At 31.2% G+C, this 461,373-nt stretch carries 418 protein-coding genes and 3 tRNA genes (1 of these 421 only partly in view); 241 read left to right on the forward strand and 180 right to left on the reverse strand.

The window, feature by feature from the left end:
• Positions 1-195 precede the first annotated feature (195 nt).
• Together EV195_RS00005 and EV195_RS00010 are read left to right on the forward strand one after the other, a co-directional pair.
• A complete protein-coding gene (locus EV195_RS00005) occupies positions 196-1,488 on the forward strand; it encodes an aminopeptidase P family protein (protein WP_132791100.1) in 1,293 nt (430 codons plus the stop codon).
• A 149-nt stretch (positions 1,489-1,637) separates the two neighbouring features.
• Positions 1,638-2,375 (forward strand): 3'-5' exonuclease, encoded by a 738-nt coding sequence (locus EV195_RS00010; protein WP_132791103.1) that lies wholly within the window; start codon positions 1,638-1,640, stop codon positions 2,373-2,375.
• Positions 2,376-2,456: 81 nt separating this feature from the next.
• On the opposite strand, the gene EV195_RS00015 is transcribed toward EV195_RS00010, so the two are convergent.
• The gene (locus EV195_RS00015; protein ID WP_132791105.1) at positions 2,457-10,712 is read right to left on the reverse strand and encodes an RHS repeat-associated core domain-containing protein; all 8,256 of its coding nucleotides are present in this window, start codon (positions 10,710-10,712) and stop codon (positions 2,457-2,459) included.
• 159 nt (positions 10,713-10,871) lie between these two features.
• Positions 10,872-11,150 (reverse strand): hypothetical protein, encoded by a 279-nt coding sequence (locus EV195_RS00020; RefSeq protein ID WP_132791108.1) that lies wholly within the window; start codon positions 11,148-11,150, stop codon positions 10,872-10,874.
• A 380-nt stretch (positions 11,151-11,530) separates the two neighbouring features.
• Here EV195_RS00020 and glpK point away from each other — a divergent pair, with 380 nt between their 5' ends.
• The 11 genes from glpK (at position 11,531) to EV195_RS00080 (ending at position 25,966) form a co-directional block, all read left to right on the forward strand.
• Positions 11,531-14,698, forward strand: coding sequence for a glycerol kinase GlpK (gene glpK, locus EV195_RS00025; protein WP_132791110.1), 3,168 nt, complete (start codon positions 11,531-11,533; stop codon positions 14,696-14,698).
• 41 nt (positions 14,699-14,739) lie between these two features.
• Positions 14,740-15,105 carry a DUF2200 domain-containing protein gene (locus EV195_RS00030; protein WP_132791113.1) on the forward strand — a complete coding sequence of 122 codons (366 nt, stop codon included), beginning with the start codon at positions 14,740-14,742 and terminating at the stop codon, positions 15,103-15,105.
• Between the two features lie 43 nt (positions 15,106-15,148).
• The gene (locus tag EV195_RS00035; protein WP_132791115.1) at positions 15,149-15,784 is read left to right on the forward strand and encodes a class I SAM-dependent methyltransferase; all 636 of its coding nucleotides are present in this window, start codon (positions 15,149-15,151) and stop codon (positions 15,782-15,784) included.
• Between the two features lie 206 nt (positions 15,785-15,990).
• Positions 15,991-17,271 carry a phosphatidylserine decarboxylase gene (locus tag EV195_RS00040; RefSeq protein ID WP_132791118.1) on the forward strand — a complete coding sequence of 427 codons (1,281 nt, stop codon included), beginning with the start codon at positions 15,991-15,993 and terminating at the stop codon, positions 17,269-17,271.
• A gap of 17 nt (positions 17,272-17,288) precedes the next feature.
• Positions 17,289-18,305 (forward strand): hypothetical protein, encoded by a 1,017-nt coding sequence (locus EV195_RS00045; RefSeq protein ID WP_132791121.1) that lies wholly within the window; start codon positions 17,289-17,291, stop codon positions 18,303-18,305.
• Positions 18,306-18,553: 248 nt separating this feature from the next.
• Positions 18,554-19,627: a hypothetical protein gene (locus EV195_RS00050; protein ID WP_132791124.1), complete on the forward strand. Its 1,074-nt coding sequence runs from the start codon at positions 18,554-18,556 to the stop codon at positions 19,625-19,627.
• Positions 19,628-21,766: 2,139 nt separating this feature from the next.
• Complete coding sequence (locus EV195_RS00055) at positions 21,767-22,963, forward strand: hypothetical protein (protein ID WP_132791127.1); 1,197 nt, start codon at positions 21,767-21,769, stop codon at positions 22,961-22,963.
• A 176-nt stretch (positions 22,964-23,139) separates the two neighbouring features.
• Positions 23,140-24,252 carry a ParB N-terminal domain-containing protein gene (locus EV195_RS00065; RefSeq protein ID WP_132791133.1) on the forward strand — a complete coding sequence of 371 codons (1,113 nt, stop codon included), beginning with the start codon at positions 23,140-23,142 and terminating at the stop codon, positions 24,250-24,252.
• 6 nt (positions 24,253-24,258) lie between these two features.
• Positions 24,259-25,128 carry a restriction endonuclease gene (locus EV195_RS00070; protein WP_132791136.1) on the forward strand — a complete coding sequence of 290 codons (870 nt, stop codon included), beginning with the start codon at positions 24,259-24,261 and terminating at the stop codon, positions 25,126-25,128.
• Between the two features lie 76 nt (positions 25,129-25,204).
• Entirely contained in the window at positions 25,205-25,672 is a 468-nt protein-coding gene (locus EV195_RS00075) for a phospholipase D-like domain-containing protein (protein ID WP_132791139.1), read from the forward strand.
• A 24-nt stretch (positions 25,673-25,696) separates the two neighbouring features.
• Positions 25,697-25,966, forward strand: a complete 270-nt coding sequence (locus EV195_RS00080) for a phospholipase D-like domain-containing protein (protein ID WP_132791142.1) — start codon at positions 25,697-25,699, stop codon at positions 25,964-25,966.
• 4 nt (positions 25,967-25,970) lie between these two features.
• Here the strand turns inward: EV195_RS00080 and EV195_RS00085 are convergent, their stop codons facing one another.
• The 4 genes from EV195_RS00085 to EV195_RS00100 form a co-directional block, all read right to left on the reverse strand.
• Entirely contained in the window at positions 25,971-27,830 is a 1,860-nt protein-coding gene (locus EV195_RS00085; protein WP_132791145.1) for an ABC-F family ATP-binding cassette domain-containing protein, read from the reverse strand.
• Between the two features lie 186 nt (positions 27,831-28,016).
• Positions 28,017-30,560, reverse strand: a complete 2,544-nt coding sequence (locus EV195_RS00090) for a GEVED domain-containing protein (protein WP_132791148.1) — start codon at positions 30,558-30,560, stop codon at positions 28,017-28,019.
• 281 nt (positions 30,561-30,841) lie between these two features.
• Entirely contained in the window at positions 30,842-33,517 is a 2,676-nt protein-coding gene (locus tag EV195_RS00095) for a GEVED domain-containing protein (protein ID WP_207899757.1), read from the reverse strand.
• A gap of 281 nt (positions 33,518-33,798) precedes the next feature.
• The gene (locus EV195_RS00100; RefSeq protein WP_132791151.1) at positions 33,799-37,269 is read right to left on the reverse strand and encodes a GEVED domain-containing protein; all 3,471 of its coding nucleotides are present in this window, start codon (positions 37,267-37,269) and stop codon (positions 33,799-33,801) included.
• A 199-nt stretch (positions 37,270-37,468) separates the two neighbouring features.
• Here EV195_RS00100 and EV195_RS00105 point away from each other — a divergent pair, with 199 nt between their 5' ends.
• The 6 genes from EV195_RS00105 (at position 37,469) to EV195_RS00130 (ending at position 44,196) form a co-directional block, all read left to right on the forward strand.
• Positions 37,469-39,130, forward strand: coding sequence for an ABC transporter ATP-binding protein (locus tag EV195_RS00105; protein WP_132791154.1), 1,662 nt, complete (start codon positions 37,469-37,471; stop codon positions 39,128-39,130).
• Positions 39,131-39,191: 61 nt separating this feature from the next.
• Positions 39,192-40,208, forward strand: a complete 1,017-nt coding sequence (locus EV195_RS00110) for a sugar phosphate nucleotidyltransferase (protein ID WP_132791157.1) — start codon at positions 39,192-39,194, stop codon at positions 40,206-40,208.
• On the forward strand, positions 40,147-41,169 hold the full coding sequence (locus EV195_RS00115) for a tetratricopeptide repeat protein (RefSeq protein WP_132791160.1): 1,023 nt from the start codon (positions 40,147-40,149) through the stop codon (positions 41,167-41,169). Before EV195_RS00110 ends, EV195_RS00115 begins: the two co-directional genes overlap by 62 nt.
• 3 nt (positions 41,170-41,172) lie before the next feature.
• Positions 41,173-41,940 carry a DUF4292 domain-containing protein gene (locus EV195_RS00120; RefSeq protein ID WP_132791163.1) on the forward strand — a complete coding sequence of 256 codons (768 nt, stop codon included), beginning with the start codon at positions 41,173-41,175 and terminating at the stop codon, positions 41,938-41,940.
• A 47-nt stretch (positions 41,941-41,987) separates the two neighbouring features.
• Complete coding sequence (locus tag EV195_RS00125) at positions 41,988-43,148, forward strand: murein hydrolase activator EnvC family protein (RefSeq protein ID WP_132791166.1); 1,161 nt, start codon at positions 41,988-41,990, stop codon at positions 43,146-43,148.
• Position 43,149: 1 nt separating this feature from the next.
• Positions 43,150-44,196, forward strand: a complete 1,047-nt coding sequence (locus EV195_RS00130) for an AI-2E family transporter (protein ID WP_132791169.1) — start codon at positions 43,150-43,152, stop codon at positions 44,194-44,196.
• Here EV195_RS00130 and EV195_RS00135 read toward each other — a convergent pair.
• Both EV195_RS00135 and EV195_RS00140 read right to left on the reverse strand, forming a co-directional pair.
• Positions 44,186-44,698: an acyl-CoA thioesterase gene (locus tag EV195_RS00135; protein WP_132791172.1), complete on the reverse strand. Its 513-nt coding sequence runs from the start codon at positions 44,696-44,698 to the stop codon at positions 44,186-44,188. The genes EV195_RS00130 and EV195_RS00135 overlap by 11 nt on opposite strands.
• A gap of 79 nt (positions 44,699-44,777) precedes the next feature.
• Positions 44,778-45,692 (reverse strand): HU domain-containing protein, encoded by a 915-nt coding sequence (locus tag EV195_RS00140; protein ID WP_132791174.1) that lies wholly within the window; start codon positions 45,690-45,692, stop codon positions 44,778-44,780.
• Between the two features lie 97 nt (positions 45,693-45,789).
• On the opposite strand from EV195_RS00140, the gene dprA reads away from it, so the two are divergent.
• Entirely contained in the window at positions 45,790-46,887 is a 1,098-nt protein-coding gene (gene dprA, locus EV195_RS00145; RefSeq protein ID WP_132791177.1) for a DNA-processing protein DprA, read from the forward strand.
• Between the two features lies 1 nt (position 46,888).
• Here the strand turns inward: dprA and EV195_RS00150 are convergent, their stop codons facing one another.
• Positions 46,889-47,803: an energy transducer TonB gene (locus tag EV195_RS00150; protein WP_132791179.1), complete on the reverse strand. Its 915-nt coding sequence runs from the start codon at positions 47,801-47,803 to the stop codon at positions 46,889-46,891.
• 81 nt (positions 47,804-47,884) lie between these two features.
• On the opposite strand from EV195_RS00150, the gene EV195_RS00155 reads away from it, so the two are divergent.
• A complete protein-coding gene (locus EV195_RS00155; RefSeq protein ID WP_132793260.1) occupies positions 47,885-48,952 on the forward strand; it encodes a hypothetical protein in 1,068 nt (355 codons plus the stop codon).
• A gap of 6 nt (positions 48,953-48,958) precedes the next feature.
• Here the strand turns inward: EV195_RS00155 and EV195_RS00160 are convergent, their stop codons facing one another.
• The 9 genes from EV195_RS00160 to EV195_RS00200 all read right to left on the reverse strand — a co-directional run bounded on the left by EV195_RS00160 (position 48,959) and on the right by EV195_RS00200 (position 62,885).
• Positions 48,959-49,819: a DMT family transporter gene (locus EV195_RS00160; protein ID WP_132791182.1), complete on the reverse strand. Its 861-nt coding sequence runs from the start codon at positions 49,817-49,819 to the stop codon at positions 48,959-48,961.
• A 104-nt stretch (positions 49,820-49,923) separates the two neighbouring features.
• The gene (locus EV195_RS00165; RefSeq protein ID WP_132791184.1) at positions 49,924-51,285 is read right to left on the reverse strand and encodes a TlpA family protein disulfide reductase; all 1,362 of its coding nucleotides are present in this window, start codon (positions 51,283-51,285) and stop codon (positions 49,924-49,926) included.
• A gap of 53 nt (positions 51,286-51,338) precedes the next feature.
• Positions 51,339-51,848 carry a hypothetical protein gene (locus EV195_RS00170; protein ID WP_132791186.1) on the reverse strand — a complete coding sequence of 170 codons (510 nt, stop codon included), beginning with the start codon at positions 51,846-51,848 and terminating at the stop codon, positions 51,339-51,341.
• A 49-nt stretch (positions 51,849-51,897) separates the two neighbouring features.
• Entirely contained in the window at positions 51,898-52,431 is a 534-nt protein-coding gene (locus EV195_RS00175) for a hypothetical protein (protein WP_132791189.1), read from the reverse strand.
• 11 nt (positions 52,432-52,442) lie between these two features.
• Positions 52,443-53,777, reverse strand: coding sequence for a TlpA family protein disulfide reductase (locus EV195_RS00180; RefSeq protein ID WP_132791191.1), 1,335 nt, complete (start codon positions 53,775-53,777; stop codon positions 52,443-52,445).
• A 27-nt stretch (positions 53,778-53,804) separates the two neighbouring features.
• A complete protein-coding gene (gene mfd, locus EV195_RS00185) occupies positions 53,805-57,152 on the reverse strand; it encodes a transcription-repair coupling factor (RefSeq protein ID WP_132791194.1) in 3,348 nt (1,115 codons plus the stop codon).
• 42 nt (positions 57,153-57,194) lie between these two features.
• A complete protein-coding gene (locus tag EV195_RS00190; RefSeq protein ID WP_132791196.1) occupies positions 57,195-59,060 on the reverse strand; it encodes a hypothetical protein in 1,866 nt (621 codons plus the stop codon).
• Between the two features lie 2,202 nt (positions 59,061-61,262).
• Complete coding sequence (locus EV195_RS00195) at positions 61,263-61,856, reverse strand: methyltransferase domain-containing protein (RefSeq protein WP_132791197.1); 594 nt, start codon at positions 61,854-61,856, stop codon at positions 61,263-61,265.
• A gap of 33 nt (positions 61,857-61,889) precedes the next feature.
• The gene (locus EV195_RS00200) at positions 61,890-62,885 is read right to left on the reverse strand and encodes a carboxylesterase family protein (protein ID WP_132791200.1); all 996 of its coding nucleotides are present in this window, start codon (positions 62,883-62,885) and stop codon (positions 61,890-61,892) included.
• Between the two features lie 167 nt (positions 62,886-63,052).
• On the opposite strand from EV195_RS00200, the gene EV195_RS00205 reads away from it, so the two are divergent.
• Together EV195_RS00205 and EV195_RS00210 are read left to right on the forward strand one after the other, a co-directional pair.
• Positions 63,053-63,496, forward strand: coding sequence for a TerB family tellurite resistance protein (locus EV195_RS00205; protein WP_132791202.1), 444 nt, complete (start codon positions 63,053-63,055; stop codon positions 63,494-63,496).
• Positions 63,497-63,541: 45 nt separating this feature from the next.
• Entirely contained in the window at positions 63,542-64,156 is a 615-nt protein-coding gene (locus EV195_RS00210; RefSeq protein ID WP_132791204.1) for an outer membrane beta-barrel protein, read from the forward strand.
• Here EV195_RS00210 and EV195_RS00215 read toward each other — a convergent pair.
• The 4 genes from EV195_RS00215 to EV195_RS00230 form a co-directional block, all read right to left on the reverse strand.
• Positions 64,153-64,902 (reverse strand): DUF481 domain-containing protein, encoded by a 750-nt coding sequence (locus EV195_RS00215; protein WP_132791207.1) that lies wholly within the window; start codon positions 64,900-64,902, stop codon positions 64,153-64,155. The two genes, EV195_RS00210 and EV195_RS00215, sit on opposite strands and share 4 nt — an antisense overlap.
• Before the next feature lie 10 nt (positions 64,903-64,912).
• On the reverse strand, positions 64,913-65,893 hold the full coding sequence (locus tag EV195_RS00220; protein WP_243693036.1) for an MBL fold metallo-hydrolase: 981 nt from the start codon (positions 65,891-65,893) through the stop codon (positions 64,913-64,915).
• A gap of 177 nt (positions 65,894-66,070) precedes the next feature.
• Positions 66,071-67,594, reverse strand: a complete 1,524-nt coding sequence (gene gltX / locus EV195_RS00225; protein ID WP_132791212.1) for a glutamate--tRNA ligase — start codon at positions 67,592-67,594, stop codon at positions 66,071-66,073.
• Between the two features lie 117 nt (positions 67,595-67,711).
• The gene (locus EV195_RS00230; RefSeq protein WP_132791214.1) at positions 67,712-68,545 is read right to left on the reverse strand and encodes a transporter; all 834 of its coding nucleotides are present in this window, start codon (positions 68,543-68,545) and stop codon (positions 67,712-67,714) included.
• A 454-nt stretch (positions 68,546-68,999) separates the two neighbouring features.
• Between EV195_RS00230 and EV195_RS00235 the strand changes: the two genes are divergently transcribed.
• The 4 genes from EV195_RS00235 to EV195_RS00250 all read left to right on the forward strand — a co-directional run bounded on the left by EV195_RS00235 (position 69,000) and on the right by EV195_RS00250 (position 75,480).
• On the forward strand, positions 69,000-72,143 hold the full coding sequence (locus EV195_RS00235) for a DUF4175 family protein (RefSeq protein WP_243693037.1): 3,144 nt from the start codon (positions 69,000-69,002) through the stop codon (positions 72,141-72,143).
• Positions 72,143-72,556, forward strand: a complete 414-nt coding sequence (ybeY, locus tag EV195_RS00240; RefSeq protein ID WP_132791219.1) for an rRNA maturation RNase YbeY — start codon at positions 72,143-72,145, stop codon at positions 72,554-72,556. Before EV195_RS00235 ends, ybeY begins: the two co-directional genes overlap by 1 nt.
• 54 nt (positions 72,557-72,610) lie before the next feature.
• Complete coding sequence (mnmG, locus tag EV195_RS00245; RefSeq protein WP_132791221.1) at positions 72,611-74,488, forward strand: tRNA uridine-5-carboxymethylaminomethyl(34) synthesis enzyme MnmG; 1,878 nt, start codon at positions 72,611-72,613, stop codon at positions 74,486-74,488.
• A 131-nt stretch (positions 74,489-74,619) separates the two neighbouring features.
• Positions 74,620-75,480, forward strand: coding sequence for a class I SAM-dependent methyltransferase (locus tag EV195_RS00250; RefSeq protein ID WP_243693038.1), 861 nt, complete (start codon positions 74,620-74,622; stop codon positions 75,478-75,480).
• 129 nt (positions 75,481-75,609) lie between these two features.
• Here the strand turns inward: EV195_RS00250 and EV195_RS00255 are convergent, their stop codons facing one another.
• Positions 75,610-76,008: a DoxX family protein gene (locus EV195_RS00255; RefSeq protein WP_132791226.1), complete on the reverse strand. Its 399-nt coding sequence runs from the start codon at positions 76,006-76,008 to the stop codon at positions 75,610-75,612.
• A gap of 119 nt (positions 76,009-76,127) precedes the next feature.
• On the opposite strand from EV195_RS00255, the gene EV195_RS00260 reads away from it, so the two are divergent.
• Positions 76,128-77,057, forward strand: a complete 930-nt coding sequence (locus EV195_RS00260; protein ID WP_132791228.1) for an SPFH domain-containing protein — start codon at positions 76,128-76,130, stop codon at positions 77,055-77,057.
• A 53-nt stretch (positions 77,058-77,110) separates the two neighbouring features.
• Here the strand turns inward: EV195_RS00260 and EV195_RS00265 are convergent, their stop codons facing one another.
• The 4 genes from EV195_RS00265 to rnr are packed head-to-tail and all read right to left on the reverse strand — an operon-like array spanning position 77,111 to position 80,903.
• The gene (locus tag EV195_RS00265) at positions 77,111-77,296 is read right to left on the reverse strand and encodes a Sec-independent protein translocase subunit TatA/TatB (RefSeq protein WP_132791231.1); all 186 of its coding nucleotides are present in this window, start codon (positions 77,294-77,296) and stop codon (positions 77,111-77,113) included.
• 36 nt (positions 77,297-77,332) lie between these two features.
• Positions 77,333-78,007, reverse strand: coding sequence for a head GIN domain-containing protein (locus EV195_RS00270; protein ID WP_132791233.1), 675 nt, complete (start codon positions 78,005-78,007; stop codon positions 77,333-77,335).
• Between the two features lie 60 nt (positions 78,008-78,067).
• Positions 78,068-78,685 (reverse strand): hypothetical protein, encoded by a 618-nt coding sequence (locus tag EV195_RS00275; protein ID WP_132791236.1) that lies wholly within the window; start codon positions 78,683-78,685, stop codon positions 78,068-78,070.
• 19 nt (positions 78,686-78,704) lie between these two features.
• Entirely contained in the window at positions 78,705-80,903 is a 2,199-nt protein-coding gene (gene rnr / locus EV195_RS00280) for a ribonuclease R (RefSeq protein WP_132791239.1), read from the reverse strand.
• 863 nt (positions 80,904-81,766) lie between these two features.
• Here rnr and rpiB point away from each other — a divergent pair.
• Complete coding sequence (gene rpiB / locus EV195_RS00285) at positions 81,767-82,198, forward strand: ribose 5-phosphate isomerase B (protein ID WP_132791242.1); 432 nt, start codon at positions 81,767-81,769, stop codon at positions 82,196-82,198.
• Between the two features lie 3 nt (positions 82,199-82,201).
• Entirely contained in the window at positions 82,202-82,642 is a 441-nt protein-coding gene (locus EV195_RS00290) for a GNAT family N-acetyltransferase (protein ID WP_132791245.1), read from the forward strand.
• Position 82,643: 1 nt separating this feature from the next.
• Here EV195_RS00290 and EV195_RS00295 read toward each other — a convergent pair whose 3' ends face one another.
• Together EV195_RS00295 and EV195_RS00300 are read right to left on the reverse strand one after the other, a co-directional pair.
• Positions 82,644-83,228, reverse strand: coding sequence for a pseudouridine synthase (locus tag EV195_RS00295; RefSeq protein ID WP_132791248.1), 585 nt, complete (start codon positions 83,226-83,228; stop codon positions 82,644-82,646).
• 46 nt (positions 83,229-83,274) lie between these two features.
• Complete coding sequence (locus EV195_RS00300; RefSeq protein WP_132791251.1) at positions 83,275-84,387, reverse strand: T9SS type B sorting domain-containing protein; 1,113 nt, start codon at positions 84,385-84,387, stop codon at positions 83,275-83,277.
• 257 nt (positions 84,388-84,644) lie between these two features.
• Between EV195_RS00300 and recA the strand changes: the two genes are divergently transcribed.
• From recA to EV195_RS00320, 4 genes are all read left to right on the forward strand, one after another.
• Positions 84,645-85,652 (forward strand): recombinase RecA, encoded by a 1,008-nt coding sequence (gene recA, locus EV195_RS00305; protein ID WP_132791254.1) that lies wholly within the window; start codon positions 84,645-84,647, stop codon positions 85,650-85,652.
• A 125-nt stretch (positions 85,653-85,777) separates the two neighbouring features.
• The gene (locus EV195_RS00310) at positions 85,778-86,635 is read left to right on the forward strand and encodes an AraC family transcriptional regulator (RefSeq protein WP_132791257.1); all 858 of its coding nucleotides are present in this window, start codon (positions 85,778-85,780) and stop codon (positions 86,633-86,635) included.
• Between the two features lie 29 nt (positions 86,636-86,664).
• A complete protein-coding gene (locus EV195_RS00315) occupies positions 86,665-88,338 on the forward strand; it encodes an amidohydrolase (RefSeq protein ID WP_132791260.1) in 1,674 nt (557 codons plus the stop codon).
• Positions 88,339-88,416: 78 nt separating this feature from the next.
• Complete coding sequence (locus EV195_RS00320) at positions 88,417-88,962, forward strand: GNAT family N-acetyltransferase (RefSeq protein ID WP_132791263.1); 546 nt, start codon at positions 88,417-88,419, stop codon at positions 88,960-88,962.
• On the opposite strand, the gene dut is transcribed toward EV195_RS00320, so the two are convergent.
• Entirely contained in the window at positions 88,959-89,390 is a 432-nt protein-coding gene (gene dut, locus EV195_RS00325; RefSeq protein WP_132791266.1) for a dUTP diphosphatase, read from the reverse strand. The two genes, EV195_RS00320 and dut, sit on opposite strands and share 4 nt — an antisense overlap.
• 4 nt (positions 89,391-89,394) lie before the next feature.
• Positions 89,395-90,249, reverse strand: coding sequence for an alpha/beta hydrolase (locus tag EV195_RS00330; protein WP_132791269.1), 855 nt, complete (start codon positions 90,247-90,249; stop codon positions 89,395-89,397).
• 106 nt (positions 90,250-90,355) lie between these two features.
• Here EV195_RS00330 and EV195_RS00335 point away from each other — a divergent pair, with 106 nt between their 5' ends.
• From EV195_RS00335 to EV195_RS00345, 3 genes are all read left to right on the forward strand, one after another.
• Entirely contained in the window at positions 90,356-91,351 is a 996-nt protein-coding gene (locus tag EV195_RS00335) for an NAD(P)H-dependent glycerol-3-phosphate dehydrogenase (protein WP_132791272.1), read from the forward strand.
• 225 nt (positions 91,352-91,576) lie between these two features.
• A complete protein-coding gene (locus EV195_RS00340) occupies positions 91,577-92,236 on the forward strand; it encodes a hypothetical protein (protein ID WP_132791275.1) in 660 nt (219 codons plus the stop codon).
• A gap of 4 nt (positions 92,237-92,240) precedes the next feature.
• Positions 92,241-93,503, forward strand: coding sequence for an MFS transporter (locus EV195_RS00345; protein ID WP_132791278.1), 1,263 nt, complete (start codon positions 92,241-92,243; stop codon positions 93,501-93,503).
• A 77-nt stretch (positions 93,504-93,580) separates the two neighbouring features.
• On the opposite strand, the gene EV195_RS00350 is transcribed toward EV195_RS00345, so the two are convergent.
• Positions 93,581-94,024 carry a YHS domain-containing (seleno)protein gene (locus EV195_RS00350; RefSeq protein ID WP_132791281.1) on the reverse strand — a complete coding sequence of 148 codons (444 nt, stop codon included), beginning with the start codon at positions 94,022-94,024 and terminating at the stop codon, positions 93,581-93,583.
• Between the two features lie 42 nt (positions 94,025-94,066).
• The gene (locus EV195_RS00355; protein ID WP_132791284.1) at positions 94,067-95,041 is read right to left on the reverse strand and encodes a LuxE/PaaK family acyltransferase; all 975 of its coding nucleotides are present in this window, start codon (positions 95,039-95,041) and stop codon (positions 94,067-94,069) included.
• 84 nt (positions 95,042-95,125) lie between these two features.
• Between EV195_RS00355 and EV195_RS00360 the strand changes: the two genes are divergently transcribed.
• Genes EV195_RS00360 through EV195_RS00385 form a run of 6 tightly spaced genes read left to right on the forward strand, consistent with a single transcriptional unit; the run spans position 95,126 to position 99,316 of the window.
• Positions 95,126-95,824: a DUF6970 domain-containing protein gene (locus EV195_RS00360; protein ID WP_132791287.1), complete on the forward strand. Its 699-nt coding sequence runs from the start codon at positions 95,126-95,128 to the stop codon at positions 95,822-95,824.
• A gap of 12 nt (positions 95,825-95,836) precedes the next feature.
• Positions 95,837-96,535 carry a hypothetical protein gene (locus tag EV195_RS00365; RefSeq protein WP_132791290.1) on the forward strand — a complete coding sequence of 233 codons (699 nt, stop codon included), beginning with the start codon at positions 95,837-95,839 and terminating at the stop codon, positions 96,533-96,535.
• Positions 96,536-96,563: 28 nt separating this feature from the next.
• Positions 96,564-97,082 carry an RNA polymerase sigma factor gene (locus EV195_RS00370; protein ID WP_317128206.1) on the forward strand — a complete coding sequence of 173 codons (519 nt, stop codon included), beginning with the start codon at positions 96,564-96,566 and terminating at the stop codon, positions 97,080-97,082.
• Positions 97,082-98,383: a hypothetical protein gene (locus EV195_RS00375; RefSeq protein ID WP_132791296.1), complete on the forward strand. Its 1,302-nt coding sequence runs from the start codon at positions 97,082-97,084 to the stop codon at positions 98,381-98,383. The genes EV195_RS00370 and EV195_RS00375 overlap by 1 nt, the downstream gene beginning before the upstream one ends.
• Positions 98,384-98,413: 30 nt before the next feature.
• Entirely contained in the window at positions 98,414-98,764 is a 351-nt protein-coding gene (locus EV195_RS00380) for a DUF6970 domain-containing protein (protein WP_132791299.1), read from the forward strand.
• Positions 98,765-98,770: 6 nt separating this feature from the next.
• Positions 98,771-99,316, forward strand: coding sequence for a GNAT family N-acetyltransferase (locus EV195_RS00385; RefSeq protein WP_132791302.1), 546 nt, complete (start codon positions 98,771-98,773; stop codon positions 99,314-99,316).
• 10 nt (positions 99,317-99,326) lie between these two features.
• Here EV195_RS00385 and EV195_RS00390 read toward each other — a convergent pair whose 3' ends face one another.
• Positions 99,327-100,376: an isoaspartyl peptidase/L-asparaginase family protein gene (locus EV195_RS00390; RefSeq protein WP_132791305.1), complete on the reverse strand. Its 1,050-nt coding sequence runs from the start codon at positions 100,374-100,376 to the stop codon at positions 99,327-99,329.
• Positions 100,377-100,483: 107 nt separating this feature from the next.
• Here EV195_RS00390 and amaB point away from each other — a divergent pair, with 107 nt between their 5' ends.
• Positions 100,484-102,025 carry an L-piperidine-6-carboxylate dehydrogenase gene (gene amaB / locus EV195_RS00395; RefSeq protein WP_132791308.1) on the forward strand — a complete coding sequence of 514 codons (1,542 nt, stop codon included), beginning with the start codon at positions 100,484-100,486 and terminating at the stop codon, positions 102,023-102,025.
• Between the two features lie 518 nt (positions 102,026-102,543).
• Entirely contained in the window at positions 102,544-103,173 is a 630-nt protein-coding gene (gene pth, locus EV195_RS00400; RefSeq protein WP_243693039.1) for an aminoacyl-tRNA hydrolase, read from the forward strand.
• A 19-nt stretch (positions 103,174-103,192) separates the two neighbouring features.
• Here pth and EV195_RS00405 read toward each other — a convergent pair whose 3' ends face one another.
• From EV195_RS00405 to EV195_RS00415, 3 genes are all read right to left on the reverse strand, one after another.
• Entirely contained in the window at positions 103,193-103,645 is a 453-nt protein-coding gene (locus EV195_RS00405) for a 6-pyruvoyl trahydropterin synthase family protein (RefSeq protein ID WP_132791311.1), read from the reverse strand.
• A 176-nt stretch (positions 103,646-103,821) separates the two neighbouring features.
• Entirely contained in the window at positions 103,822-104,130 is a 309-nt protein-coding gene (locus EV195_RS00410) for a hypothetical protein (protein WP_132791314.1), read from the reverse strand.
• Between the two features lie 88 nt (positions 104,131-104,218).
• A complete protein-coding gene (locus EV195_RS00415; protein WP_132791317.1) occupies positions 104,219-105,187 on the reverse strand; it encodes a sodium-dependent bicarbonate transport family permease in 969 nt (322 codons plus the stop codon).
• A gap of 305 nt (positions 105,188-105,492) precedes the next feature.
• Between EV195_RS00415 and EV195_RS00420 the strand changes: the two genes are divergently transcribed.
• Positions 105,493-106,416, forward strand: a complete 924-nt coding sequence (locus EV195_RS00420) for a LysR family transcriptional regulator (RefSeq protein ID WP_132791320.1) — start codon at positions 105,493-105,495, stop codon at positions 106,414-106,416.
• Between the two features lie 91 nt (positions 106,417-106,507).
• Here EV195_RS00420 and EV195_RS00425 read toward each other — a convergent pair whose 3' ends face one another.
• On the reverse strand, positions 106,508-106,960 hold the full coding sequence (locus EV195_RS00425; protein ID WP_132791323.1) for a GNAT family N-acetyltransferase: 453 nt from the start codon (positions 106,958-106,960) through the stop codon (positions 106,508-106,510).
• The gene (locus EV195_RS00430) at positions 106,957-107,727 is read right to left on the reverse strand and encodes an enoyl-CoA hydratase/isomerase family protein (protein ID WP_132791326.1); all 771 of its coding nucleotides are present in this window, start codon (positions 107,725-107,727) and stop codon (positions 106,957-106,959) included. The genes EV195_RS00425 and EV195_RS00430 overlap by 4 nt, the downstream gene beginning before the upstream one ends.
• 148 nt (positions 107,728-107,875) lie before the next feature.
• Between EV195_RS00430 and EV195_RS00435 the strand changes: the two genes are divergently transcribed.
• Positions 107,876-108,331, forward strand: coding sequence for a GNAT family N-acetyltransferase (locus tag EV195_RS00435; RefSeq protein ID WP_132791329.1), 456 nt, complete (start codon positions 107,876-107,878; stop codon positions 108,329-108,331).
• Here the strand turns inward: EV195_RS00435 and EV195_RS00440 are convergent.
• A complete protein-coding gene (locus tag EV195_RS00440; RefSeq protein ID WP_132791332.1) occupies positions 108,328-108,846 on the reverse strand; it encodes a hypothetical protein in 519 nt (172 codons plus the stop codon). The genes EV195_RS00435 and EV195_RS00440 overlap by 4 nt on opposite strands.
• Before the next feature lie 17 nt (positions 108,847-108,863).
• Positions 108,864-110,198: an MATE family efflux transporter gene (locus tag EV195_RS00445; protein WP_132791335.1), complete on the reverse strand. Its 1,335-nt coding sequence runs from the start codon at positions 110,196-110,198 to the stop codon at positions 108,864-108,866.
• Positions 110,199-110,259: 61 nt separating this feature from the next.
• Between EV195_RS00445 and EV195_RS00450 the strand changes: the two genes are divergently transcribed.
• The gene (locus EV195_RS00450; protein WP_132791338.1) at positions 110,260-110,727 is read left to right on the forward strand and encodes a hypothetical protein; all 468 of its coding nucleotides are present in this window, start codon (positions 110,260-110,262) and stop codon (positions 110,725-110,727) included.
• 8 nt (positions 110,728-110,735) lie between these two features.
• On the opposite strand, the gene mutS is transcribed toward EV195_RS00450, so the two are convergent.
• Positions 110,736-113,345: a DNA mismatch repair protein MutS gene (gene mutS, locus EV195_RS00455; RefSeq protein WP_132791341.1), complete on the reverse strand. Its 2,610-nt coding sequence runs from the start codon at positions 113,343-113,345 to the stop codon at positions 110,736-110,738.
• A gap of 276 nt (positions 113,346-113,621) precedes the next feature.
• Between mutS and EV195_RS00460 the strand changes: the two genes are divergently transcribed.
• The 9 genes from EV195_RS00460 to EV195_RS00495 all read left to right on the forward strand — a co-directional run bounded on the left by EV195_RS00460 (position 113,622) and on the right by EV195_RS00495 (position 121,782).
• Positions 113,622-114,152: an RNA methyltransferase gene (locus tag EV195_RS00460; protein WP_132791344.1), complete on the forward strand. Its 531-nt coding sequence runs from the start codon at positions 113,622-113,624 to the stop codon at positions 114,150-114,152.
• Positions 114,153-114,659: 507 nt separating this feature from the next.
• Positions 114,660-114,857, forward strand: coding sequence for a hypothetical protein (locus tag EV195_RS00465; RefSeq protein ID WP_132791347.1), 198 nt, complete (start codon positions 114,660-114,662; stop codon positions 114,855-114,857).
• Between the two features lie 418 nt (positions 114,858-115,275).
• Entirely contained in the window at positions 115,276-115,404 is a 129-nt protein-coding gene (locus tag EV195_RS16870; RefSeq protein WP_262708513.1) for a hypothetical protein, read from the forward strand.
• A 136-nt stretch (positions 115,405-115,540) separates the two neighbouring features.
• Positions 115,541-117,331 (forward strand): tetratricopeptide repeat-containing sensor histidine kinase, encoded by a 1,791-nt coding sequence (locus EV195_RS00470; protein WP_165915661.1) that lies wholly within the window; start codon positions 115,541-115,543, stop codon positions 117,329-117,331.
• Positions 117,324-118,001, forward strand: coding sequence for a response regulator (locus EV195_RS00475; protein WP_132791353.1), 678 nt, complete (start codon positions 117,324-117,326; stop codon positions 117,999-118,001). The genes EV195_RS00470 and EV195_RS00475 overlap by 8 nt, the downstream gene beginning before the upstream one ends.
• An 824-nt stretch (positions 118,002-118,825) precedes the next feature.
• On the forward strand, positions 118,826-119,317 hold the full coding sequence (locus EV195_RS00480; protein ID WP_132791356.1) for a hypothetical protein: 492 nt from the start codon (positions 118,826-118,828) through the stop codon (positions 119,315-119,317).
• A 112-nt stretch (positions 119,318-119,429) separates the two neighbouring features.
• Positions 119,430-120,080, forward strand: a complete 651-nt coding sequence (locus tag EV195_RS00485; RefSeq protein WP_132791359.1) for a hypothetical protein — start codon at positions 119,430-119,432, stop codon at positions 120,078-120,080.
• Positions 120,081-120,082: 2 nt separating this feature from the next.
• A complete protein-coding gene (locus EV195_RS00490) occupies positions 120,083-121,102 on the forward strand; it encodes a sensor histidine kinase (RefSeq protein WP_132791362.1) in 1,020 nt (339 codons plus the stop codon).
• Positions 121,103-121,104: 2 nt separating this feature from the next.
• Positions 121,105-121,782 (forward strand): LytR/AlgR family response regulator transcription factor, encoded by a 678-nt coding sequence (locus EV195_RS00495; protein ID WP_207899758.1) that lies wholly within the window; start codon positions 121,105-121,107, stop codon positions 121,780-121,782.
• Positions 121,783-121,827: 45 nt separating this feature from the next.
• On the opposite strand, the gene EV195_RS00500 is transcribed toward EV195_RS00495, so the two are convergent.
• Positions 121,828-123,183, reverse strand: a complete 1,356-nt coding sequence (locus tag EV195_RS00500) for an alpha/beta hydrolase family protein (RefSeq protein ID WP_132791365.1) — start codon at positions 123,181-123,183, stop codon at positions 121,828-121,830.
• A 1,835-nt stretch (positions 123,184-125,018) separates the two neighbouring features.
• Complete coding sequence (locus EV195_RS00505; RefSeq protein ID WP_132791368.1) at positions 125,019-126,197, reverse strand: acyl-CoA dehydrogenase family protein; 1,179 nt, start codon at positions 126,195-126,197, stop codon at positions 125,019-125,021.
• 67 nt (positions 126,198-126,264) lie between these two features.
• Between EV195_RS00505 and rnpA the strand changes: the two genes are divergently transcribed.
• The 20 genes from rnpA (at position 126,265) to EV195_RS00605 (ending at position 153,978) form a co-directional block, all read left to right on the forward strand.
• The gene (gene rnpA, locus EV195_RS00510) at positions 126,265-126,648 is read left to right on the forward strand and encodes a ribonuclease P protein component (protein WP_132791371.1); all 384 of its coding nucleotides are present in this window, start codon (positions 126,265-126,267) and stop codon (positions 126,646-126,648) included.
• The gene (locus EV195_RS00515) at positions 126,638-128,269 is read left to right on the forward strand and encodes a S41 family peptidase (RefSeq protein ID WP_132791374.1); all 1,632 of its coding nucleotides are present in this window, start codon (positions 126,638-126,640) and stop codon (positions 128,267-128,269) included. Before rnpA ends, EV195_RS00515 begins: the two co-directional genes overlap by 11 nt.
• A 4-nt stretch (positions 128,270-128,273) precedes the next feature.
• The gene (locus EV195_RS00520) at positions 128,274-129,950 is read left to right on the forward strand and encodes a DUF6909 family protein (protein ID WP_132791377.1); all 1,677 of its coding nucleotides are present in this window, start codon (positions 128,274-128,276) and stop codon (positions 129,948-129,950) included.
• A gap of 6 nt (positions 129,951-129,956) precedes the next feature.
• A complete protein-coding gene (locus EV195_RS00525; RefSeq protein WP_132791380.1) occupies positions 129,957-131,000 on the forward strand; it encodes a hypothetical protein in 1,044 nt (347 codons plus the stop codon).
• A 38-nt stretch (positions 131,001-131,038) separates the two neighbouring features.
• On the forward strand, positions 131,039-132,154 hold the full coding sequence (gene gmd, locus EV195_RS00530; protein ID WP_132791383.1) for a GDP-mannose 4,6-dehydratase: 1,116 nt from the start codon (positions 131,039-131,041) through the stop codon (positions 132,152-132,154).
• The gene (locus EV195_RS00535) at positions 132,147-133,199 is read left to right on the forward strand and encodes a GDP-L-fucose synthase family protein (RefSeq protein WP_132791386.1); all 1,053 of its coding nucleotides are present in this window, start codon (positions 132,147-132,149) and stop codon (positions 133,197-133,199) included. The genes gmd and EV195_RS00535 overlap by 8 nt, the downstream gene beginning before the upstream one ends.
• Positions 133,200-133,203: 4 nt before the next feature.
• Complete coding sequence (locus tag EV195_RS00540; RefSeq protein ID WP_132791389.1) at positions 133,204-134,076, forward strand: N-acetylneuraminate synthase family protein; 873 nt, start codon at positions 133,204-133,206, stop codon at positions 134,074-134,076.
• Complete coding sequence (locus EV195_RS00545; protein ID WP_132791392.1) at positions 134,073-135,233, forward strand: acylneuraminate cytidylyltransferase; 1,161 nt, start codon at positions 134,073-134,075, stop codon at positions 135,231-135,233. The genes EV195_RS00540 and EV195_RS00545 overlap by 4 nt, the downstream gene beginning before the upstream one ends.
• Positions 135,234-136,159: 926 nt before the next feature.
• Positions 136,160-136,600: a hypothetical protein gene (locus EV195_RS00550; RefSeq protein ID WP_132791395.1), complete on the forward strand. Its 441-nt coding sequence runs from the start codon at positions 136,160-136,162 to the stop codon at positions 136,598-136,600.
• Positions 136,575-137,765 (forward strand): O-antigen ligase family protein, encoded by a 1,191-nt coding sequence (locus EV195_RS00555; RefSeq protein WP_132791398.1) that lies wholly within the window; start codon positions 136,575-136,577, stop codon positions 137,763-137,765. Before EV195_RS00550 ends, EV195_RS00555 begins: the two co-directional genes overlap by 26 nt.
• The gene (locus EV195_RS00560) at positions 137,755-138,837 is read left to right on the forward strand and encodes a hypothetical protein (RefSeq protein ID WP_132791401.1); all 1,083 of its coding nucleotides are present in this window, start codon (positions 137,755-137,757) and stop codon (positions 138,835-138,837) included. Before EV195_RS00555 ends, EV195_RS00560 begins: the two co-directional genes overlap by 11 nt.
• Complete coding sequence (locus EV195_RS00565; RefSeq protein ID WP_132791404.1) at positions 138,821-140,101, forward strand: lipopolysaccharide biosynthesis protein; 1,281 nt, start codon at positions 138,821-138,823, stop codon at positions 140,099-140,101. Before EV195_RS00560 ends, EV195_RS00565 begins: the two co-directional genes overlap by 17 nt.
• Positions 140,102-140,112: 11 nt before the next feature.
• Complete coding sequence (locus tag EV195_RS00570; protein ID WP_132791407.1) at positions 140,113-140,652, forward strand: putative colanic acid biosynthesis acetyltransferase; 540 nt, start codon at positions 140,113-140,115, stop codon at positions 140,650-140,652.
• Positions 140,653-140,677: 25 nt separating this feature from the next.
• Positions 140,678-141,850: a glycosyltransferase family 4 protein gene (locus EV195_RS00575; protein WP_132791410.1), complete on the forward strand. Its 1,173-nt coding sequence runs from the start codon at positions 140,678-140,680 to the stop codon at positions 141,848-141,850.
• A gap of 7 nt (positions 141,851-141,857) precedes the next feature.
• The gene (locus tag EV195_RS00580) at positions 141,858-143,213 is read left to right on the forward strand and encodes an undecaprenyl-phosphate glucose phosphotransferase (RefSeq protein WP_132791413.1); all 1,356 of its coding nucleotides are present in this window, start codon (positions 141,858-141,860) and stop codon (positions 143,211-143,213) included.
• Positions 143,214-143,972 carry a glycosyltransferase gene (locus EV195_RS00585; protein ID WP_132791416.1) on the forward strand — a complete coding sequence of 253 codons (759 nt, stop codon included), beginning with the start codon at positions 143,214-143,216 and terminating at the stop codon, positions 143,970-143,972.
• 36 nt (positions 143,973-144,008) lie between these two features.
• Complete coding sequence (gene purD / locus EV195_RS00590; protein ID WP_132791419.1) at positions 144,009-145,286, forward strand: phosphoribosylamine--glycine ligase; 1,278 nt, start codon at positions 144,009-144,011, stop codon at positions 145,284-145,286.
• A 222-nt stretch (positions 145,287-145,508) separates the two neighbouring features.
• Positions 145,509-148,670 (forward strand): RHS repeat protein, encoded by a 3,162-nt coding sequence (locus EV195_RS00595; protein WP_132791422.1) that lies wholly within the window; start codon positions 145,509-145,511, stop codon positions 148,668-148,670.
• Positions 148,671-148,677: 7 nt separating this feature from the next.
• A complete protein-coding gene (locus EV195_RS00600) occupies positions 148,678-153,291 on the forward strand; it encodes a DUF6443 domain-containing protein (protein WP_165915662.1) in 4,614 nt (1,537 codons plus the stop codon).
• A gap of 12 nt (positions 153,292-153,303) precedes the next feature.
• Positions 153,304-153,978, forward strand: a complete 675-nt coding sequence (locus tag EV195_RS00605; protein ID WP_132791428.1) for a hypothetical protein — start codon at positions 153,304-153,306, stop codon at positions 153,976-153,978.
• Positions 153,979-154,094: 116 nt separating this feature from the next.
• Here EV195_RS00605 and EV195_RS00610 read toward each other — a convergent pair whose 3' ends face one another.
• Positions 154,095-154,472 carry a helix-turn-helix domain-containing protein gene (locus EV195_RS00610; protein ID WP_132791431.1) on the reverse strand — a complete coding sequence of 126 codons (378 nt, stop codon included), beginning with the start codon at positions 154,470-154,472 and terminating at the stop codon, positions 154,095-154,097.
• Between the two features lie 136 nt (positions 154,473-154,608).
• Between EV195_RS00610 and EV195_RS00615 the strand changes: the two genes are divergently transcribed.
• The 13 genes from EV195_RS00615 (at position 154,609) to EV195_RS00675 (ending at position 166,184) form a co-directional block, all read left to right on the forward strand.
• On the forward strand, positions 154,609-156,141 hold the full coding sequence (locus tag EV195_RS00615) for a hypothetical protein (protein WP_132791434.1): 1,533 nt from the start codon (positions 154,609-154,611) through the stop codon (positions 156,139-156,141).
• Between the two features lie 122 nt (positions 156,142-156,263).
• A complete protein-coding gene (locus EV195_RS00620) occupies positions 156,264-157,235 on the forward strand; it encodes a tyrosine-type recombinase/integrase (RefSeq protein WP_132791437.1) in 972 nt (323 codons plus the stop codon).
• Positions 157,225-158,109, forward strand: coding sequence for a tyrosine-type recombinase/integrase (locus EV195_RS00625; RefSeq protein ID WP_132791440.1), 885 nt, complete (start codon positions 157,225-157,227; stop codon positions 158,107-158,109). The genes EV195_RS00620 and EV195_RS00625 overlap by 11 nt, the downstream gene beginning before the upstream one ends.
• Positions 158,110-158,121: 12 nt before the next feature.
• Positions 158,122-158,415 carry an addiction module protein gene (locus EV195_RS00630; protein WP_232731481.1) on the forward strand — a complete coding sequence of 98 codons (294 nt, stop codon included), beginning with the start codon at positions 158,122-158,124 and terminating at the stop codon, positions 158,413-158,415.
• Complete coding sequence (locus tag EV195_RS00635) at positions 158,416-158,706, forward strand: type II toxin-antitoxin system RelE/ParE family toxin (protein ID WP_132791443.1); 291 nt, start codon at positions 158,416-158,418, stop codon at positions 158,704-158,706. It abuts the gene before it with no gap.
• A gap of 889 nt (positions 158,707-159,595) precedes the next feature.
• A complete protein-coding gene (locus EV195_RS00640; RefSeq protein ID WP_262708521.1) occupies positions 159,596-160,507 on the forward strand; it encodes an RHS repeat-associated core domain-containing protein in 912 nt (303 codons plus the stop codon).
• Positions 160,507-160,914: a hypothetical protein gene (locus EV195_RS00645; RefSeq protein ID WP_132791449.1), complete on the forward strand. Its 408-nt coding sequence runs from the start codon at positions 160,507-160,509 to the stop codon at positions 160,912-160,914. The genes EV195_RS00640 and EV195_RS00645 overlap by 1 nt, the downstream gene beginning before the upstream one ends.
• A gap of 592 nt (positions 160,915-161,506) precedes the next feature.
• Entirely contained in the window at positions 161,507-162,070 is a 564-nt protein-coding gene (locus EV195_RS00650; protein ID WP_132791452.1) for an REP-associated tyrosine transposase, read from the forward strand.
• Positions 162,071-162,177: 107 nt separating this feature from the next.
• Positions 162,178-162,627, forward strand: a complete 450-nt coding sequence (locus EV195_RS00655; RefSeq protein WP_132791455.1) for a hypothetical protein — start codon at positions 162,178-162,180, stop codon at positions 162,625-162,627.
• 363 nt (positions 162,628-162,990) lie between these two features.
• Complete coding sequence (locus EV195_RS00660) at positions 162,991-163,431, forward strand: hypothetical protein (protein ID WP_132791458.1); 441 nt, start codon at positions 162,991-162,993, stop codon at positions 163,429-163,431.
• 329 nt (positions 163,432-163,760) lie between these two features.
• A complete protein-coding gene (locus EV195_RS00665; protein ID WP_132791461.1) occupies positions 163,761-164,306 on the forward strand; it encodes a hypothetical protein in 546 nt (181 codons plus the stop codon).
• Between the two features lie 81 nt (positions 164,307-164,387).
• Positions 164,388-165,749, forward strand: coding sequence for an exonuclease domain-containing protein (locus EV195_RS00670; protein ID WP_132791464.1), 1,362 nt, complete (start codon positions 164,388-164,390; stop codon positions 165,747-165,749).
• A gap of 12 nt (positions 165,750-165,761) precedes the next feature.
• Positions 165,762-166,184 carry a DUF4348 domain-containing protein gene (locus tag EV195_RS00675; protein ID WP_132791467.1) on the forward strand — a complete coding sequence of 141 codons (423 nt, stop codon included), beginning with the start codon at positions 165,762-165,764 and terminating at the stop codon, positions 166,182-166,184.
• On the opposite strand, the gene EV195_RS00680 is transcribed toward EV195_RS00675, so the two are convergent.
• Both EV195_RS00680 and EV195_RS00685 read right to left on the reverse strand, forming a co-directional pair.
• Positions 166,185-167,228, reverse strand: coding sequence for a sensor histidine kinase (locus EV195_RS00680; RefSeq protein ID WP_132791470.1), 1,044 nt, complete (start codon positions 167,226-167,228; stop codon positions 166,185-166,187).
• A 69-nt stretch (positions 167,229-167,297) separates the two neighbouring features.
• Complete coding sequence (locus EV195_RS00685) at positions 167,298-167,993, reverse strand: response regulator transcription factor (protein ID WP_132791473.1); 696 nt, start codon at positions 167,991-167,993, stop codon at positions 167,298-167,300.
• Between the two features lie 212 nt (positions 167,994-168,205).
• On the opposite strand from EV195_RS00685, the gene EV195_RS00690 reads away from it, so the two are divergent.
• Together EV195_RS00690 and EV195_RS00695 are read left to right on the forward strand one after the other, a co-directional pair.
• Positions 168,206-169,984 (forward strand): T9SS type A sorting domain-containing protein, encoded by a 1,779-nt coding sequence (locus EV195_RS00690; protein WP_132791476.1) that lies wholly within the window; start codon positions 168,206-168,208, stop codon positions 169,982-169,984.
• 69 nt (positions 169,985-170,053) lie between these two features.
• Positions 170,054-170,695 carry a DUF6973 domain-containing protein gene (locus EV195_RS00695; RefSeq protein ID WP_132791479.1) on the forward strand — a complete coding sequence of 214 codons (642 nt, stop codon included), beginning with the start codon at positions 170,054-170,056 and terminating at the stop codon, positions 170,693-170,695.
• Here the strand turns inward: EV195_RS00695 and EV195_RS00700 are convergent.
• The 5 genes from EV195_RS00700 to EV195_RS00720 all read right to left on the reverse strand — a co-directional run bounded on the left by EV195_RS00700 (position 170,692) and on the right by EV195_RS00720 (position 175,089).
• A complete protein-coding gene (locus EV195_RS00700; RefSeq protein ID WP_132791482.1) occupies positions 170,692-171,831 on the reverse strand; it encodes an ATP-binding protein in 1,140 nt (379 codons plus the stop codon). The genes EV195_RS00695 and EV195_RS00700 overlap by 4 nt on opposite strands.
• Position 171,832: 1 nt before the next feature.
• Complete coding sequence (locus tag EV195_RS00705) at positions 171,833-172,702, reverse strand: aldo/keto reductase (RefSeq protein ID WP_132791485.1); 870 nt, start codon at positions 172,700-172,702, stop codon at positions 171,833-171,835.
• A complete protein-coding gene (locus EV195_RS00710; RefSeq protein WP_132791491.1) occupies positions 172,692-173,450 on the reverse strand; it encodes an SDR family NAD(P)-dependent oxidoreductase in 759 nt (252 codons plus the stop codon). Before EV195_RS00710 ends, EV195_RS00705 begins: the two co-directional genes overlap by 11 nt.
• 135 nt (positions 173,451-173,585) lie before the next feature.
• Positions 173,586-174,512 (reverse strand): hypothetical protein, encoded by a 927-nt coding sequence (locus tag EV195_RS00715; protein ID WP_132791496.1) that lies wholly within the window; start codon positions 174,510-174,512, stop codon positions 173,586-173,588.
• 100 nt (positions 174,513-174,612) lie between these two features.
• Positions 174,613-175,089 (reverse strand): hypothetical protein, encoded by a 477-nt coding sequence (locus tag EV195_RS00720; RefSeq protein WP_132791499.1) that lies wholly within the window; start codon positions 175,087-175,089, stop codon positions 174,613-174,615.
• An 80-nt stretch (positions 175,090-175,169) separates the two neighbouring features.
• On the opposite strand from EV195_RS00720, the gene EV195_RS00725 reads away from it, so the two are divergent.
• Both EV195_RS00725 and EV195_RS00730 read left to right on the forward strand, forming a co-directional pair.
• Entirely contained in the window at positions 175,170-176,279 is a 1,110-nt protein-coding gene (locus EV195_RS00725; protein ID WP_132791502.1) for an NAD(P)/FAD-dependent oxidoreductase, read from the forward strand.
• Positions 176,276-176,725 carry a 3-oxoacyl-ACP synthase gene (locus EV195_RS00730; protein WP_132791505.1) on the forward strand — a complete coding sequence of 150 codons (450 nt, stop codon included), beginning with the start codon at positions 176,276-176,278 and terminating at the stop codon, positions 176,723-176,725. Before EV195_RS00725 ends, EV195_RS00730 begins: the two co-directional genes overlap by 4 nt.
• Here EV195_RS00730 and EV195_RS00735 read toward each other — a convergent pair.
• The 3 genes from EV195_RS00735 to EV195_RS00745 form a co-directional block, all read right to left on the reverse strand.
• Positions 176,709-177,641, reverse strand: a complete 933-nt coding sequence (locus EV195_RS00735) for an ABC transporter ATP-binding protein (protein ID WP_132791508.1) — start codon at positions 177,639-177,641, stop codon at positions 176,709-176,711. The genes EV195_RS00730 and EV195_RS00735 overlap by 17 nt on opposite strands.
• A gap of 66 nt (positions 177,642-177,707) precedes the next feature.
• Positions 177,708-179,795 carry a M13 family metallopeptidase gene (locus EV195_RS00740; RefSeq protein ID WP_132791511.1) on the reverse strand — a complete coding sequence of 696 codons (2,088 nt, stop codon included), beginning with the start codon at positions 179,793-179,795 and terminating at the stop codon, positions 177,708-177,710.
• A 14-nt stretch (positions 179,796-179,809) separates the two neighbouring features.
• Positions 179,810-181,963, reverse strand: a complete 2,154-nt coding sequence (locus EV195_RS00745) for a prolyl oligopeptidase family serine peptidase (RefSeq protein WP_132791514.1) — start codon at positions 181,961-181,963, stop codon at positions 179,810-179,812.
• Positions 181,964-182,102: 139 nt separating this feature from the next.
• On the opposite strand from EV195_RS00745, the gene trxA reads away from it, so the two are divergent.
• The 3 genes from trxA to EV195_RS00760 all read left to right on the forward strand — a co-directional run bounded on the left by trxA (position 182,103) and on the right by EV195_RS00760 (position 186,433).
• A complete protein-coding gene (trxA, locus tag EV195_RS00750; protein WP_132791517.1) occupies positions 182,103-182,462 on the forward strand; it encodes a thioredoxin in 360 nt (119 codons plus the stop codon).
• A 521-nt stretch (positions 182,463-182,983) separates the two neighbouring features.
• Entirely contained in the window at positions 182,984-183,955 is a 972-nt protein-coding gene (locus EV195_RS00755) for a ribonucleotide-diphosphate reductase subunit beta (protein ID WP_132791520.1), read from the forward strand.
• 93 nt (positions 183,956-184,048) lie between these two features.
• Positions 184,049-186,433, forward strand: coding sequence for a ribonucleoside-diphosphate reductase subunit alpha (locus tag EV195_RS00760; protein WP_132791523.1), 2,385 nt, complete (start codon positions 184,049-184,051; stop codon positions 186,431-186,433).
• A 97-nt stretch (positions 186,434-186,530) separates the two neighbouring features.
• Here EV195_RS00760 and EV195_RS00765 read toward each other — a convergent pair whose 3' ends face one another.
• Together EV195_RS00765 and EV195_RS00770 are read right to left on the reverse strand one after the other, a co-directional pair.
• On the reverse strand, positions 186,531-186,857 hold the full coding sequence (locus EV195_RS00765; protein ID WP_132791526.1) for a hypothetical protein: 327 nt from the start codon (positions 186,855-186,857) through the stop codon (positions 186,531-186,533).
• Positions 186,850-187,347, reverse strand: a complete 498-nt coding sequence (locus EV195_RS00770) for a Panacea domain-containing protein (protein WP_132791529.1) — start codon at positions 187,345-187,347, stop codon at positions 186,850-186,852. The genes EV195_RS00765 and EV195_RS00770 overlap by 8 nt, the downstream gene beginning before the upstream one ends.
• A gap of 212 nt (positions 187,348-187,559) precedes the next feature.
• On the opposite strand from EV195_RS00770, the gene EV195_RS00775 reads away from it, so the two are divergent.
• Entirely contained in the window at positions 187,560-188,897 is a 1,338-nt protein-coding gene (locus EV195_RS00775) for a deoxyguanosinetriphosphate triphosphohydrolase (protein ID WP_132791532.1), read from the forward strand.
• A gap of 4 nt (positions 188,898-188,901) precedes the next feature.
• Here EV195_RS00775 and EV195_RS00780 read toward each other — a convergent pair whose 3' ends face one another.
• Positions 188,902-189,468 (reverse strand): DUF3109 family protein, encoded by a 567-nt coding sequence (locus tag EV195_RS00780; RefSeq protein ID WP_132791535.1) that lies wholly within the window; start codon positions 189,466-189,468, stop codon positions 188,902-188,904.
• Positions 189,469-189,551: 83 nt separating this feature from the next.
• On the opposite strand from EV195_RS00780, the gene EV195_RS00785 reads away from it, so the two are divergent.
• Together EV195_RS00785 and EV195_RS00790 are read left to right on the forward strand one after the other, a co-directional pair.
• Complete coding sequence (locus tag EV195_RS00785) at positions 189,552-190,133, forward strand: MarC family protein (RefSeq protein WP_132791538.1); 582 nt, start codon at positions 189,552-189,554, stop codon at positions 190,131-190,133.
• On the forward strand, positions 190,133-190,747 hold the full coding sequence (locus EV195_RS00790; protein WP_132791541.1) for an FAD-dependent oxidoreductase: 615 nt from the start codon (positions 190,133-190,135) through the stop codon (positions 190,745-190,747). Before EV195_RS00785 ends, EV195_RS00790 begins: the two co-directional genes overlap by 1 nt.
• Positions 190,748-190,970: 223 nt before the next feature.
• On the opposite strand, the gene EV195_RS00795 is transcribed toward EV195_RS00790, so the two are convergent.
• From EV195_RS00795 to EV195_RS00805, 3 genes are all read right to left on the reverse strand, one after another.
• Positions 190,971-191,300 (reverse strand): hypothetical protein, encoded by a 330-nt coding sequence (locus EV195_RS00795; RefSeq protein WP_132791544.1) that lies wholly within the window; start codon positions 191,298-191,300, stop codon positions 190,971-190,973.
• A gap of 340 nt (positions 191,301-191,640) precedes the next feature.
• Positions 191,641-192,330, reverse strand: coding sequence for a LytR/AlgR family response regulator transcription factor (locus EV195_RS00800; RefSeq protein ID WP_132791547.1), 690 nt, complete (start codon positions 192,328-192,330; stop codon positions 191,641-191,643).
• Positions 192,330-193,013 (reverse strand): sensor histidine kinase, encoded by a 684-nt coding sequence (locus tag EV195_RS00805; protein ID WP_243693040.1) that lies wholly within the window; start codon positions 193,011-193,013, stop codon positions 192,330-192,332. Before EV195_RS00805 ends, EV195_RS00800 begins: the two co-directional genes overlap by 1 nt.
• 483 nt (positions 193,014-193,496) lie before the next feature.
• Here EV195_RS00805 and EV195_RS00810 point away from each other — a divergent pair, with 483 nt between their 5' ends.
• Together EV195_RS00810 and EV195_RS00815 are read left to right on the forward strand one after the other, a co-directional pair.
• Positions 193,497-194,378, forward strand: coding sequence for a thioredoxin family protein (locus EV195_RS00810; protein ID WP_132791553.1), 882 nt, complete (start codon positions 193,497-193,499; stop codon positions 194,376-194,378).
• A 16-nt stretch (positions 194,379-194,394) separates the two neighbouring features.
• Positions 194,395-194,781 carry a DUF1573 domain-containing protein gene (locus tag EV195_RS00815; protein WP_132791556.1) on the forward strand — a complete coding sequence of 129 codons (387 nt, stop codon included), beginning with the start codon at positions 194,395-194,397 and terminating at the stop codon, positions 194,779-194,781.
• 67 nt (positions 194,782-194,848) lie between these two features.
• On the opposite strand, the gene EV195_RS00820 is transcribed toward EV195_RS00815, so the two are convergent.
• Genes EV195_RS00820 through EV195_RS00830 form a run of 3 tightly spaced genes read right to left on the reverse strand, consistent with a single transcriptional unit; the run spans position 194,849 to position 198,311 of the window.
• Positions 194,849-195,595 (reverse strand): succinate dehydrogenase/fumarate reductase iron-sulfur subunit, encoded by a 747-nt coding sequence (locus EV195_RS00820; protein WP_132791559.1) that lies wholly within the window; start codon positions 195,593-195,595, stop codon positions 194,849-194,851.
• Positions 195,596-195,605: 10 nt separating this feature from the next.
• Positions 195,606-197,606, reverse strand: coding sequence for a fumarate reductase/succinate dehydrogenase flavoprotein subunit (locus EV195_RS00825; protein ID WP_132791562.1), 2,001 nt, complete (start codon positions 197,604-197,606; stop codon positions 195,606-195,608).
• Positions 197,607-197,621: 15 nt separating this feature from the next.
• Entirely contained in the window at positions 197,622-198,311 is a 690-nt protein-coding gene (locus tag EV195_RS00830) for a succinate dehydrogenase cytochrome b subunit (protein WP_132791565.1), read from the reverse strand.
• Positions 198,312-198,532: 221 nt separating this feature from the next.
• Between EV195_RS00830 and EV195_RS00835 the strand changes: the two genes are divergently transcribed.
• From EV195_RS00835 to EV195_RS00855, 6 genes are all read left to right on the forward strand, one after another.
• Entirely contained in the window at positions 198,533-199,378 is an 846-nt protein-coding gene (locus EV195_RS00835; RefSeq protein ID WP_132791568.1) for a helix-turn-helix domain-containing protein, read from the forward strand.
• A 387-nt stretch (positions 199,379-199,765) separates the two neighbouring features.
• Complete coding sequence (locus EV195_RS00840; RefSeq protein ID WP_132791571.1) at positions 199,766-199,999, forward strand: hypothetical protein; 234 nt, start codon at positions 199,766-199,768, stop codon at positions 199,997-199,999.
• Positions 200,000-200,256: 257 nt separating this feature from the next.
• On the forward strand, positions 200,257-200,400 hold the full coding sequence (locus EV195_RS16605) for a hypothetical protein (protein ID WP_165915663.1): 144 nt from the start codon (positions 200,257-200,259) through the stop codon (positions 200,398-200,400).
• 201 nt (positions 200,401-200,601) lie between these two features.
• Positions 200,602-200,793, forward strand: a complete 192-nt coding sequence (locus tag EV195_RS00845) for a hypothetical protein (RefSeq protein WP_132791574.1) — start codon at positions 200,602-200,604, stop codon at positions 200,791-200,793.
• Between the two features lie 590 nt (positions 200,794-201,383).
• Entirely contained in the window at positions 201,384-201,941 is a 558-nt protein-coding gene (locus tag EV195_RS00850) for a carboxymuconolactone decarboxylase family protein (RefSeq protein ID WP_132791577.1), read from the forward strand.
• Between the two features lie 37 nt (positions 201,942-201,978).
• Positions 201,979-202,341, forward strand: coding sequence for a cupredoxin domain-containing protein (locus EV195_RS00855; RefSeq protein WP_132791580.1), 363 nt, complete (start codon positions 201,979-201,981; stop codon positions 202,339-202,341).
• A gap of 77 nt (positions 202,342-202,418) precedes the next feature.
• Here EV195_RS00855 and EV195_RS00860 read toward each other — a convergent pair whose 3' ends face one another.
• Entirely contained in the window at positions 202,419-203,015 is a 597-nt protein-coding gene (locus EV195_RS00860) for a hypothetical protein (RefSeq protein WP_132791583.1), read from the reverse strand.
• A 12-nt stretch (positions 203,016-203,027) separates the two neighbouring features.
• Complete coding sequence (locus tag EV195_RS00865; RefSeq protein ID WP_132791586.1) at positions 203,028-203,939, reverse strand: OmpA family protein; 912 nt, start codon at positions 203,937-203,939, stop codon at positions 203,028-203,030.
• A gap of 247 nt (positions 203,940-204,186) precedes the next feature.
• On the opposite strand from EV195_RS00865, the gene EV195_RS00870 reads away from it, so the two are divergent.
• Positions 204,187-204,570, forward strand: a complete 384-nt coding sequence (locus EV195_RS00870) for an ankyrin repeat domain-containing protein (RefSeq protein WP_132791589.1) — start codon at positions 204,187-204,189, stop codon at positions 204,568-204,570.
• 92 nt (positions 204,571-204,662) lie between these two features.
• On the opposite strand, the gene EV195_RS00875 is transcribed toward EV195_RS00870, so the two are convergent.
• Together EV195_RS00875 and EV195_RS00880 are read right to left on the reverse strand one after the other, a co-directional pair.
• Positions 204,663-205,247 carry a 50S ribosomal protein L25/general stress protein Ctc gene (locus tag EV195_RS00875; protein WP_132791592.1) on the reverse strand — a complete coding sequence of 195 codons (585 nt, stop codon included), beginning with the start codon at positions 205,245-205,247 and terminating at the stop codon, positions 204,663-204,665.
• A 17-nt stretch (positions 205,248-205,264) separates the two neighbouring features.
• Complete coding sequence (locus EV195_RS00880; RefSeq protein WP_132791595.1) at positions 205,265-206,206, reverse strand: ribose-phosphate pyrophosphokinase; 942 nt, start codon at positions 206,204-206,206, stop codon at positions 205,265-205,267.
• 108 nt (positions 206,207-206,314) lie between these two features.
• On the opposite strand from EV195_RS00880, the gene EV195_RS00885 reads away from it, so the two are divergent.
• Positions 206,315-206,398 (forward strand) — tRNA-Leu (locus tag EV195_RS00885).
• 1 nt (position 206,399) lies between these two features.
• Here the strand turns inward: EV195_RS00885 and EV195_RS00890 are convergent.
• Positions 206,400-206,909, reverse strand: coding sequence for a hypothetical protein (locus EV195_RS00890; protein ID WP_132791598.1), 510 nt, complete (start codon positions 206,907-206,909; stop codon positions 206,400-206,402).
• 65 nt (positions 206,910-206,974) lie between these two features.
• Here EV195_RS00890 and uvrC point away from each other — a divergent pair, with 65 nt between their 5' ends.
• Both uvrC and EV195_RS00900 read left to right on the forward strand, forming a co-directional pair.
• A complete protein-coding gene (uvrC, locus tag EV195_RS00895) occupies positions 206,975-208,768 on the forward strand; it encodes an excinuclease ABC subunit UvrC (protein ID WP_132791601.1) in 1,794 nt (597 codons plus the stop codon).
• A 4-nt stretch (positions 208,769-208,772) separates the two neighbouring features.
• Positions 208,773-210,986: a patatin-like phospholipase family protein gene (locus tag EV195_RS00900; protein ID WP_132791604.1), complete on the forward strand. Its 2,214-nt coding sequence runs from the start codon at positions 208,773-208,775 to the stop codon at positions 210,984-210,986.
• 65 nt (positions 210,987-211,051) lie between these two features.
• On the opposite strand, the gene EV195_RS00905 is transcribed toward EV195_RS00900, so the two are convergent.
• Positions 211,052-212,590: an Rne/Rng family ribonuclease gene (locus EV195_RS00905; RefSeq protein WP_132791607.1), complete on the reverse strand. Its 1,539-nt coding sequence runs from the start codon at positions 212,588-212,590 to the stop codon at positions 211,052-211,054.
• A 289-nt stretch (positions 212,591-212,879) separates the two neighbouring features.
• The gene (locus EV195_RS00910; protein ID WP_132791610.1) at positions 212,880-213,170 is read right to left on the reverse strand and encodes an HU family DNA-binding protein; all 291 of its coding nucleotides are present in this window, start codon (positions 213,168-213,170) and stop codon (positions 212,880-212,882) included.
• Between the two features lie 134 nt (positions 213,171-213,304).
• On the opposite strand from EV195_RS00910, the gene mutY reads away from it, so the two are divergent.
• Genes mutY through EV195_RS00935 form a run of 5 tightly spaced genes read left to right on the forward strand, consistent with a single transcriptional unit; the run spans position 213,305 to position 217,513 of the window.
• Complete coding sequence (gene mutY, locus EV195_RS00915; RefSeq protein ID WP_132791613.1) at positions 213,305-214,348, forward strand: A/G-specific adenine glycosylase; 1,044 nt, start codon at positions 213,305-213,307, stop codon at positions 214,346-214,348.
• A 38-nt stretch (positions 214,349-214,386) separates the two neighbouring features.
• Entirely contained in the window at positions 214,387-214,815 is a 429-nt protein-coding gene (locus EV195_RS00920) for a single-stranded DNA-binding protein (RefSeq protein ID WP_132791616.1), read from the forward strand.
• Positions 214,816-214,834: 19 nt separating this feature from the next.
• On the forward strand, positions 214,835-216,163 hold the full coding sequence (locus tag EV195_RS00925) for a gliding motility-associated protein GldE (RefSeq protein WP_165915664.1): 1,329 nt from the start codon (positions 214,835-214,837) through the stop codon (positions 216,161-216,163).
• Complete coding sequence (gene gldD / locus EV195_RS00930; protein WP_132791619.1) at positions 216,156-216,707, forward strand: gliding motility lipoprotein GldD; 552 nt, start codon at positions 216,156-216,158, stop codon at positions 216,705-216,707. The genes EV195_RS00925 and gldD overlap by 8 nt, the downstream gene beginning before the upstream one ends.
• Entirely contained in the window at positions 216,695-217,513 is an 819-nt protein-coding gene (locus EV195_RS00935; RefSeq protein WP_243693041.1) for a hypothetical protein, read from the forward strand. Before gldD ends, EV195_RS00935 begins: the two co-directional genes overlap by 13 nt.
• Here the strand turns inward: EV195_RS00935 and EV195_RS00940 are convergent.
• Positions 217,505-218,530 (reverse strand): COX15/CtaA family protein, encoded by a 1,026-nt coding sequence (locus tag EV195_RS00940; protein ID WP_132791622.1) that lies wholly within the window; start codon positions 218,528-218,530, stop codon positions 217,505-217,507. The genes EV195_RS00935 and EV195_RS00940 overlap by 9 nt on opposite strands.
• Positions 218,531-218,615: 85 nt before the next feature.
• Complete coding sequence (locus EV195_RS00945; RefSeq protein WP_132791625.1) at positions 218,616-219,173, reverse strand: cation transporter; 558 nt, start codon at positions 219,171-219,173, stop codon at positions 218,616-218,618.
• Between the two features lie 90 nt (positions 219,174-219,263).
• Between EV195_RS00945 and EV195_RS00950 the strand changes: the two genes are divergently transcribed.
• Positions 219,264-220,136: a DMT family transporter gene (locus EV195_RS00950; RefSeq protein ID WP_132791628.1), complete on the forward strand. Its 873-nt coding sequence runs from the start codon at positions 219,264-219,266 to the stop codon at positions 220,134-220,136.
• 53 nt (positions 220,137-220,189) lie between these two features.
• Here the strand turns inward: EV195_RS00950 and EV195_RS00955 are convergent, their stop codons facing one another.
• Positions 220,190-222,238 carry a M16 family metallopeptidase gene (locus EV195_RS00955; RefSeq protein ID WP_132791631.1) on the reverse strand — a complete coding sequence of 683 codons (2,049 nt, stop codon included), beginning with the start codon at positions 222,236-222,238 and terminating at the stop codon, positions 220,190-220,192.
• Positions 222,239-222,269: 31 nt separating this feature from the next.
• Entirely contained in the window at positions 222,270-223,583 is a 1,314-nt protein-coding gene (locus EV195_RS00960) for a M16 family metallopeptidase (RefSeq protein WP_132791634.1), read from the reverse strand.
• 232 nt (positions 223,584-223,815) lie between these two features.
• On the opposite strand from EV195_RS00960, the gene rplU reads away from it, so the two are divergent.
• Entirely contained in the window at positions 223,816-224,310 is a 495-nt protein-coding gene (gene rplU / locus EV195_RS00965; RefSeq protein ID WP_132791637.1) for a 50S ribosomal protein L21, read from the forward strand.
• A gap of 24 nt (positions 224,311-224,334) precedes the next feature.
• Entirely contained in the window at positions 224,335-224,595 is a 261-nt protein-coding gene (gene rpmA / locus EV195_RS00970) for a 50S ribosomal protein L27 (protein WP_132791640.1), read from the forward strand.
• Between the two features lie 181 nt (positions 224,596-224,776).
• Here rpmA and EV195_RS00975 read toward each other — a convergent pair whose 3' ends face one another.
• Positions 224,777-225,433: an HD domain-containing protein gene (locus EV195_RS00975; RefSeq protein WP_132791643.1), complete on the reverse strand. Its 657-nt coding sequence runs from the start codon at positions 225,431-225,433 to the stop codon at positions 224,777-224,779.
• A 62-nt stretch (positions 225,434-225,495) separates the two neighbouring features.
• Positions 225,496-226,506, reverse strand: coding sequence for an aspartate-semialdehyde dehydrogenase (locus EV195_RS00980; protein WP_132791646.1), 1,011 nt, complete (start codon positions 226,504-226,506; stop codon positions 225,496-225,498).
• Between the two features lie 192 nt (positions 226,507-226,698).
• Between EV195_RS00980 and trhO the strand changes: the two genes are divergently transcribed.
• Positions 226,699-227,748 carry an oxygen-dependent tRNA uridine(34) hydroxylase TrhO gene (trhO, locus tag EV195_RS00985; protein WP_132791649.1) on the forward strand — a complete coding sequence of 350 codons (1,050 nt, stop codon included), beginning with the start codon at positions 226,699-226,701 and terminating at the stop codon, positions 227,746-227,748.
• A 40-nt stretch (positions 227,749-227,788) separates the two neighbouring features.
• Entirely contained in the window at positions 227,789-228,871 is a 1,083-nt protein-coding gene (dinB, locus tag EV195_RS00990) for a DNA polymerase IV (protein WP_132791652.1), read from the forward strand.
• Here dinB and EV195_RS00995 read toward each other — a convergent pair.
• From EV195_RS00995 to EV195_RS01020, 6 genes are all read right to left on the reverse strand, one after another.
• Positions 228,868-230,808: a tetratricopeptide repeat-containing sensor histidine kinase gene (locus tag EV195_RS00995; RefSeq protein ID WP_132791655.1), complete on the reverse strand. Its 1,941-nt coding sequence runs from the start codon at positions 230,806-230,808 to the stop codon at positions 228,868-228,870. The genes dinB and EV195_RS00995 overlap by 4 nt on opposite strands.
• A 1-nt stretch (position 230,809) precedes the next feature.
• Positions 230,810-231,553, reverse strand: coding sequence for a LytR/AlgR family response regulator transcription factor (locus tag EV195_RS01000; protein WP_132791658.1), 744 nt, complete (start codon positions 231,551-231,553; stop codon positions 230,810-230,812).
• Between the two features lie 161 nt (positions 231,554-231,714).
• Positions 231,715-232,497, reverse strand: a complete 783-nt coding sequence (locus tag EV195_RS01005; protein WP_132791661.1) for an enoyl-CoA hydratase/isomerase family protein — start codon at positions 232,495-232,497, stop codon at positions 231,715-231,717.
• A gap of 3 nt (positions 232,498-232,500) precedes the next feature.
• The gene (locus tag EV195_RS01010) at positions 232,501-233,913 is read right to left on the reverse strand and encodes a sensor histidine kinase (RefSeq protein ID WP_132793270.1); all 1,413 of its coding nucleotides are present in this window, start codon (positions 233,911-233,913) and stop codon (positions 232,501-232,503) included.
• Positions 233,914-233,964: 51 nt separating this feature from the next.
• Positions 233,965-234,495, reverse strand: a complete 531-nt coding sequence (locus tag EV195_RS01015) for a hypothetical protein (RefSeq protein ID WP_132791664.1) — start codon at positions 234,493-234,495, stop codon at positions 233,965-233,967.
• Positions 234,496-234,498: 3 nt separating this feature from the next.
• Entirely contained in the window at positions 234,499-235,650 is a 1,152-nt protein-coding gene (locus EV195_RS01020; protein ID WP_132791667.1) for a DNA polymerase III subunit, read from the reverse strand.
• A 125-nt stretch (positions 235,651-235,775) separates the two neighbouring features.
• Between EV195_RS01020 and EV195_RS01025 the strand changes: the two genes are divergently transcribed.
• From EV195_RS01025 to EV195_RS01045, 4 genes are all read left to right on the forward strand, one after another.
• Complete coding sequence (locus EV195_RS01025; RefSeq protein WP_132791670.1) at positions 235,776-236,021, forward strand: FeoA family protein; 246 nt, start codon at positions 235,776-235,778, stop codon at positions 236,019-236,021.
• Positions 236,008-238,104 (forward strand): ferrous iron transport protein B, encoded by a 2,097-nt coding sequence (gene feoB / locus EV195_RS01030; protein ID WP_132791673.1) that lies wholly within the window; start codon positions 236,008-236,010, stop codon positions 238,102-238,104. Before EV195_RS01025 ends, feoB begins: the two co-directional genes overlap by 14 nt.
• A 316-nt stretch (positions 238,105-238,420) precedes the next feature.
• Positions 238,421-241,798 carry a TonB-dependent receptor gene (locus EV195_RS01040; RefSeq protein WP_132791679.1) on the forward strand — a complete coding sequence of 1,126 codons (3,378 nt, stop codon included), beginning with the start codon at positions 238,421-238,423 and terminating at the stop codon, positions 241,796-241,798.
• 179 nt (positions 241,799-241,977) lie between these two features.
• On the forward strand, positions 241,978-242,454 hold the full coding sequence (locus EV195_RS01045) for a hypothetical protein (protein ID WP_132791682.1): 477 nt from the start codon (positions 241,978-241,980) through the stop codon (positions 242,452-242,454).
• On the opposite strand, the gene brnQ is transcribed toward EV195_RS01045, so the two are convergent.
• Positions 242,451-243,722 (reverse strand): branched-chain amino acid transport system II carrier protein, encoded by a 1,272-nt coding sequence (brnQ, locus tag EV195_RS01050; RefSeq protein WP_132791685.1) that lies wholly within the window; start codon positions 243,720-243,722, stop codon positions 242,451-242,453. The two genes, EV195_RS01045 and brnQ, sit on opposite strands and share 4 nt — an antisense overlap.
• A 42-nt stretch (positions 243,723-243,764) precedes the next feature.
• Between brnQ and EV195_RS01055 the strand changes: the two genes are divergently transcribed.
• The gene (locus tag EV195_RS01055) at positions 243,765-244,547 is read left to right on the forward strand and encodes an alpha/beta fold hydrolase (RefSeq protein ID WP_132791688.1); all 783 of its coding nucleotides are present in this window, start codon (positions 243,765-243,767) and stop codon (positions 244,545-244,547) included.
• Between the two features lie 10 nt (positions 244,548-244,557).
• Here the strand turns inward: EV195_RS01055 and EV195_RS01060 are convergent, their stop codons facing one another.
• A complete protein-coding gene (locus EV195_RS01060; protein ID WP_132791691.1) occupies positions 244,558-245,352 on the reverse strand; it encodes a hypothetical protein in 795 nt (264 codons plus the stop codon).
• 114 nt (positions 245,353-245,466) lie between these two features.
• Between EV195_RS01060 and upp the strand changes: the two genes are divergently transcribed.
• Positions 245,467-246,120, forward strand: coding sequence for a uracil phosphoribosyltransferase (gene upp / locus EV195_RS01065; protein WP_132791694.1), 654 nt, complete (start codon positions 245,467-245,469; stop codon positions 246,118-246,120).
• Here the strand turns inward: upp and EV195_RS01070 are convergent, their stop codons facing one another.
• Positions 246,121-247,023 carry a DUF6427 family protein gene (locus EV195_RS01070; protein WP_132791697.1) on the reverse strand — a complete coding sequence of 301 codons (903 nt, stop codon included), beginning with the start codon at positions 247,021-247,023 and terminating at the stop codon, positions 246,121-246,123.
• Between the two features lie 42 nt (positions 247,024-247,065).
• Between EV195_RS01070 and EV195_RS01075 the strand changes: the two genes are divergently transcribed.
• From EV195_RS01075 to EV195_RS01175, 21 genes are all read left to right on the forward strand, one after another.
• Positions 247,066-247,284, forward strand: a complete 219-nt coding sequence (locus EV195_RS01075) for a DUF6341 family protein (protein WP_132791700.1) — start codon at positions 247,066-247,068, stop codon at positions 247,282-247,284.
• 25 nt (positions 247,285-247,309) lie between these two features.
• Positions 247,310-247,981 carry a tRNA (guanosine(46)-N7)-methyltransferase TrmB gene (gene trmB / locus EV195_RS01080; protein ID WP_132791703.1) on the forward strand — a complete coding sequence of 224 codons (672 nt, stop codon included), beginning with the start codon at positions 247,310-247,312 and terminating at the stop codon, positions 247,979-247,981.
• 58 nt (positions 247,982-248,039) lie between these two features.
• A complete protein-coding gene (locus EV195_RS01085; protein ID WP_132791706.1) occupies positions 248,040-248,651 on the forward strand; it encodes a hypothetical protein in 612 nt (203 codons plus the stop codon).
• A 3-nt stretch (positions 248,652-248,654) separates the two neighbouring features.
• Positions 248,655-248,981 carry an MGMT family protein gene (locus EV195_RS01090; RefSeq protein ID WP_132791709.1) on the forward strand — a complete coding sequence of 109 codons (327 nt, stop codon included), beginning with the start codon at positions 248,655-248,657 and terminating at the stop codon, positions 248,979-248,981.
• 95 nt (positions 248,982-249,076) lie between these two features.
• Positions 249,077-250,207 (forward strand): Mrp/NBP35 family ATP-binding protein, encoded by a 1,131-nt coding sequence (locus tag EV195_RS01095; protein ID WP_132791712.1) that lies wholly within the window; start codon positions 249,077-249,079, stop codon positions 250,205-250,207.
• A 10-nt stretch (positions 250,208-250,217) separates the two neighbouring features.
• Positions 250,218-250,454 (forward strand): NifU family protein, encoded by a 237-nt coding sequence (locus tag EV195_RS01100; protein ID WP_132791715.1) that lies wholly within the window; start codon positions 250,218-250,220, stop codon positions 250,452-250,454.
• A 130-nt stretch (positions 250,455-250,584) separates the two neighbouring features.
• Positions 250,585-251,640 carry an NAD(P)/FAD-dependent oxidoreductase gene (locus tag EV195_RS01105; protein ID WP_132791718.1) on the forward strand — a complete coding sequence of 352 codons (1,056 nt, stop codon included), beginning with the start codon at positions 250,585-250,587 and terminating at the stop codon, positions 251,638-251,640.
• A gap of 6 nt (positions 251,641-251,646) precedes the next feature.
• Positions 251,647-252,561, forward strand: coding sequence for a sterol desaturase family protein (locus tag EV195_RS01110; protein WP_132791721.1), 915 nt, complete (start codon positions 251,647-251,649; stop codon positions 252,559-252,561).
• Positions 252,548-252,877 carry a 2Fe-2S iron-sulfur cluster-binding protein gene (locus EV195_RS01115; protein WP_132791724.1) on the forward strand — a complete coding sequence of 110 codons (330 nt, stop codon included), beginning with the start codon at positions 252,548-252,550 and terminating at the stop codon, positions 252,875-252,877. The genes EV195_RS01110 and EV195_RS01115 overlap by 14 nt, the downstream gene beginning before the upstream one ends.
• A 36-nt stretch (positions 252,878-252,913) precedes the next feature.
• Positions 252,914-253,216 (forward strand): hypothetical protein, encoded by a 303-nt coding sequence (locus EV195_RS01120; protein WP_132791727.1) that lies wholly within the window; start codon positions 252,914-252,916, stop codon positions 253,214-253,216.
• Positions 253,217-253,309: 93 nt separating this feature from the next.
• Complete coding sequence (locus EV195_RS01125; protein ID WP_132791730.1) at positions 253,310-253,819, forward strand: ferritin; 510 nt, start codon at positions 253,310-253,312, stop codon at positions 253,817-253,819.
• A 293-nt stretch (positions 253,820-254,112) separates the two neighbouring features.
• Positions 254,113-255,273, forward strand: coding sequence for a homogentisate 1,2-dioxygenase (locus EV195_RS01130; RefSeq protein WP_132791733.1), 1,161 nt, complete (start codon positions 254,113-254,115; stop codon positions 255,271-255,273).
• Positions 255,274-255,290: 17 nt separating this feature from the next.
• Positions 255,291-256,451 (forward strand): 4-hydroxyphenylpyruvate dioxygenase, encoded by a 1,161-nt coding sequence (gene hppD, locus EV195_RS01135; RefSeq protein ID WP_132791736.1) that lies wholly within the window; start codon positions 255,291-255,293, stop codon positions 256,449-256,451.
• A 76-nt stretch (positions 256,452-256,527) separates the two neighbouring features.
• On the forward strand, positions 256,528-257,445 hold the full coding sequence (locus EV195_RS01140; protein ID WP_132791739.1) for a tryptophan 2,3-dioxygenase family protein: 918 nt from the start codon (positions 256,528-256,530) through the stop codon (positions 257,443-257,445).
• 66 nt (positions 257,446-257,511) lie between these two features.
• Positions 257,512-258,288: a DUF3108 domain-containing protein gene (locus tag EV195_RS01145; RefSeq protein WP_132791742.1), complete on the forward strand. Its 777-nt coding sequence runs from the start codon at positions 257,512-257,514 to the stop codon at positions 258,286-258,288.
• A gap of 83 nt (positions 258,289-258,371) precedes the next feature.
• Positions 258,372-259,697, forward strand: coding sequence for a peptidoglycan DD-metalloendopeptidase family protein (locus EV195_RS01150; RefSeq protein WP_243693042.1), 1,326 nt, complete (start codon positions 258,372-258,374; stop codon positions 259,695-259,697).
• Between the two features lie 4 nt (positions 259,698-259,701).
• Positions 259,702-261,267 (forward strand): glucose-6-phosphate isomerase, encoded by a 1,566-nt coding sequence (gene pgi, locus EV195_RS01155; protein WP_132791745.1) that lies wholly within the window; start codon positions 259,702-259,704, stop codon positions 261,265-261,267.
• A 222-nt stretch (positions 261,268-261,489) separates the two neighbouring features.
• A complete protein-coding gene (locus EV195_RS01160; RefSeq protein ID WP_132791747.1) occupies positions 261,490-264,258 on the forward strand; it encodes a TonB-dependent receptor in 2,769 nt (922 codons plus the stop codon).
• A gap of 120 nt (positions 264,259-264,378) precedes the next feature.
• Positions 264,379-264,789: a hypothetical protein gene (locus tag EV195_RS01165; RefSeq protein ID WP_132793274.1), complete on the forward strand. Its 411-nt coding sequence runs from the start codon at positions 264,379-264,381 to the stop codon at positions 264,787-264,789.
• 51 nt (positions 264,790-264,840) lie between these two features.
• Positions 264,841-265,572, forward strand: a complete 732-nt coding sequence (locus tag EV195_RS01170) for a lysophospholipid acyltransferase family protein (protein ID WP_132791750.1) — start codon at positions 264,841-264,843, stop codon at positions 265,570-265,572.
• Positions 265,573-265,635: 63 nt separating this feature from the next.
• On the forward strand, positions 265,636-266,616 hold the full coding sequence (locus tag EV195_RS01175) for an acyl-ACP desaturase (protein WP_132791753.1): 981 nt from the start codon (positions 265,636-265,638) through the stop codon (positions 266,614-266,616).
• A gap of 272 nt (positions 266,617-266,888) precedes the next feature.
• Here EV195_RS01175 and EV195_RS01180 read toward each other — a convergent pair whose 3' ends face one another.
• Positions 266,889-267,668: an amidohydrolase gene (locus EV195_RS01180; RefSeq protein ID WP_132791756.1), complete on the reverse strand. Its 780-nt coding sequence runs from the start codon at positions 267,666-267,668 to the stop codon at positions 266,889-266,891.
• 49 nt (positions 267,669-267,717) lie between these two features.
• Between EV195_RS01180 and EV195_RS01185 the strand changes: the two genes are divergently transcribed.
• On the forward strand, positions 267,718-270,471 hold the full coding sequence (locus EV195_RS01185) for a PD-(D/E)XK nuclease family protein (RefSeq protein ID WP_132791758.1): 2,754 nt from the start codon (positions 267,718-267,720) through the stop codon (positions 270,469-270,471).
• Here EV195_RS01185 and EV195_RS01190 read toward each other — a convergent pair whose 3' ends face one another.
• The gene (locus tag EV195_RS01190; RefSeq protein WP_132791761.1) at positions 270,472-271,002 is read right to left on the reverse strand and encodes a GNAT family N-acetyltransferase; all 531 of its coding nucleotides are present in this window, start codon (positions 271,000-271,002) and stop codon (positions 270,472-270,474) included.
• Between the two features lie 148 nt (positions 271,003-271,150).
• Here EV195_RS01190 and EV195_RS01195 point away from each other — a divergent pair, with 148 nt between their 5' ends.
• The 3 genes from EV195_RS01195 (at position 271,151) to EV195_RS01205 (ending at position 273,838) form a co-directional block, all read left to right on the forward strand.
• Positions 271,151-272,338, forward strand: coding sequence for a phosphoglycerate kinase (locus EV195_RS01195; RefSeq protein ID WP_132791763.1), 1,188 nt, complete (start codon positions 271,151-271,153; stop codon positions 272,336-272,338).
• A gap of 64 nt (positions 272,339-272,402) precedes the next feature.
• Positions 272,403-273,443 carry an NADP(H)-dependent aldo-keto reductase gene (locus tag EV195_RS01200; protein ID WP_132791765.1) on the forward strand — a complete coding sequence of 347 codons (1,041 nt, stop codon included), beginning with the start codon at positions 272,403-272,405 and terminating at the stop codon, positions 273,441-273,443.
• Positions 273,444-273,457: 14 nt separating this feature from the next.
• The gene (locus EV195_RS01205) at positions 273,458-273,838 is read left to right on the forward strand and encodes a hypothetical protein (RefSeq protein WP_132791768.1); all 381 of its coding nucleotides are present in this window, start codon (positions 273,458-273,460) and stop codon (positions 273,836-273,838) included.
• Between the two features lie 37 nt (positions 273,839-273,875).
• On the opposite strand, the gene EV195_RS01210 is transcribed toward EV195_RS01205, so the two are convergent.
• Both EV195_RS01210 and trpS read right to left on the reverse strand, forming a co-directional pair.
• Positions 273,876-275,306: a S41 family peptidase gene (locus tag EV195_RS01210; protein WP_132791770.1), complete on the reverse strand. Its 1,431-nt coding sequence runs from the start codon at positions 275,304-275,306 to the stop codon at positions 273,876-273,878.
• A 317-nt stretch (positions 275,307-275,623) separates the two neighbouring features.
• On the reverse strand, positions 275,624-276,592 hold the full coding sequence (gene trpS, locus EV195_RS01215) for a tryptophan--tRNA ligase (protein WP_132791773.1): 969 nt from the start codon (positions 276,590-276,592) through the stop codon (positions 275,624-275,626).
• 121 nt (positions 276,593-276,713) lie between these two features.
• On the opposite strand from trpS, the gene EV195_RS01220 reads away from it, so the two are divergent.
• From EV195_RS01220 to EV195_RS01230, 3 genes are read left to right on the forward strand one after another with little or no spacing between them, the layout of a single operon-like run.
• On the forward strand, positions 276,714-277,502 hold the full coding sequence (locus EV195_RS01220; protein ID WP_132791776.1) for a lysophospholipid acyltransferase family protein: 789 nt from the start codon (positions 276,714-276,716) through the stop codon (positions 277,500-277,502).
• Positions 277,486-278,121, forward strand: a complete 636-nt coding sequence (gene trhA / locus EV195_RS01225; protein ID WP_207899759.1) for a PAQR family membrane homeostasis protein TrhA — start codon at positions 277,486-277,488, stop codon at positions 278,119-278,121. Before EV195_RS01220 ends, trhA begins: the two co-directional genes overlap by 17 nt.
• 4 nt (positions 278,122-278,125) lie before the next feature.
• Positions 278,126-278,482, forward strand: a complete 357-nt coding sequence (locus tag EV195_RS01230) for an SMI1/KNR4 family protein (RefSeq protein ID WP_165915665.1) — start codon at positions 278,126-278,128, stop codon at positions 278,480-278,482.
• 3 nt (positions 278,483-278,485) lie between these two features.
• On the opposite strand, the gene EV195_RS01235 is transcribed toward EV195_RS01230, so the two are convergent.
• The gene (locus EV195_RS01235; RefSeq protein ID WP_132791785.1) at positions 278,486-278,956 is read right to left on the reverse strand and encodes a CYTH domain-containing protein; all 471 of its coding nucleotides are present in this window, start codon (positions 278,954-278,956) and stop codon (positions 278,486-278,488) included.
• A gap of 69 nt (positions 278,957-279,025) precedes the next feature.
• Between EV195_RS01235 and porZ the strand changes: the two genes are divergently transcribed.
• Genes porZ through EV195_RS01260 form a run of 5 tightly spaced genes read left to right on the forward strand, consistent with a single transcriptional unit; the run spans position 279,026 to position 285,170 of the window.
• Complete coding sequence (porZ, locus tag EV195_RS01240; protein WP_132791788.1) at positions 279,026-281,347, forward strand: type IX secretion system anionic LPS delivery protein PorZ; 2,322 nt, start codon at positions 279,026-279,028, stop codon at positions 281,345-281,347.
• On the forward strand, positions 281,347-282,069 hold the full coding sequence (gene recO / locus EV195_RS01245) for a DNA repair protein RecO (RefSeq protein WP_132791791.1): 723 nt from the start codon (positions 281,347-281,349) through the stop codon (positions 282,067-282,069). Before porZ ends, recO begins: the two co-directional genes overlap by 1 nt.
• Before the next feature lie 3 nt (positions 282,070-282,072).
• Positions 282,073-284,553, forward strand: a complete 2,481-nt coding sequence (locus tag EV195_RS01250; RefSeq protein WP_132791794.1) for a TonB-dependent receptor — start codon at positions 282,073-282,075, stop codon at positions 284,551-284,553.
• Positions 284,554-284,557: 4 nt separating this feature from the next.
• Positions 284,558-284,839 (forward strand): DUF3817 domain-containing protein, encoded by a 282-nt coding sequence (locus EV195_RS01255; protein ID WP_132791797.1) that lies wholly within the window; start codon positions 284,558-284,560, stop codon positions 284,837-284,839.
• Complete coding sequence (locus EV195_RS01260; RefSeq protein WP_132791800.1) at positions 284,826-285,170, forward strand: hypothetical protein; 345 nt, start codon at positions 284,826-284,828, stop codon at positions 285,168-285,170. The genes EV195_RS01255 and EV195_RS01260 overlap by 14 nt, the downstream gene beginning before the upstream one ends.
• Before the next feature lie 143 nt (positions 285,171-285,313).
• Here the strand turns inward: EV195_RS01260 and EV195_RS01265 are convergent, their stop codons facing one another.
• Both EV195_RS01265 and EV195_RS01270 read right to left on the reverse strand, forming a co-directional pair.
• Positions 285,314-287,779, reverse strand: a complete 2,466-nt coding sequence (locus EV195_RS01265; RefSeq protein WP_132791803.1) for a DUF5686 and carboxypeptidase regulatory-like domain-containing protein — start codon at positions 287,777-287,779, stop codon at positions 285,314-285,316.
• Positions 287,780-287,929: 150 nt separating this feature from the next.
• Positions 287,930-290,551, reverse strand: coding sequence for an AsmA family protein (locus EV195_RS01270; protein ID WP_132791806.1), 2,622 nt, complete (start codon positions 290,549-290,551; stop codon positions 287,930-287,932).
• 114 nt (positions 290,552-290,665) lie between these two features.
• On the opposite strand from EV195_RS01270, the gene queG reads away from it, so the two are divergent.
• Positions 290,666-291,595 carry a tRNA epoxyqueuosine(34) reductase QueG gene (gene queG, locus EV195_RS01275; RefSeq protein WP_132791809.1) on the forward strand — a complete coding sequence of 310 codons (930 nt, stop codon included), beginning with the start codon at positions 290,666-290,668 and terminating at the stop codon, positions 291,593-291,595.
• A gap of 35 nt (positions 291,596-291,630) precedes the next feature.
• On the opposite strand, the gene EV195_RS01280 is transcribed toward queG, so the two are convergent.
• The gene (locus EV195_RS01280) at positions 291,631-292,236 is read right to left on the reverse strand and encodes a PAS domain-containing protein (protein ID WP_132791811.1); all 606 of its coding nucleotides are present in this window, start codon (positions 292,234-292,236) and stop codon (positions 291,631-291,633) included.
• Positions 292,237-292,371: 135 nt separating this feature from the next.
• Between EV195_RS01280 and EV195_RS01285 the strand changes: the two genes are divergently transcribed.
• The 8 genes from EV195_RS01285 to EV195_RS01320 all read left to right on the forward strand — a co-directional run bounded on the left by EV195_RS01285 (position 292,372) and on the right by EV195_RS01320 (position 305,647).
• Positions 292,372-294,651: an NADP-dependent malic enzyme gene (locus tag EV195_RS01285; RefSeq protein ID WP_132791814.1), complete on the forward strand. Its 2,280-nt coding sequence runs from the start codon at positions 292,372-292,374 to the stop codon at positions 294,649-294,651.
• 162 nt (positions 294,652-294,813) lie between these two features.
• Complete coding sequence (gene ruvA / locus EV195_RS01290) at positions 294,814-295,395, forward strand: Holliday junction branch migration protein RuvA (protein WP_132791816.1); 582 nt, start codon at positions 294,814-294,816, stop codon at positions 295,393-295,395.
• Between the two features lie 6 nt (positions 295,396-295,401).
• A complete protein-coding gene (sov, locus tag EV195_RS01295) occupies positions 295,402-302,631 on the forward strand; it encodes a T9SS outer membrane translocon Sov/SprA (protein ID WP_132791818.1) in 7,230 nt (2,409 codons plus the stop codon).
• A 31-nt stretch (positions 302,632-302,662) separates the two neighbouring features.
• Complete coding sequence (gene gcvH, locus EV195_RS01300) at positions 302,663-303,043, forward strand: glycine cleavage system protein GcvH (RefSeq protein WP_132791821.1); 381 nt, start codon at positions 302,663-302,665, stop codon at positions 303,041-303,043.
• On the forward strand, positions 303,009-303,407 hold the full coding sequence (locus EV195_RS01305) for a VanZ family protein (RefSeq protein WP_132791823.1): 399 nt from the start codon (positions 303,009-303,011) through the stop codon (positions 303,405-303,407). Before gcvH ends, EV195_RS01305 begins: the two co-directional genes overlap by 35 nt.
• A gap of 37 nt (positions 303,408-303,444) precedes the next feature.
• On the forward strand, positions 303,445-304,170 hold the full coding sequence (locus EV195_RS01310; RefSeq protein WP_132791825.1) for an energy transducer TonB: 726 nt from the start codon (positions 303,445-303,447) through the stop codon (positions 304,168-304,170).
• A 97-nt stretch (positions 304,171-304,267) separates the two neighbouring features.
• Positions 304,268-305,017 carry an energy transducer TonB gene (locus EV195_RS01315; protein WP_132791828.1) on the forward strand — a complete coding sequence of 250 codons (750 nt, stop codon included), beginning with the start codon at positions 304,268-304,270 and terminating at the stop codon, positions 305,015-305,017.
• Positions 305,018-305,062: 45 nt separating this feature from the next.
• Positions 305,063-305,647, forward strand: coding sequence for an acyltransferase (locus EV195_RS01320; protein WP_132791830.1), 585 nt, complete (start codon positions 305,063-305,065; stop codon positions 305,645-305,647).
• A 58-nt stretch (positions 305,648-305,705) separates the two neighbouring features.
• Here EV195_RS01320 and EV195_RS01325 read toward each other — a convergent pair whose 3' ends face one another.
• The 6 genes from EV195_RS01325 to EV195_RS01350 are packed head-to-tail and all read right to left on the reverse strand — an operon-like array spanning position 305,706 to position 312,713.
• Positions 305,706-307,094: a mannosyltransferase gene (locus EV195_RS01325; RefSeq protein ID WP_132791832.1), complete on the reverse strand. Its 1,389-nt coding sequence runs from the start codon at positions 307,092-307,094 to the stop codon at positions 305,706-305,708.
• On the reverse strand, positions 307,094-308,584 hold the full coding sequence (locus tag EV195_RS01330) for a cellulose synthase family protein (RefSeq protein WP_132791835.1): 1,491 nt from the start codon (positions 308,582-308,584) through the stop codon (positions 307,094-307,096). The genes EV195_RS01325 and EV195_RS01330 overlap by 1 nt, the downstream gene beginning before the upstream one ends.
• Positions 308,584-309,276, reverse strand: a complete 693-nt coding sequence (locus tag EV195_RS01335) for a glycosyltransferase family 2 protein (protein WP_132791838.1) — start codon at positions 309,274-309,276, stop codon at positions 308,584-308,586. The genes EV195_RS01330 and EV195_RS01335 overlap by 1 nt, the downstream gene beginning before the upstream one ends.
• A gap of 3 nt (positions 309,277-309,279) precedes the next feature.
• Positions 309,280-309,762 carry a toxin-antitoxin system YwqK family antitoxin gene (locus EV195_RS01340; RefSeq protein ID WP_132791840.1) on the reverse strand — a complete coding sequence of 161 codons (483 nt, stop codon included), beginning with the start codon at positions 309,760-309,762 and terminating at the stop codon, positions 309,280-309,282.
• The gene (locus tag EV195_RS01345; protein WP_132791842.1) at positions 309,752-311,356 is read right to left on the reverse strand and encodes a 4Fe-4S binding protein; all 1,605 of its coding nucleotides are present in this window, start codon (positions 311,354-311,356) and stop codon (positions 309,752-309,754) included. The genes EV195_RS01340 and EV195_RS01345 overlap by 11 nt, the downstream gene beginning before the upstream one ends.
• 13 nt (positions 311,357-311,369) lie before the next feature.
• A complete protein-coding gene (locus tag EV195_RS01350; RefSeq protein WP_132791845.1) occupies positions 311,370-312,713 on the reverse strand; it encodes an NAD(P)/FAD-dependent oxidoreductase in 1,344 nt (447 codons plus the stop codon).
• A gap of 161 nt (positions 312,714-312,874) precedes the next feature.
• Here EV195_RS01350 and EV195_RS01355 point away from each other — a divergent pair, with 161 nt between their 5' ends.
• The 4 genes from EV195_RS01355 to EV195_RS01370 all read left to right on the forward strand — a co-directional run bounded on the left by EV195_RS01355 (position 312,875) and on the right by EV195_RS01370 (position 319,180).
• Complete coding sequence (locus EV195_RS01355; RefSeq protein WP_132791847.1) at positions 312,875-313,750, forward strand: hypothetical protein; 876 nt, start codon at positions 312,875-312,877, stop codon at positions 313,748-313,750.
• Positions 313,751-313,797: 47 nt separating this feature from the next.
• A complete protein-coding gene (locus EV195_RS01360) occupies positions 313,798-314,799 on the forward strand; it encodes a glycoside hydrolase family 113 (protein WP_132791849.1) in 1,002 nt (333 codons plus the stop codon).
• Between the two features lie 82 nt (positions 314,800-314,881).
• Positions 314,882-316,075, forward strand: coding sequence for a BamA/TamA family outer membrane protein (locus EV195_RS01365; RefSeq protein ID WP_243693043.1), 1,194 nt, complete (start codon positions 314,882-314,884; stop codon positions 316,073-316,075).
• 579 nt (positions 316,076-316,654) lie between these two features.
• On the forward strand, positions 316,655-319,180 hold the full coding sequence (locus EV195_RS01370) for a T9SS type A sorting domain-containing protein (RefSeq protein WP_132791854.1): 2,526 nt from the start codon (positions 316,655-316,657) through the stop codon (positions 319,178-319,180).
• Positions 319,181-319,263: 83 nt separating this feature from the next.
• Here EV195_RS01370 and EV195_RS01375 read toward each other — a convergent pair whose 3' ends face one another.
• The 18 genes from EV195_RS01375 to EV195_RS01460 form a co-directional block, all read right to left on the reverse strand.
• The gene (locus EV195_RS01375; protein WP_132791856.1) at positions 319,264-321,351 is read right to left on the reverse strand and encodes a S46 family peptidase; all 2,088 of its coding nucleotides are present in this window, start codon (positions 321,349-321,351) and stop codon (positions 319,264-319,266) included.
• 321 nt (positions 321,352-321,672) lie between these two features.
• Positions 321,673-322,557: a sterol desaturase family protein gene (locus EV195_RS01380; protein ID WP_132791859.1), complete on the reverse strand. Its 885-nt coding sequence runs from the start codon at positions 322,555-322,557 to the stop codon at positions 321,673-321,675.
• Positions 322,558-322,660: 103 nt separating this feature from the next.
• Positions 322,661-323,440 carry a DUF2262 domain-containing protein gene (locus EV195_RS01385; RefSeq protein WP_132791862.1) on the reverse strand — a complete coding sequence of 260 codons (780 nt, stop codon included), beginning with the start codon at positions 323,438-323,440 and terminating at the stop codon, positions 322,661-322,663.
• A 94-nt stretch (positions 323,441-323,534) separates the two neighbouring features.
• Positions 323,535-324,359 (reverse strand): NAD(P)H-binding protein, encoded by an 825-nt coding sequence (locus EV195_RS01390; RefSeq protein WP_132791864.1) that lies wholly within the window; start codon positions 324,357-324,359, stop codon positions 323,535-323,537.
• A gap of 13 nt (positions 324,360-324,372) precedes the next feature.
• Positions 324,373-324,852 carry an anthrone oxygenase family protein gene (locus EV195_RS01395; RefSeq protein WP_132791866.1) on the reverse strand — a complete coding sequence of 160 codons (480 nt, stop codon included), beginning with the start codon at positions 324,850-324,852 and terminating at the stop codon, positions 324,373-324,375.
• Positions 324,849-325,241, reverse strand: a complete 393-nt coding sequence (locus EV195_RS01400; RefSeq protein WP_132791868.1) for a hypothetical protein — start codon at positions 325,239-325,241, stop codon at positions 324,849-324,851. The genes EV195_RS01395 and EV195_RS01400 overlap by 4 nt, the downstream gene beginning before the upstream one ends.
• 89 nt (positions 325,242-325,330) lie before the next feature.
• Positions 325,331-326,185 (reverse strand): helix-turn-helix domain-containing protein, encoded by an 855-nt coding sequence (locus EV195_RS01405; protein WP_132791871.1) that lies wholly within the window; start codon positions 326,183-326,185, stop codon positions 325,331-325,333.
• 57 nt (positions 326,186-326,242) lie between these two features.
• Complete coding sequence (locus EV195_RS01410; RefSeq protein ID WP_132791873.1) at positions 326,243-326,959, reverse strand: hypothetical protein; 717 nt, start codon at positions 326,957-326,959, stop codon at positions 326,243-326,245.
• Between the two features lie 88 nt (positions 326,960-327,047).
• Positions 327,048-327,767, reverse strand: coding sequence for an SH3 domain-containing protein (locus EV195_RS01415; RefSeq protein WP_132791875.1), 720 nt, complete (start codon positions 327,765-327,767; stop codon positions 327,048-327,050).
• A gap of 125 nt (positions 327,768-327,892) precedes the next feature.
• Complete coding sequence (locus EV195_RS01420) at positions 327,893-331,000, reverse strand: TonB-dependent receptor (protein WP_132791878.1); 3,108 nt, start codon at positions 330,998-331,000, stop codon at positions 327,893-327,895.
• A gap of 133 nt (positions 331,001-331,133) precedes the next feature.
• Positions 331,134-331,826, reverse strand: coding sequence for a DUF2064 domain-containing protein (locus EV195_RS01425; protein ID WP_132791880.1), 693 nt, complete (start codon positions 331,824-331,826; stop codon positions 331,134-331,136).
• 239 nt (positions 331,827-332,065) lie between these two features.
• Positions 332,066-333,034 carry an arsenosugar biosynthesis arsenite methyltransferase ArsM gene (gene arsM / locus EV195_RS01430; RefSeq protein ID WP_132791882.1) on the reverse strand — a complete coding sequence of 323 codons (969 nt, stop codon included), beginning with the start codon at positions 333,032-333,034 and terminating at the stop codon, positions 332,066-332,068.
• Between the two features lie 211 nt (positions 333,035-333,245).
• A complete protein-coding gene (locus EV195_RS01435) occupies positions 333,246-334,061 on the reverse strand; it encodes a purine-nucleoside phosphorylase (protein WP_132791885.1) in 816 nt (271 codons plus the stop codon).
• The gene (locus EV195_RS01440) at positions 334,058-334,645 is read right to left on the reverse strand and encodes a TIGR04282 family arsenosugar biosynthesis glycosyltransferase (RefSeq protein ID WP_317128194.1); all 588 of its coding nucleotides are present in this window, start codon (positions 334,643-334,645) and stop codon (positions 334,058-334,060) included. Before EV195_RS01440 ends, EV195_RS01435 begins: the two co-directional genes overlap by 4 nt.
• 10 nt (positions 334,646-334,655) lie before the next feature.
• The gene (locus EV195_RS01445; RefSeq protein WP_132791889.1) at positions 334,656-335,150 is read right to left on the reverse strand and encodes a rhodanese-like domain-containing protein; all 495 of its coding nucleotides are present in this window, start codon (positions 335,148-335,150) and stop codon (positions 334,656-334,658) included.
• A gap of 76 nt (positions 335,151-335,226) precedes the next feature.
• Positions 335,227-336,282 carry an arsenosugar biosynthesis radical SAM (seleno)protein ArsS gene (gene arsS, locus EV195_RS01450; RefSeq protein ID WP_132791892.1) on the reverse strand — a complete coding sequence of 352 codons (1,056 nt, stop codon included), beginning with the start codon at positions 336,280-336,282 and terminating at the stop codon, positions 335,227-335,229.
• Positions 336,283-336,425: 143 nt separating this feature from the next.
• Complete coding sequence (locus tag EV195_RS01455; protein ID WP_086029663.1) at positions 336,426-336,761, reverse strand: arsenosugar biosynthesis-associated peroxidase-like protein; 336 nt, start codon at positions 336,759-336,761, stop codon at positions 336,426-336,428.
• 59 nt (positions 336,762-336,820) lie between these two features.
• On the reverse strand, positions 336,821-337,531 hold the full coding sequence (locus EV195_RS01460) for a DUF547 domain-containing protein (RefSeq protein WP_132791895.1): 711 nt from the start codon (positions 337,529-337,531) through the stop codon (positions 336,821-336,823).
• Positions 337,532-337,686: 155 nt separating this feature from the next.
• Here EV195_RS01460 and EV195_RS01465 point away from each other — a divergent pair, with 155 nt between their 5' ends.
• Positions 337,687-338,523, forward strand: a complete 837-nt coding sequence (locus EV195_RS01465) for a DMT family transporter (RefSeq protein ID WP_243693044.1) — start codon at positions 337,687-337,689, stop codon at positions 338,521-338,523.
• A 145-nt stretch (positions 338,524-338,668) separates the two neighbouring features.
• On the opposite strand, the gene EV195_RS01470 is transcribed toward EV195_RS01465, so the two are convergent.
• Genes EV195_RS01470 through EV195_RS01485 form a run of 4 tightly spaced genes read right to left on the reverse strand, consistent with a single transcriptional unit; the run spans position 338,669 to position 343,527 of the window.
• On the reverse strand, positions 338,669-339,232 hold the full coding sequence (locus EV195_RS01470) for a hypothetical protein (protein ID WP_132791897.1): 564 nt from the start codon (positions 339,230-339,232) through the stop codon (positions 338,669-338,671).
• A 21-nt stretch (positions 339,233-339,253) separates the two neighbouring features.
• Positions 339,254-339,904: a hypothetical protein gene (locus tag EV195_RS01475; RefSeq protein ID WP_132791900.1), complete on the reverse strand. Its 651-nt coding sequence runs from the start codon at positions 339,902-339,904 to the stop codon at positions 339,254-339,256.
• Positions 339,867-342,089 (reverse strand): hypothetical protein, encoded by a 2,223-nt coding sequence (locus EV195_RS01480; protein ID WP_132791903.1) that lies wholly within the window; start codon positions 342,087-342,089, stop codon positions 339,867-339,869. Before EV195_RS01480 ends, EV195_RS01475 begins: the two co-directional genes overlap by 38 nt.
• Before the next feature lie 10 nt (positions 342,090-342,099).
• Positions 342,100-343,527, reverse strand: coding sequence for a T9SS type A sorting domain-containing protein (locus EV195_RS01485; protein ID WP_132791906.1), 1,428 nt, complete (start codon positions 343,525-343,527; stop codon positions 342,100-342,102).
• Positions 343,528-343,942: 415 nt separating this feature from the next.
• On the opposite strand from EV195_RS01485, the gene EV195_RS01490 reads away from it, so the two are divergent.
• From EV195_RS01490 to EV195_RS01540, 11 genes are all read left to right on the forward strand, one after another.
• Entirely contained in the window at positions 343,943-345,184 is a 1,242-nt protein-coding gene (locus EV195_RS01490) for a site-specific integrase (protein ID WP_132791909.1), read from the forward strand.
• Between the two features lie 63 nt (positions 345,185-345,247).
• On the forward strand, positions 345,248-346,393 hold the full coding sequence (locus EV195_RS01495; protein WP_132791912.1) for a hypothetical protein: 1,146 nt from the start codon (positions 345,248-345,250) through the stop codon (positions 346,391-346,393).
• A 133-nt stretch (positions 346,394-346,526) separates the two neighbouring features.
• On the forward strand, positions 346,527-346,832 hold the full coding sequence (locus tag EV195_RS01500; protein ID WP_132791915.1) for a helix-turn-helix domain-containing protein: 306 nt from the start codon (positions 346,527-346,529) through the stop codon (positions 346,830-346,832).
• Positions 346,833-346,839: 7 nt separating this feature from the next.
• Positions 346,840-347,799, forward strand: coding sequence for a replication initiation protein (locus EV195_RS01505; RefSeq protein WP_132791918.1), 960 nt, complete (start codon positions 346,840-346,842; stop codon positions 347,797-347,799).
• A 1,016-nt stretch (positions 347,800-348,815) separates the two neighbouring features.
• Positions 348,816-349,151 (forward strand): BfmA/BtgA family mobilization protein, encoded by a 336-nt coding sequence (locus tag EV195_RS01510; protein WP_132791921.1) that lies wholly within the window; start codon positions 348,816-348,818, stop codon positions 349,149-349,151.
• A 3-nt stretch (positions 349,152-349,154) separates the two neighbouring features.
• Complete coding sequence (locus EV195_RS01515; protein ID WP_132791924.1) at positions 349,155-350,003, forward strand: DUF5712 family protein; 849 nt, start codon at positions 349,155-349,157, stop codon at positions 350,001-350,003.
• Position 350,004: 1 nt separating this feature from the next.
• Entirely contained in the window at positions 350,005-351,723 is a 1,719-nt protein-coding gene (locus tag EV195_RS01520; protein WP_132791927.1) for a type IV secretory system conjugative DNA transfer family protein, read from the forward strand.
• 72 nt (positions 351,724-351,795) lie between these two features.
• Positions 351,796-352,050: a hypothetical protein gene (locus tag EV195_RS01525; RefSeq protein WP_132791930.1), complete on the forward strand. Its 255-nt coding sequence runs from the start codon at positions 351,796-351,798 to the stop codon at positions 352,048-352,050.
• Between the two features lie 130 nt (positions 352,051-352,180).
• Positions 352,181-352,738, forward strand: a complete 558-nt coding sequence (locus EV195_RS01530) for a conjugal transfer protein TraO (RefSeq protein WP_132791933.1) — start codon at positions 352,181-352,183, stop codon at positions 352,736-352,738.
• A 10-nt stretch (positions 352,739-352,748) separates the two neighbouring features.
• Positions 352,749-354,446: a TraQ conjugal transfer family protein gene (locus EV195_RS01535; RefSeq protein WP_165915666.1), complete on the forward strand. Its 1,698-nt coding sequence runs from the start codon at positions 352,749-352,751 to the stop codon at positions 354,444-354,446.
• A 47-nt stretch (positions 354,447-354,493) separates the two neighbouring features.
• A complete protein-coding gene (locus tag EV195_RS01540) occupies positions 354,494-355,174 on the forward strand; it encodes a hypothetical protein (RefSeq protein WP_132791955.1) in 681 nt (226 codons plus the stop codon).
• Positions 355,175-355,291: 117 nt separating this feature from the next.
• On the opposite strand, the gene EV195_RS01545 is transcribed toward EV195_RS01540, so the two are convergent.
• From EV195_RS01545 to EV195_RS01580, 8 genes are all read right to left on the reverse strand, one after another.
• On the reverse strand, positions 355,292-357,937 hold the full coding sequence (locus tag EV195_RS01545) for a carboxypeptidase-like regulatory domain-containing protein (protein WP_132791957.1): 2,646 nt from the start codon (positions 357,935-357,937) through the stop codon (positions 355,292-355,294).
• Positions 357,938-358,014: 77 nt separating this feature from the next.
• Positions 358,015-358,749, reverse strand: a complete 735-nt coding sequence (locus EV195_RS01550) for a GLPGLI family protein (protein ID WP_132791959.1) — start codon at positions 358,747-358,749, stop codon at positions 358,015-358,017.
• Positions 358,750-358,837: 88 nt separating this feature from the next.
• Positions 358,838-359,059: a hypothetical protein gene (locus EV195_RS01555; protein WP_132791962.1), complete on the reverse strand. Its 222-nt coding sequence runs from the start codon at positions 359,057-359,059 to the stop codon at positions 358,838-358,840.
• A 494-nt stretch (positions 359,060-359,553) separates the two neighbouring features.
• A complete protein-coding gene (locus tag EV195_RS01560; protein ID WP_132791965.1) occupies positions 359,554-359,868 on the reverse strand; it encodes an STAS-like domain-containing protein in 315 nt (104 codons plus the stop codon).
• 22 nt (positions 359,869-359,890) lie between these two features.
• Positions 359,891-360,772 carry an ATP-binding protein gene (locus EV195_RS01565; protein WP_132791968.1) on the reverse strand — a complete coding sequence of 294 codons (882 nt, stop codon included), beginning with the start codon at positions 360,770-360,772 and terminating at the stop codon, positions 359,891-359,893.
• Positions 360,726-362,780, reverse strand: coding sequence for a cytidine/deoxycytidylate deaminase family protein (locus tag EV195_RS16815; protein WP_132791971.1), 2,055 nt, complete (start codon positions 362,778-362,780; stop codon positions 360,726-360,728). Before EV195_RS16815 ends, EV195_RS01565 begins: the two co-directional genes overlap by 47 nt.
• 447 nt (positions 362,781-363,227) lie before the next feature.
• A tRNA-Leu gene (locus EV195_RS01575) sits at positions 363,228-363,313 on the reverse strand.
• Positions 363,314-363,337: 24 nt separating this feature from the next.
• Positions 363,338-363,409: transfer RNA gene (locus EV195_RS01580), tRNA-Gly, on the reverse strand.
• A gap of 182 nt (positions 363,410-363,591) precedes the next feature.
• Between EV195_RS01580 and cyoE the strand changes: the two genes are divergently transcribed.
• The 11 genes from cyoE to tsaB all read left to right on the forward strand — a co-directional run bounded on the left by cyoE (position 363,592) and on the right by tsaB (position 372,167).
• Positions 363,592-364,491, forward strand: a complete 900-nt coding sequence (gene cyoE, locus EV195_RS01585; protein ID WP_132791974.1) for a heme o synthase — start codon at positions 363,592-363,594, stop codon at positions 364,489-364,491.
• Positions 364,492-364,493: 2 nt separating this feature from the next.
• Entirely contained in the window at positions 364,494-365,078 is a 585-nt protein-coding gene (locus tag EV195_RS01590) for a cytochrome c oxidase subunit 3 (protein ID WP_132791977.1), read from the forward strand.
• A 58-nt stretch (positions 365,079-365,136) separates the two neighbouring features.
• Positions 365,137-366,120 carry a cytochrome c oxidase subunit 3 gene (locus EV195_RS01595; protein WP_132791979.1) on the forward strand — a complete coding sequence of 328 codons (984 nt, stop codon included), beginning with the start codon at positions 365,137-365,139 and terminating at the stop codon, positions 366,118-366,120.
• Between the two features lie 22 nt (positions 366,121-366,142).
• Positions 366,143-366,481: a cytochrome C oxidase subunit IV family protein gene (locus EV195_RS01600; RefSeq protein ID WP_132791982.1), complete on the forward strand. Its 339-nt coding sequence runs from the start codon at positions 366,143-366,145 to the stop codon at positions 366,479-366,481.
• A 276-nt stretch (positions 366,482-366,757) separates the two neighbouring features.
• Positions 366,758-367,330 carry a hypothetical protein gene (locus EV195_RS01605; RefSeq protein WP_243693045.1) on the forward strand — a complete coding sequence of 191 codons (573 nt, stop codon included), beginning with the start codon at positions 366,758-366,760 and terminating at the stop codon, positions 367,328-367,330.
• A 6-nt stretch (positions 367,331-367,336) separates the two neighbouring features.
• Positions 367,337-367,984: an SCO family protein gene (locus EV195_RS01610; RefSeq protein WP_132791985.1), complete on the forward strand. Its 648-nt coding sequence runs from the start codon at positions 367,337-367,339 to the stop codon at positions 367,982-367,984.
• Complete coding sequence (locus tag EV195_RS01615; RefSeq protein ID WP_132791988.1) at positions 367,977-368,510, forward strand: DUF420 domain-containing protein; 534 nt, start codon at positions 367,977-367,979, stop codon at positions 368,508-368,510. The genes EV195_RS01610 and EV195_RS01615 overlap by 8 nt, the downstream gene beginning before the upstream one ends.
• Position 368,511: 1 nt before the next feature.
• Positions 368,512-368,733: a hypothetical protein gene (locus EV195_RS01620; RefSeq protein WP_132791991.1), complete on the forward strand. Its 222-nt coding sequence runs from the start codon at positions 368,512-368,514 to the stop codon at positions 368,731-368,733.
• A 62-nt stretch (positions 368,734-368,795) separates the two neighbouring features.
• Complete coding sequence (locus EV195_RS01625) at positions 368,796-370,133, forward strand: TolC family protein (RefSeq protein ID WP_132791993.1); 1,338 nt, start codon at positions 368,796-368,798, stop codon at positions 370,131-370,133.
• Positions 370,134-370,145: 12 nt separating this feature from the next.
• Positions 370,146-371,462, forward strand: a complete 1,317-nt coding sequence (locus EV195_RS01630; RefSeq protein WP_132791996.1) for a serine hydrolase domain-containing protein — start codon at positions 370,146-370,148, stop codon at positions 371,460-371,462.
• A gap of 30 nt (positions 371,463-371,492) precedes the next feature.
• Entirely contained in the window at positions 371,493-372,167 is a 675-nt protein-coding gene (gene tsaB, locus EV195_RS01635; RefSeq protein WP_132791999.1) for a tRNA (adenosine(37)-N6)-threonylcarbamoyltransferase complex dimerization subunit type 1 TsaB, read from the forward strand.
• On the opposite strand, the gene EV195_RS01640 is transcribed toward tsaB, so the two are convergent.
• Together EV195_RS01640 and EV195_RS01645 are read right to left on the reverse strand one after the other, a co-directional pair.
• Positions 372,164-372,970 (reverse strand): mechanosensitive ion channel family protein, encoded by an 807-nt coding sequence (locus EV195_RS01640; RefSeq protein WP_132792002.1) that lies wholly within the window; start codon positions 372,968-372,970, stop codon positions 372,164-372,166. The genes tsaB and EV195_RS01640 overlap by 4 nt on opposite strands.
• A 99-nt stretch (positions 372,971-373,069) precedes the next feature.
• On the reverse strand, positions 373,070-373,270 hold the full coding sequence (locus EV195_RS01645) for a dodecin family protein (RefSeq protein WP_132792005.1): 201 nt from the start codon (positions 373,268-373,270) through the stop codon (positions 373,070-373,072).
• Positions 373,271-373,439: 169 nt separating this feature from the next.
• Between EV195_RS01645 and EV195_RS01650 the strand changes: the two genes are divergently transcribed.
• Positions 373,440-373,790, forward strand: coding sequence for a toxin-antitoxin system YwqK family antitoxin (locus tag EV195_RS01650; protein ID WP_132792008.1), 351 nt, complete (start codon positions 373,440-373,442; stop codon positions 373,788-373,790).
• A 78-nt stretch (positions 373,791-373,868) separates the two neighbouring features.
• Here EV195_RS01650 and EV195_RS01655 read toward each other — a convergent pair whose 3' ends face one another.
• The 3 genes from EV195_RS01655 to EV195_RS01665 all read right to left on the reverse strand — a co-directional run bounded on the left by EV195_RS01655 (position 373,869) and on the right by EV195_RS01665 (position 380,365).
• Positions 373,869-375,062 carry a multidrug transporter gene (locus EV195_RS01655; protein WP_132792010.1) on the reverse strand — a complete coding sequence of 398 codons (1,194 nt, stop codon included), beginning with the start codon at positions 375,060-375,062 and terminating at the stop codon, positions 373,869-373,871.
• Positions 375,063-375,109: 47 nt separating this feature from the next.
• The gene (locus EV195_RS01660) at positions 375,110-377,929 is read right to left on the reverse strand and encodes a TonB-dependent receptor (RefSeq protein WP_132792013.1); all 2,820 of its coding nucleotides are present in this window, start codon (positions 377,927-377,929) and stop codon (positions 375,110-375,112) included.
• Positions 377,930-378,076: 147 nt separating this feature from the next.
• Positions 378,077-380,365, reverse strand: a complete 2,289-nt coding sequence (locus EV195_RS01665; protein ID WP_132792016.1) for a TonB-dependent receptor — start codon at positions 380,363-380,365, stop codon at positions 378,077-378,079.
• Between the two features lie 113 nt (positions 380,366-380,478).
• Between EV195_RS01665 and EV195_RS01670 the strand changes: the two genes are divergently transcribed.
• Entirely contained in the window at positions 380,479-381,135 is a 657-nt protein-coding gene (locus EV195_RS01670; protein WP_132792019.1) for a metal-dependent transcriptional regulator, read from the forward strand.
• Positions 381,132-381,968 carry a ZIP family metal transporter gene (locus tag EV195_RS01675; protein WP_132792022.1) on the forward strand — a complete coding sequence of 279 codons (837 nt, stop codon included), beginning with the start codon at positions 381,132-381,134 and terminating at the stop codon, positions 381,966-381,968. The genes EV195_RS01670 and EV195_RS01675 overlap by 4 nt, the downstream gene beginning before the upstream one ends.
• A 6-nt stretch (positions 381,969-381,974) precedes the next feature.
• Here the strand turns inward: EV195_RS01675 and EV195_RS01680 are convergent, their stop codons facing one another.
• From EV195_RS01680 to EV195_RS01690, 3 genes are read right to left on the reverse strand one after another with little or no spacing between them, the layout of a single operon-like run.
• On the reverse strand, positions 381,975-383,120 hold the full coding sequence (locus EV195_RS01680) for a hypothetical protein (RefSeq protein ID WP_132792025.1): 1,146 nt from the start codon (positions 383,118-383,120) through the stop codon (positions 381,975-381,977).
• A 20-nt stretch (positions 383,121-383,140) separates the two neighbouring features.
• Positions 383,141-383,707 (reverse strand): cysteine hydrolase family protein, encoded by a 567-nt coding sequence (locus EV195_RS01685; protein WP_132792028.1) that lies wholly within the window; start codon positions 383,705-383,707, stop codon positions 383,141-383,143.
• Positions 383,704-384,651 carry a carbon-nitrogen hydrolase family protein gene (locus tag EV195_RS01690; protein ID WP_132792031.1) on the reverse strand — a complete coding sequence of 316 codons (948 nt, stop codon included), beginning with the start codon at positions 384,649-384,651 and terminating at the stop codon, positions 383,704-383,706. The genes EV195_RS01685 and EV195_RS01690 overlap by 4 nt, the downstream gene beginning before the upstream one ends.
• 136 nt (positions 384,652-384,787) lie before the next feature.
• On the opposite strand from EV195_RS01690, the gene EV195_RS01695 reads away from it, so the two are divergent.
• The 5 genes from EV195_RS01695 (at position 384,788) to EV195_RS01715 (ending at position 392,672) form a co-directional block, all read left to right on the forward strand.
• Positions 384,788-387,952 carry a UvrD-helicase domain-containing protein gene (locus EV195_RS01695; RefSeq protein ID WP_243693046.1) on the forward strand — a complete coding sequence of 1,055 codons (3,165 nt, stop codon included), beginning with the start codon at positions 384,788-384,790 and terminating at the stop codon, positions 387,950-387,952.
• A 24-nt stretch (positions 387,953-387,976) separates the two neighbouring features.
• The gene (gene kbl / locus EV195_RS01700; RefSeq protein WP_132792034.1) at positions 387,977-389,170 is read left to right on the forward strand and encodes a glycine C-acetyltransferase; all 1,194 of its coding nucleotides are present in this window, start codon (positions 387,977-387,979) and stop codon (positions 389,168-389,170) included.
• Positions 389,171-389,291: 121 nt separating this feature from the next.
• Positions 389,292-390,686, forward strand: a complete 1,395-nt coding sequence (locus EV195_RS01705; protein WP_132792037.1) for an OmpA family protein — start codon at positions 389,292-389,294, stop codon at positions 390,684-390,686.
• A gap of 168 nt (positions 390,687-390,854) precedes the next feature.
• The gene (gene atpD, locus EV195_RS01710) at positions 390,855-392,366 is read left to right on the forward strand and encodes a F0F1 ATP synthase subunit beta (RefSeq protein WP_132792040.1); all 1,512 of its coding nucleotides are present in this window, start codon (positions 390,855-390,857) and stop codon (positions 392,364-392,366) included.
• A gap of 24 nt (positions 392,367-392,390) precedes the next feature.
• Positions 392,391-392,672 (forward strand): FoF1 ATP synthase subunit delta/epsilon, encoded by a 282-nt coding sequence (locus EV195_RS01715; RefSeq protein ID WP_132792043.1) that lies wholly within the window; start codon positions 392,391-392,393, stop codon positions 392,670-392,672.
• 71 nt (positions 392,673-392,743) lie between these two features.
• Here the strand turns inward: EV195_RS01715 and pyk are convergent, their stop codons facing one another.
• The 5 genes from pyk to EV195_RS01740 form a co-directional block, all read right to left on the reverse strand.
• Positions 392,744-394,171 (reverse strand): pyruvate kinase, encoded by a 1,428-nt coding sequence (pyk, locus tag EV195_RS01720; protein ID WP_132792046.1) that lies wholly within the window; start codon positions 394,169-394,171, stop codon positions 392,744-392,746.
• 3 nt (positions 394,172-394,174) lie between these two features.
• Positions 394,175-394,645 (reverse strand): IPExxxVDY family protein, encoded by a 471-nt coding sequence (locus EV195_RS01725; RefSeq protein ID WP_132792049.1) that lies wholly within the window; start codon positions 394,643-394,645, stop codon positions 394,175-394,177.
• 84 nt (positions 394,646-394,729) lie between these two features.
• Positions 394,730-395,470: a ribonuclease III gene (rnc, locus tag EV195_RS01730; RefSeq protein ID WP_132792052.1), complete on the reverse strand. Its 741-nt coding sequence runs from the start codon at positions 395,468-395,470 to the stop codon at positions 394,730-394,732.
• 13 nt (positions 395,471-395,483) lie between these two features.
• Entirely contained in the window at positions 395,484-396,734 is a 1,251-nt protein-coding gene (gene fabF / locus EV195_RS01735; protein WP_132792055.1) for a beta-ketoacyl-ACP synthase II, read from the reverse strand.
• Between the two features lie 6 nt (positions 396,735-396,740).
• Positions 396,741-396,977 carry an acyl carrier protein gene (locus tag EV195_RS01740; protein WP_075340350.1) on the reverse strand — a complete coding sequence of 79 codons (237 nt, stop codon included), beginning with the start codon at positions 396,975-396,977 and terminating at the stop codon, positions 396,741-396,743.
• A 168-nt stretch (positions 396,978-397,145) separates the two neighbouring features.
• Between EV195_RS01740 and purN the strand changes: the two genes are divergently transcribed.
• A complete protein-coding gene (gene purN, locus EV195_RS01745; protein WP_132792058.1) occupies positions 397,146-397,721 on the forward strand; it encodes a phosphoribosylglycinamide formyltransferase in 576 nt (191 codons plus the stop codon).
• Positions 397,714-398,352: a ribonuclease H1 domain-containing protein gene (locus EV195_RS01750; RefSeq protein ID WP_132792061.1), complete on the forward strand. Its 639-nt coding sequence runs from the start codon at positions 397,714-397,716 to the stop codon at positions 398,350-398,352. The genes purN and EV195_RS01750 overlap by 8 nt, the downstream gene beginning before the upstream one ends.
• A gap of 7 nt (positions 398,353-398,359) precedes the next feature.
• On the opposite strand, the gene EV195_RS01755 is transcribed toward EV195_RS01750, so the two are convergent.
• From EV195_RS01755 to EV195_RS01770, 4 genes are all read right to left on the reverse strand, one after another.
• A complete protein-coding gene (locus EV195_RS01755; protein WP_132792064.1) occupies positions 398,360-398,776 on the reverse strand; it encodes a hypothetical protein in 417 nt (138 codons plus the stop codon).
• 67 nt (positions 398,777-398,843) lie between these two features.
• Positions 398,844-399,803: a zinc metalloprotease gene (locus tag EV195_RS01760; protein WP_132792067.1), complete on the reverse strand. Its 960-nt coding sequence runs from the start codon at positions 399,801-399,803 to the stop codon at positions 398,844-398,846.
• 87 nt (positions 399,804-399,890) lie between these two features.
• On the reverse strand, positions 399,891-400,949 hold the full coding sequence (locus tag EV195_RS01765) for a zinc metalloprotease (RefSeq protein ID WP_132792070.1): 1,059 nt from the start codon (positions 400,947-400,949) through the stop codon (positions 399,891-399,893).
• A 366-nt stretch (positions 400,950-401,315) separates the two neighbouring features.
• Positions 401,316-402,527 (reverse strand): aminotransferase class V-fold PLP-dependent enzyme, encoded by a 1,212-nt coding sequence (locus tag EV195_RS01770; RefSeq protein WP_132792073.1) that lies wholly within the window; start codon positions 402,525-402,527, stop codon positions 401,316-401,318.
• A gap of 89 nt (positions 402,528-402,616) precedes the next feature.
• Between EV195_RS01770 and EV195_RS01775 the strand changes: the two genes are divergently transcribed.
• Positions 402,617-403,942, forward strand: a complete 1,326-nt coding sequence (locus EV195_RS01775) for a serine hydrolase domain-containing protein (protein WP_132792076.1) — start codon at positions 402,617-402,619, stop codon at positions 403,940-403,942.
• A gap of 70 nt (positions 403,943-404,012) precedes the next feature.
• Here the strand turns inward: EV195_RS01775 and EV195_RS01780 are convergent, their stop codons facing one another.
• The 4 genes from EV195_RS01780 to EV195_RS01795 form a co-directional block, all read right to left on the reverse strand.
• Positions 404,013-406,262, reverse strand: a complete 2,250-nt coding sequence (locus tag EV195_RS01780; RefSeq protein ID WP_132792079.1) for an inorganic phosphate transporter — start codon at positions 406,260-406,262, stop codon at positions 404,013-404,015.
• 79 nt (positions 406,263-406,341) lie between these two features.
• Complete coding sequence (locus EV195_RS01785) at positions 406,342-407,229, reverse strand: metallophosphoesterase (RefSeq protein WP_132792082.1); 888 nt, start codon at positions 407,227-407,229, stop codon at positions 406,342-406,344.
• A gap of 78 nt (positions 407,230-407,307) precedes the next feature.
• Positions 407,308-408,747, reverse strand: a complete 1,440-nt coding sequence (locus EV195_RS01790; RefSeq protein WP_132792085.1) for a DUF5689 domain-containing protein — start codon at positions 408,745-408,747, stop codon at positions 407,308-407,310.
• A 26-nt stretch (positions 408,748-408,773) separates the two neighbouring features.
• A complete protein-coding gene (locus EV195_RS01795; protein ID WP_132792088.1) occupies positions 408,774-411,584 on the reverse strand; it encodes a carboxypeptidase-like regulatory domain-containing protein in 2,811 nt (936 codons plus the stop codon).
• A 156-nt stretch (positions 411,585-411,740) separates the two neighbouring features.
• On the opposite strand from EV195_RS01795, the gene EV195_RS01800 reads away from it, so the two are divergent.
• Positions 411,741-412,784 carry an endonuclease/exonuclease/phosphatase family protein gene (locus EV195_RS01800; RefSeq protein WP_132792091.1) on the forward strand — a complete coding sequence of 348 codons (1,044 nt, stop codon included), beginning with the start codon at positions 411,741-411,743 and terminating at the stop codon, positions 412,782-412,784.
• 29 nt (positions 412,785-412,813) lie between these two features.
• On the opposite strand, the gene EV195_RS01805 is transcribed toward EV195_RS01800, so the two are convergent.
• Genes EV195_RS01805 through EV195_RS01815 form a run of 3 tightly spaced genes read right to left on the reverse strand, consistent with a single transcriptional unit; the run spans position 412,814 to position 415,332 of the window.
• Entirely contained in the window at positions 412,814-413,158 is a 345-nt protein-coding gene (locus EV195_RS01805; RefSeq protein WP_132792094.1) for a hypothetical protein, read from the reverse strand.
• Between the two features lie 57 nt (positions 413,159-413,215).
• Positions 413,216-414,901 (reverse strand): single-stranded-DNA-specific exonuclease RecJ, encoded by a 1,686-nt coding sequence (recJ, locus tag EV195_RS01810; RefSeq protein ID WP_132792097.1) that lies wholly within the window; start codon positions 414,899-414,901, stop codon positions 413,216-413,218.
• A gap of 11 nt (positions 414,902-414,912) precedes the next feature.
• Positions 414,913-415,332 carry an OsmC family protein gene (locus tag EV195_RS01815; protein ID WP_132792100.1) on the reverse strand — a complete coding sequence of 140 codons (420 nt, stop codon included), beginning with the start codon at positions 415,330-415,332 and terminating at the stop codon, positions 414,913-414,915.
• 55 nt (positions 415,333-415,387) lie between these two features.
• On the opposite strand from EV195_RS01815, the gene EV195_RS01820 reads away from it, so the two are divergent.
• The gene (locus tag EV195_RS01820; RefSeq protein ID WP_132792103.1) at positions 415,388-415,978 is read left to right on the forward strand and encodes a carboxymuconolactone decarboxylase family protein; all 591 of its coding nucleotides are present in this window, start codon (positions 415,388-415,390) and stop codon (positions 415,976-415,978) included.
• A 77-nt stretch (positions 415,979-416,055) separates the two neighbouring features.
• On the opposite strand, the gene mscL is transcribed toward EV195_RS01820, so the two are convergent.
• The 3 genes from mscL to EV195_RS01835 are packed head-to-tail and all read right to left on the reverse strand — an operon-like array spanning position 416,056 to position 418,219.
• Positions 416,056-416,460 (reverse strand): large-conductance mechanosensitive channel protein MscL, encoded by a 405-nt coding sequence (gene mscL / locus EV195_RS01825; RefSeq protein WP_132792106.1) that lies wholly within the window; start codon positions 416,458-416,460, stop codon positions 416,056-416,058.
• A 53-nt stretch (positions 416,461-416,513) separates the two neighbouring features.
• Positions 416,514-417,614, reverse strand: a complete 1,101-nt coding sequence (alr, locus tag EV195_RS01830) for an alanine racemase (protein WP_132792109.1) — start codon at positions 417,612-417,614, stop codon at positions 416,514-416,516.
• Entirely contained in the window at positions 417,611-418,219 is a 609-nt protein-coding gene (locus EV195_RS01835) for a thymidine kinase (RefSeq protein WP_132792112.1), read from the reverse strand. Before EV195_RS01835 ends, alr begins: the two co-directional genes overlap by 4 nt.
• Before the next feature lie 98 nt (positions 418,220-418,317).
• Between EV195_RS01835 and EV195_RS01840 the strand changes: the two genes are divergently transcribed.
• From EV195_RS01840 to EV195_RS01855, 4 genes are read left to right on the forward strand one after another with little or no spacing between them, the layout of a single operon-like run.
• A complete protein-coding gene (locus tag EV195_RS01840; protein ID WP_132792115.1) occupies positions 418,318-419,190 on the forward strand; it encodes a hypothetical protein in 873 nt (290 codons plus the stop codon).
• 19 nt (positions 419,191-419,209) lie between these two features.
• Entirely contained in the window at positions 419,210-419,602 is a 393-nt protein-coding gene (locus EV195_RS01845; protein ID WP_132792118.1) for a DUF6165 family protein, read from the forward strand.
• Entirely contained in the window at positions 419,586-420,617 is a 1,032-nt protein-coding gene (locus tag EV195_RS01850; protein WP_132792121.1) for a DUF3089 domain-containing protein, read from the forward strand. Before EV195_RS01845 ends, EV195_RS01850 begins: the two co-directional genes overlap by 17 nt.
• A gap of 58 nt (positions 420,618-420,675) precedes the next feature.
• A complete protein-coding gene (locus EV195_RS01855) occupies positions 420,676-421,152 on the forward strand; it encodes a DUF4252 domain-containing protein (RefSeq protein ID WP_132792124.1) in 477 nt (158 codons plus the stop codon).
• On the opposite strand, the gene EV195_RS01860 is transcribed toward EV195_RS01855, so the two are convergent.
• A complete protein-coding gene (locus tag EV195_RS01860) occupies positions 421,149-421,496 on the reverse strand; it encodes an arsenate reductase family protein (RefSeq protein ID WP_132792126.1) in 348 nt (115 codons plus the stop codon). The genes EV195_RS01855 and EV195_RS01860 overlap by 4 nt on opposite strands.
• Before the next feature lie 40 nt (positions 421,497-421,536).
• Between EV195_RS01860 and EV195_RS01865 the strand changes: the two genes are divergently transcribed.
• From EV195_RS01865 to EV195_RS01875, 3 genes are all read left to right on the forward strand, one after another.
• A complete protein-coding gene (locus EV195_RS01865) occupies positions 421,537-421,992 on the forward strand; it encodes a DinB family protein (RefSeq protein WP_132792129.1) in 456 nt (151 codons plus the stop codon).
• Positions 421,993-422,016: 24 nt separating this feature from the next.
• Positions 422,017-423,162 (forward strand): cystathionine gamma-synthase, encoded by a 1,146-nt coding sequence (locus EV195_RS01870; RefSeq protein ID WP_132792132.1) that lies wholly within the window; start codon positions 422,017-422,019, stop codon positions 423,160-423,162.
• 84 nt (positions 423,163-423,246) lie between these two features.
• The gene (locus EV195_RS01875) at positions 423,247-423,840 is read left to right on the forward strand and encodes a TetR/AcrR family transcriptional regulator (RefSeq protein ID WP_132792135.1); all 594 of its coding nucleotides are present in this window, start codon (positions 423,247-423,249) and stop codon (positions 423,838-423,840) included.
• A gap of 334 nt (positions 423,841-424,174) precedes the next feature.
• On the opposite strand, the gene EV195_RS01880 is transcribed toward EV195_RS01875, so the two are convergent.
• Both EV195_RS01880 and fbp read right to left on the reverse strand, forming a co-directional pair.
• Positions 424,175-424,783, reverse strand: a complete 609-nt coding sequence (locus tag EV195_RS01880; protein ID WP_132792138.1) for a superoxide dismutase — start codon at positions 424,781-424,783, stop codon at positions 424,175-424,177.
• Between the two features lie 132 nt (positions 424,784-424,915).
• Positions 424,916-425,923, reverse strand: a complete 1,008-nt coding sequence (gene fbp / locus EV195_RS01885; RefSeq protein ID WP_132792141.1) for a class 1 fructose-bisphosphatase — start codon at positions 425,921-425,923, stop codon at positions 424,916-424,918.
• Between the two features lie 188 nt (positions 425,924-426,111).
• On the opposite strand from fbp, the gene EV195_RS01890 reads away from it, so the two are divergent.
• From EV195_RS01890 to EV195_RS01920, 7 genes are all read left to right on the forward strand, one after another.
• The gene (locus EV195_RS01890; RefSeq protein ID WP_132792144.1) at positions 426,112-426,597 is read left to right on the forward strand and encodes a GNAT family N-acetyltransferase; all 486 of its coding nucleotides are present in this window, start codon (positions 426,112-426,114) and stop codon (positions 426,595-426,597) included.
• Positions 426,584-427,840, forward strand: a complete 1,257-nt coding sequence (locus EV195_RS01895) for an aspartate kinase (protein WP_132792147.1) — start codon at positions 426,584-426,586, stop codon at positions 427,838-427,840. The genes EV195_RS01890 and EV195_RS01895 overlap by 14 nt, the downstream gene beginning before the upstream one ends.
• A gap of 48 nt (positions 427,841-427,888) precedes the next feature.
• Complete coding sequence (locus tag EV195_RS01900; protein WP_132792150.1) at positions 427,889-429,700, forward strand: GNAT family N-acyltransferase; 1,812 nt, start codon at positions 427,889-427,891, stop codon at positions 429,698-429,700.
• 87 nt (positions 429,701-429,787) lie between these two features.
• Entirely contained in the window at positions 429,788-430,273 is a 486-nt protein-coding gene (locus EV195_RS01905; RefSeq protein ID WP_132792153.1) for a LytR/AlgR family response regulator transcription factor, read from the forward strand.
• 108 nt (positions 430,274-430,381) lie between these two features.
• Positions 430,382-430,648, forward strand: coding sequence for a hypothetical protein (locus EV195_RS01910; protein ID WP_132792156.1), 267 nt, complete (start codon positions 430,382-430,384; stop codon positions 430,646-430,648).
• 32 nt (positions 430,649-430,680) lie between these two features.
• Positions 430,681-430,869 (forward strand): hypothetical protein, encoded by a 189-nt coding sequence (locus EV195_RS01915; RefSeq protein WP_132792159.1) that lies wholly within the window; start codon positions 430,681-430,683, stop codon positions 430,867-430,869.
• Between the two features lie 120 nt (positions 430,870-430,989).
• Positions 430,990-431,859 (forward strand): OmpA family protein, encoded by an 870-nt coding sequence (locus EV195_RS01920; RefSeq protein ID WP_132792162.1) that lies wholly within the window; start codon positions 430,990-430,992, stop codon positions 431,857-431,859.
• A 63-nt stretch (positions 431,860-431,922) separates the two neighbouring features.
• On the opposite strand, the gene EV195_RS01925 is transcribed toward EV195_RS01920, so the two are convergent.
• Both EV195_RS01925 and yiaA read right to left on the reverse strand, forming a co-directional pair.
• Positions 431,923-432,423 (reverse strand): hypothetical protein, encoded by a 501-nt coding sequence (locus EV195_RS01925; RefSeq protein WP_132792165.1) that lies wholly within the window; start codon positions 432,421-432,423, stop codon positions 431,923-431,925.
• Between the two features lie 106 nt (positions 432,424-432,529).
• Positions 432,530-433,015, reverse strand: a complete 486-nt coding sequence (gene yiaA / locus EV195_RS01930) for an inner membrane protein YiaA (RefSeq protein WP_132792168.1) — start codon at positions 433,013-433,015, stop codon at positions 432,530-432,532.
• A gap of 153 nt (positions 433,016-433,168) precedes the next feature.
• On the opposite strand from yiaA, the gene EV195_RS01935 reads away from it, so the two are divergent.
• On the forward strand, positions 433,169-434,671 hold the full coding sequence (locus tag EV195_RS01935; RefSeq protein WP_132792171.1) for a hypothetical protein: 1,503 nt from the start codon (positions 433,169-433,171) through the stop codon (positions 434,669-434,671).
• Here the strand turns inward: EV195_RS01935 and EV195_RS01940 are convergent.
• The 7 genes from EV195_RS01940 to panB all read right to left on the reverse strand — a co-directional run bounded on the left by EV195_RS01940 (position 434,666) and on the right by panB (position 438,912).
• The gene (locus tag EV195_RS01940; protein ID WP_132792174.1) at positions 434,666-435,055 is read right to left on the reverse strand and encodes a VOC family protein; all 390 of its coding nucleotides are present in this window, start codon (positions 435,053-435,055) and stop codon (positions 434,666-434,668) included. The two genes, EV195_RS01935 and EV195_RS01940, sit on opposite strands and share 6 nt — an antisense overlap.
• 172 nt (positions 435,056-435,227) lie before the next feature.
• Entirely contained in the window at positions 435,228-435,686 is a 459-nt protein-coding gene (locus EV195_RS01945) for a DUF1801 domain-containing protein (RefSeq protein ID WP_132792177.1), read from the reverse strand.
• A 7-nt stretch (positions 435,687-435,693) separates the two neighbouring features.
• Entirely contained in the window at positions 435,694-436,200 is a 507-nt protein-coding gene (locus EV195_RS01950; protein WP_132792180.1) for a DUF4199 domain-containing protein, read from the reverse strand.
• Between the two features lie 93 nt (positions 436,201-436,293).
• Positions 436,294-436,704 (reverse strand): response regulator transcription factor, encoded by a 411-nt coding sequence (locus EV195_RS16920; protein ID WP_132792183.1) that lies wholly within the window; start codon positions 436,702-436,704, stop codon positions 436,294-436,296.
• 27 nt (positions 436,705-436,731) lie between these two features.
• Positions 436,732-437,670: a 2-hydroxyacid dehydrogenase gene (locus tag EV195_RS01960; protein ID WP_132792186.1), complete on the reverse strand. Its 939-nt coding sequence runs from the start codon at positions 437,668-437,670 to the stop codon at positions 436,732-436,734.
• Between the two features lie 12 nt (positions 437,671-437,682).
• Entirely contained in the window at positions 437,683-438,075 is a 393-nt protein-coding gene (locus EV195_RS01965; protein ID WP_132792189.1) for an RDD family protein, read from the reverse strand.
• A gap of 18 nt (positions 438,076-438,093) precedes the next feature.
• The gene (gene panB / locus EV195_RS01970) at positions 438,094-438,912 is read right to left on the reverse strand and encodes a 3-methyl-2-oxobutanoate hydroxymethyltransferase (protein WP_132792192.1); all 819 of its coding nucleotides are present in this window, start codon (positions 438,910-438,912) and stop codon (positions 438,094-438,096) included.
• A gap of 111 nt (positions 438,913-439,023) precedes the next feature.
• On the opposite strand from panB, the gene EV195_RS01975 reads away from it, so the two are divergent.
• The 4 genes from EV195_RS01975 to EV195_RS01990 all read left to right on the forward strand — a co-directional run bounded on the left by EV195_RS01975 (position 439,024) and on the right by EV195_RS01990 (position 441,097).
• Entirely contained in the window at positions 439,024-439,503 is a 480-nt protein-coding gene (locus EV195_RS01975; RefSeq protein ID WP_132792195.1) for a nuclear transport factor 2 family protein, read from the forward strand.
• Positions 439,504-439,517: 14 nt separating this feature from the next.
• Positions 439,518-440,090 (forward strand): sigma-70 family RNA polymerase sigma factor, encoded by a 573-nt coding sequence (locus EV195_RS01980; protein WP_132792198.1) that lies wholly within the window; start codon positions 439,518-439,520, stop codon positions 440,088-440,090.
• Positions 440,091-440,093: 3 nt separating this feature from the next.
• Complete coding sequence (locus EV195_RS01985) at positions 440,094-440,357, forward strand: hypothetical protein (RefSeq protein ID WP_132792201.1); 264 nt, start codon at positions 440,094-440,096, stop codon at positions 440,355-440,357.
• Positions 440,358-440,455: 98 nt separating this feature from the next.
• Positions 440,456-441,097, forward strand: coding sequence for an O-methyltransferase (locus EV195_RS01990; protein ID WP_132792204.1), 642 nt, complete (start codon positions 440,456-440,458; stop codon positions 441,095-441,097).
• A gap of 9 nt (positions 441,098-441,106) precedes the next feature.
• On the opposite strand, the gene EV195_RS01995 is transcribed toward EV195_RS01990, so the two are convergent.
• Together EV195_RS01995 and EV195_RS02000 are read right to left on the reverse strand one after the other, a co-directional pair.
• Positions 441,107-441,388, reverse strand: coding sequence for a Sec-independent protein translocase subunit TatA/TatB (locus EV195_RS01995; protein WP_132792207.1), 282 nt, complete (start codon positions 441,386-441,388; stop codon positions 441,107-441,109).
• 64 nt (positions 441,389-441,452) lie between these two features.
• Positions 441,453-443,744: a M20/M25/M40 family metallo-hydrolase gene (locus EV195_RS02000; protein WP_132792210.1), complete on the reverse strand. Its 2,292-nt coding sequence runs from the start codon at positions 443,742-443,744 to the stop codon at positions 441,453-441,455.
• Positions 443,745-443,939: 195 nt separating this feature from the next.
• Between EV195_RS02000 and EV195_RS02005 the strand changes: the two genes are divergently transcribed.
• Entirely contained in the window at positions 443,940-444,407 is a 468-nt protein-coding gene (locus EV195_RS02005) for a CBS domain-containing protein (RefSeq protein ID WP_132792213.1), read from the forward strand.
• Between the two features lie 3 nt (positions 444,408-444,410).
• Here EV195_RS02005 and EV195_RS02010 read toward each other — a convergent pair whose 3' ends face one another.
• Positions 444,411-445,007: a GIDE domain-containing protein gene (locus EV195_RS02010; protein ID WP_165915667.1), complete on the reverse strand. Its 597-nt coding sequence runs from the start codon at positions 445,005-445,007 to the stop codon at positions 444,411-444,413.
• A gap of 127 nt (positions 445,008-445,134) precedes the next feature.
• Positions 445,135-445,488: a hypothetical protein gene (locus tag EV195_RS02015; RefSeq protein ID WP_132792219.1), complete on the reverse strand. Its 354-nt coding sequence runs from the start codon at positions 445,486-445,488 to the stop codon at positions 445,135-445,137.
• Between the two features lie 161 nt (positions 445,489-445,649).
• Here EV195_RS02015 and EV195_RS02020 point away from each other — a divergent pair, with 161 nt between their 5' ends.
• Positions 445,650-445,985: a single-stranded DNA-binding protein gene (locus EV195_RS02020; RefSeq protein ID WP_132792222.1), complete on the forward strand. Its 336-nt coding sequence runs from the start codon at positions 445,650-445,652 to the stop codon at positions 445,983-445,985.
• A gap of 101 nt (positions 445,986-446,086) precedes the next feature.
• Here the strand turns inward: EV195_RS02020 and EV195_RS02025 are convergent, their stop codons facing one another.
• Positions 446,087-446,839, reverse strand: a complete 753-nt coding sequence (locus EV195_RS02025) for a TerC family protein (RefSeq protein WP_132792225.1) — start codon at positions 446,837-446,839, stop codon at positions 446,087-446,089.
• Positions 446,840-447,538: 699 nt separating this feature from the next.
• Between EV195_RS02025 and EV195_RS02030 the strand changes: the two genes are divergently transcribed.
• Together EV195_RS02030 and EV195_RS02035 are read left to right on the forward strand one after the other, a co-directional pair.
• The gene (locus EV195_RS02030; RefSeq protein ID WP_132792228.1) at positions 447,539-448,066 is read left to right on the forward strand and encodes an RNA polymerase sigma factor; all 528 of its coding nucleotides are present in this window, start codon (positions 447,539-447,541) and stop codon (positions 448,064-448,066) included.
• 2 nt (positions 448,067-448,068) lie between these two features.
• Positions 448,069-448,872, forward strand: coding sequence for an anti-sigma factor (locus EV195_RS02035; protein WP_132792230.1), 804 nt, complete (start codon positions 448,069-448,071; stop codon positions 448,870-448,872).
• A gap of 144 nt (positions 448,873-449,016) precedes the next feature.
• Here EV195_RS02035 and EV195_RS02040 read toward each other — a convergent pair whose 3' ends face one another.
• The 4 genes from EV195_RS02040 to EV195_RS16880 form a co-directional block, all read right to left on the reverse strand.
• The gene (locus tag EV195_RS02040; RefSeq protein WP_132792233.1) at positions 449,017-451,266 is read right to left on the reverse strand and encodes a TonB-dependent receptor; all 2,250 of its coding nucleotides are present in this window, start codon (positions 451,264-451,266) and stop codon (positions 449,017-449,019) included.
• The gene (locus EV195_RS02045) at positions 451,266-452,555 is read right to left on the reverse strand and encodes a tetratricopeptide repeat protein (protein WP_132792236.1); all 1,290 of its coding nucleotides are present in this window, start codon (positions 452,553-452,555) and stop codon (positions 451,266-451,268) included. The genes EV195_RS02040 and EV195_RS02045 overlap by 1 nt, the downstream gene beginning before the upstream one ends.
• A 169-nt stretch (positions 452,556-452,724) precedes the next feature.
• Complete coding sequence (locus tag EV195_RS16875) at positions 452,725-453,282, reverse strand: DUF4331 family protein (protein ID WP_132792238.1); 558 nt, start codon at positions 453,280-453,282, stop codon at positions 452,725-452,727.
• Between the two features lie 19 nt (positions 453,283-453,301).
• A complete protein-coding gene (locus tag EV195_RS16880; protein WP_132792240.1) occupies positions 453,302-453,949 on the reverse strand; it encodes a DUF4331 family protein in 648 nt (215 codons plus the stop codon).
• Positions 453,950-454,318: 369 nt separating this feature from the next.
• Here EV195_RS16880 and EV195_RS02060 point away from each other — a divergent pair, with 369 nt between their 5' ends.
• The 3 genes from EV195_RS02060 to EV195_RS02070 all read left to right on the forward strand — a co-directional run bounded on the left by EV195_RS02060 (position 454,319) and on the right by EV195_RS02070 (position 456,477).
• Positions 454,319-454,702 (forward strand): hypothetical protein, encoded by a 384-nt coding sequence (locus EV195_RS02060; protein WP_132792241.1) that lies wholly within the window; start codon positions 454,319-454,321, stop codon positions 454,700-454,702.
• A 25-nt stretch (positions 454,703-454,727) separates the two neighbouring features.
• Complete coding sequence (locus EV195_RS02065) at positions 454,728-455,276, forward strand: hypothetical protein (RefSeq protein ID WP_132792242.1); 549 nt, start codon at positions 454,728-454,730, stop codon at positions 455,274-455,276.
• Positions 455,277-455,478: 202 nt separating this feature from the next.
• Positions 455,479-456,477: a VOC family protein gene (locus EV195_RS02070; RefSeq protein WP_132792244.1), complete on the forward strand. Its 999-nt coding sequence runs from the start codon at positions 455,479-455,481 to the stop codon at positions 456,475-456,477.
• A gap of 48 nt (positions 456,478-456,525) precedes the next feature.
• Here the strand turns inward: EV195_RS02070 and EV195_RS02075 are convergent, their stop codons facing one another.
• A complete protein-coding gene (locus tag EV195_RS02075) occupies positions 456,526-457,551 on the reverse strand; it encodes a helix-turn-helix transcriptional regulator (RefSeq protein WP_132792245.1) in 1,026 nt (341 codons plus the stop codon).
• A 2-nt stretch (positions 457,552-457,553) separates the two neighbouring features.
• Positions 457,554-458,174 (reverse strand): HD domain-containing protein, encoded by a 621-nt coding sequence (locus EV195_RS02080; RefSeq protein WP_132792246.1) that lies wholly within the window; start codon positions 458,172-458,174, stop codon positions 457,554-457,556.
• A 130-nt stretch (positions 458,175-458,304) separates the two neighbouring features.
• On the opposite strand from EV195_RS02080, the gene EV195_RS02085 reads away from it, so the two are divergent.
• The 5 genes from EV195_RS02085 to EV195_RS02105 form a co-directional block, all read left to right on the forward strand.
• Entirely contained in the window at positions 458,305-458,601 is a 297-nt protein-coding gene (locus tag EV195_RS02085) for a phage repressor protein (protein WP_132792247.1), read from the forward strand.
• Between the two features lie 190 nt (positions 458,602-458,791).
• Entirely contained in the window at positions 458,792-459,250 is a 459-nt protein-coding gene (locus EV195_RS02090; protein ID WP_132792249.1) for a phosphatase domain-containing protein, read from the forward strand.
• 19 nt (positions 459,251-459,269) lie between these two features.
• Complete coding sequence (locus tag EV195_RS02095; RefSeq protein ID WP_132792250.1) at positions 459,270-460,013, forward strand: nucleotidyltransferase domain-containing protein; 744 nt, start codon at positions 459,270-459,272, stop codon at positions 460,011-460,013.
• A gap of 82 nt (positions 460,014-460,095) precedes the next feature.
• Positions 460,096-461,157: a nucleotidyltransferase domain-containing protein gene (locus tag EV195_RS02100; protein ID WP_132792251.1), complete on the forward strand. Its 1,062-nt coding sequence runs from the start codon at positions 460,096-460,098 to the stop codon at positions 461,155-461,157.
• Between the two features lie 24 nt (positions 461,158-461,181).
• Positions 461,182-461,373: the beginning of a M90 family metallopeptidase gene (locus EV195_RS02105; protein WP_132792253.1), read on the forward strand. 585 nt of this gene lie beyond the right edge of the window; the window shows 192 of its 777 coding nt (coding positions 1-192); its start codon is at positions 461,182-461,184; the stop codon falls past the right edge of the window.

A 461,373-nucleotide genomic window follows, 5' to 3' on the forward strand; every position in this document is an offset into this window, starting at 1 on the left:
TGATCTTTCCATATCTGAAAGGTATTAATTTTTCATATAACTGAAAGTGCTGCAATAAAATTGCAGGGTTTTGAACCCTAAATTGAGACCAATAAGTGAATAAAAAGGCGCCAAATGGCGCCTTTTTATTTTGCATATGTAAACAGTAACTTCATTTCTTTCCTTATTTTTGATACACAATTTCAAATTAACACAATGAAATATTTACCAATAAACAAACAGTTATTTATAAAAAACAGAAAAAACTTTATGGCACAAATGAAGCCTAATAGTTTAGCTGTTTTTAATTCAAATGATATTTATCCTGTAAGTGCAGATTCTACACTTCCTTTTGAACAACACAGAGATATTTTCTTTTTAAGTGGTGTAGACCAAGAAGAAAGTATTTTAATTGTTTTTCCAGATTGCCCTAAAGAAAACTTACGAGAAGTATTATTCTTAAGAGAAACTAATGAGCATATTGCTGTTTGGGAAGGAGAAAAGCTAACTAAAGAAAAAGCCTTTGAAACAAGCGGCGTAAAAACCGTTTTTTGGTTACAAGATTTAGAAAAAGTGTTGGCTGAAATGATGGCGTATGCTGAAACTGTATATATTAACACGAATGAGCATTACAGAGCAAAAATAGAAACAGAAACTAGAGAAGCTCGTTTTACAAAATGGTTATTAAATAAATATCCTGCACACACTGTAGCGAAAAGTAACCCTATTTTACAACGTTTACGCTCTGTAAAAGATCAAATAGAATTAGACTTAATTCAGAAAGCTTGTGATATAACTGAAAAAGGATTTAGAAGAATCCTGAATTTTGTTCAGCCTGGCGTTTGGGAATACGAAATTGAAGCAGAATTTTCGCACGAGTTTTTAAGAAACCGTTCTAAAGGTTTTGCTTATACTCCTATTATTGCTAGCGGTAATAACGCAAATGTTTTACACTATATTGAAAACAACCAACAATGTAAAGCTGGTGATTTAATTTTATTGGATGTTGGTGCTGAGTATGCAAACTATTCAAGTGATATGAGTAGAACTATTCCTGTTTCTGGACGTTTTACTGATCGTCAAAAAGAAGTTTACAATGCTGTAAATCGTGTTAAAAATGATGCTACAAAAATGTTAGTTCCAGGAACTGATTGGGCAGAATATCATAAAGAAGTTGGAAAGTTAATGACTTCTGAGTTGTTAGGCATAGGATTATTAGACAAAGCTGATGTTCAAAATGAAAATCCAGATTGGCCAGCGTATAAAAAGTATTTCATGCACGGAACTTCTCACCATATGGGATTAGACACGCATGATTACGGATTGTTATACGAGCCAATGCAAGCTAATATGGTGTTTACTGTTGAGCCAGGTATTTATATTCCAGAAGAAGGCTTTGGAATTCGTTTAGAAGACGATGTTGTTATTCAAGAAAAAGGAGAACCTTTTAATCTAATGCGAAATATTCCTATTGAAGTAGAAGAAATCGAAGACATTATGAACAGTTAAAAATCGTATTTGTCAAGTCGAGCGCAGTCGAGACTTTATCCATATTTTATATTCACTTATTACTTCTCGACTGCGCTCGAAGTGACATTCTAAAATAATTTCATATTTTTACCAAAATTGCACACTGAAAATCAAATTGCTATATAATCATGTCAACACATTTTGAACTAAACAATATCTTGTTTTTAGATATTGAAACGGTTCCTCAACACGAGCATTGGGAGGATGTTCCAGAGGAAACTCAACATTTATTTGAACTTAAAACTCAGTATCAGCGTAAAGATGAATACACTGCTGAACAGTTTTATGAACGTGCTGGAATTTGGGCAGAGTTCGGCAAAATCATTTGTATTTCTGTAGGTTACTTTGTAGAAAAAGATGGCAATTATCAACTTCGAGTGACTTCTTTTGCAGACAAGAATGAAGCTGCTTTATTAACGAATTTTAAAAAGCTATTAGACTCCCATTTTAACCTGAAAAACCATCTTTTATGTGCGCACAATGGTAAGGAATTTGATTTTCCTTATATCGCCAGAAGAATGGTTATTAATGGAATAACATTACCAAAAAAACTGAATTTATTTGGAAAAAAACCATGGGAAGTTCCGCATTTAGACACAATGGAATTATGGAAGTTTGGTGATTATAAACATTTTACTTCGTTAAACCTACTTACTCATATTTTAGGAATTCCATCACCTAAACAAGATATTAATGGAAGTGAGGTAGCTAACGTATACTACAAAGAAAAGGACATTTATAGAATCATTCGTTATTGTGAAAATGATACTATCGCTGTGGCTCAATTACTTCTTAGGTTTCATAATTTACCAATCTTAGAAGAACAAAATATACTTCAAGTAAATCTACAATTAGAAAACAGCTAGGTTAGCTATATTTTTTTGGGTATAAATAGTAAATAAAACGCAAAGAGCTTATAAGCTCTTTGCGTTTTTTATTAAGATAAATTACTCATTTGCAGTATCCCAAAAATTCGGATTTAAAAATAATGCTGCTTGAGAACCAACACTTCCTTGCATAGCAGGATTAAATGATTTTAAACCATAAAAATCAGATTGTCCTGAACTTGAAGAAGTCCCGTAAGAACTATCCCCACTGCTTTTAGCATCAGAAGCCTGAGAAGAAGAGAAAAACATCGCTTCTACAGCCTGCTTTGTTAATGCAGCGACACCACTTCCTAAAGTTGGTAAGGCAAATTTTCCTAAAACAAAAGATTGTAATCCTCCAATAATAGGAACACTTACGTTAGGAACTCTACTCACAAATGATGGTAGTGGAATAACTCCCATAGAACCAAAAGAACTATATGCATCACTAACTTGTGTTAATGATCTGTAATTATAGGTTAAATTGGCATTTCCTAATTGTTCAAAACGTAAAGATTGAATTGTAGCTAAGGCACCTCCTCCACCAGCAATTCCACCAGCAATAGCGCCTCCAACTGCACCAGTAACCGAGCCTTTTAACAGCGCATTTTGCCAGCTTCCGCTGTTTTGAACACCAAATGCATCATTTACAAAATATTGACTTACACCTTGTGCTCCTCCAACAACTGCACCGACGGCTGCTCCAACTCCAGCTCCTGCGGCTACTCCGGCTATTATTCCTCCTGTGGTTGTCGTTGCAGCTGCGGCCGCGGCAGATCCTGCTGCAAAGGCTCCAACACCTCCTGCTGCAGATAACGCTCCAGCAACGGCTCCGATTCCGGCTCCTGCAAAAATATATCCTGCCAAAGCTCCACCAGATAATCCTGCTTTTACACCTGTATAAGCTGCAACTCCACCACCAACAGCGGCTCCAACTACTGCTCCTACAATTAAAATTACCAAAATAGTAGCAATTTCTCCTGATGGATCGGTTAAATTGATAGGGTTGTTATTACAATATGCAAAAGGACTTCCGTATTGGAATCTTGGATCCACAGAATAAAAACGACATAATTCTGGATCGTAAAGCCTTGCTCGATAATTATAAAGTTTCAATTCTTTTTCAAACTCTTGACCTATGAACAAATACGTATACTTAGATAAGTCTCCGTAACTAGTATCCATTATTTGTCCGAAAGGTAAATAATCAATCATAGCTTCTACAGTTCCTTCACTACTAACCACTGCACGAACAGAGCCTTGCTGGTCTTTTATCATAAAGAATAAACCTTCATTTGAAACTTTTCCTATAAGACCACCAACTCCGTAAATATATTGCGTAATCTCTTCGGTAATTTCAATTAATGGTAAATCGTTTAATCCGTGTACATATACTTTCTTCTTATTATCTGAAGAATTTTTAACTACACGTTGTTGTAAACCATTATACTCGTAGGATTGCTCTAGTCCATTCGTTAATTGAATAGATACTGGAAGATTCGTTAACGTATCGTATATTATTTTATCGATTGAATTAGATGAAGATTTTATAGTATTTCCATATACATCGTACTCATAAACTCTATTAATTTCTTCATTACTAGAACTAACATTTATTACTTTGTTTGTTCCTTCATCGTAGGTATAGTTGAGCGTTTCATTCTCAGAGGTGATGGTTTCAATATTACCATTAGCATCGTAAGTAGTTGGTGCCGTTACTCCAACATTGAATTTGTTATTACTACTATGCGCAGCAACAATTAACTGTCCGACATTATTGTACTTATAACGATAGTCAAAAGAATTCTCTGGCTTGATATAATTCGTAGTAACAGCATTTGCAATACTTCCATTAAAATATTTTGCATCTTCATAACCACCATTCGTATAAGAATATCCTAACTTTAAGATTGGATTATCATCTGAAAACTGATTCATAATTTCTTTAATCCAACCCGGTGAAGCATACGTTAGCTTTCGCTCTATAGCATTTTCTTTTCTTGAATTAAATACTTCAGAAGCAATACTACCATCTGCATTATAAGTATACTTAGCAAACTTATCGGTACTTTCTGGAACACCAATGGCTGTATTTTGACCTAGAATATTATACTGATAAACTACACTTGGAACAGGAGAATTTTCAGGATAATTAACAGACAATACATTTCCTAAGTTATTGTATGTATAGGTGGTTTTTTGCTCAGTTTCTCCTTCTATTAAAAGAGTGGAAGCTGTTGTATTTCCATACCTATCATACTTGTAACCATTAGAGATTTTTTTACCATTAGATTGACTGAATGCTTTCCATAATCGACCAATTAAAGTAATATCACTACCATCTCCATCGTACTCATTTAACTTGCTCCAAGAAGTATTGCTTGGGTAATTAGAATCTGTATTCGCTATTTCTTGCCATTCAGAACCATCTCCCCACACACCTGGTATTGTTCCTTCTTCAGTAATTCGACCTAAAATATCATATTTCTTATAAGCAATTGTCCCTGCTGCTTCATTCAAAGAATTGGTACTAAAACGAATCTGACCTGATGAATCATAAACAAATTTAGTCGCTCCCGAATCTGGCGTGGTAATTTGAGTTAATTGATGTAAGAAATTATATGATTTATGAATACTGAAATCTGCTTGATTTTCAGTCATTCCAAAATAATTTGGCGGCAAAACCTGAACTAAATCTCCTTTAGGATTATAAACTTGTTGTGTAGCATTGCTTATTGAATTCTCCTCGTCTTTACCATCTGTTTGTTTTGCTAAAACTCTCCCCGCTCTATCTTTCAATTCGTAAACTTTTGCTCCATCTGAATCCATAACTAAATTCACCAAATAATACCCTTTTACAAAATTGACTCCTGCAATCTTAGACTGATCTTCAACTCCGTAACGATAAACGCCAACATGACTATTGGTTTCCGTAATCGCAAACTCTTTGCCAGGCAAACCAGATTTGATAGCACGTTTTAAAGGTGAATTTTCGTACAAAGTTCTACTGTAAGGATATCCTTCATCTTCTGGATAATACTCACTCACCTCTCCAGTCATGATTCCAGTTATTGGATCGAACGCTGTGATAAAATTAGGTCTATATCCAAACGATTCATCTGTAAATCCTGCTATTTTAGTTTCTACCGTTTGAGCCGATAAAGCATTGTACATTTTTTCTCTTACCAAGCAGTGGTTATCTCCCATAACTTGTGTCTGTATGTCTTTTGCATTTCCATCTTTGTATGCTACAGATGCCTGAGGACTTTGGTACGTTGTCATGTTAGAAAATGCTATATCTCCTTTAGCAGTTAACCTCATAACTCCTGAAAGTGTAGTTGTACTTGTTTCTGCAAAAATTTGTTTTCCATCAGCAAATAAGTAAAACACTCCTCCTACATGTACTAAACAAACATTTACAGGTGCTTTAGTAGCTTCCTGATTTTGTATTGTTTTTCCGTCTAAAAGTAGTTTCCAACCATTTTGTTGAGACCATGAAGCTTTAACTTGATCAATACTAATTTCAAATTCTGAATTAGGAAGATCATTAACAATCAAAGAAAAAAGAAGTGCATAGTTAAGCTGATTTTCAGCTGTTTGCCAAGTTATAGTATCTTCTTGATTCGCATTATACAACAAGTTACCTTGTTTTGTAGACCATAACGAAGGCGTTTCTGGAATCCACTCGTTCCAAATTTGAGTTCCCTTTGTAAATGTTTCATAAATACCTCCGTTACTAGCGGCAATTTGACGTACACAATTTGGGTCATTCAGCGGAAAACTAAAATCCTCAGTAGTATCCCATTGACGAATTCTATAAATAACATTTCCATTTTTAGCATTTTCGGCTGGTCCTACTTCTCCAATTTTATCTTGTAACGCATCATAAGCATATCGAGTCACATCTGCATTTGCACCCACCCTTGCCATTTCAATTTTATTGGAATTGTAAACACTTATAGAAACTTGTCCAACAACAGGAGTGAACGTAATATTATTCAACGCAATTGCTTTGTTAGTTTTTCCGTTTACTAGTGTTAATGAAGTTTCTAAATTATCTGAAGCGACAACAGTTTGCCAGTATATCCATTTTTCCTCTTCATCAATAGTAATATTTACACGTTGTTTTCCATTGGTATTGGTAATTTCCCAATAAACTTCTCCACCATCAGACAGAAATCCTTTTTCTAATTTTACCCATGATGATAAAATACAATTCTCTTCAGGTAGTATTTCAGAACGTTTACTTAATGAATCACCAATTCCTAACTGTAAACTTGAATATCCAGTGAAAGCATCACCTTGCACTAAATTATCTTCAAAACTAGAATTAGTTCCATTTAATTTCCAATCTTGCTCATAACACTCATAACTTTCAAAGCCAGTATAAAAACTCTGATTAGTTCCTGCATTTACAAAAGAAGCTACTTTATGAATTTCCTCACGGTCAAAAATGGTAGTTTCTACTTTACCTGAGACGTCTTGCTCTTGAGAAATTACTCCGAATACTGTTCTTTCTAATACTGTATTTACCAATTGCCATTTTGATGCAGTTTGTTCTATAGAGTCTGGTAGGTTTTCAATAAAATCTGAAATAGTTAACTCTTCTTTTAAGACATATGCTTTGGAAGTACACCAAACTGTTTTTTCTGTAGTATCTGAAAATAAAAAATTAGCTGGTGCGTATGTTTGTAAACTTCCGGCATAACATTCTTCAGTTCCCCCAAATGGAATAACACTACTGAATTGTGTTAATGAAATATCGATTGCATTGCGTTCCAAAAACCACGGGTATGCTTGATAAGCATAGGTATAATAAGTACGTAATGTTTCTATTTCGCCTTCTCCGTTAATATTGTCATACTCCTCTAAAATTAACTTTCCGTACGTATCATCGTACGTATATCTCACTGTTTTTTCTAGGCCATCATTTATAGTTATCTCACTTTTAGAACGCACATAACCACCGAATAAATCGACTCGCTCTCCATTTCGAGTAATTTGTGTAAATGGTTGTACTTGAGAAATTTCTTCTGTTAAAATGTTACCGCTCTTATCAAAAGTTCTTCTATTAATCAACTGACCATCTAATAAACTACTTGATTTCTCATCTGTATTACTAGACTTAAATCTGCTTGTTTTTTTATGTAAACTATCTAGTAGCAAACCATTGTAATAAATATTCTCTACGTAACCGAACTCAGGGTTCTCTATAGAATTTGTTCCTGGATAATATAAACTTCTATAATACTTTACAACAGAACCTGTTGGGTCGCAAGTAGCAGAGTTTAAATCGAAAACATACTTTGTAACACTTACGTTATAACCATCATTTCTAGACATTGTGTCTACACAATAATCTATTACATTGCCTTCTAACGTTCCTTCTAGGTAACGATGTATCGTAATACTATCTGCATCTTTAAACTCTTTATTTAATGGCAAAGATGTTACAAACGTTGAAGGCCCAGCAGGATACTGTCCATTCGTATTTCTACTAATCATTCCTTCTCTATCTATTGATGTAAAAAAACGTTGATTTATAACTTCTTCATGTCCTAAAAATTGGTTCTGAATTGTCCAAACTGAAGAACTTTTTGGATAACCATTTACATCAGTATTTAGATAGGATAAAAACTGTGGTCCTTGATTAATCATGGTTGTACTGTTAATATCTTCAGGCAATTCTTCATGTGAGGTAACTGCATTTTCCCAATTTGTTTGAGAACCTCTACGATAAACATTACTACCCATGGTAGCAATATCAGCTCCTGCAGTTGGGAAAAAATGGACTTTCCTGTTTGGTGTTAAATCTTGTTTTTCGAGTAGTACCGCTGGTTGATTGTTCCACACAAATGAATTAATTGTCGGATCAAAACTTAATAATTTTGAATCACAAGCATATTCTCTGTTACTGGTGTAAAGTGCATAGTCATCTCCGTAAGCAAACCAGTTAATATCGCTATCATTATACGTACTCCTGTAAGACAAACTATCGTTCTTTAACCACTTTTCCCCATTAAAGCGTAATAAAAATGGTCCTGACGCCACCATTGCATTTGCTATAATTTTAGCGATAAAAGGAACTGTTATTGTTTTTGAAGGGCTACTTTTTGCTAGATAATAATGAAAGTCTGATGTTTGTAAATCTTCAAAGTTTTCATTCCATTGAATCATTTTTACCGTATAATCAAAACGTAAAGAAACTTCGCTAGTAATGTATGTGAGTGCAATGAATGAAGGACTTGCTGTAAACCCAAATGTTTCTTTTGGTTTATTTCCACCAATAGTAAAGGTTAATGTTGTAGTAGCTCCAGATTTCCATTCATTTAAATCGTCGAGATAAAACATACTAAAATCGTTATGATGTTCTCCACCAACGTCAGGGTTATAATCTAAAATAGCGTAGTATTTACTACTTGCAACTAAAAATGGAATTGCATTTGGATTGCCTCTTTGTAACTCCTCACTAATATCTTCTGAAATCCACTCTTTCGTAAATGCATTCCACGTATATCGGAAAAGTTTTCTGTTAACTTTATCACAGACTAAGAAGAAATTATCTCCTGCAACAACTTCTATGTTTGCCGATTGTAAAAGAATAGGATCTAGTTCAAACCAATCGCCCCAATTTCTATTGTTTTTGTGATATACATGAACTCCTGAAGTTGAATTTTGAACTGATGAATAATGGAAACAAACAAAATCTTTACTGGCTACAGCATTTAGACTATCAATATCAGCTTTAGCAGAAAAAACACTTTGAGCTGGTTCCCAAGATTGCCATCTTCCTACCCAAGTATATAATGCTACATCTAATTGCTCTGTTGTTCCGTTTTGCCATGCATTGAAAACAAAATCGCCTCCATACCAAACTTTTGGTGTTCCTACTCTAGGCCAAGGGTTTTCAATAGTAATTTGTCGATCACATTGCGTTAATTCTTGTTTTTTATATTGATACGTAATTTCTGCTCCCTCAGGAGTTATAGCGCTTTTTAGCGCACCTGCATTGTCATTTCCTGATGGCCAATATGAAAATAAGAGTCCTGGTTTTGCATTGCCATTACCGTATATCTTTTGAATTCCTACTAATGTTCTTTTGATGGTGTCTCCGTATAAAAAAGAGCTCTTATCATAGTTGCTAAAGTTGGACGTTTCATCATAACTCAGTTGTTGAGTATATAAAACCTTTCCTTTACTGTTTTGTACTACAATAGCATCTAAATATTTTGTTTTGTATTGATCTTGATACGGACTAGGATCGTTGTTTGGAACAGCTCCATAAGGATCATTAAAATGCGGAGACATATACTCACGAGCTCCTGCCGGATCATTGATTACATACTCTTTTTCTTGATACTGAAATAGCACTTCTCTGCTGAACATATCTGTAATTTTAGAGATGTAACTTTCCTTGGTAAACTCCATTCCATTTTCTCCGACTTTTTGCATCACAACATCGTAATAGAACTGAATTTTATCTCCAAATAAATTTTCTACTGTTGCTAAATTCCACGCACTTACAAACTGTGATTGTAATGAGTCTCCTGTTTCTGAATCTACAACACTTGAAGAACCTTTCCAGTTATTCCAACGAACAGCATATTGTAGCACATTTCTGTCTTTATCATTGTCATTATTTCCTCCATACCTGTAAATAGTTCCGTCATCTTTAACTACTTCCCAAGATTCAAACTCAGGATAATAAATAATATGGCTAAAATCGAACTGAAAACATTCAAACGATAAACCTGCACTTGTTATAACTAGTTTATTGTCTTCCTTATGTGCTTTATAAGTTCTTTTGTTATTAGCATCAGAAATATGCCATTTATCGTCGGCTATTCTAGAAATGGTCGCCTTTGTGTTTAATGGTAGTCCGGATTGTTGAAAAGCTTGTTGAAAGTTACTTGAAACTCCTTTGCTTAATTCTTCTACTAAGGATACATCTAGTGTAGCTCTTTCCCAATTTTTATTACTACGTATTAACTCTGTTGGGTTGTTATCATTGTAAATGAAATACGTGTTATCATTTGAGGTTGCATTACCTAATGTTTCAACTTCAATCCTTTGAAAAGGTAAGGTCCAACCTAATCCAATGATTCCTGTTGGCTTTTCAACATTAGAAACATTAATCGTGTTTTTTATATTACTTCCATAAGAAGCAGTGACTTTAAAATCTAGGCCATTTCTTCCTTGAAGACTTACTAAATCTAATGCAAGATTTACATCTCCGCGAAAAAGATTGACACTATCTTTAAAAATATCATTTCCATTCTCTTCAAATTGCGTGCTTCGAATTGATGGTATTTGTTTATTGGTGACTTCTGAACTCATTTCGTTTTAGTTTTGGTGGGTTAATTAATAGCATATACCTTCCAAAACAACACGGTGGTACTGTTGAAAAACCATATGAATTAGGAAGTTATATGAAAAAAAAATGATGAGTGATATTGAAATATATTACTCATCATTTATAAAAAAAAGAACTACGCCTTATGCTTCACATTCAGCGATAACCAATACGGTTACTTCTCCTTTTCCTACGTTATTTGAATCGTCTCTCATTTCACTAGTAGCTCCAACAGTTACCGTGCTTTCAGAGAACCCATTCATAGAAGTTGCTACTTTTATAGAGCGTACATGGTGGTCTTTTGAGTATGCCATATCAAACCCTTGTACTGCTGTAGATGCGTTAATTACTCTAGAACCAAAATCAACTGTTTTTGTTCCTCCTGATTCAACTTGTACTATTCTAAATTTTGTAATAGCCATAATATTTTATTTTTAAATGGTTGGTTCTTACTCTTAAGGTTTTTCAGATTCCTCCTCGTTTTTTATAGTAGTTTCAGAACTCTACTTTTTAAGTTTAAAAAACTTCCTGAAGCGCTATTTGGTTGTTTTCACTGTAAAATTATAATTGAATACTCTTTATTATTTTATAAATGCCATGAATGGGAGATATTGAGTTTTAAAAGTCCTTTTTTGAAGTATAGAATTACAACACATATAAACAACTATCAACTTTTAATTGCTTCCTAGATTCAATAATTTGCCTATTTTAGGAAAGAAAAAACATGCTTCGAGTGTTTACAAATAGAAAATGATTCGATAGACAACAACTTGAGGTATTACTAAAATCCTAACTACCAGAAATGAAGCAGAAATATCTAGTCGCTTTTGACCAAGGTACGACCAGTACACGAACCATAATCTTTGATGAAAAAGGACAAATAAAAGCTATAGCTCAAAAGGAATTGACCCAACATTATCCTAAATCGGGATGGGTAGAACACAATCCTATTGAAATTTTTAATGATCAACAGGCAACATTCTTAGATGCTCTTCAAAAATCAGGGATTACTCCAGATGAAATAGCTGCTGTTGGAATTACCAATCAACGTGAAACCACGGTGGTTTGGGATAAAGAAACTGGTGAACCTATTTACAACGCTATCGTTTGGTTAGACAAACGTACCAACGAAATATGTGAAGATTTAAAAAATCGTGGTCTGTCTAATTATGTAAAGGAACATACTGGACTGGTTATCGACTCGTATTTTTCGGCAACAAAACTAAAATGGATTTTAGAAAGTGTAGAAGGTGCTAAAGAAAAAGCTAATGACGGAAAACTTTGTTTTGGTACTATTGATAGTTGGTTGATTTACAAGTTTACCAATCATCAAAAGCACGTAACAGATCATACAAATGCTTCTCGTACTATGATCTACGATATTAAAAACCTAGCTTGGGATGACACCTTATTAAAAGCATTAGATATTCCATCATCTTTACTTCCGAGAGTTCAACCGTCTTCATCACATTTTGGAGATATCGATTTAAACGGCACCATTATTCCAATTTATGGTGTCGCTGGAGATCAACAAGCATCTCTTTTCGGACAAGGAGGTTTTAAAGCAGGAATTGCTAAAAACACGTATGGTACAGGTTGTTTTATGTTATTAAACACAGGAAACAAACAAGTCCTTTCTCAAAGTGGCTTACTTACAACCTTAACCTGTAGCTTAGAATCGGACTCTGTACAATACGCTTTAGAAGGAAGTATTTTTGTTGGCGGAGCTTCTATTCAATGGTTACGAGACCGCATGAATCTTATCGACAATGCTGCTGATACCGAAGAAATTTGTAATAGTATTCCACCTTTAAAAAACATTTATGTTGTTCCTGCTTTTGCTGGTTTGGGTGCACCGTACTGGGATGCCGATGCTAAAGGAAGTATCTATGGAATGACGCTAGATACTGGTAAAAATGAAATCATAAAAGCTACTGTTGAAGCCTTGGCGTATCAAACCAAAGATGTAATTACCGCAATGATTAAAGATAGTGGTAAAGAAATGATTACGTTAAAAGTTGATGGTGGTGCTAGCGCGAATAATTACCTAATGCAGTTTCAATCGGATATTTTAAATGTTGCGGTTGATCGACCTAAAATGATTGAAGTTACTGCTTTTGGTGCTGCTTTACTCGCCGGAATCAAAGCGGGTGTTTGGACTAAAAATGATATCGAAACGATTCGAGAAGTTGATACCATTTTTACCACTCAAATGAAGCCAAAAGTTCGTAAGAAAAAATACAAAGGCTGGTTAAAAGCTATCGAAAGAACACAAACTTTAAAAAAGAAAAATACCAGTCCCGTTCCAGTTCGTTTTTCGGTTTTAGATCGAGACAAACACCTTAAAAAATTAAAATCAGAAACTTTTGATTTACTTATAATTGGTGGTGGAATTACGGGTGCAGGAATTGCATTAGATGCTTCTTCTCGAGGAATGAAAGTCTGTTTGGTAGAAAAAAATGATTTTGCTTCGGGTACTAGTAATAAATCTACCAAACTTATTCACGGTGGATTGCGCTATTTAAAACAATTAGAAATTGGCTTAGTTCGAGAATCTGGTTCAGAACGTGCCATTGTACACAAATTAGCTCCACATTTAGTAATTCCTGAAAAGATGTTGTTACCATTAATAGAAGGTGGAACATATGGTAAAATGATGACAGCCATCGGTTTAAAGGTATATGATTTACTGGCAAATGTTGGAGGAAATGATGCCCGTAGGATGTTGGATAAGAAAGAGACTATGGAGAAAGAACCAATGCTGGATGAAAACATCACTTTAGGTAGTGGTTATTATGCAGAATATAGAACTGATGATGCACGTTTAACCATCGAAATTTTGAAGAAAGCTTCTGAGTTTGGTGCAACAATTATTAATTATTGCGAAATGGAATCATTCGTTTATGATAAAGAAGGTAAAATTGAGTATGTGCAATGTGTTGATGTAAATACAGGTAAAAAACTCAATGTAAAAGCTAGAAATTATGTTTCTGCTGCGGGTCCTTGGGTTGATTTATTAAGAGAAAAAGATACTTCTAAAAACAACAAATACTTACACTTAACTAAAGGAGTTCATATTGTTTTTCCACATGAAAAACTACCTATAAAGCAGTCTGTTTATTTCGATGTGCCTGATGGAAGAATGGTTTTTGCCATTCCTAGAGGAAGATGTACCTATGTGGGAACTACCGACACCAATTATTCTGGGAATTTAGATCGTGTTGTGGCTACTAAAGACGATGCTGAATACTTGCTTGAGGCTGTAAATAGTACGTTTCCAGATGTTCATTTAACCATTAATGACATCGAATCGAATTGGGCAGGTTTACGACCACTTATTCATGAAGAGGAGAAAGATCCTTCTGAACTTTCTAGAAAAGATGAAATTTTTATTTCTAAAAGTGGTTTGATTTCTATTGCTGGTGGAAAATTAACCGGGTATCGAAAAATGGCACATCGTGTTATAGAGGCTGTTTTAAAAACCATGGATGAAAAACGTAGAAATTCCTATAAAAAATCTCAAACCGAAAATATCTTATTGGTAAACCCAAGCTTGCATTCGGTTGAAGAAGTAGAAGCTTATCAAAAGGAATTAAAACAACAACTTAGTGAGTTAGGAATGAATAATCCTTATTATGCTTGGCATTTATGTACTACCTATGGTAAAAGAGCTAATACCATTATAGAACGAACTTCATTTTTTGCTTCAGGAACTATTGAACAACGTTTAATTCGTGCAGAATTATGGTATTGTATCAACTATGAAATGACAAATAGTTTGGCTGATTTCTTTGTGCGTAGAACAGGTCGTTTATACTTTAATATTGAAAGCATAACTAAGCACTTAGATATTATTCTAAAAGATTTTATTAGAAGTTTAGATTGGGATGATGCTAGAATCGCAGAAGAAAAAAATGTATTAAATCAATTGCTAGCGGATGCTACAACCTATTATGATACAGAGTTTTAATATTCTTTTTATAACTTTACCCTAAATCAATAGTAAACACCATGGCAGATACGAGTCACCACGATGAAAAGATTGCAAACATGAAGTTTTCTTCTGTGTACCCTCATTATGTAACTAAGGTTGAAAAAAAAGGCAGAACTAAAGATGAGTTACATCAAGTTATTGAATGGTTAACTGGCTTTAACGAAGCAAAACTTCAAGAGCTTATGGATAAACAAGTAACATTCAGAACATTTTTTGAACAGGCAAATTTAAATCCAAATGCCAGTTTAATCAAAGGTGTCATTTGTGGTTATCGAGTGGAAGAAATTACTAATGAACTCACTCAAAAAACACGTTATTTGGATAAGATAATTGATGAATTAGCAAAAGGAAAAAAGATTGAGAAAATTATGCGTACACCATAAACATAAACACTTGTAGAATTTAAACGCTATTTTGTTATAGTTAATGGAAGATAAATACACCGAAACCATAAATACTTGGAATAAAGTAGCCCAATTGTATGAAGATAAATTCATGGATTTGGAGCTTTATAACGATTCTTATCAAAAGTTTTGTGAATTACTTATCAATCAAAATGCTTCTATTTTAGAACTTGGTTGTGGCCCTGGAAATATTACAAAACAACTTCTTAGGTTAAAACCTCAACTGGATATTTTGGCTACCGATGTTTCTGAAAACATGATTGCTCATGCAAAAAAGAACAATCCAACAATTACTACGCAACAGCTAGATGCTAGAAAACTAGCTAGTTTACAATGTACTTTTAATGGTATTATATGTGGATTTATCATTCCGTATTTAGCAAAAGAAGATTTTGAAAAGTTGTGCAAGGATTTCAACACCAAGCTACATAAAAACGGAATCTTATACCTCAGCTATGTGGAAGGAAATTATGAACACTCCGGTTTTCAGACCAGCAGCTCTGGAGATAGAGCTTATTTTTATTATTACGATTCTAAGTTCATTGCTCAAACTTTAGTTCATAATAACTTCAAAATTCTTAACCAACTAGAGGTTCATTATGAAAAAAATGACAATACCTTAGAAACACATTCTATACTTATTGCTCAAAAGGGATAAACTATCTGTACAAATCTCTATAGTACATACGTAAAAGTTTAAAATTATTAAATAGTATAGTAAAGTACGGATTTGTTACTTACTAAAATATATTCCATACCGAATACAGCATCATTTATACATCAATTTTCTAGTGTTAAGGTCTTTTTAAAGAAAGTAGTCTGTGTTTTTAAGAACTTTAAAATGAATAACTAACCTCATTTAAAATGGAAACAGTAACACTTACTCAAACACACGAACCTGTAGTAGCTTCACTACAAGAAATTCTTTCAGAAAACCCAGAAATGGCTATAGCATTAACCGCTTCTTTAAACATTGCTGTTGCACAAGCTAAAGCAACGTTAAATTCCGATTTATACAACGCTATAAACAATGAATTTAACGGTAACGGATGGCCAACAAACATTCCTGCGTATTTAGATTATTTAGATTTATACGTACGCATGGTACCTAATGAAAGTAATGACCCACAATATCCGAATGCATGGAAAAGTAATGACCAGCAAAACGGATACAATCAAAAGGTATATGATTTATTATGCCAATCGTATTGGCTTATCGATCAAAAAATTCCTGGAACTAATTATACCATGCAAAGCTTTCAAAAGTTTGCCGATTGGTTAGTAGATTTTGCAAATGCATGGGGCGCATTTTTAGATACAGAAGAATCGTTAACAGAAGAAAGTTTGCAATCGTTTAAAAGAGATACGATGTACAACTTCCCTTTGTATGCCGATAATGAACCTACTTGGACCACCTTTAATCAGTTTTTCTATAGAGAATTTAATCATGCTGATCCTGAAACCGGTATCAGTCCTTTACGTCCAATTACAGCTCCAGAAGACAACTCGATAGTAGTTTCTCCAGCAGATTGTACTTATAAAGAATTTTACCCTATCGATAACCAAGGAAATGTTTTAGATATCGATGGAAAACCAACCAAAGTTTCTTTAAAAAAGACCCATTCTATTGGTACGGTGAGCGAGCTTCTTCAGGATAGCGAATACTCTCAAGATTTTAACGGAGGAACTTTTGTACACTACTTTTTAAGTCCGTTCGACTACCATCGTTTTCATACACCTGTAAGTGGACAAATTTTAGAGATTAAAGCTATTGAAGGAAACGTGTATTTAAACGTTAACCTAACTTCAGACGGACAGTGGGATGCTCCTGATGGCGCAGGTGATGGTTACGAATTTACACAAGCTAGAGGTTTAGTGGTTATGGATGCTGGACCAGAAGTTGGAAAAGTTGCCATTTTACCTATCGGAATGTGTCAAGTTTCTGGGGTAGATATGTACACTAACTTACAAGGGAAAAAAGTGGTAAAAGGACAAGAATTTGGGAAGTTCCGATTTGGAGGTTCTGATATTATCATGCTATTCCAAAAACCGCCAACAGATATTTATATGTACAAATACGATCCTGGTCATACACCAATTCATTTTCAATACGGACAAGCTTCGGTATTATTCAATCAACAATAATCTTTAACTAATTATTTATGAATAAGATTATTCCTAACCACACTCCAGCCCCTGGTTGGAAAGGTGGTTTTATAGAGAAACACCCAGAATTACAGTACAAGGATGGCGTTGCTAATTTAAGTACATTACCATTTAATGATAACTTAGATAAAATACATAATATTAAACGTCAACAACGTGTATTATGGCCAGAATTTACGTGGTTAACAAAACACAATGATCCAGCGTCTAGATGTTTTCAAATGTTTGCTCCAGATATTTCAAGAGCAGGTTATGATACTGTTGGACAAAATTGGGCTGTAATTTGTCCGCAACAAGGAACATATATAGAAGGTTTTGGAACTATAAATGTAGAAGTTACTGTTGTAAAACAACGAGGATGGGTAAACGAGTCTGATAAAAGTTTAGCTATTGATATGGTAGTGAGACCAAAAATATGGTTCAGTAAAGACGCAAATCAATCTGCTTATGGAAAATTATTTTGGGGTGCTTTTGAATTGTTAAACAAACTCCATCATTTACCTATTAGCAAAGATCAAGCTATTATTCTGCATACACATCGTACAGAAAAGATGGAACACGTAGAAGATCCTGAAGTTATTTTTGTGAGAGATAAATTATACACACCAAAAGCTTTAGATAAGTTACCTTCTTTCACCTTACACAATAACAAAGCATGGAACTATGCGAACTTAGAAGTTGGTATTGGTGATATTGCCAAAACAGGAGATGAATTTGTGGATTCTTTTAACCAACTAGTGATGAATCTTTTCAATATTGGTTCTGGTAATTTACTACAACCAGAAAGTGTTCTCGCTTGGAATGTTTGGGTAGACGCTCCTACAAAAGTGAACCAAACAGAATGGAGAAATCATGCTCAATATTGGAGAACCTCAATAGATGTAGATCATTGTAGTCCAGACGGAAATGGTTCAAAAGTTCGGTATGCAGACGGAACAGAATTTTCAGCAGCTGAAGAGTTAATTAAAGAAGCCTTACAGGCAATATGGGACTTTGTTAAAAAACATATTTAAACATTTTTTTAAGTTCAAAAACCATCAACCTCAACCGTTGGTGGTTTTTTAATTAATGCTTCTTGTAACAAAGTAAAAACTTTTTCCACTTTAGATTTTCTTTAAACATTCCTCTTTTAAAGTTTATACTTCCATCTTTTATACCTAATTCTACTTCATTTGTGCACAAAAACATTTCTGTTGTGAATTTTTGTAGAAAATCAGCAGCTATTTTTAATAACTTTGATTAATAACCAACTTATATTATAATGAAAACAAAACTCTTAGCGCTATGTGTTCTTTTACTCTCAACTATTGCACAAGCACAGCATGTTCCTAGTTTCAAAATCAAAGACAACCCTACTTATGGTATTAAAGTTGTTCCAAACAAAAGTGTTGAAAATGGCAAAGAGGTATTTGATTACTATCTTACCATAACAATGATTGAAAAATTAAAGCTTGAAAAGAAGAAGAAAAAATTTGATTCGATTAGTAAAAATAGTTTATCACAATTACATAATGATGTTATTGGTGCTGCTACACTTACCTCTTCACAAATAGCCGCTTACGAGAAAGAATTAAAAATTGCGCGTGACTCTTTAGCTATTATTGAGCCTAAACTAGATACACTTTCTAATAAGTATCAAATTGAGGAATTACAACTAAAGAAAACATCTATACTTAGTTTTAATACAAAAAGAGCCAGAGCATTTTTCGATATACTACACGATAATAAAGGAGAACGTTTTAGTGTGTTAAATAATACTGGTTTTACTATAGGTAACAACTCTGGATCTATCTATTCTGAATTAGTTAGCGGAAACCTTTCTATATTTCGAGTAACATTAGGTGCCATGATTTCTAGTAGCTCTTCTGATAACTTGGATAATGCTAAACAAGAAGAAGCTTATCAACGATTGATATCTAATGGAGGAAATACTGTTTTAAGCATTCAATATCCTTTAGCTTATATTCATTCAGGAAATAATCAATTTAATTTTGTTTCAAGACTTAACGCTAAAGGAACGGCAGATTTTCCTGAGTTTGGAACTACTACAGATGATTTTGCAGGAAGTGCTTCTTTTGGAATTGATTTTTATGCCGATGCTGCATTAACAAACAATCAATTGCGCTTTTTTGGTACGTTTAATTACAATCAGGTTTTTGGTACAGGAGAATTTTCTAATAACCTAGGTATTAACGATTCTAGTTTTACGTTCGGACAATTAACTTTAGGATTGGTGTTTAATAATATTAAACTCTCATTTATTGTTGCAACTATAAGCTCAGAAAGTAGTTTAGAAAATAAAAGCGTTGTTGCAGGCGGACAAGTATTGCATTAATACTATCAACATAAAAACACGTAAAAGCACTTCATTTGTAAGTGCTTTTTTTATTTTTACTAATGTCTATTTCTATCTTTTTATATGAACTTGAAATAAGGTTATTCATTCTTTTTTCCATTGATGAAAAATGAAATCGACGTTAGGAGATTCATGAACACTTAAACAAATAGAATCAGTGAACTAAACAAAAAAATCTAGTCTTCTTAGCTTTTCACTCATAAAAATCTCATCCTCGAAACGAAATGAAAAAAACTCATCCTCCTTTGGTCGGATTCAAACAGTTTTTCATTTTTATCGTTTCTTGCGGTGGATTTTATGGCTCAATCTAAAGAGAACGTTTAAACTAGAACTCAAAAGATAAATCATAAAATTGCGTCAAGCTGAATTCATTTCAGCTTCTCATGATTAGATTGCAAAACTCTCGAGATTTCGGGACGGAATGACGATTCATGTCAGTTCGGGTAACGACGTAAGGAGTTGTATCGAGAACTAACTCCATTTTTATTGGATTAAGTGTTCATGAACCTCCTAAAGTCGCTTTCATTGTATCAAGAAAAAGAACGGTAGAGATATACTTTATAAACCATAAATTACTGTTATTCATTCTTTTTTCCATTGATGAAAAAAGAAACAAAAAAATCTAGTCTTCTTAGCTTTTCACTCATAAAAATCTCATCCTCGAAACGAAATGAAAAAAACTCATCCTCCTTTGGTCGGATTCAAACAGCTTTTCATTTTTATCGTTTCTTGCGGTGGATTTTATGGCTCAATCTAAAGAGGACGTTTTCTGCTTAAGAAATTGTTCGTCATTGCGAACGAAATGCAATGAAGTGAAGCAATCTGCAATTCGACTGAAAGATTACTTCGGCTAGTTACCAAACTGCTTTTGGCACAAGCCTCGTAATGACGTTTCCTGTCAGTTCGAGTGAATTTTGCGAATGAAATGAGCGTAATTTGTATCAAGAACTAGTTTTTAGCTCACAACCACATCTCGATACAATTCATCAACTTCTTAAAAGTTGCTTAATCACTCGATGTGACATTTCGTTTTTATTTCGTCATTGCGAACGAAAAGCAATGCAGTGAAGCAATCTGTTATTCGACTGAAAGATTACTTCGACTAGTTACCAAACTGCTTTTAGCACAAGCCTCGTAATGACGTTTCCTGTCAGTTCGAGTAAATTTCACGAATGGTAATGAGAGAAATTAGTATCGAGAACTAATTATGAGTTCCAAACCACATCTCGATACAATTCATCAACTTTTAAAAAGTTGCTAAATCACTCGATGTGACAAACCTGTTTATCCATTCATATTTTCTCAGCGGACTTCGCTGAACGTCTTGCAGAGATACAATTCCATCAGCGAACTTCGCTGACACTTTCGCAAGAGAACAGAACCACCAGCGAACTTCGCTGGCCGTTTCGCAAGGTTACAATTTCATCAACGAACTTCGCTGACCATTTCGCAACGATACAATTCCTCCAACGAACTTCGCTGACGCTTTTGTACAAATAAAAGAACGACAGAAATATATTTTATAAATGATAAATTTTTGTTGTTCATTCTTTTTTCATTGATGAAAAATGAAATCGACGTTAGGAGATTCATGAACACTTAAAACAATAAAAAAGAGTGAACTAATCAAAAAAATCTAGTCTTCTTAGCTTTTCATTTTTGTCGTTTCTTGCGGTGGATTTTATGGCTTAATTTAAAGAGGACGTTTAAACTAGAACTCAAAAGATAAATCATAAAATTGCGTCAAGCTGAATTCATTTCAGCTTCTCATGATGAGATTCCGAAACTCCCGAGATTTCGGGACGGAATGACATTTAGCACAAGCCTCGTAATGACGTTTCCTGTCAGTTCAAGTGACGATGTAAGGAGTTGTATTGAGAACTATTTTTTCTTCTCCAACAAAAAAAGGGTGTTTTTCCTGAATATTTTACCAAATAGAATCTTTTAAATTTAAAGCTGAAAAAGAATAAGCAATAGCCAATCCTCCTGTTTCTTTCCTTTTTCTTAGAAATTTTATGAATTAAAAAGTAACTGTGGTTTTATACAGGCTTTTTTTACTGGATAGCAGGAATAAAAGTTTGTATATAAGCCGTTAGCTTTAATTTAAAAAACCTCAGAATGCCATTTGTAACTGAATACAATACAAGTTTAGTTTTCAAAAAACTCATCGGAGAAATTCCAGAGGATATAAGGAATTGGCAGCCATATAAAAAGTCTATTTACTTTCTGAATCGACTTGATAAAACCAACCTACTCTATTTTAAAAAGTTCTGTGAAAATCCAATCGATAATATTGATAGAATTTACAAAGCAATTGAAGTTGTGGATAAAAAAGAGTTTGTCTATGAAGGTTCGAAGCCATCCTATCACAAATATGACAATTGCGATAGACTTTCTTCAAATTTTGTGAATTACAGAATACCAACACAAATAAAGGAAAAAGGAGAAGAGGAAATTGAAAAATATAGAGCTTGGTTTAAGGAAAATGAATCTTCGTTTAAGGACGGACCTGATGTTTATCAAATGCGACTTCAAACAAAATTCGGGATTATTGAAGGAATACAAAAAGTTGATTATAAAAATAGTGGGAATGTTTACAAAGAAAATCTGACGCTTGAAGAAATTCAAACGAGAATCGATAGTCTACTGCATAATGCGGCACAATTTTTTAAACGCAACGAAAAAAGACAAGAAGTTATAAGACGCTTTCAAACAGCAACTTTTTTAGCTTTCAAAGAAGAAGAGATAGAAAATAATACGACTGAATATTCAGATGAAGAGTTAAAGGCTATTCTAAAACTTTATTATTATTTATTCATTGAGCCAACTATTTACTACTTAAAGGAATTTTTCAAAACATTTTATAACGCAGAAATTGAGATTAACGAAAAAATATTTGAGGCATTAAATTTTAAAAAATGCGGTTACTGCTATTCCGAGAATTATGAAAAAGAATCCAACAGACTTGCAAATAAAAAAAGAATATTAATTGAAAAATTTGGCGAATATGAATTTCCAATCGAGCCAACAAAATTTAATTTTTCGGATATTCCAGAAACTAACAAGAGAATTGCATTTATTTACTGTCGAGTTTACAGATTAATAAGTGAAAAATACAAAGAAGACGAAATTGGAAAATATAAGCAGTACAAAATTGAATACATAAATCATAAGAACAGATTTATTTACCAAGTCACTAAGATATATGAATCTGAAATATCAGGAATTGAACTATTTAGAAAATACATAACTAAAATAGTACAGGATAAAGAAACAAGAGTGACGGAATTTACAACCTATGCTTATGAAATATGAGAAAAAAAAACTAAAGCTAACAATGGCTATAAGTAATTGCTTGTTCTCGCCTACTTCTGAAAATCCTTGCGGATTTTCAGTTTGGTGTGTACTTGCTAAGTTAAGTGCTAAACCAGGCAACTACTCATAGCCGAGACCGTTGAGTGTAATTAAAACTAACAAACTAAATATTTAAAATGGAACTTGATTTAATAGAAAATCTTAAAACGGAAAAAGTAGAGTTGAAAAATCTACTATTAAATCCTAATAACCCAAGATTAATGGGGAAAAGCAGGAAAGTAGATCTTCCGGATACTAGAGTTTCTGAAGAGCAAATTCAAAAAACAGTATTAAGAGATATAAAACTTGAAGGAATTAGTGATTTATATGAAAAAATTAAAAAACTTGGATTTCTATCAATAGATAGAATTGTAGTGCGTAAAATTTCTGATTCAGATAATTATATAGTGTTAGAAGGAAATAGAAGAATTTCAACTGCTAAAACTTTATTACAAGAACACTTAGATGGAATAATTACATTAGAAGATAATCTTTTAAACTCGTTAAAAAACATAGAGGTTTTAGTTTATTCTGGTACAGACAAAAATGTCCTTTGGCTTTTGCAAGGAATGAGACACATTAACGGAATTAAAGAATGGGGAGCATTGCAACAAGCAAGATTTCTGCACGTAATGCAACAAGAAGAGTCTTTAAATGCAACTGAATTGGATAAAATGACTGGATTTGGCCGAAATACAATTGCTAATAAAATTAGATCATATAAAGGTTTTAATTTTAGTCAAGAAATTTATCACGGAGAACTAAATGAGAACAATTTTAGTTTATTTCAAGAAGCCATTTTTACAAGACCTTTAATAAAATCTTGGTTGGAATGGAATGAAGGAGAATCTAAGTTTGATAATTTAGAAAACTTAGAAAAGATACTAAATTGGTATGTTGGAGATGAAGAAGGTAATAGAAAACTTGAACGAGTACTTGACATAAGGGATCATTTTAACAAACTACTGCTTCCTGAAAACAAAAGCATTTTAGTGAAATTTGAGGAAGAGGATGAATTTTCAATAAATGAAGCAATCCAAGAATTAAGAAATAAAGATGCTGAAAAATCAGCTCAAAAACATCAACTTGATTTAGAAGAGAGAATTACTCGACTTAATGATTTGTATACGGAATTATCGACTTTGCCAATTGTTAACATACTCAAAGACGCTAACAAATTAAGGTTTAAAGAAATAATTAAAAAAATAAACGAATCAGCATCTTTTCAATTGACAATTTTAGACAAATAATTAGCTATGAAAATTAGCGACATTAAAAAATTTGTTGAACACCTAAAAGTAATAAACAAAAACCGTTTCTATCTATCTGAAGAATTCATAAAATGGAATAGTGACAATTTTAAAATGTCAGAAAATGAATCAGCAGAAGTTTATGAAATTAATGCAAATAAAATAACTAGACAAATAAAAGGTTATATTGAATCCTGTGAATCGAAACATATTTTTTCTGAATTCAAATTTGACGAATTCGATTCAGATGTTCTAATTAACACTAAATTTTTAGAAGGAAAAGATCAAAAAGACAACATAGAATACAAACTCGAATGGAGAAATAAATTTTATGAATTATTAAAGCAAATTGATTGGAGAGAATTTGAACTATTAGGACAACTTATCCTAACAGAAAATCATATTGAAAATATACAAATCACAAAATCTCAAAAAGATCAAGGAATTGATTTCTATGGGTATTTTAGTTTAAAAAATATCAAATCACTTCCTCGTTTTTATAATTATTTCAAGTTTAGAATAATTGGTCAAGTAAAGCATAGTGAAAAAAACAAAGGAGTTGATCATCAAAAGGTCGCCTCTTTTGGAACGGAAATAAATAAACTAAGGAAAACAACTGATAAATCTTATTTCGTAAATCTGGATGATGATTTTATAAACTCAAAATGGCCTATTTTAGGTATTTTCATAACTAATAGTTATTATCCAATAAAAGCAAAAGATTTCGCTAATGAATATGGAATAATATATTGGGATGGAGAACAAATTTCTCAAGATTTAGCAACCAAAAAAAATATAGACAAACTTTTTGATGAAATTTCTCAAGATCTATCGTTAGAAAAACTAAAAGTATTAATAAAAGAAATATCGAAATAACTACACCAACAATGGCTATAAGTAATTGCTTGTTCTCTTGCAATAGAAGCACAAGAAAATAAAAATTGAGTTTATAATGTACTACAACGGAGCTAATTGTGACATATACATCGGTAAAGGTGCTGGGAGAAAATTATTAAATGACATGCGCAATGCAAAAAAGTCTATTAAAATAGTTTCTCCTTTCTTATCTCCGTTTTTAATATCTGAATTGATAAATTTTAAAAAACGGAATTTAGAAGTCGAACTAATTACAACTGACAACATTGAGGATTATTATGGAAAATATGAGAAAAACATCCATAAACTCATTATACAAAATAGAGAAATTGATAAAGGAGCTGCTGAAAAGAGAGAAAAATGGAAAGACCTTGTAAAAATATTAAGCTACATTAATTTTGGGTTAGTAGCAACTTTAAGTGCAATAGCCTATTATTTACAAGACAGAAAAGTTGCTTTTGGCTTAATTCCAATAGTGGTTATATTTCTTATTATAAGGTTTTACAAAACCAAAGTAAAAAATAAAAGGATTTACTTCTATTAGTATTCACAGTTATTCCCTTTTAAAGTGTATAAATCTCAAGGTTCAACAAGTATAGGCGAAACATTAATTCACGGAAAAATTTATTTGATAGATGATGAAATAGCCTATTTAGGTTCGTTAAATTTTACTGCTAGTGGCACAAAATATAACTATGAAACTAGAATAAGAACTACAGACGTAAATGCTATAAAAGAAATTAAACAAGAGTTTTATCAATTAATGCATCATTCAGGTTTACCTGAAAAAGATATACAATTTTGGGGTAAACAGTCATATAGAGAACCTATAAACTAACCAACTACCCCTCCATTTTCATCGACAACTCAAACCAACGTTCTTCTTTAGTTTCGAGGTCTTCAATAATTTGTTGGAGTTCTAGAGATTTGTCGTTAATCTCTTCTGGCGCAACGCTTCCGTTAGCAAATTGTGCTTCTATGTCGGTTTTCTTTTTTTGGAGTTTTTCAATATCAATCTCTAAAATTCCAAACTCGCGCTTTTCGTTGTAGCTTAACTTTCCTTTTTGAGGTGTTTTTTCTTGCTGTACAGGCGCTTTTTTCTCTTCTTTAGGTTCGGGTTCTCTAGAGTCTTCATACGCTCTAAAATCGGAGTAATTTCCAGGGAAGTTCTCCACAACACCATCTCCTCTAAACACAAACAACGAATCCACAATTTTATCCATAAAATAACGGTCGTGCGACACCACCATTAAATTCCCAGGGTAATCCAACAAGAAGTTTTCTAATACGTTTAATGTTACCACATCTAAATCGTTGGTAGGCTCATCTAAAATCAAGAAGTTCGGATTTTGTATTAACACCGCACATAAGTACAAGCGCTTTTGCTCACCTCCACTTAACTTTTCAACAAAATCGTATTGTTTTTTACGGTCAAATAAGAAACGTTCTAGTAATTGAGCCGCCGAAATTCTTCTTCCTTTGGTTAACGGAATTTCTTCTCCAAATTCCTTAATCACTTCAATTACCTTCTGCCCTTCTTTAATGTTAATTCCCTTTTGCGTGTAGTAACCAAACTTTACCGTTTCACCTACTACAATTTTTCCGCCATCAACTGGAAGTTGTCCTGTTAGTAAATTTAAGAACGACGATTTACCCGTTCCGTTTTTACCAATAATCCCGATGCGTTCTCCTTTTTTAAACACATACTCAAAACCGTCTAAAATTATTGTATCACCAAACGACTTTTTCAGCTTATGTAATTCTACAATTTTGCTTCCCAAACGCTCCATATTAATTTCTAACTGCACTTCGTGTTCGTTTCGGCGTTGGTGTGCTTTTTCTTTAATTTCGTAGAAATCGTCAATACGCGATTTCGATTTGGTAGTACGCGCCTTTGGTTGACGACGCATCCAATCTAATTCCTTTTTATATAAACTTTTGGCTTTACCAAGATTGGTCGCTTCCAAAGCTTTTCGTTCTTCTTTGTTTTGTAAGTAGTACGAGTAATTTCCTTTGTATTTGTATAACTGTCCGTTATCTAACTCGATAATTTCATTACACACACGCTCTAAAAAGTAACGATCGTGCGTTACCATGAATAAGGTAATTTTTTCACGGGCAAAAAAGGCTTCTAACCACTCAATCATTTCTAAATCTAAGTGGTTGGTAGGCTCATCTAGAATTAACAAATCGGGTTTATTAATTAAGATAATGGCCAATGCCAAACGCTTTTTTTGTCCACCCGATAAATTCCCAACTTTTTGCTGTAAATCTTCCAGCTTTAACTTCGATAAGATTTGCTTGTACTGCGTTTCAAAATCCCACGCATTGTGTTGGTCCATTAAATCAAAAGCCGCTTGATAGGCTTCTGCATCATTTGGATTTTGTAAGGCTTTTTCGTATTGCTGAATAATTGGTAAAATAGTATTCTCGGTAGAAAAAATGGTTTCTTCAATAGTTTTTGAAAGATTGAATTCGTGGTCTTGCGATAAATACGCAATATGAATTCCTTTTCTGCTAACTACTTGTCCAGAATCGGGTGTGTCTTTTCCCGCAACAATATTTAAAATAGAAGTTTTACCACTACCGTTTTTCGCTACAAAGGCAATCTTTTGGTCTTTGTTAATTCCAAAAGATAAGTCTTCAAATAAAACGCGTTCTCCGTAAGCTTTAGAGATATTTTCAACAGTAAGGTAATTCATAATCTAGTGTTCGTGCTTTTAAGCAGGCAAAGGTAGTGTTTAAGAGTGGAATATTTTGTTGGGATTAACTATTAAAGTGTATTGAATAAATGGCTGAAGATGATTCCCGCTTTCGTAGATTTAATAAAAACAAAAACCCGAGCACTTGGCTCGGGAATTCGTATATAATAATAAATAGGGATTTTATTACTTTTTTATCAATTTCGCTTCAAATGATTTTTGACCATCATTTACTTGTAAAATATACATTCCTGATGTTAAGCTAGCAACATTAATAGTTCCATTACTTAACTCACCTCTTTGAACAGTTTGTCCGATAGTGTTTACAATTGCATAAGAAGCTAACTGTGCATCTTTACTTGTTAAGCTTACTTTTACAAATCCAGTTGTTGGGTTTGGATAAGCTAGTACATTAATTGATGCTTCGTTTCCTAAGCTCTCAGAAGTTAATGATACACCACCTTCACGAGCAGAGCTTACAATATTAATTGTATAGTCTTCTACTTCTCCATCTGCAAACGTTTCACAAGCTGTTTGTGCTGCATTATACTTCATAGAAACACGCATTCTAGTTTGACCTAATGTTGCTCCTGCTGGTACGTTTACAGTAGCTGATAAGTTGTTTGCACTAGAAGAAGATCCAGAAACAACTTTTTCACTATCCGCGAATGTTCCATCTTGGTTAAAGTCAATCCAAACTGCCCAGTGCTCTGTATAAGCCGTTCCACTAAATCCAGCACTTATAACCATACTATTTGAACTTCCTTGAGCTAAAGTTCCTACTTGTGCAGTAAAGTCAGAATATCCACTTCCTGCTCCTGTAGCATTCGCGATTCCTCCTAACTCAACATTATCAATCCACTCAAACTGAGTTCTGTTACTGCTTGAAGAACAGTAAGAAACTGGCGCTGGTGTATTATCAACCGTTGTAAATGAAACTGAACGTGTAGCAGATTGATTTCCTGCTGCATCTACAGCTCTTACTGCAATTGTATAAGATGTTCCAGCAACTAATCCTGTGATATTCGCAGAAGTTCCTGTTACAGCTCCTAAGCTTGATGATCCTTGGAATACTTCGTATCCAGTTACTCCTACATTATCAGAAGAAGCAGACCAGCTTACAGTAGCTGAAGTTTCTGTAATGTTAGAAGCTTGTACATTTGACGGTACAGTTGGCGCTTGTGTATCTGCTGTAGAACCTCCACCAGTTGTTACTGATAATGCATCAACCGCAATATCACTTGACCAACCATTTCCTGTTGTTCCAACCATTCTTAATTTTACTTTTCCTCCTAAGTAAGCACTTAAGTTTACTGAAACCTCGTTCCATTGGTTTCCTTTATTTCCTGAATCAGACCAAAGATCTGTCCATGAAGAAGCTCCGTCTTTTAAAGCTTGAACTTTTAATGATCCTACATTCGTACCATACATATGGTTTTCAAATGTGAACGTTGCTGCAGATTTTCCAGATAAATCAAAACATGGACTTTCTAAAATAGCTGTTGCATTTGATCCAATTTGACCTGTACTACTGTTAGAAGAAGCTTCTAAGAACATGTAGAAAGATCCTTCAGCTCCAGTACTTGGTCCTGTATTGCTAGATGGCGTTCCTCCGCTATCTCTTACCCAATCTCCGTCATCTCCAGAAACCTGAGTCCATCCGTTTCCTGATTCGAAACCTTCGCTATATGGGAAAGAAGAAACAGTTGATGAACAAGTATCTGCTGGTGGCGGTGGAGTTCCTCCGTTTAACTTATCAGATAAAGCTAAAGCACGTCTTGCTCCTCCAGCTTCTAAATATGTATGCATTCTATCTCTTTGTCCTGCAGTAAATAAATTCATACAAGAATCATCAGAGTAATCCATGTAGTTTTGAATCATATCTTCTGAACCACAAGAAGTGTGTCCTGAAGCACAACCATAGTTTGGTGCATCTGACTCTGGAGTATCCGATACGAAATCATCTACACCACAACCACCGTCACCCCAAATGTGACGTAAACCAAAATAGTGTCCTACTTCGTGAGTTGTTGTTCTACCTCCATCAAATGGAGCTTGAGCAGTACCGGTTGTACCAAAATATTGATCAGCCATTACTACTCCATCAGTTGATGCATCAGTATCCCAAGGGAATTGAGCAAAACCTAAAATAGTAGCAGTACCTGTATTTGTGTTTCTAATGATGTTATCTACAACCCACATGTTTAAATACTCTGCTGTATTCCATGGATCAACACCACCTTGAGAAGATTTCTTTAATGCATCACCTTCTCCTAAAGAAGTATTCCAAGTTGACTTGCTTACTTGCTTTCTAGTAATTCCTGTTGTTGGATTACCGTTAGGGTCAATTTCTGCTAAGTAAAATTCGATTTTTGTATCTGCTGCTTGCGACCATTTGTTCGTTCTATCAGCATTTGTTCTTCTAAAATCTGCATTTAAAACATCTAGCTGTGATTGAATTTGCGCTGCACTAATGTTATTCGAAGAATTTGTATATAAGACATGTACTACCACAGGAATTTGATAGACATCTCCTACAATTTTTCTTTGTGAATTTTTTAGTTGAGCAATTCTGTTTTGAGTAAACTTTTCCATTTGGTGCATGTACTCTTCTGCAGCTGGATTATTTTTAAATTTTTCTTTCATCATCTCATCAGCGTGACAAGAACGCTTTGTTTGAGAGAATACCACACCGGTAAGCATTAAAAATAATAAGGTAATTTTCTTCATTTGTTTAGGGCTTTTTAATGAAAATTTGAAACTATTACATATCCTATAACCAATTCGGTTCTTTTTGGAGAATTTGTGAATAGGGATTTATAGGGGGCCTAATATACAGGAACGATCGTTTTTTTTAACGAATACGTTAAGGATTTGTATAGTTTGTATTAAAAAATGCAATGAATTGTTATTTTTAGATTATGAATTACCAAAGGAAATGTTAAAAAAGTAAAAAACCCGAGCTTAAAGCTCGGGTTTTCATAATGACTAATATAGTTAAGGATAATATATTATCTCTTGATTAATTTAGTTTTAAATGATTTTTGACCATCATTTACCTCTAAAATATACATTCCAAAAGTTAAGTTAGCAACGTTAATTGTTCCGTTAGTTAACTCTCCTCTTTGAACAGTTTGTCCGATTGTATTTACAATGCTATAAGACGTTAATCCTTCAGCTCTGTTGTTTAATCTTACTTGAACAAAAGAAGTTGCTGGGTTAGGGAACGCTGTAAGACCTATTGAAGCCTCATTTCCTAAAGCATCTGCGTTTGTAGTAACATCATTTCCACGAGCAGAGTTTGTAATGTTAATTGTATAATCTTCTACTTCACCATCTCCGAAGTTTTCACAAGCAGTTTGTGCTGCGTTATACTTCATAGAAACACGCATTCTAGTTTGACCTAATACTGCGTTAGAAGGTACATTTACTGTAGCTGATAAGTTGTTTGCACTAGAAGAAGATCCAGAAACTACTTTTTCAGTACTAGAGAATGTTCCGTCTTGGTTAAAGTCAATCCATACTGCCCAGTATTCTGTATAAGAAGAACCGCTGAATCCTGCACTAACAATCATAGTATTAGAACTACCTCTTGCTAATGTTCCAACTTGAGAAGTAAAGTCAGAATATCCGCTTCCTGCTCCAGTAGCATTTGCAATTCCTCCTAATTCTACGTTATCAATCCACTCATATTGAGTTCTGCTTCCGCTAGAAGTACAATACGTAACTTGGTTGCTTAATGTTGTAAACGTAACTGAACCTGATCCTGAAACATTTCCAGCAGCATCTTTAGCTCTTACAGAATATGTATAGCTAGTGTTTGCTGATAAACCAGAAACATTTAAAGAAGTTGAACTTGTAGAAGAAACTAAAGTTGATCCTCTATATACATCGTATCCAGTAACACCTACGTTATCAGAAGATGCATTCCAGCTGATAGTAGCTGTAGTTTGCGTTACAGAAGAAGCTTGTACGTTAGATGGAGTAGATGGTGCTTGTGTATCTGGTGCGCCAGCTCCAATTACTACTGTATAATCTTCTACCTCTCCATAAGAGAACGTTTCACAAGAAGTTGGTACTCCATTATATTTCATAGAAACACGCATTCTAGTTGCTCCTGAAGCTGCACTTGCAGGTACTGTAAACGAACCTGAAACTGGTGTAGTTTGTGTAGCAGATCTAGTCCAAACAGTTTCTCCACTATCTGTAAAGTCACCATCTTGGTTATAATCAATAAATACAGCATATCCTTCGTTATATACAGTTCCTGTCCAAGTTGGCGTGATTGTAATAGTTGCTGAAGCTGATTTTGCTAAAGATGTAGAGATAGAAGTGAAATCTGAATATCCATTTCCGTTTCCAGAAGCGTTGTTGATAGATCCGATTGCTACTCTACCGATATATTCGTCGTTTACGTTATTTCCTTTAGAAGCACAATAGTTTAATTGAACCTCTGTAGTTGTAAAGCTAACTGTAGCACTGTAAGCAGAATTTCCTGAAGAACACTTACTTCTTACTTGTACTTGGTATCCAGTTGTTGCAGCTAATCCTGATAAAGTAGTTGAAGTTCCTGAAACTGCATTAACAGTCCAAGTAGTAGTTCCTGTTTGACGATATCTTACATCATATGTTGCTCCAGCAACACTGTTCCAAGAAACAGTTGCTCCAGAAGAAGAAACTGCAGATACGCTAACTCCTGTTGGAGTAGTTGCGTTACATACTGCTGGTGTAGACTTATCAGATAACGCTAAGCTTCTTCTAGATCCTCCAGCTTCTAAAACAGCTCTCATTCTGTTTTTTTGTCCTACTGTAAATAAGTTCATACAAGAATCATCAGAATAATCCATGTAGTTTTCTACCATATCTTCAGAACCACAAGAAACGTGTCCTGTAGCACATCCGTAGTTTGCTGCATCAGAAGTTGGTGTATCAGATACAAAATCATCAACTGAACATCCACCATCTCCCCAAATGTGACGTAAGTTTAAGAAGTGACCTACTTCGTGCGTAGTAGTTCTACCTTTATCAAAAGGAGCAGATAAATAGAATCCTGAACCTTTGTCTGAGCTACCAAAATATTGTGGACTCATTACAACTCCATCAGTAGATGCACTACCTCCTGGAAATTGTGCGTATCCTAAAATTCCTCCACCGATGTTACATACCCACATGTTTAAATACTCAGCAGTATTCCATGGGCTAACACCTCCTTGAGAAGAACTTTTCATTGCGTCGTTTGTTCCCCAAGAAGTTCTTGTAGACGACTTTCTTGTAATCCCTGATGTTGGATTACCGTTAGGGTCGATAGCTGCTAATTCAAATTCGATTTGCGTATCAGCTGCTTGAGACCATTTGTTGTTTGCATCAGAATTGGTTCTTCTAAAATCCTCATTTAATACATCTAACTGAGATTGTATTTGAGCATCACTAATGTTTTCCTGAGCGTTACTGTAGATTACGTGTACTACTACAGGAATTTTAATAATAGATCCCTCAATTCTTCCTTGAACGTTTTGCAATTGCATAAGTTTATTTTGCGTAAACTCTTCAATTTCTTGCATACGTTGCTTAAGAGCAGGGTCTTTTTGTTGTCTGTACTCTAAATTGTCCATCGAGTGACAGTTTCTCTGTTGTTGTGCAAAAACAACACCAGTAAGTAAAAGAAATAATAAAGTAATTTTTTTCATTCTTTAAGGGGTTTTTAATGGTTTGAGTTAAAAATTTGATTTCCCACAACTAAAGTGTGTTCTTGATGAAGAATTATTAGAAGGGGTTATCAAGGGTTTCCAAATATAATTAGATGTTAACATAATTTAACATTATTGTTAATTTTTTGTGTGAATTGCAAATATTTGTTGAATTTTGTTAGTTTAATATTATGGATTGCCAAAATCATGAAATATATAAAAAGCAAAAACCCGAGTCTAGACTCGGGTTTTTTATTGGTTTAAGTAAAATTGAAGGGTTTTTATCTTTTAACCAATTTCGTTTTGAATGATTTTTGACCATCATTAACTTCTAAAACGTACATTCCGAAGCCAATTTTAGAAATATCAATTCTTTGGTTTGTTAACGCTCCTGATTGAACCGTTTGACCAATTGTATTTACAATTCTATATGAAGTTAAAGCAACATTTCTGCTAGTAGACTTCACTTGAATTACATCTTTTCCTGGGTTAGGATACGCTACAAAGCTAATTGCATCTTCATTTCCTAATGCATCTGCATCTGTGTTGTTAAATGTAGTAAATAAACTATTAGCAGATGATGTGATGTTGATAGTATAATCTTCTACCTCTCCGTCTCCAAAGTTTTCACAAGCTGTTTGTGCTGCATTATACTTCATAGACACACGCATTCTAGTCTGACCTAATACTGCATTTGAAGGTACATTTACTGTAGCTGATAAGTTGTTTGCACTAGATGACGATCCTGAAACTACTTTTTCGCTATCCGCAAAAGTTCCATCTTGGTTAAAGTCAATCCATACTGCCCAATACTCAGTATAAGAAGAACCACTAAATCCTGCACTTACTATCATTGTATTAGTACTTCCTTGCGCTAAGTTTCCTACTTGAGAAGTAAAGTCTGAATAACCACTTCCTGCTCCTGTAGCATTTGCAATTCCACCTAACTCTACATTATCAATCCACTCATAAGTAGTTCTGCTTCCGCTAGAAGTACAATATGTTGGTGTTGGGTTGTCACTTAATGTTGTAAAGGTTACAGTTCCTGCGTTTGAAATATTTCCAGCCGCATCTTGTGCTCTTACCGAAATTGTATAAGAAGTTCCAGCCGTTAAACCTGTTAAGTTTGCAGAAGTTCCTGTTACAGTTCCTAAACTAGTAGAACCTTGGAATACTTCGTAACCTGTAACACCTACATTATCTGTAGAAGCATTCCAGCTTACTGTAGCTGTAGTTTGCGTAATACTTGAAGCTTGAACATTCGATGGTGTAGAAGGCGCTTGTGTATCAGACCCTGCAGTTACAGCGGTAACTTCAATATCATCAATTGCGATATCACTACTCCATCCATTTCCTGTAGTTCCAACTAATCTTAATTTAATTGTTGATCCTAAATAACTTGCTAAATCTACAGATACAGAATTCCACTGGTTACCTTGACTACCAGATACTGTCCAAATATTCGTCCAAGTTGCTCCATCATTTGTAGTAGCTTGAGCTGTTAGGCTTCCAATATTTGTTCCATTCATATGATTCTTAAATGCAAATGTAGCTGAAGACTTTCCTGATAAATCAAAACATCCACTTTCTAAAATTGCAGTAGCATTGCTTCCAATTTGACCAGTACTTCCATTTGTAGAAGCTTCTAAGAACATATAGAATGAACCATCAGCTCCTGTGCTTGGTCCAGTTCCAGAAGAAGGTGTTCCTCCGCTGTCTCTTACCCAGTCTCCATCATCACCTGAAACCTGTGTCCATCCATCATTTGTCTCAAAGCTTTCAGCGTATGGTAACGATTCACATGGTGTTGGTGCAGCAGTTGTAAATGTAGTTGTAGTACTATACCCTGAATTTGTTCCGTCTGGACACTTACTTCTTACTTGTACATCATATTGAGTTCCTGCAGTTAATCCTGATAAATCAGTAGTTGTACCTGAAACAGCATTTACTGTCCAAGAAGAAGTTCCTGATTGACGATATCTTACATCGTAAGTTGTTCCTGCAACTGCAGACCAGTTTACAGTAGCTCCTGTTTGAGAAACTCCAGTAACACCAACTCCTGTTGGAGTAGTTGCATTACAAACAGCTGGTGTTCCAGTAACACCAGTAACAATTAAAGAGAATGCTTGGCTTCCTCCAACTAACGTTCCTTTATTAGTAACTGTAATTGTGTACGTTCCTGATGCTCCGTTGATGTCAACTCTTTCATAAGGATCAACATTGTTATCTTGTTGAGCACTTGTTGTAGGACCTGTTAATTCATATGGAAAATAAGTAGTTCCTCCTTTAGTAACTCTAATATCTAAATCATTAACTAATACTGGAGTTGTAGAGTTTACAGTTGTATTAGCCGTACCTGGTCTATCTGTCCAAGAAATAGATGCTAATAATGGGCTAGTTCCATCAGAATCAACAGTAATAGTGTACGTTTGACCACTATTTAATGTTAACTCTTCAATTTTAGAACCATTTCCGTTAGTAGTAATTGCTTCGGCAGCTCTCTTCGTATTTAAAAGACCCCATCCGAAAACAGCATCTGGTCCTGATGCACCAGCATCATCAGCAGTATGTAGTGCTAAACCTTTTAACGTAGCCGCACGCATTAAACTACCACTGTTTAAATTTCCGTAGTGTTGTTGTAATAATAATAACGATCCTGTTACGTTTGGAGATGCCATAGAAGTACCAGTAATAGAATTATAAGCAGTATCACTATTATCATATGTAGAATAAACCCCAGTACCGTTACCCGTAATATCTGGTTTAATACGCATATCATCTGTAGGACCTTCACTACTTGAACTATTAATAGAAACAGAAACTAAGTTTCCGTTTGCATCAATATTAGCATCTTGTGCGTTAGCAACTACTAAATTGTTTTTAGAAGTTGAGTGCCCTGTTAACTTGTCCCATCCTGAACCTCCAGTTGGGTTTTGGTTTGCAGAGTTATCATTACCATCATTACCAGCAGCAACCACCATTAAATAGTTTGGTGCGTTAAATAAAATTTCATCCCAATCACGAGACTCTTCAATATATCCACCAAAATAATGTTGTGGTAATTGAACTTGTCCGAATTGATTTCTAAAAGCAAAACCATAAGAGTGATTCGAAATAATCATTCCGTTTCCTGTTTCCGTAGTTGCTTCAGATTTGTCATTATTCCAATCAGCAGTTCTAGCTTGAGCATGAGGCGCCATACCTTTGGCATCAGCAACAACTCCAGACGCCACAATTGTTCCTGTAACGTGTTGTGCGTGGAAACTATTTCCGTTTAATGTAGATCCATCAATGGTAGTAACACGATTATTTCCACCTGCTCCATCAAACTCTTGGTGAGTGTTACGTGTTCCTCCACCATCCCATACGTTGGCAGTCATTCCTTGTCCCATTAAGTTTAAACCTAACGAACCTCCAGAATGTAAGTGGTTTGTTCTTGTAGATCTTGCTGCATCAACATTAAAAGTAGTATAATAGATTGGCTGTCCATTAACTACTTTCTGTAATTCCATAAAAGTTCCATCTTCTTTTTTGATGGTTGTTTTCCATCCTTTTTGCTGAGCAATTCTCATTGCTTCTTTCTTTTGAAGATTTTCTTTTGTTTTTAAATTCTTTTGTAGTGTTTCGAGCTTGACCAAATCGTATTCACTACGAATCTTTTGGATCTGCTCGTTGCTTTGTGCGAAAGCATTACTAGCAAATACTAGCATACCAGCAGAAAGCAGTAACTTTGCAGTGTACTTGTTTCTCATTTGAAGGGTTGTTTTTGAGTTAAATAAAACTTAAGGCGCTGATACCATTAAAAAATGTTAAACTAAACCTTAAAATTTTGTTAATAGTTCGCCAAATATAATTTATTTTTAACGAAAGCAAAAAAAATGTTTGTTTTAACACAATATTTTAAAGCAACCCCTATTTTCGTTGCATTATATGCAATCTAACAATAAATAAATGTTAAGAATTAAAGATTTTTCAGTTTCTATTAAACATAAATCCATCCTCAAAAAAGTATCTTTTGATATTAAACCTAATAGTATTCTAGGTTTAGTGGGGGAAAGTGGCAGTGGAAAATCAATAACCTCTCTGAGTATAATGGGATTACTTCCTAAAAAAGATCTTGTTGAAGAGGGGTTAGTAACGTTTGATGGTGAAAATCTTTTATCTTATACCGAAAAAGACTTTTTAAGAATAAGAGGAAATCGAATTTCAATGATTTTTCAGGAACCAATGACTTCATTGAATCCTAGTTTAACGTGCGGTTATCAGGTTTTTGAAGTTTTTAAAAATCACACCTCGTTTTCCAATTCAGAAATAAAGAATGAAATTATAAACTTATTTGAAAAAGTAAAATTGCCTAGACCAGAAGCAATTTATAATTCTTATCCGCATCAACTAAGTGGAGGTCAAAAACAACGTGTTATGATTGCTATGGCTATTGCCTTAAAACCTCAGCTTTTAATTGCAGATGAACCTACCACAGCTTTAGATGTAACCGTTCAGAAAGAAATTATTTCTCTTTTAAAATCGATTCAACAAGAAACCAAAATGAGTGTTTTATTTATTTCTCATGATTTGAATTTAGTTAGTGAAATAGCGAACGAAGTAGTTGTTATGAAAAAAGGGGAAGTAGTTGAATACGGAACTGTAAAACAAGTTTTTTTAAACCCAAAAGCAGAGTATACAAAAGCACTTATCAAGTCAAAACCAACTACCGATAAACGCTTTATAAAACTGCCAACTGTTGAAGATTTCTTAACTGATACGGTAGATTTTAGTGTTGAAAGCATAGAATCAAGAGAGAAATACCATCAAAAGATTTATAGTAAAACACCTTTATTAACTATTAAAAACCTAAATAAAGAGTTTGTTTCAAAATCATTTTTATTTGGAAAATCAAGTGTTGTTAAAGCTGTTAATGAGGTTTCTTTTGCTATTTATGAAGGAGAAACTTTAGGGTTGGTTGGTGAATCTGGTTGTGGAAAAACCACCTTAGGAAGAACTATTTTACAATTAGAAAAAGCCACTTCAGGGCAAATTATATATAAAGGAAAAGATATTACCACTCTTACAAAAAGTGAATTAAAATCATTGCGCAAAGAAATTCAAATAATTTTTCAAGACCCTTTTTCTTCTCTAAACCCAAGAATACCTGTTGGCGAAGCTATCATTGAGCCTATGAAGGTACATAACATTTTTTCATCCTATAAAGAACGTAAAGAATATGTCTTGGAATTACTAGCAAAAGTAGGGTTAGAAGAAGAACATTTTAATCGCTTTCCTCATGAGTTTTCAGGTGGTCAACGTCAACGAATTGGTATCGCAAGAACTATCGCTTTACAACCTAAGTTCATCATTTGTGATGAGTCTGTTTCTGCTTTAGATGTCTCTGTACAAGCTCAAGTACTTAACTTGTTAAATAAATTAAAAAAAGATTTTGGTTTTACGTACTTATTTATCTCTCATGATTTATCAGTTGTAAAGTACATGTCCGATAATGTAATTGTGATGAATAAAGGAGAAATAGAGGAAGTTGGTGAAGCAGACACTCTTTATACAAATCCTAAAAGTCAATATACCAAAACATTAATTAGCGCAATTCCTAAAGATGTTTAACTTTTTTCTGTGCCCTAATTAAATAGTATATTGCATCACTGAAAAACAAAAGAAAGAATTAATGAAAATTATTGTTCCTATGGCAGGTGTTGGTTCTCGTTTGAGACCGCATACATTAACTACTCCTAAACCTTTAACTGTAATTGCTGGAAAAACTATTGTTCAGCGTTTGGTAGAAGATATTAGCAAAGTAATTGATCAAAAGATTGAAGAAATTGCCTTTGTTATTGGTCCTGTTACAAAAGGATTTCCTTCTGATACAGCGGAGAAGTTATTAAAAATAGCTAATTCATTAGGAGCAAAGGGTTCGGTATATGTGCAAGAGGAAGCTTTAGGAACTGCTCATGCTATTTATTGTGCTAAAGAATCATTAAGCGGACCATGTGTTGTTGCTTATGCGGATACACTTTTTAAGGCAGACTTTACACTAGACACCAATGCCGATGGGGCAATTTGGGTGAAACAAGTTGAAGACCCAAGTGCCTTTGGAGTTGTAAAACTTGAAAATGGTTTTATTACTGATTTTGTTGAAAAACCTAAAGAATTTGTTTCTGATTTAGCAATCATTGGAATTTATTATTTTAAAGACGGTAATAAACTAAAAGAAGAAATTCAATATTTAATTGATAATGATTTAAAAGAAAATAATGAGTATCAATTAACAAATGTTTTAGAGTCTTTGAAGCAACAAGGTGCTAAATTTATACCTGGAAAAGTGAATGCTTGGATGGACTGTGGAAAGAAAGACCCAACAGTAGATACTAATAAGCAAGTACTTTCCTTTGAGGCAAAGGATGGTAATAATCTAGTTTCTGAAGACGTTATAGTAGAAAACTCAGAAATTATCCAACCTTGTTACATTGGTAAAAATGTAGTTTTAAAGAATTCAAAAATAGGACCTTATGTTTCTATTGGAGAAAATAGCACAGTAGAAAATGCTACCATTACCAATTCATTAATTCAAACAAATGTGGAAATTAGTAATGCCAATTTTGATAATGCTATGATTGGTAATTATGCTAAATACAACGGAAAATTTACATCTATCAGTATCGGTGATTATACAGAACTTATATAACATACAAAAACACATAGCTCGTAACACCAAAAAATTATTTTGGTGTTTGTTGCTGTTTTGTACTGTACAGGTTTCTTTTAGCCAAGATAGTATCGTTTTAGAATCTAGTATCAGCGAAAAGAAACTTATAAAGTTTGAAGAACATTTTTTTGAAGCTATCACACAAAAAGCAATAAACAATTACCAGAATGCTATTGATAATTTAGAAGAATGCAATACAATTTTACCAAATAATAAAGCGGTTTTATTCGAATTATCAAAAAACTACTATTATCTCAATAAATTACCTGAAGCCTTAATTTATGGTGAAGAAGCTATAAGTCAAGACAAAGATAATGTGTGGATTTTAGAGCATTTAGTTACTGTACATAAAAAGAATAGAAACTTTGATGAAGCTATCATCATCCAACAAAAAATAGCAGAAAAACATCCAAAGAAAAAAAGCGCATTGGTTTTCCTTTATCTGCAAAATGATAATAGAGAGGCTGCTCTAAAAGTGCTAGATCAACTTGCAGAAGCTAAAATGTTAGATTCTCGTTTACGTACTATCAGAAAAAGTATGCTCTTGGTAAAAAGCGATCCTCCAAGGCGATTAAATGAAGTGCCTAAGACTGATAATGATAAGCAAGATTTAAAAATTCTTTTCGAAAAAGAGAAGAGTTTTAAAGTACTTACCGATTTATTGGACGAGTTAGACAAAGAAAATAGTGAGCTTCTTTTAAATTATAGTGAGCGTGGCATGAACTTATTTCCCGCTCAACCCATTGTGTATTTAATGAACGGAAAAGCATTAAATAAAAACAAACAGTTTAAAAAAGCTATTGAAAGTTTAGAAAATGGTATTGATTTTGTGATTGATGATAAGTCGTTAGAAAATCGTTTTTATAATGAACTTATAAAAGCCTATAAAGCTTTGGGTGACGACAAAAACGTACATAAATATCAAAAAAAACGCACATAATACATGAAATTATATCGTTACCTATTCATAGGGTTACTTACGTTCGGTTCTTGTAAATCTTCTAAAAATGCTGTCGATGCATCAGGAGCTGTAGTAGCAATGTCTTCTAAAAAAATTATTAGAAAACATAACAATATTGCCATCCCTAAAACTGTTGATGCTAAATTAAAAGTGAATTATAAAGACACTAATGAAAATCTTGGTTTCTCAGTGAATATGAAAATGGTGAAAGATGAAGTAATTTGGTTAAAAGGAACTAAAATCATCACTATTTTCAAAGCACAAATTACTCCAGATAAAGTGCGTTTTTATTCTCCATATAAGAGAAATTATTTTGAGGGTGATTTTAACATGCTGAAAAAACTTTTAGGAGTAGATATTAATTTCAATCAACTACAAAATCTGTTGCTTGGGCAAGCTATTTACGACTTAAAAAAGAGCAAGCAAGAAGTTGAAATTGCTGATAATTCTTACAAACTCTTTCCTAAGGAACAGATTTCCCTTTTCGATATTTTTTACCATATAAACCCAACTCATTTTAAGGTAGAAAAACAATATGTTGTTAACGCTCTTAAAAATCAGAGATTAGACGTTGCTTATCCTAAATATCTTAAGAAAGATAACTTCTTGTTTCCTGAAAAAATTGAGATCAAAGCCAAAGAAAAAAATAAATTCACTAATATTGATTTGAACTTACGCTCAATTGAGTTTGATAAAGAATTAGAAATGCCGTTTAAAATACCTTCGGGTTATAAAGAAATTGAACTATAGTGAAACGTCTTTTTTACATATCTTTTTTAAGTTTTCTCTTCTTAGGGATGTCTCTACATTCACAATCTCGAAAAGAGCTAGAAAATCGTCGTAAAAAGCTAAATAAAGAGATTGAAAAGATTAACAATTTACTTTTCGAAACCAAAAAAGAAAAAACAGATGCTTTGGATGACTTAAAAGACTTAAGTCAAAAAATTACGGTTAGAGAACGTTTAATAGAAACTATTGAACTTGAAACTGAAGAATTGTCTAAAGAAATCAAACAAAACGAAAAGAAAATTGAACAAAACAATAAAGAGCTTGCTAGTTTAAAAGCAGATTATGCAGAGATGGTTTTTAAATCCTACAAAAGCAAATCTCAGCAGAGTAAAACGATGTTTTTACTTTCTTCGGAAAATTTCTTACAGGCCTACAAGCGAATAAAATATATAGAGCAGTACAAAAGTTTTCGAAAAAAACAAGGAGAGCGTGTTATTGCCAAAACAGAAGAAATACGTAAACTAAATGATTCATTAACTAAGAAAAAGAATCAGAAGAAAGTATTAATCAACGCAGAAAAAAATCAAAAGAAAAAAATTGAAAGCGAAAAAGAGGAACAGGAGACTCTTGTTACTAAGATAAAAACGCAAGAAAGTAAATATAAAAACGAGCTTCAAAAGAAAATTAGAGAGGAGAAAGCCCTCGCTAAAAAAATAGACAAAGCCATTAGAGATGCTATTGCCAAAGCAAATAAAGGGAAAAAGGGAACGGCTAAGAAAAATGAGTTCTTATTAAGTAAAGCAGAGAAGGCTTTAAAAGCAAATTTTGAGCAAAATAAAGGAAACTTACCTTGGCCTCTAGACGGAGTGGTAACCCGTAAGTTTGGCGTACAACCGCATCCTACTTTTAAATCGATTACAATTAACAGTACTGGACTGCACATTCGTGGTAAACAAGGAGATGTTGCGAAAAGTGTTTTCAATGGAAAAGTGCTGAATATTACTAAATCAGATAAAGGAACAAAAAGTGTAATGGTACAGCATGGAGATTACATTACTACTTATTCTAACCTAAGAGATATTTTTGTTACCAAAGGTCAATCGGTAAAAACGGGAGATGCTGTTGGTAAAATATTTACAGATAAAATTACTGGAAAAACAGATTTAGTTTTTGTGCTTTTCAAAAACACAGATCGTTTAAACCCTTCTGATTGGATAAGAGCAAATTAAAATGAATAAAGCATCTAACTTTATTATTGTTTCCGCAGCTATAATAGCTGTATTGGTTATTGGAAAAGGAATATTAATTCCGTTTATTTTTGCTGTAATTTTTTGGTTTTTTACGCGAGAAATTCGAAAAATAATTTACAAAATACCTTTTGCTGAAAAATTCATTCCTAAGTGGTTAAGCAATATTTTTGTCTTTACTTTCATCATTTTAGCTTTTGGGTTTGTATCTGAAATTATCAGTAATAGTGTTACAAATGTTACCAATTCTTATGATAAATATGAACCTAATGTTGAAAGAATAATTACCGATTTAGGAAATTATTTAAATGTAGATATTTTAACCTCTATTAAATCGCTTGTTGGTGATTTTGATTATGGTTCTGTTTTAGGTGATATTGCAAATGGTGTGAGTAGTTTGTTAGGAGATACATTTATGATTATCATTTATGCCTTGTTTTTATTTCTAGAAGAAAAAAGTTTTGTAAAAAAACTGTACATGATTGTAAACAATGGCGGTAACTACAACAATGTAAAAACAATGTTAGATAAAATTGAGGATTCTATTTCTAACTACATTCGCTTAAAAACCTTTGTAAGTGTTTTAACTGGTGTTTTAAGTTATTTTGTACTCTTGTTAGTTGGTGTAGATAGCGCTCCTTTTTGGGCATTCTTAATCTTTTTATTGAATTACATTCCAACAATTGGCTCTTTAGTAGGAACACTTTTCCCAGCTATTTTTTGTTTATTACAATTTGGTGAATTCACTCCCTTCTTAATTGTTGCCATTGTTGTTGGAGCTATTCAAGTGGTTGTTGGAAACATCCTTGAGCCTCGTTTATTTGGAAAATCACTTAACTTAAGTCCACTAGTTACCATTTTATCGTTAGCTGTTTGGGGAAAGATATGGGGAATTACAGGAATGGTGTTATCTGTTCCTATTACGGTAATTATGATAATTGTGTTTTCTCAATTTGAAAAAACAAGACCAATTGCAATAATGTTATCTGAAAAAGGTGAAATAGATAAAATAAGCCGTTCTAACCGATAAACAACGCTTTTAGTTCTGTTGCTTCGTTAGGGTTCATTTTTCCTGCTAAAACCAAGCTTAATTGCTTTCTACGAAGCGCTCCTTCAAATCTCTTTTTTTCTAAATCGGTTTCAGGCTCTATCTGTGGAATAGGAACTGGTTTTCCCGTTTCATCTACTGCAACAAACGTGTAAATACCTTCATTTACCTTTGTCTTTTCACCTGACTGACGATCTTCAATCCAAACATCAACAAAAACTTCCATAGATGATTTAAAAGCTCTAGAGACTTTTGCTTCAAGAGTTACAACACTTCCAACAGGGATTGATTTGGTAAACGCTACATGGTTAACCGAAGCAGTTACAACAATTCTTCTTGAATGTCTTCTAGCAGCAATACTACAAGCTCTATCCATTCTAGCTAATAATTCTCCACCAAAAAGGTTGTCTAAATAATTGGTTTCTCCTGGTAATACTAAATCGGTAAGTACTGTTAATGACTCTCTAGGAAATTTTGCTTTCATCTATCCAAATTTTGGCGCAAAGATAGGCAAAGCACATTAAAGAGCTTAGCGTAGATATATTAAAGTTTATGAAAGTTTACTATTGATTAACTAAAATCCAAGCGTCTGTAGAAACCTCTTTTCTTATGGTTTCAATTGCTTCTTCTGCAGCTTCTTTATTAGCGTAACTTCCAATCGAAACTTGTGTTAGTCCCCATTGATTTTTACCAATAATTTTAGCATCATTATAACCTTTACGTTTCAATTGCTTGATTTTTTTCTCGGCGTTCTTTTCTAATTCAAAAGCACCAGCAATGATGTGTATTTGGTTATATTCTTTAGCAACATTAAGACTTACTGTTGGTAATTGATCATTGATAACAAAAGTTGCCTTTTGAATTTTTTGTTCTATAGCATCGCGTTCTTTGGCTAATTCTTGAAGTTGAGTGTTTTCATTGTACTTATTAACTCCAATATAACCCGCTACTAAAATTGCCGCTCCGGCTGCATACTTTAAAAAGTTACCAACTCCAATAGCGTGTTCTTTTTTCTCTTCAACAGAGGTATGTAGCTCAACAACTTTTGAGGTAATAACTTCTTCTTCAGAAATTTTAGTAAGACCACTAACTGATGAAAAACCAAAAGCGTTTCTATCAAAGTTTACCTTTGCATTTGGTTCAAAAACTAATTGGTTTTCGCTATTTGTTGTTAGCGTTCCTAAACCGTCAATTGTTAACGCTTGAGATGCTAATTGTTGTTTCCATTCATTAACGGTATCAGCCACTTTTTCATTGGCTTCGTTAAATGTAATGTTTTCTATTGAAGCTACATGATTCACAAACAAACCGTCATTATGATTCAATTGTGCATTGAAAGAGATTCTTTTTGAAGGAGGATAAATAGTGTTCCCTTCAATAACAGCTCCTACTTTGTTAGCGATAAAACCACCAAAACCAGGTACAATTACACAATCGTAACGATATAATAAATCTTGTATATAGCTTTTCAATGTCATAACTACAAAGTTAGGTTTTTTGTTTGTTTTTCCAAACAACCAACCTCTAAATTATCAAACAAAAAGTTGTATTTTCGCTATGCTATTATAAAAGAACATGCTAGAAGAAGAATTATTTGCAGTACTTAGACTGCAAGCAACCCCTAATGTGGGTGATATTATTGCTAAAAAACTCATTCGAAACGTTGGATCTGCCGAACAAGTATTTAAAGAGAATGCTTCTTCTCTTTTAAAAATTGATGGCATTGGTGCTTTTGTTGTACAACAATTACACAAAAGAGAAACGCTGATAAAAGTAGAGAAGGAGATTGATTATATTCGAAAAGGAACCATTCAGTATACTTATTTCTTAGAAGAATCATATCCTGAAAAACTTCAACATTGTGTAGACGGACCTTTATTATTGTTTTATGATGGAAGCATCAATTGGAATCAACCCAGAATTATATCGATTGTTGGAACTCGAAATCTAACAAATTACGGTCGTGGTTTTTGTAATGAGCTTATTTCAGAACTCACTCCTTACAATCCAATAATTGTAAGTGGTTATGCTTATGGAACCGATATTTGTGCACACAAAGCTGCTATGGAAAACAACTTACAAACACTAGCGGTTTTAGCTCATGGTTTGGATGATATGTATCCAAAAACGCACAAAAAGTATATGCGGAGCATGATGGAAAATGGTGGGTTTCTTACCGAGTTTTGGCATAATGAAAAACCGCTACGCGAAAATTTTTTAAAACGTAACAGAATTGTTGCGGGTCTTTCTAAAGCTACTGTAATTATTGAATCTGCAGAAAAAGGAGGTTCGTTAGTTACGGCCGATATTGCTAATTCCTATAATCGTGATGTTTTTGCGCTACCAGGAAGGTGTGATGATCTTTTCAGTAAGGGTTGCAACAACCTCATCAAAAATAATCAGGCTCATTTACTAACTTCAGCTGAAGATATTGTAAAAATGTTGAATTGGGATGTGACAAAAAAACAGGAATACACTCAACCAAAACTGTTTATTGATTTAACTACAGAGGAACAAAAAGTAGTTGATTACCTTCAAGAACATGGTAAACAATTGCTAGACGTAATAGCTTTGGACTGTGAAATACCGGTTTATAAATTATCTTCATTATTACTTCAAATGGAATTAAAAGGAATTATAAAACCGCTTCCTGGAAAACTTTTTGAAGTGTAATTTACTCAACCATAAACGTTACAGGTAACGTATAAATAACATCTAACGGTTTACCGTTATTTTTACCCGGAACAAATGGAGGAAGTTTCTTTATCAGTTCTTCCATAGTCTTATTGAGTTTTGGGTGCGGTGTCCTAGTTTTAACATTAATAATACTGCCCTTTGAATTAATTGTAAATTGAGCATACATTCTTTTTTTTCCTTTTGATAAACCTAAATTTAGTGTTGAAATAGTATCAAAATTCTTAACTACAAACTCTTGCATTTTTCGATTGAAGTTTTCTTTCCAAGTTTCATTAGCTCGTTTCACAACTCCTCTAAATCTAGGAACACTCTTTACAATAGAAAACGATAAAGGTAGAGGACTATCCAAAGAAGTATCTGCTCTAATTACCAAACCTGTAACATTAGGTGGTGGAGGTAGTTTTCCTACAACAATTTCACCAGAAACCTTTTCTTTATTTACCTTAGGCATTAAGGGTTGATCCTTTTCTATCGAATCTTTTTTATTAAAAATAAAAGAACTATCTATGCTTTTTTTAGCTTTTTTTACAGAGTCTATTAACGTGACATGTTCAATTTTTTGAATTTTACCTTCTGTATTACAACTTAACAACGTAGTTCCCATAACAAATACTAAAACTATCACAAACAGCTTATGAAAAGATAGCTCTCGTTCAAAAATACTTTCTGGTAATTCTATAACTATTGAGTCTAATTGCTTTTTAAAAAAATGTCCACAAATTCTTTCTTCTTGATGTTTCTTTAAATATTCTTGAATTTGTTTAGACTCCTTTTTAGTAAAATCAATCACAGTTTTTGAGCACGATGAACAAAAACGTCCTTTATCATTTATTGTCATCTCATCCCAATTTTCATGACAAGGTTCTGGAATACTTATTTTATAATTTTTCATAGTAGTGAAGTTTTCTAAATCGAAACAAATTCTATTCCAAATTCCTCTTTTAAATTCTTATTTTTGGAAAAAAGACCCACCATGCATTCCGAAGAAAAGTTAATGTCTAAAAAGAAACCTGCGTTTCCTATCAATCATTATTTAGATGAATACTTGATTGAACACAAAAGAAACATGAAAATTCCGATTTTTTATGAGGATTTATTGCGTTTTCAAGGTTCGGTTGTGGTGTATGACAAAAACGATGATGATACGCTGTGGGTTCGAGTGTATTACTCAGAATTTGATCGTATTGAAATTGATTTAAGTCTAAAAAAAGTATACAATATTCTTCACTCAAACGGTAGCGAGGATAATATTCAGTACTTAAATATTGATGCAGTTGATTTCTGTACGTTTGGGAATTCGAAACCGTTTCGTATTAAAGTTCGTAATATCTTAAACGATAACTACACTTATTTTTACGTTAAGAAAACAGATGCTTCTCGTGTGTATGGCTTAGAATTAGAACATATTTTATCTCCATACAATCTTAACTTTTTAGTGTATAAAGACACCTTAATTGAAGAACATATTGCCGGTATTCCTGGCGATACTTTTATCAAAGAGATGTTGCCAAAATGTACAGAGCCTCAAAAAGCACAAATCGCAAAAGAATTTGTGAAGTTTAACGAACGTTGTATGATTCGTTTGTTAGGTGATATGCGAGCATACAATTATGTAATTGTACCCACGCACGATTTTGATACTGTGGTATATAGGATTCGAGCGATTGACTTTGATCAACAGTGTTTTGAAGGAAAATTTAAAGTATACTATCCTCAGTTTTTTAAAGAAAACTATCCTATGGTGCAGTTAGTGGGTAATAAATTACAAGAAAGTTCTATAGCTCAGTATAAACTTGAGGAAAGATCGATTGTTGCTAAACGTATTCTTTCTTCAGAAGATCGAATTGATGAGCTTATCTTCTGTATGAAAAACGATGAAATCTCAAATACTGAAAACATCGAACAACTAAAAATGGAAATATTTGAATTTACGGGCGATATTTCTTTTAAAAAGAGTAAAAACATGGGAGAAGTTTTAGAGAATGCTCTCGATTTTGTTCGTAGAAATTATGAAGATGTTTCTTTAAGACGTTTTAGGTAATTTTTTCTATTGTTTCTTACTTCTAATACTCTCAATAACTACAGTAGCAAGTATTAAACTTCCGCCAATAAATGTATTCACTACTGGAATTTCACTAAGGAAAAAGAATGCTAAAATAATCCCGAATATAGGTTGTATACTACTGATGATACTTGTTGTTGATGCCGAGAAAAATTGTAAAGAATACACCATTAAACTATGACCTATAGCTGTAGTTAAAAATGCTAATAATAGTAAATAGGGTAGTTGACTTTGAAACCCAGAAATATCCATAAAAAATAAGGTTGGCATCAAACAAATACTAATAATTACGGTTTGATAAAACATTAATAACACTCCGTTATACTGATGTACGTATTTCTTTAAAATTAAAATTCTAATGGCGTAACACAACGCAGAAATCAGCCCAAAAACAATACCTTGAACGGTTGTGCTTTCTATAGTAAAATCGGGAGATAAAACATACAAACCGATTAACACTAAGATTCCTAAAACAATATAAATTGGGTTAAACTTTACCTTTAAAAACACAGGTTCTAAAAAAGCAATCATCACCGGAAAAGTATATAACGATAACATTCCAATAGCTACATTAGAAAGTTTTAAGGCATAAAAATACGTTACCCAATGCACTCCCATAAAAACACCCCCAATTAAAAATGGGAATCTATGTTTACTAGATTTTAGTTTAAAATCGACTCTTTTATACTTTAAAAAAAAGAATAGAATTACCATTGCAAAGGTTGCTCTAAAGAAAATAATAACTTCTGAAGGCATATTGATATACCTGCCTAAAACACCAGAAGTACTAATAAAAAAAGTCGCGATTATTAAACCAAGAAGTTTTTCTAAATAATTGTTTTGCAATGATTTATTTTTTGAAAATTTCGGTTGGCAAGATAGGTAATATTTAAAACTTACTTCCCTGTTTTATATTATGAATAATTAAAAGTTGTTCTGCAATGAAATCGTTATTTTTCATCGAACAACTTTCGCAGTAATCGTTCAGTTTTTTTGGTGTCGATATCTTTAATGTCGAGTTCCATTTTTTCTCCTTTTAACGACAAAACAACCACCGATGGAATAGAGGATAGGTTATAAGCGCTGATAATTTTCGATCGTGCATCATCAAAAAACAATTGCATGGCACTTTTTTGAATCTCAGCTTCTTTAACGATTCCCGACCATTTGTTAAAATCTTCTTTTTTATCTACAGATACCCCGATAAAAACAATATTATCATCCTCAAAGTCTTCCCTTAATTTCTCGATGTTTTTAAACTCGTTTACGCAATCTTTACAAAAAGTAGCCCAGATATATAGGAAAATGTAATTCCCTTTGAAATCGGCTAATTTAACCTCTTCTCCGTTTGTGTTTAAATACGAGAATTTAGAAAGGTTTTTAGCAGCCTCTTCTTGTCGGATTTCTGCTGACTTTTCCTTGGCTTTTGCCATTAATGTAACATCTTTAGAATAGGCTTTTATAAAATCAAAATAAGCACGCATTCTACTTGGCTCGTCTTTAGACATGGTTTCATACAAAAGCTCTAACAATCCTTTTTGAACAGCTTCAGTTCGGATGGAAGCTACAATTCCTTCCATTACAGGATAATCGTTGGTGTTTTCAATATCATTCTGCCATTTTAAAACAGCTAACTCATTATACGAAGGATAACTATCTGAAAACAGTTGGTTGTCAAAATGAATACTGCTTAATGGTGCTAAAAAAGAAGGTGATACTTGAATACTATCTTTAAACTCGTAATGCTTTTTAGCTCTTTCGAATTTCAAAATATCTAAATAATATCCGTATTGTAAATTCTTAGATTCTTCATTTACAAAACCTTCATCAAAACCGCTTCCAAACAAGGTTCCATAAAAACCTTTATAAAATTGGTCTAATCGACTCATGTATTCCTTTTCGTCTCCTTGGTAAAATTCTTTTTTATAAAACGGTTTTAAGTTACCATCAGCATCTAGTAAGGATGATCTTTTACTATGTAAATAGGTATTTCTACCTGCACCTCTTCTTCCTGAAAAAGTTAAGGATTTTTGGAAATTTTCAGCATCAAATGAGATAGAAAACTCATCGTTTTTCTTTAAATATAACAACGCCTTTTCGTCTTCTTTTTGAAGGAAATAATACCCATCCTCAAAATTAATATCTACATTAAAATTGAACGACTCAATGGTGATGGTTTCTAAAATTTCGTTGTTAATTTTAGTCAGATAAAATTCGTTATCAATTGAATCATTGGTAATGTTAAACGATAATCGTTGACCAAACACACTACTTACTACACCTAAAAAAACAAGAATTACTATTCGTTTCATTTACCTAACTTTTTAAAACAGTGGTTCCCCATCATAAACAGTACCAAAAGATACTATTTTTCCGAACTACCTAGTCTTTCTTCTTCCATTTTTTTGGCGTAAGCCTTAATCAACTTACCAAAGTATCCTGAGCTCATATCGTTACTATAATTTTTAAGTGCTTTTCTATCAAAAATACCAAAACTATATGAAATATAAGAAGTTGCTGATGGCATTCCATTAGAGTTGATATAATTTCCACTATTGCTATGTTCTTTAGATTCAAAAACATATCGATACTTATCTTTATCGGAATACTTGTTATTTTCTTTCAAATCTTGATAAGTAACAAACTCTACTTCTCCTTTATAATAATTAGAGATGTGTTTTTTCATATATTTATCTAACCCTCTCTTTCCTTTTAATTTGCATAATAACACATGTTTAGTTTTTCCAAAATCAGGAGGCATAGATCCTTTTTCGGTAGAAATTTTACCAGCAGCAATGCCTTGCACCATTATTCCACAAGAAGAAAAAGTTAAAAGGGTACATAGCAATAAAGACTTAATAGTAATGTTTTTCATAGTAAAATATTTAAAATTTTCGACGTCAAAACTACTGCTAATCTTTTAATTACAATTGTGTTTTACTCTTTTTCTTTACATTAAGTTTACTAAAACTAAAATCTAATAAAACAATCCAAAAAACAACATCTGCAATTAACCTGTAATCGATTGGTAAAACGTGTAGAAAAATTAAAATTATGCAACTAATTAATAAAATTACCCAAGTAATCTTTAAATAATCTAATCTCTTTTTAATCGGTTTTTTATAGAAGCTTATACTGTAAGCAATTAAAATTCCCGCCAAACCAAAAACTATTAAATAATCAGCATATTTTGTCCAATACATAATTTTTAAAAGTGCTCCAACAATAATGATTGACATTAATCCCTGAGTAATTTTAAAGTATTTAGTTTTAATAAAAGATCCGTTTGATAACATCAATACCCAACCTGCTACATAAGCAACATTTAAGCAGAAATTTTCCATAATACTTCCTGTTTCGATTAGTTCGTAATCTGAATTAAAAACAGTTAGTAATCTCCCAACAAAAACGCAAATGAGAAGTAATAAAATTACGTATATATATGGCTTATCTTTCAAAATGAAACAGTTTACTTCAACAAGGCATCTAGCTTATCCTCAGTAATTTTATGAGATGGTTTGCTAAAATGACTTTCTACAATAGTTCCTTCAGGAGAAATTAAAATAAACCTTGGAATTGAAGCGACACCAAATGCATCAACAAAATCCGACTCAAAAGACTTATCTGCAAATAGCTGAATACCACCCATTTTTTTCTTGTCTAAAGTTTCTTTCCATAATTTGTATTCGTCTTTATCATCAACTGAAATGCCAACAAATACAATGTTTTTATCGTGATATTTTTTCTCTAATTTTTTCAAATATGGAACTTGTTTTAAACAAGGAACACACCAAGTTGCCCAAATATCAATTAGCACATACTTCCCTTTGAAATTAACCAATTCAACTAACTTTTCATTACGGTCCTTAAACTTAAAGTTTGGCGATTTTTTTCCATTTGATGTCGATTTTACTTTTTCATACTCTTCTTTAGCTTTTTTAATAAATTCCTGATTTGGAACAAACTTTTTAATCAGCTTAAAATGCATTTTAGATTTTTCAGGAGTATCAGCAATTCGATAAAACGAGTTAATTATCACATCTACAAAAATTTGTTTTGAGCGTATGGTTTGAATGATGTTGCTCATTTCCTCAAAACTATCTGCCTTTTCAACCTGTTTCTTCCACTTGGTTCCAGCTAAATATTTGTAATAAGGATATTTTAAATAATTCTCCGTATTATCAAAATTAATACCTTCTAATTCTGAGAAGAAACTTTCAGAAACTGTAACCTTCTTTCCAAAATTAAATTTCATCATATTCGGATAGTTATAGATATCGAATAAATATCCATATCTCAAGTTCTTTTCTTCTTCTTTCTTGAAGCTTTCACTAGTAACCTCGGCTAATAAATCCTTTATCTCTTTGTCTATTGCAAGAATCTTCTTTTTGTAATCGTTCTCATCACCTTCATAAAATTTATCTGTGTCTTTCTTACGCTCTAATTGCAATTTTCCTTTGGCTACCAAATAATTATTCGCTTCTGAACCTTCACCTTTATAAGACAGTGTTTCATTAAACTTTTGCGCATCAAAACTAATTACAAGTTCATCTGAAGGTTTTAAATATACATGCTCTGTACTGTTATCTTTTCGAATTAGATAAAATCCTTCTTTCAAATTCAAATTATCAACTTCAAAACCTCCATTTTCTATGGAAAATTCCTTAATTGTTCTCTCTCCGATGGTTCGAAGCGAAAACTTAGTTTCACTACTTGCATTTTTAACAATTCCTTTGATCTTTTGAGCTGAAATACTTGTTGTAAATGCTACAACTGAAAGTAATGCAATACTTATTTTTTTCATATCAATATTTTTTAATTTTTGACAAAACTACACTTTTCCCAACGTCTCTAACGCTTTCTTTACCGAATCTATTTTTATGAACGTAATTAATAAACGTAAACCGTTTTTGGTTTGTTTTTCTTTCATCACACAGCTTTTAGAATTATGCTGTACAAACTTCAACATTCTTGTAAAGGCTTCGGTTTGATAAAAATCGGATTGTTGATTGGCTACAAAATACCCAATCATGCGTTTTTGCTTTAAAACGATTTTCTCTAATCCTAACGATTTTGCTAACCACTTAATTCGAACAGAATCTAGTAAGTCTTGTACTTGTGTTGGGAATTCTCCAAAACGGTCGATAATGTTTTTCTCAAAGGTTTGTAGTTCTTCTTCCTCTTCAAGATCACTCAACTCTTTATACAAATTCAAACGTTCGGTAATGTTATTTACATAATCATCTGGAAACAGAATTTCAAAATCGGTATCTATTTGAACTTCTTTTACATACTCTTTCGGACCAGCATTTTCATCAACTGGATACAAGTCTTTAAACTCATTTTCTTTCAGCTCTTCAATGGCTTCTTTTAGGATTTTCTGATAAGTATCGAAACCAATATCGTTGATAAATCCGCTTTGTTCTCCTCCTAATAAATCACCCGCACCACGAATTTCCAGATCTTTCATGGCAATATTTAATCCGCTTCCTAAATCCGAAAACATTTCTAAGGCCTGAATACGTTTACGCGCTTCGTCTGTCATCATATGATACGGAGGCGTTATAAAATAACAAAACGCTTTTTTATTCGATCGCCCCACACGTCCACGCATTTGGTGTAAATCCGATAATCCGAAGTTATTCGCGTTGTTTATGAAAATTGTATTCGCATTTGGTACGTCCAATCCACTTTCAATAATGGTCGTAGAAACCAGTACGTCAAACTCGCCATTCATAAACGCCAACATTAAATCCTCCAGCTTTTTACCTTCCATTTGTCCGTGACCAATTCCGATTTTAGCCGATGGAACCAAACGTTGTAATAACCCAGCAACTTCTTTGATATTCTCAATTCGGTTGTGGATAAAAAACACCTGACCTCCACGTGAAACTTCATACGAAATAGCATCGCGAATGGTTTCCTCTGACAAACGAATTACATTGGTTTCTACAGGATGACGGTTAGGTGGTGGCGTTTTAATTACCGATAAATCGCGCGCTGCCATTAAACTGAATTGCAACGTACGTGGGATTGGCGTTGCAGTTAAGGTTAAGGTATCTACGTTTTCCTTAATGGTTTTCAGTTTGTCTTTTGCGGCAACTCCAAACTTTTGTTCTTCATCAATAATCAGTAAACCTAAATCTTTAAACTGCACATTTTTGTTAGTTAACTGATGTGTTCCGATGACGATGTCTACAGAACCATCTTGAACACCCTCTAAAACACCTTTTCGTTGCTTTGCAGTTCTAAAACGGTTCAAGTATTCGATATGTACAGGAAAATGCTTTAAACGCTCTGAAAAGGTTTTAAAATGCTGAAATGCTAAAATAGTTGTCGGCACTAATACTGCAACTTGTTTTCCATTATCTACTGCTTTAAAGGCCGCACGAATAGCCACTTCTGTTTTTCCAAAACCAACATCTCCACAAACCAAACGATCCATCGGTTGGTCTTTTTCCATATCGGTTTTTACTTCTTGGGTTGCCGAAAACTGATCGGGTGTATCTTCATACAAAAAGCTTGCTTCCAGCTCGTGCTGCATGTGTGTATCCGGACCAAAAGCAAATCCTTTTTCTAACTTACGCTTTGCGTAGAGCTGAATTAAGTTAAAGGCAATTTCTTTAACACGTGTTTTGGTTTTCTGCTTAATTTTCTTCCAAGCAGTAGAACCTAACTTGAATATTTTCGGCGCTTTTCCGTCTTTTCCATTAAACTTCGAAATTTTGTGTAAGGAGTGAATACTCACATACAAAATATCACGATCGCCATAAATTAACTTAATAGCTTCTTGTTTTTTCCCTTCTACATCTATTTTTTGTAGTCCAGCAAAGCGCCCAACTCCGTGATCTATGTGTGTTACATAATCGCCTTTTTCTAAATTGGTTAATTCCTTAAGCGTGATAGACTGCTTTTTAGCGTAACCATTTTTTAATCGGAATTTATGATAACGCTCAAAGATTTGATGATCGGTATAACAAACTATTTTCAGGTCCTCATCTATAAATCCTTGATAAATAGGAAATACAATAGTTTCGTAATGTACTTTCTCTTCTGCATCATCAAAAATATCATGAAAACGCTGTGCTTGCTTTTCGTTGGCACAGAAAATATAATTGGTGTATCCTTTGCTGTGATGCACATTTAAATCTTCAATTAACAAATCGAATTGTTTATTAAACGAAGGTTGGGAGCGAATACTAAAATCAATATTCTGTTTCGGTAACTGAGCGGAGTCGAAGTTACCTTTCCCAAAATAAGCCACCGTAAAATCAGCTAACTGACTTTCAATTGCATTACCATTACAAAACAACTCTGCTGGTTTTGCATGCTTTACTTCTTTAGATAGCTTTTCAAATTCTACTTCTGCTTTGTGAAAAAATTTATCGAGATTTCCCGTAAGTAAGTCTTTGTTTTTAACAAACAACACGGTATTTGCCGCAATGTATTTTAAAAAGCTTTCACGTGATTCTTGCAATGCCTTGTTTTCAACATTCGGCATGATGCTCACTTTCTTGAGCTTATCATTGGAAAGTTGCGTTTCTACATCAAAGCTTCGGATGCTATCTACTTCATCACCGAAAAACTCAATTCTATAAGGCTCGTCGTTTGAAAACGAAAACACATCTACAATTCCTCCACGTACCGAAAACTCACCAGGTTCGGTAACAAAATCTACGCGTTTAAAATGGTATTCGAACAGGACTTCGTTGATAAAATCGAGCGATAGTTTTTCTCCGCGTGTAACTTTTAATGTGTTTTTCTCCAGCTCTTTTTTGGTGACTACTTTTTCAAACAGTGCAGTTGGATAGGTAACAATTATCGCAGGTTTTTTACGAGAATTGATTCGGTTGAGTACTTCTGAACGTAACAATACATTGGCATTGTCGGTTTCTTCTATTTGATACGGACGACGATACGAACCTGGGTAAAACAATACGTTTTTCTCTCCTAGTAATTGCTCCAAATCGTTTAAATAATACGCCGCTTCTTCTTTATCGTTACAAATAAACAAGTAGGGTTTGTCGGCAGTTTTAAAAGTTTCGGATATAACAAAAGACAACGAAGAGCCGACCAAATTCGAAAGTTGAAAATGGTGTTTCTCTTGTTGTAGCGCCTGTTGTACCAAAGCTACCTTTGTAGCATTTTGGTAGTAGTTTACAATGGTTTGCTTACTCAACGATACTAATTTTTTGCAAAGATACTAGAATTAAAAAGAGCTCTAAAACATTTGCCATGTTGGCTCAAAAATTTCTTCGAATAAGAAATCCATTTCGTGTATTTTTTTGTCAAGATTTGACTCTAAGACGTTTATTATCTGTTCATTTTTAGAATGTAAATGTAAGAACATTTTTTCCAAATCTTTTTCTCCCTCTAATGAACTAACTATCGAATATGAAAGTAATTTTCCAACATACCATTCTAAATGAGACCATAAATTTGAGTATTCATTAATGAATTTACCTGTATGTACAATTTGATTACGATGTAAATAAATTCTATCCAACTGATATTTAATTGATAATTCTGAACTCTTTATTTTTCTTAACCAATATGAAACAGTATCTGTTTTACCTGAATATAAGTTATTTAGCTCACAAAACTTCTTACATAATAGATTACTATAATTCTTTAAATCATCATAAGGGTCTTTTTTAGAATTTTCAGAATAATCCTGACACAGCCAATCCGCCCACTTTTTTAATGAAAATGGTGTTAGTTTTACATACTGTGCTTTTAAATCGTCACTAGATAATTCATTATTATTGATATTATTAGTTTCAATATATCTCAGAATAAATGATAATAATTCTCTACCTACAGAGCCTATTGAAAGTGATTTACTTACAAAAAATTGAACATTCTCAATATCATACTCATATGGACGGTAAGGTATTAACATCTCTAAAGTTGTCCAAAGCAACGATATAGAGTTTTCAATGGACTTAGAACCTAAAGCTAAATTATAAAAATATACAGGTTGTAATAAACTTTGAAAACTAGGAATACCATCTGAAATAGCATCTTCAAAATCAAAATCTTTAGCCAACCTTGTAAGAGTATCATACAATGTATTTGGTCTCTCGGGTACATTTATTGGATCTAAAACAACTTTACTACTTTGATACTTATGGTTATTTTCAGAAGACTGTTTTCCGAATCTCCAATAAATATTATTAAAAAAAGGAGTAAAATAATTCAAGGTCAAACGATCTTTATTTGCTACGTATCTCTTCAGTCCTTGATCATATAAAATACGAACAAAATTATGTGGGTCAATTGATTCGGTACTTAGCTCATAAAGTTCTTCCCCTTTCTTAACACTGATTTTCTTATTTAAAAAATTGTTTTTAATCTGATTATATTCAACTTTTCTAGTTTTGACATGTTCTTCATTCAAATTTTCTTTGATAAATGAAAATTCAATACTATCTTTTGGTGTTTTAAGTAAAAATTTAAAACTGTTTAGTTTACCATTAAAGTGTTGGATTATTTTTAAGGGGGTTTTATATCCATGATTTTTGAATACATAACGATAAGCTATATCACTAATACTAGTTGCTGAATATCCTAAATAAAGAACATAGGTAGTAAAACAAGCTATAATTAAATCTATCTTCTTAGATTCTTTTTCAAAATGAACTGTACTAAAATCAATTGCTTGTACTTCCTTAATAATATAGTTATAATAGTTTTCCTCAACTCTTATAAAAAACTTTTTAGAATCAATTATTAATAACTTTAATTCTCGACTGTTTGAAGAAACTTTTAAAGGATCAATACCTTTGTAATATCTTCTTATATCAGGAAAATAATTAGAAATTATATAGTCGTTAACAATATTCGAATTCAAATAAGGTTCTTTAGATTCCATCAATAGACTATTTAACCTATTTTTATATTTAGGTCTTTCTTTAGTCATCTCTGCAACTTTTATTATCTCACTAATAAGTGTTAAACCATTTGTAGTTCTATGTTTATTAGATATAACTTCTGTTGCATCAACCTGTTGCTTTAACTTTTCTATAAAATACTTACATAAATCAGATTGTGGTTCTTTCCAGTCACTTTTTTTACTTATCCACATAAAAATTATTTTAGTATCAATAAAGAATTGATATAATCTCAAATTATTAAGAAAAATGAAAGGAACAGGGGGACTGGTCTATTTCTTTATCTTTTTTCGTTTCTAAACATACAAAATATTTTATGTCATTGCAATAGTGGGGGTTTAGTCTAAAGAAGAAAGACAAAAGTTAAAAGAGTTGTTTTTGTTTAACCTAATGTCACATCGAGTGAAATTATGAGTAACATAGTGAAACATAATTTTGTATCGAGATGTGGTTGATTACTCACAATTAGTTCTCGATACTCCCCGAAGCCTCGGGGTTCTTTCATTACCATTCAAGAAATTCACTCGAACTGACAGGCTTGGTTTTATTTGCAATCACATGGTGTTATATTGATTGTCATTCCGAACTTGTTTTGGAATCTCATCATGAGAAGCTGAAATAAATTCAGCTTGACGTTTGTATTAAAATTGATCTTCTGAGGTCGGGTTTTTAGTTTTGAAAGTATAAACGAACTTCACTGTTGAGATTGCTTCATTTCATTCGCAATGACGGTATTGTCACATCGAGTGAAATTATGAGCAACAATGTGAAGTATAATTTTGTATCGAGATGTGGTTGAGTACTCGGAATTGGTTCTCGATACGAATTCCTCTCATTATCATTCAAGAAATTCACTCGAACTGACAGGTGACTGGTTTTAAATGATTTACACTCATGCAAAAGTCTCAGCGAAGTTCGCTGATGGTATTGTAGGCTTGCGAAAACGTCAGCGAAGTTCGCTGGTGGTTCTGTTTTTCTGCAAAAGCTTCCGCGAAGTTCGCTGGAAGAATTGTAACGCTGCGGAAACGTCAGCGGAGTTCGCTGATGAAATTGTAAAACTGAGGAAGCATGAACGAACTTCGCTGGTGAGATTATTTCATTTCATTCGCAATGACATTTATTTTCCGTACTGTTTTAAAACCGTCATACATAGATTAAGCCATAAAATACACCGCAAGAAACGATAAGAATGAAAAGCTGTTTGAATCTGACGTAAGGAAGATGAGTTCTTTTCATTCCGTTTCGAGGATGTGATTTTATGTGTGAAAAGCTATGAAGACTAGATTTTTTTGCTTCTTTTTTCATCAATGGAAAAAAGAATGAAGAAATTGTTTCATTATGAGAATCAATAGAGATTCCCGCCTACGCTGGAATGACAGTTTGATTTGAAAGATTGTTTCATCCCGAGACTTTAGTATTCACAATGACGGAATTCATTTTACTCGTCATTACGAGGAAGAATGACGAAGTAATCTGTTCTTCAAAAAACGGATTGCTTCATCCCGAAACTTCGGGATTCGCAATGACGGAATTGTCACATCGAGTGAAATTATGAGTAACAACGTGAAACATAATCCCGAGACTTCGGGAGTATCGAGATGTGGTTGAGTACTCGTAATTAGTTCTCGATACTCCCCGAAGCCTCGGTGTCCTCTCATTAGCATTCGTGAAATTCACTCGAACTGACATGCTTGGTTTTTTTCATAATAACGTTTGTTATAATCATTCTTTGTCTTGATACAAAGAAGCAAAAATCAAGACTGCACATAAAAACTTAAGAAAATACTACGGCACCATCCTCCACAGATGAAAAGAACTCGCTACGCTCAAACAGCTTTTCATCTTCAGTCCAACACTGCTGCCTAGATTTTCAAAATTTTTATGATGATGTCGGATTACTGCTACTTAAAATTGTGGTCACATCGAGATAGAATGAAAAAGTAATGCAGATTGTTTCATACCGATACTTCGGGATTCGCAATGATGGGATTCGTTTTACTCGTCATTACGAGGAAGAATGACGAAGTAATCTGTTCTTTAAAAAACGGATTGCTTCATCTTATTCGCAATGACATTTATTTTCCGTGTTGTTTTAAAACCGTCATCTATAGATTGAGCCATAAAATCCACCACAAGAAAAGATAAGAATGAAAAGCTGTTTGAATCTGACGTAAGGAAGATGAGTTCTTTTCATTCCGTTTCGAGGATGTGATTTTATGTGTGAAAAGCTATGAAGACTAGATTTTTTTGGTTAGTTCACTGATTCTATTTGTTTAAGTGTTCATGAATCTCCCTAAGGTCGATTTCATTTTTCATCAATGGAAAAAAGAATGAAGAAATTGTTTCATTATGAGAAGTAATAGAGATTCCCTTTTTCAAAGGAATGACTCTAAAATTTATTTTTTTACTCTAAAAATTCCAAACAACTCATTGCCTTGTCTTGGTGGAATGGAATTGTAACAAGGTTCAAAGGTTTGGATTTCAAAATATGGTGAGAAGTAACTTAAATATTCTTCTTTATCGCCACCAAATGGTCTATTTTCTAAATCGCCAGTTAACGGAAATGTAAACCATAAACCTACTAACTTTCCATAAGGTTTTAAAAGCTCGTTCATTTTTGTTGCATAAGCTTTTCGGGTTTCTGGTAATGGAGGAAACGAACAGAAAAAGGTTTGTTCAATAATTAAATCAAACTGACCTTCGAACTCAAAAAAATCGTTCTCGTGTAAATGTTCCACGGGAAAAGTAGGATTTCGTTGAGCAAAAGCGGCTAAAGGTTCTTTAGCAATATCTAGCACATGAACATTTTTAAATCCGTTGTTAAACAAATATTCCGCTTCGTAGGAATTGCCTGCACCAGGAATTAAAATTGTAAGTTCTTTGTTAGAAATCTGATTTATATAGTGTTGCAATGGAGGAGAAGCTGCACCTAAATCCCAACCTGTATTGCTTTCTTTATAACGCTGCGACCAATATTCTTTTGTATCCATTGTACCTCGACTTTACAATCAAAGGTACGCGTTTTATTGTTTGTTTAAGTTTTGTTGAGCTACCAGAAAATCAAAACAAACTTCCTCCAATCGTTTACCGTTTATTGTTGCATTCCAAGCACTGTGCCCTTCACCTTGTAACGGATAAAACTCATACGCTACACCAGAATTTATATAATAATCTCGTAGTTGTTCGGCTTCAGCAAAATCTACCGTAGCATCTTCGGTTCCATGGATAATAAGTATGGGAGCATCATTAGTTCCAAAACGTTGTTTGCCGTACAAGTCGTTAATTAATCTTGCAGTAACACCGCTTCCCCAGAAATCTAAAATAGCGCGTACTTTTACCGATTCACTTGAATTAGTAGTTGCCAAGGTCGGATCTGTGTTAGGAGTTATTTCACTATAATAATCTTCTGCCTCAGTAACACCCAACATAATAGCCGATACAGCACCAGCAGAACCTCCGCCAACAGAAACATAATCTGGATTTATGTTATAAGTTCCTGCATTGGCAAATACCCAACGTAATGCTGCTTTGGCATCTCTACTTGCTGGATACAAGGCATATGCTTGATCTTTATCTACCACATTATTAGTACTTTCTATGTAATTTACCCACTCTTGTGGAACCGTTCCTAAATCGTCTTGCAATCGGTAATTAATAGAAAAAGCTACCCAACCTCTTTCAGCTAAATAGTTTGCTAAATACACCATTGCACCCGATTCTTTTGAGCCCGATTTAAATCCGCCACCATGAATTAACAGTACCGCTGGTCGATTGTTTGATGTGTTATTAGGAACATAGGCATCTAAGGTTAACTGTTTTACAGTTGATGAAGTGCTATTAATACTTTCGTGACTCAATCCTTCTGCATAGACAATATCTTTGGTTACTAGTACATCATACGTTGCTTCTGTGGTAACTACGGGAGCAGTATTTTCTTGTTCTGGAGTTTGGTTCTTTTCAGAAGAACTACATGCAGTAAAAAACAAAGAAAGGCTTAAGGTGTAAATTATATTTCTCATGAGTAAGGGTTTATAACTGAGACTTTCAAAAGACACAAAGGTTTAACGTGAAACATTATAGTTGCTATTTCTAAAAAAACTTCAGTGTTTCATGTGACTTTTTACGTTTTTTTTCATCTAAAAATAGAGAAGAATCCGTAAATTTAAAAGAATAAAAATTCAAAACTATGTCGATATCAGATTTATACACCAGTGGACAACATCAACAAGAAATAGGGCAGTTTGCTAGTATTGTTTCTATAGCCATTGCCGATAATAAACTTACTGATGGGGAAGAACGTTTATTGATTAGAACTGCAAAACGACTGAATATTAGTGATGAAGAATTTAAACAAATTCTTAAGAATCCTAAAGCATATCCTGTAAATCCGCCTATAAGCTATGTGGAAAGTATTGAACGTTTGTTTCAATTGACTACTATGATTTTTGCGGATGATGAAGTGAGTAAAGATGAAGTTGTGTTGATGCGAAAAATTGCCATTGCGCTTGGTTTTCCGTTGGTTAATGTTGAAAAGGTATGTGATGAGGCTATTCATCTGGTTATGAATGATAATGATTTAGATGATTTCATCGAAGCAATTAAGGAAGTTAACGACACTAAAAGGCAATAAAATAAAATTTTACTAGTTTAGTAGTTTTAACAAATTCCCCTAATTATGGTTTTAAAGAAAACGCTACTAGTTTTATTTTTACTGTTTTTATCTTCATCTGTAATCGCGCAAGTTCAAGAGCAAGCTAGTCAATGGCAATTTGGTATTGGTTTCGGAATCGCTAAATTCTCTGATGAAGACGTTTCTTATATTGGTGATAAAAATTTATTTCAAATTCCTAGATTAAACTTAACAATTCCTATATCAGATAACCTGTCTGTAGATGGTGCTATGTCTTTTAACACCTTTGATGTTGGCTTTATAAGTAATTCTGTAAAGTACTTTTCTATGGACGGATCTTTACGCTATAATTTTAAAGATTTGATTGAAAACTTTGAACCGTATGTTTTTGTCGGGGGAAGTTTAGTAGATTCTGAACGTAAAATGACTCCAACAATGAACGTTGGTTTAGGAGCAACGTACTGGATTACTGATGGCATCGGATTAAATGCCCAAATGTATTACAAGCATTCCTTAGAAATTTATGAAAGTATGCGTTCACACATCCAACTTACTGGATCAATAGTTTTTGCTTTTGATGGTTTATTTGGAAGTGGTGGAGGAACTAGCCGTAGAAAATCACTAACAGGTGGTGCTTGCTATCACAATCCTAACGATTAAAAGCTATACAACAAACCGTTTGTTAATCCATACTGTTCTTTCGGAATTCCAATAACAGGAAACTGATCGTATTGGTAAGTAAAATTTACGGTTAATCTTAAATTTGTAAATACTTCTAGCGCAATGGTGTTTTGGCTAGAAATTCTAACATCAGAAAATCGATCAAATCTCGGTTGAAAATAGGTGGTACTTACAATAGAAATGTTGTTTTTTGGTGATAAACTCATTGAAAAATACGAACTGCTTCGCCAGTCTCTGTTGTTTTCTTCTATAATAGAAATGATATCTTCATGCTCATACATTACCAAACTACCGAGATAAAACTTGTAATCCTCGTTTTTAGACAATTTAAAGCGTAAACCTGCTCCTATAAGTCCTCTGAATCGAATTGCAGAGATTTCGTCGTTCTGAGACTGTAAAAACGACTCTAGAGCGATTTTTTCATGGAATCGATAGTTATGCCTAAAATGTTGAGCGCTTCTGTTTACAAACTTCTTAGAATTGGCTTCTCTAAAATCTAAATCGTTTATAAATAACCATAAATGCTTTGGTGTTTTATATTGAATACGTGTTCTATTAGATATTCCGAAAATGGTATTCTTGTTTTTTATCAAGTGTAAATCCAACCTTGTAAAACCTGACCAACCAATAGTATCTGTCACGCGTCTAAAGTTTTCAATATTTATAATTTGTGATTGAACAAACAATGGTAAAAATACAAAAGTGATAAGAATATATTTTTTCATGTTGCTTAGCTTAGTTTGATTGACGATATGCTTGATAAAATTCTTCTTTAAGTTGTGTTATTTGTTCTGAGCTATATTTTCTTGAAAAATGTACTGGAATCACATTTTCAATTTCTGTTTTGCGTGCTATTGAACCAGACGCTGCAGCGAAGCTGTGAAAATTTTTCAGCGCTAATTCTTTATCTTCATTTAAATAAAACGATTCTATCAAAACAGTTTTACAGGATTTGAAATGTGTTTTTATTTTTTGATGATTTTCTGCGCTTGGGGCGTGGTCCATAATGATTCCAACGCTATCTCCTTTTTCAACAGTTAATAAATTAAACAAGTCTTTAGCTTTGTAGGTATTTTCTTCTATCACAATTTCGGAATCAGGCTGTAGATTTTCATAAGCATCTTTCAATTCTTTTACCCATTTACCAGGTTTGAATGCTGCCTTACTCATATCAATTTTTATCTTTTCTTTTTCTTGAAATTTATACGCAACAGTGGGAATTTTATGATCTAACAAAATTGCAGAAACTTCAAAATTGTTATTGTTATAAATACATTCATTCGTGATTTCTTCTCCTTTTTCTAATTTCCATAAAGGAGGTTGTAATTGATAAGTAGTAAATTGATTTTCAGTATGTAATTCTCGTACTTCGTATTGGATAGAATTCTCTTCAATAAGGTTCCACGTATAACCCAACAGTTTGGCTTGAATTTGTTGAGCGATTCCTGTTGGCCCACAAATAACAACGCTATTTTCAATTCCGATTTGATGTCGGATAATACTATCAAAATTTATAAAATGATCTATATGCGTATGACTGATAAAAACAGCTTTAGTGTTTTGTATTTCTTTTATAGTTAATCCACTAGCTTCACCACAATCGCATATATAGTTCCACGAATGATTGTCTTTTTGAATTAAAATAGAAATGTCTTCTTCTTGAGTACTCTTAACAGTAGCCGTAAACATGTTTTCTTTTCCTTGGTTTCCATACAAAGAAACAAAATCTTATTGAAGATATTTTAGTAAAGATTATTACTTGGTAGCTCAGGGAAGTAGGGGTCGATAGAATTTAGCTTCATAAGAAATTAATTATGAAAAAAAGCGAAGTCAAAGTTTTTATTTAAATAACTTCGACTTCGCTAAGTTGCCATACTACTCTTTTCTTCAGTTTTATGCTAGATTTGAAACAGCATTTTGTATTCTTTGAATGGTAGTTTCTTTACCAATCATGGTCATAATTTCAAATAAATCTGGACCTGCTAATTTTCCTACTAAACTTAAACGCAACGGTTGCATTACTTTTCCAAATCCAATTTCTTTAGAAGTAATCCATCCTTTAATTTCAGTTTGAGCATTATCAATAGAAAAATCTTCAATATTTTCAATAACCGAAATCAATTCTGTCATTAAACTTCCTGTATCTTCTTTCCACTGTTTTTTAGCTGCTTTTTCATCATAGCTTGTAGGGTTTGTGAAAAAGAAATCAGATAATTCCACTAAATCATTCACAAAAATTGCTCTTTCTTTAACCAAAGCAACTACTTTTTGAACATACTCTTTGTTGGCTTCAATTCCTTGTTTAGCAAGTATTGGTAAAAAGAATTCGGTTACTTCTTCAGCTGATTTTTGTTGTAAATATTGCTGATTGAACCATTTCGCTTTATCTGGGCTAAACTTTGCTCCTGATTTACTCACTCTTGCTAAATCAAACGCTTCTGTTAATTCTTCTAAAGAAAATAATTCTTGCTCAGTTCCAGGGTTCCATCCTAATAGAGCTAATAAGTTTACAAAAGCTTCTGGAAAATATCCATCTTCTTTGTATCCACGTGAAACATCTCCAGATTCCTCGTTAGTATATTCTAACGGAAATACTGGGAACCCTAATTTATCACCATCTCGTTTGCTCAACTTTCCTTTACCAACAGGTTTTAAAATCAATGATAAATGTGCAAATTTTGGTGCTTCCCACTCAAAAGCTTTATAAAGCAATGTATGCAATGGAAGAGAAGGTAACCATTCTTCACCACGAATTACATGTGAGATTTTCATTAAATGATCATCTACAATATTTGCTAGGTGATAAGTTGGCATTCCGTCAGATTTAAACAACACTTTATCGTCCAACGTATTGGTATCAATTTTAATGGTTCCACGAACTTCATCTCGTAAGATTAATGTTTCATCTTGTGGAGTTTTAAAACGAACTACATATTTATCTCCGTTGTCTATTCGTTGTTGAACTTCTTCTTTAGATAGTACCAAAGAGTTAACTAATTTTCCTTTCTCACGATTGTGCCAATTGTAAATGAATGTTTTACCATTTGCTTCGTGATCTTTTCTGTGTGCATCTAACTCTTCAGCGGTATCAAAAGCATAATACGCCCAACCATTTTCTAATAATTGGTCAGCGTATTGCTTGTATAAATGTTTTCTTTCTGATTGTCTGTAAGGTCCATACTTTTCATTCTTTCCTGGTCCTTCATCAAAAGGAATATTACACCATTCTAAAGAATCAATGATATACTGCTCTGCATTTGCAACATAACGAGTTTGATCTGTATCTTCAATACGTAACACAAATGTTCCGTTGTGTTTTTTTGCAAATAAGTAGTTATATAAAGCGGTTCTAACGCCTCCCATATGTAATGGTCCTGTTGGACTTGGTGCGAAGCGCACTCTAACATTTTCAGACATTTCTAATTTTTTAAAGCGCAAAGATAGTTTTAAAACATTAAGAAAAAAACAGAAAATAGGGCACAAAAAAAAGGTTTCGCGTGAAACCTTTTTAGATTTATTTAGGACAATTAATAATTAGAGCTTGTAATATAACCCTAATGATAGTGCTGGAGATTTTGCTACGTTTCGCCCGTCGAATGCTCCCCCGAAACCGGCATTAACTCCAAAATTTTTATCGAATTCACCAATAAGTTTTACACCGAATGCTGCATAACTCTGATTATTAACGTATAAACCTGTTAATCTATTGTTTGTTGGGTCTAAAAAATCTCCATTTTGAAAAGATGCTACTCCGTCTAAGAAACCAGCAACCCATAACCAATCTAAGGCTTTATATCCTGCTTCACCACCAAGTTTAAATGCAGAACTATATTCGTTTGTTCTAATATCAACTCCTGTAAACGCCTGTATGTACCAGTTATTAAATCCTCTACCTACAATAAATGTTGGTGTTATTGTCCAAGCATCATATCCTGTTCGTAAACCAGATGCCTCTTCGTATGTTCCTGTATTTGCTTCTACCAATAACTGACCAGAAATCAACCATTTATTATTGTAAAAATTCTGTTTAATACCCAGTTGGATATTACCTAATGCTGTCTGAGAATCTTCGGTTGTAAAAGGTGTAATTGTTGGACTGGTAACTTCATTACTCGCCACCATTTTTAAAGGTAAGTTAGCAATCAATGTTGTTTTATCAGATATACCATACTCAGCATACAATTGTAAAGTATTATCATTAATTTTTCGTTCGGTATTGTATTCTGGATTTCCAAAAAGAGTGGAGTAGGAAGGTATTGTAGTAAAACTCAATTGTAAATACGCTTCACCTTTTTTTTGTGTCCATGGACTCTGAGAATACACATTAAATGAGATGGTTATAAGTAAAAGATAGGCTAGTTTTTTCATGTTTTAAATATTTTAAAACTTAGTTTCTTAAGAATAACAAACCTTACAAAAAATAGATACTTTTTTTATTATATAGTATTTCTGATTGATTATAATTGATATTAATACATCTAAAACTCCTGTTATTTAGCTATTTTTTAACACATATCTACTGATTTTAAATGAATAATGCTTGAATGGAAGTAGTTTTAATTACTTAATTTTACATTAGAAGGTATTAATTATGAGTAATTTTTCATTGATAGAGCAGAAACTTCAACAGTTTAGCAAAAAGTTTTACACAAATGAGTTAATAAGGGGTAGCATTTTATTTACATCTTTGGGTTTACTATATTTATTAATCGTACTTTTTATTGAGTATTTTTTATGGTTGCAACCCACAGCAAGAACGCTACTTTTTTGGATTTTCATTCTTGTAGAACTAACTTTACTAGTTAGATTTATCCTCTTTCCTTTGTTTAAATTAGTTGGCTTACGAAAAGGAATTTCTAAAGAAGAAGCTTCAAAAATTATTGGTAATCACTTTCCTGAGGTTAAAGATAAATTACTGAATTTCATTCAGTTAAACAACAATAACAATCAATCTGAACTATTAGCCGCTAGTATTCAACAGAAAGCCAATCAATTAGAGCCTATACCATTTACAAAAGCTATAAATTTTTCTGTTAACCTTAAATATTTGAAATATTTAGCCATTCCTGTACTAATTTGGATAATAGCTTTAGTATCTGGAAATACAAATAAACTTAATCAAAGTTTCAATCGAGTGGTAAATCATAATTTAGCCTATGAACCTCCAGCTCCGTTTAGTTTTCATTTAACAACTCCAAAACTAGAAGTAATCCAAGGTAAACCCTTAACTATATACATAGAAACTAAAGGTGAGGTGTTACCAGAAGAAGCTAAAATTCATTTTAATAATCAAGAATATTATTTAGATAATAATGGTGCAGGTTTATTCTCTTTTACATTTGATGAAGTAAAGGAATCTATTCAGTTTTTTGTTGAAGCAAACACTGTTAGATCTATGAATTATCAAATTGATATTATTAAAACACCAAGCATCCAAAATATAAGTATTGAACTAACGTATCCTAGATATGTAAACAAAAAAAATGAGGTCTTACAAAATGCTACTAATATTAATGTTCCACAAGGAACATCTTTAAAATGGATTGTAAACACCATTGAAACAGAATCTGTTAGCTACTCTGAAAACCTAAACTCTTCAACAGATTTTATAAAGGAAGATCAAAACAGATATAGTTACAAGAAACAGATTTTAGCAAATACTAATTATGCAATTAGTACTTCTAATGCTAAATTAAAAGATTACGAAAAACTTCAATTTTCTGTAAATACGATTCGTGATGAATCACCAACAATTTCTGTGACTTCTAATATAGATAGTATTTCTAGAGGCCCGGCGTATTTTGCTGGACAAATTTCTGATGATTATGGTTTTTCAAAGTTGGAAATGGTGTATTATGATATTCAAAATCCTGTTCAACAAAATTTTAAATCGATTTCGATTTCTAGAGAAACCGTTCAAAGCTTCTTTTCAAGCTTTCCGGATGATTTGAACCTAAAAGAAGGAATAGATTATGAACTTTTCTTTAGGGTTTTTGATAATGATGGTATTAATGGTGCAAAAAAAGCCATCAGTAGAAAGTTTTCGTATCGTAAAAAAACTGAAGAAGAGATAGAAAATGAATTGTTACAAGAGCAACAGAATTATCTAGAAAACATTCAGAATTCATTAGAGAATCAACAAAAAAACAAAAAAGAGTTAGAAAACATTCAGTTCGATTTACAAAACAAGAAAAACATGAACTGGAACGATCAAAAGAAAATTGATAATCTGATTAAGCGTCAGGAGCAGTATAAGAAAATGATGGAACGCCAAACAGATAAACTTCAAGAGAATTTTTCTGAGAAGAAAGAAGAAAATGAAAACATACAAAAGAAAAAAGAAGAACTTCAAAAAAGAATTGAAGAACTAAAAAAGTTAGAGAAACAAAATAAATTGTTAGATGAAATTAAGAAAATGGCTGAAAAACTCAATAAAGAAGATCTTCTGAAAAAGAGTAAAGAATTAGCACAACAAAATAAACAACAAGAGAAAAGTTTAGAACGCATACTAGAATTAGCTAAGCGATATTATGTAGAACAAAAAATGAATCAGATTGCTGATAAACTTTCTGATTTATCCAAGAAGCAAGAAAATTTAGCTGAGAAAAAAGATGATAAACAAGAACAAAAGAAAGAATCAGATCAAAATAAAACTGACGATAACAAAGAACTAAAAGAAAAACAAGAAGAAATTAAGAAAGAATTTGATGCTATTAAAAAAGATATTCAAGATTTAAAAAAGGAAAATGAAAAATTAAAGGAACCTATGGAAATTCCGAAAACGGAAGAACTTCAAAAAGAAGCTGAAGAGCAACTAAAAAAAGCTGAAGAAAATTTAGAAAAGCAAAATAATAATGATGCTAAACAAAATCAAAAGAAAGCTTCTGAGAAAATGCAACAAATGAGTAAAAAAATGCAACAATCTATGCAAATGATGAGTAGTGCTATGCAGGAAGAAAACATGGAAGACTTGCGAAGTGTAGTTGAAAATCTAATTACATTTTCATTTGATCAAGAAAACTTAATGGATTGGTATAGTCGTTCTAGTTCAGACCATCCAGAATTTGGTGAAAAAATCAGAAAACAAAATCAATTAAAAACATACTTCGAACACATTGATGATAGCTTATATGTTTTATCGATGCGTGTACCTGAAATCAGTTCTAAAATACAAGAGCATTTATCTACGGCTCATTATAATTTAGATTTAAGTTTAGAAAACTTTTCTGAGAGTCAGTTTAGCCGAGGAACTTCTAACCAACGCTATGTAATGACAGCTGCTAATGAGTTAGTAAATATGTTAAGTAATACGCTAGATGCAATGCAAAATCCTAAACCTGGAAGTGGAAACGGAAAAGGAGGAAAAGGTGAATCTTTTAGTTTACCTGATATAATTAAAAAGCAAAAAGGTTTGTCTGAACAAATGAAACAAGGTATGCAACAAAAAGGACAACAAGGGAAACCTGATAGTGGTAAAGATGGAAAAGAAGGTAAGAAGGATGGAAAGCAAAGACAAAAAGGAGATGGAAATCAGAATGAAGATTTAGATGGTAGTTTATATGAAATATATAAAGAACAAGCTAAACTAAGACAAGAATTAGAAAATGCAATTAAAGAAGGTGGATTAAAAGGCGGTTCAGCAAAAAAAGCCTTGAAAGAAATGGAGCAATTAGAGAATGAAATTCTTGAGCGTGGTTTTAATGAAAATACACTACAAAGAATGCAGAAATTAAACTATGAATTATTAAAATTAGACAAGGCAACTTTTGAACAAGGTAAAGAGAAAAAAAGGAAATCAAACACAAACACATTAGAGTATAATAGAAATAAAGCAAAAGAACTTCAATTTAAAAAGCTTTACTATAATCAAACAGAAATTTTGAACAGACAATCATTACCTTTGCGACAAGATTATAAAAAGAAAGTTCAAGAATATTTTAACAATCAAAAAGACACAATAAGATAATGATTGCCTTTAATTATGAAACTGATTTCATTTTAGAAAATGAAGAGATTACAAAAGAATGGATAGTAAATTGTGCAGAAGAAAATGATTTCGAGATAGGGGAAATAAACTATATTTTTTGTGATGATGAGTATCTTCATAAAATAAATATGGAGTTTTTACAACATGATACACTAACTGATATTATCAGTTTTGATTATACAATGGGTAAATTAATTGGTGGAGATATATTTATTTCTGTTCCCAGAGTTAAAGAAAACGCTAAAGAATTTGGTGTAACTTTTAAAGAAGAATTGCATCGGGTAATTATTCATGGAGTATTACACTATATGGGGTATAAAGATAAAACCGATGAAGAAAAACAATTAATGAGAGACAAAGAAAATAGTTGTTTAAAAACCGTAAATTTGTAACCTGTTCCACGTGGAACAGGTTTTTTTTATTTTATATAAATAGTACATATAACAATGAGTTTATTTACAACAACGTATGATGTTATCGTAGTAGGAGGAGGACATGCTGGAAGCGAGGCGGCAGCAGCTAGTGCTAATATGGGTGCTAAAACCTTATTGATAACAATGAATTTGCAAAATATAGCGCAAATGAGTTGTAACCCAGCTATGGGAGGAATTGCAAAAGGACAAATAGTTAGAGAAATTGATGCTCTTGGTGGTTATAGCGGAATAGTTACAGATAAAACTGCTATTCAATTTAAAATGCTAAACAAATCAAAAGGACCTGCAATGTGGAGTCCAAGAGCACAATCTGATAGAATGCAGTTCGCTGAATGTTGGAGAAACATATTAGAAAAAACAGAGAATTTAGACTTCTATCAAGACTCTGTTAATGGTTTATTATTCGATGGTCTTACTATTACAGGAGTAAAAACAAACTTAGGTTTAGAAATAAAAGCAAAAAGTGTAATTCTAACAGCAGGAACATTTTTAAATGGTTTGATTCATATAGGTGAAAAAACATTTGGTGGAGGTAGAGCTGGAGAAGGAGCCTCAACTGGTATTACTGAAGATTTAGTAGCTAAAGGTTTTGAATCGGGAAGAATGAAAACAGGAACACCTCCAAGAGTTGATGGTCGTTCATTAGATTACAGTAAAATGACTGAACAACCTGGTGATGATAATCCTGAAAAGTTTTCTTATTTACCGATTACAAAACCTCTAACCGAACAACGTTCTTGTTATTTAACCTACACAAATCAAATAACACATGATTTATTAAAAGAAGGCTTTGATAGATCTCCTATGTTTAATGGTAGAATCAAATCAACTGGACCACGATATTGTCCGTCTGTAGAGGATAAAATTAATCGTTTCGCTGAGAAAGATAGACATCAAATTTTTGTAGAACCAGAAGGATGGAATACTGTTGAAATATATGTAAATGGTTTCTCAACTTCATTACCTGAAGATATACAAGATAAAGCGATTCGTTCTATTCCAGGATTTGAAAACGTAAAATTTTTTAGATACGGTTATGCTATAGAATACGATTATTTTCCACCAACTCAATTAAAACATTCCTTAGAAACTAAACTAATTAGTAACTTATTTTTTGCAGGTCAAATTAACGGAACAACTGGTTATGAAGAAGCAGCTGCTCAAGGTTTAATGGCTGGAATAAATGCCGCACTAAAAACTCAAAATAAAGAGCCGTTTATCTTAAAAAGAAGTGAAGCATATATAGGAGTTCTGATAGATGATTTAATTACAAAAGGAACAGAAGAACCATATAGAATGTTTACTTCTAGAGCTGAATATAGAACATTACTTCGTCAAGACAATGCTGATTTACGATTAACACCTAAGTCATTTAAATTAGGTTTAGCATCTGAAGAAAGAATGGAAAGAGTAGAAGCGAAGAAAGAAAAAACTACTCTACTTATAGATTATTTAGAAAACCTAAGTGTAAGTAAAGAGGAAATAAATCCTATTCTAACTTCAAAGAATTTAACTCCAATTACACAATCTATGAAGCTGTATAAAATTGCAGCAAGACCTCAATTGGTATTTAATGATTTATTATCAATACAAAAATTAAACGATTTTATATATGATAATAATATTGATTCAGAAATAATCGAGCAAGTCGAAATTCATTTAAAATACTCTGGATATATAGAAAAAGAGAAGAGTAATGCTGATAAATTAAATAGATTAGAAAACGTTCCTATTCCATCTAATTTTGATTATACAAAAGTAAAATCACTATCATTTGAAGCTAGAGAAAAACTTACAAAAATTAAACCTACTAGTATTTCACAAGCGAGTAGAATAAGTGGAGTTTCTCCAAGTGATGTCTCCGTACTTTTAGTATATATGGGTAGATAAATTCATTACAAAAAAACGTTCCATGTGGAACGTTTTTTTTATTTTCACTTCATAAATATTACAATGTTCCATGTGGAACATATACAAAAAAAAGATACTAATGTTCCATGTGGAAAATAAATAATTTAACCTTGATTTCACAAGAAAATATTATTAGAGAAACACAAATAGTTTTTAAAACTAAAGATTATTCATTAACAGGTGAGGAGTTTGAATTGAGAGAAAATATAGATTATGATCTTTTGATAACTCATCCTGTACCTAAAGATTTGGATAAATATTATGAGTTTGATGAGTACATTTCACATACCGATAGTAAAAAATCAATTATAGATAGAGTGTATCAAGTAGTAAGAAATTACACTTTAAGAAAGAAACTTCAATTAATAAATCAACAAAAAAATAGTTTTAAAAAAATATTAGATGTTGGATGTGGTACAGGAGATTTTCTTGCAATTTGTAAAAAAAATGGTTGGACTACTTTAGGTATTGAACCAAATAAAAAAGCTAGAAATATATCTTTAACTAAAAAATTAGTTATAAAAGAAAAACTAGATGATGTACAAAATGAAAAATTTGATATTATAACATTATGGCATGTACTTGAACATGTTCCAAACCTATCAGAATATATCAATCGCTTAAAAGAATTATTAACTGATAATGGAACATTAATTATTGCTGTACCTAATTTTAAAAGTTACGATGCTATGTATTATAAACAACATTGGGCAGCATTTGATGTACCGAGACATCTTTGGCATTTTTCAAAAAATAGTATTCAGAAAATATTTAAAGAATATAACATGGAACTCATAAAAACAATTCCTATGAAATTCGATTCATATTACGTATCACTTTTATCTGAGAAATATAAAAACGGAAAAATGAATCCATTAAAAGCCTTTTTTATTGGTTTTAAGTCAAATTTAAAAGCAAATAATAGTAAAGAGTATTCTTCACATATATATTTACTTAAAAAAGCATTATAAATACAAATAAGCTATTTAACTTTTTAAAATACAATATCTGTCTAGTAAAAAAATAAAACCCTTTAAAACGTAAATTTTAAAGGGTTTTACTATAATTATTAATTATAATCTAATTGTATAATATATATTTTATTTATTTAATAAATACACACCAAAAATTGCAATGATGAAATAAACTGCTAATGTCATAGCTCCAGCATAATCTTTTGCTAAACGTTGACCTACTAGTAAAAATATTAAACACACTGCAGATAGCTCAGCTCCTAATAATGCTAAATTAGTTTGTCCAGTAGTAGCTAATTGAAAAACACCAACAAACATTAAAGCACCTGCCATTAATTCTAAAATTAAAATGATAGCTAATAAAGGAGATACTAAATTCTTCAAAGGAGAATTTTTAAAATGATCTTTTATAAAAGATAAATTACCATTCCAATCAGTAACCTTGTCAATTCCCGATTGTAAAAAAGTAACAATTAAAAAAAGGAGTAATAAAATTTCTGTTGCGTTCTTTTGTATAAGTTCCATATAGTTGATTTAGTTTTTTAGTAAAATTACTATTAATTGTAACAAATAAAAAAATTTGCGTCATATTAGTAACTATTTAATAGTATATTTATATAGATCAACTTTAAAAAAATTAAACTATGTTATTTCTACCCGTAGCAATATTTATTGCTTTTATTTTACTGATTTCAGCATTCTTTATTGTAAAACAACAAACAGCAGCAATTATCGAAAGATTTGGACGATTTCACAGTATTCGTCAATCTGGTTTACAGATGAAAATTCCTTTAGTAGATAGAATTGCAGGGAAATTAAGCTTAAAAATTCAACAACTTGATGTTATTGTAGAAACAAAAACATTAGACGATGTATTTGTTAGATTGAAGGTTTCTGTACAGTATAAAGTTATAAAAGATAAAGTATACGACGCTTTTTATAAGTTAGATTATCCACACGATCAAATTACAAGTTATGTATTTGACGTAGTTCGTGCAGAAGTACCAAAAATGAAATTAGACGATGTATTTGTTAAAAAAGATGATATTGCCATAGCTGTAAAAGCTGAATTAAACGATGCGATGATGGATTACGGTTATGACATCATTAAAACGCTTGTAACAGATATTGATCCAGATGCACAAGTAAAAGCAGCAATGAACCGTATTAATGCCTCAGAACGTGAAAAAATAGCCGCTCAGTATGAAGGAGATGCTCAACGTATTTTAATTGTAGAAAAGGCTAAAGCTGAAGCTGAAAGTAAACGTTTACAAGGACAAGGTATTGCAGATCAAAGAAGAGAGATTGCAAGAGGTTTAGAAGAGTCTGTAGAAGTATTAAATAAAGTAGGTATTAACAGTCAAGAAGCTTCTGCTTTAATTGTTGTAACACAACACTATGATACATTACAGTCAATTGGAGAAGAGACCAACAGTAATTTAATCTTATTACCAAATTCTCCTCAAGCAGGAAGTAATATGTTAAATGATATGGTTGCTAGTTTCGCAGCAAGTAATCAAATTGGCGAAGCAATGAAAGAAGCTAAAAAGAAAAGAAACAAAGGAGAAGAATAAACTAAACCTTTTACTAAATAAAAAAATCCCAAGTAAAATTACTTGGGATTTTTTTATTCTTTATTTCCAGAAGTTTCTTCTTCGTTCTTTGTGGCGTCTTTAAATTCTTTGATACCAGTTCCTAATCCTCTCATTAGTTCAGGAATTTTCTTTCCTCCGAAAAGTAAAACTACTAGTACAACTATAATAGCTATTTGCCATGGTCCTACTAAACCTAAGAATATAGTTAATGCATTCATGTTTCAATATTTTGAATTACAAAGATAGGAAAAACTTTAATTTCGTTGCTCAACTGTACCACCAATAACCTTTTTTTCACTAAAAAATTCTGGTTGTCCTTTATATAAAATTGTTCCTCCAAAGGTAACTTTAGCTTCTAAACTTTCACCTGTTAATATTTCTGCTTTAGCGCCAGAACCCGCTCTAACATTGCTTAGATTCTCAGTTTCTAAAGAATAACCATGATAAGTTGCTCCTAAATCTAGTTTAACAGTTTCATTTTTTGTTTTTCCAGTAAGTTTAATAACAGCTCCTGAAGAACCTTTTACAGTTAAATGTTTAGTGCTAATAACCATATTTACAAAAGCACCTTCTTGTGCTTTTACTTCAATGTGTCCTTGTTCTATATTTTTACACGTTAACGTTACTCCTTCATTGGCATCTATAACAGAAATATCTTTATTAAAATACAAAACAATCTTGACTTTTCCATCAGCTGTAGTTTCAGGAAAACGCATCATGATTTTAAGTGTTTTTCCAATATCTTTTATTTTAACTTTATCAGCCTTTTCTCCAGTTATAATTAGCTCTTGTTTATCCGATTGAATTAATTCAATATCAATGCCATTATAAACTTTTAAGATTTCAAAATCTTTTACACTTCGTTCTATTCTTTGTGCAGAACAAACAATGGAAAATAATAAAACTGTTATATGTATAAATTGTTTCATTTTAGATGTTTAATAAGTAATAAATAACTGAGAAATAGTTTAAAAAGTATAGGAATAAAGTTAAAATTTCATTTCAACAAAATCTTTAATTTTAATAAGTTTTCCCTCTTTTGGATTACGAACAATTTTAAAAATTGCATACAAGAAAAAAAGCGTAATAAGTCCACCTACAACAAGAGTTCCTGTACTACCAAGGAAATCAGCAATTGCAACAAAAATCTTTTTCATAAGTCCTCTTCTACCCGATGTACTCACATATTCACCTCTTTCTAAACTAAGTGCCGTATTATATAATAAAGCTGTTAAACCACCACTTACAAGAGCAACTATTCCAGGTGATTGTATTTGTGTTAGTAATGAATAATCTTTTACGGAAACTCCTTTCATTGTATTTAGAAAATGAGCTTTCATATCACTATATACATCTTCGGTTAGTTCAAAAACAATTTGGTCTACTTTATCATCTTTAAAATCAATATGTAATGTATTATCAGTATCAATAAAAATAAACTCTTGAATACCTTCGTATCGGAGAGTTCTAGCATTTGTTAACTGGCTATTATTTAGTAATTCTTCAACGTCTTCATCAAAATTTACTTCAGCCAATAAAATAGAATTTTCTTTAGCAATTAAATAATTCTTTATTTTATCTGATTGAAAAATAATCCATTTTTTCATAGTCTTAATTTATTTATAGTTAATGATTAATTAGTTCAAAATCTAAATGCTTACGCTCTAAATCGGTATGTTTTACCTTTACAGTTACATAGTCTCCTAATTGAATCATAGCATTCGTTGCTTGACCAATAACTGCATATTGTTTCTCATCAAATATGTAATAATCATCTTTAATATCTCTAATTCTCACCATTCCTTCACATTTATTTGATAAGATTTCAACATAAATTCCCCATTCTGTAACACCAGATACAACACCTTCAAACTCTTCATCTTTATGATCTTGCATGAACTTAACTTGCATGTATTTAATAGAATCTCTTTCAGCTTTTGCAGCTAATTCTTCCATTTTAGAGGAATGTTTGCATCGTTCTTCATATACTTCAACTTTTGGAGAAGTACCACCATCTAAGTAATGTTGTAATAAACGATGCGTCATTACATCCGGATAACGACGAATTGGAGACGTAAAATGACTATAATAATCGAAAGCTAATCCATAATGGCCAATATTCTGAGTTGTATATTCAGCTTTACTCATTGATCGGATCGCTAAGGTTTCTACCATATTAGCTTCACCTTTTCCATGAACATCTTGTAATAATTTGTTCAACGATTCTGAGGTTGATTCTTTAGTTTGTGTATCAATCTTATAACCAAATTTGCTAATAATATTTTGTAGAGCTGCTAATTTTTCAATATCTGGTTCATCGTGTACACGATACACAAAAGTCTTATTACTTGGTCTTCCTCCTTTACCACGTCCTATAAACTCAGCTACTTTTTTATTAGCCAATAACATAAATTCTTCAATCAGTTTATTAGCATCTTTAGACTCTTTAAAATACACTCCAATCGGATTGGCGTTTTCATCTAAATTAAATCGTACTTCTACTTTATCAAAAGAAATTGCTCCAGATTTCATTCGTTTAGCACGCATCTTTTTGGCTAATTCATCCATTTTTAAAATAGCCTGAACAATCTCATCTGAAACTTCATATTCCTCTCCAGTTAATGAAACATCACTGGTAACTATGTTACTTTTAGTTTCAATAATTACTTGCGCTTCTTCATACGCAAAACGTTTATCTGAATAGGTAACTGTTCTACCAAACCATTGATTAGTAATATTTGCTTTTTCATCCATTTCAAAGACCGCCGAAAAGGTTAATTTTTCTTCATTTGGACGTAATGAACAAACTCCGTTTGAAAGCATTTCTGGTAACATAGGAACAACTCTATCTACTAAATATACAGAAGTAGCTCTATCATAAGCTTCATCGTCTAGAATAGTTTTTGGTTGTACATAATGAGATACATCAGCAATATGAATACCTATTTCATATTTTCCATTTTCTAACACTTTGAATGACAATGCATCATCAAAGTCTTTTGCATTAATCGGATCGATGGTAAAGGTTAGATCAGCTCTCATATCTCTTCTTTTGCTAATCTCTTCCGCTGTAATTTCAATAGGTAATTTTTCAGCTTCTTTTTCAACTTCACTAGGAAACTCATAAGGCAAACCATATTCTAATAAAATAGAATGTATTTCAGTATCATGATCTCCAGGCCTACCTAAACTTTGTACAATTTTTCCGAAAGGATTTTTTGAATTATCTGGCCAATCTGTAATTTTAGCTACAACTTTATCTCCATCATTTGCACCATTGATTTTTCCACGTGAGATAAAAATATCGGCATACATTTTTGAATTGTCAGGCACAACAAAACCAAAGTTTTTACTCATTTGTAACGTACCTACAAATTCTTGTTTTGCTCTTTCAATTATTTCAACTACATCAGCTTCTAATTTTTCAGACTTTCGCTTATTATAAACATACACACGAACTAAATCGTTTTGTAAAGCTTTATTTAGATTAACTGATGGAACAAAAATATCATCTTCGAAATCTTCACAAATAAAATAACCATTTCCGTTACTGGTTAAGTCCATAGTACCAATATGATACTTACGCTCTTCATTTATTTTATACTTTCCTTTTTCTACTTGAACAATTTTATTGGTTGCAGCTAATTCTCCCATCTTCTTAATAATCTGATTTTTACCTTCAGAATTATTAATTCCATATCTATCTGCTATTTGTTTATACGTAAATCCTTTTGTTGCATCTTCATTAAGCACTTTAAAAATCTTACGAGTTAGATCTTTAATTACTTTTCCTTTTTTCTTAAATATTTTCTTTTTTTTAGACATAAAAAACATGTTTGTTTTACAAGACGCAAATTACAAAGAAATAAATAGACTCCATTTTCTTAAAAAAAACTTAAAGAAATTGTAACATCTCTTAAAATTAGTCGTCTTTACTATATAAAAGCTATTACTTTACATTGAAAAACTTACGCAAAATAATCATCTTCTTCTTATTCATATTCCTAGCAGGAATAGTGATTACGGCGGTAAGTATTAACACTACTCTAAACAAGAAAGAACCTTCTAGAGATTTAAAGACTAAACAAGATACAGTTTACTTACTTAAAAAGAGTAAAAAGCTAGCTTAGTTTTAAAAAACAAGAATTCAAACTTTTTTACACTTATCAACACTTTATATTATTATCTATTTTCTTCTTTAAAATTTAAAAAAAGGAATGTTTATTATTATAGTATGTTAATTTGTGGAATTGATTTTAGATTTTAAATTTTGATTTCTGACTTATTAAATATAATGAACAATTTATCCATATAAATTAGTCCTGAAAATCAAAACATAAATAAGGTTATTAACAATTTTTATCAACAAGAATTCACTAAACTTTATGGAAAGTTAATTTCATGTTCATTGTAAATAAATTGTAAATTATTTGTTGATAAATGTTCATTAAAAACTCAAAAAAAAAGTTGCATAATTCACCTAGTTCGCTGTATTGAAAAAAAAATCAGAAAAGCCAAATAATCTTTTTATAATGTTATGATTAGTTTTTAACAATTTAGAAATATAGGTTAATAGTTTAGTTTAAAGATAATTATGTTGCTTTTCAAAAAAACGATTGTTTATTACTGTTGATAACCGTTAATAACTGTATTTTTGTGACTAATAACACAACACAAATCAACACATTATGACAATTGCGATAGGAAATGACCACGCTGGAACTGAATATAAGTTCGAAATCATTAAAATTTTAGAAGAGTTAGGTCATGAGGTAATTAATTTTGGAACCGACGATGCTAATAGTATGGATTATCCAGATACAATTCACCCAACAGCTGATGCAGTAGAATCAGGAAAAGCTTCTTTAGGTATTATTTTATGTGGAAGCGGTAATGGTGCTCAGATGACAGCTAATAAACATCAAGGAATTAGAGCTGCTTTATGTTGGAATAATGAATTAGTTGCTTTATCAAGACAACATAATAATGCCAACATTTTAACGATTCCTGCTCGCTTTGTTTCTTTACAACAAGCTATAGGATTTGTAAAGATTTTCCTTTCAACAGAATTTGAAGGAGGTCGTCATCAAAATAGAGTTTCTAAAATTGCTTGTTCATAAGACATGGAATTTATAGTAAAATCTTTTGATCAACTAACTACTTCAGAATTGTATGCAGTTTTGCAATTACGTTCTGAAGTGTTTGTTGTTGAGCAAGATTGTGTGTATCAAGATATTGATGGTAATGATCAAAAAGCACTTCATGTTTTAGGATTTAAAAACAATCAATTAATAGCATATACTCGTTTGTTTAAACCTGCTGATTATTACGAATATGCTAGTATAGGTAGAGTTATTGTAAAGCAAGATGAACGTAAATATGGTTATGGTCACGACTTGATTCAATTTTCAATAGCTACTGTAAAAGAACAGTTTTCAACAACAACAATAAAGATTGGTGCGCAAACCTACTTAAGAAAGTTTTACGAATCACATGGTTTTCAAAAAGTTGGCGAAGATTATATAGAAGATGGAATTCCACATATTTATATGATTAGGGAATAATTTAGTCTAATATTGATAGTAAATCTTCAACTTCCACTACTCCACCAGATGGTAAATCATTCAACCATATATTTCCAATACGCACTCTAACTAAACGTAAAGTTGGAAAACCAACAGCTGAAGTCATTTTACGAACTTGTCTATATTTACCTTCTTGTAAAGTAATTGAAATCCAAGAAGTTGGTCCATGACGCTCATCTCTAATTTTCATTGATCTATCAGGAAAATTCGGAGTTTCAATAATGCTAACTTTACAAGGTTTGGTCAAATATTTTTCACCCTTAATACCAATTTTCACTCCATTTTGAAGTTTTTCAATTTCTGTAGCAGTAATAGCACCATCAACTTGCACGTAATATTCTTTTTCTACTTTACCTCTCGTGGTGATGTAATCACTTACTTTTCCATCGGTTGTTAACAATAATAAACCTTCCGATTTTACATCTAGCCGACCAATTGCCATTGTTCTTTCTGGGAAATCATGTAATTCCCCAAGCATTTTTTTCATTCTCTTAGTTTGATTGTTAATAAACTGAGAAAGGAACCCAAAAGGTTTATGAATTATAAAATGACGATGTTCTTTCATTAAAAAAGTAAGATTACTTCACTAAAAATATGATGCAAGTATATAACTACTTTCTCAATAATGAAAAACTACCGACTTTAGAAGTGCTATCTTCAAAAATTACTTTATACCAGTAGGTATTAGAAGGCATTTTTTGTCCGTTTGATAAACCATCCCAACCAGTATCTTTTGATATCGAAGCGATTAATAGACCATATCGATTAAAAATTTGAATGGATTGAATAGGTATGTCAGATTTTACTTTCCAAAAATCATTGATTCCATCTTGGTTTGGAGTAAAGAATGAAGGGAAATTCTGGTTGATAGTAATGGTACAAATTGTCACCGTAAAATTAGTTTCTCTAAAACAATTAGCATCATCCGGATCAACATTAAAAATATAGATGGTTTGAGATTCATAAATTAAATCTCCAGGAAATAATTCATCTCCTAGTCCACCCGATTGTATATAATATTTTCCATGAGTCAACACAGGGAGTTCATATGGTTCACATATTTCAATACTTTCTAAAGTATCGATTTCGGTTCCACATGTTAAATTATAACATTCTCTTTCGGTTTCTACATAAAAAGAAGCAGCATCTTTATTGGTCCAATTAGTTGTGCTATAAGAAGCATTATCAACAAAGATACATTCTAAGTTATTATTAGTTAAACTGATACTTTCTATTAGTGAATTATTATCGTTTCGTAAGTCTAAAAAAGTTAGGCCATTATTATCTAATTCTAAAAACTGTAAAGATTCACTAACACTTAAATCTAAACTTTGAATTTTATTATTTTTAATAGTAATAAATGCTAAGAATGAGTTATTTGAAGTATCTAAAATTTCTATTTCATTATCATCTATATAAAGGTTAACAAGCTTTGTATTCCATGAAATATCTAATTTTGTGAGTTGATTATTTTTACACGATAAGGTTATTAGTTTTGTAAGAGAAGAAACATCAATTTCTGTAAGGTTATTATTATTCACTTGTAAATGTTCTAACCCTCTAAAATCCTCTATTCCAGTTAAATCAGAAATATTAAAATTTAAAAGAAATAACTCATTAAGGTCTTTAATATTATCTGTAGGAACAAAATTATCTAAAGGAGGAGTGTCTAGACCTTTATCAATAAGTACTTGTTCAAAATTATCATCAGGTACATAGGTCATATTTTGAGTGTTTAATATCGAAACAATAAACAATGATAATATGACTGTTATTTTTTTCACCTAAAAAAGAATAAGTTACGTAAGATAAGTATTAAAAACATATGATAAAGTCTTAGTCTCCAATAACACCTCATAATTACAGTTCAATCTATTTAATTGTTAATTAATTCTTTTAAATAGAGAGTAATTGAGTATATATTACTCTACTTTTTTTATAACTTAGCAGTTCTTATTTTGATAAATTTTTAGCATAACTTATGGCAGCAGATAAAGAAAAAGAAGCGAAATTAAAAGCGCTTCAACTTACTCTAGATAAATTAGATAAGTCTTACGGAAAAGGAACAGTAATGAAGTTGGGAGATAAAGTTATTGAAGATGTAGATGCTATTTCTTCTGGCTCTTTAGGACTTGATTTAGCATTGGGAGTTGGAGGATATCCAAGAGGAAGAATCATTGAAATATATGGACCAGAATCTTCTGGTAAAACAACGTTAACATTACATGCAATAGCTGAAGCTCAAAAAGCAGGTGGAATTGCTGCTTTTATTGATGCAGAACATGCTTTTGATCGTTTTTACGCAGAAAGCTTAGGAATTGATGTAGATAATTTAATTATTTCACAACCAGATCATGGAGAACAAGCATTAGAAATTGCAGATAATTTAATCCGTTCGGGAGCAATTGATATTGTTGTTGTCGATTCGGTAGCTGCTTTAACTCCAAAGTCTGAGATTGAAGGAGAAATGGGTGATTCTAAAATGGGATTACATGCCCGTTTAATGTCTCAAGCATTACGTAAATTAACTGCTACAATTAGTAAAACTAACTGTACAGTAATATTTATTAACCAATTACGTGATAAGATTGGTGTAATGTTTGGAAACCCTGAAACAACTACGGGTGGTAATGCTTTAAAGTTCTATGCTTCTGTTCGTTTAGATATTCGTAAAAGAACACAAATTAAAGATGGTGATCGTGTAGTAGGAAACAGTACGAAAGTAAAAGTAGTTAAGAACAAAGTAGCACCGCCGTTCCAAACAGCTGAATTTGATATTATGTATGGTGAAGGAATTTCTAAAGTAGGTGAAATTTTAGACATCGGTGTGGAATTAGGTATTGTTAAGAAAAGCGGATCTTGGTTTAGCTACGGAGATACAAAATTAGGTCAAGGTAGAGATGCTGTTAAAGCCTTAATTAAAGACAATCCTGAGTTAAGTGAAGAATTAGAAACTAAGATTAAAGAATCTATAGAAAACCAAGAATAAATAGGTTTTTAACTATCATAATAAAAAAGCAATTGAATTTTTCAGTTGCTTTTTTTTGTATCTTAAACTCTTAATTGTCAATTTAGGACAAAAAAGCATGCTTTTTTCAATACTACATTTGCCACATGGAAACAAAAGAATTCTATAAAAAACGTTTGCAACAAGTGGTTTCCTATATAAGAATACAATACAATCATAAAATTTTAATAGAAGAATTAGAACATTTATCTAGTTTTTCCTACAGAAATTTACAGAGAGTATTTAAAGCTTTTTATAATGAAACTATAGGAGCTTATGTAACAAGATTGAAGGTAGAAAATGCGGCAAAAAAATTGGTTTATTCACCTAAAGAGATAAAACTGATTGCTGAAGAAGTAGGATATTCAGATGTATTTTCTTTTAGTAAAGCATTTAAAAAACACTTTGGTATTTCGCCTTCAAAGTTTAGAGATAAAAAGGAAGAATTATTTAAGAAAAACGAAGAAATAACAGAAGAAATTATGCCTTTTATCGAGAAAAAAATTACTGTTTTACCAAAAAAAAGAGTTTTATATACCACCTTTAAAGGAGATTATTATAGCACTGATTTAAACACCGTTTGGGATGATTTTATTGAGAAATCAGAAGGAATTGGGATTGATGTTGATTCTGCTGAATCATTTGGAGTTATTTGGGATGAACCTACTATATCTGAAATACTAAGCTATCATTATGATGCATGTTTGGTTATTGATGATTTGGAGTTAGCTAATTCTAAATTTAGTATAAAAACAATACCAGCAGAAACCTATGCAGTTTTTGAACATTTAGGTTCCTATAAAACAATTGTCAATACCTACGATAAGATATTTTCTAAATGGTTGTTTACAACCAATCATGAAATTATTGAAAAACCATTTTTAGAATTTTATATCCTTCATGAAGGAAATACAACTAATGAAAATGATTATAAAACAGAAATTTTTATCCCCATAAAAGGCTGATATAAAAATCAGTTTTAAAAATGAATAAAATGAAAATTATAGCACTCATAGTAAGTTTTGTATTGAGTTCTCAAGCATGCTCAAAAAGAGAATCTATTAATATTATTAACAGTAGTCAAAAACTATATTTTAATGCTAAAATTTATACTGTTAATAAGAATCAGCTTTGGGCAGAAGCTATGATAGTAGAAGGTAATACAATTGTTTTTATTGGATCAAATTCAGAGGCTAGAAAAGTCTTAGAAGATGGTTCCGAAGAGATAGATTTAGAAGGAAAATTAGTGTTACCAGGTTTTCATGATGTACATATGCATCCTATGGAAGTTGGTTCTACAAGCACAACATTTTCGTTAGATGAAAACGAAGTTGATATCAACAATTACTTACCAGTAATTCAACAAGCATCTCAATCAAACCCTGGAAATAATTGGTTAATTGGTTTTGGTCATTCTATCAATACGTTATTAGAGGCTCAAGAAAGTCCGTTAAAACTTTTAGATGAAACCGTTTCTAACAGACCAGTTATCATTATGGAACATACTTCTCATTCTATGTGGGTAAATTCTAGAGCTTTAGAACTAGCAGGATTTACAGATACAAGTGAAAATCCTATTGGAGGAATTCTTATGAAAGAAAATGGAAAATTAAATGGGATTTTAATTGATAATGCTGGTGATATTGTGTTTCAATTAGCTCAAAAATCTTTAGCGAATTTAGATAACGAATATGACGGAATGGTAAGTTATGTACTACCAGAACTTGCTAAAAATGGCATAACATCTGTATCGGATGCAAGAACCTATTGGAAGAGAAATCAACATAAAGTTTGGCAACAGTTAGCAGAGGATGGAAGATTAACTGCACGATTTAATCTTGGTCTTTGGGCGTATCCAGAAGCTAATGATAATGAACAAATAGCTAGTTTAAAATCATTGTTTAGTAATGATAAAAATAGTTTACTTAAAATCAATCAAATTAAATTGTATTCAGATGGTATTACCCACAATACAACAGCTGCTTTACATTCTAATTATCATGTTGATTTTTTCAATCAGTCTTCTAATAATGGATTGAACTACTTTAGTGAAGATAGAATTAAAAAATATATTGAAGAGTTAGAAACAGTAGGATTTGATTTTCACATTCATGCTATTGGTAACCGAGGCATTTATGAAGCGTTAAACGCTATTGAAAAAGGAAGTTTACTTCAAAACAGACATCGATTAACACATGTTGAAATGGTAGATGCAAATGATATTCATAGGTTTAAACAATTAAATGTTACTGTAGATGCTCAAGTAGCTGGAGATTTTACTCAACCACATTATTGGCAGGAAAATGCTGAGTTGGTAGGAACAACATTAGCAAATAACTTAATTCCAATAAAGTCATTTACAGATGCTGGAGTAAGATTAACATTAAGTAGCGATTGGAATGTAAGTACTTTAAATCCATTTGTTGGAATACAGAATGCCGTAACTCGAAATCCACAGAATATTTCTTTAGAAGAGGCTATAAAAGCCTATACTATAAATGCTGCATACACAATGAGACAAGAAGCAGCAGTAGGATCCTTAGAAAAAGGAAAATTAGCAGATTTTATAGTTTTGAATCAGGATATTTTCTCTATTCCAAAAAGTCAGATTAGCCAAACAAAAGTAGTTCGAACCATTTTTAATGGTGAAGAAATCTATAAAAAATAAACAATTCAAAACATCTTGTATAAAAATGAAAGCGGTTGTGGTATTAACTATAACCGTTTGTTATTTTTATAAAATCTTATGACAATTCAGATCAACGAAAATATCAGTTTAGAACCCATTACAAATTCAACAAGTAATGAGCTTTTTCATTTAATGAAAGAAGTCTATCCTTTAGCATACGATTATTTTTGGAAAGATGGCGGTAATTGGTATGTAAACTCTCAGTATTCAGAAGATAATATTAGTAAAGAATTAGCTCAAGAAAATGCAGATTATTTTTTTGTTTTATATAATGGAGAAAGAGTAGGAAATTTTAGAATTGTATGGGATGAACCACTTGTTGATTTTCAAAAAGAAGTAAAATCAGTTAAACTACATAGAGTGTATTTACATGCAAAAACGCAAGGTAAAGGAATTGGTAAAACCTTATTAAAATGGTTAGAAAAAGAAGTAATAAAAAAACAATATGAATTGATTTGGTTAGATGCTATGGATGAAAAACCACAAGCGTTTAACTTTTATAAAAAGTTAGGATACCAATACCATTCACATTGCTTTTTACCTTTTGACTTATTACATGATGAATATAGAAAAATGAGTCAGCTGTATAAGATATTAATTTAAACTCCGGTACTTCCAAACCCACCAGTGCCTCTTTCGGTTTCATTTAATTCAGAAACTTCTATCCAGTCAACACGTTCATGTTTCGCAATTACTAATTGTGCAATACGTTCACCATCATTAATAGTAAAATCTTCTTTAGATAGGTTTACTAAAATCACACCAATTTCACCTCTATAATCCGCATCAACAGTGCCAGGAGCATTTAACACAGTAATTCCTTTTTTAGCAGCTAATCCACTTCTTGGTCTAACTTGCGCTTCATAACCATTAGGTAATGCAATAAATAATCCTGTTTTTACAATTGTTCTTTCAAGAGGTTTTAAAACAATAGCCTCCTCAATATTTGCTCTTAAATCCATACCAGCAGAACCCTCTGTTTCGTAAGCTGGAGTTTGGTGTTTAGACTTATTAATTATTTGTACTTTCATGGGGTTAAATATCGTATAAAAATTTAATTACTTCTAAAAATTCACTCTTCCAAAAAGTTTCATTGTGTTCACCATTAGGTACAATTTTAGAGGTTACGTTCTCTTTTGGAAATCCCGAACTAATTAACAAGTTAATAGTTGCATTAAATTCTTTAGTCATTCCCTCCTTTTCACCAAGTAAAAAATACATCTTTAACGTATTATTTTTAGCATACGTTTCTGTAAAAGGAATTACTTCTTTAGAGAACCAAAATGATGGAGACAAAACGCCAAGTTTACCAAAAGTTTCAGGATATTTTAATCCGCCATAATACGAAATTAATCCACCTAAAGAACTTCCTATGAGAGCAGTATGTTGAGGTCCTGATTTCGTTCGATAGTTTTTATCAATAAAAGGTTTTAAATCGTTTTTAATAAACTGAATGTAAGCATCTCCCTTTCCTCCACCATGTTTTTCATGAGTCCAAGGAGTGTATTCTTCAGTACGTAATTCTCCTCCGTTTTCGGGTGCTACTACTATGAATCCTTTTTTAGTTTTTTTATATAATTTATTTAGTAGTTCATCAACTCCCCACTCTCCTATAAATGAAGTTGCATCATCAAATAAATTTTGACCATCATGCATATTAATTACAGGATAATTTTTAGTTGAAGCTTCATAATCTGGAGGTAAATACAACCAAACTTTCTTTGGCTTAGCACTAATTTTTTCAATAACAAAAGAGGTATCTAAAACCATAACGTTAGCTGTTTTTGTAGATGGTTTAGTAGTAGAAATTTTCTCTTTTTTAGTAGCTGATTTACATGCAAAAAATAAAAAGAATAATACAGTAAGAGTTAAATTAGATAAGACTTTCATTAACAGTTAGTTTTAGTGTATATTTCGAAGTATAATAGAGTTTATAACCTTTAAGTTATACTAAATTATTAATTTAGTATTTAATTACATCTGTAAAAGAAATAAAATGAGTGACTTTTCTAAAATAGCAGTAATTGGAGGTGGTAGCTGGGCAACGGCCATTGTTAAGATGTTGTCAGAAAATTTAGAAAATATTGGTTGGTATATGAGGAGTATTTATGCTGTTGAACATATCAAACGTAATAAACACAATCCTAATTATTTAAGTTCTGCAGAATTACATCCTGAACAATTGGATTTATCTGGGGATATAAATCATATTGTACGTAACTATGATATTCTTATCTTCGCTATTCCTTCTGCTTTTTTAAATACCGAATTAGAGAAACTTACAGAAAGTTTAGACAATAAAATTATTTTTTCTGCGATTAAAGGTATTGTTCCAGAGTCAGGATTAATTGTTGGAGAACATTTTCATCAGCATTATAAGATCTCTTTTGAAAATATTGGGGTAATTGCCGGACCTTGTCATGCTGAAGAAGTAGCGATGGAGCGATTATCGTATTTAACGATTGCTTGTCAAGATGAACAAAAAGCAAAAGAGTTAAGTAAATACATTAAGAGTAGATATATCAAAACAAAAGTATCTGATGATATTTTTGGAACCGAATATGCTGCGATGTTAAAAAATATTTACGCCATTGCTGCTGGTATTGCGCATGGTTTAGGATATGGAGATAATTTTCAATCGGTATTGATGAGTAATGCTATTCGAGAAATGAAACGTTACATTAAAAAAGTTCACCGAATGAAACGTAACATTAATGACTCGGTATATTTAGGAGATTTATTGGTTACGGGATATTCTATTTTTAGTAGAAACAGAACCTTTGGAAACATGATTGGTAAAGGATACACTGTGAAATCTGCAATGTTAGAAATGAATATGGTTGCTGAAGGATATTACGCAACAAAAAGTGCCTATAATATTAACAAAGAAAACGGTGCAAAAACGCCAATAATTGATGCAGTATATGCTATATTGTATGGAAAAAAAGAGGCGAAAGATGTGTTCGAGAAATTAACTAATATGTTAGACTAATTAGTCATTGTTAAAAGTATAAAAACCCTTCAAAATAATACTTTTAATGAAACTCAAACGACCTCTAACGCCTTAAGTTTTAAATTTTACAAAACTCGGGGCAAATGTAAGTTAAAATGAAAAACTGACAACATATAAAGGTTATTAAATTTTTTAATAAAAGTTAAATAAAAATTAACAACTTTTTATATTTTTACAACAAGTAGTATATTTTTAAACAACCAAATGAAAACAATTCAAGAAGCTGTTGAAACTACTATCAGAAAAACCCCTTTCATTGAAGAAGCTCTAAACGAAAAATTGATTAATGTTTCATCTTTAGCTAGGGTTATATTACCTGAAGTAGCTCAGCAATTAAAAAAAGAAGTCAAAGTAGGCGCAGTAATGATGGCAATTAATCGACTGTCTCCTGTAAATGAACTTCGAATTAGAAAAAATATCAAAAAACTCGCATTAAATTTAGGAGATGTAATTGTACGCTCTGATTTATGCGACTTTACTTTTAAAAATACCCCCACTTTATTTAAAAGAATAGCCAAAATTTTAGACAAGGCTTCTGAAAATAATGATTTGTTTTTAACTATTTCTCAAGGAATTTTTGAGACAAACATAGTAGCAAGTATTATTTTACAACCTTTTATTGTTGAAATTTTTGAAGAAGAAAATTTAATCAACAATGTAACTGATTTGGCTTCAATAACCATTAAATTACCAAAAGAAAATCTAGAACAATCTGGTATTTATTATTTCATTTTAAAGCAATTTGCTTGGGCTAATATTGCTGTACAAGAGGTTATTTCTACCACACACGAAATGACGATTGTGGTAAAAGAATCTGATGTAAATGAAACCTTTGGTATTCTAATGGATTTAAAGCTGAATTAATTTTATGAGCAAAGTAGATCCTTATGCATCGCTGAGGTACAAAGAATTTAATATTTTCTTACTAGTTCGTTTTTTACTGGTTTTTGCATGGTCAATGCAGTTTATCATTATCGAATGGCAAGTATATTCAATTACAAAAGATCCTTGGAGTTTAGGTTTAATAGGAGCTTTTGAATTTGTACCTGCATTTACAATGGCTTTGTTTGCGGGGCATATTGTAGATCAAAGAGAAAAGAGGAATCTACTTGCATTATGCATTGGTCTATTTTCACTAATTAGTTTAGGGTTATATTTTTTAACAAACCCAGATTTTGTTGAAAACTGGAGTTCAAATAGTGTTTTATATGCTATTTATGCGTTGGTCTTTTTTGGAGGTTTTTTACGCTCTTTTTTTGGTCCTACAATCTTTTCATTAATAGCATTAATTGTTCCTAAAAAGTTATATGCAAACGCAGCTACATGGAGCAGCTCTACATGGCAAATAGCTTCTGTTTTAGGTCCTGCATTTGCTGGTTTTACTATCTATAAACTTGGTGTTAACCTATCGTTATGTATTGTTTTTGCATTGGTAATATTTTCTTTTTTGCTGGTTTTTTTAATTCATAAAAAACCAATTATGAATCCTAAAAAGAACGAACCTGTTGCAAAAAGTTTAAAAGAAGGAATTTCATTCGTATTCAAAACAAAATCTATTTTAGGTGCTATTACTTTAGATATGATTTCAGTGCTTTTTGGAGGTGCCATAGCATTATTACCAGTCTTTGCGCAAGATATTTTACAAGTAGGTTCAAAAGGCTTTGGAATATTACGAGCAGCACCAGCGGTTGGAGCTTCCTTAACGATGCTAATTACGGCTTATATTCCGGTAAGTAAAAATGCTGGAATGAAATTGTTAGCAGCTATTTTTGGTTTTGGACTTTGTATTATCATTTTTGGCCTTTCAGAGATTTTTTGGATATCAATGCTTGCGCTATTCTTTAGCGGAGTTACCGATGGGGTTTCTATGGTAATTAGACAGACTATTTTACAATTAAAAACACCAGACCACATGCGTGGAAGAGTGGCTTCTGTGAACTCAATGTTTGTAGGTTCTTCTAATGAATTAGGAGCATTAGAAAGCGGATTAACAGCTAAATTAATGGGTACAGTTACTGCTGTAGTATTTGGAGGAACAATGACTTTAATTACTGTAGTAACTACGGGGATTTTAAATCCTACATTGAGGAAATTGGATTTAACAGAAGATTTTGAAAATCAAGAAAAATAAAAAAGAACCCATAACGGATTCTTTTTTAATATATAAACGATCTTGTAATTAAGCTAGATTAGTTTTTCTTTCTATTATTATTTTTTGATTGAGCTCCAATTTTTATCTGCTTTTACTTTTAGTTCTTCAGGGTTTTCATTTAACCAAAGTTCTAGAGTATTCGTTCCCCAAGAATTGTAAAACAAATACAATTTACCATCTCTAATTTCAAAAGTTTTTGGATTGATTCCTACTTTTTCTCCTTTTACTCCAATTGCATAAGCACAATAACCTCCGTATTGAGGAACATACTTTTTTGGGTTTGCTTTAAAAGTATTTAGGTTTTCTTCTGTTGAAAACTGAAAGACCACATTATCATACGTATGAGAAAGCTTCTTATTTCCTTTTACAGCTGTATTAGAGAAATAAGCAACCACATCATAACCATTGGCAATAACTCCTTTTTTGGTGTTGTAATTTTCATTTTGCGCGAAAACAGTAAAGGAAATAAATAAAATTGAGAAAGTAAGAATTCGATTCATGTATGTATAATTTTCAGTATAGTCGAACGGAATACTGAAAATTTACAAAACCATTAAATTACAACCTCTAATATCAGAATTATCAAAACGCCCAATAATTTCGAATGAGTTATCTGTATGTACTTTTCCTAAGTCTTGTGTTGCAATAAAAGAACAAGAATTATAATTTGCTAAATCAATTACATTTATACCCCCAGTTTTTCCAGGTTGTTGAACTGTTAAAGGATCTTCGGTATCTCTAGTAAGAATTTTCATCCAAGGCGGGCAATTAAATATTCCGTTACCATTGGAATAACCTTGACTTAATAATTCTGTCATTCCGTATTCAGAATGAATGTTTTTTACACCAAAACCATCAGAAAGTAATTGATGCAATTCGGATCTAATTAATTCTTTTCGTCTTCCTTTCATTCCTCCAGTTTCCATAATTATGGTGTTTTTTAAATTGAAAGAATGTTGTTCTATCATATCTAACAAGGCAAAAGAAACTCCTATAAGAAGCACCTTTTTTCCGCTATTATCTAGTTGATGTAGTTTAGATGCTAACTCGTCTATATTGTTGAGGTAAAATCCACTTTCTTGATGATTAGACTTTTTAATTAAATCATCAACCATGTATATCAAAGAAGAACCTTTTCGCTCTAAATAATTAGGTAATAAGGCAAGAATTATATAATCATCAATATTTCCATAGAAATGCTCAAATCCTTTAATATAACTTTCTTCATAATAGGATAAATCAATTACAAAGTGTTTACTAGTTACACTTCCTGTAGTTCCAGAACTTGTAAAAATTTCTTTGATGGGATCATTTGAGGAAACCACCTTTTTAGATTTAAAAAAAGCGATAGGTAAAAAAGGAATTTCTTCTATGGTTTTTACATCACTTGGATGAACATATAATAAATCACAAAAAGAACGATACACTGCGTTGTTTTCAAACTGATGTTTAAAAACCTTAAAGGTAACGTCTTCGAATTGCTCTTCTGATGCTATGTTAAAAATGCTGTTTTTCATTTTCAAAGACAAAAATAAGAGTATTTCACGCAACCTTTTCAGAAATGTTTCATCTTAAAGATAAATACTAAAAAATCTAAAGCAATGAAAACATTTATTAAAATACTAAGTCTTTTACTCTTAGTTACTTCATGTACTAAAGATGATGAACTAAAAGAATTTTGTGTACTAGACAATCCATTAGAGGACTTGGTTTGGTTAAAAGAAATAAAAACAAATTTAGAACAATCTACATCTGCCAATAAAGCAGAAATTTATGAATACAGTTATAAACAACAAAGAGTTTTTTGGGTAGATACCTGTGTAGATTGTACCGACAATTTAATTACCGTTTATAATTGTTCAGGAAATAAAATGTGTGAATTTGGAGGAATTGCAGGTGTAAATACATGTTTGGATTTTACTAGTGAAGCAACAAATAAAAAATTACTTTGGAAAAATCACGATCAGGCTATTATCAATAAAGATTTATACGACACTGTTAGGACTGATAATTATACAATTAATAGTATGTCAATAGCGGGAGATTACTTAAAGATCAATATTTCCTTTAGTGGATGTTCTCAAGACTCTGATAGAGTAAACCTCATAGATTCTTCAGCTATTTTAGAGTCAACTCCTAAAAGAAGATTTCTAAAATTAGAGTTTTTTAAAGATGAAGCTTGCTTAGCTTATTTTACTAGAGAATTGAAGTTTGATATTAGTAATTTAAAAATTGGATTGACAGGAGAATTGATTTTTCTAGTAGAAGGATGGAATGATCAAATAATATATCAATATTAAACTTAACATATAATGAAAAAAATAGTTACCACCTTGTTGTTTGTATTAGTAGTACTAACTTCATGTACTGTAAACGATGATACTGTAGCGTTTAATCCTAAAAATCTTCTAGTAGGCCATTGGACCTATGTAAATTCTGACAATGGAGAAATTGTTTTTAAACGTTCTTCTGCACTACCAGAAAATGAATATGGAGTATCGTTTTTAGATAATAAAAAGTTTATCGAGAGAACTTCGGGTTTTTGTGGCACACCTCCGTTAGTTTTTTGGAATGTTGTGGGAACATATCAACTAGAAAATGAACTCATTAAAGTTACTAAAGAGGAATATCCTACCAATTTTAAATGGAAAATAAAGTCGTTAACTAATTTAGAATTAGTCGTTTCGTATGAACTAACCGATCAACAAAAAGATCATGAGGAATTGATGAATTTATTTAACGAAATTTATACACTAGCAACTAGTATAAATTGTGAAGATGCGGACGACTGGTTAATAACAGCTTATGGAACAAAAGCATGTGGTGGACCTCAAGGTTATTTAGCATACCCTAATTCTATAGATGTAAATTTATTTTTAGAAAAGGTAAGTAACTACACACAAAAAGAACATGAGTATAATATTAAATGGAGTATAGTTTCTACCTGTGATGTTCCTATTCAGCCAATAGGTGTAAAATGTGAGAATAACATTCCAGTATTAATTTATTAAAGGAAAAGAAATCAAGTTACAAGAACTCATACAACAGTGCAAAAAAGATAATTTAAAAGCACAGTCTCAAGTTTACCAGCTTTATGCGGGTAAACTTTTTGCACTGAGTTTAAAGTATTCTCGTAACCAGCAAGATGCAGAAGATGTACTACAAGACAGTTTTTTAACTGCTTTCCGTAAAATAGATCAATACAATTTTAAAGGTTCATTTGAAGGCTGGTTAAAGCGAATTGTAATTAACACAGCATTGCAGAAATACAGAAAGGAGCCGTCATTGTATGTAATCAAAGAAGAGGTTATAAGTGAAGAAGAAGTTGATTTTGATGAAGGCACAATAGTAGTGAATGATTTATTAGTTATGATTCAAGCATTACCAGACAGATATCGACTAGTGTTTAACTTGTATGTGTTGGATAGTTTTTCTCACAAAGAAATTGCTGAGATGTTAAATATCTCTGTAGGAACTTCGAAATCTAACTTATCAAGAGCTAAACAATTATTAAAGAAAGCAATTGAAAATCGTAAGGAAAAATTAGAAAAGGCATAATGACGGAAGACAAGAAAATAGAAAGATTATTTCAAGAGAACTTAAAGGATTTTGAAGTTCAACCACCTTCATTAGTTTGGGATACTATTGAAAGTGAATTAACCAAAAAGAAGAAAAGAAGAGTACTTCCAATTTGGTGGTTAAGTAGTGGAGTTGCTTCATTAGTTATTATCGGATTATTGCTTTTTCCTGAAATTAAAAACACAGATATAAATACACCGGTTTACCAAAATGAAACTAACAAAAACATTGATAATCAAAACTCTATAAAAACTGAAAAACAAATATATAAAACGCCAGTTACGATAGTAGAGAATGTTAAAAATGAAGATGATACAACTAAAAATACATCAAACTATATAGAACCTAAAGACGAGTTAATGGTTAGTACAAAAATTGAAAATGAAGAGAAAAAGACAGCAACATCGACAGTTTCATTGAAGGGTTTAGAAGTCGATAAAAAAATTGCTATGAAAAATCTTTTATATGAATCATTACATCTCAAAACAAAAGAAAGAGAATTAGAAAAGAAGAATTTCATTGCTGAAGTAACTAAGGAACTAGAAACAAAAGAAGATCAACCAAAAAATTCCAAATGGAGTGTTTCCCCCGTTGTAGGAATTACAACTTCTGAATCGTTCACGAAAGCTTCAGCAATAGATTCTAACTTTAATGAGAATAAGGTTTCAAATCCAGAAAAATTAGCTTACGGACTAAGTTTTACGTATCAAATAAATGATAAGTTATTTATAAAATCGGGTTTGCAAGTTCAAAATTTGAGTTTTAATACGCAAGATGTTGTACTAGTATCAAATACAGCGATGTCTAATAATTTACAAAACATCAGTTTTTCAAATGCTGATAACTTTTTATACTTCAGCGCTTCTGATAGCGAAGATATTAACTCAGTGGGTTTAACTAATTCTGCAAGCCTTGATGATGGTGTTTTAGAGCAAGATATTAATTACATCGAATTTCCTTTGGAGTTAAAGTATCAACTATTTACTTCTGATAAAATACAAACAAGTTTAATTTCAGGTTTTAGTTCGTTGTTTTTAACACAAAATTCAATTACTGCAAGAGCCTCTAATTTTAGTGGAAAAATAGGTGAAGCAAACAATTTAAATAGTGTAAATTTCAGTGTAAATTTTGGTGTAGATTTAGAATTTATGCTTTCTAAAAAAATGAAATTTAATATCAATCCAATGTTTAAATCGCAACTAAATACATTTTCGGAAAACTCAACGAATTCGAAACCATATATTATCGGAGTATATTCTGGTGTAAGGTTTAATTTTTAAATTAGCATATCAACCATTAAAATAATCTCAATGAAATATGTTATGCTTCTTTTTGTGTTCTTATTGATGTCATGTGAATCACAAAAAACAACTTCCAATAAAGAAAACCCACTCGATGATATATCTTGGATTAAAGAATACATTGAAAACACTAAAAAAAGTCCGTTTCCAACCAAAGCAATGATAACGCAATACTCTTACAAAGGTAATATAGTTTATTTGGTAAATGGATGTGTAGATTGTGCTGATGCGCCTTCTATTTTATACAATGAAAAGAAAGAACAACTATGTGTTTTTGGTGGCATGGTTCCGAACTCTAATAACTGTCCTGATTTTTTTGATGAAGCTTCGGATAAAAAAGTAATTTGGAAAAGTTTTTAAGCGATTATGAGTTTAACTGTTAGAGAAATAGAAGTAAGAGATATAGACTTACTTTTAGATTATTGGTATAATTCGAGTAGCGAACATTTTTTAAAAATGGGTGCAGATTCGAGTAAGCTTCCGTCACGAAATGATTTTTATAATGCATTAGTTGAGCAAATAAACTCTCCTGTTACAGAGAAAAAATCATACGCACTAATTTGGGAAGAAGATGGTGTACCAATTGACCATTCAAACGTTAATAGTATCGTTTTTGGTAAAGAGGCCTATATGCATTTGCATGTTTGGAATACAAATAATAGAAAAAAAGGATCTGGATCAATTTTGGTAAAAAAATCACTTCCTTTTTATTTTGAAAAGCTACAATTAGAAACCCTGTTTTGTCAACCCTATGCATTAAATCCGGCACCTAACAAAACATTACAAAATGTTGGTTTCGAATTTGTGAAAAAGTACACAACTATTCCTGGTTCTTTAAATTTTGAGCAAGAGGTGAATTTATGGAAAATGACAAGAGAGCGATTTTTACTTTCTAAATTTAATTTAGAATAGAACTGTAGGATTACTCTTTATAAATCTTGACATCTATTTCTCCTTTATCATTCATAGAAGCTCTGTACATTCCTGCTGTGTTAAACTCAAAAACCATATTTCCGTTTTTATCAACAGCAATAATACCACCTGTTCCGCCAAGTTTGGTGAGTTTATTTTGAATAACTTCTTTTGCAGCTTCTTGCAAAGAAAGTCCTTTGTAATCCATTAAAGCAGAAATATCATGAGCCACTTGAGCTCTAATAAAATATTCTCCCCAGCCTGTAGATGACACTCCACAAGTTGCATTATTTGCATAAGTTCCAGAACCAATAATTGGTGCATCTCCAATTCGATTCCAACGCTTATTAGTCATTCCTCCAGTTGAGGTTCCTGCAGTAATATTTCCTGCTTTATCTATAGCAACACAACCCACGGTTCCAAATTTAGAATCTTTGATTATAGGATCATAAAATGCCGATTTTCCGTCATGATCTAACTCAGATTTCATTTTCTCTTTTACACGTAGTAAAGAATTATACCTATTTTCTGTAAAGAAGTATTTCGGATCTACAATTTCAACACCTTGTTCTTTCGCAAATACAGAAGCACCTTTTCCTGATAACATAACATGTTCAGAGTTTTCCATTACTTTTCTGGCAAGAGTAATCGGGTTTTTAACATCTGTAACTCCAGCTACAGAACCTGCATTTAAATCACTTCCTGTCATAATTGATGCATCCAATTCATTTGTTTCTTCATGTGTAAAAACTGCACCTTTTCCAGCATTAAATAAAGGCGAGTTTTCTAAAACATGAATGGTTTGCTCTACGGCATCAATACTCTTTCCGCCATTTTTAAGAATGTTATAACCTACTTTAATAGCTTCTTCTAGTTTTTCTTTATAGGCTTTTTCTTTTTCGGGAGTCATATTTTTCTTCAGAATAGTTCCAGCTCCCCCGTGAATTACCAAAGCAAATTCATTTGTTTTTTCATTTTTAGTAGTTTTAGTATTCTCTGGTTTATCACAACTAAAGAGAAAAATTGTTATAAAAAACAGGGAGAAGAAAATATTTTTCATAAATAGTTTAATTTCAAACAAAAAACAAGTGATTTGTTTAATTTATTAATTTAGAATTATTTGTAAATTTGACTTTTAAATTTAAACAACTTAAACGTAAATACAAAATGGCAGATTTTGGTATTCAAGAAGCATTACAAACCCTTGGGTTAAAAGAAATAAACGAAGGAACATCAACAGGAACTAAGTGGTTCTCTAACGGAGAAATCATTGAAAGTTATTCTCCTGTAGATGGAAAGTTAATTGGAAAAGTAAAAGCATCTACTAAAGATGATTACGAAAGCGTAATGAAATCGGCAACAGAGGCTTTTAAATCTTGGAGAGTTTTACCAGCTCCACAAAGAGGTGAGATTGTTCGTCAATTTGGTGAGAAATTAAGAGAAAAGAAAGAAGCTTTAGGAAAACTTGTTTCTTATGAAATGGGTAAAAGCTACCAAGAAGGTTTGGGTGAGGTTCAAGAAATGATTGATATCTGTGATTTTGCTGTTGGTTTATCTCGTCAGTTACACGGATTAACAATGCATTCTGAAAGACCAGGACACAGAATGTACGAGCAATATCATCCATTAGGAGTTGTAGGAATTATTTCTGCATTTAACTTCCCTGTAGCAGTATGGGCATGGAACACAGCTTTAGCTTGGATTTGTGGTGATGTATGTGTTTGGAAACCATCTGAAAAAACTCCTTTATGTGGAGTTGCATGTCAGAATATTATTGCTGAGGTGCTAAAAGAAAATAATTTACCTGAAGGAATTTCGTGTTTAGTAAACGGAGATTACGTTGTAGGTGAATATCTTTCTAAAGATACAAGAGTTCCTTTAGTATCTGCAACAGGTTCTACTCGTATGGGTAAAATTGTTGCTAAAGAAGTTGCGGGTCGTTTAGGTAAGAGTTTATTAGAATTAGGAGGAAACAACGCAATTATTGTTACTCCAGATGCTGATATTAAAATGACAGTTATTGGTGCTGTATTTGGTGCTGTCGGAACAGCTGGTCAACGTTGTACTTCTACTCGTAGATTAATTGTTCATGAATCTATGTATGATAAAGTAAAGAATGCTTTAGTAGATGCTTACAAGCAATTACGCATCGGTAACCCATTAGATGAAAACAATCATGTTGGTCCGTTAATTGACAAGCAAGCTGTTGAAATGTATAACAAAGCATTAGAAAGAGTTGTTGCTGAAGGTGGAAACATTATTGTTGAAGGTGGTGTATTAGAAGGAGAAGGATATGAAAGTGGATGTTATGTAAAGCCTGCTATTGCTGAAGCTGGAAACTATTATGACATTGTTCAACATGAAACATTTGCGCCTGTTTTATATTTATTGAAGTATACTGGAGAAGTTGAAAATGCAATAGCTTTACAAAATGGTGTTGCACAAGGATTATCTTCTGCAATTATGACGAATAACTTACGTGAAGCTGAGCGTTTCTTATCTCATGCAGGATCTGACTGTGGTATTGCAAACGTAAATATTGGAACTTCAGGAGCTGAAATTGGTGGTGCTTTTGGTGGTGAAAAAGAAACTGGAGGTGGAAGAGAATCTGGTTCTGACGCATGGAAAGTGTATATGCGCCGTCAAACGAACACTATTAATTATACTACTGAATTACCTTTAGCACAAGGAATAAAATTCGATTTATAATAGATATTTAATAATGAAAAAAAAGAGTCGCAACTAGCGGCTCTTTTTTTTGTTGCTTACAGCCCCCCCGAACTATAAACGAATAGCTTAATAACTTTAGCTATATCTTAAAGTTACAAGGTTTTTTTTAAAGTTAATTAACTACTATCGATGAAAGGAAGTTTTTAAGAGGTGGTTATTTAGAAAACTTAGGTAAGAACTTAAAAGATTTTATTTAAAGCAATAAAGTATTCTTTTTAAAAAAAGTGAGCCGCAATTAGCGGCTCTTTCTTTTTTGGTGTTCACAGTCCCCCCGAACTATAAACGAAAAATCTAAATGAAACTTTAATTTATATTGTAAAGATAGAACTGTTTTACGCTCTTAAATATTAATATCGATGAATGGAAGTTTTTAAAAGGTGATTACTTATTAACATAAGTTAATTAACCTATGTTAATTGTTTAAATATAGTATTTAACCCGCAAATGCTATTTGTTTATAGGTTTTTAAACTAGATTTGCAGTTGAAATTTGTAATAATGAGCATCCTGTCATTTTTTAATAATTTATTAGGTGTTAAAAAAGAAACACAAGAAGAGATCATGAAAAAGTTTTTAGTAGTTGGCTTAGGAAATATTGGAGAAAAGTATGACAATACACGTCATAACATAGGTTTTAAAATAGCAGATGCACTAGTAAAAGAGTATGACGAATCTTTCACTACAGAAAAGCATGGAGATCTCGTAAAACTCAAAATTAAAGGGAAAACAGTTTTTGTTTTAAAACCAAATACCTACATGAATTTAAGCGGTAAAGCAGTTTTGTATTGGATGAAAAAAGAAAATATACTTATTGATAATATATTAATCATCACTGATGATTTAAATATCGATTTTGGCACTATTAGAATTAAAGCTAAAGGTAGCGCAGGAGGCCATAATGGATTAAAAGACATTCAAGATAAGTTAAATACTAGCGTTTACCCTCGTTTTAGATTTGGTGTAGGATCAGATTATCGAAAAGGAGGACAGGTAGATTTTGTTTTAGGAACATGGAGTAATGAAGAAGAAAGTGCTTTAATAGAAAGAATTCCTACAAGTATAAAAGCTGTTGAATCTTTTGTAAATGCTGGATTAGCAAATACCATGAATACGTTTAATGGGAAGTAAATTTTTTATAATCTACTAATTACATATTATCACTAGCATACCATTCGGCATAACTAGTGTCGGTTTCTTGTAGCTTTATAGAGTGAAGTTTGATATTATCAGGCAATCTATTTTTGATTTTTTTAGCAAAATCAATTACCATCATTTCACTTGTAGGCTGATAATCAACTAGAATAACATCGTGTCCACGATCTTTTAGCTCTTTAGCAAGTTCAATATGAGGCGTGTTTTTGTTAAATACAGTAGCATGATCAAAAACATCAACGATTTCTTCTTTTACGATTTTTTTCAAATCACCAAAATCAATTACCATCCCGAATTTTACGTTAGAAGTATCTGAAATAGGAGATCCCACTACAGTAACCGAAAGCTTATAACTATGTCCGTGAACATTTTTACACTTTCCATCATAACCGTACAAAGCGTGTCCGGTTTCAAAATTAAATTGCTTGGTAATTCTAATTGTACTCATAATAAGAAACAAAAGTATATAAAATAGTATTATGGAAATGAATCTTAGATAAATAATTCGCTTCTAAAAAAAGAATGAGTGATTGTAGCTACAACAATCACTCATCAATACAAAAGAATCCCCATTAGGATTGGTTACATAAAACCTGACAACATAAAAAATTTATACTGCAAAATTTACTCCTCTATTTCGATATAAATTTTGCTTTTTATCTTTAGTTTTTTCCCTTTTATTCTAGCTTGAGAGAAAAAATCCTTAGCTATTTGCTGTTCGTTTAATAACTCGTCTATTCTACCGCTATCATACTCACAAGCATCTTTTTCGTTTCCTTCGGTTATAGACAACCTTTTTAATTTGTGGAAATTAATTTTTACTTTAAGTACATCATTAATAATTGTTGCTGCTTCACTAGCAGTAAACACATTATCTATAAGGTTAATTTCTTGTTCTGTTTTTACAGCTTCTAATGTTTGTACCATTTTCATAAGTATCTGTTTTAATTTCTGATGTAAATATCTTACATCTTTTTTATTAATTTTTATTTATGTTTTTAATATATAATATAAACTTATGTTATAATAAATTAATTACACATAAGTACAGTGGAATTCCTAAGGTGATATTAAAGGGAAATGTTATTGCCAATGCCATAGGAATGTATAAACTTGGATTTGCTTTAGGGTTTGCCAATTTCATGGCAGCAGGAACAGCGATGTAAGATGCACTTGCAGCAAGAATTGCAAACAATAACCTATTACCAACTCCAGAGATAAAAAAGCTCGTAACAAATGCTACTATACAACCATTTATAATTGGAATAACAATAGAAAATACAAATGCAAAGCCTCCTTTTTTTCTAAAGTCAGATAGTTTTTTACCGCTTGTAATTCCCATGTCCAATAAAAACACCGCTAGAAATCCTTTAAAGATATCTGTTGTAAATGGTTTAATTCCTTCTGCTTGAGCCTCACTTGCTAACAATCCAACGATTAAACTTCCTATAATCAATAATACGCTACCATTTGTAAGCGAATGATGAAGCACTTTTTTTACAGAAATGGTTTCCTCTTTTTTCTTCTTTTTATTAAAAATAGACATTAGTAAAAGTCCAACCATTATCGAAGGAGCTTCCATTAATGCCATAACCGCAACCATATGACCATTAAAAGGAATTTGTTCCATTTCTAAGAAAGAAATAGTGGTTACAAAAGTTACAGCACTAACCGATCCATAAGCAGCAGCTATAGCTCCGGAGTTTTCAACTGAAAACTTTATTCGTAGTATAAAGTAAGTGTATACTGGAACGGCAATAGCTAAGAAAATTCCAAATAATAACGACCATAAAATCTCCAAAGAAAAATCGCTATGAGATAATTCCTGTCCGCCTTTAAAACCTATAGATAGTAAAAGATATAATGAAATAAACTTAGAAGAGTTTTCAGGAATAGTAAGATCACTTTTTAATTGTACAGCAAGAATTCCAAGAAAGAAAAAAAGAAGTGCTGGGTTGGTTAAATTATCTATTAATAAATGTAAATCCATCAGTATATATTATTTAACATCTAAAAAATTACACAACAAAGACATTGAAATAACACTAATTGCTGTTATCATTTCAGTAAAAAAAAGAAGATTGCTTTTTACAGATAATGAAATAAAAAAAGAGATTAAAAGTAAAAAGCAGATGCAATTAACAGTTTTCAATCTCTTTTTGTCTCGCACATTTTTTAAATGAATTACTCTTGTAGATTTAATACGTTTCATTTTAAATAAATTTTGTGCAAATATGTAGCCTATATTTAATATATTTTTATAGATATTTATAATCTATAATATAAACATTTATTATGCATTATACATTGCATCAATTGGAAATTTTTCAGAAGATTGCCGAATTAAAGAGTGTTACGAAAGCTTCTGAGGAATTGTATTTAACACAACCAGCTGTTTCAATTCAATTGAAAAAATTTCAAGATCAGTTTCAAATTCCTCTTTTTGAAATTGTTGGAAGAAAATTATATATCACGGAGTTTGGTGAAGAAATTGCCTTAGCCGCAGAGAAAATTTTAAGTGAAGTTTCTGCGATTAATTACAAAGCAATGTCTTTTCAAGGTGCTTTAGCAGGAAAATTAAAAATAGCAATTGTGTCAACAGCGAAGTATGCTATGCCTTATTTTTTAACGGGATTTTTAAAGGAGCATAAAGGAGTTGATTTGGTAATGGATGTTACCAACAAATCAGAAGTTGTACGATCTTTAGAAAATAATGAAGTTGATTTTGCGATGGTTTCAACAATTCCTAAGAACTTAAAAATCAATAGAATTCAGTTGATGGAGAACAAATTGTATTTAGTTGGCGGAAAACAACATAAGGCCACTAATAAGAATTTATCTATTCAAGAATTTGAACAGCTGCCATTAATTTATAGAGAGCAAGGTTCAGCAACAAGAAATGCAATGGAACGTTTTATTGCTTCTCAGAAAATTTCTACCTATAAGAAAATGGAATTAAAATCGAACGAAGCGTTAAAGCAAGCGGTAATTGCAGGGTTAGGCTATTCAATTATGCCTTTAATTGGAATTAAAAACGAGTTAAATAATGGCGATCTTCAAGTAATTCCTGTAAAGAGTTTACCAATTATTACCAATTGGAACTTGATATGGTTAAAATCTAAAAACTTATCAAATGTGGCTAAAGAACTCATTAACTATATCAAGGAACATAAAACAGATATAATGAATGAGCACTTTAACTGGTTCGATAAATATTAGCAAATTGGTTTATCGTCTATTTCTAAATTTGTTATAGAAATACACAATTACAAGGACAAGTGCTAATACAAGAAATAAATATTGATCCATTTTAATTTAATTTTTTTTCGAAACACAAACTTTCTTCAATTCCGGCATATTGACCATAATTTTCAATAAGTATATAGCTGTTCTTTTTATATAGTTGAACAGCTTCAACTTGTCGGATTCCGGTTTCTAAAATACATCTTTCAAAAGATAATTCAATAGCCCATTTTTCCAACTCTTTTAAAACTTTGGAAGCTAATCCTTTACCTCTCGATTTTTCAGAAGTAAACATTCTTTTAACCTCCATAGTTGTAGTGTCAAATTGTTTTATAGCACCACAAGCAACAGGAATATCATCGATGTAAGCAACAATTACATATTTAATGTTATCGAGTTTATTGTATTGATCGTAAAAAGAATGATCGTCTCCATCAGTAACTGCTAAAAAAGCATCTAGCTCTTTTACTAACGAAATAAAGTCATTGTTTTTAGAATCTGTTCTAAGAAATGTTATCACTTTTTAAATTTTGCTAAGGCGTTTTTAGTGAATTCAGATAATACTAATTTACCAGAAGTCTCTGCTCTTTCCAGTAACAAAGTATCCCAATGCTCAGTTCCTATCCATAAAGCTCTTTTCATTTCTTCTAAAGCTTCAGGATTGTAAGAAGCTAAATTTTCTGCTAATAATTCAACTTCAGTATCTAGTTCAGAAATAGATTCAAATACACGTGCATATAATCCTTTGTCTTTTGCCCAATAGGCATTTTTCCAACTCGTTGCGTCTAACGTTAATTCTGCTAAACCGCTTACACCAACTTTACGTTCTACAGCTGGAGCAATTACAAAAGGACCAATTCCAATTGTTAACTCAGAAAGTTTAATAGAAGCGGCTTCTGTTGCTAATACATAATCACATGCACCAGCTAAACCAACACCGCCACCAACAACTTTACCTTGTACACGACCAATAACTAATTTCGAACATTTTCGCATTGCGTTAATTACGTTGGCAAATCCTGAAAAGAAAGCTTTTCCATCTTCTAAATTATCAATCGCTACTAATTCATCAAAAGAAGCTCCAGCGCAAAAAGCACGTTCTCCTTCCGATTTTAATATGATAACTGAAACGTTGTTATCATTAGAAAGCCTATCAAATTCTTTAGCTAATCTATCTAATAATTCACTTGGAAAAGAATTACTGGCAGGATGTCCGAATTCGATCGTTGCTATTTTATTTTGAATTTTGGTATACAAACTTCCGTTAGGTCTTGTTGTTGTAGTCATTATTTAGGTTAATTTTTTGTCATACTGTCCCGAAATTTCGGGAGTTTCAGTATCTCAAACAAGTTTTATTAATTGAGTCGTCCTGAAATAAATTCAGGGTGACGGAATTCCCTTCAAAAATAGTAGTAATTTTAATCTTTAAGAAATTATGAATCATCAAAACATAAAAATTAAGACAATTCAAGGAGTTCCAATGAAGAAAAACATGGAGGAATTATTGACGTTGTATACAACTGTTTTTGAAGATGCAATAGTTACTTTTTTTAATGATCGAATAACTTCCAAAGAAGATGTAGTCTCAATAATAGCTTATATAAACCAAGTTCCTGTTGGATTTAAAATTGGCTACAGATATAACGAAAATACTTTTTACAGTTGGGTTGGTGGCGTTTTACCAAAATATAGAAAACAGGGAATTGCCAAACAACTAGCTGATAGACAAGAAATAGTTGTAAAAGAAAAAGGATATACTAAACTTAGAACGAAATCTATGAACCGTTTTAAGCCTATGTTGATTTTAAATCTTAAAAATGGATTTGATATTGTACAGGTATACACCAATGAAAAAGGACAGCAAAAGATTGTGTTTGAGAAGGAGGTTTAATGTGTGTTCTTTTTTGGCGGAGTTTTGAAAAAAGTCAAATACCTTACTACGCCGACATCTAGAAAATTATGAGATAACTCTAGTCGAATAGTATCCCTGTTTTTTTCAGCGAAAACATTACCTCTCACTTGTTTAATTATTGAGTAATTAAATTTTTCTAATTCCTTTTTTAGTGAATTTATTTTTATGTTTTGATACAAAATAGAATCATATTCGAACTTTGTTAAATGAATGTTTTTATCTAAAATAAGAGTATCCGCATAATAACTAAATCCTTTCGCCACTACTTTTCTCCAATCATCCGCATAAATTTGATAATATGTTCTTAACCTACCTGAATTTTCTTGTAAATTCCAATAACCACAACCAGTATTAATGGTATCACATTTATCTCTAATTAGTGTACTAACATTAATATCAAACTGATCATCAAACGGATTATAAGTTGGTGCTTCTTTACAGCCTATAAAATGTAGAAGAGATAAGCTAAGCAGAATTTTAGTATAATTTTTCATAGTTTTTTGTTTCCAAATTACTCATTTTTAGCTAATACTAAAAACTTCTTTCTAAATACTAAAATTAACGGTAATCCCCTTGCAATTATCCAAGCAAAAAAAGCAATCCAAATAGCATATAATTTATAATCTAGCGAATCAAAAAGTAATAAAGTAGGAACGAATATAACACCTGTAGAAACTAATAGTAAGTTACGCAAGTATTTCATTTCTCCCATTCCTTTAAACATTCCATCATATATAAAAGCTAATGAACAGAAAGGTTGCATTAGTAATATTATCCAAAAAGATTCGTAAAAAGTAATTAACACGTTTTCTTCTTGAGTGAAAATTCTTCCAATAGGTTCGTATAAAATTCCAGCTATTAGGGCCATTAATACACCTAATAAAAACCCATATAAAAGCAGTCTATTCCCTAACTGAACTAGAGTGCTGTAAGCTTTAGCGCCTAGTAATTTTCCTGATAAAATATTACCCGCAGAGGCATAACCATCAATTACAAAAGCACCCATTAACCATAAGTTAAGACCAATAGTATACGCTGCAATATATTCGTTTCCATAAGCAGTTGCATACGATGTTCCAAAATACAGCGCTGTATTTAATGCAATGGTTCGTACAAATAAATTTAAAACCATGTTGATAAACCTTGGAACTTCGTGGTTAAAAGGCAAACTAAATTTTAAAGATATATTGGTTTTTTTATACAGTAAAATTAGAGCCAAAATAGCCATCACAACTTGAGCAATTACACTTGCATACGCAGCTCCTTGAATATGCATAGCCGGAATGTAACCTTCGATTCCATATACAAAAATCACATCTAAAACGATGTTTATAACAGTTCCTACAATAGCGATAATCATAGGGTAAAACGTGTTTTGTAAACCTCGAAAAGTTCCATAAACAGCTATAGTAAACAACGTAAAAGGAAATCCAAAAACTCGGATTTTATAATACTCAACAGAGTAGTCTAATACTTGTCCAGATGCATTGTAGAATTGAAAAATTTCTTTTGCAAACGGATAACTCATAACAAGAATTACCATACTTGTAGCTACAATAATTACGGTAGCTTGAGCAGGTAAATTTTTGATATCTTCTAACTTTTGAGCACCCACATATTGAGAAACAATGGAAGAAATTCCGCTACGAGTTTGACCGAAAACCCAAATCAACATCGATAAAAAAGCACCCACAATACCAATAGCAGCAATACTTTCAGTAGCATTTTCTTGAATGTTTCCAACGATGGCTAAATCGGTTGTAGAAAGTAGCGGTTCTGCAACACCTGTAATTAAGGCTGGAATGGCTAATTTGTTAATATGTTTAAAACTGATGTCATGCTGCATAATAGTCAGCAAAAATAACTATTATTGAAGTTGGAAAATGAAAATGCAATAAATTGTTCTTATGCTAGAATTAATAGCCGGTATTTTAGAATTGCTTAGTTCAGCTGCTTTAAATATTCAAGAATTCTTTTTTAGAAGAAAAAGAGAAAAAAGAAGAAAATTTGAAGAAGAAAATAAACTTCCTAAAAAGAGAATGATATCTCCTTTTCAGAGGCTTGATATATTATTGGGAGTTTGTTTGATTATATATATCATTGGAAGAGTATATATAGTTCCGTCAATAGTTTCTGAAAATAAAACGAATAAAAGAGCAACTGAAATTAAAGAACTATTAGAGAAAGAAAAAGAGGTATTTGGAAGTTACCCATTACAATTACACATCATTAAACGTGGAAATCCACTTAGAGAAAACTTGTTAATTGATGGTTGGGGAACCAACTTTAAGTACAAAATAATAGAGAATTCTTATAGCTTGACTTCAGCAGGAAAAGATGGAGAATTTGATACGGAAGATGATATAATATTTTAAAACTAAATTTACTTTTTAGTCAACATTCGTTTAATTTCATTCAGCTTCATTAAAGCTTCTATTGGGGTTAAGGTATCAATATTAGTAGTTAATATTTCTTCTCTGATATCTTCTAATAAAGGATCATCTAGTTGAAAGAAACTCATTTGCATTTCTTGATGTTGCACATCTTTTAAAGTTTCTTCAACTTCTTTATGAGAATGACTTTCTTCTAACTGTTTCAAAATTTTATTCGCTCTATGAATAACTTGATTTGGCATTCCTGCCAATTTTGCTACATGAATTCCGAAACTGTGATTACTTCCACCAGAAACTAATTTACGCAAGAAAATAATGCTGTCTTTTAACTCTTTTACAGAAACATTGAAGTTTTTAATACGCTTAAAAGTAGTTGTCATTTCATTCAGCTCATGATAATGTGTAGCAAATAACGTCTTGGCTTTAGAAGGATGTTCGTGTAAATATTCAGCAATTGACCAAGCAATTGAAATTCCGTCATAGGTTGAGGTACCACGACCAATTTCATCTAACAACACTAAACTACGATCTGAAATATTGTTCAAAATAGAAGCCGTTTCATTCATTTCTACCATGAATGTAGATTCACCCATCGAAATATTATCGCTGGCTCCTACTCGGGTAAATATTTTATCTACAATTCCTATTCGTGCTTGTTGTGCTGGTACATAACTTCCCATTTGAGCTAATAGTACAATCAATGCCGTCTGGCGAAGAATTGCTGATTTACCCGACATATTGGGCCCGGTAATCATTATAATTTGTTGCTGATTTCGATTTAAAACAACATCATTAGCAATGTATTCTTCACCAATTTGAAGTTGTTTTTCAATTACAGGATGACGACCATTTTTGATTTCAATATCAGTAGTTTCATCAACAGTTGGCCGCACATAATTGTTATCAATAGCTAACTTAGAAAATGATAGAAGACAATCAATTTTGGCAATAATCTGCGCGTTTTCCTGTATAGGTTGCACAAAATTAATGATATACTCAATTAACTGTCCGAATAAGGCAACTTCTAACGCTTGAATTTTTTCTTCTGCTCCTAAAATTTTGGTTTCGTATTCTTTAAGTTCTTCCGTAATATAGCGTTCGGCATTTACTAATGTTTGCTTACGAATCCATTCTGATGGAACTTTATCTTTATGAGTATTTCTGACTTCTATGTAGTAACCAAAAACATTGTTAAAAGCAATTTTTAAACTCGGAATTCCAGTTCGTTCGGTTTCACGAGCTAACATATTGTCAAGGTAATCTTTTCCAGAATTAGCAATGTTTCTAAGTTCATCTAGTTCTTCAGAAACTCCATTAGCAATAGCATTTCCTTTGTTGATGTTTACAGGAGCATCTTCAAAAACAGTTATGTTTATTTTTTCAATTAAATCGTTACAATTATGTAATTGATTTCCTAGTGACTTAACAGCAGTATTCTCGGTTTTTTCAGCGGCTTCTTTAATAGGAAGAATTGCTTTCAGTGAGTTTTTCAACAACACAACTTCTCTAGGAGAAACCTTTCCTGTAGCTACTTTTGAAACCAAACGTTCAATATCAGAGATTTGTTTTAATTGATACGAAACCGTTTCAAAAAAAGTATCACTATCAATTAAAAACTTAACTAATTCATGACGCTCTTTAATCTCCTCTAAATTCTTAAGAGGTAACGCCAGCCAACGTTTTAATAAACGACCTCCCATCGGGGAAATTGTTTTGTCAATTACATCCAAAAGAGAAACCGAATTCACAGAATTCCCACCGTATAATTCTAAGTTACGAACCGTAAAACGATCCATCCAAATGTAGTTGTCTTCTGCAATTCTATTAACACGTTGAATGTGTTCAATTTTGTTGTGTTGTGTTTCCGATAAATAATAGAGCACTGCACCTGCAGCAACAATTCCATGAGTTATATCTTCAACACCAAAACCTTTTAAATTCTTAACCTTAAAATGGCTGGTTAAATTTTCGTAACCATAATCTTTTTGAAACACCCAATCTTCCAAATAAAACGTATGAAAACGATTGGTAAATTGTTCTAAGAATCGTTGTTTGTATTGTTTTTGAACCAACACTTCACTTGGCGAAAAGTTTTGTAATAATTTATCTATGTACGATTCATTTCCTTGGGCAACTAAAAACTCACCTGTTGAAACATCTAAAAATGATACTCCCAATTGTTTTTTATCGAAATGAACAGCAGCCAAAAAATTATTGGTTTTCGATTGTAATACTTCATCGTTTAAAGAAACGCCTGGAGTTACTAATTCTGTAACGCCACGTTTTACAATCGTTTTAGTCATTTTAGGATCTTCCAATTGATCGCAAATAGCTACACGATACCCTGCTTTTACTAATTTTGGTAAATAGGTGTTTAATGAATGATGTGGAAAACCAGCTAAGGCAGTTTCACTCTCACTTCCATTACCTCTTTTGGTTAATACAATCCCTAAAACTTCTGATGCTTTAATAGCATCTTCTCCAAAGGTTTCATAAAAATCACCCACGCGAAACAACAACATCGCATCCGGATATTTGGTTTTAATTCCGTTGTATTGTTGCATTAATGGAGTTACCTTTTTTGCCTTTGTTTTTGCCAAGTTTATAGATTTTTAAGTTAGTTTTGCGAAGATAGAAAAAAGTCATTAGGGAACAGTTTTCAATTGTTAGTTATCAATTAATAAATGTCAATTATTTATAACAAGTTATAGCCTAATTAAGAAAACTATTCTCATATATAATAAAACTGTCATTACGAGGAAGAATGACGAAGTAATCTCACTTTTTTCGATTTGATTCTGAATTTAGTTCAGAATAAACAGATTGCTTCATTCCGTTTTACTCTATTCGCAATGACGTAAATGGTTATTTAATCAATGCGCAAATTAAAAAATAACGAGTTAGGAAGAATCTCGGTAGATGAGTTTAAAGAAGCAGAAAAAACCCCTATAATTGTAGTACTAGACAATATTAGAAGCTTAAATAATATAGGATCGGTGTTCAGAACTTCGGATGCTTTTTTAATAGAAAAAATCTACTTGTGCGGTATTACGGCAACACCTCCAAATAAAGAAATTCATAAAACAGCCTTAGGAGCCACAGAGTCTGTGAAATGGGAATATGTGGAAGACACACTTGAATTAATTAAAAAGTTGAAAAATCAAGGGGTAAAAGTATTTTCTATTGAACAAGCCGATAATAGTACCATGTTAGACGAACTTTCTGTTTCTAGAGAAGAAAAATATGCCGTTGTTTTTGGGAATGAAGTGAAAGGAGTTCAGCAAGAGGTAGTAACTGCTTCAGATAATTGTATTGAAATCCCGCAATTAGGAACAAAGCACTCTTTAAATATTTCAGTAAGTTGTGGAGTGGTTTTGTGGGATTTGTTTGTGAAGTTGAGGGGATAGAAAGTTTCGTCATTACGAGGAAGAATGACGAAGTAATCTCTCTTTTTCGATTTCATTATGAATTTATTCCTGAATAAACAGATTGCTTCATTCCGTTTTACTCCATTCGCAATGACGATTTGTTACGTCATTACGAGGAAGAATGACGAAGTAATCTGTTTGTTGAATAACTTTATTTTAGTTCTAAATATAAAGATTGCTTCACTTCACTATGTTCCATTTACAATGACGTTCCATTACGTCATTCCCGCGAAGGCGGGAATCTCATCAAGTAGCGAAAAAATAGATTCTCATTTTCATGGGAATGAAAATATTGAATAATTCTGTCTTTCCGTACTTGATACGGAATCTCATCAAGCGATGCAGAAAAGACAGATTACTTTTCTTCGCTAAAACGAAAAAACACACTTTATCATTTTTTTTAACATGAAAAATTTGCTTTAAAAGTATTGTAAAAGTATTGTAAAAGTATTTTGCTGCTTTATAAACTATTTAAACGTAAAAATTATGTTAGAGAATTTAAAGCAATTTGCAATTACAAAAGAACAACAAACTACTGTTTTTGGTGGAGAATTATGCTGTGGTAAAACTGGTGGAGGAAGCGGTGGAGGTCAAGGAGGAAATGGAATAACTGGTGGAGGAAGCGGTGGAGGTCAAGGAGGAGACTTAACAGACAACTGCGATCCAAACGTTGAAGTTTGCTAAACTGCAAAGAATTTTAAAATTGAAACCGTTATTAACTGAGTTAGTAACGGTTTTTTTATGTCGTCATTACTAGGCTTGTGCCAAATTTAGTTTTGTAACAAGACGAAGTAATCTGTTCGTCAATTGTGAGATTGCTTCACTTCACTATGTTTCGCTCGCAATGACGATTTGATACGTCATTACGAGGAAGAATGACGAAGTAATCTGTTTGTTAAATATTATTTTTAATTTATACTAGAATCTTGGTATCCTTCCAAAAACCTATTAAAAATAAGCTATTACCTACTAAATTTAAGTTAAAAAGCTAAAATTTGTTTAAAAAAAGCTTTAGATTTATCAATTATTGTGTTTTTAAATTAAAATGTTTAATTTAAGACATTGAATACATAAACATTAACAACAAAAAATTTTTACGATTATGAAAAAAATTACTTTTATCCAAAAAACAGAAATGATTAAATTTCCTGGAGGAGATTCTACTGATGATAACGGTGGCGGAATGACCGGTGGTGGTGGTGGAACAGATGGAGGAAATGGTAAAATTTAATCAAAACGAAAAGATTAGATAATATAAAACTCCTATGAAGGAGTTTTTTTGTTTTTTTGTAGTACTTGGTTAAAAATATGATATGCGAGCATTTACCTTCTTTTTTTTATACTCTTGCATTTTTTATGGTCAAGATATGGATTCAATTTCACGATTGAAGAAAAACACTTTGGATAGAGGGTTAAGTGCATATTTTAATAAAAATGATGAGATTGTAAAAGAATCTATCAATCAATTATATAAATTTTATACAGAAGATAATGATTCTGCAATACTTGCCAAGATTTATCAGTATAAAGCTATGTATCATGATTTAAAATATCAAATTGATAGTTCTTTCTATTTTTATAATCAATCAATGAACATATCCAAATTAACTAATGATTCATTAGAAGTTGGAAGAAGATTATTAAGTATTACCATATTACAACGTGAAGCTAAGGATTTTTTGGGAAGTGAGATAAGTTCAATTGAGGCTTTACAATATCTAGAGCCAATAAAATCTTATAGATATCTGCAGAATGTTTATAGCAATTTAGGATTGGTCTCTGGAGAAATAAAACAAAAAGAGGATGCATTAAAATATTTTGATTTATCTTTAAAAGCAAACCGATTAAATAAAAACTCGAAAAGAAAAGAACGAGGTTATTTACATACAATTAATAATATTGGTTTAATTCATCAACAAGGGAGTGAGCACGAAAAGGCAATTGAATATTTTAATAAAGGTTTAAAATATGACAGTATTAAACAAAAGTATCCTGACCTTTATGCTTTATTGTTAGAGAATTTAACATACAGTGGAATTGCATTGGGAAGAAAAAACTTTGCGGAAGATCACTACAATGAAGTAATTCAAATTAGAGAAAAAGAAAAAGAATTCAGTGATTTGTCTATTACCCATGTATTATTATCAGAATTCTATATAGAGGAAAAAAGCCCATCTAAGGCAAGATTTCACGCAAATGAAGCTTTGAAATACGCAAAGCAAACCCATAACAACAAACGTTGGTTGGAAGCATTAAAACTACTTTCTGATTTATCAACAGGAAATCAATCCAAAGCATATTTAAATGAATATATTACTCTTAACGACAGTCTTTTGCAACAAGAGCGACAATTAAAAAACCAGTTTGCTAAAATTCGTTATGAAACTGATAAAAAGGAGAAAGAAAACGAGGCCTTAAAAATTGAAAACGAAAAAACATTAGCCGAAGCAGAAGCGCAAAAGCAACGTGCTACCATCGGGTTACTGTTATCGGGTATTAGTATAATGTTTTTACTGTCTAGTATTTCGTTTTTTAGGTTCAGAAGAAAAAAATTATTGTTTTTAACACAACTACAAAAAATTGAAGCTAGAGAAGAAGAACGTAGACAAATCGCAAAATCATTGCACGATGAGGTTGCTGGCGATTTACGTTTATTGCATAGAAAATTAGAAAAGTCATTATTACTAGAAGAGGCACAGAAATTAGAGATGGTAAAAGACAATGTTCGTAATTTATCACATCAGTTATCTAGTGTTAGCTTTGAGGAGGTTCCGTTCAGAGATCAAGTAATAAATTTAGTGAGCGATTATTTTTCTCCAGAGTTTATTATTAAAGTTAACGGATTAAAAGAAATCGATTGGTCTCAGGCTAATAACTCAATCAAACGAATGTTGTATTTGAGCTTACGAGAATGTATTCAAAATTGTCAGAAGTATGCAGAAGCTTCTAAAATGACAATAAGTTTCTCAATACATAAAAAATCTGTACTTTTGGATGTAGTAGATAATGGTAAAGGTTTCGATACCGCTACGCAAAAAAAGGGAATTGGACTACTAAACTTACAAGAACGTGTTCAAGAATTAAATGGAACATTAACCATTGAAAGTGAGGTAGGAAAAGGAACTCATATAATCATCCAAACACCTCTAAATGCCTGAGAAAATTAAAATACTTATTGCAGATGATCATCAACTAATTATTGAAGGTATTTTATCTTACATTAAAGATATTGATCATCTTGAAATAGAAACCACTAATTCTTGTGATGACGCTTATGCTAAAATAAAAGTGGCATTAACAGAAACTCCTTTTCAAATTTTATTCACAGATTTAAGTTTTGACAATGCTACCGAAAATTCAAGAATAGATAGTGGAGAGAACTTAATTAAAACAATTAAGCAAGAAGAAATACCAATAAAAGTTGGTGTAATTACAGGACACTCAGAAACGAATAGAGTGTTTAGTGTCATTCAAAATTTGAACCCTAATGCATATTTACTTAAAGGAAAGTGTAATACGGCTGAGTTAACGTTTGCCATTGAAAAAATGTTAACAGGAGAAATTTATTATACGCATGAAATTCATCAAAAGCTGTTGAAGAGAGCGTTAATAGATATTCAAATGGATGATGTGGCTATTCAAATTTTAAAAGAGTTACCTAAGCATCCAAAAATTAGTAATTTAGAAGGAATTATTACCAAAGAAGACGGAAGTTTGCTTAAGATTAGATCTATTGAAAATAAATTAGCAAAATTAAGAACAGATCTTCAAGCAAACAATAATACAGATTTAGTGCTAAAAGCAAAAGAGTTAGGTATTTTAGATTAACCTTTTGCGGAAAACCACATTGTATTGTACAGATATCCCTTTTTCAGTGCTTCCGATGAGTTATACATTTGTATCACTTACAGAAACAAATTCTTTTGGGAAGAATTACTGGAAAAGAGTAAAAGAAAGAAAGGAAAAGACCTCTTGAGCTAACTGCTTAAGAGGTTCTTTTTTTTAATCCTTTTTAGTGTTACATAAAACCACATGCTTTTTTGCGGATATCCCTTTTAGGTATTTAATACATTGATTTAGTTTTGTCCCTGATCAACCAAGTAATTCAATTTGGGGATGAGAATTACTTTAATAGATTAGTAACTATAAACCTCTCAAGCGTTAGTTTGAGAGGTTCTTTTTTTTATTGAACTTTTCTATTGATAATATCCAAAAAGATTAATTTTTTAATAAAAGAATGTATTTCATAAATCCACATAAGAAACTGCGGAAAACCCTTTTCTATAGAATTTTAATTCAAATAGATTTGCCTCGATCAATCGGGTAATTCGTTAGGGGGAAGGAATTACTTTTAGAGATTAGTAACCGTGAACCTCTCAGGCTTTTGTTTGAGAGGTTCTTTTTTTTGTTAAAACATATCTGTTGCATAAATCCACATTTGTAATTGCGGAAATCCCCTTTAGTAAAATGTGACTCTACCCTATATTTGTATCAGTGATCATCCGCGGAAACAAAAGGGTGAAAACATTTTAGGGGATTATATGGCCTTCTAGGAATTTCTTTCTAGAAGGTTTTTTTTATGGATGAATTTAAGTTGTAATTGATTAGTTTTTCAGTTACATTTGAGAAACTAACCATTAAACTACTTAATAATGAAAGGAAAAGAAGGAATTATCAACTTCATGGTAATTGTTGCCTTATTAGGGTACATTATATGTTCATTACTACTTTTTAAAGAAGCCTTTGAGTTAAAAGGTCAAGAAAACCCGAAAACCAATCCAGCCTTAATGTATTTAGCAAGTGCTTTAACAGGACTTGTTGGAGGTATTGTTGCCGCAGCATTTGGTGTAAAAACCGATTCAGATGGAAACGATGCGAATGCATTAAACACTAGTGGAAGTGCAGCTACTTCATCAAGAAAACTAAAAATTCAACGAGTTGGAGAGTTTGCTATGGGAGCCAATGAAGAAAAGCTCAAAGAAAAATTAGGAAACCTATATGCTTGGTCCTACATTTTAGTAGGTGTAGCTTCTATTGTTATTTGGGCCGTTTTAAGTACTGATGCCACTCAGAGTATTACAACAAACGCAACAACTTTTATTGGTATGATGTTGGCTATTGTTAGTGCTTTTTTTAAGGATTAATATTGTTGTTTTATATTGTTTACAGAGAAATTAGATGTGTTTATCTAAAATAGTTTTAGATTTTGTGTTTCTGATGTTCTTTTGAATCATATAATTTTTAAATATAAAAAGTATGAAAAAAAGACACATTATTTTACTTGTAAGCTTGGTAGTATTTAACTCTTGTATAGTTAAATCGCTAAATCCTTTTTACACCGAAGAAACCATAAAATTTTCAAAAGACTTTTTGGGTGAATGGAAAGATAATAACAAAGATATCTGGAAAATCACTTCCTTAAAAGATGAGTATGCAAAGCTGATAAATAGTGGTGAAAAAATAACTCTTGAAGACGAAAAATTCTTTAAGAAGTATAAGAATTCTTATTCTGTAGAATATAGTGATAAAGATAAAAAGTCGTTATTCATAGCTACACCTTTTAAATTAAAAGACCAGCTTTTTCTAGATTTTATTCCGTTTAATGATCAAGGAAGTGAAATGAATGGTTTATTACAGATTCATAATATCTATCCACATTCATTAGTAAAATTAGATATTTTAAATAATAATGAAATAAGCATTAAATGGTTCGATGAAAAGCGATTAAAAGAAATATTTAAAGAGAAAAGAATTAAAATTAAACATGAAAAAATTGGCGTAATGAAAGAAGATATTTTGCTAACGGCTTCTTCTGAAGAATTACAACAGTTTTTAAAGAAGTACATGGCATCAGAATCAGCAAAAAAATGGGAAACTGAAACTAAGTTTACCTTAAAGAAAAGCTAATAATGAATCTGTACACAAGGCATATCATTAAAAACAACCATAATATACTTGCATTCAATGCTATATTGTGGTTGTTTTATTTTACGGTTTTATTAGTTGTTTTTTCTGATTTTCCAATCGAGAAAATAGATATTATATACACTGTAAGTTATCTGCTTACTTTAGTGCCTGCTGTTAGCATAGCTATTTATTATTTATTACCTACTTTTTTAAAAAAAGGAAAATATGTTGTTTTCTCAATATTCTTACTTGGAAACATTCTGTTTTTTTCATCTGTAAATATCTTGACTCATAATCATGTTCTAGATTTTTTATTTCCAGAGTATTATTTTATTTCCTATTTCAATGCGTTCAAAACAGTTTTGTTATTTTTTGGAGTGATATCTTTTGCTGTTTTGGTGAAGTTATTTGAAGACTGGCTATACTTAAACCAAAGAGAAAAAGTAATGTTACAATTAGAATTAACGGCTTTAAAAAATCAGATAAATCCTCATTTTTTATTCAACGCATTAAATGTAGTTTATTCATTATCAATCAATAAAAAAGAAGAAACGACAAATGCAATTTTAAATCTTTCCGATATTTTGCGATATGTTATTTACGAAGCAACCGACAAAAAAATAACAATTCAAAAAGAAATAGCACTTATAAAAAGTTATATCGATTTTGAGAAAAAAAGAACTATTGCAAACTCCAAAGTCGATTTCACCTATTCGGTTGATAAAGAAATAGAAATATACCCAATGTTATTACTTCCTATTTTAGAAAATGCTTTTAAACACGGATTAAAGAGTGGTGTTGAGAACCCTTATATCAACGTAAATTTAATTGTAAATGAGAATCAACTGTTGTTTGAAGTTGAAAATAATTTTATTCCGTTAGAAAAGGAAGACAATCATTTTTCGGGTGTGGGAATACAAAATGTACAAAAGCATTTGGAAATTTTATATCCAAAAAAACACGATTTTAAGATTCGTTCGGAAGAAGCAATTTATAAAACAACTCTTAGTATTATTGTATAATTATGAAGATTAATTGCCTAATTATTGATGATGAACCAGCTTCACAAGATGTACTGAAAAAATTTGTTTCAGACATCTCATGGATGGAAATAAAAGGTATTTGTAATAATGCTATTGAAGCCATTGAAATAGTTGAAAAGGAAAGAATAGATGTTCTTTTTTTAGATATTAACATGCCAAAATTATCTGGATTATCTTTTTACAAATCTCTTAATAATCCGCCACTGGTAATATTTACAACTGCTTATTCAGAATATGCTGTAGATGGATTTAACTTAAATGCGGTGGATTATTTACTAAAACCGTTTTCTTTTGATCGGTTTTATCAATCGGTTGAAAAAGTTAGAAACATCGTAAATAAGAATAGCAATCAGCTCATTTTAAAATCAGATAAAAAGTTGTTTTTGATTCAATTAGATGATATTTTATATGTAGAATCCTTAGGAGATTATATAAAAGTTCACACTAGTAATCAAAATTTAGTTGTTTATAAAACAATGAATGCGATTTCGAATTCACTCCCGGAGAATAAGTTTTTTCGAGTACATAAATCATTTATCATCAATTTGGAGAAAATAAGTTATGTAGAAGGAAATCAAATAGCTATTGATAATAACAAAATACCGATAGGCCAGAAATACAAATCAATATTTTTAGATACTATTAAAAACAGTTTCTAAAAAAAATGCACCTCTTTCGAGATGCATCTATACTAATAAAAGTTGTTATCTTAAATTCCAAAACCAATCGTTGGTTTTTAATAAGAAAGGTAAATAACCTGTAATATGTTCTCCTAAGGTATAATCAAAACTCACATTACCACCATAATTTCTATGTTGTACATAATATTCATAAGCTTGATTGGTATATACAGCATTGTCTAAACTTCCATGGAACATTTTAAACTGACATTTATTGTTCCAAGGAGAAATACTATTAGCTCTTAATACATTAAAAAAGTTAGCATAATCAGAGTTTGCATCATTAGGATTTGCATTGATAAAATCACTCATCAATAATTTACTTGGAATATTCGGTAAGGCAAACTGTAATTTTAAAATAGAATTAGAACCGTCATAAAGAGCTCTTATTTCATCGTAATTATTATAAGTTCCTGTAGCGAATTTATTCAATTGAATTATTCGATTCTCTCCTATAGAAATCAAATTATTTTCTTTCATTCCGTAATAGGCATAAGGGAAGAAAAACGGATGTGGATGAAAATTTTCAGAACGTGCTTTTACAATAAACTTATCCAATAAAGCAGGTGTACCTCCAGCAGATAAACCTTTTACCTTTTTTAAATTATTAGTTTCTAAATATTTAGCAAATTGTATAGCAGAAAAAGCACCTTGAGAATATCCTTGAATTAATAGTTCGTCTTTAAGTTCATATCCCATGTTTTCTAACTGATGAATTCCAGCTTTTAAAAAGTCATAATTCGATCTGTTGTGCGCATCCTTGTTAACAAACGGAGGAAAACAATCACCATACGAATCACCGAACCCAGGATAGTCAGGAACAAAAACAGCAAACTTTCCAGTCCATGCTTGAGCAATCATTGTTAATGGTAACAACTGATCAATTTCATCAGGAATACTGAAGATATTACTATATGATACCGAAGCAGCCGAAGAATTGCTTGTATATGTAAAAGGTGTTACAAAACGAATTCGGTAAGGAATTTTCTCTTTCTTAAACCAAACTATGCGGTCTTTATATTTTGGAATTAACACCACTCCAGAAATGGTAATACTTTGTCCAGAACCATCAGGATGAGGAGATTGTGTAGATATTTTATAAATATTTACATTAATTCCAGAGTAAAGTTTTTCAGATGATCTCTCAGAACTAACAAATTCTTCAGTTTTGAAACCGTATTTTTTTCCTAATTCACTGTAGATTTGATTCGGGGACTGAAAGTTTTTTTCATTTACAGAGGAAAGCAGATTGACTTCACTTAATTGTTGGGAAACATCTTGATTATTAATTTCTTCTTTAGAGCAAGAGAAAAATATGCATACGAGCATAATAGAAGCTGTTATAAACAGCCCCTTTTGAAAGGGTTTTAAAAGATTCATAATTTAATTGGTTAAAATTTGTTACTATCTCTAAAATATAAAAAGAAAATTATTATTTCTTAAAAACGTTAACAAAAAATAAAAGTTTTTTTAGGTAAACAGGAAAAACCCTGTGCAATATTTCGGAAAAACGCACCTCAATTTGCGTTTATCCCCTTTTCTAAAGCTCTAATACAGTTATATATTTGTAGTGTTATTCTTTAATAACAAAATTTTTAGGGATTATTTTATATGTTAAAAAATGGGAAAGTTATTAATTGAAAAAGTTAGACGAATTATGAAGGGTATCGTTTTAACTTTAAGCGAGTGGGGGAAAGCAGCAAGCTATGCAATCCAACATTAAAAATTTAACCAAATTTTAGAGTCATCGGTTTCGATGGCTTTTTTTTATAATTTAAAACAAGCTTCGGAAAATTGCATTTCAGGTTGCGGATATCCCTTTTTATCAGGAAGATAAGTACCATATCTTTGTAATGTAAATAAAAGACACTACTAATTAAACAATATAAAAATAGGGATTATGACAACAGTATTACTTAACAGATTAGACAAAATTGTAAAAGGATTTTTAGCTACATTATCAGAATGTGCAAAAGGAGCAAGCTATGCAATAAACCACTAGGAGAAATTAAAATTACAACTCTTAAAAGCTGCTTAACTAAGCAGCTTTTTTTATGCACTTATTTATAAATACTTTACGGAAAATTGCATTTTAAGTTGCGGATATCCCTTTTTATAACCTGAAAATCAACAATATATTTGAATGTATAACATTAAAGGGATTACGAACTAACTATACATAATGGGGATTATGGAGGCTAATTTAACTACTAGGATTAATCAATTTTTGAAGGGGATTATATTAACTCTAAATGAATGTGGTAAAGGAGCAGGTTATGCAAAACACCACTAATAAAAGTTAATAGCCAAACAAGGAAAGCTGCTTATTTAAAAGCAGCTTTTTTTTATGCAGTCATACTAGGTTTCGGAAAATTACATTTCAGATTGCGGATATCCCTTTTAATCAAGAAGATACATGCTTTATCTTTGTAATGTAATTAACAGACACTACTAACAAACAATATATAAAATATAGGGATTATGACAACATTATTACTTAACAGATTAGACAAAGCAGTAAAATCATTTTTAGTAACATTAGCAGACTGTGCAATAGGAGCGAGCTACGCTATCAATCACTAGGAAAAATAAAAATACAACTCTTAAAAGCTGCTTATTTAAAAGCAGCTTTTTTTATGCAGTCATACAAGGTTTCGGAAAATTGCATTTCAGATTGCGGATATCCCTTTTAATCAAGAAGATACATGCTTTATCTTTGTGATGTAATTAACAGACACTACTAACAAACAATATAAAAATATAGGGATTATGACAACAATATTACTTAACAGATTAGACAAAGCAGTAAAATCATTTTTAGTAACATTAGCAGACTGTGCAAAAGGAGCGAGCTATGCAATAAACCACTAGGAGAAATTAAAATTACAACTCTTAAAAGCTGCTTAACTAAGCAGCTTTTTTTATGCACTTATTTATAAATACTTTACGGAAAATTGCATTTTAAGTTGCGGATATCCCTTTTAATCAAGAAGATACATGCTTTATCTTTGTAAAGTAATTAACAGACACTACTAACAAACAATATAAAATATAGGGATTATGACAACAGTATTACTTAACAGATTAGACAAAGCAGTAAAATCATTTTTAGTAACATTAGCAGACTGTGCAAAAGGCGCAAGTTATGCTATCAATCACTAAAATCACCCCCGAAACTATACACGAATGAGAGTTGCTTTTATAGCAACTCTTTTTTATTTAAAAGCATTGAGTCCTGTAATATCTAATCCTGTGATTAGTAGGTGAACGTCATGAGTTCCTTCATACGTAACAACACTTTCTAAATTCATTGCATGTCTCATAATAGAATATTCTCCAGAAATACCCATAGCACCCAAAACTTGTCTAGCTTCTCTAGCAATATCTAGCGCCATAGCAACATTATTTCTTTTTGCCATTGAAATTTGAGCAGAGGTTGCTTTACCTTCATTTTTTAGAACTCCAAGGCGCCAAGTTAGTAATTGTGCTTTGGTAATTTCGGTAATCATTTCAGCTAGCTTTTTTTGTTGTAATTGAAACTGTCCGATAGGTTTTCCAAATTGAGTACGTTCTTTAGCATATCGTAAAGCAGTATCATAACAATCCATAGCAGCACCAATAGCACCCCAAGCAATTCCGTATCTAGCATTATCCAAACATTTTAAAGGAGCGCTTAATCCTGATTTATTTGGAAGTATGTTTTCTTTAGGAACTTTTACATTATCAAAAATTAGCTCACCAGTAATAGAAGCTCTTAACGACCATTTGTTTTTTGTTTCAGGAGTAGAAAACCCTTTCATTCCTCGTTCTACTAGTAAACCATGAATTCTACCCTCCTCGTTTTTAGCCCAAACAACAGCCACATCACAAATAGGAGCATTAGAAATCCACATTTTTGAACCATTTAAAAGAAAATGATCTCCCATATCTTTAAATTTGGTTTCCATTCCACCAGGATTAGATCCATGGTTAGGTTCTGTTAAACCGAAACTCCCAATCCATTCACCTGAAGCTAATTTTGGTAAATATTTTTTACGTTGTTCTTCGTTTCCGTAGTTATAAATAGGTCCCATTACCAACGATGTTTGAACCGAAGCAGTAGATCTAATTCCACTATCTCCACGTTCTAATTCTTGCATAATTAACCCGTACGAAATTTGATCTAAACCAGCACCACCATAGGCTTCAGGAATATAAGAACCAAAAGCTCCCACTTCTGCAAGTCCGCCAACTAAACTCTTAGGAAATTCCGATCGTTGTGCGTATTCTTCAATAATTGGAGATAGATATTTTTTAACCCAATCTCTAGCAGTATTTCTAACTAATTTGTGTTCATCGGTTAAAAGGTCATCTAATTGGTAATAATCAGGTGCTTGAAATAAGTCTGGTTTCATAAAAATGCTTTCCTCAAAAATAAGTAAAAAATCAAATGATAGCTTTAGTTTACGTATGTTTGTAGTAATGAAATTTACACTAGGTAAAGAAGAAAGACTAAAAAGCAGAAAACTAATTGGAAGGCTTTACACGGAGGGAGAAACAATTAAAAAATTTCCCTTACGAATGGTTTATTTACAAACGGAACATACTTCAAAATATCCTGTTCAAATGGGAGTTTCAGTTCCTAAAAGATTATTTAAAAAAGCTGTAGATAGAAATAGAATTAAACGTTTATTAAGAGAATCGTATCGTTTACAAAAGGAAATAGTTTATTCAGAAGTTGATAAACCCTATGTGTTTATGATTTCTTATCTTGCAAAGGAGGAGTTGAAATATGCCGAAATTGAAGGTAAAATGAAAAAATTATTAACTTTATTTATAGAAAAAACAGCTAAAAATGAAGAATAAAAAACACATACTAGCATTAGTTGTTACCGTAGTTATAGTTTCTTTTTCGTTTCAAGATCGTTTTTTTGAAATAGCGAAACAAATTCAGATATATAATAATTTATATAAAACACTGAACATAAATTATATAGATGAATTAAATCAAGGAGACTTAACCGCAAAAGCAATAAACAATACACTTGAAAACTTAGATCCTTACACACGGTTTTATAATGAACAACAAGTAGAGGATGCTAAAATTAGAAGAGAAGGTGAATATGGAGGTATAGGAATTTCATCAAAATACACCAAAAAAGGAATTATAATTGTTTCAATAAAAGAAGGATTTCCGGCAGATAAGTCTGGATTAAAAGTAGGAGATATTATTACGGTTGTGAATAATCAAAACCTTGCTGAATTAGAAAGAGAGCAATTATCACAAGTATTAAAAGGAACACCAGGAACTCCAATTACGTTAAAAATAGAAAGAGGAAATAAAACTCTTGATTTTGGATTAAAGTTAGACCAAATTATAGATGATCCTGTTCCTTTTTATGATATGATTAATGAAGATACTGGATATGTAGTGTTAACTCGATTTACCGTTCGTAGAGCTACCGATGGTGTTAAAAATGCTATTGAAAAACTAAAAGAAAAAGGAATGAAGAAGTTAGTATTTGACTTGCGTAGTAACCCAGGAGGATCCTTATTTGATGCAGTAAATATTACTAATTTATTTATTCCTACAGGAAAAAAAGTAGTAGATACGAGAGGAAAAACTAAGAAAAACTCTAGAACGTATAGAACAAACCAAGCACCCTTAGATACTGAAATGCCCGTAGTGGTTTTAATTGACGGTAGATCGGCTTCTGCATCAGAAATTGTCTCTGGAGCATTGCAAGATTATGACCGAGCAGTAATTATGGGGCAACGCTCTTTTGGTAAAGGATTAGTTCAACGTTATTTTGATTTGAGTTACGGAACCCAAATGAAGGCAACGATTTCTAAATATTATACGCCAAGTGGTAGATGTATTCAGGAGCTAGATTATGCCAATCGTGATCCAAAAACTGGTGAAGTTCCAAAATTCTCAGACAATATAGTTAACTCGTTTACTACAACTAACGGTAGAACGGTAAAAGATGGCGGAGGTGTTACACCAGATGTTGTTATCAATATAACAGAAAAAACAGATGAAACTAAGAAGTTGTTAAGTTCTTCTGCTATTTTTGATTTTGCTACCAACTATGTACGAAAGAATACAAAACCTACTCTCAATACAATTTCATTTGGAGATGCTGAGTTTACAAGTTTTAAAAATTATTTAAAAACTCAGGATACAACATTTACTAGTAAGCAAGAAAGCTTATTTAAAGAAGCTTACAAAAGCGTAAATAATAACAAAGCAATTGCAGCAGAATATAAAAAATTACAGGAAGAGATAGAGAATCAAAAAATAGACGCAATTTCAACAAATAAAGATATTGTAATGTCTGAAATTCAAGATGAGATTTTAGAACAATATTTTTACAAAAAAGGAGTATATCAATATCATTTAAAAAACGACGCTACCATAAAACAAGCTGTAGAATTACTAAACGATTCTAATCGTTATCAAAAAATATTAGCAAACGGAAAGTAAACATATGATCAAAGTATATAAAGAACGAACAAGAGCTCAAGAGTCAACAAATGCGATAGAAAGATTATACATTTCTATGCGTCACTTATTTAGTAGAGGTTTTTATAAACCAATGGGAGTTTCTGGAGAAACATTACGTAAATCACTGTTGTTATTACGACCTGAGATTTATGGTTCAATTGCTGAGGAAAAAATAGAATTAAACGGATTAACCTATGTAATTGAACGTTTACCTGAAGGAATAGAAGAATGTCAGTTTATAAACTTAACATCTGATGAAGGATACAGAAGTTCACATTTTAAATGTATAGTTCCTCCTAAAAGAAGGAGAAATTGTTATAGAATAGACAAAGATCAAATGAATATTGAGATTACGCGTGGAAGATCTGATATTTATGATATTCTTACTCACCTTACTTTTTTGTTTATTGAGTCTCATAAAATAAAAGAAAGAGTACTACTAGATGATACAGGAAAGACCACAAGAGAGTGGGAGAACCTAGAAGAAGTAGTAATACACAATAAGATTTTATCTGATAAAGAGAAAGATGTATTAATTGTTCATTTGGGAAGTATTCTTGGAAGAACATATGATGAGGTGTATCAATCCTATAATACATTTTCTACAGAAGAAAATCCACAACGTTTTTTCCACTTAATTTATTGGTTAGGAAAACTGGCTATTAATGAAGAGTTACATGATAAAAAAAGATCTATTCGATTTAGCTCTATATTATCAGAAGAAATTGGAAGACACTACCATGGAGAAACATGGGCAAACGATATTAAAAAAGTACTTTTAAACGAAGGCTTAATCAACAGACCAATTCATATTATTAGTGCTAACATGCACAGTGTGCTTAATTCTATTTACGCAAAGCATGCTATTCCAAAAGAAGCCAAAAACAAACAAGGTTTTTCATTGTTTGAATTATTGAGTAATGCCAATAGTAAAACACTTCAAACGGCGGTTAAAAACTTTGCTTCTAAAAACGGGTTGATTTACATAAAAGATGAATCAGGTACAAATATTAACGTTCAGGTAATTGACACAGGTAAAATTTCATTTGATTCTGACTTAATTTCAAAAGATACTGCCGAGAACAAGCCTGTAATTATTGTTATGGATTATGCTTTTGGAGAGCAGGCTTACGAAACCATGGACGAGTTATTAAAACCATATAAAGAAGAAGGAAATGTTCATCACTTAAATGTTGAATCGGTTTCGATTATGGGGAAAGCAGGAATTTTAGAAGGAGGTAAAGGAGACATCATGATTCCTTCTTCACACATTTTTGAAGGAACTGCAGATAATTATCCGTTTCAAAATGAATTAACCAAAGAAGATTTAGAAGGTTTTGGAGTAAAAGTGTTTGATGGAAGTATGGTTACTGTGTTAGGAACCTCACTTCAAAATAAAGATCTTTTAAAGTTTTTCCACGACTCTACTTGGAATGTAATCGGATTAGAAATGGAAGGAGCACACTACCAAAAAGCAATTCAATCTGCATCTAGAATTCGAGGAAATATCAGTGAAAAGGTAAAGGTAAGATATGCATATTATGCATCGGATAATCCATTAGAAACAGGGGCTACTTTAGCGTCCGGAGGTTTAGGAATGAGTGGTGTAACACCAACATATGCAATTACACAAAAAATCCTTGAACAAATATTAAAATAAGCAAAGATGTCAAAACAAGTAAAAGAGAACGAAGAAGTTGACTTAGGCTCTTTGTTTGTAATCATAGGAAAAGGTTTTAATAAACTATTTACATCTATAGGAAATCTTTTTAAGAAGTTGTTTTATATTCTAATAGAAGCTTTACTCTTCTTAAAATCAAATATTATTAAGTTAGGAATTGCAGCAATTGTGGCTGGTTTACTCGGTTTATTTCTAGAATATAAAACGGGAACAAAATACGAGTCTAGTATATATGTAAAACCGAACTTTAATAGCGCCAGACAGCTTTATCATAATATTCAATATTATGATGATTTAGTAAAGCAAGAGAATTTCAATAGTTTATCAAAGATTTTTAATATTTCTGAACAAGAAGCTAGAAGTTTGAAAAAATTTACCATTAGCCCTGTTCTTAATGAGAATGATATATTAACATCATTTGATGATTTGATAAAATCTATTGATACAGCATCCGTGAAAAGTTATTCATATGAAAAATTTAAGCGAAACTTTACTGAATTTGATTATAAAACACATCAAATTTCAGTGATTTCATTAAAAAATGATATTTTTTCTAGTTTAAGTGTTCCTATTATTTCTTCAATTATTAACAATGATTACTTTAAGAATTTAAAAGTTAATAAAAAAGAAAATTTAAGAAGAACGGATGCATTACTTCAAAAAAACTTGCAACAAACAGATTCTCTTCTTGAATTATACAAACAAGTTTTATTAGAAGAAGCTAAAAAAGTCAGCGGAGGTACAACAATTGATTTAGGACAAAATAATAAGAGTTCAGATAAAGAGTTAAAATTGTTCGACACTAGTTTACGATTAAATGAAAAATTAATTGATGTGAACGATGATTTATCTGAAAAGTCTGAAGTTATAAATATTGTTTCTAATTTTCAGCCGATAGGTCATAAAGTAAGAGAAATAGAAAAAAATAAAGGATTTCAATTTGCTCTAGTTGGTTTTGGACTTATGATAATAGGTTTATTACTTATAAAATTAAACGCGTATCTAGAATCATATAAAGTCAAAAAATAAACCTATATAAATTAAGGTAGTATACTAATCAGAATAACATGAAAAAGGTAGCTTTAATAACAGGAATTACAGGGCAAGATGGTGCATATTTAGCTGAACTTTTATTAGAAAAAGGATATATTGTTCATGGTATAAAAAGAAGAGCGTCAAGTTTTAATACACAACGTATAGATCATTTATACCAAGATCCACATATAGCAAATAGAAATCTTATTCTTCATTATGGAGACATGACGGATGGCACAAATCTTATCAGAATACTTCAAGAAGTTCAACCAGATGAGATTTACAATTTGGCTGCAATGAGTCATGTCCATGTTTCTTTTGAAACACCTGAGTATACAGCCAATGTAGATGGTTTAGGAACGCTACGTTTATTAGAGGCAATTCGAATTTTAAAGCTTGAAAATAAAACTAAAATTTACCAAGCTTCTACTTCGGAATTGTATGGAAAAGTTCAAGAAGTACCACAAACTGAAACAACACCTTTTTATCCAAGAAGTCCGTATGGAGTGGCAAAAATGTATGCCTATTGGATAACCGTTAACTACAGAGAAGCCTATAATATTTTTGGATGTAACGGAATTTTATTCAATCATGAGTCTCCTATTCGTGGAGAAACTTTTGTAACACGTAAAATTACAAGAGCCGTTTCAAAAATTGCTTATGGACTTCAAGATAAATTATACTTAGGAAATTTAAACGCTCAGAGAGATTGGGGACATGCAAAAGATTATGTTCGCATGATGTGGATGATTTTACAAGCAGACAAGCCTGAAGATTGGGTAATAGCAACTGGTAAAACAACTACAGTTAGAGATTTTGTACGAATGGCATTTAATGAAATTGGCGTTGAATTGTCTTTTGAAGGAGAAGGTAAAGATGAAAAAGGAATCATAAAGTCTTGTAATAACCCGGATTTTAATTTGGAAACAGGGAAAGAAGTTGTTTGTATTGATCCACATTATTATCGTCCTACAGAAGTTGACTTACTAATCGGAGATGCCTCAAAAGCAAAAGAAAAACTAGGTTGGGTTCCAGAATATACGTTGGAAGATATGGTAAAGGAAATGATGGAAAGCGATTTAAAATTAATGGAACGAGAAACCTATTTACAAAGAGGAGGGCACGATATTTTGAATAATTATGAATAAATCTTCTAAAATATATGTTGCTGGTCATAGAGGATTAGTAGGAAGTGCAATTGTAAAGAATCTACTAGAAAAAGGATTTACAAATATTGTTACTAGAACACATAAGGAGGTTGACTTAACAAATCAAGAAGCTACAGCAAATTTTTTCGAAAAAGAACAACCTGAATATGTTTTTTTAGCAGCAGCAAAAGTTGGTGGAATTGTTGCAAATAACACATATCGAGCAGATTTTATTTATGAAAACTTGATGATTCAAAACAATGTAATTCATCAAAGCTATAAGCATAACGTAAAGAAGTTGCTTTTCTTAGGAAGTACTTGTATTTATCCCAAAAATGCGCCTCAGCCTTTAAAAGAAGATTCATTACTTACAGATGAATTAGAATATACAAATGAACCTTATGCTATTGCAAAAATTGCCGGTATTAAAATGTGTGAGAGTTACAACTTACAATACGGAACGAATTTCATTTCTGTAATGCCAACAAATTTATATGGTCCAAATGATAATTTCGATCTAGAAAAATCACATGTATTACCAGCTTTAATTCGTAAAATCCATTTAGCAAAATTACTTTCAGAAGGACGAAATGATGAAGTTATACTAAACTTGAATGTCAGTACTATTGATCAAGCCAAGAGTTATTTAAAAGGTTTTGGTGTAGGTGAGAATAGTGTTGAAATTTGGGGTTCAGGTAAACCTAAACGTGAATTTTTATGGAGTGAAGATATGGCTGATGCGTGCGTTCATATCATGAAAAAGGTCGATTTTAATGAAACTATAAAAGGTATTGAAGGAGACATCAAAAACACACACATAAATATTGGTACAGGTAAAGAAATTTCAATTAAAGAATTAGCTGAATTAATACAAGAAAAAATAGGTTATCAAGGAGCATTAAAGTTCAACACAGATAAACCCGATGGTACAATGAGAAAAGTAACCGACGTGTCAAAATTAAATAGACTTGGTTGGAAACATTCTGTTGAACTAAATGATGGAATAGACCAATTGTATGGATGGTATTTAAAAAAGAATTATTAAAAAAATGAATTATAAAAAACCAAGAGTAATAGCGGAAATTGGATGCAATCATAAAGGAGATTTTGATATTGCTATTGAGCTATTAGATTTAGCAAAACAATGTGGTGCAGATATAGCTAAATTTCAAAAGAGAAATAATAAAGAGTTATTAACCAAAGAACAGTACGAGGCAAAACATCCAAACCCATCAAATTCTTACGGAGAAACTTATGGTTTGCATAGAGAGTTTTTGGAGTTTACTGTGGAACAGCATAAAAAGCTAAAAGAATACTGCGATTCTATTAATTTAGAATATTCAACTTCGGTTTGGGATACTACGTCTGCAAGAGAAATGATAACTTTTAAACCCAATTTATTAAAAGTACCATCAGCATGTAATAATCATTTTGAAATGTTAAAGGTTCTTAGAGATGAATATGAAGGAGAAGTTCATTTATCTTTTGGAATGACAACTCAGGAAGAGGAAAAGAAAATTATTGAATTTTTTGAAGAAACCAATCAAGCTAAAAATAGATTGGTTATTTATTCTTGTACTTCAGGATACCCAGTTCCATTCGAAAATGTTTGTTTATTAGAGATTACCCGCTTAAAAATGGAATTTGGAGACCGTGTAAAAGATATTGGTTTTTCAGGCCATCATTTAGGAATTGCTATTGACAATGCTGCATATACACTTGGAGCAACATGGGTAGAAAGACATTTTACTAAAGATAGAACTTGGAAAGGAACCGATCATGCTGCTTCTCTAGAGCCAACAGGAATGAGAAAACTTTGTAGAGATTTAAATGCGACATATAAATCGTTAACTTACAAAGAGTCTGAAATCTTAGAAATTGAACAAGTACAAAGAGATAAACTAAAGTATAGAAAGCAATGAAAACAGTAGCTTTTATTCCTGCAAGAGGAGGTAGTAAATCGATTCCTTTAAAAAACATCAAAATGTTTTGTGGGAAGCCTTTAATTTACTGGACAATAAAAGCTGCTTGTGAGGTAGAAATAATAGATCAGGTTGTAATTGCAACTGATAGTTTAGAAATAGAAACAGTTGTCGATTCATTTGGGTTTGATAAGGTGTCAATTTATAGGAGAGAAGCTAAAAATGCTGAAGACACTTCTTCAACTGAAAGTGTAATGTTCGAATATCTATCAAAAGTGAATCTAACAGGTGCAGATAGATTCATATTAATTCAAGCCACTTCACCATTGTTAAGAAACAATGATTTAGAAAACGGATTGAATTTAATTTCAAACAAGAGTTATGATTCGGTTTTGTCGTGTGTTCAAAGCAAAAGGTTCTTTTGGACTTCAGAAGGAAGTCCATTAAATTACGATTTCAAGAATAGACCAAGAAGACAAGATTTTGATGGCTTATTCATGGAAAATGGTGCTTTTTATATTAGTACTGTTGGATCTATTATTACACATAAAAATAGGTTGTCTGGAAACATTGGTATTTCTGAAATGCCTGAATATACTGCTGTTGAAATTGATGAGGAAGAAGACTGGATTATTGCTGAATCTCTAATGAAGAGATTTGTTTTGAACCCAACTAAAAAAAGCAGTAAAATTAAGTTAGTAATTTCAGATGTAGATGGTGTACTAACAGATGCAGGAATGTATTATACTGAGGATGGTAATGAAATAAAGAAATTTAATACTCATGATGGGATGGGATTTCAGTTACTTAGGGAAAATGGATTAAAGACGGGTATTATAACCTCTGAGAATACTGCTATTGTTTCTAATAGAGCTAAAAAATTAAAGGTAGATTATTTATTTCAAGGAAAAAAGCATGGTGGTAAACTTGACACAGTAATTAAAATTTGTAAAGAAAACAACTACACTCTCGAAGAAGTAGCATATGTTGGTGATGATATAAACTGCTTTGAATTATTAAATAATGTTGGTTTAGCTGCTTGTCCTGCAAATGCTGTTCAAAAAATCAAACAAATACAAGGAATTGTCCATTTAAATAAAAGAGGTGGAGAAGGTGTATTTAGAGAGTTTGTTGAAATGATTTTGTCAAATAGATAGTATAAAAATGTTGAGTGAATTCTATTAAAAGGGAATAAATGGGGTATTACATTAGGAAAGAATTGTTGTATAGAAGTTTGTTTATATTTCTTCTAGTATGCTCTATTTGGTTAACAGTAAGTTGTTTTTTGTTTTTTAGGTTTGATGCTCCACTGAATTTTTCACATTCTTCTATTGTGATTTCAGGAATAGTGCTGTTATTTATTTTTAGAGATTCTCTTTCATTTAAAAAGCCGCATTTTTTCTTAATAGTATTTTTTCTTTCAATATTACTTTTATCTATAGTAAAGTTCTTTTTTATTGAAAATGTAACACTCAGACATTCTCATTGGGTGTGGAATAATATGGTTAAGAGTAAGGCATATGTTACATTTAATTCATATTACCTCTTTTTTAAAGAGTTCTTTCATTTAATTTTTCTTCTTATTACCTTGATTGTATCGTCAATAGTAATTAAGAAAAGTAACTTAGAGTTTGATAAATTTAAGTTTACTCTTCAAAAATACCTGTATTATCTGGTTGTTTTTTACTTAATTATATATGGTGTTTTCTTTATATATGAAGATGTTATATATTTATTTGGAACTAATAGATACAATGGGTTTAGATCATTTACTGCAGTTCCTGGACAAAATTTTCTAGAAATCTTTCCGTATCGCTTAGGTATAACTCATACAGAGCCCTCTTTTTCAGGTTTATATGTGCTTATTTTTACTCCCTTAATCTTTCTGAAATCTAAATATTCAAAAAGATTAAAAATATTAGTCCCTTTATTTTTTTTGTTTAATTCTTCAAAATATGTGCTAGCTGTTACTGCAGTGGCAATATTAGTTTGGTTGATTATATATCTCTATAAAATAAGCAGGAAAAACGGACACAAAATATTAGGGTATATTTCTTTATTTCTATTTGTAAACCTTATTCTTTTGTATAGAATTTATGATGATAAGATACTTGAAATATTAAATGGTTATTCTGGATATAGTCGTTTATTCTCAATCTTCTCTGGACTTTATTTTTTCATTCAGAATATATTTTTTGGTACAGGAATTGGGCAGTTTCCTATACATTTCATTAATACTTTTGAAGGCTCAACTTATTTAGAAAATATACTTATTATCAATCCATCTGCTCAAAGTATGTTTGTTTCTGGTTTAGCTGAATTTGGGATTATATATATGGTTTTCATCGCCTTTATAATTTACTTCTTGTATAAGTCATATCAAAGAGATGTATTTTTGTTTTATTGTTCCTTAATTCTGATTTTTAACTTTAATGCAAGTGCTGGTAATGGGTTTAACATGATCTATTACTGGGTATTGCTTATTTTCTTTTCATATTATGCTTGGGAGACTAAAAAGACTTGATATTAGTGATATTGTAGGTTTTTCTCTATTGCTTCTTATTTTTAGTAAGAAGTTAAATTCATTATCAATAATAGTAACAATTTTGTTTGTTATTTATTCTATTGTAAAGAACAAAACCGAAGCTAATAAAAACCATAAGTCGAAGCATATTTTTATTATGTACTTTGCCTTAATACTAGTGTCTTTAATTTGGACTCATAATTTTGAAAAGGGAATTAAAGAGATTGAAAAGAGTTTATCCTTGTTGATATTTCCTTTAATTTTTCTCTACTATCGAGTTCAAATTAATTTAAAAAAAATCTTTCATTACCTCGTAGTAGGAACCCTATCTGCCTTTCTTTTTTGTTTAATTTATGCATACATATTAGCCTATAAAACTGGAGATATTTGGACGCCTTTTAGATATTTTAACTTTACTGGATCTATTGGAATTCATCCAGGTTATTTATCAATGTATCTTGTTGTCTCCGTTCTGTTTTTAATAGAACAGTTTTTTAAATCAGAAAGTAAGAAGAAGAAATACATTTATGGAGTATTAATAGTTTGTAGTTTTTTTTCAATCCTTTACATAGGAACTAAATCTACATTTTTTATTCTGATTTTTGTTTTTGTTTTTTATATAATCAAGCAAACTAATAAAAAGAGAGAGCTTTTTAAGTATTTGTTATTATTTATGATAGCACTTACAGTTATAGGTTTTATTTTTTATAATATTTCTTATGGTTTTAGAACTCGAATAGTTTTCTTATTGAATGGTAAGTTTCACAACCTAGGTGAACGGTACGAAATTTATAAAGGAATGATTAATATTATTCAAAACAATCCATTAATACATTTTATCGGCTTAGGAGCAGGAAGTTCTCAAGAATTTCTTTTGAATTATTATTCTGACCATAACTTAAGCGAGCATTTACAAAAAGGTTTAGGGACACATAATGCATATTTTAAAGCATATCTAGAACAAGGTTTTTTAGGATTAATCTTTTTGCTGATTCTTTTTCAGGGACTTAGAAAAAAATATTTTACTAAAGATATTACCTACTTTCTGTTTTCATTTGCGTTTTTTTCTTTTGGTTTAATCGAGCATTTTCTTGATTTACAACATGGTGTTGTGTTTTTTTCTATGTTTAATGTTTTGTTTTATAAAAAGAATAATGGATTATAATAGAATATTTAAGAAGATAACGTATAATGAAAGTATATACTATTCAGAAATAGGATATACTATTTCATTTATTAAAAGGCTAAAGTTTAACGTTCTATTGTTCATGTTTTCAGTTTTAGTTTTCTTTTTATCTTTTATTAAAAGAAATAGAAGAAAAAACGGTGTTATTGGAATTTCTTGGAATCCACTGCATGTAAAGAAAATAAAAAAGGTTAATAATTCAATTGAGGTATTAGATATTTCAAACAACAATTTATTTAGTTTTAATAATCTACTTTTTCTAAGTAACGTTAATTTCTTTAAGGTTTTTATAAACGCATTGAAATTGAAAGATTACACAAAGTCTAAACATAATTATAACTCTTTTTTTTATAAAATTTATGTTATTATCTTTTTAGATGCTCTCAAAAAACACACAGAAAAAGTAAATGAGATTTTTATTTCTGGTCATTTTGATAGACTTACTACAATTGTAAATGAAGTTTGTTTGTTAAACAACATCAAACTAAATATTATTCAACATGGAAGTATTCAGATATTTAAAAATAAATTAATTCCCAATAAAATTGTATTAGGAGATATTTATTATTCATATGATTTTTCCAAACCTTTTTTTGAAACCTTCTTAAATATTGAAAAGGATGTGTCTTTTTATAAAGTACCTACAGAAAATAATTTGAAGCTATATAATCATGATAAGCTACCATCAGGTAAAAAAATAATAGTATTTGGGTGCCAAGATGCTAAACCTTATCACAATGTGACAATTATCAATTTTTTAGTTAAAAAATATAAAGACTGTCTGATTTATGTTATTCCACACCCTAGAGAAAACATGTCTTTCTATTCAAAAAAGTATAAATCTTTTGCAAATGTTATTGTTTCTAAAGACAAACCAGAAAATATAGTTCTATTTATTTCGCGCTTTTCAACCTTAGGAATAGAGTATGAGGAAAGAGGTATAAAAACAGTATTTATTAATTTGGATAAAGTAAATATGGATTTTTTCTCCTCAAATAAATATGAAGTATTTAAAAGTTTAAAGGATTTTGAAAGTGAAGTTAGGATATAAGAAGCACCTATCTGTATTTATTTTTTATTCACTAGCGAATGCTTTGAATAAAGGATTAAGTATTTTAGCATTACCAATTCTTAGTGGATTTTTATCTATTGATGAGTTCGGAATTTGGAGTTTATCACATGTTTCACTCGTGGTAATTGCTCCTTTAATTTCATTTAATGGATATGCTTCTATTTTAAGAGAAGGGGTAGGAAACAAAGAACTTGCTTGGAGTGTTTTAAAAAAATACTTAAAAGTTACATTGTTAATTTCTCTACCAATAGTTTTACTCGGTGCTTTTTATTTTTATAGCTGGATTTTTCTTACTCTTTTGTTAGCTTCAGCAGAAGCATTTCAGACACTTTTGCTAGGTTGGTATAGGTCACAAGATAAGCATATTAGCTATTTTCTAATTTCCTTAATTAAAATTACTTCAATAGTTTTAGCTATTTATTTGTTGAACGATGTCAATTTAATCTCTATTCTCCAATATCAATTATATATCTCAACTACATTACTTTTATTTTTCTTGATTATGATATTGTTACAAAACAACAAACTAGTTGGGGTTGATTTTAATGTAAGAGATATTTTTGTTTTTTCGATACTCTTAATTCCTCACAATGTTTCTTTATGGATATTAAGTAGCTCAGATAGGTTTATCATAAAATCACTAGTTGGTGAGTATTTATTAGGTATCTACAGTATTTGTTATTCAATAGGATTAGTTATAATGTTACTAAATACAGGAATAGCTATGGTTTTACCCAATTATATTATAAAAAGCTATACAATTTACATGAAGAAATCTGTAAGATTTAAGCTAATAATAGCTTATAGTTTTTTGGTGATGATTTTAAATATTTTAATATTTATTACTGTAAAGTATTTTAAAAATTATTTCGAGTTTTTGCAGCCTTTAACAAATGAGTTCACTAGTGTTATTTTATGGGTAATAAATGGTCTGTATTTACTTGGAATTTACTACTTCTATTCAAACATTTTATTCTATCAAAGGAAAGCAAAACTTATTTCAGGTTCTACATTAACAGTTGGATTAATAAATATAGGATTAACGTTATTTTTTGTTCCTACATATGGTATTTTTGGAGCAGCAATTACTACTTTTATTTCCTATTTAATTTATCTAATATTCGTTTTTTATTTTGCGCAAACTATTGAAAAGAAATTAAGGCAAGACATATTACCATTATCTCTTTTAATTATAGTAACATTAGTTGTTAACTATGGATTTTTTAATTTTATACACTCTTAAGGATAAATTCAATGCAAGATTTAAGCACATTTAAATTACCTCCAAATTTTAGAGGTAAAAACCCTTTTATAGTTCAGTTTTGGTGGATTGTGCAAGGACTGTTTTTTAGAACTTCTCCTCAGTTTCTATATGGCTGGAGACGTTTTTTGTTGCGTATGTTTGGAGCTCAAATAGGAAAAAATGTAATTATAAGACCAACAGTAAGAGTTACATATCCATGGAAATTAAAAATTGGAGATTATTCTTGGATTGGAGATGATGTAGTTTTATATAATTTAGGAAATATTACAATTGGGAGCAATACTGTAATTTCACAAAAATCATATATCTGTACAGGTTCTCATGATTATTCTGAGAGTTCTTTTCCAATTTATGCTAAAGATATTAATATTGAAGATGAATGCTGGCTAGCGACAGATGTATTTGTAGCTCCCGGAATTACAATAGGAAAACAATCTGTTGTAGGTTCTAGAAGTAGTGTTTATAAAAATATTCCAGCAGGAAAAATAGCATACGGTAATCCTGCTAAAATTGTAAAAGGCAGAAATTAATTCCCGTATATTTAAAATTTGTAAGTTGACTAATAAACAAGTTAATATAACTATAATTACTCCTTTCTTTTTCCCTGAACCTATTTCTACAGGGAAATTTAATACCGAAATGGCTTTAGCATTAAAAGAAAGAGGTCACAAGGTAAAGGTATTGTGTTTTCATCCATTTTATCCTAGTTGGAAAATACAGAAAAGTACTGAGAGTCTTGAAGGAATAGAAATCATAAGAGGAGGAAAATTTTTAAAATTCACTACTAATGCTACTATCCGAAGGGTAATTTTAGAACTTAGTTTTACTTTTTTCTTATTGAGAAATATATCCAAACTACGAGGTAATACGGATATTATTATTCCTGTTTTCCCACCTAGTTTAGGTTTTTTGGTGGCAAAATTATTTCTTAAGAAGAAAACACAAAAAGTGGGAATGGTTCATGATTTACAAGAAATATATGCAAATCAGAAAAAAAGTTTGTTGAGTAAAATCATATCAAAATCAATTCATTTTGTAGAAAAAGGATGTTATCAATCTTGTGATTCGTTAATCTTTCTTTCACAAGAAATGAAAGATACTGCTCAAGAAATTTACAAATTATCACCTTCTAAATTAAGAGTACAATATCCATTTATAACTATTGATTCAGAAAGTAATACAAACGATTTAGAAGAAATTTTACCTGCTACTTTTAAGCACATTGTATATTCAGGTGCGTTAGGTGAGAAACAATATCCAAAAGGATTGTATGAGTTATTTGATTTTTGTAGTAAATCGATAGATGGAGTTATGTTTCATGTTTTTTCACAAGGAAGTTATTTCGAAGAACTAAAAGAACAAAACAATAATGATAAAATCAAGTTTCATCCTTTAGTTCCTAAGAAAAATATAGAAGAATTATATCGAAGAAGTTATGTTCAGGTAGTACCACAATTACCAGGAACATCTAAAGGTTCGCTTCCTTCTAAACTCCCAAATTTATTAGTTAGTGGAGTAAATGTAGTATGTATAACAGACCAAGGAAGTGAAATAGAAGAGTTATTTAAAAAAAATAACTTTAAAACAATAATAACATCTTGGGATAGAGAAAAAATTAAAGATATCTTTGAGACGTTGTTACAACAAGAAAAACGAAATGAAAATCAAATAGAAATAAGCAAGAACTTATTTTTAATTGATTCCATGATAGATAAAATATTAAATTGATTAAAAGTTGATTTCCAAGTTAATAAAAAACACAACTATTTTACTTTTACTAGTAGACTTGCTACTAATAAATACAGTTGTTTTTTTTGTGTTTGAAAGAATTCATCAGAGCTTACAATTTCATTTATATATTTCTATTTTTTGGTTAGTTACCTCCTTTTTTACAAACTATTACAAAGTATATCGATTTACAAACTTTTATAGATTAGTAAAGTTAATTGTAGTTCAAGGGTTGTTCTTTACTATGGCCTTTTTTGCCTATTTCGGAATTTTTAAAGAAGGTGAAATAGTAAACACTCAGTTCAAAACATTAGTGATTACTTTAAGTTCTTTGGCTATACTAAAAGTGGTGTTTTTTATAGTACAAAAAAAGATTAGACAATCTGGGAGTAACTTTAAAAGAGTAATTTTCTTTGAAAAAGATGATACCGCTAAAAAAATGATTAACCTTTTTCAGAACAAGTCAAGTTTAGGGTATTTGTTTTTAGGGTACTTTTCAAGTAAAATATCCGAAGACCCAAATTATTTAGGTAAGGAAAAAGACTTATATGATTATCTAAATACAGAAAAAGTAGACGAGATTTATGCTACGTTATCTCATCTAAAAAATTCGCAAATAAAAGAATTAACTAAATACGCGAGTTTATATAATATTAACTTAAAATTAATTCCAGATTCTAAAGAGTTTTACAGTAAAAGTAGAAATGTTGAGTTTTATGATGAGACGTTAAAAGTTTTAAGTGTTAAAAAACTTCCTTTTGATTTGCCTGAGAATAAAATTATCAAGCGTGTTTTTGATATTGTTTTCTCTTCACTTGTGTGCTTATTTCTTATTTCGTGGTTATATCCAATACTTTGGATGTTAATAAAATTAGAGTCGAGAGGACCCGCAATTTTTAAGCAAGAAAGAGAAGGTTTTAATGGGGAAGAGTTTGTGTGCTATAAATTTAGATCCATGCGAATTAATAATCAAGCAGATAAAGTTCACGCAACTAAAAACGATACTAGAGTAACTAAAATAGGTAGCTTTTTAAGAAAAACAAGTTTAGATGAGATACCACAGTTTTTTAATGTATTGTTAGGAAGTATGAGCGTAGTGGGGCCTCGTCCTCACCTAGAAAGTTTAGCTATAGAGTATCAAAAAGACGTAGATAACTATTTAGAAAGACATGCAGTAAAACCTGGTATTACAGGTTTGGCACAGATAAGTGGTTATAGAGGAGAAATAAAGAAGAAATCTGACATTAAAAATAGAGTTAGACTGGATATTTTTTACATCGAAAACTGGTCTTTTATGTTAGATTTAAAAATAGTAGTTAGTACAGTTTTAAATATTTTTAAAGGAGATGAAAACGCATACTAAATGCAAAATAAGATTCAAATATCAGCTGCAATAGTATTATACAATGAACGAGAAGAAGAACTTCTTCAAGCTATTTATTCTTTTTTAGGAACATCATTAACTAAACATTTATATTTAATAGATAATTCTACCTCACCTCTAACAAATTCAGCATTACTTGCTAACCCAGAGATTACTTACATCTATACCAAAAAAAACCTAGGTTTTTCCAAAGCTAATAACCTTATTATTGATGAGATTAAAGAACGTTCAACCTATCATTTGGTTTTAAATCCAGACACAAGATTTAATGCTGACATAGTAGAAGAATTAGTTCAAGAACTGGAAAGAAATGAAGAGGTAGCTTTAATAGCTCCAGCCATAAAATTTCCAGATGGTAGCCATCAATATTCAGTTAGAAAGTATCCTTCATTTTTTGATTTAGTTATCAGAAAACTCAATCTTTATAAGAAGAGAATTTACGAGCAAGAATACCGAAATTTAGATATAGCTAAACCGTTTTATCCAGAAGCAATTCATGGTAGTTTTTTGTTGTTTAAGACAAAAGATTTTGTCGCCATAAAAGGTTTTGATGAGCGTTATTTTTTATACTTAGAAGACATCGATATCTGTAAGAAGATAGATGTTATAGGAAAGAAAAAGTTGTACTATCCAAAAGTATCAATTGTACATGTGTTAAAGAAAGAGTCGTCTAAAAAAATGAGGTTGTTTTTTTACCATTTCTCATCAGCGATTAAGTATTTTTTAAAATGGTTATAGCTATATTTGCTGCTCAATAACACACACAACACACACATGAATATTTTAGTTTTAGGTTCTGGAGGAAGAGAACATGCATTTACTTATAAACTATTAGAAAGTAAAAGAATCAACAAACTTTTTGTTGCTCCTGGAAATGCAGGAACAGATGAAATTGCAATAAACGTAGCAATCAATCCAACCGATTTTAATGCCGTTAAAAAAGTAGTGCTAGAACAAAATATTTCAATGGTCGTTGTTGGTCCAGAAGCTCCTTTAGTAGAAGGAGTTCATGATTTTTTCTTAGCAGATAATGAGTTGAAATCAATACCGGTTATTGGTCCCAAAAAAGACGGTGCGTTGTTAGAAGGAAGTAAAGATTTTTCAAAACAATTTATGGAAAAGCATAACATTCCAACAGCTAAATATCAATCTTTTACTTCTGAGACACTTGATGAAGGTTATACCTTTTTAGAAACCTTAAATCCACCTTTTGTTTTAAAAGCAGACGGATTAGCCGCTGGAAAAGGAGTGCTAATTTTAGACGATTTAGCAGAAGCAAAAGCAGAACTAAAAGAAATGCTCACAAACCAAAAATTTGGAGCAGCTTCTGCGACAGTTGTTATCGAAGAATTTTTAAACGGAATTGAATTATCCGTATTCGTTTTAACCGACGGAAAAAGCTATAAAGTATTACCATCAGCAAAAGATTATAAGAGAATTGGAGAAGGTGATACAGGTTTAAATACAGGAGGAATGGGAGCTATTTCACCAGTACCTTTTGCCAATGAAGACTTCCTTTCTAAAGTAGAGGAACGAATTATAAAACCAACTGTAAACGGTTTACAAAAAGATGGTATAGATTACCGAGGGTTTATCTTTATTGGATTAATGAATGTAGCAGGAGATCCTTTTGTAATTGAGTATAATGTACGTATGGGAGACCCAGAAACGGAAGTTGTTTTACCAAGAATAGAATCGGATTTATTAGAATTATTTGAAGGAGTTGCAACGCAAACATTAAAGGAAAAAAGTTTTAAAGTTACCGATAAAACAGCCACAACTGTAATGTTGGTTTCTGGAGGATATCCTGAAGGTTATGAAAAGGGGAAAGAAATTTCAGGACTAGAAAAGGTAGAAGGTTCTTTAGTATTTCATGCAGGAACAAAAAAAGAGGGTGATAAAGTGGTTACTAGTGGCGGACGCGTAATCGCGGTAACTTCATTCGGAGACACTATTGAAGAAGCACTTAAAATATCATACAAAAACATTGATAAATTATCATTTGATAAAATCAACTATCGAAAGGATATCGGATTTGATTTGGTGAAGTAAAAAAGCAATTTATATTCTAATTAACTTACAATAAAACTATAGTTCCCTAGCTAAATAACTCTATTTTGTTAGGGATTTTTTATGTAGACAAAATAATAACAAAGAAAATCAGGGTAACATTTTTAACATTGTGTAACAGATAATCAAAACTAAAAATGTATATATTTGTGCCTGAGAAAAAAATAATTGTTAATTATAAATTGCTAAAATTCAATTAGTCTTATGAAAAAATTATTGCTGAGCATTAGTTTAATGCTTGTATGTTCTGTGGGGTTTAGTCAAGGTACTCCGCCAGAGTTGCCTACTGTAATCCAACCTAGTCCAGAGGCTAGAAAGATACAAGAGTATGGAAATGTACCTGTGAAATATAATACAGGTATACCAAGTATCCAAGTCCCTATTTATTCTTTTCAAGCGGGAGGACAATCATACCCAATAAGTTTATCTTATCACGGAGGAGGAGTTCGAGTTGGAGAATCTGAAGGGATGACAGGTTTAAAATGGACATTAACTGATGGAGCTGGAAGAATCAGTAGAAGCGTTAGAGGAAGACCTGATGAAGATAATGTTTATAATAATTCGGGATGGTTAACTTCAGGAGCTTATGTTAGTAATCTCGACATAACTCAATTAACAGTATCAGAACAAAGTCAAATCAAAAATGGATGTTGGGATTTGGAACCTGACGTGTTTAATTTGATGTTACCTGATGGAAGGTCGATAAAATTTATGTTCAATGAGAATGGTCAAATTTTATTAATGCCTATTTCGGAGGATTTCAAAATTGAGTATACCAGTAATTTGAGCTCTTGGACAGTTACCGATAATAAAGGGGTTAAATATTATTTTGCAACTCCTGAAAGCACAAAAGTTAATTCTGGATGTTCACCGTGGCAACCTGTATGTAATGATCCGAGTAAATTATTTCCTACATCTTGGATGTTGGATAAAGTAGTTTTGCTAGATAATAGTGAGATTACTTACACATATGTTAATGAGCAATACTTAGAATCCTCATGGACTGATATTAAATTAAGAAAAACAACTAGTGAAACGGGTTGGGGTAATGCAACTAGAAGTTTTTGTAATGTGAATACACATTACTCAAGAAAGAAACTAATAACGATTACTTACGAGAAAACAAAAGTAAATTATAGTTACTCTCTTAAAAACACTAGTGTGACTGCTGAAGGTTCTAAACTAGATGAGATATATGTAACATATAATAATCAACACGTGAAGAAAATTCGATTTGACTATTATATGAATCCACATCAAAGAATGTTTTTAGAAAGAGTAAAAGAGATTTCTAAATTGAATACTGAGCAAATTTTAAATCAATTTGAATATCAAAATAAAGAACAGTTTCCAAATAGAAATAGTGTTGCGATAGACCATTTTGGTTATTTTAATGGTAGTAGCTCTTCCGGTCAAAACTATGCTACTCAAATAATTGCCCCTAATGATGATTTTTATATTAATGTAAATATCGGAAATGTAGGGGTTAATAGAACTTTAAATGCGAATATGGTAAAGTATGGTAGTTTAACCAAGATCATTTACCCTACTAAAGGATATAGTGTATTTGAATATGAGCCTAATGAGGTTTATAAATCAATAACACCTGAAGATAATCAAGTAAATGTTCAATCAACCCCAAGTAATACTGAGGGCTGGGAGGATCATTATAGTGATTATTTTTCACTGCCTTCTACCAAAACATTTACTATTACAAGTATTAACATTAGCAACTTTGATAATTTATCAAACAATGTTAGTTGGACAAGACCAACAGTACAGTTGGTTAGCGATGATGGTCAAGTTTATTATTCAAACAATAGTTTCAATTTTGGAGAAAACATAACATCTCCCTACACTATTTCTAATTTACCCGATAAGCAGTTTAGAGTAAAAATTAGAGTATACAATTCTAATTCAGTACCAATAGGTGTTTTAGTTAGAGGAAATTATCCTCCAGCTTCTCAAGAACAAAACATATATTATGGAGGTCTTAGAGTTAAGTCGATAACAAATTACGACCATAATGCTATTCAGGCATATAAAAAATCATTTAATTATAATAAGTTCGATAATACAAACCAGTCTAGTGGTGAAACTTCTTTGTCTTTACCATCTTATTTTAAGAAAGTAAAAGAACCCGTTTTTAGAACGAATGGAGTGGGGATAACCTACATAAGTTCTTGGAATAATTTTGATGAGGTTGTTTGTGTGAACCCAGTTCAGGTAGATATGGTAAATAGTACTCCTGTATATTATAGAAATGTAAAAGAGATTTTTGAAGATAGTAGTAGTTCTTATCATATAAAGAGAACATTCAGAAATTATGGAGTTAATTTCAAAAGTTCACTTTTATCTTATCAGATAGGTAGTTATTATATGACTATGCAAACACCTTCAACATTTGAAAGTTATGCTAATGGAGTTTTAGAAAGTGAAGAAATGATTGATAGTAGCGGAAGAATGGTATCAAAAATCGAATACGAAAAAGAGTTTTTGATTGCAGATGGGATTGATATTCAAAAAGTACAATGTATAAATTATGCTGAATTACCATATCAGTGTTTTGCATCGGAATACCCAACCATTTCTCGTTGGTTTGTAAATAAAAAGACAACTAATACAGTTTACAACACCAATGGGGATTTAATTACTACTACTGAAATTTTTTATGATAATCCTTCTCATAAATTACCTACTCGACAATTCGTAACAAACAGTAAAGGAGAAACCATTATTACGACCACGAAGTACCCTCATGACCTTAACAATACGAGGTTGATTAACGATTATAGAATTGCAGAAGTATTACAAACCGAAACTAGTAAAAAAGTAGGTGCTACTACCACTAAGTTAGCTAGTCAAAAGAATATATTTAATGATTTTGCTTTTTATTATCTTTTAGAGAAGAATCAAACCTCTAAAAATAATCAAGCATTTGAGGATAGAATCGTTTTCCATAGTTATAATGGTACAAATCCAATTGAAGTTAGCAAAAAAGATGGTCCAAAAGTACGATATGTTTGGGGGTATGAAGGAAACTTACCAATTGCTAAAATTGAGGGCTATACATCTGTAAGTACTACTCAATTAAATACAATAAGAGCTGCCGTTTTAGAATCTAATAACGATGTTTCAACGAGTGACGAAGCTCAATTAAGAACAGCATTGAATAATTTGCGCAACGCTTTTCCAGAAGCTCAAGTTACCACTTATACTTATGACCCATTAATTGGTATTACCAGTATTACTGACCCAAGAGGCGAGGTGGTGTATTATGAGTATGATGAATTTAACAGATTACGATTTGTTAAAAATACGCAAGGTCAGATTTTAAAAGAGCACACGTACAACTATAAAAATTAAGATGAAAATGAAAAAGTTAGTATTTATACTTTTAGTGTTACCATTTGTGATGTACGCACAAAGCACTAATGAGAATCATGTAGTAACCAAGGTTTATAAAAAGGCTACTACAAGTCCAGTTAGTGGACATAACAAAGATGAGGTAATGACTAGTGTTCAGTATTTTGATGGACTTGGTCGTTTAAAACAAACTGTTGCTGTCAATGCAGGAGGAAACACGATTTCTAATAATACGATTCCAATTGATTGGACATTAGGGAACACTGGTCCAACAGATTTTTTCACTGCTGGAACTGCTGCTGAAAATAGAATTATAAATGGTAGTACACCTTTCGGTGGAACAGATTTATTATGGGAGTGTATTCCTGACGCTGCTTCAAACTTTGACGGAGGTTGGAATACAAAAAATTTCACGATTGATAATACAAAGACATATCGTTATTCAATTTGGGTAAAAAGAACAGGTTCTCAAGCAGGAACAACTTACCACGGAACACAATCGGTTGACAATCTAGATGGAACGCCAAATGCAAATCCTTATTTCTGGGCAGGCGATTTACCACAATTAAACACATGGTATTTACTAGTTGGAGTTGTACATCCGCACACTTACAGAGGTTCCGATACAGGAGTAAGTGGAGTATATGATACTTCTGGTAATAAAGTAAAAGATGGAACAGAATACAGATGGCGTTCAGATTATAATGTAACTAGATTACGTGATTATTTATATTATTGTACAGATACTAGCGTTCGCCAATACTTTTGGAGTCCTTTATTTCAAGAGATTGATGGAGGAGAGTTGCCTTTAGAAGATATTTTTACTGAAAATGCACCTGTTATTGCGCAAGAAAACATTAAAGATATTGTTTCTCATGTAGAGTATGATAACTTAGGTAGAATGACTAAGGAATATTTACCAGTTACTAATGGAAGTGGAGACGCAAACATTAGAACGGAAAATATGGCTACAGCAACGCAGGATTATTATGCACGTAAATATGCAAAAGACTTTGCTGGAGCAACCTTATTATCTGAGATTAATGCTTATTCAGAAAAGGCGTATGATTTTTCGCCGTTAAATAGAGTTACAGAGCAAGCTGCTCCAGGTTTAGATTGGAAGTTAGGAAATGGTCATGAAATCAAGTTTGATTATGATGTAAATGCAGCAAATGAAGTTAAAGTTTACGAAGTCACTACAAGCTTTGCTAACAATACCTATACACCAACTTTACAAGGAGGAACAGCATATTATTTAGAAGGAGCACTATCTAAAACAGTTACTAAAGATGAGAACTGGAAAGTTGGACAAACCTATGCGAATGATCATACCACAGAGGAATTTAAAAATAAAAGCGGACAGGTAATTTTAAAACGTACCTATAACCAAAATCAAAAGCATGATACGTATTATGTATATGATGATTTTGGGAATTTAACTTATGTAATCCCTCCAAAAGCAGAAGGAACAGTTGCAAAACCAACTACAACTAAGTTAAGTGAATTATGCTATCAATATGTGTATGATTACCGTAATCGTTTGGTAGAAAAGAAAATACCAGGAAAGGGCAAGGAATACATTGTTTACGATAAATTAGATCGTCCAATATTAACTCAAGATACAAACTTAAAAGCACAAAGTAAGTGGTTGTATACCAAATATGACCAATTGGGAAGAGTGATTTACACAGGTTACAGAACTAATAGTCATTTAAGGGAGGATATTCAAAATTCAATTAATTCTGCGTCAACAGCACAATGGTCAGAAGAAAGAATAAACTCGGCAATGAGTTTAGGAGGAGTATCTATCTATTATACAAATAGAACTCTTCCTACAGGTATGACTGAAATCTTTACAGTAAACTATTATGATTCTTATGTAGACTTACCTTCATCTGGTTTAGGAAATACGGTTACCAATAGTTATGGAGTCACTTCAACTACTAATACTAAAGGTTTAGCCACGGTTACCAAAACAAGAGTATTAGGAACAAATCATTGGATTACAACAGTTACTTATTATGACAAAAAAGCTCGTCCTATTTATGTGTATAGTAAAAATGACTATTTACAAACTACCGATGTAGTAGAAAGTAAATTAGATGATTTTACAGGAAAAGTATTAGAAACGAGAACAACACATACCAAAACAGGTAAAGATCCTATAGTAACCATTGACCGTTTTGAGTATGACCATATGGACAGACTCATAAGCCAAAACCAACAAATTAATGGTCAAATCTCGGAACGTATTGTAAAGAATAATTACGATGATTTAGGACAATTGGAAAGTAAAATTTTAGGAAATGGAACTAAAGTTGGTTACAAAGACGTTACAAGTGGATTATCTATTGCTGACGGTGTAATTACTAAAACAAGTACCGTTAATGGATGGAACGTTGGTTTAGCTACTCAAGGAAGTTTTAATGCCGATGGTTATGTAGAGTATATTGCTCCTCAGCATAATAAAGATTTCATGGTTGGTTTATCTAATACTAATAACGATGCTTCTTTTAGTTCAATCCGTTTTGCCCTTTATAATGTTGGAAATGGATATGTTCATATATATGAATGGGGAACGTATAAAGGTAATTTTGGTAGATATTATGAAGGAGATATTTTTAGAGTAGAACGTATAGGTGATCAAATTCAATATAAGCGTAATGGAGAAACTTTTTATACTTCAACTTCTAGGTCATCTGGCACTTTAATTGGAGATGTTTCTATTCAAACTTATAATGCTAAAATCAAAGATTTTAAAATTGTAGACAACAGCAAAGGATTACAAAAAGTTGATTACAACTACAATGTACGCGGATGGTTAACAAATATTAATGATGATGTTTCAAATGACAATGATTTGTTTAACTTTAGCATACAATATAACGACCCGAGTGTGGAGCTAAACAAGCGTTTATATAATGGTAATATTGCCCAAACAAGTTGGCAAACACAAAATGTAGATAATTCTAGAAAAACCTACAATTATACCTATGATGCGTTGAATAGAATTACAGCAGCATATGGTGCTAAAACTACAAATTATAATCTTGGGCATTCTACAATTCCAATTACTTATGATAAGAATGGGAATATTGAGAGATTGTATAGAAAAGGACATACAAATGCTGATGCTACAACTTTTGGAGTAATGGATGATTTACATTATACTTATAATGGTAATAAGTTAACAAAAGTTTTAGATAATGGAAATGATAATTTTGGATTTAAGGATGGGGCAAATACAACTGTAGAATACACCTATGACGCTAATGGTAATATGCTTACCGATGCCAATAAAGGAGTTACAGCGATTACTTATAACCATTTAAATCTACCAACTAGCGTAACTATTGGAGGTCAAAATATTAGTTATACTTATGATGCAAGTGGTGTAAAATTGAGTAAAACCTTTGGTAGTATAACTACAGAGTATGCTGGTAACTATGTTTACGAAAAGAGAACTGGACGTGGTGCAGGAACTCAAATTCATTTTTTCAGAACCTCTGAAGGTTATTATAACGTAGGGAATATAGATGCAAATGGAGATTTATTAGGATATTACGTGTATGAATATAAAGACCACTTAGGAAACGTGCGTTTATCTTTTGCTGATGCTAATAAAGATGGAGTAATTACAGCTAGCTCTGAAATTCTAGAAGAAAAAAATTACTATCCCTTTGGACTTCAACATAAAGGGTACAATAATGTCGTTTCACCTTATGGAGATCATATAGCTCAGAGATTTAGTTTCGTTGGAAAAGAGTTGAACCAGGAACAAGGTATAGAATGGCATGACTTTGGGGCTAGAAATTATGACGCTAGTTTAGGTAGGTGGATGAATTCAGACCCGCTTGCTGAACAAATGCGTAGACACTCACCATATAATTACGCATTCAATAATCCTATTTATTTCATTGACCCAGATGGTATGGCACCGATGGATTGGTATGAGAATCAAACAACTGGGGAAGTAGAATGGTTTGATGGTAATAAAGATGTATTTGGTTATAACCATTTAGGTTATCATCATACTGAAACAGATACAGATGGAACAAGAACAAAATATAATGGAGATACAAAAACAAAAACTGTAAGAGGAGAGGTAGTTAAAACTTTTGAGTCAAGCCAGAAAAAGGAAGGATTTACGTTTTTTGGAAAGACACATACCGTTAGCGAAACTTTGTTTCAAGACAAGAAAGTTAGTAGTTTAGGGGATGAAATGCATGTTAAAGCGACGAGAGAAGTTTCTGAAGGAGAAGAAGGTATTATAAACTTGAATACATCAACAAACATAGATGAAGAAGGTAATGTAACTAGTGAGGCTGGAGTTTCTCTTGATATTAAAATTGGAAAATTTAAAGGCTCCTTTTCTTTTGAAGATGCTTCTGTGAAAACCAAAACTAAATTTGGTGATAGTAGTTTTAGTTTTGGAATAGGAATTAATAGTGATGGAAGACCTAAGGCAACATTGGGTGCTGCAAGAAATATTAATGGAACAGATAATAAATCTTCTATAAAGCTTGTACCTGGTGGTAATTCACTAATGTTTGGACTAGGAATTGTAGCTACCACAGTAACGGGGGGAGCAGTTGCTCCAATTTTAACTTTAGCTTTTTAAAATTTTTATATCATGAAAAGAGTAGTCAAATTAATAATTATCGCAATAGGTATTATTTTTCTATTGCGTCTAACTGTACAATTTATTGATTTAGGGAGTTCTTTTTCTAAGAATAGACTTATTGAAATGCCGTTAGACTATAAGGAAATACTGAAAGATTCAACAAATCTGTCCTACATTTTTACTTTAGCAAAAGATACAGTTTTTCCAGTTTCAGTTTATACCTACAAAAGTGACTTAAAATATGGAATGATTATATTCAAAAGAAAGATTTCTAATGATAAAGTACTAGAAAATTTAAGTTTTTTAGATAAAAAAAGTAAATTAAGTAGTGAAAAAGTATACACTAACTTTTTAACATTAGAAAGTTTAAATTATTCTTATGATAATAAAGATTTAGTTGATAAAATAAGTTTTAAAATAGAAGGATTTAAAAAGTCTTATATAAAGGAACAAACTTCTGATAAGTTATACCTTAGTTTCCCTTTAAAGGATACTTTTTCTATGACATTTAACAATTCAGAAGCGCCAGACATTCAGTGTGTTAAAAATTCTTTTTCAAATAATCAAAATGAGTTTAATGAGATTGTTATGTTTCGAAGAGAAAATTATTTATACTTTATTTATTTAAAACCTTTTAAACAAAACAATATTGAAGAGTTAATATTAGACAAAATAATTGCATAACTTGATTGGCACCCAGCCCCGCTAGTGCTAGTTTGTAACTAGTACCGAGTAAGAGTAAGCAAATAGCAATTTAATTATATATAACCATGTTATTTTTTTGATAGCGTGGTTTTTGTTTATGCTAGTTTTTGTTTTAACTCTTGTTTAAGAATAAAAGCAGAAATTAAATCTTTAACAGTTTTTTTATTATCGTCATCAAAGCTTTGTACTGTTTTAAACAAGTTAATTAACTCGTTATCCTGTAAATTATCTTCAATATCTTGTTTACCAAAAACCAATAAATCAATAGAAACTTCTAAAGCTTTAGCAATTTTAGATGCTATTTCTATAGAAGGTAAAGTAACATCTCTTTCATATCTAGAAAGGTGATTAGCATGAATTCCTACTTTAGTAGATAGTTCTTCTTGTGAAATCTTTTTAGATGTTCTAACTTCTTTAATCCTTTTTCCAAAACTCATATCATAAAGATTTAGTAATTGTTGTGAAGTTACCATAAGTAGTTGATTTAGCAATTTTTTACAATCAAATATTGTTTACTGTAAGTACAAAACTATCAAAAAAGTTTTGCTTAATAAAATCAAATATGTTGGGTTTGTAACCAAATTAGTTTAGTTAATAACTTTTTGGCTTATGAACAATCTCGACACCACCAACCAAAACAATTACAGTTACGACACAAAACATTTAGAAATACATGTTTTAGGAGGTTTAAAGATTAATAAATTAGAAAGTTTACGAGTAACATTGGCAATTACTAAAGTTAAAAATACCAATACACTTAGACACAGTATAGACTTATACAACGATAATCAAGTAGAAAAGTTTGTAAGGCGAATAGCAGAACGTTTGGAGATTGGAACAAGTATTACAAGAAAAGTACTACAAGAATTAACCAAAGAGTTAGAGAATTACAGATTTATACTACTAGACAAACAGCAGCAGGCTGCTGCACCCAAGTTTAAAACTTTAAATGCTAGTGAAGAGAAAAGGGATATCGATTTTTTAAAAAAGGGAAAGTTGCTAAGTAGAACAAATGAGTACATTGGTAAGAGTGGAGTTATTGGCGAAATCAATAATCGCTTACTGATGTATCTCATTTTTACATCACGTAAAACAAACAATCCATTACACTGCATAAGTTTAGGAAGTAGCGGAGTTGGTAAAACCCATTTGCAAAGTAAAGTTGCGGAACTTATACCTGAAGAAGATAAAGTAGAAATTACCGTATTATCAGCAAACGCATTTTATTACTTCAATAGAACAGAGCTACAACACAAGTTAATTTTAATAGAAGATTTAGACGGAGCAGAATCGGTGTTATATCCATTAAGAGAATTACAAAGTAAAAAGAGAATTACCAAAACGGTTGTACACAAGGACAGTAAAGGAACTACCAAAACCATACACTTAACGGTTGAAGGTCCTGTAAGTGTTGCGGGTTGTACCACACAAGAATCTGTTTACGAAGATAATAGCAATCGTAGTTTTTTATTATACATCGATGAATCTGAAGAACAGGATAATAGAATTATGAATTATCAGCGGAAAGCTTCCGCAGGCAAGTTAAATGAGCAAGAACAGCTAGCAGCTGCGAGCATTTTACAAAATATACAAAGAGTATTAAAACCAATAAAAGTGATTAATCCTTTTGCTGAACACTTGACACTTCCAAAATCTGTTTTTAAGCCACGACGCACCAACTCTCACTATTTACAATTTATAGAAGCAATTACATTTTATAAGCAGTATCAAAGAGAAAAGCAATACGATAAAGAAACAGGAGAAGAATATATCGAAACTACAATCGAAGATATCCAAGAAGCAAACGAGATAATTACAGAAGTATTATTACGAAAATCTGATACCATAACAGGAGCTTGTAGAAATTACTTAGAAAAGTTAAAACGATATTTATTTATAGAGAATCAAACTACTTATACAAGTACAGAAATTAGAAGAAATCTAAGAATAAAAGAAACTACACTAAGAAGATACCACAAACAACTATTAGAAGAAGGTTATATCAAAAAAGTAAAAGGAAAGAAAGGGCAGATGTATCATTATGAAATTACTGACTTACAAGAATATACAAATCTAAAAGAGCAGATAAGTATCGTATTGCAAAATTGTATTAGTCAAATCAATCTCGCTACTTCGCCATAGGTTCGCCACTCTATAATAGCGAACTTAAAAACATAATAACCAAATAATTAAATCACTTCGTTTAGAAATCTCAAAAAAGGTAAAGGGCATAAAAAAAGCGGTGAGCCACCGCAGGCAATATTATGAAGAAACTACAACTACAAAACCAGAGTTTTAAAGTATTAGTTAGCAGTTATAAAGAATGGTTAGACATACTTGGTTACGCAGAAAGTACAGTAACTAGTTTACCAGTTCACTTACAAGAGTTCTTCTATTATTTAGAGCAACAAAGAATTACTAATATTAGATTTATTACTACAGAAAGGATAAAAGAATACTATCAGCATTTACAAGAAAGAAGCAATCAAAGAAGAAGCGGAGCATTAAGCAAAAGCTACTTAAATAAGCATCAACAAGCATTAAAGAAGTTTAGAGAATATTTACAAGAACACGGAAATAAAAGCATTAGCATACACTTAAAAACAGAACAGAATCCTACAGAAGAAAAACTCAATATCCTCACTCAATCCGAAATTAAAGAATTATTTAAAACAACAGCATATAGTCATAAAGCAGAAAGAATACGATTAAGAGATAAAGCAATGTTGGTAGTATTGTATAGTTGTGGATTACGTAGAAATGAAGCTGTACACTTAGATATTAGCGACATCTATTTTGATAAAGAAAGGATCTATGTTAGAAAAGGAAAAAACTACAAAGAACGATTTGTTCCAATTAACAGAAAGAATGCAGAAATCTTAGAAGATTACATTTACGAAGCTCGTCCAGAGTTTAAAGATAGTAATTTACATGAAGCATTATTTATCAATAATAAAGGTACACGAATGCAAGGAATGAGTTTTGCAAACCGATTAAAAGCTATTGTAAAAGCAAGTGAGAATAAAGCAATCATAGAAAAGCAAATCACACCACACACACTTCGTCACTCCATTGCAACACATCTATTAGAACAAGAAGTAAAACTAGAAAATATAAAAACCTTTTTAGGACACAGTTCTTTAGAATCTACTCAACTCTATACACATTTATTAAAAACAATAAAAGAAAATGGTCGAGAGGCTCGACACCCAAATATTTTAAAAGATGAGTTATAGAATATATTTAGAGAAACAAAAGTATAGTAACAGTAGTATTAAAACATACGAAAAAGCAGTAGATAAATTTATAGCTTGGTGTACACAAAATAGAACATTAGTAGAAACTATAGATTATAAAACCATATTAAAATACATCAAACATTTACAAGAAAATAGAAATAGTAAAAGAACCCAAAATCACAGAATCGGAACTTTAAAGACATATTTTACTTATTTAGTAGAAGAAGGTTATAGAATAGATAATCCAGTAGAAAGTATTAGAATAAAAGGAGTAAAAAAGACAATCAATTACAACCTATTAGATAAAGACGAGTTAGAAGATTTATACTACAGTTTTGAAACAGAAAACATAAAAGATAGTTATCACAGATTAACAGCAAAACGAAATAAAATAATAGTTGGTTTATTAGTGTATCAAGGTTTAACTACAACAGAACTAATCAATCTAGAATTAGAAAACTTACAACTCTACAAAGGGAAGATTTATATCAAAAGTGGAAGAAGAAGTAATGCAAGAACATTAGTATTACAATCCTGGCAAGTGATAGAATTACTCGAATACATAAAGGAAATAAGAGAAGAAATTATAAGAAGAAAGCAATTAGAAACCGAAAGATTATTTATCCCGAACAATGCAAGATTAGGAACTACATTACATCACATTTTAAAGAAGTTAAAAAAGATAAATTATAAAGTAGAAAATGTACATCAAATAAGAGCCAGTGTAATTACAAATTGGTTGAGTACATATAATTTAAGAGAAGTACAAGTATTAGCTGGACACAGATATATAAGTTCTACAGAAAGATATGTACAAGACGATTTAGAATCTTTACATGAAATCGTAAACAATTTCCATCCGATTAATTAATTTGATAAAATCATGATTATAAACAATAAAAACATTAAATTATCTTTGTATCATAAAACAGTAGCAGCTATGGCAACAATAGATTTAAGAAATACAGTTAGAGAATATATAAATACAGCAGATGTAAGACTTTTAAAAATGATAAAAGCGCTAGCAGAAAGCTATCAAAGTGACGAGCAAGAATTATCTTTAACAAAGGAACAATATCAAATCATAGATAAGCGTAGAGAAGCTCATTTAAAAGGAGAAAGTAAATCTTTTACATGGGAACAAGTAAAACAAAATGCACGAAACGCTGCTCAATAGATGAAGTATACTTTAGAGGTTAAAGAAGAAGCTAACATAGAAATTATGGAAGCTTATCTTTATTATACAGAAAAAAGAGTAGGTTTAGGAGAAGAATTTTTAGAACACCTAGAACTTTACTTTGATAGAATTACTTCCAATCCAAAACACTTTCCTAAGAAGAGAAAACCGTATCGAGAAGCTTTTATAAAACGTTTTCCATTTTTGATTATCTATGAAATTTCAAAGAGAACAATAATTGTTTACTCTGTGTTTAATACTTGGCAAAACCCAGATAAGAAAAAGAGATAATAGAAAGAGAAGTTAATAATAACCAAGTGTTCTTCGCTGTCGCTTAGGGGTTAATGTTTTTTACTTCCGTTTACACTCTAGTAAAAACGGTTATAAGGTGTTCACTTCACGCCAACTATGTTTTGGTTTTTAAAGTTTTAAAAACTCAAAACTCCCCACTTCTGTTCCGTTCACTCGCAACTACTCTTCTTTTTTAGTGTCACTATTTTTAGCCAAAAATATCGCCACAAAAAAATAACCGTTGCTTCATTAAGGCTCGCCGCTTTTGCCTCACTCTACTGCGGTTTTTAAAGGAATTTATTATTGATTAGAAATTAGATTTTAAAAACCTTGTGGCACACAAATCGCAATGCGTTGCTTGCTGTTATTTGTCTGTCAAGTTCGGCGCTCGCTGTAGCTTCGCCTTGGTTTTGCGTTGCACGCAGCTTGGCTGTAGGCACCATAACCTTTTACAAATCTGAACGGATAACAAGTCATTTTAAAACCTTGGAATTATCCGCCGCATAAATCCAAGCAAAACACCAAGTTTTTAAAACGTTTTACATCATAACTTAAAAGTGGCTGGGGAAGCTGTGGATTTAAGTTATGATTTAAAATGACTTGTTTTAAGTTACTCAAAACATAACTTGCTGAAATCAATTACGAAGTAATGCAAACACTTACCGAGTGCGCTGGCTGAAGCCGGCTATTTAATCATAATGGCGTTATAGTACAGAAATCAAAATGAATGCTAGTATAACAGACCGTTATGTTAATATAGCTTTGGAGATATCCCGTGTAATTTTTTTATCTTAGCAACAGGAAAAGAATAAATGCTATGGGACGTTCAAAATTTTTTGTTGTAGAGAAGTAACCGCTGAAAAAGAGGGTATGCGTTAAAAAAAAACACATTAATTACTATCCATTTGGAATGCGTCACAAAGGTTATAATGACGTGGTTTCTAGCCTTGGAAACTCTACTGCGCAAAAGTTAGGATACAATGGTAAAGAATTAAATGAAGAGCTTGGATTAAATTGGAATGACTTCGGGTGGAGAAACTATGATGCTTCTTTAGGTAGATGGATGAATATTGATCCTTTTGCTGAAAAGTATTATCCAGTATCTCCATATAATTATGTCGCAAACTCACCTATAGTTGCTACAGACCCAGATGGAAGAGATATTAGAATTACATCAACTGTAGATGATGATGGTAATGTTTCTATAAATATTACATTAACAGGAAAAGTTATAGATTTATCTTCTGGTAATGGTTTTGATGCTAAAACGTATGCTTATAATCTTCAGAATAGATTAAGTAAAGTCTTTTCAGGGACACACAAAAATGCTGATGGTACTTCGGTCAGTGTAAATTTCAATGCTAAAATTACGGTTGCTGAATCTGAAGATGATATAGGAGAAGATGATCATGTCTTTGGTATTGTTGATAATTTAGATAAGCTTGATTCAGAAGATGCAGACACTCCAAATAATGTTTTTGGAAGAGCTAGACTAGATGGTAATATTGCTTTGATAGAAAAATCGTATGCCAATAAAACTAATACAAGTGAACATGAAACTGGTCATCTATTAGGTTTAAGCCACACGGATAATACATTAATGGATCCAATTGTGGGAGGTAATAAAAAGTTAACTAAAGAAGAGAGACAAGAAATATTTAATAGATATATGCACACAAGAAATGGTCATTATAGAAATACAAATAGAGATGACTTAGGTTCTGGTGATAGTAAAGACGATTTTGATAATGCTCTTTATGATTGGAAAACCAAATATAACCGTAAAAAAAGATATAAATAATGAAGACAGTTTTTTATTTAATTATTATGATCCCATTTCTTTCATGTACTTCTATTGATAAAAGTATTGAAGGTAAATGGATGATTAAAAATATTGAAATAACTAGTTTTAGTTTACCAGAAGGATGTGAGAAAATTTCAGTTGGTGATAAGTTAAATTTTGATAATGGTAATATGGAAATATTAACTGATGGATATAAATGCTCAACATTTAAATATATTTTAAGAGATCAAAATTTAGAATTATTAATTTCTGATATGAGTATATCTATGAAAGTGATTTCATTAAATAGTAATGAGTTAAAAATTAGATCTAAATCCCTTCCTAAAGAAATGATGATTAACTGGAAAGAAGAATATTTAAAATATATACAAGAAGGTTTCTTAATTACCTTGAAGAGAAGGTAAATTTTTAAAAGTATTAAGAATAATTATAAAAACAGTAGTTAGTTAAAAAACTATCTACTGTTTTTAAGTTCATTGAAATAGCTTTTTAAATTATAGAAAAGGATTAAAAATATTTAAAAGCGTAAAAAATTGTAGGTAGCTGATACCCCCAGCTGGCGCGGGTATTAGAAAGTAATGGCTAGCGCAAGAATCTTTCTTGTGCCGTTTACGAGTAAGTAATTAGAAATTTAATATTATATATAACCACGTTATTTGTTTAGATAGCGTGGTTTTTTGGTTTTATAAAGAATTTATTTTAGAAGCCCCCCGCTCCCGCTAGTTTGTAACTAGTGGCGAATATGAGTAAGCAACTAAGAGTTTTAAATACAGCCACGTTATTTTTGGTAATGGGTCAGATTGGTAATGGGTCAAAATGGAGCTTTTGATTTTTGATAAGAAATAAATATTGATAATCAGTTGATTATATAAATTATTCCCCCGCTCCCGCTAGTTTGTAACTAGTGGCGAATATGAGTAAGTAATTAGAAATATACTATTATATATAACCACGTTATTTGTTTAGATAGCGTGGTTTTTTTATTTTAGTTTTGCTATGAGTAGAAATTATAAATTTCATAATAAACAAGGATTATACTTTGTTAGTTTTGCAACTGTATATTGGATAGATGTATTTACACGTCAAAATTATTTTGATATACTAGTTGATAGTATAGAATATTGTAAAGAAGAAGAAGGTTTACAATTGTTTGTATACTGTATTATGCCAAATCATATCCATTTTATTTTTCGTTCTTCCGAAGGAAAACCATCAGAATTATTAAGAGATTTTAAAAAGCACACTTCAAAAAAACTGATACAAGGCATAATAGATAATCCACAAGAAAGTAGAAAAGTATGGTTATTATGGATGTTCAAACGTGCTGGAAGCAAACAATCAAATATTCGAAACTATCAATTTTGGCAGCATCATAATAAACCTATAGAACTTTGGAGTAATAAAATCATTAAACAAAAGATAAATTATATTCATTTAAACCCAGTTGTAAGCGGTTTTGTTAGCAATCCAATAGATTGGAAATATTCAAGTGCTAGAAATTTTAGTGGAGATCATTCAATATTAAGAACTGATGATTTGGGTTTTGCGATATCAATATAAATAAGATTAATAATTACCACCAGTTACAAACTGGCGGGAGCGGGGGGCATTAGATGCGTTTAACAAAGTACAAGGAACAAACTATAAAATAGAAGATGTTAGATGTTTTGAAAAAACTAATTAGTAACTTATTGATAATTTTCTTTATTACATCTTGTAATAATAAAAACTCAAACAATTCTTTAAATAAAATCAATTTTGAGTACAAGGATAAAGAGGTAATATCTGTAACTGATTATGACTTTTTGTTAGATAAAGATACAGAGAATATTTATTTATTTATTAATGATTCGATTCATTTAAGTATTTTAAAAACGAAGAATGATTTATCTAGTTTTTACTTAAATACCAAAGATAGTGTTTATAAAGGTTTTATTGAATCTCAATTTTCAAAAAAAGAAGTAAAGAATCAATTTGCATTATTGACAGAAATAACTTTAGGAAAACCTGTTATTATTAGATACAGAGATAAAGATGTTTTTATGATAGGTAGCGTTGATAGGTTGAAATATTTCATTGATAATAATATTATAGAATTAAATAATAAGACGAACTAAATCCCTTGCCCCCGCTCCCGCCAGTTTCTAACTGGTAGCGAGTATGAGTAAGCAAAACATGCTATATTAAAACCCCAGCTGGCGCGAGTATGTCAGAGTAACGGCTAGCGCTAGAATCTTTCTTGTGCCGTTTACGAGTAAGGAAGTAGAAATTTAATATTAAATATAACCACGTTATTTTTTAGATAGCGTGGTTTTTTGGTTTTTAAGAATAAGCTACACGAGCTTTAGCACCGCACTCTCTACTTTAAACTACGACAAAAAGGTTTTATAGAGTAAATAATAATTCAAGAAGATGTACTAAGGTGCATCTTTTTGTTTTTAGTATAAAGAGGTATTTTAGAGCTTTTAATTAGGTTTGTTATGAGTGAAAAGAAGGTATACAAATGGAGAAACTTTACTAATAATAAATTTCTGGCTCTTGTAGGTTCAGAAGAGAATAATAATGAACATAACTTAGTAGAGCAAATAGTTCCTGAGAGTCCATTTTATGAGTTCTCTAAGGTTTTTATAACTGAATACAGAAGCTTTCAAATACCTTCTAATATTGAATCTAAATTAGATGAATTACTAGACATCTACAATTTATCTGACATAAAGCAAATTCTTCTCGTAACTGGGGTTAGCTTACAAAAGAAATATTCAGATTATTTTTATGTTGAGAAAGATGATTTGTTGAATGATTTTGATGTTCAATATAAAGAACTTCAAGAGTTGCTTGTAGTATTAAAGGATTATCTTTTTGCTAATACCTATAATTCGAATAACTCCCCGCTAGTTCTCGAATGTCAAAGTAACGGCTAGCGCAAGAATTTTTCTTGTGCCGTTTACAAGTAAGTAAATAGAGTTTAATTTATACATAACCACGTTATTTTAAAAGATAGCGTGGTTTTTTATTTTAGTATTGCTATCAGTAAAAACTATAAACTGACCAACAGCCTTTTGTTTATAACTACTGGTGTTTACAACTAATAGCGTAATTTTCAGCCTCTTTTAACAAGCAATTTTTCTATCACTTTGCAAACAGAAAGAAGTATTCTGTTAAAGTATCGTTATAGTTCTATTAAAATATAACAACCAAAAGGATTAATCACTAATGTTGCCTAAATTTTCAGGTATTAGTGAAAAGAAAAATGAATATACATACCTCTTTATTTAAAAATGTTTCTAAGCTGGTTAGCGTTCTTTTAGTTGTAACTTCTATTGTAGTACCTAATAAACTGTATTCTCAACCTGAAGAGGATTTTAAAAAGGCTCAATTCGTAATTAATCAGTTATTTAAAAACAAAAAGCCTAGTTCGTATATCTTATTATCAACGGAAAATAAAGAATACTTAATTGTAGAGAAAAAGGAAAATACGTATGTAGAGCATTTTATTATTGTAGATAAAAACAATAAGATTACTAAAGTAGTAAACAATCAAGAAAACTATGATGCTACTGTTTTAAACAGGGCTTTTAATAAAAGTAATTATCACCAAGAGTATATTGATTGGAAGGAAACCTATGCTCCTGTACGGAATGCTTTTTCTGGTGGAAAACCAGTGTATTTTTATTATCGAAGTAATGATGGTAACGTATATGGAGAAACTAGTTTAACAAGCATAGTTCACCCAAATCCAATAGATGTATCCGTATATGGATACCTGTTAAACAAGCTAACAGAAAACATTAATTAAAAAGATTATAAATAGTAACAAAGTTAAAGATGAGGTTTTCTCATCTTTTATTTTTTTGAGCAGAGTCGTATTTTTACCATTGTGAAGTATGCAATAATTGACATAGAAACTGATGGCGGTGTAAAAATTACGGAAATAAGTATTTTTATTTTTGATGGAGAACAAGTCGTAGATGAGTTTACGACACTTATAAATCCAGGTACTTTTATACCAACATATATTACACGACTTACCGGTATTAATAATTTCATGGTAAAAGATGCGCCACGATTTGAAGAAGCAGCGAAGCGAATTTATCAGATAACTGAAGGTTGTGTTTTTGTAGCACATAATGTTAATTTCGACTATGGAATTATTGGAAAAGAGTTCAAATCATTAGGACTTACATACCGAAGAAAAAAGTTATGTACGGTTCGTTTATCCCGAAAATTATTGCCTGGCAAAAGATCGTATAGTCTTGGGAAATTGTGTATTTCAGAAGGAATAGAAATTAAAGAAAGACACAGAGCAAGAGGAGATGCAGAAGCCACCGTTATTTTATTCAAAAAATTATTAGCGATAGATAGTGCAAACGATTTTGAAGTAATCAATTCATTTTTAAATCCGCGTTCAAGAGAAGCAACCTTACCTCCTCTTTTACCAAAACAGGTTTTTGAAAGTTTATCAGAAAAACATGGAGTCTATTATTTTTGGAATAAAGACAAAGAGGTTATTTATGTAGGAAAAGCAAACAACATAAAACAACGTGTTGTGAGTCATTTTCATAATAAAAAGAAAAGAGAAATCGAAATGTGTTTGGCCACAACCAATATAACATTTACGGAAACGGGCAGCGAATTAGTAGCGTTATTACAAGAATCAGCTGAGATTAAAAGACTATATCCGAAGTTTAATAGAGCGCAAAGAAGAACAGCAACTAATTACGGACTGTTTAGCTACAAAGACCGTAAAGGAATACTGCATTTAGCATGGAATAATGTAAAAATGATAAGTCAACCTTTAATGAATTTTTATTCTGTTTCACAAGCCAGAAGTTTCTTAGAATATGTATGCAAAGAGTTTGAACTGTGCCCAAAGTATTGCCATTTACAAACCAATGTTAGTAGTTGTTTTCATTATCAAATAAAACAATGTAAAGGAGTTTGTAGAGAAGAAGAAGCAGTAGAAGAATACAACAAAAGAGTATATAAAGCCATTGCTTCTATTTCTTTTGAGACAGATAATTTCGTGATTAAAGAACAAGGAAAATCATTACATGAAGAAAGTTTTGCTTTGGTACTTAATGGAGCTTATGAAGGATACGGGTACATAAAAAAAAGTACTACATCATATTCAAAAGAAGAATATTTAGAGCATCTTACTCCGCAAAAAGACAACCAAGACATTCGTCGGATTTTAAACTCTCATTTGAGAAAGAATCCAGATTCATTAGTACATTTGTGATAAAAAACTCTAATGAAATATTTCCTATTTAGTTTTTTGTTTATTTGTATTAACTCGTTGTTTTCTCAATCCGAAACCAGTACTAATTGTATTTCAGATTTTGACACTTTCTTTAAAGAGTTTTCTAAAAATGAAGAGTTTCAAAAAAGCACTATTAAATACCCATTAAAACTCACATACATTTCTGATTTAGAAACTAATAAAATTGAAACTAAAATTTACCATAATTCAAAAGAGTGGGAATTTATCAATTTTAGTCAAGATCAAAAAGCAAAAAACAGAGAATATGATCAGTATACAGTAAGCGTGGAAACTTACGATCAAAAAGCATTTTATAAATTAAAAGGTATTGATAATGGTATATTGGTTATATATCAATTCGAACAAATAGATGATTGTTGGTATTTGACTTTAATAAAAGATGAGTCAGCTTAATTAAGTAGCCTTCCCTAAAGTAAAAGAAAATTCAGAGCCTTCACCAAAAGTACTTTTTAGTAAAATAGTTTCATTGTGAGCTTCAATAATGTGCTTTACAATAGACAATCCTAAACCAGAACCTCCTTGTTCTCTGGATCTACTTTGATCAACTCTATAAAAACGTTCGAATAACCTAGGAATATGTTCTTGTTTAATTCCTTCTCCGTTATCTCTAATTTTTATCACAAACTTATTCTCATTGTAAGATTCAACTGAAGCAGTTGTTACACCTCCAGCTTTTCCGTATTTTATAGAGTTAACAACTAAATTAATAAGCACTTGCTCTATACGCTCAATATCACCTTTTACAAAAATTGGAAACTCATACAACTTATCAAAAACCAGTTTAATATTCTTTTTCTTAGCTTTCATTTCAAACAAATCAAAAACAGTTTGAATCAATTCTAGAATATTAAAAGGCTCTATTTTCATTTTCATTCCATCAGTTTCTAATTTGGCAATCATATCCAAATCTTTAACAATAGAGGTCAAACGTTCTACACCTTTGTTTGCACGTTCTAAATATTTATCACGAATAACTTTGTCTTCGGCAGCTCCTTCAATTAAGGTTAAAATATATCCTTGAACCGTAAAAAGAGGTGTTTTTAGTTCATGAGCAACATTTCCTAAAAAATCTCTACGAAACGAATCTCTCTCGGTTAAATTGGCAATTTCTTCTTTTTTATCCTCAACATAATCTTGCACTGTTTTAGTGAAAGATTCGATATCGGTAGTAACTTTATCTCGTTTTAAATCTTCTACATCAAGAATAGAAATGTCTTTGTAAAGTTTTTTTACTCGTTGATAAATAAAGTGTTCTGCTCTGTATTGAATTACAAAGAATGAAATTACAAAAAGAATAATTCCAAAGATAATCACAGAAACCAATCCTAATGATTGGAAGAAATATAGGTATGAAAAAACAGCAATTGCTACAGATAGAATTGTTAAGTATAGTGCAGATATAAATGCGTAATTATATGTTTTTTTTAGTTTTTTCATAAAAAGCAAGAATGCCCTAAAGGGCAAACTAATATTGTATTGTAGTTAAAAATTAAAGTAAGAAAAAAGTTATTTCTCAGAGTCAAGAACAAACTTATATCCTACACCTTTTACTGTTTTAAAATAATGATCACCTATTTTTTCTCTAAGTTTTCTAATGTGAACATCAATAGTTCTTCCTCCAACAACAACTTCGTTACCCCAAACACTATCTAAAATAGTTTCCCTTTTGAAAACTTTACCTGGTTTTGAAGTTAGTAAAGAAAATAATTCAAACTCTTTTCTAGGTAAAGTAATTTTTTCATCTCCTTTAAATACTACGTACTCTTCTCTATTAATAAGAATATCACCAATTTTCGTGGTTACTTCCGAGACAGTATCCGTTTTTAAACGTCTTAAAAGCGATTTAATTTTACTTACTAAAACTTTAGGTTTTATAGGTTTTGTAATATAATCATCTGCTCCAGCATCAAAGCCAGCAACCTGAGAATAATCTTCACCTCTAGCAGTTAGGAAAGAAATTAGTACATTTTCTAGAGGCTTAATGTTTCTTATTTTTTCACAAGCTTCGATACCATCCATTTCTGGCATCATTATATCTAACAAGATTAAATGAGGAGTTATCTTACGTGCTATTTTTACACCTTCGGCTCCGTTAGTTGCTGTAAAAACCTGATAACCTTCTGATCTAAGGTTGTAGCCAACAATCTCTAAAATATCGGGTTCATCATCAACTAATAAAATCTTAATGTCGTTAGTATTCATACGTTTAAATTTGATTTAAAATCAACCCAAAAGTAACGATTTAATAACAAAAACAGTTAAAGGCATTTTAACTTAATGTTGATTTAATATTAATAATAATTTTTTAAACATTAGTAAAAATGAGATACTTAACATTAAATTAATCCATAAAAAGTTAGTTTAAGTCTGATAATTCCCTAATTTTGAGAGCTTTTTTTAAATTAAATGAAAATATGAGAAAAAATTACTTTTTAAGCTTAATATTAGTGTTTGCCGCAAATATAGTGTTTGCTCAAACCACCCTTTTTCAAGAATCTTTTGAAACAGGTAACAGTGGTGTTCCATCATCTACATGTAATGATGGGGGTGGGGATTTCTTCACTCGTACAGATGGTAGTGACATTAGTTCTTCTTACGTTGTTACAGGTCAGGACGGAAACTTTTTCTTTGCTGCAATGGATACAGACGCTGAAGTTGATTGTGGTAACTCTAAGCTACAAACTTTAGTGTTTAACGATATTAATATTTCTGGTGCAACTAGCTTAAACTTTGCAATTTTATTAGCTGAGGATGATGATGCTGCAAATCAAGATTGGGATGATGATACTAGTTTTATAGTTAAATATGATATTGACAATTCAGGTACTTTTACTGAGTTATTAAGAGTAGATAATGAAGGAGCTGGGACAAATACAGAGCCTAAAATTGATGGTGTTGCATTAACTAATGTATTTACTGAGTTTACTAAACAAATTTCTGCTACAGGTTCTGAAATAGATTTATTGATTGAGTTTAACAATTTAGATGCGGGTGATGAGGATATAGCTATTGATAATATTAGATTAGTAGACGGTGCTATAACATCTCCTCCAACATTGGCAATCTCGTCTCCATCCGACAATACTACTTTTTCTCCAGAAACAACAAATGTCGATGTAGTTATTTCAGTTAATAATTTTAACGTTGCTGCAGGAGGTGCTGGAGATGGATATATTAAATATACCGTAAATTCAGATCCTGCTGTAGATAAATTTGATACTAATGATATTGCTTTATCTTCATTAACCGCAGGAAATTATGCCGTTACAGTAGAATTAGTAGATAATTCAGGAACATCATTAGCTCCAGCTATTACTGCAACAGTTAATTTTACTATCTCCTCTTATACTCAAGTTGCAAATTTAGCGGCTTTAAGAGCAGGAACAGAAGGAGAGTACTATGAAGTTACAGGTGAAGTTGTATTAACTTATGCAAGAAGCTCTAGAAATCAAAAATATATTCAAGATGCTTCTGCTGGAATATTAATTGATGATAATTCAGGAACAATAACTACTTCATATAATACGTATGACGGTATTTCGGGAATAAAAGGTAGATTAGGCTCTTTTGGAGGGGTTTTACAATTTGTACCAAGTTCAGACCCAGGTGCAGCATCTTCAACGGGTAACACTATAACACCTGAGGTAGTTACTTTAGCTGATTTCGAAGCGAATGCCGTAAATTATGAATCAGAATTAATTACCATTCAAAATGTAACATTTACCGATGCTGGAGCTACTTTTGCTTCGGGAACTAGTTATGAAATTATGAGTGGAGGTACCACATCTACCTTTAGAACTAATTTTTCTGAAGCTGATTACATAGGAACAACAATTCCATCAGGTACTGTTGATATTACTGCTTTAGGTGCTAGTTTTACTAATTCTAGTGGGACAACAAATCAAATAGTTGCTATTGATTTATCAGGAATTGTGTTAGGACTAAAGGATAATGACATCGAAGGTTTTGCGGTGTATCCAAATCCAGTAGAAGGAAAAACATTTAAAATTACAACAGCTTCATTTACTACTAAAACGGTACAGATTTTTAATGTATTAGGTAAAAAAGTATACACAACTGAAGTTAATGGTGTAAACAACGATATCAATGTTGCTTCTTTAAACGCAGGGATTTATATTTTAAAAGTTGTTGAAGAAGGAAAAACTGCTTCTAAAAAGTTAATTATCAAGTAATTTTTATTATATAATTGTATATCAAAAAAGAGTCTTTACTTTACAAAGACTCTTTTTTATTTTTATAGTATGAATAAAACTAAAAAGAGATTATCCATATTTTTATTGTTCTTTTTTATGATGATTACCAATTGTTTTGGTCAATCTAATTATGCAAAATTTAAAAAATTGTCTACACCTAAAAAATGGTGGGTTGCTTTACATCCATTTAAAGCCAAAAAGGCATATCTAATTTCCATAGAGGTAAATAGAATTAGTGATAGTATTAAAAAAACAAAACTGTTAGATGGAGATCATGCTGGTGGTCAGGTTGACGCTTTCCGTCACGCGTATTGGATGGCACGGTTAAAGGAAGAAATAGGAGCGTCGGCAGCAAGATCTTTAGGAAAGGCTCATGAGAAAGAGAATTACTTGATGTATAAAAAAAGAAAACTCGAAGAAGGTTTGGTTCCTGATGAAATTTCTTCTGAAATGGATTTATTTAATAATGAAGTAGGACTTTCACTTACAAGCAAAGGAAATAAAACACCAAGGGAAGGGTTAATTTATAGAGTTATTAATGCTATTCTAGCAGGAGAAATGAAAGTGATTAAAAAGGATGAAAAAGGAAGTTTTTTAACATGTGATGGAAATAAAATAACTGCTGAGTCTTTAAAAGGAAAATGGAAAAACAATAAATGTTTAGTACCATCAAATTATAAAAAACCTTAATGATATTTTACTTTTCTAAGTACTCGAATAACCTCTTTGTATTTTATATAAGTTGTTTTGTCTTTTAAGTTTCGGATGTAATTTTTTGCTTTTTCTAATTGCTCTTTTGCATCTAAATATCCATTTAAATAAGAAATTAAATAGTTGTTAGGAAGCCTAGCAACATCTTCATGTTCGATAACAGACAATGGAATGTTTTTATCAATTTTTGAAACAATTTCATTACTACTTTCATAGATATGATTAATGATAGTAGCATCAAAAGTTGGTGGTTCAAATAAGAACTCTTTAACAATATCTAATTTACCGTTGTTTTTAAAATGAATAATTGTTTTTTCTAAAGGATATCTTGTTTCATTTTTTTCAAGTCCAAGTAAAATATATTCAACAATAATGAATGATTGTTCATTAATTTTTATCTGAACTTCATCTAACGCAGAATAAAAAAGTTGTACTTGCTCATTTATGAGTTCAATATTTACTCTTGAATAGTATTCTTCATTATTATCAATGATTTTTTTTCCAGCCCAACACAGTACAAATTGTTCTTTAAAAACTTTGTATTGCGGATTGTATTCTTCTTTGTGTTTGTTGATAAAATCGAAAACACCATCAAGTGTAAGTTGTATATTATTACTGGCATTTTTTTCAATAGCTTCAACTACATTACGATTTGTATTTCTTAACTCAAAGTTTTCATTTACAGGAACCGAATTACTTCCTCTTCTATAAAATGTTGTTCCTTTAGGATATTTCCATGCCGTTTTAGCTAAACTAGAGGTTTTTTGATTTGGCAAAATAGTTACTAAACCAACTACTTTATATCTTGGTAAACCTGGAAAAGGAATGTTTTCATATTGAATTTTCGGAGGATGTACTAGGTAGGCATTTACTAAATTCTGAATCTTGCTATCATCAAAAAAATCAACACCCATTATTTCGTTATCCTCATCCCTAATTCCAATTAAAATGTAGGAATTATTTTCAGGATTCGAATTGGATAATGCACAAACATGCTTTATAAATTTTGCTTTTCCTTCTTTAGAGTTTAATGATAGTTTTTGCTTCTTATCATAAAAACTATTTTCATCGTTATGAGAAAGAAGATTTTTAATAAGTAAGCGTTTGTTAACCATTTTAAGCTACTTTATGTCCCCTGCTTGCTTCATAAAGAATAAACCAATCTTGTAAATCTAGTTTAATTTCTATAGCAGCATTAGCAATTTTTATACGTTCTATAGTTGAGGTTCCAACCACAGGAATCACATTGGCAGGATGTTTTAAAATCCAAGCTAATAAAAGTTGATCTTCTGTAGCATTATATTTTTCTAGCATTGGTTGAAGAGCTTCTTTTATTCTAGAGGCTTGTTCTGTTTCAAGTGAAAAGAATCCTCCAAGTGGACTCCAACTCATAGCTTTAATATCATTTTTCAAAACATAATCTAAAGTACCATTGTCAATTGCCGTATTTTGAACCAGAGAAAATTCAAATTGATTACAGGTAATTGAAATCTCCTTTTGAATTAATTCCATTTGGCTTGGCAAAAAATTAGAAACACCAAAATCAATTATTTTGCCTTGTTCTTGTAATTGAACAATAGCTTCAGATATTTCATAAGGATGCATTAACGGACTAGGCCTGTGAAGTAGTAATACATCTAAATAATCTGTATGTAAATTTTTTAGTGATTGTTCAACACTCCAAATAATATATTCTTTCGAATAGTCGTAATGTTTAATTCGATTATCTCTATTTTCAGTTTTATATTGAATTCCACATTTAGAAATTAGTTGAATTTGCTCACGTTCAATTCCGGTTTTAGAAAAAGCTTTACCAAAAGCAGCTTCCGTAGTATAACCACCATAAATATCTGCATGATCGAAAGTCGTATTTCCTTGGTCTATACATGAGTGAATTAGCTCATCCATTTCTTTGGTAGAAAAGTCTTTTCCCCAAATTCCCCAAGACATACAACCAATAATAATATCTGAAAGTTTAGTCTTCATTTTTATTAAGTAAAGTAGCACTTGCTTGTGCTGTAGGATAAACAATTAAATCTTCAATATTTACATGATAAGGTCTTGTTACTACAAAATGAATAATATCTGCAATATCTTCAGGTTGTAAAGCTTTATAACCTTGATATACTTTTTTCGCTCTGTCTGTATCACCTTTAAAACGAACATCAGAAAACTCAGTTTCTACTAATCCTGGATGTATAGCACTAACGCGAATGTTGTATTGATTTAAATCTAAACGCATTCCCTTGTTTAAAGCATTTACAGCAAACTTTGAAGCGCAATACACATTTCCATTCGCATATACTTCTTTTCCTGCAATAGAACCGATATTTATAATAAATCCACTATTATTTTCAATCATATTAGGAATAATTGCTTTTGAAACATATAATAAACCTTTAACATTCCCGTCTATCATAGTGTCCCAGTCGTCAATATTCCCATCTTGGATAGTTGACAATCCATGAGCATTTCCAGCATTGTTGATAAGGATATCAATATTTTTAAAATCTTTTGGTAAGTTTTCAATAGCTGAAAAAACCTGTTCTTTAAAACGAACATCAAATAGCAAAGTATGCACTTCTGTAAGTTTCGAAAGCTCGTTTTTGATTTCTTGAAGCTTCTCTTCTCTACGACCGCATAAGACTAGTCGTATATTATTTTGAGCAAACAAATATGCCGTAGCTTTCCCTATTCCAGAGGTAGCTCCCGTAATAAAAGCAGTTAAAGACATGTGTAATTTTAGTTTTTTATAAAGGTATACTTTTTATGTAAATCCTATGTTATAAAAAAAAGAAAACCGCCTTCTGATGAGGCGGTTTCTTCAATTGGTTTTATAAAAACCAACCAAAAATCAACTAACCAAACTTTATTTTAAAACTCTTCTATTTATCTTCTTTCTTTCTATTTTAGTACGTTTTCTTCCGCTATTCCTTACAGCTGGTTTTGTATTTGCATCTCCTCCTTTTAAATATTGGATAAATCCTCTTCCAGTGAAAACGTATGTTGTGTTACTATTTAAGTGAAATAACTCTATCGCTCCATCATTAATAACGCTTAATTCAAATTCTTCAGTATCTCCGCCATCATAATAAAGTGTTAAAAACTTTAGGTCATCATAATCTATAATATCATCTACTTGATAGCTACCTACATAGTCCCAATTAATTAAATCAACATTTGTGCCAAAACTATCATGAGATGAATAAAACGTTGTATTGTTTTCTGGCGTAAATTGTAAGAAATGCTCACTATCAAAAGGGTTTGCAGTTCCGTTGGCTGCACCTGTTCTTTCCCATGCTACATACTCTTGTAAGAAGTACTCAATGTTGTCATAGAATAACATATCGTAATCAAAATTACTTCTTTGGTATCCAACTAAAATATAACTAACATTTCGTTGTAAATCGTTTAATCTAATTTCATTTGCTGAAATCTGAACAACTTCAAAACTATAGTTTCCATCTAAGTTGTGTCGAGTTTCTAAAACTCCGTCGTTATAAGTTCTATAACTACCTACATGAATTCCTAATCCGTTTCCTGTATGTCCGATATCAACAATGTTATTATTTGCATATAATGCACCATTAAAAAATGATACTGTAAATGCTTTTGATAAATATGGTATTTCAGCAGTTCCTGTTGTTCTATGATAATCTACATACCATAAATCATATCCTCCTACAACTTCTTCAAGTGATACATAATTGTCTATAATTGGATCGTCATTTACAACAACACAAGAAGTGATTGAGACGGATATTATAAGTGCGAAAAGTAATTTTAATGTTTTCATATGTATCAGTTTTTATGGTTATACTAAGTACATTTCAAAATGCATGCCAAAAAAAGAAAGCCACTAAAATAGTGGCTTTGAGATATGTTTGTTAATCGGGTTATTGCATAATAATCGATTTCCCTTTTTTCACGGGACCAGTTTTAAAATATTTCGTTTTAGTTCCTTCTATATAGCTGATAACTAATTCATCATCTTTTAAGGTAAAAGGAACTTCTTTATTTTGATCTGGTGCAGCATTCCCATATTCTTTTGTTACATCGTTATGCATTTGAATATCTTTAGGAGCTGTTGAATTGTAAAAAATTGCAGAAACAACCTTTTCCTTATTTTCTGTAAAGGTTCTAGTTTTTGCTTTTTTGTTTTGGTAATAAATACTGTCAAAAGTAATATCTGTATCAGCAGTATACACAATTTTAAGTTCTGTACCTCCTGGAGAACCTGGCATTCCTCCAACTCTTGAATAAGATGTGGTAGAAACTACATTAAAAGGAGCTGTACTTTCTAATTTATAACTTGCACATTTTGTTAGTGTAATTAATAGTATGGGAAGTGATATGATTTTTAAAAATTTCATGTCGGTAGTTTTTCTAATGAGTTTTCAAGATTTATACCAAAGTACAAATTTATATGAAACCTTTTTTATAGTTTTAAATTATGAATCAATTAAGTTACTGGGAAATAAAACAGTGGTTTCAACAAGTTGATTTTACTATTGTAGGAAGTGGAATAGTAGGATTGAATTGTGCGCTAAACTTGCAAAGGAAGTATCCAAACGCTAAAGTTTTAGTTTTAGAGAAAGGAATGTTGCCTCAAGGAGCAAGTACAAAAAATGCAGGTTTTGCTTGTTTTGGAAGCCTATCGGAATTAATTGATGATTTAAAATCGCATTCTGAAGAAGAGGTTGTAAACCTTGTACAAAGAAGATGGGAAGGATTACAGTTTTTAAGTCAAAATTTAGGTGATAAGAATATAGACTTTCAACAAAACAATGGATATGAATTATTTGATGATAGTCAATTATATGAGGAATGTTTATCTCGAAAAGAGGAAATCAACAAACTGTTAGATCCAATATTTAAAAAAGATGTTTTTTCTGAAAGTGAAAATATTTTTCAGTTTGAAAACATTCAAGGAAATTATATAGTAAACAATTTTGAAGGTCAGATTGATACTGGAAAAATGATGTTTCATTTAGTAAAGAAATGTCAAGAAGTTGGTGTTTCAATATTAAATAACACAAGTGTTTTAAATTTTGAAGATGTTGAAAATGGTGTAATTGTAGAAACTAAAGATGTAACCTTTACGACCAACAAATTATTGATAGCCACTAATGGCTTTTCCAAGCAATTAATTTCAGAAGAGGTTAAACCCGCTAGGGCGCAAGTGCTAATTACAAAACCGATTAAAAACTTACATATAAAAGGGACTTTCCATTTAGATAAAGGATATTATTATTTTAGAAATATAGATAATAGAATTCTCTTTGGAGGAGGAAGAAATTTAGATTTCAAAGCCGAAGAAACTACGGAGTTTTCATTAACAGAATTAGTTCAAAATAAGCTTGAAGAATTATTAAGCACTACAATTTTACCAAATACAGATTTTGAAATTGAGCATAGATGGAGTGGAATAATGGGAGTTGGAAATCAGAAGAAAAGCATTGTAAAACCTATTTCTAACAATGTTTACTGTGGTGTTCGGTTAGGCGGAATGGGTGTAGCTATTGGAAGTTTAGTAGGGAAAGAATTAGCTGAATTGGTATGAGTGTAAAAAAACAACTTTTTGAAGAATGTAAGTTGTATGTTGAAAAGCGCGAACAGACAATTCGTGAAATTATGTCTTCACATAAAAAAGCGCTGTTCTCGGAAACGAAGAGTTCTGCTGGCGACAAACATGAAACTGGAAGAGCAATGTTGCAGTTAGAAATGGAAAAAGCAAGTCAGCAAATTACTGTAGTACAACAAATGAAAGAAGTATTACATCGAATAAATATTGAGGATTCTTCAGAGGTTGTTCGTCTAGGAAGTTTAGTGTATACCAATAAGGCAGTTTATTATTTAGCTATAAGTATGGGAGCAGTTTCAGTTGAAAACACAAATTATTTTGTGATTTCTAGTTCCTCACCAATTGGAAAATTGTTGTTAGGTAAAAAGATAAATGATGCGATTTATTTTAACGGACAGGAAATAAAAATTACTCAGATATTTTAAATGTAAGATAGATTTCTGAACCAATTGTTAATGCATTCGGGTGCGATAAGAATATAGGTTGGTTATCTATTAATGCTTCAATTAACCAATAGTTTCCTTTGAAATAGTTTTTTGTAACAATGGCTTTTATACCAGAATTATCTGTCACTTTAATTTGATGAGGGTACAGTAGTTTTTTGTCGCCATTAACTTCAATTTCATTAACATCATCAAATAGCGCTGCAACATATTTATTGGGAGGAAACTGATAAAGTTCATTTGGCTTCCCTTGTGCAAGTATTGAATGATCTTTAATCACAATTAATTGATCTGAGAAGGAAAGTGCATCGCTCCCATCATGAGTCGCAACAATACAAGCAATATTTTTATTCTTAAGATATTGAAATAACTTTCTTCTTAAGGTGTTTTTTTTAAAGTTATCAATCTGACTGAAAGGTTCATCTAGCAACAATAACTCTGGTTCTTTGGCTAAAGCTCTAGCAATGGCAACACGTTGTTGTTGTCCCCCACTCAAGGTTTTGACTTTTACTTTGGCAAACCTTTCCATTTCAATAACTTCAAGTAATTCTTGAGTTCTTTGTTTAGCTTCCTCAGGAAAAAAACGAGAAAGATGTTTTGAAATGTTTTCCGCAACAGTGGTAAAAGGCATTAGTTCAAAATTTTGAGGAACGTATTTAAAAAATTCCATTCCAGGAACTAAGTGATATTCTGGTCCTAAAATTTGATGGTTGTTCCAAAATAAAGAGCCTTCATTTACATCGAGTAAACCATAGATTATTTTTAATAAGGTAGATTTCCCGCAACCACTTTCTCCCATTACACTCAAATGCTCTCCCGCTTTTAACGAAAGACTTATATTATTAAGTGTTGGTTTGTTCTTAGTATAAGAAAAAGAAATGTCGTTTACTTGTAGCATAGGTGCAAAAATAAGAATAACCGACACTTACGTATCGGCTATTCTAAAAATATTGTTTGAAATGTATTACCAGATTTTAACTCTGTCTTCTGGTTTTAAATACATGTTATCTCCTTCTTTAATATCGAAAGCTTCATAAAAAGCATCTACATTTCTTAAAGGTACATAAGCTCTAAAGTTTCCTGGAGAGTGAGGGTCTGTTTTAATTTGATTTTTAATTGCTTCAGGACGTGCTTTAGTTCTCCAGATTGTTCCCCAAGAAAGGAAGAAACGTTGTTCTGGGGTAAATCCATCGATTTTCTCAGGACGACCATTTTTCTCTAAGAAAATTTGTAATCCTTCGTAAGCAGCGTTTACACCACCTAAATCACCAATATTTTCACCTAATGTGAAAGTTCCGTTTACATGAACATCATCAATAGCAACTAAATTATCGTACTGGCTAATTAAAGCTTTTCCTTCAGCAGCAAATTTTGCAGCATCTTCTTCAGACCACCAGTTGTTTAAGTTTCCATCTCCATCAAAACGAGCACCAGAATCGTCAAAACTATGAGAAATTTCGTGTCCAATTACAGCTCCAATACCACCATAATTAACAGCTTCATCTGCTTGATAGTTATAGAAAGGAGGTTGTAAAATAGCCGCAGGGAAAACAATCTCGTTGTTTACAGGATTAAAGTATGCATTTACAGTTTGTGGAGACATTCCCCACTCAGTTCTATCAACAGGTTTTCCTAAATCAGATATGTTTTTATCGTAGTTCCATTTAGCAACATTAATTGCATTTTCAAAATAACTACCTCCTTCTTTTACTCCTTTTACTTGTAAAGCAGAGTAATCTTTCCATTTATCAGGGTATGCAATTTTAACGGTTAATTTGCTTAATTTTTCTAAAGCTTTTTGCTTTGTAGAATCGCTCATCCATGTTAAACCTTTAATACGCTTTTCAAATCCTAAAAGCACATTATCAATCATTTCTCTAGCTTTTTGCTTCGCTTCAGGCGGGAATTTTTTATCTACATATAATTTTCCGATAGCTTCACCAATAGAACCGTTTACAGATGCTAAAGCTCTTTCATTACGAGGTCTTTGCTCTTTTGCTCCTCTTAAATCTCTACTGTAAAACTCCCAGTTAGCAGTTTCTAAATCTGTAGATAATAACCCAGCAGCACCATTAATAGCATTCCAACGTAAAAGTGTTTTCATATCTTCTACAGGGCGCTCTGTGAAAATATCATTAAATGCTTTAAAGTAGTTTGGATCTGTAACGATGATTTTATCTAAACTTTCTACGCCAATTCCTTTTAAATGCGCATTCCAGTCGATAGCAGGAGCTAAAGATTGTAATTCCTCAATAGACATTGGATTGTACATTTTTCTTGTATCACGTCTGTCTTCTTTTGTCATCATAGGTTTTGCTAAGCTACTTTCAAGAGAAACTACAGTAGCAGCATTCTTAGTTGCAGTAGCTTCATCTTCTCCTAGTTTTTGGAACATTTTAGCTACAAAAGCTTCGTATTTTTTTAACTTTTCTTTTGTGTCTTCGTCTTCATCAACATAATAATCTCTAGATAATCCTAAACCTTCAGCACCTAAATAACCAGCATTTATTTTACTATCTTTTAAATCATTAAAAACGCCAAAACCATAAAAAGCACCACCACCGTAAGGAGCCATATTGGTAATATAATCCTCTACATCTTTTTTAGTTTTGATTTCATCAATCTTAGCTAAAAAAGGTTTTAATGGTTCAACACCTTGTTGATTACGTGTAACAGTATCCATAATACTTTCGTAGTAGTTTACTGCTTTTTGTTGGTCGCTATCAATTTCGTTTCCTTGAGTATCTTTAATTTTTGGAAAATTACCTTGCTCAATAGCTTCATTTAAAATAGCTAATACGTCTGCATCGGTTTTTTTACGTAGTTCTCCAAATCCTCCCCAACTTGTCCTGTCAGCAGGGATTTCGGTTTTATCTAACCAGCTTCCGTTTACATATCTAAAGAAATCATCTGAAGGTTTTACAGATGTATCCATGTTTTCTAAAACAATTCCAGGGATTTTTTCCGCGGTTTCTGCTTTTTCTGTTTTACAGGCCATCATTCCAATTGAGGCTACAGCACTATAAACCAGCGCTTTTCTAAGTGTGATCATGTTGAATTAATTTATTAAGGCTTAATTTTTTCAGTTTTAGGATTTGGTAAATTTTCAAACCCCATGTTATATAAAGTAAATCCGAAAATATCGGCATATTGTTCTATGGTTTTAGCAACAGGCGTACCTGCTCCGTGACCAGCATTTGTTTCAATTCTAATTAATACAGGATTATTTCCTTGTTGTTTATCTTGTAGTTCGGCAGCAAATTTAAAACTGTGTGCAGGAACCACACGATCATCATGATCTCCTGTAGTTACCATTGTAGCAGGATATTCTACTCCTTTTTTAACATTGTGTACAGGAGAATATCCTTTTAAATATTCGAACATTTCTTTGTTATCCTCAGCGGTACCATAATCATAAGCCCAACCTGCACCAGCAGTAAAAGTATGATAGCGTAACATGTCTAAAACCCCCACAGCAGGTAATGCTACTTTCATTAAATCTGGACGCTGTGTCATTGTTGCACCAACTAATAATCCACCATTAGATCCACCACGGATTGCTAAAAAGTCAGAAGAAGTATACTTGTTATTGATTAAATATTCTGCTGCAGCAATGAAATCATCAAATACATTTTGCTTTTGCATTTTTGTTCCTGCAACGTGCCATTTTTTACCGTACTCACCACCACCACGTAAGTTAGGAACAGCATAAACACCACCTTGTTCCATCCAAACAGCGTTAGCAATACTAAAATTCGGAGTTAAACTAATATTAAACCCACCATAACCATATAATATTGTTGGGTTTTTACCATTTAACTCTAATCCTTTTCTGTAAGTAATAATCATTGGAACTTTTGTTCCATCTTTTGAATTATAAAATACTTGTTTACTTTCATAGTCATCAGCATTGAAAGAAATATTAGGTTTCCAATATAATTTATAAGTACCTTCTTTTGGGTTGAAAATATATGAAGAACTTGGAGTGTTGTAATTGGTAAAAGAAAAATACAATTCTTCAGCTTCTTTTTTACCACCAAAACCACTAACAGATCCAACACCAGGCAAATCAATTTCTCTAATTAAGTTTCCATCATAGTCATATTGAAAAACTTTAGAAACCGCATCAACCATGTATTCAGCAAAGAAATATCCGGCACCTTTAGAAGGACTTAACACATTTTCAGTCTCAGGAATAAAATCTTTCCAGTTTTCTGGAGTAGGGTTTGAAGCATCAACAGTTACAATTTTTTGATTAGGCGCATTTAAGTTGGTTACTAAGTACAACTTTGTGCCCTTGTTGTCGGCAACATAAGTATCACTATCAAAATTACCAACAACAGTTACAAAAGAGCTGTTAGGTTGTGATAGGTCTTTAATAAATAATTTATTACCTGAAGTTGAGGTTGAAGCTGTTACTACTAAATACCTATCATCATCAGTTAAATAACCACCTACATATCGATGTTTCTCTTCAGGAGTTGCGCCAAAAATTACCTCATCTGTTTTTTGTGATGTTCCTAGTTTGTGGTAATATAATTTATGTTGATCTGTTTTTGCTGAAAGCTCACTTCCTTTAGGTTTATCGTAACTAGAGTAGTAAAAACCTTCGTTTCCTTTCCAAGAAATTCCTGAAAACTTAACATCTACTAAAGTGTCTTCTTTGATTTCTTTAGACTCAACATCCATGACAATTATTTTTCTCCAATCGCTTCCTCCTTCAGAAATTGCATAAGCAACAGTTTTACCATCTTTAGAAAAACTAACACTACTCATTGAGGTAGTTCCATCCTCAGCAAATGTATTCGGATCTAAGAAAACTTCTTCTTCTTTTTCTTTACCCTTTCTATATAAAACATAATGATTTTGCAATCCGTTATTTTTGTAGAAATAAGTATAATCACCTTCTTCAAAAGGAACTCCGACTTTTTCATAATTCCAAAGCTCCGATAATCTTTCTTTTAATTGAGCTCGATAAGGAATTTTATCTAGATAATTAAAAGTAACTTCATTTTCGGCTTTTACCCAATTTTCAGTTTCTTTGCTTCTATCATCTTCTAACCATCTATAATTATCGGTTACTTCAGTATCAAAATAGTTGTCTACAACAGGTTGTTTTGTTGTTTCTGGATAGTTCAATTCAATATTATTTTTAGGAGATTCGTTTTTACATGCCGCAAAAAGCAGTATTGTAAATGCAGATAAGATTAATTTTTTCATAATTGTTTGTGTTAATCTTTTCAAAATTAGATTAAAAAAACAGAGAAATGTTACAATTTAAGATGATTTTAACATAAAACAATAGATTTGTAATGTTGTATAAATTCAACGTCTAATAAACTAAAAACATAATAAACCAATGACAGAATTATTAACGAAAAGCGACTTTCTAGAAAAAATATTTGATTATGAAAATAATAAGGAATGGAACTTCAAAAGTGATGTACCAGTTCTGATAGATTTTTATGCAGATTGGTGTGGGCCATGTAAAATGTTAGCTCCGGTGCTAGATCAGTTGAGTGAAGAATATAAGGGAAAGGTTAAAATATACAAGGTAGATACAGAAGCAGAACAAGAACTTTCGGCTGTATTTGGAATTAGAAGTATACCTTCTATGTTATTTTGTCCAGTAGGAGAAGATCCACAAATGGCACATGGAGCACTACCAAAAAGTCAAATAGAACAGATCATAGCAGACGTGTTGAAAGTGGCTAAATAAGCCTAATTGGTGTAGAATTAATAATAAAATAAGCAAATAGATGCGGTTTATTTAATAATTGTTTACCAAACACACAAAAAACCAAACCATTTATACAAAATGTAGTTGAGGTATTTTAAGATGTATATATATTTGCCGCGTACTTTTATGTATTCAACATTTACACAATCATAAATCGTAATATTGGGGATTATTCGAATTATGGAATCAAAAACGACGTTACTCAGACGTCGTTTTTCTTTTTTAAGAATATTGTTTTTGTATTCTTTTTTCACCCTCTTTTCTTGCTTTCTAGAATCCTAGTAAAATTCACTAGTAGAGAAAAATTAGTGTATTTAAGTTATTGAAAAACAAATAAATAAAGTCTTTTGTTTTTTGTGTTAAAATTTCACGGTTTTTATGTTTTTGTTAAAAACTTCAAGGAGTTTGTGGAAAAGTAAACCTTTATTTTAGACATAAAATTTCCAATCTTTGTACTTCCCCCATAAGAGAAAAAAAAACACGAAATTTAAATTATCAGAATGGCTACTATAGAACCTATTTTACAAGAAAACAAGGACAGATTTGTTATTTTTCCAATTCAACATGATGACTTATGGGAATGGTATAAAAAACAACAAGCATGTTTTTGGACAGCTGAGGAAATAGATTTACACCAAGACTTAGATGATTGGAATAATAAGCTTTCTGATGATGAGCGATATTTCATCAAACATATATTAGCATTTTTTGCTGCTTCTGATGGAATTGTTAATGAAAATTTAGCTGAGAACTTTGTAAATGAAGTTCAATATAGTGAGGCAAAATTCTTTTATGGTTTCCAAATCATGATGGAAAACATTCACTCTGAAACGTATTCGTTATTAATTGATACATATATTAAAAATGACGAAGAGAAGAATAAGCTTTTTAAAGCAATAGAGGTTTTTCCTGCAATTAAGAAGAAAGCAGATTGGGCTTTAAAATGGATTGAATCTGATTCATTTGCAGAACGATTAATTGCGTTTGCAGCAGTAGAAGGAATTTTCTTCTCAGGATCTTTTTGTTCTATTTTCTGGTTAAAGAAGAGAGGTTTATTACCAGGATTAACATTCTCTAATGAGTTAATTTCTAGAGATGAAGGAATGCACTGTGATTTTGCTGTACACTTACACAATAATCACCTAATAAATAAAGTTTCTAAAGAAAGGATTAAAGAAATTATTATTTCTGCTTTAGATATTGAGCGCGAGTTTATTACCGAATCATTACCAGTTAGTTTAATTGGTATGAACGCAAAACTAATGACGCAATATTTAGAGTTTGTAACAGATAGATTGTTATTAGAATTTGGTTGTGAAAAAGAATACAACGCTACGAATCCTTTTGATTTTATGGAAATGATTTCTTTAGAAGGAAAAACTAATTTCTTCGAAAAGAGAGTTTCTGAGTATCAAAAGGCAGGAGTTAAATCTGGGGGAACAGGTTCTATCAGTTTTGATGCTGATTTTTAAGGCCTATTAAACATATAAAATAATCAACTAAAATAATTAAAATCTTGAGGGAGTTTTTCCCTTAGGGCTAACCTATATAAAACCAAAATTCATATGTATGTAGTAAAAAGAGATGGGAGACAAGAACCTGTGATGTTCGATAAGATCACAGAGAGAGTTAAAAAGATGTGTTACGGATTAAACGATATAGTTGATCCAGTTAAAGTTGCAATGCGTGTTATTGAAGGATTGTATGATGGAGTAACTACTTCAGAACTAGATAATTTAGCTGCTGAGGTTGCTGCAACAATGACAACTGCACATCCTGACTATGCTAAGTTAGCAGCAAGAATTGCCGTTTCCAACTTACATAAAAACACGAAGAAGTCGTTCACAGAAACAATGACTGATTTGTATGAATACGTAAATCCACGTACTGGAAAAAAAGCACCATTACTTGCAGATGATGTTTATGAAATCATCATGGAGAATGCTGAAAAGTTAGATTCTACTATTATATACAGTAGAGATTTTAATTATGATTATTTTGGTTTTAAAACTTTAGAGCGTTCTTATTTGTTGAAAATTAATGGTCAAATTGCTGAAAGACCTCAACAAATGTTAATGCGTGTTGCTATAGGTATTCACAAAGAAGATATTGACGAAGCAGTTGCTACATATGAATTAATGAGTAAGAAATACTTTACTCATGCTACACCAACTTTATTTAATGCAGGTACCCCAAAGCCTCAAATGTCGTCATGTTTCTTATTACAAATGCAAGATGATAGTATTGATGGAATCTATAATACATTAAAACAAACAGCTAAAATCTCTCAATCAGCAGGAGGAATCGGTTTATCTATTCATAATATCCGCGCTACAGGAAGTTATATAGCAGGAACCAATGGAACCTCTAACGGAATTGTTCCTATGTTACGTGTATTTAATGATACTGCTCGTTATGTAGATCAAGGAGGAGGAAAACGTAAAGGTTCTTTTGCAATGTATTTAGAGCCTTGGCATGCAGATATTTTTGATTTTCTTGATTTAAAGAAAAACCACGGTAAAGAAGAAATGCGCGCACGTGATTTATTCTATGCAATGTGGATTTCTGATTTATTCATGAAACGTGTTCAAGAAGATGGAAATTGGACATTAATGTGTCCTCACGAGTGTCCTCATTTATACGACACGTATGGTGAAGAATTTGAGCGTTTATACACAAGTTATGAGCAAGCTGGTAAAGGTAGAAAAACGATCAAGGCTCGTGATTTATGGGAGAAAATCTTAGAATCTCAAATTGAAACAGGTACTCCGTACATGTTATATAAAGATGCTGCAAACCGTAAATCAAACCAAAAGAATTTAGGAACTATTCGTTCTTCAAATTTATGTACTGAGATTATGGAGTACACAGCAGATGATGAAGTTGCAGTTTGTAACTTAGCGTCTATTGCTATTCCAATGTTTGTTTCAGAAGATAAAAGCGGAAATAAATTTTTCGATCACCAAAAGTTATTTAAGGTAACAAAGAAGGTTATCAGAAACTTAGACACTGTAATTGATAGAAATTACTATCCTGTTAAAGAGGCTGAAAACTCTAACATGCGTCACCGTCCAGTTGGATTAGGAATTCAAGGATTAGCGGATGCTTTTATCATGTTACGTTTACCTTTTACTAGTGAAGAGGCTAAGAAGTTAAATCAAGAGATTTTCGAAACATTATATTTCGCATCTGTAACTTCTTCTATGGAAATGGCAAAAGCAAAAGGAACGTATTCAACATATGAAGGTTCGCCAATGTCACAAGGAGAATTCCAACACAATATGTGGGGAATTAAAGATGATGAGTTAAGCGGACGTTGGGATTGGGATGCGTTACGTAAAGAAGTGATGAAGCATGGAGTTAGAAATTCATTATTAGTAGCACCAATGCCAACTGCTTCTACATCTCAAATTTTAGGAAACAACGAAGCGTTTGAGCCATATACATCTAACATCTATACGCGTAGAGTATTATCGGGTGAGTTTATCGTTGTAAACAAGCACTTATTAGAAGACTTAGTTGAGTTAGGTTTATGGAATAACGATATGAAAGAAGATATTATGCGTGCAAACGGATCTATCCAACATATCGATGTTATTCCTCAAGATTTAAAAGAGTTATACAAAACAGTTTGGGAAATGAGTATGAAAGATATTATCGATATGGCACGCCATAGAGGATATTTTATCGACCAATCTCAATCGTTAAACTTATTTATGAAAGATCCTGATTTTGCGAAATTAACGTCCATGCACTTCTATGCATGGAAGAGTGGTTTAAAAACAGGAATGTATTACTTACGTACAAAATCTGCTGTAAATGCAATTCAGTTTACATTATCAAAAGATACAAAAGAAGAAGACAAACCAATGAGCCCAGAAGAATTTAAGGCAATGGTTGAAGCTTCTAAAAATTCAGGACCAGATGACTGTTTAATGTGTGGTTCTTAATTAGAGTTAAATTAAAAGGGAAGAAAAGAGAGGTCGAAAGGCTTCTCTTTTTTGTTTATACTTTGTTAAATATGGCGAATAAAATCGTTTAGATTAACTATCTAAATAAATAACGCATTACTAAAATAAAAATACCAACAATACTAGCTAAAGAAGAGGTAATCAATGAAATAAGTACCGTATTATCTAACTTAAAATTAATTGCTTCAGAAAATCCAGCTCCAATAATAATTAGAATAATAAATCCCGTAAAACTACTCAAAAAGATAAACGTTCTGTAGGCATATTTTTTGCGTTCTTCTCTGTCTTGAATTCTATCTGAAATTTCCTGTTGAGTAAGATTAATGTTTAAATCAATCTCATTCGCATCTATATCAGAATCACCAGACTTTTTAAGTAAATCGTCTAAATCTGAATTAAGCACTTTGTAAGTATTGTTTTAAGCTAGTTATAAACTTATCGTAGTATTTTTTGATAACTCTATTATCGATAACACTATTTTTACCTTGAGTATAAGCTAAACTCCATGGAGTTCCTGGCCTGTGAGTAGAAACAACCAAATCTTCGGCAGAGCTATCTTTGTATAAGTTCCAAGTTAATTGAACAATTTTTTTATCATCATCAGAAGTTAATTCTGGTTCAGAAGAATGTGCCCAATTACTATCTAGAGTTACAGATTTAGCAGTGATAGGGTCAGATTTAAAATGTTTGAATTCATGATAAATACTAGGCACAACAGGACCGTATTTCCAGGCTTCAATTTTATCATCTTCAAAAAGGGGTCTTTCTAACAAAGCCAAAGAAAGCCCCTGAGCAATGTACATAAGTTTAGCTAACTTCATGTTAGTAATTTCTGCACTTTGTTCGTTTGAAAGTTTTATTAACTCGTTAGCTACTGAACTTGCTGTCCCCATACGTTCATTAATCTTGTTATACAAAATATAGACAATTTTTTTAGTTTCTCAATTTCATTAGTACAAAACTACTATTTTAACATTAAAAATCAAATAGTTAAAATAGCAATTAACACTATAAAGTTAGTGCTTTATTCTTTTAAAACATAAGACAATAAATAAAAAGATTAAATAACTTTGCTCTTTATTGATTTTAAGTACAAAATTAGAGAATGAACTGGGAACAACTGCTTTCATTAAAGAGATTTGGAGATACACAAAAAAGAACTAGAGCAACACAAGACGAAACACGATTAGGATTTGAGGTTGATTTTGACCGTATAATTTTTTCATCAGCGTTTAGAAGTCTACAAGATAAAACTCAGGTCATTCCATTGTCAAAAACTGATTTTGTACACACACGTTTAACACATAGTTTAGAAGTATCTGTTGTTGGAAGAACCTTAGGAAGAAGAGTCGGTAAAGTGCTTTTAGACCGTCATCCAGAGCTAAAAAACTTAGGATATACCTTTAATGATTTTGGAGCAATTGTAGCAGCAGCATGTTTAATGCATGATATAGGTAATCCACCTTTTGGACATTCCGGAGAAAAAGCTATTGGAGAGTATTTTAAAACAGGAAGAGGTGTTAAGTATAAAGAGCAACTTACTGATAAACAGTATCAGGATTTAGTAGATTTTGAAGGAAACGCTAACGGTTTAAAAATCGTTACCGAAAGTAAAGAAGGAACACCTGGAGGTTTACGTTTATCATATGCTACTTTAGGAGCCTTTATAAAATACCCTAAAGAGAGCTTACCTAAAAAACCGACAGCGCATATTTCTGATAAGAAGTACGGTTTTTTTCAATCTGAAAAAGAAACGTTTCTGGATGTTGTGGAAGACTTAGGAATGATTCAAAAGGAATCGGATAGTATTGCTTATTTCCGACATCCGTTAGCGTATTTAGTAGAAGCAGCAGACGATATTTGTTATACAATTATTGATTTTGAAGATGGTATTAATCTTGGTCTAATAGATGAAGAATATGCGTTGGAGTATATGATTAAATTAGTAAAAGATACTATTGACATCAAAAAATATCATTCACTAAAACATAAAAAAGATAGAATAAGTTATTTAAGAGCATTGGCAATTGGGGTACTAATTAACGAGGCTGTAGAAATTTTCATAGCTAATGAAGAAGATATTTTAAAAGGAAGATTTAACAAATCGTTGTTAGATAAGTGTAAGTACGAAGCTCAAATGAACGACATCATTAAAATAAGTATTGAAAAAATATATCGAAGCAATGATGTGATTGAAAAAGAAGTGGCTGGATATAAAATTATCGCTGATTTATTAGATGTGTTTGTTACTGCTTTGAATAACAAGTTTTATGGAAATCAATCAAATTTTGATAGATTGGTTTTAAACTTATTACCAGAAGAATATAGAACATTAAAAGAAGATCTATACGAAAGAATTTTACAAACATGTAGCTATGTAGCAAGTCTTTCAGATGGTTATGCAATTCGTTTACACAAGAAGATTTCGGGAAATGTTATTTAAAAAATTATGTACGCTCTTGCGCTAATTTTTCCAATTCCATATACCAGTTTTCACCAAACTTTCGTATCAACGCTTCTTTTACAAATTTGTAAACAGGCACCTGTAATTCTGCACCTAACGTACAAGCATCATCACAAATATCCCATTTGTGATAATTTACAGCAGAAAACTCAGAATAGTCTTTAACTCTCACAGGATATAAGTGACAAGAGACTGGTTTTTTCCAGTCTACAATTCCTTTATTATAAGCTTCTTCAATAGCACAAAGCGCAGTTCCTTTTTCATTAAAGATAACATAAGCACATTCAGCGTGGTTTACTAAAGGAGTTTCTAGTTCACCAAAATCACTTGTAATCCAAGTACCATTGGCTTCTATAGATTTAATTCCTTCTTCTCTTAAAAAAGGCTTTATTTTAGGATATATTTCTTCTAAAATTTTGGTTTCCTCTTTTTCTAAAGGAGCACCAGCTTCTCCTTCTACACAACAAATTCCTTTGCATGCAGATAAATTACACACAAACTCTTTTTCGATGATATCTTCTGAAACGATTGTTTTTCCTAATTGAAACATGATGCAAAAATAAAGTTATTTTTATTACATTTAGTTTAATTAACTATACTTTTGCTAAGTATTAATTCAAAAATTAACTAGAGATGAATCTTAATTTTAATGAAATATTCACTGCTTTTATGGTGCTTTTTGCAGTAATTGATATTGTGGGAAATATTCCTATTGTTATTGACTTACGAAATAAAGTTGGTCATATTCAATCAGAAAAAGCTTCAGTTATTGCTGGTTTTATTATGATTTTGTTTCTCTTTGTTGGTCAGCGTTTATTAAACATTATTGGAATTGACGTAAACTCTTTCGCAGTTGCAGGTTCTTTTATTCTCTTTTTTATTGCACTCGAAATGATTTTAGGAATTACGTTGTATAAAGAAGACGAAGATCAAGCATTAAACGCTACTGTTTTCCCTTTAGCTTTTCCTTTAATTGCTGGTCCAGGTAGTTTAACAACGTTGTTATCATTAAGAGCTGAGTTTGATTTGATGAATATTATTATAGCAGTTCTTTTAAATGTTATAGTAATATATATTGTTTTAAAAACATCATCAAAAATCGAAAAGATGATTGGAAAAAACGGAATTGCTATCATTAGAAAAGTTTTTGGAGTAGTACTTCTTGCAATTGCTGTTAAATTATTTGCTGCAAATATTAAAATGTTATTAGCGTAATGGTATTTGATACATTGATTGTTGGGGGAGGTGTTGCAGGTATGCAATGTGCTTTGGTATTAGGTTCTGCAAAAGACAAACCCTATGCTCAAGATAAAACTGTTGGAATCATTATGCATCAAAGAGCTTCGCATTTACAAGATGCATTGTTCAATAATGTACTTGGTTTACCGGCAGGAACTTTAGGTAAAGATATTTTATCTGAAGGAAAACAGCAGTTAACAGATGTATATTCGCATGTACATCAAATTGATAATGAAAAAGTAACAGCTGTTCTAGATGATGAATTAGGATATAAGGTGATAACCAACAAAAATGAATACACAACAAAAAATGTTGTTATTGCACTTAACTACTCAAAACCGTTTACTATTGCTGGATTAGAACAATATATAGAAAGACATTCGAGAGCAAATCCAATGAAAGATAGGATACAGCTTCGTAATTTTAATCATTTGATTAAAGAAGGCTTGTATTGTTGTGGAACAATTGCTGGATGGAGAAGTCAATTTGCTATTGCTGCAGGAAGTGGCGCAAGTGTAGCAACTGATATACTAACATTGTGGAACGATAATATATCAACTAAAGTACACGATAAAGTAAAAGCTGAGTAAATTTACTCAGCTTTTGTATTTTGGTTAGACAAAACCACTTCATTCCCCCGAAAAAAAGGTTTACTAAACCGGTCCAAAAGTACTATAGTTTACAGCCGACTTATTTTGCAAATACCATAAACGCTAACATTAGAGAATAAGCGATATAAACTGGGGAATAAACGAAAAAAAACCATCATAATCTATGATGGTTTTTCAATATATATTTGTTAAGTGTAAACTATTAAGCTCTAACTAATTTTAAAGGCATTTTGTAAACTTTTCCTTTAACGATAAACTTGTTAGTAATTGAACGATAGTTTAATTTATTCTTTACAAATGTTTCTACATCTGAATTTTCAGTGTTAACAGTTAATACGATAACTTCACCTTTACTGTTAATCATAAATTCAACTTCAGCTGTTAACTCTTGATTAAATTGAAAATTAGCCTTTCCTAATAATTTAATAATTTCAGTTCTGATCTCAGACTTAACTACTTCAGCTGGTCTTGAGTTGTTAGCAAATATTGTAGTGCTTACTGTGATTGCTAATAATAAAAATAACTTTTTCATCTTAATGGTATTTTATTGTTTTGGGTTTGTTTTTTTGTTTATTAATTACATGCCAAAAGTACCACCAACTACCTTATTATTGACTATTAAAAATGTTAATAAATCGTCTCATTTTTGATGTTTTTTGTTAAAGTTCTCTAAAAGTTTACAATTCATAAACATTGAATTTTTATCAATAAAAACACGTTTATATTAATAATAAAATACTAAAAATAACCACAAAAGCCTTTTTAATATCATATGTTCAATATAAAAAATGTGAAAAATTCAAAAAATGCAGTTAATATAAGGTTAGAATTGCCAAAAAAATGGACGTCAGATTTTGGTTTTAATGAAGAAATTATTGATTGTTTTTGGGATTGAATTTTTTGATAAATTCCTGTTTAAAAGTTCTCCCAATGGGAATCTTATTTATACCTATATATATATCATTTCCGGCGAGCTTATCAATCTGATGTACATTAATGATATACGATTTATGAACCTGAATGAAGTTTTCTGTTAGTTTGGTACTCCAATTTTTTAAGGAGTCTATAAAAACATATTTTTTGTGCTTGGTAACAAACGTTAAGTAATTACGATCAGACTCAATATAAAGTACGTCATCTAAATTTACTTTATGTAATGTTTTATCAATATTCAAAAAAATATTGTTTGAGCTTTTCGCTTGTGTAATACTTATTGCTTTTTCAACTTTTTGAATAGCTTTCAAAAATCGATCAAAAGAAAAAGGTTTTACCAAATAATCTACAATGGTATCAAGTTCAAAACTCTCAACGGCAAATTTTGGATAAGCTGTAGTTATAATAACTTGTGGAGGATTCTTTACCGTTTTAATAAAATCAATTCCTAAGATATCTGGAAGATTAATATCTAAGAAAATAAAATCCACAGTATGTTCATTTAAATACTCCTTCGCGTCATTAGCTGTTTGAAAAGTTCCAACTAATTGTAGGGTTGGAACTTTACTAATGAATATCTTCAAAAGATTTTGTGCTGGTATTTCATCTTCAAGTATGATACAATTCATTAGATTAAATTTAAACGTAATGTCACAGTAAAAGTATTCTTTTCAAGAACATTCAATAGATAGTTATCATAATATAAAAGTTCTAACCTCTTTTTCAAATTTGAAAGACCGATAGACTCATAATCGTTTTCTTTACTTGTGGATGAAATTTCATTTTGAATAAAACATTCTAAAACATCTCCAGAAACACTAATCTTAATTTTTATCTTACTATTAGGTGGACTATGTTTAAATGCGTTTTCAATAATGGTAATTAATAAAAGCGGCGCAATTTTATGCTCAAATGAATCTATAGAAGTATCATATAAAACTTCTTTTATTCCTTGAGTTCTTATTTTCTGAAAGTCAATATAATTATCAATGTACTGTATTTCCTTTTCTAACGATATGTAATCTTCTGTACTTTCATATAATACATGCTTAAGATTATCTGAAAGTTTTAAAATTAGATCAGGAGTTTGCTCAGGTTTTTCAATAGAATACGAATAAACAGTATTTAAATTATTAAACAATACATGTGGATTAATTTGAGATTTAAGAAATTTCAATTCTAATTCTGAGCGTTCTTTAAGAGCGTTTTCGATTTCTTCTTCTCGTTCTAAATACTTAAAAAGCATCCATATAAATGAGAAAAAAATCAAAGGAACAATAGTTTGCCATAAATAATCGCTCAAACATTTCATAAAAGAGCAGCCACATTTTGTAAATACATTACAATATAACTGAGTAGCCAAAAATGAAATTAAAATGAATAGTACAGCATATAAAACATATTGCCTACGTTTTACAAAAAAAGGTAGAATGATAAAGTTATTAGTGTAAACAATAATCACTAAAATAGAAAGGTATTGTAAAAAAGGATTTTCAGACCAATAATATTCCGAAAAAACGAATAGCGATACAAACGTAAATAGTAACCAAAATAAAAGGTGTACTAAAATTTGTGAAATATGTTTTTTAATAAATTCCATTATAGCACATGAAAATACATAATTATTAGTTTTGGATACTAAAGCAAAGTACGAAATACCTAGATAAGCTTACCAACTACACAAGTAACTTCATAATAATCCATTGGTACTTTTTTCAAAGTAGCATGTAAAGATATTTTTTCCACCTACTATTTACAGTGTACTTTCGAATCATCAACTAATAATAAGATACTTATGATACGTTTTTTATTGATAATACTTTTATACTGTTTTAGTCCAATTTGTAATGCTCAAATTAACACCATTATTTCTGATGAAAATGGACAGAATATGCTATTAGGTAAGGTAACTAAAGAAGGGTTTAATAAGAAAGACTTTTCTTGGTTTGAGTATAACTATGATGAATACATAACGAATAATAAGATTAGTAAACTGTTAAAAGAGAAACTTAAAGAGTATAAGATAAAAGTATTCTTTGGTTCTTGGTGTGGAGATAGCAAACGAAACGTTCCTATATTTTATAAAGTTTTAGAAGAAGCAAAATTTCCGATGGAGAATTTAGAGGTTATTGCTGTAGATGTAAAAAAGGAAGCCTATAAACAATCGCCAAATGGAGAAGAAAAAGGATTAAATATTCATCGTGTTCCTACATTCATTCTTTATAAAGAAGGTAACGAAGTCAACAGAATTGTAGAATATCCAAAAGAAACCTTTGAACGTGATTTATTAAAAATAGTAAATACTGAAAAGTATACTCCGAAATATGCTGCAGTTACTTTTTTAGAGAAGCTTCTTCAGAACCCAATAGATAGTGTACAAAAAATGGAAGATCAATTAATTGCTTACCTACCAGAAATAACTGAAGGAGCAAAAGAATTGAATACGTATGGTTTTGTAAAATTAAGAGCAAAAGAGTTCGATAAAGCCGAATATATTTTCAAATTGAACACGAAGTTATATCCGAATAATTATGCTACCTATAGTAGCTTGGGAACACTGTATTACGAGCAAAAGAGATACAAAGAAGCTTTAGAACTATTATACAAGTCACTCAGTTTAAATTCTAAGAATAAAAAAGCTAAAGAACTAATTGAAGAAATACATAAGAGTTTATAATTTAAAATTAAAGGATATGAAATCACAAGTTACATTACTAGTATTATTATTTGTAGGAGTATTAACAAGTTATGCTCAAGAATTCAAATTTGAGCAAGAAACAATCAATTATGGAAAAGTGGAACAGAGTTCTGATGGAGTCCGTGTCTTTGAATTTACAAACATTGGAGATGCGCCATTACTAATCAAAGACATTAAATCTTCATGTGGTTGTGCAGTTCCTCAAAAACCTGAAAAACCAATTATGCCTGGAGAAAAAGGACAAATTTCTGTGTCGTATGATACTAAAAGATTAGGAGCCTTTTCAAAAGCCATCACCATTTTTTCAAACGCGAAAAGAGAAAGAATGAGTATAAAAATTAAGGGGTATGTTACAAGTAAATCACAAAAAGGAAAAGTGTAAGTGTATTTACGATAATCAAAAAAGCTCGGATTATTCCGAGCTTTTTTAATGTATATAGCATAAGTTTTTATCCTTTTAAACTTGCTTTTAAGAATTCAGTATTCATACGAGCAATGTTCTCTAATGAAATTCCTTTAGGACATTCAACCTCACATGCACCTGTGTTAGTACAGTTACCAAATCCTTCATCATCCATTTGCTTTACCATGTTTAATACACGATCTGTAGCTTCTACTTGTCCTTGTGGTAATAAGGCAAATTGAGAAACTTTAGCAGAAACGTATAACATTGCAGATGAATTCTTACAAGTTGCAACACAAGCTCCACATCCAATACAAGTAGCTGCATCAAATGCTTTGTCTGCATTTTCCTTATTAATAGGAATAGCATTTGCATCTTGTGTATTACCAGAAGTGTTAACAGAGATAAATCCTCCTGCATGTTGAATTCTATCAAAAGCAGATCTATCTACTACTAAATCTTTAATTACAGGGAATGCTTTCGCTCTGAATGGCTCGATGTAAATCGTATCACCATCTTTAAACTTACGCATGTGTAATTGACAAGTAGTTACACCTCTGTCTGGTCCGTGTGCTTCACCATTAATATATAAAGAACACATTCCGCATATACCTTCACGACAATCATGATCGAAAGCTACAGGCTCATCACCACTTTCAATTAATTGTGTGTTTAAAACATCTAACATTTCAAGGAAAGACATATCTGGCGATACATCACTGATCTTATAATCAACCATTTTTCCTTTATCGCTTGCGTTCTTTTGACGCCAAATTTTTAACGTTAAATTCATAATTCTTTCCTTATTTATATGAACGTTCTTTTACTTCGATATTTTCATAAACCAAATCTTCTTTATGCAATACAGCATCTTTTGGTTCACCTTTGTACTCCCACGCAGAAACATATTGGAATTCCTTTCTACGTTGTGCTTCACCCTCTTCAGTTTGATATTCTTCTCTAAAGTGACCTCCGGCAGATTCTTCTCTTTGTAATGCATCCTTAGCAAAAAGCTCTCCTAATTCTAAGAAGTCGGCAACACGACCAGCTTTTGCTAATTCTTCATTAAACTCATTAGCTTCACCAGGAACTCTAACATCTTTCCAGAATTCTGCACGTAAAGCAGAAATTTCTTCGATAGCTTCTCTCAATCCTTGTTCGTTACGAGCCATTCCACACTTGTTCCACATAATTTTTCCTAAACGTTTGTGGAAATAGTCAACAGATTTTGTTCCGTTGTTGTTAATTAGCTTATCAATAGAATCACGAACATTTTTCTCTGCCTCTACGAATTCAGGAGATTCTGTAGAAATTGGTCCTGTACGAATATCATCAGCTAAATAATCACCAATTGTATAAGGTAATACGAAATATCCATCTGCTAAACCTTGCATTAATGCAGAAGCTCCTAATCGGTTCGCTCCGTGATCAGAGAAGTTCGCTTCTCCAATTGCGTATAATCCAGGAACAGTAGTCATTAAGTTATAATCAACCCAAATTCCACCCATTGTATAGTGAACCGCAGGGTAAATCATCATTGGAGTTTCATATGGATTTTCATCCACAATCTTCTCATACATTTGGAATAAGTTTCCGTACTTATTCTTTACAACTTCCTGACCTAATTTTTTAACTAAAGCAGCATCGTTTACATCTAAACCTTTTACCGTTGCTTGCTCTTTTCCGTAACGTTGAATAGCTGAAGCAAAATCTAAATACACTGCTTCACCAGTTGCGTTTACTCCAAAACCAGCATCACAACGCTCTTTTGCTGCACGAGAAGCTACATCACGAGGTACTAAGTTACCAAATGCAGGGTAACGACGCTCTAAGTAGTAATCTCTATCTTCTTCAGCAATTTGTGTTGGTCTTAGTTTTCCTTCACGAATTGCTTTTACATCTTCCATTTTCTTTGGAACCCAAATACGACCATCGTTACGTAATGATTCAGACATTAACGTTAATTTCGATTGGTGGTCTCCAGATACTGGAATACATGTTGGGTGAATTTGTGTGTAACATGGATTTGCGAAGTAAGCTCCTTTTTTGTGAGCTTTCCAAGCAGCTGTTACGTTACTTCCCATTGCATTAGTAGATAAGAAGAATACGTTTCCGTAACCTCCAGTTCCTAATACAACAGCATGAGCAGAATGACGCTCAATTTCTCCAGTAACTAAGTTACGAGCAATAATACCACGAGCTTTCCCATCAACAATAACAACGTCTAACATTTCGTGACGGTTGTACATTTTGATTTTTCCACGACCGATTTGACGGTTCATTGCAGAATACGCTCCTAATAATAATTGCTGTCCTGTTTGTCCTTTTGCGTAGAAAGTTCTTGATACCAATACTCCACCAAAAGAACGGTTATCTAATAATCCACCATAATCACGTGCAAAAGGAACACCTTGAGCAACACATTGGTCGATAATATTTGCAGATACTTCAGCTAAACGATACACGTTAGCTTCACGAGAACGGTAATCTCCTCCTTTTACAGTATCATAGAATAATCTGTAGGTTGAGTCACCATCTCCTTGATAGTTTTTTGCAGCGTTAATTCCTCCTTGTGCAGCAATCGAGTGCGCACGACGTGGAGAATCTTGAAAACAAAACGCTTTTACGTTATATCCTAACTCAGCTAAAGTTGCAGCAGCAGAACCTCCTGCTAAACCAGTTCCAACAACAATAACATCGATTAAACGCTTGTTAGCTGGGTTAACTAAGTTGATTTTATTTTTATGATTAGTCCATTTGTCAGCAATTGGACCTTTTGGAATTTTTGAATCTAAAGTTGCCATATTGATAATGCTGTATTAATGGTGATTGAAATGGTGAAATAATGCAATGATGATGAATCCTAAAGGAAGACCAATTGCATAAATTTTACTAAAAGTTTTCAATCCTTTAGTGTATTTATTGTTAGCTCCTACCGATTGGAATGCAGAATTAAATCCGTGTAATAAGTGTAAGGCTAAGAAAACAAAACCTAAACAGTATAACGCTACTCTCCAAATTGGAACGAATTTTTCTTGTAATTCTTCGAAGTATCTGAAACCACTTTCTACATTACTAGGATCAATTAAACCAGACATGTCTCCTGCTACGTATTTCACATTCATTTCATGTACCCAAAAATCAATCATGTGAATGATTAAGAAGATTAAAATGAATAATCCACTGTAAATCATGTTTCTACTCATCCAAGTAGAGTTTGCACCTCCATTGTTTTTTGCGTATTTAACAGTACGTGCGCTGTTATTTTTTATTTCTAAAACAAATCCCATTGCAAAGTGAAATATTACCCCAAAAATTAAAACTGGTTGTAATAAATATTGAACAGCCCAAAAAGTACCCATAAAGTGAGATGCCTCGTTAAATGCATCTGGACTGAATACCGATAAGATGTTAATTGCAAAGTGTTGTAATAAGAAAACCATAAGAAAGAGTGCCGAAAGTGCCATGGCAAACTTCCTTCCGATAGAAGATTTAAGTAATCCGCTCATTATTTTGATTGTTGGTTATAAATAATTACAAGCAAAGTTAAGACCTAAGGCGAATTTCTACAAGTATTAAAGTTTGTTTTATTAAATATTTAGAATCGGTATAAATAAAACGATTTCGAAACGTATAAATTTGAATAGATTAGGTAGTTTTTTTGACTGTAATTAAATGATTTTTGTTAGCAATTTACTTTTTTACGACCAAATGATAAACTAACAAAACTATGGCTATTCAGGATATTAAAACGTATAATTTTCAAGATGTGTTTTCCTTGCAATTGGTGCAATTCGAAAAGGCTTGTGTGGTAAACAAACCTACACAGATTGATGATTATAAAATTTTTTGGATTAAAGATGGGGAAGGAACGTATAATATCGATTTTAAAAGTTATTCTTTTAACGGAAGTGTGTTGTTTTTTCTATCTCCAGGTCAGGTTTTTACGGTGGATTCCGAAAAAATCAAGGAGGCTTATCAATTAAGTTTTACCAGAGATTTTTACTGTATTCAAACACATGATGCCGAAATATCTTGTAATGGTTTACTATTTAATAATGTATACGAAACGCCTTTTGTAATTCCCACTCAAAGAGATATTCGTAAACTAGATTTTATACTTGAGAATTTAGTTGAAGAATTTAATGCAGAAGAAACAGCTCAGTATGAAATGCTACAATCGTTTTTAAAGCAGTTTATCATTTACTCAGTTCGAATAAAAAAGGAGCATTCAGAAATTAAAGAAGACACGGAAACTAAATTATTTAAAGATTTTAGTTTATTGGTTGAACAAAACTTTAAGAAACTACACAGTGTAACAGACTACGCAAATCGATTGGCAATTTCGCCAAAGTCATTAACCAAACACTTTCAAAAAATAGGTTCTGAAACGCCTAGTGATTTTATTAAAAACAGAATTATCACTGAAGCAAAAAGACAATTGCTGTATTCTTCGGAAGCCATAAAACAAATTGCGTTTGATTTAGGTTTTAACGATCCGGCTTATTTCTCTCGCTTTTTTACCAAAGGAACGGGATTTTCTCCTGCACAATTTAAAAAACAGTATAAAGGCTGAGTTTAATTGTAATTGGTTAACTAGTTTTTTATTACATTTCTAGTTTCAAAAATTTTTAACTGATGAAAAGTAACTTTAGAATGTTTTTAATGTTTTTATTGATAACGTCATTAATACTTGTATTTAACTATGCGGTTATTTTTATTTATCTAGCAAGTGCTGTTGTAATAACCTTAGGGATTACCTATATAAACGAAGAAAACTAAAATCTAATCTCCTATTCAACTATTTACCTGTTACCTCTTACTTATGGATACTATTTTTGAGATTATTTTTGAATTTTTACTTTGCACAAGAAGAGGTTGGATAGTTATTGTAATATTTATTTTACTATTGGTTATATATTTTAAATTTTCTTAAGCTAATAGTTTTTATTTATTTTACTTTATGAAAAACAGCTATGAACAAATCAATACTGAAGATACAGGATTAAGAAAGGTATCTCTTGGAATGAGAATACTCCTAATTTGTTTAATTATAATTTTTACAATAAATCCAATTTACAAATTTGTTCCTGATTTTATAAGCTGTACTTGTTGGGAACCATTTACTTACAGACATATAAATTTTCCTGTTAATAATCATCCTTGTGATGTAGTATTATACCATATCACATTTTAGTTCATATATTTAGATTATGGAATCGTATGTATTTATTCTCATAATTCTTTTAGTGGTTGTTTTTACTTTGTTATGCCCAAAATGTGTAAAGATATTTGGTGTAAGAGGAGATAACTTTTTAAGGATAAGGATTGAAAAACTACTGTTTAATTAATCATTCGTTTTTTGTTTTTTATCTGAACTTACATCTAGTTTTATCTGAAATTTTTAAATAATTAGATTTTACAAACTATCTTAAATAAGTAAAATTTATAATTATGAAAGCTAAACCTATATTAGTAAGACTTATTAAAGCATATGGAAATAAATACGTTATTAAATTTCCAAAACATATTATTACCGTTGATAGATATTATTACACTAAAATGTCTAATAGTCCAGATGAGTATAAATTCATTTAATTACTCTTTTAATTTATTTTGTTTTTTCTATTTTTATTTTATAACTCAAGGAGAAGCATATGTAAATACTTGGGTTATTATCATTTTTTTTATTGCTGGAGCTATTGTTGTTTTAATATCAATTATTTATCTCAAAGAACAGAGTGAAGTATGACATTTGCAATTGTATTATTTATTTCCTATTAATCAAAACCTAAAGCTATGAATAAAAAGAAATTTTTTGATTTTATAAAAAGCATAAATGCTTTACGACTTTTATTTGTAATCTTAATTTTTAGTTCAATTGCTTCTGGTCATGATCGATTTTCTGACGATTTTGAAAAACTAGGTTCTTTAATTCTTGCAGGACTTTTAGCAATTGCTATAGCTATAACTTACTTTAGGAGGGATTAGGTATTCTTTTCGTTCTACAAAGTTTTACTATTGTTTATGGGTGTACAATTTTCCAGGCTATGATTATTAAGTTTTTTAAGAGTTTTGATTATCCTAACCTTATCTTTTTTGTTTTATCTATTATTTGGTTTTCAGTAACTTTTGGTTTAGAGGGTTTTGTAGCACTTATGTTTTTTTGGTTATCAATTAAGGGTATAAAATTAGTTGTAAATAAGCATGTAAAAGAAGCTAATCAAGCCTTTATACGATATATATTATATCTAATCGTTGGAGTGATTATTGCTTTTACTTATATCATTATGAATTCTCAAGCGATGTAGTTTGTTTCTTTTAATAATAAAACACCCCTCATTCCGTCCACTTTTTTACTCAAATTCTCAATTGTACAACTCTTAGGAACCTTTGTCCATTTTTAGAGGTCTATTCTCGTCGCATCTTTGTATCAGAAAGTTTTTAGAAACCCTATTAAAACAAAAACAACATGAATACAGAAAGATATCAATGCCCGAATTGTTGGGGATACCAAGAATACGAAGAGCAAAACGAATTATGTAACAAACAAGAAATTAATAATTAAAAAACCTAAAAAAATGAGTACAAGAATCGAAACATTAAACCCAGACACAACAACAGGAAAATCAAAAGAATTATTTGATGCAGTTCAAAACAAACTAGGATTTATTCCTAACCTTATAAAAGTATTTGGTAATTCGCCAGCAACCTTACAGAGCTATTTATCATTAGGAGAGTTAACAGCAAGCGGAAACTTTTCTAACAAATTTAGAGAGCAATTAGCACTAGCAATCGCAGAAGAGAATAGTTGTAATTATTGTTTATCTGCTCACACAGCCATCGGAAAGATGAACGGATTAACAGATGAGCAAACAGAAGAAAGCAGACAAGGTCGTGCTGCAGATGCTAAAGTTGAAGCAGGGTTACAATTAGCACAAAGTATTACAAGAAATAGAGGAAATATTTCAACAGAGGAAATTCAAGCGGCGAAAGCAGCAGGATATAATGATGGAGATATTTTAGAAATCGTATTAAATGTGGTTTCAAACACCTTAACAAACTACGTAAACCACATCGCAGAAACTGAAATTGATTTTCCAGCGGTTGAGGCAGGGAAGTTCGCAGTAAATTCATAATAATCCTTATCATAAATAAAAAAGAACAAAAACAATCATGAAAAAAGTAATAGCAATTTTAGTAGTAATCTTAAGTTTTTCTTTTAACGCAAATGCTCAAGATGCTAAAACCGTAGCATTAGAACAAACCAAAGGAGAGTTCACTCAAAAATCGGTAACCTTATCAGAAGGAACTTACGTTTTTGAAATTACAAATAGTAATGTTGGAAAAGACGTTGGGTTTGTATTAGCTCCAAAAGGAAAAACAGAACAAAAAGATCATATCAAAGAAGCGTATGTTACTTCATTAGCTAAGAATAACACAACTTCTTCATCTAAGAAAGTAACACTAAAAAAAGGGGAATATGTGTATTTCTGTCCATTGAACCCTACTCCTCAATATACTCTTATAGTAAAGTAGTAAAAGTTGTTAACTGAAAAAGCTCAGCAGTATGCTGAGCTTTTTGTGTTTTAAATGTGTTAAGCATTATGAATTTATCAGGCTTTTCCACCGTCTAATTCATCTTGCCATTTTTTTAATTTTTTCCATTTACCTTCTGCGGCAAGTTTAGCTTGTTTTGGCCACGTAGTAGGTTTGTGCATTCTATATCTATCACCACCACTGTTTAATACTTCCTGGCATTTTTTAACAGAGGTTTCTCCAAGAGCTTTCCAGGTTGTAATTCCGAAATTATGGAATAAACCTTCAATTTTTGGTCCGATTCCCTCTACAACTTTTAAGTCGTCTTGTTTAATTTTTTTACCGAAAGCAGCTTTTGCGGCGGCTGCGTCAAAAGGAATAGTTTCTGCTGTTTCTACAGAAGAAGTAAGTGAACTAACTACACTAGAGTTAGTATCAATGTTTTTTGAAGCCTCTCTTGCTAATTTTAGGTCTGATGTAAGTCCTAATTTACTTTTCTGACAAGCATCTAATTCTGCTTCTAATGAAGCTATTTTGTTTTGTAATGTAAGGAGTTCTCCATTATTAGAATTACTATTTTCTTCTGAATCGCTCGATAAATGCTTTCCTAATAAGTATCCTAACAAAGCTGAGATAAGTCCTACTAATATAGGTATGATGATACACCAATCCATAATTATTTATTTTTATTTAATTGTTATTATTGTTCTTCTATTTTTTGCTTTTCCTTCTTCGGTAGAATTATCGGCTATAGGTTCATTCTGACCTTGCGATAATGCTTCAATTTTATCAGCAGGAATTCCGTTGTTAACTAAATATTGTTTAGCAAAGTCGGCTCTTTTTTGACCGATAGCTATATTAGCATTAGGATCTCCAGTATTATCAGTATGCCCGGTTATTATGCAACTTGCTCCTTCCACTTTATCCAAATAGTTGGCAATGTCTGCTATTTCTTGTCGTTGTTCAGGTGTTAGGTTTACTTTTGTTTCACCTGTTTTAAAATAAAGAACCAAAGGATGTTCTTTAATAAAGTTGCCTAGTTTTTGAAGTTCTTCTGAATTGTCTTTAAACTCTGAAATCGCAAAATCAATAGGTCCGTACAAAACGTTTAACGAATCGGCAACCATTGTTTCTTTAACCGCTCCGAATGTGTTTATTGTTTTAGAAGGAATGCCTTTTGAGCTTAAATAGTTTTTTACAGAAATAGCTCTAGCAAACCCAAGGTTAGGGTAGGCAGATGTGTTTTCTTCGTTTTCAGTATAAAATCCTGTAATAGATAATGTCTTATTCGAATTTGAATTGAGATGGTTTTTTAGCTTTTCAATTTCTACATCTAACGATGAAGTAACCGGACTTAAAAAAGTATAAGCAGATTTTTCAAAGTCAAAGTTATCTGTAGTAGTTAATGAAAAGTTTCCCGTTTTATCTTTTACAGAAAAAGGATAGCTTGTGGGAGATTTTTGTTTTGGGGTTTCAATTACTACTGTTGTCGATTGATTTTCTTCTAAATTATGAGGGCAACATAATTTCCAACTGAAGTAAGTCCCGACTAAAATGGTAAGGAATATTCCCAAAAGCAAAAGGAGTCTTTTAGTCATGGTTTTTGATTTATGTTATTGATTGTTAAATTATTAAATTTTTTTTAAAGATTTAACAATCTGATTTTTAAACTGATATAATTTTAAATGTTTTTATTGGTTTCTTTTTGTAAAGTACTGGTTTTCAGAATTGTTAAGAAAAGTCTAAAAATGTTATTGTTACGTTAAACAGCTGTTTTTATTGAAACAATTTTGAAATGGGGGCGTCTTTTAAACAAATACCTTTTTAACTTAAATTTTTTAGAACATGAAGAAAATCATTTTAACCATCGCTTTATTTTTAGGAGCTTTCGCTACAACTGTAAACGCAACTGAAACTCCAAAACCAGAAAAAGTAACTGTAACTAAGTATACAGAAGTATCACCATTTTGTACATTAATTAGAGAAGGAAATTACGAAGCTGTAAAAGCTTTGATAAAAAGTGGACAAAATGTTAACCAAAAGTCAACTGGCTTAACACCATTAATGTTTGCTGCACGTTATAACAGAGCAGATATTGCTAAGTTATTAATTGCAAACGGAGCAAAATTAAACACAAAATCTAAAAGAGGATATACAGCTTTAAAATGGGCAAAGTTAGCGAAGGCTAATGAAACAGTGGCTGTAATTAAGCAAGCAATGGAAAGTTAAAATGCACATATATTTATTGTGTAAATTGATTGAATTAAAAAAGACCTACAATTTTTGTAGGTCTTTTTTTTTATCAAAAATAAAAGATATTCTTATTTTTTCTTTCCTTCAGCTTCAGCAGCAGCTTTAGCAGCGTTACGAGACATACGTACTTGAGCAACCACAGTGTTATCTGGATGTAAGAAAGTATAGTTCTCATTAGCTAATTTAGTAATGTATAATTTATTACCAATTTCTAATTCAGTGATATCAGCTTCAATAAAGTCTGGTAAGTTTGCTGGTAAAGCTTTCACTTTTAATTTACGCATATTGTGACGTAAAGCACCACCAATCATAACCCCTTTAGATTTTCCTACTAATTTTACAGGGATTTCCATAGTTACTGGCTTATCTTCAAATAATTGATAAAAATCAATGTGTAAGATTTCGTCAGTTACTGGGTGAAACTGAATGTCTTGTAAAACAGCTGCATATGTTTTACCATCTAGTTCAATCGAAGCAGTATATACGTTTGGAGTATACACTAAGCTCTTGAACGCTTTTTCAGTAGCTGAAAAGTGAATTGGTTTGTCTCCTCCGTATAAAACGCAAGGAACCTTTCCAGCATTACGTAAGGCTTTAGTCGCTGACTTACCTACGCTTTCTCTTTGAGATCCATTAATCGTAATCGATTGCATTATTTATTTATTTAAAATTACATTAAAAATTGATCGCTGATAGATGTGTTTGTTTGAACTTTACGCATCACATCGGCGAATAAGGGCGCGCAAGATACAACTTTTATTTTAGATATCTGCTTTTTTAAAGGTATTGTATCTGTGACAATTAACTCTGTTAATTTTGAGTTTTCAATTTTCTCATAAGCGTTACCAGAAAGTATTGGATGCGTACAAATAGCTCTCACCGATTTTGCACCTCTTTCAACCATTAAATCGGCTGCTCTAGTAAGTGTTCCTCCTGTATCAATCATATCGTCAACAAGAATAACATTTTTACCTTCAACTTCACCAATAAGCTCCATATGATCAATAACATTAGCCTTTTTACGTTGCTTGTAACAAATAACTACATCACTAGCTAAGTATTTAGAATATGCATAGGCTCTTTTAGAACCTCCCATATCTGGAGAAGCAATGGTTAAATTATCTAATTGTAAACTTTCTATGTACGACATGAATATGGTAGACGCAAATAAATGATCTACTGGTTTTTCAAAGAAACCTTGAATTTGATCCGCATGTAAATCCATCGTCATAATTCTAGTTGCACCAGCAGCTTGTAAAAGATTGGCAACTAATTTTGCTCCAATAGCTACTCTTGGTTTATCTTTTCTATCTTGTCTTGCCCATCCAAAATATGGCATAACTGCTGTAATATGTCTAGCAGAAGCGCGTTTTGCTGCATCTAACATCAATAACATTTCCATTAAGTTATCGGCACTTGGAAAGGTAGATCCAATAATAAAAACTCTTCGACCTCTTACAGATTCTTCAAAAGCAGGTTGAAATTCACCATCACTAAAGTGCGTTGTTATTACGTTTCCTAATTCAGTATTATATTCCTTAGCTATTTTCTGAGCAAGCTCCATACTTTGCGAACAAGCAAAAAGCTTAGGTGATAATTGAGTCGTTGACATCTCGGATTAATTTTTAGTATGTGTTGTTGTTGTCGCAAAAGTAAAATTATTTTAAATAGTATTAAAACCTTTTTATTTTAATTGTTAGATTTGCAGTTCTATTCTAAAGCCAAAGTGGTGGAATTGGTAGACACGTCGGATTCAAAATCCGATGTTCGCAAGAACGTGTGGGTTCGAGTCCCACCTTTGGTACTTAATTTCTTTCTGTAATTTTTATTAATTCTTTTTTCTCTTTATCATAAAAGAGAATTCCAAATTCATATGCTAGCATTTTTGCAGTTTCTTGAGCATCTTTTAGATGTTTAAAAAAACCTACTTTATAACGGTTGTTTTTTTCATCCCAAAGGATCACCTCATATATATTGTTGTTATTATGATTGGTAGCTGCATAGTTAAGAGTAGTAAGGTCTTTCCATAAACCAAATCCTACAGGGCCAATAGCGTAATATCTTCTATATTTTTTGTCTTTTAAATTAAAGTGATGATGTATTACGGTTGAATATCGAAATGCAAAAAACAGCATGTAGCAGTTTATTTGTATTGCTTTTGGTACTGTGAAATTTAGAATAACATTTCCAATTTGTAAAGGGCTTTCTCGAAATGAAAAAACAAACACAAAAAAGATAATAGCGTATAATGTTGCGGCAATTATTCTGTGAAATACAGATCGTTTTCCTCCATTGAGTATAATTAAATCTTTCATTTACAATTTTTTGACAAAATTAATTTATTCAATGATAATATTCAAATAAACTGTAACTTCGTTCTATGTCACCATCTTTAGAACTTCAAGTAAAAACATTGCCAAATTCTTCAGGAGTTTATCAGTATTTTGATAAAGACGATGTTATTATTTATGTAGGGAAAGCTAAGAATTTAAAAAAGAGAGTTGCATCGTATTTTACTAAAAATCATGAGTACGGAAAAACAAGAGTACTCGTTAAAAAAATTGTTCGAATAGAACACATCGTAGTAAACACCGAAACCGATGCTTTATTGTTAGAAAACAACCTAATAAAGAAGTATCAACCTAAATATAACGTGTTGCTTAAAGATGATAAATCCTATCCTTGGATTTGTATAAAAAGCGAACGTTTTCCTCGAATATTTTCAACCAGAAGGGTAATTAAAGACGGCTCAGAATATTTTGGACCTTATACCAATGTTAAAACGGTAAATACCTTAATTGATTTAATAAAAGAACTGTATCCGTTACGTACTTGTAATTATGATTTAAGCGAGCGAAATATTGAGACAGGCAAGTATAAAGTATGCTTAGAATATCATTTAAAAAACTGTTTAGGACCTTGTGAAGGATTACAAGAAGAAAATGATTATGTTCAAAATATTAGGGCAATTCGAGACATTATCAAAGGAAATTTTAAAGAAAGCCTTACAAGCTTAGAGAATATGATGCTCGACTTTGCCAAGGAGATGAGGTTTGAGGAAGCACAAAAAATTAAAGATAAATTAGAATCGTTAAAGAATTATCAGGCAAAATCTACGGTAGTAAATCCATCAATAAATAATGTGGATGTGTTTTCAATTACTTCTGATGAAACTCACGGATATGTTAACTTTTTAAAGATAATGAATGGATCTATTGTCCAATCATACACAACCGAAATAAAGAAAAAGTTAGACGAAACAGATAAGGAGTTATTAGAGTTATTTATTGTTGAAACTCGCCAGCGATTTAATTCGTTATCACGAGAAGTTTACGTTCCGTTTAAAGTAAGTTTAGGCGATAATGTAAAAGTGACGGTACCTAAACTAGGAGACAAAAAGAGAATAGTTGATTTATCGCTGAGAAACGCTAAATATTATCGACAAGAACAATTTAAACAGATTAAAATCGTAGATCCAGAGCGTCATGTAAAACGTATCATGGCACAAATGAAAAAGGATTTACGTTTGAAAGAAGAACCTGTTCATATAGAGTGTTTTGATAACTCTAATATTCAAGGAACAAATCCAGTTGCTGCTTGTGTGGTATTTAAGAATGGTAAACCAAGTAAAAAGGATTATCGCCATTTTAATATCAAAACTGTAGAAGGGCCTGATGATTTTGCTTCTATGGAAGAGGTAGTGTATAGAAGATATAAAAGATTGCTTCAAGAAGACAAACCATTACCACAACTAATAGTTATTGATGGAGGAAAAGGACAATTATCTTCTGCATTAAAAAGTTTAGATGTACTGGGTTTAAGAGGAAAAATAGCCATTATAGGAATTGCAAAACGATTGGAAGAAATTTATTATCCAGGAGATAGTGTTCCATTATACTTAGATAAAAAATCTGAAACCTTAAAAATCATTCAGCATTTACGAAATGAAGCGCATCGATTTGGAATAACATTCCATAGAAATAAAAGAAGTAAAAGTGCTATTCAGTCTGAGTTAGAGCAAATACCAGATATTGGTAAACAAACCATAACAAACTTGTTACGTAAATTTAAATCTGCCAAAAGAGTAAAAATTGCTACATTAGATGAGTTAATAGAAGTGGTTGGTAATGCAAGAGCTCAAAAAATTTACATGTATTTTCACGACAAGCAATAACAGGATGAAACTGAAACTAACATTATTGTTGTTGGTTGCTTTTTTATGTAGCTATGCTCAAGAGCGACCTAAAGTCGGTTTGGTTTTAAGTGGAGGAGGTGCAAAAGGATTTGCTCATATTGGTGTTCTTAAAGAATTGGAAAAAGCCAATGTACAGATTGACTACATTGGAGGAACTAGTATGGGAGCTATTATTGGAGGTATGTATGCCGCAGGATATTCAGCAGACCAAATCGAAAAACTAATCAGGGATATTGATTTCCTTTCGGTAATACAAGATAATGTTCCAAGAGAAGAAACACCTTATTTTGAAAAAGTTTTTCTGGGGAAAACAGCAGTTACCTTACCAGTTAAAAAAGGGAATATAGGCTTGCCATTAGGTTTATCTAAAGGACAAAATGTGTTGAATTTACTTACCGAAATATTATCACCAGTAGATGAAATTTCCGATTTTTCTAAGTTACCAATTCCTTTTTTTTGTGTGGGTACAGATATAGAAACAGGACAAGAAGTTATTTTAGAAAATGGTTCTTTACCTCTGGCCTTAAGAGCAAGCGGTTCGTTTCCTACATTATTAAATCCGGTAGAAGTAAAAGGAAGATTAATAGTAGACGGAGGTGTTGCTAACAACTTTCCTGTAGATAGAATGAGAGAGAAAGGTGTTGATATAATAATTGGAGTAAATGTTCAAGGAACTTTATTAAAAAGAGATGAACTAACATCAGTTGCTTCTTTGTTAAGTCAGATTGTAAATTTTCAAATGTATCGAAAGTCTGATGAACAAATAGGCAATTTAGATATTCATATACACCCAGATATAAGCGAATATACGGTTGTCTCTTTTGATGATAAAGAAGCTATTTTAAAAGAAGGAGACAGAAAAGCAAAACAATTCAGAAGTATATTTTTAGAAATTGCCAAAAAGCAAGGGAATCTAAAGTCTAAAAAACAACTGATTAGAAGTAAGCCTAGAAATAAAAAGTTTTTAATTGATCGAATTATTTTAAAAGGAAACAAAAACTACACGCAAGACTATGTTTTAGGTAAGCTACGATTAAAAGAAGGTGATTCTGTTTCGTATCATGAAATTTCTAAGAAAATAAATGCATTAACAGCTACTAAAAATTTTCAAAGAGTAGATTACAGTTTAGAGAAATCTTTTGAAGGAAAAAAGATTAACATTATTGTAAAAGAGAATGATATCAAAACTTTTTTGAGCTTAGGAATTCATTACGATAATTTATATAAAACAGGGGTTTTACTAAATTATAACCACAAGAAAATGTTTTTTAAAAACGATGAATTATCTTTTGATGTGGTTATAGGAGATAATATTCGTTACGACTTAGAATATTTAATTGATAACGGTTATTTATTGAGCTTTGGAGTAGCATCGAGGTTTAATTCTTTTAATTCTGAAGTGTTGTTTAATGAGAACAATTTAAACAAAATCAATGTTTCCTACAGCGATTTTACAAACAAGGCTTATTTCCAAACCACTTTTAGTAAAAAAACTGCTTTTGGAGCAGGAATCGAATTAAAAACATTAAAAGTATCGTCTGACACTTTTTTAACAAATGATGAAGAAACTTTATTTGATCAAAGTGTGTATTTCAATCCTTTTGCCTTTTTACATGTAGATACACATGATAAAAATGCGTTACCAACTAAAGGGTTTTCATTGAGTACTAAATTTAGGTGGTTTTTACTTTCTAATAGAAATGAAAGCTTGGATAAATTTGCCTTGGGAAGTGTTGGTTTTAACCAGTACTCTCAAATTGACGGACGCTTAAGCTTTGCTAAGACATTTTACGATAAATTGACTTTCCAATTTATATCTGAGGCAGGATTTACTTTAGGGGAAGAAGATTCAGAAATTTTTGATTACCGTTTAGGGGGTTACAATCAAAATTACATCAACAACTTTATTCCTTTTTACGGATATTCTATTTCGTCATTAAGTGATCAATCTTTTTTAAAATCTGAGTTTCATTTTCGCTATAAAATATTTGAAAATCATCATTTAGGCGTTTTAGCAAACTATGCAAGGGTAAGTAAAAATGTGCTAAATAGAGGAGAATTACTTAATGAAACGAAATCGGGTTATGCAGTGGGATATAGTTTAGAAACTATTTTAGGTCCTATTGAATTAAAGTACGCGTGGTCACCAGATCATAATGACCGATTTTTACTATTCAACTTAGGTTTTTGGTTTTAGAAAACAAAAAATCCCACACGTAATGAAACATGCGGGATTTTATTTCTTAATAAGAAAGTGCCTTATCACTTGTTTTTCTTTTTGTAAGAAAAATGATACTGTAAATACTGATAAGCATCTCTAGGTATAATTTTAATCCATCTTTTATGACGAAGAAACCATTTAAATCGAATAGAGTTTATGTTTTTTGTAAGATATGCTGCAATAAATGGATGAACATTTAACGTAACATCAACATATTCAACATCGCTATTCAAAATTCGGTCTAATTCAGCTTCAATTTCATCTATTAATACAATTGGAGCTTCAACTTCACTATCTTTATTAGGATTTGGTTCACGAGTTTTTATTTCGAGTTCAGGTCTAACTCTTTGACGTGTAATTTGTACTAGTCCAAATTTACTTGGAGGAAGTATCTTATGTTTTGTTCTGTCTAGAGACATGGCTTCTTTTAAGTGCTGATATAATTTTTGTCTGTTTTCAGCAGACTTCATATCTATAAAATCAACCACAATAATACCACCCATATCTCTCAGTTGTAATTGTCTTGCAATTTCAGTAGCTGCAATCAAATTAACTTCTAACGCTGTTTCTTCTTGGTTTTTGGCTTTGTTAGATCTATTGCCACTGTTTACATCAATAACATGTAAAGCCTCAGTGTGTTCAATAACCAAATAAGCACCTTTACTCATAGATACGGTTCTACCAAAAGAAGTTTTTATTTGTCTTTCAATACCGTACTTTTCAAATATCGGAACGTTAGATTTATGGAGTTTAACTATGTTTTCTTTCTCAGGATATATTTTTTGTAAATACTCCTTGATTTCTATTTTTAAACTCTCATCATTAGTTATAATATTAGTAAAAGAATCGTTCATCACATCTCTTAATATTGAAGATGCTCTATCTAACTCACTTAGTACTTTAGTAGGAGTGTTGGTGTTTGCAATTCTCTTGCATAAGGTTTTCCAACGATCGAGTGAGTTTTGTAAGTCTTTATCTAATTCAGCTACTCTTTTGCCTTCAGCAACTGTACGTAAGATAAGTCCAAAACCTTTCGGCTTAATACTTTTTGCTAATTTCTTTAAACGTTCTTTTTCTTTATTATCGGTGATTTTTTGTGAAACCGATACTCTGTTAGAAAAAGGAACTAAAACTAAAAATCTACCGGCAATAGAAAGCTCTGAGCTTATTCTAGGGCCTTTAGTAGAAATTGGTTCTTTTACGATTTGAACTAATAAATTTTGACCTGATTTTAGTACGTCGTTAATACCTCCGTTTTTGTCGATGTCTTCTTCAAAACGAAAGTTTTTTAAAGTGAACTCTTTAAATTTACCTGTGCTTACTTTCTTTATAAAACTAGTTAATGATAAAACTTGTGGTCCTAAATCATGATAATGTAAAAATCCATCTTTTGGATAGCCAACATTAACAAAAGCGGCATTTAATCCAGTCATCACCTTGCCAATTTTAGCAAGGAAAATATCTCCAACTGAAAATTTATTGTCGCTTGTTTCTTTGTTTAATTCAACAAGTCTACCATCTCTTAATAAGGCAAAATCAATATCAGAAGAATTTGAACGAATTATTAATTCTGTTTTCATCTGAATAAATTTTGTGTTTGTACATAAATACAAACGGATTAAGATTTTTGTAAGCAGGTATTTTAAAAATACCAAAGAGGTATAAAACCTCAATTTCAAAGAACTTTGTGCTTTTTAAAGCAAGCTAAAAAAGTAAGTAGAAACTACTTACTTTTTTTTCTTGTGACGATTTGCTCTTGCTCTTTTCTTTCTTTTGTGTGTAGAGATCTTAGCTCTCTTTCTTTTTTTACCACTTGGCATAGTTAATAATGTTTTATAGACTCTTGTAAAAAGAGTGAGTTAATATTGTTTACTTAACAGTAACCTTAGCTTTTACTCCTTCAGTGAAAGTTTTAGCTGGTTTAAAAGCTGGAATGTTGTGAGCTGGAATTTTAATAGTAGTATTCTTAGAAATGTTTCTACCAGTTTTTTCAGCTCTTGTCTTGATAATAAAACTTCCGAAACCTCTTAAATATACATTATCCCCACTTTCTAATGAATCTTTAACTTCAGTCATAAACGCCTCTACAGCTGCTAAAACGTCAGCTTTCTCTATTCCTGTTTTGTCTGAAATTTTCGATACGATATCTGCTTTAGTCATTATATATATATTTTATATGTGAATTTTGTTTTTACGAGCGTGCAAATATATGATAATTAATCAATTCGTAAAATAATTGTTCTTAAAAAAAGTATAAATTAATTACTGTATTTTCGAAAACCTAAATTTAAGAAATGTTTTTTTATAAAACTTTGATAAACTGGTATTTAAAAAACAATAGAGATTTACCTTGGAGAAAAACACAAAGTCCATATGAAGTTTGGTTGAGTGAAATAATGCTTCAACAAACGCGAGTAGCACAAGGTTTACCTTATTTTTTAAAGTTTACTGAGGCTTTTCCAACTGTTTTTGATTTGGCTAACGCTGATGAAAGTGAGGTTTTAAAGCTATGGCAAGGTCTTGGGTATTATTCTAGAGCAAGAAACTTGCACTTTACAGCGAAATATGTGGCAAATGAATTACATGGACAGTTTCCTAACTCTTATAAAGAACTACTTAAACTAAAAGGGATAGGAGATTACACTGCATCTGCTATTGCTTCTATTTGTTTTAATGAACCAGCTGCTGTTGTAGACGGGAATGTGTATCGTGTGTTGTCTCGTTTTTTTGGTATAGATACGCCTATTAATTCTGCGGAAGGAATTAAAGAATTCAAAGTTTTAGCGCAATCAATCATTCAAAAGGATAATCCAGGCAGGTATAATCAAGCTATTATGGACTTTGGAGCGTTACATTGTAAACCACAAAATCCACTTTGTAATGATTGTCCGTTGGCGAGTAAATGTGTTGCTTTTGAAAAAGCTAAGGTGAGTGAATTTCCAGTAAAAATCAAAAAAATCAAGATAAAGAAACGTTATTTTAACTATTTAGTTGTGATTTCTGAAGATGGTAAAACACTTTTTTCTGAGAGAACTGGAAAAGGAATTTGGCAAGGATTGTATCAGTTTCCATTATTGGAGACTTCTAAAAATATTTCGGTAGATGAATTAATTTCTAATGATGAGTTTACTGCAGTCATTCCAAATGATGCATCAATCTCACTTTTCAATAAAGAAGAAATTGTACACAAACTATCACATCAACACTTAATCACTAAATTTTGGATTATTAAAGTAAACAGCATAGAAGGTAGTTTAGTTGATTGGAATGACATAGAACAATTTCCTACTTCAGTACTAATTAGTAATTTTTTAAAGGAATATTCAAAAATCGAATAACATAATTTGTATATTTGATTTTACACAATAGTAAGAAGATGTCAGGAACAGTTAATAAAGTAATTTTACTAGGTCATTTAGGTGATGAAGTTAAAATGCATTATTTTGAAGGAGGAAATTCTATTGGAAGATTTCCATTAGCAACTAATGAGTCGTATACGAATCGTCAAACAGGAGAGAGAATAGTTAATACAGACTGGCATAATATTGTAGTTCGAAACAAACTAGCAGAGATTTGCGAGAAATATTTAAGCAAAGGAGATCGTGTATATATTGAAGGAAGAATTAAAAACCGTCAATATGAAGTAGATGGTCAAAAAAGGTACACTACCGAAATTCATGTACAGGATATGACCTTTCTTTCAACAAAGAAAGAGTTAAATCAGAGCACAAACATGAATCCGTCAGCACCAATTCAAAACACAGTACCTCCTATTTCTAATGAAGAGGACGATTTACCTTTCTAGTTTAATTAAAATTTAAAATTTGGACCCGGAACCCTATTTTTTATTCATTACTAACGCTACATTTATAACCACATCTAGTTTAATTGCATTATTTATACTATTAATATGTTCTGCTTTGGTTTCTGGTACTGAAGTAGCTTTTTTCTCTCTTTCACAAACCGAATTAGATGAGTTAAACGAAGCTACTAAAGGGAAAAGCATGGTAGTTAAATTGCTAGAAAACCCAAAAAAATTATTAGGTACCATCTTAGTAACAAATAATTTTATCAATATCCTCATAGTATTGATTTTTGCATCTTTAGAAGACTTTATGTTTGGAAACTTAAATTTCTCAATAGAGTTAGGTTTTGTTACTATTTCTGCATCAGTAATAAAAGTTTTTATTCAAGTAGGTTTAGTTACTTTTTTAATTTTACTTTTTGGAGAAGTTTTACCTAAAGTGTATGCAAGTCGTAAATCGTTGTTGTTTGCCAATTTTATGGCAAAACCAATTTACTTTCTAAACACCATTTTAACACCGTTAAGTTTACCTTTAATTGGACTAACAAATAGCATAGAAAGTAGGTTGGGTAATAAAAACAATAATCTTTCCGTAGAAAAATTATCTCAAGCATTAGAATTGACTTCTGAAGATTCTACCACTAAAGATGAACAAAAAATATTAGAAGGAATTGTAACTTTCGGGAATACAGAAACGGTTCAGATTATGAAGCCTAGAACCGATGTTTGTGCAATTTCAGATGATAAGTCTTATGAAGAAGTTTTAAAGATAATTTTAGATAACGGATATTCTAGAAACCCTGTGTATCATGAAAACATTGATAATATTATTGGTGTTTTATACGCTAAAGATTTATTAGCTCACTTAAATAAAAAAACGTTTAATTGGCAGGATTTGTTGAGAGAACCATTCTTTGTTCCCGAAAACAAGAAGTTAGATGATTTATTGAAAGAGTTTCAAGATAAAAAAAATCACTTAGCAATTGTAGTAGATGAATATGGAGGAACTAGTGGTATTGTAACCCTAGAAGATGTAATTGAAGAAATAGTTGGAGATATAAATGACGAGTTTGATAATGATGATTTAACCTATTCTAAAATTGATGAGAATAACTTTGTTTTTGAAGGTAAAGTTACTGTTAGAGATTTATGTAGAGTACTAGATGAAGATGAAGCGATTTTTGAAGATGATAAAGGAGAAAGTGAAACCTTAGCAGGCTTCATTTTAGAAGTTTCTGGTAAATTTCCAAGAAGAGCAGAAAAAATATATTTTAAAAATTACGTTTTTACTATAGAAGCTCTTGATAGAAAAAGAATTAAACAAGTAAAAGTTACTCGAAATGTATAGGTGTATATTGTTGTTTTTAACATTAGTAATTGTGAGTTGTAATGGAGAAACTATACCAAAGCCAAAAGCTTATTTAAGTTTACAGTATCCTCAAAAACAATACGAGAAAACTATTGAGAACAGACCTTATACTTTTGAGGTTCCTTCATCAACAACAGTTGAAGCACTTCCTAAAAACTGGTTAAAAATTAAGTATCCGAAACTAAAAGCGTCTGTTGATATTACGTACCGACCTATTCAAAATAATTTGAAAGAATTATTAATGGAAGCAGATAAATTGGTTTTTGAACATACTATAAAGGCGGATAATATTTCATCAAGAGATTATTCAAACAACCAGAAAAGAGTTTATGGGAAACTCTATGATATTTCTGGTAATGCAGCTTCTCAGGTTCAGTTTCATGTAACTGATAGCGCAAAGCATTTTTTAAAAGCTTCGTTGTTTTTTTACTCAAAACCAAATTATGATAGTGTACTTCCTGCTTTAGATTATATCAAACAAGATATGATTCGTATGATGGAAACACTGGAGTGGAAAGAATAATTTTAAAGGCAATGAATGTTTTTAAAATAATTCTTCATCTAATCGTAACACTTTTTTTAACAGTATTAACTCAAATAGGAGGAGTTGTTTATCTAATTATAATTGTAACTCTACGGAATAAAACTAGAAAAATTAGGTTCACATATTTTTCAATAGTTTATTTGGTATTTACCTATCTAGTAATCCCTTTAGTTGCTCCGATTTTTGGTAGAGAAAAAATTTACAATTCAAAGAATTTACAACCTAGATCTTTCTTTTATACACTAACAAATAGAAATTATGTAGTCCCCGAAATGAATGCTATTTTACAGTCAGTTTCTAATAGCTTTCAAAAAGATAATCCAGGAATACAAGTTGTTTATTTAGATGCTAATTTCCCTTTTTTTAAAGGTTTTCCTCTGTTCCCTCATTTAAGTCATAATGATGGGAAGAAGATTGATTTGTCATTAATTTATGTAGATGAAAAAGGGAAGCTGACAAATAAAAAGCCATCAGTTAGTGGTTACGGCGTTTATGAAAACCCAACAAATAAAGAATACAATCAAATTGAGATTTGTAAGCGAAAAGGAAATTGGCAATACGATTTTCCAAAGTATCTAACTTTTGGAACCATACATAGAGATATTAGTTTTTCTAATGAAGCAAATAAGGAGTTAATCCAATTGTTTTTATCAAAAAAAGAAATCGGCAAAATCTTTATTGAACCACATTTGAAAAGCAGACTAAAACTAAATAATTCTAAAATTAGATTCCATGGTTGTCAAGCAGTTCGACATGATGATCATATTCATCTTCAACTACGCTAATTGCTTTACTTTTCTACTTTGTAGCCACAAGTAAAACTGTAATCCAAATAAAATGGCACCAGCTAATAAATGTACAGCTTGTGTTCCAATAGGGAATTCAGCATAGTACATTAAAATCCCTGTAATTGTTTCTAAGAAGATTAAGAAAACTATCCAATTAACTAGTTTATATCCTAAGTTTTTAACTTGATTTAAATAGAACATACCCACATTTACCAACACAATGGCAATGGTAAATGACCTATGAAAATAAAACTTAAAACTCGGGTTTAATAAGCTGTATTGTTTGTTATCAAAACCAAATAGTTTTACTTGTTCATCTATAAATTGACGAACTTGTGTTCCCATTGCTATTTGAATCAAAGAAAAAATAACCGAGATGATTAATAACTTATTGAATAATGAATCGAATTTATACGTGTTGTTATTTTCGGTAACAATAAAACGAAGATACAGTAACAACGCAACAATAACTAAACCAATAACCATATGAATAGTGATGATTGTAGGTTTTAAATTGGTGTCAACAACTGTTTTTCCTAACCAAGCTTCAAACAACATTAAGAAGAATGCGATAAATGAAATTATAGTAATGGTTTTATTTTCTTTTCTAAATTGAAGCGCTCCGTACAAAAGGAATAAGAAAACAAATCCTGCCACTACAGAAACAAGTCTGTTTATATATTCAGTCCAAGTATGGTATTTATTGAATTTAGCATAGTCGTGTTTGGTGTATTTTTTCCAATTGCTTGGATTAAAAGTAGCACCTGTAGTTAAATCACCATCCGCTACAAAAAGAACTTCATCTTTCACAATAATCATCCCTTTTTGAAATTCTTTATTTGCTTCCCAAGTAATTTGTTCTTCAGAGGTAGGAGGAATTAAATAGCCAAAACACTTTGGCCAATCTGGACAGCCCATTCCAGAACCTGTCATACGAACAACAGCTCCAGCTAGAAAAATTAAATAAACAGAAATTAAGGTAATTTTTACAATTCGAGGAAAGTGTTTTTTCATCAAAAAATGTTTTTGCAAAGATACATTAAAAGCACAAAAAAAGCGCCCTACAATCTAGGACGCTTTTCTTTAAAATGAATTTAAATTATGCTTTTTTATCAGCACAACATTCTTTCTTGCAATCTTCCGCACATGCTTGTTTGTTCGCCTCATTTGCACAGCATTCTTTTTTGCAATCTTCTGCACAGCTTTTAGCTTCTTTTGTTGCACAGCATTTATCTTTGCATTCTTTTGCACATGTTTTTTTATCGGCTTTAGCACATTCTTTGTCCTTACAGTCTTCAGAACATACTTTCATAGCAGATTCGCTAGCTTTATATGTATGACCATCACCAACTCCTTCTACAAAAGCAATTAAGCTGGCTTTGTCTATTTTAGTGGCATCATATTTAATAGTTGCTAAACTATCAGTAAAAACAACTTTAGCTTCTAAAACACCTTCTTTTTTAGCAAGCTTAGATTCAATTGTTTTAGCACATCCTATTTCACAAGACATCCCTGATACGTTTAAAGAAAGCATTTCTGCCTTAGCAACTGTAGTTTCTTTATTTTCTTTAGTCTCTTCTTTTTTTGCTTCTGATTTACAACTTGTAATGATAGAAGTTATTAAAAATAAGACGAATACTGATTTAAATAATTTCATTATAAACATCTATTAAATTATTACGCAAATTTATCAAAAAAAGATTCTAATGTGCTTAAAATAGACGAATTTTACTTTTTAAACGACGAGATGAATAAAAATCAATTTAAGTGGTTTGTACTACTGATGCTTTCTTTAATTTGGGGTAGTTCTTTTATTTTAATGAAGAAAGCACTTTTAGGTTTAAGTCCAATTCAAGTAGGAGCATTAAGAATTTTAATTACTGCTTTTTTTCTGTTGATAATTGGTTTTAAAAGCTTAAAAAAAATTAAGAAAGAACAATGGAAATATGTTTTTTTTAGCGCGCTTTTAGGAACTCTTTTTCCATCTTTCTTGTATGCTTTCGCTATTGATAAAATAGACAGTTCAATTGCTTCTATTCTTAATTCCTTAACTCCTTTCAATACACTTATTGTAGGAACTTTAGTTTTTGGGTTTATATTTCAAAAAAAACAGCTCATAGGAATTTTAATTGGTTTAGTTGGGACTTTAATTTTAATTATGAAAGGAGCAAGTTTAAATCCGAATCAAAATTATTGGTTTGCTTTGTTGCCTATTATTTCTTCTATTGGTTATGCTTTTAATGTGAATATTATTAAAAAGTATTTGCAAGATTTAGACGCCATAGCTATAACTACAGGGAATTTTATTTTGATTATAATTCCAGCATTTTTGGTGTTGTTTTTTACAGATTTCTTTTCTGCTTTTGAATTAAACGAAACTACAGAGCCTGCCTTGCTTTACATTCTTATTTTAGCTATCGTAGGAACTGGTTTTGCGAAAATAATGTTCAATAAATTAATTCAGATTTCTTCTCCTGTGTTTTCAGCATCTGTAACGTATTTAATTCCTATTGTAGCAGTAATGTGGGGAATTTTAGATGGAGAAAAATTAAGTGTAATTCAATTAGTTGCTGGAGTAATTATTTTATTTGGAGTTTATATGGTTAATAAAAACAAATAAAAAAAGAGCCGAAATATATTTTCGACTCTTTTAGTTTTTGAAGTTATTTCGATTTACTGAAAATCTGCGTCAGTAACACCTTCATTAACTTTAATTTCTTTTACTTCGAAGTTTAAGTCCATCGGACCTTGTTTTACACCTGTTTTATGAGGGAATTTAACTCCATTTACTTCTTTGTAATCGCTAAATGTTCTTGGAACTTTAACTTCTCCTTGAGGGCCTTTTGCAGTCGTTACGGCTTTTACCTTTAAACCAGACTTAACGTCATAAAAAATCTCAGTGTCTTTATATTTAATAACATAGGCATTGTTTCCATCGATAGGTTCAATTCTTACAAGTTCTCCAGCTTTATATGCTTCATCTTCAAAAGGAGATTTTCTAGCTTGTGCGTCTTCTAAATCTTTACCTTCTAACTCTTTTCTTCTACCTTGAGCTTCAGAATATCCTTTAGAACCATCAAAAACCTGCTTGCTAAATGTTTGTCCCATTCCAGAAACAACCACAGAAGTTTTATTTGGACTTGCTTGTTTACTCGTTAAAGTAAGTTCAATACCTTGAACCTGTGCATTAGAAACAATCATTACAGATTTAACAGCAGCAACTTTATCTTTACCACCAATAGCTTCAAAGTAGTTATCTACAACTGTGCTAGCAGTAACTCCTGCAGGAATTGGTAAACTCATTTCTGGCTTTGTAGTAGCGTTTCCTTCTTTGTCGAAATACTTAATAGCGTAATCAGAAGTTTTTTCTAAGTTTTTAAGAACTTCAATTCCTTTACCAGTAATAAAAACTCTAGCTTTATCTCCTCTGAAATATTTAATCGCAGCATTTTGAACATCGTCTAAAGTAACAGCATTGATGTTTTCTAAATATTTTTCATAGAAATCATTAGGTAAGTTGTAACGAGCAATGTTTAACGCAAAGTTAGCTACTGTTCTAGGCTTTTGAACATCCATTACAAAATCTCCAACATACTTAGCTTTTGCATTTTTTAACTCTTCTTCAGAAACTTTTTGATAACGAATTTTATTAATTTCTTTTTGTAATTCAACCATTGCGCTATCTGTAACCATGTTACGAACACTAGCTGTAGCTCTAAAAGTTCCTGCGTATCTACTTTGACTTAATCTTGAGTAAGATCCATAAGTATACCCTTTATCTTCTCTTAAGTTCATAAATAAACGAGCAGTACCACCACCACCTAAAATGTTGTTTGCTAATAAAGCAGCATAATAGTCATTATCTCCCAACGTTAAGTCAATATTGTTTACCACAGCAATTTCAGATTGAACTGCGTTTGGCATATCAATAAAGTTGATTTCAGTAGTTTCAGGGTTTGTAGCTTTTGGCATAGTGTAAGCAGGAATAGTTCCTTTTTTCCAATCACCAAATAATTCTGTAACTAGCTTCTTTGTTTCTTTTGGGTTGATGTCTCCAACAATTACTAAATAAGCATTGTTTGGTCTGTAATACGTATTGTAGTTATTTTTAACATCTTCTAACGTAATGTTTTTTACAGATTCAGGAGTTGTAAATTCTCCAAAAGGATGGTTTTTACCATACGTTAAATAATCTTCTACTCTACGAGCAATAGCAGTAACGTTTTTCTCGTTGTTTTTTAAACCTTCTAAAGTTCTTTCAACTTCTTTGTCAAATTCTTCTTGAGAAAAAACTGAGTTTTTAACTCCGTCTGCCATTAAGCCTAAAATTTCAGGAAAATATCTTTTTAATGAAGAAGCAAAAGCACCGCTTTGGAAAAAGTTTACATTAGCTCCTAAATAATCGATTTTTTCGTTGAAGTCATCTTTAGAAACAGACGTAGTTCCGTTTCCTAATAAACTTCCCATCATGCTAGATAAACCAGCTTTGTCTCCTTCAAAAACAGGTTTGTTGTCAATAGTTAAACTTGCAGAAGCTCTAGGTAATTTGTGGTTTTCAACCATAATTACTTGTAAGCCATTAGGAAGTTTAAATTTTTCTGGTTTTCCTAACTTAATTTTTGGCGCTGGTCCCGGTGTAGGTTGTTGGTTTAAATCTCTTTGAGCATTTACAGCAAACACCATTGCTAAAATTGCTACGAATGATAATATTTTTGTTTTCATGATTGTAGTTTCGTTCTTTTAGATATTGAAATTATTTCTTTGCTTCTGGTAAATATTCCATCACTAATCTTTGATTAGGATTTAAATATTTTCTAGCAACCTCTCTAATATCTTCTCTAGTAATAGATCTGAAAATATCAATTTCTGTATTGATTAAATTTGTGTCTCCATAAAGAACATTGTAACGAGCAAGTGAATTAGCAATACCTTCAACACTTGAGTTAGAGTTTACAAATCTGTTTTCAAATTGATTTTGTAATTTTTGATAATCTTTTTCAGAAATTAAATCGTTTTGAAGTTTTACAATTTCAGCATCAATTTCTTTAGTTAAATCAGCCAAAGAAACTTTTCCTAATGGTAATGCATATAGGATGTAAGTTCCGTAATCTTCTTGACTTAAATTGATAGCTCCCGCTTGTAAAGCCATTTTTTTATCATCAACTAATTTCTTGTATAAAACAGAGCTTCTACCAGTACTTAAATAAGAAGAAATCATGTCTAAAACTCTAGAATCTTTAGTCTTCATTGAAGGTGTTCTATAAGCTTGCATGATTGCTGGAATTTGAATGTTTGGATCATAAGCTTTTGCTTCTATTTGTTGTGTAATAGGATCTTCCTTTGGAAAATTTCTAGCAACTTCTTCACCTTTAGGAATTCTACCAAAATAATCTTGAATTAGTTTTTTAGCTTCTTTCACATCAATATCACCAGCAACAACTAAAGTAGCATTATTTGGTGTGTAAAATTTCTTGTTGAAAGCTAAAAACTCATCTAAAGTAGCAGCATCTAAGTGCTCCATTTTACCAATAGTAGTTCCTTTATATGGATGTTTTTTAAACATGTGTTTTTTCACATTCTCTAAGAAACGAGAGTACGGTTGGTTGTCTACACGTAATCTTTTCTCTTCTTTTACTACTTCATTTTGAGTATCAACACCATCTTGTTTAATAATTGGGTGTAATAAACGCTCAGATTCCATCCATAATCCTAATTCTAAGTTGTTAGAAGGGAAAATTTCATAATAATACGTTCTGTCATCAGTAGTGTTCGCATTATTTCTACCACCATTAGAAGAAACTATTTTAAACCAGTCTCCTTTTTTAATGTTCTTAGTTCCTTCAAAAAGTAAATGCTCAAAAAAGTGAGCCATACCTGTTCTGTCAGGTTGTTCGTCTTTAGCACCTACATGATACATTACCGAAGTTACTACTACTGGAGCAGAATTGTCTTTGTGTAAAATAACATGCATTCCGTTATTTAAATCATATTCTTCAAAAGCTACTTGTTGTGCTTTTGCAGAAAAAAAAGTAGCCACAGCAGTAAGCGTTAATATGGTTTTTTTCATCAGTTTTGATTTGATTATTTAATGATTTTTTGATTTGACGCAAATAAGTTCAGTTTGTTACATAAATAGTATCCTAAACTAAAAATATTTTTCATCAAAAATAAGAATTTATAAGGTATCAAATTATTTTAATTATAAAGTATTGTTTTACAGTAAAAAAACGTATATTTGCACCCGCATTTTAGTTAAAATGCTGTATATAATTAAAGTATAAAAAGCAAAACAAATTAGTATGTACGCAATCGTAGAGATAGCAGGGCAGCAGTTTAAAGTAGCAAAAGACCAAAAAGTATACGTTCACCGTTTACCAGAAGCAGAAGGTTCTAAAGTAACTTTTGACAAGGTAATGTTAATTGAAGACAAAGGTAATGTAACTATTGGCGCCCCAGCTATAGAAGGTGCAGGAGTAACTGCAAAGGTTTTAGGTCACTTAAAAGGAGACAAAGTAATCGTTTTCAAGAAAAAAAGAAGAAAAGGTTACAAAAAGAAAAATGGTCACCGTCAGTACTTAAGTGAAATTCAAATCGAAAGCATTGCTGCTTCAGGTGTTAAAGTTGAGCCAAAAGCAGAAGCTAAGAAAGAAGCTCCAGCTAAAGAAGCAAAAGCTGAATCTAATGATTTAAGTTCAATGACAGTTGCTGAATTAAAAGCTTTAGCTAAAGATAAAGGTATCGCAGGGTACACTTCTTTAAAAAAAGCTGAATTGATTGAAGCATTAAGTAAATAATTAACCTTTAAAAAACTATAAAAGATGGCTCATAAGAAAGGTGTCGGTAGTTCGAAGAACGGTCGTGAATCAGAATCGAAACGATTAGGAGTTAAAATTTTTGGAGGACAAGCTGCAATTGCAGGTAACATTATTGTTCGTCAAAGAGGAACACAACATAACCCGGGTGAAAATGTTTACATGGGTAAAGATCATACTTTACATGCTAAAGTTGATGGTATCGTTCAATTCCAAAAGAAAAGAGATAACAAATCATATGTTTCTATAGTTCCTTTCGAGGCTTAAGAAATTAACTGATTAAAATAAAAAAAACGCTCAATAATTACATTGAGCGTTTTTTTGTATATAGGGATTATTAAATAGGGTTTCTACAGTCGTAGTAGAGGTTAATCAATTGAACTGTTACAAATAAAATAACATTTTTTTTACAATCAGTTAACATAGGTTAATGACTGTGTTAAAAGTATTAATTTTTTGATTCCCACTCGTTAAAAAACTGCATTAAGAACAACTTCATAAAATGATGCCTACCTTTTGCTATTTCCTTGCCTGTTTCTGTATTCATCTTATCTTTTAACAAAAGGAGTTTTTCATAAAAGTGATTTATTGTTGGAGCTTTTGATTTTTTGTATTCCTCTTTTGTCATTTGTAAATTGGGTTTAATTTCTGGGTCGTATAAAGCTCTATTTTTAAATCCACCATAATTAAAACAGCGAGCAATACCAATAGCGCCAATGGCATCTAATCTATCGGCATCTTGGATAATATCTAGTTCAAGAGATTTGAATTTTTGTGTAAAATTTCCTCCTTTAAAAGAAATGTTTTCAATAATGTTTTTTACATGTTGAATAGTAGTCTCATCTACATTTTGACTTACAAGAAACTCTGTTGCTATTTTAGGTCCTACTGTTTCATCTCCATCATGAAATTTACTATCTGCGATATCATGAAGTAAAGCACCTAAGGAAACTATAAATATATCAGCGCCTTTTTCTTTAGCTGCAATGGATAAAGCATTTTTATATACTCTTTCTATATGAAAGTAGTCATGACCACCTTCAGCATCTTTTAGCTTTGATTTTACAAAATCAATAGTGTTTTGTATAATTTGTGTTTGCATCATATGCGAAAATAAAAAAATCCCGCCGTAAAGCAGGATTTTCAAATTATAAACAATATGTTACCTTATACAGATAAGGTAGGACTTTTAATTAAATTTTCAGAAGCTAAATATTCTGCAATTTGAATTGCGTTAGTTGCAGCTCCCTTACGTAAGTTATCAGAAACTATCCATAAGTTTAATGAATTAGGTTGTGATAAATCTCTTCGAATACGACCAACAAAAACTTCATCTTTACCATGAGCACTTAAAGGCATAGGGTATTCATTGTTTTCAATATTATCTTGTACAATAACACCAGGAGTTTGCGATAATACTTTTCGAACTTCTGTTAAATCAAAATCGTTTTCAAACTCAATATTTACCGATTCAGAGTGACCTCCAACTACAGGAATTCTAACCGCAGTAGCTGTAATACCTATACTTGGATCATTTAATATTTTATGAGTTTCTCTTGTTAATTTTAATTCCTCTTTTGTATAGCCTGCTTCTTCAAAAACATCACAATGAGGTAAAGCATTTTTATGAATAGGATGTGGGTAAGCAGTTTCCCCTTGAATACCATTTACTTCGTTTTCTAATTGCTGAACTGCTTTTACACCAGTTCCAGTAATTGATTGATAGGTAGAAATAACAAGCCTTTTCATTTTGTATTTTGAATGAAGTGGTGCTAATGCCATAACCATTTGTATAGTAGAACAGTTAGGGTTAGCAATAATCTTATCATTTTCAGTCAATTCACTAGCATTGATTTCAGGAACAATAAGTTTATTGTTAGGGTTCATTCTCCAAGCAGAAGAATTATCAATTACAGTTGTTCCTACTTCGGCGAATTTAGGAGCCCATTCTAAAGAGGTGTTTCCACCAGCTGAAAATAAAGCGATGTCTGGTTTTAAATTAACAGCATCTTGTAATCCAATAACAGAATAGGTTGTGCCATTAAATTCAACCTTTTTTCCTACTGATCTTTCAGAAGCTACCAAATACAATTCAGTAAAGTTAAAATTACGCTCTTTTAAAACTTGTAACATTACGTTACCTACCATTCCAGTTGCTCCTACTACAGCTACTCTCATAACAAAATATATTCTTTTGTTGTTAATACTTATTTCTTAATACAAATTTCAAAAAAAAAAGCTTTGTAATTACCTTGAAATTGAAAAATTTCACAAAATGTTTAATTTATAACAAATTGTTATTTTGCAATTAAAAAACTAAAAAATTACCTTTGTCCCTTAAAATATTGTTTAACTTAAAAAAAGTATAGCATGCAACTGTACAACAAGTTAAGCGCAGAGGAACGCGCTAAATTAATTGACGAAGCGGGAAAAGACCGTATCACTATTTCATTCTATCAATATTATAAGATAGAAAATCCACAACTCTTTAGAGATAAACTGTTTATCGAATGGGACAAGCTTGATGTTCTTGGTAGAACTTATGTTTCTTACGAAGGAATTAATGCACAAATATCTGTTCCTGCAGAAAATTTTTTAGCGTTAAAAGATCAGTTAGATAGTATTTCTTTTTTAAAAGATATTCGCTTAAATGTAGCTGTAGAGCAAGACAACAAATCATTTTTAAAACTTAAAATTAAAGTAAGAAATAAAATTGTTGCAGATGGTTTAAATGATAACACCTTTGATGTTACTAACAAAGGAGTTCACTTATCAGCTAAAGAATTCAATGAAATGTTGGCAGATCCAAACACGGTTTGTGTTGACATGCGTAATCATTACGAAAGTGAAATAGGACATTTTGAAGGAGCTGTTACTCCTGATGTAGATACTTTTAGAGATTCACTAGACATAATTGAAGAAGATTTAAAAGAACACAAAGAAGACAAAAATCTTTTAATGTATTGTACAGGAGGAATTCGATGTGAGAAAGCTTCTGCATACTATAAACACAAAGGGTTTAAAAATGTGTTCCAACTTGAAGGAGGAATTATAGAATATACTCGACAAGTTAAAGAAGAGAACTTAGAGAATAAATTTTTAGGAAAGAACTTTGTATTTGATCATCGAAGATCCGAGAGAATTTCTGATGATGTAATTTCTAATTGTCACCAATGTGGTAAACCTTGTGATACGCATACTAATTGTGCAAATGAAGGATGCCACTTATTATTCATTCAATGTGATGAATGTGCTGAAAAAATGGAAAATACATGTTCGGCAGAATGTCAAGAGATAATTCATTTACCTTACGAGGAGCAAAAAGCTAGACGTAAAGGAAAACATGCCAGTAATAAGATTTTCAAAAAAGGAAGATCAGAAAAGTTAAAGTTTCAAAAAGGTAACACTTGTAATGCATAAATAAGAGCGCTCATTTGAGCGCTTTTTTTAATTTTATAAAATGGAATTGCAACCACCATTTCGTAAAATTATTCATGTTGATATGGATGCATTTTATGCGTCTGTAGAGCAATTGGATAATCCTGATTTAAGAGGAAAGCCAGTTGCTGTTGGTGGAAGCGAAATAAGAGGAGTAGTTTCTGCTGCAAGTTATGAAGCTAGAAAGTTCGGTGTTCGATCTGCTATGAGTGGTGTATTAGCAAAAAAGAAATGTCCGCATATAATTTTTGTAAAACCTAGATTTTCAAGGTACAAAGAGATTTCATCTAAAATTCGTGAGATTTTTTATGATTATACGGATTTGGTAGAGCCCTTATCTTTAGATGAAGCCTATTTAGACGTTACAGAGAATAAAAAAGGAAATCCCTCAGCTAGTTTAATAGCTCAAGAAATTAGAGATCGTATTTGGCAAGAGCTGGAATTAAGGGCTTCAGCAGGGATTTCAATCAATAAGTTTTTAGCAAAAGTAGCTTCAGATATTAATAAGCCTAACGGACAAAAAACAATTAATCCAAATGAGGTTATCCCTTTTCTAGAACAATTACCTGTCGGAAAATTTTATGGTGTGGGTAAAGTTACTGCTGCTAAAATGCATAATAACGGAATTTTTACTGGGTTAGATTTAAAAAATAGATCTTTAGATGATTTGGTATTGCTTTTTGGGAAATCGGGCAAACATTATTATAATATTGTTAGAGGAATTCATAAAAGTGAGGTTAAACCAGATCTAGTAAGAAAATCAATTGCAGCCGAAAGAACCTTTAATGAAAATTTATCTTCTGAAGTATTTATGTTGAAAAAGCTTGAGTATATAGCAGAAGAACTCGAGCGAAGAATGGTTCGTTCTAAAACAAAAGGAAAAACAGTAACACTCAAAATAAAATATAGCGATTTTACACAACAAACTAGAAGTAAAACAGTTGACGATTTTCTTCAGAAAAAAGAAGAGTTCTATCCGTTAATTAAGGAACTGTTGCTTCAAGAGCGATTGAAAAACTCGGTAAGACTTTTAGGGATATCATTAAGTAATTTAGATACTGAGAAAAGAGAGCCAGTTTGGATTCAGTTAAAGTTTGAATTTTAAGCAATAGGAAATCGCAATGAAACCTTTGTTCCAGCTGGAGAGCCATCTTCGTTAGTAAGGTCATGATACGTTAACGAAAACTCATCATCGTAATCTTCAGAAAAAGTTTTTAATCTTTCTTTAGTCAAATCAATACCAATAGATTTTCTTTTTAAAGATTTACCTTCTTTAATTTTAGCTGCAGCACTTCTACCAATTCCGTTGTCAATAATATTAACTTCAACCACAGTATCTGAAACTTTATTAGCTGTGAGTGTTATTTTTTTATTGCTTTCTTTTGAAGAAAGACCATGCCAAAGCGCATTTTCAAGGAAAGGTTGAAGTATTAACGGAGGTACTTTTATAGTATCCGTATTCATACTAGGGTTAATATCAACTTGATAATTTATTTCATTTGAAAAACGAATATTTTCAATACTCATATACAAGTCCATCGTAGCAAGTTCTTCTTTAAGGCTTACTTCTTTAATTTTAGAAACGTCTAATATGTTACGAATGAGTTTTGAAAACTTATTTAAGTAATATACCGCTTGTTTTTGCTCGTTGTTTATAATGTATAGTTTTATAGAATTTAATGCATTAAAAATAAAATGAGGATTCATTTGTGTTTGTAATGCTTGTTGTTCTAACAATAAAATTTTTCGATCATTATTAAGTAAACGCTGTCTGTAAATTGAGTATAGTGCAATACTTAATAAAGCAATTGTAATAAGCGTAATAATTAAAATGTTTCTATTTCTATAAAATTGTAATGATTCGATTTCAGATTGAGTTTCTAAAAAAGCAATCTCATTAATTTTAGATTGTAAATCGTGTTTAGAGATTAAATTATTAACGTAGGCAATGTTTTTCTGCCCCACAGTTTCTCTTTCAATATCTACCGATTTTTTATAATAACTGTATGCTAAGTCAAACTTTTCTTGTGTTTCATATAGTTCTGCTAAAGAGCCAGTAGCTGCAATTTCACTTTTCGTAAAATTATACTTTTTAGATAATTCATGCCCTTCTTTTAGCTTCAGTTCGGCTTCTTCTAACTGATCGTTTTTTAATAAAGCTGCCCCATAATTTGCAAGAGTTCGAGCTAAATAGTAGTTGTTGTTGTAATCTAAAACAGTAGGATATATTTGCTCGACATATTCTAGGGATTTTTTATACTCTCCCTTTTTTAGATAAACACTGCTAAGGTTGTTGTAGCAAATTATTTTTCCTCTTGTAGAATTTATACTTTCATTAACTTCAAGAGATTTTTTATAATTTTCGATAGCTTCATCAAATAATAATAATTTTTCTTGAGCAAAACCGATGTTTTCGTAGTTAATTGCCAAGCCTAATTCGTTATTTAACTCTTTGGATATTTCAATAGATTTTTCAAACTCATTTAGCGCCAAATTATATTGTTGTAACGCTAAATAAATATTACCAATACTATTTATTGAAATGCTATTAATTTTTTTGTTATCATAACTTTTGCTATTAATTCTTTTTGAGATAGAAAGGGCAGCTTGATGACAATTCAAGGCGTTTCTAACATCGTCACTTCTACGATAACAAGCTCCTAATAAATTAAGAGTAAAAGCTTCAATTTCAGGAAGGTTCTTTTTCTTAGAAAGTTCTATTGCTTTTTTATAATGCTTTACAGACAACTCATAATTTGATTCTTGTCTTAAAATAAGACCGATGTTATTGTGAGCTGCTATTTGACCAATTATATAGCCATTGTTAAGGCTTAACTCTAGTAGCTTTATGCTTTTTTCTTTGTTATGAACTTTTTTATTAGTTAAATCATATAACAGAGAATCAATTTCAAAGTAGTTATTAGATTTTTCTTTAAAATACTTTAAGATAAGTTCGGAAGTAGCTTCATCACTTTCTTTATCTTGAGAAAAGATTAAGAAAGGAGATAAAAGAAAAAGAAATAATATACCTTTTTTTGTCATTTTAAAATTTATCTAGAAACTCAGTTTTTTTCTGTCTAGAAACAGGAATTTTATGATTCATTTCTAAAATTACATACCCATCCGTCTTATAATATTCTTTTACTTTATTTAAATTGATAATGTACGAATTATGAATTCTAAAAAACATATCTTCAGGAAGTAAGCTATTTACTTCTTTAAGTTTTTTAGTAACTACTATTTTTTTTGCATCTGTAGTATGAATTGAACTATAATTACCATCCGACTCAACACAAACTATTTCATCTGGCTTAAGAAAAATTAGTTTTCCGTCTGCATTTATTACTATCTTCTTTTCGGAAAGACGTTGGTTAAAATTAAAAAGGATTTTTTCAAACTTTTGATCAGTGTCTACTTTGGCAATTCTTGTATTAAATTTAGTAACCTTTTTTAAACATTGTTCTAAATCGTCAGTATCTACAGGCTTCAGAAGATAATCAATCGCCTCTTTTTTAAGTGCTTCAATAGCATACTCATTGTAAGCAGTTGTAATAACAATAGCAAAATCCTTTCTAGGAAGCTTTTCGATAAACTGAAAACCATCCATTGTTGGCATTTCAATATCTAGAAACAAACAATCAATTTCGTTGTTATTTATAAAGTCTAAAGCTTTTTCAGGATTAGAAAAAGTATTTGCTATTTCAACTTCATCGTTAAAGTTTGAAAGCTCCCAGGACAAGCTTTTAATAGCCTTGTCTTCATCGTCAACAATTATCGCCTTAAGCATATTTACAGGAAATATATATTTTTTGCAATTTATACAAAAAAAACGACCACTCATACATTTTGATCATTTTTTTGTTAAAATTCTACAAGAAAAATCAAAAACAAACGTTGCAGAATGAATTATTCATAAAAAAGGCTTACAAACTGTAAGCCTTTTTAAATTTATTTATTTGGAAAATTTGCCTTTCTTTTTTCTAAAAATGCAGTAGTACCCTCTTTAAAATCTTCTGTGCCGAAACAAGCTCCAAACTGTTCAATTTCAGATTCAAAACCATTCTTTCCGTCTTTAAAACCATCGTTTACAGCTTTGATCGCTTTACCAATTGCTACAGAGGAATTATTAGTAATTTTAGCAGCTAATTTTTCACCTAATGCAACTAACTCATTTTGAGGAACTACGTAATTAACTAAACCGTAGCTTTTAGCTTCTTCAGCAGAAATCATTCCGGCTGTCATAATTAGTTCCATTGCCTTTCCTTTACCAATTAATTGAGGTAATCTTTGTGTTCCTCCATAACCAGGAATTACTCCTAATGAAGTTTCTGGTAATCCCATCTTAGCATTGTCTGATGCAATTCTAAAGTGACAAGACATTGCTAATTCTAAACCACCACCTAATGCAAATCCGTTTACTAACGCTATTACTGGAGTTGATAAATTCTCAACAAAGTCAAATAACAACTCTTGTCCTTTTGCAGCTAATTTTCCTCCTTCATTAACAGAAAAATGAGCAAATTCAGAGATGTCAGCACCCGCAACAAAAGCTTTTTCACCACTCCCGGTAAGTAAAATAACTTTAATGTCTTTATTTTCTTCTAAACTTTTAAACGCTACATGAAGTTCTTCTATAGTATCCTTATTTAGTGCGTTTAATTTTTTTGGTCTGTTTATAGTGACCTTAGCTAAATTATTTTCTACCTCTACAAGTATGTTTTCAAAGTTCATAAGTTAAGTTTTTGGTAAAGTTACAGTAAATACTGTACCTATGCCATAGGTTGATGAAAAAGTTATAGTACCATTATAGGCTTCAATAATATTTTTAATCATAGGCAAACCAAGACCCATACCACTTGTTTTTGTGGTAAATTTTGGTTCAAAAATCATTTTTTTATTTTCTTCAAGAATTCCTTTTCCATTATCAGAAACTGTAATAACAACATTTTCATCCAGAGAAAATACTTTTACTTCAATTTTAGGATTTTCATTATCTCCTTTAATAGCTTGAGTAGCATTTTTTACAAGATTGGTAATGATTCTAATTAATTGCGTTTTATCTAAATAAGCAAATAGTTTTTCTTCCTGAGGAATGTAGTGTATGTACTCTTCATTAAAAATATCAAGAGCATGTTTCACAACAGCTACAACATTAATATCTTCTTTTCGCTGTGTTGGCATTTTAGCAAAATCAGAGAAGGCAGAGGCAATAGAACTCATTACATCAATTTGTTGAATTAAAGTTTCACTGTATTCTGCTATTTTCTCTTTAATATTAGCATCTGTAGGATCAAATTTTCTCTGAAAACTCTGAACAGTCAATCGCATTGGAGTTAGCGGATTTTTTATCTCATGAGCCACTTGTTTTGCCATTTCTCTCCAAGCTTGCTCACGCTCACTTTGTGCGAGTTTTACAGCGCTATCTTCCAATTGATCTATCATATTATTATAAGCATCTACTAAAGAATTAATTTCTGAACTAGCGGCATATAATGTGATTTTTTCATTTCGTTTATTTAATCGAGTTTCTTTTATTTTATTAGAGATTGTTTGAATCGATCGGGTAATATAACTTGATAAAAAATAGGCTAATGCGATTGCGGCAATAAACATTAAAATGTATACGACTAACAAACGAGCCATAAACTCTTCTAATTCTTTTTCTTGCTCTTCGTTGTCTTGAGCCATCTTCAATTCTAAAACACCAATTCTTTTATACCTAAGATCATTAATGTAGGTATAAGAAGAAATATAAGAAATGTTATTCTCGTTTCGGGTTTTTAATATTCTATGATTTGAATTGTTAGCAAGTTCATTGACAATCTTTTTTGAAAGTGGAATTTCTTCAACTTTTTCAAAATCATATGGAATTGAAGATTTTAAAGGCTTTCCATTCATATCATACATTGAGATTGTAATTTTATGAATTTCAGCCATTTCATAAATTCGATCTTGAAATATTTTAGAAAGATTCTCAGTCGTTACAGGATAGGTAGTCTTTCTTTTTAATTCAATATCAATATTATGTCGTGTGGCACTTTCTTTTCTTCCAAAACGATGAAGGTTGTAATCTTTGGTTTGCTCATCGTATTGATAAATAGTTACACTAGCAATTAGTATAGATGCTAAAAGCACCAATAGAATCATCGAAATAAAAATTCGAATTCTAAGTGAGATGTTGTTCAGACTTAACAAGTTTTATTCTAGTTTTTTTGATTTCATAGTTAATATATCGTCCAATTCCTGGTCATCATCCCAATCGTAAATTACAGTAGCATCAAATCCTTCTTCTGTTTGAGTAACCGCATACCAAGCTTGAACTTGTTTGCCTAGATAAGGATAATCTACATACAAGCTATCTCCTTTGGTTTTCCATTTTCCACTAGTTTCACCAACTCTAGTTCCATCAGGTTGTTTAAACCAAGCAACAAAAGTCCCATCGTTATTATAGGTAGATTGTGCTCTTCCAGAATTTGGATTGCTAAAATCATCTTCAAAAACAAAAGAACTGTCTGCTTTTTGATAGGTTGGATATTCAATTTTTATGTAAGATGTTTCCCAGTTCCCTAACATATATTCGTTTAGCAATTTTTTTTGACTAGTTTGAAGTGTTTCTGAATTTTTTTCGATAGTAATCTCTTCTGGTTTTTCAGATTCTTTTTTCTCCTGCTTACACGCAGCAAAAATTAGTCCAATTAATAAGATTGAGGTAAAAAAGTGAAATTTCATAATTTATGTGTTAAGATTTTGTTCTTTGGTATGTAATAATCTGGTAAGTTTTATAGATAGATCTAATAAAATAATTTTAGCATTACCATTTCTTTCAATATGGTATTGGGCATCATTTAATTCTTTTTCAATAGAAAGAATATTTCCACTATGAATAAATGGCGCAAACTTTTCTAATTTGAAATTTGCTGTTTGTGGAGTTAAATATACTAAATCGGGTGTTCCGTAATTTAGGAGTAAGGCTTGTCTAAAAAAATGTAGACAATACTGTATAAATTGTTTTTGAGTTTCTCTTCCAGACTTAGAAATAGCTTCACTCCAATTAATCAAATCTTGAATTACAGCTGCATTTCCTTTAGCTTTAAAAGCACTACGAATCCAAGTTATAAACCATTCTTCAAAAACTAAATCGTTAGAATCTTTGTGTAATAAATGTAAGGCTTTATTAAAATTACCTTCACTTTGTTGGGCAATTCTCATGGCTTCATTGTGGGAAATCTCATGCTTGTTAACCAATTCATTTGCAATGTCACTTTCTGTTAAAGCAGGAAAATGAAGTGCTTGACAACGAGATTTAATAGTATTGATAATCTGACCTTCGTCTTCAGCGACTAATAAAAAAATAGTTTTTGCAGGAGGTTCTTCAATGAGCTTTAATAATTTATTTGAGGCAGCAACATTCATTTTTTCAGCCATCCAAATTATCATCACTTTAAAACCGCCTTCATATGATTTTAGAGATAGTTTTTTTACAATATCTTCAGCTTCATCAACACCAATTTGACCTTGTTTGTTTTCAACTCCAATATGCTTTAGCCAATCAAATAAGCTTCCATAAGGATTACCAAAAAGAAAGTCGCGCCATTCTTCTAAAAATAAATTACTTATCGGATGATTTTTTACAGCGTCTGTAGTAGTAACTGGAAAAGCAAAATGTAAATCAGGGTGCTGTAATTTTTCACACTTTATTTTGCTGGCATCTGGGTTATTAGAAGAGCTAGAAAGCAGTAATTGAGCATAGGCAACAGCAGTTGCTAAAGTACCTGAACCTTCATTTCCAACAAATAATTGAGCATGTGGAATTCTACCGCTTTCAACAGAAGCAGTTAAATGTTTTTTTATGTGCTCTAGACCTATGATTTTGTCGAATGTCATACGACAAATATACTATTTATGTTAACAGCGAAAAATCACTTCTTTAGAACCATTCTAATTTAGTATATTTGCATTTCATTAGAGTTCCCGCATTGGCGGGAATTGTAGTATTAAAAAGCGTTTCTTTGAATACAATAGCATCATTAAAAATAGGAGAATCTGGTATAATATCAGATGAAAATAAACACTCGATTCCTTTAAAATTATTAGAAATGGGTTGTTTGCCTGGAGTTGAAGTTACCTTGCTTCAAATAGCACCTTTAAATGATCCAATGTACATTGTGGTTAACGGAAGCCATTTAGCCATTCGAAAAGAAACAGCTTCAAAAATAAAATTGATGAATCTAGAAACTCAAGATTGTGAAAGATAGTATTCAGGTATCATTAATTGGAAACCCTAACACAGGGAAAACATCTTTGTTTAATAGATTAACAGGGTTAAATCAAAAAGTAGGTAATTACCCAGGAATTACGGTTGATAAAAAGCAAGGTACGTGTAAGTTAACTTCGGAAGTAAAAGCGGTTATTACAGATTTACCAGGAACGTATAGTATAAATCCAACATCTATAGACGAAAGTATTGTTTTAAAAGTTTTAAATAACACAAAAGGAGAAAATTATCCTGATGTTATTTTGTTTGTGGCAGATGTAGAAAATTTAAAACGAAATCTTTTACTATTTACACAAGTTCAAGATTTAGGTGTGCCTACGGTTTTAGCTATTAATATGGTTGATGAAATGGGGAAGAAAGGAATCTCTATTGATACCGAACAACTTGAAAAAGAATTGCAAACAAAAGTTGTTTTAGTTTCTGCTAAAAAAAATGATGGGATCTCTGAAATGAAAGAGCTTTTAGCCAATCCAGCTTCTTTACCGTTAGGATATAATTTTTCATCAATTACCGCTAAAATAAATGAACAATATTTTTCAGAGCTACAAAAAGTAAACCCTAATGCTTCTTTGTATGAATTATGGTTGTCAGTAACTCAAAAATCATTTTTAACAAACTCAAAAGAGGATTTTTCAAGTTTTTTAGATGATGTAACTCAACTTAAAAAATATCAGCAAAAAGAAACAATTTATAGATACCAGAGAATTAATGAAATTCTAAAAAAGACCTATACACTTGATCGATCAAAAGCAACAGATGTTCGTAGTCGTTTAGATAGAATTTTTACACATAAGTTTTTTGGGTATTTTATTTTCTTCGGAATCTTATTACTCATTTTTCAATCGATATTTGATTGGGCAACTGTTCCGATGGATTATATCGACGGTGTTTTTGGAAGTTTGTCAGAATCATTGAAAGCGCAGTTACCTGAAGGAATGTTTACTAGTTTACTTACTGATGGAGTAATTCCTGGAATAGGAGGAGTCGTAATTTTTATTCCACAAATTGCCATTTTATTTTTCTTAATTGCCATTTTGGAAGAGTCAGGTTATATGAGTCGTGTTGTGTTTCTGATGGACAAAATTATGAGACGTTTTGGATTAAGTGGAAAAAGCGTTATTCCATTAATTTCAGGAACGGCATGTGCAATTCCTGCTATTATGGCAACCAGAACTATTACAAGTTGGAAAGAACGATTAATTACCATTTTAGTAACACCGTTTACAACCTGTTCTGCAAGATTACCTGTGTATGCAATTTTAATTGCTATTATCATTCCTGATAAAAAAGTATTCGGGATATTTAATTTACAAGGTTTAACCTTACTTGGATTATATGTTTTAGGGTTTTCGGCGGCATTAATTGCTGCTTATGTGTTAAACAAAGTTTTAAAAATGAAGAGTAAATCGCTTTTTGTAATTGAAATGCCCGATTATAAAATTCCGTCGTTAAAGAATGTGTTATTTTCAGTAATTGAAAAGACAAAGAGTTTTGTGTTTGATGCGGGTAAAATTATTCTTTCGATTTCAATTATTTTATGGTTTTTGGCAACTCACGGTCCATCTTCATATTACGAAGTTGAAGAAAAGGTAAAAACTGAATTAGCTTCTCAAAATTTATCAGAGCAAGAGTTAGAACAACTAATTGCTTCAGTAAAAATGGAGAATTCTTTTATTGGAATTGCAGGTAAAACTATTGAGCCAGTTGTAAAACCAATGGGTTACGATTGGAAATTAGGAATTGGTTTAATAGCCTCTTTTGCTGCAAGAGAAGTATTTATAGGAACCTTAGCAACTATTTATAGCATTGAAGGAGTAGAAGACGAAGGAACCATAAAAGAGCGAATGCAGGCTGAAATCAATCCAGATACTGGAGAAAAACGATTTGATTTTGCAACGGGAATGTCGTTATTAATTTTCTATGTGTTTGCGATGCAATGTATGGCTACATTAGCCGTTGTAAAACGAGAAACGAAAAGTTGGAAATGGCCAGTAGTTCAATTAGTAGCCATGGGAATTATAGCCTACTCATCGGCAACATTAGTCTATCAATTTTTATCATAAGATGATTCAGCAAATCATCACATATGCAATCATAGTTTTAGCCTTTTTATTTTTAGGAAAAAAGTTCTTTTACACACCTAAAAAGAAAAAAGGTTGTGATACTAATTGCGGGTGTGGGTAAGAAATACGTCATTTCGAAGTTCTTTGAACAGAAGTAATCTTTTGGCTTTTTTATTCTCAAATTTATTCTGACTTAAACTTAATATGCATGATATACAGATTGCTTCACTCCATTTCATTTTGTTCGCAATGACATTAAGTTTTGAAGGTTATAAAAAGAATAAACTATTTTTGATTCTGTTACGTTTATGAAAGTATGACCAAAAAAGTATTCTTTTTCTTTTTTTTTATTTCCCTATTGGGTTTCGGACAAAAGAAACTTAAAGAATTTAGGTCAAAGAAAATAACGGTTAAAAGCGATACCATTCAAATTGATTCGGTAAGTATTAATCCTACTTTTTTTAAGTTACTTTCAAAAGATGGAAAGGAAATTTCTAAAGAAAAGTATCAAGTTGATTTTGTAAAATCTAAACTACTTATAAAGTTAGATAGCTTTCCTGAGATTACTATTGAATATCTTCGATATCCCGAATTTTTAACTAAGGAATATTCTCCGTTAGATAAAAGCTTAATTGTTCCGAATTCAACAAATACTTCCGAGCAATTATACAGTTTAACAACGAATAAAAAGAAAACTAGAAATGAATTTTTTGATGGTTTAAAAACTTCAGGATTTATTTCAAGAGGAATTACCTCAGGTAATAATCAGAATGCGGTTACGAATGCAACTTTAGATTTAACCATCGAAGGGAAATTGTCGAAAGATGTTTCTATTAGAGCAAATATTTTCGATACAAATTTTCCATTACAACAAGGAGGGTATTCTCAAAACATCACAGATTTTAATCGTGTTTTTGTTGAGTTATATAACACGAATTGGAAAGTAAAAGGAGGAGATGTTTCTCTTGTGAACAAGGATAGTTATTTTTTGAATTTCGACAAACAAGTGTCGGGATTACAAGTTGAAGCAAATATTAGTAAGAACTTTAAAGCTTCTGGATCTGGAGCTATAGTTCGCGGTCGTTTTACAGCTTTTAATTTTGTTGGAACAGAAGGAAATCAAGGTCCGTATAAAATTTTTGGTCCGAATAACGAATCGGCTATTGTAATTGTAGAAGGTAGTGATGCTGTTTTCGTAAACGGAATTCGCTTAGAACGTGGAGAAAACAAAGATTATGTTATCGATTATAATTTGGCGGAGATTCGTTTTAACACGAAATATCCCATTACAAATGATATGCGTGTTCGAATAGAATTTCAATTTTCTGACCGAAATTACACACGTTTTATCACTTATGAAAAAGCACATTATAAAGGAGAAAAATTTTCTATTTCTGGCTATTTCTACAATGAAAACGATGCTAAAAGTCAACCAATTCAACAAAACTTAACAACTGATCAGAAACAGATTCTGGCAAATGCAGGAAACGATGTTACACAAATGGTATCGCCGAGTGCTTTTATAGATGAGTATTCGCCAAATAGAATACAATATCGAAAAGTTGATACTGGAGGTGTAGAAGTTTTTGAGTTTTCGAATGATGAGAATGAAGAGTTATACACGGTAACTTTTTCTAATTTAGGTGCAAACAACGGAAGTTATGTTATTGACAGCACTATAGCAATTGGAACTATTTATAGATATGTTGGACAGAATTTAGGAAGTTTTGAACCTTCAATTCGTTTAATCGCACCAACTAGTTTACAGGTTGCAGTTGTAAATTCAAATTATAATCCATCTGAAAAAACCAACATTAGTGCAGAGTTAGCCTACAGTAATAATGACCAGAATTTGTTTTCTTCAATTGACGATGAAAAGAATCAACAAATTGCTTCAAAATTAAACTGGCAACAAACTATTTTAGATGGAAATTGGAAGTTGAAAAGTAATTTGGATTATGAGTTTGTTCAGCAGAATTTTAAAACAGTACAGCGTTTTAGAACTGTTGAGTTTAATCGTGATTGGAACTTAAGAACGGCAGTTGGAAATCAGAATCAATTAGTGACTACGTTTAGATTAGAGAAAGAGAAAAATAATTTTGTTTCTTATGGTTTTAATCACTTGAATTTTTCTGAAAGTTTTAATGGTAATAAACATGAAATTCAATCAAGATTAAGTAACAAAAACGCTGTTTTTAATTTAAAAGGAAGTGTATTACAGAATATTTCTAGTACAGAAAAAGATGAATTCTTTAGGCTGTACTCTAATTATGAAAAGCGATTTAAAAAAACGTGGATTGGTGGTTTGGTAAATTTTGAAACGAACGAAATACGAGATAGAAATACGAATACATTCAATACTTTAAGTCACCAATTTCAAGAATATGAAGGATACTTTGGAATAGGAGATTCAACAAAAGTATTTGCAAAAGTAGGATTGAATTATAGAACAAATGATAGTATTAAAAGCAATTCATTTACAAGAATAAATAATAGAAACACTGTATATCTTGATAGTAGAATTATTCAGAACAAAACAACAAATTTGTCGTTGTATGCAAACTACAGATTTACCGACCAAAAGTTTACGGAAAATGAACAATCGTTAAATTCGAGAATAATCTATAACCAACGTTTTTTTAAAAACGGACTGACCCTAGGAACGGTTTACGAAACGTCTTCAGGAAACATTGCCAGACAAGATTTTATCTATGTAAAAACTGAACCAGGACAAGGTTTTTATACCTGGATAGATTACAATAATGATGGAGTTCAACAATTTGAAGAATTTGAAATTGCACAGTTTCAAGATCAAGCAGAATATCTTAGAGTTCCGTTGCCGAACTTAACTTTTTTACCAACGCAAAGAGCATCTTGGAAGCAATCTATTACATTAAATCCAAGCCTATGGAAAACCAAGAAAGGAGTTCGAAAATGGTTATCTTATTTTTATAATCAAACCTATTTTCTAATTAATAATGAGCAAAGACGAGTTGGCGACAGTTTTAATTTAAATCCGTTTGACTTGGATGAAAATCAATTAGTTGGTTTACAATTTAATTTTAGAAATAGTTTTTACTTCAACAGAAATTTGCAAAATTATAGCTGGATCTATACGTTCGGAAAATCGAGAAATAAACAACAATTTACCATTGGGAATCAAGAGAATAATTCCTTTACACATCAATTAGATTTTAAACATAGATTAGGAAAGTTTTGGTTGTTTGAAGCCACATCATCCTTCTCTGAGAATAAATTATCAACAGAAAACTTCGCAAATAGAAATTATAACTTAAGAAACAAAGAATTTAATCCGAAGCTTACTTATTTATATAGTAAAGATCATAGGTTATCTGCATTTTATCATTTTCAAAATAAAGAAAATACAGTAGCAGGACTAGAAAATTTGAATCAGAAAAAAGTAGGAGTTGAGTATTACTACATCAATGAAAAACAGAATCAGATTTCAGCGAATTTCAATATGTTTTTAAATGATTTTGAAGGTAATGCTAATTCACCAGTTGGTTATCAAATGCTAGAAGGATTACAAGTTGGAAGAAATTTTACGTGGAATGCTTTGGTAACGCAAAAGTTAAATTCGTTTTTAAATTTGAATTTAAACTACTTTGGCAGGAAAAGTGAAGCGTCTAAAACAATACATACAGGAATGGTTCAATTGAAAGCCATTTTTTAATAAAAGTTTGTCAGGTAGAGCGTAGTCGAGACCAACGTATATTATTATGTTTATTGTTTCCATCTCGACTGCGTTCGAAGCGACACTTTTACATAATTTAATTCAGATTTATTTTATTAGATAAATGATGTATTTTTGTTCAACAAATAAGATTATAATAACCTATATATAGTTCACATATGAAAAAGACGTTAGCAATTGTAGCCGTTTTAATGAGTTTCTTTACTCAAGCACAACAAGAAATAAGCGTAGATTTAGGAGATGCTTTAGTAATGAAAACACTAGAAGTGAGTTATGAGCACTACTTAGCAGAACAATCTTCTATCGGTATTTCAGCCTTATTCAATTTTGAAGGAAGAACCTCAGATTTTCGATACAACGAGGATACCATGATTACTCCTTTTTTTAGACATTATTTTACATCAGCTCAAAACTGGAATTATTTTGGTGAAATCTTTTTAGGTGTCAATAGTGGAGAAGAGGATAACGGAACTAAGTATACCGATGGTGCATTAGGTGTTTCTGTAGGAACAAAATATGTTTCTAATGGAGGGTTAATGGTAAGTGTTCTTGGTGGACTAGGTAGAAATATGTTTACAGATAATTCTCCAGTAATTGTTCCAAGAGTTGGTCTAAATATCGGTTATCGTTTCTAAGCGGTTCTTTTAGTTGTTATACTGGTTATTATAAAAGTTAGTATAGCCGGTAAAACCCATCCTAAGTTATCTTTAGAAAAAGGAATAATGTTTTGAATTCCTACTAACGATTCTTTATCAACTAAGAATTGTAAAAAATCAGGTATGCTAAATATAAACGTTACTGCTACTACTGCTTTAAATAGTGTTGGTGTTGTTATATTTTCTGGCAACACATTCAAAATTATTAAGACAATTGTAATAGGATAAATAAACATTAAGGCAGGTAAAGCTATATTGATGATATAATGTACATCAAATTGTCCCATTACAACACCCAAAACACATCCAATTACTGCGGTTATTGTATATACTTTCTTAGAATTATCAAACAAGCCTTTAAAATAATCTGAAGTTCCGGTGATAATACCTACTGCAGTTGTAAAACAAGCTAAAGCAACTAAAACACTTAAAAATGTAGTTCCAATATTCCCTAAAGTTTGTGAACTTAATGAGGTTAATACTTCTGACCTAGAAGCTTCATCGGGAAATGTACTGCTGAAAATAGCTCCGTTAAAAATTAATCCAGCGTAAATAATTAATAGTCCAAGTCCAGCTATTATTCCAGATTTACTAATTAATTCTTTTTTCTCTTTAAAAGTTGAGGTTTTATTAAAGTTCATAGAAATAACTAAAACTCCACCAATTACAACAGCTCCAATAGCGTCAAAAGTTTGATACCCTTCTAACAAACCACTTACAAAAGGTGTTTCAAAAATGGTTGATGTAGAAATAGTGTTTGGTGAGAAGATTCCAATGAAAATAATAGAAAGTAAGATAAGAATAATAAGCGGTGTTAAAAATCGACCTAATAAATTCAGGATTTTACTTCTATTCATTACAAACACAAAAACCAAGGCAAAGTAAATTGAACTCGTTACTAAAGAGTGTACTTCAAAGTATGGTTTGATTGCCATTTCATGAGTTACCGAAGCTGTTCGAGGTGCAGGTAGCGCAATAGAAATAGCGTACACAATTATACAATAAACTAAGCTAAATGTTGGTGAAACCTTTTTACCAAAATCATACATAGTTCCTTGTAAACGAGCATGCGCTAGTATTCCTAAAATTGGAATAAAAACTGCCGTAATAAAAAAACCAATAGTAACCCAATGCCAAGCATCTGCGGCATTTTTTCCTAAAAAAGGAGGAAGAATTAAGTTTCCTGCTCCAAAAAACATAGAGAATAAGGCAAAACTCGTAATTAGAATTTCTTTGGTTTTATTCATAATGGTTGAATTATAGTGAAGAAAGATACATATTTTTGCCGCATGGAAAATTCGGTAGTATATAAAAATACCAAAGTGGCTTATTATTGCTATGGTAAAGGTACTAAAACAATTGTTTTATTACATGGTTTTTTAGAGAATTCATCTATGTGGAAAGCAGTTATCAATGAATTTTCGAATCAGTATAAAATGATAGCGATTGATTTATTAGGTCATGGAAATTCCGAATGTTTGGGTTATGTACACACAATGGAAGAAATGGCGGAAACAGTTGAGAAAGTTTTGAAGAAAGAAAAGATTTCAGAAGCTGTTTTTGTAGGTCATTCAATGGGTGGATATGTTACTTTGGCTTTTGCAGAAAAATACCCAAAGCAAGTTGGTAAATTATGTTTGCTAAATTCCACATCACAATCAGATTCTGAAGAGAGGAAAGAGATTAGAAATAGAGCTATTCAAATGGCAAAAACTAATTACGAAGCTTTAGTTTCCATGTCTATCAACAATTTGTTTTCATCGGAAACAGCTAGTGAATTTACTCATGAAATCGCTGAATGTAAAAAGGAAGCATTACAAACTCCAATTCAAGGTTACATTGCGTGTGCAGAAGGAATGAAACAACGTACAAATAGAGAACACGTTTTAAAATTGGAAAGTATTGAATCTTTAATCATAACAGGAAAAAAAGATCCAGTTTTAGAACATCAATATATTTTAGAAGAAGCAACTAGAACTCAGACTCCAATTGTTAAATTATCTAACGGACACATGAGTCACATTGAAAACAAACAAGAGCTAATAGAAGCTCTTGCTGTATTTTTTAATTAAGGAATGAATTTTAAAAAGTAAGCTCAACACCCAAAACTAGTCCAGACACCGTTTCACTTCCTAGTTTATAATTATGATATCCCGTATACAAAGCAGTTCGCTTTATATGATATTTTACTTGTGATTTAAAAACATCAACAGTATTATCATTAATAAAACTTTGGCGCCATCCTATATGCAAACTAATTGGTTTTACAGGATAAATATCTAAGCCTAAATTGTAATTAAACCCCCAAGTATCAACTTCATTTCCTACATAAGTTCCACCTATTCCCCACCATGCAGAAAAGTAGTTTTCTCTTAAACGATAATAATTAGCGCTAAATGAAGTAATGTTTAATGATTCAGAATTTAACAACGTGTTTTCTGAAAAATTTAGATAAGAAACCTCAAGCCCAGCTATTGGAATTGGTTTGAAAACTGCATCAAGTTCTATTCCTTTAATCCTATTTACCAGGTAGTTTGCTCCAACTTTAAAACTAGTTCTTTTTGTATCATCAGAAAAGTCACTTGTAAACTCTCCATGATTGTTGTAGTAAGGGTAAGGGTTCATTTCTCTGTAATCTCCCCCTCCAAAAGCAATTCCTAGTGTAGAATAATAAGCGACTTCCAAGAAAGCATTTTCAAAAAAATTAGAAAAGAAATTGTAATCATCATCATCATTACTTGATGAAGAACCGTTTCTTGTTTCTACGTTCGCTGAATTTCCGGACGATTTGCTTAAGCTTTCTTTGGCTTTTCCGAGTGTGCTTTGGCCAAATGATAGATAAGGAATAAAAAACAGTAGTAGTAATTTGTGTTTCATAGTAGTTATTTAGATTTCCCAGCCAAGTCGCAATTTTTGTGCCACGAATGAAATACTATAAGTTTATGTTAAGGAGAATTATTCTTTTTGTATATTGAGGTCTTACTTAGAAAAATGAAAATACATCACTTAGCTCGACAACGTTCTATTTTAAATAAATTTCTTAAAGAAATTAGAGATAAAAACATACAGAAAGATAGTATGCGTTTTCGAAGAAATATAGAACGAATAGGCGAAATACTAGGTTATGAGCTTAGTAAAAACTTACAGTACGAATCCAAACAAGTACTTACCCCTTTGGGAGTTAAACCTGTTGAAATGTTAGCTGAAAACATTGTTTTATGTTCCATTTTAAGGGCAGGACTTCCATTGCATAATGGTTTGTTAAATTATTTTGATGACGCTGAAAACGCATTCATTTCTGCCTATAGACATCATCCAGATAATGAAGTCGATTTTGAAATTGTCGTTGAATATTTTGCGGCTCCTCCAATTGATAATAAAACGTTGTTATTAATTGATCCGATGTTAGCAACAGGAAAATCGTTGGTGGCAGTTTATGAAGGAATAAAAAAATACGGAACGCCTAAAGAAATTCATATTGTTTCTGTAATTGGTTCTCTAGATGGAATTGATTATATCAAGAATCATTTTCCTGTAAACACTTCATTATGGATTGCTGATATAGATAACAATCTTAATCAAAAAGGATATATACTTCCAGGCTTAGGAGATGCTGGTGATTTAGCATTTGGAGAAAAAATGTAACTAAACTAAATACTGTACAAACGATCCTAAAAACAGTAGTAATAAAATAAGGTCTGAAAACCATTTCTTTTGCAGTAACTCAAAGCCATTGGCTATTATCATTGCACAAGGAAATAGTAAATAAGCTATTTCTGCACCTGACCTGTTTTTTATAATAAGTAATAAAATGAAAACAGAAAGCAAATGAATACACACTAAAATCCAGTTTTTTCTAAATACATTTTTAATAGATAATGCTTTAGGAGTTTTTAATAAAAAGCCAGAAAAGGTTAGTGTAACTATAACCCCTAAAGAGAATTTAAGAGTGAAACTGGTATAAATAGAAAAATCGTAATACGTTGAAAAATCTAAAAGCGCATAAAATTTTTGCTGTTGATCATACCATAAATGATAAGTAAAGTATAATATTATTGGTGAGACAAAACCTAATAGAGGAGTTATTAACCTTCTGTAATCTATATGCTGATGTATTAAAATTGCAATAAATGTCATTGGAAACACAACAATGGTAAAAGGTTCAATTAAAAAGGAAATCCCCATCCAAAGCCCACTGTCGAATAGTTTTTTTATGGTGTTTTTAGACGATTGTAAACTGTAAACTCGCCTAACGTATACTAACAAGATTAAATTTGAGTAAAAAACATTGTTAATAGAAACCGTAATCGGTAGATAGCCAATTAAAATCACAAAAATTAAAAAGAAATAAGAATTGTCAAAGGTTAAATTATTTCTAGATTTTATAAAGTTTACCAATCCAAACAGAACCAAAAATTTAAAAAACAAACCGATACTTAATTCAGGTATGTATTCAAAGAAATAACCTAGAAAAGCATACACAAAAAACAGTGCGATAATTATCACAGAAGTAAACGGTTTTGTATTGCTGAAAAAGTTGGTTAACATTTTTTCTTTTTATATTTTTGCAAACGTAAAGATAATCAAGTTATGTTAGGATTAAATATTTTTAAGTTTATAGGTGAAATATTTCAGGTGTTATTCATTCCTTTTGAATGGATTCGTTTAACGTTAGCTAAAGGTGCAGCTGGATGGTGGACTTCTAATGCTATCAACTGGATTTTCTTAGCTATTCTTTTAGGTTTATTATACTACTGGATTTCTCAAGCTCTTAAGTTCAAAAGAGAAGGTACAGAAGATATAGCTTAAAAGCGTTTAACATATATACTACGCTTTGGGAAGCAAAAACAAACTTAAACGTTTCAGAGAAAACGAAACATTTTCTAATGTAATTCAACCTACACGAGAAGAGGTTACAGGTAACTTCGATTTAAAAGGTAATTGGAATTCTTTTTTTAAAAATGATAATCCAATAGTACTTGAGTTGGGTTGTGGAAAGGGAGAATATACCATTGCATTAGCAAAAAAGAATCCAAATAAAAATTTCATAGGAATCGATATTAAAGGCGCTCGTTTTTGGAGAGGAGCTAAAACAGCTACCGAAGATGAAATGAATAATGTTGCTTTTATTCGTACGCAAATTGAACTTGTAGATAAGATTTTTGCTGAAAATGAAGTAGATGAAATTTGGATTACTTTCCCAGATCCTCAAATAAAATATAAAAGAACAAAGCACAGACTTACTAACAGCGAATTCTTAAAGAGATACCATCATATTTTAAAACCAGATGCATGCATAAATTTAAAAACAGATAGCGAATTTATGCATGGTTATACATTGGGTCTGTTGCATGGAGAAGGACATGAAGTTCTTCATGCAAGTCATGATGTTTATAAACTAAACTCTTCACCAGAAGAAGTTACAGAAACGCAAACATTCTACGAACAACAATACCTAGAACAAGGCAAACCTATTACGTATATTAAGTTTAAGCTTAATTATTAAAAAAAACTAGAAAGGATTTTACTTTTTAAACGTCCAAAAATGGGATTAAATTTTTGTGATGCTTTTAAGTCTTTTTCTTGGTTTTACAGTAGCTTATATAGGATTCATTATGCCGAGTATGTTAAATTTAACTGTAGGTAAAATTTTTATTGATGAAAATAAAAATTCTGCTCGTCGTTTTATTTTTGGAGCTGCTATTGTTGTGTTCTTTCAGTTTCTATTGAGTTTGTACATAATTTCTTTGATTGATAAACTGCCAAATCTTCTTTTTTGGATAAAAAACATAGCGGTTGTTGTATTTGCCTTTTTATCAATTTTCTATTTAAAAAAAGAACTGTTTTCTAAACAAAAAGTAACACAAATTTGTAATCGTAAAACCTGCTTTGCTTATGGAGTAAAACTGTCGTTTATTAATATGTTTGCAATTCCCTTTTTTGCCGTAATGTATTCTTTTTTAACAATGAAAGGAATTGTATCTAATAACTCTAATGAAGTATTAGCATTCGGAGTAGGAACTTCTTTTGGGGTTTTTGCTGTGTTGTCTAGTTATATTGTTTTTATAAAAAAAATGCAAAATCAGGTAAATAAACTTATGGTATTCTTCAATCCAATTATGAGTTTTATAACTGCTTTTTTAGCAATAGTAACCACAATTAAGTTGTACTTTTAAAGCATGAGTAATAATCAAAACTTTTTTGAAAGAGTATATGAAGTAGCTCGCTTAATTCCTTATGGAAGAGTAACTAGTTATGGCGCAATTGCTAAGTATTTAGGAGCAGCAAGATCAGCAAGAATGGTGGGTTGGGCAATGAATAATTCTTCTGAAAAAGAAGTGCCAGCACACCGAGTAGTTAATAGAAAAGGAATTTTAACAGGCAAGCATCATTTCGAAGGCACTAATTTGATGCAACAATTATTAGAAAGTGAAAGGGTTGAAGTAATTGAAAATCAAATTCAAAATTTTGAAAATCTATTTTGGGATCCAAGTAAAGAACTATAACATAGCCTTATAGATTCATAAGAATTCCAAATGTTCTCACTTTAGTATCTAAATTGTAAGCACTATCTTTGCAGTTAAGAATTAACACAAACAAAATGAGCTTTAAAAAGCAAGATATATATAACGCATTAGAAACTATTACGGCACCAGGAGAAGGTAAAAGTTTAGTTGAAAATGAAAACGTAAAAAACGTCGTTACTTTTGGTAATGAAGTAGTGGTAGATGTAGTGATTAGCAATCCTTCACTTCAAGCAAAAAAGAAGGTTGAGGTTGAGATTATGAAAGCTATTCACCAACATGTTGATCAAAAGATTGATGTAAAAGTTAATGTAAAAACAGAAGTCAAGCCTAAAGAGGAAGTTAACCAAATCCGAGGAAAAGAGATTCCTAATATTAAGAATATCATCGCTATTGCTTCTGGTAAAGGAGGAGTTGGTAAATCTACAGTAACGGCAAATGTTGCAATTACATTGGCGAAAATGGGATTCAATGTAGGTATTTTAGATGCAGATGTGTACGGGCCATCTCAACACATTATGTTCGATGTTGAAAAAGAAAGACCACTTTCGGTAAAAGTAGAAGGTCGTTCTAAAATGAAGCCAATCGAAAATTACGGTGTAAAATTATTATCACTAGGTTTCTTTACAAATCCTAATCAAGCTGTTATATGGAGAGGACCTATGGCATCAAAGGCTTTAAATCAGTTAATTTTTGATGCTGATTGGGGAGAATTAGATTTCTTATTAATCGATTTACCTCCAGGTACAGGAGATGTTCACTTATCTATTGTACAGGCATTACCAATTACTGGAGCAGTTGTTGTAAGTACGCCTCAAAATATCGCACTAGCAGATGCTAAAAAAGGAGTGGCAATGTTCCAGCAAGAAGCAATTAATGTTCCTGTTTTAGGAATTGTTGAGAATATGGCTTACTTCACTCCAGAAGAATTACCGGACAATAAATATTATATCTTTGGTAAAAGTGGAGCTAAAAACTTAGCAGAGGATTTAGAAACTGCATTTTTAGGTGAAATTCCAATAGTGCAAAGTATTCGTGAAGGAGGAGATGTTGGTCACCCAGTTGCGCTACAAAGCGGAACAAAATTAGAAGAATCATTCAAAGAAATTACACAAGAAGTAGTTTCTCAATTGTTAAAAAGAAATGCTAACTTACCACCTACTGAAGTTGTAAGAATAACTACAATGAGTGGTTGTAGCACAAAATAAATAAAGTTGTATGTCAGCACAAGAAACGCAAAGTAAGGTTGAAAAAGCGTTAGATGAAATTCGTCCGTTTTTAATTAGTGACGGAGGAAACATCAAGCTTTTATCAATAGAAGAAAACATTGTTAAAGTACAATTAGAAGGAGCTTGTAGTGGTTGTACCGTAAACCAAATGACACTTAAAAATGGTGTTGAAGCTACTATTAAAAAGTATGCTCCTGAGATAGAAGAAGTAATCAATGTTGCTTAACTGATTTATATCAGCATTTAAATAAAAGTTCTAAACTACTTTTGGAGTAGTATGAACTAAGTACATATAATATTAACAATTCATATTCCGCACTCGTTGCGGAATATCCGTATAAAAGCTTTTTTATCAAATGATAAAAACAGACATATTAATTATTGGAGCAGGCCCTACAGGTTTGTTTACAGTATTTGAAGCAGGGCTATTAAAACTAAGATGTCATTTAATTGATGCGTTACCACAACCAGGAGGTCAATGTTCTGAGATTTACCCTAAAAAACCTATTTATGATATTCCTGCATATCCAGAGATTCTTGCGGGTGACTTAACAGATAAGTTAATGGAACAAATTAAACAATTTGAACCAGGATTTACCTTAGGAGAACGTGCTGATACTATCGATAAACAAGAGGATGGAACTTTTATCGTAACTACAAATAAAGGAACAAAACATCAGGCACCAGTGGTTGCTATTGCTGGTGGTTTAGGAAGTTTTGAACCTAGAAAACCACCTATTTCAAATATCAATAATTACGAAGGTAAAGGGGTAGAATATATGATTAAAGAACCAGAAATGTACCGCGGAAAAGATGTGGTAATTGCTGGTGGTGGAGATTCTGCCCTAGATTGGTCTATATTTTTAGCAGATGTTGCAAACTCTGTTACCTTAATTCATAGAAGAAATGAATTTAGAGGTCATTTAGATTCTGTAGATCAAGTTCAAAAATTAAAGAACGAAGGAATAATCAATTTAATTACTCCTGCTGAGGTTAAAGAAATTGTAGGTAATGATAAGGTTGAAGGCGTGGTTGTTCATAAGGACAATGAAGAGCCTTTTACAATTCCTACAGATCATTTTATTCCTTTATTCGGATTATCGCCAAAATTAGGTCCAATTGCTGATTGGGGATTAGAGATTGAAAAGAACGCCATTAAAGTGAATAATGCGTTAGATTACCAAACTAATATACCGGGTATTTATGCAATTGGTGATGTGAATACTTATCCAGGAAAGTTAAAATTAATTTTATGTGGTTTCCACGAAGCTACGTTAATGTGTCAGAGTGCATTTAAACGTATTTTTCCTGATAAGAAATATGTGATGAAATACACAACTGTTGGTGGTGTAGAAGGTTTTGATGGTACTAAAAAAGAAGCACCAAAGGCAGTGATTAAAAAAATTGAATAATTCTAAATGACATTCTTAGAATACATACAACAATTATCACAAGATAAACTGATTTATTTTGCATTGCCTGTCTTTTTTATTTCAATGTTTGTTGAATTCAAAATAGCAAAGGAAAAATATCATTCTAAAGATACAAGTGTATCCTTGTTAATGATGATTTTTTCGGCAATAGTTGAGTTTATTCCTAAGGTATTGGCGTTTATTGTATTCTTCTATTTATATCAAATTTCACCTTTAAATGGTGTAGTAAACAGACAATGGTGGGCATGGTTATTACTATTTTTTGCTGATGATTTTTCATACTATTGGTTTCATCGTTTAAATCACGAGGTACGATTATTTTGGGCAGGTCATGTTCCACATCATTCTTCAATTCATATGAATTTAGGAACAGCTCTGCGTCAAGGTGTAGGCGAACGAATACATAAGTTCTTCTTTTGGCTATGGATTCCGTTGTTAGGTTTTGATCCGTTAATGATGTTTACCTTGATGGGCGTAAGTTTAATTTATCAGTTTTTTGTGCATACCGAATTGGTTGATAAATTGCCCAAACCGATTGAATTCATTTTTAATACTCCATCACACCATCGAGTGCATCACGCTTCAAATATTAGATATTTAGATTGCAATCATGCTGGTGTATTAATTATTTGGGATCGTATATTTGGAACATTCTCTGAAGAGATGAAAGAAATTGATCATCCTGTTTACGGATTAACAGTAAATATTGAAACGTATAATCCAATCACTGTTGCAACCCATGAATATACTGCTATTTGGAAAGATGTCAAAAGAGTCAAAAAGTGGAGCGATAAATTAAATTACATTTTTAATTCACCAGGTTGGAGTCATGATGGTGAAGACAAAAGAGCGAAAGTGCTTCGAAAGAAATTAAAAGAACAGGAAAATGACAGACATTAATATAAAAATCACAGATAGAGAAGGTGTTACTCATGAAGTACAAGCACCAACAGATATGAATATGAATTTAATGGAAGTAATTCGTTCTTACGAGTTGGCTCCTGAAGGAACAATCGGAATTTGTGGTGGTATGGCAATGTGTGCTTCTTGTCAGTGTTACGTAAAATCAAGTCATGAACTTCCTGAAATGTCTGATGATGAAGACGCTATGCTTGCTGAAGCCTTTAGTGTAGAAAATAACAGCCGTTTAGGTTGTCAAATTCATATGACTCCTGAATTGGATGGCCTAGAAGTAGAAATCGCTCCTGAAAGTTAATTTTTATTTATTCTAAATAAATAGTATGTTTGCAACATGAATGTAAATGCACTTGTTGAACCAGCTATTCAATTACAAGAGATTACTTTTTGTAAATATCAATTAACAACCGTTAATAAGAATATTGTGTTAACGTTTCCTCAGTTACTACAATTAAGGACTAACATTAACAAACTTGGAACTCACGACTCAGTTTGTGATATCATTGATAATGATAATTTCGTGTTGTTATTTGTAGCTGATAAACAACATTTGATATATTTAGATATTCCACAGCTTTTAAGTTTAAAAAACACTATAGACTCTTTCTTTTCTCCCTTTAAATCAGTTTTATTCTAAATAATAAGCTTATTTAGACTTTATTCAAATTTGGTTTTACGCTGTTAATACCGCTTGTTTTGTTGTAAATTAGCATAACAAACAATTTTTATCATGAAAACAACAGCAATAAGAAAACAAATGACAATTCATCCTGAAGTTATGGATGTGTTAAATGAGCAAATCGCCATGGAAATGCATGCATCTGCATCTTATTTAGCAATGGCTTCATGGTGTGATCAAAGAGAATTATTGAATAGCAAATCATTCTTTTATAAGCAAGCCGAAGAAGAAAGAGAGCATGCAATGAAAATCTTCGAATTTATTAATGATGCAGGTGGTGCAGCAGTATCTCCTGAAGTACACAATGTTAATAACGATTTTGAAAGTTTAAGAGATATCTACGAAAGATCTTTAGAACAAGAAATAAATGTAACGCAATCTATTTATAAATGTTTTAAAAAAGCACGTAGTGTAGATGATTATGCTTCTGAATTATTTTTACAATGGTTTGTTAACGAACAAGTAGAAGAAGAAGACACCATGAGAAGTATTCTTGACGTTTTTGATTTAATGGAAGGAATGCCGCTTAAAATGATTGACGAAAGATTACCTAAAGAGTAATTACAGTATAAAATCTTTTATAACCCGAAGTTCATAACTTCGGGTTTTTTTGTTTTCAAGAAAAAGTTACTGCAGACTGACTTTTATCAGTCCTTTTTCCACATTCTTTTTATTATATTTGTAGAACAAACAACTAAAGCGCTAAAAATGTATTGGTTAGGCTTATTATCGCACTTAAAATTTATGATTAAGCGAAATCCAGAATAAGTAATATTCATTGGAACTATATACCAATTAAATAATGTAACTATCTAAATGTTACATTTTCATATTAACTTATTAAATCTGTAAAAATGCCTTTTTATCACAAATTAGGAAAAATACCACATAAGCGTCATATTCAATTTCGTAAAGAAGACGGAAGCTTATACTACGAGCAATTGTTCGGTACTATTGGTTTCGACGGAATGTCGTCGAACCTGTATCATGAACAAAGACCAACGCAAGTAAAAGAAATTAGAAAACAATATTCTATTGCGCCAAAAATCGCAAAGAAAAATAATATTCAATCGTATCGTTTCAGAGGATTTCAAGTTCCTCAAGAGCAAGATTATTTAGATAGTAGAAAAATTGTACTAACCAATTCAGATTGTAATATCATATTGGCAGCTCCAAAAGCTTCTACTAAAGATTACTTCTACAAAAACACAGATGCTGATGAAGTAATTTTTGTACACAGAGGTACAGGTAAACTAAGAACACATATGGGGAACTTAGATTTCAAATATGGAGATTACTTAGTGATTCCTAGAGGGATGATTTATAAAATAGATTTCAATACTGAGGATAATCGCTTATTTATTGTTGAATCGTATAGACCAGTTTATACACCTAAAAGATACCGTAACTGGTTCGGACAATTATTAGAACATGCTCCGTTTTGTGAAAGAGATATTCGTCAACCTTATGAATTAGAAACGTATGACGAAAAAGGAGACTTTTTAATGAAAATTAAAAAACAAGATGAAATTATAGAAATGGTGTACGCAACACATCCTTTTGATGTGGTAGGTTATGATGGGTTTAATTATCCATATGCATTTTCAATTCACGATTTCGAACCGATAACAGGAAGAATTCATCAACCACCACCAGTACACCAAACTTTTGAAACAGATGCGTTTGTAATCTGTAGTTTTGTGCCAAGATTATACGATTATCATCCACAAGCAATTCCTGCTCCTTATAACCATAGTAATATAGATTCTGATGAAGTTTTATATTACGTTGATGGAGATTTTATGAGTAGAAATGATATAGATGCAGGTCATATTTCGTTACATCCTGCCGGAATTCCTCATGGTCCACATCCTGGAGCAACAGAGAGAAGTATTGGAGAAACAGTAACAGAAGAACTAGCTGTGATGGTAGATACATTTAAACCATTAATGGTTACAGAAGAAGCTATGAAAATAGCAGATGAGGAGTATTATCAATCTTGGTTAGAAGAATAATTTAAATTAGAAAAGACATGTCAAAAGAAATAAAATCAGTAAACTACGGTTTAGAAAAAATATTTGAAGGAGCGCAAGATTTCCTTCCACTTTTAGGAACAGATTACGTTGAATTTTACGTAGGAAATGCAAAACAAGCTGCACACTTCTATAAAACAGCTTTTGGATTTCAATCATTAGCATATAGAGGATTAGAAACAGGTTCAAAAGATGAAGTAAGCTACGTATTAGTTCAAGATAAAATCCGTTTAGTTTTAACAACTCCGTTAAACAGTAAATCTCCAATTAATGATCATATCGTTAAGCATGGAGATGGTGTAAAAGTTGTTGCGCTTTGGGTTGAAGATGCTCGTTCTGCTTGGGAAGAAACTACAAAAAGAGGCGCAAAATCGTACATGGAACCAACTGTAATGACAGATGAAGATGGAGAAGTTGTTCGTTCTGGAATTTACACGTATGGAGAAACAGTTCACATGTTTGTAGAGCGTAAAAACTATAAAGGAACATTTATGCCAGGTTTCATGGAATGGAAGTCAGATTATAACCCTCCTTCAGCTGGATTAAAATACATTGATCACATGGTAGGAAATGTAGGTTGGGGACAAATGAACAAATGGGTAAAATGGTATGAAGATGTAATGGGATTCGAAAACTTTTTATCATTTGATGATAAGCAAATCCATACAGAATATTCTGCATTGATGAGTAAAGTAATGAGTAATGGAAATGGTCGTGTAAAGTTCCCAATTAATGAACCAGCAAAAGCAGCAAAAAGATCTCAAATTGAAGAATATTTAGATTTTTATGAAGGTGAAGGAGTTCAGCATATTGCAGTTGCTACCGACGACATTATCAAAACGGTATCTCAATTGAGAGCAAATGGTGTTGAGTTTTTACCACCACCACCACAATCATATTACGACATGATTCCTGAACGTTTAGGCGAGCACATGGAAATCATGAAAGAAGATATTTCTAAACTACAAGAATTATCTATTTTGGTTGATGCAGACGAAGAAGGTTATTTATTGCAAATTTTCACCAAACCAGTAGAAGACAGACCAACATTATTCTTTGAAATTATCCAAAGAATGGGAGCAAGAGGTTTTGGAGCAGGAAATTTCAAAGCTTTATTCGAATCAATCGAAAGAGAACAACAACGAAGAGGGACTTTATAAATATATATTATTGAAGTATCTTTAGAACCAAGGAAGAAACAACTTTCTTGGTTCTTTTTATATGAACTAACATAAGATGAGCAGAGAAGAATTATTAAAGGCAATAGAGGAAAAGTATGAGAAATTAGGCGTTCCTGTAGAGGCCATGTTAGAAGGTTTGCTATGGAGTAAACCAATTACGTATTGGGATTACATACAAACGGATGCTTTATTGGGATTGCAAATTCCAAGAACTACGCAACCAGATGAAATGGTTTTTATCATGTATCATCAGGTAAATGAATTATTGTTCAAAATGATTCTTTGGGAAATAGATCAAGTGGCAAAAAGTGTTGAAATTTCAGCAGAGAAGTTTTCAAAACATCTTATGAGAATTAGTCGCTATTTTGATGTATTATGCAGTTCATTTAATGTTATGGCTGAAGGAATGGATGTTGAACAATATCTAAAGTTTCGTAATACCTTAACACCAGCTAGTGGTTTCCAAAGTGCTCAATATCGTAAAATTGAATTTGCTTCCACTGAATTAATCAATCTTATTGATGCTCGATTTAGAGATACGATTGATAGAAACTCTTCTTTTAAAAATGCCTACGATCATTTGTATTGGCAAGCAGCTGGAAAAAATTATAATACCGGACAAAAAACAACACTTCTAAATCTGTTTGAAAAAAAATATATGGGAGAGTTTATTGAGTTTATGGAAGACTATAATGATATTAATCTCTCAAAGAAATTTAAACAATTACCTCAAGAGATTCAAGAAGAAGAAGATTTAATTAAAGCAATGCGCCACTACGATTACACTGTCAATGTAAAATGGGTGATGGCTCATTATAACGCCGCAGGAAAATATCTAGGAGGAAGTAACAAAGACCTAGAAGCAACAGGAGGAAGTAGCTGGCGTAAATATCTTCACCCTAAATATCAAAAAAGAGTATTTTTTCCTTATTTATGGAGTAAAGAAGAATTGGAAAATTGGGGAACTTTTTAGATTATCAAATTGCTAATTCAATTTTTGGAATAATAATTGTCATACTTTTTTCATAAGTTTGAAATTATGAAGAAAATATTAGTCTTTTTACTCTTGGTTACTATATCATTATCGAGTTCTTCTCAGGAAGCTATTCCTGCATTTCAAGATGGAGAATGGTTGCGTTATAGAATGAGTTATAGTGGTTTTTTAAAGGCAGGTGAAGCTACGCTTGAACTTAAAGAAGAAAATTATAAAGGTAAAAAGGTACTACATGCTATAGGAAAAGGTAAAACTTCTAGTGTTGTAGGTTGGTTTTTTAAAGTTAGAGACAGGTATGAAAGTTACTTTGATCCAAAAGAAGTTAAACCTTATTACTTTGTAAGAGATATTGATGAGGGAGGGTATAAGAAGAAAAAAAACATCACTTTTGATCATGAGAAAAATACTGCTCATGTAAAAGATATACTGAAGAAAAGAGATACTACAATCTCAGTAACTGGTCCTCAGGATATGATTTCTACTTTTTATTTTTTAAGAAGTTACAACACTAAAAATCTTAAAAAAGGGGATGAAATTCACGTAAATATGTTCTTCGATGAAAAACAATATCCTTTTAAATTATTATTTCTAGGGTATGAAACATTATCAACACAATTTGGTAAAGTAAGAACACAAATGTTTAGACCATTAGTTCAAGCAGGTAGAGTTTTTAAAGCAAAAGAAAGTGTAACTGTTTGGATTACAGCAGATGATAATAAAGTTCCTATTAAGATGAGAGCTTCGTTATCTGTAGGTTCTTTAAGGGCTGAATTAGATGCGTTTAAAGGATTGGCGAATCCTTTCGAAATCGTTGTAGAATAAAAAACGTTACAGATTGTTAAAGTCTTAACATAATTTGCTTTAATTTGTACTTTTGTGGTTAGTTCAAATTAAAACGCAAATAATTGAAAACTACTCTATATTCTGCCATATTACTTACATGCTTATTATTTTTTTATTCTTGTAAAGAGGATAAGGTAGAAGAAACACCTAAAAAAGAAATTGTTGAAGAAGTTAAACCAAAACCAATAATTAAATATGGTTTTAATTTTGATAACTATAAGGTAATTAATGATACTATAAAGAGTGGTGAGAGTTTTGGGATTATTCTAGATAGACATCATGTATTTTACCCAAAAATCAATGAAATTAGTACAACTATCAAAGATACTTTTGATGTCCGTAAAGTAAGAGCAGGTAAGCCATATACAATTCTTGCATCTAAAGATACTTTGGAAAAAGCCCAGGTTTTTATATACAAGCATAATAGAATAGAATCTACTATTATTAATTTCCAAGACTCGTTAATTTCTGCTTATAAATACAGAAAACCAGTTACTACTATAGAAAGAGCAATTTCAGGAAGAATAGTAGATAATTTTTCAAATGCAATTGACACTCTTGGTTATGGACCTACACTTGCTTATGAAGTAGCAGATATTTATTCTTGGACAGTTGATTTTTATAGATTACAAAAAGACGATACGTTTAAATTAATATTTGAACAAAAATTTATTGAAGACTCAATTCCAGTTGGGTATGGTAGGATAAAAGCTGCGGTTTTTAATCACAAAGGAAAAGATTTATACGCTTATAGGTATATCGCTGACTCTATCAAAGGAATTCCTGAATATTATGATGATGAGGCGGGGCTACTTAGAAGACAATTTTTAAAGTCACCTATTAAGTTTCAATACCGTATATCTTCAAGATATAATTTAAAAAGACGAATTAAATTATATGGTAATCGTGTTCGTGCTCACAAAGGAACCGATTTTGCAGCTCCTTATGGAACTCCAATTATGGCTACAGCAAGTGGTACTGTAACTGAATCTTCAAGAAGAGGAGGAAATGGAAATTATGTAAAAGTTAGACATAATGGAACATATTCTACCCAGTATTTACACATGAAGAGAAGAAAAGTTCGTGTTGGAGAGTTTGTTCAACAAGGAGATGTTATTGGTTGGGTTGGAATGACTGGTAATACTAGCGGACCTCATGTTTGTTATCGTTTTTGGAAAAATGGTAGACAAGTAGATCCTTTCAGAGAGAAACTTCCTACAGCAAAACCAATGGTTGATAGTCTTCGACCAAAATATTTTGAATTTATAGCTCCACTTAAAAGACAGTTAGATAGTATTCCTTTTTCAGAAGTGAAACCATTAATCGAAGAATTTCAAGAGGAAGAAGAACTAAAAGAAGAAATTGAAGAAACTATTGTGAAACCGTAAAACTATGGCTCTAAAAAACATCAACCCAACTAAAACTGAAGCTTGGGAAAAACTTGCTAATCATTTCGAAGAAACTAAAACTTTAACATTAGCAGAACTTTTTACTAACAGTTCTAGAAAGAGTGATTTCACGATTACTCAAAATGATTTAGAATTAGATTATTCTAAGAATAGAATTACTTCTGAAACAATGGAGTTATTAGTTGAATTAGCAAACCAAGTAGCATTAAAAGATGCTATTGAAAGCTATTTTTCAGGAGAAAAAATTAATGCGACTGAAGGTAGAGCAGTTTTGCATACAGCTTTAAGAAGTAATTCGGAAGATGAAATTTTAGTTGACGGGAAAGATATAAAGCCTAAGATTCAAACAACACTAAGAAAAATAAGAGCATTTAGCAATAAAGTAATCTCAGGAAAGTGGAAAGGCTATACAGGAAAGGCTATTACTGATGTTGTTAATATTGGTATTGGAGGATCTGATTTAGGTCCAGATATGGTTGTTGAAGCTTTACGATTTTATAGAAATAAACTAAATGTACACTTTGTCTCTAATGTTGATGGAGATCACGTTTCGGAAGTGATAAAGCATTTAAATCCTGAAACAACTTTGTTTGTTATTGTTTCAAAAACATTTACAACACAAGAAACAATAAGTAATGCCAATACAATTAAGGATTGGTTTTTACGATCAGCTTCCATTTTTGATGTAGCAAAACATTTTGTGGCGGTATCTACAAATCTAAACGCTGTATATAATTTTGGTATCGATAAAAACAATGTGTTCCCAATGTGGGATTGGGTAGGTGGACGATTTTCTCTTTGGTCTGCAGTTGGTTTATCTATTAGTCTAGCGGTAGGATTTGATCACTTTAAAGAGTTGTTGAACGGAGCTGAAGAAATGGATGTACATTTTAGAGATACCGATTTTAATGAAAATATTCCTGTAGTATTAGCATTACTAAGTGTATGGTATAATAATTTTCACAAAGCCGAAACAGAAGCGATTTTACCATATTCTCAATATTTATCAAAGTTACCTGATTACTTACAGCAAGCAGTTATGGAAAGTAATGGTAAAGGAGTAGATAGAAATGGAGAAGAAGTAGCTTATCAAACAGGAACAATTGTTTGGGGAAGTACAGGAACAAATATGCAACACGCTTTTATGCAATTGGTACACCAAGGAACTAAATTAATTCCTGCTGATTTTATTGGTTACAAAAAATCGTTGCATGGATTAACAAGTCATCATGAAAAACTAATGGCAAATTATAATGCGCAAATGGAAGCTTTAGCTTTTGGAAAAACAGCAGAGGAAGTGCATTTAGAATTAAAAACAGCTGGTGATTTCGATAAAATAAATCAATTGTTGCCCTATAAAGTTTTTAAAGGAAATAGACCAAGTAATGCAATTTTATTTGATAAATTAACGCCTAGCTCATTAGGAAAATTAATAGCTATGTATGAGAATAAAATTTTTGTACAAGGAATTATATGGAACATTTATTCTTATGACCAATTTGGAGTAGAATTAGGGAAAGAACTAGCAAAAAAAATACTTGCTTCTTAAAGAATTCTTAAAAAAATACTAAAGGGTTTTTACCTATAAATAAAGAATCACCATTGTTAGATGGTGATTTTTTGTTGAAAAATAACTATCTTCCTTAAAATTTTGTCATTTGTTCAAGAATTACTAAACGTTAAAAAACAATTAAACTTAACATTTAGTTAACGTTTTTGATTCTTAAATGACGGAATTTTGCTTGGTTTTTAATAACAATATAAAAGGACAATGAAACAAATTAAAAATTTATTACTTGTAGCGTTATTTTTTGTATCTGCTACAGTTTTAGCCCAAACCCAAATTTCGGGTACTGTGGTTGATGAAATTGGAGAACCACTTCCAAGTGCATCAGTAGTTGAGAAGGCAACTACAAACGGTACATCGACAAATTTTGATGGACAATTTAAATTAAACGCTAAGAGTACTTCTGGTACGTTAGTTATAACTTTTGTTGGTTATAAAGACAAAGAAGTTAAGTTTAATGGTTCAGGTAACTTAGGAACAATCAAATTACAACCTAGTGACAATGTTTTAGAAGAGGTTGTTATTAAAGGATTAATCGACGTTGCTAAAGATAGAGAAACTCCAGTTGCAAGTTCAACAATTAAAGCAGCTGAAATTCAAGAAAAATTAGGATCTCAAGAATTTCCAGAGATTTTAAACACTACACCATCTGTATATGCAACTAAGTCTGGTGGAGGTTTTGGAGATGCTAGAATTAACATTCGTGGTTTCTCTCAAGAAAACATCGCAGTGTTAATTAACGGTGTTCCTGTTAATGATATGGAAAACGGACGTGTATTCTGGTCTAACTGGGCTGGTTTATCAGATGTTACAACTGCTATGCAAGTACAAAGAGGTTTAGGATCTTCTAAATTAGCTATTTCTTCTGTTGGAGGTACTATTAACATTATTACAAAAACTACTGATAAAAAACAAGGTGGTTCTGTATTAGCTTCTTATGGTAACGATAACTACTTAAAAACATTAGCTACGTATTCTACTGGTAAAAATGAAAACGGTTTTGCTGCTTCTTTCTTATTTAGTAGAACAGCTGGAGACGGATACGTAAACAGTACGGAGTTTGAAGGGTATAACTACTTCGTGGGATTAGGTTGGGAGATTAATGATGCTCACGATTTACAATTCATGTTAACTGGTGCTCCTCAAACTCACAACCAAAGAACTGGTAGCTTCTTTAACAGAGCTGAGTTAGGTGATTACGTAAAATATGGTACTAGATACAACTATAATGGTGGTTTCATCAATGGTGAAGAGTATAACTTAACTAAGAATTTCTACCACAAACCAGTAACTTCTTTAAACTGGAACTGGGATATTAACGAGAACTCTTCTTTATCTACTTCTGCTTATGTTTCTTTTGGACGTGGTGGTGGAACTGGAGATATAGGACGTATTGGAGGTTTCAGATTTGCTAGTGATAGAAGCTTAAGAGATCAAAATGGAGTTTTCCTTTACGATCAATTAATTAGCTCTAACTCAGGTCAAGGAGGAACATTTAATAATGGTGTAACTACAAACAACTCTGTTGATCCAAGTACTGGTTTATACATTGTAAATGATGATGAGTTACGTTCAACTGATATTCCAGCTGGATTACAAAGAAGAAACGGTATCATCCGTAGAGCTTCTGTAAACTCTCACAACTGGTATGGTTTATTATCTAACTTTAATACGAAGTTAAGCGATGAGTTAACGTTAGATTTTGGTATCGATATTCGTTCTTACTTAGGTATTCACTACAGAAGAATAGATGATTTATTAGGTGCTGATGGTTACCGTGATAATGATGATATCAACAATCCTTTAAACGTTTTAACTACTGAGTATTCTTCTGATTTATCTAGCTTATGGAATGTTTTCAAAAGTACTGATGATGAAGAAAAAATCAACTACCACAATGATGGAAAAGTACGTTGGTTCGGAGGTTTTGCTCAATTAGAGTATAAGAATGATGATATTTCTGCATTCGTTCAAGGATCTCTTTCTAATCAAGGTTTCCAAAGAATTGATTATTTTAACTATTTAGATACTGATCCAGCTCAAAAAACTGATTGGCAAAATATCTGGGGAGGAAACATCAAAGGAGGACTTAACTGGAACATTAACGAAGAGCACAATGTGTTTGTTAATGGAGGTTACTATTCTAAGCAACCATTCTTTGATGCAGTATTCTTAAACTTTAGAAATGATGTGAATCCTAACCCAAGAAACGAAAAAGTTATTGGTGTTGAAGCAGGTTATGGTTTTAAAACTGAAAGATTTAGCTTAAACGCTAACTTCTATAGAACTCAATGGAAAGATAGATTTATTTCAATCTCTTCTACATTTGATGTTAATAATACACCAAACGATAGTAGTGATGATGAAGTTGGTTCTACTGATTTACAAGGTGTTGAGCAAGTACACATGGGAGTTGAATTAGATGCTACTTATAAAATTACAGAAGATGTAACTTTATTTAGTATGGTATCTGTTGGTGATTGGGAATATGGAGGAACTGTTAGCGGTACTGCATTCGATAACAACCAAGTTGCTATTGGAACTAACACATTATACTTAGACGGTGTTAAAGTTGGAGATGCTGCTCAAACTACTGGTAGATTAGGAGTTGAAATCAGACCATGGAAAGGATTTAAAGTAGATTATTCTCAACGTTTTGTTGATAGATTATATGCTAGAATCAACACGGAAGATTTTGATAGACCTGATAATGATGGTTCATTAGAATTACCAGGTTATGCATTATCTGATTTAGGTGTTTCATACAAGTGGAACTTAAATGAAGAAAGAAACGAGGCTTTAAGTTTCCGTTTAAATATCAATAACTTATTTGATGAGGAATACATCGCTGAATCTGCTACAAACATTTTTGCGCAGCCAGGTGATGAAACTTACAGAGGAGTTAATACTAGAAACAAAGTATTCTTTGGATTTGGTACTACTTGGAACTTCTCAGTAAGATATAGCTTCTAATAAGTAATTAGAAAAAATATTCTAAACCACCTTTGTCCTGAATTAATTTCAGGATGTAAGGTGGTTTTTTTATGCGTAAAATTCAGTACTTTTACAGTATCTAAAAACTAACAAATCATGATGAAAGTAATCCACTCTTATTGGGCTTATATTGTTTTAGCTGTATTAATTTATGCAGTTTTTAATGCAGTAGTAGGTTTGGTACAGAAAAAAGAATTTACACATAAAGATTTTCGTTTAGGGTTGTTTACCTTAATAGTTACGCATATTCAATTATTAATCGGTTTAGGATGGTATTTCATGTCTCCTTGGTATAAGTCGATGAAAGCTAATGGTATTGACGCAACTAATAGATTGTTGGCAGTTGAACATCCTATCATGATGATCCTTGCTATCGTTTTAATTACGATGGGTTGGTCAAAACATAAAAAACAAGTTAAGAGCGAATCTAAATTTAAGACCTTTGCCTTATTTTACGGATTAGGACTTTTATTTATTTTATCCAGAATACCTTGGTCTAACTGGTTCTAAAAACTTACTAATTTATTCCCGCTTTAAGGCGGGAATCTTATTTTAATGATAATGAAAGTAATTAGCTATCTACTATCAACAATTTTTGCACTTGTATTTTTTATTATACTTTTAATCTTTCATCCTCTACAATGGTTAGGGTTAAAGTTAGGAGGTCAAGATTTGCATCAAAAAGTAGTGAATGTAATGAACTGGTTTTTGGTAAAATCACTCCTTTTTTTAGGGATAAGAGTTAGTGTTGAAAATAAATATGATATTCCTAAAAATCAGACAATCATATTTGTGTCTAATCACCAAAGTATGTTTGATATTCCTCCAATTATTTGGCATTTTAGAAAACACTGCCCTAAGTTTGTGTCTAAAATAGAATTAGGCAAAGGAATTCCTAGTATATCGTTTAATTTAAAACATGGTGGAGCAGCATTAATCGATAGAAAAGATAAAAAACAAGCCATTTCTGAAATGATCAATTTTTCAAAAAGAATTCATGAAAACAATTGGTCTGCTGCAATTTTTCCTGAAGGAACACGAAGTAGGAATGGACAACCAAAAAGTTTTGCTGCTAACGGATTGAAGATGTTAATCAAATACAATCCTGACACATACATTGTTCCATTAAGTATTAATAATTCATGGAAAGTGTTTAAATATGGAAATTTTCCATTAGGAATAGGAAGTCCAATAAAGATTATTACTCACGAACCAATTAAAGCAGATAGTTTATCATTTGATGAATTATTAGATAAAGTTGAGACTACTGTAAAATCTGGTATCGTTATATAACGCACAATAAACAATAAACAAACAACAAACAAATAACTAATTTTTAATCCCTAAAAAAGACATATGTCAATTCATAACATAAGAAAAGAAGTGATGAAAACCTTGGAGAGTAAAATTCATGGTTTTGTAGATGATTTTTTAATACCTATCGAGAAAATTTGGCAACCTTCTGATTTTTTGCCAAATTCTCAAAACGAAAATTTTATTGAAGAAGTTAAAGAAATCCAAGAGATATCTAAGGAATTAAATGATGACTTCTGGACTGTTTTAATTGGTGATACAATTACCGAAGAAGCGCTGCCAACCTATGAATCATGGTTAATGGAGTTGGATGGTGTTGAGCAAGACCCTGAAAATGGTTGGTCTAAATGGGTAAGAGCTTGGACTGCAGAAGAGAATCGTCATGGAGACGTTTTAAACAAGTATTTATACCTATCGGGTAGAGTTAATATGCGAGAAGTAGAAATATCAACACAACACTTAATAGCAGATGGTTTTGATATTGGTACTTCAACAGATCCTTATAAAAACTTTGTATATACAAGTTTTCAAGAATTAGCAACGTATATTTCGCATAATAATGTTGCAAAAATTGCTCGTAAAAAAGGACATAAATTACTGGCTAGAATGTCTAAAATTATTGCTGGTGATGAAATGAGACATCATAAAGCCTATACAGCTTTTGTTAAGGAGATTTTCAAGATTGATCCTAGTGAAATGATGCTAGCTTTTGAAAAGATGATGAAACACAAAATTGTAATGCCTGCAATGCATTTAAGAGAGTCTTTTAATACTAAAGGAAGTTTATTTAATGACTTCTCTACAGTAGCACAACGGGTTGGTGTTTACACAGGTTTTGATTATGTAGATATTTTAAGAAAACTTAACGAAGCATGGGAAATCGATAAGATAACTGGTTTAACGGCAGAAGCTGAAAAAGCTAGAGATTATTTAATGAAACTTCCAGATAGAATGTATCGAATTACTGAGCGTATTGTAATACCTGAAACGCAATTTAATTTTAAGTGGATGATTCCTGCTTAAGAGAATAATTAAATAAAGATATTATTAAAAAAACCTTCTTATTAAGAAGGTTTTTTCAGTGTTTATTGGGAGAAATTCTATAACGCAAAAGCGTCATTTATTCTTATTTACTATGTGTTTAGGACAGTTTTAATTGAAACTTCTAACTTGCTCATTATAAAGTTACTAAATTTTTCAATATGTTTAACATAAATTAAAAAAAATTAAACAAAAAATGCAGAAAGGTAATTTTTTTGTGCTCAGGTGCTTGTATTTAGAAATAAATGTGAGATTTAGTTTATAAAGGTAAAGTTATCCCTATCCTTTAAAAACCCAAGCTTATTTCTAATTTCTTCTTGATAGTCTTTAGTAATTTGGACCGAAATAATTTCTTCATTTTCATTAAGTTCTTTAGAAAGCGGATTTCCTAAGCAGTCACAAATAATAGAATGGCCAACATAGTCATAGTTATTTCCATCTTTTCCAATTCTATTAACACCTATGGTATAACTCATGTTTTCTATAGCTCTGGCTTTTAATAAAGCATCCCAAGCATTAACTCTTTTTTCAGGCCAACTAGCTACATACAGCAATAAGTCATAATTTTCAACATTTCTCGCCCAAACCGGAAAACGCAAATCGTAGCAAATTAAAGGACAAATTTTCCATCCTTTATAATCAATAATTAATTTTTGGGTTCCTGAACTATAGGTTTCATGTTCCTTTGCTAACGTAAACGTATGTTTTTTATCGTAGTATTGAAATTCGCCTGATGGAAACATAAAAATAAGACGATTATAATACTGTTCTTTTTCCTTAATAATAACACTTCCTACAACAGCACTTTCCTTTTCTATTGCAGTTTTTTTCATCCAGTTAACTGTAGGTCCATTCATTTCTTCGGCAAGTTCAACCGCATTCATAGAAAACCCAGTAGTAAACATTTCTGGTAAAACAATAAGATCTACATCATTATTAATTTTAGCCATTTGATTTGAAAAATAGGATAAATTTTCTTGTGGATTTTCCCAAGATAAATCAGCTTGCAGCAAAGAAATAGTTAGTGTGTTCATAAGAATAAGTTCTTACTCAAAAATAACATATTTATTGTACTTTAGACCTATGCAAACATTTATTCAGGAAACAATTCAAGACATTTTAAAAACGACTAAAAGTTTCGAAAATGTAATGTTTATTTTGCCTTCTAACCGTGCTGGAGTTTTTGTAAAGCAAGCATTAAGAGAAGCGCAGGTAACGGGTTTTTTACCTGAAATTGTTAACATAGAAGAATTCACTCAACAAGTATCTGGTATTCGAAAAATAGAAAGTATACAGTTACTTTTTTATTTCTATAAAATTTACAAAGAGTTAGAACCTAATCCCGACTCATTTGATGTGTTTTCCTCTTGGGCATTTACTGTGCTACAAGATTTTAATGAGATAGATCAACACTTGGTGAATACTCGAGAAATTTTCTTGTATATAAGAGATGTTCAACGATTAAAAAGTTGGTCGGTTAAAGGAACTTTTCAAGAAACCGAATTGATGAAAAATCATTTTGCTTTTATGGAAAAGTTAAATGAATATTACAACGCGTTATACACTTTTTTACTTGATAATAAAATTGGTTATCAAGGTTGTATGTATAGAGAAGCAACCAAAAGTATATCACAATTTTTAAAGGAGGATACTCACAAGAAATTCTTTTTTATAGGTTTTAACGCATTAAATAAAGCAGAGGAATTTATAATAAAAGAAATGCTTGAGTTTGGAAATACTCAAATTTATTGGGATATAGATGAGTCTTTTTTATACTCAAATCATCAAGCCGGAAATTTTATAAGAAAGTATAAAACTTCTTGGAAATATTATCAACAAGAAGAGATAAAGATTATTAGCAATAACTTTACTCAGCCTAAAAACATTCAACTCATAGGAGCAGCAAAAAACATAGCTCAAATGAAGTATGTAGGAGAGTTGTTATCTACTAAAAATCAACACAACAATACAGCGCTAGTGTTAGCCGATGAATCCTTACTACCTATATCTTTAAACTCGTTACCAGAAAGTGTATCTTCCATAAATATTACTATGGGATATCCATTAAAAGATATTCCGTTAACAAGCTTGTTTTTATCGATATTTCAGCTTTTTATTTCTCAAGAAAAACTTCAAAAAAAGGAAGCAAAAAAGTTTTACTATAAAGATGTAATTAAAGTACTTAAACAGCCTTTAATACATCGACTGTTAGTAGTAGAAAAGCATTCTATTTCCGATGAAATTATAACTGCAATTCACAATAATAATACTACCTTTTTAAAAAAAGACGATATAGATACTTTTTTGAATAAGACCTCTGAAACAATAAAAAGCATCATAGGAAACTTATTTGTCAATACCGATAATGTACAGCTATTTTTAAGCAGTATTTTATCGTTAATTAATAGTTTAAAAGAATTAGTCACAGGATTAGAAAAAGAGTTTTTATTCCGTTATTTCACAGCCTTTACGCAACTTTATAATTTGCAGTTAGAATTCGGTTATTTTTCTGATTTAAAAACCTTATACCAATTTTTCAAACAATTAATTACTTCTGAAACAATATCATTTCAAGGTGAGCCACTAGCTGGATTACAATTAATGGGAATGTTAGAAACTCGTTTGTTAGATTTTGAAACCATTATACTAACATCCGTAAATGAAGGAGTTTTACCTGGGAATTCTAAACAAACGTCATTTATACCTTTTGATGCTAAAGTGCAATTCGGATTACCAACCTACAGAGAAAAAGATGCTATATTTTCGTATCACTTTTTTAGATTACTACAAAGAGCTAAAAATGTGTATTTAATCTACAATACCGAAAATGATTCTTTTGGTGGAGGAGAAAAGAGTAGATTTATTTCTCAATTAGAGTTGTTAAAAAAGAATATTAAAAGCACTTATATTGCTCCAAAAGTTAGTTCTAATTCGAAATTAGCTAAGCAAGTTGAAAAGAACGACGCTGTAATTGAAAAATTAAAAGAGTTGGCTACAAAAGGTATTTCACCTTCTGCATTAACAAATTATCTATACAATCCAGTTTCATTTTATCAGAAAAAAGTATTAAAAATTAAAGAGTTTGATGAAATTGAAGAGGAAGTTGCGTTTAACACTCTGGGAATTGTAGTTCATGAAACACTTCGAGAATTATATGAACCTTTTTTAGGTAAGTTTATTAGACTTGATGACGTAAAACAAATGAAGCCTAAAGTAGCTTCATACATCAAGAAAAACTTTTCTATACATTTTAAGGATGGAGATATTTCTACAGGTAAAAACCGTTTAATTTTTGAAGTTGCGAGTCGATTTGTGAGTAACTTTTTACATCAGGAAATAACGTTATTAAAAGATGAAACTAATCAACTAAAAATGGTAGCAGTAGAAAAAGATTATGAAGCTTTTATAAATGTAGAAGGAATTGATTTCCCAATAAAAATTCACGGTCAGGTTGATAGAATAGACGAGTTAAATGGAGTTACACGAATTATTGATTATAAAACAGGAAGCGTAAAACCATCTGATTTAAAAGTTCCTTTTTTAGAAGAAATCCGTGATTTTAAATACAGTAAAGCCATACAGGTTTTACTATATGCATTTATGTATTTAGAAAGTGAAAGTATAAATGAGAATACAGAAATGCAAGCGGGAATCATATCTTTTAAAAAGCTACAATCAGGGTTTATGAAACTTAATTTTTCAGATAAATATAGAGGAGAAGATTTTAAGGTTACTTCAGAAAGAGTGTATGAGTTTATTGATGAAATTAAGATACTTATTAAAGAAATTTACAATCCAGCTTTAGATTTTGTTGAACCTAGTGAGCTGCCTTTTTAATTAGATCTCCATAGCAACAACTTTCCAAAGTTGGTTGTTTGAAGAATATTCACAAATGGTTTTAAACCCAATAGCTTTATGAGCATTTATTGAACGGATGTTTTCTGTATCAATTTCTGTAATAATAGCTGAATATTTTCCTGAAAAAGCTTCTTTCATTTTATCATATAAACCTCTAAATATTCCTTTGCCTCGATACTCTTTATCAACACAAACTTGTCCCATTACAATAAAGTTCTGCTCAATCTTCATTTTTTCTATTTCAACAAACATAGGTATCAAAACAGGAATAACATCTTTAAAAGCGGTAGACATCGATAAAGCGTAGCCTACAACAGTTTCATTATCTTTAGCTATAATGTGTGGATGAACTTTATGCATGTTGTAAAGCGTTTCATAATCATGTTCAACCGTTACAAAACCTTCACGTTGTTTTTCATCATCCGTCAGTTTTATAGGTAAGTTCTTTTGTTGTAATTCTAAAATCTGAAGTAGTTCTGTTTTAGAAGAAGTTTGAGCATAAACAATCATAAGAAGTATAGATAAGATGAAAAGAATTATTGCAAACGTTTTCGTTATAAAAATAAAGAAATATGCTTTTTTAATCGCGTTTTTTCTAATTTAGAATAATTATTTTTGCTACAAATCAAAAAAAGCAAACTTCTTAAAAACCGAAGCAATGAAAACAATCAACGATTTTAATTTTGAAAATAAAAAAGCATTAATCCGAGTAGATTTTAATGTACCATTAAACAATGAATTTGAAGTAACTGATGATACAAGAATTCAATCTGCTAAGCCAACTATTATTAAGATTTTAGAAGATGGTGGAAGCTGTGTGTTAATGTCGCATTTAGGTCGTCCAAAAGGAGTTGAGGAAAAGTTTTCATTACAACATATTGTTGATAAAGTAAGTGAAGTAATTGGAGTTCAAGTAAAATTTGTAAACGATTGTGTAGGTACAGATGTTGAGCAAGCGGTTGCGGAATTAAAAAGTGGAGAGATTTTACTGCTTGAAAATTTACGTTTCCATAAAGAAGAAGAGTCGGGAGATGTTGCTTTTGCTGAACAACTTTCTAAGTTGGGAGATGTATATGTGAATGATGCTTTTGGTACAGCGCATAGAGCACATGCTTCTACAGCAGTAATTGCTCAGTTTTTTCCAGAAAACAAATGTTTCGGGTCTTTATTAGCGAAAGAAATTGAGAGTATTGATAAAGTATTAAACAATTCTGAAAAGCCTGTAACTGCAGTGTTAGGAGGAGCAAAGGTTTCATCAAAAATTACCATTATTGAAAATATTATTGATAAAGTTGATAATATTATTGTAGGTGGTGGAATGACGTTTACTTTTATCAAAGCAATGGGAGGAAGCATCGGGAACTCACTAGTGGAAGATGATAAATTAGACCTTGCGTTACATATTTTACAATTAGCGAAAGGAAAAGGAGTTCAAATTTATTTGCCTGTTGATGCTGTAATTGCTGATAATTTTTCAAATGATGCAAATACACAAATAGTAAACACCAATGAAATCCCTGATGGATGGATGGGATTAGATGTTGGTCCAAAAACTAATGAGTTATTCGATAGTGTAATAAACAAGTCGAAAACAATTTTATGGAACGGACCTTTAGGTGTTTTTGAAATGGAAAGTTTTGCAAAAGGAACTATTGAATTAGGAAATGCAATTGATGCAGCAACTCAAAACGGAGCATTCTCTTTAGTAGGAGGAGGAGATTCAGTTGCAGCAGTTAAGCAATTCGGATTTGCAGATAAAGTAAGTTATGTATCTACTGGAGGAGGAGCTATGTTAGAAAGTTTAGAAGGAAAAACGTTACCAGGAATTGATGCTATTTTGAATTAATTAGCAAATTAGAAAGTATGTCAATTGGCTAATTTTCTAATTACTAAATTATCGAATTAATAAAATGAAATACACAACATTACCAAATACCGATGTAAAAGTTTCTAAAATATGTTTAGGAACCATGACATGGGGAAATCAAAATACAGAAGCAGAAGGTTTTGAACAAATGGATTATGCCTTAGAGCAAGGTGTAAACTTTTTTGATACAGCAGAATTATATGCTGTTCCTGCAACACCAGAAACGTACGGAGCCACTGAAAAAATTATTGGAAACTGGTTTAAGAAAACCGGAAATAGAGATAAGGTAGTTTTAGCTTCTAAAATTGCCGGAGGAGGAGATTATACCGCACACATTAGATCAGGAGGATTAACGGGTCAAAATATTATTGAAGCTGTTGAAGGAAGCTTACAGCGTTTACAAACAGATTATATCGATTTATACCAATTACACTGGCCAAATAGAGGTGTAAACTGTTTCGGAGTAAGAGATTATCCGTATAAGACATCAACAAAAGAAGCAGAAAATCATATTGAGATTTTAGAAACACTTCAAGAATTAATTAAACAAGGAAAGATAAAACACGTTGGATTATCTAATGAAACTCCTTGGGGAACAATGAAATATTTACAAGCCGCAGAAAAACATGGTTTACCACGTATGGCAACGATTCAAAATTCATATTCGTTAATTCACCGTGGATATGAGTATGGAATGTCAGAAGTTTCAATGCGTGAAAATATTGGATTATTAGCGTATTCTCCATTAGCACAAGGTGTACTTTCTGGAAAGTATTTAGATGGTGGTCAGCCAAAAGGAGCAAGAGGAACATTATTTCCTCGTTTTATTGCTCGTTATATGGGCGATGGATCTCAAGAAGCAGTAAGAGCGTATTTAGCAATTGCAGAGAAACACGGATTGACGTTATCTGAATTATCATTAGCATATATCAATCAATTACCATTTGTAACAAGTAACATTATTGGTGCTACAAAAATGGATCAATTAAAGGAGAATATCGGTTCTATTAATATCGATTTATCTGAAGAGATTTTAGAAGAAATAGAAGCTGTACATGGGGCTATGCCTAATCCGGCTCCGTAGTTTTAATTTGATGAATGACAGGGATTATTCGTAAATATTGGATTTGGGATGAAAAGTTGAATACTTCAAATTTTAAGTTGGGAGATTCAAAAGAGGAGTTAGTTAATAAAGGATTTATTGATAATAATGTTGATAGTTCTGGATATCATAAAGTTTTAGAAGGAATACCTAATTCTGTTGCTTTTTCTGAAGAAGAAAAGCTGAGTACGATAATCTTTAAAGAGAAATTTTTCAACTCTTTTGATAATGAAATACTTGAATTAGAGTTTAATGATTTCTTAATTAAAATAGAAAATTATCTAATCCCTTGCGAAGAAAAATATAAGGGAGATGTATTACATGTAGTTTTCAGAGGTTTTTTCCCTGCGTTTACAATGATCCGTAGAAAGAAATAATAAAAAAACCGAAGCTTTTGACTTCGGTTTTTTTAGTTTATTGCTTCTCCAAAAGTTCAATGGTTTGATCAACCCAACTTTTTGTGTTGTTTAAATGATGATTTGGAGCAATTCCAATCACTTCATATGCACGTTGTTTTTTATATCTACTTGATGTGCAGGTTAAAGTAAAATTATAACATGGAGTGTATACTGTTCCGACTTCTCCATAGCCAACATATCCTCCAGAATTTTCACCAACTAAAATTGTTTTTGAGCTTTGTTGTGCTCTGAACAATAGCGTTTCACATGAGCTTGCGCAATTTTTATTATACAAAATAGCTACTTTTTGTACAGCGTTCGATTTATAGTTTCTACTCATTTTCCCGCCTTTTGAAACAGACATAAAAGAATTTAATCGTGCTTTTTTCATTTTCTTTAATCGTTTTGCAAACCACTTTACACGATCTTCGCTAAAGTTAATAGTATCTTCTTTCGCCTCTTTATACCATCCTTCCCAAATTTTAATATTGTCTTTTGTAACGTATAAATCAACTTTGTCAGTTTTAATTTTATTGGTGTATATAAACTCCAACAAAGGATTTACATTGGCGTCACTTCCACCGCCATTATTACGAACATCAACTATCAAATAAGGTGTTTTTCGAATTGTATTGAAAGAAGCTTTATATAACGAATCTATCTTTGCACTTTTTCTTCCAGAGAAGGTTGGAATTCTTAAATAAGCAATGCTATCATTTATTGTTTTAAAATCAAATTCATAGGAAACATCTGTAGCATGATTGACTTGTTTTTCAAGTGAGGTTTTAAACCAGAAATCACCTAAAACCCCTTCTTTTAAAAAGAATCTGCTGTTATATCGTACAGCATGATTTTTTAGATAAGAAATCGCTTGAAATTCATGTTGAATATCGGTCTTTTTAAGCTCAAATTTTACTTGTCCGGTTTTCCAAAGTTTAGTTTTAGATTCCAGAATAACACCTACATAATCTCTTAGAGCTGTTTTACTAGGAATAACAGCAATTTTGTAGGCTCCTTTAATTTCATAAACACCTCGAATATCATCTAATGGATATTGGTTTTGATCAATTTGATCTGTAGGAATTACTTCTCTTGAAGTAAACGTTTTTGATGCTAAAAATTGTTGTACTTGTTCTTCATTTGAATCATCAATAGTTTCACTTCTCATGTAAATAGAAGAATGATTATCTCTAAAAAACTCAACGAATTGTAGAGTTAATTTATAGCAATCGCTTTTCGTTTCAGCTTTTTCCGCTTCGGCTTTTAAACTAGCTTTTAATGAAGCATATGTATCTTTTGTTTTGGAATTTACATTGTCTTTATATCCAGGAAGATTGTTTTCATAGTAAGTAATTACAAAATCTAAATCTTTGGAACATTTACAAACTTCTTGCGAAAAAGAATAATTGCAAATGAATAGCAGTAAAATGATAGTTATATTCTTCATTGTTAGTTTTTCAATTATTTTTTAAAAAGACAATTACAATTTACGAATGTTACACCTAACAAAAAACCTGAAGAAATGATCTTCAGGTTTTCATATATTGTTTTATTCCTTAAACACATCCAAATGAGATTCCCATTTCACTGAAACAAGTTCAGTACAAGTCTTGGGAATGACAAGGATGGTATTTTTCGTTTTGTTATTTAAGCAAATCGCTGGAGGATTCCAGTCTATGCGGGAATGACAAGTATCTATGATTTTTGTCTTTTCTCTCTAGTCTCTGCTCTTTCCTCTTTAATCTTTGGTCTTTAGTCTTAAAACTAATAACCCACTTTTGCACGAACACGTTGTAAAACCTCTTTAGCTACTTTTCTTGCTTTTTCAGCTCCAATAGTTAAAGCTTCGTCAATCTCATGCTTATTTTCCATATAATGATTATACTTAGCTCTAACATCAGCAAACTTATCGATAATCAACTCATATAAAGCTTGCTTTGCATGACCATAACCATAGTTTCCACCTTCAAAATTAGCTCGCATTTCAGCAATTTGCGCTTCTGAACCTAAGAGCTTGTATAAAGCAAAAACATTGTCAGTATCAGGGTTTTTTGGTTCTTCTAACGGTGTACTATCTGTTTGAATCTTCATGATTTGCTTACGTAATTGTTTGTCTGATAAAAAGATGTTAATTACATTATCACGAGACTTACTCATTTTTTCTCCATCTATCCCAGGCACCAATTGTGTATGCTCTTGAATTTTTGCTTGAGGTGGAACCAAGGTTTCCCCAACAATATTATTTAAACGGTTAGCAACATCTCTAGTCATTTCTAAGTGTTGTAACTGATCTTTTCCTACAGGAACAATTTCTGCATCATACAATAAAATATCAGCAGCCATTAACATTGGATAGGTAAATAACCCAGTATTAACATCCTCTAAACGATCCGCTTTATCTTTAAAACTGTGTGCAAGTGTTAATCGTTGATATGGATAAAAACAATTTAAATACCATGTCAATTCAGTAACTTCAGGAATATCACTTTGACGATAAAAAACAGTTTTATTAACATCAATACCGCAAGCTAACCAAGTAGCAGCAGTACTATAGGTATTTTCACGTAATTGATTTCCGTCTTTAATTTGTGTTAAAGAGTGCATATCTGCGATAAATAAAAACGATTCGTTTTCTGGCTGATTCGCCATTTCAATTGCAGGTAAAATAGCACCTAATAAATTTCCTAAGTGTGGAGTTCCTGTACTTTGTACACCAGTTAAGATCCTAGACATTATATTTTCACTTTATAAGTTGTTTCAAAAAAAATAACTTTCTTGAAACATGTTGATTTTTTGCGAAAACAAAAGTAAGGTTTAAATCTATCAAACAAAAGAAATTACTACATTAGCGTATATGAAGTACATAAAAATTCCTTTCTTATTTCTATGGCGTGCGTGGTTTTATGTAATAATGTTTTTGGGGATTATAGTAATGTCACCACTACTCATTGCACTGTCTTCAACTGAAAAACTATATCCTTATTTTTGGAAAGTTGTACGCTTCTTTTCTTATTTTTTATTGTATTCTATGGGGTGTAGAGTCTCAATTGAAAAAGAGGAGGAAATAGATCGTAATAAGAGCTATGTCTTTTGTGCAAATCACACGTCATTTTTTGATATTTGGTTAATGGCTATCATGAGCAAAAATCCGATTGTGTTTGTAGGAAAAAAGGAATTAGTTAAGATTCCAATTTTTGGTTTTTTTTACAAAAGAGTGGTAATTATGGTAGATAGAGGAAATGCTAATAGCAGAAGAAAAGTTTACGGATTAGCAAAACAACGACTCAAAAACGGAACAAGTGTGGCAATTTACCCAGAAGGTTTGGTACCTGACGAAGAAGTGGTTTTAGCACCTTTTAAAAATGGTGCTTTTAGCTTGGCAATTGAGCATCAAATCCCAGTAGTTCCTCAGGTTTATTTTGACTGTAAACGTTCCTTTTCTTGGAATATTTATAAAGGCGGACCAAAAAAACTAAGAGCTAAGCAATGCAAGTTTATTTCTACAGAAGGCTTATCTTTAACAGATAGAAATGCGTTAAAGAACAAAACATTCGATTTAATTTATAATGAATTGATAAACGATAAAAAGTATATGAAATATACGTTAGCGGCAAAAAAGAATAATAATGAACCAATCCAATAACGATTACAGTCAGAAAGAAGAGTTTTTGAATATTCTTACACACGGTTTTGGTTTTTTTGCTAGTGTTTTTGCGTTTATGTTGCTTTTCCTAAAAGCTATGGTCTACAATTCGTTTTGGGAAAGCGCCAGCTTTATTGTTTTCGGATTAAGTATGTTGATTTTATATGCGGCTTCAACTTTATACCATAGTGCAAAAAACCTAGAGAAAAGAGCAAAATTAAAAGTGTTTGATCATGCTGCAATATTTGTGTTAATTGCAGGGAGTTATACTCCGTTTTGTATAGTGGCTTTACAATCCACCCTAGGATGGAATATGTTTTTATTGGTATGGTTTATCGCTTTAATTGGAATTGTTTTTAAACTATTTTTTACCGGAAAACTAAAGCATGTTTCTACCGTAATGTATGTATTAATGGGTTGGTTAGTTGTGTTTTTTATATCGCCATTAATGAATAGCTTATCTGATTTAGGAGCCAATTATTTAATTGCTGGAGGAGTGTTTTACACTATTGGAGCTATTTTGTATTCCATTAAAAAAATACCATATAACCATGCGATATTTCATGTGTTTGTGTTGCTTGGTAGTTTTAGTCATTTTTGGGCAATTTATAATTTATAATTCTATGATAAGCTTGAAACTATTAAAGAATTATGAAGCTGATAAAAACATTAGTTTTCCGAATATCTATATTGATTTCTTTACTAAATATCGAAAGAAGATACCTCAAAATTTGGTCGGGACAGATATATTCAACGGAACAGAAGATTTAAATTTATGGGCAAAAGAGTTGTTAAATGATGATAATACTGAGAATTTTTTGGAGGAAGATGATTTTGTTTTCATGATGCATCAAGGATATATGTTTTGGTATTTCAAAACTAATGAAGATGAAAATCCTACGGTGTATTCTTATTTTGAAGGTGATTTAAAACCAACAAAAAGAGGTGAATTAAAAAGCTTTTTGGCTAAATACATTTAAAGATTACCATTTACTGTAAGGTTTCTTACTTAAATTAGAATTATAATATTCCTCTTTACCAGTTACTTCTTCTCCTAACCAAATTGGAGAGACGTACTTTTCATTTTCTGAAGAAAGTTCCACTTCCGCGATAACTAAACCTAAGTTGTCTCCAAGAAAATCATCTACTTCGAAAATGTGGTTTCCACTTTTTACGAGATAGCGATATTTTTCAATAATCCCTTTTTCACATAAATTCATTAAATCATTTGCTTCCGCTTTGGTAATTTCTTTTTCCCATTCAAAACGAGAAGTACCAGTAGCATTAGATTTACCTTTTACTGTTATAAACCCTTTTTCATCATTAATTCGCACGCGAACAACGCGTTCTTTGTTAGAATTTAAAAATCCTTGTTTAATATAACTATGTTGGTGGGCTTCTTTCTTAAAACTTTCGTCTTTAACTAAGAATTTACGTTCAATTTCAATGCTCATATAACTCGCTTTCAAATTTGTACGAATGTATCGCTTTTGTCGTTATTATTAAATATCTTTGACCAGATTATGAAGAAAATCATTACTCTTTTACTAGTTGTATTTTCAGTTTTTTCACATTCACAGGTTGATTTTAGTAACCAATGGGAAGACTTTTTTTCGTACAACAACATTAAAGATTTTACTATTTCTGGTGATGTTTTATATGCATTAGCTGATAATGCGGTTTTTACCTATGATATTCAAACGCAGGAAATCGAAAAGTTATCTTCTGTAAACGGATTATCTGGAGAAACAACTTCTGCTATTTTTTACAATGAAACTTATGAGAGATTAGTAATTGGATATGATAATGGGCTCATTGAGGTTGTTGATAGAGACGGAACAGTAACTGTATCACCAGATATTGTTAATTTCAATCAATCGGGATTAAAACAAATCAATGCGATTTATCAGTACAATGATGAGTTGTTACTTGCAACTTCTTTTGCTGTTATTGTGTATAATATTGAACGTTTAGAGTTTGGTGACACGTATTTTATCGGTCCAGCTTCTAGCAGTGTAAATGTTAATGATATTATAGTCTCTAACAATGAAATTTTTGCAGCTACTGATTCTGGAATTTTCGTTGCCAATACCAACGGAGGAAGTTTGTTAGACTCAAATAATTGGGAACAGCGTTTTTCAGGGAGTTTTAAACATATTGTTGAGTTTTCAGGAAATGTATATGCTGCTACAACTAGAGATTTGATTCGATTAAATGGAACTACTCAACAAACTATTTTTAATTATTCTGAGGATATAACCGATGTTAAAAGCGAAGAAAATTCTTTAATAGTTTCTTTAGCCTCTAGAGCAAACATATATAATCAAACATTAGCATTGTCTGGAAGTAATACGTCAAATGCAACATTTGATTTTACATTAAATTCAGCAGGAATTAATTCAGGAATAACGTATTTAGCTACCCAAGAATTCGGAATTTTATTTGCTCCAATAGCCTCTCAAAGTTATACAGAGATTCATCCAAAAGGACCATTATCAAACCAAGTGTTTACAATTGAAGCCAATAATAATGGTTTATGGGTTGTGTATGGAGGATATGACTCAACTTTTACACCTTCTCAAATAAGGCAAGGATATTCACACTTTAACGGAACCGATTGGGTAAATGTTCCTTTTAATCCAAGTGATCCTTTTGGTGATTTAGTTCATGTTACTATTGATAAGAATAGCGATAATAGAGTTTTTATCAGTTCTTTTGGAGATACGGGAGCAGTAAACACAAAACTTACAGGAGGTTTATACGAGTTAATTGATGATCAAATTGTACGGTTTTACAACCATTTAAATAGTCCATTGGAAGATATTGTTCCTACAGATCCAAACAGAGTTACTGTGCGTGTTGCTGGAACAGCTTTGGATAGAGAAGGAAATTTATGGGTTACAAACTTAATTGCTAATAGCAGGTTAAAAAAGTTATCACCTTCTGGTACTTGGACAAGTTTTGATATTAACGAATTGTATTTAGACAATAAACCCGGAATGGGAGAAATAGCAATTGATAATGCAAATACAGTTTGGATTACCACCCGAAGAAACGGTGTTTTTGCTTTTAATGAAAATGGGAATAGAAAAATTGCGTTGACAACAGAAGCCACAAAAGGTAATTTACCAAATGCATTTACAAGAACAGTTGCTATCGATAAAAATAATAGATTATGGATCGGAACATTATCGGGTTTAGTGGTTTTTAGCAATACATCTGGAATTTTTAACGCAACCGTTTACGATGCTGAGCCGATTATTATCTTAGATGAAGGTATTCCAAAAAAGTTATTAGGTGATCAAACTATCAACTCTATAAAAGTAGATGGGGCTAATAATAAGTGGTTTGGAACTGATAATGCAGGAGTACTTTACACCAATCCAAGCGGACAAAACACTTTAGCTAATTTTAATAAAGACAACTCGCCGCTTCCTTCTAATAAAATTGTAAAAATTGCAGTAGATGAATTTTCTGGTAAAGTATATTTTGCTACTGATAAAGGAATTGTAGTTTATAATAGTAATGTTGCACCTTTTGGGAATGAGTTAGGAGAAGTTTATGGATATCCAAATCCAGCTTTAAGTAATCATAACACTATAACAATTGCAGGAAGAAATGGATCTAATATCCCTAAAGGAACCAATGTTAAGATTTTAGACATAGCTGGTAATTTGGTATATGAAACCAATGTAGTTGAAGGACAGCAAGTACAAGGAGGAAAGGTAGTTTGGAATAAACGTAATTTAGCAGGACAAAAAGTTGCTTCTGGAGTATATGTAGTCTTACTAGTTACCGATGATGGATTAGAAACTTCTACAACAAAAATTGCTATTGTAAATTAATGGGTTTAGTTTCAACAAAAGCTATTGTTTTTAGTACTATTAAATATGGTGATACTAGCTTAATTGTAAAATGTTTTACCTTAGAAGAAGGGATTAAAAGCTACTTAATTAAAGGAGTACTAAAATCTAAAAAAGGAAAATTAAAAGCAGCCTATTTTCAGCCATTAACACAGTTACACCTTACAGCAAATCACAATAATAAAGGAAATCTTAACTCGATTAGAGAAGCTCATGTAACGATTCCTTATGAAACTATTCCGTTTGAAATTAAGAAGCAGACCATTGTGTTGTTTCTATCAGAAATTTTATCCAACATAATTCAAGAGGAAGAGAAAAATGAAGGGTTGTATAATTATATTGAAACAGCACTAATTTGGCTAGATTCTCATGATGTAATTTCTAACTTTCACCTACTATTTTTAATGAATTTATCGAGGTATTTAGGGTTTTATCCTGATACTTCCAACATCAATGCAAGTGCTTTTAGTTTAATCGAGGGATCTTTCACAAATAGTAGTTATGAAAAACTAACTCTAACAAATGAAAATTTAACATTGTTTAAAAAGCTGTTAGGCATAAATTTTGATGCAATTAATACTGTTTCTTTCAATAAAAATGAAAGACAAACCCTACTCAGAAGTATTATTCAATATTTTGAATTACATTTGGAGGGTTTTAAAAAACCGAAATCTTTAGACGTTTTAGAAACAGTGTTTAGTTAACTCATGAAGCAGATTTTTTTACTTTTTTTATTTATAACCTCAACTATTTTTTCTCAACAAATTACAGTTTACGATGCAGAAACTGGAAAAGTAATTGAAGCGGTTGCTTTATTTAATACGAACCAAAAAATATCGGCTGTTACAGATGAAAATGGACAAGTAGATATATCGGAGTTTTCGAATGAAATGATCTATTTTTCACATGTTTCTTACGCCGAATATGCTGTTGATAAATTAGTAATCTTAACCAATAATAATGTAGTTTATTTATCAAAACAATCGGAACAATTAGATGAAGTAGTTGTTTCTGTATTTAAAAGTAATGCAAAAGCCAATAGAATTGCTGAGCAAATACAAGTATTCAATGCTAAAGAAATAGAAAAGGTCTCACCACAAACTTCTGCTAATTTATTAGAAGTTATTCCTGGAATTAGAGTTCAACGTTCACAATTAGGTGGTGGTAGTCCTGTATTAAGAGGAATGGAAAGTAATCGTGTATTATTAGTTGTAGATGGTGTTAGAATGAACAATGCAATTTACCGTAAAGGTCATTTACAAAATGCGATCACTGTTGCGCCTAACATGTTAGATAAGGTAGAAGTTGCATTTGGTCCTTCTTCTGTAATTTATGGATCGGATGCCTTAGGAGGAGCCATTCATTATTATACTAAAACACCAAAGCTATCTCAAGAAAATGAAGTCAAAGGAAGTTTCTTCTCTCGTTATTCAATTGTAAATGATGAAAGAACTAATCAAGGATCTATTGAATTGCGTTTTCCAAAATGGGCTAGTTTTACAAGCGTGTCTTATAGCGATTTTGGCGATTTAAAAATGGGAGAAAATCGTTCTCATGGATTTGAAGATTGGGGAAAAGTATTTTATTTTTCTGAAAATTTAAATGGAAATTACAATCCGAATCCTACTGTAAATACCGACTTAGCTACACAAAAAAATACAGGATACAATCAAACTGATATTTTACAAAAGTTTTATGTGCCTTTATCTAGAAATACTGATTTAAAGATAAATGTTCAATACTCGACTTCCTCTGATATTCCAAGATTTGATAGAATGACGGAACTAACTGATGAATCAGATCCTTCTTCATTAAAGTTTGCAGAATGGTATTATGGTCCGCAAGACCGTTTGTTAATTTCTCCACAGCTAAGTATTCAGCCTAAAAAGAAATGGTTAAACGAAGGAACATTTACATTAGCCTATCAAAATGTTAAGGAAAGCAGAATTCAAAGGCGTTTTGGACGTTTACAAAGAAGTTATAGAGAAGAAGAGGTAGATATATTTAGTTTAAATGGTGATTTTTCTGTAGCTCTTGCTAAAAACAGAAATTTAGGTTACGGATTTGAAGTTGCTTATAACGATGTAAATTCTAATTCGTATGGAAAAGAATTAGATGTTGTAAATAACCAAATTGTTGGTTTTACAAACAATTTTGCAGTGCAATCTAGATATCCAGATGGTGGAAGTAGCTATTTAAGTTCTGCTTTGTACTCAAATTATAGACAGGATGTTTCTAAAAGATCGACGTTAAACTTAGGAATGCGATTAACCAATACGCAGTTAAAAGCAAGATGGATTGATAATACTTTTATTACCTTACCAGACGCTGATATTAGTTTGTCAAATACTGCTTTAACAGCTACTATTGGTTACATATATAAACCAACAAAAAACTGGCAATTAAATGCGGTGCTTTCTTCTGGTTTTAGGTCGCCAAACATTGATGATGTTGGTAAAATTAGAGAGAAAAGTAATCTTTTAACAATTCCAAATGTTGATTTAAAACCGGAACATGCTTACAACGCAGAAATAGGAATTGAAAAATATTTTAACAATAGAAAGTTTAGAATTGGTGCTGATGTATATTATATGTTATTAGATAATTACATTTATAGAGATGCTATTAACGACCCTGGATTTTCTTTAGAATATGATGGCGAAACGTATACTACTGCAGATAGGCAAATTTTAGCGAACGTAAACAGAGGAAATGCATACGTTACTGGGTTTACCGCAAATTATCAAGGTAAATTACATAAAAACTGGACCACCACAGGTTCAATCACCTATACAAAAGGAAGAACTTTTGATACAGACGAGCCAATGTCGTCTATACCACCTCTTTTTGGAAACTTTGATGTTAATTATGTAAATGAAAATGTTGAAGCTGGTGTAGACTTCCGTTTTAATGCCAAAAAAAGTATTGAAGACTTTAATATAGATGAAGGAATCGACAATCATGATTTGACTCCAATTGTTGATGCTACTGCTACTGAAGACATTAATAAATTTTATGGTTCTCCTAGCTGGGCAATTGTTGGAACTCATCTAGCTTATAAAATTAATACCAATTTTAAATTACAAGGGAGATTGTCTAATATCTTTGATAAGCATTATCGTGAGTTTGCGTCTGGTTTGTCAGCTCCCGGAAGAAACTTATCTTTAAGTGTAATTGCTAATTTTTAACGTTATGATTAACCTATTTAAAATAGTAAGTTTTTTAGAAGGAGTTTCTTATATCTTACTTTTATTTATCGCTACACCAATCAAATATATGTACGATAATCCAACGTATGTAAAATGGCTGGGAATGCCTCACGGATTATTATTTGTAGCTTACATAATATTAGCATACTTCTTATGGGAACCACAAAAATGGAGTACTAAAGAATTTTCTATAGTGTGTTTGCTTTCCTTATTACCTTTCGGGACTTTCTTTGTTGGGAAGTATTTAAGAAATGAATATACTTAAAAAATATAACATAGAAGTTGACAGAAAAATAGTTAGCTCAAATGATTTAGAAAAACAAATTCTGGTTCATTTTTTAGCATTTTGGGATAAAATAAAAGATATAGAGGAAGATTTATTACCCGAACTTATGTTAGTAATTAATGAAGTATTGGAGTTTAATGATATTGGTGCTGATGTTGCAGGTGTAGCTTATGTTGAAAAACAAAATACTAGGCTAATAGGAAGTGATTTAGGACATTCAAATTTTACACTTCCCACTGATGATTTTCATGAGATAATTTTAGAATGGCTTTCAGTTTTGAAAAATGAAAATATTAAAATTTACAAGTAGCTTATATAACTATTACTTTAAAAACAAACTCTAATTGTTTTAACACTAGCCGAACAAAAGAAAGCCCATCATTAGACTTGATGATGGGCTTTTTATTTTAAAAGTTGTACTGTAAATATTATCAGTAGTAATTTTATTTAAAACTAATCAAACAAACTAATTCCAAAAAGTAACCTGTTTTCCTTTTGCCCGTTGAAGTTAGACTGTACAAAATCTAAGCGTAAGAAGCGCCATTTTCCCCATCCGATATTGTCTAACCCAATCGAGTATTCAGTATAGGGTTTTCTGTCTCCAGAAAAGTAGGCTTTTGCTCCTATAACAGTATGGAAATTCAGTTTATTTAGTAAAGGAATTTTATTTAAAATAAATCCTTGAAAATTATGCTGTGTGTGTATTTCAGCATAACGATCGTTTGTGCTAAATTGATAATAGGGCATAACTGAAAAACTGCTCAAACGATTAGAAGGAGCTAAGTCTATTTCATTAGCTAAAGGATGGTAAAAATCCATAAATGGAATATCTTTTTGGTCTAAAAATAAGCCAGCTCTTGCGTTATAATCAAACGTACCTAAATTTCCTAAAGAAACGTTTTGTTGCAATCTTGAGAAAAACATATCAGAATTAAATTCAGAATTATCTGCTCCAAACGTTTTTCGATACCCTAAAGTTAAGGTTGGGAATTTAGTGTTTGTAACTGTAAATCTTGAATTCGGATAACTAATGTATTTACTTCCAAAGTTTATAGTAGTAGCCAACTGAGCTTTAAAAATACTGTGCTCTGAAAAAGCAGGTAAAGTGCTAGTTGGGTTAATTGGATTATTAGTTTCAAATGTTTTTCTTCTACTAAAAAATGAGTAATCCGTTGTGTTGAATAACGGTTTTCTATCTTCATAACCAAATGAAGAAAACACATCGATACCTGGAGTTACTTCCTTCGAAAAGTTTACTTGAGCAAAGGTTTTTTCATAAAATTTTGCGTAGTTAGATTTATCAATCAATGAATACAATGTGTTGTAAAAAGAACTAATAGGATTACGCTCATCAAACTGAACAACATCTATTCCTACAGAAATCGATAATCTAGGACGATCAATATTATTCCATTTTTTAAAGAAGCTAAAAGTAGGGCGTAATCGCTTATCAGAAAATCCATAGTTTAAACCAGCACTTACATTCCAGCTTTTCCCTTCATCATTCACTCTTTTAGAAAAGCTAACTCTTGTATCTAAGTTAAATCCTTGAACAGTGTTAAACTGAGTATTGGTTAGTAAACCATCGTAATTAAACGACCATTTTTCATAGCTATTTCTATAAGAATATCCCAAAATTGGTGATAACAACGTAAACTTGTTTGATTTTTGATCAATAGAATCTAAATATGTTTTAGACTTGCGAACCACTTTAATACTGTCCTTAATCAAATAATCTTTCTTTTCCTCTAAGGTTAATGGAACGCTTCTTAAATCATTCCAATACACCGAATCTTTTTTGGTTGCATTTTCTTCAAATGATAAAATTTCTTTTCCAAAGGTTTCCTCAGAAAAAGTAGGTTGAAAATTATAATTAGAATAAGAAGCAGAAAATCGTCCATCTAAGTTGAAACCAAATAATCCAACTTTAAAATCAATGGTTTGTAAAATTAATGCCCAAATACCAGCGTTAGGTTCGTAATTGTAGTTTTGTTTAATACGTAAAACATCTATTGCTGGATTATTTATTTGTTCACCAGTAATTGTTAAGTCTGCTCCATAAATAGCCCAATCATCTTCAACAACATAAATATGTCCGCCAAAAACACGATCGTTTTCTCTTCTAGGAATAATCTTTATTTTACTAATTAACTTTCCGTTTTTATCATAAAAAGTTCCTTCTAATTTGAACTTATAGTAACTAAAAGTGTAATTAGATATTGGTGAAAATATATTAGCATCAGCAACCGGCACTAAGTTTTTATAAAGATTGAAGTTTACATCTGCAGCTCTGTTGAATGAAATTCCGTTATCTTGACCACTAACTTTAGAAGCGACAATAACTTCTCTAAAGTTCTTAGGCTTTTTTTGGTACCAGATTTTAGAAACTGTTTCAGACAAATAAATAATTCCGCTTCGGGTAGAATCTAATCCACCACCTAAATCACCTATTTTCTGACCCAAAATTTTCTCAGGAGCATTCTTGATTTTAAATAAACCTCTAGAATAAAAATCAGACGTATACTTTCCAGATTTGTTTGTGTTTTTCTCTTTATTAGCAATTACTTTACGAATAATTCCGTTTGCAGGATTCTCATTAGAGTTAACAGTAACTTCATTTAATTGAACTTCCTCTTCGATAAGTTGTACATTCAATTCAAATGGTAAGCTTTCGATTAGCACTTCTTTTTTCAGGGTTTTAAAACCCAAAAACTGAAACACTACAGTTTGTTTTCCTGTTTTATTCGTTTCAAGAATATACGCACCATTATCATTAGTTGTGGTACCACTTAAGGTATTTTGCAAGTACACGCTAACATACGGAAGCGGTTGATTTTTTTTATCCACAACCTTTCCTTTGATTTGTCCGAAAGATGTAGCAATAATAGTTAGGCAAAGTAACGTAATTATGTTTTTCATGAGCTGATATTTGGTTGTAAAAAGAGAACTAATAACTTGAAGACGAATACTAAAACGAAATATTACGCCTAGATACTAATTTATTTTCGAAGCAAACATAAATGAATTACGAATTACTTTCTATTTAAAAAATGTTAAAGAATAATTTGGCTATTCGTCTTTTTTCTTCTTCTTTTTACCAAATAATCCGTCTAAGGCACCTTTTACTTTATCAACAGTGTTTTCCTTTTTGTCGTCACCAGTTGCAGAAGATTTGGTGTCTTTATTACCACCCAATAATCCGCCAACAGCTTTGTCAATTAAACTGTTTTTTTGTTTTTGAATTAATTGTGAAGTTAGATTACTAACAGCAGAGTTTAAGTCGGTTTTAACCGTTGGATTTGTAAAACTTCCAGAAAAATTAGCAGTTACGGGTACAGAAACATTTTGATCTTTACTATCTAATTTTGATAATAATCCTGTTACTTCAGATCCTAAATATTTTGCAGGAACATTAAAGGTTGCATTATAATTCATTAACTGATCAAAACTATGGCTTCCAGCTACTTCAATATCAATATCCTGATATTTTAACTTAAATGGTTTTACGTTTACTTTTCCATTTTCGAAAGATAAATTTGTCTTAATGTCTTTTAGATCTAACTTTTTTAAATCAACAAAACCTAAATTTTGATCTAATAAACTTAACGCTTTCGAGTTTTTAGGTTCTACATTAGTTGCTAAAATTTCAGCCAAAGCTTTCCCCGAAACAGAAGCTAAATTAGGAGTAAAATCGTCTTTTAAACTTCCTGAAAGATTAATGTCTGTGTTTAATTTACCCTGTAAAACAGTAGCTATAGGAGATAACATTTTAAATAATTCGATGTTTTTAAAAGAATCACTAATGTTAAAAGATTTAATTCCCATATCAACATCAAAAACTGATTTTTCAGGTTTGGTATCAACAGCACCATTTAAGGCGATGTTTCCACCGAACATTCCACCGTTAACGTCTTTTAAAGTTGCCTTTTGATCTTTAATAATTAGGGTTCCTTTTACATTTTCCAGCTTTAAATTGTCATAGAAAACTTCTTTTGCATTTGCGTTTACAACACAATCTAAAAAGGCAGGAATTTTAAGATTTTCCTTAGGCTTATCTGTTTTAACTGTTTCTTCTTCTTTTGGTTTATCCGATTCGGTGGTAGTATCAGTCGTCATGAAATCACTTACTTTAAACGAATCAGAATTCAGGTTAAAAGTTCCTTGTAAGTTTTTGTCTGAAAGAATAAAACCAAGTAAATTATTAATTGTTCCAGTAGCTTTTAAGTCACTTGTTCCAGTGATAGCGTCGAAATTAGTCAACGAAATTTTTGAAGGCGCAAAATCAACTTTAGCTGAATTGATTTTTAGTGGATTTGCCATTTCTTTTCCGCTAAATAGGAAATCGGTAATTTCTAATTTACCGCTGTTTTTGATACGTTCATACTTGTTGTTTTGAACGGCATCAATATCGAATTTAGACGTAAGATTTGCATTGATAATTCCGCTTAACTCATTCTCTAATTCTAACGGATATACTTTATTAATGTGACTTAAATCTATTTTCCCATTGATTGTGGTATTGATGTATGGATTCTTAGTTAGGTTACTAATTTTAGCGTTTCCACTGAATTTATTTTCATCAATATTAAAAACCAATCTATTTATAGAAACATAAGTGTCGTCAACATTTCCTGAAGTATTTTTTATCTGAGTATCTATATGAATATTGTTAACGCTTTTTGGTAAACTAGGATATTTAAAAGAAGCATTATTAGACGTAATTGATACATCAATAGTTGGAATTGTTTTTTCAGTAACTTTTCCTTCAATTTTTCCAATAACACTAAAATCTCCCGAAGTTTTTACATCAGAAATGTTTTTAGCATATTCTTCTGGAATCAAAGCTAAAAAGTTTTTAAAGTCAGAAGAAGGCGTTTTAAAGTTGATGTTTACATCTTGACTTTCATCTTTATTCAACTGAACATAGCCGTCAAAAGTTAACGGAAGCTGATTGATATGTGCCTCATTTTTAAGAAAAGCATATTTGCTGTTTTCTAAATCAAGCGCTAAAATGGCGTTTAAATCTAAATGTTGATTGTTTATCAATTTAGTTTCTCCTCTTTCAAATAAAACACTTGTGGTTGTTTTGGTGTCTAACTCGGTTGTTTTTTGAGAAAAATCCCCACTTCCTGAGTGGTTAAAATCAGAAAGAACCAAATTCATGTTTCCTTTTTTATCGGTATATTTTATTGTAGCTTTGGTAACCTCGTATGAGTTTAAAGAAAGTTTGAAATTGCTTGAGGATGCTTGTTCCGTTTCTTCTGTTGTATCTGAAGTTACGTTTACATCTTTTTTGGCGATATCATAATTGGTATTACCATTTTCATCAATCATGATATTTACCAATGAATTGTCAATAGCAAAAGATTGAACATTTAATTGGCTATTGGCGCTCTTGAATATTTCAGTAATTTTAAGCTTTATTTGTATGTTTTCACTGTACACTAAAGTATCTCCTTCAAAAGGAGCAAAGTTTGTAACGGTAACGTTTTTTAATTCTACTGAAGCTTTAGGGAAGTTCTTAAGTAAACTTAAATTTGCATCAGAAAACTCAACTTTTGCATTTACGTTGTTGTTAATAGTTTCTTTTACTAAGGCAACTAATTTATCTTGAAATAAGAACGGAATGGCAGCCAGAGCTATTACCAAAACGAGTAGAATAGAAACAACGATTTTTACAAATTTTTTCATGATACAGTTACTTTAGAGTTAAAACGTTTATCGGGGTATTTTTATTGAGCAAAAAATGTTAACAACAAAGTTAAAAGTTATCAGTAATATTGTGGTTAATAAATAGTTTCTTTTTTGAAAAAAATACAGCAATATTCTAATCTTATTAAAAGGCATGCCAAGCGTTTAGGTTTTTTAGACTGTGGTATTGCGAAAGCTGATTTTCTTGAAAAAGAAGCGCCGCGTTTAGAAAGTTGGCTGCAAAACAATTATCATGGAGAAATGCAGTACATGGAAAACCATTTTGATAAACGATTAGATCCAAGATTGCTAGTGGAAGGAGCTAAGTCTGTAATTTCATTATCGTATAATTATTTCCCCGAGGAGCATCAACAAAAAGATGCTTATAAAATTGCAAAATATGCTTATGGAGAAGATTATCATCATGTGATTAAAAACAAACTTTTTGAGTTGCTTGAATGTTTAAGAGAAGATATTGGAGAAATTAACGGACGATGTTTTGTTGATTCTGCTCCCGTTTTAGAAAGAGCTTGGGCAGAAAGATCAGGTTTGGGTTGGAATGGTAAACACACGTTATTAATTCAAAAGAAGCAAGGGTCTTTTTTCTTTTTGGCTGAACTAATAATCGATTTAGAATTGGAGTATGATGCGCCTTTTACAACAGATCACTGCGGAAAATGTACACGTTGTATTGATGCTTGTCCAACAGAAGCAATTTTACCCAATAACAATATAGATGCTAGCAAATGTATTTCTTATGCAACAATTGAGTTACGAGATAATATTCCTGTAACTTTTAAAGATAAAATGGAAGATTGGATGTTTGGCTGTGATATTTGTCAGGATGTATGTCCGTGGAATCGATTTTCAAAATCGCACAACGAACCATTGTTTAGCCCAAAATCTCCAATGCTAGAAATGAATAAAAGAGATTGGGAAGAATTAACAGAGGAAACGTTTAAAAAAGTGTTTAAAAAATCGGCAGTTAAGAGAACTAAGTTTACAGGCTTAACTAGGAATATCAATTTTATAAAAGAAAAGTAAAATCCGAATTCAATTCGGATTTTACCTAAAGCTTCTTATTCATATTCACTAAAGAAAAACCATTGTAATCCTTTAATTCTTTTTGCTTTATCTAAAATCTTCTTTTCTTTCTTGGATTCTTCCTCAAATAAATCCACCACAAATTCGTCATAAGATTTTCCGATTTCCTCGTTTAAATAAGCGTTGAAGTACATTTCACTAACCTTTTCACTTTTATTTTTTTCAATATCCAACAAGGTTTTGTAAAGAGGTTCAATTTTATCAACAACACTTTTTGGTACCGATTTTCTTCTGGCAGTATAACCAGTAACATTACCAGACTCATCTTTATCAATAGTAAAGTCAGTAATTACCCAATAGTATTTTCCAGTTTTTGTTAGGTTTTTTACAATAGCGTGAAAATTTTCTCCACGCTTCAAAGCTTCCCACAATAGCTTAAAAGCAACTTTGGGCATATCAGGATGTCTAATAATATTATGAGGCTCACCAATTAACTCTAACGTACTATACTCACTAGCTTCAGAAAACACATCGTTCGCATATAAAATGGTTCCAAATGTATCTGTTTTACTAACAATGGTTTTGTTTTTGTTCCAAGTAACTTCTTCGTTTACAATGTTTGCGGGGGTTGTAATGATCATAACGTGTATTTTAAGTATGTTTCTGCAAAGTTTCAAAACAATAAAAAGGTTCAAAATGATATTTATCATTTTTAATAAATTATAATACTCAATTACAAACCTTATATTTGTCAATTCACAATCAAGCAAAAAATTATGAGCCAATCACGTAAAAGACGCGAGGCCTTATTGTATCATGCCAAGCCTACACCAGGAAAAATATCGGTAGTACCGACTAAGAAATATGCTACGCAACACGATTTGTCTTTAGCCTACTCACCCGGAGTAGCAGAACCTTGTTTAGAAATAGCCAAAGACAAAGACAATGTATATAAATATACTACTAAAGGAAATTTAGTAGCAGTAATATCAAACGGAACAGCTGTTTTAGGATTAGGAGATATCGGTCCAGAAGCATCTAAACCTGTAATGGAAGGAAAAGGATTACTTTTCAAAATTTTTGCAGATATAGATGTATTTGATATTGAAGTGGATGCCACTGATATTGACAAGTTTGTTGAAACAGTAAAAGCAATAGCACCAACTTTTGGAGGAATTAATCTTGAGGATATAAAAGCACCAGAAGCTTTTGAGATAGAAAGAAGATTAAAGGAAGAATTAGATATTCCTGTAATGCACGACGATCAGCACGGAACTGCAATTATTTCGGCTGCAGCTCTAAAAAATGCATTAGAAATTAATGGTAAAAAAATTGAAAATGTCAAGATTGTTGTTAATGGAGCAGGTGCTGCAGCAATATCTTGTACACGTTTATATTTAGCATTAGGTGCTAAAAGGGAAAACATTATCATGTGCGATAGCAAAGGTGTTATTCGTAAGACCAGAGAAAACCTAACGGAGCAGAAAGCAGAGTTTGCTACGGATATAGATGTTGAAGACTTAGAGGAAGCTATGAATAATGCAGATGTATTTATAGGACTTTCTAAAGGAAATGTAGTAAGTCCAGAGATGTTGTTATCAATGGCAAAAAATCCAATTGTATTTGCTATGGCAAATCCTGAACCTGAGATAGATTACGATTTAGCAGTAGCTACTCGTGATGATATTATTATGGCTACAGGAAGATCAGATCATCCTAATCAGGTAAATAATGTATTAGGTTTCCCGTTTATTTTTAGAGGTGCGTTAGATGTTAGAGCAACAAAAATTAACGAGGAAATGAAAATGGCAGCAGTGCATGCATTAGCCGATTTAGCCAAAAAATCAGTGCCTGAACAAGTAAATATCGTTTATGATGAGGTGAGTCTTTCTTTCGGTAAAGATTACATTATTCCTAAACCATTTGACCCAAGATTGATCTATGAAATTCCACCAGCAATCGCAAAAGCAGCTATGGATAGTGGAGTAGCACAACAACCTATAGAAGACTGGGATCGATATAGAGACGCGTTAATGGATCGATCAGGTTCTGGTAATAAAGAGGTTAGGATATTACACAACAGAGCTAGAACTAATCCTAAGAAGATAATATTTGCTGAGGCAGATCATTTAGATGTATTAAAAGCAGCTCAAAGAGTATATGATGAGAAAATGGCTACTCCAATCCTTCTAGGAAACAAGGAGATTATTTTGGAATTAAAGGAAGAACTAGGCTTTGAAGGTGAAATAACCATTATAGATCCTAAAACTCCTGAGGAAAAGGAGCGAAGAAATCGCTTTGCAGAAAAATACTGGAAGTCAAGACAACGCAAAGGAATTACATTGTTAGAGGCACAAAAATGGATGCGAGAGCGTAATTATTTTGCAGCTATGATGATAAATGAAGGAGAAGCAGATGGATTAATTACAGGATACTCTAGACCATATCCTTCTGTTGTAAAACCAATTTTAGAATTAATAGAAAAAGACAGAGGTGTTTTAAAAGTAGCGGCAACTAATATGTTGTTAACTAAAAGAGGACCAATGTTTTTAGCTGATACAACTATCAACATAAATCCAACAGCCAAAGAACTAGCTAAAATTACACATTACACGAGTATTTTAGCACGTATGTTTGGTATGAAGCCGAATGTTGCTATGTTAGGATTCTCTAATTTTGGTTCTACAAGATCAGAAACTTCTCAGAAGATCAGAGAGGCTGTTTCCTATATGCACGAAAACTATCCTGATCTAGTTGTAGATGGAGAAATTCAAGCAGATTTTGCGTTAGATGAGGAATTGTTGTCAAAAGAGTTTTCATTCTCTAAGTTATATGGTAAAAAAGTAAATATTTTAATTTTCCCAAATTTAGAATCTGCAAATATCACTTATAAGTTAATGAAGGTAAATGGAGCAGAATCTATTGGGCCGATTTTACTTGGATTGAGCAAACCTGTTCACGTGTTACAATTAGGAGCAAGTGTAGATGAAATGGTTAATATGGCAGCGGTTGCTGTTGTAGATGCTCAAGAAAGAGAGAAACGAAAAAATCATTAAGATAATTTCAATTAGAAAGAGTATAATTTAAAAGAGCGACGTAAAAGTTGCTCTTTTTTTATATTTATAACCCTAAGATTTGGGCTGGAAATAACTCAAAAAAAATATTAATCAAGATTTAATCATTTTTTGCTACTTTAGGCGTCTGTTACACAGAAACAAATGATTACCCAAATAAAAGGAAGATTAGTAGAGAAGAATCCTACCTATGTTGTTGTTGATTGCAACGGTTTAGGATATTTACTAAACATTTCTCTAAATACTTACGGAGCACTACCCGCTGAAGAAAATGTAAAGTTATATACACACTTGTCAATAAGAGAAGATGCGCATACGTTGTATGGTTTTATTGATAAGGTAGAGCGAGAAGTTTTTAAACTACTTATCTCTGTTTCTGGAGTAGGACCAAGTATTGCTAGAACTATGTTGTCGTCAATGACAGCCGAAGATGTACAACAAGCCATCGCTTCTGAAAATGTAAAACTGATTCAATCTGTAAAAGGAATTGGAGCAAAAACAGCACAAAGAGTTATTATCGATTTAAAAGAAAAAATACTCAAAACCTTTGATCTTGACGAAGTTTCGGTTACAGAAAGCAATACTAATAAAGAAGAAGCGTTATCTGCATTAGAGGTTTTAGGATTTGCCCGAAAGCAATCAGATAAGGTTATAACCAATATATTAAAAGAATCGCCATCAGCTTCTGTAGAAGAACTGATAAAAAAGGCACTTAAAAACTTGTAAAAGAAGTTGAGAAAATATTTTCGTAATAGATTTTTTACAGCACTTGCTTTTTTAGTAAGTGTTGTTTCATTTGCCCAAAACACAAATAAAAAAGACTCTATTTCTACAAAAAAAGATACCATCATTCCTTTAAAGTATGATTTTAATTTTGACCAAAAAGGACATCTTTTTTTAAATAATCCAACAGATATACAAGTTAGATACGACAAGTCAATTAACAAGTTTGTAATTGTTGAGAAAATTGGAAATTACGTAATCGGAACTCCAATTTACTTAACGCCAAGAGAGTATGATAAGTACAGACTTAAAAATGATTTAAAATCGTATTTTAAAGAGAAAGTAGACGCAACAAATCCGAACAAAAAAGGAAACGATAATAAAAGAAAAAACTTACTTCCTAAATATTACGTTAACTCAAAATTTTTCGAATCAGTTTTTGGCGGAAATGAGGTAGAGGTAATACCTACTGGACAAATTAGTATTAAGTTAGGAGGTATTTATCAAAATACTGAAAACCCTCAAGTTTCTATTGAAAATCAAAGTAGTTTTACATTTGATTTTGATCAACAGATTAGTGCCAGTATTCAAGCAAAAGTTGGAAAGCGTTTACAAGTAACTGCGAATTATGATACACAATCTACCTTCGATTTTCAGAATATCATAAAAGTTGAATATTCGCCAACAGAAGATGATATTATTCAAAAGATAGATGCAGGTAACGTTAACTTACCGATTAAAAACTCTTTAATTAATGGGGCTCAAGCGTTGTTTGGAGTTCGTGCTGATTTTCAATTTGGAAAAACAACAATTAGAACAGCGTTCTCTCAACAAAATTCTCAATCTAGAAATGTGGTTGCCGAAGGTGGAGCTGTAATTGAACCTTTCGAGTTGCGTGTTACCGACTATGACAATGATAGACACTTTTTCTTATCGCAATATTTTAGAGAAAATTATAGTAAGGCGTTAGCTAACTATCCGCTTGTAAGCAGTCCGATAAATATCAACCGAATAGAAGTTTGGGTAACTAATAGAAATCAAAATGTTCAAGACTATAGAAGTATTGTAGCATTTGCTGATATTGGAGAATCTGATTTAGACAACATGGTTAGTGCCGATTTCACTTCTGGTACAGCACAAGAAGATTATGTAGATGTAGTTAACAACCCTATTAATGTTCAAGGAAGTCCGATTCCTTACAATGGAGTAAATGATATTAACGCTTTATTAGCGCCTGGATCTGGAATCCGTGAGGTGGGAACTTTGGACGGTTCTCTTCCTGTTGAAATGATTCAAGGTAGAGATTATTCGTATTTACAAAACGCTAGAAAGTTACAGCCTAATGAATATACGTTACATCCTCAATTAGGTTTTATCTCATTAAACAGAAGACTAAACGATGGAGAAGTTTTAGCAGTATCGTATGAATATACAGTAGTTGGTGCATCAAATAATGAAACTGTTTTTAAAGTAGGAGAATTTTCGAATGACGGAATTAACGCTCCTGCAAACATTGCAGTAAAACTATTACGTAGTGAAATTTTAACTACTAAACGTCAAGTTGGGACTGAGTTTATTCCATTTCCTACATGGCGATTGATGATGAAAAACGTATATGCTTTAGGAGCTTATCCGTTGCGACAAGAAGGTTTTCGTTTTGAATTATTGTATCGTGATGATGAAACAGGGATTTTACAAAATACGTTACAAAATGCTCAGCAGCTAGATTTACAAAACAGAACCCTAATCAATTTATTTAATATTGATAAGTTAGATCAAAGTCAGTTTAAAGTAGATGGCGGAGATGGTTTCTTTGATTATGTAGAAGGAATTACGGTAAACTCAGCTAAAGGATTAATTTATTTTCCAGAAGCAGAACCATTTGGTATTGATTTGGAAGCAAAAATTACAGATGCTACAGATCAATCTAAATATTTGTTTAAAGATTTATACTTAACTACTAAAATTCAAGCAAAAAACGAGTTTCAAAATAAAGATAAGTTTTTCTTAAAAGGGTATTTCAAGTCGGAAGCGAGCAGGGGAATTTCTTTAGGAGCTTCCAACATTCCTAGAGGTTCTGTAAGAGTTTCGGCAGGAGGAAGAACATTAGTAGAAGGTGTAGATTATGTAGTGGATTATCAACTCGGACGTGTTCAAATTTTAGATCCGGGATTAGAAGCATCAGGAGTGCCAATTAATGCATCGGTAGAAAATAACACCTTTTTTAATCAACAGCGCAAGACATTTTTAGGAGTTGACATCGAGCATAAAATAAATGAAAACTTTATTATCGGTGGAACGTTTTTAAATGTAAGTGAACGACCAATTACACCAAAAGTAAATTTCGGAGCAGAACCTATCGATAATGTAATGTTAGGGTTTAATTTAGATTTCTCTTCGGAAGTACCTTATTTTACGAAGTTAGTTAATAAACTTCCTTTTGTAGAAACAGATGCTCCATCAAATATATCAGTTCGTGCAGACATGGCGTATTTATTACCAGGTTCTCCTAGTGGAATTGACGTTAATGGTACAGCTACTTCATATTTAGATGATTTTGAAGCGACACAAATTCCGATCAACTTAACAGCGCCTCAACAATGGTTTTTAGCGAGTACTCCACTATCTCAACCTTTTGCTGAAGCAACAAATGATCCAAGATACAATTTTAGAAGAGGTAAGTTATCTTGGTATAGTATTGATCAATTGTTCTATTCAAATAGCACCAATAGACCATCTAATATTAATGATATTGAATTGTCTAGAAATGAAGTGCGTCAGATTAGTTTTTCTGAATTATTTCCTAATACAGATTTAGATATTACACAGTTAAACTTAGTTCGTACATTAGACTTAGCATATTTCCCTAATCAAAGAGGTCCTTATAACTTTAATACTGAAACAGGAGAATTAAATGGAGATGGAACTTTTTCAAATCCGAGTCAGAATTGGGGAGGAATAATGCGTGCTTTAACAACCACCAATAACTTTGAGCAAGCGAACGTAGAATATATTCAGTTTTGGCTGATGGATCCTTACGAAGGATACTCAATTACTACTGAAGAAGGTCTGCCATCTGGAGTAGATCCTCAAAATACTATAAACCAAGGAAAGTTATTCATCAACTTAGGAAGTATATCTGAAGATATTTTAAGAGACTCTCAAAAACAATTTGAGAATGGATTATCAACAACTCAAAACCCATCTCCACAATTAGAGACTAATATGGGAACCGTTCCGAGAAACCCATCTATATTGTATGCTTTTAGTGCTGATGCAGATGAAAGAACACAGCAAGATATTGGTTTAGATGGTTTATCTGATAGTCAAGAACAAATTTTAATAGATAGAATAAACAATGATCCTAACTTGCCTATAAATATTGATGTAAATAGGTTAAATAGAGATGACTTATCTGGAGATAATTTCCAGTTTTTTAGGGGGAGTGACTTAGATGCTACCAATGCATCTATTCTAACTCGTTACAAAAATTATAACGGTACAGAAGGAAACTCACCAACCACAGATCAGTCTGGAGAAGATTTTCCAACGTCAGGTTCTACCTATCCTGATGCTGAAGATTTAAACCGAGACCAAACAATGGATCCTGTAAGTGCTTATTTTGAGTACGAAGTTTCATTAAAGAAAAATGACTTAGTAAAAGGGACTAACTTTATTGTAGATGTAAAATCTGAACCTATTACATTGCCTAATGGAGAATCAAGAAGCACTAAATGGTATCAATTTAGAATTCCAGTTCGAAATGGGTTTACTCAAGCGGTTGGAGGTATTACCGATTTTAACAGCATCCGTTTTATGCGTATGTATTTAACGGAGTTTAACATGCCTGTAGTAATGCGTTTTGCTGAGTTAGAATTAGTGCGTGGAGATTGGAGACGTTATACTAGAACCTTAGACCCAACAATTCCTGAGCAAGATTTAAATAATACTGAACTTAATAATTTTGAGGTTGGAGTAGTAAGTATCGAGCAAAATGATGATCGTTATGAATTACCTCCAGGAATTACGAGAGAGCAGTTACAAGGAACAAACAGAATTCAACGTCAAAATGAACAATCTTCTACCATAACAGTTAACGATTTAGAGCCAGGAAAAGCAAGAGCAATCTTTAAAAATATTAGTATCGATTTACGTCGTTATAAGAACTTACGAATGTTTTTACATGCAGAACAAATTCCTGGAAAAACTGTTTCAAATGGAGACATGTCTGCAATCATCCGTTTAGGAACCGACTTAAATGAAAACTATTACGAAATTGAAAAACCATTAAATTTATCTACATCAAGTTCATCTCCGTTAGAGGTTTGGCCAGAAGAGAATAACTTAGATATTTTAATGACAGATTTATCTACGTTAAAATTAGATAGAGATGGCGCTAGTGTTTCTGCTTCTGATATTTATTCAGGAACAGCATCAAACGGTTTACTAATTAAAGTAAAAGGAAATCCAACCTTAGCTCAGGTTAGAACGGTTATGTTGGGAGTTAAAAACACCACTATTAATGATAGAAGTGTTGAGGTTTGGTTTAACGAATTACGTGCAGTTGGTTTTGATAACAAAGGAGGTTGGGCTGCAGTTTTAAATGCTGACACCAATTTTGCAGATGTTATTGATTTATCATTGGCAGGTAGAATGTCTACAGTAGGTTTTGGTAATGTTGATCAACGTGTGCAAGAAAGAAGTTTGGAAGAGCAAAAGCAGTATAATGTATCTACAAATGTTCAATTAGGAAAAATGATGCCTAAAAACTGGAACATGCAGGTACCTATGAGTTATAGTTATGGCGAAGAGTTTATAGATCCTAAATTTGATCCTCAATACCAAGATGTAATTCTTTCAGAAGCTAAATCAAGAGGTTCTGATCAAGCAAAAAGAAATGCAGAAAACGCTCAAGATTATACAAGAAGAAAAAGCATCAGTTTTATAAACGTTAAGAAAAATAGGAGTCCAAAAAGCGATAAAAAACCTAAGTTTTATGATGTAGAAAACGTAGCAGTTTCTTATTCGTTTAGTGAAGAGTTTCATAAGGATTATAACATCGAACGTTTCGTAAACCAAAATTTAATGGCTGGAGTTAATTACAACTTCAATTTCAGTCCTTTTGTAATTGAACCGTTTAAGAAATCAGAGAAGTTCAAAGGAAAATATTGGCGTTTTATTAAGGATTTAAACTTTAATCCGGTTCCTAAAAACGTAGCAATAAATTCTAAAATCAACAGAAATTATAATTTACAACAATCAAGAAACTTAATTGAAGGATTAACTGCTCAGCCAGAATTAATACAACGTAGATTTTTATTTGATTGGGATTATACGATTGGTTTTGATTTGACAAAGTCATTGCAATTAAACTTTAATGCAACTAACAATTACATTTACGACAGTTTTGGACAGGATGAAAAGCTTGAAATTTTTGATAAATTCTTTACGTTTGGACGAAGAAATCAATATCACCAAACCTTAAATGCAACATATAAAGTACCAATTAATAAATTACCTTATTTAAGTTTTATTACTTCAGATTATGGTTATACTGCAGATTTTGATTGGCAAGCATCTTCTAGAAGTACCATTACAGAGGATGTTAACGGAACTCCTGTTGAGGTAAGTATAGAAGATAAAGTTGGTAACATGATTCAGAATGCAAACAAGCATGCTATTGGAGCCACTATCGATTTCAAACGTTTTTACAAAACAATAGGCTTAGAAGATTTATTTTTTAAGAAAAACCAAAAACCAGTGGCAAATCAGAATAAAGGTGTTGCTTTAGGAAGTAAAGGAACAAGTAATCAACCGATAAAACTTAAAAAAAATGCTTCATTTGGTAAGAAACTTTTAAAAGCAACTTACGATGTTCTAACTTCTGTTAAAACTGCTAAAATTAATTTTACTAGAGAAAGTGGAACATTATTACAAGGTTTCAGACCTTCAGTAGGATTTTTAGGAAGAAGTAATTTTAATGGAAGTGTAGCGCCAACATTAGGATTTGTATTTGGTAGCCAAACAGATATGTTACGAGAAGCGATATCTAATGGATGGTTAGTAACAAGGGATGAAGGAGCAGATTATTTCAATAAAAATTACGGTAGAACTAGAAATGATAATTTAGATTACAATATTTCTATAAAACCACTTAACGATTTTACCATTGATTTAAGAGGTAACAGAATTAAAACATCTAACACAACGCAACAATTAGATATTGTTAATTATACAACAGGAACTGCTCAAAATCCAGATTTAAAAGCATTTGAAACGGGTAACTACAGTATTAGTCATTTTATGTTAGGAACTATGTTTACAGATGCAGATCAATTGTATCAAAACTTTTTAGACAATAGAGTGATTATTGCTAATCGTATTGGAAATCAAAATCCAACATTCCCTAACGATTCAGATCCGGCTAACACAAATGCAGGATACAAAACAAATGGTCAGCAAGTAATGTTACCAGCATTTTTAGCTGCGTATTCGGGTACAAATGTTAATTCAGCGAGTACAGGAATTTTTAGAAATATACCATTACCAAACTGGACAATGCGTTATAATGGGTTAATGAAGTTTAAATGGTTTAAGAAAAACTTCTCATCATTTACCTTATCTCATAGTTACAAATCGTCTTATACAATAGTCAACTTTACTAACAATTTACAATATGATCCAAATGGATCTGTTGTTGGTGTTCCAAATGTAAATAATTCTGGAAATTATCAACCAGAATTATTAATTTCGTCGGCGACATTAATAGATGAGTTTTCACCATTAATTAAAGTGGATATGAAAATGCGAAACTCTTTTTCTTTACGAGGAGAGATTAAGAAAGATAGGAGTTTAAACTTGAATTTTAATAATAATACCTTAACAGATATTAAAGGGACAGAGTTTATTTTTGGTTTAGGATATCGTATTAAAGATGTTAAAATGGTAACGCATATTACCGGAAAGAAAGAAACGTTAAAAGGAGATATAAATTTAAGAGCCGATGTTTCTTTAAGAGATAACTTAACATTAATTAGATCGGTAGACGAGCAGAACAATCAAATTACTGGAGGAGAGCGATTATTTGGTTTGAAGTTTTTAGCAGATTATAATTTGAGTAGGAGTTTACGAGCTTCTTTCTATTATAATCATAATACATTTGATTATGCTATTTCAACCAATTTCCCTCGCCAATCTATTAATGCAGGGTTTAACATTGTATATAACTTAGGAAATTAAAAACTATAAAACATATTAAATAAAATTACAAATGAATATTCCAGCTGAATTAAAGTATACTAAAGACCACGAGTGGGTTAAAGTAGAGGGAGATGTTGCTATTATTGGTATTACTGATTTTGCTCAAAGCGAATTAGGAGATATCGTTTATGTAGATGTTGATACATTAGATGAAACTGTAGAAATTGAAGAAGTATTTGGATCTGTTGAAGCAGTAAAAACAGTTTCAGATTTATTTATGCCATTATCTGGAGAAATAGTTGAGTTTAATGAAAAGCTTGAAGATGAACCTGAGTTAGTAAATTCAGATCCTTACGGAGAAGGATGGATGATTAAAGTAAATATCTCTGACAGCTCACAAATAGATGGTTTACTAGATGCTGAAGCTTATAAAGCAATTATTGCAGGGTAGAACCATATATTTTGCAATAGTTATTACAATAACAATAGCTATTTTAAGTTTGATTAAAATAGGTAGTCAACCAATAAATTTCACATATTTAGACAAGGTTGAACATACAATAGCCTATTTTGTACTTTGTTTTTCATGGTTGCTATCAATCAAAAAAAAGGGCACGAAATTTGAAGTTGTTACAATTGTTGTATTGTATGGAATTCTTTTAGAAGTTCTTCAATCTGTGTTAACTGATTACAGAACTTTTGATTATGTTGATATGTTAGCCAATACATTTGGAGCACTATTAGCTTTAATGGCTTATAAATACATAGAAAAAAAGCATTTCAAATTGTTAAATAGCTTGTATAAGTCGAAATAATTTACTTAAATTAGCAAACCTTTTAAAAACTTTTAGGATGGAAATAAAGAAAAATCCAAAATTTAACCTAGAAAACTACAGTAAGTTGTTCATTCAGCTAGGTTTAGTTTTGGCTTTATTTGTAACGTATGTTGCAATTGAGCACAAGACTTATGATAAAACTTACGGTGATTTAGGTGTGGCGGACTTAGGAAATGAGATTGAAGATGAAACATTAGTAATTAATGCTCCACCACCTCCACCACCACCTCCAGCAACTCCACCACCACCAACACCTGAAAAAATTGAGGTTGTTGAAGATGATAAGGAAATCGAAGAAACAGTTATTGAATCTACTGAAACTGATGAATCTGAATCAGTTGAGGTTGAGGAAATCGTTGAAGCAGTAGAAGAAGAAGAGGTAATAGAAGATGTACCTTTCTCTATTATTGAAGATGTACCTGTATTTCCTGGATGTACTGGAACAAATCAACAAAAGAAAGATTGTTTGAATGATAAAATGGCTAAACACGTTCAAAGATATTTTGATGCTGAATTAGCAAATGAATTAGGTTTACCATCAGGTAAGAAAAGAATCTATGTTCAATTTAAAATTGATAAAGATGGTTCTATAACAAGTATTCAAGCAAGAGCTCCACATCCAAGATTGAAAACTGAAGCAGAGCGTATCGTAAAGAAATTACCTAAAATGAAGCCTGGACGCCAAAGAGGTAAGGCAGTTAGAGTAGGTTATACGTTACCTATTACATTTAATGTAGAATAATTTTATATTCCTATATTTCAAAAGCAGCTCATTTGAGCTGCTTTTTTTATGGCATGTTTTTTGGACTTTATATATTCTAATTTAAAACTATTACATTATGAAAAAGTCTAAAAAGCACCCAAGAAAACAGCTTGAAAAATTTTCTAACATTTTTATGCAATTAGGTTTGGTATTGGTCCTTTTTGTTGTTTTTGTTACACTTGAACATCAAACTGAGAAAAAAGCTCAAACAATTACTGATGTATTTCCAGAGAAGGATAATACTACTTATACAATGTCAGTGTTTACTAAAATTCCTAAAATTGTTAAAGTTCAACAAACTCAGCCAAGAGTTATACCTAGAGTTACACCTTTAATTGATTTTAAACCGGTTAAAGAAACACCAACAACCCAAGTTGATGAACCTAATATTGTTGTTCCAGATAATACTCCGGTTGTTGTAACCAATCTTCCTTTGACACCTAAAAAAGAAGAGCCTAAACCAACAGGACCAGTTTCAATAAATAATGTGCAAAAAGCACCTGTTTTTAAAGGTTGTGAAGGCTTATCAGAAGTAGAAAATCGAAAGTGTTTTGAACAAAAGATGAAGGAGCTAGTACTTAGAAACTTTAATACTGATTTAGCAAATGAATTAGGATTAAGAAGTGGTAAGAAGAAAATTATTACTCAGTTTGTCATCGATCAAAATGGATTAGTTAAAGATGTTCAAATTAGAGCACCACATCCTACATTAAAAAAGGAAGCAAATAGAATAATCTGCAAAATTCCTAAATTAACACCTGGTATTCAAAATGATAAAGCTGTTAATGTACGATATACCTTGCCTATAAGTTTTATGGTAGAATAAATAGAAAAAACTCAATCATTCGATTGAGTTTTTTAATTTTGTTATATGAGCAAAACAAATGATTTTTTTTCACATGAAACTACAGTGATAGATGAAGGTTGTGTAATTGGTAAAGGAACCAAAATATGGCACTTCAGTCACATAATGCCAAACGCTACCATTGGTGAAAGGTGTAATTTGGGTCAGAATGTAGTAGTTTCTCCCAAGGTTGTTTTAGGAGATAATGTTAAAGTTCAGAATAATGTTTCTATTTACACAGGAGTTATATGTGAGGATGATGTTTTTTTAGGACCATCCATGGTATTTACTAATGTTATTAACCCAAGAAGTGCCGTTAATAGAAAAGATGAATTTAAACAAACACTGGTAAAAAAAGGTGCAAGCATTGGTGCTAATGCAACTATTATTTGTGGTATTACCATTGGTGAATATGCCCTGATAGGTGCAGGTGCGGTGGTTACTAAAGATGTTGCTCCTTATTCTTTAGTAGTTGGCAATCCTTCAAAACCGATAGGTTGGGTAAGTAAAAATGGTCATCGATTGCATTTTGATAAAGATAGACAAGCTATATGCCCAGAAACAGGAGAAAAATACGTCCTTGAAGATGGTCAGGTAATGTTAAAAAAATAAGAATTTATTGTTAATTTATTTTGGAAGGAGAGATTTATACTATATATTTGTTTTGTGGTTATAAACCACTTTCTTTTTCTTTTTCATAGCAATTTTTCCCACTCAATTTTTGAGTGGGTTTTTTTATTTCATATAGTAAAAAGCTATAGACTATTAAATACTCAATTGAAACAAACCATAAGTTTTCTTTCCAAGGAGAATTAGCATACGCTTGATAGCTTAAAATAATAACAAAAGACCAAATTAAAGGATAATTATACCTAGTAAAGATTGATAAAACAACCAATGTAGCTAAATACCAAGGATGCATAGTAGTAGTTGTAAAGTAATAAAAAGAAAGCACCAATAGCATTGAAGTAATAATCTCTTGAACGGAATTGTTTCTTCTCTTTATACTTATATATACTAGAAAAATAATGGTTAAAAAGGGCGCTATTTTACCTATGATAGCAATCTCGTTATAACCTCTAAACAAATATCCTACTTCTCTTAAAATATAGTAAAAGCTAGCATTAAATTCGAAAGATCTAAACCATAAACCAACAGAGTCACTGTAGCTTTTTATTAAAAGTTTTGATAGAAATGGCAAAAATAGAATTAGTGTTGTACTTAGGACAATTACATAAAATAATAACAGTTTGCTAATGTTTTTTTCCCAATCAAGCTTGCCTTTTTTTAATAAAAATCTTTTTATAAATATTGGGAGTAATAGAAGTGGTATCAATTTTACACTGATTGAAAATGCCAGCATAAAAGCTGCTAAAACCCATTTTTTTCTTTGAAAAAGATATAGCGATACTATTAAAAAGAAGAGCATTACAGGTTCAAAATGTAAATTACCCGAAAGTTCTATAATTATAAAAGGATTCAGAGCGTATAAAAAAATCCTCTTTTTAGGTAAGCCAATTTTTTCAAGCAGTTTTGCGCCAAAATATATAATACCAATATCAGCTAAAATGATTTGTATTCTAAATACTATGGCTGCACCTAAAATAGAAGTGCCTGAAAATAAAGCGGCTATATAAAAACAAAACTGATTCAATGGAGGATAGTTGGTGTAATGACTTCCATTCATAGGTCCCATTCCCGCATAAAGTTCTTCAGCTTGGTCAATTAAATGGAAACCATCTTCTATAAACGTTTGAGGTAAAAAAATGTAAGGATTTAATCCTTCAAAAATCATTCTTCCGTCCCAAATAAACCGATAAAAATCTTGTGATAAATTAGGGATTGCAAGCAAGAATATCAATCTGAAAAGTACTGCTATTATAGCTAAGCTCTTGAAAGAATAATTTTTGTTAACTATGAATAAATAACATAAAAATAAACCAGTCCAAATAGTTGTTAGTTTCCAAAAAGAAGTTCTTTCTAAGTGATATGCAAAAAGGTAATAAAGTACACAAGAAATTACAGTTACAGTTATGAAAGAATACTTCTTGTTAATCATTACGCTTTTGAAAAAACAGATTTAAAGAAAACGTAACTAAAGCCAATAAATAACATCAAATGAAAAGGAAATAGTCCAAAGTCACCACCTTGATCACCAACAATAAAAGCACTGTATAAACCAAAAGCAAAGTATAAGGCTAAAATTCCTTCAATAATAACATTTAAAGAAGGTCTTTTTTTAATATACTTATTGTTTTTCCAGCTATCTTTTAATGATTTTATGTTGAATTTAGGTGTACGTACAAATTCACTTTTTTTACCAAAATGACCTTCCAAAACAGCAATAGTATTATGTAAAGAGAATCCCATTGCAATAGAAAAGAACGTAAAAAAGGCACCTATATATTTTATAAAACTAACGATTCCTCCCCCAAAAGTTCTTTTATACATAAACCAGTAACATATAAAAAATATAACAGTACTAGTTACAAAGAAACTCATAATAAGAAAATAAATTCTTAAATGAGCATATTCGTTTTTAATATATAACATAGGAATACTTAACACACCCATTAAGAACACACAAGTAAACATAGAACTATTTAAAAGGTGTAGTACACTATGAATTTTAGTTTTTAAGTTTACATTCTTGCTAGTAATGATTCTCATCAACATTTTCTGAAAGTTTTCAGCACCACCTTTATTCCATCTAAATTGTTGCGATCTTGCAGCACTAATAACAACAGGAAGTTCCGCAGGAGTAACAACATCCTCAAGATATTTAAACTTCCATTTTTTTAGCTGTGCTCTATAACTTAAGTCTAGATCTTCAGTTAAAGTATCACCTTCCCAGTTTCCTGCATCGATAATACATTCTTTACGCCAAATCCCAGCAGTACCATTAAAGTTGATAAAATGACCTTTACTATTTCGTCCAACTTGTTCTAAAGAGAAGTGAGCGTCTAAAGCAAAAGCCTGCACTTTAGTTAATGTAGAATAATCTCTATTTATATGTCCCCAACGCGTTTGTACAACACCAATTTCAGGGTTTTTAAAATAGATAACAGTTTTTTCTAACCAGCAAGGTTTTGGTAAAAAATCAGCATCAAAAATGGCTATAAACTCACCTTTAGCAAATTTTAATCCTTCTTTTAAGGCACCAGCTTTAAACCCAATTCTGTTTTCTCTCCTAATATGTTGTATATCTAAACCAGTTTCTTGAAGTCTTTTTATATGAGCCGCAGTAGTTTCTACAGATTCATCAGTAGAATCATCTAAAACTTGAATCTCTAGCTTTTCTCTTGGATATCTTAACTCAGCAATATTATCTAACAATCGTTCCATAACATACAATTCATTATACACAGGTAATTGAATTGTTACAAACGGAACTTCTTCTTCTTTAGATAAATCAAAAGTTTCAGATTGATCTGCTTTTTTTCTTGAAGATAAATAATTGAATAATAAATTCAATTGAGCTAACGCGTACATAAAAACCAGCAGTAATGAAATGCTGTAGAGACTAATAATAATGTATTCGAGAATCATTATTTAAAACTGTATTTAAAGATCCAACTTAAAATTTTTACGCCCGCAAATATAGTTCCTTTTACGGTACCTGAAACCTTAGAAACGCCAATTCTATTTCTATATTTTACGGGTATTTCTGTGTAAGTAAATTTTCTTTTTATTGCCTTTAATTGCATTTCAACAGTCCACCCATATGTTTTATCCTCCATTTCTAATGCTAACAATTTCTCGTATTTTATAGCTCTAAACGGACCTAAATCGGTAAATTTTGCACCAAAAAATAACTTCATCAAAAAAGTAGCTAACCAATTACCAAATACTTGTTGTGGAGTCATTGATCCTTTTTCACGTAGTCGTTTTACTCTAGAACCAATTACAAAATCGATGTTATCATTTAGTATTGGAGCGACGATTTCGGTAAGTTGTTCAGGATAATCAGAATAATCGCCATCCAAGAAAACGATAATATCAGGCTTTGTTTCTTGATTAGCAGCGTGTTCCATTCCTCTTAAGCAAGCATACCCGTAACCTTTTCTGTTTTCTTTTAGTACAGTGGCTCCAGCATTTTTAGCATTTAGCTCGGTTTTATCAGTAGAATTGTTACTAACAACAATAACTTCATCTACATTTTTAGGAATATCATTAATTACTTTAGCAATTGAGTCTTCCTCATTATATGCTGGAATAATAACTTTAATAATGGGTTCCATGTACTATTTTAAATCGTTCAGATTATTCTCTTTTCTAAAAGAAGAAAAATCTTTCCACTCTTTTATTTTTTTTCCGTTTTTAAATTTTGAAGCTTTCACTAGTTTTTGGTTTTTATAAATAAGACAATAACCATTTTTTTCATTGTCTTTAAGTTGGCATTTATGATTGATGTTTCCATCATCTCCATAAAACATCCACCAATTATTTTTTAACCCTTTTATAAAGTGACCTTCTTTATTTTTGGACGAATTTCGGTTGTAAAAGTACCAATATTTATCTCTTAGACCATTGCTAAAATGCCCTTTCTCTTTAATATTACCATTTTGATAATAAAAGGTCCAGTAATCTTGTTTTTCGTTATTTTCTAACCATCCTTCAGCTTTGATTTTCCCATTATCAAAAAATATTTTTTGATATTTTTTTTGAGCAAGACTGTAAGAAAAGATAAATAACAGAAAAACAGTAGCTTTAAGTCTATTTTTCATTCATTAATTCTAATAAATCAACATCGTTTCCTAATAAAACTTGAGTTGGATTAATTCTACCTTTTTCAGGTCCGTTTTCAAGTTTTAAAACTCCTCTTGGACATACTGCAGAACAAACTCCACAACCTACACAACTAGCACGAACAATATTCTCCCCTTTTTGTGCATAAGAGCGAACATCAATTCCTTGTTCACAATAGGTAGAACAGTTTCCGCAAGAAATACATTGTCCACCATTTGTTGTAATTCTGAATCTTGATTTGAAACGTTGTACTAATCCCATATACGCAGCTAACGGACATCCAAAACGACACCAAACTCGGTTTCCTAAAATTGGGTAGAAACCTGTTCCAATAACTCCAGAGAATATTGATCCGATAAAGAATCCGTAACTGCTTTGAATATCATAAGCAGATAAACCAAATACAACTTCTTTCCAACTTTCTATTTCAGCAAAATAGGTGTATAGAGTTAAAGCGGTCATTAATGTAGCAAATACTAAAACTCCATGAATTAACCAACGTTCAACTTTCCAAGAGAATAATGATTTACTTGATAATTGACGATAGGGATCTCCTAAAGTTTCGGCTAAACCACCACAACCACAAACCCAAGAACAGTACCAACGTTTCCCATAGAAATATACCATTACCGGTACAATAACTAATGTTAAAAGTATTCCCCAAACTAGCATAAATATTCCTAGGTTTCCGCTTCCAATTAAATTATTGATGTTCCAATCAAAGAAGAACGTATAGTTTAAAGGCCAAGCATTTTTAAAGTCGAACCAAGGCTGGTTAAAAGCCACTAAAATTTCTGGAATCAAAAAAGCAAAAGCAATCTGAAAAAAAAGAACAACTGCTGTTCTTACAATTTGATAATTATTATGGCGATATTTTATGAACATACGAACAGCAAAAACTGTCATTACCGCACAATACATAAATCCATATAAAAACCACTGGCTAGAATCGTTGCCACTTAATCCTTTACTAATTCCGTTTACTGATAAAATTGGATTTATTAAGTAGTTTGGAAAGAAGTATAATAACATGTAGAATCCTACAAAGAAAACAAATGCTACCATTCCAAGAATTCCTCTATTAGTTGCTGAGTGCTGAAAAATTCCATTATTCTTTATTCCAGGAGGTCCTAATAATTGGTAATCTGCCCCAAAGTATACCAAACCACCAAGAATAGCAAATCCAAAAGTTACTAAAAAGAACAATCCAATGTTATTAGCTACCCATCCAGTTGCAGAAGCTCGAGCTAATGGATACACAAAATCTTTATAGGTTTTGTTCCATTTAATCCAAATAATTTTTTCCCACGCAATTTCTTGTTGGCTTTTATGATATTCATTGGATTTTTTAGCATTTTCAATTAGAATGCTAGTTAATTGAGCAGTGCTCAATTCTTTACCAACGATTTCTTTTTTAGCATTTTCTATAAAATATTCACTTTTAACTTGTTGAGAAGCCCAAGAATTAAAAGCCTCTTCATTTACCTTATTCTTACCTGTAAAAATGCTTGCTGTAAAAATGGCGAATCCAATTAAACTGATTACAAGGCCTATATTTTTAACTACTTTCATTGTATTCTACTTTTTATGCTTTGCTAAATATGCGTTTCCAACTTTTCTTTTTTACCTTAATATTTGTTCCATGCTCCTTATTGAATTTTGCAACAATTTCTTGTTCGTGTTGTTTGTAAAATTCTGGATCAAAATTAGCATCAGCTAAATGTGCAAGTACATGATTTACAGATTTTTTTTCGGTTAATACGTTATCGAAAAACTCATGACGCATTCTAATTCCAAAAGTGTTTATACCTATAAACTCTTTAGACTCTTTATCAAAGTTTATGTGGATAGCTTTTTTACCATCTTTATATTGCCAGAAGAAACGAGCTTCATTTTCTCTAGGTTTCGCCCAAACCCAACCATAGGTTTGATATTCTATATCAATAAATTTCGCAGAATTAAACCAATGTCCGGGTTTATATTCGGTTGGGTTATCACAAATAGTTTGTGCAACAGTTTCTCCCATCATTCTTCCCGTATACCAAACCGCTTCAATCGGTCTTCTTTGTCCAATAGCATCTCTTTGTTCAGCACAGTCACCAATAGCGTAAATGTCTTTAATATTTGTTTCTAAAGAACGGTTTACAAGCACTCCACGATTTGTTTCAATATTTGAACTCTTTACAAATTCTATGTTTGGAGAAACACCAGCGGTTAACCCAACAACATTACATTCAATTTCTTCACCAGTTTCAGTAATAATAATCGATTTAACCTGCCCTTTTTCGTCCGATTTAATTTCTTTTAGATTCACTCCCAAACGTAAATCAATATGATTGTCAAGAATTTCTTTATTAATCATTTCTGATTCTTGCTCTGGTAAAACTCCATTCCAAAAACTATTTTCTCTAACCAAAAAAGTTACCGGAATATTTCTACTATGAAGCATTTCTGCCAATTCAATTCCAATTAATCCACCACCTACAATTACTGCACGTTTACACATTTTGTTGTTAGGAGCATACTTTTCTAATTTTTCTAAATCCTGTTTATGGTACATTCCCATAACGCCTTCTAAATCTTGACCAGGCCAACCAAATTTATTAGGCTTAGAACCCGTTGCAATGATTAATTTATCATATGGAAATGATTCGTTATTTTCTAGAATTAAACATTTATTTTCAGTATCAATACTGTTGACACGAGCCTGTTTTAATTCGATGTTGTTTTTACTCCAAAACCAATCTTCATAAGGTTTGGTATTTTCAAACTTCATGTGTCCCATGTAAATGTACATGAGCGCTGTTCTAGAAAAGAAGTGAGGTGTTTCAGAAGAGATAATGGTAATTTTTTTGTCGGAAAGCTTTCGGATATGGCGTGCAGCCGTAACTCCAGAAATTCCATTACCAATAATAACGATGTGTTCCATGTTTTTGAGAATTGCTTATGCTTATGTCGATACAAAAGATAAGAATTTACGTTTGTTATTAATTTAGAACTATTTTAAATAGTAAAAGAAGAAAAATAAAAATGTAATTGAAGATAATTCTGTTCGACTTAGCAGGTGACTTTTTAAATACTATATAACAAATGAAAAGAATTTCTATTTTAATAGCACTAATGCTATTTAATATTACTTTATTTTCTCAGGAAGAGGAAAAAGAACAAAAAAACAATCTACAAGTATTTACTCCTTCAAAATTATTAAACAAGGGACAGTGGGATATTAAATGGTTTAATGGTTTATATACGCAAATTAAGCAGACAGGAGCTAGCAATAGTGATTCAGGAGATATTGCACGACAAAATTTTTTCACATCAACTTTAGAAGTATTTACGGGTATTTCAGATAATAACAGAATAAATGTAGGAGGAATTATCGAATTCCGCTCAAATACATTTGGAGGAAGACAAGCACTTTCAGTATTTAGTTTAGAAGATACCAATTCAGATAGAAAAGGAATTTCATCGATTGCTCCTTCTGTTAAAATTCAACCTTTTGAAAACATTGGAAATTTCTCTATTCAGAGTGCAATTCATATTCCATTATTAGAAAGTGGAGATGAGCAAAATGCAGAAGGATTTTTAGATCAGACTGCATGGTCTTTTCAAAACAGATTTTTTTACGATTATACCTTTGCTAGCGGAAAATGGCAGTTGTTTACAGAGTTAAATACTGAGTATGGTTTTGGAGACGATAAAAGTTTTGCAAATAATACGTTCTTAGTAGTTCCGGGTGCATTTATAAGTTACTTTCCAACTCAAGAAGCTACTGTATTAGCATTTGCGCAACATTCACAACGTTTTGGAGATTTTGAACAAGACAATACTTCATTAGGATTTGGAGGGAAATATCAGCTTACAGATGTGTTAAATATTGAAGTATTATACAGTAATATAGTTAGAGGATATAACTTTCAGGGACTTGGAGAAACTTATAGCTTAGGACTAAGAGCTTTATTTTAAGATTATTTTACTGGAAGAAAATGATTCTTAATCGTTATTTTTAACGTATGAGAGTTAAATTATTTATCGTACTATTTGGTTTTTCATTTTTCTTTTCTTGTAATAGTCAGAAGAAAAAGATAAACGGATTAAGTTTTGTAGCCTCATCAGAAGCTATAAATGATAAGCATATACAACCCGTAAAAAAGGCATCAGCAAATTATGTTTCGCTGATGCCTTTCGGATTTATAAGAGATTTGTCATCGCCCAACATACGATTTAACGCAACTAGGCAATGGTTTGGTGAAAAAAAAGAAGGAATTAAGCAGTATGCAACGAGCTTTTCTGAACAACAAATTGAAGTAATGCTTAAACCTCAAATTTGGGTTTCTAGAGGCGAGTTTACAGGGTATATAGAAATGAAATCTGAAGAACAATGGCAACAACTAGAGAATACCTATACACAGTTTATTTTAGAGTTTGCCGAAGTAGCTCAAGAGATTAAAGCGCCTATTTTTTGTATCGGAACAGAGTTAGAAAAGTTTGTGATTAATAGACCTAAGTATTGGATGAATCTAATCAAAGAAATACGTAAAGTTTACAAAGGAAAACTAACATATGCAGCAAATTGGGATGAGTTCAAGAGAGTACCTTTTTGGCAAGAATTAGATTATATCGGTGTAGATGCTTATTTTCCATTGAGCGATCAAAAAACGCCAACAGTTCAAGAGTTTGAAGATGGATGGCAATCACATAAAAAGGTGATATCTGAAATTCAAAATAAATTTAAAAAACCAGTGTTATTTACAGAGTTTGGATACAGAAGTGTTTTTTATACAGGAAAAGAACCTTGGAAATCAGACCGAATAAAAGGAGAAGTAGATTTAGTTGGACAGTTAAACGCGACACAAGCAATCTATAATCAGTTTTGGAAAGAAGATTGGTTTGCTGGTGGTTTTTTATGGAAATGGTTTCATGATCATGAAGAAGTTGGAGGAGAAAACAATAATAGATTTACACCCCAAAATAAACCAGTAGAAAAATTAATTCAAAAATTATATGCCCAATAGCGTGCTTCTCAAACATATTTTTAAAAAAATAATATTTACTTTTTGTTTGCTCGCTTTCCTGAGTGTAAAAGCTCAAGTGAAAATGGTGTATGATGTCAAAATAAAAGGTGTAAAAAAAACGAATCCTACATTCATAAAAAAGTTATTAGAGACCAAATCGGGAAGGGTTTTAGACTCTTTAACTCTTGAAAAAGACATCACAACTCTAAAAAGATTGCCTGGAGTATCGCATGCTTATTATCAAGTTTTTCACTCACACGATAATTTATATAATGTATTTGTATACATTCAAGAAAACTTTACCATCATTCCTGAATTAGGTTTTTGGACAACAACAAACAACCAGTTTGCCTATAAAATAGGAGTGTATGAGTATAATTTTTTAGGAAGAAATATTGCTATCGGAGGGTTTTACCAGAATAATGGATACAATACCTATTCTTTTAATGTTAGAGCACCTAATTTGTTTACTAGAAAACTAGGTTTGGCTTTTACACACCAAAATTGGAAGAGCGAAGAACCTTTATTTTTTGATAATCAATCTGCTAACTATTTATATAATAATATTTCCACAGAAATTTTAGGTTTGTATCAAATAGATTTTAATCATCATTTAACTTTTGGGATTAATTACTTTCAAGAGAAATACGAGTACTTACGTGGAGCTACAAGTCCTAATGTTCCGCAAAATTTAAAAGTTGATAAAATTCTTTATAAGCTATTATATAATTATGAAGATTTGGAGTATTACTATCATTATTTAGACGGTTTTAAAAACATCTTATACCTTCAGTATGTTACTTCTGAAAACGACTTTCAAGATCAGTTTGTTATTGCTTGGAACGACTTTTTTTACTTCGATAGAATTGGTAAAAAAGGAAATTGGGCAAATAGATTGCGAATTGGTTTTGCTTCGAATAACGAATCACCTTTTGCTCCGTTTGCATTAGATAACAATATAAATTTAAGAGGTGTTGGAATTATAGTAGATAGAGGAACTGCGAGTATCGTTTATAATACAGAATACCGACATACTTTATACGATAAAAAGTGGTTTGCTTTACAAGCTAATGCTTTTATAGATGCTGGAACATGGAGACAACCAGGAGGAGAAATTAATGACTTTTGGGAAGATCGAAATATTCAATTATTCTCAGGTGTTGGTTTACGATTTATCAATAAAAAAATATATAATGCTATTTTTAGAATTGATTATGGCTTCAGTCTAAGGAATAATACTAAAGGATTAGTTTTTGGTATTGGGCAGTACTTTTAATTTATTTAAAGCACATGCTTATTAAACGTGTAAAAGGGTGTTTTTCCTGAGGATTTTCCCTGTTTTTTCTGGTTTACAGTTTTTTATATGTAGAGATTTTGTACTTTCTCTTTATAATTAAATAAACACCCCCCAGTTTATGAAAACGCTTAAATTTAACAGAGCAATGTTACGCTCTACTTCTATTTTGGTAACAATTCCTGTGATATCACAGGATAAATCTAATGAAATAAGGAAAATAATATCCAAGTTCCTATGGAAAGAAAAGAAAAATAATTTTGTTTAATGATTTTTTAATCAAACAGAACTTTTCTTCAAATCAAAACATTCTAAGCTCCCTAAAAAAATAACCTTCTAAAGGAGCGTATAGGGATAGCGATTTTATTAAATATCAACGTTTGAAACACCGACTGGATTCCGTGGTAGTTAAGTGGGTTTTTAGCTGTAAATAACAGATAATCAAACACTATCGGTGGTATATGTAATAATTCTGAACACAATGTAATGTGGAAATCCACAAATACTTGTGTAAAGAGTTTAATAATTTAATGTACATCTAACAATAAACACCCCCAGTTTATGAAAACTCTAAAGCCAAAGAGAGTGGTATTCCGCTTTACTACTATTTTATTTTTTATTTTATTAAAAGTTTCTGCGTTCCCACAGGACATACCTAGAAACATAAAAGAAATTTTGTCTAACCCTTATAAAAAAGAAGGGAAAAAGGTCTTTTTCAAGGACATTGTCGCCGAAGCTGATTTATTTTTTAAGCGAAAACATTCAAATCGTTCAAAAAGAGAACTTGCTGAAGGTGAATTTCGAGATGGTGATTTTGTGAAATATCAACGCTGGAAACACTTTTGGAAGTACCGATTAAAAGATGATGGTAGCTTAGGTGATATAAGTTACAAGGAGTCTGATAATCAATTTTCAAGGCGTGCATCATGTGATGATTCAGCTTTTAATGTAGCTTGGAAAGAAACGAATTACAATGGTAATTTTGGATATCAAATTGATATGGGCCGTGTTAGCAGTATTGGCTTTCATCCTAAAGATCCTAATACATTTTATGTTGGTGCTGCCTTTGGTGGCCTATGGAAAACTTCAGATGGAGGAAATTCTTACCAAAATATTAATGATAATCTTCCACACGCTGCAGTTTCAGATATTATTGTGAATTCTGAAAACCCTAACAGAATTTTTATTTCTTTGAGTGATATTGTTTGGTACGGTCCACCATCTATTGGAGTATTTCAATCTTTAGATGGAGGTCAAAAATTTTTACCAACAAGTTTATCATTTAGTTTATCAGAAGGTGTTAGAATATATGAAATGGAAGTAAATCCTAATAATCCTGCAGAGTTTTTAGTAGCTACTTCTGTTGGTTTATTTAGAACAACAGATTATTTTGATACTATAACTAAAGTTATTGATGCAGATGTTAGAGCAGTAAAATACAGTTTAAATAGTAATAATGTTTATGTAGGAGGATTTAATGGGCAATACTATTTGAGTACAGATTCAGGACAGTCGTTTAATTTTCACCAGGATTTTGGAAACGGACAGGTAAGAATTACTGTTTCTAGTGTGCCTAATTCAGGATACGTTGCAATTACCAATAGTAATAGATTAAACATATCATCAAATCACGGAATGAGCTTTACTTCTAAAACATTACCAGAATCTAATTGTGTAGTATCTTTTGCAAACAATAGTGACTCGAATATAGTTGTAGGTAATTTTGATTGTTATGCCTCTTCGGATTATGGTCATACGTTTTATCCGACTTCTGATTGGTTGGGACATTCAGGATTGCCTATTGTACATGTAGATCAAAGAAACATTTATACCAATCCATTACAAAGTGATTATGTTTATTATTGTAATGACGGCGGTGTGTTTAGATATTCCCTGTCAGATAAGCGTTTTGCTAATTTATCTTCAGATTTATTTATAACACAATATTATGATATAGCCGTTTCTCAGTCAGATCCAAATGTACTTGGTGCTGGTTCACAAGATAATGGAAGTATGACCAGAAATTCCAATGGAAGATGGCAAAGTTATGCGCCAACTGGTGATGGAATGGGACAAGAAATAGACCCTAATAACCCAAATAGGCGGTATTTTTCATATCAATATGGAGGTTTAAGACGATGGGATTCAGGCATTGTTACAAATATTGCTCCTGAAGGAGAAGACGGAAAAGGTGATTGGGAAACTCCTTTTAAATTAGACCCAAATAATTCGGATCGAATAATTATTGGTTATCAAAATGTGTATGCATCTGATGATAATGGGGATAATTGGTATATTATAGGAAATAGTGTAAGTCCTCATGGAGATTTAAACCAAATAGCCATAGCCAAGACAAACTCTAATAAAATATACGCTACAAAAAATCATTTTTTTTATAAGAAAAATGAGTCAAACAATACTTGGATAGAATATACTACACCATCTCATCAAAGTATTACAGATTTAGAGGTGCATCCAACAAATTCAAATATTGTTTATATATCTTATGCTGGATATAGTGAGAACAAGAAAGTATATAAATCAATTGATGGAGGTTTGACTTGGGAAAATATATCGTATAACTTACCTAATTTACCAGTTTTTTCAATAGAAGTATATGACACAATTCCAGGTTTAGTATTTCTAGGAACGTGTAATGGAGTTTATTATTTAGAGCCAGATGGTACCGAATGGAAAAAAATGGGATGTTTGCCTAATACTGCTGTAAACGATATAGAGATTCAATATTTGAACGGAGATAAAATATTTATAGGAACACATGGAAGAGGTATTTTTGAAGCTTCTTTAGCTCCGTTAAACACCTCGTTAAGTACTGATAAAGAAGAGTTATCTCAGTTTACTATATATCCAAATCCAACACAAGGCGTTCTTAATTTTGATACTGCCATAGATATAGATAGAGTAGTAGTGTATGATCTTCATGGGAGAAAACTTATATATAAGCTGAGTAAACAAGAAAATCAAGAAATTAAAAATATTGATATCTCTGGTTTTAGTAGCGGAATTTATTTAGTTGAGTTAAGAAAAGAGAATTTAAAAGCGGTTAGAAAAATAATTTTAGAATAGTATTCTTTAGCTAAGAATATAAAAAAGCCACATTGAGAAAATAATGTGGCTTTTGTTTTTTATAAAATGTTATTTGATAGTTGCTACTTTTTAGGATGTACCAATTTCATTTCATCAATTAAATGTTTTGCTCCTGCATATTTATCAATAATGAATAATACATATCTAACATCTACCATAATGTTTCTACATATCTCAGGATCGTAATTCATATCGCTCATTGTTCCTTCCCAAACACGATCAAAGTTTAATCCAACTAAGTTTCCTTTTGCATCAATTGCTGGACTTCCAGAGTTTCCTCCGGTAGTATGATTTGTTCCTAAAAAACAAACTGGAACTTTTCCGTTTTTATCTGCATACTGACCGTAATCTTTTGTTTTGTACAAATCTCGTAGCTTTTGCGGAACATCAAACTCGTAATCACCAGGAACGTACTTTTCAATAACTCCATCTAAATAACTTACAGGATTATAATAAACAGCATCTCTCGGAGAATATCCACGAACTTGACCGTAAGTAACACGTAAAGTGCTATTAGCATCTGGGAAATAACGAGCATTTGGTAAAGCTTCCATTAATGCTTTCATGTATTGTTTTTGTAACGCTACAATTGGTTGATTTTTTTGTTGAAACTCAGGATTTATTTGAGCGTAAAATTCTTGAATCATAGGTTTAGCATACGCGTACGCTGGGTCGTTATTTAGTTTCTTAACAACTTCTTCAGGAGTACCTTCTAACAATTGTAACGCTTTGTCTAAATCTGTAAAGCTTGTGGTTTCATAAATAGAAGCATCAGCATTTTTATTGTAATATGGCATTACATTTTTAAAAACACCTTTATCTACACTAACATCATAATTTTTATGAATACCTTTTAGTCTTCCAATCAAAGAGGATTTAACTTTATCAAAAAGTTCAGGTTTGTTATTAGCCGCCATTTCCAGTTCAAAAGCTCTAAAAGTCATCTGCATTAATTCATTTGTAACTAAAAATATTTCAATGAAATTTCTTCGTTTAATGTTAATACTAGCAAAATCGTTATACAACTTTTCAAACTCCGGTAAGATGTTTCCATACTTTCCTTCAAGACCTTTCTCTTTTAAAGCTTTTTTGAAGATTTCTTCAAATTCAATTCGTTGTTGAATCGCATTACTTTTTTGAATTCCTAAGTTTTCACCAATCCATTTTTTCCATGAATTTGCAATTCTAGCTTGTTTAGATGCATATTTAATTCTAACAGCGTCGCTAGCCTTCATTTGAGCATCAATTTCTTTTAAAGCAGCTTCTCTAATAGCGATATTACTTGGATTGAATTCTTGGGTGATATGTTTAATTGCTGTTGCTGGTAAGTATTCGTTTGTACGTCCAGGAAAACCAAAAACCATAGTAAAATCACCTTCTTCAACACCGTCTAAAGAAACTGGTAAGAAGTGTTTTGGTTTGTAAGGAACATTGTCTTTATTGTATCTAGCAGGACGATTGTTTTTATCTGCATAAATTCTGAATAAAGAAAAATCTCCAGTATGTCTAGGGAAAACCCAGTTATCGGTATCACTACCAAATTTACCAATGCTTGTTGGAGGTGCACCAACTAAACGAATATCTTCAAAACGTTCGGTAACAAATAAGAAGTATTGGTTTCCTTTATAAAACGGACTTACTTTTACCAATTGCCAATCTTCTTTTTTAGTTGATGCTTTAATTCCGTTTATGTTTTTATCAATTGCAGATTGCTTTTCGCGTTCAGTCATTTCATCAGAAACACCAGCTAAAGTTTGTGTTGTAACATCTTCGATACGAACGATAAATTCAACATATAAATTGTTATTTGGTAATTCTTCGTTTAGATTCATTGCCCAAAAACCATCTTTTAAATAATCGTTTTCTAAAGATGAATGTGATTGAATTTGTCCAAAACCACAGTGGTGATTTGTTAATATTAATCCTTTTGAAGAAATTACTTCACTAGTACAACCACCATTAAAATGTCCGATGGCATCTTTTAAACTAGAGTTGTTTACGTCATAAATATCTTTTGCCGAAAGCTTACTTCCTAACGATTTCATTTCTTTTTCATTCATTCCTTTTAATAAAGAAGGAATCCACATACCACCTTGTTGTGCGGTAACTTGTACAAAAAGAAATAGGAATAAAAATTTTATATATTTCATCTGTTTGAAATTTTTTGATTTCTGAATGTTTAAAAAATTTGAATACATTCAGTAACTCACATTAATTTTAATCATTCTTTGCTTAAAATAAAATTAAGAAAATTAACGCTCGTTTCATCTGGTTTATTTGTTTATCGGATAAAGATACAAATAGCCAAATTATTTTTAATTATCATTTACATAACATGTAATAAAAGAGAGATGTCAACCTGAATTTATTTCAGGTTCCCATTATGAAAAGTAGTTTAGTAATATGGGATTCAGAACTAAATTCGGAATGACGTGAAAAATTATCTATATAACTTGATGTAAAGATTCAGATTATTTTTTGTTAAGAGGGTATAATTCTTGATTGATGAAGTCTTTAGGAAAGTGTTCATCTCCTTCAAAACCAATTTCAATGTCTCGTCCAGAATGAGGAATGTAATTTGTTTTGAAAAGATAATCCCATAAACTTAAAGTAATTCCGAAGTTTACACCATTTTTTCTATCTTCTGGAAGCTCTTTAGCATGATGCCAAATATGCATTTTAGGATTGTTTAAAATGTACTTCAAAAATCCATAATCCCAATTGATATTCGCATGATTTAAATGCCCGATGGTAATATTAAAGAAATGAACAACAGCAACATCTTGAGCTGTAAATCCGCCCATTATAGCTAATGGAATATACTTCATAGAATTGTATACCACAGGTTCCATCCAATGATAACGAAGATGAGCAGCAAACCCCATTTGTTTCACGGAATGGTGTACTTTATGAAAATTCCATAAAAACTCATATTTGTGCAACAATGTATGTGTATACCATTGCACAAAATCAATAATAATAAAGAAGGTGAAAATACGCAACCAATATGGGAATGAGTTGATATCAAACAATTGAAAACTTGAAACAGACAAACCAATTAAACCTAAAACATCATTAAATAAAGCAGCAGCAGTATTCGATAATGCAATTAAAGCGATGAGGTTTAACAGGAAAAAATTGAAGAACATATAAAAGGTATCAAGCCAAAAATCTTTTCTAAAAGCAGGCTGATTTTTACGCCAAGGAAATGCAAGTTCTAATCCCCAAACTATTAGAGAGATTAAAATTAAGCCATAGAAATAATTCTCCCAATTCAATTTAAAAAGAACAGATTGTTTGATGTAATTCCAATAACCCTTGTAAGAATTTGAAATAATTTCAAAGTATTTTTCCATAGTACTAAGATACTGCTTTCAACGTTGTAATTTTTAGTTTGCTAAAGGTTGAGTCGTATAAGTTATTTTAGAATTACATTTTTACAAAAGCATTATTTAATAATTATCCGTTAATAGTTGCTTCACCTATTTCTCCATTCAGGTTACAAAATATACTAATATGATGCCCCCAGAAAGTACCACCATCTTTAAACCAAACATCAAAATCGCCATCTTCATGAAAAGTTATACTCTCAATAACAATTTTTTGTTTAAATTCCCTAGCGTTTAAAGGTTCTTCATTGTCACTAAGCCAACATTCATTTTTTGTTTCTAATAAATCTGATATGATTTTATTGATAAACTTTGTATGCCAACTTTCTTGGTTTTTAAAAAGTTCTACAGCATATTTTTCTATTTCAGAAGCTTCAACTGTTTCTACTGATAGGGATATTGAAATCTCACTATCAAGCCATTTCGTTGTTGTTTCAAACCAATTTAAGCCTCTATCAAGTATAAAATCTCCAAAATAGCTGCTTTTAAAAATAACCGGCTTTAATCTTTCTTGAAGTATTTTGTTTAGTTCATTATTTTTTGAATCAGTTTCAACAACGGAGAATAATTGTATTAAGTCTCTCTCATAATATGTTGTTTTTTCACCTTTAATTTTTACAATTGAAAGTGAATTTAAACCTTTAATTCTCTTGTTTTTGTCAGGAAAATCCTTAGATACTCTTATTTCTTCCTCAATTACTTCTCCTTCGTTATTTATATAGGCACAAAAATTAAAAGCTACAGTACAGCTATCTTTTTGATTAGAGGTTGAAGCTCCTAATTCGTCTATTAAGCCGATAAAAGTGTCGCCTTTGCTTGATTTAAAGAATGATTTTAGTTTAGAGAACATTTGTGTTAATTTTTATTGCACAAGATACTTCAATAAACCAAACAAACGCCTTGAGTATAAACTCAAGACGTTTTAAAAAGTAGTGTGTTTATTTTTATGGATTCCAAACACCTGTTTTTACAGTTTCTTCAGCATATTTAGTGAATGATGTAGCTTTTCTTCCTAAAACTCTTTCAATATCATGGGAAATTAATTGGTTATTCGGATTGGTTAACACATGACTGAATAAATATTCTATTAACCAAATAACATCTTCAGGAAGTTGCATTTGTCTCATTCCTGCTACATATTGATCTAACGTAATTGGTAAGAAGTTAAGTTCTCTTTTACTTACATTTCCGATAGTGGCTATAATGTCTTTAAACGTAATTAATTCTGGACCTGTAACTTCAATAATTTCACCGTTAAAATCATCATTTAATAAAACTTCAGTAGCTACTTCTGCAATATCATCAGCATCTACATAAGGAATTAAAACATCCGACATTGGTAAAGCAACATTTCCTGAAAGAATGGAGTCTAAAAAGAAACTTTCACTCCAATTTTGATTAAACCATGAAGCTCGTACTATTGTATAATCTAAACCTGAATTCGCAACAATTTGCTCACAAGCTTCAGCTTCAACTTCTCCTTTTCCAGATAAAAGAACTACTTTTTTTACACCTAATTCTTTGGCTAAAGTGGTTAAACTTTCAATAGATTCTTTGGCTCCAGGAATAGCCAAATCTGGATAATAGGTAACGTACATTCTTTCAATTCCTTCTAAAGATTTTACCCACGTATTTTTATCATTCCAATCAAAACTGGGTGTTGCATTTCTTGATCCGATTCGTGGTTCAATCCCTTTATTTTTTAATTGTTCTACTACTCGACGACCAGTTTTACCAGTTCCTCCGATAACTAAAATAGTTGTGTTCATAATTGTTTGTGTTTTATTTTTTTATAAAAATTGAGATAAGTAATAATAGGAATGAAATGAAACCACCAATGGTTCTGACGTTATGAAAGCCATTCCAATATCTTTCATAATAGTTTCTGAAACTTTTGAGTTGAGAGAGGTTTAATTCTTTAAGATTAAGACCGTCTAACTCATTGTTTAAAGGGACATTCCCAAAAGCTGTAAATCCGAAAGTTCCAACGGCGTATATAAGCATGGCAGATACTACTAACCAAAATGTAGGTTTATGATGAAACTGAGTTATTGAGTTGATGACTAAAAAAATTAAGCTTCCAAAGAATACTGCAAAGAATACAGGATTTAATATTTCTTTATTGATGCTTTGCATAGTTTCTAAGTAGGAGATATCAGTAATTTTTTTAGTTCCTGGAATAACTGAGACAGACCATGCAAAAAAGATTCCTGCAGATAAAGCAGTTAATACAACGGTTATAAAAAAGATGATCGTTTTCATGCTTGTTGTTTTTTAATAAAATAGTTACCAGAGTATGTTGCGATGCAATAGAATTCTACCATGAGGAGGTAAAACATAGGATCACTAAAAAATATAGCATAACTTCCACCAGCGGGAATAATAAACAAGGGAACCGTTACTAGTAAATCTAGAATTGCCGCAGTACTCATAAAAATCAATGCTAAGTTTGATGGAGTAATTTCCCCTTTTTTATAGTAAACGAAAGTTCCCAAACAAACAGCTGGAATAATCGCAAGAACCAGCGCAATGTTAGCTTGTATAGCTGGATTGCTCAAAACAGGAAACGAATAGGAAAGGAGGAAAGCCGCAACACCTACTATCCAAACCATAATAGCGGATAGAATTGCTCGTGTTATATTGTGAATCATAATGTTACTTTTTAATTATGATACAAAACTATAATGACTGTAAAACAGCTACTTATTCGAAAGGAATAATGATTTATTCGAAAAGAATTTTAGACTTGGCTTGGCCTGTAACCAAACTTTTTTTCAAAGGCATTTGAGAAAGATCCTAAACTATCATAACCAACTGCCCAAGCAGCTTCTTGAATTGTTTTATGTTCTTTTTTAATGAGGTTATAAGCTTTTTTTAATCGCTCATTTTGAAGATATTTAAAAACAGGAACTCCGAATTGCGCTTTGAATTCTTTTTTAAGTTTATTGGTATTCGTTCCTATTTTTTGAGCAAGTTCTGTTAAAGACGGAGGGTTTTCTAAATCAGCAAGTAATATTTCTTGTGCTAGATTTATTTTTTCTAATTGAGAGGTTTCTATTATGGTTGATTTTTGAGTGGCAAGTTGACCGAAATAATGAGATAACAATGCACTCATATGACTCTTATAAAACATCATTTTAATTCCGCCTTCATAAGAATTGTTGAAAAACTGTTCTACCAGAACAAACATTTCTGGCGTCATTTTAAAAACAGGACCTTCTACATAATGATCTTTTGGATGTACTAATTGAGATAAAAACTGTTCTAAGAATTCACCTTCGCCATTTGGAAGTTTATCTAGGTTTCTAACGGTAGTAGCAATTACCAAGCATTGTAATGGTTTTTCGTTAGAAACATGATGTTCAAAAGCAACATTTTCATCAGCATAAAAAGACAAAATCATTCCTTTAGTTTGCTGAAATTCTTTAGTCTTTCCATTGTATTTAACTTTCAATCCAACATCACCAGATCCGTAAAAAGCAATAGCAATAACAGGTTCATCAAAATAACAAGTATCGACGAGGTTTGTACTGTTAGTAGTTGCTTCTTCTAATAGAATTGTACAATCGTTTATGTCTATAATTTCACGGTTCATTTTTAAGTAAAAAAACTTTTTTTAGATATTAAATTACAAGTTCATTTAGATAATTTTTTACTTTTTCCATTTATTAAAGTATTCTCTTAAGGAATTAAATCTCTTTGGTTCTTGAATTAATTCATGATACCATGTAGGTTCAAGGAAATCTCCTGTTGAATTTTCATCACTATTATCGTCCCAATATAATTTCTTGGCTTTGGCAATTTTATCCAACCAAACTTGTTGAGGTTTTTTAATTATTTCAATTGAAATGATATCGGACATAGCAATCTTTTCGGCTAGCTTCTCCGTTTTATCATATCTCAGATGATATTCTCTAGGCAGTTCTTTAAAAAGCGGAATCGAGTCAAATAATTTATATGTAAACTCATTAGTCTTTTTAGTAACTAGTTTTGGGCCTTTGGGATCTATTATAATATTATTCTGTTCTTTTTTCGAATAATAATGATATGGAGTATGAGCGATAAAATATGCTCGCTTTGCTTTAAAAGAGTTGTAACCTACATTAAATGTTCCATCTTTGGTTTTCTGAAGTTTGTAAAAATTAAAATCATACAATATTCTATTATTTGAACTATCATCGATTTCAAAATAAAATCCATTTGAGAACATCCCATAAAACCCACCATTAATAAGTGTTATAAATCCTTCGTGAGATATATTGTCTTTGGTAGTAATTTTACAAACTCCTTGTATAGAAGGATCACCCATATCTGCAGATGAGGTATTCAATAACCCTAGACATATGATAAATAGAATTAAGTATTTCATAGCGTTATTATTTTATTAGGCGAATATACTTATCATTATTTTGACATCGTCAAATCAAATTAATATTTTAATTATATCAAGTCTTTTCTTAACACCCACAATATAAATCCACAATTGTATTGCTTTCAGTTTCTTTTATTTTATAATAACAACCAGCAGCAGCTTCTTTCGGTTCAAATTTTGAATTATTGTCTTTCCATACATTTTGATCAACCCCCATTTTGTTTACCTCGTAAATTTTCTCAATCCACTTCATAAGGTTTTTTCTATTTACTTTAATTGTAGCGCCACCGGCTTCTTTACATTCAAATAGTTCAAAAGTAATTCCTGGCTTAAAATCTTCAGAAAAAGAACAAATTTCTGATTCGTTCCAGTCATAGTGTTTTACATTGTATTTTTTACCTGATTTCTTATAATTGCTCGATAAAAAATGATAAATCACTTCGGTTCCTTGGTCAGACTTATGCAGTTCTTTTAGTTGCGAAACATTCGGTTCTATTAAACTAAAAATCCCTTCTTTTACTAAAAATCCGCTAAAAACATAACCATTTTGAGTTCCGTCTAATTCTTCAATAAGAAACCATTCTCCTGAAATGTTCTTACCATCGTCTTTAATGTCTAAATAGATGTTCGTTTTCTTGATTATTTTAACAGCAGCCCCATATAAAAGCTTACCAATTTTTTTTGATTTGGTATCAGGTTTTTCTCGAACTATTAAACCATTTTCAGCGTTCACATAACTAATATCTTGAGCTATACCCGAAATAGTTGTGATAAAAAAGAATAGCGATATAAGTGATTTATTCATTTTATCTGAGTTTTAAAGTTAAACCTTTACTAATATAGTTGATTATTTTCGGAATCATGAAGAAGAGGATGTTTTACAAAAAAAACCAGCAAATTTTGCTGGTTTATGAATCTTTAAAACGGTTTTTAAAACTGATATTTCAATCCTAATTGCGCTTTCCATCTCGAATTTATCACATCAAGCACCCAAGGTTTTGCATTTTCTTCTAATGTAAATTGATATACAGGTTCATTATTTTGAACGCCCTTAAATTCTAACAAGCTAAAGTTTGAATTTACAACATTTGGTACAAAAACTAAACGTCCCCAATTTTTGTTTAACAAATTCAATACGTTAAAAACATCAAAACTCACCTGTAAATTATCGTTATTTTTAAAGGGAATATTCAATACAAATTTTGCATCTAATTGATGATTCCAAGGTGTTCTTCCGCCATTTCTCTCAGCGTAACTACCTCTGTTTTCTCTTAAATAATCATTACTATTTATGAAATTATCTAATCGAGTCCATTGTTCTTGAGCAGACACTAAAATAGTTCCGTTAGTATCTGTAATATCGGCTAATTGAATTTCACTTTGGTTAGCTGGAATGTATACCAAATCGTTTCTTGAAGATCCATCTCTATTTACATCTCCTTGATAAACCACAGAATAAGGATTTCCTGATGTTCCTGTGTATAAAGTAGAAACTTGTAATTGATAGTTATTCTTAAAATCGAAGTTATAGCTATGAGAAGAAACAATTTTATGACGAAGATCAAAGTTAGAAAAGGATACATCTGGATTGTTAGAGTCTATTGCTTGATTCCATTCGAAATTTGCTGCAGACGAATTTCGTACTGTACTTGATATATCTTTACTTTTTCCATTTGTATACCCTAAGAATCCAGCATAATTTTCTGTTTCTTTTGAAAGTCCGAAATTGATATTGTAACGATATCCTCTATCTGTATTTTTTAATAAAAATACGTTTGTAAAATTATCATTTACTCTTGTTCCGTTATAAAATTGACGATTATCTGCCCCCGAGTAATTTCCGAATTCTTGACGTCTGTTTATCGATTGGAAAAAGATTCCTTTTACTACATCAGTATACGTTGCTTCTACAGAAAAACGAAAATTTTGAGGAAGCTTGGCTTCAAAACTCAATCGAGTTTTCCATTCTCTTGGCAATTCAAAATCGTTATCAATTAAGTTTATTTCAGTTAATCCTGGTTGTTGATTGGCTAAAACACCTAGATTTTCTTCTAATTGAACAACATTTCCATTCGGTCGAATATCCACATTAAAATAATCAGTACCAGAAATATATTCGGCATACGCAAACCATAAATACGGAATTCTTCCTGTAAATAATCCACTTCCTCCGCTAAGTGTATACTTTTTATCCTCATCCAAATTATAGGTAAAACTTAGTCTTGGATTGATATGTGGATTCACGTCAATCTTGTTAGTAAACTGAATAAATTCAGGAGTATTTGTTACCAACGGACTTAAAGGTAAATCATCCAATAATAATTGATTATCTAAACGAATTCCTGCATTTACCGTAAAGTGATCGTTGATTTTAATGTTATCTTGAACGTAAAATGCAGATGTAAGGACATCTATTGTTGCAGATGGTTGGTTATTCACAAAGTCAAAGCTGTTGTTAGAAACATGATAAACACCACGAATTCTAGATGGCATATCGTTTAAAAAATCATTAACAGAATTGTAGGCCCAACGCCCGTTCCATGCAGTTAAAAACCCATAGTCTATATCATTAAATTGTAATAAAAACCCACCAGTAATGGTATGATTATTTTTATAGTAGGTAAGTTTATCTGTTAACTGAAACGTATTCAAATTTGTGTTATAAATTGAAGCTTCTCTATACGTTCCAGCGAAAATTCTATTCGAAGAATCGTTGATTTCTAAATGTGGAAAAACACGACCATCATAAGAACGATCTTCTTTTACTTTGTTATAACCCAAGGTTAAAATGTTAGAGGTGTTTTCTGATAAACTTGAGTTTAACTCGAATGTTGTACTATTTAAAATGCTGTTATGGCGATATCCTTGATTCCCAAAGTTAAATACGGCCTGATTCCATTCTAAATTGTCTGCGAAACTTTTTACAAAGTTGTTCCTTAAGGTCAGTTTGTGATTTTCAGATAAATTATAATCTAAACTCGCGAATATTTTCGTTGAAGCAGTTTGAATATCAGCATTCTCAAAAGCACCCGGATCATAATTATAATCGTTTCTTAATTTATCGGCAATGTCAATTACTGTAGCCTGATCAATATTAGATGCATTGGTTCCAGGAGCTCCTAACACTGGAGTTTTACTTATTGCTTGCTCTACGTTTAGGTAATAGAATAATTTATCTTTTTTAATAGCACCACCTAGTCCAGCACCAAACTGAACATCATAAAAGCTATCAACATTTTGTTCAGTTCCTTCTGCAAATTTCCCAATTAAAAGCTGATTGTTTCCGTATCCATAAACTTCACCTTGCGTTTTATTGGTACCGTTTTTAGTTACCACATTAATATTGGCTCCTGTAAAGTTTCCGATACTAACATCAAACGGAGCTATTTTTACAGAAAGTTCTTTAATGGCTCCAAAACTTATAGGCTGACTTCTAGAAAGGCTTCCTGGTGTTCCATTGGCTGACGATCCTGAAGCGCCACTTGCAGGTTCTTGAAAACCAACTACATCATTACTTGCAATTCCGTCTATATTAAAGTTGTTAAAACGATTACTTGCACCACCGAATGAATTCAAATTTGCATTAGATAAATTGCGTGTTACATCTTGAACACTTCTACTAATTGATGGGGTTTTAAGTAGTTGTTTGGTTGATATATTTCGCGTTCTTTTAGTCGCAGTAGCATTGATTATAACTTCATCTAAATCAGTACTTTCTTCAAATAGAATGATATCTAAAGTTGTTGTTTTCCCTAAGTTGATTTTAATGTTAGATTTCTGATACGTGTGAAAACCGATAAATTGAATTTCAAGTTGATACTGATTTCCAGGAGGAATATTTGCAATTAAATAATGACCAGTTTCTTGAGAGGTTGTCGTATATTTTGAGTTGGTATCTAAATCAGTAAGAATAATAGCTGCATAAGGAACAGAGGTTTTCGTATTATCAGTAATTTTTCCTTCTAGAATACCAGTAGTTTCTTGTGCAAAAGTGAATTGTAGCGTAAATAATAAAACTATAAAAATTGAAATTTTCATGTTTGTAATACTATATTTAGTAAATGAATTGGTTTGATTTTTAGTCACAATAATTCCATGTTAAGAACTTAGACGAAGCATTATGCATGAAAGTTCTACTGATATAAATACAGTGACATAATAATTGAGTTTGTTATGAAATAAAAAGGAAAGGAGAGCCTTTGTTACAAGTGTTAGAGGAGTATGTTGGAGTGTAAATATTGAAAATTTCTACAATAAACTCTTTAGGAAAAAAAAGAATTGAGAATATAAGATGTCTCAGAATTAGATTAGTATTTCTGAATCTATTGATGAAATAAAATAAATCTTTTGTTTCATCAATATCCTTTAATACTTCAATACGCTTAGTAATGTGCTTTTTTGATGTTAAATAATTTTCTAAAGCAGTAAAAAGAAAATTGCTTTGCCAAGGGAGCTCTTGAAATTCTTCCTTATTGAAAGTACTTTTTGAAAGAGTAATCAAATAAGAACCACCATCCATAGAAGGGCCTAAAGTGAGAATTTGATGTTGAAGATTTTCTTTAGCTATTAGTAAATGTTCTGTTTTTAAATCTGGAGTGTCGTTTCCAATGGTAATTACAGCATCATAACCTTGTTTAAAAATGGATTCTATTGCATTACTAAAGCGTTCACCAAAGTTTTTTCCAACCTGATTTACATCTGAGAAAAGCAGAACATCTAAACCTGTTTGTTTAGCTTTTGAGAGTGTTTCTTCATTGAAATATTCATACAGGTTTTTAGAACCTGATATATTCTTTTGTTTCAATTCTTCTTCAGGAGAATTGGCAAAGAGTACAATAGCGGTATGAATATTCTTGTGATGCATTCGTTAGTTTCGAAGCATTCAGTCGAAGGAAGTTCTATTAAATTACAATAGGAAGGCTAAAAAATAAAAACTGTCTAAAAAAACTACTAATGGTCAAACTGAACTTGTTTCAGTTTCTCATCATACTTGGCAAATAAGACTTGATAAGATTCTGAAATATCCCGAAACTTCGGGACAGAATGACGTTCTAAGATGCTTTTTAGACAGTCTGTTTTATAAGATTTTAAATCAATGTTGATTTAACAACATCCTCCACCATCATAATGAAAAGTGGATTCTGAAATGAAAATATCTTTTCTTCCTAAATCGGCTAAAACGCCAGCTGTTTTATCGCAAATTGCTAAAGGTTGATTTTTAAGTAAAGTATGACCTTTACCATCATCGAAATATTCCTCTTCTCCGAAGTAAATTGCAGCTTTACCAGTAAAAATACATGGTCCGTCTTCTGGCATTGGATCTTTAATGGCAGCAACTTCAATTGACTCAATATAAATTAATTCTTCAGTCGGATAATTTACAGGGTCTAAAATTCTATATGGTTTTCTAGCTCTAATTTCTATTGTTCCGAAACCAGCATCCGTTAGCATTTTTACATATTCAGCAATTGGTAAACTTCCGCTTAAACATAAAGCACGTAAACGCTCATCATTACGTAATGTTTCATTCATTGGTTGTTCACAAGTTGGATCACTCATAACTAAACGTCCGTGTGGTTTTAAAACACGATACATTTCAGCAATAGCTTTCTTTAAATCATCTGCTTTAAAAATATTAAACAAGCAGTTTTGTGCAGCAACATCAATTGAATTATCTTCAACAGGTAAATTCATTGCATCACCTTTACGTAGGTCAACAAATTCACTTTTGAACCAATCGTTTTGTTCCTCAGCTTCAATGAAGTTTTTACGTGAAGCTTCTAACATTTCATCAACTACATCTAAACCAATTACACCACCTTTATTTCTATTGAAATAGGCAAATTGTAGTAATTCCATTCCACCTCCAACACCAACATATAGCATTTTAGGATTGTTGGTTAAATCTCTTGCATGCACAGTAGAACCACAGCCGTAGTTCATTTCTTGCATAATTTTAGGGATTTTTAATCCTGGTAGTTCCCAAATAGGATTTGTAGTACAGCATAATCCAACATCTGGAGTTAATGCTGCTTCTTTATATACATCTTTTGTTGTTTCTAAATAACTCATATTGTTTAGTATTTAGTTCACAGTAAATAGTTGGCAGTAATTAGTACCTAATTTGTTTTACTGATATTTTTTTTAGTCTTATTATATTTATGAATTAAATTTTCAAATTACGGTAGCTGAGTGGAGTCGAAGCTATAACTCATTTTAAAAGTATGATTTCGACTTCGCTCAATCACCAAACATTATAATTTTCTAACTTCTAACTTCTAACTTAAAGCTGTTTTATCAATTCTTTAAAAAGTGTAACCAGTTTTGGTTCTGCTTTACCTGCAACTGCAATAATATCTGAAATATCAACAGGTTGTAAATTTTTAGGGTCGCATTCATCCGTTAAAACTGAAATCGCACAACAAGGAATATCTAATTGTTTAGCTACAATTACTTCAGGAACAGTACTCATTCCAACAGCATCTGTTTCTAGTATTTGAAGCATTCTGTATTCGGCACGTGTTTCTAATTGCGGACCTAATACACTTGTATAAATTCCTTCATGTAGCGTTATGTCGTTCTGTTTTGCAATAACTTTCAGTTGGTCGTTTAATTTTTTTGAATACGGTTCTAACATGTCGGCAAAAATGTTCCCGAATTCTTTTGCTTCTTTAAAGGCTAAAGGAGAACTGCCTTGTAAATTGATATGATCTTCAATTACCATTAAATCTCCTTTTTTGTAAGAAAGATTAATTGCACCTGCAGCATTTGAAATTAAAAGATTTTTAATTCCTAAACCCTGCATTGTTCTAATTCCATAAGTAACTTCCCAAGGAGTATAACCTTCATACAAATGAAAGCGTCCTGACATTACAACTACATTTTTACCTGATAATTTTCCGAAGATTAATTTACCAGAGTGAAATTCAACAGTAGCTTCAGGAAAGTTTGGAATTTCATTATATTGAATTTCCTGAGATATTTCTATATGGTCAACAAGTTTACCTAAACCAGTTCCCAGTACAATTCCCACTTCTGGTGTTTCAACATTTCTGTTGGTTAGATATTTTATAGTTTCTTGTAGCTGTTGTTGTTTCATGAATTTAAAAATTGTGTAAATGCTGGATGATTTTGAATGTCTTCAATAACATCAACATCGTTAAGTATAGGCAATAAAAATACGCTTTGTTTTTTTAAGTCGTTCAAAGTGGCTTCGCGAACAGATGAGGTTCCCCAATCTTTATTTTTAAAAATATCAGGATAAACTTGCTTTGCGGCTAATAAATAATATCCACCATCTTCTGCTGGACCGATAACAACATCATTTGAGTCCAATTGATGAAAAGCTTCCTCGATATGATGCGATTCTAAATCATACAAATCGCTCCCAATGATGGCAACTTTTTTATATCCCATTGAGAAAGCAGCAGTGAATGCATTTTGCATCCGCTTTCCTAAATCATCGCCTTCTTGTTGTAATTTTTGAAATACGGTAGCATCCCATATATCATTATCTCTTATCTTAACAGAATAAAACACAGCTTTGTCTGATGATACTTGCTGTGTTACTTCTTTTGTTCTGTTTAATAAGAATTTATAGATCTCTAGTGCTTTTTCATTACCTAAAGATTTTGCGAGTCGAGTTTTTACCTTTCCTAGTTCTGGGTTTCTGGTAAAAATCATCAACAAATTTTTACTCATATATTTTTATTCCTTTTGTTAGCCACACGCCCCATTCTTTATCAAAAGCATGGACTTCTTCTGTGGGTTTATTGTTTTTGTTTACAACAGAATTCCCTTTATTTTTCCATTCGAAAATACCACCGTATAAGTTGAAAACGTTTTTGTATCCAGCTTTTTTAAGTTGCTCTGCAATATCCTCTGAACGAATACCTAATGAACAATATACTACTATTTTGTTGTTTTTATCTTCAGGTAATTGTTGTATTGTTTTTTGTAAATCGAAATGGTCATACCCAACACAAATAGCTTTATTTAGATGGCTTACTTCAAACTCTCTTGGTTCTCGAGCATCTAATAACACTATGTTTTCATCTTTATCATTCAAATTTTCAACATGAATATAAGGAACTGATTCTTGGTTGAATTTTTTCAATAGTTGTTTTAGATTCTTTTGAGAAAAAGAATTTAACGATGTTAAAACGATAAGAAAGATTATTTTTTTCATTCTATAAACATCTCGACTGCGCTCGATGTGACATTTTAATTATTACATCGACTAATTATCAAATTTGCTAATTAAATTACGCTACAGTTCCTTGACAACTACTTCCTGCTCCTGCAGTGCAACCATAACAGTGTTGGTTGATAATGATAGTACGTTTACTCAACAACTCTTCATTATATTCTGAAATGTGTTTTACTTTACTAGCGACTTTCAAATTCAACATTTGATTAAAATCACAGTCATATAACCAGCCATCCCAGCTTACAGAAAGCGTATTTGTACACATTACATTTTCAACAGCCATTGGATTATAAGCTTCAACTAATGCATACATATAATCCTCATAATTTTCAGAAGCAATTAAGTAATCCAAAAATCTACTAATAGGTAAATTAGTAATTGCAAATAAGTTATTGAAAACAATTCCAAAATCTTCTGATAAGGCCTTTTTAAAATCACTTTCTAAAGCAGCTTGATCACCTGGTAAGAAAGCTCCCGAAGGATTATAAACTAAATCCAATTGTAATCCAGAACCTTCTTTTCCGTAACCAACTTCGTTTAGCATTTGTAAAGCTTCGATTGATTTATCAAAAACTCCATCACCACGTTGCTTATCTGTTTTTCCACGTGTCCAGTGTGGCATTGAAGAAACAACATGAACATTGTGTTTTTTAAAGAACTCTGGTAAATCGTAATATTTTTTATTAGCACGAATAATGGTAAGATTAGATCGCACGATAAAATCTTTAATTCCTGCTTTTGAAGCTTCTTCTACAAACCAACGGAAATTAGGATTCATCTCTGGAGCTCCACCTGTTAAATCTAAGGTATGCGCACCAGTTTTTTTTATGACCTCCAAGCACTGTTCCATGGTTTCTTGTGTCATGATTTCTTTTCTATCAGGACCAGCATCAACATGACAATGCGCACAAACTTGATTACACATATAACCTAAGTTGATTTGTAGAATTTCTAATTTTTTAGGTTGTAAAGGAAATTGATTTGTTTCCTTAATTTTTTCAGCAAAGGTTGGTAATTCGCCATCTTTAAAAATTCCATTTGACAGAATTTCTAATTGGCGTTGTGTATTTGCTAAATCGTTATTTCTTGCTAAAAGGGATTTCTTCATTATTTAATTTTTGTCAGGTCGAGCGCAGTCGAGACCTAATTAAACAACCTCTCGACTCCGCTCGAGGTGACAATGTGTTTCAGATCCCAACTTTCGTTGAGATAAGTAATTTCTAAAATTTAGACTTCGCTAAACTTAGAGTTTACTTACATTTCTAATTTGTTCACTTTGTTCATCATTTGAACACCGTGAACTAAAGTAGCACCACTTTTAATTGCTGCTCCAACGTGAATGGCTTCCATCATTTCTTCCTTTGTGATTCCACGTTGTAAACCATCTTTAGTATACGCATCAATACAATATGGACATTGTTCAGTATGCGCAACAGCAAGTGCTATTAAACTTTTTTCGCGAGCAGTAAGTGCTCCTTCTTCAAAAACTTTTCCATAATAATCAAAGAACTTGTTACCAAGCTCTTCACTCCATTCGGTTATTTTTCCAAACTTTCTTAAGTCGGCGGGATCATAATATGTTTTAGACATGTACTTTCTTTTATGTTTTTTTATACTGAACTCGTTTCAGCAAAATGAGAATAAAAATACTACTTTCCGTTTAGATTCCAGTTATAAGGTAAATGCTGAATTTTAGCATCTGTAGCTACAGGCTCATTTGCATACTTGTTAATATAGTCAACAACAGAACCTTCTTTAGTGAAATCTCCTTTAAACCAATTAAAGATTTCAGAAATTTGAATAGCATTCTTTTTCTTGAGGTTGTTACGTTTAGAATCATTGATAAACTGTTTCATTAAGCTCTCTAGTTCACTATCAATGTTTGCTTCAGTAAAAGCTTTGTTATGTAATTTAGGGCAAGATCCAGAGGCACAGTTAACACCTACGTGAATTCTTGGGTCAAATAATTTTTCGCGTAAAATGTTATGTTCGATGTGATCTAACGTGTATGTTTTTCCACCTACAACAGCAAAAGGAATTTTCCAAGCGCTTTTCCCTTTCTTCTTAATGTTCATTATACTTTTTACAGGATAATTATTTAAGATCAATTTTATAGTATAAGCATTGTAAGCATTAATCCAAAAAGCTTTTTGCTTGTTCTTAGACCAAGAAGCGTTAGGAGTAGTTTTTTCTAAATAGGTCAAATAGGTGTTAAGCGTAGCTTCGTCCTTTTTCAAGGCCTTGTAGTTTACATTTCCATTAACATCAACATGCTTATTTAATAAACCATTAAAAATACTTGTTTGAGCAGAAATAGTTACAGATAAGAAAAGGACAATAATTGGGATTAATTTTTTCATAATTATCTTGATTTGTGGATTTAGACGCAGATACATTTTAAACTTTACAAAGAATATTCCAAAAAGTTTTTATTTCCATTTTTGAGAGACTTTTGTAATTATAAGTTCTGACAGAATTATGGTTTTAAATAAAGAAGTCTGTTTACATTAGTAGCATGAAAAAGGCTATAATTTTTATGGTGATTAGTGCGTTGTCATTTTCAGTGTTAAACATACTTGTAAAAGATTTGCGTCATTATAATGTATATCAAATTGTGTTTTTTAGGTCTGCAATTACGCTTTGTTTTACAATTCCTTTATTGATAAAGAATAACATTAAACCACTAGGTAATCAAAGAAAATTGTTAATAGCAAGAGGAACTATTGGTTTTGTAGCTATGACACTATTTTTTGCATCGCTACAATATTTAAAAACGGGAACAGCAGTTTCTATTCGTTACATCTCGCCAATATTTGCGGCTATTTTTGCTGTTTTTTTATTGAAGGAAAAAATAAAATGGAACCAATGGATGTATTTTGGAATATCTTTTCTTGGAGTGTTGATTTTAAAAGGTTTTGATACAGATGTAAATACAATTGGTTTTTTGATTGTTCTGGGGTCTGCAGTGTTAACTGGTTTGGTATTTATGTTAATTAGAAAAATTAATACCAGAGATCATCCCCTTGTTATAATTAATTATTTTATGGGAATATCTGCTTTTATAAGCGGAATTTTCACCCTTTTTTACTGGAAAACTCCAACTGATTTAGAATGGTTAACATTTATAAGTTTGGGTGTTTTTGGTTTTATAGGACAATATTACATGACCAAAGCTTTTCAAACTTCAGAAATAAATAAATCGGCGCCTTTAAAATATATCGAAGTTGTATTTACAATGTTGGCTGGTGTTTTTTGGTTAGATGAAAAATATACAATTATTGGTTTACTAGGAGCAGGAGTGGTGATTACAGGTGTGGTGTTAAACACAGTTTTTGTCGCTAGAAATAAATAATCTTGATTTTTAAAAAGGTAAAAATAAAAAAAGCCGAAACATTTTGTTTCGGCTTTCTTATTGTTATAATAAGGTAGGTTAAGTTCTCTAATCTAAATTTTATAATTAAGTAATAATTGCTAAGAACTATTCTTAAAATTTATATTCAATCTATCCAAACTAGTTGTTTGGCGTAGTACTCCCATTTCCCATTTGATTTTTTTAATAAAAACAAACTTCCAGAGCCTACTGTTTCTCTATATATGAGAGCATGACTTTGATCCGTTGAAAATAAAGGTACAGAGTAACTTAGAGTATTTTCAGCAATATTAGAAGTTTCAAAATACTTTCTTTCTAAGATCTGTTTCCAATTATCGATTTTATTTTGTTTTAGTTGACAACGCATATATTCAAAATCTTTAGCACTGAAAAAATTAGTAAAATCAATAATATCTTTCTCCGACTTAATTTCAATTTTTGTCATCATGGAAAAGCCATCAGGTTTTAAGAACAATTCAAGATTTTCTTTTGAAATAGTTTGCTTTAAGACTTTGTTATAAATAACATTATCAAACCTGTTCTTTTGTGTAATAAATTCTTGCTCTATAAGCTCTTTAATAAGTTCCGTATTTTGACAGCTTTTGTAGTTTTTTTGTTCTTGTAATTTACATGAAACTAAAGACATTGAAATATTAAATAATACAAAGATTAAAAAGATATGCTGTTTCAAAATTTTTGTTTAATAGGTTTTCTACTTCTTTAAATAACCACTTAAAAATTCATTAATTGGAATCTTAGTAATCTGATCTTTTAGAAGTTTTGGATAATTATGAAGAGCAATTTTTTTCATAAAAACATCTATTTCGTAATTTTTATCTGTAAGTAGATAAATTACATATTGCTCAATCTCTTCACCAACCAAATGGATTGCTACTTTTTCTTTATGTTTTTTGAATTTAAAAAATAGTTCCCCTAGTTTGTTAACTTCAGTTTCTTTGTATAATGGATAAGACCATGCATGAATACTATTAGTTAATGGCTTTAAATTAAAATCATATACATTTATTTTTACAGCTATACTATCACTTTTATTATAATATTCTTTTGATTTATGATAGCTTTTATCTCTTAACGAAGTTAAATCATAATTTAATACTAAAGTGTCATTTGTAATTTTATAATGCCCTTTACCAAAAAACTCTGCTCCTAGATCACTCTCAGAATTATACTCGAAAATACCATCACTTAAAAAGGTGTAAGTATTGTAAGAACTTTTTAACCCATTATTTTTATAATATATTCCTTTTAATTCTGTTTGAGAAAAAGCTCTCGAATTAAAAAAAAGACAAACTAAAATTAGTAGGTTAATTACATTTTTCTCCTTTATAATCATTTGTGCCATTTTGTTCATTTTCTAATATTTGAATGATTTTTGTTCTATCGTTTTCTGAGGGAACTAATTCAATGAATGAGTCAGTTGGGTTAAGGTTACCATTTGTATCTTCATAAAAAAGACCACCAAATGCCATAGAATAATAATATTCCCAACCTAACAGATCATCTGGTTTATTTATATTATTAAGACCTTTGCCAGAACCATACTCTTTATCCCATTCATACAATGAGTATGCCATTGCATCAATATATTGGGCCATAAATTCATGATGAAATCTATTTAAATCAGTAAAACCTTTTTCGGAAGCGTATGAACGCATTTTTATTCGGAGAGGTTGGTTGCTTAAGTCTGGGTTACTGTAAAATACGGCATTCAAGTATGAATGAACAGATTCATGAATTATAGTTCTAGTTATTGATAGTTTGGTTGCGTTAGATAAATAATTATCATTTAAAGTTATAGTGGTTTTAATAGTTTGGGCGTTTGAGTTGATGCTTGTACCGTTTTTTATAACCAAGTTGGTTTTTTGACTATCTTTGAATAACTTAAGTATAGACTCATGAAAATTTAGTCCTATGGAATTTGGTGTCACAATTTCTACTTCTGGTTTTAAAGGGCTATTCTCAAATATACCATTTTCTAGCTCAGAAAAAATAGTTTTTGCACATTCGTTATTCAGTTTGTTGATTATTCTATCATCAAAGTTAAAATTATAGCCTTCTTCATAAGCTTTTATAATTTCGATAATAAAGATTTTCTTTGCATCACTTAACACATCATTTATTCTACTAATATCAGCAAAATTCACAATTTTTATCGCTTGTTCGAAATGTGTGAGCATCCAGTTCTTATGATCAGGATTAAGACTTAGTTCTTCAGCTAGTTTTGCTATTCTACCTCCATATTCAATTTCATTTTTTATATCATATTTTTCGGAGTTAAAATTTTCACCAACGACAGAAATTATTTCATTATCAGGAATAGGTTCAGAAGTTTCTTGTTTATCGAGTTTTCTAGCATCATCTAATCTTTTTAAAAACTCAGTTGCTTTATCAGTATTAGCATTTATCCATTCTAATTGGTTTTTATCTCTAATATCAAACCATTGTACAATTTTATCAACATTAAGAGATGCGCCAATAGGAGTTTGACTTTTCAATCTATTTAACTCAGCATTCATTAAAGCTTGATGGTCTGCTTTGGCTACATGAGTGTATAATCCGTTATTGTTGTACTTGTCTTTTAAAATTATTCTCCAATAGTCAGGGTGAAATAGATTAGTATTAGTATATTCTTTTCTGAATTCGTTTTCTATAAATTCTAATGTTGCTATATCAACAATTTCATTAAACTTATCAAAAATTTCAGCAGCCTCACCACTTAAAAGATAAGGAGGGTTAGAATACTGCTTGAACTTTTCATAATGAATCAAGAACTGCATCATATTTAATCTATCCCAAGGGTTGAATTTGTTATATAAGCTGTTCTTTTTGATAATTGCAGAGGCTTCTAGTTCTCCGAAATTCGGATTTGCCATTAGATTTTGTAAGTCAAAAAATTCAGGAGTTTGCCAAATCCCCTCAATAGTAGTTGTGTTGGTAGTAGCTTTAATACTATTAAGTTGAGACAATGTTCTTATATCTTTTAAAGGAATGTTATTGACTTTAAAGTCAGGATACAAAGAGTTGTCTAATTTTCCTGCTTTAATTTCATTTTCACGAAACTGTAATGCTTTTAAACCTTTTAATCCTGAGTGTCTAGCGTGTCTAGCTCTATTATAACCATCAATCATTTTACTCCTAGCTAAAGGAACATTACTCTGAATATTGTTAAACTCAGTTTTTTTGAAAATGAAATCTTTAGCCTCATCGTAAGTGTCAAAAGTTTTATAGTTATGATAAGCTATGTAATTTTTCAATAATTCTGTTTGATACTCATACCAGTCCCAAGCTTCTCTTTCAGCTGCTTCAATAACTGCTCTGTCATTTGCTATAGCATTGTTAAAGCTATTACTAAAATTGAAATTAAAATTAGCAATATCATTATTGACACAATCACATGCTCCTCCTGTTACGGGTTGTTTCCCTAAATACTCATCATTTGTAGTACCATCTACATTTTTTAATTGAGCGTTCAATGTTGCTGTTAGTGTAAACAACACTATTGCTATGATTTTATATATATTTTTCATCTTTTTCACTTTACTTTTTCACAATAATTCTTGTTTTTCTTTCATTATCCACTAAAACAGTAACGATGTATAAGCCATTGTTAAAAGAGCTTCCGTCGAAGTAATAATGATACTCTCCTGCCTTTTGAAAAGCACTAGGTTTAATGATCTGTTCATTACCTCCATTAATACTTGCAATTTTTACTGTAGTAGTAGCTTTTTTATCTAAAGCATAGGAAATGATTAAATCGTTTTGAAATGGGTTAGGATATAGTTTTACAAACTGTGCTTCTTGTTGTGTAAGAGCCTCTAAAGCATCATCTGACAATTCAATATCTGTGTTTTCAAAAGTTGTTTTCTTTTGAAGTACTAATTTAATAGGAGCAGCAGGTTCATTCCAGTTATTAATAAAACTCTCAATAGTTCCGATTAAATAATCTTTATCTCCAATAGTGTTTTTAGAGAACTCAACAGAAAGTATTGTGTGGTTTAATTCATTAGCGATACTTTCTTTAAAAGAAGTATGTGGAAGCTTAATCTGTAAATCATCATAATACAATGAATTATCTATTCGTGTAAAGTCAAGATTTTTGTTTTCATCGTTTACATTCCATACTACAGAAAAGTCGTTTTCTTCCTCATCGTAGTTTATTTCAAGTTCAAAAGGAAGCTTTTGCTCAATGTTTTCTCCTGACCAATCAAAAACTAATAATTGACCTTTCCAAATACCATTTAAGCTAGTATCTTCTCCTAAGCTTAAATTTTGAGTGCTATTATTACTAGAGTTCGTAAAAGAAGCTTCAATATCAGAGCTTTCAGTTTCAGAAGTATTTTCATCGGTAGCTACTTCATTTGTAACAGAAAAATCAGTGCCTAATAATTCATTAGCTTTTGAATTGTCTTTAGCAACTCCATAACCATAATAATAACAAACACCTAACCAGTACTTAGCCATTGGGTGTTTACTTTTTTCAAACCATTCAATAGCCTTTGTGTAATCTTGTTTGATATTTCCATATCCTTTTAGATATAAGTACCCAAGACTATAACTAGCTGTACTGTTTCCGTTTTCACTAGCTATTTCAAACCAATGTCTAGCTTTGTTAAAGTTTAGTTTACAACCTTTTCCGTATTTGTACAATACCCCAAGGTCAGCCGCAGCAATTGGATTCCCTTTTTTAGCAGCAGTTTCTAATAATTCAAAAGCTTCTTTGTGTTTGTTTTCATCCTCAGAGTTCATATAAACTCTACCTAAAAGTATTTGAGAAGTTTCATCTCCATTTTTAGCACATGGAGTTAAAAACTCGATACTTTTTTGAAGGTTTTCTTGCGAGTTTTCATTTTCTCTTAATAGTTCTAAGGCTTTTTCGAAATTAGCCTTACAATCAATTTGTTCTTGTTGAGCATTTGTTGAAATACTTGCTAAGAAGACTACTAATAGCAATTTAGTAATTTTCATAATAATTATTTTTTAAAAGTTAATTAATACTATTCATTATGAATAGTATGTAAAAAAGTAAGATGAGGAAATCATAGCAGTACAATTTTCCTTTTCCCTTCAATTTTATACAAATGTATTAAAATAAATTAAATCCTATTTTTTTCAATTATAGTAGTTTAACTATACTTTAAAACTGTTGTAAATATTTTATGAAGATTCTTAAAACAAAAAAGCCGAAACAAAATGTTTCGGCTTTAGTACTGAAGGCGGGAGTACCTTTAATTTTAAACGATTTTAAATCCTTTTATATCAGTATATATCTATAATAAAAGGATTAGTTTATCTTATCTTAATTAACTATTTTAGTTTTATATTCATTTTATTACCCCTGTTTATACCCCTTTTTAATTCTCTTTATTATATTTGTATATATATGCAAGTTTCATTTAGTTTAAGAAAGGATAAAAAGGATAAACAAGGATTAATGCCTGTTCGAATGCACATCACATTCGGAGGAGAGAATATTCGTAAGGTTGTTAAAGGGGTGAAGTCAACTCAGAAACACTGGAGGGATAGAGAGCAGCGTATTAAAGCTCCACTTAAGAGTGAGTCGTACAACTACCATATTGAATACAATGAAATTATTGATGACTATGAGAAGCGAGTTAAAAATATTTTCAGGTATATACTTTTAAATAAGCTAGAGCCCACGAAAGAATATATCATAGAAAAATTTGAAAGTGGTATTGAAGTAAGTTTAACTCATGAGTTTTTCGATTGTTACAATGAGTTTTTGGAGAAAGATAGAAACCAAAAGGCAGAACGAACCTTAAAGGGTTATACCACCGTTTTAAATTTTTTGCAAGAATTTGAAAATGAAACTGGATTCAAAATAAGATTTGAAACAATAACGTTAGATTTTTTTGAACAGCTTCGAGACTATGCTTTTGAAAACAAAAAACTATCTACTAACTATTTTTCAAAGATAATAACGGTAATAAAAACATTTATGACCTGGAGCTTTGAGAGAGATTATCATACAAACTTAGAATACAAGAAATTTAAAAGCAAAGAACATGAAATAGAAGTTATTTATTTAACTATGGAGGAACTTCTAAAGCTTTATTCACATGAGTTTGAAACCAAAAGACTTGAACATGTAAGGGATGTGTATTGTTTTGGGTGTTTTACTGGTTTAAGATATAGTGATATTAAGTTGCTGAAACCTTCAAATGTTTTTGATGAGTACTTGAAGGTAACCATTGTAAAAACCAAGCAGACCGATCATAAAATCCCACTGAATAAGTATTCTAAGGAGTTACTAGAAAAATATAGAGATACGATATATGAACCATTACCAGTAATATCTAGTCAGAAATTCAACAAATATCTTAAAGAATGTTGTGAGTTGGCAGAAATTGATACACCTACAACAATTACTAGATATATAGGGAATAAACGAATAGATAAAACGGTGCCAAAATATGAACTCATAACTTCTCACACAGCACGTAAAACATTCGTAACAAACTCTCTGATTTTAGGGATGAAAGAAATGGTGGTGAGAAACATTACTGGGCATAGGAAAGAAGAATCTTTTAGACGTTATGTAAAAATAGCTGAAGATTTTAAAAAGCAAGAAATGGATAATACATGGGGTAAATTCCCTGGGTAAATTTAATGATGTTATAAGGTTATATAATAGATAATCTATTGACGTAATATTTATAAAAATTGAATGATGATAAAAAAGTGTAATGCAGATGTCTTTTTAGATGGGTTAGATGGTTTAAACTCTCATGATAAGTTGGTTTATATAACGAATTATATTAATGACAATTACATATACATGAAGAGTAACTTTTTTGAAGTTGAAAATGATCTAGAGTTAAGGCATGTAGTTAGTCGAGCTTTCTTTGTTTCCATAAATGAAATAAGAAAAAAATATTCCCTTTATGAATATGAAAAAATTAAAACTATAAATCGTCCGATATTGGATGTGAAAAACTTGTTTGAGATAAGTCCTCTTTTAATAAATATAGAATTATGGAAAGAGTTGGTTTATTATGAGCTGTCAATAATATCCCCTCTCGAAATAGAGTATAGGGTAAATTATTTTATGGAGTGTATAGAAAATTTAAAGAGAGTTTTAAGTCATGATGAAGTCTACGATTTCTCCAATTTCCCTGAAGTAGAATCCTTTGAGATTAAATTCAAAGAAGGCAAAATTTATAGTTTTACTGAAAATGGATTTTCTTTTGATGAAAATGCTCCCTTGATATCGAGAGGGGTATTCAATGTAAATTTAAATAGTTTTTCGAGGTTTCTAGAAAATATTAATATAGAAGAAAATCAGAAACGAATTGAGATTTGTAATTATGGGAGTGAAAATATTTTAGTTAAAGGTTTGGTGGAATTATTTAGATCAATGAAATTCGATTTGCCAGATTCATTCTATAAAAATCAAATTCCGAGTTTAGTAAATAGTCTTTTAAATGGAGATAAGAACTCATTTAAAAATGAGAATTTTTCTTTCTTGAAAGGAAAGAAAAATAAGTCCATAAATAATAGAATAGATTTAGTAAAATACTTCGTTTTTCTTTCTCATTCTGGTTATATTTTGAATAATCAAACAGAGACAATAAAAATAATCTCTAGCTTTTTAAATTCAGGTCTGGATTTAGGTTTCGGTCTTAGAACTTTGCAAAAAGGAGTTAAGCGAAATAACTATTACATTTTTTCTGATGAAACAGAAGGAGGTAAATCTAATAGAAGAAGAAACTTGATAAGTACGGTTTTGCATTCAAATAAAAAAATTCATGAAATTTATCAAAATAGCCCTGCTCATAAAGACCTGCAATTGCACCAACTAAAAAATAATTAAAATTATTTCTACTAACAAACATTTATGGTTTAGATTAACATGTTGCACTAAAACTGTAAGTGCAATTTCCTGAAACGTATTTAAACTGAATTTTACTCCTGTAAACAGAAGTTTAATTTAAAAGAGTTTCAATATGTCAAAGGTACTTTTTTACACACACGATAAAGAAGATTTAGTAAGAGCTGTTCGATTAGTTTTAAACGAAATTAGAAAAACGGAAATTGTTAGTGAATATAACAATACTCCTGAGGAAGATCGATTAACCCAAAAAGAGGCAGCTAAGTTTTTAGGTATTTCAGTTACTAGTCTAATCAGTTGGAAAAAGAAAAAATTAATACCATTTTACCAAGTTGCAGGAAGTAGGTCGGTTTTCTATTCTAAGCGAGAGCTACTAAAAGTGGCAAGGAAAAATAAAGACCTTGTTAAGCCTGCTAAATAGTTGAGATATGACTAAATCTAAAGAGAGTCATATTATCATTCAACCAAATCACGTCTCAACGGCTAAATATAGATACACAAGTATTGAAAAAAATATAATGTATCATATAATTGACAAGCTCCAAGAAGTAATGTCTAAGGATCCTTTTGAGGTTTATAATGAACAGAAAATTATCTTAGAACTAAGACAGCTAGACAAGAATAATAATTATAATAATATTAAGAGAGCTGTGAAATCAATGGCAAAAAAGCCTGTTGAATTTGATATAGTTATTCCAAAGGAAAATAAGATTAGAAAAAACCTATCTCTCCTGATTGCAGCAGTTGAGTATGAAGTTAGGTCTAAGTATATAACTTTGGTTATCCCTTCAACTGCTTGTGTGTTTTTCTGCTATGTTGGGGGAGGGTTTACAGCGTTTCAAAAGACAGTAGCTTTAAGTTTAAATTCAATACACTCCAAAGTCTTATATGAATTATGTTGTAGGTGGGCAGATAGAGGTGGTTTTAACAGTGATTTAATATCTTTTAGAGGATATCTCCAAATTGAAGGAAAATACTCTCAAATCGCTCATTTACGTAATAAGGTTTTAAATGTTGCAAAAAAGGAACTTCAGGAAAAGGCGGACTTATGTTTTAACTACTCTTTAGAAAAAAGAGGAGGAAAGAAATATGATTACATTAATATAAAGATATTTTCAAATAAAAAGATTGAGGATAAGGAGATTATAGTTAATGAAGAACACTACAATTATGTCTATAGGTTTTTACTTCTTTTTTATCCGAACCATATAGACAATTCAGCCTTGTTATATACAAATCAAATTTCAAACAAAGGATTTTTGGATAAAGCTTACAGCAGGTTCATTAGGCTAGATGATGATTTAACGTCCAATAAGAAAGATAAATCGGATATTTTTAATTTATTGAGGTTTGTTATTTTAAAAGAACTGGGAATAAGCTCACCTTAAGATTAACGTTGTGGAAATGTTGCCATAGTTTGCAGTATTTTCCTTCCATTATAAAATCACACTTCTGATTTTTAGAGTGTGAAATAAAAGGTCTTAGTAGTAAATTGGTGTGATTTTAGTAGTAAATTAGTGTGATTTACATTCAAAAGAGTAGTAAATTAGTGTGATTTTTTTTCTGTATCCCCTGTCAATAAAAGGCTGTAGAGCCAGTACAATAGGTTAACCTACAATATATATTACAAGTTAGTAGTTTTTTAAGTCAAAAAAGGATTGAAAAAGTGAATTTTTGAGCTTGAAAAGAAAAAAACGTTGTGTAAAAGTTGCCATTTTAGATTTTACGCTGTGTAAATGTTGCCATTTTTGGAGTTGCGCTGTGGAAACATTGCCATTTTAGATTTTACGCTGTTTAAAAGTTGCCATTTTAGATTTTACGCTGTGTAAATGTTGCCATTTTTGGAGTTTTCGCTGTGGAAACATTGCCATTTCAGATTTTACGCTGTGTAAATGTTGCCATTTTTGGAGTTTTTGCTGTGGGAATGTTGCCTTTTGATTTTGCTGCGAATCTGTTTTTTTTCAATAACAAACCAATATTTATTGATTCCAACTATTTTAGTCTTTAACTATTTTCATCTCCTTTCAAAATTGTTATTTGAACACATGGATAGATGGCATTCAAAAATAGCTATTGTCGAAGATTATCCTTTGTAAAAGGATAGCGAGCGGGAATCACGCTTTGCGATGATTTTCCCGCTCGCGATTGCATCGAGCTTACAGGCTACGCCTGACTTTATGAGGTTATAAGTAGTTATAATGATTTATAATAAAACTATAATACAGTCTGTAAGTGATTCATTTTCAGTATTAAACTTTATAAAACTTCTTGCACTAACCTTCAAAAAATACGTTGGTGTAATATTCTTCAAATCAGTTTGATAAGCTTTAAAAGTTGCACTCATTTTACAAGTGCAAATATTTCTGTGTTCTTAATTATGACTTTTGAATAAAGATTTTAGAACATGAAAAAAAGCATAGTTATTTCAGAAAGAAGTCATAAACAATTAAAAAAATTAGCTTCAGATCATAATAGGAATATTGGAAAGTTTACAGAAGAAATGATTTTATTTTTCCAAAAAACTGGAACTGATCCACAAGCTATAAAAGGTAAAAGCGCATCTGAAATGATAAAAGTAATTGATCGTAGAATTGTGTCTTTTTTCAAAACACAAGAAGCAGATATTCTTTATCCGATGCAACAACAAATCCATGAAAATGGTGAGCAAACGAAACAATTATTTGGTAGGTTAATTGAAAATCTAAATAAGATTTTTCAAAAAATAAAAGAAACATCTTAGTCAGTGCCTGTTACCATAATTCATAAAACCAGTGCAAATAATAAAGGAAGCTCTTCGAAATATGGATTCTACTTGAATAAAGAGAATAATGAATACATAAAAGATGGTGAGCCTGAAAAGCAAAATTACTTTTTCAATCAACGTGAAGATAGAATTAGCACTATAAAAGCTATTAATCTAATAGATGAAAACGCTAAAGGAAAAGGATTAAAAAAAGTACAGGATAAGTATTTCACAGTCACTTTAAATTTTAGTCATAAGGAATTACAGCATATTGGTAAAAAAGTAGCAGGAAAAGAAATTCAAAGTATAGACGAACTTAACAAAGAACAGTATAAAGAGTATAACAGACTACTAAGAGAATATACTAAAGAGGCTATGGGTAATTATGCTCAAAACTTTAAGAAAAACCTCAATGAAGATGATATTGTTTGGCACGCAAAAGTTGAGCATAAACGAAGATTTAAAGGTTTTGATGAAGAAGTGAAAAAAGGAATTGCAAAAAGTGGAGAGCTTAAATCAGGATTAAATTCACACGTTCATATAACCGTTAGTCGTATGCATCAAGATTATAGAGTAAGCCTGAGTCCATTAAGTAATGCTAGAAGTAGTAAAAACTTGGTATTAAACGGAAAGTCAATTAAAGGAGGTTTTGATAGAAGTAATTATAAACAAATGAATGAAAGCACTTTTGATGAAAAGTTTAACTACGAACGTGGTTTAGATGAAAAATTTGAAACTCTTAGAGAGTTAAAAAATGGAAATTATCAAGAAAAAGAAGCATTAAGACAGCGCATTGAACTAGAAAAACAACAAAAAGAAAAACAAAATAATAATCAAATCTCATATTAAAATGAAACATTTTATCATTGAATACTTATACTGGACAGGCTTTTACAGATTGGTTAATTTGGCTATATCTACGTTAGTATATGCAATATTTTTAAAACGTTTAACTAAACTACCTGTTATCATTGGAGCTGTTCCTGGTTTCATTGTTGCAAACATATTTCCATTTACAATTACAGTTCCTTTCTTCTATCTCGCAAAAGCTTTTAATTTCCTATTTACATTTAACGTAAAAACCAAAAGAGATAGGAAGCTTGAAAACAAAGAGGTGAAAATAAAAGTAAGTGAAGATGCTTTCAAATTTTCAACAGAAACCGAAGATATAATAATGAATAATCCATACCGCGGAACTTACATTCAAGGTGGTGCTGGCTCAGGTAAATCGGTTAGTATTATTTATCCAATTTTAAAACAGGCTACACAAAAGAATTTTTCAGGTTTATTATATGATTTTAAAAGCCCTGAATTATCAAGTTTTACAATTCAGCAAGTTTTAAAGAATTCGACTAGCGTAACTCCGTATTTTGTAGATTTTAAAGAAGCTAGAAGAAGTGTGAGAATAAATCCATTAAACCCAAGTTTAATGACTAAAACTGCCTATGCTCATGAATATTCACAAACACTCTTATTCAATCTTTCCCCTAACAACATAAAGAATGAAAACTATTTCATGATTGATGCTAAAAGTGTTTTAACTGGAATTATTTGGTACTTAAAAAAAGAATATCCACAGTATTGTACACTACCTCATATCATTGCTTTAGTACTTTACAATGATATAAATACGTTACTTGAAAAAATGGCTGATAATATTGAAACTAAGGGTCTAGTAGCTAGTTTAAGCCAAGCAATTAAAAATAATGCAAGTAAACAAGTTGCTGGGGTAGTTTCTACACTACAAGCCAATTTATCAAAGATTAATACTCCCGATATATTTTGGATTTTATCAGGTAATGATATTGATTTAGACGTCAATGATCCTAATAATCCGAAATTTATTTGTCTAGGAAATGAAAGTACACTCGCTCAAACTTATGCACCAATTATCTCACTAATTATTTCGGTTGCAGCTAAACAGATGAATCAACCCAACAAACATAAATCTATTATAGTCTTAGACGAAGCTCCTACTTTATACATCCCAAATTTCGAACAAATTCCTGCTACAGCAAGAAGTAACAAAGTTGCAACAGTATATGGAGCTCAAGATTTTAGTCAACTAGTAGATCGATATCAAAATGATAAAGCACAAGTGATTTTATCTAATATGGGTAATCAGTTTTTTGGTCGTACTGTAAATAAAAATACTGCTACAATGATTACTCAAATGTTTGGAAGAGCTGATAAAAAATTTCAGACTAGAAGTAAGGGAGATAGTTTTCATGATTCAGAATTCTTTGGTCGTCATATAAATTCATCAAGTGAAAACTTTAGTGAAACGATTCAAGAAAGAGACCGTGTTAAAACTACAGATATTATGAATTTAGAACCTGGAGAGTTTTATGGATTGATAGCCGAAGGAAACAAAAAAGAAATATTGAAATCTAAATTCAAAGTTGATCGAGAGATTGAAGAAACTGATTTTGAATTTGAACTAAAAGTGTCTGAAGATGATATTCAAAAGAACTATGTGAAAATTATTGAGGAATCAGCTTCAATTTTACATGGTACAGCTATGTTTCAACAATCATCATCTAACGATGATGATTTGATAAAGTTTTAAGTCGGTTTGTTGTCAGGGGAAATAAGCAAAACCTCAAAAAACAAGAAATAATCATTTAGAAAACAACGATTTATGGGTAAATTGAATATAAATAAAACAGAAAGCGAAAATCATTTTTTAAATTCTTTTGTAGCGAATTCAATAGATGAAAACATTGAATTAAAGAAGCGTTTGGAAACCAATGATTTTTATTCGGAGTTTATTTCTGAAAAGTCAAAAAAGCTATTAGATGAAGCCATAGAATTAAGTAATGCTAAAGACATCTCAATACTTGAAGCTTTAAATATTGTTCAAGATAATTTTAAAATAAGTATAGCCAATGAATAGATAAGTTTAAAAAAAGGCAGGAAGCTATAAGATAGCAACCTACCAAACATTAAGAAATGTAATGTAAGATGGTAACTGGTACTTACCATCTTACTAAACAAAGTTACTATTAATTTAAAAACATAAAGAAATGTCATATACACTAAGAAAAATACTCTTGGGATTAATACTTATTTTCTATATCCCAATTTCACACGGACAAAGCAATAAATCTGTTTCTGCATTAGCAGGTTATACAGATAATGGTATCTCCACATTTGTTAGTTTTTCCTATTCATTAGATGATATCAAATACAACTTTTTTGAATTGGGAATGTATTCCGGTTATTTAAATGAACAACAGACGAATTACGATATTGATGTAACGATTCATACAGCTACTCTAGGTTATTTCAAAAGATTGGAGTTTTTATCTACTCATAACGGTTTAATTCTAACGTTTGCTGGGTTAGGTGGAGTTTTAGGAAATGAAAGTATAAATGGAGGTAATTCAGATTTACCAAACGGAGCTCTAATTACAAGTAAAGGAGGAAGTATTTATGGTGGATTTGCTGCAATACACACTAATTTATACTTGACTAATAGACTTAGTTTGCTTGGTAGATATACTCATTTTTACCATGTAAATAGTGAAATAGGAAAATCTAAATTCATGATAGGTTTAGGATTGAGATATGTACTTTATTAAAAAAATAACCATGAGAAAATTACTATATATATTCATAATACTAACAAGTTTATTAGCTTGTGATACTGGACTTGAAATAGAAGTTCAGGACAGTTTTGATTTTACTATTACTTCAGATCAAAAAGATATAAGTTTTGTTTCTGAAGAAATAAATACAACAATAACCATTGAACCTGAGAGAAAAGTTCAAGGAACTCAATACTTCTTTAGTTATGAACTTGACAATGGAAACGGGTATTATAAACTAAATAATACTATTTTAACTCCTGGTCAAGAATACAAATTAGAAAGTTTAGAGTTTAATCTTGTTTATGTAGGTGAAGATGTGAATACACATACAACAGAAATTACTATCAGAAATAGTAATGATTTGACTACCTCTCATCTTATAAGCTATAAAATTGTCGATTTCAACGACTTTAAAGTGAATACCATTAAATTATCTAATGACGAAGTTTTCTTGTCTCAAAAAGTAGAATTTGAGCTTGAAATTGAAAAGGTAGTAAATGAGTTAGAACAAGAATTAGAATATGAAATTAAGTTCATCAACAGTTCTTTAAATGGAAAGTTGAATATTAATCAAAATGAAATAGTTTTAGGAGAAAGTCTAACTGATTTATCTGAAGGAAAACACCGTATTTCCTTTTTAGCAAATCAAGGAGGTAATGCTCAAATTGATTTACTAGTTAAAGCTTCCAATGGCAAATCTCAAGAGGTAACTATTAATTCAGAAATTATTCCAACATCAATTTTATTAGAAGTTACCCCAGAAAAAACAGAAAACTATATTAAAACACCTACCGCATTTAATTTCAACATCTATAAAATTGGGGTTGAAGAAATTACATACGAATTGGTTTTTAAAAATATCAATGGAAAACTAAGTAATACAGATAACGAATATTTTAAAAATGAAACTATTTCTGTTACTGAAGGAAATTTTCAAATGAATTTTGAAGGATTTGAAACTTCAAACACTCCTATTGAATTTACTTTGAATGCTTCTAACGGATTATCAAAAACAGTATCTGTAGATTTCTCCGTTTTACAAACGGATTTTGATTTGGTAGTTACTCCAGATGAACCAAATGATTATGTGGGGGATTTAACTCCATTTGAATTTAGTATATCAAAAAAGGGCGATCAGAATTTACAATATGAAATATCTTTTAATGGTCCTAAAGGAGAAATTTTGTATCAAGGTAATTCTTATAGTAATAATGATAGGATTGATTTAAACATTGTAACTGGAGGAAGATTCGAATTTCGTGGCAAAGAAGTATCAAATGAACCTTTACAATTTACTGTAAGAGCATCAAATGGACTTTCTAAGACTGTTAGTGTTAATTTTGAAAGTACACCTACAGATTTTGAGGTAATTCCTTCAAATGATAATATCTCACAGTTTTATATGTTTGATATCAGTCTTAACATGAATATTATCTCTCCAGAAGTTGATAATCAATTCATTTCTTATAAAATGTATTTTAAAACTACTGATTTAGGGGAGATTTATATTGAAGAAAGAAACACTAATCAACAAATTTCAGCAGGAGAAATTTTAGACTTAGGGTTTAACACTAATATAAGAATGACAATCAATCAAAGAGGTACAATTACTCAGAGAAAAGGTGAAATTACTTTTGTGATAATTGATTCTAATAATGTTGAGAGAGAAGTGACAGTAGCTATTGAGTGGAGAAATTAATTTTTGGGCTCGAGGAATTCCCTCGAGCTTCTTTTAAAATCATTACCATGTTTGAAGATAAATTAATCGATAGAATTACAGGAATCACGATTGTTATCCTAAGTATTATATTTTATGTATTAGGTTATTTAACTAAAATAGTTGCTTTATTAAACGATGTTTTAAGTAATGTGATTGAACTTGAGGTTGCTAGATATACCACTTCTATTCTTATAGCAATCCCTGCTTCATTGATATTATTGGTTGTTTCAATTCATGCTGAAGAAAAATGGAAAAAGTATTTATTAGCAGTTTTTGATTGTGTTTTACTAATTATCATTTTAAAAGCTTTCAATGATGTTGATTTTTCAAAGCTAACAACCATTAGCAATTACATTGACTTTAGTAAACGACTTTTTATTCCTGTTTTATTATCTACGATGTTTTTCTTTTTAATAGAGGTATTCAAAAAATTGAAAGAAGAAAAAACAGCGGCTTCAAAGCAAAATATAGCGACCATAAAACAATCTGTTAGCGAATCAGAGCAAAAGTTGAGCGAATTGCAAGCAACATTTAACGAGATTCAATCCATTATTAAGGAACATAAGAAACTTACTTGTTCCGATTGTCAAATGACTTTTCACAATCAGAATGCGTTGAACGCTCACAAGTGCAAAGGAAAAAATGAAGAATCAAATCTTGTTTTTTTAATGGATAAAGCGGGAGAGTTAACAATGGTATCGGAATAACCTTATCTCATTTGAGCTACACAAAATTTTCACTAAGTCACATTCGTTCCTTATCTCAAATCTTTGTTTTTCTCATTTGGGTAAATAGAAATTTTGAGTCACCCTTTTGGTAATAATTTATAAGTTATACCCTATAGAAAACATAAAAATTCTTGGTAAAATATATGTTTTGGTGTCGGAAATTAGGTATTCTGAGAAAGCATTACTTTGTTTGAATTGAGTATTAAATAAATTTTGCACATCAATTTTAAAACTCCAAGGACTGTCTTCTTTTTTATATGATATGGAAGCGTTAGAAATGTTGTAAGTATTTTTTAGACTCTGAGATTTGTTTTGATAACTATAGTGTCTATAATCAAATAAAAAAAGAAAACTTTTTAAAAAATCGTATTTGATGTCTAAATAAGGTTCGCTAACAGTAAATCTAGAAGGACTATTATTAGATGTAAAATTACCAAGACTACTTTTAAAACCAGCTTCAATATTTGGAAAATCATCAAATAATGTTTCTGCTCCAATATTAAATGAGTAATTCTGATTTTCATTGATTACATCAATATTATCAATATTTTGAAGGTATTTAGAATTAAAATAATTACCAGAAAGCTTATATCTAACTTTGTTAATCCTTTTTCTTATAGTACTATTCAACCTCCAATCTTCACTAGGATTTTCAGCCATTTGTAGTGTCAATAATTGATTTACTCCATCAAATTTAACAGCATTTCTAAACCCCATTATTTTTTTTGAATAATTTGCGCTTGCAGTAAATAATAACCCTCTAAATAAACTCAGACGGCTATATCTTACTCCGAGATTATGGAACAATTCATTTTCTAGAGTTTCATTTCCTCTAAATAATGAATTATATGATTTCAATAAAAATTTATCGGCAAGTTTCGATACATCTGAAAAGTTAGATTTTAGGTTATAGTTTAATTGAAGTTTTTTTGATTTATTGAATTCTATTTTTAAACTAAAATCAGGAAGAAAAACCCATTTTTTATTAGATAATGATGTTTCTTGTTTAACTTGCCAGTTATATCTATGTATGTATACACCTTGTTTAAAGGTAAATATTCCTCTTCTCCATTTGTAATGTAGGCCTATAAAAAAGTCATTAAGTTTGAAATCTGTTGAATTATTAAATTCAAATAAACCAAAATCATTCTCTGATCCATCATCTAAAATCTGACTATCTTTACTAATAAACTTTTCATTTTGATAAGTATTACCTATTGTTGAATATATATGATTTTCATTATTGATTGTCCAAAAATCTTTAAATACAGTATGTAAATGATGTTTTTCATTTTCTTTTAATTGTTGTAGTGTAAAGTTATCTTGAAGGAGGTCAACAGGTATTAATCCTTGTAAAATAGGTTGTGATGTTGACCAAAAAGAAGTAGGAGAATCATTGTCATATGTATAATTAATTGTAGAAGAAAATGTATGATTCTGTGATTGTTTTTTGTGCCATTCAATATTTTGGTTTGTATACCAAGCTTTGCTCTTGTTGTTCGTGTTTATATTGTTAATGTTATTATTTACTTCTGAAGAAATAAAATTAGTTCTAGAATTTTTATTCTTTTTTATTTGGGTTCTTATATACCACTGTTCTTCAAAGCTAGGATTATAATCCATATTAAGTTTTCCTATACCTAATAAGTTGTTAATTTCATTTCTTGACTCTCTATTTTCGGTAAAAAAAGAATATTCGTTCAGGTTTTGAGTGAAATTTTCTGAAATAGAATGTGAAAAAATTGCATAGCCAGAAATATCCATTTTATTAGAAGTCGTTTTTGTAATATTTATGGCGTTAAAGTATTGTTTACTGCTAAGTATATCTTGCGGTTCTATAAATTGAGAGAAATCTCTATTGTGATAATTAAAATTACCATTAAATACAGCATTAATTCCTCCAGAGAAATTAAGATAATCCTTAATTGTAAAAGTTTGTTCAGCTATATTATTTAAGTTACCAATAAAGTTTATGTTTGTTTTTGGCGAATAATAAAATAAATTAGCATGAGTTTTATAATAGTCTTTATTCCCTTTTCCAGTTTGTAAGTCACCAAAAACAAAACGTTTTTTATCTTCTTTTAGCTCTATATTCATTGCCATTTCATCACTATCAGAAAATTTTTTTAAAAAGGCTACTTCATTATAATTATCTAATACTACAACCTTCTTTACTGCATCAGCAGGAATATTTTCTACAGCTAATTTCGTTCCTCCACCAAAAAATTTCTTACCCTCTACTAGTAATTTAGTTACCTTTTTACCTCGAACTATAATATCGCCATTCTTTTCGACTTCGACCCCAGGTAATTTTCTAAGTATATTCTTCAGTTTACGTTCTTCACCAGTTACGAAATATTTAGTATTGTAAACTATAGTGTCTTTTTTTAAAATCATAGGCATGTCAATTACTACTTCGTCTAATTGGTTTTTTGCCTCAGATAAAAAAAAATCTTTTTTGGTGTTTTTAGTTAGTTTTATTTCATGATTAATTTGCTCGTATCCCATAAAACTTATACTTATCGTATAAACTTTATTTTTATCTAGTTTTAATAGATATCTTCCTTTATCATCTGTTACAGTAAAACTTAAATTTTGATTTAAATCTTTGGGTTTTGCAATGATGTTAGCTGAAGTTAAGGGTGTTAGTAAACTATCCCTAACTTCACCAGATAAAGTTATTTTTTGAGCTATTAAAGGAAGTGAAAATAAGAAACAAACAGAAAATAACAGTTTTATCATTTATTTAATTTATTCTATTTTGTTTTTATATTTCATTACACCAATAGAGTATTATAATAATTCTTAGTTTCTAAAGATTAAAATCCTTTAAGCATGTTCTTTTTTAAAAATTCATTTAATTCCGATTGTGTGATTTCTTTCCCTTTTGTCGGTTTAGAAACTTCATTATCCTCGTCTAAAAAATTAAACTTAACTTCTGATAAACTGTAAATTATAGTTTGTTCATTAAGGAAGATCGTAGCACCTGGTAGGCCTTGAAAATCCTTGATTCCGAAAGATATAGGTAAGTCAGGGGAATACCAAGCAACAATAGGTTTCTCTTTTTTCTCTCCCTTTTCTGTAATTACTATTTGTGTTGTAGTGGCTTTGTAACAGTTATAATTACCAATTTTTTTAGTCTCTTGTGTAAGATTCCAATTATAGTCAGGGCTGGATTTTACAATAAAATCTTCTCCTATTACTTCTTTTTCTATTAATATTTCATTACTTTTTCTATTGTAATAATACTTTCCTTTACCAGCAAAAATAGATACTAAATCCATTTTTTTTCTAGAATTATCTACTTTAAGCCTTTTTTCTTCTTTAAATATTGACTCATTATTTTTGAAGTAAAGATTATATGTTTTGGTTCCTTGCTTGGCAAGTAAAGTTTTGATTCTTTCTTTAGAGCTTTTTTTAGATTTTGAGAGGTTTTTGTTAAAATTTTCTACATTTAAATAAACATTGTACGTTAGTTTACCTTGTTTTTGTTGTGAAAAAGTTTGTAAACAGTACAAAAATAATAGGACGAAAAGCTTTATGATTTTTGACATTTTTTCTTCTTGAAGATATGTTACTTAATTTTTATGATTTATCCGTTGTATGCTTAATAGTTTCTAACATACAACGGATAATATATTTCTAACCGTAAAGTTCTTGGTCTACACAGTCATTAAAAGTGTCTCGAAAAATTCTTGTCCAATCTTCCATTGTGTAAAACCCAGCGGCTTCAGTTATAATATCTGCAAACTCGTAAGCATAAGTTAAACAACTTACATCTTCTAATTGTTTGTTTTCAGTATTAGCATTTACTAAACTACTACTTGAAAATAAAAAGACTAATAATAAAATTACTTTTTTCATTTTTTAATTTAAATTAATTATACCTACTCTAAAAGGTTTTCGGCTCCCCCTTTTTTTGTTTTTCTTATAAACCAGATTTAATTCATCTAAGAATTAAGAAAATTAAATGTTGATATATTCCAAATGCGTTTATGATTAGGATATTCACAGTTTGTAATATTGTTAAACTATTATTATCACTAATAAACACTATGATTATTACAAAAAAATGGGGTTTTTAGCAATCTTTTTTTTCTCATACAATACAAATATATTAAAACCAGTAAAACTTCAAAATTATTTTGTTTTGAAATGTGTTAAAGTATGTTTAAATTGATTTGAAAAATGTTTTTTAATAACCTTATCTCATTCGAGCTGCACAAAATTTTCACTAAGTCACATTCGTTCCTTATCTCAAATCTTTGCTTGTCTCATTTCGCTAAGGTTATTAAAAAAACAAGAGCCAGTAGTTTCAACTATTGGCTCTTGTTTGATTTATAAGAATATTTAACTTTTTAATCTTTCTTTTGAGCATAATATTGTTTAGCTCTACTTGTAACTTTTTGAAATAAAATTAAATCTTCGTCGTCAACATTTGTAAGTCTAAGGTAAGGTTTAATATCTTCAGATTTGTAAATACGATATAATTGACCTATTGCTGCGTTTAAAAAGGCTGTAGTAACTATGGAAATTCTAGCGAAATCTAATGTGGTTTCATGTTGATCTTCAATATTTTTACGAATTATTTCGTATAAAGTTTCACCGTCAACAGTAGTGACAGCGAAATTTCCTTTAATAATATTAAAAATATCTATTATCTGTTTTTCCATCGTTTTATTAAGTTTTGCAAAATTAAAAAATATTGTTGATATCTATCTCATTTTTTAACATATATGAATTAGTATCGGCGAAATTAAACTCTAAATTAGCTATAGTCCCAGGGAATTGATATTCAAGATTTTGTTTTAATACTTTACCTCTATTGAATTCCCAATATCCGTCTGATGAAACAATTTGAAATCTCCCTTTATTCAATTTTATAAAATCAAAAATAAAAGCTAAACCTAGACCACCACTAATTTTTCCTGTTTTGGTTGTGTTGTTTTCTATCATAGCCCATTCTATACATTTAGCCCCAGATTTTGTTTTGTTTAAATAATTATTGACGTTAGTTTTTATTGTAGTCCCTAAATCTACAATTGTAAAATCTAAAATATTTTTATTTGGAAAATATTGTCCACAGGTATGGATGTTTTCACAAGCTCCATGTGTTCGTGCATTTTCAAAAAGTTCACATATACTCTGGTTTATTTTTTTATTCAAAAGTTTTGAAACTTTAGGGAAATCCTGATTGTTTAAAACTTCAACACCTACATAAGTAGAGAATTGACTTCCTTCATTTTCTTTAAAAGTTTTATATTCTATTTCTGTATTATATGTTAAATATTCTTCATTAAATCCATATCTTTTTAGAAAACCATTTCTGGTCAAAATTTCTTTTGGAGCTTTAACATTTACTATTTCTACATAATTATTTCTAGTATTTAAAAATTCAATTATTGCTCCGAGCGCAGCAACTAAATTAGCTTCAAACCAATAAGTTTTTCTCATATCAATTATTACCACACTATCCTTCAAGTAGATTAACTCTCTATAAAAATTAACTAAATTATTATATCCATTAACCTCAGAAGATATCTTCGCTGGAAATATCTTGATTATTTCTTTTTTCATCTTCTTTTTTTAACATTTTAGATATCATAGCAATAACATCATTATCATTATATGTTTTCGAGGAATCAAGTAAAGCACTAATGTGTCTATCTTTCTTTTTAATTGACTTTAATAATTCCTTGAATTGAATACCTATTTTATTTTCGACTTCCATTTCGAGAGTCATTGTAACTTCATCTTTGTATGACATAAAAGAATCATAACATTTGTGATATGCTAATCCTATAGCTCCAGAGAAAGGTATCATTTTAGGTCGGGTGTTCTCTCTTCCGCCTCTAAGTATTTGATCATTCGATATACCAGGGTAAGGATCTATGAAATATATTGTTTTTATACCCAGTTGGTAGGCTTTTTTAGAGCATAATTCACAGGGGCTAGCTGTGGTAAATAGAATTCCATTTTCAACTCCTTGTCCACCAAGTTTTGTGATTTGTAGCATTGCATTTTCTTCAGCATGTAAAGATCTAGTGTGTACTTGGTTTGCTTCTCCTTCATAATGATTATGCACTGTTTTAAAACAAAAAGCACAATTCTTTCCTTTTAAATCTTCTTTATGACTCTCAAGGGATAACTTAAAATAATCACTAAGAGCCTCCTTGAAGTCCCCAGGTTTTTCATTCTTATATTTAAATGAGGAATTATCGGATGCATTTCCCATCTCGAAAGGGCTATAGTGTATGTTTATTTCTGTTTTCTTTTGATCAGTAACATAAATTATATCTTCAGCCTCCCTTAGGTTACATGGTGTATGTCCTTTAGCAACATCGTTCCATCCAATGGATTTTACATGGAAATGAGAGTCTGTTATAGCAGCACCAACGTTTCTAGAAATACAACCTGAATTTAGTTTTGCAGAGTTAGCTACTTGCATTGATCTTTCAACAGAACTAGGTGTAATTAATCCTGGTTGAATAATTAATGAAATTAATTTTATTAATTGTTCTTCTCTACTTAAAAAATTAAATTTATCATATGGAGGTGTATATTTATTTAAGTATTTAGTGATTTCATTCTTTTTTAAATTTAAAATATGATAATCACTTTTTTGAATACAGTTTTCAACATCAGGGGATGAAAAAATTCCTTTTGAAAAATCTTTTGTTCCATATTCTTGATTATCTAATTTCAAAATTTTATCAGTAATTTTAAGACGTTCAGTTTCATTAATTGATTTAGGTATTTTGTCAAAAATTCTATCTTTTGAATTATCCAATACATCTTTAGTAGCTAACATGTAAAAGCCTGAATACCTTTCTTTAAAGAACATTATTTCTAAAGAGTTTCTTAATGAATCAATCACGATTCGAGTAGGGTTATTTTTGTTTGCATGTTTTTTTGCTTTAATAACTTTATTAATAACGCCTGCTATTTCGTATAGTTTTGAAATATCTTTTTCACTATTTCCTATTATATCTCCAGATTGTCTAATGTTTTTTGAAATATTATGTAGTAACTTTAACCTGAGGTAATAATCATGTTTTTTGAAGATATCAGAAAAATTAAGACAAAATTTCTTAAATGGATCTCCAAAAAATATTGTGTCTAATTTTTCTAAATCATCATCTTTTTTTATGTTCTCAAAACTTTCTAAAGATTTAATTTCTTCAATGGTATTCTTATGATTTTGAAATAGAACAGATAAACTTGTTTTAAAATCACTTTTAGGATTTACATCATTTAAGTACTTTTCAAAAAGCACCTGGTATTTATCAATGTCATTGCCGTAATTTTTAACAATATATAAGAATAAAACATTTCTATATTTAATTAACTCGAAAGGAGTCCAATTGCCTTCGTTTTTAATGAAGTTATTTACAATGTTATATTTCCTAATGAAAGTTGAACCTTGAGTTTCTTTAGTTTGAAAATCTCTTAATCCTTTCTCTTTTATTTCTTCATATGTTCCTGAAAGTAATTCAGCTATTTCTGAACATCCTGATCCTATACGTCCTGTTAATCCAATAACTATAAAATTACTTCGTAAGGAGTATATTTCGTCTAATTTCATATAATTTTAATAAGGAGTGAATAATCCTTAAAAATAGGGATTATTATGAGAAAATAAAATTTCTATTATCCAATTTATTAGAGTCTTTCACAAGTGTCTATTCACTATGTTTTATTGTCTTTAGAAAACTTTTATTTTAAATCTTTGTTTGTCTCATTTAGCAAAGTTTATTAAAAATAAAAAGCCAATAGCTGCAACTATTGACTTTCTTAGTATTTGAGCGATTAGCTCAAAGTGTTTCATCATCTTATTAATATCAAAGTTACGGAAAAAGATAGTCACTAATAGGTTGAGTTGAAATTTCTATAAAAAAACATTTCTAAATTTCTAAAGGGATCTTTAGTTGTAGTGATTTTCTAAGCCAAAAATGAAAAATTTATTTACCCCTTTTCTAACCCCTAAAAAGCAAAAAACCGTTGAAAATCAAAAGATTAACAACGGTTATTGTACTGAAGGCGGGACTTGAACCCGCACGAGCATTACGGCTCATTGGATTTTAAGTCCAACGTGTCTACCAATTCCACCACTTCAGCATTGGTATTTTATATAAGGTTCTGAGCGAAAGACGGGATTTGAACCCGCGACCCTCACCTTGGCAAGGTGATGCTCTACCCCTGAGCTACTTTCGCGTAGTCTTTGTGTTTAAGATCGTGTGCAATTGTGATTGCGGGTGCAAATATACAACCGTTTTTTAATCTGTCAAACAAAAATCAATTTTTTTTTAAAAAAAGTTTAAATAATCAATAAAACGTAAAAATTATGGTGGTTACATATATATAGAATATCTTTGCAAAAATTTTACAAAAGCAAGGTGGGTTCAGTTTTGACGGCAGAAAAATCAGTTTTAAAAACACTTTTTATAGATTTTAAACAATTAACGAAGGTTGGCTTGTCTATAAGCGTAGTGTTTACTTCAGTAGCTGGGTACTTATTAGGAGCAGAAACAGTAGACTATTCCATAGTAGCATTGTTAAGTATTGGAGGATATTTAATGGTAGGTGCATCAAACGCTTTTAACCAAGTAATAGAAAAAGATATTGATGCTATTATGCAAAGAACAAAAAATCGTCCTTTGCCTTCTGGTAGAATGAAACCTACAACTGCTTTAATTATAGCTACACTTTTTACAATTGCAGGTATTGCAATATTATATGCAATCAATCCAAAATGTGCCTTATTTGGTGCAATTTCAATTTTTTTGTACACAAGTGCTTACACTCCATTAAAGGCTATTACGCCATTAGCAGTTTTTGTTGGAGCGATTCCAGGAGCAATTCCTTTTATGTTAGGTTGGGTTGCTGCAACGGGTAGTTTTGGAATAGAAGCTGGATTTTTATTTATGATTCAGTTTTTTTGGCAATTTCCACATTTTTGGGCTATTGGTTGGTTGCAAGATGAGGAATATAAAAAAGCAGGATTGCATATGTTGCCTATGGATAAAAAAGATAAAGGTGCTGTTGCACAAATTATCTTTTATACCTGTGTAATGATTTTGATTTCAGTAGCACCCGTATTGAAAGTTACAGGGAACTTATACATTTACCCAATTACAGCAATTATAGTTGTGTTGTTAGGATTATTAATGTTATTCTACGGAATCAAACTATACAAATCTCAAGAAAATACAGATGCTAGAAAATTAATGTTAGCTAGCGTTTTTTATATCACAGTATTACCAATTATTTACGTAATCGATAAATTTTTACATTAAAAATGAGTGAAGTTCAAGTAGATCAAGAGCTTAAAGAAGCAAAAAGGAAATCAGCAAAACCAATGCTTTGGGTGTCTTTAATAAGTATGGTGATGTTTTTTGCTGGTTTAACAAGTGCTTATATTGTTAGTGCGAAAAGGGAAGATTGGGTAACATTTGATTTACCTCAAGCTTTTTATATCAGTACAATTTTAATTGTTTTGAGTAGTGTTGCACTATTTTTATCACAAGTGTTCTTGAAAAAGGATGATTTACAGAAGTCAATGCTTCTGTTAGTAGCTACTTTTATATTAGGTTTAGCATTTGTTTGGTATCAATATGTAGGTTTTAAAGAGTTAGAAAGTTTAGGGTTATATTTTACAGGTCCACAAAGTACAGTATCAACTTCTTTTGTTATTGGGATAACGTTTATTCACGTTTTACACCTTTTGGCGGGAGTTGTAGTGCTAATGGTCGTTATTTATAATCATTATAAAAAGAAGTATTCATCTACCAATATGCTTGGGTTTGAACTAGGTGCAATCTTTTGGCATTTCGTAGATTTACTATGGATACTTTTATTTTTATTCTTTAAGTTTTACAAATAATATAAAATGCGTAATTTTGGCGCATTATTTAACAAAAATTAACTGATAAAAGAGATTTATGGAATCTAATATCGCTGTAAATTCTGATAATAAAGAGACTTGGGGTGGTGGTGCCGGAGTACAACCGTTTGGTGCAAGTTATGGTAAAATGATGATGTGGTTTTTTATCCTATCTGATGCATTAACATTTTCAGGGTTCTTAGCCGCTTACGGTTTAACACGTTTTAAGTTTATTGACTCTTGGCCAATCGCCGATGAGGTATTTACACACGTTCCGTTTTTTCACGGAAACTACCCAATGTATTACGTGGCATTCATGACCTTTATTTTAATTGTATCTTCTGTAACTATGGTGTTAGCGGTAGATGCGGGTCACAAAATGCAACAAAAGAAAGTAGCGTTGTATATGTTCTTTACAATTATTTTCGGTTTAATATTCGTAGGTTCTCAAGCTTGGGAATGGAAAACTTTTATTAAAGGATCTTACGGTGCAGTTAGAACTACAGATAACAAGATTTTACAATTCGTAAAAGATGGTCATCAAATAGCGCTAGCAGATTTTGTAACTGGCGAAAGAACTGACGATAGAGAACAACACTCTAGAAAGAATGGTTTATGGTTTACTTCAGAAAAAACTATTTCTCAATATTCAGTTGCTCAAGTACAGGAAGTATTTAAAGCAGATCCTTCTTTACAAATTAGATCAGAAAGAATCGATTTAGATACTAAGAAAAAAATTATCTTATCAAGAGAAGAAAGTCTAAAAGAATTAGAAAAAGCAAACTTAGTTGTAGAAGGAGCTAACTTACATGTAAATGAGTATGGAAATCCAATCTTCGCAGATTTCTTCTTCTTTATTACTGGTTTCCACGGATTCCACGTATTCTCAGGAATTGTAATCAATATCATTATATTCTTTAATGTTGTTTTAGGAACGTATGAGAAGAGAGGACATTACGAAATGGTGGAAAAAGTTGGATTATACTGGCACTTTGTAGATTTAGTTTGGGTATTCGTATTTACATTCTTCTACTTAGTTTAATTAATTATAAAGATATTTTAAGATGGCACATTCACACGAGTCAAATACAAAAAGAATCTGGATTGTTTTAGCAATTTTATCAGTAATTACTGCAGTAGAAGTTGGTTTAGGTATTGTAAAACCTGGTTTTTTACACTTAAGTGGTCCTGGTACAAGTTGGTTAAACTGGATATTCATCATATTAACGTTAGCTAAAGCATATTATATTGCTTGGGCGTTTATGCACCTTGAAGGTGAAAAAAAATGGTTTAGAAGAGCTGTTGTTTGGACGGCAGTATTCTTAATCTGTTACCTTTTATTCATTGTATTATTTGAAGGAGGTTATTTATATGACACATTAGCACCATTAATTAAATGGTAATATTATAAATTAGAAAAGGTGGTGGTTTTTACCACCTTTTTTTTGCTGTATACTTTATACAAGAGTAACATAACCTATTTGAATAATTAACCGTAATCAATAAAATAGGTTTTTAGATTTTTTTAAGTAGTTATCATGGTTGTTTCACTAGTTCACAGCTACATAATTGCTTATTTTTGCAAAATAATTAAAATCAATACGTTGAAAATTTCAAAAAAATATATCGTCCTTTCTGTTCTCTTTATAGTTCCGCTATTGTTCTATATATTCTTGTCTATGGGGATGAACAACTTCGCAAAGCTTCCTGTATTAACAAAAAATATAGTTGATGTTTCAACCATAGATGCTAATTCTAAATTAGAAAATAACATCAGCATTGTTCTTTTTCCAGGAAAACAAGTAGATATCATCAAAGGAGAAATCTTTAATTTAAACCAAAAAATATACAAACCATTTTATGGCTTTAAAGATTTTCAAATGATTGTTATTTGTCCAAAAGGTACAGAAGAAGAAATAGATAAAATTAAAAAAGCCATAGGGAATTATACAGATATGGTAAAATGGAATTTCATTTTTGCTGAAGATGAAGTTGTAAAAGCCTTTTATGATAGCTTTCAAACAAATCAATCTTTGGATGGTAACCTTCACACTTCAAAGGCTTTTATTATTGATAAAGAATTAAATTTAAGAGGTCGAACAGACGATAAAGATATGGCAGACGGCAAATTATTTGGGTATAATATGGCTTCTGTCGGAGAATTAAATGATAAAATGAAAGACGATGTTAAAGTTGTTTTAGCTGAATATCGTTTAGCGTTAAAGAAAAATAGTGCAGATAGAAAAAAGTAAAATTAAATGAAGAAAGGTAAATATTCTTATGTAGGTATTGCGTTTATCGTATTATTATTTGGAATTTATTCAGTTCCTAAAATTGTAAAGAATTTTCAAAAATCAGATTTACATAAGTTTACTAAAGTTCCTGATTTTGAATTTATAAATCAAGAAGGAAAAACAATTTCAAATAAAGACTATCAAGGTAAAGTATATGTAGTTGAGTTTTTCTTTGCTACTTGTCCAACTATTTGTCCGATAATGAACCGTAAAATGGTTACCATTCAAAACGAGTTTTTTGGAAACCCGAACTTTGGAATAGCATCTTTTTCAATTACTCCCGAGATAGATACTCCTGAGAAATTAAAAGAGTATGCGGAGAATTATAAAATCACACATAAAAACTGGAATTTATTAACTGGTAAGTCTCAAGAAGAAGTATACAAACTATCTAATGAAGGATTTAAGCTATATGCAGGAAATGGAGAAGAATCACATGGAGGTTTTGAACACTCTGGATTGTTTGCCTTAGTAGATAAAAATGGATATATCCGTTCAAGATACGACGAACATGGAAATCCAATTATGTATTACAGAGCTCTTGAAGAGCAAAGTTTTCCTGATCAAATTAACGAGTTAAAACAAGATATTAAACTTTTATTAAATGAGTAATTTATCCTTAGAAGAAAAGAAATATAAGAAGTTTATCACTATAGTTTCTATTGTTATTCCAATAGCTGTTGCAGCTTTATTTGGTATTAAAATTCCAGGTGTAGCACCGTTATCTTTTTTACCACCAGTTTATGCCACAATTAACGGTTTAACAGCGGTACTTTTGATTGGAGCTGTTGTTGCAATTAAAAAGGGAAATAGAAAACTTCACGAGCAATTAAACACTACAGCATTAATTTTTTCAGCGTTATTTTTAGTTATGTATGTAGCCTACCATATGACTTCAGAGTCGACAAAGTTTGGTGGGGAAGGAGTGATTAAATATGTATACTATTTCATTCTAATTACTCATATTTTATTGTCTATAGTTGTGATACCTTTTGTATTATTCACCTATATGAGAGCTAAATTAGGGCAATTTCCACAACATAGAAAAGTAGCAAAAATTACGTTTCCTTTATGGTTGTATGTAGCTGTAACTGGTGTAATAGTTTACTTAATGATTTCACCTTATTATGTCCATTAGAATGAAAAAAGTAATTGTATTTTTTGCATTTTTACTGTTTTCTAATACTCTAATTGCTCAGTGTGCCATGTGTAAAGCTGTTGTAGAAGGAGGCAATGAGACTATGGCTGAAGGAGTGAATGACGGGATTACCTATTTAATGATATTTCCATACATTTTAGTAGCATTATTATTCTATGCGATATACAAGTATAGAAAAAAAACAAAAACAGAAGAATCTTAATTTTTTTTGTAACATATTGTGTACTTTGTCGTCATATCCTTGGTTTACAAAAACAAAATACTTTGAAAAATACGAAACTAATACTACTATCAACTTTTTTATTAGCTACTTCATTTTCTTATGCACAGAAGCAATGGACGCTTAAAGAGGCTGTTGATCATGCTTTGTCAAACAACATTACAATTAAGCAAAATAAGCTAAGTGTAGAAATAGCAGAAAAAGATGTAAAAAGTAATAAAGCAAATTTTTTTCCTTCAGTAAGTGCTAACACTGGTGGAAATTTAAACTTTGGTTCCACATTCGATCCTGTTTCTAATGACAGGGTTGCTACCAGTACTTTTGGTGGTTCTGTTGGTGTTGGAGCTAGCTATACGGTGTTTAACGGATTTAGAAACTTAAATACTTACAAGCAAGCAAAGCTGGGTGTAGAAAGCAGTAAACTAGACTTAAGTATTATCGAGAATGATATTTCATTACAAGTAGTTAATACTTATTTGAATGTTTTATTTGCTAAAGAGAACTTAGAGGTTGCAATAGTACAAGCAGAGATAAGTAAAAGTCAAATTGATAGAGCAAAAGCGCAATTCAATGCAGGATCTATTCCAAAAGGGGATTTATTAAACATACAATCTACAGCAGCTAATGATGCTCAAAATGTAGTTACGCAAGAGAATAGATTAAATATAGCCTTATTGCAATTAGCACAGTTAATTCAGGTGCCTTATGAAAATTTTGATGTTGCAGTAATTGAAGTAGGAACTCCTTCTGCAGCTTTACTTTACAGCAGTTCTAATGAAGTATATCAAAAAGCATTGACAAATCGTCCAGAAATAGAAAAAGCAAAATTAAATATTGAAAATTCAAGTTTAGGAATAGAAATAGCACGAGCAGGTTATTTTCCTTCTGTTTCAACTTCAGCAAACATAGGGACTAACTATGGTTTCTTATTAGATTTACCAACAGGTGTTTCGAATACAGACTTTTTTACTCAGTTAGACAACAACTTAGGTTATGGATTAGGGATTAGTGTTAACATTCCTATTTTTAATGGGTTTAGAAATGATGCAAATGTTGAGCGTTCTAAAATTCAGAAAATGATATCTGAAAATAACTTAGAGAATGAAAAACTTCGTTTACAACAAACTATTGAACAAGCATTCTTAGATGCAAAAGCAGCTGCTAAAACCTATGAAGCAGCTGGAATTTCTTTAGAAGCTCAAAAAGAAGCTTTTAAAAATGCACAAGTTAGCTTTGATTACGGATCAATGACTCAGTTTGACTATGATCAAGTTCGTAATAGGTTAGTTAATGCAGAATCAGCATCAATTAGAGCTAAATACGATTATATCTTTAAAACTAAAGTTTTAAAATTCTATTACGGAGAGAACGTATTAGATTAATACAATTTCGTTATGAAAAAGACTTTATTGCTTTTCTTTATTAGTGTAAGTGTATTTTCTCAAAGCATTAATAAAGAAAAGCTTGATGCATACTTTATCCAACTAAAAAATAACAACAAACTTTTTGGAAGCTCTGCCATATTAAAGGAAGGCACTATTACTTATGAGCATGCTATTGGTTTTGCTGATGTAGAAACAAAAAAAGAAAATACCACGAGTACTAAGTTTAGAGTTGGGTCTATTTCTAAGGTATTTACCACCGTGTTAATTTTTAAAGCAATTGAAGAAAATAAATTAAGTCTTACTACTACGTTAGATACTTATTTTCCTTCTGTAAAAAAGGCTTCTTCAATTACTATTAAGAATTTGCTTAATCATTCGAGTGGAATTTACAATTTTACAAATAGTCCTGATTATGCGAATTATTTTACCAGTGAAAAGAGTAGAAGCGAATTGTTGGATATAATTAACAAGTATGAAAGTGATTTTGAACCTGGAACTAAATCATCTTACAGTAATTCTAACTTTTTGTTACTTACTTTTATTGTAGAAGATGTTTTTAAAAAACCATACGCTGATTTAATAAAGGAGAAAATTACACAACCATTACAGTTAAATAATACCTTTGTTGGTTCACAAATTAACTTAGAGAATAACGAATGTAATTCTTATAATTATTTATATGAGAACTGGAACAAGATGCCAGAGACTCATATGTCTATTCCTTTAGGTGCTGGTGCTATTGTGTCTACACCTACAGATTTATTGATTTTTTTGGAAGCTCTTTTTACAAATAAACTTATAAGTAGTAAAAATTTAGCGTTGATGACTACCATAGATAATGGTTACGGATTGGGAATTTTTAAGTATCCTTTTGGTAATCAATTTGGTTTTGGTCATGGAGGTGGAATTGATGGCTTTAAATCAATTTTAATGTATTTTCCTGATCAAAAAATAGGTATTGCAACTACAACAAATGCATCATCTCCAGACTTTGATATGAATAATTTATCTATTGCTTTATTAAGTGCTGCTAATGGTATTGACTTTGAAATTCCAGATTTTAAGGTGTTAAAAATAGAGGAAACGATATTGAACAAATATTCTGGCACGTATGCGTCTCAAAGTTTGCCTTTAAAAATAACTATTAAAGTGCTAGATGGACAATTATCTGCTCAAGCTACAGGACAATCTTCTTTTATACTAAAGACTGATTCAGAAACTTCTTTTTCCTTTAAAACAGCAGGTATTGTTATAGAGTTTAAACCTGAGCAAAACGAAATGTTTTTATATCAATCAGGAAAAGTTTTTAAATTTTTAAAAGAATAAGCCTTCGTATATTTGCAAAAAAAATAGATTTTGGCACTTATACTGAATATAGAAACTTCTACAAAAAATTGTTCTGTTTCCATTGCAAAAAATGGAGAAGTACTTCATTATAAAGAAATCAATGATGGTAATTATTCACATGCAGAAAAGTTACATCCATTCATTTTAGGAGTTATTGAAGAATCAAATATTGATATTCACTCTATTGATGCGATAGCTGTAGGAAAAGGACCTGGTTCTTACACAGGATTAAGAATTGGAGTTTCAGCTGCTAAAGGCTTGTGTTTTTCATTGAATATTCCTTTAATTTCAGTAGAGACTTTATTATCTCTTGCTCATTCAGTTCATACAGAGGCAGGATATATTATTCCAATGTTAGATGCGAGAAGAATGGAAGTATATTCTGTAGTTTATAATAATAAGTTTGAAGAGCATAGAGAAATACGCGCAGAAGTAATTGATGAAAATTCTTTCAGTGAGTTTTCTGATGCTAATGTTATTTTTCTAGGAGATGGCGCAGAAAAATGTAAAGAAGTCTTAAAACGACCTAATTTTAGCTTTATTAAGGATAAATTTCCTTCATCAGTACAAATGGCAAAGTTGAGTTATGAGAAGTACAAAAAAAACGACATCGAAGATGTCGCTTATTTTGAACCTTTTTATTTAAAAGATTTTATTGTTACTCCTGAAAATAAAAAGGTTTAACCTTCTTTTTGTATTTCAACACTATGTGGGTATGGTATTTCAATACCAGCTTTATCTAAAGCAATTTTAGTGTTTTCTATGATGTGAAAATAAGCATTCCAGTAATCAGAAGAATTTACCCATGTTCTAGTTTTAAAATTAATAGAACTATCTGCTAACTCTGCTAAAACAACTTGAGTTGCCGGTTCTTCTAATGTAAATGGAGTATTGTTAATTACATTATATAACACATCTTTTGTTTCTTTAATATCTGCATCATATGAAACACCAAAAGTAATATCTACTCTTCTTTTATCCTCAGAAGAATAATTGGTGATTGCTCCATTAGAAAGCGCTCCATTAGGCAAAATAACTTCTTTATTATCTGGCGTGTTTAGTTTTGTAGTAAAAATTTGTATTTCTTTTACTGAACCTTGATGTCCTTGCGCTTCTATGTAATCTCCAACTTTAAAAGGTCTAAAAATCATTATTAAAGCGCCTCCCGCAAAATTAGATAGAGAACCTTGTAAAGCCATTCCAACGGCTAAACCTGCTGCAGCAATAATAGCAGCAAAAGAAGTTGTTTCTAGACCTAACTGTCCAGCAATCGTAACAAACAAGAAAATTTTTAATGTCCAATCCATTAGGCTTATTAGAAATCCTTGTAAAGAGGTTTCAATATTTCTCTTATCCATGACTTTATCAATTGCCCTAGTAATTAATTTTACTACCCATAAACCTATGATTAACAAGATAAAAGCAGCAATTACCTTAGGTGCATATTGAATTAAGATTTCTTTAAATTCCAGAATGTATTCTTCCATTTTTATTTGTATGATTTATTAAATTAATGAATTAAAAAAGCGATATGTAACATATCGCAAAAATGTAATTATAGTAGTAGTTAATTTTGTATACAGTAGTTATTTTACTTCGAAAGTAATTTTTAGGTTAACTCTAAATTCAGCTACTTCATCATTGTTAACAACTACACTTTGAGACTGTACAAATGCAGATTTGATGTTTTTTACTGATTTAGAAGCTTGTTTAATAGCTTTTTGAGTTGCATCTTCCCAACTTTTTTCTGAGTTCGCTAGAACTTCAATAACTTTCATTACTGCCATAATTGGATATTTAATTGATTAATAATAAAGTATGGTAAATATACCATTATAGGAGTAGATTTCCCAATAATTCTTTCAATGTTAAATTAATGTTACCAAAAAGTTGTATAAAAGTAAAATATAAGTTATATTTGTAATGTTAATGTAAACAATTAAAATGTTGTCCGATATGAAAAAAGTACTAGTTTTAGCTTGTATAGCTTTTTTAGGAATAGCTCAAGCACAGGAAGTAAAGCCAAAATACGAGAAAAATGGAGATTTAATAAAAGTAACTCACTTTTATGATAATGGTAATGTAAAAGAAGAAGGTTTTTACAAGAACAAGCTTTTACATGGAGTATGGAATCGTTATGATGAAAAGGGTAACAAAACAGTAATGGCTCACTATAATTTAGGAAAGAAAGTTGGAAAATGGTTTATTTGGACCAAAGATGAGCTAAAAGAAATTAACTACGGAGATAACAACACTATAGCTAGTGTACAATCTTGGAAAGAAAGTACTAAAATAGCTACAAAATAATTTATTTTAATTGTGTAAAAAATAAAAACCGAGGTAATTACCTCGGTTTTTTTATTTTAAAAGAAAATTATTTTCTTCTTATTGTCTAGTCCATCCAGCTCCCCAAGTAGCAAAATCAGTACCAGTAGCGTTAGCATCTTCAGTTAAGAAATCTGATTCAGAGAAAGTCTCTCCAGTATCATTTTTCATTTTAACGTTAACATCAGCAAAGATTACTGAATTAACAACTAAATCTCCACTTAAAACTCCTGCACCAGTTGGGTTAGCAGCATCAGCACCATCTAAATCAAAAGCCTCTTCGAAACCTTCAATCCAAACGTTGTTAAAAATACCTTGAGTACCAGCTCTTAAACGAACAGCTTCGTTTCCAGTTCCTGAACCTAAACCGATAATAGTTAAGTTAGTTACAGTAGGCTTAGAGAAATATCCTCCGTTGTTTGCAACGTCAGTGTTAAATCCGTCAGCTTCAATTCCTTTATCGTGAGAAGCTCCGTGCTTAACGTAAGCATCAGTGATTGTACCAGTATAACCTTCAGTCCAGTCGATAGAATCATCTTGAGCATTTAATACAGCAATATGACTAGCATTTACAGTTCCTCCGAAAAACTCGAATCCATCATCTTTTCCTTCAAAAACTTGAACATAATCAACGATAGTTCCGTTTCCTACACCGTAGAAAGAAACACCATTGTTTTCAGATTGTCCATCAGCTTTACCTCCAGAATACTCAACACGAACATAACGTAAAGTACCTGAGTTATCAGCTGGCTCGTTTCCACCATATGGTAAAGAAGCGATTTCAGAAGTAGCAGTAGTTGTAGTTGTTCCATCTACTGAGTTAATAGGTGCTTTTCCTAAAAGGATTAAACCTCCCCAATCTCCAGCGTTTGGAGTGTTAGAAGCAGAAGTAAAAACGATTGGTTGAGAAGAAGTACCTTCAGCAACAATTCTTCCACCTTGCTCTACAGCTAAATATACATCAGCACCAGTTGCAGCAGCTTTGATTACCATTCCAGCAGGAATTGTTAAAGTAGCTCCATCTTTTACGATAGTTGGTCCAGTAATTGTATAGTTTAATGTAGCATCTAAAGTTATGCTTGAAGCAATATCTCCTGTTAATTCTACATCAGTGTCAGGGTTTGTAGTACCACCTCCGTTGTTATTATTTGTAACACTATTATCGTTAATAATGATATCAGCAGTATCGTCATCTCCACATGAAGTTAAGATCGTCGCAGCAATAGCTAATCCTAGTAAAAAATTATTTTTCATTTGTTTTAATTTTAATTTTTATATGTTTTGTTATATTAATTTTCTGTTTAAAATTTATACTTAAGACCTAACCCTAAGTTGATACCTCTATTATATTTTGAAAGGGTAACATCATCAGAGCCTGGAATTTCTCTTACTCTTTCGATCGCAGGGTCTAATAAATTTTTAGCACTAAAGTTTACTTCGAAGTGTTTACCTATTTCGTTTTTCCAAACAAAATCTAAGGTTGGCACTCCTTTTTGTACAATGTTTCCAGTACCAGAACCTAATGCGTAAATTCTATCTGAGAAATAAGAAAATACTAAGTTGGCAATAGGTTTAAAGTTTTCAAATTGAGTAGGAGAATAATCAATATTAGCATTGAAAATGTATGGTGATGCTCCTTGTAACTCATCAGAATCTCTGTTAAATGTAGCAGTAAATAAACCAGTAGTAGATTTTAAATCCTGCTGCGTATGCATATAGGTAAAGTTAAATCCAAAACCTAATTGAGTTTGATCATCTTCGTTTTTAATTAAAGCCTTACGAACTTCTAATTCTGCACCAAACACCTCTGCTTGATCTCCAGTTCTAAAATAACGTTGAGTTCCAGTAGCATCATTAGCAATTACTAAGTTAACAGGGTCGTTTATTTGTTTGTAGAATCCTGTAAGCGATACTAATTCTCCTCTTGACATAAACCACTCATACTTTAAATCTAAGTTGTGAACTGCAGAAAAAGAAGGATCGTTTAATAAGTCAGAGTTACCTCCAATACGTTCTGTTACATCTTCGTAAACAAAAGGTGCTACTTCTTTAAATTCAGGAACAGATACCGTTTTAGCATATGATAAACGTAAGTTAGAATCGTCGGTAACTGAATACTTAACATTTAAATTTGGTAATAAGAATACTTCCTTTACTTTTCTAAATCCTGCATCATTAGGGTTTATGTTAATTACATCGTAATCGATTCTTTGATCTAAATATTCTAATCTAACACCAGGAACGATAGTCCATTTATCATTTGGAGTAATGTTAGCCGATACATAAGAAGCATGTATTCTTAATTGCCCGTTATATTCGTTTTCATTAGTACCTGGCAAGCTTACGAAATTACTATCAGCATAACCTGGAATCTTGTTGAATACTTCGATATTGAATAACTTGTTTTGTTGATTTTGGAAAAATTGTGTGTTCTCTAAGTTAATTACCGAATCAATATTATTAGGGTCTACTTCAATATTATTACTTACAAAGTTGTAACCGTAACGAATATTTTCAAAATCTCTAGTTTTAATTCTTCCGTTATACCCGAAGTTTAAAGCTAAAACATCCGACGCGTTATACGTTATTTGTACACGGCTATTTAATTCTTCGTCAATAATTCTTTGGAAGTAACGTTGGTTATCAAAAACGTTATTGTTGTAGAAAGTTGCGTTAGTAGTTGGATCATTATCCAAAGAAAACTGATAATTTTCAATACTTACTCTTCGTCTATCTGGTTCATGAGCAAAAACGTTGTTATAACCGATTCCCCAAGTAACTTCTAATTCAGGAGTTTTATCACCATCATTTTCATAGAATTTATGATCACCAGTTAATTGATTTACAAAAACTAAATCTTGGTTGAACTGAACGTTCATTTGATAAAAACCTTCATCAGTATTTAAGATAGCATCTCTGTTTTCACCTAAACCTTTAAATCCATAGTAACCTACTTCATCCGATGAATTGTTTAAGAACATTGAAGTATACTTCAATTTGTTATTATCGTTGATTTTGTATAATGCTGTACCAAAAACAGTAGTTTTTGTAGAGTATTGATATTCTTTTGAGTTAGGGAACGACTTTTTAAATACAGTGATAAAATCTACTGCAGGTCCTTCTCTATATTCGAAACCTCTTTCGAAAGAAGCTGTAGCATATAAACTTAATTTAGAATTATCTTCAAAGTTGAAGCTTCTACCAGCGCTTATTTCAAAGTTAGCATCAATAGGAGCACCTCCATCTACTGGGTCAATTCCGTGAGATAATACTCTAGCAAAAGGGTTACTTCCGTATCTTCCGTAAAAACCAAACTGACCAGTACCTTCACTTTTTACAAAGTTTTGTCCAGCAGCGCGAGAATTAACTCCACTTCCCACAGAAACTTCAAACATTTCTTTTCCTGTAAATTCTTTTGAAGTAATATTTACATTACCAGCAGCAAAATCTCCATAAAATTCAGAAGCGTAAGCCTTACTAATTGATACGCTTTGAATAATGTTAGAAGAGAATAAGTTTAAGTCAATATTTTTCTTGTTAACATTGTTAGAAGGTAATGTTAAACCATTCATGGTAGTATTTAAATATCTATCTCCTAAACCACGAACATAAACATTGCTATTACCTTCTTCTTTAGATACACCAGAAATTTTAGTAACTGCTCCTGCAGCGTCACTAACCCCTTTTTTAGCTAATTCTTGTGCTCCAATACTTTCTTTAATTACTGTAGCTTTCTTTTGCTCTAATAATAAAGCTGTTTCTTTATCTTTACTAACAGTAGCATTAATTTGCACTTCTTTTAATTGCTCTCCACCACTAGCAGCCATTACTTGGTTGATAATGGTTGTTTTTCCTGCTTCTACTTTAACTGGCTTTTCTACAGTTTGATATCCCACAAAACTAAATACTAACGTATAATTACCAGGCGCTGCTGAAATAGTATATTTACCATCCATGTCAGTATTACCTCCTATCGAAGTACCTTTAATAAATACGTTTGCAAAAGGTAATGGCTCGTTACTCATTTCTTTATCAGTAACTGTACCTGTTATAGTACCTTTATTTTGCGCGAAAATAAATTGAGTGAAGCTTATTAAAGCTAATATTAAAATTTTTCTCATCCTTGGTGATTCTTGTTGGACGCAAAATTGAACAGATTTTGTAAAGTAAAAGTTAGATGTAGATTATAGTTGCATTACCATAACGTTTATGAATCCTTACCTGAATGTTTCGCGAATGTTAACAAGAAAGAAGAAGTACTACATAGTTTAGTTATTTAAAAATTTTAAAGAAAGAAAATAAGTCCTTGGTCTTGAAGGGCCATAAATGTAATTGGCATCTCTATCAGCGCCTTGATCTAAATCATTTTGATAACTATCGAAAATATTTTGTACTCCTATGCTAACTCTTAACTGAGAATGATTATGGCTATCTAAAGAAAAATCGTAGGAAGATTTTACATTGAGTTCGAAAAAGTCTTTTGTTTTCTCTAGTGTATCTTCAGAAATAAAACCAGCTAAGTGCGGCACATACATACTGCCAGTATAAACTGCTGATATATTATTTTGAAATTTTTTAGTTGGAGCAAATGTAGCAATCAGGTTTCCATAAATATTTGGAGATTTAAAAAAGTTGTCTGCATTTTCTAAGGAAATAGTAGCGTCATCAGACCATTGTACAGGCTTGTCAAACTTTCCTTCTTGAATGGTTGCACCAGCTTGTAAAATCCATTTTTCATTTGGAGCGTATTTCGTTTCAATATTAAAACCTTTTACATATGCATTATCTCCATTTCTCTTTTCCCAAATGAAATCATTTAATTGTTCTAATATAAATGGATTTACAATTTTTGTGTAAAAAGCTTCAATTGTAAATGATAGCTCTCCTTTTGTTAAGGATGTATTCCAATCGAATGAGGTAGTAAAACTATGAGAGGTTTCAGACACTAAAGTTGAAGGATCTACACGAACAGTTAGTACTTCTCCAGCAGCTATTTGAGCATGTAAATCTTCAGTAAATACTTGTGGAGCTCTAAATCCTTTTGCATAGGAAACTCTAAAACGTGCATTTTCATTGGCAAAATACATGATGTTTAAACGAGGATTAAAGATTACACTTTCATCTGTTAAGTTGTGAATATCGGCTCTTAATCCTCCTAAAACTTTCCACTGTTTGTTTATAGTCCATTCTTGTTGTGCATAAATTCCGTAGGTTCTTAAAGTTTGATTAACAAAAGCGTTAAAACCAGGTTTTTCATCCTTCATTTTATCATACTTAAACTCAAAGCCTCCAGTAAAATTTCCTTTACCTCCCAAGAAATTAGCTAATTTATGTGCGTATTGAGATCCTAGTACCCAGGTCTCATCTCTTGAATTTCCAAAACCTAATACAATCCCGTTTTGAGCTACTAAATCTTCACCGCCGCCGTAATAATTTTTATTCTTAGAGCGAGAGGTAGATACATAAGCCGAAAAATGTTGTTTTCCTTCGTTAATTGACGATTCAAATGTAAGCCCTCCAGTTAATACATCAGAATCAATTTGTTCAGCTACATCACTTTCAAAAGGTTGTAGTCCCAGTTTGTTTCCTCCTCGTCTGAATTCACTTATAGAGCTAAATTCTGCTGTTAATCTAGCATTGTCTGAAGGCTTTATATATCCTTTAAATCCAAATGTCTGCGATTCTAACTTGGTTAATTCGGTAAAAGTATCTCCATCATAATCATAAGGGTTTCTATTTCTATACATACCGAAATATGTTAATCCAGAAGAAGCCTCATCATTAACAACGGTTCCATTTACCGTAGTTGCTATGTCTAATGTTTCACCTTTAATTAAAGATACATTTTGACCAACTTGAAATGTATTATCAACAGGGTCTTTTGTAATAATATTGATAGTACCAGCAATAGCGTTGGCACCATATAAAGCAGAACCACCGCCGCGAACTACTTCAATGCGGTCTATACTATTTGCAGGAATTTGATCTAAACCATACACACCATTTAAAGCACTAAAAATAGGACGACTATCTACAAGAATTTGTGAATATGCTCCATCTAATCCATTTATACGAACTTGTGAAAAACCGCAATTCTGACAATTCGTTTCCATGCGTAAACCAGGTTGAAAGTTTAATCCTTCAGATAAACTAACAGATTGTGTTGCTTCTAGTAGTTTTGCATCGGTAACAGTAACAATTACTGGAGCTACTTTTCTGTTTAAATAAGATCGTGTAGCACTCACTACAACTTGGTCTAAACCTAGCAAATCTTCTTCGAGTGCAATGTTTATGGTGGTTATTTCTGAATTACTTAAGTCAACTTCTTTTTCAACAATTTTAAAACCAATACTTTGAAAAACTAAGGTTACTTTCGTTTGATTGAGCTCTAATATGAAGTCTCCATCATCGTTTGTACTAGTTCCTTTTGATTTGTCTTTTGAATACACAGAAACAAATTCCATTGGTTTTCCCTTAAAACTAACTTTTCCTTTAACAGTTTGAGCGAAAGTAATAACGCTTGTAAATACTAAAAATACGTGTAGAAAAGACTTCATTTTTCTTTATTCTAAAATAAAATTCATGCAAATATAAATTAATTTTTAGACAAGACTAAAAAATGTATTTGATAAATCAAAATTTTGTATGTTTGTAGGTAAGAAATACAATTATGTTTTCACAGTCTGAAGAGAATTATATAAAAACAATATATCATTTAGCAAACAATTCTGAAAAAGGAATAAGTACCAATGCTATTGCAAATCAGCTAGACACCAAAGCTTCTTCTGTTACAGATATGATTAAAAAACTATCTGAAAAAGAAGTAGTAGTTTATAAAAAGTATCAGGGTGTTAAATTGACTGACTTTGGTAAAAAAACAGCAACAGGCATTATAAGAAAACATCGATTATGGGAAGTTTTTTTAGTTGAGAAATTAAATTTTTCTTGGGATGAAGTGCACGAGGTAGCAGAACAATTAGAACATATAAAATCACCTAAACTAATTAATGAATTGGATGCTTTTTTAGGGTATCCAAAACATGATCCTCATGGTGATCCTATTCCAGATGAAGAAGGAAACATTCATCAAATAGAAAAAAACTTATTGTCGGTTTTAAAGAAAGGAGTGAAAGGAGTTTGTGTTGGAGTTAATGATAGCTCTTCTGATTTCTTGAAGTTTCTAGACAAACAAGGAATAGGCTTAGGAGTAGAAATAAAAATCATAGATATTGAACCATTTGACGGTTCGCTAACAATAGAAATTAATAACAAACCGCTGTCTATTTCACATAAAATAGCAAGCAATTTATACATTAAGAAAATATGAGTTTTTTTGATCAAATAGTTGAGTTTTGTAAAGAACATCCTATTCAAGGAGCTTTGTATGCAACCTTATTTACATGGGGTTTAACAGCTTTAGGTGCAGCTTTGGTTTTTTTCTTTAAAAAATTAAACAGAGCAGTTTTAGATGGAATGCTTGGGTTTACTGGAGGAGTTATGGTTGCAGCAAGTTTTTGGAGTTTGTTATCTCCCGCAATAGATAATAGTCCTGGTGAAGGTTTTGTTAAGGTAATACCATCTGCGGTTGGTTTTGCATTAGGAGCTTTGGCATTATTTGGTATGGATAAATTATTACCACATCTACATATAAATTTTAAAGAGCATGAAGCTGAAGGTGTTAAAACAAGTTGGCATAAAACTACACTACTGGTTTTAGCAATTACCTTGCATAATATCCCTGAAGGTTTAGCTGTTGGAGTTTTATTTGGAGCGGCTTCTACTTTAGTTGGCGTAGAGCAAACAGAAATGATTATTGCAGCAATTTCGTTAGCTATTGGAATCGGAATTCAAAATTTTCCAGAGGGATTTGCAGTAGCAATGCCATTAAGAAGACAAGGAGTTAGTAGAAGAAAGAGTTTTTGGTATGGACAATTATCGGCAATTGTAGAACCGTTTGCTGGTGTATTAGGAGCGTTGGCAGTTTCGTTTTTTACTCCAATTTTACCTTATGCCTTAGCATTTGCAGCAGGAGCAATGATTTTTGTAGTAGTGGAAGAGGTAATTCCCGAAACTCAGAGAGATAAATACACTGATATTGCTACACTTGGTTTTATAGGTGGTTTTATAGTAATGATGTCTTTGGATGTTGGATTGGGTTAAACCTCACTAATTGGTCTTTGAAATTCTATTAATTGAAATATAGTTGTCAGAAGGATCATTGGAATCTACTACTCTATATAAAGAAACCATAGTAAGATATTTATTATTTTTGATTATTAATGGAGTAGATGAATTTGATAATTCGAAATCAAATCTTTTTTCTGATATCAACTTTCCATCTTTATTTATTTCGAAAATATAAGGAAAGCTTTCACCGTCTTTATAAAGACTAACACAAGCTGAGAATAGATAATTATTATCTAGAATAACAAAATTTCCTGCTTCTTCGTAATAATGTTTACTTAGTTCCTTTTTCCATAAAATTTTCCCATCACTATTTAGTTTAGCTACTACAATTATTTTTCTGGAGTTTTTTACATATTTCGTTCCAATTAAAATAAAAGAGTTATCCCTTAACTGTTTAATTTGTTTAGGAACTATAGATTCATTTAAAGTTGATTTCCATAAAATTTCACCATTAATTTTACTCAAGAATAAAGTAAGATAATCGGATTTTTCATCCAATGATGATATTAAAATATTGTTTTCTGAAGTTTTTGTAACAGAATATGGGTTTCCTAATTCTTTATAGAAAATACTTGAAATTAAGTTACCATTAAAATCAAATTGTTCAAAAATAAGTCCATATTGATTTCCATTATAAGCATCTGAAATTAAAATTATTTTTTTGTCTTCTATATTATAAATAAAGCTATTACCTGCTGGAAACTTTGTGGTTTTTAATTCTTTTTCCCATATTTTATTCCACTTATTGTCGTACTTACATAAATAATTATGTGTATAACTTTTTCCCATCGTTACACGTAATGTTTCTATTGTATAAAAACCATCAATAGATTTTACATAATCAGTGAGTGAATTGTTGAAGTTAACTTTGGAATTATTAATGATTTCTCCATCATTTGTTAGGTCGATGATAGATTCTGTTGTTTCTAAAGTATTATTAGTTGAATAATTGAGAAGAAATTTATTATTATCATTTTCGCTTTTGAAAAGACGAATATGATGATTATAACCTAATGAAACAGAGTCTGATGAAATAATTTCGAAAGTAAGTTCTTTAGGTTTAGTTTTTTCTCTTTTACAAGCAAAAGAAATTACTACAATGAGAATAAATATAATTCTTTTCATCAATGTGTTTTAAAAGAATGTTAAACTCTACTCAACAATTCAATAGTACTAATTACATCAGCAAATTCTTCATGTAGGTTTGCTAGGGTAGTTTGATGAATAGTTTCTGATGAAAATATTTTTCCATTCAATCCTTTTCTATCAAAAGTTGCAGTTGCATCGCTAACTAAAATGGTTTCAAACCCTAAGTTTCCTGCCATTCTTGTTGTAGTAGATATGCAATGATTGGTAGTTAACCCAACAATTACAACGTTTTTGATATTTCTGTCTTTTAAAAGAGTTTCAAGATTGGTTCCAATAAAGGCACTATTTACATCTTTTATAATTACAGGTTCGTGGGATAATGGTTTTACAACATCTTGAATTTCAAATCCAGGATGAGATTTATGTAACAATGAATTTGGGTTCTGAGAACTATGTTGAATGTGATAAATAGGTAAATTTAAATTACGCCACTCAGCTAGTATTTGAGCACATTTTTCTTCTGCATCTTTGTTGTTTCTATTGCCTCCCCAATAGGCTTCATTGTCAAATCCTTTTTGGATATCAACTAATAAAAGCGCGGTGTTTAATTCTCTTAATCTCATGAAAAATCGATAATTGATTGTCGTTCTCTATTGATAGTTAATTTAGTTATATCTGGTCTAGAATAATGACCAACACAATCAAAATTATGTCGTTCTTCTAATACTTTTTGATAGTTTACTTCTCCAGTGAACAAACCTTCTTCTCCAACAACTGGCGGAATTACCCATTCTCCATCGGGACCAGCAATACAAGAACCACCGTTAGCTAAAATTTTTGGAGCATTTTTTATAATAACATCATAATGAGGAGTGTCTTTTGGAAAATCTTCAAAAGTCATAAATCCAGACACAGATACTACAAAAGATCGACTTTCTTTTGCAATAAATTTAGTAATGTCAAAGGTGTTTTTTTCGGCTCCTGGCCAAACGGCGATATGTAAGTTTTCTCCTTGTGCATATAGGGCTGTTCTTGGTAACGGCATCCAATTTTCCCAACAATTTAAACCTCCAACTGTGAAATCTCCTAATGGATGAACTTTAAGTCCATTACCATCTCCAGGAGACCAAGTTAAACGTTCTTCATAAGTAGGTTGTAGTTTTCTATGTACCGACTGAATTTCTCCGTTTTTATCAATGTATACTAATGAGCAATACAAACTGTGTCCACCTCGATTTTGTGCTCTTTCAATAATACCAAGATATATAGCAATTGAATTTTCTTTTGCGGTTTTGCAAATACTGTTTAAATCACCTTTTTCAATAGTAATCGCATTTTTTAAATAATGAGCATGTATCTCTTTTTGAATTGGAGAGTTAAACGCTGAGCCATTGGTGATAGATAACCAAAATGGATATCCTGGTAGCAATCCTTCACCAAAAACTACTAAATCGCATGATTCTTTAGCCGCTTTCACTATATAGGAATTCACTTTTTCAATTGTTTTTTCCTTGTTTAGCCAAACAGGTGCAATTTGCGCCATCCCAATTTTCAAGATACTGCTCATTAAATAGTTAAATAGGTTTGTTTGTTAAACGAAGATACTTTAAAACTCGTGTCATTTTGAAATTACATAAGTATTTAACAGAATAAAGGAAATTGTCGATTCTAAAACAGCCGAGTTTTTTATATAAAATCCTAAATTGCATAAAAATTCAGTAGTGCACAACATTCCTTCATTTCAAATATTTAACGCATCTGCAGGTAGTGGAAAAACTTTTACGCTAGTTAAAGAGTATTTAAAGGTGTTACTACAATCTTCAGATGTGTTTTATTTTCAAAAAGTTTTAGCGATTACATTTACTAACAAGGCTGCTGGAGAAATGAAGGAACGAGTGTTAAAATCTTTTGCAGATGTAATAGAAGATGTCCCTAATCAAATTGTCAATCAAGTAGTTCAAGAAACATCTTTAGATAGAGAAACTATTAAAGACAGAAGTACTAAAATATTAGATGCTATTTTACAGAATTATTCTGCGTTCTCTATTACCACTATTGATAGTTTTACCCATAAAATTATTAAGAACTTTGCACATGATTTAGGATTAACACTCAATTTTGAAGTGGAAATGGATGCAGTTTCTTTACTGAATGAAGCTGTAGATATATTAATTTCTAAGATTGGGACTAATAAAGAACTAACAAAATTGTTGATTGATTTTTCTTTGTCTAAGATAGATGAAGATAAATCGTGGGACATTAGTTATGAGTTAAAAGAATTTTCTAAAGTTTTATTGAATGAAAATGATGTAACACATTTTAGAAATTTAGCAGATAAATCAATTAATGATTTTTTTGGCTTAAAAACGAAACTAGTACAATCAAATACTCATATAGAATCATTGTTTGCAGAAATTGCCACAGAAGCATTATCATTGATAAAAAACAACAACCTAGAGTTTTCAGATTTTGCTTATTCAGGAGAGGTTCCTAATCATTTTCAAAAATTACTAAGGCTTAAGTCTCTAAATGATGGTGATTTAAAATTTGATGGGAGAATCAATAAGAACTTTGAGCAAGACAAAAACTTGTTCGCAGCAAAAGCGAGTAGTGAAGCGAAAGGTAGCATAAACGATTTGTATGATGATTTTAAACGATTGTACTTGGAATCAAAAAAATTATATGAAGAATATTATGGAGTCTATCTTTTAAATAATTTGGCTTTAAAAAGTTTGATTCCTCTTGCAGTACTGAACTCTATAAATTCGGAATTACAAAACTTAAAAGAAGAAAATAACATCCGATTAAATGCTGAATTCAACCAATTGATTTCAGACAACATTAAAAATCAACCAACACCTTTTATTTACGAAAGAATTGGTCAACGTTTTATGCATTATTTTATAGACGAAATGCAAGATACTTCTGTATTGCAATGGGAAAATTTAGTTCCGCTTATTGACAATGCATTAGCGCAGGAAAATAGTAGTCTGTTGTTAGTTGGAGATGCAAAACAAGCTATTTATCGTTGGAGAGGTGGAAAAGCTGAGCAATTTATTGATTTGAGTAGCGAGGAGCATGTAATTTTTCAAGCTAGTAAAAGTGTAAACATACTAGATACCAATTACCGAAGTTTTTCTGAAATTGTAAATTTTAACAACCTGTTTTTTCAGCATGTAAGCTCATTCTTCGGAAATCAAAACTATCAACAATTATTTGTCGAAGGAAATAAACAGTTACAAAATCATAAAAAAGGAGGATGTGTAACCATTTCTTTTCTCGAAAAAGAAGAAGATAAAGCGGTAGAGGAAGAAAAGTACCCTAAAAAAGTGTATGATAAAATAGTTCATTTAAAGGAACAGTATGCACTTAATGAAATTGCAGTTTTAGTTAGGAAAAAGAGTGAGGGAATTATAGTAGCAGATTATTTGTCTGAAAAAGGAATTCCTATCATATCTTCAGAAACGTTACTGCTAAAAAACAATGAGAAAGTAATTTTTATTGTCGATTTAATTCAGTTTATAATTCAGTCAGATAATGAAGAAAAGAAGTTTGAAATCTTACATTTTTTAAAACATCATCTTTCTATTTCAAAAGAAGCGCATGATTTTTATGAAGGTCTTATTAAAGAAGAAATTTTTGATTTCTTTGAGAAATTAAAGTTGTTTGGCGTAGATTTTAATTTGAACATTTATTTAGAATTACCAACCTACGAAAAGATTGAATATATTATTCGAAGTTTTAAACTGATAACAAGGTCTAATGCATATGTGCAGTTTTTTCTAGATGTTGTGTTAGATCAACAAAACAAAGGAAAAGATATTCATGAATTTATAGAATTCTGGAATCAAAAAAAAGATACATTAAGTATTGTTACTTCTGAAGATGCAGATGCGGTTCATATTATGACCATTCATAAATCTAAAGGATTGGAGTTTCCAGTGGTAGTTTTTCCTTACGATTTGGATGTATACAGACAGGTAAAGCCTAAAGTATGGTTTGATGATTTACCTCCAACATTTGAGAACTTTAAAGAGCTATTAATCGATTTTAATAAATCGCTAAATACTATTAGTCAGCGTGGTGTTGAAATGTATCAACAACAGATTGAAGAACTGGAATTAGATAATTTAAACTTATTATATGTAGCGCTAACTAGAGCAGTAGAACAACTTCATGTAATTACGGAGAATAAAATTTCTAAATCAGGCGAAAACACCAACTTCTATTCAGGGATATTTATTTCGTTCTTAAAAAAAGCTGGTTTGTGGGAAGAAGGTAAGTTAGAATATACTTTTGGAGATGTTGCAAGAGTTAGTGAGAAGGAAAAAAAAGAACAGCAAGTTGAAATTCAAGAAAAATTCATCAGTATACCTTGGCAACATCACAATATAAAATTACTGCCAAGTGATTCTAAGTTGTGGGATATTAGTCAGGAAAAATCAATTCAGTATGGAAATTTAGTGCATGAAATTCTCTCACAAATTTATGTAGAAGCAGATATAGAAAAAGTAATTAGTTATTATGAATTACGAGGAGATTCCTCTGTGAAATTACTAAATCAGATACAAAAGTTACTAAAAAAGGTTGTTCAACACGATTTATTAAGGGGCTATTTTTCTGAAGGAGTTAAGGTGTATAATGAAAAAGAAATAATAACAGTAACGAACGCTTTAATTATCCCAGATAGATTAATTTTTAAGGAAGATAAAATAACAATAATTGATTACAAAACTGGAATTGAAAATGATGCACATTTAAACCAGTTAAATTTGTATGCTCAAGAACTTCATAATTTGGGTTTTAAAATCGAGAAAAAAATATTAGTCTATTTAAACGATACTGTGTTAGTTAAAGAAATTGACTAATTTTACCCAGCAAACAAACTAAATATGTACGGAAAAATCAAAGAACATTTACAAAAAGAGATTCAGGATATAAAAGATGCTGGATTATATAAAAGTGAAAGAATCATAACATCTTCTCAAGATGCTGTTATTAAAATTTCTACAGGAGAAGAAGTAATTAACTTTTGCGCAAATAATTATTTAGGTTTATCTAATAACAAAGAGGTTATTCAGGCAGCAAAGGATGTTATGGATACTCATGGTTTTGGAATGTCTTCAGTTCGTTTTATCTGCGGAACTCAAGATATACACAAACAATTAGAAGCTAAAATTGCAGAGTTTTACCAAACAGAAGATACTATTTTGTATGCAGCAGCTTTTGATGCTAACGGAGGAGTATTTGAACCATTATTGTCAAAAGACGATGCAATTATATCAGATAGTTTAAATCATGCTTCTATTATTGATGGTGTTCGTTTGTGTAAAGCAGCTCGTTATCGATATAATAATAACGATATGAGTTCTTTAGAAGAGCAATTAATCGAAGCAAACAAACAAAATCATAGGTTCAAAATAATAGTTACAGATGGAGTTTTCTCTATGGATGGTATCGTAGCTAAACTCGATGAGATTTGTGATTTAGCAGAAAAATATGATGCTATGGTTATGGTAGATGAATGTCATGCAGCTGGTTTTATTGGAGCTACTGGTAGAGGTACTTTAGAGTTAAAAAATGTACTAGGTAGAGTAGATATAGTTACAGGAACTCTAGGAAAAGCATTAGGAGGAGCGATGGGAGGCTATACCACAGGGAAAAAGGAAATTATAGAAATTTTACGCCAACGTTCAAGACCGTATTTATTTTCGAATTCATTAGCCCCAGCAATAGTTGGAGCTTCTTTGAAGGTGTTTGATTTATTGTCGAATGATACATCATTGAGAGATAAACTAGAGTGGAATACAAACTACTTTAGGTCAGAAATGGAGAAGGCAGGTTTTGATTTAGTAGGGGCAGATGCTGCAATTGTTCCAGTAATGTTATATGATGCAAAGCTTTCTCAAGTAATGGCCAATAAATTATTGGAAGAAGGGATTTACGTAATTGGCTTCTTTTACCCAGTAGTTCCTAAAGAACAAGCTAGGATACGAGTGCAATTGTCTGCGGCTCACGACAAAGAACATCTTGACAAAGCGATAAAAGCATTCATTAAAGTAGGAAAAGAGTTAAACGTAATTTAGTAATTCGGAGGATAAAAACTTGTTTTTTTTATAAGTTTTTGTAGATTTGCTTTTGTAAATAAGTTTTAAGAACTTACATTTGCGTTATATATAAACGAACTTTTAATTTAAATTTTTGATAATGAAACAATTAAAATTAGCTATGTTAGCTATGGTTGCGTTCTTAACGTTTGGTAACGTTAACGCACAAGACGAAAACAACCCTTGGGCTGTAGGTTTCGGTATTAACACTGTTGATGTGAGAATTCCATCTGAATTTGGTGACTATATGAAAGATTATATAGGAACTGGAGAGTGGGCAGATAATACTTTACCTTCAATTTCAAGAATTAGTATTGATAGATACTTAAATGATGGGTTTTCTTTACAGTTAGCAGGGTCTATAAACAAAGTTAAAACTTACGCTTCAGAAGAAGATATCGATGAGCTTTACTGGGCTGTTGATTTAATCGCAAAATGGGATTTAAACCACTTATTCGGAGACACTGCATGGTGGGATCCTTATGTATACGTAGGTGGAGGTTTTGTTGATTTCGGAAGAATGGAAGCTGGTAACTTTGTTGAAGGTAGTGAAGGTACATTAAACGTAGGTGCTGGTTTCAATGTTTGGTTTAATGATAACATTGGTGTTAACTTCCAAACTGGAGCTAAGAAAGAATTTGCTGACAAAGTACAAGATCATTTCCAACACTCTCTTGGTTTAGTTTTCCGTTTCGGTGGAAAAGATACTGATGGAGATGGTGTTTATGATAAGAACGACGCTTGTCCAGAGGTTGCTGGTTTAAAAGAATTCAACGGATGTCCAGATGCTGATGGTGATGGTATCAAAGATTCTGATGATGCTTGTCCAAACGAAGCTGGTGTTGCTGCATTAAACGGTTGTCCAGATGCTGATGGTGACGGTATTGCTGATAAAGATGATGCTTGTCCAAACGAAGCTGGTACTAAAGCTATGAATGGTTGTCCAGATGCTGACGGTGATGGTATCGCTGATAACAAAGATAACTGTCCAAACGAGGCTGGTCCTGCTGAAAACGGAGGATGTCCTTGGGGAGATAAAGATAACGATGGTGTTAAAGATAACGTAGATAAGTGTCCAGATGTTCCTGGTGTTGCTTCAAGACAAGGATGTCCAGAGCCTAAGCCAGTAATTACTGAAGAGGCTAAGAAGAAATTAGACGAGTTCGCTAGAGCTATCTACTTCAACTCTGGTAGAGATTCATTCAGACCAGGTGTAACTGGAAAGTTAGATTTAATTGCTGGAATCATGAAAGAATATCCAGATGCTAACTTCAACATCGAAGGTCACACTGATAGCCAAGGAGCTGCTGCTAATAACCAAAAATTATCTGAGAGAAGAGCTAAAGCTGTTTTAGATTATTTAACTGGTAAAGGAGGAATTCCTGCAAGCAGATTAAGTTCAGTTGGATTAGGTGAAGATTACCCAATCGCTACTAACAAAACTAGAGCTGGTAGAGCACAAAACAGACGTGTAGAGATTAACTTAAAGAAGTAATCGATACCCAAAAATAGATTAAAGAAAGCCTTGCATTCGCAAGGCTTTCTTCTTTTTTAAAAAAAATATACAAAGACTTTTTATATTGTCATAAAAAAATTACCTTTGCGCTCTGAAAAGTGGGATAAACATCACTTAATAAATACAATAACTAAATTACAGAAAGTAATGTCTACAATAACAGGTAAAGTTTCTCAAATTATTGGTCCAGTTATCGATGTTGAGTTCAATACAGAAAATGCTGAATTACCAAATATTTATGATTCGTTAGAGATAAAAAAAGCAGATGGATCTACATTAGTTTTAGAAGTTCAACAACATATTGGTGAAGATACTGTTCGTACAATCTCAATGGATGCTACTGATGGTCTTAAAAGAGGTCAAGAGGTAGTAGCTACAGGTAATCCAATTCAAATGCCAATCGGAGAGGATATCTATGGACGTTTATTTAATGTAACAGGAGAAGCTATCGATGGTTTAGGGAATTTACCAAAAGAAGGTGCAAATGGATTGCCAATTCACCGTCAAGCTCCTAAATTCGAAGAATTATCTACTTCTACTGAAGTTTTATTTACTGGTATTAAAGTTATCGATTTAATTGAACCTTATGCAAAAGGAGGAAAAATTGGATTGTTCGGTGGTGCTGGTGTAGGTAAAACAGTATTAATTCAGGAGTTAATTAATAACATTGCAAAAGGGCACGGAGGTTTATCTGTATTTGCAGGAGTTGGAGAGAGAACTCGTGAAGGAAATGATTTATTACGTGAGATGTTAGAATCAGGTATTATTAAATACGGAGATGATTTTATGCACTCAATGGAAGAAGGTGGATGGGATTTATCAAAAGTAGAGAAAAATACTATGAGAGATTCTAAAGCTACTTTCGTATTCGGACAAATGAATGAGCCACCTGGAGCACGTGCAAGAGTTGCGTTATCAGGATTAACAATTGCTGAGTATTTCCGTGATGGAGCAGGGGAAGATCAAGGTAAAGATGTATTATTCTTCGTTGATAATATTTTCCGTTTTACACAAGCAGGTTCTGAAGTATCAGCTTTATTAGGTCGTATGCCATCTGCAGTAGGATACCAACCAACGTTAGCAACAGAGATGGGAGCAATGCAAGAGCGTATTACTTCTACTAAAAAAGGTTCTATTACATCAGTACAAGCAGTTTATGTACCTGCTGATGATTTAACGGATCCAGCACCAGCAACTACGTTTGCTCATTTAGATGCTACTACTGTATTATCTCGTAAGATTGCAGAGCTAGGTATTTACCCTGCAGTAGATCCGTTAGATTCTACATCAAGAATTTTAACTCCAGATATCTTAGGAGACGAGCACTATAACTGTGCACAAAGAGTAAAAGAATTATTACAACGTTATAAAGAATTACAAGATATTATCGCAATTTTAGGTATGGAAGAATTATCTGAAGAAGATAAATTAGTAGTTCACAGAGCACGACGTGTTCAACGTTTCTTATCACAACCATTCCATGTTGCTGAGCAATTTACAGGAATTCCTGGTGTTCTAGTTGATATTAAAGACACAATTAAAGGATTCAACATGATTATGGATGGTGAGTTAGATAAGTATCCAGAAGCTGCATTCAACTTAAGAGGATCTATTCAAGATGCTATTGAGGCTGGTGAGAAAATGTTAGCTGAAGCATAATAATTAATAAAAACAATTTAGATAATGTTTTTAGAAATCGTAACACCTGAAGCAGTAATCTTTTCTTCTGATGTAACATCAGTAGCAGTGCCTGGTATTAATGGAGAATTCCAAATTTTAAATAATCACGCACCTATTGTTTCTGTATTGACTTCTGGAAAAGTAAGAGTTGATGCTGCAAATGCTTCAATTGATGAAAAGTTTCAAAATAGATTCAATAAAGAAAATGATGGTAAGTTAAGTTTTACTATTAACTCAGGAACACTTGAGATGAAAGATAATAAAGCAATTATACTTGCTGACTAAAAAAATTTTTTTAGATATTAAATGAAAGGCCCGTAAAAATTTTACGGGCCTTTTTATTTAGTTATTTATTGTTAATCTATCTGAGATACTCTAAGAGTGTTAACCATACCTTTTTCTTCTACAGGCATTGAACTTAAATTAATAACATACTCACCTGATTTAACAAATCCTTTTTCTTTGATGATTTCATTTAAATCTTTAATAGTGTCGTCTGTGTTCAGTTCTCTATCGTAATAGAAGGCTCTTACACCCCACAATAAATTTAGCTTACCTAAAATGCGTCTTTCAGATGAAAATGCAATAACATGGGATTTAGGTCTCCAAGCAGATATTTGAAAAGCTGTATAACCACTATTTGTTAACGTAGAAATAGCCGAAGCTTTAATATCATCAGCCATTAAAGCAGCATGGTAACATACAGATTTGGTGATAAAGCGATTGGTTCTAATATGAGGTGCCTCTATTGGTACTTTAATTAGATCAGAAAACTCAACACTTCCAATAATCTCAGTCATTTTTTGAATAACTCTTACAGGGTGTTTACCAACTGAAGTTTCTCCAGAAAGCATAACAGCGTCAGCACCATCCATTATAGAATTGGCAACATCATTAACTTCAGCCCTCGTAGGAACACTGTTTTCAATCATAGTTTCCATCATTTGAGTAGCTATAATTACAGGTATTCTAGCTTTTTTAGCACGTCTAACAAGCATTTTCTGAATCAAAGGAACATCTTGCATAGGTACTTCAACACCTAAATCTCCTCTTGCAACCATCAAACCATCACAATAAGGAATCAATGCATCAATATTTTCAACAGCTTCAGGTTTTTCAATTTTTGCTATTACAGGTACTCTGTAACGTGATTTTTGTTTGATTAAATCACGTAACATTCTTAAATCTTCTGGATTTCTCACAAAAGATAGAGCAATCCAATCTACCTCTTGTTTTAAGGCAAATACAACGTCTTTTTTATCTTTTTCAGTTAATGCAGGTAAAGAAATATTTGTATTAGGTAGATTTACTCCTTTTTTAGATTTTAAAGGTCCACCAACAATCACTTTTGTAATTACTTCTTTACTTTTATCAGTTGAAATTACTTCAAATTGAAGTTTACCATCATCTACAAGAATATTCTCACCAGCTTTTACGTCTCTTGGAAATTGTTGGTATGTCATGTATGCTCTTTCCTCAGTTCCAATACATTCTTCAGTAGTGAAAATAAAAGTGTTTCCAGCTTTAACTTCTACGCCATCCTCCATAACTCCAACGCGTAGCTTTGGACCCTGTAAATCGGCTAAAATCGCAACGTTATAGCCTCTCTCTTCATTAATCTCTCTAATCTGACGTATTCTTTCTTTAACAACATCATAGTCTGCATGAGAAAAATTAATCCTAAATACATTTACACCAGCAGCTCCCATTTCGGCAAGGATTTCTTTGGTGTTAGTTGCAGGACCTAGTGTTGCTACGATCTTTGTTTTTTTGTTATGTGGCATAGGTTAAAAAATTAAAAATTCTTTAGATTTTAGTGTGTTTGTATCAATATTGTATGAAGTAATTACACCAGGTATTTGATGGATTACTCCTTTTATGTTTTCTATTTTATTCTCAGTAAATTCTCCTTCTATTTTTAAGAAATAATCTACTTTCTTTTTTTCAGGAATTAAATACGATCGGGTTTCACTTTCGGCAAATAAACCATTAAAAGGATCTTTACTATTTGTTTTATAAACATTTGAAATTAAATACCAAACGTTATCATTGTAATCATCTGTAAATTCATACAGTGGGAAAAAGGATTCGCTGGTTTTGGTCTTTAAATCAATGTCGTTTTCACAGCGTTTAAAATGAACCCTTAAAAACGAATTCAATAGATAAGCCAGTTGATAATCTTCAAGAGCACTATGAATGCCTAAAATATGATAATCAGCACAAGAAAAATCCTCTAAACTTACCGTGTGAACTTGCATAAACCGTTTAAATTACTAATATGCTAAGTTAAAGAATGTAATGATAAGATGTTGTGAAAAAAACGAAAACGATTTCGATTCTAGCTATTCAGTATCATTAATTTCATTTTGAAAAGAATAATAGACTCTTTTAGCAGCCATTTCTTCTGCTTTTTTCTTTGAAGTTGCTCTTCCTTTTGCAATTTTTTGCCCATCAATGTAAACAATTACACTGAAATGTTTTTGAACTTGTCTTCCGGTATCTTCAAAACTCTCAAAAACATATTTCCTTTTTGTTTTTTGACACCATTCGATAATATAGCCTTTATAGCTAGATATTTTATTTTCAAGCTTTTGTAAATCTACATAAGGTATAATTACCTGGTCATATATAAATTGATGACAATAATTATAACCTCTATCTAAATAAATTGCGCCCACTAGTGCTTCAAAAATATTACCATGAATATTTTCTCCAATTTGATTTTGGTTAATGTTGCTTTGAACAAACCGAATTAAGTCGAGATCTTTTCCTAATTTATTCAAACTTTCTCTACTAACTACCTTAGATCGCATTTGGGTTAAGTAGCCTTCATCTCCTTTAGGAGCTTCTTTATACAAAAAAGAAGCAATAACAGAGCCTAGAATTGCATCACCTAAAAACTCTAAACGTTCATAATTTATAGGTTTGCCTTTACTGTCCGTCATTTTAAGAGAACGATGAATAAAAGCTTTTTTGTAGTGAAAAAGTTTTATAGGCTTAAAATTAAGCAGTGCTTTTAAATCGTAATAAAATTCTTCGTCCTCTTTAGTTTTGGGATTAACTATTTTGCGAAGAAAATTCATATAATAAGCTTAATTAATCTAACTTTCTAAAAGCTATACAGGCATTATGGCCTCCAAATCCAAATGTGTTACTCATTGCAACTTTAATATCTCTCTTTTGAGGTTTATTTAGTGTTAAGTTTAAGTCAGGATTTATATTTTCATCCTTAGTAGAATGATTAATAGTTGGAGGAACAATTCCATGTTTCATGGCTAAAATAGAAGCAACGGCTTCTATTGCACCAGCAGCACCAAGTAAATGGCCTGTCATAGATTTTGTAGAATTGATATTTATGTTTTTAGCATGATCACCAAAAACTTCTGAAATTGCTTTCAACTCAGCAACGTCACCTAAAGGTGTAGATGTACCATGCGTGTTAATATGGTCAACTTCTTCAGGTTTAATTCCTGCGTTTTCTAAACAGTTCTTCATTACTGCTATTACTCCTAAACCATCAGGGTGAGGAGCAGTCATGTGATGCGCATCAGAAGATAAACCACCACCGATAACCTCAGCATAAATTTTAGCGCCTCTTGCTTTAGCGTGTTCATACTCTTCTAAAATTAATGCTCCAGCACCTTCACCTAAAACAAAACCATCTCTTTCAGCATCAAAAGGTCTTGAAGCTACTTCTGGATTATCATTTCTAGTAGATAAAGCATGCATTGCATTAAAACCACCCATACCAGCAATTGTAACAGCTGCTTCACTACCTCCTGATACGATTACGTCACAATGACCTAGTCGAATGTAGTTAAGAGCGTCAATTAAAGCATTGGCAGAAGATGCACAAGCCGATACAGTTGTATAGTTTGGTCCCATAAATCCATGTTTTATAGAAATATGTCCAGGAGCTATATCAGCAATCATTTTAGGGATAAAGAAAGGATTAAATCTAGGGCTTCCGTCACCTTTTGCATAGTTTAAAACTTCGTCTTGAAAAGTTTCTAAACCACCAATTCCGGCACCCCAAATTACTCCAACTCTAAGTTTGTCAACAGAATCAAGATTTAATTCAGCGTCTTTAATCGCTTCATCAGAAGCAATTAAGGCATACTGAGTAAACCTGTCCATTCTTCTAGACTCTTTTCTATCGATGTAATCTTTTACATCGAAGTTTTTCAGTTCACAAGCGAAACGAGTTTTGAACTTGGCAGCATCAAAATATGTAATAGGGGCTGCGCCGCTAACTCCGTTAACTAAGCCATTCCAATATTCTTCAATATTATTTCCTATTGGCGTTAATGCGCCAAGTCCAGTTATAACAACTCGTTTTAATTGCATATATCCTTACTTTTTAGCTTCTTCAATATAGCTTATTGCTTGACCAACTGTAGCAATGTTCTCCGCTTGATCGTCTGGGATTTGAATATCGAATTCCTTTTCAAATTCCATGATTAACTCAACAGTGTCTAAAGAATCTGCTCCTAAATCGTTAGTGAAGCTTGCTTCGTTAGTTACTTCGTTATCGTCTACTCCTAATTTATCAACGATAATTGCTTTTACTCTTGATGCAATGTCTGACATAATTTTTTAATTTTTAAATTTAAAATCGAGGCAAAAATACAAATCTTAGGTTTTAATTCTAATTTTTGCCCGAAAATGTGGGGTCTAAAATAAAAAAATCTTTTCTTAAGACCACACAGATGTTAATAATTATTGTTTTTTTGCAGTAACTATATAGTGTTGTAGATTATGAAACGAATTGTAATTTTTGCTTCTGGCTCTGGAAGTAATGCCGAAAATATTATAAGGTTTTTTCAAACTAAAAAATCTATTGATGTTACTCATGTGCTTACTAACAACCAGCATGCCAAAGTTTTGGATAGATGTAAAAAACTAAATATCAAAACATTAGCTTTTGACAGGTCTGAGTTTTCTAAATCAGATGAAGTTTTAAATTTCCTTAAAAATGAAGCAGATTATATTGTCTTAGCAGGTTTTTTATGGAGGGTTCCTAGTAAAATTGTTGAAGCATTTCCGAATAAAATTATCAATATTCACCCAGCATTGTTACCTAAATATGGTGGAAAAGGCATGTATGGGATGAATGTCCATAAGGCTGTAAAAGAGAATTTAGAACTGGAAACAGGGATAACAATTCACTTTGTTAATGAAAATTATGATGAAGGTGCTATTATTTTTCAAGCAAAAACACCAGTTACTTTCGATGATACACCTGAAGATATTGCAAATAAGGTACATGAGTTGGAATATAAATTCTTTCCAGAGGTTGTTGAAAAAGTTATTTTAGAAGATAAAATTGGCTAAGAAGACTAAATATTACGTCGTCTGGAAAGGAAAAAAGCCAGGTGTTTACACTTCATGGGAAGAATGTAAAAAACAAATTAATGGTTTTGAAGGAGCTCAGTATAAATCATTTTTAAGTGAAAGTGAGGCTAAAATAGCATTCAAGAAAATGTATAACGACTATAAAGGAGTAAATACCAAGAAAGAAGTTCTATCAAAAAAAGAGCTTGAAAAATATGGTAAACCTATCCTCACAAGTTTATCAGTTGATGCTGCATGTGCAGGAAATCCTGGTATTATGGAGTATAGGGGAGTGGATACCAAATCAAAAAAGCAAATCTTTATACAAGGTCCCTTTAAAAAAGGAACTAATAATATAGGAGAGTTTTTAGCTATTGTTCATGGATTAGCCTTTTTGAAGCAGAAAAAATTAGATACTTATCCCATTTACACTGATTCAAAAATTGCAATGAGTTGGGTTCAAAAGAAACAGTGTAGAACTAATGTTGTTTTTGATAAAGAAAATAGCGATCTCCTTAATCTTATTAAAAGAGCAGAGAAATGGTTACAGGAAAACAAATATTCTAACCCTATTTTAAAATGGGAAACCAAAGTTTGGGGTGAAATTCCAGCAGATTTTGGAAGAAAGTAAATTCGCTTTAATTAACGAATTGTCTAAATAGTTCTATAATTTCTTTTAATTCCTTTGGTGGATTATTATCATCGAATTGAGCTGAAATATACGTTGTTTTATCAGTTTTTATACTAAAAGTTGCATGCATAGCTCTGTCGGAAGCTCTATTCTCTGAAGAAGCTTTAAATTCAGGAATTTTAGCTAATTGTATTTTTTTTATAAGATCAAATAGTTTATTTGTTTGTTCATTACTTAATACAATAGTTTTTGTTTCGTTGTATGTTTTATATTCAAGATTTTGATCAACTAATTTAATATTTTCCATTGCTCCTCTTGTTTGAGCACTAAATTCTATTTCTTTAATGGTCTCATTCTGATTTTTTTTCTGTGAAACACAGCTTAAAGAACTTAAAATAATTACTAAAGTGATAACTGTTTTCATGTTTTTTTAATTAAAAAAGCGCCATGAATTATGGCGCTTATAAATATAATAATTTTCAATTGTGCGATTAATCAGCCATTGTAGCTCTAAATCCACCAGCTGCAAAAACTGCATCCATTCTTGCTTTTTGACCGTTTGTAAACATATACATACAGCTATCAGAAGAATAATCCATAAAGTTCATAGTCATGTTAGTTGTACCACACTCAACAGTTGGGTAAGTTGGACAACCTCTACTTGGTCCTGCAGCATCTGGAGTATCAGCAACAAAATCAGAAGCACCACAACCACCGTCACCCCAAATGTGACGTAAGTTTAACCAGTGACCAACTTCATGAGTAGCTGTTCTATCAGTTCTACCAACAAATCTACTTCCTAATACTACACCGTCAGTAGACCAACTTCCTCCTGGAAATTGAGCATATCCTAAGATAGTACCTCCTCTGTAAGGCATGTCGTTAACAATCCAGATGTTTAAGAACTCTTGTGGGTTAACTACATTGCTACCTCCGCTTGAAGTAAACTTCATAGAGTCATCTGGTCTCCAGCTTCTTTTTCTGCTGTTAACTCTAATTACATCTTCAATAACAAAGTCAATACCAACATTTGCTTCTACAGCTGCAAATTCAGCTGGCATAGCACCTCTGTTTGGATTTTGTAAGTTAAAGTCTTCGTTTAACGCTGCAATCTGATCTTGTAAAACAGATAAAGGTAAATTTTCACTAGCTCTGTTGTAAATTACATGGAAAACTACAGGAATTTGAATTTTTCCATTAACTAATCTACCTTGAAGATTTTCATTTTCTGAAATGAATTTAAAAGTTTGTTCTTCAATACTAGCCATTTTTCCTGCTAAACTAGGATCTAGCGCTAAATTTTCATTTAACTTGTCCATTGTAAAACATTGCTTAGCATTTTTTTGAGCAACAACTTCGTCATTAGTTTCTACTGGTTGTTCAGTTTCGTTGTTTTGGCAACCTATTAATAAAGTTGCAGCTGCTACAATATATAAAACTATTTTTCTCATTTGTAAGGGCTTTTTGAGAAGAAGTTCATAAATAATATTTTTACTTATGAACTACTTAGGTTAATATAAATAATAATTGTGTGTTTATTAGTTTAAGATCGAAGCTCTACCACCTCCAGATTGGAATGTAGCTCTCATTCTTGCTTTTTGACCTTGAGAGAATAAACTCATACAAGCATCATCAGTATAATCCATATAGTTCATAGTCATGTCAGTAGAACGACAATTTACAGTTGGATAGCTAGGACAACCATAGTTAGGTCCGTCTGAAGTTGGAGTATCAGATACGAAATCATCTTGACGACATCTACCGTCTCCCCAAATGTGACGTAAGTTTAAGTAGTGACCAACTTCGTGAGTCATAGTACGTCCTTTGTTAAATGGAGCTTGTACGTATCCAGTAGTACCAAAGTACTGAGGAGAACATACTACACCATCTGTAGAAGAGTTACCTCCAGGGAATTGTGCATATCCTAAAATTCCTCCACCAATGTTACACACCCAAATATTTAAGTGAGTTGAAGGTGAAACTGGAGGGTAAGCAGCTTTAACAGCATCGTTAGTTCCCCATGAACTTCTAGAGTCAGCATATCTGAAAGTACCTGCTAAAGAAAAAGTAATTTCTGTATCAGCAGCTACAGCAGCAAATTCTGCTGGAGTATTATTTGCATCAGCATTTTGCATTCTAAAATCATCGTTTAAAACATTCATTTGAGATGCTATTTGAGCATCAGAAATGTTTTGTTGCGAATTAGAATATACAACGTGTACATACACAGGAATATTGATTACTCCTAAACCATCATCTGTTGGAGGAGTTGTACCTCCACCGCCACCACCGGTGTTTCCACCACCGCCGTTTCCGTTTCCTTTTTTAGCAGCGATAAGTTTTCTAGTGTTGTACTCTATGTCGTACATTTGTTTGTAAAGTCCAGGATTTTCTTTCAATTGACGGTTTAATACCTTCATTGATTGACATTGAGAATTTACTCCTCTTCCTGCTGTTTCATCGGTAGTTTGTACATAGAAGTCGCTCATATCTACGACTGCTTCTTGTGTTAATGTAACATCCTCTCTTGAGTTTTCATCTTGACATCCAGTTAGTAAGCTAGCTACAACAGCGATGCTCAATAAAACTTTTTTCATTTTGTAAAATTTAAAATTTAATAATTGTGAAAAAAACCAAAGGGCATGATTTTTTTCTCCCCATTTACAAAATTTAACATTAATGTTAAAATAGCTTAAATAAATTAGTAATAATGTTAAAATTTTGTGATGCTAAAAATAACTTTTTTTTACATACAAAAGCGAAATCTCTAAAAAAATGTTAATTTTTTTACCAATCCCTTATTATTATTGACTTAAAAGGTGTTTTTATGTAAAAAAAATGTCAGTTTTCATGTTTTTTTTAAAACAAAAAAAGGCTATTTTGTGTAATTTTAATAAAAAAAGGCATTGAAATTTATAAATTTAACAATGCCTTTTTTTGAATTTTTGACTTAAAAGAGAAGCTTAACTTAACATCATTTTTGCCCTATTAACAGCTTTGACTAATACATCAATTTCTTCTTTAGTATTATAAAATGATAAGGATGCTCTCACAGTACCAGGAATTTTATAAAAGTTCATAATAGGTTGCGCGCAATGATGTCCTGTTCTTACTGCTATTCCTAGTTTATCTAAGATGCTTCCGATGTCATACGGATGAATATTCTCTATATTAAACGATATAACAGAAGTTTTATTCGCTGTACCGTAAATTTTAAGTCCGTCTATTTTACTCAACTCTTCGGTAGCGTATATTAAAAGTTCGTTTTCTCTTTGTTGTATAGCTTCAAAACCAATAGAGTTCATATAATCAATAGCAGCACCAAAAGCAATTCCGCCACATATATTTGGTGTTCCAGCTTCAAATTTATGAGGTAAACCAGCATACGTGGTTTTTTCAAACGTAACAGTTTCTATCATTTCTCCTCCACCTTGGTAAGGAGGTAATAATTCTAACAGTTCTTTTTTTCCATATAAAACACCCACACCAGTAGGACCACACATTTTATGAGCAGAAGCAACATAAAAATCAACATCTAATTCTTGAACGTCGGGTTTTATATGAGGACATGCCTGAGCGCCATCAATTAGAACATAAGCCCCAAATTTATGAGCTCTATGAATAATTGTTTCAATAGGATTTATGGTTCCTAAAGCATTCGAAACATGGTTGCAAAACACTAATTTGGTATTACTGTTTAATAGCTCATCAAACAAATCCATTCGTAAAGAACCATCTTCATCCATAGGTAATACTTTTAAAGTAGCTCCAGTTTTTTCGCACATCATTTGCCAAGGAACGATGTTAGAATGATGTTCTAGAGCAGACACAATTACTTCATCACCTTTCTTTAAAAGAGAAGAAAATCCTGAGGCAACTATATTAATACTTTCGGTGGTTCCAGCTGTTAAAATCATCTCGTAAGAATGCTTTGCATTAAAATGTTTCTGAATTTTAATACGAGCTTCTTCATATTTATCTGTGGCTTCTTGGCTTAAGGTGTGTACTCCACGATGAATATTTGCGTTATAGTTAGTATAATAATCAACTATGGTATCGATAACTTGTTTAGGCGTTTGTGAGGTAGCCCCGTTATCAAAATATATCAATGGTTTCCCGTGAACCTCTCTTTTTAAGATTGGAAAATCTTCACGGATTTTATGAATATCAAACATGAAAAATAATTTATAACAAAAATAAGGCTATGTTCTTAAACGAACAATCAAACAGTTAAATTCTTACATTTGTTTAAAATCAACTTCATATGAAAATAGTAAAGAGAAGTTTATTATTACTTTTCACCGTATTACTTTTAATTGTTTTTTACAATTATCCAAAACTTAACATTATTGCTGGTTATTCTGCAAAAATGACGGGTTCTTCTGTTTTTTTAGCAAAACGAAATTTGGCTTTTACCGATAGTACCGATACTAATTTTTCTCCTATACATTTAGCGGAAAATAGAATTGATGAAGAAACTAAGATAGCTTATTCATCTGCTTTTGGTTTATTGAATCGTATATCGGTATATAGAGAGGGGTTTGGTAGTTTGTTGTTAGTTGACGGAGTGCAATTTGATAAAAATAGCATGCCTACACCTAAAAGAACCGAACCAGATATTGTTACAGAGTTTCCTTATGGAAATGCAGAACCGAAAGATTCTATTTTTTCAAATATAAATTATGATAAGTTAAACGCTTCTGTTAATGAAATGTTTAATGATACTAATAAAACTAGAGCAGTTCTTGTTATTTATAAAGACAAGATAATTGTAGAAAAGTATGATGAAGGTTTCGATAAAAACTCGTTATTACTTGGTTGGTCTATGACAAAAAGTATTACGAGTACCTTATTTGGGATTCTTCATTGTCAAGGGAAATTAAATGTATATGATAGAGCTCCTTTTGAGGAATGGAAAGACGATGAAAGAAAAGCTATTACCATTCATAATTTATTACAAATGAATAGCGGATTGGAATGGAATGAAGATTATAACACAATTTCTGATGTTACAAAGATGTTGTTTTTAACTGATGACGTTACCAAGATTCAATTAAATAAACCTTTAACTGGGAGCCCTAATGCGTCCTGGAATTACTCTTCAGGAACTACAAATTTATTATCTGGAATTTTAAGAAAGCAGTTTACAACGCATCAAGAGTACTTAGATTTTTGGTATAGTGCATTGATTGATAAAATAGGAATGAACTCAATGGTTGTTGAAACGGATATGGCTGGAAACTATGTTGGTTCTTCGTATGCTTGGGCTACGGCTAGAGATTGGGCTAAGTTTGGACTTTTGTATTTACATAATGGAAACTGGGATGGAGATTTTCTGTTTGATGAAGATTGGGTAGAGTATGCAACTACTCCAACACCAACTTCAGATGGATGGTATGGAGCTCAGATTTGGTTAAATGATGGAGGAAGGTATCCTGATGTGCCTAGAAGTATGTTTTCTTTTAATGGATATCAGGGACAAAATGTTTTTATTCTTCCGGAGCAAGAAATTGTAATAGTTCGTTTAGGACTTACTAAAAATGCAGATGTAAATCATTTTTTAAGTGAAGTTTTAAACTCTTTTAAATAGAAGTGAATTAAGACCAATAAAAAACGCTCGAATTGAATTCGAGCGTTTTTTATTTTATGTTTCTTGATGACTAAATTGTCATTTTTGTGCTAATATAAAACTCGTTATAGTTTTCTAGTAAGTTAATTAAACCAGAAACTAAATCTTGTGTTTCTAATAAAATACTAAAATATAACGTAGTGTTTTTCGGGCTAGTTTCGTACGTACGAATTCTTTCGACTTGTCTTTCAATGGATTCAGATACTTCTTTTAAAAGCTCTTTTTTACCGATTAAAATTTGATCTAAATTATCAAAGTGTTTAGACTCAAAAGCATCGCTTATGACTTGAAGTAAGTCACTTAATTTGTTATCAATATGTTTTAAATCTTTTAGCTGTGGCTTTTTAAGATTTTTATGATTATTGTTAACATGGTTGTAAGTAGACTTAGAAATATAGCTAATTGATTGCGCAATATCTTGAAGATAACCAAGTATTAAAATATAAAATTTACTAGCCTGAACCGAAGTGTCATCCAATGATTTAATGAAGTAAAACACGCCACTTTTTAAACTTTCAATTTCACTATTCAATTTAGCAACATGCTTTTCAGTTTTTCTAAGTTTGTTTAAATCGTGCGTAGCTAAATCATTTACAACACTTGAGTATAATTTATTTACTCTATCAGCAACATTTGCAATATGCCCAGAACTTTCTTCAATAACTTCATTAATAGAAATTAATTCAGCTCTTTCTACATATTGTTGTTTCTTTTCTTCTTTTGATTTTTTAGAGTATTGAAGTGTTGTTCTAACCAACATAGCAATTACAACCAACAATAATATTGGAATCATAGCGGTATGCCAATAGATTAAAAAGGCAATAATACCCGAAGCAGCAAACGCAATAATTGCAGTTAAGAACCAACCACCAATTACGTTAATTACACCTGCAACTCTGTATACAGCACTTTCTCTACCCCAAGCTCTATCTGCTAATGAAGTTCCCATAGCTACCATAAATGTTACATAGGTAGTAGATAAAGGCAATTTCATTGAAGTAGCAATAGATATTAAGATACTAGCCATAATTAAGTTTACGGAAGCACGAACTAAATCAAAAGCTGGTAATTCGTAAGTTTTGTCTTTTGGTAACTTAATTACTGGTTTTTCAAACTTTGAATTTATATAATCTTGTGTTTTAACTGGAATTAATTTATTTAATCCTAAGTTAGTAAGCATAGCGATTCTAACAACAACTCTAGACGCATTGTTAGGCTGAAACTTTTCATGTCCGTCTCCTTGACGAGATAGATTGATTCCAGTTTCAATTACAGCACGGGCTTTTTTTGAAGTCCATAAAGTAATCACCATAATTCCTCCAGCTAAAAATAATAACAACGTGTTAGAAGGAACTTTTTTAGCTAAAATACCCATAGAGAATTCATTTGCAGCGACTCCAGAAACTTCCCAAGCGTTATAAGAGTTTAAGGCAGCAATAGGTACACCAATAAAGTTTACCAAGTCATTACCAGCAAATGCCATTGCTAATGAAAATGTTCCTATAGCAATAATAGCAGTTAGAATATTAATTTTAAAAAATCGAATCAAACTGTAGGATAGTGCAGACCATAAAACAAAACTTCCAGCAATAATATATGAAGTATTAGCTTCTATAACTCCATTGATATTCTCATAAAAATCTGTTCCTTTTAACCCTTTTATAATAATAAAATAGGTAATAGCAGTGATAGCAAAACCACCAAATAAGGCACTAATATAAATAGGTCTAGACTCAAAATTAAAAGAATAAATTAATCTCGAAAAATATTGTACAATCGCTCCAACGGTAAAGGCAACAATTACGGAGAGTACTATTCCTAATATGATTTTTGTAGCTTGCTCGTTATTGATGTACTTCCAAATTTCATTAATTGATGCATCGGTTGCAGTAATTTTTAATAAAGCTATAGCAACAGCAGCTCCTAATAATTCAAATACAATAGAAACTGTAGTTGACGTTGGCATTCCAAGAGAATTGAAAATATCAAGTAATAAAATATCGGTTATCATTACTGCCATAAATATGTACATAATTTCTTCGAACATGAACATATTAGGATTGAAAATTCCTTTTCTCGCAACTTCCATCATTCCACTAGAGGTTGCGGCTCCAAAGAAAACACCCACACTAGCAATAATCATGATTGTCTTAATAGGAATGGCCTTTGAACCAATTGCTGAGTTTAAAAAATTTACAGCATCGTTACTAACACCTACTACCAGATCAAGAATAGCAAGACCAGCAAGTGCTATTAACATTAAAATATATGGATCTCCCATTTTAATACATTTAAAACTTGGCAAATGTATAAACGAATGTTTTCTGATATGTTACCTTAATGTTATGAAATCATTTTAACTACCGATATTCCTCAATATTTTTAGGGCCTTCAAGAACCGATTTTACTATTTTCATAGTCCCGTTTTCTTGTGTAATAAAATGCCATTTAATTAAGGTGATTTCGTAATTTTCTATTTCTAATCCAGTTATGCATCTAGGATGCACGCAGCTACCATCATTAAAAAAAGGAATTTCATCAGGTTGAGGGAAACGAGGTCGGTGTGTATGCCCTGTAATTACAATTTGATTGTTGTTGTTCTGAATCCAATTTTCAATTCTGCGTTCTACTTTTATAGATTCTCTAAAGTTTTGCGCAGGACTTGTGGGGTCTTTAATTCCGTGAATTTGTAGTGGTCTCCATAGAAATCGAACTAAAAATCGACTTAGTCGCCAAAAACTATAATTGAACCAATCCGCTTGATGGCCGTGCATTAAAAACAAAGATTGGTGTGTAGAATTGTTTTTTAGTATTATAGATTCAGAAAAAGAGGCATTTGGCATTAATTCTAAATTTTTTCCGCTAGCTCCTTCATAATAACTAGCCAAGTTTTTCTTTACTTTTTTAGAATTTTTATAATCCATGTCATGGTTGCCCCAGATAAAATGCAATCTGTTGTCATCATGGAATTTTTTAAGAAGTAGAAAAACATCTTTATTTTCTCTAAAAATACTACCGAACTTATTTTCCCATAGTTCATCACCATCACCTAATTCGATATAGGTAAATCCTTTTGCATAATATTGAGAAAGTGCGAAATTGAAAATATTTCGATTTCTAGCAAAGTCATCTGCAAAACTATTATCTCCTCTATGAGTATCCGAAAACATAATAAATTTAGAATTTTTATGTAATGGGAGTATTTTTGCTTTTTTAAAAGCTCTTGATATTCTTCTTTTAGATGGCATTATTTTTCTTTTGATAAATATGCATAAAAAAAGCCGAGTTTTAAAACTCGGCTCTTGTATTTGAAATATAGGAAAGTATTATTTTCCAGTTACTTTTACATTGTCAATGTGATATCTAGTTTCCATATTGTCAGCAGAACCTAAATATTTGAATGCTACATGCACATCACCACTTAAACATGAAATGTTGATTGTAGAAGAAACAAAGTCTCCAAATCCACCATCTCCAGTAGGAATGTTAGCATCAATTTGAATCCATTCTGTAGTAGTAGGATCACCAGTATAGTTTTCAGTAATATATGCAGTTAACACTTTACCAGTTTCAAAATTTGACGAAATATCAAAAGTTAACACTTCTTCAGTAGTGCTGTCTAAATTAATAGCTGGAGTTACTAACCAAGCCTCTAATGGATCTTCTCCTGTTCCGAAAGCAGAAATCTTCATATATCTGTTTCCAGAGAAAGAACTATCTTCATATCTTTCAGTACCACCAGAAACGTTTACGTTTGTCCAACCTAAACCGTCTAATATTGCTTCGTTCGTAATTGTTTGGAAATCTTCTTCGAATACAGTTACATCAGTAGAAGTAGCACCAGTACATTCTAAAACGATAGGGTCACATCTTTCAGGATCAGAGAAATCTAATTCAGCAGGATTGTTAGTAATTAAAACAAAGAATTCAGCTCTAAAGTCTTTTGCTAAAACAGCTGTAGCAGCTCCTTGACCTTCAGGTAACTTATTTGATTTAAAGCTAGAGAAAGTACTAGTTTGTAAAGCGATTTTAGCTTCAGTTCCACATTCAAAAATGTTTCTAAATCCATCAAATTCATCGTTTACTTCTCCGGCAAAAGTTTTACCTAATTCTTCTTTATCAAATTGAGCAGCTTCTAAAGTAATTAATGTATTTACATGCTTTTGCTCTATTTCACCGATTTTAACTGGAGTAGGAACGATAGTAGCTAATTCAGTTGATTTAACTACGGCTTTTCTTTGCTCTTCAGATGTATAAGGAATATCATCAACTCTGTTTTCACTTGTTAAAAATCCTAAAGTGAAAACTCCAGGCACATTATTAGTTGGGTTGATAAAACTAGAGCTTTCACCATCATCATAAGTTACAGTCAAACCATCTAATTTAATGTAAACTTTTCTACCTACTTCAAAAGATTGGCTTAAAGAGGCGTTGTTGATTAAAAGTTCGATACCAGCAGTTGGGTTTTCTGCTTTATCTTGAATAACTAAAGTTTTAAAGAAGTTACCAGCTGCGTCACTAGAAGCTACATAACCACTAACGTAAGTTGGAGTGTCATTAATTCTATATGTGTACGTTAATTTATTATTGCTGTTATACTCTTGAATTAAATCATTCTGAACTTTAGCAACTGTAAGATCAGTACTAATGTTTGGTTCCTCAAGTTTTATGTTAGGTGTTTCGAAAGAGTTATCTTCTACACAAGAAATGATTGTGAAAGCGAAGATAAAAAATGATAATATGCTTAAAATTTTATTAGTTCTCATTTTTTCTATTTATTAATAATATTTTATTAAAATCTGTAATTTAAGTTAATGAAGTAGGTAGTTCCTCTACCAAACCAGTATTTGTTACCGAATACAGGAGTTTCTAATGCTTTATCATCTCTTAACTGACGATAGTTAGCATTTCTTCCTTGTTCAAAACCACCTGTTCTGTATTCTCTATTGAAGATGTTTCCAATGCTAGCAAATAAACTAATGTATTGATTGTCTCCAATTTTCCAAGATTTACCCCCTACAGCATTAACTACCATATAGTCATTAAATCTCTCTTGTCTTAATAATTCTCTTGCGATTGAAGGATCGTAATCTGTAAAAGGAACTCCTCCGTCATCTGCAAAGTTACTACTTCTTGTTAAAGGAGCGATATCTATATACGTATCATTGAATACGTTAGCTGTTGCTCCGAACCACCAGTAATCTGGATCTCTATATTCGAAACCGAAAGAGTAAGCCTTTTGAGGTCCGCTTGCTAATCTATAATTTTTAAGATTAGAGGTTCCAAAATCTTTCACTCCAAACTCATTAGCATCAGCATCACCAACAAAATCTTCTGAAGCGATGAATAAGTTAGGATTGTTTGCATATGTATACTGACCTATGTTAGCTGCTCCTTTTAAGTTTAATGTAGGAGTAATCTTAACGTCAATACCGAATTCAGCACCAATATGTCTTTTCTCGATACCTTGTAATGTTTCTTGTACAAATGCAGTGTTATCACCGCCAATACCATCAGCAAAGAAGAATGAAGTTTCTACAGCATCTTTAATTCCTGTATAGTAAGCAGTAGCTCTAGCTTGTAAAATTGGTGTTCTTACAATGTAGCTTGCATCAAATGATAATACTTTTTCACTAGTTAACCCCTCTACAATAGCATTGTTTTCTCTTGAGTTAGCAAATGTATTTCTTAACGTAGGTGCTTTTGTTAAATACCCACCATTAAAGTCTAAGATATGACGACCAGTGATTTTATATGTTAAACCTCCTTTAGCACCCCAGTTAGTAAATTCTTGCTTTTCAGATTTTCCAAAAGAAGTGTTTATAAAGCCTCCATTTTGAAAATTACCATCGCGTTGGTGAGAAGTTTTAGCAAAACTACCAGCTACATAAAAATCTACTTTATTATATTTAAATTGAGCTTGAGCGAAACCATTGATAACTTCTGATAATAAATCAAAGTCGTATTTAAAACGGTCTCCTTCACCTGCTAAATGAAGAGGGTTTAATAAGTTGTTTTGCTTTTCCTCAAAAGTATCAGCAAATGTATCTACATCCAAATATCCATTACCTCCTAATAAATCTATGATTTCAGCAAAGTTCTCTGATTTTTGAGACGTATAATTAACAGAAGCATTTAATGTGATATTATCTGTTAATTCGGTGTTGAAAATAGTATTTACAGTAAATCTATCATCTTCATTTCTGTCTTCATATAATACGTACGCAGAATTTCCACCTGTAACAGATGCAGCATTAGCAGCGTATAACTGATTCCAATCTAATTGACCATCATTAGCAAAAGCTTGGTACATACCATAAATATCTGGTAATCCTTGTCTGATACCATAACTTGGTAATTTTTGATAGTAAGTTGGATCAGGATTAGCAGTTGCTAAATTTGTAATAAATGGATTTCCGTCTCCGTCAAGAACACCATCTTCAACTCTAGCTCCGTTAAAATCAATTCTACTGTTTCCGATTCCTCCAAATTGGTAAGAAACATTTGTAGTTAAAGAAGTTTTATCATTAATATTCCAGTAGTGGTTTAACATGATAAATGGCTCTTCAACATCTTTAACTCTAGAGTTTCTGATTTTACCGTTTTGATATCCCCAATACGGGTTGTACTGAATTCCTTTAATATCGATAACTTCTTGAGTGTTTGGAGCTGCTTTACCTCTTCTGTTAGAGGCAAATACAGACGTAAAGTTTAAGCTATGGCTATCATTAATAACTTTTTCGATAGAAGCAAAAGTAGAATATGCATTATAAGATGAACCATCTGCAAAACCTTCATCAGCAATTCTTCTACTTCCTGAAAAAGCAAATGCCCAACCGTCATCCATTAATCCTGTTGCATAGGTTCCCATAACTCTGTGAACATAACTTCTATTAGATGAAGCATAAGAAACTCTACCACCTTTTCTGTATTCAGAAGCTCTAGTACTAATGTTTGTAGAACCTAAAACTCCACCAAAAGTAAAGTTTGAAGGCGCTAAACCGTTGGTAAATTCCTGATTACGTAGTACGTCGTTTAAACCTCCCCAGTTAGCCCATTCAGGTCTTCCTGTAGAAAGTTTGTTCATTTCGATACCGTTGATTAATAATTTTGCATTGTCTGAATCTAATCCGCGAACTCTAAAAAAAGAAGAGCTAAATTCAAAAGCAGCTGTTCTTAAATAGATATCTCTAGATGCTTGTAATAAACCAGAAATATTATCAGCAGCAGTTGTGTCATCGTTAAGTTCGTCATCAGTAATTATAATTGTACTTAAATCTTGCTGTTCAGCAAATTCATCCTCGTACATATAAATAATACCTAAATCAACGATGCTTCCAGATAACGACACAGGATAGTTTTGTGTTTCATATCCTTCCTTTTTTATTACAATGATGTGTCTTCCGTCAGGTAAGTTTTCTAAAGTAAAAGAACCAATAACATCTGTAGTAGTACTTATGCTATTTCCTTCAACACTAATAGAAACACCTTGTAATAATCCTTCGGAGCTGCTGTCTTTCACAACCCCTTTTACAATGTTCTGAGCAGATAATCCTAATGAGAAAATCAAGCTAAACAACACTGTTAGAGTAAATTGTTTCATAAAATTGTTTAAATTATTTTTTAATAAAAAATGCGCACAAAATTATGTTTTTATGAAAATGCCAATGTTAACTTAATATTAACATTTGAGATTGTTAATAACTCGCATAATTGTGGCTTGGATTTTGTATTATTTTTGCCGAGTTAAATTTTTATAATGAGAAAAATACTATTGTTTAGTGTGTTGTTAATGAATATCTTATTTGTTAACGCACAAAAAAAATATAAAATTAGAACCGTAGCGTTTTATAATCTTGAAAATTTGTTTGACACCATCAATGATACTTCTAAAAACGATGAAGCTAGTCCGATTATGGAGTTAAATACGAATAGGTCTAAAGTTTATTGGGATAAAATTGATAAGCTAGCAGAAGTTATTAGTCAATTAGGAGAAGAAAAAGCAAAAACAGGTCCAGCTATATTAGGTGTGGCTGAAATAGAAAATAAGCAAGTATTAGAGGATTTAGTAAATTCTGAGCGATTAAAAAAAATGCGTTACGGAATAATTCATTTTGATTCACCTGATAATAGAGGTATTGATGTAGCTCTTTTATATCAGCAACGTTACTTTAAGCCTGTTCATTATGAAGCTGTAAATCCTAATATATTTTCTGAGAATAAAAAAGTATACACTAGAGATATTTTAAGAGTTTCAGGTTATTTAGATGATGAACTGGTTCATGTTGTTGTAAATCACTGGCCATCAAGAAGAGGAGGGGAAGCTAAGAGTAGTCCTTTACGAGAAAAAGCAGCTTATAAGGTTACTCAAATAATTGAAAAGATACGCGAGGATGATAAAAACGCAAAAGTGATGATTATGGGTGACTTTAATGACGACCCAATGAATAAATCATTTAAAGATGTACTTAAAACAAAATCTGAAGAGGAGGATGTAAAAAAAGGTGATATTTACAATCCTTATGAAAGCATGTTTGCAAAAGGTTTAAATACTACAGCTTATCGTGATAACTTAAGTTTATTCGATCAAATTTTGTTTACATCTCCACTTTTAAATAAGAAAGGAAGAAAAGATTTCTCAACCTATAAAATGTTTAAATCAGGAATTTTTAACAAACGTTTTATGGTTCAAAACAAAGGAAGATATAAAGGATACCCTTTTAGAAGTTTTTCTAATGGACAATATACAGGAGGGTATAGTGATCATTATCCAGTGTATATTTACTTAATTAAAGAACAATAATTAAAATCCCAGTTTTTAAACTGGGATTTTTAGTTTTTACATATTTCGTTCAAATAATTATTCAATCGTATTTGAAATAAAGTCCCTTTAAGTAGTTCTTCTATTTGATTTAATTCAATAAATGAAACAGCTAAACTTACTTTATTTGATGGAGTTTGTAATAGTAATGATCTGCAATGTTCTCCTAGTTCACATTCACTACATTTATTTTGAGTTTTAGAATCTACTATTTTATCTAAAAAGAGTTCCAATTCATCTTCAGTTAAATGAAACCCGATGTCTCTAAATATAACTTGAGTTAACAATGAGCTCGAATGTTTCCAGCAAAAAGAAATCCCTATTTGATTTTCATATATTTTTATAATTTCTTCCATAATCTTTTCGATTGATTATAGAACAAATATAATTTATTTAGAATTATTCTAAATAAATTATTTCAAATCTTTTAATAATAATTGTAAGGAGGTTTTTCCGTTCCAAGTATTTTCATCTATTTGATATATTACGTCAAAATCATTGACTATAGCATCAATTTTATCACCCATACTAAATCCAATTGCGCTAATTGAATTTTGTGGATTTCCTTGAAACAACGTAAGTTTAAGATGAGATTTATCTTCTCCAACTTGTTTACCATATCCATTATCTCTAACGGAAGAACTTTTAAAAACAGGTTTTCTGTTTTCTGGACCAAATGGAGCCATTTGGTTTATTATTCTATAAAATTTTGGTGAGATATCTGTAAAATCTAACTCAGCATCAATAGTAATTTCAGGAGTTAATAAACTTTCATCGATACTATTTTTTACAACCTCTTCAAATTTATGTTTAAAAGCTTCATAGTTCTCAGGAGCAATAGTAAGACCAGCTGCATATTTATGACCTCCGAATTGTTCAATAAACTCAGCGCATTCGTCCAAAGCATTATAAATGTCAAAACCTTTAACTGATCTTGCCGAAGCAGTTAGCTTTCCTTCACTTTCGGTAAAAACCACAGTAGGGCGGTAATAAGTTTCTGTTAAACGAGAAGCTACAATTCCTATAACACCTTTATGCCATTCTTTGTTGTAAACTACAGTTGTGTATCTATCAACTTCATCATTTTCTATTATTTGAAGTAAGGCAGCTTCGGTAATATGTTTATCTAATTCCTTTCTATGGATATTAAATTCTTCAATAGAAGTAGCAATTTCTAACGCAATTTCTAAGTCTGACGAAGTTAGTAACTCAACAGCATAATTGGCATGTTTTATTCTACCTGCGGCATTTATTCTTGGAGCAATAATAAAAACTACATCAGAAATGGTTAATTCCTTTTTTTCTATGGATTTTATAAGTGCTTTTATTCCAATTCTTGGATTCGTGTTAATAACCTGAAGTCCGTAATAAGCTAAAATTCTATTCTCGCCTGTCATAGGAACTATATCGGCAGCAATTGCAGTAGCAACTAGATCTAAATACGATACCAAATGACTAGTTTCAATTTCTTTTGTTGAAGCTAATCCTTGAATTAATTTAAAACCAACTCCACATCCACAAAGTTCTTTGTAAGGATAGTTACAATCTTTTCTTTTCGGATTTAGAACTGCAAAAGCTTTAGGGATTTCATCTCCAGGTTTATGATGATCGCAAATAATAAAGTCAATACCTTTTTCTGATGCGTAAGCTACTTTATCAATTGCTTTTATACCACAATCCAAAGCAATGATTAGAGAAAACTCATTATCGCTTGCAAAATCAATTCCTTGAAATGAAATTCCATATCCTTCTTTGTATCGATCAGGAATGTAGGTGGCTAAATTTGAGTATTCTTCACTTAAATAATTATAGAGTAAAGCAACAGAAGTAGTTCCATCAACATCGTAATCTCCATAAATTAGAATTCGTTCTTGATCAGCGATTGCGGTTTCAATTCTAGCTACAGCTTTTTCCATATCCTTCATTAAAAAAGGATCATGTAAATCATCGAGTGATGGTCTAAAAAAATCTTTAGCTTCTTTAAAAGAAGTAATTCCTCTTTGTACTAGTATTTCTGCAAGTTTTACATTAATGTTTAACGCATTGGCTAAACTAAAAACCAAATCAGGATTTGGTTTTGGTTTTAATTTCCATTTCATAGCAATTGGTATTAATTAAAAATAATTTCAGTGGTTACGGTAGCAAACTGTCTGAACATTTCCATAACGCCGCAATATTTTTCAACTGATAAATTAACCACTTTTGTTAGTTTTTCATGATCTAAGTCTTTTCCGTCAAAAAGATATTTTACATGAACTTTATCATAATATTTAGGATGTTCGTCAGTTAAGTTTGCTTCAACAATAATTTTTAAGTCTTCAAAAGAAGTTCGCATTTTTTCTGCAATCATAACTACATCTAGTCCAGAACAGCCAGCTAAAGACGAAAGCATTAATGCTTTGGGTGAAGCCCCAGCTTCATTACCTCCGTTAGCGTATGATGTATCTATTAAAATATTAGCTCCATTAGGATTATCACTTTTAAAAAGTAAATTTTTCTTCCATTCTGTAGTTACAATATTCGATGCCATATTAGATTTTTTTTGTTTCTTGTATGAAAATACAAAACTACTTAAAAAATAAATTATGCCATTAGTAACTCCGTTGGATCCTAATCACGATGAGGAAACAAAAAGGTTGTCGGATTTTTATAATGAAACACTTGGTTTTTGCCCTAATTCGGTATTAACCATGCAAAGAAGACCAGATATATCAAAAGCATTTATCAACTTAAATAAAGCAGTAATGGCCAACCACGGTCGTGTTACTTCTGCTTTAAAAAGAATGATTGCTTGGGTTAGTAGTAATGCTACTGGCTGTAGATATTGTCAAGCACACGCAATTAGAGCTGCGGAACGTTATGGAGCAGAACAAGAAAAACTAGATAATATTTGGGAATATAAAACGCATCCTGCTTTTTCTGAAGCTGAAAGAGTAGCATTGGATTTCTCTTTGGCGGCTTCTATAGTACCAAACGCTGTTGATGAAACTATTAAAGAGCGATTGTATGAGTATTGGAATGAAGGAGAAATAGTAGAAATGTTAGGTGTTATTTCTTTGTTTGGTTATTTAAACCGTTGGAATGATTCTATGGGAACCAGTATTGAAGATGGTGCAGTTGAAAGTGGAGAAGAGTATTTAGGCAAACATGGATGGAACAAAGGAAAACATGTTTAAAAGTTTGACTTTATAAAAAGATAAAAGCTCGCAAATTGCGAGCTTTTTTTATGTAGTAGTTAAAAGAAATAATAAAATTACTTCTTTAATAAGTCTCTAATTTCAGCTAATAACTCTTCTTGAGTTGGACCTGCTGGAGCAGCTGGAGCAGCTTCCTCCTCTTTTTTCTTCATTGCATTAACACCTTTTACAATCATAAACATTACAAAGGCAACAATGATAAAATCGATAACATTGGTAATAAATGCACCGTATAATACAGCAACTTCACCACTTACTTTCCCAGATGCATCTGCAACACCTTCTTTTAGTACATATTTTAAATCGTTAAAATTAGTACCGCCAATCATTCCAATTAGTGGAGAAACAATTCCGCCTGTAAATGAAGAAACTACTTTGTTAAAACCAGCACCCATTACGAAACCAACCGCAATGTCTACTAAGTTACCCTTCATAGCGAAGTCTTTAAATTCTTTTAGCATTCCCATGTGTTTTAGTTTTTGATTATTAATAAATTGTAATTTATAAAAAAATATTAATGTTTTACTAATCTTTTAATTCTTTGAGAGAGTCCAGTTAAAATTTCATAAGGAATAGTTTCACATTTATGAGCCATGTATTCTATATGTTGCTGATGATTGAAGATTATTACTTCATCTCCTTCTTTACAATCTATTTTAGTAACATCAACCATAATCATGTCCATACAAACATTACCTATAATAGGTGCAGGCTGATTGTTAACAATCACAAAACCATTTTTATTACCAAGCTTTCTTGAAATTCCATCAGCATGACCAACTGGTATAGTTGCACTTCTTGTTGGTTTATTAGCTACAAAAGCTCTGTTGTAGCCAACAGTTTCACCAGGTTGAATATTATGAATCTGTGAAATTATAGATTTTAAGCTATGTGTGTTTTTAAGCTGTGCAGTTTCATTGGGAGTATTACTAAATCCGTATAACCCAATACCAATTCGAACCATATCAAATTGAGCTTGTGGATAATGAACTACACCAGATGTGTTTAAAATATGAATCATTGGTTCGTAACCTAAATGTTCATATATCTGCTTTATGATGTATGCGAAATTATTAATTTGATTGATAGTAAATTCTTGCTCGTTCAAATCTTCACTAGCAACTAAATGAGAAAAGATAGATTGAACAATAACATTGCTCGATTTTTTCAATCTTGCTATAATATTAGGAACGTCGGTATGCCAAAAACCTAGCCTGTTTAAACCCGTATTAAATTTTATATGAATTGGGTAATTCATTAAAGGTACTTCTGAAGCATAATTCAGAAAAGCTTCAAAAATTTTAAAGTTATATAAATTAGGTTCTAATCTATATTTTACAATAGTAGGAATGTTTTGTATTTGTGGATGTAATACTAAAATAGGAGTGTCTATTCCTGCTTCACGTAAAGCTATCCCTTCATTACAATATGCAACCGCAAAGTAATCGACATTATCTTTTACAATTTTAGCTATTTCTACGGCATCACTACCATATCCAAAAGCCTTAACAACAGCTAAAATTTTTGTATCGGGTTGTAATCGTTGTTTAAAATAGTTTAGATTGTGTAATACAGCATTTGCATCAATTTCTAAGACAGTTACGTGGTTATTCATTCTTCTTCCTCTATTTTACGTTTGCTTTGTTCTTGTATGGCTTTGTAATAGGCTGCTCTGCTCAGTGGTTCGTATTCTTGAGTTTCCCCTAGCATTACGATATTATCTCCTTCGGCTTTTCTAAAGCTATAATGTGCTAAATTTCCAGTTCTTGTACATACAGCATGTACTTTGGTTACATATTCAGCTGTTGCCATTAATGCGGGCATTGGACCAAAAGGATTTCCTTTAAAATCCATATCTAATCCAGCAACAATTACTCGGATTCCTCTATTTGCTAAATCGTTACAAACAGCTACTATTTCATCGTCAAAAAACTGGGCTTCATCAATTCCAACAACATCAACATTATTGGCTAATAATCGAATATTTGCAGATGCAGGAACAGGTGTAGATCGAATTCTATTATCGTTATGAGAAACTACTTCTTCCTCATCATAACGAACATCAATTGCAGGCTTAAATATTTCAACTTTTTGCTTTGCAAATTTTGCACGCTTTAAACGTCGGATAAGTTCTTCGGTTTTACCAGAAAACATTGAGCCACAAATTACCTCAATCCACCCAAATTGTTCTGTATGATTTACTGTGTTTTCAAGAAACATTTTGTAATTTTAATGCTCAATTAGTTATTTTTGCTTCGCTTTTAAAAAAACAAATTTATTAAAATTTATAGGCAAAAATTAAAACCTAGAAAGAACTTATGCACAAAAAATTGGCTTCTGATTTAACTAGTTTAGCACACAGCATCTTACAAATGAAAAACAAAGAAGATGTTTTGGCGTTAAAGAAAAAGGCGTATGAGGTTTATGAAAAATTAGCATTACTGGCCTATATAGAAGAGTACATTAATACAACGCCCAATGCAGAAGAAACAAAAGAGGAGTTAATTCAAAAAGTGGAAGAATCTCTAGTAATTGGAGAAAAAGCAGATTTGGGTGAAGTATTTGATACGATTGAAGAAGTTGTTGAAAGTGAAATTGAAGGAGCTATAGAAGAAGCTTTTCAAGAGGTTTTAACAAATGAAGTAATAGAAGAAGATTCTGAGATAAGTGATAATGAAAATAAAGAGAAGGTTGAAGCTGAGGTTCAAGTTGAGAATAATGAAGTAGTTGAAGAAAAAGAAACTCCTGTAATTGCTGAAGAGATTATAGAACAACCTTTTGATGAATTGGAAGGTTTATTATTTGGTGAAGAAGAACTACCTACTGAAGCACCAGATTCAAAAAAGATTGAAGAACACACACAACCAACATTGGAAGATGAACTTCAAGACACACTTCCTGTTGATGTAATGGCGGATTTATTTCAGAAAATAGAACCACAAAAAACAGTAAATGATGTATTGCAAAACACGATTAAAATAGATTTAAACGATCGTATTGCTTTTGTAAATCATTTATTTAATGGAGATCAAACAGACTTTAACAGAGTAGTTTCGCAATTGAACACTTTTAAAACAGAAAAAGAAGCTAAAAGTTTTATCAGCAGAATGGTAAAGCCTGATTATGACTGGAGCGACAAAGAAGAATATGAAACACGTTTGCTGGAGATAATTGAACGTCGTTTTGCTTAAATTTATTACAAACTAATATATGAAGATTGAAGTATCAAACGGAGAAATCCTAGATAAATACACTATTTTAGAAATTAAACTTTCTGAAATAAAAGATGAAAATAAACTTAAAAATGTTCAACATGAATATGATGTTTTATCACCGATAGTAGAGCGTATTTATGAAGAAGTAAGCGATTCATCAAAATTGAAAGAGTTTCACGAAGGTTTATTATCCATCAACAAAAAATTATGGAAAATAGAAGATGATATTAGAGAGTGTGAGCGTAATAAAGATTTCGGACAAACATTTATTGATTTAGCTCGTGCGGTTTATTTTACTAATGATGATCGATCTGTAGTGAAGAAAGATATAAATATTCTTACTGGATCCGATTTAGTTGAAGAAAAATCGTATGAAGATTATAAATAAGTTAAGTTCATTTAAACTATTCTTTTTTTTATTTGCAGTTGTATCTTTTTATAACTGCAAATCTACTTACAAAACTCAAGCTTTTCTCCAAGAAAATATTCCACCTAAGCCCGATTACACCAAAGAAAGTTCTTGGGCAGTTTTGCCTGAAAAGTACACGGAAGAGTTTAAGCAGTACGCATCAACCAATATAGATAAGCTACAAACGGATGTTTTTTATGTGTATCCTACCTTAATTTCAGACAAGAAAGATGTCCGTTGGAATGTTCCAATTACTGATTCCGAGCAGAATGATAAGGTTTTAAACAAAGCTGTTTTAATGCAAGCTTCTGCTTTTGCAACGGCAGGAAAAGTATATGTTCCTTATTACAGGCAAGCGCATATCCGTTCTTACAGAATGTTTAACCAAGGAGGAAAAGAGGCGCAAGAATTAGCGTATTCTGATGTCAAGAATGCATTTGAGATCTATCTTAAAAAATATAATAATGGAAGACCTATTATTATAGTGGGTCATAGTCAAGGTACAACACATACTTCTCGATTGTTAAAAGAGTTTTTTGATGGTAAACCATTACAGAGCAAATTAATCGCTGCTTATATTCCAGGAATAAGAATGAAGGCAGATACATATACTTCAATACAACCGATGACAACACCAAATGAAACAGGTGGTTTTGTGTCTTGGAATACGTATAAAAAGGGGCATTATCCAAAAAAAGATAAAGATTGGTACAAAGGAAGTGTTACAACCAATCCAATTACTTGGGATAATTCTAAAGAAACTACATTAGAAGAACATAAAGGATTCTTATATACAAACGGGAAAATTTATGACGAAGCACTTTCAATAAAAATTACAGATGGTTTGGTTTGGAGCTCAAACCCTAAATTTCCGATGTGTTTTTTTATGTCTTTCCTAAAAAATTATCATGCAGGAGACATTAATTTATTTTGGCAAGATATTAGAGATAATGCTGTATTAAGAGTAAATACTTGGTTAAAAGAGCATGAATAAATTTTGTTGCTTGTAACAAAATAAATTACGGCTCGTCTTCATTACAAAACCAAGTATTATGAAGCAATTATTTACAGCAGTACTATTATTCGTGACAGTATCTATTACAGCACAAAAAACAGCGTATAACAACTTTTATAACGACCATAAAGAGGAGTCTCAGTTTTCTATGAGTGTTCCTGTTTCTTTGTCGAATTTAATTTCTGATGAGGCTGATTCAGAAGAAATAGAAGTGTTACTTAAAAAAGCAGAGCATTGTAAAATTACCGTTTTCAATAACAAAGGAAATGCTATTGAAAAGAGTTTTAGAAAATTTGCAAGATCTAATGGATTAACAACTTTAGTAAAAGTAAAAGATGGAAAAGACAGAGCTGCCATCTATTTTAAAGAAAAAGGGGATTTAATTAAAGAGATTATCATCAAAGCAAATAGTGATGAAGATAAATTGGTAATGGTAGGATTAAAAATTAGATTAACCAAAGATGAATTTGCTGAAATAGTATCTAATTTGAAAAATAAAGAAGCTTCTCGTTAGAGAAGCTTTTCTTTTAGTTGTTGAACAGTTTTTTTACTGTTTCCTACAAATATCTCTTCATCAACAATAAATACAGGACGCTTTAAAAAGGTGTATTCGTCTAGTATATAATGTTTATAATCTTCTTCCGTTAAATTCTGATTTTTTAAGTCCATCTCTTTATAAAGTTTAGCTCTTTTATTAAATAAATCTTCATAGCTTTTAGTATAACTGTACAATTCCTCCAATTGTTTAACAGTTATAGGATTTAACTTTATTTCTTGCTTTTCAAATCCGTCAAGATTTACTTCTCTTAAAATTCTTCTACACGTGTCACAAGTTTGTAAAAAATAGACTTTCTTCATGTTAAATAAGTATCTTTATCAACGCTAAAATAAACAGAAAATGGATACACAATTCGATATTTTGAGAAAATCTAGAGAACTTGTTTTAAAAAGAATTGAAGGATTATCTCACGAACAATTACATAAAATTCCTGAAGGATTTAATAATAACATTGTATGGAATGTTGCACACTTAGTAGTTACGCAGCAATTATTACATTATAAATTATCAGGTTTACAGTGTTTAGTTCCAGATGAATTAATTGAAAATTATAGAAAAGGAACTTCACCTTCTGAAGAAATGAATGAAGAAGATTTTGAAGAGGTTAAAGAGTTGTTAGCAGGTTTACCAGACACGCTTGAAGAAGATTATAAAGAAGGAATTTTTAAAGAATACACAGAATATCCTACTAGTACAGGATTTGTGTTAAGTTCGATTGATAATGCAATTACATTCAATAACTTACATGAAGGAATACATTTAGGAACTATTATGGCATTGACCAAATTGGTATAATCATTTCGCTAAAAATGCAAACCAATGAAATTTAGTACGAAAGTTATACATGGAGGTCAGCATCCAGAGGAAGCTACTGGTTCTGTGATTCCTCCGATTTTTCAAACTTCTACTTATGCACAATCTAGTCCGGGTGTACATAAAGGATATGCGTATTCAAGATCTGCAAATCCAACTAGAACTGCATTAGAAAAAGCGTTGGCTGCTATTGAAAATGGAACTCATGGATTTGCATTTGCTTCAGGGTTAGCTGCAATTGATTGTGTTTTACGATTGCTTAAACCTGGAGATGAGGTAATAGCTGGTGATGATTTATATGGTGGAACGTATCGAATGTTCACAAATTTATTTGAAAAGTATGGTTTACATTTCAAGTATGTCGATATGGACAATATCCAAAATGTTACAAATGCAATTACTGCTAATACCAAATTAATTTGGATTGAAACGCCTACAAATCCATTAATGAAAATTGCAGATATAGCTAAAATTGTTACATCTGTAAAGGCAGTAGATGCACAAATATTAACTGCAGTAGATAATACTTTTGCTACACCTTATTTACAGCAACCATTAAATTTAGGAGTTGATATTGTAATGCATTCAGCTACAAAATATATAGGAGGGCACTCTGATTTAGTGATGGGAGCTTTAGTTGTAAATAATGAAGAATTGGCTAAAGAAATTCATTTTATTCAATTTGCGGCAGGTGCTATAGCAGGACCAATGGATTCTTTTTTGGCCTTACGAGGAATAAAAACACTGGATGTTAGAATGCAACGACATTGTGAAAACGGAAAAGCTGTAGCTGAGTTTTTACAAAATCATCCTAAGGTGGGAGTAGTCTATTATCCTGGTTTTGAAAATCATCCTAATCATTTAATAGCAAAAAAGCAAATGAGTGCTTTTGGTGGAATGGTTTCTTTTAAATTAAAAGAAGATACTAAAGAAGCGACATTTAAATTTTTAGAAAGCTTACAGTTATTTACACTTGCTGAATCTTTAGGAGGAGTAGAAAGTCTAGCGAATCATCCTGTTACAATGACGCACGGATCAATACCCGAAGCTGACCGATTGAAGATTGGAATTACCGATTCTTTGGTTCGTTTAAGTGTAGGAATTGAAAATATTGAGGACTTATTGAATGATTTAAATAAGGCTTTAACTTAGAATAATTAAGCACTTCGAAAAAAAAAGCGCTTTTTTTTGAATAAAAAATATACCGTTTGGTATATTTTTATATATTTGTCAAACATGTTGAAATCTGAGAAGACGAGATTACATATTTTAGAGACAGTTGCACCGTTATTTAATAAAAAAGGGTACTCTGGAATGAGTTTATCTGAAATAACTAGAGCAACAGGTTTAACCAAAGGAGCAATATATGGGCATTTCGAAAATAAAGAAGAACTGGCCATTGAAGCTTTCCGTTATTCTATACGAACCGTACTCAAAGATTTAAACGCACATGTAGCTAAGGGGAACACAGCGTTAGATAGATTAATTAACGTTTCCAGTTTTTACAGAAACTATTATAGTTACAGTAAAAAATTTGGAGGATGTCCAATTTTAAATATTGGAGTAGATTCTGAGTATCAACAAACCTCGATTTCAAAATTAGTGAGATCGTATAATGAAAGAATTTTAGAAAAATTTACTAAGTTGATTGATGCAGCAAAGGAATCTAACCAAATTAAAAGTGAAGTAAACAGTGAGCTATACGCCAAAAGATTTGCCTATATGATTGAAGGCGCTGCTTATATGTCTCACGTTATGAAAGATGGAAGTTATCTACATGATCTAGCGGATGTAATGAAAAGTATGATAACGAATGATTTAAGAGTTTAAATTTTTTTGACTAAAAATATACCAATTGGTATAAAACAATATAGATAATGAATTTAATAGTAGAAATAATCCCAAAAGAAACAGAGTTCGGATTCTTCATCCTGACGTTGAGTTCGCTTATGTATTTTAATTTGTTACTATCGTCTTCCATGAAGAATTTATTGAAGACACAATCGCTTTTAACTTTTTTGAATAGAAATGTTACTTAAAATATAACAAACAACAAACTTTAAATGAAAGGGTCTAAAAGTTTTGCACTTTCAAAAACGGTTTAAGCGACAAAAAAAGCACCCAATTTGGGTGCTTTTATTTTTCTAAGTAGTTTTTTAGAGGATTATTTAGCCTCTGCATATCTTCTTTCAACTTCATTCCAGTTGATAACTTTAAAGAAAGCATCAATATAATCTGGTCTTCTGTTTTGGTAGTTTAAGTAGTAAGCATGTTCCCATACATCTAATCCTAAAATAGGAGTTCCTCCACAAGTAACACCTGGCATTAAAGGATTATCTTGGTTTGGAGTAGAGCATACTTCAACTTTACCTCCTTTGTGTACACATAACCATGCCCATCCAGATCCGAATTGAGTAGCAGCTGCATTTGAAAATGCTTCAATAAAAGCTTCTTTAGATCCAAACGCCGCTTCAATAGCATCTTTTAATTCACCTGATAAATATCCTCTATCTTCAGGATTCATTACTGTCCAAAATAAAGAGTGATTGTAAAAACCTCCTCCATTATTACGAACAGCACCGTTGCTCATATCTAAATTAGTTAAAATATCTTCAATAGATTTTCCTTCTAAATCAGTTCCTTCAATTGCAGCGTTTAATTTAGCTGTATATCCGTTGTGATGCTTAGTATGGTGTATCTCCATTGTTCTTGCATCTATATTTGGTTCTAACGCATCGTAAGCGTATCCTAATTCTGGTAATTCAAAAGCCATATTATTTTTGTTTATTTGATTACTAATTTACTTATACAAATTTACTGCAAAAAAATAGGACTAACAATTCGTAGTCCTATTAGATTCTTATATAGTGATAAGTTTTTATTATAACATAAAGTTATGGTGTACTTATGAATACTCACGCATAAACTCCTCTGCCTTTTCCACCATGTTTTTACTTCCACATAAAAAAGGAACTCGTTGATGTAATTCGGTAGGTTGAATGTCCATAATTCTCTCAAAACCATCACTAGCTTTACCATTTGCTTGCTCAGCTAAAAAAGCCATTGGATTACATTCGTATAATAAACGCAATTTACCGTTAGAGTTTTTGGAACTTTTAGGATACATATAAATACCTCCTTTGATCATATTTCTATGAAAATCTGATACTAAAGAACCTATATATCTGCTTGTGTAAGGTCTATCTCCTTCTTCTTCTTGACAGTATTTAATGTATTTTTTTATTCCTAACGGAAAGTGAATGTAATTCCCTTCATTTACAGAATATATTTTACCATCCTCTGGAAACTCCATATTTGGATGCGAAAGGTAAAAAGTTCCAATTGCTGGATTCAGCGTAAATCCATTTACACCATCACCAGTTGTATAAACAATCATTGTTGATGTTCCATACACCACATAACCAGCAGCAACTTGCTCACTTCCTTTTTGTAGGAAATCTTCAATAGTAACAGGAGTTCCTACAGGTGTTACTCTTCTGTAAACAGAAAAGATAGTACCAACAGAAACGTTTACGTCAATATTAGAAGAACCATCAAGAGGGTCTATTAAAACAACGTATTTATTTTGATGATTTTCATCTTGACTATTAACTACTATAAAATCATCTTCTTCTTCACTTGCTATTCCACATACAATATTTCTATTCGTAAGGGTTTGAATAAATTTATCATTCGCATAAACATCAAGTTTTTGTTGATCTTCCCCTTGTATATTAGTTTCTCCAGCAGCACCAATAATATCAACTAAACCAGCTTTGTTAACCTCGTGGTTAACTACTTTAGCAGCAAGTCGTATAGAATTAATTAATCTTGAAAGTTCTCCAGAAGTGTACTTGAAAGAGGATTGGTTTTCAATGATAAACTCACCAAGAGTTTGATTTTTTTTAGACATAAAGCAGCATACAATGTTTTACAAAGTACAAAGATGACAACTTTTTACAGAACTACAACGTTTTAGCTATGTAATTTTTTGAAATGAAAATTTGGATAAAAAATCAACAAAAGAATATGATGTGTTGTAAATTGTAATTTTTTTTAACAAGGTATCATAAAAGGTATTTTTGCATAAATTTTTTAAAAATGAGTTTTAAAATTAGAGAAGGAGAGGCAAAGGATGTACAATCAATTCTAGATTTAATTATAGAGTTGGCTGTTTTTGAAAAAGAGCCAGAAGCTGTCGAAATTACTGTAGAAGATTTGATTAAAGATGGTTTTTCAGAAAATCCAAGATTCAAAACATTTGTTGCTGAGGAATCTGACGGAACCATTATTGGAATGGCGTTGTTTTATGAACGATATTCAACATGGAAAGGAAAGGCAATTCATTTAGAAGATTTAATGGTTACTGCTTCTAAAAGAGGTGTAGGAGCTGGTAAAGAATTATATGGGGCAGTATTAAAATATGCGTACGATAATGGTTACAATCGTGTTGCATGGGAAGTGCTAGATTGGAATACCAATGCTATTGACTTTTACGAAAATACAGGAGCAAAAGTATTAAGAGATTGGGATGTAGCACAAATGAATAAACAAAATTTAGAAAAATTTATAAATGAGAATTTTTAAGTTTGGAGGAGCGTCTGTTCAAAATCCAGATGCAGTGAGAAATGTAGCACGTGTGTTACAACATGAAGGAACTGAAAACACATTAGTTGTTATTTCTGCGATGGGAAAAATGACCAATGCTTTTGAACGATTGATTAAAGCATATGTAGATAATACTGATGATTTAAATGAAGCTTTACAATCCATCAAGGGTTTCCATATCGAAATGATGGACGGCTTGTTTGATAAAAATGATGAAATTTATACAAAGGTAACCTATCTGTTTGGAGAATTAGCAGGTAGAATGGCTATAAATACCTCTAAAGATTATAACTATATATACGATCAATTAGTTGGTTTCGGAGAAATATTATCTACAACCATTGTAAGTGCTTACTTCACCAAAATAGGAATTGAAAATAACTTTTTGGATGTAAGAGAATACATAAAAACTGACAGTAATTATAGAGATGCTAAAGTAAATTGGGAACTTACGGAGTCTATTATAAAAGAGAAAGTAGATGTTTCAAAACTGAATATTACTCAAGGTTTCTTAGGTAGTAATGGAGAATATACAACCACTTTAGGAAGAGAAGGTTCAGATTACACTGCTGGGATTTTTGCGTATTGTTTGAATGCAGATAGCGTAACCATCTGGAAAGATGTAGAAGGTGTGTTAAATGCCGATCCAAGAGTGTTTGAAGAAACAGAATTATTAAGAGATATTTCATATACAGAAGCTATAGAAATGGCATTTTACGGTGCTTCTGTTATTCACCCGAAAACTATTCAGCCATTAGAGCAAAAACAAATTCCACTATTTGTACGTTCATTTGACGATTTAGATAAAAATGGAACTGCAGTTTCAGCGGGTACAAAAGGTATTGAGCCAGAAGTGCCTTGTTATATTGTTAAAAAGAATCAGATTTTAGTTTCGGTTTCAGCTAAAGATTTTTCATTTATGGTGGAAGATAATATAAGTGCTGTTTTTAAAAAGTTACATGATTATAAATTGAAGGTAAACTTAATTCAGAATTCAGCTATAAGTTTTTCGGTATGTATTGAAGATAAGTTTTTTAACTTCGATAAATTTTATAACGATCTAAAATCAACCTTCACTATTAAATCCTATAAAGACGTTACTTTATACACTATACGTCATTTTAATGATCAGGCTATTGAGAGTATAAAAGATAAAGGGAAAGCTATTATAAGACAAATTAATACAGAAACAGCTCAGTTAGTTATTCAAGAAAACGCCTAACACAAACAATTTTCTTATATATTTGCGGTTTAAGTTAACACCAAACTTATGGGTTTAGTTACATCTAAAGAAGTTGCAAAAGCTATAAAAGTTGATAAACTTGGTATCGTAGGAACATTTATTGGTTGGTTACTAATGAAAGTATTACGAATTTCTACCGCAAACAAAGTATATAACAAGCATAAGCATCTTAGCGATTTACCATTTTTAAAAGGGCTATTAGACGAATTTCAAATTGATTTTGAGATTCCGGAGGAAGACTTTAAGCGTATTCCTAAAGAAGGACCTTTTATTACGATTTCAAATCATCCACTAGGAGGAATTGATGGTATTTTATTATTACGATTATTAGTAGAGCATCGACCAGATTATAAAATAATTGCTAATTTTTTATTACATAGAGTAGATCCTTTAAAACCTTATGTGATGCCTGTAAATCCTTTTGAAGATCATAAGGATGCTAAATCTAGTGTTGCAGGAATTAAAAGTGCCTTATTACATTTAAGAGAAGGTAAACCTTTAGGAATATTTCCAGCAGGTGAAGTTTCGACGTATCGAGATGGAAAATTAATGGTTGATAAAGAGTGGGAAGAAGGAGCTGTTAAGCTTATTAAGAAAGCGAAAGTTCCTGTAATTCCAATTTATTTTCATGCGAAAAACAGCCGTTTGTTTTATGTGTTATCAAAAATTAGTGATACGTTACGAACAGCAAAATTACCTTCAGAGCTGTTATCTCAAAAAAACAGGGTAATAAAAGTTAGAATAGGTAAACCAATCTCGGTTGCAGATCAAGATAGTTACAAAGAAATTCCTGCATTTTATGAATTTTTACGTAAGAAAACCTATATGTTGGCGAATCCATTTGAGAAAAATCAGAAACTGATTTCAACTCAAAAACTAAAAATTCCGAAAAAAGTTAGCAAGATTACTTCTCAGAAGAGTCCAGAGTTATTTAAAAAAGAAATCGACGGATTAAGAGACCACGGTAAAAGAATGTTAGAGAGTAAGAATTATGAAGTGTTTTTTACCGAGGCAAAAGACATTCCAAACATTCTACACGAAATAGGAAGACTTAGAGAGATAACATTTAGAGAAGTTGGAGAAGGAACAAACAATGCTATTGATTTAGATAAGTTTGATAGATACTATCATCATTTGTTATTATGGGACAACACTACAAATCAAGTAGTTGGTGCTTACCGAATGGGATTAGGTTTAGATATTTATAAAAAATATGGAATAAATGGTTTTTACGTTCAATCGTTATTCAAGATTGAGCCAGAGTTACATCCAATGATGGAAAAGACCATTGAAATGGGTAGAGCTTTCATTATAAAGCAATATCAACAAAAACCGATGCCATTATTCTTATTATGGAAAGGTATTGTTCATGTAACACTTCGTTATCCTAGATACAAATATTTAATGGGAGGGGTAAGTATTAGTAACCAATTTTCAGAATTTTCAAAATCGTTGATGATTGAATTCATGAAGTCGCATTACTATGATCCTTATGTAGCTCAATATATTCATCCAAAGAAAGAGTTTAAGGTAAAGCTGAAAGATGGAGATAAAGATTTTGTATTTGACGCTACACAGTCAGATATGAATAAGTTTGATAAAGTAATTGATGAAATTGAACCAGGAGCATTAAGAATTCCAGTTTTAATTAAGAAATACGTTAAGCAAAATGCTCGTTTAGTAGCTTTTAATGTTGATCCAAAATTTAACAATGCTATCGATGGTTTAATGTACATTAAAGTAGCCGATTTACCAGAAAGTACAGTAAAACCAGTTTTAGAAGAATTTCAAGCAGAATTAGAATTAAAAGCTCAAGAAAATTTACAGAAAGGAAAATAATTTCAATTTCTATAGTAACATTTTGTCATTTTATTGAACGTACTAAAAAATGCTGTTTTAAAGTATTTACGTTTAAATAAATTATAAATGACGAAAGAGTTAGCTGTAATTATAGTTCAAATTAACAACCAAATAGAAGTCTCTCTAAAAAAGTTAATGACCATTAAACAATTACAGCAGCTTTTTTCACAAGAAGCTACTTTTACAACAGATCTTCTAGAAAACTTTATTCTTAGTAATGATAATATTCTTGAAAAAATTTTTCTTCATGTAAATGATTCTTACATTAGTTTAGAAATCGACTCAATTATTAAATGTGAAGCCTCTGGAAATTACACAAAGTTTTATACTGATGAGGGTAAAGAGTATTTAGTATCAAAGCCATTGAAATATTATGACAATTTTTTCTCAAAAAAGTATTTTTTTAGAGCTAGTAGATCTACTCTCGTTAATATGAAATTTGTGCAATCCATTTATAAAAAAGAAGCTATTATTCTATCAACTGGTGAAAAAATTATTGTCTCTTCTAGAAATAAAAATAAGTTATTGAGTTTTATTCTCGATCGCACTTAAAACCTAAAATACATACTTTAAAAAATTATTCTCTACGCTTATCAATACTATTATAAAATACTAATAATTATTAAATAGTTTTATTGAAACTTTTAAAAATTCAATAAAATGAAAAAATCAATTTTAAGCTTAGGAAAGGCTTTAAAAAAAAATGATCAGAAAGAGATTAAAGGGGGAAATCCGTTATTGTTAGAATGCCAATATCAGTGCAATGGAAAAAATTATGAATTGATTCCAGGTCAAGGAAGTGAATGTTATTTAAATTATCCTGCAATTATTACTAACCATCCAAATTGTGGAGGTTCAGGAGGCTCAACTGGAACTGGTGGTGGAGGTATTCGTCCTACTGGAGGAGGAATTGAAGTTTGGGCATAATTTACGAATTGAAACAATTAAAGCTTAAGAAAATGAAAAAATCAATTTTAAATTTAGGAAAAGCTATCAATAAGAATTCTCAAAGAGTAATTAGTGGAGGTTTTGGTTCTTTAAATTACCAATGCCCCAACGGAGGAAGAGCCTTAGTAGGTTGCATTAACGGAACTTTAATAGGATTTTGTGCTGGCGGGGTTACTGTAGATTTTGGACCTTGCCGATAGTTTTAATTATTAAAAACCAATAAATAAAAAAACATCACTTTTATAAGTGGTGTTTTTTTTTACAATAATTTTTGGGTGTATGTCGTTAAGCTAACAACTGATTTAATCAAAAACTATAAAATGAAAAAAACCGTAATCCTCCTAAGTTCGTTAGCTATTGTAATGAGTTCATGTGTATCAAAGAAAAAATACGCTGAATTAGAGCAACAATATCAAGACACAAAAGGTAACCTTCAAAAGACTACATTAGAAAAGCAAGAATTAGAAGCAAAATTTGCTAAAATTGAAAAAAGAGTTGAAAACTATAACGAGAAAATCAACTCTTTGAAAAGCTATAATTCTTCATTGAAAGAAGAGAACAATGTAAAATTAGATATGATAGGAAACACTGCTGTTATCTCTAATTCGATGAAAGAAAAAATGAGAGCTACACTTAAAAATGTAGATCTGGCTGAGTTAGCAAACGCAAAAACATTGAAAGATTCAATGAACTTAGCAATTGCTTATAACTTAAAAAAATCAATTGATACTTCTAAGTTAGAAAACTCTGATGATGTAAATATCGATATTGATCAAACGGTAGTAATGATATCTGTAGCAGATAATTTATTATTTAATACTGCAAGTTACAACGTAAAAAGAAAAGCATATAAGTTAATTGAGCAATTAGCTAATGTTATCAATTCGGAACCTAGTATGGATGTTATGATTGAAGGTCATACAGATTCAAGAACTATTAATAATGAGGTTATTCAAGATAACTGGGATTTAAGTGTAAAGAGAGCTACTTCTATTGTTCGATTACTAGAGAAAAAATATAAAGTTGCACCAAACAGATTAATTGCTGCAGGAAGAGGAAGTTCAGTTCCTTTAGTAGAAAATAATACAGCAAAGAACAGAGCAAGAAATCGTAGAACTAGAATTGTAATTCTTCCAAATTTAGACAAGTTTTTTGGCTTAATGGCAGAAGAACAAACGCTTAACCCGTAGTAAGGTTATTTATAATCCCTCAATAAAAAGAAAGCCTATCTGTAAAAAGATAGGCTTTTGAGTTTATTTTTTTCCGAAAAGTCTTTGAAAGAATCCTTTGGCTTTTCCTTTTGCTTCTTTTAATTCTTCAGCTGCATCTTCTGCAAAATCGGCTGCTTTTTCTGCTGCTTCACTTAAAGCTTCTTTAGCATCTTCAGCAAATTCTCCAGCTTTAGCTTTTAATTTTTGAGCTTCTTCACTTTCTAATAACTTGTTTACTTTCTCTTTTGCATCATTATAAGCCTCTTTCGCATCATCAGCTAAATCAGCTAATTTTTCACCAGCTTCACCAGCAAACTCTGAGATTTTTTCTTCTGCAACTTTTGCATATTCACCTGCTTTTTCTTTAACTTCTTTCAACGCTTCCTTAGCTTCACCGGCCATCTCTGTAGCTTTATCAGCTGCTTCATGAAACGCATCTTTAGCAGATTTTGAAGTTTCTTCAGTACTTTCATTTACAGTATCTTCTATATTCTCATGAGTTTCATTGATCTCATCATTTACGTTTTTGTTTTCTTCAGACATTTTTTTTGATTTAAAGTTAGTTACCACTCAAATTTATAAAATAAAAAGAAACCCAACAATCTCATATTGTTGGGTTTTTTGATTAACTAGTTTGTTAATCGAATTATCAAAACAAATCTTTTGATTTTTGATTTCTTTCGATATACGCAATATCTCTTGTGTTCTTTTGAACTGCAATTGCAGCATAAATACTTAACAAAAATGATATTCCATAAAATCCTTTTTCACTTAATTCTAAATCGGCATTCCATAAACCAATAACTAATAGTACTATTGAAATAATGGTGGTAGCCCAACTTATGCTGTAGTACATTTGTGTAACTTCAATTCCTTCCAATTTATCTCGTACTGCTTTTTGAACAGAAATAACCGAGAATAAACCAAATAATAAAATAGTAAAATAGTATCCTTTTTCATTTAGTAACATATCGGCATTCCATAAACCGATACAAAAAGCAATTGTTCCCACAAATAAACTAGTCCAAGATGCTCCGACAAATGCGGCTGTTGGCTTTTGGTCGTAAAACTTGTTGTCTTTTTTTTCTTTTTTGCTTGTAGCTTCTTTATTTGAAACTGTTGTTTGATAATCCATAATAATTTATTTTAAAAATTATACTTCAAAGATGAGATGATGAAAGTTGCTATGGAAAACAATTTTTGTTTAAAACTGATGATATATTATTTTTTTAATTATGTTTATTTATTTTAATTACTGATGATGTTTTATAAAAACTGATGATATAAAATGAGTTTGAATACGTTAATTTCTTCGTTTTCTTCGGAAGATGCTTCTAGGTTTATTAGTTTTTTGAATAAAAAAAACAAAAGGTTAGATGTAAAGAATATAGAATTATTTAAGTTGTTGCACACAAATAAATTTTCTTCTGAGGAGATTTGTAAAAAGTTGTATTCAGACGGTAAGAAAGATGCTTATCATGCTCTAAGAAAAAGGCTATATGAATCTATAATCGAATTTTTAGCAACCTTAAATCTAGAAGAGAATTCTGAAAAGGTAGAAGTTATCAAGTTTATTTTGGTTGCACGTTCATTTTTAGAACAACAACAATTTGTTCTGGGATATAAATTACTGGAAAAAGCTGCTAAAATAGCCCAGGAACATCAGTTGTACCCTTATCTAAATGAAATTTATCATCTAAGAATTCAATTTGCGCATGCCAACAATCAAGAAGATTTAGATGAATTGATTCAGGCATTTAATTATTACAGAAAGCAAGCTCGATTAGAAGAAGAGTTGAATATTGTTTATGCTAAAGTAAGAGCCATATTACACCAGATTACAGCTAAAGGAGAGGTAATCGATTTTCAAAAAATTGTTTTACAAATTCTTCATGAACAAGATATTGATATTAGTGAATCATTGTCTTTTAAATCTTTATATCAATTATTAACCATTGCAAGTATTTCCGCATTTGTGTCGAAAGATTATTTACAAGTGGAATCGTTCATGTTAGAAATGTATCAGATATTGGAAGAACATCCTAATAAAGTGAGGGAACGATTTTTTCATATTCATGTCTTATATATGATTGCCAATACTTTATTTAGAACGAAGCAATTCGAGAAATCGATGCGCTTTTTACAATTAATGGACAATGAGATTTTAAAGAATAAGAAAAAGTATGAACGAATTTTCAGGTTAAAGTATGAGTTACTCTATACGTTAAATTTAAACTATACGAACAATCAGAATAAAGCAATAGAGCGTTTAGAAGTATTAATAAAAAAGAAACACTCTGATATTGTTGGAGCTTTAGATTTACATTTAAGTTTAGTAGTGTTTTATTTTCAAAAAGGTGAAATACAAGCATCTTATAGCTTATTGTCTAAACTTTACCATACCGATAATTGGTATTTAGAAAAAGTTGGAAAAGAATGGGTTATTAAAAAAAGTTTGATTGAAATTTTATTGCTTGTTGAACTCGATAAATTTGATTTATTTGAAAATAGAATAACCAGATTTAGGCGTCAATATGGAGCGTATCTTAAGGAAGTTAATCAGGAACGTGTTTTGATTTTCTTGAAATATGTAGCACAATATTATGATAATCCAAAAGAAGTAACATCAGAAAGTTTTCTACATACGGTTAAAAATTCTTTTGATTGGATTGGAGCCAAACAAGAAGATATTTTCGTGATGAGTTTTTATGCTTGGTTAAAAAGCAAAATGATTAAAAAACCGATTTATGATGTTACTTTAGATTTAATTGCACAAGCTCAATCTTTATAAAAAAGCTTCATCTATAGGTTCCCATAACTCAATTTTGTTGCCGTCTAAATCAACAATCCAAGCAAATTTACCATAGCTGTACTCTTCAATATCTCCCAAAATAGTTACACCTTCTGCTTTGAGTTGTGCTAATAATTCTTTTAAATTTTCAACTCTATAATTTACCATAAAATCCTTTTTTGAAGGAAGAAAGTGGTTGGTGTCTTTTTTAAACGGACTCCATTGTGTTGAGGCTTTATTGTCGTTAGTATCTTTCCACCAAAATGTACAACCCCAATCGTCTGTATTAAAACCTAAATGTTTTTTATACCACTCTTTGGTCTCGTTAACATCTTCAGTTTTAAAAAACACACCTCCTATACCTGTTACTTTACCTTTTTTCATTTGTTATAAATTTTTTGTTATTAAATTCTAATTAAATATTCGAAACAACTATTTTTTAAATAAATACTTATAAGTAAACGTCAACCTGAATTTATTTCAGGTTCTCATTAATACAGTTAAAATAGCTTTATGAGATTCCGAAATAAATTCGGAATGACAGTAAGTCTTTAAATTACTTCTTTTTTACGTTAGTTTCATAAGTGTTTATCCAATTTTCCACCGAAATTTTAGTGCATAGTTCGGCAATTAAATCATAAGGAATATCGTCCATTTTTTTAAATCGGATACAGCTTTTCCCCATGTCTAATTTTCGATTGCTATGCTTTGGATATTCGTTTACAAACCAATCATGAATTTCAGGATTAGCATAAATTCCGCTATGGTACAAATTCACTGAATTCTTTTGTGAAGCCAAATTCATAAATGGTAACGGAAGCTTTGGGTCGCAATGATAACCGTCTGGATAAATTGAATGAGGAACATAATACCCTAACATGTTATAATTTATGCCTTCTTCAAAACCTTCAGGAAGATTCTTTTTAATGACTGTTCTTATTTTTTCAATTACTGGTTTTCTGTCTTCTGGTAACTGATTAATATATTCTTCTGGTGTCGATGCTTCGTATTTCATGTTTAGATTATTTGCGTTGAAGAAATAATGCTGAAATTAAAGATATAATAAATCCAATAATTAAAACGGTTACAAACATGATAAATGCCATAAAACCAGAACCTCCATATTGTTCCATTTGTTGGACTAGCTCTTTTCTTTTGATTTCAAATTCTTCCGGACTTAAAGTGTTTTTCATTGTTTCTAAACTTTTCTCCAAATATTCTGAAGCAAATTCTGGATTGATTTGCGTGGTATAGATGTAGTCTATAATTCCAAAACCAATTCCAGCGCAAGTAGATATTAGTACACCAATTACTAAAGCTTTGATAAAAGTTACTGAGCCATTATTTTCATTATCTCGAAAATGTTTTATTCCAAAATACACAAATGAAAGAGAGGCAACCATGGACAGGTAACCAATTATTTCTTGCGTTGAGTAGTCAAAAGTTTTTCCTAAAGTTAATGCTAAAAAGAATAAAATGGAAGCTGTGAGAATACTATAGATACCGTATTTAATGATAGTATTTTTCATAAAGGTTTTGGTTTAATGATGCTCAAAAGTAGTTTCCTTTACGAAAAAAGGACTCATACTAAAGTACCAAACTACTAGTACTTTTGTATAAAACTAAATAATTTCTAGTTCTTTAGCAATTTGAATGGCTTGTGTTCTTCTTTTTGCGTTTAATTTATTCAGAAGATTCGAAACGTGTGTTTTTATAGTGCTTTTAGATAGAAATAATGTAGCTGCAATTTCTTTATTAGAGAATCCTTTTGCTATTAATGCTAACACTTCATATTCTCTTGAAGTAATTTCAAGCTCTTTTATTTTCTGATGATTAATTTCTGATGTAGTTTCTTCTGAAGGTTTAATTGCTTTTTTATTGATTATAGCGCCTATAAAAAAAGCAACTACAGCAATACTAGTAATAACAAGTTCAGTTTTTATTCCTCCAGAAATAATTGAATACTTACTGATTTGAAATAAAACCAGTAAAGCAATTATTAAAGCACTAAAAACAAAAATTGTTTTCTTCATGCTTCTAAGTTAAAAATTAGTACTAAACTAGCAGAATTTCTTTTTGACTTTGTCAACAATTGTTTGAGCTAATTTTTCGTTGCTTTCTATGGTCCATCCTGCTACATGAGGAGAAAGTAATACTTTTTCTGAGTTGATTAAATATTGAAAAGCTTCTGGCATCTGGGTGTCTGTAAAAAGATTTTCAAAGGATTTTTTCTCATATTCTAGCACGTCTAAACCTGCGCCTAATATTTTTCCAGACTCAATGGCAGCAACTAAATCTTTCGTAACCACCGATTTTCCTCTTGCAGTATTGATTAACCAAAATGGGTTTTTAAAACCATTGATAAACGATTCGTTAACCATATTCATAGTTAATGCAGTTTGTGGCGTATGAAGACTTAATACATCAGCTTTTTTTTGTAATTCTTCAAGAGAAATTTGCCGGCAATTTTGGTCGCCAACATTTGGTTTTATATCGTAACACAACACCTCAACATCAAAACCTCTAAGTTTTTTAGCAAAGGCTTTTCCCATATTTCCGTAGCCAATAATACCAACTGTTTTACCGTCCAATTCGATTCCTCGATTCTCTTCACGTAACCATTTTCCTTCTCGAACTTCTTTATCCGCTTTGTTTAATTTGTTGAATAAAGAAAGTAACATTCCTAGAGCATGCTCTCCAACGGCATTTCTATTTCCTTCAGGAGCAGAAATTAATTCAATATTCTTTTGTAGTGCATAATCACAATCAATATTTTCCAATCCAGCACCCACACGACCAATAAATTTTAGGTTAGTGGCATTATCTAGAAACTGTTTATCAATAGTAAACCTACTTCTGATAACAATTCCATCATATTCATGAATTTTAGTTTCTATTTGGTCTTTTGAAGAGGTATAATCCTCATGATTCGTATAACCTAAATCAGCTAACTGTTGAATTAATAAAGGATGATTTGAGTCGAGGTGAAGGACTTTCATTTATATTGATTATTAGTTATCAAATACAACTATAGAATTTGCAATTTCGTCATGAATAGCTTGATTTTTTTTACTTGTAATCATAGTAAAAAAAGAAACCCAACCAAGTAATGCTTTACTAACAAATCTTAAGATGGCTTGAAAGAGATTTATCTTTTTGTTTGTGTTTACTCTTCTTACCTTTATTTTAAAGATTTGATGTCCAATGGTAGCTCCTGAAATAGAAACCATTAAAGGTTCATATAGAAAAAAGATAAGAATATAAAAGAACGCCCTTAAGTACTCTGATGAGTCAGGTAAATTAGAAAATATATCTGATGCAGCTAAAGATGCAATTATTAAAAAAACAGCATCAACAAAAGCTGCTTTAATTCGTATAAAAATACCAGGATAATTTTGGTTCATTATTTAGTATTAAAAATTCTAATACTGCTCTTTCTCATTAGGGAAATCAACGCTTTTTACATCAGAAATATATTGCTTAAAAGCATTGGTCATTTCTGTGTGTAAGTCTAAATACCTACGTAAAAAACGAGGATTGAACTCATGTGTCATACCTAACATATCGTGCATTACTAAAACTTGTCCGTCTACACCACTACCAGCTCCAATTCCGATTACAGGAATCGATATGCTTTCTGCAACTTCTTGCGCTAGTTTAGCAGGAACTTTTTCCAACACAATAGCAAAGCAACCTAACTCTTCTAATAATTTAGCATCTTCTTTTAACTTTATAGCTTCCTCTTCTTCCTTAGCTCTTACAGTGTACGTTCCGAATTTATATATAGATTGAGGAGTTAAGCCTAAATGTCCCATTACAGGAATTCCTGCTGTTAAAATTCTAGAAATAGATTGTTGAATTTCTGCACCACCTTCTAACTTAACGGCGTGTCCTCCAGATTCTTTCATAATTCTAATAGCAGAACCTAACGCTATTTTAGAATCTCCTTGATAAGATCCAAAAGGTAAATCTACTACTACTAAACAACGATCAATAGCTCTTACTACCGAACTAGCATGATAAATCATTTGATCTAAGGTAATTGGTAAAGTAGTTTCGTGTCCTGCCATTACATTAGAAGCAGAATCTCCAACTAAAATTACATCAATACCAGCATCGTCAACAATTTTAGCCATTGTATAGTCATACGCAGTTAACATTGAAATTTTTTCATTGTTACTCTTCATATCTACTAACGACTTTACAGTAACTTTTTTATATTCTTTTTTTGCTACAGACATTTGTTGTTTTTTATTTTGGTAAAAATAGACAAAATAGGCTAAACAAGTTAATCTATTGTTAATTTGAATATAGTAGTCGACTTTTTGTTAGTTTTACTAAAAACTAAACCCATGAGAAAACTTTTTACATTATTATTCTGTATTTTTTTAAGCACTTATTTACAAGCTCAAAACACTTCAGAAGAAAGCACTATTAAAACTGTAATTGACACTTTTTTTGAAGGATTACATGCAGGAGACTCTTCTATAGTGAGTAAAACACTTCATGCAGATATTAAAATTCAAACTACATTCACCAATAAAGAAGGTGTTAAAGTATTAAGAGATCAAAAGAGAGATCAGCTATTAAAAGGGATTGCTGGTAAGAAAAAAGAAGATGTATATTTCGAAAAATTACTATCATATGACATAAAAATTGATGGTAATTTGGCTTCAGTTTGGACACCTTATGAATTTTATTTTAACGACAAGTTTAGTCATTGCGGAGCCAATTCATTTCAGTTGTTTAACAATAATGGCAAATGGGAAATTATTTATTTAGTTGATATGAGAAAGAGAGCAGGTTGTAAAGTAGTTGAAGAAAAAAAATAATGTATCTTTAAAGCGTGAGTGAAACTAGTAAAAACCAACTTTTAGATCCTGATACTTGGGTAGATAGCTATTCAGACTATCTGTTTAATTATGCAATAGTTAGAGTGAATAATTCTGATATTGCGAAGGATTTAGTTCAAGAAACTTTTTTTGCAGGCTTAAGATCTGCAAAAAATTTCGAGGGAAAATCGACCGAAAGAACTTGGTTGATTTCTATCCTGAAGCGTAAAATTATTGACTATTACCGAAAAATAAACTCTAAAAAAGGACAAGCAGAGGTTCGAATGAGTTTTTATGAAGATGGAGAAAATGAAGGTAGTTGGATAGAAGAACGCGTACCACAATCTTGGGATAGTGAGACCGAGAAAGAAATAGAAAATGAAGAATTAAAAAACCAAATAGATGATTGTATAGATCATTTACCAGAGAAATATGCAATGGTTTTCAGAATGAAAACAATACAAGAGTTTGAAACTGAAGAAATTTGTAAGGAGTTAGATATAACTCCGTCAAACCTTTGGGTGATCATCCATAGAGCAAGAACGCAACTGAGAAGTTGCATGGAAAAAAATTGGTTCAATAAATAACAAATGTTTAAATTTTTTAAAATTACCTGTCAAGAAGCAAACGAGATTTGTAATAAATCTCAATACAATGAAGCTACTCTCTTAGAGAAGGTAAAGCTAAACATTCATATAGCCGTTTGTAAGATTTGTGCAATGTATTCTAAACAAAATGCCAAGTTAACAGATATATTTAGAGCAAAAGCTATAGACTGTAAAAATCATGTTCATTGTATGAAAGAAGAAGACAAAGAATTATTAAAAGAAAAATTAAAAGAAATGTCAAGTTAGTTTCTTTTAATGAATTAAAAGAACGTTTTTGATTTTTTGTTAGATTGAAACGGAGTTCACTTAAATTTAGGTAAATTCCGTTTTTTTAAATTATATACATGCACTTTTTACCTGAAGATATTGATAATTATGTTGTAAGTCACTCTCAACAAGAACCTAAATTGTTGAAAGAGTTAAGTAGAGAAACTTGGCAAAAAGTTTTAAATCCTAGAATGTTAAGCGGCGCTTTTCAAGGAAGGGTTTTGAGCATAATTTCGAAGTTGATTTCTCCAAAAACCATTTTAGAAATAGGAACTTATACTGGGTACTCTGCACTGTGTTTAGCAGAAGGGCTTCAAGAGGAAGGAAGGTTACATACTATTGATAAAAATGAGGAATTAGAAGAATTACAATCAAAGTATTTTGAAAAATCTCCGTTTGGACATCAGATACAACAGTATGTAGGGAATGCTATTGAAATTATACCTACCATAGAAGATACATTCGATTTAGTTTTTATTGATGCAGATAAATCTAACTACCTTAATTATTTTGAATTAATAATTGGAAAAATGAATAAAGGAGGAATTATTTTATCAGATAATGTATTATGGAGTGGAAAAGTAGTGGAACCTTTGGATGAAAAAGATATTGATACAAAAGTTCTACTTGAGTATAATCGTCTATTAAATGAAGATGATAGAATAGAAACTGTTTTATTACCGATTAGAGATGGTTTAACTGTAAGTAGAGTAAAGTAAAAACTTGCTCTACATATTTCTTTTGATAGGTCCGGTTAAATCGTCTATATTATCTTTAACTTCGTTTACTTCTTTATTAATGTCAGATACAATATCTGTATCTAACCCTTGATTTTTAGCACTATCGTTAATCTCTCTTTTAATTTCATTAGTTGCATCTTTTACTTGACGCATACCTTTCCCTAATCCACGTGCTATTTCAGGAATTTTATTAGGTCCAAATACAATTAATACAATTGCAAAAATCACAAAAATTTCAGGACCGCTTATGAATAATACTACTAAGTTCATGGCTACAAAGATACATAAAATACACTACCTTGTTTTTTCTTATTAGTATAAAAAACAATTAAATTTATTCAATAATTATTGCTTTACTACTAATAATAGCATCGTTAGTAACAAAAGGCATTGGCATCATTTTTTCATCTCTGAATTTTAAATTAAACGAAGGATGAGTGAGCAAGTCATTTGAAATTTCATTTAAAGTAAAGTTTAGCTTTTGATCTTTTGGAAACTTAATTTTAAGTTGTAATTCCCTATCCTGATTTCCCAAATGATAAATTAAAAGCGTTTGCTTTTTTAAATCCGTAATGCTATCGTAAATATTTACCGAGTTAGCTTGTAAAGATGATAATTGTATTTTTTCATTATTAAATACCTCGTATTTAGTAATGTCTCTTTGAGGTTGTATGGTTAGCCAAACCTCACGTTCATTTCCTATAATTGTATCTAAATTAGTTTGGATTATTGAGGTTTTTATTTCTTTGTAATCTGCCTTTTTTAAATAATTAAATTTCCTGTTGTATTTATTTACGGTTTCAGCATTTTCAATACTTCCTTCAGAAAAGCTTTTATCAAATATTTGTTTAGTATAGTTATCTAAAGTTTTATTATACGTTCCCCAAAAAGCAGTTTTAGTATCGATGTTTTGGATATATACCAAACTATTTGGCTTTTTTCTGTCCTCTGAAAATCCGCTATTAATTGTTGCTAAAAAAAAGAAAATAATACTTCCAAAACCAGCTAATTTAACCCATTGATTTTTTCTTTTCTTCTGATGAAAAATAGGAATCAATAGCCCAGAAACTAAAGCAATAAAAATAGCAGAAGTGAAAAGGTTTTTTAACCCTATACCAACAGGAAACATTTTTATTAAAGGTCCAAAAATGTAAAGTGTTGGAATAAATAAGATTGTGATGGTTAAGTTCTTTATTTTTTTATTGTCCTTAATAAGAATTGCTAATACTATTAAAGCTGTAAAAACAGGAATTAAGAAGAAAGCAGCTCCCTTGATGTATTGATGAATTAAAAGATTAATTAGAATCCAAAATAGCGTAGGGAAGACTAATAAATCAACAGCTTTTATTTGGAGAAATTGATTATAGATTTTAAAAACTAACCAAATATTTAAGAAGCTAAAAGCAGTGATGTAATAATAACCATTATAGGTAAATCCGTGTAAAATATCATTGTATGAAGGATGTAAAATAACTATTACTTTCCACAATAAAATAGTAATACCCGTACAAGATATAAGCGATAAGAGAAATGGAATGCTTCCTTTTACTATTCCAACAATTGTAATTGTCTTTTTTCTTATTCCTATAAAAACTATTGCAAACAAAAATAGTGTTGTTATTAGAATTAATGGTATAATCCATGAAAAAGGGAACGTTAGTAATCCGATAATTGGAAAATTAACAAAAACAAAATCTGTATCACTATCTAATTTTGATAAATCAATCGAAGAAAAATGATGCAAACCACTTACAAAATAATCTTTTTGATGTGCCAAGGAAGAACGATCTAATCGTTCATAATTGTCTTGAGCTGTATGGTAATCAAAATGATCTCCAATAAAAGCAAAATTAAATCCGTTAATATCAGCACCTTCTCTAAACACGGTTAAATCAGTGTCATTTGGAAGCATTTTATAAATACTGTACATTAACGAGTTAGCTGCAGGATATTTTGGATTCGCTTTCAAAAATTCTTTTATAAGCGTACTATTTTTACCATTGGTTTCCATAAGCATATAGCTAGGTCCGCCACTACCTCTTGCTTCAAAATTTAAAACTAAACCAACATTTTTTGCTTCGGGATGATGTTTTACAAATGCTTCAGCTCCAAGTAACCCTAGTTCTTCTGCATCAGAAAAAAGAATAATAATATCGTTTTTAGGAGTTATGTTTTTAGCTAAAAAAGCACGAATTCCTTCTAAAATAGTTACAACACCAGAACCAGCATCAGAAGCACCAATGGAAGAATGAGGATTACTATCATAATGACTCGCAACAAGTAAAGACTTTCTGTTGGTACTTCCCTTAATTTTAGCAACTATGTTTTCTACAGTAGCACCAGCTCTCCATTTTTTATTAAATACAGTTGCTGTTTGTATTTCTGGTTGTAATCCTATTTTTTTAAGTTCATTAAATAAATATTCTTGAACTTTTTTATGTTCATCTGTACCTACGTGATGAGGTTTTTTAGAAATATTTTTTAAATGATATAAAGCATTATTGATAGATAATTCTTCTGAGGATACTTCTTTATCCTCATTAAATGTAGGTTTCATATCATGAAATCCCCAATAAATACCTAATAATATAATAAATAGGGTAAATGTTTTACTGGTTGTATTCATTCGTTTTTTTCTTTTTAACAACGTGGTTGTGGATGCAATTTTTAAAGGACCAAATACTGTGTTTTGATTTCAATATAATAGAAATTTAATAAGTCAATTTTACTGGTATTAAAAATAGGAAAATTAAATTATTAGTTTATGTTTTTGTAAGTAACTATAAATCAGTATATTTAAAATAAACTAAACTACTGTATTATGGGAATTAAAAGCTTTCAAGGTAAAAGAACTGCAACTATTGCTAAACCATCTGAACCAATTCTAGTTTCAGATTATATGACAAGAAATTTAATAACATTTAAAGAAGACCAACCCATAGAAGAGGTTATAGAAACACTTATAAAAAATAAAATATCTGGGGGACCTGTTGTTAATGAGAACAATCAACTAATTGGTATTATTTCAGAAGGTGATTGTATGAAACAAATTTCTGAAAGCAGGTATTATAATTTACCAATAGATAAAAATAATACTGTACAAAAAGCCATGGTTAAAGAAGTAGAAACCATAGATGGAAATATGAATATTTTTGATGCTGCCAATAAGTTTTTAGAATCTAAAAGACGTAGATTTCCTATTGTAGAAAATGGAAAACTAGTAGGACAAATTAGTCAAAAAGATATCTTAAAAGCAGCATTACAGATGAAAGGAAACTCTTGGAAATAAAATTTATAATCTTTTATTTACTTTTTCCTTTGGTAAATCAGTGATAATTATTTTTTGTTTTTCAGAATTCTCTAAAGAGGCAATTTTAGAGTAAGAATAACCTTCAATAGGTTCGTTTAAATTTTTCCATTTTGCGATGCCTGCAACCGTTACTTCTTCACCTATTTCAATAATAGCCTCTTGGTAGCGTATACTTTTTTTAAACCCTAAAAATCCTTTACTCCTTACGTTGTATTCTTTTAAAAGTTGTTCAAATTCAGGAGTACTTTCTTTAAAAAAACCTGAAGAAGTTTTTTTATCAATAACCAAGTGAGCTTTATAGTTTATAGGATTTCTTGATGGATTAACAATCACATACTCTCCATTTCTTTCAATAAAAAAAGGTTGAAATCTTTCGTCTTTAACAAGAGTCGCCCAATGAGAACTTTTACCAGTATGTCTTTTTTCTTCAATTTTTATTCTATAAAAAATACATTTTCTTTTGCTAAAAGGAGCAACTAAAGGCTCTTCAACATGAAGTGCTTTTCCCGTTACCTTTGTAAGTTGGTTAGTTCTAATACCACTAATACCAGAGCTTGGTAGTTTTTTTAAGGTTCTCACAACTACTTGTTTATTATCGAAATAATAAGCAAGAAAAATGATCAAAATAAAAACAGGAATAATGAGTATTAGAATTTCCATAGTAGGTGATTGATTTGAAGTATTAGTCTGTAGTTAAAGAAAATAGTTACAGTTCTTTTTTTATAAGTAAGAACAAATCGTTTTCTAAAGGCAAATATCCCTGATCATAAATATAGAAATAGGTATTGCCATTTTTTGTATTATAAATTGATGTAAAAAGCTGAAAATCGAATCCCTTATCATATAACTTCGTTCTAGAAACTTTTGTTTTACCACTTGAATTAAGTTCTGAAAGGACTTTATAATTTTTTTTGAGGCGATTATTAATATTTCTAATCAAGTTCTTTGTAGCCTTGTCAACTTTATTATTGTAAGTATTTCTACAGTAATCAGAACAAAATTTTTGATCTGATCTTCCCTTTAGTTCTTCTGAACATTCTAAACAAACTCTTTTTTCCATAGGTGGTAAATATACAATATTATCTGAATGTAATCGACTACAAATATTTACAATCGAAAGTAATTGTTTTGCAACCGCATGTAACTTTGATTGTGTCGCATCTTTGCAGTGTCATTATTTAATGGCAAGGTCTTAACTGTTAAACGATAAAATTAAATAACATGAACGCATTAAAAAACAGAGTACAGTTAATTGGGAATTTAGGAAACAAACCAGAAGTAATTATTCTTGATTCTGGAAAAAAATTAGCAAAATTTTCAGTTGCAACAAATGAAACGTACAAAAATTCTAAAGGAGAAAAAGTTACAGATACACAGTGGCATAATGTAGTAGCTTGGAACAAAACGGCTGAAATTATTGAAAATTATTTAGATAAAGGAAGTGAAGTTATGGTTGAAGGAAAATTGACTTCAAGAAGTTATGAAACTGAAAGTGGTGATAAAAGATATGTAACCGAAGTAGTTTGTAACGAAATATTAATGTTAGGAAATAAGTAGAGGGGGAAATTGCTAAACTAGAAAAAAGAAAATTGAAAAAGAAGAAAATCCAGTAGCGAAAGCTATTGGATTTTTCTTTTATAAAATATAATTTTAAAATATTAATTGGTTAAAGTTGGATTTTTCGAAGGCTTTATTCTGATGATTAATGAAATAACAAAAATTGAGAACCCCATAGAAAAATAAATATATCCTTTAGCAATAGGTTGTTCTATACTTTCAGCGATAAGGGTAATTCCAATTAATAATAAAAAAGCTAAAGCCAATATTTTAACACTTGGATGTTTGCTTACAAATCCACTCACCATTTTTATTGAAAAAACCATAATAACCATGGCTATTACTACGGCAATAACCATTATTTCAACATGTTTTGCCATACCTACAGCTGTTATTACAGAGTCTAAACCGAAAACAATATCTAATAAACCAATTTGAATTATGGTTTGAATGAATGATAATTTTTTTATAGAAAATTCACTTTCCTCTCCCTCAAGCATTTCGTAGATTTCACTAATACTTTTATAAATTAAAAATAAACCACCTACTAACAAAATTAAATCTCTACCAGAGATTGCTAAGTTTTCGTGCCATTCACCAGTTATTCCAATCCATTCGGCAACATTAAAAATGGTACTTGTAAGTGTCATGACCCAAGTAATACTAAAAAGTAAAATAACTCTTGTAAACAATGCAAATGCGAGTCCTAAAACACGGGCTTTTTGTTGTTGTTCAACAGGAAGTTTATCGGTTTGAATAGTAATAAATACGATATTATCAATACCTAAAACAATTTCCATTATTGTTAAGGTAATTAAAGAAGCTAATGTTTCGGCGCTAAAAAACCACTCCATAATTTAATGATAAATTAAATTTTTAAAATCCTAAATATTGAATTTTATTAATTGTGATTAAGTTTTAGTTTAGGATTAACCCAAATTTAAGACACTATAAATTTAACAAATACATTTATAAGAGTACTACTACAATGAGCAATATTACTAGTAATGATATCTTTTTAAATTTATCTTGAGAAATGTATGTCAATTATTTTTTTACCAATGTATGTGCCTACGACTACAATAAAAAGAAAAAAAACATCTATATAAGGTATTCTTTTTGGATATATCCGTTTTTGAAATAAACAATCGAATGAGAAAATTAATTAAAAAAATCGATAAAAACAGAGGTTGTGATAAATACGTTTTCTAAATTAAAAGCAGACATGGTTAAACCTCTAATAGCTCTAACGATTCCTAAGAAACGAGTTGAAAATCCAGAAAGGATATTACCTGTAATTACTTTCTTTAACTTAGGCAGGAATTATATTAACTATTTATATATCATATATAGTAATAACACCAGAAGCATCTGTCGATATTGGTATCGCTGAGTTTGAATCACAAGATAATAAAGATGGCTTTATCACTATGGGAATAGGAATTCTGGTTTTACTAATGGGTTTATTTGTGAAGAAACGATAATACATTTATGTAAAATAGTAATCGTTCTTTCTTTTAATTTTTTTTACTAAATTCACAGAAATCATAAGTATGGAACTTGAACAACTTCTAAAAAAGTTTAAAGAAAAAGATGCATTAGCTTTTGAACAACTTTACGAAATGTATTACAAAAATATTCTAGGAGTAGTTTTTAATATTGTTAGAGATAATGATGTTGCTGAAGAAGTAACTCAAGATGTATTTATGAAAGCATGGAACAATGCCGATTCTTATAATGCAAAAAAAGGACGTTTTTTTACTTGGATGTTAAATATTGCTAGAAATGCAGCTATAGATAAAACAAGATCTAAAGAATTTAACAAAAAATCCAAAAACCTTGATGCCGAAATTTTCGTAGATATATTACAAGACAATGTAAGTTTAGATAATAGAACAGACGCAATTGGAATAAAAGCATTTGTAAATAAGTTAGCAGATACCTGCAAAAAGCTTATCGATTTACTTTATTTTAAAGGCTATACTCAAAAAGAAGCATCCGAAAGTCTGGAGATTCCGATAGGAACTGTTAAAACTAGAAATAGAAATTGTCTGAGTAATTTAAGAACAATGATAGAATAATCATGGATATACAAGAATACATAGCGTCTGGAATTTTAGAGTTATATGTAGCTGGTTCACTTTCTGATAAAGAAAATGAAGAGGTGTATGAAATGCTATTAAAATATCCTGAACTACTAACAGAAGTACAAAAAATTGAAGGAACGGTTTCTACACTAACTTCAAGTGTTGCACCATTAGAAAAACAGCCGTCTTTTAAAAATCTTTTAATTAAAATTATTCAAGATAAGGAGACAAATCCTAAGGTGATTCCTATTGATAGAGATAGAAGAAATTGGATTACCTATACAGGTTGGGCAGCTTCAATAGTGGTTGGTAGTGCATTACTTTTATCACAAATAAATAAATCTTCTTTATCTGAAGAATTAAGAGAAACAAGTGCAAAAAATCAACAATTTCAAGAGAAATTAAAAGAGACAACTAATAGCTTAGAAACTAATAAAACATTGTTAGCTGCAATTCGTGATAAGAATGTTATTAGTATTCCTTTACAAGGGCAAAAAGTATCGCCAGATTCTTATGCAAAAGTATATTGGAATAAATCTACTGAAAAAATTTATGTAGATGTTCAAGGACTTCCAGATCCACCAAAAGGGAAAGTATATCAATTATGGTCGTTAAAACTTAATCCTTTAACTCCTACAAGTTTAGGTACTTTAGATAACTTTACAGCAGATGCTACTAAAATATTTTCTATAACTAATCCTAATGAATCTCAGGCATTTGGAATTACGTTAGAACCTGAAGGAGGAAGTGAAAGTCCAACGTTAGAGCAATTATATACAATTGGAGTAGTAGAATCTTAAAATAAAAGCAACTTAATTTCAAAAAAATATAAATTAACAATAGCCACTATAATGTGGCTATTGTTTTTCGCCAATACATAACATGCCCCCCGACTGATTATATTAGCGAATGATTTAAATACAAATCATAAAACTATTTTTCTGCTAAAACTTATACGTAATCGTTGCTTTAGCATTAAAAGGTGTTCCTGGAGTAAAATGAATTTCTTCTACGGGAGAGGTTTCATTTGATAATTGAGAGGTCGTTGCAAATTGAGTTTCATTCCAATCAGTATCAAAAATATTTTCAATACTTACTCCTATAGTAATGTTTTTAATAGTATAATTAAGATTAAAGTCACTCACAAAATAGCCTTCTGCTATAATGGAATTATCTTCATTAGCTGGTCGATTGTCAATGTATCTAAATTGTAATCCACCTGAAAAATTATGAACATCATTAAAAGAAATTCCTCCTGTAGCTGTAAAATCTGGGGCTAAAGGAATGTAATCTTGTCCAGATATTTCTTTCAAACTTCTAGCAGTTGTTAATGTTACATCAGAATCAAAGTATATTTTTTTAGATAATTGATAACGTACCCCAAAATCTAAACCATATCGTTTTGATTTTCCCGAAGGTTCAATAATTCCAGCATCTCCAACATACACTAACTCTTCTTCAGAAAGTAAATACCATAATGCTGAGTTGATGATTATGTTTTTTGATGGCTTCCATATTCCGCCTACATCTATACCGTAAGCTCTTGGTAAGATTTTTCTAGTATCTTCTTGAAGAATAACTCTTGCATCGTTAGAGTGAAAACCTATTCCACTTTTTACAAAAAGTTGTAGGTTTTCATTAGCATTATATGCAATGTTTAATTTAGGATTTACAATTGCTTTACTTTTAGAAAGTGTTTGGTAATTAGGATCTAATCTATTGTTGTACAAAAACTTGAAATAATCTAAACGTAAAGCGGGTGATATTTCGAACTTACCGGTACTAAAACTGGCGTTAAAGAAGGTGTAAAAATTTGTTTGATTAACATCTCCAAGTTGAATTTGCTGTAATGTTTCATTTCTGTTTTTTGTTTTAGATAGTTCGATATTTTTAATATTATCGAAACGTAGCCCGATTCCTTGATTGTACTTAACTGAAAATGTACCGTAATCTTTTTTGTTATTGTAATTTGTGTTAAAACCATAGATGTTTCGTTGTTCTCTTTGACGAATTTGGTCTCCATTTACGGGGTCTTCAAGAAAAAAGGTGAAATTAGAGTACAAATCAAAATTATAATTTGATACGTATGCATTGGCAGTAAGTCCTCCACCGTTTTCAAATGATTTCAATAACTGAACGTTAAAGTTTGAACGAGAAGTTTCTCCACCTTCAGTATCATCAATTGCACCAAATCGAGTAATATTTCCGTTATCAACTTCACGTTGAGGTATTTGTCCGGAAGCGTCCCAATTACTAGTAAAATGTGATGCCGTTAAAATAAGTTGATCAGAGTTGTCTAATAAAGTTCTGTATTTAGCAAATAGATTGATTCGATTAAAGTTTTGAGAAGATTCGAAAGGACCATCACTTTCTATATATTCAATAGCCATATAAGCATTGTTTTTTATAGAACTCTCGGTAAGATTGAACATTCCGAGAGTTCTAAGTGTATTAAAATAACCAACCCTAACGCTTATATTATTTTCTTCTAAACTGTTTTTTGTAGAGAAATCAGCATATCCTGCGGTGTTAAAATCACCTTGATCTGCATAATACGGACCTTTCCCGAAATCTATTTTTTGAATGGTTTCAGGAATCACAAAATGTAAATCGCTATATCCTTGACCATGTGCATGTGAAACCATATTCACAGGCATTCCATCTACTTTAATACTCACATCGGTTCCATGATCTACATCAAAACCTCTTAAAAAGATTTGCTCTGCTTTTCCACCTCCAGCATGTTGACCAATAATTAGTCCAGGTATTTTTCTCATAATTTCTTGAGATGAATTAACTGGATTACTTTCTAAATCTATTGCTACTATAGAGTGTAAAGGATTTTTAGTTTTACCTATTACCAACTCTTCAAGCTCTATTGACTTTTCTGTTAGTTGAATTATTTGTTTTTTTTGCTGATCCTCTTTTTGAAGTGTGAATTTATGAGTGCTATATCCTAAAATTCCTACTTGGATAGTGTCACCTACACTACAATTAGAAAGTTTAAAGAGCCCGTTTGAATTAGAATGTGCATGCGACTGAGATGATAAATTATAAATGTATGCATCTGCAATAGGCAGTTTGTTTTTATTTATGATTTGTCCCTCTATTGAAAAAGTATCGCTTTTTTGAGCTTCTCCAATTAAGGCTATTACAAACGAACAAAGTAATAATATTGTCTTTCCTAGTTTCATTATAATCGCTCTATTTTATTAAACGTAACAGGTCCTAGTTCATAACCACATTCTAGTAATTCTACTTTAATTTTAGAAGCTTCATCCAATAAACCATTAGCTTTGTAAATCTCTGCGACATGGTATAGTATAGAAGGTTCAAAACTTTTTCCAACTATATGTTCGTTAGCTATTGATAATGATTTTTTTAACTCGCCATTTTTAAAGGCAGCCCATGCTAATAAATCGTAAGATTCTGCAGTAGCTCTATTTTCAATTTCTTGAAGTATAATGTTATAAGCTTTAGTTTGCTCGTCAAATTCATCAAGAATTACCTTGGCAATATGACTGTTATACATCACTCCATATGACTTGTTTTCAGTTTGACTTAAAAATGAATTCAAGTATTTGGTTTTCATTTCCTCATCATTCTTATACTCATATATTTCAGCGATGAATAATGAATAATCTGGAGAAGCATTCTGCTCTTTAATTTTCTCTAAAATTCGTAAAGCTTCATCAGGATTGTTTTCATAAGAATATACAATCCATGAAATGCCTTTCATAGCATAACTATTATGCGGTTGTATAGCCAAAGATTTTAAGTAGTACTGATACGATTTTTTGATTTCATTATTATGGCCATAGAAATCAGCTAAGTTGGTATAACTCCAAACTAATAAGTCTTTGTTATTCTTAAACTTAGCAATACTTAATGCTTTTTCTAAAAAAGTAATGGCTGAGCTTAAATCTCCTTTATGATCACTCCACTTTCCAGCTCTTATGAAATAATCAAAATCAGCATACTTCTCAATTTGATCTAAATAGTGTTTAGCTTCATCATTTTGTCCAAGTTCTAAGTGGACATCAAAAAGCATTTTTTGTGTAGCAACTAATTCTTCTCCATTTTTTTCTACTTTTTTTAGAACATTGAGAGCATCTTTAAATTTATGTTGAGAAATATAATTTCTTGCTAATGCTCTTAAATTTCCTACTGAAAAGGCTTTTTCGTTTACTTGTAATAATTTTTTTTCTGCTTCTTTTAAATAGTTGATATTTCCAGTAATGGTAAATAAATTAGTGTTAATTGAAGCGATCTTACTTAAGTAAGGATATTGAGTAGGAGATTTCTCTAATTTATCTTTCCAAAAAGATAAGTTCTTTTTTACTTGTTGAATTTCTGTGCTTTTAGATTCAGTTAAAAAAGCTTCGTAATCTTCTTTATTTGTAATGCTGTTATTAGCCTCGTTGTTAGAACAACTTAAAAGAGTAAAAACAGAAATTGAGTAAATAATATTTTTTAGTTTCATGTTATTTGTTTTTAAATTATGGTAGATTACTGGTTGATACATCTTACATACACCAACCAGTAAGGGGGATTAACAAAGGGGATTTTTATCAGGAGACTTCCATAATCTGGGGGGATTTTTTGGGGGACTGTTTTGGGGATTATACTTAGGGATTAATGTACTTCTATGACTACCAAGGAGAAGCTAAGTAAGGAAAAGAACTTAGGAAATTCTTATCATTAGCATCTACATGATCATCTGATAATGAAGGATTTTCTGTAAAGTCCTCACCACCAAAAATTAGTAATAGTTCAACTGTAATAACATCATCAGCTAAAGCCCTACCTGTTAAAACATTTGTTCCATCATAGAAAGTTGTGGTACCATCTAAAGAAACAGATAAAACATCGGTAGCTAATACTCCAGAAAATGCTGCTGTATCTAAACCAAGTGCGTTTTTATCACCCATATTTGCATAAGCTGGGCTTAATGCTTTTAAGTTAGTTTCAAACATTGCTTGAAAAGCTGCTCCTTGTTCTGATGGAATTGTTGTATTGAACTCGTCTTTTTTATCTGAATTCACAAACACTGTATTAATAGCTGGTCTACCCATTTGATCTTGTTGTACATATGTTCCAGAAAAATTAGGGGTAATTGGAACCATTGTTGAATCGTTGTCATCACTACAGCTTATAATTGTAAAGGCTAATGATGCGAATGCGAATAATTTTATATTTTTTAATTTCATGATGTTTAGTTTTTTTTGATTATGATCTTACTTTTGATTCTACCCAAGTGTTAATTGTTCCAGTACCACCAATCATAGATTTAGGAACTTCAACAACAATTGAAAGTACGTTTGTTCCAGCAAAAGTGTCAGAACCAGGATTGTTAAATCCAGAAGCATTTCCAGCAATAATTTCACCATACCTAGCAAAGTCCATGAAGAAAGGATCATCTCTTGGTCCAGCAAAACATTTCATGTTGTTTTCCATACCAATTATTGGCTCTTGACCATATTTGGTAATAGCTACTTTTGATAAGGTTACAGAGGTGTCGATTGTACTATTCAATCCTGTTGATGATGGAGCGTAAGGTCCAAAGAAGTACATTTCTCCGTCTCTTGGAGTTGCTTGAATAACTAAATCTTCAATACTGTCTCCATTGGTGTCAATATTAAATTCAATCATTGTGTTTTCATCAAATGTTGCATTCATCGTTTCAGAAGGGCTTAATAATCCTTTAATGTTTGCAACAAATACGATGTTGTTGGTGTCTTCACCTTGAAAGGCGTAAAAATCTGTAATGTCTGAAGTTCCTCCTGAAACAGCTGGGGCATCAATGTGGTCTGCTGCAATCAATACTGTAATAGCACTTATTACGAATAGGAATTTTGTTAATTTTGTGTTTCTCATTGTGAATGTTTTAAATGAAATAATTCGTTTTACAATTCTACATACGAGAATTTTTAGACCTCGGTTTTTTAAAAGATCAAAAAAGTTTAAAAAAATTTTGATTTAATAAGTTTTAAATTGTTTAAAAAACTAATAATCAGTATTTAAAGTAAATAAATAAATTTTAAAAAATAATTGACTTTTTTTAAAACAAAGGGTTTAAAGTTTAAAATCTTATCATGGTTATAGGTATTATTAGTAAAAAAAAAGCACACTATTTTTAAGGTAAAAACCCTGAAATTTTGGAGGTATTAACTTTTTAAAATTGTTAAAATTATAGTACCTTAACTGTTCATCATTCTTAAGATGTAATCAACCAAAAATCTAATAATGAAAAGCACCAATGTAAATACGCTACTACAAATAGTAGCCCTTATTATACTTTTAATAATAGGGTACTTAGTTTTCAAGTCTAGTTCTAATTGGAAAGTAATAGAAATAGAACTTAACAATGCTCGCCAAGAGCTTAGAACTTCAAAAGACAATGTTATAAATGCTAAAGCTGAGCTTGAAAATTTTAAAAAGGAATTTGAGCAAATGAAAGCAAAAAAGGATTTTATCATTCATCAACGAGATTCATTAATACTACATTTTCAAAAGAAAAATGCTAAAGACTGGGAAGAACTTCAAAAAATAAAAGATTCTATTAAAGCTGTAAATGATAAGTTAGCTAGAGATAGAATAATTTTAGACGGACTTTTTGGAGTTAATTAAGGTAGAACCAAATAAATAATTCAATATGAAAAAAGTAATAATACTTGCCTTCTTGTTCTCAATTATTTTCAGTTATGGACAACAAGCAAGAGATTCTGTTAAAATAATTGAAATTCCTGCTTCGTATGCAAATAGAGTTGGAGAGCCTTTGTTAGTAAAACAAGATAGTTTATACCGATTTAAAACAGCAGAAATTTATTTAGTGAATAAAAAATCTTTTTTAGCGATGAAAAGTATATATCAAGCTACCATTGATCAGGATAAAATGACTAAAGAACTAGTAGAAAAGTACACAACTACTTTGCGTAGAAATATTGATTTAGAAAGAAAGCTAAAACTTAACTTTCAAGAATCAGATAGTTTAGATCAAAAAATATACGAGCGAAATCAAATTACCTTAGATCGTACTCAAAAGGCATTAGACTATACTATTGAAAGTTTAGACAAAGCCACTAAGAGTTTAGACATCATAGAAAAAGAAGGAAAACGTCAAAGAAGAAAAAATGTTTTCGAAAAAATACTCATTGGAACTGCAGGAATTGGAGTCGGTATTTTAGTCGGACTCGCATTTTAAAAACATCTTAACATTATATAATACAGCCCAATAGTTTACTATTGGGTTTTTTGTTTTTTAATAGTAACAGACCAGCTCCTAATAGTAAAGCTGCTTAAATTTAACGAATATGTATTCTTTTTTTCTAAATGTTAAATTTTGTTAAAACGATATCAATTATTTAATAATATTGCTTCAAATAAATCTAAAATTAACATTTATCATGAAAAACCCTTTCATTAAACAATTCTCGCGAATTGTATTCATTTTGTTTGTTGCTTTTGCTAGTTGTTCTAAAAACGACGAAATTATTGCAGAGCAAGAGTTAAGTAAAGAAGACGTAAAATATAGTGCTAGAAGCTCAGAAACTTCAGATATGAATCTAGCCTCTATTCTACACTATAACATCAACGTAAGAGATTTTAATAAATCTAAAAAGTTTTATGAATTACTTGGTTTTGTAGCAGCTATCGATTTAAACATTAATGTTACCGATCCAATAGAAGCGCAAGGACTAAATTTACCTCCGTATTCATTAAAAACAACACCTTTATTATTGTTTGATCGTTTTGTTATTGATTTGATTAAATTCAACAATCCTTATGATGACGCTTCACCTTATACAGATGAAAGTGCGTTAGGAATAACTACGTTAAGTTTAAAAAGTAGTTGTGTTTGGTGCGATATGAAACTGTTGAAGAGAAATGGATATGCTTACGAATTACTTGCTGGAAGTTTTTTAAACCCTAAAAAAATTAAAGTGCAAGATCCGGATGGAAATACTATTTATATCCATCAAGTGTATGACGGAAATGTACCTAATATTTTCGGAAAAGGTTCTGTAAACGGTTTATACTCAACCAATATAAATGTGAGTAATTTACAAACTGCTGTTGATTTTTACAGTGAAATAGGTTTTACGATTTTAAATGTAGAAAATGGAATCGCAGAAATTGGATTACGAGATGGAAGAAAAATTACACTAACAGAGTCTGACAGTGAATTAATGCCTTATGAAAAACTAAACCATTTAGGAATTGCTCGTATTGCTATCAATACTGATGATTTAGATAGTGATATTGCAACACTACATTCAAAAGGAATTCAAACTTACAGTCCAGAAGCCATAAAACCAACAGGTCCGTTTTCTTTTATTAGATATGTTGCTTTTGAAGATCCAGATGGAACTGTAATTGAATTAGTACAAAATACTCTTTTTTAAAAAGAGATATTTCAATCAACCAATCAACAACCAAGAAAGTCCAATAGTTTATGCTGTTGGGCTTTCTTCATTTGGTGAGATGTATCTATTTCTAGCTCTGTGTAATTGTTGTTGAATTTGTGTTCTTAATTTTTCTGGTTTTAAAATTTCAATAGATTCTCCATAACCTAAAATAACACGTTCCAATTCAAAGTTCGGTTGTACTAGAATATTAAAAATCACACCATCTTCAGTTTCTCTAATGACACGTTGGGTATGATGAAAAGGTTTTGTAATAACATAAGGAGCTAATCTTTTTTCAATCCAGAATTCTATACGTCGAGGTTTGGTATTAGAAACAGTAACTCCAATTACATTTTTAAAATATTCATCTCCATCAATATTTTTATCAATAAAATTTATCTCAGGTTTTTCTTTAACAGTAACTATTCTATCTAAAGCCAAATTCATAAAATCTGATTTATGATGAACAATTAAAAACCAACGGTTATTAAATTCTTTTAAGAGTTGAGGATGAACAATCAGTTTACTTTCTTTTCTAGCTTTGAAAGACTTATAAGTAATTTCAAGAACTCGTTTTTTCTGAATTGCATTATATAAAGGATCAATAAAATGCAATCCTTTTAACTGTTCATTTTTATCCAAATGAATAATCGCTCTATTGTTTTTTTGTGAAGAGTATACCGAATCTTCTAAACGTTGTAAAACACCATCCATCTCTTTAAATAAAGAAAAATCTTTAAACTGGCGAAGTACTTGAATAGCATCATTCATCACTTTAACATCATTTTCCGTAACAGGAATATTCATTATCGAATAACCTTCTTCGGCATATTCATAATACTTACGTTGATAAACTTCAATAGGAGCATTATAACCCAATTTATCACTTCGCATCATTTGAATATCTAATTGAATAGTTCGTTTACTTACGTACACATCTTTTCCTTCATATTCATATAAAGCATCAGAACAAGCATCAATTAAATCATCCAAAGTCCATTTACGCATCGTGTTTCGTAAACATTGATCAATGGTTTTATAGCGAATAAGTGCGTTTTTATTGGAAGCCATTTTTAAATCTGATTTAATTCGTTTTGAAGGTTCTTTTTCGCTTGTTGCTCAAATTTTTCAATAAAGCTATCGGTCTTATATATAAAAGGTTTATCAATAAAATGTTGCAGTACTTTTTTTCTACCTTGTTTGTATAATAGATTAGGAACAAGTTTGTATTCGGTTCGAATTAACTTCGAATACTGTTGATACACTTCAGAAGACTGACCTAAAATTGCTAAATCAAAATCAATTAAATATTGAGAGTCTAGATGTTCACTTTCATGAGTTTTTGTAGCGATAATCTGTTCTTTGATAATTTCTAAATTCAATTCTGGTAATAAAGTATTCAAAACTTCTAAGGCAAAATCTGCACTTTTCTCTTCGTTATCTTTTTTCCAAATGTTATAAATAATATCATGATAAAAAATAGAAAAAGCTACTATATCAGATTGTTCAAGATGAGTTTTATAATCATCAAAATAAGAGAATAGTTCTTCTAAATGTTTTAGATTATGGTAGGTTCTATGTTTTTCAGTGTACTTTGATTCTATTGATTTCCATAAAAACGAAATCAACATAGTATCATTTGTAAAACGACTTAATAAGTCGGTAAAACGTTTTTGTAAAGTCAACTTTTTCAATTAAATAGTTTGCTTTACAAAAATAAAAACTAATTTTATACCGACTTTAAATGGAATAAAGTTATTCGTTCTTTTACTTTTTGTTCAACAATAGTCTTTGAATTAATGTTTAATTTAAATACAAATAATTATGAATTGGAAAATTCAAAAGCTATTGAATGGAGAAACAATTATCTCTAAAGAACCAGGAAACTCAATGTTACCAATTTTGAAATCTAGACAACCTGTGGTTTTAAAACCAGTAGATTGGCAAGATTGTAAAGAAGGCGATATCGTTTTTTGTAAAGTACGGGGAAATTGTTTTACACATTTAGTAAAAGGTAAAAACGAAAAACGAGGATTACTAATAGGTAATAATCGTGGACATCTTAACGGATGGACGAAAAATGTATATGGTATAGTAACTGAAATCTTACCATTTGAGTAGTGCGATTAAGCACTTTTTTTGTTTATAGACTTTTCTTCTCTCAAATAAGATTCAAAATTTTTCTAATTAATTTTTATTACGCAAAAAGATTGCGCATTACTATAAAATATTTGCAGTGTGATTAAGAAAAAGAAAACGCCGTAAGTGGGAAGATGCTATGAAAAAACAAAACAATTTAAAACAAGTAAAAATGGATAAGAGATTAAAGAATGAATATAGAAAGCAAAACGAAGATTTACCTAAAGCAATTATATGTGATTTAGATGGTACACTCGCTCTTATAAATAACAGAAGTCCTTTTGACGCAAGTAAGTGTGAGAGAGATTTACCGAATATTCCCATATTGAATTTGGTAAATAACTATAAGAGTTTAGGATATAAAATAATTCTTTTATCGGGTAGAGATGGAACTTACGAGTTTCAAACAAAGTCTTGGTTGAAAACTAATGAAGTTTTATATGATGCTTTATTGATGAGAAAACCAAAAGATTACAGAAAAGATTCGGTAATTAAGGAAGAGATATTTATTGAAAAAATAGAAGATAAATATTACATAGAGTTTGTTTTAGATGATAGGAATCAAGTTGTTGATTTATGGAGAAAAAAGTTAAAACTACCTTGTTTACAGGTGTTCTATGGTGATTTTTAATTGTTAAAAATTAAATTCAATGAAAAGAAAAATATTAGAAAAATTAAAAGAAATAGAAAGAGCGAATGATATAGAAATATTGTTTGCTGTTGAATCGGGAAGTAGAGCATGGGGTTTTGCTTCTCCTGATTCGGATTATGATATACGATTTGTATACAGACATAAAAAAGAATGGTATTTAAATCTTTGGGATAAAAAAGATACTATCGAATTTATGACTGAAAATGATTTAGATGGATCGGGTTGGGATATAAGAAAGGCATTAAAATTATTGGCAAAGTCTAATGCTTCTTTTACGGATTGGTTATTTTCTCCCGTAATCTACAGAGCAAATTCAGAATTTGTAGAAGGGATGAAATCTTTGGCGAATAGAAATTTTAATCCAGTTGCGGGATTCCACCATTTTCATTCTATGAATAAAGGTTTTGAAGAAACGTTAGGAACAGAAGAAATGACACTTAAGAGTTATTTTTATACAATAAGAACTGCTTTATGTGCAAACTGGATATTGAAAAATAACACTATACCACCTGTTTGCTTTAGAGATTTATTTTCTTTATTGGAAAAGGATTATCATTCAAAAATAAATGATTTAATAGAATTGAAAAGTAAACGTATTGAAAAGAGTACAGAGAAGGTAAGTGTTGAATTAATTGATGTAGTGAGAGGAATAATTAAAGAGAATAATTCTCTGAAGGATAAATTAGTCAATGTAAAAGCGAATCAAGAAGATTTTAATAATTTCTTTTTGAAATATATCTAATACAATTATGGTAATGGAGACTGAGCGGAGTCGAAGTTAGTATCAGAAACAATCTACATTTTATAATCAAAAAAAAGAGGGTATGACACTTGAAGAATTAAAAAAATCAAATAGTATAATTTTTGAATGTATCAGCGGAAGCCGCGCATATGGATTAAATACGCCTTCTTCCGACACGGATATTCGAGGAGTTTATGTTTTACCTAAAGATCAGTTTTATTCCTTGGATTATGTAGACCAAGTAAATAATGATTCAAACGATATCGTTTATTATGAGTTAAGGAAGTTTGTAGAATTGTGTCTAAAAAATAATCCGAATATACTTGAACTTCTGAATGTTCCTGAGAGATGTATTATACAGAAGCATCATATTTTTGATGAAATTAAGTCAAGTTTATTTTTGTCAAAACTGTGTAAAAATACATTTGCGAATTATGCATTCACTCAAATTAAAAAAGCAAGAGGATTAAACAAGAAAATTGTCAATCCGGTTGAGAAAGAACGCAAAACAGTTGAAGATTTTTGTGTTATTCATAAAGGAAAAGAATCAATATCGTTGAAGATGTTTTTAGAAAATTCTAATATGAATAAAGACTTTTGTGGTTTGGCAAAAGTTCCAAACATTAAAAATTGCTATAATCTATTTTATAATGAAAACCTGAATTACCAGGGAATTTCAAGAGAAAATGCAAATGAAGTTTGTTTAAGTTCAATTCCTAAAGATCAAGAGCCAATAGGATTATTGTACTTTAATATGGAGGGGTATTCAACATATTGTAAGAAGTATAAAGAGTATTGGGATTGGGTTTCTAAAAGAAATGAAGACAGATATAAAAGTAATATTTCTCACGATAAGAATTACGATGCAAAAAATATGATGCATACTTTTCGCTTATTACTTATGGCTAAGGAAATAGGTGAAACCAAAACAATTCAAGTTGAAAGAAAAGATAGAGATTATTTGTTAGCGATAAAAAATGCTGATTTTGAATATGAAGAGTTACTGGAAAAGGCAGAAGTTTTGAAGTTTGAGTTAGATGAAATTTATCTTAAATCTGATTTACAAGAGAAGCCTAATAAGGATTTAGTAAATAGTTTACTTTTGAGAATAAGAAGTCGTTTTTATAATGAACTAAACAATTAATTTTACCAACAAAGAAAAAGTATTTTGATCTACATAATTATTACAATTGCACTACTCCTAATTATTTATTTGTCTCTAAAAAAAGAGAAGAAATCCCAAGAAGTTGTAAATAAAATTGAAATCAAGGAACATTGGTACACAATTCTAGAAGAAAACGTATTGTTTTATCAAAAGTTAGATGCTCAGCAACGTTTACATTTTAAAAAGAGAATCCAA

The sequence above is a fragment of the Tenacibaculum skagerrakense genome, assembly GCF_004345825.1.
In the GTDB taxonomy this organism is placed as follows: domain Bacteria; phylum Bacteroidota; class Bacteroidia; order Flavobacteriales; family Flavobacteriaceae; genus Polaribacter; species Polaribacter skagerrakensis.

Excerpts from the sequence above, each read along its gene's own strand:
- EV195_RS00195 (WP_132791197.1), bottom strand. The coding sequence starts at position 61,856 with ATGGATACAAAAGAATATTGGTCGCAGCGTTATAAAGAAAGCAATACA.
- EV195_RS02100 (WP_132792251.1), top strand. The coding sequence starts at position 460,096 with ATGACACTTGAAGAATTAAAAAAATCAAATAGTATAATTTTTGAATGT.
- EV195_RS01550 (WP_132791959.1), bottom strand. The coding sequence starts at position 358,749 with ATGTCAAAAATCATAAAGCTTTTCGTCCTATTATTTTTGTACTGTTTA.
- EV195_RS00340 (WP_132791275.1), top strand. The coding sequence starts at position 91,577 with ATGAAAACAATTCAAGAAGCTGTTGAAACTACTATCAGAAAAACCCCT.
- EV195_RS00445 (WP_132791335.1), bottom strand. The coding sequence starts at position 110,198 with ATGCAGCATGACATCAGTTTTAAACATATTAACAAATTAGCCATTCCA.
- EV195_RS01475 (WP_132791900.1), bottom strand. The coding sequence starts at position 339,904 with ATGGCACAAATGATTATAAAGGAGAAAAATGTAATTAACCTACTAATT.
- EV195_RS02015 (WP_132792219.1), bottom strand. The coding sequence starts at position 445,488 with ATGGAAAAAAGAGTTTGTTTAGAATGTTCAGAAGAACTAAAGGGAAGA.
- EV195_RS01000 (WP_132791658.1), bottom strand. The coding sequence starts at position 231,553 with ATGCTTAAGGCGATAATTGTTGACGATGAAGACAAGGCTATTAAAAGC.
- EV195_RS01655 (WP_132792010.1), bottom strand. The coding sequence starts at position 375,062 with ATGAAAAATAATTTTTTACTAGGATTAGCTATTGCTGCGACGATCTTA.
- EV195_RS01370 (WP_132791854.1), top strand. The coding sequence starts at position 316,655 with ATGAAAACTCTAAAGCCAAAGAGAGTGGTATTCCGCTTTACTACTATT.
- rplU (WP_132791637.1), top strand. The coding sequence starts at position 223,816 with ATGTACGCAATCGTAGAGATAGCAGGGCAGCAGTTTAAAGTAGCAAAA.
- EV195_RS01130 (WP_132791733.1), top strand. The coding sequence starts at position 254,113 with ATGCCTTTTTATCACAAATTAGGAAAAATACCACATAAGCGTCATATT.
- EV195_RS01405 (WP_132791871.1), bottom strand. The coding sequence starts at position 326,185 with ATGAACCGTGAAATTATAGACATAAACGATTGTACAATTCTATTAGAA.
- EV195_RS00190 (WP_132791196.1), bottom strand. The coding sequence starts at position 59,060 with ATGTGGATAAGTAAAAAAAGTGACTGGAAAGAACCACAATCTGATTTA.
- EV195_RS01460 (WP_132791895.1), bottom strand. The coding sequence starts at position 337,531 with ATGAAAAAATTAATCCCAATTATTGTCCTTTTCTTATCTGTAACTATT.
- EV195_RS01615 (WP_132791988.1), top strand. The coding sequence starts at position 367,977 with ATGAGTAATTTATCCTTAGAAGAAAAGAAATATAAGAAGTTTATCACT.
- ybeY (WP_132791219.1), top strand. The coding sequence starts at position 72,143 with ATGATTGCCTTTAATTATGAAACTGATTTCATTTTAGAAAATGAAGAG.
- EV195_RS01950 (WP_132792180.1), bottom strand. The coding sequence starts at position 436,200 with ATGAAAAATACTATCATTAAATACGGTATCTATAGTATTCTCACAGCT.
- EV195_RS00920 (WP_132791616.1), top strand. The coding sequence starts at position 214,387 with ATGTCAGGAACAGTTAATAAAGTAATTTTACTAGGTCATTTAGGTGAT.
- EV195_RS01110 (WP_132791721.1), top strand. The coding sequence starts at position 251,647 with ATGACATTCTTAGAATACATACAACAATTATCACAAGATAAACTGATT.
- EV195_RS01440 (WP_317128194.1), bottom strand. The coding sequence starts at position 334,645 with ATGATTTTTACCAGAAACCCAGAACTAGGAAAGGTAAAAACTCGACTC.
- EV195_RS01755 (WP_132792064.1), bottom strand. The coding sequence starts at position 398,776 with ATGAAAACAGTTATCACTTTAGTAATTATTTTAAGTTCTTTAAGCTGT.
- EV195_RS02095 (WP_132792250.1), top strand. The coding sequence starts at position 459,270 with ATGAAAAGAAAAATATTAGAAAAATTAAAAGAAATAGAAAGAGCGAAT.
- EV195_RS00535 (WP_132791386.1), top strand. The coding sequence starts at position 132,147 with ATGAATAAATCTTCTAAAATATATGTTGCTGGTCATAGAGGATTAGTA.
- EV195_RS00100 (WP_132791151.1), bottom strand. The coding sequence starts at position 37,269 with ATGAGAAACAAGTACACTGCAAAGTTACTGCTTTCTGCTGGTATGCTA.
- EV195_RS01505 (WP_132791918.1), top strand. The coding sequence starts at position 346,840 with ATGACTAAATCTAAAGAGAGTCATATTATCATTCAACCAAATCACGTC.
- EV195_RS01280 (WP_132791811.1), bottom strand. The coding sequence starts at position 292,236 with ATGATCATTACAACCCCCGCAAACATTGTAAACGAAGAAGTTACTTGG.
- EV195_RS00470 (WP_165915661.1), top strand. The coding sequence starts at position 115,541 with ATGGATTCAATTTCACGATTGAAGAAAAACACTTTGGATAGAGGGTTA.
- EV195_RS00200 (WP_132791200.1), bottom strand. The coding sequence starts at position 62,885 with ATGAGAAATATAATTTACACCTTAAGCCTTTCTTTGTTTTTTACTGCA.
- EV195_RS00030 (WP_132791113.1), top strand. The coding sequence starts at position 14,740 with ATGGCAGATACGAGTCACCACGATGAAAAGATTGCAAACATGAAGTTT.
- EV195_RS00585 (WP_132791416.1), top strand. The coding sequence starts at position 143,214 with ATGCAAAATAAGATTCAAATATCAGCTGCAATAGTATTATACAATGAA.
- EV195_RS00710 (WP_132791491.1), bottom strand. The coding sequence starts at position 173,450 with ATGTCTTTAACTGCTTTTATTACGGGAGCTACCTCTGGAATAGGGAAA.
- EV195_RS00720 (WP_132791499.1), bottom strand. The coding sequence starts at position 175,089 with ATGAAATTTTTAAAAATCATATCACTTCCCATACTATTAATTACACTA.
- EV195_RS00780 (WP_132791535.1), bottom strand. The coding sequence starts at position 189,468 with ATGTTTCAATTAGGAAAAACAATCGTTTCAGAAGATATCATCGAAAAA.
- amaB (WP_132791308.1), top strand. The coding sequence starts at position 100,484 with ATGGCAGATTTTGGTATTCAAGAAGCATTACAAACCCTTGGGTTAAAA.
- EV195_RS02030 (WP_132792228.1), top strand. The coding sequence starts at position 447,539 with ATGGAACTTGAACAACTTCTAAAAAAGTTTAAAGAAAAAGATGCATTA.
- EV195_RS01780 (WP_132792079.1), bottom strand. The coding sequence starts at position 406,262 with ATGGGAGATCCATATATTTTAATGTTAATAGCACTTGCTGGTCTTGCT.
- EV195_RS01115 (WP_132791724.1), top strand. The coding sequence starts at position 252,548 with ATGACAGACATTAATATAAAAATCACAGATAGAGAAGGTGTTACTCAT.
- EV195_RS01520 (WP_132791927.1), top strand. The coding sequence starts at position 350,005 with ATGAAACATTTTATCATTGAATACTTATACTGGACAGGCTTTTACAGA.
- dprA (WP_132791177.1), top strand. The coding sequence starts at position 45,790 with ATGCTAGAAGAAGAATTATTTGCAGTACTTAGACTGCAAGCAACCCCT.
- EV195_RS00150 (WP_132791179.1), bottom strand. The coding sequence starts at position 47,803 with ATGAAAAATTATAAAATAAGTATTCCAGAACCTTGTCATGAAAATTGG.
- EV195_RS00960 (WP_132791634.1), bottom strand. The coding sequence starts at position 223,583 with ATGAAAAAAACCATATTAACGCTTACTGCTGTGGCTACTTTTTTTTCT.
- EV195_RS00295 (WP_132791248.1), bottom strand. The coding sequence starts at position 83,228 with ATGAAAGAACATCGTCATTTTATAATTCATAAACCTTTTGGGTTCCTT.
- EV195_RS01685 (WP_132792028.1), bottom strand. The coding sequence starts at position 383,707 with ATGAGATTAAGAGAATTAAACACCGCGCTTTTATTAGTTGATATCCAA.
- brnQ (WP_132791685.1), bottom strand. The coding sequence starts at position 243,722 with ATGAATAAAACCAAAGAAATTCTAATTACGAGTTTTGCCTTATTCTCT.
- EV195_RS01765 (WP_132792070.1), bottom strand. The coding sequence starts at position 400,949 with ATGAAAAAAGTTTTATTGAGCATCGCTGTTGTAGCTAGCTTACTAACT.
- EV195_RS00875 (WP_132791592.1), bottom strand. The coding sequence starts at position 205,247 with ATGCAATCGATTACGATTAATGGATCTCAAAGAGAAAGCGTAGGTAAG.
- EV195_RS00420 (WP_132791320.1), top strand. The coding sequence starts at position 105,493 with ATGCATTATACATTGCATCAATTGGAAATTTTTCAGAAGATTGCCGAA.
- glpK (WP_132791110.1), top strand. The coding sequence starts at position 11,531 with ATGAAGCAGAAATATCTAGTCGCTTTTGACCAAGGTACGACCAGTACA.
- EV195_RS00450 (WP_132791338.1), top strand. The coding sequence starts at position 110,260 with ATGCTAGAATTAATAGCCGGTATTTTAGAATTGCTTAGTTCAGCTGCT.
- EV195_RS01390 (WP_132791864.1), bottom strand. The coding sequence starts at position 324,359 with ATGAACACAACTATTTTAGTTATCGGAGGAACTGGTAAAACTGGTCGT.
- EV195_RS01160 (WP_132791747.1), top strand. The coding sequence starts at position 261,490 with ATGAAACAAATTAAAAATTTATTACTTGTAGCGTTATTTTTTGTATCT.
- EV195_RS00210 (WP_132791204.1), top strand. The coding sequence starts at position 63,542 with ATGGTTTTAAAGAAAACGCTACTAGTTTTATTTTTACTGTTTTTATCT.
- EV195_RS01855 (WP_132792124.1), top strand. The coding sequence starts at position 420,676 with ATGAAGCAATTATTTACAGCAGTACTATTATTCGTGACAGTATCTATT.
- EV195_RS00205 (WP_132791202.1), top strand. The coding sequence starts at position 63,053 with ATGTCGATATCAGATTTATACACCAGTGGACAACATCAACAAGAAATA.
- gcvH (WP_132791821.1), top strand. The coding sequence starts at position 302,663 with ATGAATATTCCAGCTGAATTAAAGTATACTAAAGACCACGAGTGGGTT.
- EV195_RS16920 (WP_132792183.1), bottom strand. The coding sequence starts at position 436,704 with ATGAAGAAAACAATTTTTGTTTTTAGTGCTTTAATAATTGCTTTACTG.
- EV195_RS01285 (WP_132791814.1), top strand. The coding sequence starts at position 292,372 with ATGAGCCAATCACGTAAAAGACGCGAGGCCTTATTGTATCATGCCAAG.
- EV195_RS01170 (WP_132791750.1), top strand. The coding sequence starts at position 264,841 with ATGAAAGTAATTAGCTATCTACTATCAACAATTTTTGCACTTGTATTT.
- EV195_RS01670 (WP_132792019.1), top strand. The coding sequence starts at position 380,479 with ATGTTTTCACAGTCTGAAGAGAATTATATAAAAACAATATATCATTTA.
- EV195_RS00910 (WP_132791610.1), bottom strand. The coding sequence starts at position 213,170 with ATGACTAAAGCAGATATCGTATCGAAAATTTCAGACAAAACAGGAATA.
- EV195_RS00890 (WP_132791598.1), bottom strand. The coding sequence starts at position 206,909 with ATGAAAGATTTAATTATACTCAATGGAGGAAAACGATCTGTATTTCAC.
- EV195_RS00495 (WP_207899758.1), top strand. The coding sequence starts at position 121,105 with ATGAAGATTAATTGCCTAATTATTGATGATGAACCAGCTTCACAAGAT.
- EV195_RS01325 (WP_132791832.1), bottom strand. The coding sequence starts at position 307,094 with ATGATTAACAAGAAGTATTCTTTCATAACTGTAACTGTAATTTCTTGT.
- EV195_RS00625 (WP_132791440.1), top strand. The coding sequence starts at position 157,225 with ATGAGTTATAGAATATATTTAGAGAAACAAAAGTATAGTAACAGTAGT.
- EV195_RS01880 (WP_132792138.1), bottom strand. The coding sequence starts at position 424,783 with ATGGCTTTTGAATTACCAGAATTAGGATACGCTTACGATGCGTTAGAA.
- EV195_RS01345 (WP_132791842.1), bottom strand. The coding sequence starts at position 311,356 with ATGAAAGTAGTTAAAAATATAGGCCTTGTAATCAGTTTAATTGGATTC.
- EV195_RS01910 (WP_132792156.1), top strand. The coding sequence starts at position 430,382 with ATGAAAAAATCAATTTTAAGCTTAGGAAAGGCTTTAAAAAAAAATGAT.
- EV195_RS01555 (WP_132791962.1), bottom strand. The coding sequence starts at position 359,059 with ATGAAAAAAGTAATTTTATTATTAGTCTTTTTATTTTCAAGTAGTAGT.
- EV195_RS01410 (WP_132791873.1), bottom strand. The coding sequence starts at position 326,959 with ATGAAATACTTAATTCTATTTATCATATGTCTAGGGTTATTGAATACC.
- EV195_RS01455 (WP_086029663.1), bottom strand. The coding sequence starts at position 336,761 with ATGTCTAAAACATATTATGATCCCGCCGACTTAAGAAAGTTTGGAAAA.
- EV195_RS00130 (WP_132791169.1), top strand. The coding sequence starts at position 43,150 with ATGAATAAAGCATCTAACTTTATTATTGTTTCCGCAGCTATAATAGCT.
- recO (WP_132791791.1), top strand. The coding sequence starts at position 281,347 with ATGGGTTTAGTTTCAACAAAAGCTATTGTTTTTAGTACTATTAAATAT.
- EV195_RS01525 (WP_132791930.1), top strand. The coding sequence starts at position 351,796 with ATGGGTAAATTGAATATAAATAAAACAGAAAGCGAAAATCATTTTTTA.
- EV195_RS01075 (WP_132791700.1), top strand. The coding sequence starts at position 247,066 with ATGTTAGGATTAAATATTTTTAAGTTTATAGGTGAAATATTTCAGGTG.
- EV195_RS02070 (WP_132792244.1), top strand. The coding sequence starts at position 455,479 with ATGAAAAACCCTTTCATTAAACAATTCTCGCGAATTGTATTCATTTTG.
- EV195_RS01860 (WP_132792126.1), bottom strand. The coding sequence starts at position 421,496 with ATGAAGAAAGTCTATTTTTTACAAACTTGTGACACGTGTAGAAGAATT.
- EV195_RS00065 (WP_132791133.1), top strand. The coding sequence starts at position 23,140 with ATGGAACTTGATTTAATAGAAAATCTTAAAACGGAAAAAGTAGAGTTG.
- EV195_RS01510 (WP_132791921.1), top strand. The coding sequence starts at position 348,816 with ATGAAAAAAAGCATAGTTATTTCAGAAAGAAGTCATAAACAATTAAAA.
- EV195_RS01665 (WP_132792016.1), bottom strand. The coding sequence starts at position 380,365 with ATGAAGTCTTTTCTACACGTATTTTTAGTATTTACAAGCGTTATTACT.
- EV195_RS01650 (WP_132792008.1), top strand. The coding sequence starts at position 373,440 with ATGAAAAAAGTACTAGTTTTAGCTTGTATAGCTTTTTTAGGAATAGCT.
- EV195_RS00775 (WP_132791532.1), top strand. The coding sequence starts at position 187,560 with ATGAACTGGGAACAACTGCTTTCATTAAAGAGATTTGGAGATACACAA.
- EV195_RS01165 (WP_132793274.1), top strand. The coding sequence starts at position 264,379 with ATGAAAGTAATCCACTCTTATTGGGCTTATATTGTTTTAGCTGTATTA.
- EV195_RS00650 (WP_132791452.1), top strand. The coding sequence starts at position 161,507 with ATGAGTAGAAATTATAAATTTCATAATAAACAAGGATTATACTTTGTT.
- recJ (WP_132792097.1), bottom strand. The coding sequence starts at position 414,901 with ATGAAATGGAAATTAAAACCAAAACCAAATCCTGATTTGGTTTTTAGT.
- EV195_RS01965 (WP_132792189.1), bottom strand. The coding sequence starts at position 438,075 with ATGAACCAAAATTATCCTGGTATTTTTATACGAATTAAAGCAGCTTTT.
- EV195_RS01995 (WP_132792207.1), bottom strand. The coding sequence starts at position 441,388 with ATGAACTTAGTAGTATTATTCATAAGCGGTCCTGAAATTTTTGTGATT.
- EV195_RS01095 (WP_132791712.1), top strand. The coding sequence starts at position 249,077 with ATGAGCTTTAAAAAGCAAGATATATATAACGCATTAGAAACTATTACG.
- EV195_RS00755 (WP_132791520.1), top strand. The coding sequence starts at position 182,984 with ATGGCTACTATAGAACCTATTTTACAAGAAAACAAGGACAGATTTGTT.
- EV195_RS01935 (WP_132792171.1), top strand. The coding sequence starts at position 433,169 with ATGAGTTTGAATACGTTAATTTCTTCGTTTTCTTCGGAAGATGCTTCT.
- EV195_RS01595 (WP_132791979.1), top strand. The coding sequence starts at position 365,137 with ATGGAATCTAATATCGCTGTAAATTCTGATAATAAAGAGACTTGGGGT.
- mnmG (WP_132791221.1), top strand. The coding sequence starts at position 72,611 with ATGAGTTTATTTACAACAACGTATGATGTTATCGTAGTAGGAGGAGGA.
- EV195_RS00115 (WP_132791160.1), top strand. The coding sequence starts at position 40,147 with ATGCTAAATACAACGGAAAATTTACATCTATCAGTATCGGTGATTATA.
- EV195_RS01255 (WP_132791797.1), top strand. The coding sequence starts at position 284,558 with ATGATTAACCTATTTAAAATAGTAAGTTTTTTAGAAGGAGTTTCTTAT.
- EV195_RS01465 (WP_243693044.1), top strand. The coding sequence starts at position 337,687 with ATGAAAAAGGCTATAATTTTTATGGTGATTAGTGCGTTGTCATTTTCA.
- EV195_RS00845 (WP_132791574.1), top strand. The coding sequence starts at position 200,602 with ATGAATAAAAAGAAATTTTTTGATTTTATAAAAAGCATAAATGCTTTA.
- hppD (WP_132791736.1), top strand. The coding sequence starts at position 255,291 with ATGTCAAAAGAAATAAAATCAGTAAACTACGGTTTAGAAAAAATATTT.
- EV195_RS01610 (WP_132791985.1), top strand. The coding sequence starts at position 367,337 with ATGAAGAAAGGTAAATATTCTTATGTAGGTATTGCGTTTATCGTATTA.
- EV195_RS00500 (WP_132791365.1), bottom strand. The coding sequence starts at position 123,183 with ATGAATCTTTTAAAACCCTTTCAAAAGGGGCTGTTTATAACAGCTTCT.
- EV195_RS01045 (WP_132791682.1), top strand. The coding sequence starts at position 241,978 with ATGAAAAAGACGTTAGCAATTGTAGCCGTTTTAATGAGTTTCTTTACT.
- EV195_RS01020 (WP_132791667.1), bottom strand. The coding sequence starts at position 235,650 with ATGACATTCGACAAAATCATAGGTCTAGAGCACATAAAAAAACATTTA.
- EV195_RS01185 (WP_132791758.1), top strand. The coding sequence starts at position 267,718 with ATGCAAACATTTATTCAGGAAACAATTCAAGACATTTTAAAAACGACT.
- dinB (WP_132791652.1), top strand. The coding sequence starts at position 227,789 with ATGGAATTGCAACCACCATTTCGTAAAATTATTCATGTTGATATGGAT.
- EV195_RS01840 (WP_132792115.1), top strand. The coding sequence starts at position 418,318 with ATGCACAAAAAATTGGCTTCTGATTTAACTAGTTTAGCACACAGCATC.
- EV195_RS16880 (WP_132792240.1), bottom strand. The coding sequence starts at position 453,949 with ATGAGAAACACAAAATTAACAAAATTCCTATTCGTAATAAGTGCTATT.
- EV195_RS01435 (WP_132791885.1), bottom strand. The coding sequence starts at position 334,061 with ATGAAACAACAACAGCTACAAGAAACTATAAAATATCTAACCAACAGA.
- trhO (WP_132791649.1), top strand. The coding sequence starts at position 226,699 with ATGCAACTGTACAACAAGTTAAGCGCAGAGGAACGCGCTAAATTAATT.
- EV195_RS01070 (WP_132791697.1), bottom strand. The coding sequence starts at position 247,023 with ATGTTAACCAACTTTTTCAGCAATACAAAACCGTTTACTTCTGTGATA.
- EV195_RS01005 (WP_132791661.1), bottom strand. The coding sequence starts at position 232,497 with ATGAACTTTGAAAACATACTTGTAGAGGTAGAAAATAATTTAGCTAAG.
- EV195_RS00385 (WP_132791302.1), top strand. The coding sequence starts at position 98,771 with ATGAGTTTAACTGTTAGAGAAATAGAAGTAAGAGATATAGACTTACTT.
- EV195_RS01420 (WP_132791878.1), bottom strand. The coding sequence starts at position 331,000 with ATGAAAATTTCAATTTTTATAGTTTTATTATTTACGCTACAATTCACT.
- EV195_RS00690 (WP_132791476.1), top strand. The coding sequence starts at position 168,206 with ATGAGAAAAAATTACTTTTTAAGCTTAATATTAGTGTTTGCCGCAAAT.
- EV195_RS00615 (WP_132791434.1), top strand. The coding sequence starts at position 154,609 with ATGAACAATCTCGACACCACCAACCAAAACAATTACAGTTACGACACA.
- EV195_RS00705 (WP_132791485.1), bottom strand. The coding sequence starts at position 172,702 with ATGAAGACTAAACTTTCAGATATTATTATTGGTTGTATGTCTTGGGGA.
- EV195_RS01250 (WP_132791794.1), top strand. The coding sequence starts at position 282,073 with ATGAAGCAGATTTTTTTACTTTTTTTATTTATAACCTCAACTATTTTT.
- EV195_RS00310 (WP_132791257.1), top strand. The coding sequence starts at position 85,778 with ATGGAAACAAAAGAATTCTATAAAAAACGTTTGCAACAAGTGGTTTCC.
- EV195_RS01105 (WP_132791718.1), top strand. The coding sequence starts at position 250,585 with ATGATAAAAACAGACATATTAATTATTGGAGCAGGCCCTACAGGTTTG.
- EV195_RS00605 (WP_132791428.1), top strand. The coding sequence starts at position 153,304 with ATGAAAAGAGTAGTCAAATTAATAATTATCGCAATAGGTATTATTTTT.
- EV195_RS01040 (WP_132791679.1), top strand. The coding sequence starts at position 238,421 with ATGACCAAAAAAGTATTCTTTTTCTTTTTTTTTATTTCCCTATTGGGT.
- EV195_RS01090 (WP_132791709.1), top strand. The coding sequence starts at position 248,655 with ATGAGTAATAATCAAAACTTTTTTGAAAGAGTATATGAAGTAGCTCGC.
- EV195_RS00955 (WP_132791631.1), bottom strand. The coding sequence starts at position 222,238 with ATGAAAACAAAAATATTATCATTCGTAGCAATTTTAGCAATGGTGTTT.
- rpiB (WP_132791242.1), top strand. The coding sequence starts at position 81,767 with ATGACAATTGCGATAGGAAATGACCACGCTGGAACTGAATATAAGTTC.
- EV195_RS00860 (WP_132791583.1), bottom strand. The coding sequence starts at position 203,015 with ATGGATTGGTGTATCATCATACCTATATTAGTAGGACTTATCTCAGCT.
- pyk (WP_132792046.1), bottom strand. The coding sequence starts at position 394,171 with ATGCCACATAACAAAAAAACAAAGATCGTAGCAACACTAGGTCCTGCA.
- EV195_RS01775 (WP_132792076.1), top strand. The coding sequence starts at position 402,617 with ATGAAAATAGTAAAGAGAAGTTTATTATTACTTTTCACCGTATTACTT.
- EV195_RS00360 (WP_132791287.1), top strand. The coding sequence starts at position 95,126 with ATGAAAACATTTATTAAAATACTAAGTCTTTTACTCTTAGTTACTTCA.
- atpD (WP_132792040.1), top strand. The coding sequence starts at position 390,855 with ATGTCTACAATAACAGGTAAAGTTTCTCAAATTATTGGTCCAGTTATC.
- EV195_RS00940 (WP_132791622.1), bottom strand. The coding sequence starts at position 218,530 with ATGAAAAAACACTTTCCTCGAATTGTAAAAATTACCTTAATTTCTGTT.
- EV195_RS01260 (WP_132791800.1), top strand. The coding sequence starts at position 284,826 with ATGAATATACTTAAAAAATATAACATAGAAGTTGACAGAAAAATAGTT.
- EV195_RS01340 (WP_132791840.1), bottom strand. The coding sequence starts at position 309,762 with ATGAAAAATAGACTTAAAGCTACTGTTTTTCTGTTATTTATCTTTTCT.
- EV195_RS01535 (WP_165915666.1), top strand. The coding sequence starts at position 352,749 with ATGAGAAAATTACTATATATATTCATAATACTAACAAGTTTATTAGCT.
- EV195_RS01200 (WP_132791765.1), top strand. The coding sequence starts at position 272,403 with ATGAAATACACAACATTACCAAATACCGATGTAAAAGTTTCTAAAATA.
- EV195_RS00085 (WP_132791145.1), bottom strand. The coding sequence starts at position 27,830 with ATGAATTACCTTACTGTTGAAAATATCTCTAAAGCTTACGGAGAACGC.
- panB (WP_132792192.1), bottom strand. The coding sequence starts at position 438,912 with ATGTCTGTAGCAAAAAAAGAATATAAAAAAGTTACTGTAAAGTCGTTA.
- EV195_RS01485 (WP_132791906.1), bottom strand. The coding sequence starts at position 343,527 with ATGAAAATTACTAAATTGCTATTAGTAGTCTTCTTAGCAAGTATTTCA.
- rnpA (WP_132791371.1), top strand. The coding sequence starts at position 126,265 with ATGAAATTTACACTAGGTAAAGAAGAAAGACTAAAAAGCAGAAAACTA.
- EV195_RS01220 (WP_132791776.1), top strand. The coding sequence starts at position 276,714 with ATGAAGTACATAAAAATTCCTTTCTTATTTCTATGGCGTGCGTGGTTT.
- EV195_RS00475 (WP_132791353.1), top strand. The coding sequence starts at position 117,324 with ATGCCTGAGAAAATTAAAATACTTATTGCAGATGATCATCAACTAATT.
- EV195_RS01590 (WP_132791977.1), top strand. The coding sequence starts at position 364,494 with ATGAGTGAAGTTCAAGTAGATCAAGAGCTTAAAGAAGCAAAAAGGAAA.
- EV195_RS01845 (WP_132792118.1), top strand. The coding sequence starts at position 419,210 with ATGAAGATTGAAGTATCAAACGGAGAAATCCTAGATAAATACACTATT.
- alr (WP_132792109.1), bottom strand. The coding sequence starts at position 417,614 with ATGAATAACCACGTAACTGTCTTAGAAATTGATGCAAATGCTGTATTA.
- EV195_RS00170 (WP_132791186.1), bottom strand. The coding sequence starts at position 51,848 with ATGAAAAACATTACTATTAAGTCTTTATTGCTATGTACCCTTTTAACT.
- EV195_RS01360 (WP_132791849.1), top strand. The coding sequence starts at position 313,798 with ATGAGAGTTAAATTATTTATCGTACTATTTGGTTTTTCATTTTTCTTT.
- EV195_RS01675 (WP_132792022.1), top strand. The coding sequence starts at position 381,132 with ATGAGTTTTTTTGATCAAATAGTTGAGTTTTGTAAAGAACATCCTATT.
- EV195_RS01015 (WP_132791664.1), bottom strand. The coding sequence starts at position 234,495 with ATGAAATTTCACTTTTTTACCTCAATCTTATTAATTGGACTAATTTTT.
- EV195_RS01145 (WP_132791742.1), top strand. The coding sequence starts at position 257,512 with ATGAAGAAAATATTAGTCTTTTTACTCTTGGTTACTATATCATTATCG.
- EV195_RS01375 (WP_132791856.1), bottom strand. The coding sequence starts at position 321,351 with ATGAAATATATAAAATTTTTATTCCTATTTCTTTTTGTACAAGTTACC.
- EV195_RS01850 (WP_132792121.1), top strand. The coding sequence starts at position 419,586 with ATGAAGATTATAAATAAGTTAAGTTCATTTAAACTATTCTTTTTTTTA.
- EV195_RS00825 (WP_132791562.1), bottom strand. The coding sequence starts at position 197,606 with ATGGCAACTTTAGATTCAAAAATTCCAAAAGGTCCAATTGCTGACAAA.
- EV195_RS00545 (WP_132791392.1), top strand. The coding sequence starts at position 134,073 with ATGAAAACAGTAGCTTTTATTCCTGCAAGAGGAGGTAGTAAATCGATT.
- EV195_RS01100 (WP_132791715.1), top strand. The coding sequence starts at position 250,218 with ATGTCAGCACAAGAAACGCAAAGTAAGGTTGAAAAAGCGTTAGATGAA.
- EV195_RS02035 (WP_132792230.1), top strand. The coding sequence starts at position 448,069 with ATGGATATACAAGAATACATAGCGTCTGGAATTTTAGAGTTATATGTA.
- EV195_RS00165 (WP_132791184.1), bottom strand. The coding sequence starts at position 51,285 with ATGAAACGAATAGTAATTCTTGTTTTTTTAGGTGTAGTAAGTAGTGTG.
- EV195_RS01960 (WP_132792186.1), bottom strand. The coding sequence starts at position 437,670 with ATGAAAGTCCTTCACCTCGACTCAAATCATCCTTTATTAATTCAACAG.
- EV195_RS00270 (WP_132791233.1), bottom strand. The coding sequence starts at position 78,007 with ATGAAACAATTTATACATATAACAGTTTTATTATTTTCCATTGTTTGT.
- EV195_RS01895 (WP_132792147.1), top strand. The coding sequence starts at position 426,584 with ATGAGAATTTTTAAGTTTGGAGGAGCGTCTGTTCAAAATCCAGATGCA.
- EV195_RS00355 (WP_132791284.1), bottom strand. The coding sequence starts at position 95,041 with ATGAAAAACAGCATTTTTAACATAGCATCAGAAGAGCAATTCGAAGAC.
- EV195_RS01210 (WP_132791770.1), bottom strand. The coding sequence starts at position 275,306 with ATGAAGAATATAACTATCATTTTACTGCTATTCATTTGCAATTATTCT.
- EV195_RS01055 (WP_132791688.1), top strand. The coding sequence starts at position 243,765 with ATGGAAAATTCGGTAGTATATAAAAATACCAAAGTGGCTTATTATTGC.
- EV195_RS00410 (WP_132791314.1), bottom strand. The coding sequence starts at position 104,130 with ATGAAAATGGTACAAACATTAGAAGCTGTAAAAACAGAACAAGAAATT.
- EV195_RS01140 (WP_132791739.1), top strand. The coding sequence starts at position 256,528 with ATGAGCAGAGAAGAATTATTAAAGGCAATAGAGGAAAAGTATGAGAAA.
- EV195_RS00230 (WP_132791214.1), bottom strand. The coding sequence starts at position 68,545 with ATGAAAAAACTAGCCTATCTTTTACTTATAACCATCTCATTTAATGTG.
- EV195_RS01645 (WP_132792005.1), bottom strand. The coding sequence starts at position 373,270 with ATGGCAGTAATGAAAGTTATTGAAGTTCTAGCGAACTCAGAAAAAAGT.
- EV195_RS00520 (WP_132791377.1), top strand. The coding sequence starts at position 128,274 with ATGATCAAAGTATATAAAGAACGAACAAGAGCTCAAGAGTCAACAAAT.
- EV195_RS00095 (WP_207899757.1), bottom strand. The coding sequence starts at position 33,517 with ATGAAAAAAATTACTTTATTATTTCTTTTACTTACTGGTGTTGTTTTT.
- EV195_RS01945 (WP_132792177.1), bottom strand. The coding sequence starts at position 435,686 with ATGAAATACGAAGCATCGACACCAGAAGAATATATTAATCAGTTACCA.
- EV195_RS00560 (WP_132791401.1), top strand. The coding sequence starts at position 137,755 with ATGGATTATAATAGAATATTTAAGAAGATAACGTATAATGAAAGTATA.
- EV195_RS00505 (WP_132791368.1), bottom strand. The coding sequence starts at position 126,197 with ATGAAACCAGACTTATTTCAAGCACCTGATTATTACCAATTAGATGAC.
- EV195_RS00830 (WP_132791565.1), bottom strand. The coding sequence starts at position 198,311 with ATGAGCGGATTACTTAAATCTTCTATCGGAAGGAAGTTTGCCATGGCA.
- EV195_RS01690 (WP_132792031.1), bottom strand. The coding sequence starts at position 384,651 with ATGAGCAGTATCTTGAAAATTGGGATGGCGCAAATTGCACCTGTTTGG.
- EV195_RS01600 (WP_132791982.1), top strand. The coding sequence starts at position 366,143 with ATGGCACATTCACACGAGTCAAATACAAAAAGAATCTGGATTGTTTTA.
- EV195_RS00735 (WP_132791508.1), bottom strand. The coding sequence starts at position 177,641 with ATGCTACAAGTAAACGACATTTCTTTTTCTTATACTAAGAACAAACCA.
- EV195_RS00695 (WP_132791479.1), top strand. The coding sequence starts at position 170,054 with ATGAATAAAACTAAAAAGAGATTATCCATATTTTTATTGTTCTTTTTT.
- EV195_RS00260 (WP_132791228.1), top strand. The coding sequence starts at position 76,128 with ATGTTATTTCTACCCGTAGCAATATTTATTGCTTTTATTTTACTGATT.
- purN (WP_132792058.1), top strand. The coding sequence starts at position 397,146 with ATGAAACGAATTGTAATTTTTGCTTCTGGCTCTGGAAGTAATGCCGAA.
- EV195_RS00660 (WP_132791458.1), top strand. The coding sequence starts at position 162,991 with ATGAGTGAAAAGAAGGTATACAAATGGAGAAACTTTACTAATAATAAA.
- EV195_RS00430 (WP_132791326.1), bottom strand. The coding sequence starts at position 107,727 with ATGACTACAACAACAAGACCTAACGGAAGTTTGTATACCAAAATTCAA.
- arsM (WP_132791882.1), bottom strand. The coding sequence starts at position 333,034 with ATGAGTTATTTAGAAACAACAAAAGATGTATATAAAGAAGCAGCATTA.
- EV195_RS00950 (WP_132791628.1), top strand. The coding sequence starts at position 219,264 with ATGAATAAAAATCAATTTAAGTGGTTTGTACTACTGATGCTTTCTTTA.
- EV195_RS00440 (WP_132791332.1), bottom strand. The coding sequence starts at position 108,846 with ATGAAAAATTATACTAAAATTCTGCTTAGCTTATCTCTTCTACATTTT.
- EV195_RS00390 (WP_132791305.1), bottom strand. The coding sequence starts at position 100,376 with ATGAAAAATATTTTCTTCTCCCTGTTTTTTATAACAATTTTTCTCTTT.
- EV195_RS00540 (WP_132791389.1), top strand. The coding sequence starts at position 133,204 with ATGAATTATAAAAAACCAAGAGTAATAGCGGAAATTGGATGCAATCAT.
- EV195_RS01415 (WP_132791875.1), bottom strand. The coding sequence starts at position 327,767 with ATGAATAAATCACTTATATCGCTATTCTTTTTTATCACAACTATTTCG.
- EV195_RS00680 (WP_132791470.1), bottom strand. The coding sequence starts at position 167,228 with ATGAAAAAACTAAAAAAAACATATAATTACGCATTTATATCTGCACTA.
- EV195_RS00020 (WP_132791108.1), bottom strand. The coding sequence starts at position 11,150 with ATGGCTATTACAAAATTTAGAATAGTACAAGTTGAATCAGGAGGAACA.
- EV195_RS01940 (WP_132792174.1), bottom strand. The coding sequence starts at position 435,055 with ATGAAAAAAGGTAAAGTAACAGGTATAGGAGGTGTGTTTTTTAAAACT.
- gltX (WP_132791212.1), bottom strand. The coding sequence starts at position 67,594 with ATGTCTGAAAATGTTAGAGTGCGCTTCGCACCAAGTCCAACAGGACCA.
- EV195_RS01705 (WP_132792037.1), top strand. The coding sequence starts at position 389,292 with ATGAAACAATTAAAATTAGCTATGTTAGCTATGGTTGCGTTCTTAACG.
- EV195_RS00740 (WP_132791511.1), bottom strand. The coding sequence starts at position 179,795 with ATGATCACACTTAGAAAAGCGCTGGTTTATAGTGCTGTAGCCTCAATT.
- EV195_RS01875 (WP_132792135.1), top strand. The coding sequence starts at position 423,247 with ATGTTGAAATCTGAGAAGACGAGATTACATATTTTAGAGACAGTTGCA.
- EV195_RS00995 (WP_132791655.1), bottom strand. The coding sequence starts at position 230,808 with ATGACAAAAAAAGGTATATTATTTCTTTTTCTTTTATCTCCTTTCTTA.
- EV195_RS01315 (WP_132791828.1), top strand. The coding sequence starts at position 304,268 with ATGAAAAAGTCTAAAAAGCACCCAAGAAAACAGCTTGAAAAATTTTCT.
- EV195_RS00685 (WP_132791473.1), bottom strand. The coding sequence starts at position 167,993 with ATGAATACTAACGACATTAAGATTTTATTAGTTGATGATGAACCCGAT.
- EV195_RS01565 (WP_132791968.1), bottom strand. The coding sequence starts at position 360,772 with ATGAAAAAAGAAATAATCAAGATATTTCCAGCGAAGATATCTTCTGAG.
- EV195_RS01480 (WP_132791903.1), bottom strand. The coding sequence starts at position 342,089 with ATGAAAAATATATATAAAATCATAGCAATAGTGTTGTTTACACTAACA.
- EV195_RS01120 (WP_132791727.1), top strand. The coding sequence starts at position 252,914 with ATGAATGTAAATGCACTTGTTGAACCAGCTATTCAATTACAAGAGATT.
- EV195_RS00265 (WP_132791231.1), bottom strand. The coding sequence starts at position 77,296 with ATGAATGCATTAACTATATTCTTAGGTTTAGTAGGACCATGGCAAATA.
- EV195_RS01540 (WP_132791955.1), top strand. The coding sequence starts at position 354,494 with ATGTTTGAAGATAAATTAATCGATAGAATTACAGGAATCACGATTGTT.
- EV195_RS01870 (WP_132792132.1), top strand. The coding sequence starts at position 422,017 with ATGAAATTTAGTACGAAAGTTATACATGGAGGTCAGCATCCAGAGGAA.
- EV195_RS01985 (WP_132792201.1), top strand. The coding sequence starts at position 440,094 with ATGTTTAAATTTTTTAAAATTACCTGTCAAGAAGCAAACGAGATTTGT.
- EV195_RS00665 (WP_132791461.1), top strand. The coding sequence starts at position 163,761 with ATGAATATACATACCTCTTTATTTAAAAATGTTTCTAAGCTGGTTAGC.
- EV195_RS01180 (WP_132791756.1), bottom strand. The coding sequence starts at position 267,668 with ATGAACACACTAACTATTTCTTTGCTGCAAGCTGATTTATCTTGGGAA.
- EV195_RS00715 (WP_132791496.1), bottom strand. The coding sequence starts at position 174,512 with ATGAAAACATTAAAATTACTTTTCGCACTTATAATATCCGTCTCAATC.
- EV195_RS00255 (WP_132791226.1), bottom strand. The coding sequence starts at position 76,008 with ATGGAACTTATACAAAAGAACGCAACAGAAATTTTATTACTCCTTTTT.
- EV195_RS01740 (WP_075340350.1), bottom strand. The coding sequence starts at position 396,977 with ATGTCAGACATTGCATCAAGAGTAAAAGCAATTATCGTTGATAAATTA.
- EV195_RS01790 (WP_132792085.1), bottom strand. The coding sequence starts at position 408,747 with ATGAGAACTAATAAAATTTTAAGCATATTATCATTTTTTATCTTCGCT.
- EV195_RS01175 (WP_132791753.1), top strand. The coding sequence starts at position 265,636 with ATGTCAATTCATAACATAAGAAAAGAAGTGATGAAAACCTTGGAGAGT.
- EV195_RS01320 (WP_132791830.1), top strand. The coding sequence starts at position 305,063 with ATGAGCAAAACAAATGATTTTTTTTCACATGAAACTACAGTGATAGAT.
- EV195_RS01805 (WP_132792094.1), bottom strand. The coding sequence starts at position 413,158 with ATGGAAGAAATTATAAAAATATATGAAAATCAAATAGGGATTTCTTTT.
- EV195_RS01365 (WP_243693043.1), top strand. The coding sequence starts at position 314,882 with ATGGTGTATGATGTCAAAATAAAAGGTGTAAAAAAAACGAATCCTACA.
- uvrC (WP_132791601.1), top strand. The coding sequence starts at position 206,975 with ATGTCACCATCTTTAGAACTTCAAGTAAAAACATTGCCAAATTCTTCA.
- EV195_RS01605 (WP_243693045.1), top strand. The coding sequence starts at position 366,758 with ATGGGGATGAACAACTTCGCAAAGCTTCCTGTATTAACAAAAAATATA.
- EV195_RS00120 (WP_132791163.1), top strand. The coding sequence starts at position 41,173 with ATGAAATTATATCGTTACCTATTCATAGGGTTACTTACGTTCGGTTCT.
- EV195_RS00730 (WP_132791505.1), top strand. The coding sequence starts at position 176,276 with ATGAGTGTAAAAAAACAACTTTTTGAAGAATGTAAGTTGTATGTTGAA.
- EV195_RS00975 (WP_132791643.1), bottom strand. The coding sequence starts at position 225,433 with ATGATGCAAACACAAATTATACAAAACACTATTGATTTTGTAAAATCA.
- EV195_RS01630 (WP_132791996.1), top strand. The coding sequence starts at position 370,146 with ATGAAAAAGACTTTATTGCTTTTCTTTATTAGTGTAAGTGTATTTTCT.
- EV195_RS16605 (WP_165915663.1), top strand. The coding sequence starts at position 200,257 with ATGAAAGCTAAACCTATATTAGTAAGACTTATTAAAGCATATGGAAAT.
- EV195_RS16875 (WP_132792238.1), bottom strand. The coding sequence starts at position 453,282 with ATGAAATTAAAAAATATAAAATTATTCGCATTCGCATCATTAGCCTTT.
- EV195_RS01060 (WP_132791691.1), bottom strand. The coding sequence starts at position 245,352 with ATGAAACACAAATTACTACTACTGTTTTTTATTCCTTATCTATCATTT.
- EV195_RS01560 (WP_132791965.1), bottom strand. The coding sequence starts at position 359,868 with ATGGAAAAACAGATAATAGATATTTTTAATATTATTAAAGGAAATTTC.
- EV195_RS01795 (WP_132792088.1), bottom strand. The coding sequence starts at position 411,584 with ATGAAACAATTTACTCTAACAGTGTTGTTTAGCTTGATTTTCTCATTA.
- EV195_RS01330 (WP_132791835.1), bottom strand. The coding sequence starts at position 308,584 with ATGATTCTCGAATACATTATTATTAGTCTCTACAGCATTTCATTACTG.
- pth (WP_243693039.1), top strand. The coding sequence starts at position 102,544 with ATGAGCATCCTGTCATTTTTTAATAATTTATTAGGTGTTAAAAAAGAA.
- EV195_RS00515 (WP_132791374.1), top strand. The coding sequence starts at position 126,638 with ATGAAGAATAAAAAACACATACTAGCATTAGTTGTTACCGTAGTTATA.
- EV195_RS00610 (WP_132791431.1), bottom strand. The coding sequence starts at position 154,472 with ATGGTAACTTCACAACAATTACTAAATCTTTATGATATGAGTTTTGGA.
- EV195_RS01270 (WP_132791806.1), bottom strand. The coding sequence starts at position 290,551 with ATGAAAAAATTTGTAAAAATCGTTGTTTCTATTCTACTCGTTTTGGTA.
- EV195_RS01760 (WP_132792067.1), bottom strand. The coding sequence starts at position 399,803 with ATGAGAAAAATAGTTTTATATATTGTAGCAGCTGCAACTTTATTAATA.
- EV195_RS01265 (WP_132791803.1), bottom strand. The coding sequence starts at position 287,779 with ATGAAAAACATAATTACGTTACTTTGCCTAACTATTATTGCTACATCT.
- EV195_RS00645 (WP_132791449.1), top strand. The coding sequence starts at position 160,507 with ATGAAGACAGTTTTTTATTTAATTATTATGATCCCATTTCTTTCATGT.
- EV195_RS01865 (WP_132792129.1), top strand. The coding sequence starts at position 421,537 with ATGGATACACAATTCGATATTTTGAGAAAATCTAGAGAACTTGTTTTA.
- EV195_RS00795 (WP_132791544.1), bottom strand. The coding sequence starts at position 191,300 with ATGAAAAAGTTATTTTTATTATTAGCAATCACAGTAAGCACTACAATA.
- EV195_RS01495 (WP_132791912.1), top strand. The coding sequence starts at position 345,248 with ATGATGATAAAAAAGTGTAATGCAGATGTCTTTTTAGATGGGTTAGAT.
- EV195_RS01335 (WP_132791838.1), bottom strand. The coding sequence starts at position 309,276 with ATGGAACCCATTATTAAAGTTATTATTCCAGCATATAATGAGGAAGAC.
- EV195_RS01800 (WP_132792091.1), top strand. The coding sequence starts at position 411,741 with ATGAGAAAAATACTATTGTTTAGTGTGTTGTTAATGAATATCTTATTT.
- EV195_RS01400 (WP_132791868.1), bottom strand. The coding sequence starts at position 325,241 with ATGATTCACAATATAACACGAGCAATTCTATCCGCTATTATGGTTTGG.
- EV195_RS01905 (WP_132792153.1), top strand. The coding sequence starts at position 429,788 with ATGACGAAAGAGTTAGCTGTAATTATAGTTCAAATTAACAACCAAATA.
- EV195_RS00880 (WP_132791595.1), bottom strand. The coding sequence starts at position 206,206 with ATGTCAACGACTCAATTATCACCTAAGCTTTTTGCTTGTTCGCAAAGT.
- EV195_RS00460 (WP_132791344.1), top strand. The coding sequence starts at position 113,622 with ATGCGCAAATTAAAAAATAACGAGTTAGGAAGAATCTCGGTAGATGAG.
- EV195_RS00905 (WP_132791607.1), bottom strand. The coding sequence starts at position 212,590 with ATGAAAACAGAATTAATAATTCGTTCAAATTCTTCTGATATTGATTTT.
- EV195_RS00315 (WP_132791260.1), top strand. The coding sequence starts at position 86,665 with ATGAAAATTATAGCACTCATAGTAAGTTTTGTATTGAGTTCTCAAGCA.
- EV195_RS00140 (WP_132791174.1), bottom strand. The coding sequence starts at position 45,692 with ATGACATTGAAAAGCTATATACAAGATTTATTATATCGTTACGATTGT.
- EV195_RS00155 (WP_132793260.1), top strand. The coding sequence starts at position 47,885 with ATGCATTCCGAAGAAAAGTTAATGTCTAAAAAGAAACCTGCGTTTCCT.
- EV195_RS00180 (WP_132791191.1), bottom strand. The coding sequence starts at position 53,777 with ATGAAAAAAATAAGTATTGCATTACTTTCAGTTGTAGCATTTACAACA.
- EV195_RS01920 (WP_132792162.1), top strand. The coding sequence starts at position 430,990 with ATGAAAAAAACCGTAATCCTCCTAAGTTCGTTAGCTATTGTAATGAGT.
- rnr (WP_132791239.1), bottom strand. The coding sequence starts at position 80,903 with ATGTCTAAAAAAAAGAAAATATTTAAGAAAAAAGGAAAAGTAATTAAA.
- EV195_RS01545 (WP_132791957.1), bottom strand. The coding sequence starts at position 357,937 with ATGATAAAACTGTTATTTTCTGTTTGTTTCTTATTTTCACTTCCTTTA.
- EV195_RS01445 (WP_132791889.1), bottom strand. The coding sequence starts at position 335,150 with ATGAAAAAAATAATCTTTCTTATCGTTTTAACATCGTTAAATTCTTTT.
- EV195_RS00555 (WP_132791398.1), top strand. The coding sequence starts at position 136,575 with ATGCTTGGGAGACTAAAAAGACTTGATATTAGTGATATTGTAGGTTTT.
- EV195_RS01915 (WP_132792159.1), top strand. The coding sequence starts at position 430,681 with ATGAAAAAATCAATTTTAAATTTAGGAAAAGCTATCAATAAGAATTCT.
- yiaA (WP_132792168.1), bottom strand. The coding sequence starts at position 433,015 with ATGGATTATCAAACAACAGTTTCAAATAAAGAAGCTACAAGCAAAAAA.
- EV195_RS00815 (WP_132791556.1), top strand. The coding sequence starts at position 194,395 with ATGAAATCACAAGTTACATTACTAGTATTATTATTTGTAGGAGTATTA.
- EV195_RS01385 (WP_132791862.1), bottom strand. The coding sequence starts at position 323,440 with ATGTTCTCTAAACTAAAATCATTCTTTAAATCAAGCAAAGGCGACACT.
- EV195_RS01715 (WP_132792043.1), top strand. The coding sequence starts at position 392,391 with ATGTTTTTAGAAATCGTAACACCTGAAGCAGTAATCTTTTCTTCTGAT.
- EV195_RS01785 (WP_132792082.1), bottom strand. The coding sequence starts at position 407,229 with ATGCCATCTAAAAGAAGAATATCAAGAGCTTTTAAAAAAGCAAAAATA.
- EV195_RS00485 (WP_132791359.1), top strand. The coding sequence starts at position 119,430 with ATGAAAAAAAGACACATTATTTTACTTGTAAGCTTGGTAGTATTTAAC.
- EV195_RS00855 (WP_132791580.1), top strand. The coding sequence starts at position 201,979 with ATGAAAAAAGTAATAGCAATTTTAGTAGTAATCTTAAGTTTTTCTTTT.
- EV195_RS00040 (WP_132791118.1), top strand. The coding sequence starts at position 15,991 with ATGGAAACAGTAACACTTACTCAAACACACGAACCTGTAGTAGCTTCA.
- EV195_RS00415 (WP_132791317.1), bottom strand. The coding sequence starts at position 105,187 with ATGGATTTACATTTATTAATAGATAATTTAACCAACCCAGCACTTCTT.
- EV195_RS01490 (WP_132791909.1), top strand. The coding sequence starts at position 343,943 with ATGCAAGTTTCATTTAGTTTAAGAAAGGATAAAAAGGATAAACAAGGA.
- EV195_RS01350 (WP_132791845.1), bottom strand. The coding sequence starts at position 312,713 with ATGGAACACATCGTTATTATTGGTAATGGAATTTCTGGAGTTACGGCT.
- EV195_RS00405 (WP_132791311.1), bottom strand. The coding sequence starts at position 103,645 with ATGAGTACAATTAGAATTACCAAGCAATTTAATTTTGAAACCGGACAC.
- EV195_RS01770 (WP_132792073.1), bottom strand. The coding sequence starts at position 402,527 with ATGTTTGATATTCATAAAATCCGTGAAGATTTTCCAATCTTAAAAAGA.
- EV195_RS00900 (WP_132791604.1), top strand. The coding sequence starts at position 208,773 with ATGAAACTGAAACTAACATTATTGTTGTTGGTTGCTTTTTTATGTAGC.
- EV195_RS00290 (WP_132791245.1), top strand. The coding sequence starts at position 82,202 with ATGGAATTTATAGTAAAATCTTTTGATCAACTAACTACTTCAGAATTG.
- EV195_RS00700 (WP_132791482.1), bottom strand. The coding sequence starts at position 171,831 with ATGGTTAACAAACGCTTACTTATTAAAAATCTTCTTTCTCATAACGAT.
- EV195_RS01835 (WP_132792112.1), bottom strand. The coding sequence starts at position 418,219 with ATGTTTCTTGAAAACACAGTAAATCATACAGAACAATTTGGGTGGATT.
- EV195_RS00725 (WP_132791502.1), top strand. The coding sequence starts at position 175,170 with ATGAATCAATTAAGTTACTGGGAAATAAAACAGTGGTTTCAACAAGTT.
- pgi (WP_132791745.1), top strand. The coding sequence starts at position 259,702 with ATGGCTCTAAAAAACATCAACCCAACTAAAACTGAAGCTTGGGAAAAA.
- EV195_RS00870 (WP_132791589.1), top strand. The coding sequence starts at position 204,187 with ATGAAGAAAATCATTTTAACCATCGCTTTATTTTTAGGAGCTTTCGCT.
- EV195_RS01010 (WP_132793270.1), bottom strand. The coding sequence starts at position 233,913 with ATGATTCTATTGGTGCTTTTAGCATCTATACTAATTGCTAGTGTAACT.
- EV195_RS00840 (WP_132791571.1), top strand. The coding sequence starts at position 199,766 with ATGAAAAACAGCTATGAACAAATCAATACTGAAGATACAGGATTAAGA.
- EV195_RS01890 (WP_132792144.1), top strand. The coding sequence starts at position 426,112 with ATGAGTTTTAAAATTAGAGAAGGAGAGGCAAAGGATGTACAATCAATT.
- dut (WP_132791266.1), bottom strand. The coding sequence starts at position 89,390 with ATGAAAGTACAAATAATTAATAAGTCTAAACACCAAACTCCAGCTTAC.
- EV195_RS00070 (WP_132791136.1), top strand. The coding sequence starts at position 24,259 with ATGAAAATTAGCGACATTAAAAAATTTGTTGAACACCTAAAAGTAATA.
- EV195_RS00525 (WP_132791380.1), top strand. The coding sequence starts at position 129,957 with ATGTCAAAACAAGTAAAAGAGAACGAAGAAGTTGACTTAGGCTCTTTG.
- recA (WP_132791254.1), top strand. The coding sequence starts at position 84,645 with ATGGCAGCAGATAAAGAAAAAGAAGCGAAATTAAAAGCGCTTCAACTT.
- EV195_RS02040 (WP_132792233.1), bottom strand. The coding sequence starts at position 451,266 with ATGAAACTAGGAAAGACAATATTATTACTTTGTTCGTTTGTAATAGCC.
- EV195_RS00595 (WP_132791422.1), top strand. The coding sequence starts at position 145,509 with ATGAAAAAATTATTGCTGAGCATTAGTTTAATGCTTGTATGTTCTGTG.
- EV195_RS00015 (WP_132791105.1), bottom strand. The coding sequence starts at position 10,712 with ATGAGTTCAGAAGTCACCAATAAACAAATACCATCAATTCGAAGCACG.
- EV195_RS00075 (WP_132791139.1), top strand. The coding sequence starts at position 25,205 with ATGTACTACAACGGAGCTAATTGTGACATATACATCGGTAAAGGTGCT.
- EV195_RS02005 (WP_132792213.1), top strand. The coding sequence starts at position 443,940 with ATGGGAATTAAAAGCTTTCAAGGTAAAAGAACTGCAACTATTGCTAAA.
- EV195_RS00760 (WP_132791523.1), top strand. The coding sequence starts at position 184,049 with ATGTATGTAGTAAAAAGAGATGGGAGACAAGAACCTGTGATGTTCGAT.
- purD (WP_132791419.1), top strand. The coding sequence starts at position 144,009 with ATGAATATTTTAGTTTTAGGTTCTGGAGGAAGAGAACATGCATTTACT.
- EV195_RS02045 (WP_132792236.1), bottom strand. The coding sequence starts at position 452,555 with ATGAAACTAAAAAATATTATTTACTCAATTTCTGTTTTTACTCTTTTA.
- EV195_RS00480 (WP_132791356.1), top strand. The coding sequence starts at position 118,826 with ATGAAAGGAAAAGAAGGAATTATCAACTTCATGGTAATTGTTGCCTTA.
- EV195_RS02020 (WP_132792222.1), top strand. The coding sequence starts at position 445,650 with ATGAACGCATTAAAAAACAGAGTACAGTTAATTGGGAATTTAGGAAAC.
- EV195_RS00945 (WP_132791625.1), bottom strand. The coding sequence starts at position 219,173 with ATGAAATTATTTAAATCAGTATTCGTCTTATTTTTAATAACTTCTATC.
- EV195_RS00435 (WP_132791329.1), top strand. The coding sequence starts at position 107,876 with ATGAATCATCAAAACATAAAAATTAAGACAATTCAAGGAGTTCCAATG.
- EV195_RS16815 (WP_132791971.1), bottom strand. The coding sequence starts at position 362,780 with ATGAAATTAGACGAAATATACTCCTTACGAAGTAATTTTATAGTTATT.
- porZ (WP_132791788.1), top strand. The coding sequence starts at position 279,026 with ATGAAGAAAATCATTACTCTTTTACTAGTTGTATTTTCAGTTTTTTCA.
- EV195_RS00105 (WP_132791154.1), top strand. The coding sequence starts at position 37,469 with ATGTTAAGAATTAAAGATTTTTCAGTTTCTATTAAACATAAATCCATC.
- EV195_RS01815 (WP_132792100.1), bottom strand. The coding sequence starts at position 415,332 with ATGGCATCGAATATTGTAACTACAGAATGGAAGAAAAATTTACTTTTT.
- EV195_RS00380 (WP_132791299.1), top strand. The coding sequence starts at position 98,414 with ATGAAATATGTTATGCTTCTTTTTGTGTTCTTATTGATGTCATGTGAA.
- EV195_RS01205 (WP_132791768.1), top strand. The coding sequence starts at position 273,458 with ATGACAGGGATTATTCGTAAATATTGGATTTGGGATGAAAAGTTGAAT.
- rnc (WP_132792052.1), bottom strand. The coding sequence starts at position 395,470 with ATGAATTTTCTTCGCAAAATAGTTAATCCCAAAACTAAAGAGGACGAA.
- EV195_RS00770 (WP_132791529.1), bottom strand. The coding sequence starts at position 187,347 with ATGGGGACAGCAAGTTCAGTAGCTAACGAGTTAATAAAACTTTCAAAC.
- EV195_RS00055 (WP_132791127.1), top strand. The coding sequence starts at position 21,767 with ATGCCATTTGTAACTGAATACAATACAAGTTTAGTTTTCAAAAAACTC.
- EV195_RS00300 (WP_132791251.1), bottom strand. The coding sequence starts at position 84,387 with ATGACCTATGTACCTGATGATAATTTTGAACAAGTACTTATTGATAAA.
- EV195_RS01640 (WP_132792002.1), bottom strand. The coding sequence starts at position 372,970 with ATGGAAGAATACATTCTGGAATTTAAAGAAATCTTAATTCAATATGCA.
- EV195_RS00980 (WP_132791646.1), bottom strand. The coding sequence starts at position 226,506 with ATGAGAGTAGCTGTAGTAGGAGCAACTGGAATGGTAGGTAACGTAATG.
- EV195_RS00035 (WP_132791115.1), top strand. The coding sequence starts at position 15,149 with ATGGAAGATAAATACACCGAAACCATAAATACTTGGAATAAAGTAGCC.
- mscL (WP_132792106.1), bottom strand. The coding sequence starts at position 416,460 with ATGCTAAAAGAATTTAAAGACTTCGCTATGAAGGGTAACTTAGTAGAC.
- EV195_RS00620 (WP_132791437.1), top strand. The coding sequence starts at position 156,264 with ATGAAGAAACTACAACTACAAAACCAGAGTTTTAAAGTATTAGTTAGC.
- EV195_RS01230 (WP_165915665.1), top strand. The coding sequence starts at position 278,126 with ATGATAAGCTTGAAACTATTAAAGAATTATGAAGCTGATAAAAACATT.
- EV195_RS01725 (WP_132792049.1), bottom strand. The coding sequence starts at position 394,645 with ATGCAAGTTCACACGGTAAGTTTAGAGGATTTTTCTTGTGCTGATTAT.
- EV195_RS00350 (WP_132791281.1), bottom strand. The coding sequence starts at position 94,024 with ATGAATCGAATTCTTACTTTCTCAATTTTATTTATTTCCTTTACTGTT.
- EV195_RS16870 (WP_262708513.1), top strand. The coding sequence starts at position 115,276 with ATGAAAAAAATTACTTTTATCCAAAAAACAGAAATGATTAAATTTCCT.
- EV195_RS00275 (WP_132791236.1), bottom strand. The coding sequence starts at position 78,685 with ATGAAAAAATGGATTATTTTTCAATCAGATAAAATAAAGAATTATTTA.
- EV195_RS00490 (WP_132791362.1), top strand. The coding sequence starts at position 120,083 with ATGAATCTGTACACAAGGCATATCATTAAAAACAACCATAATATACTT.
- EV195_RS01190 (WP_132791761.1), bottom strand. The coding sequence starts at position 271,002 with ATGATTGTTTATGCTCAAACTTCTTCTAAAACAGAACTACTTCAGATT.
- EV195_RS01660 (WP_132792013.1), bottom strand. The coding sequence starts at position 377,929 with ATGAGAAAAATTTTAATATTAGCTTTAATAAGCTTCACTCAATTTATT.
- EV195_RS01195 (WP_132791763.1), top strand. The coding sequence starts at position 271,151 with ATGAAAACAATCAACGATTTTAATTTTGAAAATAAAAAAGCATTAATC.
- EV195_RS00125 (WP_132791166.1), top strand. The coding sequence starts at position 41,988 with ATGTCTCTACATTCACAATCTCGAAAAGAGCTAGAAAATCGTCGTAAA.
- EV195_RS01380 (WP_132791859.1), bottom strand. The coding sequence starts at position 322,557 with ATGGAAAAATACTTTGAAATTATTTCAAATTCTTACAAGGGTTATTGG.
- EV195_RS00010 (WP_132791103.1), top strand. The coding sequence starts at position 1,638 with ATGTCAACACATTTTGAACTAAACAATATCTTGTTTTTAGATATTGAA.
- EV195_RS00050 (WP_132791124.1), top strand. The coding sequence starts at position 18,554 with ATGAAAACAAAACTCTTAGCGCTATGTGTTCTTTTACTCTCAACTATT.
- EV195_RS02090 (WP_132792249.1), top strand. The coding sequence starts at position 458,792 with ATGGATAAGAGATTAAAGAATGAATATAGAAAGCAAAACGAAGATTTA.
- EV195_RS01500 (WP_132791915.1), top strand. The coding sequence starts at position 346,527 with ATGTCAAAGGTACTTTTTTACACACACGATAAAGAAGATTTAGTAAGA.
- rpmA (WP_132791640.1), top strand. The coding sequence starts at position 224,335 with ATGGCTCATAAGAAAGGTGTCGGTAGTTCGAAGAACGGTCGTGAATCA.
- EV195_RS02065 (WP_132792242.1), top strand. The coding sequence starts at position 454,728 with ATGAAAAAAGTAATAATACTTGCCTTCTTGTTCTCAATTATTTTCAGT.
- EV195_RS00365 (WP_132791290.1), top strand. The coding sequence starts at position 95,837 with ATGAAAAAAATAGTTACCACCTTGTTGTTTGTATTAGTAGTACTAACT.
- EV195_RS00785 (WP_132791538.1), top strand. The coding sequence starts at position 189,552 with ATGAATCTTAATTTTAATGAAATATTCACTGCTTTTATGGTGCTTTTT.
- EV195_RS00570 (WP_132791407.1), top strand. The coding sequence starts at position 140,113 with ATGCAAGATTTAAGCACATTTAAATTACCTCCAAATTTTAGAGGTAAA.
- EV195_RS00865 (WP_132791586.1), bottom strand. The coding sequence starts at position 203,939 with ATGACTAAAAGACTCCTTTTGCTTTTGGGAATATTCCTTACCATTTTA.
- EV195_RS00800 (WP_132791547.1), bottom strand. The coding sequence starts at position 192,330 with ATGAATTGTATCATACTTGAAGATGAAATACCAGCACAAAATCTTTTG.
- EV195_RS01820 (WP_132792103.1), top strand. The coding sequence starts at position 415,388 with ATGCCATTAGTAACTCCGTTGGATCCTAATCACGATGAGGAAACAAAA.
- EV195_RS01125 (WP_132791730.1), top strand. The coding sequence starts at position 253,310 with ATGAAAACAACAGCAATAAGAAAACAAATGACAATTCATCCTGAAGTT.
- fabF (WP_132792055.1), bottom strand. The coding sequence starts at position 396,734 with ATGCAATTAAAACGAGTTGTTATAACTGGACTTGGCGCATTAACGCCA.
- EV195_RS02085 (WP_132792247.1), top strand. The coding sequence starts at position 458,305 with ATGAATTGGAAAATTCAAAAGCTATTGAATGGAGAAACAATTATCTCT.
- trhA (WP_207899759.1), top strand. The coding sequence starts at position 277,486 with ATGAACCAATCCAATAACGATTACAGTCAGAAAGAAGAGTTTTTGAAT.
- kbl (WP_132792034.1), top strand. The coding sequence starts at position 387,977 with ATGTACGGAAAAATCAAAGAACATTTACAAAAAGAGATTCAGGATATA.
- mutY (WP_132791613.1), top strand. The coding sequence starts at position 213,305 with ATGTTTTTTTATAAAACTTTGATAAACTGGTATTTAAAAAACAATAGA.
- trpS (WP_132791773.1), bottom strand. The coding sequence starts at position 276,592 with ATGTCTAGGATCTTAACTGGTGTACAAAGTACAGGAACTCCACACTTA.
- EV195_RS01975 (WP_132792195.1), top strand. The coding sequence starts at position 439,024 with ATGAGAAAACTTTTTACATTATTATTCTGTATTTTTTTAAGCACTTAT.
- EV195_RS00465 (WP_132791347.1), top strand. The coding sequence starts at position 114,660 with ATGTTAGAGAATTTAAAGCAATTTGCAATTACAAAAGAACAACAAACT.
- EV195_RS00850 (WP_132791577.1), top strand. The coding sequence starts at position 201,384 with ATGAGTACAAGAATCGAAACATTAAACCCAGACACAACAACAGGAAAA.
- trxA (WP_132791517.1), top strand. The coding sequence starts at position 182,103 with ATGACAGAATTATTAACGAAAAGCGACTTTCTAGAAAAAATATTTGAT.
- ruvA (WP_132791816.1), top strand. The coding sequence starts at position 294,814 with ATGATTACCCAAATAAAAGGAAGATTAGTAGAGAAGAATCCTACCTAT.
- EV195_RS01680 (WP_132792025.1), bottom strand. The coding sequence starts at position 383,120 with ATGAAAAGAATTATATTTATTCTCATTGTAGTAATTTCTTTTGCTTGT.
- EV195_RS00330 (WP_132791269.1), bottom strand. The coding sequence starts at position 90,249 with ATGAAAGTCTTATCTAATTTAACTCTTACTGTATTATTCTTTTTATTT.
- EV195_RS02000 (WP_132792210.1), bottom strand. The coding sequence starts at position 443,744 with ATGAATACAACCAGTAAAACATTTACCCTATTTATTATATTATTAGGT.
- EV195_RS00745 (WP_132791514.1), bottom strand. The coding sequence starts at position 181,963 with ATGAAAAAATTAATCTTATCTGCATTTACAATACTGCTTTTTGCGGCA.
- EV195_RS01310 (WP_132791825.1), top strand. The coding sequence starts at position 303,445 with ATGGAAATAAAGAAAAATCCAAAATTTAACCTAGAAAACTACAGTAAG.
- EV195_RS01355 (WP_132791847.1), top strand. The coding sequence starts at position 312,875 with ATGAAAAGAATTTCTATTTTAATAGCACTAATGCTATTTAATATTACT.
- EV195_RS00335 (WP_132791272.1), top strand. The coding sequence starts at position 90,356 with ATGAGTGACTTTTCTAAAATAGCAGTAATTGGAGGTGGTAGCTGGGCA.
- EV195_RS00135 (WP_132791172.1), bottom strand. The coding sequence starts at position 44,698 with ATGAAAGCAAAATTTCCTAGAGAGTCATTAACAGTACTTACCGATTTA.
- EV195_RS02060 (WP_132792241.1), top strand. The coding sequence starts at position 454,319 with ATGAAAAGCACCAATGTAAATACGCTACTACAAATAGTAGCCCTTATT.
- gldD (WP_132791619.1), top strand. The coding sequence starts at position 216,156 with ATGTATAGGTGTATATTGTTGTTTTTAACATTAGTAATTGTGAGTTGT.
- EV195_RS01305 (WP_132791823.1), top strand. The coding sequence starts at position 303,009 with ATGCTGAAGCTTATAAAGCAATTATTGCAGGGTAGAACCATATATTTT.
- EV195_RS00320 (WP_132791263.1), top strand. The coding sequence starts at position 88,417 with ATGACAATTCAGATCAACGAAAATATCAGTTTAGAACCCATTACAAAT.
- EV195_RS00630 (WP_232731481.1), top strand. The coding sequence starts at position 158,122 with ATGATTATAAACAATAAAAACATTAAATTATCTTTGTATCATAAAACA.
- fbp (WP_132792141.1), bottom strand. The coding sequence starts at position 425,923 with ATGTCTAAAAAAAATCAAACTCTTGGTGAGTTTATCATTGAAAACCAA.
- EV195_RS01530 (WP_132791933.1), top strand. The coding sequence starts at position 352,181 with ATGTCATATACACTAAGAAAAATACTCTTGGGATTAATACTTATTTTC.
- EV195_RS00005 (WP_132791100.1), top strand. The coding sequence starts at position 196 with ATGAAATATTTACCAATAAACAAACAGTTATTTATAAAAAACAGAAAA.
- EV195_RS01425 (WP_132791880.1), bottom strand. The coding sequence starts at position 331,826 with ATGCATCACAAGAATATTCATACCGCTATTGTACTCTTTGCCAATTCT.
- EV195_RS00820 (WP_132791559.1), bottom strand. The coding sequence starts at position 195,595 with ATGAATTTAACGTTAAAAATTTGGCGTCAAAAGAACGCAAGCGATAAA.
- EV195_RS00635 (WP_132791443.1), top strand. The coding sequence starts at position 158,416 with ATGAAGTATACTTTAGAGGTTAAAGAAGAAGCTAACATAGAAATTATG.
- EV195_RS01085 (WP_132791706.1), top strand. The coding sequence starts at position 248,040 with ATGCTTTTAAGTCTTTTTCTTGGTTTTACAGTAGCTTATATAGGATTC.
- EV195_RS02025 (WP_132792225.1), bottom strand. The coding sequence starts at position 446,839 with ATGGAGTGGTTTTTTAGCGCCGAAACATTAGCTTCTTTAATTACCTTA.
- EV195_RS00835 (WP_132791568.1), top strand. The coding sequence starts at position 198,533 with ATGGCTATTCAGGATATTAAAACGTATAATTTTCAAGATGTGTTTTCC.
- EV195_RS00090 (WP_132791148.1), bottom strand. The coding sequence starts at position 30,560 with ATGAAGAAAATTACCTTATTATTTTTAATGCTTACCGGTGTGGTATTC.
- EV195_RS01990 (WP_132792204.1), top strand. The coding sequence starts at position 440,456 with ATGCACTTTTTACCTGAAGATATTGATAATTATGTTGTAAGTCACTCT.
- EV195_RS00215 (WP_132791207.1), bottom strand. The coding sequence starts at position 64,902 with ATGAAAAAATATATTCTTATCACTTTTGTATTTTTACCATTGTTTGTT.
- EV195_RS00045 (WP_132791121.1), top strand. The coding sequence starts at position 17,289 with ATGAATAAGATTATTCCTAACCACACTCCAGCCCCTGGTTGGAAAGGT.
- EV195_RS01925 (WP_132792165.1), bottom strand. The coding sequence starts at position 432,423 with ATGTCTGAAGAAAACAAAAACGTAAATGATGAGATCAATGAAACTCAT.
- EV195_RS00675 (WP_132791467.1), top strand. The coding sequence starts at position 165,762 with ATGAAATATTTCCTATTTAGTTTTTTGTTTATTTGTATTAACTCGTTG.
- EV195_RS00110 (WP_132791157.1), top strand. The coding sequence starts at position 39,192 with ATGAAAATTATTGTTCCTATGGCAGGTGTTGGTTCTCGTTTGAGACCG.
- EV195_RS01620 (WP_132791991.1), top strand. The coding sequence starts at position 368,512 with ATGAAAAAAGTAATTGTATTTTTTGCATTTTTACTGTTTTCTAATACT.
- EV195_RS01900 (WP_132792150.1), top strand. The coding sequence starts at position 427,889 with ATGGGTTTAGTTACATCTAAAGAAGTTGCAAAAGCTATAAAAGTTGAT.
- EV195_RS00375 (WP_132791296.1), top strand. The coding sequence starts at position 97,082 with ATGACGGAAGACAAGAAAATAGAAAGATTATTTCAAGAGAACTTAAAG.
- EV195_RS00810 (WP_132791553.1), top strand. The coding sequence starts at position 193,497 with ATGATACGTTTTTTATTGATAATACTTTTATACTGTTTTAGTCCAATT.
- EV195_RS02075 (WP_132792245.1), bottom strand. The coding sequence starts at position 457,551 with ATGGCTTCCAATAAAAACGCACTTATTCGCTATAAAACCATTGATCAA.
- EV195_RS00600 (WP_165915662.1), top strand. The coding sequence starts at position 148,678 with ATGAAAAAGTTAGTATTTATACTTTTAGTGTTACCATTTGTGATGTAC.
- upp (WP_132791694.1), top strand. The coding sequence starts at position 245,467 with ATGAAAATACATCACTTAGCTCGACAACGTTCTATTTTAAATAAATTT.
- EV195_RS01235 (WP_132791785.1), bottom strand. The coding sequence starts at position 278,956 with ATGAGCATTGAAATTGAACGTAAATTCTTAGTTAAAGACGAAAGTTTT.
- EV195_RS00345 (WP_132791278.1), top strand. The coding sequence starts at position 92,241 with ATGAGCAAAGTAGATCCTTATGCATCGCTGAGGTACAAAGAATTTAAT.
- EV195_RS00805 (WP_243693040.1), bottom strand. The coding sequence starts at position 193,013 with ATGAAATGTTTGAGCGATTATTTATGGCAAACTATTGTTCCTTTGATT.
- gmd (WP_132791383.1), top strand. The coding sequence starts at position 131,039 with ATGAAAAAGGTAGCTTTAATAACAGGAATTACAGGGCAAGATGGTGCA.
- EV195_RS01395 (WP_132791866.1), bottom strand. The coding sequence starts at position 324,852 with ATGAAAACGATCATCTTTTTTATAACCGTTGTATTAACTGCTTTATCT.
- EV195_RS00790 (WP_132791541.1), top strand. The coding sequence starts at position 190,133 with ATGGTATTTGATACATTGATTGTTGGGGGAGGTGTTGCAGGTATGCAA.